The sequence below is a fragment of the Thermococcus radiotolerans genome (assembly GCF_002214565.1).
In the GTDB taxonomy this organism is placed as follows: Archaea; Methanobacteriota_B; Thermococci; order Thermococcales; family Thermococcaceae; genus Thermococcus; species Thermococcus radiotolerans.
On record NZ_CP015106.1, the window covers coordinates 1041411 to 1479116 of the forward strand.

Genomic DNA, 437706 nt, shown 5'->3' on the forward strand with positions numbered 1-437706 from the left:
CAGAGGCCCTACGAGAACATAGTCAAGCCGAGCAAGTGCGATGCCTGCGGTTCCAGAAACGTCGATCTCGACGTCGAGAAGAGCCGCTTCATAAACTTCCAGAGCTTCCGCCTCCAGGACAGGCCCGAGAGCCTCAAAGGCGGCCAGATGCCGCGCTTCGTTGATGCGATACTCCTCGACGACCTGGTGGATACCGCCCTGCCGGGCGATAGAATCCTCGCCACCGGAATCCTCAGGGTCATTCTGGAGCAGAAGGACAAGAGGCCGATATTCAAGAAGGTTCTGGAGGTAAACCACATAGAGCAGCTCAGTAAGGAGATTGAGGAGCTGGAGATTTCACCGGAGGACGAGCAGAAGATACGCGAGCTGGCCAAGAGGAAGGACATCGTCGATGCCATCGTTGACTCCATAGCTCCCGCCATATGGGGCCACAAGACGGTTAAGAAGGGCATAGCCCTGGCACTCTTCGGCGGTGTACAGAGAACTCTCCCGGACGGAACGAAGCTTCGCGGTGAGAGCCACGTTCTGCTCGTTGGAGATCCTGGAGTGGCCAAATCCCAAATTCTCCGCTACGTTGCCAACCTGGCGCCGAGAGCGATTTACACGAGCGGTAAGAGCTCAAGTGCAGCCGGTTTGACGGCCGCAGCGGTTCGCGACGAGTTCACCGGTTCGTGGGTTCTTGAGGCCGGTGTTCTTGTCTTAGCGGACGGTGGATTCGCGTTAATCGACGAGTTCGACAAGATGAGCGACAGGGACAGGAGCGCGATACACGAGGCACTCGAGCAGCAGACCATCAGCATCTCCAAGGCGGGCATAACCGCAACCCTGAACGCGAGGACGACGGTTATAGCGGCAGCTAATCCGAAATACGGCCGTTTCAACCGCCACAAGTCCCTCCCGGAGCAGCTCGACCTTCCACCGACCCTGCTCAGCCGTTTCGACCTCATCTTCCTGCTCCTCGACGAACCGGACGAGAAGGTCGACTCATCGATAGCCGAGCACATCCTCAAGGTGCGCCGCGGCGAGGCGGAAGCCGTTACGCCCAAGATACCCTACGAGCTGCTCAAGAAGTACATAGCCTACGCGAGAAAGAACGTCCATCCCGTTCTGAGCAGGGAGGCGATGGAGGAGATAAAGCGCTACTACGTCAGGATGAGGAAGGGCTTTAAGAGACCGGGCGAGGACGACGGCGTGCAGCCGATTCCCATAACCGCGAGGCAGCTCGAGGCCCTGATAAGGCTCAGCGAGGCCCACGCCAGGATGCGCCTCAGTGAAACCGTCACCAGGGAGGACGCGAGGGCGGCGATAGCGATAATCGAGGACATGATAAGGAAGATAGCAGTTGACGAGGAGGGGACGCTGGACGTCTCGATACTGGAAGTCGGCAAGAGCTCCAAGAAGATAAACAAGATCGACAGGATGGTTGACATCATAAAGAGCCTAGAGAGCGAGGGAGAGTTCGGAGCCCCGGAGGACAGGATACTCGAGGCGGCAAAGCAGGCCGGTCTCGGCTCGGAGAACGAGATAAAGAAGCTCATCAACGACCTCAAGCGCGACGCCAGGATATACGAGCCACGCGCGGGCTTCTACCGCGTGCTCTGATTCCCACCCTTTTCCCCACGCCAAAAGGTTATAAACGTCTCCCGGTAGTTAAGATGGAGGTGAGGAAAGTGAGCGAGAAGAAGGTTGACTTTTACGATTTCGAGGGTCTGCTCGATAAGGCTTACGAGGAGCTTCCCGAGAACGTCAAGCATCACACTTCCCGTTTCGAGGTTCCGGCCGCGGTCGTCACGATAGCTGGAAACAGAACTATAATCGAGAACTTCGTGGACATAGCCGAGGCTATGAACCGCGACCCGAACCACCTGCTCAAGTTCATTCTGCGCGAGGTGGCAACGGCTGGAACGCTTGAGGGAAGGCGCGTCGTCCTGCAGGGACGCTTCACACCGTACCTGATAGGCAACAAGATGAAGAAGTACCTCAAGGACTACGTCATCTGTCCGGTCTGTGGAAGTCCGGATACGAAGATTATCAAGCGCGGACGCTTCCACTTCCTCAAGTGTGAGGCCTGCGGTGCCGAAACGCCTATTCAGCACCTTTGAATTCCCTTTTCTTTTCAGGGTTTGACGGTCGATAAAAACTCTTTTAAACTTTACAAACTACAAGTAGGCGACACTCTCAGCAGTCAGGGGGAGTTCTCATGAGCATGGAAGAGAAGGTTAACGACCTGTATGAGAGAAAAAGGAAGATTCTTGAGATGGGCGGCGAAAAGGCCGTCGAAAAACAGCACGCTAAGGGGAAGCTAACCGCACGCGAGAGGATTGAGAAGCTCCTCGACCCCGGAAGCTTCGTTGAAATAGGCGCGTTCGTCAGGCACCGCGGAACCGAGTTCGGCATGGACAAGAAGGAACTGCCCGCGGACGGTGTCATCACCGGCTACGGTACCATCGATGGAAGGCTCGTCTTCGTTTTTGCCCAGGATTTCACCGTCATGGGCGGTTCCCTCGGTGAGATGCACGCGGCCAAGATAAAGCGCGTAATGGAGCTGGCACTCGAGGCTGGAGCGCCTGTGATAGGCCTCAACGACTCCGGCGGTGCCAGAATCCAGGAGGGTGTTGACTCGCTCAAGGGCTACGGCGAGATTTTCAAGATGAACACCATTCTCAGCGGTGTCGTTCCGCAGATAACCGCGATAATGGGGCCCTGCGCTGGCGGAGCCGTCTACAGCCCGGCGATAGGAGACTTCATCCTCATGGTGGACAACCCGGCGAGCTTCATGTTCATCACCGGCCCGCAGGTCGTCAAGGCCGTGACTGGTGTGGAGGTCACGCCGACCCAGCTCGGTGGAGCCATGGTCCACGCCCAGCGCGCCGGACAGGCCCACCTGGTCGGTAAGAGCGATGAGGAGGTTCTGGCGCTCATAAGGCGCCTCGTGAGCTACCTGCCCTCCAACAACATGGAGAAGCCGCCGCGCGTCAAGACGAGCGATTTGCCCTTCAGGAAGACCGAGAGCCTCTACTCCATAGTCCCGGACGACCCGAACAAGGGCTACGACGTGAGGGGGGTCATCTACGAGATAGTTGACAGGGACGAGAACGGCAACCCGGACTTCCTTGAAATCCTTCCCTACTTCGCCCCGAACGCGGTCGTTGGATTCGGAAGGATGAACGGCCAGACCGTCGGTATAGTCGCCAACAACCCGATACACTTCGCCGGCGTTCTCGACATAGACAGCTCCGACAAGATTGCCAGGTTTGTTAGAACCTGCGACGCCTTCAACATCCCGATAGTCACCCTCGTTGACGTTCCGGGCTACCTCCCGGGAACCCAGCAGGAGTACGGTGGAATCATAAGGCACGGTGCAAAGGTCCTCTACGCCTACTCCGAGGCAACCGTTCCGCTGGTCACGATAATCCTCAGGAAGGCCTACGGCGGTGCCTACCTCGCCATGGGAAGCAAGCACCTTGGAGCTGACTTCGTCTTCGCCTGGCCCACCGCAGAGATAGCGGTCATGGGCCCGGAGGGAGCCGCCAACATCATCTTCAGAAAGGAGATAGCTCAAGCCGAGAACCCGGAGGAGGTTCGCCAGCAGAAGATACAGGAGTACAGGGAGCGCTTCGCCAACCCGTACGTTGCAGCGGCGAGGGGCTACATAGACGACGTCATCGACCCGGCCGAGACGAGGGCAAAGATAGTCTTAGCCCTCGAGGCCATGGAGAGCAAGCGCGTTAAGCTGCCGCCGAAGAAGCACGGCAACATACCGCTGTGAGGTGTTAGCATGGTCGTGATGAGCGAGTTCATGGAGGGCCTGAACCTGACGGTGCTGGGTGTCACAATAGTCTTCATGGTGCTCAGCATCCTGGCGGTCGTTCTCTACGCGGTTGGCTGGACCGAGAGAAGGCTGGTGGAGCGGGAAAAGCCAGCCCCCGCTCCGGTTCCACCCTCAGAGGTCGAGGCCAAGGAGGAAAAGCCGGCCATACCCCCGAGGGACCTCGCGGTCATAACGGCCGCGGTTCTCGCGTACACCGCCGAGAAGGCTTCACAGCTCAGGCCGCTGCCGTTCAAGAGGAAAGTTTCAGACGCCTGGCGCCTCTACGGCGTCCAGTCGAGCATGGAGGAAGTTGAGGACTTCAACTACGAACTTGGGAAGTGGTGAAGATGGCGAAGGTCAAGGTCATCGTGGATGGTGTTGAGTACGAGGTTGAGGTTGAGGAGCTTGGAATGGGCCGCTTTAAGGTTGCCTTTGAGGACAAGGAGTACACCGTTGAGGCGAAGGGTCTGGGAATAGATATGAGCGCCCTGAGCGCCAGTGCTGCCCCTGCAGCTGCTGTTCCTTCGCCTGCGCCCGTTGCTGCTCCGGCTCCAGCCCCGGTTGCTCCGGCGGCGCCAACTCCCGCCCCGGCCGGGGAGGGTGCAGTCACCGCCCCAATGCCGGGAAAGATTCTGAGAATCCTCGTCAAAGAAGGCGATGAAGTCAAAACCGGCCAAGGACTCCTAATCCTCGAAGCAATGAAAATGGAGAATGAGATTCCAGCACCAAAGGATGGAGTAGTGAAGAAAATCCTCGTAAAAGAAGGCGACACCGTCGACACCGGACAAACACTAATAGAACTAGGGTGAAGGGCCATGGTTGGACTCGTGGAATCGATAATAACGTTCTTCCAGGGCATGGGACTGATGAACCTCACGGCGGGCAACGTGATAATGATAATAGTCGGCCTCACGCTGGTGTACCTGGCCATAAGATACGAGATGGAGCCGCTCCTGCTGCTCCCGATAGGTATCAGCGCGGTGCTGGTGAACATACCCCTCGGCCACCTGGCCAACTGGCCCATAGCCCCGAACCTTCCGGAGCATATAGCGGACAACATATTCGCAACTCTCAGCTACCTCAACCAGCAGTACGGCCCGCCCGGAATCTTTGATATCATCTATTACACCCTTATAAGGACGGAAATCGTCCCGCTCCTGATATTCTTCGGTCTGGGAGCGATGACGGACTTCGGTCCGATGATAGCCGACCCGAAGACGGCACTCATGGGTGCGGCGGCGCAGATAGGTGTGTTCATAGCGATGCTCACCGCCCTGGCGCTCGGCTTCAACCTCCACCAGGCGGCAAGCATAGGCATCATAGGCGGCGCCGACGGGCCGACGACGATATACCTTACCACGAAGCTTGCACCGGAGATACTCGGAGCTACGGCGGTAGCTGCCTACAGCTACATGAGTCTGGTCCCGCTGATTCAGCCACCGATCATAAGGGCCCTCACGAGCAAGGAGGAGAGGCGCATAAGGATGGAGCAGCTCAGGCCCGTGTCCAAGAGGGAGAAGATAATCTTCCCGATAATCAGCATGATCGTCATCGGCCTTCTCGTTCCCAGTGCCGCTCCGCTCGTTGGAATGCTCATGATAGGCAACCTGTTCAGGGAGAGCGGCGTCGTCGAGAGGCTCAGCAAAGCTGCCCAGGAGGAGCTGATGAACATCGTCACCATATTCCTCGGCCTGGGCGTCGGTTCGACTATGAGGGCCGACAGCTTCCTCACAGCCCAGACACTGATGATCCTTGGCCTCGGAGTGGTCGCCTTCGCCAGCGCCACCGCCGGCGGCGTGCTCTTCGGAAAGCTCATGATGAAGCTCTCCGGAGGAAGAATAAACCCGATGATAGGCGCCGCGGGAGTTTCGGCGGTCCCGATGTCGGCGCGCGTCGTTCAGAGGATGGCCAGCGAAGAGGACCCAGGAAACTTCATCCTCATGCACGCGATGGGTCCGAACGTTGCCGGAGTCATAGGGACTGCTGTGGCCGCTGGAGTTTTCCTGGCGGTTCTCGGGTGACTTCCCACCTTTTTGTCAATTTTTGAATGAAAAGCTTAAAATAGGAGAAGAGCGCTTTAGGTTAAAGCGGTGGTGAAGGAAATGCGTGTGAAGACTTTAATGACTCCAGACCCAGTGGTGATAGAGCTTCCGGCAACGAGGGAGTACGCCCTCAGCCTCTTCAGGAAGCACAAAGTAAGGTCATTCCCCGTCATCAACAAGAACACGAAGGCCCTCGTCGGAATAATAAGCATAAAGCGTGTTCTGCTCCACCCCGATGAGGAGCAGCTCGCGATGCTCGTTAAGAGGGACGTTCCCACCGTCAAACCAAACGATGACCTGAAGAAGGCCGTTAGGGCCATGCTCGAGATGGATTACAGGCGCGTGGTTGTGGTTGACGATGAGAACAAGGTTCTGGGAATTCTCACGGTTGGGGATATCGTGAGGCGCTACCTGGCGAAGAACGAGAAGCTGAAGAACGTTAGCATCGAGAGGTACTACCAGAAAAACGTCGGCGTCGTCTGGCACGGGACGCCTCTCAAAGCCGCCCTCAAGGCGCTCCTCCTATGCAACGCGATGGCAATCCCAGTCATCGACGACGAGGGCAACCTCGTGGGCATGGTTGACGAGACAGACCTCCTGAAGGACAGCGAGGTCATAAGGGTCATGAAGCAGACGGCACTGGCCGCCTCCAGCGAGGAGGACTGGATACTCGAAAGCAACCCGACGCTCCTCTTCGAGAAGGCCGAGCTCCAGCTCCCCAAGAAGCCCGTCTCAGAGATAATGAACCGCGAGCTCGTCGTTGCAACGCCCCACATGAGCATCTACGACGTCGCCCAGAAGATGGTTCAGTACCACATCGAGCAGCTGCCCGTCATCAAGGGAGAGGGAGAGCTCGTCGGCATCGTCAGGGACATGGACATCATAAAGGTCATCCTCAACAAATGAGCCCGCAAGGGCTTAAGGTATTCCCCTTTTCTTACGGGTGATGTTCGTGAGGGAGGTAAGGCTGTCTCTCTTCGGTTTTGGAAACGTCGGCAGGGCCCTCGCGCGGGTTCTGGTTGGGAAGGGTTCCATCTTCCGCGAGAGGTACGGTCTGGAGTTCAAGGTCGTGAGCATAGCTGACACCAGCGCCGTCGTCTGGCTTCCCGAGGGGATAGACCTCAGGGAGGCGCTCATGGTAAAGGAGAACTTTGGAATGCTTTCCTCATGGACGAACGAGTACGAGGTTTACAGTTTCACACCCGAGGAAGCGGTCAGGGAAATCGACGCGGATGTCGTTATAGATGTCACCAACGACAAAAACGCCCACACCTGGCACCTGGCGGCGCTGAGGGACGGGAAAGCCGTCGCCACGAGCAACAAACCGCCCCTGGCGTTCCACTACGCCGAGCTGATGAGGGAGGCGGAAAGGAGGGACCTCCCATACCTCTTCGAGGCCACCGTGATGGCGGGAACACCGATAATAACCCTCCTCCGCGAGGGGCTGAAGGGCGACACGGTGGAGATGATCGAGGCGGTTCTAAACGCCACCACGACCTTCATCCTGAGCCGGATGGAGTCCGGGCTGGATTTTGAGGGGGCACTCAAGGAAGCCCAGGCTCTCGGGATAGCCGAGCGCGACCCTAGCGGGGATGTACTGGGTATAGACGCCGGATACAAGGCAACGATACTCCACTGCCTGGCCTTCCACCCAGTGACATTCAACGACGCTCATGTTAAGGGCATAGTGGAGGTAACCCCAGAGGACGTGAAGAGGGCCAGGGAGCGCGGAAGGACCCTGAGGCTGGTAGCGATGGTGGAGGATGGAAATGTCAGGGTGGAGCCCAGGGAGGTGCCCCTCGACGGTCCCCTCGCCGTTGAAAGCCACGAGAACGCCGCGGTTATAAAGACAGACCTGCTCGGTGAGCTGGTCATCAAAGGGGCAGGGGCGGGGCTGAAGGAGACGGCGAGCGGCGTGGTGAGCGACATCATAAAGGCGGCACTGAAGGTTTAGGGGAGCTTCCCTACCTCTCTCCCTCTGAGGATCACTGCCACCCCGTCGATTCTCCTATCCAGTGCCAGCTCACCAACCTTGACGTAATCAGAGACTTTCCCACTCCACAGGGGCGAACCATCCTTCAGAACCCTCACCTCATAGACGGAGCCCTTCTTTTTAGCAGAGAGCCTGTATTCACCGTTATCTAATATAACGAGGTATCTCTCCACCGAAAGGGAGAGTAGTCCAAAGCCCAACGTTAACAAGAAGGTTCCAAGAAAGTCTATTCTCATTAAATACGCCACGATTGAGGAGCAGAACAGAACGACAAGAAGGAATGCGTAGCCCTTCCGAATGCCAGTCAGTCTCCTGACCTCCACTAACTCCACCAAGGAGTAAATCCTGCTCAAACCTTTTAAGCTTTCCTCCCAAGAACCTGTGGTGAAACCATGGAGCACGTGATAGCGCTCCACCAGGTCTACGCGGAGCTGATATTCCGCGGACTGAAAACGGTAGAGCTTAGAAAGGCCAGGGCGTTCAGCGAGGGAGACACCGTTTTCCTCTACGTGGCGAGGGGGAACCCCTACGAGCTGAGGGACACGCTGAGAAGGCTCGGCCTCCACGAGGAGCAGACGCTGACGCAGAGGGGAACGATAGCCGGCGGCTTCGAGGTGGGTGAGGTAATAAAGGCCGACCCCGATACGCTCTGGGAGATGACAAAGGAAACCAGCGGTTTGGCCCTGGTTCACGGGGAGAACGGGAAGCGCTGGCTGGGCGAGTATATCAGGGAGTACGGTTACGCATTCACGATAGAGAGGCCGTTCCTCTTCAAGGAGCCCATGAGCAGGGAGGAGATGAGGGAGCGCTACGGAGTTCACGTCGAGGGCATAATCCATCTCTCGAGAAAAACTAGAAAGCCCTGGGTGAGGGCTCTAATAGAGGACCTCCTGGCGCGGGAGGCCGTGTATCTCTAATCATCTTTTTCCTCGCCTTCTTCCGGCTCAACGATTACGTAGGGGCCGAGACTGAGGCTCTCGATTTCCTCCTGCGTCAAAAGCCGGCTCTTCACTTTCTCGCCGATGAGGGCGCTGTTGCCGAGGGGGTCCATAATCCTCACGGTGAGCGGTTTTTTGCCCTCCTTGACCTCCTCGATGTACTGGAGTATTTCGTCGGCCTTTTTGGCGGCCTCCTCGTCGCCCTCGCCCTGCCGGAAGTGCTTGGCCATTACCAGCGTTTCTCTAACGCGTTCAAGGATTCCCTCGACGTTGGTGACGAAGCCCTCCGCAGCTGGCCCAGGCTCTATCTTGACGCCGATTTCCTCCAGCTCTATCGTTCCACTCTTACTCCTCACGACGCGGGTGAAGAGGTCCTTTTCCTCCTCAACCTTTACGCTGTAGAGCTTCGGAGGCCTGTCCTCCAGTATCATGACGTCGGCGTTTCTGTAGCCGCACTTCTCGCAGATTATCGTGCTCTCCATGACCTTCCCGAAGTAAGGAATGTCGTGAACGTACTGAAGGGCCTTGAGCGTGCCCTTACCGCCGCATATTGGACAGTCTCCCAGCCGGATTTCCTGAATCTCTCCTTCCCTCTCGGTCATCTCTCACCACCGAAGAATAGACTCAATTAACCCTTTATAAAATCGTAGGATAGAAAAAGAAAGCCGTCACTTGGTTATCCTGATGTCCGCCGGAACGAGAATCAGCTTTATCTCGTGCTTGCAGATTTTAGCGGCCTGTCCGCCAAGGGCGCTGACCATTCCCTTTATCTGCTCGGCAACCTTCTCAAGAACCTCCGGCTTGACCTCAAGCGGGGTGAGGTCGACCAGGATTATGTTGCCGTTCTGGAGCTCCTCAGAGATTCTCTCGAGGTCGGCATAGCTGGTAACGACGATCTTCTTGAGGTACCTGACCTGGGGCTTGACTATCTCCTTAGCAAGAACATCCTCCTCGAGAGGAATGACATCGATGTCACGCCTAGGAGCAACCTCCTTTTTAATCGCCGCGGGCGGCTTCCTCTTGGCCTTTTCGTCCTTCTTTTTGAGGCTGTCAAACAATCCCATAACTGTTCCCCCCAGTTAATCGTAAGGCTGGATTAATTTGGGCATTGGTGTTTATATCTCTTTCTGAAAACCCCCCAACCCCTCCTCTTCCCGCAACCGGAACAGCCCGAAGACGCTGAGGAGGAAGGTGGCAACCGCGAAAGCCAGGGGTACGTAGGTGTAGAAGTCCCACCCCCAGGTGAAGGAGGCGTTGTAGATGAGCCAGACGCCGAGGGTAATCGAAAATAGTGCAAGCGTCAGGTAGAGCTCCTTCTTGGAGCCGCCGGTAACGGCCAGCCTGAGGAACTGGAGCAGGAAAAGCACCAGCACCGCGATGGCTATGACGTCAACGAAAAGGGAAGCCCCCATGGCAACCACCTGGAAGGTGAAAAGAAAAGGTTCACTCGGCCTTGACGGCCTCAAGAACCTTCTCCCTGATCTCGGCGGCCTTCTTCAGAGCGAGGTCAACCGCGTACATTACCTCCTCCAGCTTGAAGCTGCCGCCCTCGCTCTTCTGGACCGAGGAGATCATGCCGTTCTCGTCGGTGGTTATCGTTATCCTGCCGTCCATGACGCGCTCCTCGTCGAGGTTCGGGTCGGCTAGAAGGTTGCCGCCTATCTTGGCTATGGTCACCGGAATCGGCACCCTGGTTACTGGAAGCGGCTCGTACTCGTCGAGGACCTGAACCTCGTCTTTCTCCTCGTCGTAGACGACCTTCGGAATCTTCGTGCTCAGCAGGGCCGCTATGGCACCTATTCCACTGGCATCGAGGAGGTTTCCGTCGTAGTCGAGGACGTGGACGTCTATGAAAACGACGCGGACGAGCTTGCCTGGGACTATGACGAGCTTCTCAAGCTCAACGGCCCCGCTCTCCCTTATACCCCTGTCCACGACACGCGCCAGCTCGATGGCGTTCTCGTCCGGAGGCCCCGGCTCAAAGCTCGGGGAAGCGAGCGGCACGAGCTCGACGTTGGTCGTTATGACTCCCTTCTCCGGGAGGTCGGGGAAGGGCTCGCCCATGTCCACCTTTATGCCGACGAGAACCTGGGTGTTGCCGAGCCTCACCCAGGCTGAACCCTCTGCCTTCTCGATGACGTTGACCCTGACCTCAAGGTCGCGATAATCCTCAAGACCGCGGCCGTCTATGCGCCTGCCCTCCTTGAGGAGGCTCAGGATGTGGTCGCGCATTATGCTGGCCATCACTTCCATCTCAGTCACCTCCACCGACCTCCTCAGCTATCTTGAGATACTTCACCTTCAGCGCCTCGCGCTGCTTCTGGTAGACTGCCTTGGCGCCCTTGATGGCGAGCTTTACCGCCTCGACGAACTCATCCTTGGTGAGGTAGCCGTCCATCTGAAGCAGTGTTATGTCGTTCTTGAGGGGCATTATCGCGACCGGAACGTCGGCCTCGCCGTAGTTGTCCTCGTCCTTGTTGAGGTCGAGGACTATCTCGCCCTCTATCTTGCCGGCGGCGCAGGCAGCGACCAGGTCCCTCATGGGGACGCCCGCATCCGCCAAGGCGAGTGACGCTGCCGTTATTCCGGCGACCCTCGTTCCCGCGTCGGCCTGAAGGACCTCGATGAATACGTCTATGGACGTTCTTGGAAACATCTCGAGTATGAGCGCCGGCTCAAGCGCGCCCCTTATGACCTTGCTTATCTCGACGCTCCTCCTGTCCGGACCAGGCTTCTTGCGCTCCTCCACGCTAAAGGGCGCCATGTTGTACCTCACGCGGAGTATGGCCCTGTCCGGCCTCTGGAGGTGCTTGGGGTGAATCTCCCTCGGCCCGTAAACTGCCGCCAGAACCTTGTTCTTGCCCCACTCAACGTAGGCAGAACCGTCGGCGTTCTTCAGCACGCCGACTTCCATCTTTATAGGCCTGAGTTCGTACTTCTTTCTCCCGTCTATTCTCTTTCCGTTCTCATCTATGAGCTTTAAACCCTCTGGCTTGCCCATCATTCTCCTTCACCCTCTCCAGCATTTGGCTCTTCAATCTGGGGTATCTCCTCAACGACTCCCCGCTCCTTGAGCTCCTGGAGTCTCGTTATGAGAAGTTCCTTGACCCTGTCGGTCAGCCCCTGGGTGTGGCTCTCCCTGTTCACTTTGAGTATCGCCTCGATCGCGAGCTTCTCCATCTCTTCCTTCTTGCCGCTGACCCAGACCCAGCCGTTCTGGCCGACTATTATCCTCGTCCCGGTCAGCTTCTTGATGAGGTTTATCATTGAACCGCCCTTACCGATGAGCCTCGGCACCTTGGAGGGCGTTATCTTCACTATCTGCCCTCCCCTGAGCGGGCCGCCCTTGAAGGGCATGCCCCTCGTGGTCAGGTCTATCTGGTTTATCTCGTTGTACGCCTTTATCCTGGCGTAGATTATGTCGCCAATGTCGAATATCTTCCTCAGGTCGGTCTTCAGTATGTCTATGCGCTCCTCCGTGGCGTCCTGAACGCGCAGGTTGGCCTCGTAGGGTGCCCCTATGTCAACGCTCCAGTTGGAGAACCTGACGTCGGTTATCTTGCCGAGAACGTTATCGCCCACCTCTGGGATGTACGGTCCCTCTAGTGGTATCACCCTTATGGAGTCTCCCCTGATCTCAACCAGTCCAACGACCGTCGAGTATATCCTGTTGCCTTCTCTGAACGTTCCTCTTCCGCTCTTAAACGGTCCCTGGGCAAGCAGAGTCCCAGGAACCACCAGTTCCCTATTCTTTACAAAAATCCGTCTCATAGTCCCTTCCTCTCTATAAGTTTAGTTACCGCATTGCCCTTCGTGAGGGCGTTAAGCTTCTCATAAAACTCGTCCTCAATTCCCCCGGGAATCTCGATGAGGAACAGCCACGAACCGTCGCTGGCCCACTCCTCGCGCTTTATCGTTCCGAACTTCCTTACCTCCCCGTAGGCCTTGCCAACGTAGTCACCGGGTATCTTGACGGCTATGACCTTCAGCTCCATCTTTATCGGGAGAAGCGGCCTTATCGCCTTGATGACTCCGGGAACCTGCGCCTCTGCGTCCTTGAAGAGGTCAATGTGGACCCCAGCTTCCTCCATCGCCCTGAGGATTCTATCAACTGGGTGCGGATAGCCGGTCCTCGGGTCGACGGCGTGCCTGTGAATCACGGTCGCTATGTAGCGCCTCTTGTCCTCGAGCATCTGCCTCCTCTGCTCCGCCGTCAGCTGAACCTCTCCCTTGCGGAGGATTATCTTCGCCACCTCGTAGGGGTCGCTGGTGCCGAATATCTTCTCCATCTCGTGCTCGCTGGCCTTGTCGCCCTTGTGGGCGTCCTTGAAAACGTAGGGAGTGGCGAGGATCTCCTCAACGGGGACGTCCTTGCCCTCCTTGAAGTCCCTGGCCAGGTACGGGTCAACGAGTATCTCGAAGGTCTCGCCGTGCGTCTTCAGACGGGCGATGACGGCTTTATCAACACTTATGGGCATCGCCCGTCACCTCAGTAGTTGCTGTCCAGCTCGGAGTAGTCCTCTTCCTTCTCCTCAACTTCCTCTTCCTTGACCTCTTCGAGGATTTCATCGAGGTACTTGGCAACATCTTCCTTGCCGAGCTTCTTCCAGCGCTTGTCCTCCATGGTGATGTAAGCGACCTCTATGCTGTCCGGACCCGGCTCCTCAAGGGTCTTCGCGAGGGCCATTATGGCGAGCTTTACCGCTCCCTCCATGTCTATGTCGTCGGTGTAGTGCTCCTCGAAGATGGCCATCGCAGTGTTCCTGCCGCTGCCTATCGCGACGGCCTTCCACTCGAAGTAGGCCCCGCTCGGATCGGTCTCGTAGAGCTCGGGCTTGTCGTTGACCCCTGCCATTAGAAGGGCCGCACCAAAGGGCCTCACACCGCCGTACTGGGTGTGGGCCTGCTTGAGGTCGCATATCTTCTTCACCAGAACGGTGAGCGGAACGGGTTCGCCGTAGGTCAGCCGGTAAACCTGGGCCTCAAGCCTGGCCCTATCAACGAGGACTCTCGCATCCGCGATTATACCGCTCGGAGCGGCGGCTATATGGTCGTCGATCTGGAAAATCTTCTCGTAGCTGCTTGGCTCGATGAGCTTGCTGGTTATCCTTTTCTCAACGGCGAGAACGACGCCTTCCTTCCACTTAACACCGACGGCGGTTGCTCCCCTCTTAACGGCCTCCCGTGCGTAGTTTACCTGGAAGAGCCTTCCGTCAGGGCTAAAAACAGTAATGGCCCTGTCGTAACCTGCCTGTGGTGGTACAAACGCCATTTTACATCACCTCTAACGTATTATCGTCATATCTCCTACTCTCTGGCCATAATTCTCGGACGGCCTAATTAAGCTTTTCTATTCACCCCGCAAGGCGAGCATCGCCATCTTTCTGGCTATTCTTCTGGCGAACTCCAGGGGGATGAATGCTATCACGAATAGTATCGCGGCCAGAATCAGCGACGGCTCCCGGCCGAGGGGCTGAACTATCATCATGCCGAAGGCCACTATGAGAAACCCCATGCCCAGCGCGAGGAACCTCCGGTACGTTCTGTTCATTACTTCAAGGGTCTCCTCCATTCCTCTCACCGAGGCCTTTTTATTTGAAACCCGTTTTAAGTCTTTGGTGTTGCCGATGGAGTGTCCGTTCTGCAACGCGAAGCGGGAGGCAATTCTTTACGATGACGGAATCATCAGGATACTCGTTGACTCCTATCCAGCGAACAGGGGACACCTGCTGGTCGTCCCGAGGCGGCACGTTGAGAGTCCGAACGAGCTGAGCCCGGAGGAGAAGGAGGCGCTACTGAGGGGGATAGAGCTGGCGATGGAAAAGCTGACCCAGGCTCTGAGGCCGGACGGCTTCAACGTTGGGATAAACCTGGGAAAGGCCGCGGGCCAGACGGTTCCCCATCTGCACGTCCACGTCATCCCCCGCTGGGAGGGGGACTGCTCCCACCCGCGGGGCGGCGTCAGGAAGGCTGTGCTGGATCTGGAGGACGAGAACCTCAGCCTGAGGGAGCGCTGGGAGAAGAACAGGATGAGCGATGAAGAAATCGAGGTTCTGAGGAAAGCGTTCAGGTCCTGAGCGGGTACTTCCTCCCGTTCTTCTCCAGCTTCCTCTCGAGGGCCTCGTCCAGGTCTATGCCCAGCTCGTGGGCGAGTAGCGTGAGGTAGATAACGACATCGGCTATCTCATCGGCTATGGCCTCCTTTTTGGCCGGGTCTTTGACGGCCTCAAGTATCTCCTCGTCAGTCTCCCACTGAAAGTGCTCGAGCAGTTCGCCCAGCTCGACCGCCGCGGATATAGCCAGGTTCTTCGGCGTGTGGTACTCGGCCCAATTCCTCGCATCTCGGAAGGCGACGAGCTTCTTCTCAAGCTCCCTAAAGTCCATGGGACCACCTCAGTAGGCGTGGGCATTGGCATTCCTGAGAAGTTCAAGGAGCCTCAAAAACTCATCGAGCTCCTCCTCCGAGAAATGCTCCTCAACGTCGTCCTCGGGGTCGAGTTTGGCGAGCATCTCGCGCGCCTTCATCAGGTCATCCAGGTCCTCCTGGAGCTCCAGGGCCCGCTGGGCAAACTCGTAACTCGTGTGCGGGCTCTCAAAGACCCTGTTCTGGTTCGCGATTATCGCTATCTTCAGGTTGGCTATGGTCTCATCGACCAGCTCGATAAGTTCCCCCACCTTCATTTTCACCACGTATTCATCTACCCGCGGGGGTATTTAAGCCTCCCGAAAGGTTTTTACGTTCAACAGGATGAAATCCATACGGTGGTCGGGGTGGACTTCGACCTCTTCATGGAGAGGTACGGGTACAAAATCTTGCTCGGGATTTTCGGCATGATAATCCTGGGTATGTTCGCGATCATTGGCATCTGGGTATACGCGGCGCTGAAATACCTAGGCCTACTGTTCGGCGGCTTAATTCTAATGCTCGTAGTCGTCCGTAGCCTTGTGAATAAGAGAGTACTAGATGCCCAAGCGCAGGTATTCAGCAAGTACTTCTACGACGATAGGAAACGGAGGTAAAAGGGATGGACCTGGGACTCTTTATGGAGAGGTACGGGTACAGGCTCCTAATGGTGCTCTTCGCCTCCATCGTGATTGGGGTAATCAGCGTCCCGTTTCTCATCATGTTCTGGGGCTTCTCGGGCTACGCACCTGTTGCGGGCGTTATCACAGTGGTGGCCTTCGTCTTCGGGGCTATCTTCGTAGTGGCACCCAGGGAGTGGCGCTCGGAGACCATAACGAGAACCTGGTTCAGAACACACAACGAGGTCTACTACGACAAGAACGAGAAAAAACGGCGGTGATTTTCCGAATATTTTTCGATTTTCATCGACACTTTTCTGAAGGTAGAGTTTTAACCCCATGCACAAAGAAACTACGGTGGTCATAGTGGAAGCGATTAAGGCTTATCCTTCTGATTCAACCGAAGTCAAGACCAGGAAGCGTGAGAAAAAGCTTCTCATGGGTAACGAAGCCATCGCTTATGGTGCCCTCGAAAGCGGCGTTGTCTTTGCGACAGGCTACCCCGGGACACCGTCGACCGAGGTCATCGAAACGATAGCCCATCTGAAGCCGGAGGTATTCGCCGAGTGGGCCCCTAACGAAAAGGTGGCCCTGGAGGAGGCCGCGGGAGTCGCTTACACCGGCCTAAGGACGCTCGTCACGATGAAGTGCGTCGGTCTCAACGTCGCCGCCGACCCCCTCATGAGCCTCGCCTACTCCGGCGTTGAAGGAGGTCTGGTCATCCTCGTCGCCGATGACCCGGGGCCGCACACCAGTCAGACCGAGCAGGACGATAGGTATTATGGCAAAATCTCACTTCTGCCGGTTCTTGAGCCGGCCGATCCTCAGGAGGCACATGATTTAATCATCTACGCCTACGAGCTGAGCGAGCGCTACAAGGTTCCGGTCATATTCAGAACCACCACGAGGGTGAACCACACGACGAGCGACGTTGAAGTCGGCGAGTTCGTCGAGCTGGAGCGCGAGCCAAAGTTCAAGAAGGACATCGAGAGGTATGTGCGCGCGAGCATGGAGGGCAACAGGAAGAGGCACAGGTGGCTGAACGAGACCCTGGCAAAGATAGAGGAGGAGTTCAACTCGATGCCCTTCAACTGGGTCGAAGGCGAGGGAAGGATCGGAATCATCGTCGAGGGCGCGCCCTACAACTACGTGCGCGAGGTTCTCCCGAAGATCGAGGGTGATTTCAAGGTTCTCAAGCTCTCAACGCCGCATCCTCTTCCAAGGAAGCTCGTCGTTGACTTCCTCAAGGACGTGGACTTCGCGATAGTGGTTGAGGACGGCGCGCCGTTCCTCGAGGAAGAGGTTAAGATCGCCGCCTACGAGGCCGGCCTCAACGTCCCAATCTACGGGAAGAGAACCGGCCACTTCCCGCTCGAGGGCGAGCTCACTCCGAGCCTTGTGAGAAACACACTGCTGCGGCTCATCGGCGAGGAGGGGGAGACCTACGAGAAGCCGGAGGAGGTCAAATACGCCGAAAGCCTCGCCCCGAAGAGACCCCCGGTGATGTGTCCAGGCTGTCCACACAGGGGCTCCTACAGGGCCGCGCTGGACGCTCTGAGGGACCTCAGGCTGGGCAGGTTCAGCGTCCCGATACACGGTGACATAGGCTGCTACGCCCTTTCGCTCCTCCCGCCGCTCGAAGCCATCTGGACCGAGTACGTGATGGGCGCCAGCATAAGCCTGGCCAACGGTCAGAGCGTGGCGCTGAACAAGAAGGTGATAGCCACCATCGGTGATTCGACGTTCTTCCACAACGGGATCCAGCCGCTGGTCGATGCGGTCTACAAGAACCTGAACGTCCTGGTGATGATACTCGACAACAGAACCACGGCGATGACCGGCCACCAGCCCCATCCCGGAACCGGCGGAAGCGAAACCGGCAGGAAGTTCAACGAGATCGACATCGAGGCGCTGGTCAAGGCTCTCGGAGTGAAGTACGTTAAGACCGTTGACCCCTACGACCTCAAAGCAACGAGGGAGGCCATAAAGGAGGCCATGCAGGTCGAAGGACCTGCGGTGATAATAGCGAAGCAGGAGTGCGTTATACCGGTCATAAGGCGCGGCGAGATAGGAGAGATACCTGTGGTTATCGAGGAGAAGTGCACCGGCTGCAAGGCATGCATACTCCTGACCGGCTGTCCGGCGCTTGTTTACGAGCCGGATACCAACAAGGTCAGGATAGACAACCTGCTCTGCACCGGCTGCGGCGTCTGCAACCAGACGTGCCCGTTCGACGCGATAAAGTTCCCGAGCGAGCTGGAGAGGGGGGCTTAGCCCCTCACTCCCTCCAAACTTCCAGAACCATGAAGCGCCTCACGAGTGGGTTCGGGTAGAGCTCCCAGCCGATTCCTTCCGTTTCTGCCCCAATTTCCCCGAAGAGACCGCCCTCGCGCGGGTCGAGGCTCTCGCCGTAGATTTTTCCGGGACGGATTTCAACTTTCATATACCTCGGCAGGCCGACGATGGCCTTGCCGTGGTCCCTCGCGTAGTCAATCGCCCACTTGGCGGTGTAGAGGCCCGAGTAAATCTCCGCTATTCTAACCGGGACACTGGACTTGCCGATGGCGACTATCTCTATCCCCGTCTCCTCCCAGAATTTCTTCGCCAGGGGCTGAAGGTCCTTGGCCAGGTCCTTCCACACTTCCTTGCCGCGGTCGGTTATCGTCAGAGCGTCGATCGTCGGCTCGTCGAGCTTCCGTACCTCGATTCCACCTATCGTCGAGTCGAGGTGTATCACGTCGGGCTTAACTTCCCTCGCGAGTTCAACGGCCAGAAAAGCCTCCTCCCGAACGGCCTGCCTTCCGCTCATGTCGTAGTCGAAGGGATTCCCGTACCTCACCACGCTCATCGTTGCCGTTCTGTATGGCCTCTCCACAAGAACGGCCGCCGTGGCTATTAGACCTATTGGATTGTACTCCTCATCCAGCAGGGCACCACCCGTGTCAGCGGCGACTATTCTCATCGCAACCACCGTTAAGGACCAATTACCAATATAGGACGGAAGCCAACATATACAATGGTGATAGCGTTGGATGGGTCAGGCGATATTGTTTATGAAGCTTTGGGTTCTTACATAGACGACCTCTGCGGTTCGGTGTTTCTGGGAACTGCTAGGGGAAAGGTCGTCCTGTACAAGATGGGGACGTATCCCCTAACGCCCACCGGGGAGCCCCTGCCGTTTCTCAACGTCTTCTACTCCCATGGCATGCTTGAGATAACCGGAATATGGAACCGCGACGGCAAGAGCGGGGCGTTTCTGCTGAAGATGGTCCCCTCCGGGATAGAGGTGAGGGACGAGGGCATCATCTACATAACCTTCCACCCCTCTGACGGAGGCATAGTGCTGGTCACCCTCTACGGAAACGAGGGACTGGCGAAGACGCTCGAGGGCGCTGTTCTGGACTGCAGAACGGAGAGAAGGGAAGACGAGAAGATGCTGTCCTCAATGTTGGGGATAAGGTCGATCATTCCCCCGCAGTGGGAAACATCGCATCCCTGAGCCTCTCCACATCTTTTCTCATGGCCTTTATCGTTCCCTCATCAAAACTAGTCAGTCGAGAATATCGGACTATAACCTCGTGGATTTCAGGATGCCGGCTCTCAAGGATCCCCATCATCTCGGCCACTGGCATGAGAAGACCCGTGTCCAGATAAACCTGGTAGGCCCCCATCGTGTAGAGGGCATCCATATAGGCGTTGTACGCCATCTCGAAGCGTCTCTCCCCCAGATAATACTCGGCACGGTTCATATACGCCAGGGCCTTTTCCTTTAGAGCCTTTTCCATCGCCGACACCACGCATGGTTTATAAGGGGAGACCTAATAAACCTGTCGAGGGATATGAAGGCGGAGAGACTTGCCTGGGCTGCCACCGTGCTCATCATAGCCTACATAACGTGGAAGGCCATCAGCCCATTGATAACGCCAATATTCTTCGGCCTGATTCTGGCCTACGCAGCATATCCCATACACAGGAGACTCGCCTCCAAGCTCGGCGAGATTCACTCCGCGGTGCTCCTCACGGTGGGAATGCTGGGGCTCGGCGGTGTGGTGACCCTCGAGCTTTTAATGATATCCGTCCAGGTCGCGGCATCTTTCTACCAGAGCGTCGTTGATTTCTTCAGGTGGCTCATGACACAGCCGCTGCCCCCCGAGGTTCTCGATTTCCTCCAGAACTTCTTCAATCAGCTCATCCCAAGGTTGTCGGACTACATATCGAAGCAGGCCTTCTCCCTCCCCATGTACCTCCTCCAGCTCGTCGTCTTCCTCTTTACATTCTACTACGCACTTTCCAACGCGCATGAGATAGCGGAGGAGATACGGCTGGCGATTCCGGATAAGAACCGCCGTCTGGGTGAGGAGATACTCGAAAGCCTTAACAAGACCCTGGGAGCACTGGTAAGGGCCTGGCTGATTTTGAACGTCATAAAAGGTGTTCTGATGACGTTTGGCTTCCTCCTGTTCGGGGTCTCCGACCTCTACACCGCGATAGTGGCCGGGTTCCTGACCTTCATCTTCTCCTTCGTTCCCCTCTTCGAGGGCTGGATGATATGGCTCCTCGCGGCCGCGTACTTCGCCAAGGAGGCCATGTACCTCCACGCGATTGGGATAGCGGTCTACGGCTTCCTCCTGGTCTCCCCGATGCCAGACTACACGATAAGGCCGATGATGGTCGCCAAGGACGCAAATCTCGACGAGACCCTCGTCTTCATAGGAATGATAGGCGGAACGTGGGCCATGGGGGTAAAGGGCCTCATAATAGGTCCTATAGTGCTCAACCTTCTCCTGGTTCTCCTGAAAGAATGGAAGAGGGTCATATCAGGTAGAGAACCTTCACGCCGGCCCTCTCCATCTCCCTCAAAGCCCGCTCCTCATCCTGGGGTTTGATTCCCTTCACCGCGTCGCGGAGGAGGTAGGTCTCGAAGCCGTTCTTAACAGCATCGAGGGCCGTTGCCTTAACGCAGTACTCCGTGGCGACGCCGCAGACGTAAACCCTCTTCACACCGTTTCTCTTCAGTATCTCTGCCAGGTTCGTCCCCTCGAATCCCGAATAGGCCTCCTTATCCGGCTCCGTGGCCTTTGAGATTATCACGGCATCGGCCGGAAGCTCCACTACGAACTCCGCCCCGGGAGTGTTTTGAACGCAGTGCCTCGGCCACGGGCCGCCCTGCTCCCTAAAGCTGACGTGGTTCTCGGGATGCCAGTCGCGCGTGGCAACTATCAAAGCCCCCCTCTTCCTGAACTCCTCGATGTAGCGGTTGCACCGGGGTATTATCCTGTCTCCCTCTGGAACCGGCAGGGCTCCCCCGGGCATGAAATCCCTCTGCATGTCAACGACGATGAGCGCCTCCTCGGGCATGACATCACCCCAAAATAGAATTCGGCGGGATCGTTAAAACGGTTTGCGGAATAGAAGGAAAAGCCCTCACAGCTCGAGCCGGTCTTTAAAGCGCGACATGTCAACGCCCTTGTCCATGCCGAAGAGATACGCCAGAACCTTCTCGTCGAGGTCGCCGTAGCGCTCGCGCATGGATTTGATGCCCTCAAGAACCTCCTCCCGCTCCCAGCCGAGGGAATTTGCTATATGCGTCACCATCTCGTTGAAGAAGTCCTCCTCGGCCTCTTCCTCCGCTAGCAGGGCTTTGTTGACCACCAGAAGACCGTCCTTTTCCTCGAGGAGGCCCTCCTCCAGAGACTTCGCTATAAGCTCCTTCGCGGCCTTCACGTCCATCAGGCGGAGGCTGAAGGCCAGTATCCCCACGAGTTCGCTCCTGGTGAACTCAACCGAGCCCTTATACTCAACCGCGCGTTTTATCGGGTGCACGCAACCACCTAACTTTTTTAGGGCTAGGAAATAAATAAACCTTTGCATAACTCCGTTAGATGTTTAAGCACCCACGAGAACTCTAAACGGTGATGCCAATGGAGCAGAGAACTCACAGGCTGACCTCTGAAAGATTGGTTGGAAAACCCGTGAAAATTGAGAAAGATTACGCGGAGGTCCTTCTGGAGACCACTAAAGAGATGGCCGTTGATGAATACGGGCTCGTCCACGGCGGTTTCACCTTTGGCCTGGCTGACTACGCGGCAATGCTGGCCGTCAACGAGCCGACGGTGGTTCTTGGAAAGGCTGAGGTCAAGTTCCTCAAGCCGGTCAAGACAGGAGAAAGACTTCTAGCGAGGGCCAGGATAGAGGAAGACCTTGGAAGGAAGAAGATAGTAAAGGCCGAGGTCTTCAACGAGAGGGACGAGACGGTCTTCGAGGGGATCTTCCACTGCTACGTTCTGGAGAAGCACGTGCTCGAATGAGCCAAAATTTTTTAAACCTAGATATCGAAACCCGATATCGGTGTTCGATATGAAGTACCGGGACTTCTTAGCTCTACACATACTCCACCACGCGAGCGAAGAACCAGTTACAGGCTCGTTTCTGATGAAAGAACTTGAGAGACACGGCTACCACATCAGCCCGGGAACCATGTACCCACTCCTTCACTCCCTGGAAGGGGAGGGCCTCCTCAAAAGCCACTGGGAGGTCCGGGGCGGGAGACGGGTTAGGGTCTACGAGATAACGGAAATCGGCCAAAGAACCCTCGACGAGGGCAAGAAAAGGCTGAGGGAACTCTGTCTCGAACTGCTGGGGGAATGAGGAATGGAGGAAAGGAAAAAGAAGATATTCGGAATAAGCTGGAATGTCTTCCTGCTCGGAATCGTCAGCTTCCTCAACGACATGAGCAGCGAGATGATAATGCCCGTTATGCCGAGCTATCTGATGGAGGTTCTCGACGCCGGAAAGCTGCTCAGCGGTTCCGTTATGGGCGCGATAGAGAGCATGAGCTCGCTGTTCAAGGTAGCCTTCGGCTACGTGAGCGACCGCTTTAGAAAGAGAAAGGCCTTCGTCTTCGCCGGTTACGCCCTCTCAACCCTCGCCAAAGGTGCCCTGGCATTCACCCGCTACTGGTGGGACTTCCTCCTCCTGCGCGCCCTGGACAGGATCGGGAAGGGCATAAGAACCGCCCCCAGAGATGCGCTTATAGCGGAATCGAGCGAGAAGGGGAAGACCGGAAAGTCCTTCGGCTTCCACAGAATGATGGACACCCTCGGAGCCGTCGCCGGTCCGCTCGTTGCCATAGCACTCATCGAGTTCCTGAAGAGCCTTCCGGCGGAAACGGCCTACCGCTACATCTTCCTGCTCTCCGCGGTTCCAGGGGCGATATCGCTCTTCGTTATAATCCTCTTCGTGAAGGACCGGGGCGGTGAGGTCAAAAAGAAGATCAAGGGCATCTCAACACTGAAGAACAGGAACCTGCAGCTCTTCTTAGCGGTGGTGGCGATAGGTGCCCTTGGAAGGTACAGCTACGCCTTCACGATGTGGAAGGCGCAGGAGCTCGGCTACTCCGTTGTCCAGAGCATAGCCTTCTACGCCCTCTTCAACCTGATCTACGCCCTCTCGGCCTATCCCCTCGGAGTTTACTCCGATACCTTCGGCAAGAAGAGGATGATAACCCTGGGCTTCGGAGTTGCGGCCCTGGCGGCTTTAGCTTTTGCATACGCGAGGAACTTCTACACGCTCATAGCGGCCTTCGTGCTCTACGGGATTTATATCGCCATCGAGGACACGATACCCAGGGCGTACATGGCGGATCTGGCGAGGGAATACGAGAAGGGCACTATAATAGGGGCATACCACACGGTCTTCGGCGTCTTCGTCTTCCCGGCGTCGGTGATAGCGGGCTGGCTCTGGGGGAGCTACTCCCTAGCCTACACCTTCACCTTCGCCGCAGCTATGAACGTCGTTGCCATGGTCCTAATGGCCTTCGTGAGGGAGTGACCGCTCCCTCAAATTTTTGAGAGAAAAGGTAAGGGCAGGCTGAAAATCAGGCGCCCATCTTCTCAAGCTCTTCCTTTCCAATGAGCAGGGGTCTCTCAGCCTCAATGACGTAGCTGAGCTCCCACTTAACTTCACCCTTGTTCATCGCCTTTGCGTAGCGCTCGGCGATTTCCTCCGCCTCCTCGAGCGAGGAAGCCTCGACGATCCTCCGGACGTACCATTTCATGTCGCCGAAGCGAAGCTTGAACTCCGCCATGTACATGGCCATCACCGTAGAGAGTTGGTGGGGAACTATAAAAACCTAAGGCTCAGCGGCCCGGTAGATTCCTTCCTCCTTGGTGGCCTCGAAGATTTTCCCGCCTTCTTTCGTCTTCAGTTCGACGATCACGGCCGAGGGCCTTCTCTCAACTTCCTCCTCAACCTTCCGAGTGCTGAGAACCTGAATGAACGCATCCCCAAGCCTCTCGAACTCAAAAACCAGGACATCTTCTTCCCAGCGATGGCCGCGGTAAGAAACGCCCCCCATTTTAAAAGTAACCTCAAGAACTATTCTCATCAACATTCCTCCAAACATTGCTCATGAATCCCTCGGTCAGCGATGTTAAAAAGGTTGGCATTGAAAGAAAAGGAAAGCGCTTTCAGCCCGTCTTCTTCAGCCTGACCACCTGCTTCGCGAACTCCTCAAGAACCTCCTTGCGCATGCCCTCGAAGAACTTTATCGAGCCGGCGTAGCTGTGGCCACCGCCCTCTATCCCCGCGCTCGGCAGGGCCTCCTGGAGCTTTGGAATTATCTCGTTCAGGTCGAAGCTGTATGCCGCCATCCCGTCCGCGGCCCTGACCACCGCGAAGTCCGGACCATAAGCCAGGGTGAGTATCGGCGCGTCCTCGCCGTACTTCTCCTTGAAGTGGTCGTGTATCAGGCCGGAGAGCTTGCCCGGGCTCGGATAGCTGAACTTTGGAGCAAAGAGCTCGATGTCTATCGTGTTGAACCTTATCCCGTTCGGAAGGACGACGCTCTTGACGTGCGGCAGCGAGGCCTTCAAAGCCTTCTCCTGCTTCTCCTTGACCTCAGGGTAGATAGCGTTGATGAGCTCGCGGTGTCTCTGGAGATTGCCGGTTAGGAGGAGTATCTCGTCGATTACGCCGTGTCCGTCCATGAACTTCCAGAAGTAGGCCTCGTGGTCTATCACCTCGGCTATCCTCTTGAGGTCTTCCTCGTCGAGGCCCTTCGCTTTCTTCGCTATCTCCAGGTACTGGTAGAACTCCGGAGCCTTGCTCCTGTCGCCGGTTCCGGCTATGGCGGGGAGGTGCTTTATCTTGTCCTCCACTTCGGGGTTGATGAAGCGGGCCACCTCGGTCGCAAGCATTCCCGCCGTTAGCTCGTAGTAGCCGCGCTTTATGTGGTGCGGGTTGACGTGCACATCGACGTAGTCGTCGACCTTGGCCCTGTCCTCGCTCACCCATTCGCGCGGGTCGTGGTGGTCTATGACGACTATCGGGACGCCGAAGGCCCTTATGCGCTTGTAGGCAGGAATGTCCTCGCTCGTTCCGCCGTTGTCCACTATGACGAGCAGTGGGAGCGGGTCGCCGAACCTCTCGTGGTCCTCGACCATGAAGATGATATCCTTGAGCACATCCTCCAGCTCGTAGAAGGGCGCCCTGCTCGGTCTGCGCTTGAAGAGCTTCCACCTGGCGCCGGAGTCCGGCGAGACTTCCTCGATGAGCGGAACTATCGCGTACTCCAAAGCCAAGCCGGAGGTGTAGCCGTCGGCGTCGGCGTGGTGCCTCAGCAGTATCGGCCTGCCCTCGTAGATCGCCCTGCGTATCATGAAGGCAGCCTTCATTATCTTCGGCTTCAGAGCCTCAAGAACCTCGCTCTCAATGAGGAAGCCGACATCCTGGGGCTGGGCGCGCCTGTCGAGCTCCTCCTCTATGCGCCTCTTGACCTCGGCAGCCTCCGGCCCCCAGAGCCTCGCCATATCGCTGGTCTCTATCTGAATCTCGCCGGAGTGGAAGGCCACCTTACCTATTATCTCCACGATGTCGCCGACGTTTATGTTCGGATAGGCCCTAACCCCAGGCGCCTCGAAGGCGGCCGCCCACGTTATGCCCGTTCCATCGGTTATCGTGAAGACCGTTGGACCGCCGGTCACCTGTATCTGGGTGACCTTGCCGCGCAGTCTGACCGTCTGACCCGCCATGTCCTTGCGGAGGTCGCCGATGAGCGTTATCGGGAGCTCCTTTCTGACGACTACCTCCTTGTAGTGTTTGAGGGCGGACTCTATGAAGTCCACCTCGCCCCTGTCGGGCTTTACATCGAGAACCTGGACCAGTATCTCGTCCCCTGGCTTGTAATCCCTGCCGCCGAGGAGGTCCTTCCTGCGTATCAACCCCCTAACGTGCGGGTTGAGCCTGACGAATACGCCAAAACGCTCCACCCTGTCTATGGTTCCCTTGTAGACGTTCCCAACTTCTATGTCCTCCACGTCACAGGTCTTGTCGAGAACGTAGACGACCTTGTACTTACGCATGCAGTCCGGGCAGATCCAGGTGGTCTCCATCCCTGGCTCCCAAGGCCCCTTCACCTTGCCACAGATGTCGCAGGCCAGGACGCGGCCGGTTCCACCGCAGGTCGGGCAAGTGTCGTAAACCGGCACTACACCCTTCCCGTGGCACTCGGGACAGGGTATCTCGTCAACCTCGTCCTCGACGCCGATGTAATCGAGGTTGCGATAGCCCTTCAGCTTCTCCCCAACCTTGAAATCGGCAGGAACGTAACCCCAGCCCTCACAAACGGGGCACTCCTTCTCGCCAACCTTAACCTTCCCGGTTCCGTGGCACTCGGGACAGTCCTTAACCACCATGAGCATCACCCTAGAAATCTCTCGTCTGAGAGACCTAGGCCGACGGTGGCTTATAACCTTTTGTCTCCGCCCTACCGAAGAAGCCCCAGAACACCACCATCGAGAGGCTGTACAGGAAGGCGGTTATCAGGAACGGCCAGACCAGGGACATGTCGAAGAGAACGCCGCCCACGTACTGGCCCACCCCAAAGGTAGCCGTCCAGGCCAGGCTGTTAAGAGCCATCGCGGTGGAGCGCTCCTCTTCCTCGAAGAACCCCATCATGAAGGAGTTCCATATCGGGTTGACTATGTTCATCAGTATCGTCCTGAGGATGTATATCACCGCCGCAACGGGGAAGGCCGGCGAGAACGGAAGGGCGCCGATGAGAACGCTCGCCGTCCCGTTGAATGAGACGATCGTCTTAACGCTGCCGAATCTGTCGGCTATCATCGGCAGCAGGAACATCCCGATCCCCATTATGAACTGCTGGAATGCGAAGAGCCAGCCAATGCTCTCCAGGCTCGTCCCAAAGCGCTGGTTGAACCAGAGCCCCATGTAGGGAATCGCTATCCCCGCACCCAGACCTATCAGCGCCCCGGGAAGGGCGAAGCGGCCTATTCTGACGAGGAGGTTCCTGTCTAGGTTCAGCCCACGGGAATGCCTCTCAAGCACGGGCCTGACAAAGAGAACTATCGCGAACCGAATCGGTATGACCACGAGAACCAGGGAGAACACTCCTCCATAGCTCAGCCAGCGCGAGAGAAAGCCGGCGACGAGTATTCCGAGGGCGGAGGCTATCGTGCCGATTCCCGAGGAGAGGCTGAACAGGTAGTGCCTCTTCCCATCCTCCACCTCCCCGCTGAGCAGCGCCATGAATGAGGGAGACTCCAGTGCCATGCCTATCCCTATCAGAACGCCGCCCAGGGCGAGCATCCAGAGGGTCGGGTGGAGAACCTGAACGAGCCTCCCGAGGAACATCATGCTCACTCCAAGGAGGACGGTTCTCTTGTAGCCCACCCTCGCGCCGAATGGACCCGAGAACAGCAGAACCGCTGCCTGGGCCAGCGTTGAGAGCGAGAAGACCACACCTATGTTGGTGTAGTCGAAGCCGAGCGATTTGAGGTAGAAGGGGAAGATAAACCAGGCTATGTTGCCCCCGAAGGCGGAGGCGAATGAGTAGGCAACGAGCAGCCATGCGTCCCTTCCGAACCCGCGGTAGTTCTGCAGTGACATGAACGTTCAGACCGTGATTTGAGTATATAAACCTACCTCCCCATCCACCGAAAGATTTATTAAAAGAAACCGGGAATTACTCAGCGTTTAAATCAAAAATGAGGCTCAATTCTGGCTTGAGTCGAGAAGGTAAAATCAGGAGAAAATGGTAAAATAAGATTTTACATTTCCTCCATGAACTTCTCCACGGCGAGTCTGGTCTCCTCGTAGGTCTTTCCTGCCAGGATTATCACCTTGTAGCTCGGGTTGTGCGGGTTCTTGAGCTCCTTTATCACGTAGCCCTTCTGGTTTATCTCGTCTTTGATCGCGTTGACCGTGTCCTTGCCGTAGGCCTGCTCCAGCAGCTCCCACGCCTTGTTGCTGACCCAGCCACCGACGATTATGACGTTCTTGTCAGCCGGGAAGTCCTTGAGCTGGGTGTCCTCGACTATGAAGTCGTAGACGTCGTCCGTTGCTTCGATCTTCGGTGCGGTTATGGAGACCTTCTTGGTCACTGATGCAACGCGCACGAAGCGGTAGCCCTCTATTCCGGTTATCTCGCCATCATTGTTCTTCGTGAACACCGGTGCTATCTCAAGTCCCCACTCGGTGGGCAGCTTCAAAGCGGAGCCCTCGCCGATGAAGACCCTCTTGAAGCCGGCGAGGCTCTCGTTGACGTGGAGGTAGAGGACGTAGAGGTTGTTGGCGGGGTCTATGTCCCAGACCCACTGGCCGCTGTAAACGTCGCCGTCCTGGTACTGCCTGACCTTCTCGTAGTGCCAGTAGTCGTAGGTGACCATCTGGGCGTTGTTTATTCCCACGAAGAAGTCGGTCGGGGTGAACACGAAGAGTTCCTTGACGCCCCTCTCGAGGAGTTCGTTTATCCTTGAGGACGGGTACGTATCAAACCATTCGAAGTCCTCGTTCCCGCTGGAGTCAACGTACATGATGTAGTAGTTGCCCTTGTCCATCGTCTTCTGTTTGATTATGCCGCTGGGGTATGTGAGGTCAACCAGCATTTCCTCCTGGTTGATGTTGATATCAACGAACTTCAGGGTCCAGCTCCCGACGGTTATGCTCTCTCCCAGGGAGCTCGTCGTTGATTCGACTTCCGTGTAGGCGTAGAAGTACATGGTGTCCTTCCCGTCCACCGTCGTTGAGATGACCTTGTAGTCCCCGCCGATGTTTAGGGGAGTGGTGTTCTCGTTGAAGATTATCTCGACGCTCCTGTCGGTGAACTCGGCGGCTTTTTTAGTGGAGTTGAAATCGACCCGCGAGAAGTTGACCTGGATGACTATGCCGTGCCCAACCGGTTCGTCGCTGACGTTAACGCCGACGTCGGGCATGTCAACGGAGTTGAGCTTGTAGGTCTGGTTTTCATCGGGAATGAGCACGCTGTGGTACTCGACGGGCACAGAAACGGTTTTCGTGTACGTCCCCTGAGAAACACCCTGGAGAACCAGGAATGCACCGAGCCTCGAACCCGTTATGGCGTCCTCACCTATGTGGAGCGGCACACCGTTGACTATCTTGGTGGTCGGGAGGACTATCACTGTGTTCGAGGAATTGATTCCCGTAATCGCTGCGTTAATCGGCGTAAGGAGCAGGCCCAGAACCACCAGGCCCATAAACAGAACCAAAGCCTTTTTCATCGTTTATCACCGATTTAAAGTGCATCTCAACCTTTATAACCTTTCCCCGGAAGTTACTTCTGCGATGATGAGTGAATCCAATACTGACCGGATGATGAACCCCGAACCTGAGCATCGGATTGAAAACGAAAGGCGAACTGGAATGGAGAAACGTCTCGAAGAGCTGTACTCCAGCATTGAAGAGTTGAAAAGAGAGAACGAGATGAGAAAAGCCCCGGACAAGCTCGGATGGGACGACATAGCCCAGGAGATAGTCGGGGCGGTCACCTTCGCCCTCCCCTTCCTGTTCACAGCGGAACTCTGGGAGATAGCGAAGGACATCTCCATTGAACGTTCAATCGCGGTACTCTTCATGACCCTTGGCATTGCGTACCTGTTCATAGCCAAATCTCGGATAGGGAACCTGAAGAGGGAGGAACTCTTCCACATCCCCAAGCGACTCCTAACCGTCACGGGAATAGCGTACTTAATCTCGGCCGTTCTGATATACGTGTACGGAATCAACAACCTGGCCGACTTCACCCTCGGTCAGTACATCAACGCGACCATACTTATAAGCACCTTCGCGGTGATAGGTGCCATAACCGTTGACATGGTGAAGTGAATGAGGGTAATAACCGGAGACAGGTTCGAGGCCTTCGCAGATGAGAAGGCCATTCTATTCCCCGAATACAGGAAAAACCGCGATGAACTCATCGATTTCGTGGATTCCCTAACCGGAGAGGAGACCGTCGTTACGGCGAGTCTTGAGCTCATCGATTTAATCGCCTGGAAGTTCAGGCGGGGCGAGGAGAACGTCCTCATATACTCCGACACGGGGAAGAGCCTCACAATGAAGGAGGTCTACGAGCTGAGGAAGTACCTCGATTTCGACGTCCGCGGTGGCTTTTCTGGGGAGAAGGCGAGGTCAAGCGTCCTCTTCGTCGAGGGGAAGACCGACTCCAAGTTCTTCAAGGCGGTCTTCAAGAAGCTCTTCGAGTTCAAGGAGAGCAGGGAGGCCCCATACAGCCTGCGGTTCGTCGAGCGCGTCTTTGAGCGTGACAACTTCGACCTGCTGAAGCGCGAGGAGGACGAGTACTACATCGCGGTGCTGCCGAGTGAGGGCAACTCCGGGGTGATAAGGAACCTCGGCAACTTCCTCAAGGCCATGGACGTCTTCGACTTCACAGTCGAGAGGCTTGGAGTCGCCATCGACATCGATGAGGACAGAGACGCCGCCCTGGCCTCGATAACCGGAAAACTCTCCGGCTTCGGGCACAGGAAAACGCCCCTCGGCTACCTCGTCGGGAAAACCGAGGTGGTTCCCCTGATAATCGGCCTGCCCTTCGGGGACGAGGTCATCGAGTGGAAGAAGCCGACCGTCGAGGATTTGATGCTCCACCTCATAGCGCGGGAGGGGCTCCTGGAGAGGATAAAGCCGGGACTCAAGGCCCTCAACGAGAGCCTCGGGAGGAAGCTCAAGCCCAAGGAAGTCATGTACCTGGCCCTTTCTGCCTACGGGCACTGGGGCAACCTGGAGGGCTTCTACGAGCTGTTCGTCATGCGCTCACGCTTCAGAAACCTCAAAGTGGTTCTAAGGGAGGCCGGACTCATGGAGAGCCTCGCCTACCTGGCAGGTAGGGAGCGGGGGCGTTGAGTTTTTATCCTCCGAGGGGAATCCAGACCGGTGGTGAACATGAAGCTCGTTTCATTCGACGTCTGGAACACACTCCTAGACATCAACGTCATGCTCGATGCGATGGCCGTCGAGCTCTCCAAGCTGATGGGGGCGTGCATAATAGACGTCGTCGAGGGAATGATGCTCTCCCGCGAGAGGATAAAGCGCATGAGGGCCCAGACAGCTGGAGACCCCTCTAGGGCCCTCGAAGAGAGCCAGGAGATGCTGGCGGAACTCCTGGGAACAGACGTCGAGCTCGTCAAGAGGGCCGCCGCGAGGGCAACCCTCAACGTTGACGACGAGATAATCCTCCCCGGAGCGAAGGAGGCGCTGGAGGGCGTTAAGAGAAAGGGGCTGAAGGTTACCGTGACGGGCAACGTGATGTTCTGGCCGGGTTCATACACACGCCTTTTACTTGAGCGCTTTGGCCTTATGAAATCAATAGACAAGACCTTCTTCGCCGACGAGGTTCTGGCTTACAAACCGATGCCAGAGATGTTCAAAAAGCCGCTGGAGGTCTTTGGAGTCGAGCCGGACGAGGCAATTCACATCGGAGACACTTACGCGGAGGACTTTAAGGGAGCGCTGAGGACAGGCATGTGGGCGGTCTGGATAAACCCAGAGGCAGAAGAGGTCAGGAAAATCCACGAGAGGGGCTTCGAGGTTCCAGGAGTTGAGGGGATTCTGGAGGTGCTGGGGAGGATTTCAGATTAAAGATCCTCCGAGGAGGACACCAAAACTATCCCTTCCCCCTCACAAGCTCGCCTGAAATCGCCATCGAGAGAGACCAAGGCATCAATGCCGTAGTACTCAGCCGTCGCCAGAATAATCGAGTCGTTCGGAAGTAGTCCATAGGTCTTCGAGAGCCGCAGTGCCCTCGTGGACACATCATAATTAACCTCAAGGAAATCCGGAATCGCCAATAGCGGGAGCACAACTTCCTCAAACTCCCCCACAGTTTTTGCCACTGTCTCGGGGTTTTTCTTAGCCTCCCAGTAGGAACCGACCCTGATGCGTATAAAATGATACATGACCTCGCTGAAAACTACGTCGTTAATAAAAACTCTGGCGTCTGAATGAAAGAGCCGTGTTAGTATCTTTTCAGCCTCAGGATTCCCTTTAAGTGCTTCGATGAAAACGTTACTGTCCACCAGAAAGCTCCTCATAGAGCTCTGCCTCCAGATCCTTCCAGCTCTTGGAGGTCTTCAGATAACCGAAGGCTCTCTTGAGAACCTCATCAACGTTTGCCCTCGCTTCAGCCCGCATCTTGTCCATTTTGATTCTCCATTCAGCGTTTGCCCTCACGTTGACGTTCTCCATACCTTTCCCCCAATGCATACTTGGTTGAGGAGGTAAAAAGCTTTTTTATCAAGGGAACTGTTTCCGTATGAGAGTGCTATTCAACGAGCATCGCCTTGACGTAGTTTTTGGCGGCCAGATACTGTTTCTCGTCCGCAGTCAGAAATTCCGCGTTCAGTACCTCGGCCAGGGCTATGTAAAGGGCATCGTAGATCGTGATGTTCTCCCCCAATGCTATTTCCAGCCCCCTCTCGAAGAAGTTTTGCGCCTCAAACGTGAGCATACCCTCCCCGATGAGTTTGAGGACGGTTATAAGGTTCCTGCCGGCCTCTTCGGTGGCTCTACCCCTCCTAATGGCTTTCCATATAGCATTCATTCCTTCAACGAAGGCATAGTCCAGCGTCGCCGTGCTGGAATCGAGCTCAATCTCCTCCCAGCCTGGTTCCTTGAGGAGAACCTTGACGAGAACCGAGGCATCAACGACTATCACGGTCCTCCCTCACGGACTTCGCTGCAAACCCCTTCTCGACAGAAACCGGTGTGCGTTTGAGTATCTCCATGGCCTCTTTTATCTTCTTTCTCCGTTCTTCCTCGTCTATGCGCCTTCTTATGAACTCTCTAATCTCCTCGCTCCAGTTTACGTTAAGCTCCTTCATCTTGAGCTTCAACTCATCGGGAACGCGGACAGTAACAATGGCCATGTAATACACCCCGAAATACAGTTTGAAATACAGAGATAAAAAGGTTTTCGAAGGGGATCACTTCTTCCCCTTCGGCTTAAGCCACGCCCCGAGGCCGACCTGCCTCGTTTTCTGATACCTGAGCTCCTCCTTCTTGTAGCCGAAGGCCTTCAGAATCCTCTCCACGGCCGGCAGGACCTGGTTCTCGATGTAGTATTCCGCGTCGTACTTGTGCTTCGTCGGGTCGAACTCGTCGAAGGGAATCGCCCTGTCGCCTATCCTTCCGGAGCCCTTGAGGACGATGTAGCTTATCACCGTGCCGGGGCGTACCTTTATTCCCCTCGCCGCGAGGCGCTTCGCTATGGCCACGTGCGGGCCGGTGGCCTTGTAATCCTTTAGCTCCCTGGTAATCTGCTCGTGGATGACCAGCTTCTCCGGCGGAACCTCGTACCTGCTCAGCTTCTCGGTAACGTCCTTGACTATCCTGACGGCCTCCTCGACGTCACCGTGCCTCAGTATGGCCTCCAAAACCCTCGCCTGGGTCTCCTTGGCTATCTCGCTCCAGTCGCGCCGGACGATCTCAAGCCCCCGCGTGGTTATCTTGCCCTCCTCGTCTATGACCGCGTACTTCTTCTTCGTCACGAAGAACCCCCTGACGTAGAAGCCCTCGTATTCGAGTTCGAGAAGTCCCGGGAGTTTGGGGTTGATGTATTTTAAGAACTCCTTCGCCTTCTTCTTGACCGTCTCGGCGTCCGCTCCAGGAATAGTGGCATGGAGACCGTCGGTGTCAGCATAGAGCACCTTGAAGCCAAACTTCTCCTCCAGCTCGCGGATCACCATCTCGATGTAGTCCCTGCCCCATGCCGTAACGCTCTCGGCGCACTCCTTGCAGTACCAGCGGGACCGGGCGTAGCCGTAGTAGCCGTAGAAGCTGTTGGCGAGGATTTTAATGGCCTTCTGCCTGTAATCGAGGAGTTTCTTCTCCAGCGGGTCTATGCTGGCCTTCATCCTCTTCTTTATCTTCTGCCTCTCGTCGAGAAGAGCACCCAAAAGGCTCGGGATGAAGCCCGGGACGTCCTTACAGAACCTGTGGCCGACCTGTGGGGCGGTGTCGTACTCTTTACAGCCCTCGCGGTTTAGAGTGTCCGGCGAGACGTTGTGGGTGATGATGATCGAGGGATACAGGCTGCGGAAGTCCAGGTAGACTATGTTGTCCCACAGTCCCCGCTCCGGCTCCTTAACGTATCCACCCGCGTAGCCCCCGCGCCGTCTCGCAAGTTCCCGCTCGTCGGGCTTGTTTGGGGCGAGCTCGTTCCTCTCGTAGGCCTTCCTCAGGAGGAACCACTCCACGAGGTTGCCGGTGCTTGAGCGGGAGACGTCCCAGAGGCTCTGGCCTATCAGCCTTGAGAGCTGGGCCTCCATCGGGAAGAACTCCCTGCCGAGTTCAAAGGTGACCTTCGCGTCCTCCATGGAGTAGTGCGCGACCCTCTCAAGCCCCTCGCCGCTCTCCCAGGCGGTGGTTATCTCCTCGGGGTAGACCTTCTCCTTCGGCTTTCCAAAGACTGCCTCGTAAACCGCCTCAAGGGTGTAGGTTGGAAGGTTTATCGTCCTCCTTATGACGGGGTAGAGGTCGAAGTGTATTCTGCCCTTCACCTCGACTGCAAACCTGTCTCCCATGCGCTGGATTTTGGGCTCGCTCCCATCTCTCCCAAGGGTGAACTTTATCCCGAGCTTCTCGCACCGCTTCTTGAGGTAGGCGAAGTCGAAGTTGTCGCCGTTGTAGGTTATGAGGACATCCGGATCCTTCTCCTTCACGACCTTGAGGAAGCGCTTTATCATCTCCTTCTCGGTGGAGACGACGTCAACGTAGGGGAGGTCGACTTTCTTCCACGTTATGACCCTCGCCTCGTCCTCGTCGGCGTAGCTAATCATCAGAATCGGCCCGGTTCCGAACTCCTCGCCCTCGTGGTAGAGAGTCTCGATGTCGAAGGAGAGTAGCTTGAGCTCCTCGTCGCCTTCCATCGGAATCAGACCCTTGTCTATGAGGTAGCGCTTGGCGAAGGGTATGTCGTACTCGTAGATGTCAACGACGGCAGGATGGGCGCGTATCCTGTCCCTTATCGCCGGGACGTCCTGGGGATGGGTGAAGTAGAGAACCCAGACCTCCAGGGGCCTGCCGAGGAACTTCTTCTTAACCTTCTCGGCGCGCTTCACCTTAACGACCTTGCCGTGGCGCTCGGCGGTTATCTTCTTCACGTCCTCTATGGCAGAATCGTCCTTCAGGAGAGCGTAGATGTAAGGCTCAAAGTTCCTGTCATATTCTATCTTGAACTCGCCGTTTTCCTTCTTGAATATCCTTATGACGGGCTTTCCATCCTCTGTGATGTAGTCGGTATCGAGGATCATAACCAACACCTGTGGGATTATCGAACTGGAGACTAATAAACTTCGCCATGCTTAAAAAAGAATGGCGGCGGAAAGGGACAATCATTGGGTCTCAACCTTTTGAACAAGGTCACCACACTTTCTCTGGAGCTCAACGTTGGCTTTCAAAAGCTCCTCACTGGGATAGTTGCCGTTCTCTCGCCACTCCGTTGCAAAGTCGTGGATCAGGTTTAATCCCTCGCAGACGGCAGAGACGTTGGCGGTTCCATTAAGAAAAGCCGTTCTTGATGCGTTCAGAAACTCTATGCACTGCCCCGTATCGGCCATCTCAAGAACCGAATCGTTGAACGGATTCAGTCCAAGGTAACTCTCGGCCTCAAGAAGGTGGTTGAGGAGCCCCAGAAAGTCCCGCTCAAGCTCAACTGTGGAAAGGTTGAAGGCGGCAGTGGAATTCGAGTCGAGTGCCTCAAGCGCATTCTTGGAATGGAACTGAATATCAACCATGGTGGAAAAAGTCACGGTGTGAATCCAGCCCCTTTCACAGTTCCTCTGCCCCTCAATCAGGGCGTTCAGACGCTCTTTCTGGACGTAGAGATGGAAGGCCGAAACCGCGATCACCAACAGCACGGCAACGGCAATCAAGTCTTTCCACTTCATGTACCCACCACATCTAACCCTACTTTCAGAGGTAATAAGTGTTTCGGTGATCAGAGTAGAAACGCGCCGCCACCTTTTTAAACTCCCCCGCAAAGCCCTGTCCATGGAGCTGTTTTACCGCGTGAGCTTTCAGGAAGTGGTGGCGGACGCGTTGAGCCTGGTTGAGGAGCGCGAGCTCTCATCGAAGCACGCCCTTGAGAGGGTTTTCAAGAGGGTGTCCGGTAGAGACCGGGACAAGGCGCGGGGATTGGCCCATGCCTACGTCTTCGAGATAGAGAAGTGGCGCGCCAAGATAGACTTCATAATCAACTCCGTCCTAAAGGGTTCGAGGGTGGAAGACCTGGACCCATACCTGGCCAACCTTCTGAGGATAGGCACCTTCGAAATCCACTTCAGGAAAGTGCCGCCGGCTGTAGCGACCGATTCGATAATCAGGGTCGTTAAGGAGCGCTTTGATTTCTCAAGGGCGAAGTTCGTCAACGCGCTCATGCACTCGATAGAGAAGTTCGACGTGGAGAAAGCCCTGAAAAGGCTCAAGGAGAGGGACAGGATAGAATGGCTCTCCGTTCGCTTCTCCCATCCCCGCTGGTACGTCGAGTACGCGGTGGAGCTTTTGGGCTACGATGAGGCGGTTAGGTTACTCCTGAGCAACAACAGGCCGCAGAGGTACTACGTCAGAGCAAACATCCTCAAGACGGACGTGGACTCGCTGAGGGACTACCTTGAGGAGAACGGCGTGAGGACGGCCTTAACCCCCGTTCCGGACGTCCTGAAGATACTCGAATACCAAACTCCGGTAACGAGGCTCGACTGGTACAAGGACGGGAAGTTCGTTATCCAGGATTTAGCCTCTGCCTACGTCGCCCACGTTTTGGCCCCCGAACCCGGCGAGAGGGTTCTCGACTTAGCGGCCGCACCGGGAAGCAAAACTTTCCACGCGGCGGCGCTGATGGAGAACAAAGGCGAGATAATCGCGGTTGACTACTCCTACGACAGGCTCATGCGCATGAGGGAGAAGATGAAACTCCTCGGAATCAAGAACGTCAAACTGGTTCATGCCGACGGCCAGAGCTTTAAGGACAAGGCCAAGTTCGACAAAATAATTCTCGACGCGCCGTGCTCAAGCTCCGGAACCTACCGGCAGTTCCCGGAAGTGAAGTGGCGCTTCGATGAGAAGAAGATAAAGCGCATCATAAACGTCCAGAGGAACATGCTCCGCAATGCCTACGAGAACCTCCGTGAAGGTGGAGAGATGACCTACTCGACGTGCTCGATTAGGATTGATGAAGACGAGGAGAACGTACTCTTCGCGGTTGAGAGGATCGGGCTTGAGTTGGTGAACTATGACTTCAACTGGGGAGACAGGGGCTTCCTTGAAATCGGCGATAGGGTTTTCAGGGCGTGGACGCACAGGCACGACTGCAACAGCTTTTTTATCGCAAAATTGAAAAGAGAAAAGGGCTAACTGCCCTCAAGCTCTTTTATGGCTTCCAAGAGCATGTAAACGGCGTTCCTTTCGGTGACATAGGCCCTTCTAACGAGGTGCATCTTTGGATACGTCGGTATGGCCCCCCAGACGCGGAGCTTTATGTCGTCGAGGTTGTCCGTGTCCCAGGCTTCCATTATCATCTGGGTTGCGTTCTCGTGAAGTTCCTTCGCCAGCGAAAGGGTTTCGTTGTCAACCCCGGCGGCGCTTGCGTTGGCGTATATCTCATCGAACTCGTCGTGAAGCTTGAAGAAGTACATAGTCCATACCTGGGCGATGACCATCATGCGGTTGTACACGAAGAACGACTGGGGAACGTCGAATTTGACGTCGTCTATGATCACGGCGGTATCTTCCACGTCGTCAACGGCATCAGCGACCTCTAGAACAAGGGTTATCTCCTCGCCTCCGTACTGGGAGACGTCCACACTAGCTGTATAGATAGGTGTCATATTATCAAGAATCACGCCATCCTGGTTGTTTACATCTTGGAAATACGGCACGGCCGCGGTGATATAGGGGATACTTCCATTGGGAAGCGTTGCAGCGACTTTTCTTGTCCCATCAGGAAGTTCGACATAGGCGTAGAAGTAATCGTTGTAGTTGGGGTAATCATCTGAGACCATTCTCCACTTAAAAGACAATACCTTGGCACCGTGTGGGACCCTAAGGGTTAAGGTCAACCGCACAACGTCGTATGCATCCTGGCCCGTAACAGGTTGCCCTTCCTCAACGTATATCCCGCTAACATTCTCAACATCGTAGTCAGCACCCGCTGTAACGTATCTCGCATCACCGGAGCTCAGAATTACATAGGAGTCCCCCTCAATCGGGAAACCGAGTAGCGGCTTTGTGGTCACCAGAATCTGCTCTTCAACCCCCTTGAACTCCGCACTGACGAGTGAATCCCTGAAGTTGGAGTTTAGAATCGCGTTCGCCTCATCCGTGGCGTCCCTCGTGATGACGCTCCCATAGACCGCCCCCGCGGGAGGAGAGGAAACCACGAAAACCAAAAAGAGCGCCATAACCCAGAGGAAGTTTCGTTTCTCCACTTCACCTCACCTTGATTTGATGTATGTCATGAAACTATTTAAGTATTTTCAAGAAATTCCGGAAATTTTTCGAAAAAATTTCAAAAACCGCTCACAGCGGCTTCCTCTTGACCGGTCCCCCGGGCTTCTCCTCCTCGAATATCTCCGCGGTGAAGCGGTAGACCTTCGTGCTCTCATCGAGCCAGCAGTCGGGCGGAAGGCCCGCTTTCCAGCAGGTCTGGGCCAGAAACTCCTCCTCATCCCAGCCCCATTCTATCGGCACCTGCGGGAGCAGCAGGCCGGAGTAGATGCCCTTCTCGATTATCAACCCATCGCGGCCAACCTTTATCTTCTTCGGCCTTTCCTCCGGCGGCCCCTCAATCGGCTCAGGGGGCGTCAGGACACTCACTTCGATAACCAGATCGTTCAGCTCACTCTCCCTCACGGGCGGGAAGCGCGGGTCGTCGACCGCCGCATAGATGGCCGCCTTTATCGTGGCCTCGACGAGCGGATATACTGGAAGGGGAAATCCAATGCACCCACGAAGGGCCATCTGGGGTGGTGCATGTCGCTTGTTGAGCGTGACGAAGACGCCCATCTTCTCCCACAGCTCCGGAGGGGTATCTTCGGGAGGTTTTATCGTTCTCCCGTTTCTAACGTACTCCTCTATCGCCCTCCTCGCGAGCCTGACGAGGAATTCTCCCCACTCATCCTTGATTTTGTACATCGCCCTCACCCTTCGCTCCTACGGTGGGAAGGGTTATTTACCTTTCCCGCAAAGCTTAAAAAATTGCCGAAGGAAGTTAAGTCGGGTGTCGAAAGTGGTGATCGTTGAGTTCGTCATCGTCCCCCTCGGAGAGAGAAGTCTGAGCAGGTACGTCGCCGAGGTGGTAAAGCTTTTAGAGAGGAAGGGTGTTAAATATCAATTGACACCGATGGCAACTATAATAGAGGTTCCGACCGTGAGGGAAGCTTTCAATATAATCGAGGAGGCGCACGAGCTGGTATTCAAACTCGGCGCTTCGAGGGTTTCAACGACCGTAAGGATCGACGACAGACGCGACAAGCGCGTTCGCATGGAGGACAAGGTAAAATCAGTCCTCGAAAAGACGAGGGGTGGTTGAGATCAAAGCACTGATTCTCGCTATAGACCGCGATGATGATTTTGGGCAGAAGGCCGGCGTTGAAGGGCCGGTGATAGGGCGAGACGCCTGCGTAGATGCAGCCCTCAAGCTCAGCCTTGCCGATCCAGAGGACAGCGACGCCAACGTCGTTTATGCCGCGGTTAAGCTCTACGACAGCCTGAAGGAGAGCGGCGAGTTCGATGACGTCCAGGTGGCCCTCATAACCGGCCATCCCAAGGTGGGCGTCAAGAGCGACTTGGAGCTCGCCAGGCAGCTGGAGATCATCCTTGAGAGGTTTACGGCGGATGGTGTCATCACCGTCACCGACGGTGCCGAAGACGAGCAGATATTCCCGATAATAACCTCAAAGGTGCCGATAATAAGCTCCCACAGGGTAGTCGTCAAACAGAGCGAGGGCATAGAGACGACCTACTACATCATCTACCGCTACCTGAGGGAGATACTCAGCGACCCGGAGGTCGCAAAGGTAGTCCTCGGAATCCCGGGGATGATACTCCTGCTCTATGGAATCGCGAGGCTGATAGGGGTCTGGTATCCCGAGAGCGTGAAGATAATCTCCGCGACGATAACCGGTACGATACTCCTCTTCATCGGCGGCTACTTCTTCACCAAGGGCTTCCGCTTCAACTTCAGGGAGACCATAGCGAAGCAGTTCATCTTCGTCATATCCGTCATCGCGGGCGCCCTCATAATCGGGGGAGGCGCCATAAACGCCTACTTCAGACTGGAGGAGTACGCAAAGGAGATAATCGGCGGCTGGCCTGGAACGCCGCTCCTGGCAACGCTCATCTACATAAACGCCATAGCGGCTCCACTGATAATCGGAATCTCCGTGATGATAATGGGAAAGAGCATACAGGCATACCTTCGGAAGGACTACCACATCTGGTACTACGTCTCGGCGCTCCTCCTGATGCCCGCGCTCTGGATAACCATCGACCTGACGACCAGGTACGCGATGGCCATACTCACGATATCCGACATAGACGTCTTCGCGAAGTTCCTGCTCGCCCTCGCGGATGTAGCGGTGGCCGTTCTCGTTGGAATCTACATGAGGGGAAAAGTTAGGGGATGGGAGAGAGTTGAGACTGGAACGAGCGCTTGATGAGTACGAAAAGAGGAAAAAGAAGGCCGAGAGAGAGCTCGAAAAGGTCAGAAAGAAGTACAACAAGCACCTCGAGAAGAAAATCCAGGAGATTCTAAAGAAAATAGACTCCCTGGAGAAGAAGGACGTTCCCAAGAACGTGGACGACAAGATAAAGAAAATCGTAACCGCGGAGAAGAAGAACTACGTCACGGCACTGAGGAATGCGCTGGCCAGTATAAAGGACATGGACGACCTCGGAAAGCGCCTTCCCGATTTAGCCAAGCTCCACGTGGGGCACGGAAAGTATCTCCTCATAATCTTCGAGAAGGATGTCTATGCCATCAACCGCCTGCTGAAGGAGCTCAACGAGGAGTACGTGAAATACTACAACGAGCTGGGTAGAAAAGGCCTGCCCGACCTCAGACTTAGGGAGCTCCTCAGGGAAGAGGAGAGAACGAGGGAAATCATTGCCACCGCGGAGAAGGAGAAGCTGGAGCTGGAAAAGGAACTGAAGGCAAAGGAAGGAGAGTTAGACGAGTTTTACAGGGAACATGGGTTAGGGGGGCTTGAGGAGGATATAAAAAGCCTCTCCTCCTCGCTCCGGACTGCCGAAATGGAGGTTCGCTCGAAGGTCTCAAAGCTTCAGAAACCGATAAAACGGATGCGCCTCCACGAGCCGATAGCGGACGAACTCGTAAGGGACAGTTCCGTGGCCCTTAGAAAGCCGGACGAGTTCATTTCCCTGCTCCAGAGGATATACCCCAGGCTCGAGGGCAAGTACAGGAAAACCGCCCAGTGGCTGATAGAGAACCTCAAAGAGAGGGCAGATGCCCTCGGAAGGGAGAGAGAGAAGCTCTCCGAACTTGAAAGGAAGAGAGATGAGATTCTGGCGAACGGAGAGGCCAGGAAGAAGGAAATCTGGGAGATTCAGAGGCTCATCGAGGAGAAGGAAGCCGAGATACGGAAGCTCAGACGCCAGCTTGAGCACCTAGAGAGGGAGCTGGACGAGAGCTTGGCGAAGCTCGAGGAGATACTCGGCGAATCGATAGAGCGATAGGTTTATGAATTAGGCTTCCCTAATTCTTTTGGGTGGTGAGCATGTTTAAAGTTGACAGGCTTCGATTCGGCACCGCCGGAATACCAATCTCAACCCCAAAGCGCTCAACTATGGATGGGATAGTCCACGTGAGAAACCTCGGCCTCGATGCGATGGAGCTCGAGTTCGTCAGGGGCGTTAATCTGAGGCCGGAACTGGCCAAGAAGATAAAGCACGTGGCGAAGAAGCACGACGTTCTCCTGACCGCCCACGCGCCGTACTACATCAACCTAAACGCGGCCGAGAAGGCCAAGGTCGAGGCCAGCAAGAAGAGGATAATCCAGAGCGCCGAGCGCCTGTATGACGCAGGAGGCTGGAGCGTCGTTTTCCACGCCGGCTACTACCTCAAGCAGGACCCGGAGAAGGTCTACCAGAGGATAAAGGGCGAGATCAAGGATATAGTGAGCAGTCTCCAGGACAGAGGGATAGAGGTGTGGATAAGGCCCGAGTTGACCGGCAAGCCAACCCAGTTCGGAGACCTGAGGGAGCTGGTGAGGCTGAGCGAAGAGGTTGAGATGGTTCTGCCGACGATAGACTTCGCCCACGCCCATGCAAGGCACGCTGGGAAGTGCAACACCGCCGAGGAGTGGCGCGAGATGCTCTCCCTGATGGAAGACAGGCTCGGCAGGGAAGCCCTAGACAACATGCACATCCACATAAGCGGCATAAACTACACCTCGAAGGGCGAGAGGAACCACCTGAACCTCCAGGAGAGCGACATGAACTGGGAAGACCTGCTGAGGGTTCTCAAGGAGTTCCGCGTTAAGGGCGTCGTCATAAGCGAGAGCCCGAACATCGAGGGCGATGCAATTCTGATGAAGAAGAAATACGAGGAGATACGGGTTTAAGCCCTCTCAACCCTCCCGTATCTTTCCATGATTTCCACAAGCCTATCAACCGGAAGGGCGTACCTCACGTGCCCGTTCCCCTCGACGGTTCTGGCCTGCAGGAGCGCGTTGATTATAGCCTCCTCAGTGGCTTCGGCGGCTGCCCTAAAGAGCGGGCTCAGAGCGTTGTCGGGAAGGAAGCTGAGCAGGTGGGCCTCCTTATCCAGCGGGACGGTCTGGGCGGTGGAGAATGCCAGAACCACGTCGCCGCTCCCGTGGTAGGCGTAGCCGCCGGTTCTCGAGAGCCCGACCACTGCCCTCTTCCCCAGCCTTCTTAGCTGCCTCGCTGTCAGGGGCGCGTTCGTGGCAACCACCATTGAGACGCTCCCCCTTCCGGAGGTTCCCCTGCCAGGATAGTCCTTCAGCTCAAGGCCAACAGGAACCCCAGCGATTGTCAGGTCCTCTCTCCTTCCGAAGTTCGCTAAAACGAGGGAGGCAACCGTATACTCCTCGCCGCCGATTTCGACGACCCTCGACGATGACCCTATCCCGCCCTTGAACTCGAAGGCGCTCATTCCGGTGCCGGCCCCAACCGAGCCTTCTTCGAAGTCGAGTTTCGCGTTTTTGACGGCCTCGAAGTAGTGGTCATCTCGAACGACCATCTTTCTGATGTCGTTTAGGTAAGAATCGTTGCATTCCATGACGACCGGCGAAACGCTCTTCAAATCAGGGTTCAGCTCGATCATGTGTCTAACCACCGCGCTTGCAACGGTGTAGACGCTCAGCGTGTTGGTCAACGCTAACGGCGTCTCGATGTAGCCCAGCTCATCGACCTGAACGAAGCCTATCGGCTTGGAGAAGCCGTTCATGACGAAGGTGGCTGAGAAAAGCCTCTCCCTGTAGGGGTTCTTGACGGGAGGGAGCAGGACGGTAACCCCTGTTCTGATGTCATCCCCCTCGATTATCGTCGAGTGGCCGACTTTAACGCCCAAATCAGCCATTGAGTTCCTTTTTCCGTGAGGGTGAAGCCCGACCCTTATTCCCAGCTCGGGAGCCTTCATGGTATCACCGGTGATAGATAGCATGCTGGACTTAACAACCTTGCCCAATCAACGCTTATAAAGAGCAAAAACCGAGTTGTCACCATGGGGTCAAGGCTCTCAAAGCTCTTCCTGCTCATCCCTCTGGCCTTCCTCGTGGTCTTCTTCTACGTCCCGTTAGCCAGTATTCTAAAAACCGGCCTCTGGGAGAACGGTCTCACCCTTAAACACATCTCCGCCGTTCTGGCCAACGACTACCACCGAAGGGTCATCCTCTTCACGATAGGGCAGGCGATAGCCTCAACCCTCCTTACCCTGGCACTTGGCCTTCCAGGGGCGTACATATTCGCCAAGTACGACTTTCCGGGAAAGGGCACCATAAAGGCGGTCTTAACAGTCCCGTTCGTCATGCCCAGCGTGATGGTCGCCTTGGGCTACATACTCCTCTTCGGAAAGAGCGGCTTCATAACCGGCCTCATCGGCCGCGATCTGGGGATAATCTACTCCTGGAAGGGCATTCTCCTCGCACACGCGTTCTACAACTTTCCGATAGTTATACGCATGGTCTCGTCGCTGTGGCAGCGCGTGAATCCCCATTACGAGGAGGCCGCGATGGCATTGGGGGCGAGGGGCTGGACGCTCTTCCGGAAGGTTACCCTGCCGATGATCTCCCCGGCGATTTTTGCCTCAGCGATGCTCACTTTCGTGTTCTGCTTCCTAAGCTTCTCGATTCCCCTCATAATCGGCGGCTACCAGTACGCCACGATAGAGGTGGACATCTTCACCTCGATAATGGTGCTCCTCGACTTCAAGACCGGCTCGGCTCTGGCCATAATCCAGATACTCCTTAGCATGGGCTTCATGTACCTCTACCTGAGGGCGCTCGATGCCTACGCCAAGCGCGAGGAGCAGCGCGTGTTTAGAAAGCCTCGTCCCTTCACGAGACGCGACTGGCTGAGCCTCAAGGGGCTGCTTGTTGGAGTCTACTCCCTAATCGTCTTTCTTTTCATAGTCTCCCCGCTCTTAGCTGTCCTCTACGACTCCCTGCGCTTCAACGATGCCTGGAGCCTCGAATGGTACAGGAGAATATTCTCAACGGAGTACAACCCGATGTTCGGGGCGACGACGCTCGACGCGGTAAGGAACTCACTCACCTTCGGTCTGGCAACGATATTCCTATCTGTTCTCGTGGCACTTCCCATAGCCTACGCCCTCCACCGCTGGAACTTCAGGGGAAAGAGGCTCTTCGACGTCCTGGTGATGCTCCCGCTGGCTAGCTCTGCCATAACCCTCGGTCTGGGATACATAAGGGTCTTCCACTCGACCCCGCTCTACTTCACCGCCTGGATAATCATAGCCGCCCACACCGTCATAGCTTATCCCTTCGTGCTCCGTGCCGTTTCAACGTCCCTGAAGAAGATAAGGCCAAACCTCTGGGAGGCGGCCCTAAGTCTGGGTGCCAAGGAGTGGAAGGCCTTCCTGAGGGTGGAGCTTCCGCTGGCTTTGGGCGGGGTCATCGTCGGCGCGATATTCGCCTTCGCCATAAGCATAGCGGAGCTGGGAGCGACCTACATGCTGGCCAAACCCGAGTACACCACGATGACGGTGGCTATATACAAGTTCCTCGGGGCGAGGCAGTTCGGTTCGGCCTCTGCCTTGGCCGTTCTTCTTATGGCAGTCTCAACGCTCAGCTTCCTGATAATCGAGAGGGTAGGTGAGGAAGTATGGTGAGGGTAGAACTGAAGGGAGTCCTCAAGGAGTGGGAGGATTTTCGGCTTGAGATAAGCGAGCTCGACGTCAAGGACGGCGAGTTTCTCACGCTCCTCGGGCCGAGCGGCTGCGGAAAGACGACGACGCTGAGGATGATAGCGGGCTTTGAAAAGCCGGAGAGGGGCGAGATACTCTTCGACGGAAGGAGGGTGAACGATTTACCACCCTACGAGCGCGGGATAGGCATAGTCTTCCAGGACTACGCGCTGTTTCCCCACATGACGGTCTTCAAGAACATCGCCTTCGGCCTTGAGATGAAGGGGCTTCCAAGGGCAGAGATAGAGAGGAAGGTAAAGTGGGCGCTTGAGCTGGTCGGTCTGGAAGGCCTCGAAAACCGCTATCCGGAGCAGCTGAGCGGCGGCCAGCAGCAGCGCGTTGCCCTCGCGAGGGCCCTGGTCGTTGAGCCGGAGGTTCTGCTCCTGGATGAACCTCTCAGCAACCTCGACGCCAAGATAAGGGAGCGCCTGAGGGGAGAGATAAAGAGAATCCAGCGCGAGCTCGGCATAACGACGATATACGTCACCCACGACCAGGAGGAGGCGATGGCGATAAGCGACAGGATTGCCGTCATGAATGTCGGCCACGTTGAGCAGGTTGGAAAACCGCTGGAGCTTTACTACCGCCCAAAGACCGAGTTCGTGGCGCGCTTTCTAGGTTTGAGCAACATACTGGAGCTTAAAGCCGAGAACGGTAGGGCCTGCCTCGGAGGGCTGTGCTTCAACGTCGGAAGGGATGGAAAAGTGAGGGTATTCTTCAGGCCGGAGAGCGTCTACGTAAAACCCGGCGATACCGCTGAAATCATCGACTACGAACTCCTGCCCGGCAGGATAAGGCTGAGGCTCGGGGTTGGAGGGGAGGTAATCCTCGCGGAGCGCTTCCTCGACGAGCTGCCCTTCGGCGTTGAGGCTATGCCAGAGCGGGTGGACGTCGAGGTGAGGAGCTTCTCGGTGCTCGAAGCGGAATGAGATGCGATTTAACTCGATGTCATTAAAACTTTCACCCTCGGATGTGGAAAGGATTAAATAGGAGAGGCCCGAATATAAAGCCGGTGGGGATCGTGAAGAGGGGCCTTGCTGGCGCGCTATTGCTGGTTCTTGCGCTGGCGATCATGGCAGTTCTGGCAGGAGATAGCTCCCCTCCAAGTGCACGAGAGGAAAACTCACCGATGAACAACTCGAACGTTGAATGTTCCCTCCAAGTCAGCTCCCAGACCCCGAAAGACACCCAAATCGGCGGGTGGATAGACAACAGAATCACTGAGGTGACCAACGGTTCTGAGATCACACTGAAGGACTGGTTTGCCGTTTACCCCCACATGAACCACACCTCCCGGCCCGAGGGCTGGAACGCCTACATCATCTACTGGCCGGAGAAGTTCAACCTGACGGTGCCGTGCTCCATGGGCGGCTTTACAATGGCCCTTGTGGGCAGGGAGAGCGGGAAATCCTTCTACCAGGCAGCTTTGATTAATGAAACTTTTCCCAAACACGAAACGGAGTGCTGGGATGGAAGAAAAGGGCGGTGGTTGAAACTGCCGCCGGGAAAGGCCTACTTTGCAGTCCAGTTCATTCCAACGGCCAACGCGACCTGGAGATTTACCGTCCTGACGCCGACCAAGACCTGGACGGACTTCAAGGACTACCACATCTTCATCGAGACTCCCGTAGAGCTGAACGCGACCTGCACCTGTCCCGTAGAAACGCTGATTGAGAGGTTTGGGGCTTCTATTAAAGCCCGGGGCTTCGAGGAGACCGAACTCTGGGCTACGCCCGAGGAAAACGGCTGTTTTAAGCCCCTCAGCGTCAAGTTCTATCGCAAGGATGACCGATACCTGTACGTGGAATTTGCCCAAGTGAAAGGTCTGGATCTGGTCAGGGTTCTCATGGTACTCGGTGAGGAAAAGGAAGTCGTGAAGGCCTACGCGGAAGGCTTCACCGCGGTGGGCGGTTAGGGGTAGAGACTTTTGTTTTCCCGGTTCTTCAGCTTGAGCGCACATCACCCCTTCTCAATGGTTTAAACATTTATCTGTCAAAAAATCTTTAAAAAACCAAGTTATTAGGCAGAAATAAGTCAAACCAAGGGGTGAAGCTCATGGGATGGTTCGAGAACTACTTCGAGTTTGAGAGGCACGGCACGGATATGAAGACCGAAGTGCTCGCAGGAATGACGACCTTCATGACCATGGCGTACATTCTCTTCGTGAACCCGGCGATCCTCAGCGATGCCATGGGTAAGGAGGCCTTCAACTCGCTCGTCGCCGTCACGGCCCTCGCCGCGGGGCTTGCAACGATCATCATGGGAATCTACGCCAAGAAGCCCTTCGCCCTCGCGCCGGGAATGGGGCTGAACGCATACTTCGCCTACAGCGTCGTCCTGGGTATGGGATATGACTGGAGGGTAGCCCTCGCGGCGGTCTTCGTGGAGGGTCTGGTGTTCATAGTCCTCAGCGTTACCAAGGTGAGGAGCGCGATAATCCACGCGATACCCATAAGCCAGAAGTACACGATCGGAGCAGGTATAGGTCTATTCCTGACCTTCATAGGCCTTAACGACGTGGGTCTCCTCACGGCGGTCGTGAACGACGCGGGAGTGCTTCAGTTCACCGGACTCAACGCCTCTGCCCTGACCAGCGGTGAGATACTGCTGTTCTTCTTCGGGCTCTTCCTCGCGATGGTTCTCATCGCGCTCCGCGTTAAGGGCTCGCTGCTCATCTCCATCATAGTCACCAGCGTCATCGGCTGGATTACCGGTCTGGCCCCCTGGCCCGAGCACCTGTTCTCAACCCCGGACATCAGCTACACCTTCATGCAGATGGACCTCCAGGGTCTCCTCAACGTCGGTGCGATAGGAGTTATATTCGCCTTCTTTATGGTGGACTTCTTCGACACGCTGGGAACGGTTACGGGCCTGAGCGCCAAGGCCGGCTTCCTCACAAAGGACGGAAAGGTTCCCGACGCCGAGAAGATACTCCTCACGGACGCCATAGGTACGACCGTCGGAGCCGTCCTCGGAACCTCAACGGTCACGACCTACATCGAGAGCGCGGCAGGAATAGAGGAGGGCGGAAGGACTGGAATGACGGCACTCGTCACCGGCCTGCTCTTCCTCGGCATAGGCCTCTTCATAGCGCCGCTGGCGGGGGCGATTCCGGCCTTTGCAACCGCCCCGGCCCTCGTCATAGTGGGTTACTACATGCTCAGCGCCATCAAGGAAGTGAACTTCACGGATCACACCGAGGCGATTCCGGCCTTCCTCGTGCTCATAACCATACCCTACACGTACTCGATAGCCGACGGAATAGGCATAGGCTTCATCAGCTACACGATACTCAAGCTCTTCAGCGGCAGAAGGGAGGAGATACACCCGCTCATGTACGTTCTGTCCCTGATATTCGTGGCGTACTTCGCCTATCTCGGCGGGGTCTTCTGATTCCACTTTTCTTTTTAGAGAATAGCAAAAGTTTGAGAGAATCACTTGAATTCGGCGTTCTCGGCTAGCTTCTCCTTGAGGAACTGCTTGAGAACGTAGGGGCACTGCTCCTGAATGAACTGGGCGAACTCCCTTATCCTCTGCACGGTTATCTCGCTGACGTAGTGCTCGAACTGACAGGCGTCGTGCTCGGCTATCTCCGGTGGGATGCCCAAGATATCGATGAAGAACTGCGTGAGGAGAAGGTGCTTCGAATACGTGTCCTCCGCTATCTTCCTCCCCGCGTCGGTCAGCAGAATCCTGTCGTACTTCTCGTACTCCACCAGTCCCTTCTCCGAGAGCTTCTTCAGGGCATCGACGACGCTGGGCGGCTTGACGCGCATCATCTTGGCGATGTCCTTGACGCGGATGACCCCTTTGTTCTTGTGAAGGATGTACATGGTCTCGAGATATTCCTCTTCCCTCTTGCTTACCAACGACCTCACCTGTCGTTAGGTTGGCCAAAAATGTTTAAGTAGTTTTCGCACCACAGGAAACTTTGCCTGCGCAAAGTTTCATCAAAGTTCGTGATTCTTTTGTGGATTGCTATTTAGAAGGGGTCTTCACTTAAATTGGCAGTTGATTTGGATTCATTCCACAAAGGCAACATTCAATAGGTTTGGCTTTTTTAGCGCTCCGGAGGAGCGCGGGTTGAAGTTGAACCTGTTAAAATGCCCTTTCGACATGAATCCAACGTACAATCCAACCACTAAAACAAAAACCCACTGAAAATCTGACCACTCAAAAGGAATTACAACCTTTTGATCAAACTTTTGCCCTGCAAAAGTTTGTATTACTGGCGGGCCGGACGGGATTCGAACCCGCGGCCACGGGGTTAAAAGCCCCGCGCTCTAACCAGGCTGAGCTACCGGCCCACGCCCGATGGGATAACGGCGGAGAGATTTTATAAGCTTTGCCCCGAAACTTTGCCTGCGCAAAGTTTTATCACAAGTCTGACCAATCTGTTTTAAATGACTGGAGAATTGAGCGTGCACTCTGGATTTACTGGTAACAGGGGTTTAACGTCAGAACAATCCATTAATCAGGTTTCACTCTTATTCTGGCGTCCGAAGGACGCCTTGTGGGGAGTGAAACGTTGTAAAAGTGGCAATTGGAGCGTAAACCACTTGAAAAACAAGCATCCTAGAATCGCACGCAATCTTTCCGTCAACGCTGAAACTTTGCAGGCCAAAGTTTCATCAAAGTTTGTGATTCCTTCGTGGATTGCTGTTTGGGCGGGTTTTCACTTGAGTTGGCAGTTTTGATTGGGATTCATCATCTGGAAGGTGCACTTCAATGGGTTCAAGCTTTTTAGCGCTCCTTTGGAGCGCGGGTTAAAGTCGAACCCGCTAAAAAACGCCCTTTCGACATGAATCCAACGTACAATTCAACCACTAAAACAAAAACCAACTAAGAACCCGACCACTCAAAAGGAATTACAACCTTTTGATCAAACTTTTCGCCAGAAAAGTTTGTTAGAATGGCGCCCGGGTCGGGATTTGAACCCGAGTCACGGGAGTGACAGTCCCGTATGATGGGCCTGGCTACACCACCCGGGCGTTTGAGTGGCCGGCGGCGTCCCCGGCTTCCCGCCCCCTCCCGGAGGGCAGTACAACCGGGATCGCTGGCGGGCTTAACTTCCGGGGTCGAAACGAGACCGGGTGTGACCCCGCCGCTATGACCGCCGTACCGATGTATACCTGTCGCGGTGCATTTATAAATCTTGCGGTCGATGAGGGTGGATGATGGAGGGCGAGATACTGGAACTGCTGAGGCTGGAGAGGATGAGGGAGCCGCTCAGCCCAGGAAGGCGGCTCAGGGAATTTCAGATGAAGATCCAGCGGCTCAAAAACGGGGACGAGATCGAGGTAGCCGGCTTTCTGCTGGGCAGGAAGCCTCCCAATGCACCTGCCGACGCCGCCTACTACCTGCTGTCCCCACTCTCCCCCTCGGAGCTGTCGTCCCTGCGCAGGGGGGACTTCCGCACGTATCTGGTTATCCGGGCGACTGAAAGGACCGAGTTCTCCGGGAGGGTAAAACCCGGGAGCTACGTGCTCGTGAGGGGAATCATCGACGCATATCCCTGGGGAAACCTCCGGATGGTCAGCGCGGCAAGGATCGAGGGGAGGGACTACTCGGAGTACTGGAAGGACTACCGCGAGTTCGCGTTGAGCAGACGGGAGGTTCTCGACCTCTTCGAGAGGACGGTTTACCTGCGCGACGACATGAGGAAGGCCCTCATCTACTCGATATACGGCGTTCCGTACATACCGGGCGAGGAGTGGGGCGAGGGATTCGAGTTCACGGTGTTCAAATACCGGGAGGATTCCGGACTTCTCGCACTCTGGAAGGCCCTCAAGTACTTCCACTCAAGCCTTCCCTGGGAGGTTCGTCTCACCAGGAAAAGGGTCCTCGAAGTGGACGACCCGTTGCTCGGTTTGGATTTCCGGCTTGGGAACCCGAACGGAAGCGACATGAGGTACTACACTCCGCCGACAAAGAGGGGTACCATCAGCCTACCCAAGTGGGTCACCGAAAGGATACTGAGCAAGCGGGCGATTGGCCTGCTCCCCAAAAACGTCGAAGCGGATCCCCTCGACAGGATGGCAAGGATGTCCGAGACGCCGTTCGTGCTCGTACCCTCGGAGGAAAAGCCCTACTTCGAGGAGAACCGGGAGTTCCTCCAGCTCATACCCAACCTCCTCGTCACGATATTCATCCAGAGGGAAAGGTTGGGCTCCCTCGACAGGAAAAAGACCCGCGCGGTTGAGGAGGAGTTTCTGAGGTGGCTCAGGGAGTCAAGGGAGGACTATGGAGACCCATTCAGGGCTCTAACCGCCCCCAGCGGGCCGATGAACATCCGGCTTAGGGCGGAGCTGGGCAAGCGAGTCTTCGGCTCGATAGTTCGGTTCAACGGGAGGGTTACCAAGAGGGCCGCCAGGGAGGTCAAGCTGATAAACGAGGCCATAGTGAACGACTGGATGGTCGTTCTCAAGGACCATCCCTCGGAGATGATAAAGCTCCTGAGGGAATACCAGATGTATGTCCCAGGAACGCTCAAGGCCCGGCGGGCTCTGGAGATACTGCACGACCTAGCATCAGTGAGCCCTTCAAACGAGGTAACGAGGGAGGACTTCATCCGGGAACTGGTGAGGGACGGGTTCTCGGGGGAGGATGCCGCGGAGCTTCTTGAAAGGTTTATAGCCGCCGGATACGTATACGAACCGTTCCCGGGGAAACTAAGGCTGATAGGGTGATGTCATGTCCAAGAAGTTCATCCGCCAGAAGGAGCAGAGGGAAAAGCGCAGGATCGCCCGCGAGAGGGTAAACGTCCTCTTTACGCTCGCGGAGAGGGTTTTTCCCTACGAACGCGAGCTGGCCAACCGCTACGTTGAGATAGCCCTCGCGGTTCAGCAGAAGGCTAGAATAAGAATGCCGAGAAAGTGGAAGCGCCGCTACTGCAAGCGCTGCCATTCCTTCCTCGTCCCTGGTGTTAACGCCAGGGTGAGGCTCAGGAACGGCCACGTTGTCATCAAGTGCCTCAACTGCGGTCACATCATGAGGTACCCGTACATCAGGGAACAAAAGGAGAAGAGAAGGCAAAGGACTGATTCAAGCCCCTGATTTTAGCGCCCATACCGGGGGTTGGTGGTGTCCAACGTGTCCGGGATACGGAATGATCCCGAAGTATTGTAATAAAAACAGCCTATTTAAGCTTTTTTCACGAAATCGTCCACGCACGTTGGCGATTGTTCAGAAAAAAGTCTTGAGAGCCGAGTTTTATCTTTTAACCGTTAACAAAAGTTCCACAACGTTTAACTCTGTTTAATCGAAAGTAAGCGGACGTAGATATGCGAATAAGGGGGCAACAAACCCATATCAAACAAAACAAGCGCGGAGTTCACTCCACAAAGGCCACCGCCCTGACGGGGCTTCCCGAACCCCCTTCAATCTTGAGGGGAAACGCCACGAACGTGAAGTCCTTTCCCAAGAGGACCTCCAGGTTGGTCAGATTCTCAAACACCGGCACCTCCTCGCTGAGGAGTATCCTGTGAACGGCATCGTCCCCGATGCTCATGGAGTCTGTGCCAACGGCCCTAACGCCCTCGGCCACGAGAAACAGCGCCACCTCCGGAGAGAGTTCCCTGCCACCCGTCAGGAAAAGCACGATCCTGTCAAAATAGCCCTCGTCCGGAATCTCGTCCAGACGTACCGGGCCCTCACCACCCCTCACGTCAACGACCATTCCCCTTCCTGCGAACCTCTCCAGGGGCATCTCGTCGATGGTCTTTCCCCCGGGCACGAAGTGCGCCGGCGCGTCAACGTGGGTGCCTGAATGCTCCCCCATCTTCAGAACGTTCATGTAGTAGCCGTCCCTGTCGATGACGGCCCAGAGCCTTATGTTTACCCCCGGATCGTCGGGGTAGACCGGTGTATCCTCGGAGAGGGGCACCGATAGGTCAACTATCATGGGAACACCAATCCTTTTTTAACGTCTTTGATTAAAAACCCTGCGGTGATGACGATGGACTGCACGAGGGATTACTGCGTTAAGGACATCAGCCTGGCCCCCAGCGGCGAGAAAAAGATAGACTGGGTCTCCAGGTTTATGCCGGTTCTCCAGACGATAAGAAAGGACTTCGAGGAGAAAAGGCCCTTCGAGGGGATCAGGATTGCAACGACGCTGCACCTTGAGATGAAGACCGCTTTCCTGCTCCTCACGCTTAAGGCGGCCGGTGCTGAAGTCTCGGCAGCGGCGAGCAACCCGCTCTCGACACAGGATGATGTGGTGGCCGCTCTGGCAAAGGCAGGGATCAAGGTCTACGCGATCCGCGGGGAGGACAGGGAGCAGTACTACGAGTTCATGCACAAGGCGCTCGACATAGAACCGAACATAATCATAGACGACGGCGCGGACATGGTCTCGACGGTGCTGAAGGAGAGAACCGAGCTGATAGACGGACTCTGGGGAGCGAGCGAAGAGACCACAACGGGCGTCATAAGACTCCGTGCCATGGAGAAAGACGGCGTGCTGAGGTTCCCCATCATAGCCGTGAACGACAGCTATACCAAATACCTCTTCGACAACCGCTACGGCACCGGCCAGTCAACGTGGGACGGAATCCTGAGAACCACCAACCTGCTGATAGCGGGTAAGAACGTCGTCGTTGTCGGCTACGGCTGGTGCGGCAGGGGCATAGCCATGCGCGCCCGCGGTCTCGGCGCGACAGTCATCGTGGTGGAGGTCGACCCGATTAGGGCGTTGGAGGCCAGAATGGACGGGTTCCTGGTCATGAACATGATGGAAGCGGCAAAGGTGGGCGACATCTTCGTCACCTCGACGGGCGACATCAACTGCATACGGCGGGAGCACTTCGAGCTCATGAAGGACGGCGCCATAATGGCCAACGCCGGCCACTTCGACGTCGAGATAAGCAAACCGGACCTTGAGAGCCTGGCGGTTGAGGTAAGCGAGCCGAGGCCCAACATAACCGAGTACAAGATGGCTGACGGAAGGAGGCTCTACCTTCTCGCCGAAGGCAGGCTGGTCAACTTAGCGGCCGCCGACGGCCACCCGGCGGAAATAATGGACATGAGCTTCGCCCTTCAGGCGAAGGCGGCCGAATACATACTGAACAACCACGAGAGGCTTGAGCCGAAGGTCTACGTGCTCCCGAGGGAGATAGACGAGATGGTGGCGAGGATCAAGCTCGCCTCGATGGGGATAAAAATCGAGGAGCTCACAGAGGAGCAGAGGAAATACCTAGAGAGCTGGGAGCACGGGACCTGATTCCCCTTTTCTTTTCGGGTGGTGGCAATGAACTTCGAACCCTTCAAACTCGTTCCCGTCGGCTACGTGAGGAAGAACGGAGAGACCTTCATCGAGATCCTCCCAGAGTTCAGCGATGCGATCCACGGTCTCAACGAGGGGGACTGGATAAAGCTGATCCTCTGGTTCCATGAGAGCGACAGGCAGAAGAGAAGAGGGGTTCTCAAAGTGCACCCGCGCGGGAACCTGGAGAACCCGCTCAGGGGAGTCTTTGCCACCCGTTCGCCCATCAGACCGAACCCTATAGCGCTCTACACCGTTAGGATACACCGCATAGAAAAGGGGAGGCTCTACATAGACGAGATCGATGCCTTTGACGGCACGCCGGTTGTCGACATCAAGCCTTTTGTGGAGAGGCTTGACTGCCCGAAGGAGGCCAGACTTTGGGAGAGTATGCTTTACACAACGCCAAAAGCTGGTCTCAGAAGACGTGAAGGGCGCTAGCCTTGAAGCTGACGTAGACCTCCCGTCCCTTCGTTATCCCCATCTCCAGCATCGAGGAGCGGGTTATGAACGCCCTCAGATACAGGCCACCGATTCTCAGATGAACCCTGACGAGTGGGCCGAGTTCTTCAACCGACTCGACCAGGGCTTTGAACTCGTTCCTCGCGGACGTTCTAATGGGCCCCAAAGAGAGGATTATGTCCTCGGGCCTCAGGCCAACGCGAACCCTTCCCCGCGCCTCCGCCGGAAGCTCTATCTCGACGCCGTTGCTCCTCAGGATCCTTCCCTCCGCGGTGCCCTCTATGATGTTCTCGAAGCCGAGGAACCGCGCGACTTCTTCACTAGATGGTCTCGAAAAGACGTCCCGAACGGAGCCGGTCTGGACGAGCCTCCCATCGAGCATAACGCCCACCCTGTCGCCCAGGCTCACCGCCTCCTCGAAGGAGTGGGTAACGTGCAGCGCGGTGAAGCCGAGCTCCCGCTTCCAGTGCTTCATTTCGCCCAGAAGCTTCGCCCTGGTTTGGACGTCGAGGTTCGCGAAGGGCTCGTCCATGAGCAGAAGCTCGGGCTCCACAACTAGAGCTCTTGCTATGGCCACGCGCTGGCTCTCTCCGCCGCTCAGGGTTTTTGGCTTTCTGTGGAGGAGGTGGGCTATTCCCAGAACCCCGGCTATTTCCTTAACTTTCCTCTCGATTTCCGCCCTCGGAACCCTACGGAGCTTAAGCCCGAAGGCTATGTTGTCGAAGACGCTCATGTGGGGGAAGAGGGCGTAGTTCTGGGGAATGTATGCAAGACCGCGCATCTCCGGCGGCCAGTGGGTTATGTCCTCACCGTTGAGGAGGACCCTCCCGGCGTCGGGTTCGATTATGCCCGCTATTATCTCAAGGAGCACCGTCTTCCCGGCCCCGCTCGGGCCGAGGATTATGAAGTGCTCCCCCTCGCTCACATCAAAGCTTATCTCCCTCAGCCGGAACTCCTTCCAGTCCTTGGAAACGGACTTTACCTCAAGCATTGGCCTTCCTCCCCACGAGCCAGCGCAGGATAACGAAAACGGTGAGGCTCATCACGATGAGGATAACGGAAATCGGTCTCGATGCCCTCAGGCCGTAGTTGTTGAAGTACTCCATGACGAGAACCTGGGCCGTCTTCGGGTAGTACGCGACGATGAGTATCGCACCCACCTCGCTTATAGCGCGAGCCCACGTCATTATGGCCCCGCTCGCTATGGCCGGAAACGCCATCGGGAGTGCCACGGAGAAGAACGCCCTCAGGCGTGAGGCACCGAGGGTTCTGGCAACGTGCTCCAGCCCCTCGTCAACGGCAAGAAAACCATCGCGCGCGGCGTTTATCGCGAACGGTGCGGAGACGAAGAGCATCGCCGCTATTATGCCCGTGTAGCTATCGAGAATTGCGCTCGAAAAGGTAACGAGGAGCATTATTCCGACGACTGAGTGCGGGATGACGATGGGAACATCAACCAGGGCCTGGACGAGGCTTTTCCCCGGAAACTCTTTCCTCGCGAGAACGTAGCCGAGGGGGACGCCGAAGAGGAGAGCTATGAGAGCTGTCGCCGTCGCTGTAAGGAGGGAGTTCCTGAGGGCCTCGATAACGTAGGCGTCGTGAAGGGCCCTGAGCAGCATGTCGAAGTCTGAGGCCTGCTTGGCCAGTATGACCAGCAGGGGCAGGGCTATGTAAACCACCAAGAAGCTCCCGATTGCGGCGAAAAAGTAGAGCGTGTAGTCGTGCCTCGTCCCCATGGCGATCCCCATAGAGTTGGAAAGAGGAAATAAAAACCTCACCCCTCAACCTTGACCTCGTCCTTGATCTCATCCGGAACGTTGCCGAAGGCAACCGGCGGCCAGATGAAGTCTTGGTGGTTCTCCTGGAAGATCCGCCTGCCGTTCTCCCCCAGGAGGTACCTGAGGAACTCGATGGCAAGCTCCCTGTTGGGCGCGTCCTTCGGAACGGTAACGCCGTAAACGATGGGCTTGGCCTTGATGACCTTACCGGTGGAGCCGATGTAGATGCCAACCTTCCCGTAGAAGTCGGCCTTGCTGAAGTCCTTGAGGTTTATCTCGTTCGGGAGGGTGATGTAGCTGAGGTTGTGCTGCTCGGCCACGCTCTTGTAGATGAAGAAGTAGTCGAGGCTTCCGCTCTCGACGAGGGCGGTAAGGTCAGTCTCCTTGGGCCTTATGACGACCCTGTCTTTCTTTATCTGGATATCCTTGGGGGCGACCACCATGCTCCCGTTGAAGTATATGTTCGTGTTCTTCTCGACCAGGGTCTCGAATACCGGTTTGTCGTAGTAGTAATCGGCCAGCTTCATGACCATGACGGAGCGGTAGCCGCAGGGGTCCTGGTTCGGGTCCGAGAAGCCGAAGGAAACGTCGTCCCTCGCCAGTATCTCGTACCACTTCTCCGGGTGGGCCTTCATCTCGTCGGCGTACTTGCTCTCGTTGGTGAACGCTATGACGATCTCGTTGGTGGCGAAGATGACGTAGAAGTCCGCGTAATCGGGAATCATGAGCTGGGGAATTAGGGTGTAGTCCGCGACCGCCATCACGTCGGCCTTCTTGCCCAGGTCGATAACCTTCCTCACCGCCGCGACGCTACCGCTGGCCTCGTCCTGGAAGGTCACCTTGTAACCGAGGTTCTTCTCAGCGTAATCCGAGAACTCCTTCTCAAGCTGCTGGAAGGGTATGCTCAGCGAACCCGCGTGGAAGACCACGAGGGTTGCCTCTTTGAGCCCCGAGTTATCGGAGCCGTTTATGCAGCCCGCCGCGATAACGGAGAGCATGAGAAGTATAATCAGAGGGATGCCTCTCCACTTCATTGTAACCCCCAAGGGAATGGGCAGAATCGTGTATTTAAACATTTTGAGCAAACAAAAGAATTAACGTTAACGGTTTTGTTTTCTCAACCCGGCGAGCTCCTCAACGACCTCCCGGAAGTGCTCGTAGAACTCGCTCTCCCTGAGGGAATCCAGCGCACCCCAGAATTCGTGGAGGTCTCTGAAGCCGGCCTTTTCGTATTCGAGTGCCTGAACCAGCATCTCCAGCTTGTCGGCGAACTTTACGAGCCTGCCCTCCAAGCTAAGCCCCTCCTCGTACTCGCGCCAGAGCCTGAAGTACTCCCTCGGGTTCGGTGTTCTGATGAAAAGCTCCATCGCGGCCTTCTTCTCGGCCTTGCCCTTGTCGAGGTAGTACTGCGCCGTCAGGGGTATGTCGGTGAGCCTGGCCTCCGCGAGGTCGTGGAGAACCGCTATCTTGAGGGCCCGCTCAACGTCTATCTCAACGCCCTTCGCCCTCAGTTCGTCGGCCAGGAAGAGGGTTATCAGGGCGACGCGGTAGCTGTGGTCCGCTATGCTCTCGGGATTTGAAACGCCCCGGAGGAGCCAGCCCGTCCTGGGAAGTTTTTTCAGGTTTCCAGCCTCGATAAAAAGGTTGAGAAGAGACATTTTCATTCCTCCGTCGTGAAAACGGCCCTTTCGGTTTCAATGGCGCTCGCCATTATGCAGTCACCGAGAAAGCGGCCGTAGACCTTCACCCATTCGCCCTTTCCGAGGCACGGACTTCCCGAGAACTCCACCCTGAGGCCGGAAACTTTAAAGGTCGTCCTGTAGCCAGGTAATTCCATGGGGAGGAACTCCACCAGAGGCTTGTCCTCGATGGTGCCCTCGATGACGACGTTCTTACCGCGAAAACCGCCGGAATTCAGCTCATCAACCGTAACGATGTAATAATAATGATGACCGAGTTTGACCCGCTTGGGCATGCTCATCACCTTTATAGGCCAACCTTGTAAATATCTGTGGGGTGAGGGTATGATAAAGGTTGCGATTATCGGTGCCGAGAACGTCGGCAAGTCAACGCTCATGAACGCCCTCATAGGCGGTAAAATCTCGGAGGTGGAGAACCTCCCAGGAACGACCAAGGGAACGATAAGACGGCGCTTCGGAAAGCTCAAGATACCGAAGAGCATGAAGAACCCCCTAGGAGGAGCCGATGAGTTCGTGCTCATAGACACAGCCGGCCTCTTCGACCCCCAGAGGGAGCTGAGGGGCAAGGTCCTGAGCGAGGAGAAGTTCCGGGAGATAATCAACGAGATAGTCTCCTCGGACATAGTCATCCACATGGTCGATGCCACGGTCGGCCTGCACAGGGGTATGGAGAAGCTCCACCACATGCTCAAGTTCCGCTACGAGAAGCCAATAATCGTCGTTATCAACAAGGTAGACCTCGTTCCACCGGAGAGGGTAGAGAAAATAAGGCAAACGATAAAGAAGCGCCTTGAGCAGGATGCGATACCCCTCTCGCTGGTCACCTACGAGGGGTTCAACGATCTGCTCGAGAGGCTGGCGTACTACGCCCAGTACGTTTAGCACTTGCAAATCTTCACCAGAACCTTCCTGTGCCTCGGACCGTCTAGTTCGATGAAAAGGATTCTCTGCCAGGTTCCGAGGAGCAGTTCACCGTTCTCTATCGGCACGACGACCTCCGGGTTCAGGAGGAGAGTTGCCCTCAGGTGTGAGTGGGCGTTGCTGTCTATGCGGTCGTGGGCGTAGCCGGCGCCCTTCGGAATCAGCTCCTTCATCTTTGCCCTGATGTCCTGAACAAGCCCCGCCTCGTTCTCGTTTATGGCGAGGCCCGTAGTGGTGTGGGCGGTAAAGACGACGACAATGCCGCTGGTCACGTCGCTCTTCCACACGAGGTGCTGAATCTCGTCGGTTATATCAACTATCTGGAACTTCTCCTCGGTTGGGACCTTGACCTCGAACAGCATCACTCCCACCGGGTGAGTCCTTTCTTTATCTCGAGTAAAAGCTTATCGGGGGCCTCAATCGAGCCGGAAACGACCGCCCTCAGGAGAACCGCCTTCTCGTAGGCGTCAATCAAGTCCTTTCTGCCGTTATCCACAACCTCTGAGCGGAGGGTTCGGTATATCTCCTCAACGGCGTCCCTGAACAGTATCTCATCGGAGTAAAGCTCCTTGTTCGTCAGGAGGATGGTTATGAGGTAGCTGACGAAGTCAACCCTGTCTTCCTTTCTCCCTATCAGTGCCTTGAGCCGTTCCATGACTTAACCCTCCCCGGAAGCTCTTGCTCCAGGGCCTTGATGAGTATCTCGGAGACCAGTATTGAAGAGAACCTCGGGTTCCTGACCTCAAGCGCTGCATCGATGGCCCTCTCGACCTCTCCCCTCTTGACCAAGTGGTGAGCAACGTCGGCCATTATTATCGAGCGCAGTCTTTCGTTCTGTATGAGGCTTCCTATCCTCATCGCCCCCTCCAGCTCGCCCTTGAGGACGTGGTAGCGGGCTATCTTGGCCCAGACCTCCTCGCTGGAGGTTCCGTTTCCGATGGCTTTAACTATCGCCCAGCTGCCCTTCTTCGGGTTCTCGAGGATTTTGTTCATGATGACCTTCCCGACTAGGGCCACCTCTTCCTCCCTCATGGCGGAGATGAAGCTGGGTAGCACATCGTGGTCCCTTTCAAGGAGCTCCAGGGCCATCTCGACGATGATGGAGTCGCTGTTCTCAAGGCGCCTTATGAGGTCGAGGGCGGGCACGCCCTCACCGCTGAGGGCGAATACAAAAGCCAGCTCCACCGTGAAGTCTCTTCCAAACTTTCCGATGAGGTCGTTGGCAACCGTCTCCAGGGCGTCTATGTAGTGACCGAGCACGTCCTTCTCCTTTAGATAGAAAGCGACCTCTTTGAAGGCCTGCTTGGCCCAGTCCTTAACCTGAATCTCCCGAAGGAGAGATATGGCATTCTCGTAGCTGTCCAGGAACAGATAGGCCTTTATCAGCTCCAGCATGGCCCTTGAGCGATAGGGTTCGGAATCTATGTAGTCCACGATCAGCTTGCTCTTCCTGAGCCTGTATGCCACCTTCAAGTGCTCCTTTCCTATCATCCTGGTGTTGACGCGCAGTATTTCAAGGAGCATCTCGTTCCGGGCCTTGGGGTTCTCTATCTCCAGGGCGTAGGTTATCGCCTCGTTAACCTCCCCGAGAGCCAGCATGTAGCCAGCGGCACTCTGCATTATCAGGTCCCTCTGGGCCTTCGGAAGCATCCTGGAATCCTCAAGAACCCCCTGGTATATTCTCTTGGCGGATTTGAGCCCCGCGCGGCCCATTGAGTATCCAACGGAAAGAAGCGCCCGGAACATCGTCACAGGATCCTCTATCTCCTTGGCAGTCTCAATTGCGCGGAGAAAAGCGGTCTTGTAGAGGTTGTCCCTTGCTTTGGCTAATCTCTCACCAATTTTAGCATAAGTTGCAGATTTTATATAGGGGTCTGGAATTACCTCAACGGAGGCCAGCACCTCTTTGGCAATCATACGACATATCCCCCATTGGATTGTAGATTTTACCCGAATCCTCATTTAGTATATTACGCGCTTCTTCTTATTAACCTAACCCTCGGAACGTTTTTAAGACCGTAAGCGGAGTGAACGACTATGTACGCCGTGATATTCGGAAAGAATCCCCTCCTGAGTGAAGCGGAATTTCATGCGTTTGCGAGAAGGTTTAACCTAAAGGTTGGAATCATTGACTCCAACCGTGACTGGATGGTATTCAATTCGAGCCCCAAGGTTGAGAGGTACTTCCACTGGCTGGGGGGTTCACTCAAACTGGTCCGGATAGTCGGCGAAGGGGAGGATGCTATAGGCGACCTCGAATACGCGAGGCTCTTCACGGTCAGCCTCTACGGTGAGAGCGACTGGAGGCTCTGGCGAAAATTGGGAAGCGCGATAAAGAGGGAGTTCAAGGCGGAAGGCCCGTCAAAGTTCTTCAAGCCCGCCAAGGTTTATGCCATGCCCGCCGAACTCATCCTCAAGGGCTTCCCAGAAGTTAAGGACTTCGTCTTCCTCTTCCGCGAGGACGGGAGCTTCTGGGTCGGCGAGACCGTTAAAGTCACCGACCCGTTCGAGCTGAAGAAGCTCGACGTGGAGAGGCCTGTTCAGAGGCCCATCCTTTCCATCCCGCCCAGGCTCGCGAGGATAATGGTGAATCTAACAGAGGTGAAGAAGGGTTCTTTCCTCGATCCCTTCTGTGGTATAGGGACGATAGTTCAGGAGTTCGTCCTCCAGGGACTTTCGGCGTACGGCAGCGACCGAGACCCGGAGAGAATACGGGACGCCAAGAGGAACCTCGCATGGCTCAGAAAGGAGTTTCGCCTCAAGAACTCCGCTCACCTCGAGGTCTGCGACGCGAGAAAGCTGAAGCGCTGCTTCCGCCAGAGATTCGACGCAATAGTTACGGAACCATACCTCGGAAAACCCCTCAAGAGGAACCCGAGCAGGGGCGAGGCGATAAGGCTCGCCAACGAGCTGGACAGGCTCTATTATCCCGTCTTCGAGAGCTTTGGATACATTCTCAAGAGGAACGGAAGAGTCGTCTTCGTCTTCCCAGCCTACAGGCTGAGCGGAGGGGGAATATATAGAAAGGAGAGGAAGTGGCTGGCCAAGCTCGGCTTCGAGGTAGTTGGGAGGTACACCGACTACGAGGAGAGGCACAGGCTCGTCAGGGACGTCCACGTGCTGAGATATCGGGGCTAAAAATCGTTATAAGGAAAGAGTGAATAGTTTTACTGGTGGTTGAATGGGAAACATAGTTGTGAAAGTGCCCCCCACAGTGGATGAAAAACTTGCAAAGCTGATAGCAAAGGCCATAGTACACCGTTTGGAGAGCCTTGAGCGGGTAAACGAACTCCTCAAGAACTCAGAGTTAACGGAGGAAGAGGCGATAGAACTCGGAAGGAAGGCAAAGGCCGGACGGGGCGAGTACCTTGAGAGAAAATATTCTTCTCGTGGTTAACACCAACGTGCTGTTCTCTTTCTTCGGGAAATCCACCACAACGAGGGAGTTAATTTTCCTGCTATCCGGGAGACTAATCAGTCCGGAATTCGCCATAAAAGAGCTGTACGAGCATAAAGATGTGATAACGAGAAAGGCGAGGATAAGCTCTGAAGACTTTGAGTTTCTGATTTCTACACTGCGAGAGCACGTAATGTTTGTTGGGGAGGAGTTCTACGCCGAGTTCATCCCCGTTGCCCTGGAGATAACCCCTGACAAGGACGATGTAGATTTTATTGCGCTCTCGTTAAAGGTAAACGCCCCGCTCTGGAGCAACGACAAAAGGCTGAAAGAGGTAAATGAAGTTCAAGTTCTAACAACGAAAGAGGTCCTCAAACTTCTCGGCATCAATTAGCCGATCAGCCTCGCGTGCTCCTGCTTTATGCAGCGGTGGGCAACAGCAGCTAGGCCCGCTTCCTTGGCCTTTTTGAACGCATCCCTGTTGTACGTGTTAAACTGGAACCAGACGACCTTTGCCCCCTTCTCTATCGCCTGCTCAACGTAGTCCATCGTGAACTCCGCCCTCACGAAGAGGTCGACTATCTCCACCTCATCAGGGATATCGAGAACGCTCGGATAGCACTTCCTTCCAAGGACTTCATCGTACCGGGGGTTCACGGGGTAAACCTCGTAGCCGTGTTCGAGAAGGTAGCGCATCACATCGTTGGAATCCCTCTCCGGCTTCGGTGAAGCGCCCACGAGGGCGATCTTTCTGTACTTCGTCAGGATTTCCTTAAGGTTATCGTCGGTCAGCCTGTCAACCGGCATCGTCCTTACCATCGTACCACCAGGAAAGTTTTGAGGCCAAACTTTAAAGGGATAGTGGAGAAGTTCCTTCGGTGAAGATATGGCACTCTACGAGGAGAGGCTGACGAGCCGGGTATTCCAAATCATCATGCTGGTTCCGATTATCGCGATGTTCGCGGGCCTCTACGCGACGTATCAGGCAGGCGAGGGCGTTGAGATAATGCTCGCGACCACGATTGGAGTTACGGTTCTGCTCCTTGATGTCATGGCGATTAAAATCGAGATAGACGAGCGCGAGCTGAGGATACGGGGCATCATTGGACTCATAGTCAGGAAGACTGTTCCCATCGAGAACATTGCGAGTTTTGAGGTTCGGGAGGGCTGGACCTCCTGCTACGGAACGGTGCACTTCACCCTGCCCGGAAGGGCCTGCGTCACGATACGTCAGAAGAAGGGATGGACGGTCTCATTCACGACCAACAAGCCCGAAGAGCTCGCGGCGGTTCTTGCTACCCTCGGCGTTCCACGAGCACCTTAGTACCCCTAACGGAGATTATTCTAACCTTTTCGCCCCTTCCAGCGGTTCCGTTTAAACACTCCGCCTTCCAGAGCTCGCCATCGAGCTTAACAACTCCTTCTGGAGAAAGGTCTTCGACAACGAGGGCGGTTCTCCCTATCAGCCCCTCGGGGCCGGCCTCTGGCTTCCTGTCCGCTCCGCCGCCGAGAACGAAGGGCGCTATTAGAAAGTCCTTGGCCAAGAGAACGGCTATCACGAGCAGACCCGCCCAGATGGGAATCTCCACACCCATTCGTGGGAGTATTAGGAAGATAAAAATGCCAACGATAATCTCATCGGCCATCAGCGCGAGGAGCCTGAGGAGATTCTCGACTTTTGTACGCCCCATCTTTAAACCTCGCCCCTGGCCAGCCACTTCCAGTAGGGGTTCAGTTCCACTATCGTCCACCACTTCTTAAGCTCCTTTCTGGCGTTTTTGTAGTCCGGGTAGAACTCCCCGACGAGCTCCCAGAAGGCCTTTGAATGGTTCATGTGCTTCAGATGGGCGAGCTCATGGATTACAACGTACTCCCTAAGCTCCGGGGGGAGGGCTATGAGGCGAACGTTGAAGTTCAGGTTTCCCTTGGGGGAACAGCTCCCCCATCGGCTCTTCTGGTGCCTGATGTAGACCTTCCCCGGCTCCACCCCCATCCTGCGGGCGTAGGAATCCACGAGGGGCAGAAGCTCCCTTCGGAGGATCTTCTTCAGGCAGTCGACCACATCGTTGGGATTGGGGGAGAGGACGACGGTCTTGAACCGCTCGTGAACTTTGGGCTTTCTCCCGTGGATGACCTGATAGAACTCCCCGTTGATGGGGAAACCGGACTCCGCAATCTCTCTGAGCTCACCTATCTCGGCCAGCTTGCCCTCGAGCCAGCCGCGGTGCTTCTCGATCAGGTTATCGACGTCGAAGCCATCAGGGGCGGTTATAACAACCGTTCCGTCCGGCCTTACCTCGAGCCTTGCATACTTAACCGGCCGACGGCGAACCCTTAACCTCATGCCGCTCACCTTTTAAGGAGAATGGATAAAAAGTCCTTATGAAGGTTCGGGTTATAGAGAGGCGCGCCAAGAGCATCTACACAAAATCGAAGATTCCGGGTGTGGAGTGGGCGATCAATCAGTACGTCGGCTGTGCCTTCGCATGCGAATACTGCTACGCCAAGTTTCTAACGAGGTGGAAGGACTACGGGAGATGGGGAAGCTGGGTCGAGGTCAAAATCAACGCACCCGACCTGGCGAGAAAGCACGTTTCTGGGAGCGTCGTCATGTCAACGGTGAGCGACCCGTATCAGCCGATAGAGGCCGAGTTAAAGCTTACGAGAAGGGTTTTGAGGTACATGGACAAGAGGAACGAACTTTCTGTGCTCACCAAGTCCCCTCTGGTAACCAGGGACATCGACCTTTTCAAGGAGTTCCGGAGGATAGAGGTTGGCCTCACGATAAACGGCTTCATCGGAAGGGAGAAGAGGCTCTTTGAACCGCTGACGCCGGCTCACGAGGCGAGGGTTAACGCACTCAAAGAGCTCCACGAGGCGGGCTTGAAAACGTACGTCTTCGTCAGCCCAATAATTCCGGAGATAACGGACGTTTCCGCCATAGTGGAGGACACGAGGGGCTTCGCGGACTACTACTTCTTCGAAGTGCTCAACCTCCGAGCCTCTGGAAGGGAATTCCAGGAACTCCTCCGCGATGAGTACCCGGAAAGCTACGAGGTTCTGACCGATGATGAGGCCTTTGAAGAGTTTCTGTGGGGACTGAAGAAGGAGATAAGAGCCCTACGCGTGAAGACGGAGGGAATAGAGACCCACAGGGAAGGCTGGGAGTTTGTGAAGCCCTGACTCACCACGCAGGGGAGAGCAGAGCCCCGCCGTAGGCCAGCCAGATGAGAAGTGCCGTTGAGAAGGGCACAGTGAACTCATCGTAGGCCGAAGGGAGCGGGAGACTCTCGAGCAGGGTGGCGGCCAGTCCAATCCCGATAAGGATCGAGGGCGAGGGGTCCATCTCAAGAACCCCATGGCTGGCCCAGAGGGCCACCAGAGAAACCGTGAGCATTACGATGCTCCCGATGAGGGTTTTTCGCCGGTTCCAGGGAATTCTCGGCCCGCTCAAGAGCTGACCGGCTAGGGCGTTGCAGCAGTCCCCGAACGTTGAAACCCATAACGCTGAGAGGGCCGCTATTTTCGGAAAGACCGTGCAGATTATACCTGCGGTAATCCAGAAGAGAAAGCTGCCAAGGTAGTTATCCCTCTCGTCTTCCCTCGCCATAGTTCTGTAGCTCAGGTCGGCTATGGGTACCGTGAACTTCCAGCCGCGGAGGAGCTTGAGGTGCTGGAGAGTGTAGAGAAAGGCGAAGAACCAGACGACCACTAAGGTAACCCACTTTGGAGTGAAGACGATTATAGGGGCACCGAGAATTCCGGGGAGGACGTGCCAGCCCTTTCTCACGAGCTCCCTTCGTGGAATGCGGTTCATGATTTCACCCAGTAATATTGAACGGTTTCTCTTAAAGCCCCTTCGGGATGACCGCCACCACCAGCGAGTTCACGTTGGTTCCAGTCGGCCCGGTCCTGAGGAGCGCGCCGACCTTTTCCAGCGCGTGATAGGCGTCGTGCCTTCTGAGGACTTCCTCGACGTCCATCCCGGCTTCCCTGAGAAGTCCAAGCGTTTTCCCGTCGACTATCCCGCCGGCAGCATCGGTTGGCCCGTCCGTCCCATCCGTATCGACCGCCAAAACCACCGCGTTCAGCCCATATATCTTTCTGGCAATACTCAGGGCAAACTCCTGGTTCGGCCCGCCGAGGCCGGCCTTTCCCTCGATTGTCACAGTCCACTCACCGCCGGCTATTAGGACGGCCGGCTTTGGAGCCGGACGGTCGTATCTAGCTATCTCCTGGACTATCGAGCCTACCGCTAGGGCTATCTCCCTGGCCTCGCCTTCGAGGGTCGTGGTGAGCAGCAGGGCGTTGTAGCCGAGTTCCTTCGCCTTCGCCAAGGCGGATTCGCAAGCGAGGGTGTTGCTCCCAACTATGAAGTTGTGGACGTTCGGGAGGTCTTCCTTGAGGGTCTCCTCGGCTTTTCCCTCAAGTCCCAGCTCGATGTGTCTCTTAACGCTCTCCGGCAGCTTCTCCCAGACGCCGTAGAGCTTCAGAATTCTGAAGGCGTCTCCGAAGGTGGTGGGGTCCTTCACGGTCGGGCCCGATGCTATCGCCTCGAGCGGGTCGCCGACGACGTCCGAGAGGATCAGGCTTATCACCCTTCCCCTCACGCGCTTCGCCAGCTTGCCGCCCTTGACTGCCGAGATGTGCTTTCTCACCGTGTTTATCTCGTATATCTTTGCCCCGCTCTTCAGGAGGAGCTCGTTCGTCCTGATTTTGTCCTCAAGGGTTATCCCCCTCTCGGGTAGGAGGAAGAGTGCACTCCCACCCCCGGAGATAAGGACGAGAAGGACGTCGTTCTCCTCAACCTTTTCGGCCAGCTCGAGGCCGGGCTTTCCGCCCAGGAGGGAGTTCTCGTCTGGAACGGGGTGTCCAGCTTCGATGACCTTCAGCCTTCTCAACTTGGGACAGTCTTCGGCGTAGCCGTACTTGGTGATTATTACCCCTTCCTCAATCCGCTCCCCAAGGAGGTCAACGACGGCTCTCGCCATGGAGCAGGCGGCCTTGCCGAAGGCGAGGAGGTAGACTTTTCCAGACAGGGAAAACTCCTCTCCAAAAACGGCCATGCGGTTTCCATCGACGTTAATGCTCCTACGCACTGCCCGGTAGGGGTCGGCGCTTTCAATTGCAGAGTTCATAATCTCCAATGCGGCGGTTTTGGCGTCCATCTCACCCTCCTCCAGTGGAAAGAGATCACTCAAAGAGTATTATCCTCTCGGCCTCTATGTCCTCCAGGGAAGCGTTCCAGCCGCCCACGACGTATCTAGTTCCATCTTCGGTCTCGACGGTTATGTTGGATATCACCTTGTGCTCGTCTTCAAAAAACTCAACGATGGTGCCCGTGAGATGGACCGGCTCTCCGGAACGTACAAACCTTCCGATAACCTCCACGCGCATGCCGGCGAGTCCAAATGTTTTCAGGTCGGCGACCAGCTCCCTTATGTGTATGTACTCCCTCGGAAGCTTGAGCTCGCGCTCCTCACGATAAACGACCCTGCCGGTGGGCCATAGGGCGTGATAGAAGTAGCGGTCGAGCATGAAGAGCAGGTTGTTGTCCTGGATTATAAGGCCGTAGCCGTGGAGGGAGCTGCCACCGCTCAAGGCCTCGTAGGGGAGGTATACTCCCATATCCCGGTCTTGAATTATGATTATCGGATCGGGCACATCCCTGATGCGTATCTCGTTGGCCACGGATGGAACGTCGTTTTCCCCGTAAAGGAAAAGGTTTATGCGGACGTTGTTGTCCTTCTTTTCCCTCAGTTCCTTCTCCAGCCTCTTCAGGAACTCCCTGGGAACGGCAATGCTCATGTGGAATCTGGCGTTCTTTATTGCCCTCCTGACGTAGTCTTCCAGAGTTATGCGGCTCTTAACCACGATTACGCTGCCTATCTCGCCGTGAGGTGTGTAAATCTCCTCGAGGGCGGATTTGAGGGCCTCTATCCTCTCGTCGTACCGCCGCTTGATGGCGTTCATGACGCTTTCCGGGTTGAGGGGAATGACCTGCTTGGGTCTGCCCTGGCTCGTTGTGACGAATCCCTTGGCCATGAGCGTTCTTATTACGTCGTATATCCTGGGCTGGGGAACCTTTGAGAGCGTCGCGAGCTCTCCCGCGGTTAACGGCCCGTTTCTGATCAGGGCGAGGTAAGCCCTAACCTCGTACTCGTTAAGGCCGAACTCGCGGAGGAGGGCCTTTATCTCCTTCTCGTCCATAGGCAGGCCTCAGATTATCGCTTTCTCCGTGTCCCTGTCGAAGATATGGATATTGTCAAGGTCTATCTCTATTTTAATCTTTTCTCCAACGGGCAGGGGTATGTGCCCCGGCAGCTTTATCTTGATTATGTTTCCCCCAACCTTGGCGTGGACTATCGTGTCCGTCCCTAGGGCCTCGATGAAATCCACGATCCCATCTATCTCCGCAGTTCTGGTTACGTGCTCAAGGGTGGAGACTCCCTTCACCGTCATGTGCTCGGGCCTTATGCCAAGGAGAACGTCTTTCCCGATGTAGTCAAGAAGCAGCTCCCTGAAGTCCTCCGGTAGGGGGACGATGAAGCCATCCCCTTCGAGCGCCAGCCCCTCCCTCTCGGTGACCGCGGCGCTGAGGATGTTCATCTCGGGAGCGCCTATGAAAGTCGCCACGAAGAGGGAGTTGGGCTTGAGGTAAACCTCCGTGGGCGGACCCACCTGGAGGAGCCGGCCCTTGTTCATAACCGCTATCCTGTCTCCCATAGTCATTGCCTCGACCTGGTCGTGGGTGACGTAGATGGTCGTGACGTTCAGCTTCGTCTGGAGCTTCTTGATCTCGGCGCGCATCGCCACCCTGAGTTTGGCGTCCAGGTTGCTGAGCGGCTCGTCCATGAGCAGAACGTCTGGCTCAACCACTATCGCCCTGGCGACGGCCACACGCTGCCTCTGGCCACCGCTGAGCTGTCCGGGGTAGCGGTCGAGGAGACTCTCTATCTGGAGGAGTTCTGCCGCCCACTTGACGCGCCTCGTTATCTCGTCCTCGGGATACTTTTTCACCCTGAGCGGGAAGGCTATGTTGTCGAAGACCTTCATGTGCGGCCAGACGGCGTAGCTCTGAAAGACCATCGAAATGTTCCTGTCCTTGGGGGGCAGGTATGTAACGTCTCTATCGCCGAAGTATATCTTGCCTTCGCTGGGCGTCTCAAGGCCGGAAATCATCCTCAACGTCGTCGTCTTTCCGCAGCCGCTCGGCCCGAGGAGCACGAGGAACTCCCCATCCTTTATCGTGAGTGTAAGGTCCTTAACGGCCTCGAAGTCCCCAAACCTCTTGGTTATTCCCTCAAGCTTGACCTCAACCATGGTAACACCTCACTTGAGCGTTATACCCCACATCGTGACCAGATACCTCCTGGCGAAGAGGATGAACAGCATCGCCGGGAGGGTCATTATGAACGCCGCCGCGAACTTGTAGTAGTCCGGCGCGGCACCGCCGCTGGAGCCGGCCATTATCGAGAGTATCTGAGCCGGAAGGGTTCTGTTGTTGAGGGTGAGGATAGACGCCACGAAGACCTCGTTCCAGCTCATGACGAAGGTGAACATGGCGGCAGCGGCCAGCCCCGGGAGGGCCAGGGGAAGGGTTATCTTCCTGAAGGAGCCGAACCGGGTAAGGCCAAAAACCATCGCGGCCTCCTCGTACTCCTTGGATACCCCGGCGAAGATGCTCGACGTTATGAGGACGACGAAGGGGAGCGCCATCGCCGTGTGGGCCAGCGCCACTCCAAGGAGAGTATCCGCCAAGTGAAGGTCTATGTAGAGAACCAGGAGCGGTATGGCCATGACCGGAATCGGGAACATCCTGAGGGCAACTATGGAGAGCTTTATGTGGTCCTTGCCCGGGAACATGTATTTGGCTATCGAGTACCCGGCTGGGACGCCGAGGATGAAGCTTATGATGATGGTGAGCACCGCCACTATGACGCTGTTCTTTATTCCGTCCCACGCGCCGAGGGTGAAGAGTATCGTGTGAACGTACTCGCTCGTGAAGCTCGTCGGGATTATCTTGGTCGGGTCATAGTAGTCGGCCTTGCTGGTGAAGGCGTAGAGGAAGGAGATGATTATCGGAATCACTATCCAGACCGCGGCCGTGAAAACGGCTGTGTAGAACCCCACCTTTTTGAGGGCGTACTTGGTCTCGTCGTTCATTCTCCCACCTCCAGATACTCAGCGCGGAGGAACTTGATGTATAGCGCACCGAGCAGTATGGAGAGACCAGCTATCACGAGGGCGTATACCGATGCAACGCCGGCGTCCTTTATCTCCGTGAGCTGGTAGTAGCCCTCACCGGCGAGAACCGGGATGTCCCTGCCGGCCAGTATCCAGACGATACCGAAGATCTGCATCGCGAAGAGAGTCCTTATTATGAGGGCGCTCTGGATGCTGGGCTTTAGGAGCGGCAGAACGATGCGCCTGAGCCTCGTCCAGTAGCTCGCCCCAAAGACCTCGGCAGCCTCGATGTACTCCTTGCTTATCATCTGAAGGCCGGCCAGGATTATCACAAAGACTATCGCCGTGGAGCGCCACAGCTCGGCTATAACTATCGCGAAGAACTCCCTCATGCGGTATTCGTAGCCGAATACGTATATCGGCTGGCTTATCAGCCCCAGGTTCATGAGAAGCTTGTTTATGAAACCGTAGGGGGAGAGCATGGAGTACCATATTAAACCGGCCGCCACGTCGCTTATGGTGAGGGGAATTATGAGGGCGTAGAGGGCGGCGTCCTTGCCCTTGAAAACGCGGTTCATTAGAAGGGCCAGAACAACGGCAAGGGCAACCTGGGTCGGGACTATGATACCCGCCAGAAGGATTGTGTATTTAAACGCGCTCCAAAAGTAGTAATCGCTAAAGGTTCTCCGCCATACCTCAAGGGAGAGGGCACCGTTCTGGGTGAAGGCCAGATAGAGGGCCTGAACGAGGGGATAGCCAACAAAAAACAGCAGATACGCGAAAGCCGGCAAAATTAAAAGATAGGGAACGAGAGAGCGCCGTTCCATGGGAACTCCTCCTTCACGGCACCGGCACTCCAACGTCCTCGAAGAGCTTTATGAGGTCGGGCTTGATCTCCTTGGTTACCGTCGCCGGATCCTCGTTGTTGAGGACTATCCTCTCGAAGGCCTGCTTGTAGTACTCCTTGAACTGTCCTCCCTTGTCTCCAAGGTTCGGTATCATGACGACGAGGGCATCTTCGGTGCTCGCCTGGGCCTGGACCCCCTCCGCGAGTATCTTGAGCGGTCCCTCGGGCAGCTTTCCGCTGGCCTCCTCAACGGTCGGGAAGAATCCAACCTTCTCCAGAACCTTGACCTGGGTGTCCGGCTTGGTGAGGTAGTCTATGAGCTTCCAAGCCTCGTCCTTGTGCGGTGCTCCCTTCGGTATGGCGAGGCCGGCGAGGACGACTATGAATCCCCTGCCCTTCGGCCCCCTCGGAACCGGCACGACGACGAACTGGTCCGGCTTGGTCTCGATGGCGTTCTTAATCCTCGCCGTGTGGTCCCAGGCTATGAGAACCTCGCCCTTCAAGAGCGGGTCAGCCATGGCGTCCCAGGTGGTGCTCGACGGGTGCACGTAGGGCCAGAGTTCCTTGAGGTAGTCCCACATCTCAACGGCCTCTGGACTGTCGAACTCCTTCGCCTGGTAGCCGGTGTAGCTCGGATAGATGTAGCCATGGAGGAACCTGACGAAGAGTCCCTTCGGTCCGGCCGGGAAGCCCAGTTCGGGCTGTCCCTTGGCCTCCTTGAGGTTCTTGGCCCACTGGAGGAGGGCATCGTAGGTCCACTTGTCGGTGCCCTTCATGACGTCATCTTCGGTAAGCCCTTCCGGCAGGTACTGGAAGGCCTCCTTGTTAACGACCATAACGTAGGTGGCGCTCATCCATGGCACGTAGGCCTTCTGGCCGCGGATGTAGGAGTACTGCTCGAAGGTGCTGATGAAGGTCCTTCCCTCGAGCTTGGGCATCGTGCTGAGGTCCTCGAGCCAGCCCTTCGAGGCCATGTAGTCCATACCGCCGTGGAGGTCACCTATGACGTCGATGGTGACCTTTCCAGTCTGCATCTCGCCCTCGAGCCTCGTAACCATGTCCGTGTAGGAAATCGGGACGAAATTAACCTCGATGTTCGTGTCCGATGTAAACCCCTTCAGAAGGTCCTCCTGGACGAAGGCCCTCTCCTCGGGCGGGTTCAGCTGGGTTGACAGAAACGTCACTGTTACTTTCTCCTCCCCTCCGGGGGAGATACAGCCACTGGACACTACGGCGAACAACACAACCGCCGCCAACAGAACACCAAACAACCTCCTAATCATGGGGCATCACCCTATCCCTAAAGTAAGGTACTTCAACGGACTTATGTGAACAACATATATAAGATTTGTGTTTAGAACCACTGAAAGTGGTTGTATTACAAAAAAGTAAAAGTTTGGAATTAAACCCTGGGCTTCACGGTTTTCCCCGTTCTGGACGACTCGTAGGCCGCAAGGATTATCGCCAGGTTCTTCTTCGCATCCTCGCCGGTTATGGGAACGTTCTCATCCCTCAGAACGGCCCTCGTGAAGGAACTCACTATCCCCCTCACGTCAGGCCTGTCCCAGTATATCTTCTCCGCCCTGTCCTGGTAGACCGTAAAGTCCGGGTAGGCAGTTCTCACGTCGAGGAAGCCCTCCCTGCCGACGAGGTAGTACTTTATCTCGATGCCGTAGGAGTAGCCCCTCGGATTGCCCCAGCCGGCAGTGAGAACAGCAAGAACGCCCTTTCTGAACTCAAGGACGGCGGTGCCTATATCATCCACAGGGAAACCGTATATCTTGGCGCCTATGTCCGCGTAGACCTTCTTGGGGAGGTCCCCCGTGAGCCAGAGGAGGGAGTCAACACCGTGGGGTGCCGTGTCCATGAAGCCCCCGCCGCCGGACTTACTCGCGTCCAAGAACCAGCCCATGTCAAGGCCCTGAAGGAATATCGGAGGCTTAACGTTCTCCGAAATCGTCTGGATGTACTCAATGGGACCTATCTCACCGGCATCGATCATCTCCTTCGCCTTCACGAGGGGCTCCGTGAACCTGGGGTTGAAGGGGAGCATGAGCTTTACGCCGGCCTTCCTGGCGGCCCTTATAACATCGTCCGCATCCCTGAGGTTCAGGGCTATGGGTTTCTCAAGGAGTATGTGCTTGCCCTCCTCAGCGGCCCTGATGGCTATCTCCCTGTGCCGGTAGGTCTCGATTGCTATGTAAACCGCCTCGACGTTCTCATCCCTCAGGAGTGCCTCGTAGTTTCTGTAGAACTTCGCCCCGTACTTCTTCGCCTCGGCGCGTGCAACGTCCGGGTTGGCTCCATCGCCAGATATGGCCACGAGTTTTGTCCCCTTGCCCCCCGCGATAGTGGAGGCAAAACGAAGGGCGTGGGGATGAGCGTAGCTTATTATTCCGAAGTTGAGCTTCTTCATACCTCAACCACCTCCCCCTTGCGGGCGCTCTCCTTTGCTCTCTCGGCAATCTTCAGTGCTATCAGGGCGTCCTCGGCGGTAACCACTGGCTCTTCCTTCCCCTTAATGCAGTTGAAGAAGTGCCTCAGTTCCCTCTCGAAGGCGTCGGGGAAGGTTGAGAGGAGCGGTGAGAAGCGCGGCATCTCGAAGTTGGCCTTGGCGACGCCGACCACGGGAGTGTCCAGCGGGGTGTAGCGTATCCTGCCATTTTTCCCTATGATGTCAACGTGGTGGTAGAAGACACCGTAGCGCGAGGGGTAGGGGTAGGCCCAGCTGACCTCTGCTATGCCGGTCTTTCCTCCCTCGAACTTTATCATCATCATGAAGTGGTCGAACGTCCCGTTGGCCCTCGCCTCCTCCTTGATGGACTTCCCAACGGCGTAGACGCTCACCGGTTCGCTCTCGAAGAACCAGCGCAGGAAGTCCGTGACGTGAACTCCGAGGTCAACGGCGACACCGCCGCTCCTGTTCTCGTCCCAGTACCAGTAATCCCTGGGGAAGGGGAGGTTCTGGACTTCGGCCTTTCTGATGTGCATGGGAAGGATGTTGCGCTTCTTTATGACCTCCTTCATCTGCATCCATCTCTTGTCAAATCGCCTCACGTGACCAACGAAGAGGTGCAGGTCTTTCTTTTCGGCGGTTTTTATCATTCTCTCGCCCTCTTCAACGGTGAGGGCTATCGGCTTCTCCACTATCACGTGCTTTCCTGCCTTGAGAGCCTCAACGGCAAGTTCTGCGTGGGTGTAGGTTGGCGTGAGCACCTCAACGACGTCAACCTCTGTATCCAAAAACTCGTCGAGACTCGTGAACGCCTTCGCCCGAAACTCCTTCGCACCCTCGCGGGCCCGTTCCGGGTCTATGTCCATGCAGGCGACGACCCTGATGCCCTCGATTCCCCTGAGGGCCTTTTTGTGGGCAAGGTTGAATATGTTTCCGCAGCCTATCACTCCGACCTTTAGCTCCATGGGGATCCCCCAAGGGAGTAGGGGCAAAAAGTATATAATCCTTTTCAAAATAAACCACTTTAAATGGTTGTAAATTTATGAGGTGGAAGAGATGAGGGTCATCGTTGGAATTCCCAGTTACAACAACGCGGAAACAATATCCTTTGTCGTTAAGCAGGCCGCCCAAGGGCTGAAGAAGTATTTCGGTGGAGGAATCGTCGTCAACGCTGACGGAGGAAGCACCGATGGGACGAGGGAGGCGGTTCTGGGGACAAAGGTCCCAGAGGGTGTCGAGGTTCACAGCTTCGTCTACAGCTGGCCGATTCCGGGAAAGGGCAGCGCTATGAAGGAGCTCATGGAGTTTGCCCTCGAGAGGGACGCCGATGCGCTCGTCTTCGTGGACAGCGACCTGAGGAGCATAACCCCCGAGTGGATATACTGCTTCGCCAAGCCCATCGAGGAGGGCTACGACTTCGTGGCGCCGCTCTACATAAGGCACAAGTGGGACGGCACGATAACCAACAACATAGCCTACCCTATGACGGCCTCGCTCTACGGGAAGAACGTCAGGCAGCCGATAGGAGGGGACTTTGGGGTGAGCAGAAAGCTCATGGAAGTCTACCTCGAAGACGGGGCGGTCTGGAAGACCCACGTGGCGCGCTTCGGCGTCGACATATTCCTGACGACGACGGCCATAGCGAGGGGCTTCAAAATCATCCAGACTGCTCTGGGGATGAAGATACACGATCCCAAGGATCCGGCGGCATCGCTCGGCCCCATGTTCAACCAGGTCGTCGGGACGCTGTTCATGCTGATGGAGAAGTACGAGAACGTCTGGAAGGACGTTAAAGCAATAGAGCCCGTTCCGGTCTTCGGGGAGCTTGAGAAAGGGGAACCAGAGCCTGTAAAGGTGACCTTAGAGCTCCTTGAGATAAGGGCAAAGGAGCTCTTTGCCCAGCACGAACCCGTGCTGAAGAGGGCACTGGGCGAAGAGACTCTCAAGGGGGTGATGGAGGCCCTCAAGACCTTCGAGTTCGACGACAGGCTCTGGAGCCACGTCCTCTACGACGGGGCGGTGGCGTACAAAAACGGAATCCTAACCGAGGCAGAACCCCTCGTGCCGCTGTACTTCGCAAAGACGGCGGACTTCGTCAAGAGAACGATGGACATGAGCACCCTTGAGGCCGAAAAACTGATAGAGGAGAGGGCGAAGGTCTTCCTTGAGGAGAAGGACTACCTCTTGGAGCGCTGGTAGAGCTCCCTGACCTCTTTCATTAGAACTATTTCCTCCATTTTTGGAACGCTCCAAGCCCCCCTGAGGGTCGTTGAGAGCGCCGCTACGAGGTTTGCGAAGCGCCCGAGTTTTCTGAGGTGCTCCTCATCGATGGTCCCCTCACCGAGCAGGTTCGAGTAGTGAAGGCCGGCTAAGAGGGCAGCTGTGAAGGCATCCCCTGCTCCGGTGGTGTCAACCGGTTCGACTCTATAAGCAGGGATGTGAACCTTAGCGCCTCCACTCATCAGCTCGCTGCCCTTCTCACCTAAGGTCACCGCGAGAAGTTTGAAGTCGAAGTCTTCAGGGTTTATTCCGTTGTCTCTGAGGTACGCCAGCTCCCCATCGCCGAGCTTAACTATATCCGCCAGCCCGAGGGCCCTCTCAATATCCCGTAGCATCTCTCCCTCCCTTCCGCGCCAGAGGTCGGGCCTTATGTTGACATCGTAGCTCAGTGGAACCTTTCCCTTAAGTTCCTCTAAAATTCCAAAGAGCGTCGAGCGAGAGGGCTCCCTGGCGAAGAGCACGGTGCCAAAGTGAATTGTCTCAGCGTTCTCAAGAAGGGCCGTCTCCACGTCCTCAGGCTTCAGGTTGAAGTAGGCAACGCCATCGTAGAGAATGAACTCCGGCTTGGCACCGATGAGCTGAACGAAGACAACGCCAGTATGTTTTTCAGCGTCCCGGGATATGTATGTCCTTACCCCCTCATCATGAAGCCTTTCGAGCAGAAAGTCCCCAAAGGGATCGTCGCCGACCTTGCTTACCAGCGCACTCTCAACGCCGAGCCTTGAAAGACCAACCGCAACGTTTGCAGGAGCACCGCCCGGATGCTTCTCGAAGGACTTCACATCCTTAAGCTTCCCCTCCTGCAGGGCTATGAAATCTATGAGGACCTCTCCGATAGAGACCATCATCGTCATCACCACAAGCAACAACTTTTGGTTGTTTCCTCCGACAACCGTTATATACGTTTCCCGCGATTGAGATACCAAGGTGCTGCCCATGATAGCGGTAATAACGTTCACGGATCCGAGGCCAACGGCCCTCTCGATCGAGCGCGAGAGGGCTTTGATGGAGAAGCACTCCACCCTCATCGGGGAGCTGAGAAAGGCTGGCTTTGAAGTTCTCGACGTGAACGAGAGGCTTGGAAAATACGAAGCCCTCAAAGCCGGTAAGAACTTCGGGGTAGATTCGATGGATGAGAGCTTCAGGGCCGGGGAAATTATAGCCGGAAGCTCGGCCTCGGGAATAATAGCCGGCCTCTGGCACTGGACGGAGAGCAACCTCGTTACGGCACTTGTCAGAGAAACCAAGAGGCCCATACTCCTCTACGCCGACGATGATCCGGCATGGGCAGGAACCACGTGCGTCACATCTGTCGGGGCCTCTCTTTGGGAGAGCGCGGTGAACGAGTACGCGCTGAACCACGTCCGCCTCAAGGGGGACGTTGAAAAGGTAAAGGCCTGGGTTAGAGCCGTTGAGGCCGTCTCAAAGCTCTCCAGGAAGTCCCTCCTCCTCTGGGGGGCCCCGTACACCCTCGGGATGGAGCACCTCATGGACGACCTGCCGAGGCTTAAGAGGATCGTCGGCGACTTCATAATGCTCGGCCAGTACGTTCTGGTTAGGAAGGCGGAGAAGATGCTCTCGGACGAGAGGCTGAGGGTCCGCGTGGAGGAGTTCTACGACTGGCTGACCGAGAAAACGGAAGTCAAGTTTGACGACCTCATGCTGACACCGGAGGCGTTGAGGAGACAGATAGCACTCTACCTAGCCGCAAAGGAGAGCTGGAGCGAGCAGGAAGGCATTTCGGCCGTCTCGATAAAGTGCCAGCCGGAGCTGAGCGAGGTCTACGGTGTTACGGCCTGCCTGATTCCGGCGCTGTTCCCGTTCAACCTCGATGCCGAGGGCGAGAAGGAGGTAATCCCGGCCACGTGTGAGGGCGACGTTAAGGGCACGATAAGTTCGGCGCTCCTCTTCTATCTGAGCGGAAAGCCCCCACTCTTCGGAGACATAAAGTACGTGGACGACGAGGTCGTCATGATAGCCAACTGCGGCGCTTCATCGCTCTACTACGCGAGGCTGAGCGAGAACCCGGAGGAGAACCTCAAAGCAACAACCGTCCAGGGACAGTGCCAGGGGGCGAGCGGCGGGGCGTTAACTTACAGAACTCCCCCGGCTGAGTTTACGGTGGCAAGGCTCATACGTCGCGGGGGGGAGTACTACCTCCTCTACTTCCTCGCGGAGGGCCTTGAGATAACTGAGGAGATGGAATCAAAGCTCAAATGGGGCAAGCAGTGGCCGCATACGGCCATAAGGAACCCACTCGACAAAGAAACCTTCATCTCGGCCATGGGGGCCAACCACCTCTCGCTGGTTCCCGGTGACTACACCGAGGAGCTCCGCTTTACCGCGAGGCTCTGGGGAGTAAAGGCAATAAACCTTGAAGACCCAAGGGAGGTAAAGTCCTTCCTTGAGGGGTAGTCCATGAGAACCATCTTAGCCGGCAACGGAGCCTTCGTCCTGAGCGATGAGAGGGGGGACATGCCCTCCCATTACGACGGCTTTTATTTTCTTGACACAAGGTTCGTCAGAAAGGCCAGGCTTGAAGTTTCTCCGGAACCGGACTTCATCGGGGCATCCTCAACCTTCACCCGGGCGGTTTCACACTTCTCTCTCGGCGAGCGGGGAATCCTGGTGAGGCTAAGAACGCTGGACGGGGTTTACGAGGAAAAGCTCTCCTTCTACAACACGTCGGAAGAACCGCTCGGTGTCAGGGTCAGGTACACCTACGAGGCTCCCATCGAGGACATATTCCAGGTCAGGGGCTTTATGGGGCTGAAGAATGGAAAGGCCATAGTCCCAGTCGGCGGAACCCACCTGAAGGAAAGCCCCGCCGGAAGGAGGAGCCTCTCCACCGAGACCAACATGGAAAGGGAGGGGAGTCTCTTAAGGGCAGAACTTGAGATACCCCCCCTCGAAAAGGCCGTCCTCTATGTCCGCTTCATCCCCAAAATCGAGGGCAGGGTCTCGGAGATACTCGCAGAGAAAAAGAGAACGATAAAAAACGTCGCCTTCACCGGCTCACCCGCCATCGACGGAATATTCGAGAGAGCTGTGGAGAACATAAACGCCCTGACGCTGTTTACGCGCTTCGGGCCGGTCCCCCTTGCAGGGATTCCGTACTTCGCCTGTCCCTTCGGAAGGGACGCGATAATAACCTCACTCTTCCTCCTGCCGTACTACCCTGAATACGCCGCCGGCACGCTGAGACTCTTCGGGCGGCTCCAGGGAAAGAGAACCAACCCGAAGAACGAGGAAGAACCTGGAAAGATACCACATGAGTTCCGCCTCGGGGAGCTCGCGCAGTCGGGGAAGGTTCCCTTCGCGCCGTACTACGGCACGGTCGATGCCACCCCCCTCTACGTGGCATTGGCCGGCGAGTACCTGCGCTGGACCAAGGACAGGGGACTGATTGAGGAACTGAGGCCGAACCTGACGGCCGCCGTCGAGTGGATACTCGGAAAGCTCGATGATGACGGCTACGTAACCTACGTTCCGGGAATACTTGGCAACAAGGGATGGAAGGATTCAAGGGATGCGATAATTGACGAGGAAGGGAAACTTCCAAAGCCGCCGATAGCGCTCGTTGAGGTGCAGGGCTACGCCTACTGGGCGCTTAAACTTGCAGGGGAGCTTGACCTGACAGAGCTCGATGAAAAGACCCTCCTCGTAGAGGCGGAAAAGCTGAAGAAAAGGTTCAACCGCGACTTCTGGCTCGGCTCCTACTACGCCCTTGCGCTGGACGGGGAGGGAAGGCCACTCAGAGTCGTCTCCTCCAACATGGGGCACCTGCTCCTGACGGGTATAGCCGAGCACGAGGAGGAACTCGCGGGGAGGCTTTTCCAGCCGGACATGCTTTCCCGGTACGGCATAAGAACCCTGAGCGCCGGAGAGAAAGCTTACAACCCCTTCAGCTACCACCGCGGAAGCGTGTGGCCGCACGACAACGCGCTGATAGCCCTCGGCCTGGCGAGGATTGGAAGAACGGACATGGCGAGGGCACTCATGGATGCCGTCTTCGATGCCGCGAAGCTTCTGCCGGAGAGGGAGCTTCCGGAGCTGTACAGCGGCCTAAACGAGCTCGTTCCCGTTTTAAGGGCCAACTCCCCGCAGGTATGGAGCGCGGCGAGCGTTTTCGCCTTCGTTACCGCCTCGCTTGGAATGGAGGCAGGGGATGAGCTCACCGTCCGTCCGGCAGAGGGGACGAGCATCGTTCTGAGAGGGGTTTCGTTTGGAGGAAGGAGGTACCTCATAGTGGCCAATGGGGGCGTTAGCGTTGAACCCATATGAATTCAGGTTTGAAAAACTCCCAAAACCTGTGCTTTCTCCCTCAGATGAAGGATTCGACTCAAAGAACGTCTACAACCCCGCGGTGGTCAAGAGGAGGGAAAAAGTGGTCATGCTCTACCGTGCGGAGGCCAAAGGGGAAAAGATAACCGGAAGAATCGGGCTGGCGCTGAGTGAGGATGGAATCGACTTCATCAGACACCCAGAGCCCGTTATGGAACCGGAATACGAGTGGGAGAGCCTCGGCGTTGAGGATCCCCGCGTCGTGAGGATTGGAAAGACATACTACATGACCTACACCGGCTACGATGGAAAGACTGCACGGCTCTGCATCGCCACCTCGAAGAATCTTCTGAACTGGAAGAAGCACGGCGTGGTTTTCGAGGAGTTCCCCGCGCAGAAGAACACCACCGAAAACTGGACCAAGAGCGGAGCCATACTGACGGAGAAAATGAAGTCCGGATCCTTCGAGGGCTATTACGTCATGTACTTCGGCGACTCAAAGGTCTGGCTCGCCTATTCAAAGGACCTCATCCACTGGGAGTACGAGAGGGAGCCCGTTCTGAGGCCGAGGGGCCATCTCGTTGAGCCCGGACCTCCGCCAATCCTCACGGAGGACGGGATACTCCTGATACACAGCGAGGCCTTTCACGAGGACGGAAAGCTCGTCTACTACACGCACGCTGCCCTCTTTGACCGGGAAGACCCAAGAAAGCTCATATGGAGAACCGAGAAGCCCATCCTCAGGCCAACCCTCGACTGGGAGCTGCATGGATGGGTAGATAACGTGGTCTTCGCGGAGGCCATGATAGACCACGGGGGCAGCTACTACCTCTACTACGGGGGAGCGGACAGGCACGTTGGCCTCGCGATGGGAGGATGGAGGAAGAAAGAGGACTAATCCAGAATTATCAGCTCGATCTCCACCGTCCTCTCGGGGCTCTTCAAGAGTTCCACTATTTTCCTGTCTACGTCCCTCGCGGCTTTGTTCGCCCTTATGGCGAGGGTTCTGGCGTCGATGTAGTCACTCTTTCTCACCACCATCGAAAAATCGTGATCGAGGATCAGCCCGGGGCTCCCCTCGGCGAGAACCTCGTCCACCAAATTCCCTACCTTTATTCGGATTAGAAGCCTTTTTCCAGCCTTCAGGGCGGATTTAAACTCATCGCTAAGGTCATTTATTCCCTTGTCGGCCTCGATGCAGAGTATGCAGTCCCCTCGGGGCGTGAGGTAGTCCTCCTTCGTGAACTCCAGCGTTGATCTGTGCGTTGCTCTTACGTTCTCATGACCCCTGCAGCGGATTACCTCCCTCAGCATGGTTCCAACTTCGAGCTGGGGTTTATAAGTCTGAGCGAGGGAAAAGCTTTAAAACTGCTTTCGAGACTGGGGTATGGTTGTCAGAGTCAAGCTAACGGGGGGATTGATGATGGGAAACATCAAGCAGACGTTCATCAAGAGGGTTGCGCGCGAGCTGTTTGACCGCTACCCGAACGAGTTCACCAGGGACTTCGAGCACAACAAGAAGAAGGTTGAGGAGCTCACCAACGTCACCAGCAAGACCATCAGAAACAGGATAGCGGGCTACATGACCAGGCTCGTGAGGATGAAGGAAGAGGGCAAGATGCTCTGAGCCCTTTTCTAGGATTTATTCTCTTCAAGCCACTTCCTAAAAGTCTTCAAGGTCTTCGAGTATTTTTCTTGGAAGTCTAGCCCTGAACTCTTTCATCAGCCGCTCGAATTCCCTCTCGTTCTCCTGGGCGATGCGGCGGAAGAGGCTCTCGATGTAGGTCTCCGTGAGCAGGCGAACCTCCTCGAGCTCCTGCTTCATCCTGATTATTTCCTCTATCCTGCCCTGTATTTCGGTCAGAAAAGTCAGAAGCTCGTCTATCTTCTCCTCGGCCGGTTCCGTAGACTTTATGAGAGCCCTGGCCTGGGCGTACTCCTTTGTCTGCCTCGGTGCTTTGGGCTCGTACATCTCGGTGCCGAAGGCGTAGGGCGTGAGCAGAACCTCAAGGCGGAAACCGCGCTTTATCGTGTAGTACTTCCTGGGCCTGCCGCGCGGTATCTTCTCGGTTCGGCCTTCGATGAGGCCCGCACTCTCGAGTATCCTGAGGTGTTCAAGAACCGCCTTCTGACCCACCCCAAGCTCCTGGCTGAGCTCGCTCACGAAGTACGGTCTCTTGGTGAGCAGGATGAGTATCCTCCTTCGCGTCTCGTTTCCGAGTATGTCCAGCAGTCTCCCCATGTTCTTATTTGAGTCCATGGTCTCACCCCCTTTCCCTAACCTGATGTAAGAAAAGATTACTTTAAGCTTTTCGGTGATTTGGGAAATTTAAAGAACTAAGGAACGAAGTGGTGCTCCCTGCATCTGGCTTCGTAGCTCTCGCTTCCGCCGACGAGTATGACTGGGGAGTCACGGGGCGCCGGTTTTCCATCTATGAGGCGCTGGGTCCGGGTAGCAGGCTTTCCACAAACCGTGCACACGGCGGTGAGATAGACTATGTTGTCCGCCCGAACGAGCAACTCCCTGGTAACGGGAAACGGGTCGGCCTTGAAGTCGAGGTTGAGCCCACTCGCGATAACGTAAACCCCCTCGTCGGCAAGCCGTTCCAAGGCACCCACGATGGCCATCGGGAAGAACTGCACCTCATCAATACCTATAACCTCGTAACCCTCACGCTTCGTTATCTCAACGATCTTCCCAACGCCTTCAGCGTTGGTTGGTATCACAAAGGCCTCGTAGCGAAGTCCGTTGTGGGCGACGACCTCGTCCTCGGAGTAGCGGTTGTCTATGCTCGGCTTGAAGAGAGCCGCCTTCCTCTTCGCAAACATCTGCCTCTCAATGCGCTTTATCAGCTCGGTTGTCTTTCCAGCGAACATCGGACCGGTGATTACCTCCAAGAATCCCCCTGGATGAACCATGATTCCCACCAAGAAAAGAAGGCTTTCAGCTGTTAAATCTCCTCCGGCCGAAAAGTTGAACGGAAGACGAAAATGGAAGAAAAAAGCCGTCAAACCGGTCAGACCGGGGTGACGTGGCCCCACTTTTCGAGGGCCCTGGCGAGTTCCCTGTGGCTCTTGGCGTACTCGTCGAGCGGGATGCCCTGCATGATGGCGTCGAGGGCCTGTCTGACGGCCATCGCTCCGGCCTTCGGTCCGTCCGGGTGGCCGAGGGTTCCACCGCCTATCTGGAGGACTATGTCCTTTCCAAGGGCATCTATAACCGGCTCTATGTTGCCGGGGTGAAGGCCGCCCGAGCTGACGGGCATGGCCGGCCTGATGTGGTAGAACTTCTGCTCCATGTGGAAGACGTCAGTCTCATCGGGAACGTAGTGCTCCTCCCTGAATACCCTGGCTATCTGGATGACGTCCCACTTGCTTCCCTCAAGCTTGCCAGCGCCCGCGGTTCCAACGTGGAGCTGGTCTATGCCTATGATGCGGAGGAGCTTAGCCAGGACGAACATCGAGATGCCGTGGTAGGGGTCCCTCGTGAAGGTCGCGTGCATGGCCCTGTGGCCGTGAACCGCTATGCCGTAGTCGGCTGCGATGTCCCTGATGTACTCCAGCGCCCCCCAGCCGGTGACTACGACGTCGACCATGGCATGGGGGTTGCCGTAGTCGGCGAGTATCTCGAGCCTGCGCTCCATCTCGCGCACGTCGGCAGTTATGTTGGCGAACCAGCTCTTGGCCTCGCCGGTCTCGTCCTCGACCCTGTCTATGACGTTCATCAGAACCTCCGCCCTCGTCTCAAAGCGGTTGTACCAGGGGCTGGTCAGATTCTCGTCGTCCTTTATGTAGTCCATTCCACCGCTGAGCAGGTCGTAGGCGAGCTTTTCAAGCTCCTCCGGCGAATAGCCGACCTTCGGCTTGGGAACCGTTCCAACTATCGGCCTGTCCTTGACGTCAAAAATCCTCTTGACGCCGTCCTTCCCGAAGTACGGCCCCTCAAACTCGCGGAGGAACTTCTCCGGGAGGTAGATGTCCTCGAGGCGGAGTCCCTTAACGCGCTTCATTCCGAAGACGTTGCCAGCGACGCTCGCGAGCATGCCGGGCATGTTCCACTCCTCGAACAGATGAATCGGATATGCTATCCTGACGATCCAGCTGCCGTCCCCCATGTCATGGAAGTGGTACGCCTTGGCCGACATGTCATCCCATCTTTCCTTCTCGTACCACTGGTAGAGGCTCGTCCAAGTCCCGGTCGAGCTCTCCGCCGCGACGGCTCCAGCGGCATCCTCTATGCTGAATCCCTCCGCGGGGGTTATCCTGAAAACAGCCACCAGGTCCCTCTTTGGGTTGGGTTCGTAGTCCTTGTCAACGTAGATGTCGTATATCTCAAACTTCTCTACCATGCTTTCACCTCCTGAGTAACCTGGAGATTGCATCGCTACCTATAAAAATGCTGTGGTGCAATACTGGGGCATTCCTGCCTCTATGTGAGTATTGGAGACGCTTTTCCTGCGTCAACGCTCCAAACTCCTGCCCTTCTTTTAGAAATCGAAGGTTTAAAGGACCCCTAAATACGATTTAACGCCCGATTTGCCGTTTTTGAAACTTTGCCCTCAAGTTAGTATTTGCCCGTTCATAAGTCGGTAGGCTAAGGATACCAGATTTCTCAACATCTCACCCAAAAATGGCCGATTATTGGCCCCAGAGCGCCCGGTTTCCGAAAGGTTTATATAGACCTTTGTTCTTAGAATAGAACGCAGATACCTGCAAAACAACGTTTAGGAGGTTGGGAAAATGGCTGAGTTGCCGATTGCCCCAGTTGACAGGTTGATAAGAAAGGCCGGCGCCGCCCGCGTCAGCGAGGACGCCGCCAAGCTCCTGGCCGAGCACCTTGAGGAGAAGGCCATGGAGATCGCCAGCAAGGCGGTCGACCTCGCCCACCACGCCGGCAGGAAGACCGTCAAGGCCGAGGACATCAAGCTCGCTATCAAGAGCTGATGGCCTTTCTTTTCCACCCTTTTCCGCTTTTCTGAAAGTTTTGAATCCTCACCAGAAGCGTATCCTTTCGACTCTAACGCTTTCGCCGCTGACCCTCAAAAATGCAAAACCTGCGGCATCCATCCTCGGAAACGTTGGGGAGCCGGGGTTGAGGAGAACCACCCGCTCTCCATGGACCGAGTAGATATCGTGGTAGAAGCGGTGCGTGTGGCCGAATATCAGAACGTCCGCCCCCATGTCGAGGGCCTTGAGCGTCAAGAACTGTGCATTGAGCGAAAAGAACTGATGACCGTGGAGGAGACCGATACTCACGTCCTCGACATCGATGAGTCTCTCCTCGGGCAGGTTGAGGTGGTCCGCGTTTCCCCTCACGGCTACGACCGGCGCGAAATCCTCAAGCCTCTCTAGAAGTTCATGGGACGTAACGTCCCCCGTGTGGAGTATCAAATCGGGCTTTTTCTCTTCAAGATGTTGGAAAAGAAGGGAAGGAAGGTTCTTTGTCTTATCGCCGTGATGCGTGTCGCCCGTTACCGCTATCAGCAAGCCCATCCCTCATATCGGGACGTTTATGTTGAGCTTCTCGACGAGTTCCTTATACCTGTTCCTCACGGTAACCTCGGTTACGTGCGCTACCTCGGCCACCTCGCGCTGGGTCTTCTTCTCACCCTCGAGCAGGGACGCGACGTAAAGCGCAGCGGCCGCCAATCCGGTCGGACCCTTACCGCTGGTTATCCCCCTCTTGATGGCCTCCTGGAGTATCTCCTTGGCGCGCTTCTTCGTCCGCTGGCTGACGCCGAGGGCATCACCAAACCTGTCAACGTACTCTATCGGGCTGGTCGGCCTGAGGTTCAGACCGAGGCCCCTGGCAAGGAAGCGGTAGCTCCTCCCTATCTCCTTCTTCGTGACCTTCGAAACCGCGGCAATCTCGTCGAGAGTCCTCGGGATGCTCTCCATCCTGCAGGCGGCGTACAGAGCGGCGGAAACCATGCCCTCTATGGACCTACCCCTGATGAGCTTCTTCATGACGGCCTTGCGGTAGAGCGATGCAGCAACTTCCTTAACGCGCCTCGGCAGCATCATCTGGGCCGCCATCCTGTCCAGCTCGCTGAGGGCGAAGGCGAGGTTTCTCTCGGCGGCGTCGTTTATTCTCATTCTGCGCTGCCACATTCTGAGCCTTCTCATCTTCGTACGGTACATCCCGGTTATCTGGTTGCCGTGTATATCCCTATCGCGCCAGTCTATGTCTGTGGAGAGGCCCTTATCGTGGATCATCAAAGTCATGGGCGCACCGGTTCTGGCGCGCTTTGCCCTCTGATCCGGATCGAAGGCACGCCACTCGGGACCCTCATCAATGACGTTCTGCTGAACGACGTAACCGCAGACAGAACAGACAATTTCGCCCCTCCGCGGGTCATAAAACAACTTATCGGAGCCACAAACCGGACAAACATTCTTATCAGCCAAAAGCTCTCACCCCCTCTTTCTGGGGGCAGGGCGTCTTGCCTTTCCGCCCTTCGTGCGCCTCTTGCCGGTCTTTCCCGGCCTCGACTTCTTGCGCTTGGTATCAACGTAGAGCAGAGTCCCGACGTAATTCTCGGGATTCTTGATGCGTGGCTTCACGGCCACGTACGGTCTGTTAACTGGTCCGAACACATCCTTCACTACCCCGACCACGGTGAGCTTTTTGTCAACCACCGGGTCGTTGAGCGAAGGAACCCAGTCCGTACGCAGAATAAGGAACCCCTGCTTCGCGTAGTGAGAAACTTTGCCCAGGCGTCTCATAGCCCCACCCCAAAAGGACATATCCTTTTAAGCTTTTCGCTTTTGCCTTTATAAACTTTTCGCCGAATTTCCAAAAGGTTTTTATTTAAGTGCCCTCTAAAACAGAAGATTAGGTAGGTTAAAATGAAATGCCTCCTCGCCGGACACCTGGTCATCGACAGAATAATAAGGGGTTCGAGATTCGAAAGGAGGATCGGCGGAGGGGCCTACTACTCCGCGATAACCCTCGCAAATTTCTGCGACGTTGAGGTTCTAACCAGCGTTGGGGAGGATTTTCCGGACGAGTGGCTCGATGAACTAACCGACCGAGGGATAAGGCTCAGAATAATACCGGCCGAGAAGAGCACCTCCTACGAACTCCGTTACCTGGACGCCAACAGAAGAAAGCTCCGGCTCCTCTCAAGGGCTGCCCCAATAACGGACGTGCCGGACGGGGATTACGACATGGTGATGCTGAACCCGGTTGCCGGGGAGATTCCCCCCGAAAGTGCCACCAAGTTCAAGAAGCTATCGAACTTTCTTGTTGCCGATGTTCAGGGGTTCATAAGGACACCAGAAGTTGGCCCGGTAAGGCTTCGGGAGATTGATGCGTCCTTCCTCAGGGGAATGAGGATCCTCCACGCCGACCTCACGGAAACGCGCTATCTGAAAAACTTCAACCCCAGCGATGTCGAGGTTCTCCTGGTCACCAACGGAGCGCGGCCGGGTTTTGCATACCTCAGGGGGAAGGGATGCACCTACCGGCCTGTGGAGATGGAGATCGAAGAATCAACCGGCGCGGGAGACGTGTTCCTCGCGAGCTTTGCCCATTTCTACTCCCAATGCCCGTTCATCCAGGCGCTGAAGAGAGCGAACGCGTTCACCGCTCTTTTTCTAAAGCACAGGGACTTTTCCTTCTCGATGGAAGAAGTCAACGAGCTAGCTATGAGGGTCGCGGTCGAGAGGCTTAACGATATAAATCCATAGGAATAATTATGCCCGCCGATGATGAAACGTCAGCATGCTGAAGATGATGAGGAGAGACTTCCCTGAGGTGATGGTATGGACCGATACGTTCTGCTCGTTAAGGCCCCGAGGGGCTACGATATAACCCCCGTACGGGAGGAGCTCAGAGAGTTTCTCTCCAAAATCCATCCGGAGCTCAAGGTCGAGGCGCACAGATGCATAGGCCTAACCGCCGACATAGTCATACTGTACGGGGACGGCGTCGTACTCATAAAAAGGAAGCATGAACCGTTCAAAGACCACTACGCCCTGCCCGGGGGATTCGTCGAGTACGGCGAAACCGTCGAGGAGGCGGCCCTGCGCGAGGCAAAGGAAGAAACCGGTCTCGACGTTAGACTCATCAAGCTCGTTGGAGTTTACTCCGACCCGAACCGCGACCCGAGGGGGCACACCGTGACGACGGCATTTCTGGCCATCGGAACCGGAAAACTGAAGGCCGGAGACGACGCTAAGGAGGTGCACGTTATACCCGTCGATGAAGCGCTGAAGCTGCCACTGGCGTTCGACCACGCGAAGATTCTGAGGGACGCCCTGAGCCTGAGGTGATGTCATGAGGGTCGAGTTCCCTGAGTTCGGGAGGATAGTCGTGGACGGCAAGATTTACGACCACGATATCGTGATCTATCCGAGCGGAAAGATCGAGGAGCGCAAGAAATGGCTCAGCAAGAACAAGCACGGCACGAGCCACAAGCTCGACCCGGATGAGCTGAGAGAGTACCTAACGGAGGACTTCGACGTTCTGCTAGTCGGCACCGGCGCCTGGGGAAGGCTCTCCCTCCTGCCGGAAAGCAGGGAGCTGGTGGCGAACAAAGAGGTCATCGAAAAGCCGACAGGAGATGCTGTGGAGCTCTTCAACGGACTCTGGGGAAAGAGGAAAGTCCTCGCGATATTCCACATCACCTGTTGATGACAGCTTGAACCGCCGCAAAGCCGACGGTCGCCAGAGCCAGCGCGTAGGGATAGCCGAGGAAGTACCAGAGGCCGGCGATTGCTCCGAGGGTAACCCCGTTGATTATCATGAGCACCAGAACGTGACCGAAGTTCGTCTCCGGCACGGATAGCTCGCTTTCGCCGTGGTAGAAGAAGGCCAGCGCCACTGAGGACGTCAGGAGCGGAAGGATAACCGCGGCGGGAAGCAGGGCAAGGGTTCTAATGTTGAGGTACGAAACCGCTAGAACGAGGCCAACGCCGGCGGTGACCGGAACGGCGTTCATGACGAGAAGCTTCGCCCGAACGAACTGACCGACAGTTATGGGCAGACTCCTCAGGAACTCGAACTCCCTCCCGTCTATTTTGAGAACCGTGTCTATTCCAACGGAGCTCATCCAGGCTATCATGAGGAGAACCGACGCGAGAGCCCAGTCCTCAACCTTTCCGGACGTGAGAATGCCGACGGCACTCGGCAGGATTATGAAGAGCGGAAAGACGAGACCAACGAGGAGGGCGCTCTTTCTGAAGACTACCCTCAGGTCCTTCAGGGCGATCGCCACGATTGGATGGTGGGTTTCGGCCTTGAAGCGAACTGTTCTGGAGCGGGAAACCTTCGCCCCCTCTTCGAGCCTGCCCCAGAGCCGTCCGAGGATGAACAGGTAGAGAGGAACGAGGATGACGAGATAGCCGAGGAGGATGAGGGAGGAGTGGGATGGATCCGTTATCGAGGCGACGGAGAACGGATAAGCCAGGGAGTACTTCGAGAAAAAGGGCAGAAGGTCCTCGTAGTGCTCGTTGACGTACTGCTGGAAGTAGTTGAGGGCGTAGAAGATGCCGATGAAGAGGATAACCCCCAGGGTCCGCGCCAGCGTCCTGAGCTTCGAGAACCTGCCGCCAACGCTCGCCGAGCCGAAGAACGTGAAGACGACCAGTCCGAGGACGTGGCCGAGGAAGGCCCCGGTGAGGATCCAGAGCAGGCCAAGCAGGCCGGAGGCTCCATACTTCGCCACCATCATGATGGCCGCTGGGAGGAGCGCGATGACCGCTGGGACGTTGTCTATCGCGAGGAGAACGCTGAGGTACTTTGAGCCCGTTCTTATGGGTAGGGGCTTGAGCGGCTCGAAGATTCCCATGGAGGTCGCGTAGGAAGCATTGACGGTCGTCGTGTAGAGCGCCATTATGAAGGGGAGCAGGGCGTAGGTGGCGAATATCACCGCCGCCCGGGTTTCATCCTCGGCCCCGGCAATCGCCCCCGCCATCATGACGCCAAAGAACAGGAAGGCAACTGACTGAAGGGCCATCCCCCTCTTTATGTCGCCCGCGTTCCTGAGCTGCTTCCTGAACTTCTCCGGATCGGCGGCTATCTGAGGGTTGCTCTTCAAACGCCGGTAGTGAAGCTCCTTGTAGAGGATTCTGACTATCTCGAACATGCTCCCACCCTAGAGGGCATCTTTAAGAGCCCGGACTACGCTCGCCACCTCGTCCTGGCTCTCGGTAAGCTTGAGGAAGACGTCCTCAAGGCTCTCCTCGTGGGCGAACTCCTTGAGCTGCTCCACGGTTCCCTCCGCGATTATCTCCCCGTTGTAGATAACCCCAACGCGGTCGCATATCATCTCTGCCAGCGCCAGAACGTGGGTGGAGAAGACTATGCTCCTGCCCTCCTCCCTGAACTGGAGTAGGAGTTCCCGGAGAATGCGGGCGCTCTTGGGGTCGAGGCCGTTCATCGCCTCGTCCAGTATGAGAACCTTCGGGTCGTGGAGCATCGCCGCTATGAGCGACACCTTCTGCCTCGTTCCGAAGCTGAGCGAACCTATCATCTCGCCGAGGTAGCCCCCTATCCCAAACGCCCTGACCAGGGTCTCGACCCTCTCCTGGAGCTCTTCCTTCGGAATCCCCCTCACGCTCCCCACGAAGTTAAAGAACTCAACCGGGGTTAGGCTCTCGTAGAGAACCGGCGTTTCAGGCACGTAACCGACTATCCGCTTGACTCCGAGTGAATCCTCGGCGACGTCAACGCCGCCAACAACAACGCGCCCCGAGGTGGGTTTCAGTATCCCCGCCAGAATCTTCATCGTAGTGCTCTTCCCGCTCCCGTTCGGCCCGAGGAGGCCGTATATCTCGCCATCAGCAACAGTGAACGTTATTCCATTGACCGCCCTCGTGGGGCCGAAGCTCTTGGTGAGGTTCTCGACCTCGATCATTCTACCACCGGATGTGATAATAATCTGTGCTTAATAAATTTTATCCCTTGAATGACTCTTCATCGAAGAAACACTTAAATAAAATAAAACCCAAAATTGGGTAAAATCCAAACCCCTGTATGGGCTTCAATTTCGTTTCTTGCCCCAGGTTTGGGTTGGAGGTGCAGGTATGAGAAAAACCTCTCGGATTTTGGTTCTCCTTTTACTAAGCGCGTTAGTTGTCATCAGCGGGTGTATCGGCACCACCCCCTCACCCACCGGAACTGGCCCAACAACCAGCGAGAACCCAACGACAAGCGGCACGGGCGAGACGACATCCACGGCGGAGAGTTCTCCAACGGAAACTGGAAGTGAGACCGGAACCCACACAACCACTGAGACCGCAACGCAAACCGAAACCCAGACTGAGACATCGACCGAGACCTCAACACCCACTGAGACTCCCGCACCGAACGAGAGCATTCAGTACGATGAGGACGGCAATGTGGTATGTGAGGGCGACGCCGACCCGGATCTCGGCTGCGAAGCCGGGGAAACCAACGACAACGGAACAGGGCCAGGTTTCTCCCTGCCGGATAACCTGATAAACGTCACCCTTGAGCCCGTCATAATACCCATTTACAAGCTCACGGCGAACTTCACCTACGCCGGACCGATTGGAAGCGACGCCTTCGAGCCCAACGGGGAGAAGATAGAAAAGGTTTCGATAATTACATCCTCCACGGACCCGGGCAAGAACGTCAAGTTCACGATAACCTTTGAGAACGAGAGCCTTGCGGCGGCATATGTCCACATCCCCGTCTTCATAGACATGTTTAGCGGCAAAAAGTACGTCTACGAGCCGACGGTTCTGCGCTTCGATGAGGGCGAGGAGTTCGGGAGAATATGGGAGCTTCACCTTTACTCCACGGGCTTCACCCTCTACGAGCTGACTGGAAACGGCCCCGTTGAACTTCAGAATGGAAGCGTTCAGCTCGACGGAAGGCGGGTGAGCTTCACCATCGAGAACTTCTCGGAGATATTCCCGGAGAGGGTGTACCTAAGAATCTACGGGAGCACGATGACCGATAAAAGTCCAAGCCTCACCTACCCCTACACCGGTAGCTTCGTAATCGAGGCCGGGAAGGGATGGATTGACTACTACTCGCCGGCCAGCTTCTTCACGCCGGAGGGCAAGTTATACATGGAGGCGAGGGGCTACGACCTGATGATTAAGCTGTACCTCGACGACCGCAAGTACCGCGACATGATGCCGATGAAGGTCTTTTTTGACAGCAGTGACAACGGCGAGGCCGACTGGGTGGCCTACCTCGACGAGGACTCCTTCAAGCTTAGGGACACGTACGGGAGCGTCTACCGCGAGGGAAAGGTGAGTACATACATCGAAAACGACAGGCACGTCGTCGAGTTCACCATCGAGAACTTTTTCTCCCTCGTCCCCTGGCGCTACTTCCGCCTCTGGTTCGCGGGCCAGGTTCAATCCCCGACCTTCAAGCCCCGCTTCCCTGCCCACAGCAACATCTGGGTGAACGCCACCAACGGGCTTAGCATGGACAAAGACGTTGACCGCTACCTCGTCATCGTCGTCGAGGACGTTTACATAAAGGGCAACAAGGACAGCGCGGAGGGGGAGATTCAGCTCGTCTCGTGGGCCTTCCCTGTTTACTGGGAGCACGAGAACGACCTCGACTGGGAGTATGGGCCGATTTACGCCGTTGGCTACCCTGCAAAGCGCTGGGTCGAGGCAAACGACCACAGCCGGCTTTTATACCACGACGAGAGGGCGATAAGCGTGAGCTATCCCTTCATCAACGGCTATCCGATATTTGCCATGCCCCTCGAGGAGGTCAAAAAATACAGGAAAATCTACGTCCACACGGCCGGCTGGGACTTGGACGACCCCGGCGAATACATCACACTCGGGGCCGGTTTTCTGGTTGACGCCGCCCTGGGCCTCGCCACCGGAGAAATAGGAACGGCCATGAAGTACGGCTACAACGGCGTCATGTTCATCAACCAGCTCGTCACCGGCCAGGGTGCGGCCGAGTGGTGGGGCTCAACGATAGTCAGGGACCTCGGCGGAGACCCCGATCCGGTCGGCTACAACGGCTACGCGATAGACACGAACGGCAACTACCGCGACGGTGTTCTCGTTGAGGTATGGTCCGCCGACGGCAACATGAGGGTGACCTACCTCGTTCAGGAAGTTGAGGTCCCGAGGACGCTCCGCTACAACACGCTCCAGGCTTACCTTGACACCGTCCAGTTCACGAAGGACACGGAGTTCGGCGACGACGAGTACTACCTCTACGCGAGCGGATTCATTTCCTTCAAGCCAGAGGAGGTAGCCGATGTGCCCGACATAACGCGGGAGGAAACCACCGCGATGGTTCCCGTACAGCCGGTTAACCGCTATCCCGAAGCGGGAGTTCTTTCGGGGAACAGGTTCACCACAAGGCCCCAGATGCTAATCATAGGCCACACGAGGGCCGATGTGCCGTTCCTCTACCTCGAATACGACGGCTGGGAAGAGGACGCTGGAAAATGGGGCAACGACGACGACCCGATGGGGCAGGTGGCGATAACGCTCCTCCTCGACGACGACTACTTCGACTGGGAGCCGAACTCCGCGATTCCGACGAAGGAGTGGAGCCTCGAGTTCCCGAGCTGCGGGGTCTCAGGCGGCTGCTCGAAGGCGTGGTTCTGGGTCAGGGTGAAGCCCTAATTCCTCTTTTACCTTTTCCACCTTCATCTCACCTGGAACCCTGCCCCAGATGAGAGCCAACTTTTTTAATCCTCCACTCCCAACTCATGAGCATCAAGTATCAAATTAGGAAGATGGGGGGAGATAGTTGAACGGCTCCCAGATAATCGGTGTTGGGATAATAATAGGTGCCTACTCTCTTATGCTCTTTCTCCTGCACAAGTCGAAAAAGATAATCGAAGAACTGAAGGCCATGAGAGAGGCCCAGATGAGGCGCAGGATAAAGCAGAAGGTCAACTCCGTGAGAAACGTTGTAATCAGGAGGAGGCGATAGCATGGAGGAGGAAATCGGGCTCTCGCGAGGATTATCGATGTGGCACCTCATGATGATGGGCATGGGCATGATGATTGGGGCGGGCGTGTTTGTCGCCACCGGAATCTCGATAGGCTTCGCCGGTCCCGGCGGGGTTCTCGTGGCCTTTGCCCTCAACGGTCTCGTGGCCCTCTTCTCGGCGATGTCCTTTGCGGAGCTGGCTTCCGCGCTTCCCACCGCTGGAGGAGCCTACACCTACATAGACGAGGCGTTTAAGGGCTTAATCGGCTTCATCTCAGGCTGGCTCAACTGGTTCGCCCTCACCGTTGCGGGAAGCCTCTACGCCATAACCTTCGCGACCTACACGGTTTTTCTCCTTGAGGGGACGAAGTGGTTCTCGTCCCTCGGTGTTGAGAGCGAGCTCGTGATAAAGGCCCTCGCGCTCCTGATAATAGCCGTCTTCGTGGTCATCAACTACATCGGCGTTTCAGAGACGGGCAACATCGAGAACCTGATTACCATCGGCCAGATGTCAACTCTGCTCTTCATCGGTGCCTTTGCGGTGTTCTACACCATCCTCCATCCCGAGAGGCTCTCCCACTTCAGCAACTTCGTCCCGAACGGCTGGGGCAAGGTTTTAGCAGCTATGGGCTTTACATACGTTGGCTTTGAGGGCTACGAGGTCATAGCGCACGCCGGCGAGGAGGCCTTTGACCCGAAGGAGAGCATACCCAAGGCAATCCTCTACTCCGTTGTGGCCGTAACAACAACTTACCTCCTCTTCGCCTTCGCGGCGATAGTCGGGGCCGACGTTTCGCCCGAGAACCTGACGGCGTGGTTCGCCTCCCACGGGGCCGTTGGCATGGGCGAGGCGATAAAGGACCTCATGCCCTACGGGGGCCTCTTGATAACGCTCGCGGCGATTTTTTCCTCGACTTCAGCGCTCAACGCCACCATATACTCATCAACGAGGGTTCTCTTTGCAATAAGCCGCGATGGGAAGCTCCCGCGCTTCATATCGAGGATTCACCCGGTGAGGAGGGTTCCCCACATAGCACTTGCTCTCTCTTCCATCATCATAGTAACCGTTGCCATGGCCCTGCCGATAGAGGACGTTGCAGCGAGCGCGGACATAGTCTTCCTGCTGATATTCCTGCTCGTCAACGCAGCCGTGATAAAGATAAGGCGCGAGAGGGGGGACGAGCTGGATTATGGCTTCCTGATGCCTTATTTCCCGGCCATACCCATCATCGCCATAGCCCTGCAGGGGGTTCTCTCCATATGGATATTCGACGTGAGCCCAACGGCGTGGTTCGTAACGCTTGGGTGGGTAATCCTGGGTCTGGCACTGAGCTCCCGCTACAAGGGGGCGAGGGAAGTGAAGGAGGCACCTGAGAGGGAAGTTGTTTTCGGAGAGTGGTTGCCCGAAGGCTACAAGGTTCTCGTGGCCATCTCAAATCCGAGAAATGCCCCCTACCTTGCCAGGATAGGTGAGACAATAGCCCGGGCCAGAAAGGGTGAACTGGCCCTCGTAAGTGTCGTGACAGTTCCAGAGCAGACGCCACTTCAGGAGGCGCACCGCTTTGCGGGCCCCGCTTTGGAACTGCTCAGGAAGGTGAGAGAAGGGCTCAGTGAGGAGGTAAACGTGAGGGGTGTGGTTTACTACGCCCACAGCGTTTACAGGGGAATACTGAGCGCCATAAAGATCAAGAAGGCAGACCTCCTCGTGCTTGGCTGGAGGGGGCGTTCGAGGCTGGGATACATCTTTGGCAGCAACCTCGATAGGCTCGTGGAAGCCCCGTGTGATGTGCTCCTCGTGAAGCCTGGAAAGGGTGAAGAAGTTAAAAAAATCCTCTTTCCAACGGCAGGCGGTCCCCACAGCCTCCTCGCGGCGGAGATAGCGAGAATATTCGCCCTTGAAAACGATGCAAGCGTTACCGTGCTGTACGTTGACACTGAGGGAACGGAAAGGAGGAGGATAGAGCGCCGCCTTGAGCCGGTTATGAGGCTCCTGAACGGGGCGAGAGGCACCCTAAAGATTGTCCACACCAACAACCCCAAAGGTGCAATACTCTCCGAGTGCCGCAACCACGACCTCGTTATAATGGGCGCCTCGGAGGGCTCCATTTTTGCCAGGCGACTTTTCGGGGAACTGCCCGTCGAAGTTGCGAAGGAATGTGAAAAAACCGTATTCCTCGTCAAAAAGGACCTTGGAAGGCGCTCTTGGCTCAGGAGATGGTTTTTATGATGGCGTTCGTGCCTGCCGATGGAGTCATTTCTGTTTTTACTCTTTTTTCTCAAGGTGAGCCCTCTTGACCTCAAGCACTCCGGAATAGTCCCACTCGTTCCACTTCTTTTCGACTTCATCGAAAACTATGCGCGCCTTGAAGAAGGGCGCATCCCTGACGAAGGTCTCGAACTCACCGCCTTCCCCGGCCACGTGGATTCTGTACTTCTCGTGGAGCCTCACCAGCTCCTCTAAGGCCTTCTCGTCAATCCTCCTTCCGAGCCATCTCTCGTCCAGGCCGTAGGCGGCCGTGCCGACCATGACCACGTCGAAGATGCCGATTATCTCGCGCATGTAGTCAACCGGATCGCGGTGCCAGGCAGGGGCAAAGCTCTCTATGCCGAGCTCTTTTGCCACCCTGTCAACGCGCTTCTTCTGGTACTCGCTGGCCAAGGCGCCGGCAACGACACCGTCTATCCTCAGCCCCTCGAGGACGGCCTTCATGTCCTCTACCTCTTTCTCCTTCTCGCCGCTCGTGAAGCCCTTCACAAGGGGAATCCCCACAGCCTTCGCCTGGAGCTCGGTGAGGTGGATGTTTGGCACGTGGTACATGTAGCTCTCGTCGCTCTCGCTCACCATCGAGACGAGGTATTTGACCTCAAACTCCTGCTTCAAGGCCCAATAGAGGGCATAGTTGGAGTCCTTCCCGCCCGAATACAGCACGGCAACTCGCATCTCTCTCACCCGAAAGCTTCAAATCGTTGGTCAGATAACCCTCACTGGAGAGTGGCTCGGCGGGGGCTTTAAAAAGGTGATGGCAATGGTGCCAAAAACGGCGGTGATTCTGGCGGCAGGCCTCGGAACGAGGATGGGGGAGAGGCCCAAGGGGCTCGTTAAGGTAGCAGGAAGGGAGATTCTGTATCGGACGATGCATCTCCTTCAGAAGAACGGCGTCAAAAGGTTCGTAATCGTCACCAACGAACGCTATGCAGGACTTTACCGTGAGTTCATCGAGGAGCACGGCCTCAACGCCGAGCTGGTGATCAACCCAGAGCCTGAGAAGGGCAACGGACACTCCCTCCACCTCGCCAAGGATTATGTCTCTGGAAGGTTTGTTCTGGTGATGAGCGACCACGTTTACGGCGAGGAATTCATCCGGGAGGCCCTGATGGGGAGCGGCCTTATAGCGGACAGGAAACCAAGATGGACGGACGTTGGCGAGGCGACTAGGGTAAGAGTCAAAAACGGCAGAGTCGAGGAGACGGGCAAATCCCTCAACGAGTGGGACGCAGTCGATACGGGCTTCTTCGTCCTCGATGGGACAATCTTCGAGATAACAGAGGCACTGGAGAGGGAGAGAGAAGGGGACTATTCCATGAGTGATGTTGTGAAGAGGGCAAGGCTTGAGGTTACCTTCCTCGACGGTCTCCCTTGGATTGATGTTGACACGCCCGAGGACCTGAAAAGGGCCAGGAGGATGCTCGTTAAGACCGCGGTGAAGGGAACGGGCGACGGGTTCATCAGCAGGCATCTCAACAGGAAGATTTCAACCGAGATAAGCTACCTCCTCGCCGAGAAGGTCACCCCGAACCAAATGACTGTCGTTACATTTGCCCTCGGAATAATCTCTGCCTTTCTGACGCTCCTCAGTCTTCCCTTAGCCGGAATACTGTATCAGATTAGCTCAATCCTCGACGGCGTTGACGGCGAACTGGCAAGGGCCCAGATGATGACGAGCAGGTTTGGGGGCTACATAGATTCCCTCCTCGACCGCTACGTTGACGGCGCATTTCTGGCCTTTCTTGCTTACTCAACTCTCACCAAGCCCCTCTGGTACCTCATTGCACTCCTTGCACTCCTCGGCTCGGTGATGGTGAGCTACTCGACCGAGAGGTTCAAGGCTGCTTATGGAAAGGACGCATACAGCTCGATTCCAGCTCTCAGAAAGCTCCCCGGCAAGAGGGACGAGAGAATCTTCCTGACGATGCTCTTCCTCCTGTATCCGGTCGAGACTTCGGTTAAAGCGCTCTTCCTCCTTCTCGCCATAATCACGAACCTGCGGGTGGTAATGACGGCGTGGCTGATAGGGAGAAAGAAAAGCTGAGCTCACTCCTCGAGGAACTCAAGGGCCTTCTCCGTCTTCCTGTCGAAGAGGACTATCCTGTCCTCCCGGAGTTTCACCGTCACCGGCTCGCCGAAGCTGAAGTGCTCCCCCTCCGGGGCAAAGACCTTGACGAACGCTCCGTTGACCGAGACCGTGACTATCTGCTCCCTGCCGAGGGGCTCAAAGGAATAGACCGTTCCGACGAGTCCCTCGGTGGTTCCTTTCATGACTTCTGCGTCGTGCGGCCTGAAGCCGAGGATGACCTCCGCGACACCGAGTTTCTCAACCAGCTCCCGGTACTGGGCCGGAATCGGAATCCTGCTTCCATAGACGTCAAGGTAAGATCCCCTGACCTCAGCCTCGACGAAGTTCATGGGCGGGCTTCCGAGGAAGCCGCCGACGAAGCGGTACTTCGGCCTGTAATAGACGTCGTCCGGGCTTCCGACCTGGAGTATCACCCCCTCCTTGATCACGGCTATCCTGTCGGCCATTGCGAGAGCCTCGGCCTGGTCGTGGGTGACGTAAACGGCGGTGATTCCAAGCTCCTTCTGGAGTCTCTTGAGCTCGGCCCTTACCTCAAGCCTCAGGAGCGCGTCGAGGTTGCTCAGCGGCTCATCGAGTAGGAGAACGTCCGGCTCCTTGACCAGGGCCCTCGCTATGGCAACACGCTGCTGCTGGCCACCCGAGAGCTGCCATGGATAACGGTCGAGGAGGTTCTCTATGTGGAGCATCCCGGCAACCTCCCTGACCTTTTTGGCTATCTCGTCCTTCGGTGCCTTCCTCAGCTCAAGCGGAAAGGCTATGTTGTCGAAGACCTTCATGTGCGGATAGAGCGCCCAGTTCTGAAAGACCAGACCGACGTTCCTGTCCTTCGGCGGGACATCGGTAACGTCCCTGCCGTCAAAATATATTCTCCCGCTCGTCGGCCTGTAGATTCCAGCTATCGTGTAGAGGAGCGTTGACTTCCCGCTTCCCGAGGGGCCGAGGAGCGCCATGAACTCCTTGTCGGCTATCTCAAGGCTTACCCGTTTGAGGGCCTCAAAGTCGCCGAACCTCTTTGTGATGTTGTCCAGGGTGACCTTAACCATTTCAACCACCTCAACCCTTTATTCCACCCGAGTAGCCCTGGAGGAGGATCTGCTGGGCGGTTATGAAGAATATTATCGTGGGGAGGAGGTAGAACGTTCCGGCGGCCGCTATGAGGGGCATGTGGGAGTACTCGGCCTCTATGTTGGCCTCTATGAACGTCGCGAGCGTGGGATAGACGAGGAAGGTTCTCACGTAGATTATGTCCTGCCAGCCAGCGAGGAAGGCAAAGAGGGCAACAGCCAAAATCCCTGGCTTTATGAGGGGCAGCATTATCTTTCTCCAGACCGTTATCCGGGAGGCGCCGTCTATGATTCCGGACCACTCGAACTCCCAGGGAATAGTGTCAAAGAAGCCCTTCATGAGCCAGATCGACATGGGTATCTCTAATGCAGCCCTCGCGAGGATGACGTACGCGAAGGAGTAGAGTCCGACGACCTCGTAGTTCTGGGGGAACGTGAGGCGGTAGAGAAGGTAAACGCCCACTATGAGGGCAACGCCCGGGAAGGCGTGGAGAACGAGGAGGAGAACCATCATGGTCTTCCTTCCACGGAAGTCTATCCTTGAGAGGGAGTACCCAGCGAGGGCGCTTATCCCGGTAACGACGCCGGCCACACCAAGGGCCACTATGAGAGTGTTGAGGGTTATGCGCCATATGTTGACCCTTATTCCACCTGTGGTGGCTATCTTCCCCTGGAAGAGGTTTATCCAGTTCTCAAGCGTCGGGTGGAAGGAGTTGGGGTCAAGGTTGGTGACCATCTCCGTGCTGAAGCTCGAAAGGACGAGGAGGGAAAAGCCCAGAATTAGCGGGAGGCTCGCAAGGAGGAGGGCGAGGATTATAAGCCGCTCGTACCTCTTGGGTCTCGTCTCCACGTCCCTCATCAGAAGTCCCCCCTGGGCTTTTTCATCATCCTCTCAAACTTGAGAACCTTGAGCGTCACGAAGCCGCCGAGGATTCCGATTATGGAGAGTATGACGGCCGCTGCAGCGGCCAATCCCTGGTCCTGTTCTCCCCTGCCGAAGGCCGTGTTGAAGACGTAGAGCGCCAGGGTTGTTCCGTAGTCCCTGTTGACGAGGTCCCACTGGACGAGCAGGAAGAGGTGAGGATAGGTCGTCAGCAGGCTGAGGAACTGCCATGTCAGGACGTAGAGGAGGTGCCATTTAATCATCGGAATCAGAATCCGCCTCGATATCTGCCAGGATGAGGCACCATCGACCCTCGCGGCTATGACGAGTTCCTTGGGTATCTGATTCAAGGCCGAGGTGAAGACTATCATTCCGAAACTTACACCGACCAGGCCGTTAACGAAGATTATCACGCTCCACGCCCCCCAGGGCGTTACCTGGCCCCAGGGGATGGGCTGCGAGATGAAGCCGAGACTCATGAGGATCGAGTTCAGGGTTCCGATTTCACTCCCGTGGAAGAAGTAGTACCAGACGAGGCTGTAAACCGCTATCGGAGACATCCTGGGAAGGAGCCACAGGAGCCTGTAGGAAGATGCCGGCCTCTCGTTGATGAAGAAGGTCGCGAGAGCCAGCGCAAGGCCGCCGAAGACGTTTATCACGAGAGTTATTCCAACGAACACGAGGGTGGTCATGATTACGGCCTTAAACGTCGGGTCGTGCTGGAACATGTAGAAGAGCCTCTCGTAGTTGTAGAGGCCTACGAACTCGGTAAGATATCTCTCAACGTTCCAGTTCCTCATACGGGTCATGCTTATGTAGATGGTCATAACTAAGGGCACCAGATAGAACAGGAACACCATCAGCACCATCGGGGAAAGAAAGAAGGAAAGGTCCCTGAGCTTGCCCTTTGTCATGGCATCACCTCATCCCTGCGGGAACTTCCAGTCCTTGGGTATCTCACCCTGTATCTCGACGTTCTGGGCGAGCTCCGGGTCTGCCTGGACCTTCTGGACGATGTATTTGACCGCCTCCTCCGGGGTCATCTCGCCCCTCAGAACCTTGTCAACGGCCTCCTTGAAGATGTCCGCGAGCGCTGGGTACTTCGGGTGGGCTGGAGCGAGGTGGGTGTATTCGAGCATGTAGCTGACGTCCGCCAGGAACTGGGCGTTTATCGGGTTGACGGTCGCTTGGACTATGTCCCCGATGTTGCTCTTCACCTCATCGCTCAGGTCGAGGTTGAGCGCTTTGAGGCCGTTGAGCCACTTCTCGTCCTTGATCAGCTTTGCCGCATCTTTTCTCACGGGCAGGTGGGCGGATATGACGCTGTGTATGGCGTTTATGTCCGGGTCGCTGGCCTTGATGAGCATCAGGAAGGCAAGCTTGTGGTAGATGTCTTTGAGCTCGTCGTACTTCGGGTTCAGCTGGCCCGCCTTGGAGTTTATCATCCAGACGAAGGGCTGGCTGAGGGTTACCGGCTCCTTACCCTTCTCTCCGGCGGGGAAGAGGGTGTAGCAGAACCAGTCCCTCACCTCCTCAGGCTTCAGGCCCCTCGGTGTTCCCTCCTTGGCGTAGTACTGCTTGGTCTGCCACTCGGTCCAGTACCAGGTTCCGCCTATGTCGAAGAGCGTCCTGCCCTCGACGACCGTCGGGTGTATCTGCTTGGCCCAGTCCCAGCTCATTATGTCCCCCGGGAGCAGGCCATCGCGGGCAAACTTCCACTCAACGTAGAGCCACTTGTAGACCGCAGGAACGTCGACGACGAGCTTTCCGGTGTTCGGGTCGTAGAGCTTTCCGCCGAAGGCGAAGATGAACTGTATCAGATCGGGGTGGGCCGAACCCTTCCTGTGGATGAGGCCCCACTCGGCGGCGCCTTCATCCTTGGCCTTCTTGGCCCAGTAGTAGACGTCGCTCCAGGTGAACTCGCCGTTCTTCACCTTCTCATCGAGGCCGTTGAGGTCGAAACCTATCTTCTGAGCCACGTCCTTCCTTATGTAGAGCGGCCTCGCCTCGGTGTCCTGAGGCAGGCCGTAGAGTTTTCCGTTGTACTTGGAAGCCTCGATGAGGGACGGATAGAAGTCGTCGATAACGCTCTGATAGGCCTTGGCGTAGTCGGTTATGTCGAGTATGTAGCCCTCGTCAGCCAGCGTTGGCAGGAAGGCGTAGCTGTTCACGAAGAAGTCTCCGGCCTGCCCGAGGGGCTGCTTGCTGAGGTACTCCTTGTAGGCATCCTGGAAGGAGGCGACGTAGTGGGTCTCGGTTACGACGATCTTGACGTTGATTCCGTTGTCGGCCCAGATTTTGTTTATCCTCCTCGCGGCCTCCACTATTCCGTAAACCCTCATGACGCTGTTCGGATCGCCGGAACCCCAGGCAGAGAACTTGACCTCTTTAACACCGTTCTGCTCCAGAACCTTTCCTATCTCCACAACGTCCTTGGTGAAGTCGCCCGTAAGCTGAACCTCGGCCTGAGAAGTCTTCGCTTCCTCGCCGCCTATGCAGCCGCTGGCGACCACTCCGAAAATCACCAGTGCAACCAGCCAGAGTGCCGCGGCCCTCATGGCTACCACCCTCCAAAGTTTTCAAAAGCGAGCCCAAAAAGGCCCGGAGGGAGTTATTTTAGAAAGCGCGCAAGTGCTATCTTTTATTCAGGTTTTGTTATTTATAAAATTTTTGGACGGCCCTCTGTGAGCGGTATTCAGGCAAACGAGTACGGAGAGAATGTTCAAAAATTCATAAAATCGTTTTTTCACCAAAAACTATTTAACTGCTGTAAAATAATTTACCGCAAGTAAAGGAGGTGGATGGAATGGTTGAGGTTGTCATACTCGGACAGGGCTACGTTGCCAGCATCTTTGCGAGCGGTCTGGAGAAGATAAAGGCCGGAAAGATGGAGCCCTACGGCGTTCCCCTCGCCGACGAGCTTCCGATTAAAATCAGGGAGATAGAGATAGTCGGCTCCTACGATGTCGATGCGGGCAAGGTTGGAAAGGACCTCCACGAGGTCGTCAAAGCCTACGATCCAGAGGCGCCGGAGAGCCTCAAGGGCATCACCGTCAGGAAGGGAATCCACCTGAGGAGCCTCAGGAACCTTCCGCTCGAGGCCACCGGCCTCGAAGACGAGATGACCCTCAAGGAGGCCGTCGAGCACCTTGTGAACGAGTGGAAGGAACTCGGCGCAGAGGTCTTCATAAACGTCTGCACCACCGAGGCGTTCCAGCCCTTCGGAAGCAGGGAGGAGCTTGAGAAGGCCATCGAGGAGGACAACAGGGACAGGCTCACCGCCACCCAGGTCTACGCCTATGCCATAGCCCAGTACGCCAAGGAGGTTGGCGGTGCCGCGTTCGTGAACGCTATTCCGACCCTCATAGCCAACGACCCGGCGTTCGTCGAGCTTGCAAAGGAGAGCAACATGGCCATTTTCGGCGACGACGGAGCCACCGGAGCCACCCCGCTCACGGCCGACATACTCAGCCACCTCGCCCAGAGGAACCGCTACGTCCTCGACATAGCCCAGTTCAACATCGGCGGAAACAACGACTTCCTTGCCCTCACCGACAAGGAGAGGAACAAGAGCAAGGAGTTCACCAAGAGCTCGGTCGTCAAGGAGCTCCTCGGCTACGACGCGCCGCACTACATCAAGCCCACCGGCTTCCTCGAGCCGCTCGGCGACAAGAAGTTCATAGCCATGCACATCGAGTACGTCAGCTTCAACGGTGCCCACGACGAGCTCGTCATCACCGGCAGGATAAACGACAGTCCAGCTTTAGCGGGCCTGCTCGTCGACCTCGCGAGGCTCGGAAAGATAGCGATTGAGAAGAAGGCCTTCGGAACCGTCTACGAGGTCAACGCCTTCTACATGAAGAACCCGGGACCGAAGGACAGGCCGAACATTCCGCGCATCATCGCCCACGAGAAGATGAGAATGTGGGCCGGTCTGGAGCCGCGCTGGTTCTGATTCTCTAAAACTTTTTAATCCCCTTGCCCTATTTTTCTCGGAGGGAAGCCGATGAGCTGGAAGAGGGGAGCCTATCCTGAATTCACGCTTGAGGATGCCGTTGCGGTTCTTTTCATGCTCCAGAACCCGACGGGGAGAAAGGCGATATCAGAGGTTCTTGACCTCGGCGAGGGAAGCGTTAGAACGCTTTTGAAGAAGCTTGCCGCCCTCGAGGTCATAAGCTCCACCCAGCGCGGACACTCGCTCAACGAGAGGGGAATGGAGCTCCTCGAGGAAATTTCCAAGCATTTCTCCGAGGTCCACCGTATCGGCGAGGTCGAGGGCTATCCAGCCTGCGCACTAACGGTGAAAGGGGCTGGGGAGTTCAAAAGCATCGAGCTCCGCGATGAGGCCATAAGGTTCTTCGCGAAGGGGGCCATGATTCTCGTCGTGAGGGACGGGGAACCAGTCTTTCCGGAGGACGGAAGGCCGCTGAGCGAGACGATGCCCGAGCTCGCGGGGAAGATTAAGGAAGCGTTCAAGCTGAACGACGGCGACCTCGTCGTGGTAACTTGGGCGGAGAAGGAAGCCGATGCCATGAAGAGCGCCTACCACGTCGCCCTGACGCTCAAAGGCGATGGGCTACCTGAGGAGATAAAGTCCCTCGTGAGGTGAAGGCATGAGGAAGCTTATTCTCGCACTCGACGTGTACGACCGGGAAAGGGCGCTTGAGATAGCCGAGTGCACGGCGGAATACCTGTGGGCGGTGAAGGTGAACTGGCCCCTGATAATAGGCTCGGGACTAAATATCATCACCGAGCTCAAGCAGGTTACGGGACTGCCTATAATAGCCGACCTCAAGCTAGCGGACATACCAAATACCAACAGGCTGATAGCGGGTAAGGTTTTCGAGGCCGGGGCAGACTACATCATAGCCCACGGCTTCGTTGGGAAGGACAGCGTTGAGGCCGTTATGGAACTTGGAAAGACCATAATCGTCGTCGAGATGAGTCATCCCGGAGCGAGTGAGTTCATCCAGCCGGTGACTGATAGGCTGATCGAGCTGGCCAACGAGCTCGAGCCCTTTGGAATCATAGCGCCCGCCACGAGGCCGGAGCGCGTTTCGTACATACGCTCGAAGCTGAAGCCGGGAATCAAAATCCTGACCCCAGGGGTTGGCGCCCAAGGCGGTAGGGCGGGGGAGGTTTTAAAGGCCGGTGCCGACTACGTCATAGTGGGGCGCTCGATATACGCGAGTGAAAATCCGAGGGAAGCCGCGAGGAGGCTTCACGAGGAGATAGCGGGGGTGTGAGGATGGAGCTGAAGGTCAAGCATCCGCTCAGCAAGAAGGAGATCAAGGAGATAATCCGCGAGATGGGCGAAATCTTCGGTGAGGAGATAGCGGGCAAAATGCTCAACAAAAAGGACCGCGTCGAGGTTGCCGAGTTTGACAAGACGACGGATATACTCCTCGTTAACGGCAGACCCTTCTTCATAAGGAGGAAGGGACTGATATTCCCCCTCGTCATAGCTCTTTACGAGCTCTCCAACGAGGAGGACCTGAGGAAGTGGCCGAGGCGCGTCGTGGTCGATGCGGGCGCGGTGCCGTTCATAATCAAGGGCGCCGACGTCATGGCGGCCGGAATAACCGACGCGGATGAAGGCATAAAGGAGGGTGACTTCGTCTTCGTGGTCGAGGAAGACTACGGAAGGCCCCTGGCGATAGGCATCGCCCTGATGGACGGTAAGGCCATGAAGGAGAAGCCCAAGGGCAAGGCGGTGAAGAACATCCATCACGCCAAGGACAGAATCTGGGAACTGACGGTGGGCTGAGATGAGCGGAACAGAGGAGGGAAGGAGGAAAATCCGCGTTCTCGTCGGCGGGGTTTTTGACATCCTTCACGTCGGCCACATTCACTTCCTCAGCCAGGCCAAGGCCCTGGGGGATGAGCTGATAGTGATAGTCGCCCACGATGAGACCGTCAGAAGGCAGAAGCGCAGAGAACCTGTGAACAGTGCGGAGGACAGGGCCGAGCTACTCAGGGCACTCGCGGTCGTGGACGAGGTCTACATAGGCTCTCCCGGGGGGATAGACTACGAGCTGGTGAAACGGATAAACCCGGACATCGTTGCGATAGGGCCAGATCAGGCCTTCAGCTGCGAGCGCCTCAAGGAGGAGCTAAGGAAGCACGGAATAGAGGCCAACGTGATAAGGATACCCTACCTCTACAAGAGCGACAGGGCGAAGACCAGCAAGATAATCCAGAGGATAATAGAAACGTACTGCGATTGATTTTAACCCTGATTTTAAGCCGCCCGCGGGAGTTGGGGCCTGATTTTAGCGGATGATTCAAACGGTGAATTGAGCGTCTGGATTAACGTTAGAGTTTGAATCTCCCCATGTACTCCCGCAGGAACTCCGGATCCTCTCTTTTCACAGCACTCATCAGCTCATCGAACTTCTTCTCCCCTAATGCGAGCTTCAGGTAGTAGTAGAGGTTGAGGGCATCCTCGACGATGATGCTCTGCCTTCTGCCCTCCTCGCCGTAGAGCTCAATGAGCTTCCTGTTCATGTCGAGGCTGACGTAAAGGGTCTTCTGCTTCTTTTCCTTCTTCATGTCCTTGGACTTGGCCTTCCGGTCCTTTTTGGGCCTGGACGGCCGGGTGAGCTCGTTAACGGAGCCGTCAAAAAGCTTGGGGATTTTATCCTTCGACAATTTCAACCACCTCTCTCGCGAGTTTTAGAAGGGCCTTGGAGGCTCTACCATCCCCGTCGAATTCAAATATGCTCATTCCCTGGCTCTGGGCCTTCTCAAGGGCTATTGCCTTCGGAATCGTAGTCAGTATCGGGGCGTCCGGATAGGTTGCCTTGAGCTCCCTGAGGCGCATCTTCGGAACCTTCGTCTGGCGGGTGAACTTGTTGGGAACGAGGCCGAGCAGCTTCAGATTCTCGTTGGTCTCCTCGCGGATCATGCGCATGAGGTTGAACATGAGCTGCATACCTATGACGCCGAAGTAGCTCAGCTCGAGGGGTATGAGAACGTAGTCCGAAGCGGTGAGCGAGTTGACCAGAAAGATGCCCATGCTGGGCGGGTTGTCTATGAGAACGTAGTCATAGTCGGGCAGTATGGGTGTTAGAGCCTTCTCCAGGCGCCTCTCACGGTTGTAAGCGTTGATAATCTCTATCTCCCTGGCGGAGAGGTTCAGGTGACTTGGAATGAGATGAAGATTCCTCCGCACCTCGACGATGGTGTCCTCGATGTCGCTCTCCCTGGTCATCAGCGTTCCCACGTTGCTGTCCCCGTACTGGAGGACGTCCATGCCTATCAATCCAAAGGTTAGATTGAACTGCGGGTCTATGTCAACGAGAAGAACCCTCTTGCCCATCCCAGCCAAGGCATGGCCAAGGTTCATGGTCAGAGTGGTCTTCCCAACCCCGCCCTTCTGATTGGCTATGCTGATCACGACGGCCACTGGAATCACCTGCCAAAGGTAAAGAAAGGGTCAGGTGATGTCGATGAAGTCCTCAAGAACCCTCTTGGCGTAGGCCGGGAGTTCCTTCTTCTCCTTCTTGGATATCGTCGTGAATATCTTGTCGAAGCCGTTGTCCTCGGACTTGAAGGGCTTGACCGGCTCGGGGGCTATGATGTTCTCCTTGAAGGAGGAGCCAACGCGGAGGGCGTGCTCTCCGCCCAGGATGTGCGGGCTTTTAACGCCGGTCATGATGACCATTGCCCTGACGACCTTGCCCATGTCCTCGTCTATCCTTGCACCCCACTTGATTTCGCTCTTCTCGCCGAGCTTCTCGTAGACGATGTTCATGGCGTCGTTTATCTCTCCGAGGCTCACATCCGGTCCGACGGTGAAGTGAACCAGAGCCCTGTCGCCGCTGCCGTACTCGACCTCGAGCATCTTGTTCTCGAGCGCGTTCTTGACGGCATCAACCGCCCTGTTGCTGGAGTCGCTCTCGCCGATTCCTATCAGAGCGGCACCGCCGTTGTGCATAACGCTGTAAACGTCGGCGAAGTCGATGTTCACCATGGACGGGAGCTTTATGGTCTCGGTAATGCCCTTGACCATCCTGGCGATTATCTCGTCCGCGAAGCGGAAGGCCGCGTTTATCGGGAGCTTCGGAACGAGCTTGAGGAGCTTGTCGTTCTCGATGATGATGACCGTGTCGGAGTAGTACATGAGGGCCTTTATTCCAGCCTTGGCCTTCTCAATCCTTATCTTACCCTCGTTCTTGAACGGGTACGTTACAACGCTGACGACGAGCGGTTCCCTAAACCTTCCGTTGTGCCTGGCACGCTCCTTTATGACCTTGGCAACAACTGGAGCAGCGCCCGTACCGGTGCCGTTACCCATACCAGCGGTTATGAACACAAGATCGGCGTCACCGATGGTTTCGGCAATCTCATGGGCGCTCGCCTCGGCGGCGCGGTAGCCTATCTCGGGGTTTCCGCCCGAACCCTTGCCCTGCGTTATCTCCTTGCCGAGGAGAAGCTTTCTATGAGCTTTCGTCCTGGCAAGGTGCTGGGCGTCGGTGTTCATGGCTATGAGCTCCGCGCCCTGAACGCCAAGCTCGTAGAGCCTGGTTATCGTGTTGTTTCCAGAACCGCCCACGCCGACTATGACGATCCTTATCAGATCCTCAAGGTTCTCGTCGGAGAATCTGTCGAACTTCGCTGTCCTGGGCTCGTCGTCCAAGTCGAGTTTTATTCCGGCTTGTTCCAGGAGTTTAAATACCATTGCCCCAACCCCCTCAATACGTCTGGTTTTCGGATGATAGTGATTTAAAGTCATGATTTTAGCGGCTTATTTCAGGATGTAGTCAGGCGTTGAGCGTTCCTCAGTCTCCAGCTGATAGAGCTCCTTCTTCAAAAGCTCGCGAATGGCTTCTCTGATGATTTCGCTCCTGCTGGGGTAGACGCCCTTCTTAACCAGCTGATCCATGGCGTTAATCAAGCCCTGGGGGAGCTGTACACTGATGATACGCATTTTGCTCATCCCTGCACCACCCAGTTCAGTAAGCCGCTGAAATAACTAGTGATTTAATTAGTTAAATACTTTGCGGCTGGATGTTAATATTATGATATTATCAATTTCAAAAAATTTTTAGAAAAATCCAAGAATGCAAAAAATGCTTCAGATCGGCAAAAATCGGGGAGGAGAAAGGGTTTTAACATCGAATATTTCACCCGATTTCGGGGAACTCGATGAAGGGAATAACCGAAAAACTTCACATCACAAAAGTGTATGTGGAAGACGCCGAAAAGCTCATCCCGAAGCTTGGGGGGGACGTTCAGATAGTCAGCGCCGAATGCTGGGAGGCTGTGGCGTTCGCGGCCCTGCTGGCACTCCGCTCATTCGAGAGGGAAACAAATCACGCGAGAACTCTTGGGGGAGAACTGCTGATCCGCCTGGCCGGGACCCTCCAGATAAAAGACGCCATAGCTCAAAACGGCATAAAAAACGGCGAGAACTATCTGGTGGTCTTCGGAACGCGGGAGAGGGCGTTGGAGGTTCTGCGTGAATTTGGACTGAACGAGCTCCCGCTCATCGGTTGTGACGAGGAAAAAGTGAAAACTTTTTTTGAAAAAGCCGCACTCGCTGAAGTTTTATAGATAGCAGGTACCCAGTTCTGTACCCCTCGGAGGATAGGTTTATAAAATCCCTTCCTCATTTTCGAAGTGCCTGAGGTGATGCTCATGAAGTATAAAAAGCGCAAATATTTCCTTGCTGGCAGAATAAACCTCATCCAGCGCTCGAAAATCAGGGAGCTTTTTGAGAAGGCTAAGAAGATGGAGGACGTTATCTCCCTGGGCATAGGCGAACCTGACTTCGATACCCCCGACGTCGTCAAGGAGGCCGCCAAGAGGGCCATCGATGAAGGTTACACTCACTACACGCCCAACGCGGGCATTCCGGAGTTCCGCGAGGCCATAGCGGAGTACTACAAGACCCACTACAAGGTTGACGTTTCTCCGAACGATATAATCGTGACCGCCGGCGCTTACGAGGCGACCTATCTGGCCTTCCAGACCCTCCTTGAGCAGGACGATGACGTTATAATCCCCGACCCTGCCTTCGTGTGCTACGTTGAGGACGCGAAGATAGCCGAGGCGGGCATCATCAGGATACCCCTCAGGGAGGAGAACGAATTCCAAGTCGACCCGGATGAACTCGTCGAGGCGATAACCAAGCGCACCAGGATGCTGGTTCTCAACTATCCAAACAACCCAACGGGCGCGATTCTCAAGAAGAAGACCGTTAAGGCTATAGCCGACATAGCCGAGGATTACAACCTCTACATCCTGAGCGATGAGCCCTACGAGCACTTCCTCTACGAGGGGGCGAAGCACTACCCGATGATAAAGTACGCCCCGGACAACACTATTCTGGCGAACAGCTTCTCCAAGACCTTTGCCATGACCGGCTGGCGCCTCGGATTCACCATAGCCCCAACGCAGGTCATACGGGACATGATAAAGCTCCACGCATACGTCATCGGCAACGTCACCTCGTTCATCCAGATAGCGGGAATCACGGCCCTCCGCGACAAGCGCAGCTGGGAGGCCGTCAGTGCTATGCGCGAGACCTACGCGGAGAGGAGGAAGCTCGTGCTCAAGCACCTCCACAAGATGCCGTACATCACCCCGTTCAAGCCAAAGGGAGCGTTCTACATCTGGGCAAAGATAGACCCCAGCCTGGACATGAGCAGCGAGGACTTCGCCGACTGGCTCCTGGAGAACGCGCGCGTCGTCGTCATCCCAGGGACGGCCTTTGGAAAGGCCGGTGAGGGCTGGATAAGGATAAGCTACGCGACCAAGAAGAGCCAGCTCATCGAGGCAATGCAGAGAATGAACGAGGCACTGTCAAAGCTCTAACGGGGGAAAGGGATGGACGGCGTTCTGGCCATCTTCTTCGCCATTTTTCTAGCCGAGCTCGGGGACAAGACCCAGCTGGCAACCATGGCCTTCGCGGCCAGATACGGATGGAAGGTAGCGTTTATGGGGGCCATTCTGGGCCTCGCAGCGGTTAACCTCATCGGGGCGCTACTCGGCGACAAGCTCGGCGACATGGTGCCCCTCGAGGTTGTTCACAAATTCGCCGGAGCACTTTTCATTGTTTTCGGAATCCTCATGATATTCGGAAAGCTCTAGGAGGGATAAATCATGGACAAACGGTGGAGTTCAGTCCTGCTTGACACGTTGGTCATGACGGCAGGCTTTGGAACCCTGACCATGATGGCCGTCGCAAAGCCCGATATAATCGCCCACTTCGGGATAAACAGCGCGGAGTACGAATGGCAGCACATAGCGTACGTCTTTGGTTTGTTCATAGCGTTCCTTCTCGGCCACACCAGGATATACGAGGGAAGCTTCAAGAAGAGCGTTGCCATAGCACTCAGCTGGGCGGCGATAGCGCAGGCGCTCATTCCGCTCGCCCCCAACTGGTACGTCGTCGTCTTCCTCAGGTTCATCCAGGGTTTCGTGGTCACGCTCGTGCCGCTCTTCAGCACCCAGATAGCCCAGTTCTTCGTTGCCGAGAGGCCCTTTGCGAAGGGTATAATCCTCTCGGGTATCTTCTGGGGCGGTGTGTTCGGAAGCATGAGCGCCAAGTACGCCGTCGCGGACTTCGGGTGGAAGGGCGGTTTCTGGGTCACCGTCCTCATAATGTACGCGGTTCTCGCCCTCTGGTGGTTCTTCGTCGAGGACTTCGAGATAATCCACAAGACCGAGGGGACCGAGAAGGTAAGCGTCTGGAAGATGCCCTTCACCTGGGTGCTCGGATTCACGTTCTTCCCGGCCCTCTGGGTCATATTCACCATCATAGGGTTCTCCGCATCCCTCGGCTATGAAATCGGGTGGACGAAGGAGCACGTGGCAACGCTCAGCACGAGCCTCAACATATCCAAGGCGCTCTGGAGCATAGGCATGGGCTACGTCGGCTACATGCTGTCCAGGAAGAACCCGAACGCGAGGGGTCTCTTCAAGGCCATCGTGCAGGTCATGATATTCTCCTACGCGGTTGCCTTCATCGGACTGCTGGTCTACGGCAAGGCCATGCTCGCCGGCAACTACACCCTCGCCCTCGCATCGGTGGTCCTCATCGGAGCCCTCCAGGGAACCGGACCGGCGTTCTGGACCAGCGCCCCGGCCACGTATCCCAGGAACATCTTCCCGAAGGCCAGCTTCGCCCTTGGTCTCATCTCCAACTCGGCCAACGCCATAGCTCCAACGATAACGGACGTACTCGCAAGGCAGAGCACCGGCCTGGCCCTGGGAGAACTGGCCCTCATGCCGCTCATAGGAATCCTGACCCTTATAGCGGTCTCGAGAATGAGGCTCCCGGTGGAGGAGCTCGGAGATGCGGCCTAAACCCCTCGTCGTTTCTTTCTTTATCCTTCTTGCGATTTTCTTCTACGGCATAGCCGCGATGAGTTTCGGGGAGGAGTACACGTTTTTTGGCTACATCCTCGTAGGTAGCGTGCACCTGCTCTTCGCCTACGGGGTCTGGACAGGGCACGAGACAATCGTGGACCTCTCGGCGTACATAGCCCTCCTGGACCTTCTCTTCGGGCTCCTCTGGGTGATGGTGGGACTGTCCCTTCCGGCGGTAACGCTAACCCTCCTCTCGGCGCTGATCCTCTTCGTTCTGATGGACGAAGACGTAAGAACCGAGCTCAAAATGCCGTAGGCAACCTTTGCCCGCGCAAAGTTTCCTAACGTGGGAGAAGTATCACTTCAGCGGGTTTGAGAGTACAGGAAGCTCTTGGAACAAGCTTCTCCAAAAGCATGTAGCTCATCACAGAGAACGCTCCTGTAACCGATTTTACCCCCCAAGTGTCCATTTTTCAAGCGAGAACACTTCGAAGAAACTATTGAACATGGTTTGCTCTCCATTGACGCCCTACGGGCGTCGATTTTTAAAGTTAAACCCACACTCAAAGAGTAACTTGAAAAGTTCTTCTCAACTTTAAAACAGCCATATTGATAATAAATCACGCAGAATTGAGCCATGAAAAAGAGCTACCAAATTTGATGAAACTTTGCACAAGAAAATTTCTGGGGGTGTGGGGGCGTTAGCCCCCCGGAGGATTAAGGAATAAGGAAGGTGGGGAAACGTAGTTTCCCAGGTTTTTAGAGAAAAAACGGGGTTGTGGGGTGGAACCCCACTTCGGGGGTTTGAGAGTACAGAGAGATAAGGGGGCGGAGCCCCCTTGTCTTTCGTTGTGGTGCGGGGGACGGGATTTGAACCCGCGAACCCCTACGGGACGGGACCCTAAATCCCGCGCCTTTGGCCAGGCTCGGCAACCCCCGCGCGGGTTGAACTTCTCCCCGGCGCTTTAAAAACTTTGAGGGGAAAGGCTTATAAGGATGTAAAGGAAGCTTTACGTAAAGGAAACTTTACATGGTGATGGGGATGAAAGCCAAACACTGGCTCGGCTGGGGAGTGATATTCGCGGTAGTTCTCGGGCTGTTCATCGTGGCCTCGAACAGGGGGAGCGTGCTCCTCGGCGTTGCGGCCCTTTTCCTTGGCGCGGTTATCGCCACCGCTTACGCTCGCTACCTGGAAAAGATTGGAGAGGTTATCGTTGATGAACGAACTGAAAGGATTGAGGAGAAGAGCCACGCCTTGACGATGCGCGTCCTCGGCTTTACCATAGCCCTGACTTTCGTTTCGACGAGCATAATTTCCCAGGGCGACCCATTCTGGAAGAGCGCCTCCATTGTGAGCGGGCTTTTCATGTTCGTCTACGCCCTCGTGCCCCTCTTTGCAAAGGCCCACTATGAAGAGGTGATGTGAGATGAAGTACGAACACCTGCTGGGAATTCTCGTTACGGGCATGATAATTGGGCTGGCTTACTCGACGAAGTCCGGGAGGGCTCTCTTAGCCGTGGGAATCTTTGTAGCCGGCTTTTTGCTTAGCTATCTGCTCACGTGGTACTACAACTCAAGGATCGAGAGGGTTGAGGACGAGAGGACCGAGTTCATAAGCGCGAAGAGCGCGAGAAACGGCTACGCGGTGATGAGTTTCCTCCTCTTCCTTGAATACCTCTGGGACTACAGCCAGGGAAACGTCGAGGTGGCAACGAAGCTTATAATTCCCCTCGCTGCAGGGGCAGCGGTGCTCCTCCTATCGCACTACCACTACGGGAGGGCGATGTGAATGAGGGAACTCTTAGGCATCATCGTCCTGATAATCGGGACCCTCACGACCCTTTACCTCGCAACGGGCTACCGTAGAAACGTAGGGGAAGGAAGGGATGAGAGGGGCATTTTGATTGACTGTAAAGCCGCCGAAAAGACGGTTCTGCTCATCCAGGCCCTGGCGGTACTGGAGATACTTTACATCCGCTTTATCGTTGGTGACAGAACAAGTCCCGCCTACCACGGCATACTCTCCATAGCACTCGTGGCCACGCTCGGCTACCTCGCCGTCAGGTACCACTACTCACGGGTGATGTGAATGGGGAGCGAGTGGTTGTTTCTTTTCATAGCGGCCGCCACAGTGATATACTGGTTCGCATTCTACCGCTTCATGAAAGAAACCGGCCAGATGAAGGACGAGCGCGGCAGGAGAATAAATCAGGTCGCCTCCGAGAGAACCCTCATAATCCTTCAGGTTCTGCTTCTCATAGCCATCCTCGCAGTGGATAACCTCGAATGGCTCGATCCTGCCAAAGTGCTCGCCCTCATTTACGTCGTTGCTATATTCGGACACGCCCTGATGAGGTACCACTACTCGAGGGTGATGTGATTGAAGAACCGCCTCCGTGAGCTGAGGGAGGAGTTGGGCATAACCCAGGAGGAGCTGGCGAAAGCCCTTGGAGTGACGAGGCAGACGATAATAGCCATCGAGAAGGGTCGCTACGACCCATCGCTGAGGCTGGCATTCAAGATAGCGCGCTTTTTCAACAGACGGATTGAAGAAATCTTTATCTACGAGGAGGGTTAAAAAGACGTTGGGAGGGCTGGAGATGCCCATGGTTGAAGTTCTGAACCTAGAGAAGGACTACGGAAAGGTAAAGGCCCTCAAGGGGATAAGCTTCTCAATCAACGAGGGTGAAATCTTTGGGCTCATCGGGCCCAACGGTGCCGGAAAGAGCACCACGCTAAAAATACTCTCGACGCTCCTCAAGCCGACGGGAGGAAGCGCGAAGATAGACGGCCACGATGTGGTGAAGGAGGCCGACAAAGTCAGGGAGATTATCAGCTACCTTCCCGAGGAGGCAGGCGCCTACAAGAACCTCACAGGCTACGAATACCTCCAGTTCATGGCACGGCTCTACGCCAAGGACGAGGAGAAGGCAAGGGAGATGCTCGAGCTGGGCATTGAGCTCAGCGGCCTGGGAGAGAGGCTGCACGACAAGGTGTCGACGTACTCCAAGGGAATGACGAGGAAGCTCCTCATAGCGAGGGCGCTCATGGTGCAGCCGAAGCTGGCAATACTGGACGAACCGGCGAGCGGACTGGACATAGTCAACGCATACGCGATAAGGCAGATGATAAGACGCTTTTCAAGGACCGAAGGAGTCACGTTCCTGCTCTCGAGCCACAACATGCTCGAGGTCGAGTTCCTCTGCCACCGGGTCGCCCTGATAAACAAGGGGCAGATAGTAGAGGTGGGAACTCCGAAGGAGCTGAAGGAGAAGTACGACGCAGAGAACCTCGAGGAGGTCTTCATGAGAGCAGTGGGGGCGGACATCAGCGAGCCAATAGGAGGTGAAGGTGGATGAGCGACTTCTGGGTGATGGCCAAGAAGGAGCTGTGGAACCTCTTCAGGGACAAGAAGCTCGTCTTTGGCCTCGTGGTCGTCCCGCTGATACTGCTTCCCGTCATGGGAAAGGCCGTGAACATCGGCATGGAGCAGGCCCAGGGGGAGACACAGGTTACGATAGTCAACTTCGACGAGGGTGCCTACGGAAATCTGCTGATAAAGGCCCTGGAGGTTGCCCCCAACGTCACGGTAACCGTGGTGAACGCGACGACGCTTGACGAGGCCATTCAACAGGCCATCCAGCAGGAACAGAACGTTCTCGTGGTCATTCCCCCAGACTTCACGGCCAAGCTCCAGGCCAACGAGACCGCCACCGTCGAGATATACGGCATCTTCACGACGATAAGCACCGGCATAAAGGAGAGCGTCAGCGAGGGCAGGATAAACGCCGTCCTCGGGATACTCAGCGACGAGATAGCCAGGATAAAGGTGAAGAACCTCGGCGCCAGCAACCCCGATGCCATACTGCAGCCGATAAGGACCGAGAGCAAGTCCGTCATAAACAACAACGTCGTGGAGGTATCTCCAACCGCGGTTTCGAGCGTTATAGCGGCCCAGGCCTTCACGATACCGCTCATCGTCTTCATGATGGTTATGATAACCTCTCAGATGGCCGCCGGAGCCATAGCGAGCGAGAAGGAGAACAAGACCCTCGAGACGCTCCTGACCCTGCCCGTGGCGAGGACGAAGATAGTCGCGGCGAAGATATTCGGAACGGCCATGATGGGTCTCGTTGCCGCGATAGCGTACATGATAGGCATGCGCTACTACATGAGCTCCTTCGGGCTGGGTTCGAGCGGGGTGAGCCTCGAAGACCTGGGTCTGGTCGTCACCCCCACGGGGGCGCTGATGTTCGCGGTCGTGGTGTTCCTGACGATAATAATCGCCCTCAGTCTGGCCATGATAGTGGCAACCTTCGCCGAAGACGTCCAGAGCGCGACGACCCTCGTCAGCGCGGTTATCCTGCCCCTGGCGTTCCCGGCTTTCCTGCTGATGTACACCGACATCAACGACCTTCCAGCGGTCGTCAAGTACGTCCTGCTCGCGATACCCTTCACCCATCCGGTGGTGGACTACCGCTACGTCCTCCTCAGCAGCTACACGCCGATAGCGATAAGCATGGCCTACCTGACGGTGGTGGCGGTCGTCATACTCTACGCCACGGCATGGCTGTTCTCAACGGAGAGAATCCTCACGGCACAGGTCAGCTGGGGCAGAAGGAAGAAGAAAAAAGCGGCCGAGTGAGCTTTCCTTTTTTACTCTATCGGCACACCGTCCTTGGTCCTCGGCGCGAGCCACTTCATGAGCTTCCCTGGATCCCTGGTTCTGATGATTATCGTTATCGGGCCCAGCGGTGACTCCTCGTTGAAGTTGACGACGCCTGCGTAGGCCGCCTGCTTGTTGACCCGGATGATTATCTCCTCACCGAAGTAGCCCTCCTCAAGGAACGAGCGCGCGGTGTCCAGTATAGCCTGCCCCCGGAAGAGCTCGTAGAGCCTGCTAAGGGCCTTTCTGCTCCTCGTTTTGCCGGTCAGAATGACGTAATCACCCCTATCGAACGCCTCGAACTCCAGGTCATGAACCAGGTTCAGCATGGCCCTCTTGACCTTCTCGATGTCCTCGGTCGGATAAACGTAAGCCTCGACCTCAACTTCCTCAAAGAGCTCCATATTCTCACCCAGAAGAAGCTCGCGGGAAGGCTTATAAACCCAACCGCCCAAATAGTTAGGGTGGCCTAATAGTGTTAGAGAACTTCGTGGCCAATCTCGCGGAGTGGATACTGAGCATCTCGAACGGCGAAATCATGTGGGTTGCCTTCTACGCCGGACTTTTCGTAGCACTCATGACTTCCCTCGGTGCCATGGTGGCGATATTCGCCAAGAGCCTCCCCGAGGGGGGCGTTGACTTCGCCCTCAGCTTCGCCGCCGGCGTGATGATAGTGGCGAGCTTTACTTCACTCATCTTGCCCGCAATAGAGGAAACCGGCTCCTTTTCACCTGCCGGAATCGGAATAGCCCTTGGAGTGCTGCTCATCTACGCCATAGACCGCTTTCTCCCCCACGAACACCTCGTCAAGGGCTATGAGGGCCCCAAATCCATGAAGGACAAGCTGAGGAAGGTCTGGCTTCTCGTCATAGCGGTGATAATTCACAACCTGCCTGAGGGCCTTGCGGTCGGGACGTCCCTCGTCTACAACCTGGAGGTCGGTATGGTAACCACCATAGCCATCGGAATCCAGGACTTCCCGGAGGGGACCGTCGTCTCGCTGCCCCTCGCGACGATACAGAAGAAGCGCCTCGGGCCGATAGTGATGGGCGTGCTGAGCGGCTTCGCGGAGATGGCGATGGTACTCCTCGGGGCGTATTTCTTCACCCTCTTCGCCTGGCTCTTACCGTATGGCCTCGGTCTGGCCGGCGGGGCGATGCTCTACGTGACCGTGAAGGAGATGATACCCGAGATATACAGGGGAGAAAACAGCGACACGCTGATAACCCTGGGATTCTTCCTGGGCTTCTACGTGATGCTGTTCCTCGACTCAATGCTCGGCTAGAATCCGGTCAACGAGCTCCCTCACCCTCTCCTCGTACTCTTCCCTGCTGCAGTCGTTCACTATCATGTGGTCGGCCATCGCGATGACGTTTCCTATGCCGAACTTCAGCTCCTTCCAGTCGCGCTCCTCGAAGTCCTCCCACGTTCTCGGATCGTCGTGTCTGCCCCGGGCTTTGAGCCTATCGAAGCGCATGTGCGGTGGCGTGTGAACGGCGAGTATTATTATCTCCTCGTCCGGGAAAGCGCTCCTGAAGGTTCCAACCTCATCGAGGGAGCGGACGCCGTCTATAACGACGACCCTGCTGCTCTCAAGGAGGCGCCTCACCTTTTCCACAGTCAGCTTTGCAACGGCGTTCTGACCAAGCTCCTGCCTCAGGCGGATGCTCACCTTGGCAACGTTCTCCTTGGTCAGCTCCAGACCGCGCTTTGCCGTCTCTTCCCTTACGACGTCCCCCATAGAAACGCTTGGAAAGCCTCTCCTCTCGAACTCCTTGACGATCCTGCTCTTTCCCGAACCAGGCATTCCAGTCACGATGATTATCATAGTGCCCACGCCAGAGTAAAGGGGCTGGATTTAAAAGTTTGACCCTCACTTCAGGAAGTCGTCCAGGGTCCCTTTTCGTACCCTTTCTGCCTTTTTGGAGCCCTTTTTAGCACCCTTCGGCATCTCTACACCAAAGTGCCGGAACAGTCCCTCAACCACCTTCATTCCGATGCCCTCGACCTCCAGGAGGTCCCTCACCTTGGCGCGCATTATATCCTCCTGAGTCCTGAAGCCTGCGTTGTAGAGCGCCCTCGCCCTCTTCCTTCCGATGTTGGGGAGCCTGACCAGCTCAAGAAGCTCCTCTCTGACTCCATGCCTCAGCCTGAGGTGCAGGTCTCTCAGATAGTTCAGCACGTCTTTCTCCGGCTCGAAGAGCTTGTAGAGTTCGATGAGGGAGTACATGAGCCAGTCCGCGAGCTCCAGAATTCTGTAGAGGTCCCCGGGGTCTATGCTGTATGTCTCGTATATCCTCGCCTCCGGAACCTCGTTTATCCAGTCAAGGAGAATTTTCGCGGTCTTTATCTCGCCGAGGAAGGTCTGGAACCGGTAGTCCTCGTAGTAGGGGATGTTCGTGTACAGCTTCTCCTCAAACTCGTAGGCTAGGTCGAGGTAATCCTCCATCTCCCTCCTCCGGGCGTTCAGCGTTGCCATGTCCGGCGTCGAGGCTATCAGCTGGAAGATTCCGAAGGGGTTGGGGTTTCTCTCAAGCTTCGGGAAGGCGTCCTTGAATCTCTTCGCCGTCAGCGGGTCGATGTAGAGCTGAGATGTGCGCTTTCCGAAGGGAAGGGCTATGAAGCGGTCGTTCATGTCCATGTCCACGAACTCGTTTTCGATTAGGAAGTAGACTATGTCCTTCGCCTTGTACTCTATCGAGCTTGTGTCCTTCCTCTGGTGGAAGTAGAAGGTCTTCTCGAGGAAGCCTATCAGCTCCCTGAAGTTTGAAACGCCGAAGTTCGTTATCAAAGCCAGAACCTGACTCCTGAAGGCCTGCTCGTTGGCGAGCATCGAGAACAGCTTTTCCGGCTTTCCATGGATGTACTTCTCCATCAGCTTCTTCGGATCTTCGGTTCTCGCTACAACTATGGCTTCGCCAACCCTGTCGTACTTCGGCCTCCCTGCTCTACCCATCATCTGCTGTATCTCGAGGACGGGTATGTCCGTCCAGCCGAAGCCGGCGTAGCGCTTGGTGTCCCGTATGATGACGCGGAACGCGGGGAGGTTTATTCCGGCGCTGAGGGTTGGGGTGGCGGTTATTACCTTAATCAAGCCCTCGCGGAAAGCATCTTCTATCATCGTCCTCTCGGTTCTGCTCAGGCCGGCATGGTGGAAGGCCACGCCGCCCCTGATGGCCTTTTTGAGCTTCTCGTTTGTCGGATTCTCCTCGAGGGAATCCGCGAGTTCCTTAAGCTGCCTTGTTTCAGGCTTCGTGAGAAGGCGGGCTACCTTGGATGACAGCGAGACGGCCTCCTTCTCGGCCGAGCGGCGGGTGTTGACGAACACCAGCGCCTGCTTGCCCCTCTTAACCGCGTCAATCGCTAGGCTCTCCCAGTTCTCCGGATAGCGCTCCCGCTTTCCGTCCTCCCAGACTAGCTCCCCAAGGTGAAAGACGCCCTTTTTCAGCTCGACCGGCCGCCAGTCGCTCACAACGAGCTCCGCGTTGAGCCACTCCGCCAGCTCCTCGGCGTTTCCGACCGTGGCGCTCAGAGCCAGAATCTGGGCCCTGTCGAGCATGTGGCTGAGTATCATCTCCAGCGTCGCCCCCCTGTCGTAGGAGCCTATGAGGTGGACCTCGTCGGCAACGACCAGCTTGATGTCCCTTATCCAGTTGGAGCCGTGCCTCAAAAGGGAGTCAAACTTCTCGGATGTGGCGATGATTATGTCGTATCTCCCGAGCCACTCGTCGGTTGAATCGTAGTCACCGGTGGTTGCAGCGACGCGAAGGCCTAGAACCTCCCAGGCCTTGAACTCCCGGTACTTCTCCTCGGCGAGGGCTTTGAGCGGAACCAGGTAGACCGCCTTTCCTCCCTCCCGGAGGAGCTTGTTGGCCATGACTATCTCGCTCACCAGGGTCTTTCCGCTCGCGGTGGGTATGGCGAGGACTAGGTTCTTTCCGTCGAGAACCCCGCTCTTCAGGGCTTTTGCCTGCGGCGGATAAAGCTCCTCTATGCCCCTCTCAATGATGACCCTTTTCACGCGTTCGTCAACCGGGAGTTCCTCAATCCTCATACCAATCACGAAAACTCCGAAGGGCACTTTATAGGTTTTTGGTTTCAGCTTGAAAACCTACCAAAAGGTTCCTACGAAAAGCTTAAATGAGATGGGGGGCTAAATAAAGGCGTAAAGCCTTTCAGCGGTGGTGGAAAATGGTTAGGTCGTACGTTTTATTGACTGTGGAGATTGGGAAGGTTGAAAGCGTTATAGACGCCCTCAAGCAGATACCGGGCGTTACGAGGGCGGACGCCGTCACCGGACCCTACGATGCGATAGTTCACATCGAGGCCAAGGACCTCGGCGAGCTCACCAGAAAGATACTCCACGACATACACAACATCGACGGAGTTATAGACACTACTACCGCCATAGTCGTAGAGATGGAAGAAGAGGAGTGATCACCTCTTTTTCTTCCTGGATTTGTGCTTCTTCTTGCCCTTGGCTTTAGCCTGGATTTTCCTGATTTCCCTGATCTTCTGGCCTATCATTTTGAGGCTCTTCCCCTTGGGGTGCTTGCCCTCGAGACGGAGCATCCCCCTGAGCCTGTACTCCTCGTCCAGGCCCGCCAAGCGGGGGTTGAGCTTCGACTCGTCCATTTCGATGATCTTCATACTCAGTGCCCTCGCCGCGTCTGCTATCTCCTGGATTCTTGGACCGTCAACGGCAAATTCCTTTCCAACGGCCCTGCCGTACCTTCTGCTCAACCTGGCATCGAGTTCGCTGGGCCACACCACAAACCGTTTCATCCCTTCCACCTAACAAGGTTTAAAAGAGGAGCCGTTAAAAACCCTTTTGGTGAGTCCTATGGAGACCTCTGTCCTCGAAAAGTACCTCTTCGGAAAGGCCGAGAGGGGCGATACCGTTCTCATCGAGTACCGACCGACGTACCCGCTTGAGGAGCTCTCATGGGGATTCCTCATACCGGCCCTCATAGAGAGGGGAGACGTCGTCATAGGGGATTTCTTCGGTATCGGCGACCAGCTCTTCCGGAACTACATCCGCAGAATTTCCGGCAAGGAGTACTCCGACGTGATCGAACTCATAAAGAAGATAAAGGTCGTCAAGATAGGACCCGGCTCGGCCAGCTATGGAGAGGTCATAGAGGAGGTCGTTCCCGTCTACGACTCCCACAGCTTCCTCAAGAACTACCACATGGTCGTCAACAGGATGACCCACTCGCCGACGAAGCCCGAGTACTTCGTGACCTTTGGGCTCTCCCACTACGTCCACTTCGGCGGGGACGAGGCCATGAAGGCCATAATGACCGGAATAAGCACGATACCGATGGAAGACTGGGTCGGTATACACTTCCTCAATGTCGAGGTGCTCAGCAAGGCCCACCTGGCCATGCTGGAGGAGATGGCCTCGATAGTATTCCACGTATCCAACGAGGAACTTATCGTGAAGAAGGGCGGTGAGATTTTTGATTCGAGAGGGGGATAGGGTTCTTCTGGTCGACAGGAGGGGAAAGAGGTACCTCGTGACGGCCTCTAACAGGGAGTTCCATACGGACCTGGGTATAATCAACCTCGGTGAGCTGGTGGAGAAGGACTACGGGGAGAGCGTCATCAGCCACAAGGGCGAGGAGTTCAGGATACTGAAGCCGGACGTCAACGACATCATAGCGAAGATGCGTCGCGGCCCTCAAATCGTCCATCCCAAGGACGCTGGTATAATAATCGCCTACGCCGGCATTTCCCCGGGGAACACCGTGATAGAGGCTGGCGTTGGAAGCGGTGCTTTAACGATATTTCTCGCGAACATAGTTGGCCCCCAGGGCAGGGTCATCAGCTACGAGCTCAGGGAGGACTTTGCAAGGATAGCCCAGAAGAACGTCGAGATGGCGGGCTTCGCCGACAGGGTCACGATAAAGCTCAAGAACATCTACGACGGCATAGACGAGGAAAGCGCGGACCACATAGTTCTCGACCTGCCCCAGCCGGAGAACGTTCTCCCCCACGCGGTTGAGGTTCTGAAACCGGGTGGCTACTTCGTCGCCTACACACCGTGCACCAACCAGGTACACCGCTTCTTCCAGGCGTTCCAGGAGTACAGGGAGCACTTCTACAAACCGAGGGTCGTTGAGGTTCTCGTCAGGGAGCACGAGGTCAAGAGGGAGTGCATGAGGCCGAAGACGACCATGCTGGCGCACACCGGCTACATAACGTTCATCAGGAAGCTCTGATTCTTATCCTCTTGAATATATGGCCTTTTCTTGAAAATTTCTCGTGGAGAACGGCTTATTCCGAAATCTATTCGCCCAGCTGAACCAAAGGTTAGCAACATCTTTATAAACACTTTTGGTTGCAAACCTTTAGATGTCCAAATTTGACCACCTGCACGGAGGTGTTCATCGTGTATAAAATCCTTGAGAAAAAAGAGATCGCCATGAGAAACACCTGGTATAAGGTTCACGCACCCCACGTTGCCAAGAAGGTCAAGCCCGGGCAGTTCGTCATCGTCAGGGCTTTCAAGAACGGCGAGAGGATTCCGCTCACGCCAGTCATGTGGGACAGGGACGAGGGCTGGATTGTTCTCATCGTCTTCACCAGGGGCAAAACGACGGCTAGAATGGCCAACGAGCTAAAGCCGGGCGATGAGATACTCAACATCGCAGGCCCGCTCGGGAACCCGGCCGAGATGGAGAAGTTCGGGAAGATACTCGCTATTGGAGCCTACACTGGAATAGTTGAGGTCTACCCGATAGCAAAGGCCTGGCAGGAGCTTGGGAACGACGTAACCACGCTCCACGTGACCTTCGAGCCGATGGTAGTCCTTAAGGACGAGCTTGAGAGGGCCGTTGGCAGGCACGTGGTCGAGACCGTCCCCATAGACCCGAACCTCGACTTCCCAACCAACATGAAGAACGTCACCAAGAGACTCGTGGAGAAGGTTCGCGAGATGCTCGAGAAGGAGAGCTACGACCTCGTCTTCATGGTCGGGCCCACGGGGGACCAAAAGGCCGTTTTCGAGGTCGTCAAAGAGTTCGGAGTTCCAATGAAGGCCGACCTTCACCCGATAATGGTGGACGGAACCGGCATGTGCGGCGCCTGCCGTGTCACCGTCGGCGGCGAGGTCAAGTTCGCATGCATAGACGGACCGGAGTTCGACGCCTACGAGATTCACTGGGACGAGCTCATAGCGAGGAGCGGATACTACACGGATATGGAGCAGAGGGCCATGCAGGAGTACATGAAACTCATAGAGCAGGCCCTCCAGGGGGGTGAACAGTAATGGCGGTCAAGAGGAAGATCATTAAGGAGCGCGTTCCGACGCCGGAGAGGCCGGCGGAGGAGAGGATAAAGAGCTTCGTAGAGGTCAACCTTGGTTACACCTTCGAGCTTGCCGTTAAGGAGGCGGAGCGCTGCCTTCAGTGCCCCTACAACTACGCGCCCTGTATAAAGGGTTGCCCCGTTCACATCGACATTCCGGGCTTCATAAGCAAACTCGTTGAGTACCGCGACGACCCGGACAAGGCCGTTAAGGAGGCCCTCAGCGTCATATGGACATGTAACTCCCTCCCGGCCACCACCGGAAGGGTCTGTCCGCAGGAGGACCAGTGTGAGATGAACTGTGTCATGGGCAAGGTCGGTGACAAGATAAACATCGGAAAGCTCGAAAGGTTTGTTGCAGACTACGCGCGCGAGAAGGGTATAGACGAGGAACTCCTCTTCGAGATGATTCCGAGGATAGAGAAGAAGGGCCAGAAGGTTGCCATCATCGGCGCCGGTCCGGCCGGCCTTACCGCCGCTGGAGAGCTCGCCAAGCTCGGCTACGACGTTACCATCTACGAGGCCCTTCACGAGGCCGGTGGAGTCCTCATGTACGGCATCCCCGAGTTCAGGCTGCCCAAGAGCATCGTCGAGAGCGAGATTGACAAGCTCAAGAAGCTTGGAGTCAAGATACTCACCGACCACATAGTTGGAAGAACCGTCACCATCGAGGAGCTTCTGGAGGAGTACGACGCGGTCTTCATAGGCTCTGGCGCCGGAACCCCGAGGCTCATCAACGCGCCCGGCATAAACCTCAACGGAATCTACACGGCCAACGAGTTCCTAACCAGAGTTAACCTCATGAAGGCCTACCTGTTCCCCGAGTACGATACCCCCGTCAAGGTCGGGAAGCGCGTTGTTGTCATCGGTGCCGGAAACACGGCCATGGACGCGGCCAGGAGCGCGAGGCGCTTCGGCTCAGAGGTCATTATCGCCTACCGCCGCGGCCCGGAGGACGTCAGCGCCAGGGTTGAAGAGGTCGAGCACGCCAAGGAGGAGGGCATAAAGTTCGAGTTCTTCGTCAACCCAGTGGAGTTCATCGGGGACGGCAAGGGCAACCTGAAGGCCGTCAAGTTCGAGAAGATGAAGGCCCTGGACGAGAGGGACAGCAGGGGCAAGAGAAAGATCGTCGGAACCGGCGAGTACGTGACGATAGAGGCCGAAACCGCCATCATAGCCATCGGAAAGCACCCGAACAGGCTCATCGTTAACACGCCCGGCCTCAAGGTCGAGCGCGGAAGGATAGTCGTTGACGAGAACCTGATGACCAGTATCCCGGGAGTCTTCGCCGGTGGCGACGCGATAAGGGGAGAGGCGACGGTTATCCTCGCGATGGGGGACGGAAGGATGGCCGCAAAGGCTATCCACGAGTACCTCACGAAGAAGAGGGAAAACGGAAACGCGTGAGCCTCTTTTATTTTTCTTTGAAGCACGCTTCCAGTATCGGATCGGGAATGTGGTAATAGACGTTTCTGCCTTCTTTAACCTTCTCAAGGAACGAAGAATCGACGAGAGCTTTCAGAAGCCTCGCCAGTACACTGTCCGCCACACTTTTACCCTCCTTCCTTTCGAGGTGTTCTTTTATTTCCTCCCACGTTCTCTTGCCATGGGAGATGGCCCTCATTATCTCGACGTACCGGTTCCTCGCGGCAGGTCTCTTTGAGAGAAAGTTCTCGAATTCATCCATGGCAAGGGCCTTCGCCTCATCAAAGACATCGTCAATGAGCCTCTCGGAGAGCCCTTTTTCCATGGCTTTTCTGCCGAAGAGAACCAGCCATCCCACTATTCCATCGAGTCTCTCAACTGCAAGGCTTATAAGTTCATCCTGGGGCATCAATCCAACCTGCTCAAAGCCTTTCTGGAGGAAATCCCTGCTCTGTTCGGGTGTGAATCTCCCCAGGGAAATCTCATGGAAGTACCTGCCGTAGAGGGGAGCCTTGGGGTCATCGGTACCGAGGTAATCGTGAAGCAGGCCCACCTCTGAACCCGTCATGACCATTCTGAGGTCGGAGTAGTCGTACAGGTGGGCAATTAAGCCGGCAAACTCGCTCCCGACCGGCCCGCGGAGGTACTGGACCTCATCAAAAGCGAGGACAACGTCGTACTTTTCCAGCTCACGGAAGAGCGCTATGAGATCGGTTTTCTCCTCTTTCCAGGAAAAGCTCACTCCGAGGCTCAGAACCCGAAGACCGGCTATGTTTTTGAGCTCGGTTTTAATCTCCTCCCAGAGGTTACGGTTTTCGCGGAAGAATTCATTGATGGAGCTTTCTATTCTTTTGTAAACATCCATGCGGGAGTTGGCGTTGACACCCCGGAAATCTACGAGAACGTAGGGAATGGCGAGCTCATTGAGACCTACCACTAGCAGGGAAGTCTTTCCAAGCCGTCTTATACCAGTGATAACCGTTAGGGGATTCCCGGAGGTGATGGACTTCTCGAACTCCTTCAGCTCCGCTTCTCTGTCGTACAAATCCTCACGCTTCCTCTTCGGTCTGATGTCAAAGTACACAACTACCACCCCAGTAGTTAACTACTGGGGCAGAAGTTATAAGGATTTCGTGATGTTTATCAGTGAGTAGGTAGAGATGATTACCGGCGATGACGAGCCCTGGAGTGGCTGAAACTGCGCTTTGCGCAGCACCGTGATGAGGGGCATACTGGCCGAGCCGCTAGACTTTTAACCTTCTCCAGAGTAGAAAAAGCGAGCGATGAAGACCTCTAGGGTATCTGAAACCGCGCTTCACGCGGCAAAAATGATGAAGGTCAGAAACTGAGCTCAACCCTTATTCTCCCAAAATGGGCATTATAGAGAGAAAAGCGAGAGCAGAACGCTCAGAGACTCTCAAGGTACTCGGCGTACGCCTTGGCGTCCATAAGCTCCTTGAGCTCCTCGTCGAGGTTGCTCGGCTTGAGCTTGGCTATCCAGTTCTCGTAGGGGTCCTCGTTGATGAGCTCCGGGCTGTCCTCCAAAGCCTCGTTGACCTCAGTGACCTCGCCGCTGACCGGGGCGTAGACCTCGGAAACGGCCTTGACGCTCTCCAGCTCACAGAGAACGTCGCCCTTGTTGACCTCCTTACCAACCTCAGGAAGCTCGACGTAGGCCAAATCGCCGAGCTCCTTCTGGGCGTAGTCGCTTATTCCGACGAGAACGGTTCCGTCCTCAAGAACCTGGGCCCACTCGTGGTCCTTCGTGTAGTAAAGGCCTTCCTTGACCTTGTATTCCCCAACCTCAATCATGAGCATCACCATTTTCCTCTAGAACCGCCTGAGATTTAAACCTTTCCATAACGAGCCCTCCACGGTGGGGTTCCGAGAGAGCTACGCAAAAACCTTCGATTTTTCAGACATTATCCGAACGGATTTCACATTTTCGGGCAATATCTTTGCGTCTACAAAATCGTTATAACCCTCCGCGCCCTAAACTACCACATGAGCCGCGTTCCCTTCTATCTGAAGGAAAGGCTTGAGACCCTCCGGGAGAGGGTCCTCCACGAGGAATTCGAGGCCTCGAAGCTCCCCTCCTGGGAGAGGGTGGTTCTGACGTGGGCAGTCCTGATGGCATTCTGGGTGGTCGTTTCTGGAAGCTTCAGGGCGAGGGACTTGGCCCTGGGCGCGGCCGTTACGCTGATAATAGCGGCTTTCATGCGCGACCTCCTAACCGAGGACATAAGGAAGAGTGGCCACATAGTCGAGAAACTCCTCTACTTCGCCTTCATATACCTCCCGCAGTACCTCGTGATAATGGCCTTCCGCCTGCTGGAGAGCAACCTGAAGGTTGCGAAGAACGTGATTTTCATGGACATCAACCCCGGAATAGTCAAGATAAAGACCGACCTTCACTCGGATACGGGCGTGACGATACTCGCCAACTCAATAACCCTGACTCCGGGCACGTTAACCCTTGACGTCAACAAAAAGCTCGGCGAGACCTATCTCTACGTCCACTGGATAGATTTGGAGACACTCAACCGCGAGAAGGCTGGAGAAAAGATAAAGGGGGACATCGAGGAATGGCTCAAGAAGGTCTTCTGGTGAGTGCCTTCTACGTCCTCGTCTTCACGGCCATGCTGATAACCTACCGCGTGGTCAAAGGACCGACCCTGCCCGACAGGATAGTGGGTCTGAACACGATAACGACGAAGGTTGTCGTCATAATCGCGGTAGTCTCGGTCATCAGGGGCGAGTACTACCTTGTGGATCTCGCGATAGTCCTGCTGATGGTGAACGCCGTCGGAGGCCTGATTTTGGCCAAATACATGGAGAGGAGGAGCCATGATTGAGACAATCCTCATGCTGTTTGGAGATGCAGTCATGGTCTTCGGGGCGCTCGGCATTCTCCGCTTCCCCGACGTTTATACGAGGCTCCACGCGGCAACGAAGTGCGACACCGGCGGGGCAATGAGTATAATCCTGGCCCTGATCCTGATAATGGACGCCCCAGCGGTTGTGAGGGCCAAGTTCCTGGTATTGGCCTTCCTGATAGCTATGATAAACCCCATGGTGAGCCATGCCATAGCCCGCGGAGCCTACAAGTACGGGGTGAAGCCGAAGGTAGTGGTGGATATGTATGCTTGGGACAATCCTTGACGTGGTCTTCGTAGCGATGATACTGCTGGCCATAGCAGTCGTTGAAGAGAAGAACCTGGTTAGTGCGGTCGTTAAATACTCCCTCCTCAGTCTGCTATTCGTCCTGGCCCTGTTCGAGCTTAAGGCACCGGACGTTGCCCTCTCGGCGATAGTCGTCGGCGCGATAGTGATAGGCGTCTTCCTCTTCACGATAGAGGAGGTGACGAAGTGAGGAAGGCCGCCCTGGTCCTAACTCTGGCCCTTGGGGCGTTCCTGCTTGGCCTGAACTACTCTCCGTCCTACGGCGGGAGCTACGCCTACTACGTCACCAACTGGGGCGAGATTGGAATACCCAACCTGGTTTCGGCTATTCTGGCCGGCTGGAGGGCCTACGACAGCCTCGGCGAGGCGAGTTTACTGTTTACGGCAGTCATTGGCTTCTACCTGCTCCTCGGGGGGAAGAAGAAGTGAAGATGAGCACCGTCGTGAGGAGCACCACCAAGATGATAAGCCCGTTCCTGGTCACCTACGCAGCGTACATCATGCTCTACGGCCATCTAAGCCCGGGGGGCGGCTTCCAGGGAGGGGTGATTCTCGCGGTCGCGGTCATACTCCTCATAACCTCGCACGGCTACAAAAAGGTTCGGAAGAGGTTCAAGTTCAACTGGGCGAGCCTGATAGAGAGCTCCGCCGGAGCGATGCTCGTTCTGCTGGGAATCGCCGGGATAGCCTTTGGGGCGTTCTACTCCAATTTCCTCCCGACGGAGGGCGGAGTAATAGTGCCGTTCAACGTCATCGTTGGCCTTGAGGTCGGCGCCGCCTTCACCTTCGTCTTCTACATACTGCTGAGGTGGGTTGAAAGTGATTAGCCCGGAGCAGGCGGGAGTTATCATAATGCTGGTAGGGATATACGGCCTGATGGCCAAGAGGGAGCCGATAAAGCTAGTACTTTCCATAAACGTGGTTTCTCTGGGCTTAGTGCTCTTCTTCATCGGCTTAGCGTACTCCCCCGGAAAGGACGTCCCCATAATGCCGACGGATCCGGTTGACCCGCTTCCTGCAACGCTGATGCTGACGACGCTCGTCGTTGACATCGCCATAACTTCGCTCGCTTTGGCCATAATAATCCGCATGCGGAGGGACGGCTCATGATTCCCCTGATGGTGGCCTTCCCGCTCCTGTTTGGGTTCATAATCGTCATCCTGGACACCCTGCGGGCGAAGAAGATTCTAATAAAGGCATCCTTCATCCTCGGCGCCGTTCTCCCGGCCGGGATTTTTCTCGTGGGAAATGGAAGGGAAATCGTGGGGGGTTGGAGCAGGGTGGCAGGGATAGAGGTAGGAATCGGTGAAATCAACGCCCCGTTCATCGCGGGCGAGCTGATGCTCTTCACCGTCGTTGCCTTCTATTCCCTCTCATACTTCGATTTCAGGGACAAAAAGACCGCCAAAGCCCTTGTCCTATTTCTCCTGATGCACGCGGGTTTGCTGGGGGCGTTTTTGGCGAGGGATTTCTTCAACTTCTACATCTACATGGAGATTGCCTCGGTTTCGGCCTTCGCCCTGGTTGCCTTCTCCGAGGAGCCCGGCTCGAAAAAGGCGGCCTTTAAGTACCTCATCCTATCCCTCCTCGCTTCGTACCTCTTCATCTTCGCGATAGGCGTGATATACATGGAGACCGGCTACCTCAACGTCGAGCTCGTCGCTGAGAACGCCCTCCCGAGCAGGGAACTCAGCACCGCCCTCGGAGTGGCCTTTGCGTCACTCCTCCTGAAGGCTGGCATCTTCCCCCTCCACGGCTGGCTGCCCGATGCCCATTCGAAGGCCCCAACCCCAGTTAGTGCCCTCCTGAGCGGGCTCGTGGTCAAGGCGCCCGCTTACGGGATGATTCTTCTCTTCTCGGCTCTGCCCGTTGGTGAGAGCCTGAAAACCGCCGCCATGATGGTGGCGGTTGCTTCCATATTCTTTGGCATCGTCATGGCGCTCCTCCAGAAAGATGCGAAGAGGCTCTTGGCCTACCACACGGTCTCCCAGATGGGCTACGTGCTCCTTGGAATAGCCACCTTCAATTTCATCGGGGCCGCTTACTACGCCCTCGCCCATTCCCTCTTCAAGGGTGGCCTCTTCCTGAGCGTTGGGAGCCTTGGAACGAGGTCGAGGAAATTGGGTGAGTTCGGCTATAGGAACGCTCCACTCATGGCCTTCTCGGTGCTGATGCTCAGCCTCGCCATAGGAGGGGTTTCGCCCTTCATAGGTTCCTACGCCAAGGGATTGATATCATCGGGTCTCGAGGGCGGATTGAAGTGGACCGTTTTGGCCGGGACGATAGGAACGCTCGTTTCATTCACCAAGCTGAACTACCACCTCTCGAGGGGAGAAACGGAAGACCTCAGGCCCTCTTGGAAGCTCTCCTCACTGGTACTTGCTTTAACCACCCTAGGCGCCGGCCTCTACCTCGGTGCGGGGCTCAAGCCGACAGACGTCATCTACATCGCCGCCGCGGTGCTCACCTTCTTTGGGCTGAGGGCTCTGGGTGTCTTCGAGAGGGAAGTAGAGAGCGAAGCAAAGGACGTTGGAAGGGATGTAAACGTCCTGGCGGCGGTTTTTGTGACCTTCATGCTGGCGGTGCTCCTACTCCAGTGGCCTTAAGGCAATCTCCCTCACGACGTCCAGCGATTCAAGCTCCCCCCTTAGTTCCTCCAGTGTTCCACGCATCCCGCTCACGTCTATGACCGCGACGATTCCGGCCAGCCCGATGGAAGAGAGCTCCTCGGCCTCGCTGAAAAGTATGTTGGCCCCGTGCCTTCCGAAGAGTCCGCTTATCTTCGCCAAAACTCCGGGTCTGTCCTCGACGACGAGCTCAACCTCCACGAGCCTCTTTCCCGGGAGCGCTATCCGCTCCATGTGAACCTCGTTCAGGTCGGTGTCTATCTCGAGGAGAAAATACGCGCCCTCCACCATGCCGAGCTCGTAGGCGTAATCCCTGGGAAGCTCAACCTTGCCGTTCTCCCGTATACGAACTATCTCGTAGTGCCTCATGCTCAGAACTATCTCCCAACATCATAAAAGCCTTGTCGGGCGGAAGAATTATTAACCCGCCCGCCGTAGGAGGCCAACATGGAAATCATCGGGTACGTCTTCGTGATCATCGCATTCGCGAGGCTCCTTGCGGAAGGCTTTGAGAGACTGAACTATCCAGGATTTCTGGGCGAGATAACGGCGGGAATGATACTGAGCGCCGTTCTCCTGGACATGCCCAGGGACCAGATGCTCCTCATGGCCGAGCTCGGCCTTTTCTTCCTGATGATCTCGGCCGGCCTGGAGGTGACCCCCGAGGAGCTCCACTACGCCGGGAAAAAAACGCTGCCCCTCTACATAGCCACATACATCGTCATGCTGCTGGTCACGCTTCCATTCACCGGCTGGCAGCTTAACTCCGACGCCCTCATCGTGGCCGCGATAATCTCGACCGCCTCGGCGCCGATAGTCCTGAGGCTCAAGAGATTCTTCGGGGAGGACTTCATCCACGTTGCCCTATCCTACGCGGTCATAAGTGAGATAATGAGTCTGTTCATAGTCTACATGATGGTCAGGATACACGAGACGCCCGGCGACTACACCCCGGTCCTGGAGAGCGTACTGAAGGACGCACTCTTCATCGGCATCCTCATGTACGTCAACTACATCATAGGAATAAAGCACAAGGTGATGATAATACGCTTCCTCCGCAGGCTCAAGAGCGACGAGGCCGTTTTTGGCCTGTTCATGGTGCTCTCAACGTCACTGGCGTTTATCAGCGATGAGATAGGCCTCCACTTCAGCATAGGGGGCTTCATGGCAGGTTTAATGATGCACAGCGACCTGGTCGGAACGAAGCAGTACGACAGGCTCACGACCATAGTCAGCGGCGTTACGTACGGCATCTTCGCCCCGATATTCTTCGCCTGGCGCGGCCTCAACTTCGAGACCGAGCTGTCCTTCGTGGTGGTGGAGTTCTTCGTTCTGGTGTACGCCGTCAGGCTGGTGCTCTCGTCCATCATCGTCAGGCACAGGGACGTTCCAACGTCGGTCGTCAGGGGAGCGGGAATAGCAAGTTTCGGTGTTCTCGGCCTGCTCGTGGGAGAAATAGGTTTCGTCTCGGGCGTTTTAAGCCAGCACATGTACGCCATGGCCTCCCTCACCAGCGTCCTTGGAATCTTCACCTCGGCCACCCTGGGCAGGGCGGTCAACCATTACCAGTCAAAAGCCTCCAAGGCGGCCGCTTAAAGCGAACCGCGACATGTAAAGCGTTTTCAGGCAGCAATATGACCCACGAGAGTTTCTTTCCAATATAGCGAAACGTTTTTAAGTCTGCCCCAGACTAGCGAGTAGAGAAATCGTTGGTTTAGCTTATAATCGTCTAACTCGTGAGAAAAGAAAGGAGGAAGCTGAGATGAGCTGGACAACCCCAAAGAGGGCATTTATAGGCGCCGCCTCCGCGGAGGGAGGCACTAAGCTCAACGCGTTTGATAACGCTCTCCTCAAACTCGGCATAGGAAACGTCAACCTCGTCAAGCTGAGCAGCGTCATTCCGGCCCACATCGAGTGGATAGATGAGGTGCACGACGTCCCGATTGGAATGCTGCTGCCGACGGTCTACGCCCACATCGAGAGCGATGAGCCCGGAATGACCATCAGCGCTGCCCTGGGAATAGGCATCAGCGAGAACAACGAGGGCGGCCTCATCTACGAGTACGCCGGATACTGCACCAAGGAAGAGGCGGAGGAGATGGTCAGGAAGATGGTCGAGGAAGGCTTTGCCATGCGCGGATGGAAGCTGGCGGAGTTCAAGGTCGCCAGCGCAAGCATCACCGTTAAGGACAAGCCGGCTGCCGCCATAGCGGCCGTGGTGATGTTCCCGTACTGAGGGTGTGGTTTTTAAGCCCTTTCCCTTCTTCAGCTTTTAGAGGTGAGAGCTTATGGGATTCAACGAGAAGGAGAGAGCATTCATAGAGTGGTACCCTCGCGGTTACGGAGTCGGTTTTAAGGTGACCGACAGGCTCTTCGAAACCCAGACAAAGTATCAGAGGCTCGAGCTGTACGAGACGGAGGGCTTCGGCAAGCTCCTCGTCCTCGACGGCACGGTTCAGCTCGTCGAGGTCGGCGAGGAGAGCTACCACGAGCCGCTGGTTCATCCCGTCATGCTCGCCCACCCAAATCCGAGGAGGGTGCTCATCATCGGGGGCGGCGACGGCGGAACCCTCAGGGAGGTTCTGAGGCACGAAACCGTTGAGAAAGCCACGATGGTCGAGATAGACGAGATGGTGATAGAGGTATCGAAGATATACATGAACGTGGCGAGGGGTGCCTTCGAGGATCCCAGGGCGGAGGTAATGGTCGGCGACGGCGTGAGGTACCTCAGGGAGACCGACGAGCGCTTTGACGTCATCATAGTGGACTCAACCGACCCAGTCGGCCCGGCGAAGCTCCTCTTCAGCGAGGAGTTCTACCGCGACGCCTACGAGAAGCTGAACGATAAGGGACTTTACATCACCCAGGCCGGGAGCGTCTACCTCTTCACCAACGAGCTCCTCGACGCCTACAAGGCCATGAAGAACGTCTTTGACCGCGTTTACTACTTCAGCTTCCCGGTAATCGGCTACGCCTCGCCCTGGAGCTTCCTCGTTGGCGTTAAGGGCGACCTAGACTTCACCAAGGTGGACGTGGAGAGGGCGAAGAAACTCGACCTCTACTACTACGACCCGGAGAGGCACGAGACGCTCTTCCAGATGCCGAAATACGTCAGGGATCTCCTTGAGGGGAGGTAATCCCCAGTGTTTACCCTTCGATTCTCGTTTCTCCCTCTTTCTCCAGGGCCCTTAGGGTGGACTCAATGCGGCTAAACAGCTCTTGAAAAGCCTCTTTGGGAGCCTTAGCGTAGTAAACGTAGCCCAGCCAGCCCCTGTTCACGAGGGTTCTCTCAACCAGACCCAGCTCAAGGAGGTGTTTCAGCTTTTCCCTGACGATTCTCTCCGAGAGGCCGAGGGCTTTTGCAATCTGCCTCGGCGTCAGTGACTCCCGCTGGAGAAGGGAGTAGATTTTTATCTCGGACTCTCCAAGCTCAAAGACCCTAAGGGTTTTGGATAGGGTGCGGAGCACGTCTTCCATTCCAATCCCCTGAAGATTTTTCTTCATACCTGTTCATAGATTAGTGGAAAGGTTTATAACATTTTCTTCAAGAGGGTGAACGGTGGTAGCGATGACATCGATTTCAGCGGTTGTCAGGAACCTCCGGCCACTGGAGGGGAGGGTATACATAGCGCTTATTGGGTTCGCCCTTCTGATGAACTGGAGGAATACAGAAGTGTATGAGCTCGTTACGGCGTTCCTGGCGGGAGTTCTCTTCGTGTGGTACGCTTTTTCGATAAACAACTGCTTTGACGTGGACACAGATACCAAGAATCCAGCGAAGGTTAGAAAGAATCCCATAGCCTCTGGGGAACTGTCCTTAAAGGCCGGACTGTTGCTGTCGGCTCTGCTCGCAACGGCCGGAACTGGCCTGGCCCTCACAACAAACCTCAAAGCGTTTGCGGTTTATTTAACCATGATTCTCCTCGCCACGGCCTATTCAGCGCCGCCAAGGCTCAAGGCAAGGCCCATAGTGGACGTGCTGTCCCACGGCCTCTTCTTCGGAGGGCTGCCCTTCGTTTACGGGGCAATCGTCGATGGGAACCTGTCAGAAGTAGAGGTTCTCATGGCAATTGGGATAGCCATCTACTCCTTCGCCCTCGAGCTGAGGAACCACCTGGGGGACTACGAGAGCGACCTCATGGCGGGGCTGAAGACAACCCCGATAGCCATAGGAAAAGCAAGGAGCGAACTCCTTGTGGAGGTTTTCTCAATCCTGGCCATTGCAACGGTCCTCTACGCCCTCAGACCACATCTGATAGTTGCCTCATCCCTGATGGTGGCGGGGCGCGGGTTAGGTATGAATCCAAGGACTGTCTACCGCATCTTCGACGCGGCGATGGTCGGGGCCGTTTTAGCGGCAGGAGGGACAGTGTTATGAAGAAAAGAACCCTCCTTTCAATCCTCGCCTTCCTGTTTTCCGTAGGATACATAGTACGCACAATCGAAATGGGGGAGCTGAGAGAAGCCCTCTCCACGGCAGACCCGAGGTTTCTTCTCCTTGCCTTCGGGATGGCATTTTCAGCGATACTCGTTTCGACCCTAAGGTGGTACATCGTCCTCGGGAAGCTCCAGAAAACGAGCTTCAGGAAGACCCTCACCGCGATTCTGAGCGGTTTTTATATGATGGCCTTTCTCCCCCCGAGTGTAGGACACGCTGCCAAGGTGAAGCTCGTCGGAGGGGACTACTTCAAGGCCCTCTCGGCCCTCGCCTTCGGAATTTCCCTAGAGGTTCTAATCCTCGCCGGCATCTCCCTCCTCGTATTTGGCGCAACTACGTGGGGCCTCCTTCTGCTTGGGATTCTCTTCCTGGCCCTCTTCTACGATAAGGGTGCCTACACACTCCTCAGTAGAGGGATTGCCATAATCCGACCGCTCAGCCCCAAACTCGCCGAAAGGCTTGAAGACTATCTTGAGAGGACGTATTCAGGGTGGAAACGCTCCAGAAGGGACCCAACGACCTTTATGCTGTCCCTCCTCCTCTCGGTGCTCGCGGTGCTCCTGCAGGTGGCTGGTATAATCGCCGTTGGAAGGGCCTTCGGGCTCCCCGTTGAACCCCTTGATGCCTTCAAGGCCTTCATACTCAGCACGCTTTTTGCGAGCATAAGCGGTATTCCATCCGGCATAGGTGCGAACGAGCTCGGCATAACCCTCGCGCTGGGCTCATCGACAAAGAGCGCCGTGGTGGCGTTTACCTACAAGTTCGTCTACCAGTACGTATGGTCCTTTGTCGGGGCGGTTGAGTTTTACAGGGCCGTGGGGGGTAGGTCATGAGGATAGCCCTCGTAAGCGACTGGTACTACCCGAAGGTCGGTGGCGTTGCAAGCCATATGCACCACCTAGCTATGCACCTGAAAAAGAGAGGGCACGAGGTTGCAATCGTGACCAACAATCTCAAAACGGGAAAGGAGGAGGAGCTTGAAGAGCTGGGCATTGAACTGAGAAAAATTCCAGGAACAGTCAGCCCTATTCTCGGAATAAACCTGACGTATGGCCTTAAATCGAACAGAGAACTCGGGGAGTACCTGAAAGATTTTGACGTGGTTCATTCCCACCACGCATTCACGCCCCTCGCCCTCAAGGCGGTGAAGGCCGGCAGAAACCTCGGAAAGGCAACCATTCTGACGACGCACAGCATATCATTTTCCCATGAATCCCGACTCTGGGAGGCCCTTGGAATAACCATACCCCTGTTCAGCCACTACCTTCGCTACCCTCACCAGATAATAGCCGTCAGTAGGGCGGCGGAGGCGTTTATAAGGCACTTCACGGACGCTCCTGTAAGGGTCATCCCCAATGGAGTTGATGATGACGTTTTCAGGCCCCTCAGCGAGGGGGAGAAAGAGCGCCTTAAGGGGGAGCTCGGCATCGAGGGAGAGGTTGTCCTCTACGTGAGCAGGATGTCCCCAAGGAAGGGGCCTCACATTCTCCTCAACGCGTTTCAGAACCTTTCAAAGGAGATGGACGATGTTACCCTCGTCATGGCGGGTTCTGGAGAGATGCTCCCGTTCCTGAGGGCACAGGCGAAGTTTCTCGGGATAGAAGACAGGGTTCGCTTCCTAGGATACGTCGATGGGTCCCTCCTCCCCAGGCTCTTCGGAATGGCCGACGTCTTTGTCCTTCCCTCAACCACAGCGGAGGCCTTTGGAATAGTCATCCTTGAGGCTATGGCCGCAGGGGTCCCTGTGGTCGCCACGGACGTTGGGGGAATCCCTGAGATAATCAGGAACAGCAGGAGCGGGCTTCTGGTGCCCCCGGGCAATGAACTGGTACTAAAAGAAGCGGTTCAAAGGCTCCTACTGGACAAAGAGCTCGCTACAAACATGGGGAACAACGGCAGAAGTGCCGTCGAGAAGCACTACTCATGGAAAAAAGTCACCGAGGGAATAGAAAAGGCTTATGAGAACGTTATGCAAAGTGTTTAAGGGGAAGATTCATGCGGATCGAAGAGCTCACCTGGCCCGAGTTCGAGGAACTGAAAAAGCATGTTGATACGGTTATACTCCCCATAGGGAGCGTTGAAGCCCACGGAAGACACCTGCCTCTGGGAACCGACGTCTTCGCCCCGCTGGAGATAGGAAAGAGGGTTGAAGAGAGGCTCCATGGGCTGGGGGTGGAGGTTCTCATGGCCCCGCCCGTGTGGTACGGACACACTTTCGTTCTCGATGTGTACCCCGGAACGATAAACGTTGCTTCAGATGCCCTGAAGGCCTACGTACGCGAGATAATGCGCGAGTTCGCCGCTGAGGGCTTTCGGAGGATAGTCCTCCTCAACGGGCACGGCGGCAACCACTCGCCGCTGGTTCTGGCGGCGGAAGAGGTCGCGGAGGAGTTCCCGGAGGTCGAAATCTGGCTCATAAACTGGTGGATAGACTTCAGGGAGGACATCCTGAGCATATGCTCCAGCCAGGGGCATGCAGGCCAGGACGAAACGTCCGTGATGCTCGCCATAAGGCCCGAACTTGTGAAGATGGAGAACGCCCGTGGGGAGAGGAGGAGCTCAAGGGTAAGGGTAATCCGGAAGGACATCGGAAGGGAGCTGTTTCCGGACGGCGTGAACGACGACCCATCCCTCGCGACGGCCGAGAAGGGCGAGGCAATTTTGAGCGTTGTGAGCGAGAAGATAGCCCGTCTCATAGCGGGGGAGGGATGATGGGACGCGAAGAGGTTCTCGCGGAACTGGACAAGCGCATAAAGCGCCTTGAGGCCGAAGTTGAACTCGCGGAGGAGAGGCTACGCTACCTGGATGAGATAGGCGCCCCGTCGAGGTACAAAACTTTCCAGAGGAAGGACAACTCTGTCTACTACCTCCTCCTCATGGCCGTTTGGGTGCTCCTCGGCTTTCTCGCCCTGATGGCCATCAGCCACAGGCTTCCCTACGGCTTCAACTTCCCGCTGCTCCCCTACGTTCTCGTCGTGCTCGTCGTTGTGGTGCTTCCCCTGGCGTACTACTACCTGAGCCGGCGCGAGGAGCCGAAGACGCCGATGGACGAGCTCGAGGAGAGGGAAAGGCTCGCCAAACTCGTGCTCTCCTTATTCTACAGGCCGCTGAGGGAGGCCATTGAGAAGGACGACAGGAGGAAGATGGAGGGCCTGGCCGAGGATCTCCTGAACAACCCGATCCTGGCGGAGGCCATCGAGAGGACCAACGAGGGAGACCCAAAGGTCATGGCCTACGCACTGTACCTCTATGCCACATATCGCCCGGAGCTTGAGGACGAGGTGCGGGAGACCGTGAAGGTAGTCAACAACAAGCCCATCAAGGCGCTCCTCTCATCGCTGGTCGAGGGCTAAGGTTATAACCGATGGCGCCCTTCTCCCTCCGGTGAGAGGCTTGAGGCTGGAGGTTCTAAGCAAGGACGATATGAACGCCCTCTCGAGGGAGCTGAGCAGGGCGGGGATTATGAACAGGACCCGGGAAGAGGTGACCCCCGAGATTTCCCACTACGTGGTCGTGAAGGGCACCTACGCCGAGCTTGTGGAGAAGGCCGAGGGGATAGGACCCCTCCAGGAGAGTCTGGACGAACTTGAGTTCGCCTTCGAGGAGATAATATCCGACTGGGAAGTTGGAGCGGGGAAAGCCCTCGATGGCCTGTTCGACGAGTCCGACCTGGGCAGGCTACTCGTGCTCACGGCGCTGATAGAGAGCGGCGCCGTGGTTGAGGAGGACGGAAAACTGGTGCTCATGGAGAAGCCCGTTCTCGACGGCCTTAGGGTGGAGCTCCGCTTCCCGATAGACGAGATCGAGGAGTATCTTGAAGAGCTTGAGAAGCGCTTTGAGACGGGGATGATAACCGAGTACACGATGGAGAAGAGGTACTTCGTCGAGGTAATGGAGGTCGACAGGGAACTTGTCGAGGCGGCGCTTGAGATAGCGGAGGAGTACGCGACCGAGGAGAGCATAGTGGAGGCCATGTTCGACGGCATAGCCCGCTCGGTTCTGGCGGACGTAATCCTGGAGCTGGCGGAGAAGCACAGGAAGAAGAACGACCTCATAGACGCCCTTCTGGAGAGGGAGCCGATAGTCGTTGAGGGAGAGCGCGAGAGGCTCAACATATACTTCGACGAGGAAGCGATAGAGGACTTCCTCAAGGAGCTTCAAACGCTCGGCTACCTGAAGGTCAAGGGCAACCGGATATGGGTTTGATTTCCCTTTCCCGCTTTCCCCATCCGTAAAATTTTAAAAGGGCTTTTCTCACCTAACGCCGGAGGTGGTGGCAGTGGCGGAGCTGAGGGCGGTTATATTCTACGACCGCGACGGCACCCGCTACTACCGCTGCCCGCGCTGCGGAATGCTCTTCAGGAACTCCAAGGACTACACAAGGCACGTCAACAAGGCGCACGGCCATCTCTTCAAGAAGTGACCTCTCCTTTTTCTTCGGGATGAGGAGAACGGCCAGGCCTGAAAAAAGTGATGAGCGGTTTCGGGCTTGCCGACCGTCACTCCCTGAGGATTATCTCCTTCGTGAGCTTGACTATGAAGGTCTTTCCGACTTTCTCCCTTTCGACGAGCTGCTTCTTCTCAAGCTCCTGGATGATCCTGCTTATCGTCGGCCTAGAGTAGCCAGTGAGCTCCGGCAGTTCCTCCTGCTTGATGACGCCGCCCTTCTCCAGGATGGCCTTGACAACTATGCGCTCCTTTTCAGTCAGCACCTCGATGGGAACCCTGTTGGCGGCCCAGCGCTTCTTGGCGTAGTAGAGGGAAACCGGAATCGCAACGGCCAGCGAGAGTATCACCGCGGCTATTATCAGCACCCAGTTGGTTTCCTTTGGCTGCTCCGGGAGCCTTATCTCCAGGTTCTCCTTGACCCAGTAGGTCTGGTAGCCCATGGCCTCTATCTTGGTCTGGACGTCCTTTGACATGCCGGCACCCATCAGCTCCACGAGCTCGGGATTGAGCTTCTTTATCGCGTTGGCCGTCGAATCGGAGAGCGCATCCTCCTGGGTGAGGAGGAGGGGGTAGCCGTATATCATCGCCCACCTGGCAGCGGCCAGAGCCGAGCCGTAGTCGCTGGAGCTGGCTACGACGACTATGTCCGCTCCGTTCGGATAGAAGTGAAGCGCCAGCTTTGCGGCCGTTTCAGTTCTAACCGCGCCGCCTATTCTCTCGACGACGAAGCCCATGTTCAGCAGTTCGTCCTGGACTGTGTCGCTGACGGCCTGAGAGTCGCCTATTATGAGCACGTGGTTCCACCCGAACTGGGCGTAGCTCTGGAGCTGGGCTATCGTCCCCGGGTCGAGCTCCTTCGGGTTAACCGGAAGAATAGGAACGTCGAGCATCTTGGCGTAGGGAAGCGCGACGATGTAGTCAATCATATCGTCGTTCCTAACGATGATTAAATCGTACTTGGGCTTCTCCCCCTTCGCCCCCTGTGCGGAGGAGAGGGGGACGAGGAAGGACGAAAACACGAGCAGGATGAGCGCCAACGTCAAGGCCCTTTTAGCCATTCCATCACCTGAAAAAAGGGTAGGGAAAGCTCCTTAAAAGGTTTTTCAAAGCTCCAGGGTCTCCCCGGGTTTGAGGATTACCACCTCGGCCCTATCCCCGACCAGCCTCCTGAACTCCTCGGGGTCGGCTGAAATCGGGGGCCAGGTGTTGTAGTGCATCGGAACGACCTTTCTCGGCCTGAGGAACTCCACGGCCTTGGCGGCCTCGCGCGGTCCCATCGTGAAGTGACCGCCTATCGGCAGCAGGGCAACGTCTATCGGCCCGTAGAGCTCGGCGAAGAGCTCCATGTCTCTGAAGACGAAGGTGTCGCCGGCGTGGTATATCTTGACGCCGTCGAGCTCGATTATGTAGCCGCAGGCGCTTCCTATGCTGTACTTGCCGTCGCTGCTGGAGTGCCAGGCCGGAACCTGGACGATCTTGACCCCATCGACCTCCGTCGGACCGTAGTTCATGCCGATGGTCGTTATGCCGCTCTCGCTCTCAACGAGGTAGTTGGCTATGTCGTACATGGCAACTATCTTCGCCCCGGTTCTCCTGGCTATCGCGGCAGCGTCGCCCACGTGATCGCCGTGGGCGTGTGTAACGAGTATCAGGTCCGCCTCAACCTCCTCGGGCTTGGCAGCAGCCACTGGATTGCCTGTCAGGAAGGGGTCTATCAGAATCCTCTTGCTTCCCTCGATCAGAAAGGCAGCGTGGCCCAGAAACTTCACCCTCACCATGGTATCACCCCGACGGATATAATAACCTGAGCTAACTTAAGTCTTTCGGGTTCATGGAGGGCACAGTTATTGTCACCGAACGGTACAGGTACCCCCTCGGTAGTTCAAGTTACGAACGCATTGAAGTACGATATATCACGCAGTAACAGGAGTACAATGTAACAAAATGCACCGTTGCTGGACATAAAAAGGCAATTCTGTACAAAAAAGGGCAAGGTTTATAAACATGAACAATGTTGAATATGAGCGGTGATTCAATAGTGGAGGGCCAGACTCAAATACTGATCGTTCTGGTTCTGTACCTTTCGTTTTTGATAGGGTTCGGAGTTTATCAGGGAAGAAAGGCAAAGAGCGGCAAGGACTTCGCCATCGCAGGCAGGCAGCTTCCGGGCTGGATAGCGGCGCTCTCGGAGCGCGCCACCGGTGAGTCGGCGTGGGCACTCCTGGGCCTCCCCGGCTTCGCCTATGCCGCCGGTCTCTCGGCGATATGGGTCGCGGTTGGATGTGTGGCCGGTATCATCGTGGCGTGGACCGTCTTCGCTGGAAGGCTCAGGAGGGAGGCCGAGAAGTACGACGCTACCACATTCATCGACTACATCGCTAGGCGCCATTCCGACGCCGAGAAGTGGATAAGAATCCTCGGCAGCGTTACAGTGGTGTTCTTCTTTTTCTTCTACGTCGGTGCCCAGTTCCTCGGCGGCGGAAAGACGCTGAGCACTCTCTTCGGCGTTGATCCAAAGATTGGAATGCTGATAACCGCTGTGATAATCCTGCCCTACACCGTCCTCGGAGGCCTCAAGAGCGTCGCCTACACCGACACCGTCCAGGCGATAGTCATGATACTCACCCTCACCATAGCGCCAATAGTCGGTCTCGTCTACATCGCCAACCACCCGGATGTTTTCGCCCACTCGGTCTCCAGCGCCCTAGAGATGTCCGGGCCCGAGTACTCCACGATCCTCGGCGGCCTCGTTGGCGGCGCGGCGTTCGTCTTCGTCATAGCCGAGTTCTCCTGGTTCTTCGGCTACCTCGGTGGAATGCCCCAGCTCAGCATCAGGTTCATGGCGATCAAGGACGAGAAGAACGCTAAACTCGCCAGGAACGTCGGCGTCAGCTGGACCATACTGGCCTACATCGGTGCCCTCCTCATAGGATGGATTGGAATAGCCATCTTCGGCCCGACCGGCCTCGAGGACCAGGAGGCCGTTATGCCCTCGGTTATGCTGAAGCTGTTCCCGCCCTTCCTCGCGGCGATATTCATAACCGGTGCGATAGCGGCCATGCTCTCGACGGCTGATTCACTGCTCATACTCTCCGCCACCGAGCTCTCGGAAAACCTGCTCAAGCCCTTCGTCTACAAGGACGACTTCGACCCGAAGAGGAGCCTCAAGCTCTCGAGAATTACCACCGTCGCCCTGGGAGTCATAGCGCTCGTTACAGCCTACCTCGTCCCGTCAAAGCTCATCTACACCATCGTCGGCTACACCTGGGCAGGAATAGGCGACACCTTCTCCGTGATAGTCATAATGACGCTGTTCTGGAAGAGGTTCCACGGAAGGGCCGTCCCGCCGACCATCGTAACGGGACTGCTGTTCACCATCTTCTGGATCAGCTCGGGGCTTGAGAAGGTCGTCTCGGCAAGGCTCATGACCTTCATCGTGACCGCGGTGGTTGCGGTGATAGCGACCTACGCCCTGAAACCCAAGGAGGCAGCCGCCACCGCCTGAGTTTTGTTTTTTATCCATTGATGTCCTTTTTAGCCCATCAGGGCTTTACTTTTCCCCCTCCATGCTCATATTTGCCTCTCTGTCCTCTTTAGGAAAGCTTATATACAATTCCACCGATGCCGTAACGGTGAGCGACAAGTGACGTTTGATTACTTCTTCAAGCCAAAGGCTATAGCGGTTATTGGAGCATCCAACGACCCGCTCAAGCTTGGCTACGAGGTCTTCAAGAACCTTAAGGATTACAAGGACGGCAAGGTCTATCCCGTGAACGTCAAGGACGAGGTCGTTCAGGGCGTCAAGGCTTACAAGAACGTGAAGGACATCCCGGACGAGGTTGACCTGGCGGTAGTCGTCGTTCCGAAGCGATTCGTCAAGGGCACCATAGTGGACTGCGGTGAGAAGGGCGTCAAGGGGATAATCCTCATCACCGCCGGTTTCGGTGAGGTCGGTGAGGAGGGCAAGAGGGAGGAGCGCGAGCTCGTTGAGATAGCCCACAGGTACGGCATGCGCATAGTCGGCCCCAACTGCGTCGGTATAATGAACACCCACAACGCCATGAACGCCACCTTCGTGATGGACGCGAAGAGGGGCGACATAGCCTTCATAAGCCAGAGCGGCGCCCTCGGGGCGGGAATAATTTACAAGACCGTCAAGGAGGGAATAGGCTTCTCCAAGTTCGTCAGCATCGGCAACATGGCGGACGTTGACTTCTCCGAGTTTATGGAGTACCTCGCCGACACCGAGGAGGACAAGGCCATAGCGCTCTACATCGAGGGCCTGAAGAACGGAAGGGCCTTCATGGAGATAGCCAAGCGCGTTACCAAGAAGAAGCCCGTCATAGTTCTCAAGGCAGGAAAGAGCGAGAGCGGGGCTAGGGCGGCTTCAAGCCACACGGGTTCACTCGCAGGCTCGTACAAGATATACGAGGCTGCCTTCAAGCAGAGCGGAATAATCGTCGCGGACACGATAGACGACATGCTAAGCATGGCTCGCGCTTTCACCCAGCCGCTGCCGAAGGGAACCCGCGTCGCCATCATGACCAACGCCGGTGGACCTGGAGTCCTCACCGCGGACGAGATAGACAAGCGCGGGCTGAAGCTGGCCAACCTCGAGGAGGAGACCATCGAGGGACTTCGCTCGTTCCTCCCGCCGATGGCCGCTGTGAAGAACCCGGTCGATATGATCGCGAGCGCCAGGGGGGAGGACTACTACAAGACCGCAAAGCTTCTCCTCGAAGACCCCAACGTTGACATGCTCATCAGCATCTGTGTCGTTCCGACCTTCGCGGGTATGACGCCGACCGAGCACGCGGAAGGCGTCGTGAGAGCCGTCAAGGAGGTCAACAACGGCAAGCCGGTTCTCGGTCTGTTCATGGCAGGCTACGTGAGCGAGCCCGCGAAGGAGGTTCTCGAGAAGGCAGGCATTCCGAGCTACGAAAGGCCGGAGGATGCTGCTGCTGCAGCCTACGCCCTCGTGGAGTTTGCAAAGGCTAAGGGAGTTTTGAAGGAAGAGGAATGAGGTGATTTTGGATGGCGAAGGTTACCGACATTGTGTTGTGGGACAAACCCGGGGAGAAGGTCATACTCCTCGGCAACCAGGCCATAGCGAGGGGTGCCCTTGAGGCCAACATAGCGGTTTACGCGGCCTACCCGGGAACCCCCAGTTCAGAGCTTACCGATACGATGGCGATGGTGGCAAAGAAGGCGGGAGTCTACATGGAGTACTCCACCAACGAGAAGGTTGCCTTTGAAACTGCCCTTTCCGCTGCCTGGAGCGGCCTCAGGGCCATGACGGCCATGAAGCACGTTGGACTGAACGTCGCGGCCGACACCTTCATGAGCGCCGTTGGAATGGGCGTTGAGGGCGGATTCGTCATAATGGTCGCCGACGACCCGAGCATGTGGAGCAGCCAGAACGAGCAGGACACCAGGGTTTACGCGAAGTTCGCCAACGTCCCCGTTCTCGAGCCCAGCGACCCGATGGAAGCCAAGGAGATGACGAAGTACGCCTTTGAGCTGAGCGAGAAGTTCAAGCACTTCGTCATCCTGAGGACGACCACGAGAACGTCGCACGCCAGGGGAGACATAATCCTCGGGGAACTTCCAGAGGAGATAAAGCAGGCAAAGAGGAAGTTCGGAAACTTCAAGAAGGACCCGAGCAGGTTCGTCGACATACCCGCCAACTCGAGGCGCTTCCACCCGCAGATTCTTGAGAAGATAGAGAAGATCCGCGAGGAGCTCAGCGAGTGCCCGTTCAACTGGATAGAGGGCGACGAGAGCGCCAAGGTCGGTATCATCGCTCCGGGACTTGCCTACTCCTACGTGAAGGAGGCCCTCCACTGGCTCGGCGTCGAGAACGTGAAGGTTCTTAAGCTCGGAACCCCGTTCCCTGTCCCCTACGGCCTTCTTGAGAAGTTCCTCGACGGTCTCGAGAAGGTCCTCATCGTTGAGGAGCTCGAGCCCGTCGTCGAGGAGCAGGTCAAGACCTGGGCCTACGACAAGGGACTGAAGATCCCGATCCATGGAAAGGACCTCGTGCCGAGGGTTTACGAGATGACCACCAGGAGGGCCGTCGAGGCCGTAGCCAAGTTCCTCGGCCTTGAGACCCCGATAAACTTCGAGGAGCTCGACGAGAAGTACAAAAAGGTCCAGGCCATGGTTCCGCCGAGGCCGCCGAGCCTCTGTCCCGCCTGTCCGCACAGGAACACCTTCTACGCCATAAAGAAGGCCGCCACGCCGCGCGCCATATTCCCGAGCGATATAGGCTGTTACACCCTCGGTGTCCTCCCGCCGCTCAAGGCCGTTGACACGACCGTCGCGATGGGCGGTTCAATCGGTGTCGCCCACGGTCTGGACGTCGCTTTGAACGGCGTTCCCGGTGAGGAGCAGCGCAAGACCGGCAAGGAGAAGAAGGTCATCGTGGCAACGATAGGTGACTCGACGTTCTTCCACACCGGACTTCCGGCCCTTGCCAACGCGATCTACAACCGCTCCAACGTCCTCATAGTCGTCGTCGACAACCTCGTCACGGCAATGACCGGCGACCAGCCGAACCCGGGAACCGGTGATACACCACACGGGCCAGGCAAGCAGATAAAGATCGAGGAGGTCGCCAAGGCACTCGGCGCCGACTTCGTCGAGGTCGTCGACCCGTACGACATCAAGGCGACCGTCGAGACCATGAAGAGGGCCCTCCAGGTCGATGGAGTGAGCGTCGTCGTCACCAGGCGCGTCTGTGCCCTCCACAGGATAGGAGAGCTCAGGAAGGCCAGGATACAGTGGCCGCTCTACCAGGTCAACGAGGAGAAGTGTACCGGCTGTAAGATATGTATCAACGCCTACGGCTGTCCGGCAATCTACTGGGACGCCGAGACCGGAAAGGCCAAGATAGACGAGCTCATGTGCTGGGGCTGCGGCGGATGTGCGCAGATCTGTCCGTTCGACGCCTTTGAGAAGGTCAGGGAGGGAGAGATATGAAGGAGTACAACATCGTTATCACCGGAGTTGGCGGCCAGGGAATCCTCACCGCCGCCAACCTTCTCGGCTGGGCCGCCCTCCGCGCCGGCTACAAGGTCAGGATGGGAGAGGTCCACGGAATGAGCCAGCGCTTTGGTTCGGTCATCGCCTACGTCCGCTTTGGAGAGGAGGTCTACGGCGCGATGGTCCCCGAGGGGAAGGCCGACGTTATCCTCTCCTTCGAGCCGGTCGAGGCGCTCCGCTACATCAACTACCTCAAGAAGGGTGGCCTTGTCTTCACGAACGCCAGGCCGATACCGCCGGTCCAGGTTTCGATGGGCCTGGCCACCTATCCGAGCCTCGATGAGATAAAGAAGGTCGTCGAGGAGGACTTCCAGGCCAAGTTCATGGCCTTCGACGCCGAGGAGCTCGCGGTCAAGGCCGGCCACGTGATAACGACCAACGTCGTTCTCATAGGCGCGCTGACCCAGACGCCCGGCTTCCCGCTCTCCGCGGAGCACGTTAAGGAGGTCATCCGCGTCAGCGTTCCGCCGAAGGCCGTCGATGTGAACATGAAGGCCTTCGACCTCGGTGTCCAGGCCGCAAAAGAGATGCTGGGGCTCTGATGCCCCCCTTCAATTTCCACTTTTCTTCTGAAGCTTGACAAACCAACTTATCCCTGGTAAGCTACAGCTCCCACCATTCCCTCTGAATCTCCACCACGCGGTGAACTGTGGACAGGGCCTCATAGCTCGGTTCTATCGGCCCCCTCTCCGGTTCACCTTTCAGGTAGCCATCGATGAAAGCCGGGAGCCCCTTCATCAGTCCCACATTGTAGCCGCCCTCGAAGATAACCGCCAGGGAATAGCGCGAGAGCGTTGCACCGGCGTAGCGGAAGAACCTCTCCGTCAGCCTGAGGGTCGTCAGAAGTTCACCCTGGAAGCCGTCGAAGCCGGCGGAGACCACCACAACTTTCGGTTTCACCGCCTCCAGAACGGGCAGAACAACCTCCCTCCACGCCAGTAGATAATCGTCATCCATCGAGTAGTGCGGCATGGGGACGTTTATCTTGCTCCCCTCGGCGTCCCTTCCCCCCACGTCGTGTTCGTAGCCGCTCCAGGGATAGATGTCGCGCTCGTGGAGGTCGATGTGGATTACACCGTCATCGTTCCAGAATATCTCCTGAGTTCCGTTGCCGTGGTGGGCGTCGAAGTCTATGACCAAGGCCTTTCCATCGAGCTCTTTGAGGGTGTGAGCCGCGAAGGCGCTGTTGTTGAAGATGCAGAAACCGAGGGTTGAGGCGTTGAAAGCCCTTCCGGATCTGCCAGCATGGTGTCCGGGGGGCCTGACGAGGGCCAGGTACAGGCCTTTTTTCTTCACCGCGGACTTTACGGCATTCCTCGCTGCGCCAAGGGCTGTGAGGGCCGCTTCCCACGTGCCGGGGGATACGTAGGTGTCGGGGTCGAGGTATTCGAATGTGTTCGCCAGTTCCCTGACGCGCTCCACGTACTCTTCATCGTGTATCATAAGGACATCGGAGGGCGATACTGACTCCGGCTCCAGAATCAGCTCTTCATCCCACAGACCATTTTCCGAGAGGCCCCTTATGGCGTAGTCCAGCCTGGTTGGGTTCTCGGGGTGATAGCCCTCCGGCCTGTGCTCCCTGAAAAGGGGGGAGTAAAAGATTCTGAGGGGCAAGAGGGTTTCACCACTCTTCCTCTTCCTCGATGAGACCGTACTTCTCCAGCTCGCGGAGGAGCTTTCTAACGGCTTCCCAGGCGTCGTGCTCACTCTTCGCTCCGGAGCAGACGATCTTCCCGGACGAGAAGAGCAGTATCACAGCCCTCGGCTCCTTGACGCGGTAGATAACGCCGGGGAACTGCTCGGGTTCGTACTCACAGTTCGGCAGGCTCAGAGCGACTGCATCGAGGTTGAACTCCATGCCGATGTCTCCGCTGAAAACCATGTTCTGGATGTCTATCTGCGGGGCGCGGCCGAACTTGGCTCCTATCTTCTTGAGCATCTGGATGAGCTTGTTGACGGCGCGCTCTATGTCCTCGACGCTCTTTGCGCCAGTGACGACGAGCTTGCCGGAGCTGAATATAAGGAGCGCCACCTTGGGCTCCTCGAAACGGCATATTATCCCCGGGAACTCCTCGGGGTTGTACTTGGAGTTGGGACATATCTCTATGACTTTTTCAAGGTTCAGCTGCGTAAAAAGATCCACAGAAGCAACGATGTTTTCGATTCTGAGCTTTACATTGCTCATGTCAACCAAGGCTTACACCTCCAGATGGTGGGTTTAAAAACCCTTTATAAATGAGGCGGGTTGAGTTTTTAAAGGTTTAGGTTCGACGAAGATGATACTTGGGGTGAGAAGGCTTAAAAGGTGCCGGCACAAGGAGAGCACGGTGATGCGTATGAGAAACACGATGGTTTTAGTAAGGACCGACAACTTCCAGAAGGCCAGCATAGCCCTTGCCGACCTGGTGCGCTACGGCGGCATGGAGATACGCGGCGACCCAAGGATCATCCCCCCCGCCCTGTCCGACTGGGCCTTCGAGAAGATAAGCGGCGAGAAGCCGAGGAGGCGCTTCAGGGCGCACGTGATTGCCCAGATAAACCTTCCGCCGGCGAAGGCGATAGGAAGGCTCATGGACATCCACCCCCCGGCGCATATACTCGTGATACCCCCCGACAGCGAGGTCTGGGAGGAGCTGATTCGCCTCTGGGGCACCTTTGAGAAGCTCAAGGGATTCCACCCGCCGAAGAGAACCAAGGCGGAGGAACTCAGGAAGAAGAGAGAAGAGGAAGAACTGGAAGAGCTCTGACTCACTTCTTCTTCCGCTTCTTGATCTTGATGTTGGCTATGTCACCGAGCGTTGGCTCGTAGTCCTTGGGAATCGAGGCCTTCTTCTCGATCTCGGTCTCGGCACGCTCGATGAGGGTTATCTTGAAGTACTTCTCCAGCTTTCTTGCTTCCTTTATCGTCGGCTCGCGGTAGCCATGGGCTATGGCCCTCAGGTCGTTCATCGAAAGGCCTATCTCATGGGAAAGCTCCTCGTAGCTCTTCCCCGAGCGCTGTATAGCCCTGTAAACCCTCTCGGCGTAATCCTCAACTATCTCCTCGGTGTAGAGCGGCCTCTCGGTCCTGGGCTTGGATGATGGCCTCGGCCTGGCCGGCCGTGAATAGGTTCTCCTCGCCGGCTGCCTGCCGGTCGGCATGATGCTGAACGTTCCGGGCTTCTTTCCACCGTACTTCTCGTAACAGCGGTTGCAAACGAGAACCTCCGCCCCCTCAAGCCTTATCTTGTGGCCGGGTCCCCTTATTGGAGCACCGCATATCTCGCAGTATCTAGGCTTGGCTTTCCCCATCTCAACCACCTTCTTGCCACACTTAAGGCTCGGAGTCAGGCTTTTTAAACCCCACGATGAGCTTATATTGATGAGCGGGGTAAGGATAGAGAGGCTCCAACGGCTCGACCAAGAAACGTTGGAGAGGCTCATTGAAATCTACATGCGAGGCTACGAGGGAATGCGCGAGTACGGCGGGGAAGGGGAGAGCTACGCGAAGCGCTACCTTCGGTGGTGCTGGGACAAGGCGAAGGACGGCTTCTTCATCGCAAAGGTCGGCGACGAGATAGCGGGCTTCATAGTCTGCGACAACGACTGGTACAGCAAGTACGAGGGGAGAACGGTCGGGGCGATTCACGAGTTCGTGGTGGACAGGCGCTTCCAGGGACACGGCATAGGGCACTTGCTTATGGAGAAGTGCCTGGAGTACCTGGGGAAGCACAACGATAGGATAGAGCTCTGGGTGGGCGAGAGGAACGAGAAGGCCATCAAGTTCTACGAGGACTACGGCTTCAGGCGCGTCGGCCAGAGCGGGATATGGGTGCGCATGGTGAAAGACCTGCAAAAGGATGATAATAGAAAACCGCTGAGGGATGGTTGATGCCGTGCATAAAACCACCCCAGCCTGAGAGGGTGAAAGATTTGAAGGAAGAGAGCTTCATACGCGAAGGTAAGGGCAAGCTGAAGGTTGTTATAGAGAGCGAGGGGGAGAGGATCGAAACTACCATTAACGGCTCCCTGAAGAGCGTTGACGAGATGGCCGAGATGCTGGGCGTCGAGGTTAGGGACGGAAGGATAGACGCCGTCGTTGACGGGGTGAAAGTCAGGGCCAAACGCGGAAGGCTGGAGATGGAGTTCGAGAACGGGGACAGGATGAGGATCGAGAGAGCATGAGTCAGCCCGTTGAGATGAGGATTATCCCGACGCCCGTGAGGATTATGGCGTAGAGAAGTCTCCTGGTGAAGGGCTCCTTCAGGAAAAGCACGGCCAGGAGGGCAGCCAGAATCGGGCTGGACTCCGCCGCAGGAGTGGCAATGCTCGAACCAGCCTCTTTTATTGCCGTCGTGAAGAAGCAGTGACCAAGGAAGGTTCCCAGGAACGCAACGAGGAAGACCGTCGCCCAGTTCATGACCGCCATTCTCCTGACGTCCGGCAGTATCTTCGGCACGAAGATAAGGGCACCGAGGGCGCCGAAGCTTATCCTGAGGCCGGCTATGACGAGGGGGTTGTTGCCCGTGACGAGCCAGTCGGTCATGACGACCGCGGCGGCCCAGAGAACCTGCGCGCCGGCGCTGAAGAGGACTCCCCTGGGGTCAAGCCTCCCCTCCCTCGATTCGCCCATGAGTATCGTTACCGCAAGGATTATCAGGAAAGCCCCCACACCGATCTGGATGGTCAGAGGTCTTCCGAGGAAGATGTGAGCCAGAAGCATCGTGAGTATTGGATAGGGCGTCACGAGGAGGGCCGCCCTGGAGACGCCGAGTATTTTGATGGACTCAAAAAAGAGCCAGTCCCCTAGTGTGAAGCCGATCAGGGCCGAGGAGATGAGGATCAAAAAGCCCCGGGTTCCGAGGGGAGGAATGCCGTAGATGGCCAGAACCACGAGGTACAGAAGGGCGCCCATGAAGAGCCTCAGAACGTTGAGCGAGAGTGAACTGATGCCCCGCATGGAGACCCTGGCGAGCAGCGAGCCAACCGCCCACAGAAGGGCCGCGGAGAGTGCAAAGATCACGCCAAGGATGATGCTCATGGTGGGGGATGGGGCGCCGGGGCTAATAAGGGTAACGATTGAAAAAGAACAGAAAAAAGACCTCACTTCAGCGGAGGCCTGAACTTGTAGCCGTAGAGGATTATTCCGTCCTCCTCGAACTCCCTTATCTTCTTGGTGACGACCTCGACCTCCATGCCGAAGTCTATCTCCTCCGGGTCGACGTCCGTCAGCTGGGCGAGGACGACGGGCCCCTCTTCGAGCTCCACGAGCGCCAGCGGGAAGGGCTTGTAGTACTCGAAGCCGCTGGGCGGGTTCCTGACGATGGTCCAGCTGAGGACCTTGCCCTTGCCGCTCAGCTCGATTTCCTCGATCTTCCTCGAGCCGCAGACCGGGCAGACGGACCTCTTCGGGAAGTGCACGTGGCCGTTCTCGCACTTTCCGCCTATGAGCATGTACTTCTCACGGAAGTGCCTCCAGTAGCGGGAAACCTGCATCGGGCGCGCCATTTCAGACCCTCCTAAAGACGTTAACGGTTATGTTCGAACCGGTTCCACCTATGTTCTGGGTCAGGCCGATTTCCGCGTCAGGCACCTGGCTCGGCGCCTCACCGCGGAGCTGGAGGACGGCCTCAACCGTCTGGTAAACTCCTGTGGCCCCGACCGGGTGACCGCGAGCCTTGAGACCTCCCATGGTCTGTATCGGGTAGTCCGCGTCAATCGCTATCTGCCCCTCCTTGGCCAGCTTCGCTCCCTCTCCCTTCTTGGCAACGCCGAGGGCCTCGAGGCTGAGTGCCGCCATGACGGTGAAGGCATCGTGAACCTCGAAGAAGTCGATGTCCTTGGCCTCAACGCCGGCCATCTTGTAGGCCCTTTCGGCGGCGACTTTGGCGGCCTTCAGAACGAGGAGGTCCTCCCTGTTGGCGAGGTTTATTGTGTCTATGGCGCGCCCCATTCCTGCAACCTCGACCCACTTCTCCTTCGGAACGCCTAGCTCCTTCGCCTTCTCGGGCGTTGTGATTATCACCGATGCCGCACCGTCACAGACCGGCGAGGCGTCGAAGAGCTTGAGCGGGTCGGCAACGTAGGGGCTCTTGAGAACGGTCTCAACCTTAATCGGGCGCTTGAACATGGCGTAGGGGTTCTTGGCGCCGTTGGCGTGCGCGTTAACTGCGAAGAGTGCCAGATCCTCCTCGGTGTAGCCATAGGTCTTCATGTAATAGCGCATCACGAGCGCGTTTAGGGCTACGAAACTTGCCCCGTGGAACAGCTCCCACTCGGCATCGGCAGCGTAGGCAAGGTATCTGGTGGCGTCGCTCGGCCAGGCGTCGGTCATCTTCTCGACGCCGACGACAGCGACCACGTCTTCCAGCCCGCTGAGGACGGCCTTAACGCCCTCCTGAACCGCGGCACCGCCGCTGGCACAGGCGGCCTCGATTTTAACGGCAGGGATGTTTCCAAGTCCGGCCCAGTCGGCTATGAGCGCGCCGAGGTTCTCCTGCTCAACGAAGGATCCTGAGATCATGTTTCCAACGTATAGAGAATCGACCCTGTCTATCCCAGCGTCGTCCATCGCGTTGAGGAGCGCCTCGACTGCGAGGTCCCTCAATCCGAGCTTCCAGTGCTCCCCAACCGGGGTCATACCGGCACCGATTATGACTGCCTTCCTCATCTCAACCACCTCACAGGATGTACTTCCTCCTCGCCTTCGCGTAGAGGGCGTAGTCTATGTACTTCTTCCTGTTCACGTAGTCCATGGTCTTCGGAGCCAGCTCACGCTTCTCCTCGATGGCGTCCTGAACGACTATGCTGAAGGCGTCGCTTCCCGCGCCGGAGCCAAAGCTGACCCACAGAATCCTGTCGCCGGGCTTGGCTATGTCGAGAACCGCTGAAACACCGACCATCGTTGCACCGCTGTAGGTGTTTCCAATGATGCCCGAGAGAAGTCCGGGGAGTATCTTCTCCTTTGGAATTCCAAGTATCTTACCGATGGTAAGCGGGAACTTGACGTTCGGCTGGTGGAAGACTGCATAATCAAACTCATCCACAGTGAGGTCTAATTCCTCCATGAGAATCTTAGCCGCGTTGACTATGTGGTGGAAGTAGGCAGGCTCACCGGTGAACCTGTTGCCGTGCCTTGGGTAGTGCTCGTGCTGGCGCCTCCAGAAGTCCGGCGTGTCTGTAACGTAGGAGTAGCTGCCCTCGAAGTAGGCGACGGTCTCGCTGCTCTTCTCACCGACTATGAAGGCCGCTCCACCCGCTCCAGCGGTGAACTCGAGGTGGTCGCCGGGCCTTCCCTGTGCGGTGTCGGCACCGATGGCCATGGCGTAGTCGGCCATCTCGGAGCCGACGAAACCTATGGCAGTCTGTAGTGCCTCGGTTCCGGCCTTACAGGCGAACTCGAAGTCGGCCGTGCTTACATCGGGTGTGGCGCCGATGGCCTCGGCTATGACCGTGCCGGTGGGCTTGACGGCGTAGGGCTTGCTCTCGCTTCCAAACCACACGGCCCTGATGAGCGCCGGGTTTATGCGAGCCCTCCTGAGTGCGTTTCTCGCGGCCTCAATTCCTATCGTGAGCGCGTCCTCGTCGAGACCGGGGACGGCCTTCTCCTGTATCGGGAAGCTGGAAACTCCCCAGACCCTTCCTATCTCTTCGGCTTTGATTCTATACATTGGGACGTAGACACCGTAGCCGACGATGCCGACTTCGCGCCTTGGCTTCAGGAGCTTTTTCATGGGGCATCACCTACAAAAGCTGAACGTAACTTCGGCTAAGGTTCATGAGCGAGTTATAAAAGTCTTTCGGTGAAAGTGAAAGGCTTTTTCGACGATTGGCGATAAAAAAGGACGGAAAACGAAGGAACGTCTTTATGGCTTCCTCACAACGAACAGCGCGTGGTCCTTCTCGTAGGGTTCGAGCGAAAGCCTCTCAACGACCTCGAAGTAGCTCGCGAGCTCCTTCTCGACCTCCTTGAAGACCTGCCCCGGCTCCTTGGTCACGTCGATGCTCCTGCTCTTGACGCTTATCATGCCGTAGCCGCCGCTCTTGAGGTAGATCTTGGCGTTGTCTATGAGTATCTTCGCCTGCGTCGGCTGGGCGACGTCCTCAAAGATGACGTCGACCTTAGGCACGAGCGCACGGTAACCCTCAGGCTTTGTCGCATCGCCGAGTATCGGCACGATGTTCCTGCGCTCATCAACCAGCGGGACGAGCTCCCTCAGGACCCTAGGTGAGAATTCCACGCCAAAGACCTTCCCCTCCCAGCCGACGATGTCGCTGACGTGGGAAGCGGTCGTTCCGCTCGCGACTCCAAGGTAGAGAACCTTCGAGCCCGGCTTTATCGGGAAGTTCTCCAGGCCGTTGAGTATGGCAGCGGCGAGCTTTGAGCGCCTCGGATTCCAGACCCGATACTCCTCGCCCTCGAACTTAATCAGCCTCTCGCCGTAGACCTTCTGGCCCGGAACGAGGTTCTTGGTGGCTATCTTCTCGCTACCGTCCTCATCAACGAAGACGTAAACGCCGGGGAACCTGCCCTTCTTAATCCTCATCTACCTCACCTCTTGCCCTTCTTCTTTTTCTTTCCGCCTTTCTCGCCCTTCTTACCCTTTCCTGCCTTTTCCTTCTTCTTTCCACCGAAGCCCTTGCCCCGCTTTTCTTTCCCCTTGAACTTCTTCTTTTTCTTCTTTTCAGGCTTGGCCTTCCTCTTGGGCGGGTTCGGATACTTCTGCTTTATCTCCTGGATGCGCTGCTCTATCTCCTGCTTCAGCTCCTCGGCTATGTATTCACCGGAGAAGTAGTCAACCCTGGCAGCTATGGCGAGCTTTCCAGCTAATGCCCTCGCTATCTTACCCCTCTGCCACCACGGCGAGCGGTTTATGGCAGGATACTGGAAGATGACGCCGTGCTTAGGTGGCTTGGCACCACTCCTCAGGTGCCTGAAGAGCGCCTTCTCGGCACCGAGAACCTGTATGGTCGATGCCGGCATCATGGCGAGCTCTTTGAGCCCGCCGGCGAGGCTGAGCAGCCTGGCACCGAGCTTGGCACCGACCAGAGCCTTCAGGTTCGGCGCGACCTCGTCCATTGCCATCTCGAGATAGTCCTCTATCTCCTCCCTCAGCTTGTAGAGGTCGCTTATCTCGCTCGCGAGCTTCATTATGATGTCAGCGTCGAACTTGCCAAGGGGAGCGCCCATCGAGGTTTCGGCCGCCTTCAGAATCTTCTCCACCTTGCCCTCGGGGAGGCCGAGGCTCTTGAGCTTCTCCTCGCTCACGTTCTCCCTCGGGCCGACGGTCTTGACGAAGGCAACGTACTGCCCGTGCTTGGGCAGTATCTCGTCGAGCTCAGGGAAGTGAAGGCTGTACCACTCCCTCAAGCGAGAAACGAGCAGGTTGATGACCTTGTCGATGTCGTCGAGGGACTCGATGGCCTGGATTATCATCTTGTCCCTTGCCCCGCTCTGCTCCTGTATGCGGAGCCTCGTCAGGGCAACGCCGACGCTGAAGTACTCGTCGAACCAGTTCTCGCCGAGGAACTCCTCAGGGCTTGAGCGGAGCTTTTCTCCTGCGATGTTCGGAAACTCAGCGGTAGCGTTGTAGCCGAGCTCCTTCAGGTTCCTGCTCAGCTCCGAGTCCTCGAGGATGAACTCGTCGTAGCCCCTCTCCTTAAGCTCGTCGAGGAAAGAAATCAGCTCGTCGCTTGGCTCGCCCTTCAGAAGCCTGTCGAGGCTCACCTCCGGCCTTCCGGAGAAGACCCTCTGATCAATGAGATTACCGCTCTCGTCAAAGGCGTAGATGCCCCTGACGTTCTCAGCCACGTAAGCTTTCATCATCATCACCCTCTCAGTTTTTGTTTCTGAAGTATAAAAGGGTTAGGCGTTTTAAACCCTTGCGTGTATTCGTTCAGCACTGGCACCAACAGAGGCACGCCGGCAGTCGAAAGGTCAGGCCGGTTTGGGTTTAAGTATCATCGATCCGCATTCCACAGGTTTATGTTATGAGCAACGGCTTGGAATTTATACCAATACAGCGGGGTTTTAGCTAAGTTTTCACTTCGGATGATAGAAAGAATTAAATAGCAGAATGCTCTATTGTGTAACACAAACTCCATTGGAATACATATAACGAACTTGAAAACCCTCATTGGTGTTACTGGGAGACATTCCAAAATATCAGCTCCCTCGGATATCTGGAGGTGGCTCCAAAATGGATAAGAACGTAAAGATTGCTATCCTTGTCTTTTCCATTGCTGTAGTTCTCACATTGGGTTACTACATATCCGGAAGCCAATTACCAAGCCAAGACTCCAGTGAGGGAATAGACTACTCCACCATAACCTGCACGCTTGAGACGGAGCCCCAATTCACCCCCGCAAACGCCTGGACCGGCTGGAGCGTCAGAGAGCTTGTAGACAACCGCATGGTGGAGTTCACTGATTTCCTAGAGTTCGTTCCCAGGGTATCGCTGAGTGAAGGAACGAGTAGCGGTTTCCTGCACGCAGAGGACTGGCCGACCGAGATGGGAATAGCGCCCAAGTGCACCCTGGCCGGCAGTGCCGTCTTCTTCGAGAACAAAGATACCGGAAGGGGAATGTACTACCCAGTGGTTGCCGGAAACAGGGGGGCGATAAAAAGGCAGGACATCGAACTGCCTGCGGGGGACGTTTACTTCGCCCACTATGTGATACCAGTGAAGAACGCCACCTGGGAAGTAACAGAGAACCTCGCGAACTCGAACGGGACGGACTTCCTGAGGAGCGGCGGCATCTCAGAGAGGAGAAGAACACAGCTCACCGGGGCCTGCACCTGCCCCGTTGAAGCTGTAATTGCCCAACTCGACGAGGCCATAAAAGCGAAGGGATTCGAGGAAGTTACCTTAGAGAAAAAACCCGCGGAGAATGAATATTTCAGGCCGTTGAGTGCCAAACTATACCGCAGAGGCGATGATTACCTCTACGTGGAATTCGCCAAAGTTAAGGACATGGATCTCGTCAGAGTCCTCATGATAATGGGCGATGAGGAAGTCGTGAAGGCCTACGCGGAAGCCTTCACCGCGGGAAGCGTCGAAGGCTAAAGCCTTTCACTTTTCACAATCGACAGGGCGGGGAATAAAGAGAAGAAGAGCCTCAGTCCTCCCAGGGCTCGGTGTACTTGAGGGCCCAGCCGAACTCCTCCTTGAGGATGTCTATGGCGGCACTCGGGGGGATTATTCCGCGCTCGGTTATGATGACGTCCACGTACTCCGGGGGAGTTACATCAAAGGCCGGGTTCCAGACCTCTATGTTCTTAGGCCAAGTCTTGAGCTCCTCCTCGGGAATGACCTCCGTCGGGTCGCGCATCTCTATCTCGACCAGCTGGCCGAGCATCGTCTCCGGGTGGAACTTGTAGGTTTCCGCGGCGATCATCGTCCATATCCGGTGTTCCTTGGCGGTGAGGGCTATCAGAGCCGTTCCAATCTTGTTTATGACCGCGCCGTTCACGGTTATGCTGTCCGCACCCATGACCACCTTGTCCGTCATCTTCATGTAGTGCCTAGCGGCGCTGTCAACGACATAGATGACCGGGATGCCGTAGCTGGCGAGCTCCTTCGCGGTGAGCTTGCCCTGCCACTTGGGCCTCGTCTCGGTGACGATGACCTTTATGTCCTTGCCCTGCTCGAAGGCTGTCTTCATGACGCTTATGGCAGCTTTGCTGTGGCAGTGGGTCATTATGACGTCTCCATCCTCTATGCGCTTTGCCCCCATCTCACCTATCCTCTCGATGGCCTTCTCGGAGTTGTGGATGAACTCCTTGGCGGCGTTGATGACGACGAACTTGAGCTGGTCGAGGTCGGCGCCGCCCGCGTAGGCAACCTTCCCGCGGTGCATAACGTAACGGAGCGCGTTGGGGAGGGAAACCGCTGTGGGCCTTGTCTCGTACAGTATCTTGGCCGCCTTCTTCATCTCGTTCCAGAAATCGTCAACGTTCGTCGCTTTGCTCTTCTCGGCCTGAAGCTGGAGCGCATAGGCCGCGAAGCGGGCTATCTTGCCAGCCCCCCTAATCTCCATGTTCCTGATTTCGTCGGCAATCTCAAGCACTTCCTTCACTACCGTCATCTCCATCACCCCTCTCAGGTAAACCCAGGTTATGGCGGGAGGGTTTATAGGGGTTTTGTGTTCACCCGTGTTCCTTTCAGTTCGTTGATGTTCTTAAAAATACCTTCACCGAGCAGTTTACAAATGTAAACGGCACTAACGACCATTGCAGAAAGATTTATAACCAATCGCCGCTACCCCTTAAGTGTATAGATTTGATGACGTGCTCAAAAGTGTGCATCTGATGGGGGGAACGGAAGTGGAGGAAAAACTTATGCGCAAGCTGAGTTCAGGGTCACTGGATTTTGAGACGTACTTCTCGGACAAGGCTCAGGGTATGAAGGCCTCGGAGATTAGGGAGCTCCTCAAGCTCGTTGAAGCTGGAGACGTCATCTCCCTTGCCGGCGGCCTTCCCGCTCCCGAAACCTTCCCGGTTGAGACCATAAAGGAGATAGCCGCCGAGATTCTCACCCACCACGCCGACAAGGCCCTGCAGTACGGAACCACCAAGGGCTTCACGCCGCTCCGCCTCGCTCTGGCGGACTGGATGGAGAAGCGCTACGGCATCCCGACTAGCAAGGTCGAGATAATGATGGTCGCCGGTTCGCAGCAGGCGCTCGACCTCATAGGAAGGGTCTTCATAAACCCCGGCGATATAGTCGTGGTCGAGGGGCCGACATATCTCGCGGCACTCAACGCGTTCAAGTACTACGACCCCGAGTTCCTCAGCATCCCCATGGACGACAACGGTATGATGGTTGACCTCCTCGAGGAGAAGCTCAGGAAGCTCAACGCTGAGGGCAAGAAGGTCAAGTTCGTCTACACCGTTTCAACCTTCCAGAACCCGATGGGCGTCACGATGAGCCTGGACAGGAGGAAGAGGCTCATAGAACTCGCCAGGGAATACGACTTCCTCATCGTCGAGGACAGCCCGTACAGCGAGCTCAGGTATTCGGGCGAGCCCATACCGCCCATAAAGCACTTCGACGACGAGGGCCGCGTCATGTACCTCGGAACCTTCTCGAAGATACTCTCCCCGGGAATGAGGCTCGGTTGGATAGCAGCTCACCCGCACTTCATCAGGAAGATAGAGATAGCCAAGCAGGCCGTTGACCTCTGCGCCAACACCCTCAGCCAGGTCATAGCCTGGAAGTACGTGGCGGACGGCCACCTCGACGAGCACATACCGAAGATAATAGAGTTCTACAAGCCGCGCAGGGACGCCATGCTGGAGGCCCTGGAGGAGTACATGCCCGAGGGCGTCAAGTGGACCAAGCCCGATGGAGGAATGTTCATCTGGGTCACCCTCCCAGAGGGCATTGACACCAAGGTGATGGCCGAGAAGGCCATAAGCAGGGGCGTTGCCTACGTGCCCGGCGAGGCATTCTTCGCCCACCGCGAGGTCAAGAACGCCATGCGTCTGAACTTCACCTACGTGCCCGAGGAGAAGATACGCGACGGCGTTAAGAGGCTCGCCGAGGTCATAGAGGAAGAGATGAAGGCCCTTAAGGGCTGACGTCCCTTCTTTTCTTCCCACAAAGCTTTTTATTCTGACGTGAACACATCACTAGGTGGTGGTACTTATGAGGCCATTGATAGGCATAATAGGTCAGGTTGACCCCTCCAAAAACAGGCTTTTTCTTGACCGCAGGCACGTTGAGAAGGTCACCGCTGCCGGGGGCGTTCCGGCGGTTTTCAACGTAAACTCCTCCCCCGAGGAGGTTCTTGAGCACGTGGACGGTGTGCTGCTCATCGAGGGGCCAGACGTCCATCCCCACTTCTACGGAGAGGACCCCTCGGGCGCGATAAAATACGTTGATGTTGACAGGGACGAGTTTGAGATACGGCTCGTGAAGAGGGCCGTGGAGATGGGCGTTCCGATACTCGGCATATCCCGCGGGATGCACGTGATAAACGTGGCCCTCGGGGGAACGCTCTATCAGGACCTGAACGACATCCCAAAGGCCATAAAGCACGACTGGGACGTCGAGCTGATTGGACCGACCCAGAGGGTTCACGGCGTCAGGATAAAGACCAGCTCCACCCTCTACGAGATACTCAAGGACGAACTGGACATAGAGGGAACCAACGAGGTCTACCTCAGGGTCAACAGCTTCCACCACCAGGCGGTTAAGAGGGTCGGTGAGGGAATAAAGCCAGTTGCCTACGCCGTGGACGGTCTGATAGAGGCCATCGAGGGAACCGAGGGATTCATAATTGGCCTGCAGTGGCAGCCGGAGTACCTGCCCGAGATGGACAGGGTCTTCGAGGCCTTCGTCAAAGCCGCCGCCGAGTACCGCAGGGACAAGCTTGAGATGGAGAAGATAGAGATAGAGGCCGAGCTCAGGGAGGAGCTCACAAGGGAACAAGATGAGAGCCATCACAGCTCGGAAACGACCGATAGCCCTCCCGACACGAACCAAACGTGATCCCTTTCCCCAAAACCTTCCTCTCCGCCTCCCTTAGGATTTCAAACCTCAGCTCGCGGGGCAGGTAGTGGTATCCCCCAATCCTCTCCCCCTTCTCGTAGAGGGGCCACAGCTTTTCCATTAGCTCCGGAAACTTGGCGAACATCCTCCTCTTTGAATCGGGCCTCAGTTTGAGTGTCGAGACGGTTATGTGGCTCACGAAGCTCAGGGCATCGAGGGTTTCATCGAAGTCCTCCCAGGTGTAGAACGGTATTATTGGGTCGATGCGGGCGTAAACTGGAATACCGGCATCCTTCGCCTTCTCAAGCGCCCGGATTCTCGCCCTTGGGGAAGGGGCGTTCGGCTCCAGCAGCTTCGCCTTCCGTTTATCCACTGTGGTCACGGTTATCCCGACGGCGCACTTGAGATCGCTCAGAACGTCCAGGTCGCGCTCAAAGATGTCGGACTTCGTAAGGAGCAGGCAGCGGACGTCGTAGCGCCTGAAGAGCTTGAGAACGCTCCGGGTTATGCCCAACTCACGTTCAATCGTTGGATACGGGTCGGAGGAGTAGGAGAGCGCTATTATGTGGCGCCGGTCAAAACGCCTCAGCTCGCGCTCCAGCTTCGGCAGGAGACCCTCTTTAGTCCGCACGCGGAAGGCATTGGAGATGTAGCTCGTTATATAGCAGTAAACGCACGCGTGGTCGCAACCGGTATAGACGTTGAGAGTGTACTTGAAGGGACAGGTGCAGAGCTTAGCCTTCCACGGGTCGAAGGGCCGGATATACATATTCCTGCCTACGAAAAGTCCTTAAAAGGGATTGCGTCTACACCAACGGGTGAAAAAGATGACAAATGAAGTTAGAGGACGGGTTAAGTGGGTCGAGAACATGCAGTTCGTGGGAAAGATGGACACCGACCAGTGCGCGATAATCCTCGGAGACGGCGGTATAAGTCCCATGAAGCTCCTTCTTCTGAGCGTTGCCGGTTGCACCGCCTACGACGTGGTTATGATCCTCCAGAAGATGCGCGAGCCCATTGAAGGACTGGAGGTCGAGATTTCAGGCGAGAGGCGCGATGAGCACCCGAAGATATACGACAGGGTGCACCTCCACTACAGGATATACGGGGACGTGAGGGAGGAAAAGGCCAGGCGTGCGATAGAGCTGAGCCAGGACAAGTACTGCTCGGCATCCGCCCACGTGAAGCTCAGCGGCGCTGAAGTTACGTATTCCTTCGAGATAATCAGGGGTTAGGTTTTTAACCTCCTCTTCTTCCCGCCTTCGGGTGGTGACGTGATAGAGCTGGTCAAGCACTTCGTGATACTCTACGGTGGGCTGTTCGCGATAACAAACCCGGTTGGAGCCGTTCCGGTGTTCCTTGGAGTCACTCACGACCTTTCCAGGAGGGAAAGGCGGGAGATAGCCAGAAAGACCGCGATAACCGTGGTCGTTACACTCGTAACCTTTGCCCTCATAGGGGAGTGGATATTCAAGTTCTTCGGCTCCAGCACGGACGCCTTCGCGATAGCCGGTGGGATACTGCTCTTCAAGATGGCTATGGAGATGCTCTCAGGGAAGCTTTCCTCGGTCAAGATAAGCAGGGAAGAAACCGAGGAGTTCAGCGAGGAAGTCGTCACCCTCGAGGAGGTCGCTGTGATTCCCCTAGCGATCCCGTTGATTTCCGGCCCCGGCGCGATAACGACGGTGATGCTCTACATGGCTAAGAGCACATCCATACCTGAGAAAGGGGCGGTCATAGCAAGCATAGCTGCGATAGCCGTAACCGTCTGGCTCATCCTCTGCTCGTCCAACGGGATACAGAGGAGGCTCGGCAGGGTGGGAATAAAGGTCATGACGAGGATGATGGGGCTGATACTGACGTCCATGGCGGTGCAGATGATAATCAACGGCATCAAGGGGGCGTTTGGAATTTAGGCCCCTAAATCTCATTCTTCACCATTTTTAACAACTCGAAAAAGTTAAATATCATAAGCGTTCTATATGTAACGGATTCGGAAAGTAAAAACACGCACTGTTCGTTATCTGTACTCGGGGGTCACCCATGGGGAAGGGAGCAACCGGTCTGGTGCTCGCGCTGGCCGTTATATTCCTCGTGCTTTTTGGGGCGGTTATTTTAAAGAGAGGGGACGAGAGCCCAAAAACCTGCATTTTCTCCTCGGATTTTCCCCTCGTTCAGTCGCCACACGTCATAAACGTAGCGTACTACCCCGAGAACGGCTCCAAGGTAAGCTTCAGTGAAGGCTTCGGAGCCTGGCCGATTAGTGGGGGAAGCGGGTATTCCATAATAGACGAATGGGCCACAGAGCTCGGCATAACTCCACCCTGCCATATCCAGCGCGGAGAGGTCAGGGTCAAGATAGAGAAAGGTGCCAAGGCCTCCCACAGCGTTCACCTCTGCCATCACAATCCGAATCCGACGGATCCACTCTGGGAGAAGTGCCTCAAAGAATACACTCTCAGGACGGAGCTAATGATTCCGTCAGGAGAAGTGAAGATTGCCACCTTCGTCGTTCCCATAGGCGGAGGAAGCTGGAAGAAGACCGACATGCCCTTCTGCGGGAAGGCCCTCAACCTAACATCCGCCGGGGCCTGCCCACCTGCGACTGCCTGGGTCAACGGGACCTGCAGTTGCACTCCGGAGGAAATTCTGAAGATCACGGTGAAGAGGTTAGAGTCAGCCGGCTTCATGAAGCATGAGGATGTGAAGGTCTTGGAAACGGAAGTACTGAAACCCATGTACTCGGCCCTCTTTGTTAAGGACGATGAGTACCTCTACGTGGAATTCGTGGAAGTCAAGGGCATGAATCTGATGAGAGTCCTCATGATAATGGGCGATGAAAAAACCGTCAGAGCCTACGCGGGGGCATTCAGTAGTGCCCCCTGAGCAATCACCCTTTTAAACTTCCCCACCAACTCTCTAATGGTGTTGAAGATGCGTGGAGACCTGATCCGTGTTCTGAGCACCGTGGAGGAGAAGGCCAACGAGCTGAAGCTCGACGGCTACGAACCCGACATAGTCCTCCTTGGAAAGGAGGCGTACGAGTTCATAAGGGCGCAGATAAACGAGGAGTTCGGCGACGAGGAAGAGGTTTTCGAGCTCTCCGGGCTCAAGATACGCACCCTCGACGAACTCGACGGTGACGCCGTCGTCGTGGACAGCAAGGCGCTGGGCCTCGGTCTGGGCGGGGCGAAGCGCTTCAAGGTCGTCCTATGACTCCCCAGACCCTTCCGTTTCTCAATTCTATCCTTAATCCCCTGAGAACGAGCAGGCTGAGCGAGACGGCCATGACGTCCGCCAGGCTGCCCGGGTTTCTCAGGTCGCCCCTCTCGCGCATGAAGGCATCGAACTCCTCAACGCCGAGCTCTCCGGCGAGAACCTTCCCGGCATTCTCCCGAACGAGCTTCGCCTCCTCCAGGCCTGCCTTTCTGACTATCAGCGTGTCGAGGTTTGTTGCAAGCAGCTCAACGAAGGCCCTCACGACGGCGTCCTCCAGCGGGAGCTCCTTTATCAGCTCGTAGAGCCTTCCGAAGGTGGAGTAGCTCAGCTCGTATTCCTTGAGCCACTCGCAGAATATCAGCTCTCGTTCACAGCTTATCTCGGCGAGCCTGGCGAGGTTAATCCCATCCTGGAAAAGTTCCCTGAAGGAATCGTCGGAATAAACGTCGTACTTGACGCCACTGGGGATTCCCTTGGGATTGGCTATTCTTATCGCCCGGTAGAGCTCCATCGTGTCCCTGACCGTCGATTCCTCTATCAGCAGCCTCGCCTTTTTCCTCGCATCGAGCATGTTCCTCCCAATCGTCATCCCCATTATAAGGGGAAGCGAGAGGGCCACAACGCCAAAGTTGGGGTTGGCGTCCTGGGCCTCGCGCGATGCCTGAACCGCCCGCTTTATCAGCTCCCCGAGTCCCGCTTCCCGGGGCTCGAGGATGCCCTTCCGCAGAAGCTCCGCCGTCTTCACGGCCTCGTAGTAAACTCCCGTGACGGCCGTGTCGGCGAAGAGAAAGTGGTAGAAGGTGAGGTCGTCGAAATCCCTGAGCCTGCTCACGTTGCCCGGTTTTGGAACCGCGGCCTCGAGGAGCGGACCGAGGGTGAAGGCGCGGACTATTCTCCACCTCTCCATTCAGACCACCAGGTAGAGGAGCAGATAAATCAGGTAGGCAGCTATTACGAGCTTCCTCGCCGTTCTCTTGGTCAGGAAGTACAGGCCTATCGCGATGAGGGTAACCCCTCCGAACGCCTCCTTGATGTAGGGCGCGTAGGGCTGGAGCCAGCCGAGGAACGCGGGGTCGAACTCCCTGAGGAGGACGAGCAGGCCTATGAAAACGAGTATTATCCCGAGGGTTCTCATCTCAATCACCTTTCACCAGCAGTATTATGCCTATCACGAGGAAGACGACCGCCAGGGCGGTTTTGGGGTCAACAACCGGCATCACCAGCGGGAAGAACGGGCCGGCCAGTAGAATCGCACCCAGGATTATGAGAACTATCGCAAGGGCTTTGGAGTTCTCGCTTCCCGAGAAAACCTCCCCGAGCCTCTCCCCGGTCTCGTCCACGAGCTCGGTGATTTTATCCCCTAGGGGCTTTTCTTCCCCCTCCTCCCCCTCTTCGGGTATTATCAGGGCCACTATGAAGTAGAGCAGTCCCATAGCCACAGGGTTGGAGACGAAGAGCACCGCGAAGATGATCCTGACCAGCGTTGGGTCAACGTCCAGATGCTCCGCTATGCCGCCAAGAACCCCCAGGAGGATTCTGTCCTTCCGCGAGCGTGTGAGCTTCCTCGCCATGGTTTCCACCAGAGGTAAGAAAATCCGGGGGCTTAAAAAGTCATCCCCCCACAGTGATGTCGCCCACCACGTCCCTCACTGTGATGACGACGGTGCCGTTCTTCCCATTGGCCGTGTTGGTCACGTCCCCCACGATGTCCTTGACGGTAAGCACCGCCCCAAAGCCCGGGGGAACGGTTATGGTCACGTCGCCAACCACGTCGCTTATCGTCGCCCTCCCTGCGACGTTGAGGGAGACACCGCCCACGATGTCAGAGAGGTCGTAATCGTTCCAGGAGGTTCCCATCACCTTCCCCACAACGTCAGTAATGTCGATTCCAGCCGAGTCCGCGGCCACCAGAACATCCCCAACAACATCGTGGACGTTCAGACCCAGCAGCCTCCCAGGAACCTCGACTATAACGGTACCGTTCCTGTAATCGTTGCAGACGTTCCTGTGGCTGATGCCAACCCTCTTCGTGGGGCAGTAGACGGTAAGAACCCCGTTCTCCAGGCTGGCGTTTATCGGCAGGTTGCTCCTAACCACGATCTCGCTCACGTTGGCGCCGACGACCGAGACGTCGCCGACCACGGCCGTCACCTCCAGAACGGAGGCGTTGAATTCGCCAATCTCGACGACCTTCCCCGCCACTTTCCTCGGGGTTATCCCGTCTATGCTGATGTCTCCCCTGATGGCCAGGACTGTGAGAACCGCACCGATCAGAAGGACCGCGAGGGCCACGCCGAGCACTGCTCCCAGGACACCACCTCTTCGTCTCATGAATCACACCGATGAAAATATTCTCATTTTCCGTATAAAGTTTACGCCCGGCAAGAGTTACAAAGAAAAGTTGAAGGTCAGCGGAGGAGCTTGACGAACTCCCTCATCCAGGCGTAGAGGTCACCGGGATGCCTCGAGCTGACCCAGTTGCCGTCAACCACGACCTCTGAGTCTATCCACTCTGCCCCCGCGTTCCTCACGTCGTCCCTGATGGTTATCGTGCTCGTTCCCTTTCTGCCCCTCAGAACGCCGGCCGAGATGAGTATCTGCGGGCCGTGGCAGATGCTCGCTACCGGCTTTCCTGCCTCGAACATCCTCTTGGTTATCTCAACGACCTTCTCGTTGAGCCTGACTATCTCTGGAGCCTTTCCTCCGGGCAGAACCAGGGCATCGAACTCGTCCGGGTCAGTCTCGTCAAAAGTCAGGTCAACGTTCACGGAATAACCGTGCTTTCCGGTTATCTTTCCCCTCTCGAAGCTCGCCACGTAGACCTCGTGGTTCTCCTCTTTAAGCCTGTGGAGCGGGTATATAAGCTCCAGGTCCTCGAAGCCGTCGGCACTCAGAAACAGCACCCTCATTCAGAACACCCCCATCCAAACGCTCAGAGAGAAATAGAAAGGGGACATTTATAATCCTTTCTGGGCAGAAATGGTCAGAGCGGAAGCTCCGTGGTCTCCTTGTGAACCTTGAGGACGACCATCGTATGAGTAGCCACGACGCCGTCAATCTCGCCGATGGTGTCCAGGAACTCGTTGAGCTCCTCGCTTCCGCGGGTTCTTATCTTGACGAGCATGTCGTAATCGCCGGTGGTCTCGAATATCTCAACGATCTCGGGGTACTTCTTAAGCTCACTCGCGACGTACGAGTACTTGCCGGCCTTGGCCTTTATCAGTATGAACGCCAGAATCTTGAAGCCGAGGGACCCGGGATCCAGTATGACGGTGAACTTCTTTATTATTCCACGCTCCTTAAGCTTTTTAATCCTCTCGTAAACGGTCGATTCGGCGAGATTGACCTCTTTCGAGATCTCCCTCAGGGGCGTTCTGCTGTTCTTTTGGAGGATGGCGAGAATCTTTCTGTCCACATCGTCCAAACCCGTTCGCATGAGCATCACCGTCTGTAAAAAATTTTCGGAAGATTTTATAAACTTGCCGATTTCAGAACCACAGCGTTTATAAAACGCCGCTCGCCTCTTACTTCAGAGCTTCTGGGAGGGTCAGGGATGCCAACCAACGTAACAGCGGAATACCTAGCGGCGGAGGAGGAGTACAGAAACGCCAAGACTATTCCAGAGAAGATTCGGGCCCTCGAAAAGATGTACGCCACCGTCCCGAAGCACAAGGGGACGGAAAAGCTCAGACTGCAGATAAAGAGAAAGCTCGCCGAGCTGAGGAAGGAGCTGGAGAAGCAGCGCCAGATGAAGAAGGGCGGCGGCGGGCCGTCGATGTCTGTGAGAAAGGAGGGCGCGGCGCAGATCGTTCTCGCAGGTCTTCCCAACGTCGGAAAGAGCTCACTCATGAAGGCCCTGACCAACGTGGATATAGACGTTGCCGATTACGCATTCACCACGGTTGAACCTATCCCGGGCATGATGCACCACAAAGACGTCCAGATCCAGCTCGTTGAGGTTCCGGGCCTCGTTGAAGGTGCCGCCCTTGGAAAGGGGATGGGACCGCAGCTCCTCAGCGTCGTGAGAAACGCCGATGCGATAGCCATCGTGGTTGACCTCTCCCAGGACCCGGTGAAGCAGATGGAGACCCTCCTCAAGGAGTTTGAGAGGGCCGGAATAAAGCTGAACAAGCGCCGTCCGAGAGTCGAGATAAAGAGGACGGCTATGGGCGGAATCGTCATCAACGGCCAAGAGAACATCAAGGGAGACATCAGCGAAGTCATGAAGATGCTCAGGGAAGAGCGCATTCACTCAGCCGAGATAACCGTCAAGGAACCGGTAACGCTGGAGGAGTTCGCCGATGCCCTGGATGAAAGCCTCGTCTGGAGGAGGGCGATAATCATAGCCAACAAGGGTGACGCCCCCGGAAGCAAGGAGAACTACGAGAAACTCGTTGAGGCCTACGGTGACAGGTTCAAGATAATTCCCGTCTCGGCGAAGAGGAAGATACAGCTGGACAGGCTCAAGGACGAACTCTACGAGCTGGCCGGAATCATCCGCGTCTTCACCAAGAGTCCCGGCGAGGATCCGGCTTACCCGCCCGTGCCGCTGAAGAAGGGCTCAACCGTTATGGATTTAGCTGAGAGGATTCACAAGGACTTCGCCAAGAACTTCCGCTATGCTAGAGTCTGGGGCAAGAGCGTGAAATTCCCTGGCCAGCGCGTTGGGGCCGACCACGTGCTTGAAGATGGAGATATAGTGGAGATTCACGCGAGGTAGAAAGGTTTTTCTTGATAATCTTCAACATATCAAGTGGGTGGAAGTATGGAAAGCACAACGCCTGAGGGGTTTCGTGACTTTCTCGGCCCAAGGCCAGAGAGGGAGCTTCTTCTCCTCGCCGCCATAGAACTCTACCGGGAGGGGAAGCTGAGCCTTGGAAAGGCCGCTGAATTTGCAAGTTTGAGCGTGAGAGAATTCCTCTACGAGTTGAGAAAGAGAGACGTGCCGATAAACTACACCAAGGAAGAGGCCGAGGCGGACATCAGGACCATTGAGGGTCTGGGATGATTGTGATATCAAACACGAGCCCCTTGATAAGATTATCAAACATCGGGAAGCTTGGAATATTCCATGAGCTTTTTGGAGAAGTTCTTGTGCCACCGGCGGCTGCTAGAGAATTTGGTGAAAGCCTTCCGGAGTGGATAGCAGTTAAGCATCCCAAAGATGATCCTCTCGTCAGCGCCCTTTCAAAACTCCTTGGAGACCGTGAATCCGAGGCGATAGCCCTCGCCATTGAACCCAATGCCGATTTTCTGATACTCGACGATCTGAAGGCAAGGAAAATTGCAAAAGATATGGGAATCAAAGTCATCGGAACCGCAGGTGTTCTATTGCTTGCGAAAAAGAGGGGCATTGTTAATGAGGTGAAGCCGCTCCTCATGGCGCTTGTGGATAGGGGATTCAGAATCTCCAATGACGTTATCGAGGTTATACTCAAAGCGGCGGGAGAGGGTTAGTCATAAGGTACTGGAGGAGTTTTCGCTTACCTGCACCACGGTCCCTTGCACTTCCTTCCGTCCTTCCCAACGAGCCTCTCTAGGCTGAACTCCTTTCCGTCAAGACTGTCCAGGAGGAACTTCTCCCCGTCCTTCTCGAAAATCCAGAAGACCTTGTATGCCTGGGCATCACGGATTATCTCTATCCTCGGAAGCCACCACGAGACGACCCTTGAGTTGCCCCAGGTTATCGCGCTTTCAAAGGCCTTCATCCTCGCCTCCTCGTAGTCCACCAGCGGCTCCATGACCTTTTTCTCATCGACGTCCCACTCGTAGAGGTCTATGAAGCCGTCACCCCTCTCCGCCCCGAGACGGTACAGGTCGACGTAGGCGAAGTAGTCAAAGACCCTGTCGCTTCTGCCCAGACGCTTGTAGAACAGCTTCAGGTGGAATATGTGGTAGGGGTATAGAACGAAGTCGGCATCCGGCACCTCGGGTTTGAATATAGGTCTCATGACGTTGACCCTCATATTTCAGCCCCAAATCTACGTACCCCCATGGCCTATTAACTGTTACCCTTTGTTTGTCACGGCCGCTCAACATCCCGTTCTCAACGGGGAACTGGTAAACCAATATGTTTATATTTTCAAACGTCCATAGTGTGGTCTGATGTCCTTTAGTTTACACCAATGGATTGAGGTGGAGTAAGATGGGCTTGAGTGGTTCAGCCTGGGCAACACTTTTGGTGCCGACACTTTTGGGTATTTTGACGATGCTGCTGTATGGCTTTTGGGACAAAATAACGGGCAAGGAGTACTACGTGGACGACGAGATTCTGGCCTACGACGAAGACCTCATGACAACTCTCAAGGAGGAGGGTAAGCTATGAACAGCGGGATACTGTTTGGTTTTCTGGTGTATCTCGCACTGCTGGCGTACATAGGCTGGTGGGCCAACAGGTACACCAAGACCGAGGATCAGTACTTCGTCGGAGGCAGGAGGGTTCACGTCCTGGCCGCGACCCTCTCCGACAAGGCGAGTGACTTCTCCGGATGGCTGATGCTCGGTTATCCAGGTGCAGCATTCTCCAGCGGTCTCGGTGCTTTCTGGGCGGGAATCGGCTGTCTCTTCGGTACCCTCGCCGATTACGTCCTTATCGGACCGAGGTTGAGAATATACGCAGGTAAATTCAGGGCAATAACCGTGCCCGACTACCTGGAGGCAAGGCTCAAGGACGACACCAAGCTGATAAGGGTTCTGAGCGCGCTGATAATCATAATCTTCATGACCGCCTACGTTGCAGCGCAGTTCACAGCAGGCGGAAAGACCTTCGCCGAGGGCTTCGGCATAAGCGACAACACGGGAATTCTCATAACCGTCATCATCCTGACGGCCTACGTTATCACCGGTGGGTTCTTCGCGGTCGTCTGGACCGACGTCGTTCAGGCAATGTTCATGCTGCTGACACTCATAATAGTGCCGTTCCTTGCGCTCTCAAAGATAGGGGGCTTTGATAAGGCCACGCAGATAATAGGTGCCGCCGACCCTGCAAAGCTCCACCCGTTCGGTGGTGCCACGGGAATAGCGGCCATAGTTTTCGCCATCGGATACGCCTCATGGATAGTCGGCTACCTCGGCCAGCCCCACATAGTCACCCGTTACATGAGCGTTGAGGACCCGAGGAAACTCAGGAGGCCGGGTATCTTCATCAGCGGTACCTGGACCATACTCGTCCTGTGGGGAGCGTTCTTCGCGGGCTTCCTCGGCTTCGCCATGTACCAGGCAGGAATCCTAAGCGTCAGCGACCCGGAGAAGGTCATCCCGGCCATGGCCGTTGAGCTGATGCCCGGCTGGCTCGCTGGTTTCGTGATAGCGGGTATAATCTCGGCCGTCATGAGTACCGCGGATTCACAGCTGCTCGTCGCCTCCTCGGCAATAGCGAGGGACTTCTACCACAAGGTCCTTGGAAAGGAAGTCGGTAAGAAGCAGATGGTCAACATATCGAGGCTTGTCGTTGCCGCCGTTGCTCTGCTGGGTCTCTGGTTCGCTCTCAGCGGTCCAAAGGTCATCTACCAGATGGTCGCTACCGCCTGGGGTGGCTTGGCCGTTGGCTTCGGCCCGATACTCACGCTGAGCCTCTGGTGGAAGAGGGCCACCAAGGAGGGCGCCATAGTCGGCATGGCCTACGGTCTCATCAGCGAGGTCATCTTCGAGGCAAAGATATACGGCTGGGCCTTCAACCCGGACGCTCCGGGCTTCTTCGGAACGATAGGCGGCTGGTTCAACGGCATACCAGTGTTCTTCATCAACTTCTTCGTGACGCTGATAGTCATCATAATCGTCAGCCTCCTCACCAAGCCACCCGAAGACGTCGTCAAGCTCCACGAGGAGATATTCAAGAAGGTTCCCGTCGAGGGAACCGGCAAGAAGAGCATCACCGAGACCAGGGCCAAGAGCCAGGTCGAGAACGTCGCCGAGTTCGTCCTTGCCAAGGGAATCGCCTGATTCCCCCTTTTCTTTCCACCGTTATTTTTCGATCGCACTACAGAGGGATATTAAACCAAAGGTTTTGAACCTTTTTTGGCCAACCTAACGTTTATAAGCATTGGTGTATAAATGATGACGTCCTTTGTAAAATCTTCGAGGTGGGAGCATGAGGCCACTCGACCTGACCGAGAAGGACCCTTCTAAGAGGATCACCATCTATTTTGAAGGAAAGCCATATGAGGCCTACGAGGGAGAAAAGATTACAGTCGCACTCCTCGCCAACGGGGTGTACTGGCTCACCACGAGCACCGAGGGAAGGAAGAGGGGAGCGTTCACCTTCGGGCCGGTTCCCATGGTGGTGAACGGGATAAAGAACGTGAACGCGCGCAAGACGAAGGTCAGAGACGGCATGAGGCTGGAGAGGCGGGGCTACGGGGACTTCCAGGAAACCGTGGAGATAGACGAGGGCAAGCCCGTTGAAAGGCTGGTCGTTGACGTGGCCGTCATCGGCGGCGGCCCGGCTGGAATCGGAACCGTTCTCGAGGTTCAGGATCACCTGACCGTCGCCCTGGTGGAGGAGAAGGGATGGCTCGGAGGCGACCTCTGGCTTAAGGGTCTTCCCCAGGAAGGTTTTGGAGAGGAATCTCCCCAGGAAGTCGTTAGGGAGCTCACCGGAAAGTTCAACGAGAACGTTAGGGTTTTCAAGGGCACGATAGCCCTCGGAGTCTTCGACAAGGGCGAATACTTCCTCGTGCCGATAGTCACCGGGGGAAACCAGCTCATCGAGGTAATGGCCAAGCGCGTCGTTCTTGCCGTTGGGGCCGTTGACAACATCCACCTCTTCGAGAACAACGACATGCCGGGTGTATTCAGGCGCTCCGACCTCCTGGAGGTTCTCAACGTCTGGGGAGTTGCCCCAGGAAGGAAGGTCGCGGTCGTGGGGGGCAAACCGGGGGAGATAACGGCGGAGCTCGACCGCTGGGGCATCGAGTACATCGTAGTCCCGAATCCCAAGCGCGTTGAGGGGGATGAGAAGGTCGAGAGGCTCATCGACACGAACGGCAACGTCTATGAGGTCGATGCCGTCATAATGGCCGAGGGAAGAAGGCCGGACATCAACCCGCCGACCCAGGCCGGTGGAAAGCTGGCGTTCAAGCACGGCTACTACGTGCCGGTTCTCGACTCACAGCACAGGATCCGCGACGGAATCTACGTCACCGGTAGCGCCGCTTCAATAAAGCCGCACTACGCGAACTACCTAGAGGGCAGGCTCGTCGGGGCCTACATCCTCAGGGAGTTCGGCTTCGACGCCGAGCCGTGCATCTACGCGGAGAAACTGGAGGAGTACGAACCGGAGGCGGTGCAGGTTCAGAGCATAGACTTCGGAAGCCTCAACCTTGAGGACGTCCAGATATGCGGCTGCGACGTCTCCCTGAGGAAGGTAGACGACGTGGTCAGGGCCGGAATAACGGACCTGCAGATAATCAAGCGCTTAACGCACCTCGCGATGGGCTTCTGCCAGGGCCGCTTCTGCCTGTTCAACGGCGCGGTTGTTGTTTCACAGAGGACGGGGACGCCAATGGACAAGCTGGACATACCCGTCGCGAGACCGCCGCTCAAGAACGTTAAGATGAAGGTCACCGCGGGGAGGGATTGAAATGCCGAGCAAAGAGCTTCCCGAGAGGAGTGAAATCGTCATCATCGGTGGTGGAATAATCGGAGTCACCATAGCGCACGAGCTCGCCAAGCGCGGGGAGGAGGTCACGGTAATAGAGAAGCGCTTCATCGGCTCCGGCTCCACTTTCCGCTGCGGAACGGGAATAAGGCAGCAGTTCAACGATGAGGCGAACGTTCAGGTCATGAAGCGCTCCGTGGAGCTGTGGAAGCGCTATAGTGAGGAGTACGGCTTCTCCTTCGAGCAGACCGGCTACCTCTTCCTGCTCTACGACGACGATGAGGTCGAGGAGTTCAAGCGCAACATAGCGATTCAGAACCGCTTCGGAGTTCCAACGAGGCTCATAACGCCCGAGGAGGCGAAGGAGATAGTCCCACTCCTCGACATCAGCGAGGTTATAGCGGCATCCTGGAACCCGACCGACGGAAAGGCGGACCCGTTCCACTCCACGGCCAAGTTCGCCCTCCACGCGGAGGAGTTCGGGGCGAAGATGGTCGAGTACACCGAGGTCAAGGACTTCATCATCGAGAACGGCGAGATAAAGGGGCTGAAGACGAACAGGGGAACCATTAAGACCGGCACCGTCATCAACGCCACCAACGCCTGGGCCAAGCTCATAAACGCGATGGCAGGGATAAAGACCCAGATACCCATAGAGCCCTACAAGCACCAGGCGGTCATCACGCAACCGATAAAGAAGGGCTCGATAAACCCGATGGTCATCTCCTTCAAGTACGGCCACGCCTACCTCACCCAGACCGCCCACGGAGGTGTCGTTGGCGGCGTCGGCTACGAGCTGGGCCCGACCTACGACCTCAACCCGACCTACGAGTTCCTCCGCGAGGTGAGCTACTACTTCACCAAGATTATCCCGGCACTGAGGGAGCTCCTCATACTGAGGACGTGGGCAGGTTACTACGCGAAGACACCGGACAGCAACGCCGCCATAGGAAGGATAGAGGAGCTGAGCGACTACTACATAGCGGCGGGCTTCTCCGGTCACGGCTTCATGATGGCGCCGGCGGTTGCCGAGATGGTGGCGGACCTGGTTACGAAGGGAAGAACCGACCTACCCGCGGAGTGGTACGACCCCTACCGCTTCGAAAGGGGAGAACTGAGAACGACTGCGATTCAGATGGGCTGAGCTTTCCTTTTCTCCCTCGTTATCCTTAAATATTTTCGAACCTAACCCATCTGGGTGGAATCATGTACCGCGTTGATTCTCCTGGGAGGGTCAATCTGATCGGGGAGCACACGGACTACGCGCTCGGCTACGTCATGCCGATGGCGATAGACCTCTACACGGTCCTGCACGCCCAGGCCGATGAGAGGGTGAGGCTCTACTCCCAGATATCCAGGGAAGTGAAGGAGTTCGACCTCGATGAAATCAGGAAAGCCAACGACTGGGCCGACTACGTCAGAGGAATCTTCTGGGTTCTCAGGGAGGAAGGTCACAGGATTGGAGGGATGAAGGGCATCATTGGGGGGGACCTCCCGATAGGTTCCGGACTGAGTTCCTCGGCGAGCCTTGAGCTGGCCGTTTTGGCATTCCTCAACGAAGCCTATAAGCTAAACCTCCTTCCGATAGAGATGGCCCTTCTCGCCCAGAAAGCGGAGAACGAGTTCGTTGGTGTCCCCTGCGGGATACTCGACCAGTTCGCGATCGTCCATGGGAAGAAGGACCACCTCATTTTCCTAGACACTGACACGCTACAGCACGAGTACCTCCGGTTCCCGAGCGATGTCCAGGTTCTGGTGTTCTACACCGGAGTTAAGAGGGAACTGGCGGAGTCGAGCCACATGGAAGGGAGGAAGGTCGCGGAGGAAGCCCTCCGGCTACTCGGAAAAAGAACCTCCAAGGAGGTCGAAGAGGAGGAGCTGAGGAACCTCCCCTCACTCTACCGGCGCTTCTTCGGTTACATAGTGAGAGAAAATCGGCGCGTCCTCGAGGCGAGGGACGCCCTGAGGAGCGGCGACGTCAGGGCCTTCGGCGAGCTGATGACCGCCTCGCACTGGGATTTGGCCAGAAACTACGACGTCTCAAGCGAGGAGCTCGACTTCTTCGTGAGGAAGGCGGTTGAATTCGGCGCCTACGGTGCCAAACTGACCGGTGCCGGCTTCGGCGGTTCCGCGGTGGCCATAGTGCCCGAGGAGCTGGCCCTAGATATCGCTATGAGGGTCACAGACGAGTACGTCAGGCACTTCAACTGGGAGCCGGACTACCACCTCGTTAGCCCGAGCGACGGAGTGAGCGTGAGGAGGGTCTGAGTTGATCGCTCTCCTCCTCCACGGCAACCTCCAGTACGCGGAGATTCCAAAGGCGAAGATAGGAAGGGTCATCGAGAGGGCCTACGTGCCGGTTCTCTCGGCGCTCCTCAAAAGGGAAATCCCCTTCGCACTCAACATCACGGGCTTCACGCTCGAACTCCTCCCTGAGGACGTGTTGAGACTCGTACGCGAGGGAATCGAATCCGGGCTGGTCGAGATAACCGGGACGGCATACACCCACGCGATACTGCCCCTCCTCCCCCTTGATCGAGCGGAGGCCCAGATCCAGCGCGACAGGGAGGTAAAGGAGAGTCTCCTAGAAGTCTCCCCGAGGACAGGGGGACGGTTTTCGGCCTCTTCAACATCCTCGACAACGTAGGAAAGGCGACCGGCCCGCTCTTCGGCGGCTTCCTGATAGAGACCCTCCGGAGCATGGGGTACTCGAACGCCCTGGCCTACGAGTACACACTCATAATAGGTGCCCTCTTCTGGATTCCCTGCGCCCTTGTGTGGCTCTGGATAAGGAAGCAGTACCCCGAGGACAGGGACAGAATAAAGGAGACCCTGAGAAAAAGGGCAGAAGAACTGGCGAGGGGTTCAGCCACCTGACATCCCATATCTCCCAAGCAGCTCGTCATTTATCTCCCCATTTTTCGCGATTTCACCGTAGATGTGGGCGCTCCTCCGAGGCCTTCTCTCGAAGGTCTCGTAGTCGACCTCTACCAGTCCAAAGCGCGGTCTAAAACCTTCTGCCCACTCGTAGTTGTCTATGAGCGACCAGTAGAAGTAGCCTCTCACGTCGATGCCCTCTTCCAAGGCCCTGTGGACGTACTGGAGGTGCTGGACTATGAACTCCACCCGCCACTCGTCGTCGAGCGTCGCTATGCCGTTCTCGGTGACGTAGAGCGGAAGGTCGTACTCCGAAAAGGCCTTCAGCCCCTCGTAGATGCCCCTCGGGTAGACGCTCCAGCCCATGTCGGTTTTCCTGCTCACGTCGGCGTCCTCGACGGCGAAGCGTCTGAGCGGGTTCCGCACTGCCCTAACCTTCATGATGTTGTAGTAGTTCATCCCAAGCCAGTCGAGGCCGCTCACCGGGACCTCAAAGGTTCTCATGAAGCCCTTGAATTCTCCCGTTAGGATTCCGTCCAAGAGCGAGCGGTTGAAGGTGTAGTCTATCTCCTCGGTAGCTTTCCTGTCCCTCTCGGAATCGCTCGCCGGAATGAAGTGCGGGCGGTTCTTCACCATCCCGACCCTGAACTTGCCGTGAAGAATCTCGTAGGCGATGGTGTGGGCTTTAATCAGGTTTACCGCAACTTTCTCCGCCTTCAGCGGGTTCTTCCTGAAGGGTGGCCACATCCCCTCGACGTATGAGGCCACGACGTAGACCATCGGCTCGTTGAAGGTCGCCACCAGCTCAACGCCCTCGATGTTGTCGGCTATCAGCTCAACGTAGCTCCTCCAGTGCTCAAGGTTCTCCTCCCTCTCGAAGCCGCCTTTGAGGGCGAACCACGCCGGCAGGGTGAAGTGGTGGAGCGTGAGCATCGGGGTAATCCCGTTCTCTCTGAGCAGGTCGATTATCCCCTGGTAGCGCATTAACGCCTCCTCGTTCGGTTTTCTCTCCTCGGGAAAGACCCTGCCCCATTCGATGGAGAAGCGGTAGGCCGCATAACCCAGCCCGGCCATCAGTTCGATGTCTTTCTCGTACAGCTCCCAGGAGTTGCAGGCCTTTCCGGCAGGGGGAAGCTTTCCTTTTTCAGCCCAGTACCACCAGTCGCTCCAGACGTTGTCGCCCTCTATCTGGTAGGAAGAGGTTGCCGTTCCGAGGAGAAATCCATCCGGAAACCTGAGCATCCTCAACCCTCCAGCTTAAGTCCAGCCTCCTCGTTAACCTTCCTCCAGCTCCGCCCGAAAAGAAAGGGAAGTCTTCCGGGCTTCACAATCTTCTCCCACCTTTCGAGGAGCTTGGCCTCCTCCCTGAATGCCCACTCCGTTAAAGCTTTCAGATCCTCCGGCGTCTTCTCAATCTCTCTCGCCTTCTCCACTATCTCGGCCTGCAGTCTATCCCTCTCGCGGGCGAAGTCATCGATGTAGCTCCGGTAGTTCGTCAGGAACCTCCTGTGAAAGGCCTCGAAGCGCCACCAGTATGCCTCGGGATCGTAGCGGTCGGTGGGTTCCTTTCCGAGGTCAGGGAGGCCGCCCTCGAATGTCACCGGCTTGAAGATGCTCATGCAGGGGTTTGACGTGCCCGTGAACCAGTGAAAGCCCTTTCCAAGCTCGGAAACCTGAGAAGAGGCAGTCTGAGATGGCCTCGTTAGGCCGCCGTAGTGCATGCATATGTCCCTCATCGAGCCCTTCTCCGGGCGGTAGGGCTCAAAGGAGTGGGAGCGAAGAAGGGACATCATGTACCCGAGCGTTATCTCGCCCTCGCGCTCCTTCAGCCTCTTCAGTGTGAAGGCCCTCCGCTCCCTGCCGTGGGCAAAGTGGGTGTAAAACCTGTCCGAGAAGTGTTTCGCGAAGCTGAAGGAGCCCCTTCTCGCGAGCCTCTCAACGCCTTCCGATGCCATGTCCCAGTCGCCTTCTATCGTGAGGGCGTTGGAGATGGAGTAAACGCCCTCTATCTTCTTTGCGGCCCACTCCTTTCCGACCGTCTCAAGAACCCACGCCTCCCTTGGGTCGGCTATTATGAAGGAGCTGAAGTAGTAGAGCCTGTGGCCCTTGCTCCCGTTTCCACCCTGTGAGCCATTCTCAACGATGCCGGTTATGAATGTCAGAGCCTCCCTCGCGCTCTTCGTCCTCTCAAGCGCCAAACGTATCATGTCCATTCCGGTTATTCCTTTCTCCGGCACCTTGACCTTTGTGAAGACGGCGGTGTTGCCTATTGCAACTTCAAACTCGTTCACGCCCATCTCTGCCCCCCACATCCACCAGGGGCGGGATAGGATTACCGCGTAGGTTTCCTTGACCTGAGGAAAGTCCACGTAGGTTAACCTGACCTTCTCCTCCTCGTGCTTGGTCCCCGGTGTGAACTCAAGGATCTGCGCTTCGTTCGGCTCGCGGTCGCTGTTCTTGGCGAAGAGAGTTATTCCCTCCTTGGTGGCCTCGGGAGTAGCCACGAGAATATCGCACATGGTTTCACCCGTAAACCATTGGGAGAAGTTTATAAGAAGCTTTCCGTAGGACCGGCCGATGGGGAGGGAGCTGACGGTACTGTAGGGGCAAGGAGAAGGCGGGAAAGCCGAGGATGCTGAAGGTAAAAGGAAGAACGTTTTCGTGTTAACCGTCTCCATGTTCCTCGCCAACGTCGCCTTTGGGATGGCCTTTCCCTATTTGAGTGTTTACATGCACCTCCTCGGCGGGACGATGGTCATGGTCGGCCTTTTGAGCGTCGCCTTCAACCTGACCTCGACAGTCTTCCAGTACCCCTTCGGCTGGCTCTCCGATTCAACCGGCAACAGGAAGGGCCTCATAGCCCTCGGCCTGTTCTCGACTGGAGTGTTCTACACCGCCATGGCGCTCGTTTCAACTCATCTCGCCCTCCCTGCCTTTAGGACAGCCCAGGGGCGTTGGATTCGGCGATGATGCCCGCGAAGTCCGCCCTCATAGCCGAGTTCTCCACGAGGATATAGGCTCCGCCTACTGCATCTTCTCCACCGTTGAGAACTCGGGTTTCACGGTGGATACCTTCCTCGGCGGCTACCTCCCGGGGATAAGCTTCACGCTCAACTTCCTCAGCACTCTGATTCCTCTTGAACTGGCGTTCGTATTTGCAACTAAGTTAAAAAGTTAATAACTCATAACTGTATTTCCATGTAAACCCCACTAGCATCGTCACTTGGCTTTAGTCTTGGGAATTTTATACAATTTGGGTCATTATTTTCAATATTTCTCAACAAGACATAGGCTGTTTTTAGCTCCTTTTGATGAGCAATAAACGCCATGAGTTTTTGGTATGAGTTGAATAATTTATATGTCGAGATAATAGCATCAAATCCATCTGTTAATGCTAAGATGCGAGCGTTTTCGTTTATCCTTTCCTTTCCATATATTGCATGGTCAATAGCTTCCTCTTGAAAACTAAGAACCCAATACCCTTTAGGCGTATTTTTGAGAGATCTATGTTTCCTAAGAATAGGTAGGATCTTTTTTCTTGCAACCTCATATGAGTATCCCTTTTGTAGATATGAACTAAGAATAGATACTGCTTTCGAGTCTAACTTCTCAAGAGTTTTGTCTTTAACTACTTTGGACAAGTTTTTGTCTATTATAAAGGAGAGAACACTATCCCCCAATACTAAATACTCGAACTCAGTATAATCTTTAGCAAATCGAACAATAACCAAAGAGGAAGAGGGTTCTGCATATGGTGGGAGGTATTCTATCCCTTTTTTATCCAGTAGTTTTTGCCATTTTTTTTGAACATAATAAACTCCTTTTTTGACAATATCTTTAAGAGGGCTTTTTTTTGTTATGTTCTTAGTAAGGTATATATCAAATTCTTTAACAAACCAATGCGCATCACTTTTCCCCGCTAGCTGAACATCCCATAATCCAGTCGCCCCATCCATTACCCAAAATGATCTATATCCAAATCCAACTAGATCTTCATTTATTTTCCCAGCACCTTCTGATAAAACTGCCATGTTTATGTGAACCATCTCCCCATCCCTCCTATTATGATGAACACAGAAAGTAATATAGACAATGCAATTACAATAACACTAAAGAGGTCTAGCTTTTTCCTATCAAAGATGATTAAATTTAGCCCAAAAGGAAGAAGTACAAATAATAATAATATCCCACCCAACACAAGAATTAGGTTTATTATGTTTATATTATTGGAACTAGCGGGTAAGGTAGTACCAGTAGTTACAAGGACACCTATAATTGCAGTGAAGATGGCCAATATCTCAATATTCCTTAGTCTCTCAGTTGACAAAAATTCCATAATCTTCGATTTTTCTTGCTCAAACAATTGCATAATTTCCAATTCCTCTCGTTTAATTTCATTTTTTAGTGCCTTCAGTAATTTCGCATAGTATAAATACATCATATACTGGGATAATCTTAGTGTATAGTCCTTTTCCGTCGGATCCTCTAATGATATTCCCCTAGTTATTAATTCAATCGCCCTCTTAAATTCCCCTTTTATTATGTATAATCTACCCAATGTTATGTAGAATTTAGGATAATCCCCCTTGTCAATGGCTTCATTCAAGTATTTTTCCGCCATATTTAATAGTTCTTTTGGAGTAAACGACTCAGTATATATATCAATTTTCTCGGCATCCTCAAAATCTATTTCATTCCACTCAAATAATTCTACCACGCTTTCAGCAAAATTATGTAACACTCCTGGGTTCTCTCTAAGGATTGGGTCTTTAACTGCTCTATAAGCAGCTTCTAATGATTTTTTGAATTCATTTAGATTTTTATATGCCATGGCTTTTAAATGCCACAAAAAAGGAACATCTTTAAATTCTTGATCATATCTTTTGATGAGATCTATTAATTTATCATAGTTACCTATGCGCCGATGAAATGTAAATAACACAAAAAACAAGGTAAAGCCTATATTTTTATTATCTTCGTCTCTTATTCTTAATTGTATTTTATCTTCCAGATATTTTTTGTTTTTTAATTTTTCAATTAAACTCTTACTCACTAATTTAGTGATCGCTAATTCATACTCTCTCGTACCAACCTCATAGTTTTCAAGTATTTTTTTGATCTCCTCAAGAATCTCTTTGAGGATTATATCTTGTTGGCTGTGGTAGGTTGTAATATCTTCGTGAGGCACTTCTTGCCCTGACATGAGGATCCCAGAATTGGATATTGAAAAGATTTTATAAAAATTATCACCCATATCTCTAGCTCTCTCTGCGAGTAGCGGAGAATGTATGCCATCAGCCTGCTAACTTTAACCCTCGGCGGCATGGAGAAAAGTGGGAGAAAGGAGTTAAAAACCAAACCTCACGGCAGTTCAATGACCGCCCACACCGGCCTGTGGTCAGAAACCTCAATGTCACAGAGGCAACCGTAGTCCTTCACCCTAGCCGGCCAGTCTCTCTTGAGCAGGATGTAGTCGATGTTCTCCTCGTCCCTGACGCCGTTGCGCTCCCAGAGGAATGTGTAGGGCGGCCTCTCCGGGAAGGCATCCTTGTAGTCGCGGGTGAGTATCTCTATCGCCCTCTCGTCCGGCTCGGCGTTGGTGTCGCCGGCTATTATCTGGGCCACCGGCGAGGCCTCGGCGAACTTCAGAAGCTCCTCGGCCTGCATGGCCCTCTCCTCCTCGCTGAGGCCCATGTGAACGTTCACGAGGGTTACCCCGAGCTCCTCGATGGAGACCTTCTGGGCCGGTCTCGCCTGACCCATGCTCGGGAGGTTCAGCTCGGCCTCGGTCTTCATGTGCCAGTGGGAGAAGACCGCTATGCCGTAGGTTCCCTCTATGGCCGGCTTGTACTCATAGGCGTAGCCGAGGTGAGCGGAGATGAAGAGCGGAACGTCCTGGTAGCCGTTGCCTATCATTCCCCCGACGACCTCCTGGGCAAACCAGATGTCAGGATTCTTTTCGGAGAGGAGGTTCACCAGCTCGTAGCCGTTGAAGGTTCCGTCGTACGGCCCGAAGCCCTGGTGGACGTTGTAGGTCCACACGAGAACGTCCTTCTTGGCCTCATCATAGGTGGGTCCCGCGTTGAAGAGGGCGAGTACTATAACAGAAGCCACCACAACGCCGAGGAGTGGGCCGGCAACCTCCTTTACGCTCGGAAGGCTTACCTCGGTGCCCTTCCCGTAGGTGTTGAGGGCGTAGATGATGGAGACGGCCAGGATCAGTGCCTCAAGCCTGTCCTCCATGAAGGGCAAGCCTATGTCCCTGCCGACGTAGGCCCCGAGGGCGAGCGTGGCGACGAGGAACAGGTAAACGGCCCCGATAATTCCCCCTCTGCTGCCCTTCGCATTCTTAACGAGGGCTATGGCAGAGGCGAGTGCCAGAGGAAGGCCGACCAGTGAGAGGGGCTTGAGGAAGAGCGTCGCTGAGCCGATTATCAGGAGCGCCATCGCAACTGTCGGCTTCCTCGCGAGGTATGGGCCGAGCAGTATCGCCAAGGCAAGGAGCAGGGAGAAGCCGACGAACTCAGGGAGATAATAGACAGTCATCCCGGAGTAGCGCATCACCGCGTTGGGGTAAATCAGCCCCAGCTCAAGGAGCGCCGCGAAGGCGTAGAGACCGAAGCCGGGCTTTTTGAGCGTTCCAGGTTCCTTCCAGAGAGCATAGGCTCCCAGAAGCAGGAAGAGCGTCAGAACAACCCTCGTGTATGGGAAGTCGGCCGGCTCGGCACCGACAGCTAGCACGCGGAGTGAAAGGTCCGCAACGAGTCCCATGGCGAGGTACTTGACGTCAAGCTCCTTGACGAGCGCAAGGGCAACGGGCAGGGCGAATGCCGCTAAGAGATGGACGTACTCGGTCGCGTCGGTGGCGAGGAGTACAAGGGCGTAGGCTGCCATTATTGCTGCCCCGACCTTCCTGCTGAGCCTGCCGACGAGAAAGGCCGCCAGAAGGAGCAGGAGAATTCCCAGTCCGGATGGGAAGTTCATTCCATAGAAGAAAGTCTTCTCCAGACTTGAGTACGCTCCGGCCACAAAGACCCTGAGGGACGAGGCCAGCAGCACCCCAGTTCCAAGACCGAGCAGTATTTTATCCCTCTCGTCCAAGTTCATACCCATCACCTAAAACTCAAGTTGTTGGGGGAACACTTAAGCTTTGTTGATGTTCCGACTCACAGGCAGAAGGGGACGAGGAAAGCGGCCGCGCCCAGCAGGAAGGAGGCCTCCAGTTTTTTGAAGACCTTCCTTCTGTCGGCCCCCTCCAACCAGCGGTGGAGCTGGAAGGTGGCGTAGACCATGAACGGAAGAAAGGAGAGCGAGAGGAGCGGATAGTAGCCCAGGAGGCAGTAGGCGACCACCATCGCCGAAGCGATGACAAAGATCGCCATGCCAACCTTTATTCCCCTCTCGCGTCCGAGGAACGTCGCGGAGGTTCTCGCACCGAGGGCGAGGTCTTCCTCTATGGTGGGGACGGCGAGGAGCATATGTCCGGCGGAGAGGAGGACGAGGAATGGAAGAGAGTAGACAACGGCCCATCTGACGGGAAGACCGAGGGATTCGAAGACGAGCCCCATGGTAACCGGCCCGTAGGTGAGGCCGTTGGTGAGGGAGTCAACGAGGGGTCTCGCCTTGAAGCGCAGGGGTGGGGCGGAGTATGCTACCGCGAGAAAAGATGCGACGAGGGTTATTGCGATGGCCCTGAGGGATATTATCCCAGCGAGAAGAATGGCCGGAAGAAAGAGGCCGTAACCGAGTAGCTTGGCCGTTCTGAGGCTCACCTTTCCACTCACGAGGGGGAGTTCGGTTCTGTTCGCGAGGACGTCGAGGTCGTAGTCGTGGTACTCGTTGATGACGAGACCGGCGGAGGTAACGAGAAACACCACGAGCATCGCAACGAGAAAATCTACAGTGAAGAAAACGCCGTAGTGATAGCGCGCTATGGTGAATGCAATTAACCCGGGAACGATTGAGGGGAGGGCGAACTTGGGGCGAAGAAGGGAGAAAAGAGCCCGAGGCTCCACTCAGCGGAACCTCCTGAGGGCCATCTCCGCCGCAACGGTTATCGGGTCTATCGTCGGGCTTATCGGCGGGGCGTAGGCGGTTTCAAGATAGACCACGTCCTCCACCGTCGCTCCCTTTTGGGCCAGAGCAGAGAGGGTCATTATCCTGCCCCAGACGCGCTCGCCGCCGACTATCTGGGCGCCGATGAGCTTCCTGTCCGACTTTCTGAAGATGACCTTGACCGTTATCGGCTTTCCGCCGGGGTAGTACTCCGGCTTGGTTGAGCCTTTGAACTTGCCGACGGCTATCTCAACCCCCGCCTTCTTCGCCCGCTCCTCGGTTATCCCGAAGGTGCCTATCTCAAGACCGAAGAGCTCGGTTATCGCCGTGTTGAAGACCGGCCTGAAGGAGGCGTCCTTTCCGGCTATGTGTTCAGCGGCAACCTTTGCCATCCTTACCGCGCTCGTTCCGAGCTGGCTGAGCGTTCTCTCGCCGGTTACCGCGTCGATTACCTCGGCGCAGTCGCCTATCGCGTAGATGTCAGGGTCGCTGGTCTGGAGGTGCTCGTTCACGACGATGCCCCAGTGTACGTCTAGGCCCGCCGCCTTTGCAAGGTCGGTGTTGGCCCTGACACCTGTAGCGACGAGAACGAGGTCAGCCGGGACTTCCTCCTCGCCTATTTTCACGGCTCTAACCGGACTGCCGATTATCTCGCTAACCCCCTCGTTGAACCTGAAGGAAACGCCGTGCTCCTCCATTTCCTTCTGGACGATCTTTGCCGTATCTTTGTCGAGCATCGTCGGCATGAGCCTGTTCATAAGCTCGACGACCAGAACCTCCATGCCGAGCTTCGCGAAGGCTTCAGCCCCTTCGAGGCCTATTAAGCCAGCGCCGATGACGACGGCCCTCTTCGGCTTCCTCTCGGCGATGTAGGCCTTGATTTTGCGCACGTCGTCAAGACTCTTAAGGGTGAAGACGCCCTCGTTCTCAACGCCCTTGATCGGCGGGACAAAGGCCTTCGAGCCAACCGCCAGAACGAGCTTGTCGTAGGGGACTTCACCCTTATCGGTGACCACGACCTTCCTCTTGCGGTCGATGGATTTGACCTCCGTTCCGAGCATGAGGTTAATCTTCTGCCTCTCGTAGAACTCGTTCGGGAAGACGATAACATCTTCGGGCTTCTCGATCGTGCCGCTGATGACGTGCGGCAGGGCGCAGGGGGAGTACTGCATGGTCTCCTCCTTTCCGATGACGGTTATCTCGGCCTTCCTGTCGAGCTTGCGCATGAACAGCGCGAAGTTGCTTCCGGCTGTGCCAGAACCGACGACCACGATTTTCATGAGCACCACCGGAGGGAGAAGGGCGAGGAGGTATAAAAAGTTGGTCGTGGTGTAAAAGGCTAGGAACTCACGGCTCAACCACAGTCCCGTTGTGCCTGCCCTTGACCACGTCGAAGAGGTGGTAGGCGTCCTTCTTGCCTACGATGTAGGTCTTTATCTTGCCGCGCTGGATGAACTTGGCAGCGAGGGCATCAACGACGCCGCTTCCCCCCGCCTTGCTCTCGGCCTGCATCGCTATCTCTACGAGCTGGTCGAAAGTTATCCTGTCCAGCTTCTTCGCGTTCGGGTTCTTCCTCGGGTCGCTGTCGTAGACGCCGTCAACGTTCGTCACCACGACGAGAAGGTCGGCCTGCAGGTACTCCGCGAGGAGAGCCGAGACCGCGTCGGTCGTGTGGCCCGGATGCGTTCCGCCCATTATCGGTATCTTCTTGAGCTGGATGACCTCCCAGGCCTTACGGAAGTCCTGAATGACGAAGGGGTAAGCTTTTTCACCGAGCGCCGCTATGAGAAGCATCGCGTTGGCGCGGGTGATGTGTATGCCGATGTAGTCCTTGAAGGTCTCGTTGGGCGTGAAGGTCTTCGCGGCCGTAATGTACTTGCGCGCCACCTTTCCGCCGCCGACTACCACGGCAACCTCGTGATCCTCGCTTATCTTGATGAGCTCGTAAGCCATCTTCCCGATAAAATCAACGTCCGGGTCGTCGGGAACGAGAACCGAACCGCCTATATCGAAGACTATCCTCATGATGACCCTCACGATGCTAATCGGGGCTCCTTTATAACCTTTTTCTTGCCGCAGGGGTGTTAAAAGAAGGGACGGAGAAAGTGAAAAGGCTCAGCCTATCTGGAAGGCGCTCGTGCGGAGCTCGCCGCGCTCGAAGCGGTACGGGTCGTACCACTCCCAGTCGAGCGGAACCTTCGAGCGGCCCTTTGAAATCAGCTCGGCCATCGCCTCCCCAACGGCCGGCGCCATCATGAACCCGTGCCCGCTGAAGCCCGCCGCTATGTAGAAGTTGTCGAGGAGCCTTCCGATGGCAGGATTGCTGTCCGGCGTCTTTGCGTAGAAGCCCGCCCACTGCCTAACGACGTGAGCGTAGCGAAGCGGCGGGGCGATTCTAACGGCATAATCCAGAACTCCGCGCAGGAAGTCGTAGGTCGGCTCGTAGTCGTCGAGGCTCTTGGCCTTGTGCTCTATCCCGGCACCGCAGATTATTCCGCCGTCCTCACCGTCCTGGATTATGTAGGCGTCGTTCCAGCTCGGCGGGCAGACCAGCGGCTCGGCCTGTCCGGGTTCCAGAGGTTCGGTCTTGACGAGCTGGTGCTTGTATGCCGTGATGGGGACGAGGTCCCACTTTAAGCCGGCCATCTCGTTGATGAGCGGCGCCCAGGCGTTGGCCGCGTTCAGAACTGCGTCAACCTTAACGCTCTCGACCTTTCCGTTGTTCCTGAACTTCACGGCGGTTATGGTATCCCCCTCGCGCTCGAAGCCTATGACCTCGGTGTGCTCCCTCGCATCAACGCCGAGCTCCTTAGCCTTGAAAAGGTAGGCAAAGAGCGTCTTGAAGGGGTTCGCCTTGCCGTCCTTCGGGTTCCAGGCTCCGGCCAAGAAGGGCTCGGTGTTGAGAATCGGCACTATCTCCTTGGCCTCGTCCATGTCGATGAGCCTCGTTGGAACGCCGAATTTGTTCTGGAGCTTTATGTTCGCCTTAAACGCCTCGACCTCCTCCTCGCTCGCCGCGAGGAACAGGTAGCCGGTCTGCCTGAAGACGATGTCGCTCTCCAGCTCCTCCTCAAGCTTCTCCCACCTCTCAACGGAGTGCTTCATCAGCCTGATGTTCGCCTCGTCCGTGAACTGGGCGCGGATTCCAGTGGCACAGCGGAAGGTGGAGCCCGAGCCGAAGTAGTTCTTCTCGAAGAGGATTACCTCCTCGCCGAGCTTCGCCAGCTCGTAGGCGGTGACAACGCCTATTATTCCGCCGCCGATGATGGCTATTTTACTCATCGGCACCACCCACTATGACCTCTACGCGAACGGGCCTCGTGGGGACCCTAGCCTTTGGAAGCGGTATCTCCTCCTGCCTCTTTCCGGTCTTCCTCGCGAGGATCGACAGCACTATGGGAATGCAGGTCCTTCCCTGGCAGGGGCCCATTCCTATGCGGAGAAGCCTTTTAATCTCTTCAATGTCGGTGACGCCGGAATCGATGAGCGCCTCAACCTCCTCAACGGTGACGTCGTTACAGCGACAGACGATTTTCTTTCCCCCCATTTCAATCACCTCTCAACCCTCACGGCGCGGACGTCCCAGGCCAGCTCTATCGGCACCTCGACGATGATTATCGGCGTGTCACCCTTGCTCTTCTCCCTCGGCACGACCGTGAGCACCTTCCCCTTTCCAACGGGCTCGCCGACCCTGTTGAGGAGGACGACCTCCTCGCCCTTCTCTGGAACCGGAAGGAGCTCGTGGGGCATAGTTATCCTCGCTTTATCGCCGACGTAGTGCACCATGAAGAAGGCCAGACCAGGGCAGATCTGAACGCAGAGGGAGCAGCCGATGCACTTGTCGTAATCGACTATCGGCAGGTCGTTCGGAGTGGGCATGCTTATGGCCCCGGTGGGGCATATCTCCCTGCACGGAGCGCAGGGTATCTCCTGCGGGCACTCCGGAACGGCGACGGGCCTCTTCCTGAGCCTCTCCTCGCTCGGCAGGGGGATGAACTTTTCAAGCTCCTCAGGGGTGATGTAGCCCTTTCTAAGGTACTCCGGAATCTCGCTCATTCTCTCACCACCAGTGCCTTCTTTATGCCCTCGAGCACGTGCCTGCCGAAGGGCCCGGAGCGGAACTCCAGGAGGTCTTTCTGGGCCTTCTCCATCTCCTTGAGCCAGCCCTCGTCCGCTATGCCCAGCCGAAGCGCGGCGGCAATTCCTGCGACCTTACCCTCAAGCATCGCGGTCGTTGCCTCCTCTATTCCAGCGGAGTCGCCAGCCACGAAGATTCCCCTGACGGTGGTCTCCATCCACTCGTCGCGGACGGCCACGTGACCGCTGAGCTCACGGACGTACCTTATCTGGCAGCCGGCCTGGTGAAGGAGCTCGATGCTGGGCCTCAAGCCGACGGCGAGTGCTATAACGTCGACCTCAAAGGTTCTCTCCGTTCCGGGGATTACCTGCCAGTTCTCGTCGAGCTGGGCAACAACAGCTCTCTCGACCTTCTCCTTCCCCTCGGCGCGAAGGATGGTGTGCCTCGTGAGTATCGGAACGCCCAGGCGCCTGACCTTTGCCGCGTGGACGAAATAACCGCCGACCTTCGGCATGGCCTCAACTATCGCCTTCACCTCAACGCCGGCCTGGATGAGCTGATACGCCAGAATAAGTCCCACATTTCCGGCTCCAACGATTAGAACCCTATCGCCGGGTTTGACGCCGTAGGTGTTCATAAGCGTCTGAATCGCGCCGGCACCGTAGATTCCGGGCAGATCGTTGTTCTCGAAGGGTATCATCTTCTCCATCGCGCCGGTGGCGACTATGACCGCCCTTCCGCGGAACTCTATCAGCTCGCGGTTGTTCTTAACGGCCAGGACGAGCTTCTCGTCGCCCTCCTGGAAAATGCCGACGGCGGAGGTTTCAAGGAAGATTTCAACGTTCTCCCGCTTCCTTGCTTCATTCTCAAGGATTTTCGCTATCTCTACCCCCCTGACTCCTGCAAACTGCTCGCGTTTGCCGAAGAACTTGTGAGTCTGCTTGACGAGCTGGCCGCCGAGCATGGGTTGCTCATCGATCAGTATAACACTGGCCCCTGCATCTGCTGCATGTATGGCCGCCATCAGCCCGGCCGGACCGCCGCCAACTACAACGACATCCGCCTTGACGACCTTCGCGTCCTTGAACTCGGGCGGCTTTGCCTCCCTCGGCAGCTTGGCCTTTCCGCGCTGAGGCTCGATTCTCATGCCGTCTTCAACGAGGGTTATGCAGGAGCGAACGTTTGGGATTCCGTTCACGACCATCAGACACGAGGAGCATTTGCCGATGGCACAGAAGAGCCCCCTGGGCCGCTTCTCGTTGGCGGAGTAGTTCAGAACCCTCACGCCAGCGGCGTGAAGGGCCGTCGCTATCGTTTCCCCCTCGTATGCCTTGATCGGCCGTCCTTCAAAGTATATTGTAACCTCCCTGCCACGCTCAAAACGCAGAACAGGATGCTCAGTTAAGCGCACGGTGTATCACCCATGCACCTATTCGTTCACGCATTTATGAAAATTTTTCAATCCGAAGGTTCTTCACCTTTGGTTTCAGGGAGTACCAAAGCTTTATATATCGGGCGGCGGATAAGTTAGCTGGCGGCGGGCTAGGCCGGGGGGTTCGGCGTCCCCTGTAACCGGAAACCGTCGATATGCCGGGGCCGAAGCCCGGGGGGCGGTTCCCAAAGCCGTCCCCGGAAGCCGGGGCACAACGGTGATCCCTCGTCCCACGGGGCCGGCGGTGGGAGGGGCCCGGCTGGAGGGCCGGGCTAACTCCCTTTGCCCGCCGAACCCCGCCAGGCCCGGAAGGGAGCAGCGGTAGGCGGGACGTTCGGCGCTCGTGGGGTAGCGGGGGTGAGCGAGCCCCGGTGGAAGGGGACGGTGGAGGGTTCCCACCCCCGGGCGCGCCCGCTGCCACTAAACTTTTAGCGCTTCTTCACGTATTCAGGTACGGTGATTCCAGATGCATCCAAAGATAGACTCTCTTCTCGCCAGGTTTCCAAGGGTGGAGCTCATCGGCTGGGAAACGCCGATCCAGTACCTTCCGAAGATAAGCTCGATGGTCGGCGTTGACGTCTACGTCAAGCGCGATGACCTCACAGGCTTTGGAATCGGCGGGAATAAGATAAGAAAGCTCGAATTCCTCCTGGGCGATGCGATGGCCAAGGGCGCCGATACCGTGATAACCCTCGGTGCGGTCCACTCGAACCACGCTTTCGTGACGGCCCTGGCCGCAAAGAGCTTAGGTCTAGATGCTCTCCTCGTTCTCCGCGGGAGGGAGGAGCTCAAGGGCAACTACCTCCTCGACAAGCTGGTCGGGATAGAGACGAGGGTCTTCAAGGCCGAGAAGACGACCGACCTGATTCCTATGGCGGAGGAGATAGCCGGGGAGCTGAGGGCAGAGGGCAGAAAGCCGTACCTGATCCCGATAGGCGGCGCTTCCCCAATCGGAACCCTCGGGTACGTGAGGGGAGTTGGAGAAATCGCCTCGCAGGCAAACGGGCTTGGCCTCGAGTTCGACACGGTAGTTGACGCCGTCGGCAGCGGCGGCACTTTAGCGGGAATAACCCTCGGCCTTAGCCTCCTTGGAGCGGAGACGGAGCCCGTAGGAATGGGCGTCGGGATATTCGCCGGCGACATGGAGGGGAGAGTCGTGGAACTAGCCGAGGAGACGCAGAAGCTTCTGGGAACCAAATGCAGGATCAAAAAGCCGAGGATACACGACTACAGCTTCGGCGCCTACGGGAAGATTGTGAAAGAGGTGGGGGAAACGATAAGGCTCGTGGCGAAGCTTGAGGGAATACTCCTCGACCCGGTCTACACCGGAAAGGCCTTCCACGGCCTCATGGAGATGGCCCAGACCGACGAGCTCGGCGAAACCGTGCTCTTCATCCACACGGGAGGGACCCCCGGCCTGTTCCACTACGGAGAGGAGATGCTCAGGCTCATGGAAAAGCCTTAAAGCCATCCTCCACCTTTTTGCCTTCGGGGTGTCAAGATGGTCAGCCTTGAAGTGGAGCTTTTCGGGATAAGGTTCGAGAATCCCCTCATTCTCGCATCGGGAATAAACGACAAGGTTCCTGAGCAGTGGATTAGGGCGCACGAGGAGGGCGCCGGCGGGGTGGTCACTAAATCAATCGGAATCGAGCCGAGGGCAGGTTACGATAATCCAACGATTGTGGAGCTCCCCTACGGCCTGATAAACGCGATGGGCCTGCCGAACCCCGGCTGGAGGGGCTTCCTTGAGATGGTCGAAGGATACACCTTTGACTTCCCGCTCATAGTCTCGATTTTCGGCGGAACGCCAGAGGAGTTCGCCTTCCTTGCGGAGAAGCTGAGCGATGTCGCCGATGCCTTCGAGCTGAACCTCAGCTGTCCCCACGCGAAGGGCTACGGGATGGAGATCGGCCAGAAGCCGGAGAACGTATATGAAGTGGTCAGGGCAGTTAAAGACGCCACGGACAAGCCCGTCATCGCGAAGCTGACGCCGAACATAGACGACATCACGAAGCTCGGTCTTGCGGCCGAGAAAGCGGGAGCAGATGCAGTCTCTGCTATAAACACGCTGAAGGCGGTGGCTATAGACGTCTACGCGAGGAAGCCGATACTGAGCAACCACGTCGGTGGCTACTCGGGGCCAGGCGTGAAGCCGGTAGCTTTGAGGGCCGTCTACGACCTCGCGAGAACGCTTGAAATCCCGGTCATAGGCATCGGCGGCATAACGACGTGGCAGGACGCGGTGGAGTTTCTCCTCGCCGGAGCCTCGGCCATTCAGGTTGGTACCGCCGTCTCGCTCCGTGGGTGGAAGGTATTCCGGGAGATAAACGAGGGAATAGATGGATACCTCGAAAGCGAGGGCTTTTCGAGCGTGAGGGATATAGTCGGCCTGGCGCTGGAGTAAGACATTTATAGTAGAAAACTCTACTATACTATGGTGAACTACTATGCCGATAACAAAGGTCACCCGCAATTACCAGATAACGATTCCGGCCGAGATTAGGAAGGCCCTCGGAATAAAGGAGGGCGAATACCTTGCAGTTGAGATCAGGGGAGATGAGATAGTTATCAAAAGGGCCAAAAAAACCTGGAAAACATTCAAACTCGGGAGAAAGCTCACGGCGGAGGAGCTTGAGAGAATTTCAGAGGAGGCTATGGAGGAGGAAATGACATGGGGGCAGTAATCGACTCAAACGTCTTTATCTATGCTGCCGTTGAGGATTCCGAGTATCACGAGAACGCCATGGAACTCATTCATTCCCTTGACCGCTGGATTGTGCCGACGATAGTGATTTATGAAACCGTTTGGAATTTCAGGAAGCTTGGCTTCAGCACCGAAGAAGCGAAAGAACTCGTCGAGCAGATACTCTTTGATCCGAGGACGTCCCTTGCTGACGACAGGCAATATCTGCTCGAAGGCTTTGAACTGCTGGAGAACCTTAGCCTGACGCACTACAACGACTCCGTAGTCCTCGCCACAGCGAAGGACATAGGAACCCTCGCCACATACGATAAAAAGCTTAGAAACCGTGCTGCAAAATTGGGAATTAAACTGCTCCCGGAGGAGTTGGAATGAAGCGCGCTGTGGTGTTGTTCTCGGGTGGGCTTGACTCGACGGCCTGCCTCTACTGGGCGAAGAGGAACTACGACGAGGTCATCCTGCTCACCGTGAACTACGGAAGCAACGAGGAGAGGGTCACGAACAAAGTTGCCGAGTTCTTCTCGAAGGAGCTGGGCGTCCCGCTGAAGATAGTCCGCCTCGACTTCCTCGAGGAGTTCTCAAAGCTGAGGGGGACGACCCTCGTTGGAGGTGAGACGCCGAAGGTTACTGCCGAGGAGCTTGAGGACATGAGCGTTGCACAGGAGACGGCGAAAAGCGTCTGGGTTCCGGCAAGAAACGTCGTGCTGATAAGCGTCGCGGCTTCGCTCCTCGATGCACTCGGAGGCGGGGACATAATAGTCGGCTTCAACGCTGAAGAGGGGGCAACGTTCCCGGACAACACCCCGGAGTTCGTCGAGAGGATGAACGAGATGCTAAAGTACGGAACCATGGCCGATGTGAGGGTCGTCGCTCCGCTCATAGACCTTGACAAGAGGGGCATAGCCAGGCTCCTTAAGGAGCTGGACGCGAAGTACGAGTACTCCAACTCCTGCTACATGCCGAGGGGCTTCACGGAGGACGGCAAGCCGATACACTGCGGCCAGTGCGAGAGCTGTGTGAGGCGCCACCGCGGTCTGATCGAGGCCATCGGGGAGGACAGGACAGTTTACGCCGTGGAGCCGAGGATATGACCTCCTCCCCAAACCCTCTCCGTTTCAACGGCCCCGCTTCTGAGCCACCGCAAGATTTATAAATTCGCTCTCTACCCTATCCATTGGGCGTGGGGCGGTAGCTCAGCCTGGGAGAGCGCCGGACTGAAGATCCGGGTGTCGGGGGTTCAAATCCCCCTCGCCCCACCACTTTCTCAGCAACGCGGTGGTAGTCTAGCCTGGTCTAGGACACCGGCCTTCCAAGCCGGTGACCCGGGTTCAAATCCCGGCCACCGCACCATTCTAACAAACTTCTCCCGGGTCAAGCTCGTCAGCCATTATTTTCCGGTTTTCACCGACTTAAATTGATCCGAGGGTTCTCCGCTGCCCACATCTGTCCACTAAACGTTATAAAGGCCACCGTTTTACTTCGTCTTTAGGTGGGTTACGTTGGAGAAAGACGCTCATAGGTTCGAGCTCAACGGTGCTTTCGTTCTTATCCCCAAAAAACCTGATTTGAAGTATCTCTACATCGAAATAACCAACAGGTGCAACCTCCGCTGCGAGATGTGCTTCAAGCAGTACTGGGAGGACCCCGAGGGGGATATGGACTGGGAACTCTTCATGAAGATTCTAGACGATGCGGAGGAGCTTCCTGAGCTGGAGATGATATACTTCGGAGGAATAGGCGAGCCCACGGTTCATCCGAGGTTCATGGACATGGCCAAGGAGGTCAAGAGGAGAGGATTTGCGCTGGGAATAAGCACCAACGGCTTTCTTCTCACCGACAAACGCATAGAGGAGCTCGTTGAGCTCGGCCTCGATCTGATATACTTCTCGGTGGACTCCGTGCCCACCCAACCGGTGGATATAGGGCACATAAAGCCAGACGTTACGGGTTCCAGGATCAGGAAGATCCAGGAGGTCAAGAAGAAGCTCGGAAGCGACGTCCCGCACATAGGGGTCGAGGTGGTGGTCACCAAGGAGAACTACGCCGAGCTCATAGACATAGTACACTACGTGGGGTCGCTGGGCGTGGACACCGTCCTCATCTCAAACCTGATTCCAATAACGAAGGAGCACGCGAAGCTGATAGTCTACGACGGAAGCGTTGACATGAAGCCGATAGTAGACAAGCTCGAGGCCGTGTACCACGGCTACATCTACAAGCTCGCGGAGTTCTCCCTGAGGACGGAGAGGCACTGCGAGTTCGTGGAGAAGAACGTGGCCGTCATACGCTGGGACGGCGAGGTCGCCCCGTGCTACCGCTTCCTGCACACATACCCGGAGATAGTCTTCGGAAGGGAGAAGAGGGTAATAGCGTACTCATTTGGGAACGTTAAGGAGAAGAGCCTCAAGGAGATATGGACCAGCAGGGATTACTCCTGGTTCCGCTTCGTCGTCAAGAATTCGCTGTATCCAAGCTGCGCGGATTGTCCGCTCAACGAGTCCTGTTCCTTCGTGTGGGATACTGAGTCAGACTGCTGGAGCAACAAGCCGAGCTGCGCCGACTGCCTCTGGGCGAGGCGCATAGTGCTCTGCCCGATACCCGAAAAAGGCATGAAAGGATATTGGTGAAGTTAAATCCATACTTTTATCAACATTTTTTCAGCAGGCCTCAAAATTTTTAAGTTCGAAAAAACTCTCCTCGATGTTTGTTAAACTAATGTGCTTACCATAGCATCAATGTTGCATTCTTTTGCTTTCGTCAAATTTATTAGCATCAATGTACAAAAATGCTTCCAAGAACTGCTGGAGGCTTCGAAATATGTTTGCGTATTGGGGAAAAATTTTGAGAGTGAACTTGACGAACGGAACCATTAAGGAAGAGCACTTTGACGAGGAGTTCGCGAAGAAGTGGCTGGGCACGAGAGGTTTCGGCATTTACTACCTCCTCAAGGAGATGGACGCCACCGCGGACCCGCTGAGCCCGGAGAATAAGATTATATACGCCACCGGCCCGCTGACTGGCACAACCGCGCCCACCGGCGGAAGGTACATGGTTATCACCAAGAGCCCGCTGACCGGTTACATCGCCATGGCAAACTCCGGCGGCTTCTTCGGTGCGGAGCTGAAGTTTGCCGGCTGGGACGCCATCATAGTTGAGGGCGCCTCCGACCACCCGGTTTATCTGTACATCAACGACGAGAGTGTCGAGCTTAGAGATGCGAGTCATCTCTGGGGCAAAACCTCGAGCGAGACTGAGGAGGCCCTTAAGGAGGAGATCGGCGACAAGCGCATCAGGATAGCGCTGATAGGCCCTGCCGGTGAAAACCTCGTGAGGTTCTCGGCCGTTATGAACGACGAGCACCGTGCCGCCGCCAGGGGTGGCGTTGGAGCCGTCATGGGCAGCAAGAAGCTCAAGGCGATAGTAGTCCGCGGCCACAAGCGCGTTGAGGTCGCCGACAGGGCGAAGTTCACGAGCGTCGTCAAGGAGAAGACCGACAAGCTGAGGAACGACCCCGTTGCCGGTGGCGGTCTGCCGAAGTACGGAACGGCAGTTCTCGTCAACATCATCAACCAGAACGGCCTGTATCCGACGAGAAACTTCCAGTACAGCCAGTTTGAGTACGCGGAGGAGCAGAGCGGTGAGGCCATGACCGCGAAGTACCTCATCAGGAACAAGCCGTGTTACGCCTGTCCGATCGGCTGTGGAAGGGTCAACAAGCTCCCAACCCTCGGAATAACCGAAGGGCCAGAGTATGAGAGCATCTGGGCGCTTGGAGCACACAACGGCATAAACGACCTTGCGAGCATAATCCACGCCAACCACATGGCGGACGAGTACGGTCTGGACACCATAAGCCTCGGTGGAACCCTCGCAACGGCCATGGAGCTCTATGAGAAGGGTATTCTCAAGCAGGAAGACCTCGGAGAGGAGGCTCCCCCGTTCAGGTGGAGCAACAGCGAGGTTCTCCACTACTACATCGAGAAGATCGCCAAGAGGGAGGGCTTCGGTGACAAGCTGGCTGAAGGCGGCTACCGCCTCGCCGAGATGTACGGCCACACCGAGTACTTCATGGGCGTCAAGAAGCAGGAGCTTCCGGCTTACGACCCGCGCGGAGCTGAAGGCCACGGCCTCGGTTACGCCACCAACAACCGTGGCGGCTGTCACATCAAGCAGTACATGATCAGCCCCGAGATTCTCGGTTACCCGTACAAGATGGATCCGCACGACATCGGCGACGAGAAGGTCAAGATGGTCATCCTCTTCCAAGACTTAACCGCTTTGATAGACGCCGCGGGAATGTGCGTCTTCACGACCTTCGGTCTCGGGGCGGACGACTACCGCGACCTGCTGAACGCGGCTATGGGCTGGGACCTCTCGACCGAGGACTACCTAAAGATAGGCGAGCGCATCTGGAACGCCGAGAGGCTCTTCAACCTGAAGGCAGGCCTCGACCCGCTCAAGGAGGACACCCTGCCGAAGAGACTCCTCGAGGAGCCCGTCAGGAACGGTCCGAACAAGGGGCACGTCGTCAGACTGCACCTGATGCTTCCGAAGTACTACAAGTTCCGCGGCTGGACCGAGGACGGAAAGATAACCGAGGAGAAGATGAAGGAACTCGGAATCGAAGAATTCTGATTCCTATTTTCTTACCTTTTCTGCCATTTTCTTCACCCTGGATAGCACGAACTCCCTGAGGAAGCGCTCGTCGAACCCCGTCTTCCTGCCGTCGAGGTAGGCGCTGTATATCCTCACGGCGTCCTCGTCCCTGAGTTTCCGCAGGGTGCTCAGCACGTCCTCCTTCGTGAGGCTGGAGCCGTTCAGAAAGGCCATCAACCTTGCCGTTTCGCCGGCCAGGATGTGGAGCATCTTCCGGTTCCCCGAAAAGCGCTCGAGGTTTCTCAAAATGCACTCCAGCCTTCCAGGGAGGAGTTCGTCCAAGGGGTACTCCGGAATGATGTCAACCACGTCCTCCCCGAGCAGGACAACGTGATTTTCTCTGAAATCCCGCTGGTAGACCGTCAGAAACTTGTAGGGATAGCCCAAGTTGATGGGGTCGCTTAGATTTGAGAGCCATTCCCAGGCGACGTCAACCTCCACCGGGTTGAGGGACGATGAGCACTCCTCGAGAACCGGCTTTATCTCCAGGAGAACGGACTCCGGGTCGGTTCCGTCCTCAAGGACCACAAAGAAGTCCACGTCGCTCGTTCCAGGAACGAAGTCGCCCCTAACGAGGGAACCGTACAGAATGAGGGAATGGAGGCCGGAGACCCGGCCGAGCTTCTCCCGTATGCAGTCCGCGAGCCTTTTGGCCCTCATGTGGTCGAGGCCTCTTCGTCGTTGTAGAGCTCGTCGCCGACCGTAATCCTCTCCTCGAAGCCCTTCGAGCCCTCGAGGGTCTGAATCCTGAACATGTAGCTCTTGTACCAGTTGTATGACGGCTTGACCTTGACCGGCAGGAGCTTCCAGGCTCTGGTTTCCTCCTCGTAGCCCCAGTTGACGTACTCGTTGAAGTTCCTGATGATGTCGGTGATGACGACCCCGAACTCGTTGATGAGGACCTTCTGGATCTCCTTCCACTTGTCGAGAGAGCTCTCGCGCCTCGTTATGCCGAAGTAGCCGGCACAGCCGGGCCCTTTGAGGGTCGCTATTCCCCTGCCGACGAACGCCCTTATGGCGTCAACCGTCTCGGGCGGGTCGGTGATGAAGGTGTCGAACTTGTGGAGCGCGTAGTCCGGGAGCGGCTCCCTCAAATCGAAGGTGAACATCTCGATGTTCTCGTAGCCGAGCTCGTCGGCGGTCTTCTCGATGAACTTCACGAGGCGCTCGTCTATGTCGAGGACCGCTATCCTCTTGGGAAGGCCGCTGAGCATGAGGGCTATGCTGGTCAGATCGTCGTCGCCAAGGACGAAGACCTCCTTGTTCTCAAGGTCCCCGCGCGTGTGCATGAGGGCTATCCTGGCGACGGTGGTCTCGGGGGTAACGTAGGCCTGGTCGAAGTCGTGCTTGGGCTGCGGGCGGTCTTTGACTATCTCCTTGAACTGCTCAAGGAGGTCGCTGAACGCTGAAAGCTCGACGGTCTTGCCCTCGCAGTGGGAGCAGGTGTAGTCCTTCCTGGCGCCTATTCCATACTTCTCCACCAGCTTCCTGCCGCTCTGGGTGAGGACGACGCTCGGGCCGTCGAAGGCCACGTAGCCGAGCTCATGGAGTGCAGTGACAACGGCAACGACGAGCGGGAGCGGCTCCTCGCTGAGGTCAACGATTCTCCAGACGTCTCCACTCGCCTGGATGGCGCTCAGAACGTTCTCGACGGTTCTCTCGTAAACGGGGATGCTCGTCTTCTCCCTAACCTTTTCCACTATCTCCCTCATCGCAAGCACCTCCAGAAGCATTTTAGGTTCGTGAACGGGGTTAGGGTGGGTCTCTTTTAAGGTTTTCCCAGCGGCAAGTTTAATAAGTGGGGCGTTTAGTGGCCTTCGATGATAAAGCCAGTGGGAGACGAGTTCGTCAAGCGCTACCGCCTCGAGTACAACCTAGAGGCCCTTGAGAGGGTTAGAGGGGAAATCGGCGAAGAAGCTTACTCCCGCCTGAAGGCCTTGATAGAATACCGACTGAGCGGGAAGGACTTCGACCGCTCTCCGGTCGGCGTTAAGATGGCCCTGGCCTTCTCCGCTGGTTCCGACAGCACGGCCGCGCTCAAAATACTCCGCTGGGCGGGCTTTGAGGTGGTGCCCGTAACGGTCAGGCTTCCCCAGATGAACGAGGCGGTCGTAGAGAGGGCAGAGCGGCTGGGGGCTGTCTTCGTCGAGGTTCCCGGATACCTTGAGGTCATCACCGCCCAGATGGAGAAGGGCGCGCCGATCTGCGGCAAGTGCCACTCGATGGTAATGGCCGCCGTGGAGGGGTACGCGAAGGAAAACGGGATAAAAATCCTCGCCAGCGGCGATCTGCTCAGCTCGGGCCTCATCTCGATCTACGAAACCGAGGAAATCATTATCTTGAACCTTCCAGCGTTCTTAGCCCTGGACAAGGCCGAGATAATCGAGATCATCGGGGGCAGATACGACCTCAAATTCGGCTGTCCCATCCTCTGGGAGACATTCAGGAAAGCACCGAGCGTAAAGCGCTTCGCCATGCAGAGGATTCTCCGGGAGCTCCGCGCCAGGGCAATAACCCCCGAGATGGCCGAGGCGCTGATACTGGACGTGCTGTCCAGATAGTTACTCATTTCTGACCCAAAAGGTTTAAATCTGTCATCCGGAACTTCACCCAGGTGGTGAATAATGGTCACGAAAGAGGAAGTTGAGAACGTCGTTAAAGCTATCGTTGACGAGAAGTTCGTAAAATCCGTTGAGGTGAACGAGAAAGGGGACGTAGCCGTCACCCTCGCGAAGGACACCCCGAACATCGACGACGTGCTGATAAGGCTCAACGCGAAGCTCGGAAAGCTTGAAGGGGTGGGCACTATAACGATAAACCGCGAGAGGGAGATGAAGGTCGAAGAGAACGCCGAGCTGAGCGAGGAGCTTGTCCTTGAGAAGCTCAAGGAGGTCATAGACCCCGAAATCGGCATCGATGTCGTCAACCTCGGCCTCATATACGAGGTAAAGGTCAGGCCGGATAAAACCGTGTACGTGAAGATGACGATGACGACCCCGGGCTGTCCGCTCACGATGTGGATTCTTCGCGCCGTTGAGGACAAGGTTCTCGAAATCCCCGGCGTTAAGGACGCCGAAATCGAGCTAACCTTCGACCCGCCCTGGACGCCCGACAGAATCAGCCCGGAGTACAAGAAGAGACTTGGACTCTACTGACCCATTCTGTCAATTTTTGTTCATCAACGGGCGGTTTGCTCCCCTTTTCCACGTATTTTCGTCTTTCGGAGTCCTTTCCTCGACGAAAAGTTTATATTCGCCTGGGTTCATCTAACTCCGGTGATGTTCCCATGGCTTGGAAGGTTAGGGTTGACCAGGACGTTTGTATCGGAGATGCCATCTGTGCCAGCCTCTGCCCGGACATCTTCGAGATGAACGATGAGGGCAAGAGCGTTGTCATCGTCGAGGTTATCGAGGACGAGAACCTCTACAACTGCGCCGTCGAGGCCGCTGAGGCCTGCCCGGTCAGCTGCATTTACGTCGAGGAGGCCTGAAGCCTCTTCTTTTTCCCCTTCATTGGGCTCGCTTTTCTGAAAGTCCTGGAAGATTTAAAAGAAGAGGAAGTCACTCCAGGCCAAGTCCAAACTTCTCGGCCTGCTCGAGCACGTACTCCCTTATCTCCCTCGCCTTCGGCAGCTCCGCCACTATCTCTCCGTTCTCGATAAGCGGCCTGAGGAGCGGCTCAACCTTCGCCCCGCAGACCGGGCAGCGTTCGAGCTTTTTGCCCGCTGGAACGCGGTGGTAGTGGCCGTTCTCGCAGCGGTATATCTGCTTCCTTCCGCTGAGCTTGCCGCGCTTCGTTATCGGCTTCCCCTCTATCTCAACTATGTCGAGCGAGAAGTCAACGGGCTTGGCGCTCGCTATCGAGCCGCCAACGCCGAAGGCATCCGCAACGTCCACTATCTCCCTTATACTCTCCTCGTCGAGACCGCCGCTCACGAAGATTTTGACGTTCTCATGACCCCTGAGGTCGAGCTCCCAGCGGACCTCCTCGATTATCCTCCTGAAGTTGCCCCTCCTGGAGCTCGGGGTGTCGAGCCTGACCGCGGTGAGCCTCTCGCCCAGGGCTTCTGCAGCCATCAGGGCCTCGAACTTCTCGTCACAGAGCGTATCCACCAAAGCGGTTCTCGGAACCTCGGGCTCAATGACCTCGTCGAAGTACTTCCAGGCTTTCACCTGGTCGCCAACGACGAGGATGAGCGCGTGGGGCATCGTGCCGACGGGCTTCTCCCCCATCATCTCAGCACCCAGAACGCCGCTGACACCGTCGCAGCCGCCTATGAATGCCGAGCGGTCTATCATCGGCGCTATTGCCGGATGCATGTGCCTTATGCCGAAGGAGTAGACAGGTTTGAAGTCCGCCGCTATCTTCGTTCTGAGTGCGGCGGTGGCTATTCCCGTGGCCTGGCTGAGCATTCCCAGCAAAGCGGTCTCGTAGATTCCAAACTCCTTGTAATAGCCCTCTACCTGGAGGACGGGCTCGTAGGGGTGGAATATCGTTCCCTCCGGCATCGCATAGACGTTTATGGGGAGCCCCTCAAGGAGCTTTGCGACCTCTTCAATACCAGCCAGAACCCCCCACTTCCAGCCCTTCGGAAGGGAAGTCGTTGTCACGTCGGCGAAAACCTTCCTGTGGATGCCCTTCTCGACGAGTATCTTCTTCGTCCTGATGAAGTAAACGTCAGTGGTCTTTCCGGCTTTGATATCCTCCTCGTGGGCGATGTAGAAGTCTCTCATTTCTCCTCACCTGATAGGGAGTTCTCGCCATCCGATTTAAGGCTTTCCGGGAAAAGGCTTATAAGACTAAAAACCGACCGGTCGGTAGGTGAAATAATGAAGGTCTGCATAGTCTACGACTCCAAGAGGGGCTCGACCGAGAGGGTGGCGCGGGCGATGGAAATGGCCCTCCGGGAGAGAGGCTTCGAAGCCCGTGCATGGAACGCGGGGCAGAATCCGGACGTTGATGACTGCGACCTCGTGGTCATCGGGGCGCCCATCTACTACGAACGTCCCCTACCGGGAATCGGGAGGTTCATCGCATCGAAGAACGGCCTGAAAGGAAAGAAGGTCGCGGTCTTCATACTCTGCATAGCCGACAGGTTCGGGAAGCTCGGTAGGAGATACACCGAGCGGAGGTACCTCAGGATGATGACCGAGCCCATCAAGGGGAGGATAATCGCCGCCCGGGTCTTCGACGGCTGGATACTGGGTGAGAACGAAGGGACGATAGACGAAGCCAGGGGCTGGATAATGCGGGTCGTTGAGGCCTTCGAAGATGGAAGAGGGCTCGGAATCGAGCATCCGGGGTGATGGGGATGAAGGGAGAGGAAACCAGGAGAAGGATAGTGGAATCTGCCCTCGAACTGTTCAGTGAGAAGTCCTACCACGACGTCTCCATGGAGGAGATAGCGAAAAAAGCAGGCCTCTCAAAGGGCGGCCTCTTCCACCACTTCCCGAGCAAGTACGACCTCGCCAGAACCGTCCTGTTCACGCTCCTCGACGAGTGGCTGGAGAACCTCACGGCGAGGCTGGAGGGACTCTCGGGCAGGGAGAAGCTTGAAACCCTCGTGGATGCGGCGTTTGAGCTGATAACGACCAGTCCAAAGCTTTCACGCTTTTTCCTGGAGCTGTATGAGGAGAGCCTGAGACTGAACAAAACCGCCGACTGGGACGAGTTCTACGGGCGGTACCTAGGCTCTGTGTCCAGCATTCTCAGGGATGCGGGCGCGAGGGATCCGGAGAAGAAGGCCCTGCTCCTGGGGGCGCTGGTGGACGGCCTCGCCCTTCACCACCTCCTCTCGGGGGGGAAGCTCTTCGAAGTCGAGGACATGAAGGAAGAGGTTCTGAGGATTATGGAGGGATGAGTTTATGGAAAGGCCTCTGGGCGATCTCATCTCCCTGGAGGGGAGGAAAGCCCTGATAACAGGCGCGGCATCGGGAATAGGCCGCGCGACGGCGCTTCGCTTCGCCGAGGCTGGGGCAGACCTGGAACTCGTGGATATAGACGAGTTTGGGCTGAGGGAGACCAAGTCGCTCGCCGAGGAGTTCGGCGTCGAGGTCGGTATTCACCGCGTTGACCTCTCGAAGAAGATTGAGGTGGACGCGCTCTGGGAGGCCCTGAGGGGCAGGGAGCCAGATATCCTGGTTAACAACGCCGGTGTATACTGGTTCAAGGACTTCACGGAGGTCGACGAGGGGTTCTACGAGAGGGTCATGGCGATAAACCTTGACTCCGTCTTCTGGATGTGTCAGCACTTCGTCAGGGCAAGGAAGGACAGGGGAGGCGTGATAATCAACGTGAGCTCGATAGAAGCTTTTCTCCCCTTTGCCAAGGGTCTTGCCCACTACGACGCGGCCAAGCTTGGCGTGGTTGCCCTCACCAGGGCGATAGCCAGGGACTACGGCAAGAAAATCCGGGCCAACGTAGTGGTTCCGGGGGGCATAGAGACAGAGGGCGTGAAGAGGCTCAAGAAGGAGGCGATAATGAAGTTCGACATGGAGAAGATAAGCATCTCGTTCAACTTCAACGCGCGCCTCCCGATGGGCCGCTTCGGCCAGCCGGATGAGGTAGCCAGGGTCATGCTGTTCCTGGCGAGCGACCTGGCGAGCTACGTCAACGGGGCGGTGATTCCAGTTGATGGTGGGTTCCTCTCAACCTAACCTGAAGGGCAGCTCGACGCTTTCTCCGCTTTCCCTTTTATGAAGCTCCCGCCTGTAGGCCTCCAGTGGTTTGTCCTCAACCTTCAGGTAAGCGGCGAACGTCTTTGGAGTTTCCTCCAGCTCATCGAAGAACTCCGGATAGCGTTTGTCCCTGATGATGTGGTGGTCGAGTATTACCTCAGCCCCCGTTTCGCGGATTATCTCGTTGAGGTTCTTGATGCCAGTTTCCCAGCTGCCCTCGGCGCGTTTTCCGAGGTAGGTCGGCGGGCCACCTGTGATGAGCAGGTCCGGATTCTTCTCCACTATCCATTCAACGGCCTTCCTGTTGAGGAGCTGAATGTCGCTGGCGTGGATTAAGCGGAAGCCGTCGTCAATCATGACCATGACAACGAAACCAAGCTTCGAACCCTCGCTTCCGTGAGGAACAGCAGGGGAGAACTCCAGCGTAACGCCGCCGAGGTCGAAGCTCCCCCCGTCCGCGAACTCTATCCTCTCCGCTATCGGCTCGGCGTTCTTCATGAAGGCCCAAGCGCGCTTCCTCTGGCTGAAGTTGATGTTCTCCCTCGGGTGTTTTATGAGGAGGAGCTTTCCGGAGTAGATTTCTCCCGCGTATTCCTCGCTGGAGCTCTCGTAGAGGCCCTCGAAGAAAGGCGTGTGGTGATCGTAGTGGTAGTGGGAGATGGTGACAACGTCCGCCCTTCGGGCGTAGCCCTGAAGCTTGCGGCGCATCCTGTGAAGAGTCTCTATCTCGACCCTTGCGGGAGGAAGGCCGTAGCGCTTAGGGCCGAGGGCAACGCCGGGGTCTATGAGGGCTTTTATCCCGGATGCTTCAACGAAGGTTGCCAGGCTCCTCACGCCAAGGCTTTCGGAGGCGAGTGGAATGATCCTCATGATTCTCCCCATGTTAGACTTCCATGCTAAACCTTAATAAGTCCTGCCCGTTAGTGGAAGTTGACCGATGAAGAGTGTCATCCCTCCTGATGCCAAGATGATGACATTATCCCCACCTGAGGTGGTTTCATGCTTGGATTCTTCAAGAAAAAGAAGAAGGAAACCTACGGCCCGCTCGTCTACCTGAGCGAGCCGACGATACTCTACCACACCCACACCGAGCGGGCGCTCCTTGAGATACTCGAGGAAAAGCTCGGCTCCAACAACTTTGTAATCCCCTCCGACTACGGCCTCAGAACCACCGACCACCTGATACCAGAGGCCGAGATATTCGTGGCGATAGCCATAGTCGGCAAGTTCACTTCCCTGGTCGTCAGGGAGATTGAGATAGCCAGGAAACACGGGAAGAAGATCTACACCCTAGACGTGGCCAGAAAGGACGACGAGATACTCTACCTCTTCGAGGAGGGAATTCCAGAGAGGATCGAGTGGCTAACCCCGGAGGAAACCCAGAGCCTCTACGCGGCATTCCGCGGTGAGGACTTCTCGGGCTTCATGAAGTTCTTCGTGGGGGATAGAAAAAGGCAGTGGTAAAAAGAAAGGAATCATGCGTTGGCCTTTTTGTCCTTTATGTACTCGTCTATCGCCTTCGCGGCCTTCTTTCCGTCTCCCATCGCCAGGATAACCGTCGCCTCTCCCCTTATCGCGTCGCCACCGGCGAAGACTCCTGGGATACTGGTCATCAGGTTCTCGTCGACGATCAGCGTTCCGTCCGGGTTGGCCTTAAAGCCGCTGGCCTCAACGAGTATCTTGTTGGGCTCAAGGCCGATGGCTATGATGACGGTGTCGGCCTCTATCGTCACGTACTCGCCGGTTCCGACTATCTTCCTCTTTCCGCGCCTGTCCCTCTCCTCGAGCGGGCGCATCTTCTCGAACTTAACGGCCTTGACCTTGCCGTTCTCGTCGCCGATGAATTCGACCGGCGTGAGGAAGAACTCGAACTTGACGCCCTCCTCTTCGGCGTGGCCTATTTCCTCCACCCTGGCCGTCATATCCTCCCTCCCGCGGCGGTAGGCGATCGTAACCTCGGCGCCGAGCCTGAGCGCGGAGCGCGCCGCGTCCATGGCCGTGTTTCCGGCACCTATGACGATAACCTTCTTCCCAACGGCTATCGGCGTGTCGTACTCGGGGAACAGGTAGGCCTTCATGAGGTTGACCCTCGTCAGGAACTCGTTGGCGCTGTAAATCCTGTCGAGCAGGATTCCCGGTATGTTGAGCAGCTTGGGCGTTCCGGCGCCCGTTCCTATGAAAACGGCGTCGTACTCCTGAAGGAGCTCCTCGACGGTGACGGTCTTGCCGACGATGTAGTTGGTCTTCACCTCAACACCGAGCTTCTCGAGCTTCTCCAGCTCGGTCTTGAGGATGTCCTTCGGCAGCCTGAACTCGGGGATGCCGTACATGAGCACTCCACCGGCCTCGTGAAGGGCCTCGAAGATGGTAACCTTGTAGCCCATCTTCGCCAGCTCGAGGGCGCAGGTTAGGCCAGCGGGTCCGGCGCCGACGACGGCAACCCTGCCCTTCCCATCGGTCTCGGCTATGAACTCCTTGAGAAGCTCTTGGTCGATTCCCCTCTCGCGCGCGTAGTCGGCCACGAAGCGCTCGAGCTTTCCGATGTTTATCGGGTCTCCCACTTTGCCCATGACGCACGGGGCCTCACACTGGTCCTCCTGGGGGCAGACACGGCCCGTGACAGCGGGCAGGGTGTTGTCGTTCCAGATAACGCGCAGGGCGTTCTTGACGGCCTCGTCCGGATTGTCAGCGTTCTCGCGGAGGGCCTTCAGGAATCCCGGGATGTTGATGTGAACGGGACAGCCCTTGATACACGGGGCGTACTCCGGCGGACACTGTATGCAACGCTCCGCCTCCTTCAGCGCGGAGGCGAAGTCGTAACCGAGGTTGACCTCAACGAAGCTCTTAACGCGCTCCTCAACGGGCCTCTCGGGTGTGGGAACGCGCTCCTTGATGAGCTTTGGCTTCGCCATTCAGACCACCCCCCTGGACTCGAGGTAGTGCTTTTTGGCTATCTCCTGTTCGCGAACGAACCTGCTGTCACGCCTTATGACGTCGTCCCAGTCCACCTTGTGGGCGTCGAACATCGGCCCATCGCGGCAGGCGAACTTTATCTCGCCGTCGTAGAGTATCCTGCAGGAGCCGCACATGCCGGTTCCGTCCACCATTATCTGCCTGACGGTGACTATGGTCGGGATTCCGTACTCCCTGGTCAGCTCGGCGAGCTTCTTGAGCGAGCCCAGCTTTCCGCCGCCGAAGACTATGTCGACCTTGTCCTTCTCGATGAGCTCCTTCAGAACGTCGAGGTAGTGTCCCTTGATTCCACGCGAGCCGTCCTCCGTGGTGAGGTAGTACTCATCGGCGACGGGCTTTGCCAGGAACTTCTCGGGGTAGGAGTGGGCCCTGTCCTCGAAGGTCTGGATGGAGATCGTGTAGTTTCCGGCCTCTTTCATCGCCTTGAGGGTGGCGTAGTTCTCGGCCTGACCGCAGACGGCGTCGGAGACGAAGACGACGTTTCCGTAGTACTTGACCTCGATTGGCGTTCCGAGCGGGCCCGCGACCGCGTAGAGGGAATCGCCAACGTCGAAGTTGTCCCAGAGGTCAAAGCTGGTCTTTCCGTGCCTCCTGATGAACATTCCTATCCTTCCGGTCTCCCTGTCGGCGTAGTAAATGGACATTGGAATTCTCTCACCCTTCTTGTGTATCAGCAAAACAACGAACTGACCCGGCTTCCAGGCCCTTGCCACGTGCGGTGCCTCGACCTCCATAAAGAAATCCCTAACATCCAGTTCTTCTTTTGCAGTAATTCGGTACATGGATGAAACCTCCCGTGCTAGTGAACAGCTTTGTTCACCTTTAGTTCTGAACTTTAGGTTTATAACAGTTTTTTAAACCAAAGGTTTAGAACTCCTTTTCGCCCAAAACAAGGCCGGAGCGTCCCCCTTTAGAGCCCGATGAGGGCGTCTTTTGCTTTGGGAAGCCTTTTTAGCATGAGTGCGTAACTTCAATAGGTGATAGGAATGGTGGAGATACCGAAGAGCCACCCGCGCTACTGGAGCCTGTACTACAGGGAGAAGATCATCGAGGGAATGGAGAAGGGCATGACGGCCAAGGCCGGGCTGATAGCCCACGGCCGCGGTGAGGCCTTCGACTACCTCATAGGGGAAAGGACGATAGAGCCTGCCGAGAGGGCGATGAAAGCCGCCGTCGCTAAGCTAATCCTGGCGAAGCACCCAGTTATCTCGGTCAACGGCAACGTCGCGGCACTCGTTCCAAAGGAGACGATAGAGCTGGCAAAAGCGCTAAACGCCAAGCTCGAGATAAACCTATTCTACCGCACGGAAGAGCGCGTTAGGGCGATAGCGGAGGAGCTGAGGAAGCACGACCCCGATGTGGAGCTCCTGGGAATAAACCCCACGAAGCGCATCCCCGGCTTGGAGCACGAGCGCGGAAAGGTTGACGAGGAGGGCATATGGAAGGCCGACGTGGTGGTCGTCCCGCTGGAGGACGGCGACAGAACGGAGGCCCTCGTCAGAATGGGTAAGTTCGTGATCACCGTTGACCTCAACCCGCTTTCCCGCTCGGCGAGGATGGCGGACATAACGATAGTTGACAACATAGTCCGCGCGTATCCGAGAATGACTGAACTGGCCAGGGAGATGAAGGATTACAGCAGGGAGGAGCTTCTCGCGATACTGGAGGAATACGACAACGGAAAAACGCTGAGCGACGTACTCGCACACATACGGGATAGGTTAACCAGGCTAGCCCAGGGTGGGGTGTGGCGCAAGGAGAGGTTGGAGTGAGCTCATAGCTCCTTCTCAGTTTTTTCGACGAGCCTTCTGAGGCCGGTTATGAGCTCCGCCTCACTTGACGCGTGAGAGATGACCAGTGGGACTCTCTCGCGCTCGGCTAGCTTCACTGCAAGCTCATCGAGCTTCTTGACTCCGTGGAGAACCACAACGGCCGGTTTGAGCCCCTGAACACGGACCGCTATCATCGGGCTCCTTCCGGTGGTGACCTTGGTGAATATCAGCGCCCTCTCCGTCGTCCAGCCGTAGAGCTTGAGGAACTCCTCGCTGCTCATCTCGAGGATCGCTTTTATGCTGTCAACGACGGTGTAGCCGTATATGCGCCTGTCTATGAGGTGCATGTTGGCGACAACGTCCCCCTTTACGGCCCCGACCAGGTCCCTAATCGTGAGGGGCAGTGCGAACTCTCTGATGTCGAGTATCGCGCTCGTCGGAAGCTCGCTGCCGATGGTCTTGCTGAACGCCTTGATGACGTTTCCACCGCGACGCTCGTCGATCTCCAGGAGGGCCTCCACGAACTTCCTTATGGTCGACGCACCTGGACTCTTCCTCCTGCCGCCCTCGTAGTCGCTTATGACCGAAGAAGAGACGCCGAGGTATTCGGCGAGTTCTGTCTGACTGATTCCGAAGATTTCGCGCCATTTGCGCATTGTTTTGCCGGGGTCGGAGGAGAGGGTTATTTCTCCTGCGATTCTCTTGGCTAGGGCTTCTTTCTCCTTTTCAAGCATGTTGGTAAAATATTCGTCAATCGTTATAAGCTTTTCGGCAATTGCCTAACATCCCCGCCCTCAAGCTTAAAAACTCCTCGCCCTACGCTCCCCGGTGAGGCTCATGGCGATATACTTCATAGGACTCGGCCTTTACGACGAGAGGGACATCACGCTCAAAGGACTTGAAACCGCCAGAAAATGCGACCTGGTCTTCGCGGAATTTTATACCTCCCTCCTGGCGGGTACTACCCTGGATAAGGTGGAGGAGCTTATCGGGAAGCCCATCCGGCGGCTGAGCAGGGAGGAGGTTGAGCTCCATTTTGAGAGAATAGTCCTCAGCGAGGCCCGGGAGAAGGACGTGGCTTTTCTGACCGCCGGCGATCCGATGGTGGCGACGACGCATTCTGACCTCCGCATAAGGGCCAAGGAGCTCGGAATCGAGAGCTACGTCATCCACGCCCCGAGCATCTACTCTGCGATAGCGGTAACCGGACTGCAGATATACAAGTTCGGCAAGAGCGCAACCGTCGCCTACCCGGAGAAGAACTGGTTTCCAACGAGCCACTACGATGTAATAAAGGAGAATATGGAAAGAAACCTTCACACGATGCTCTTCCTCGACATAAAGGCCGAGCAGAACCGCTACATGACGGCCAACGAGGCAATGGAGATACTCCTCCAAGTGGAGGACATGAAGAAGGAAAACGTCTTCACCCCGAACACGCTGGTCGTGGTTCTGGCGAGGGCGGGCTCGCTGAACCCGACGCTCAGGGCCGGCTACGTTCGGGACATGATCCAGGAGGACTTCGGGAGACAGCCCCACGTGATGGTCGTTCCTGGCAGGCTCCACATAGTGGAGGCGGAGTACCTGGTGGCCTTCGCGGGGGCCCCAAAAGAGATACTCGACGGAATCTAGCGAAAGCTTTATATTTTCCCCTCCGCCCACTAATTCCGGGAAGGGCCCGTGGTCTAGCCTGGTTATGACGCCGCCCTCACACGGCGGAGGTCCGGGGTTCGAACCCCCGCGGGCCCACCACATCAACCCTTTCTAACGAAAGCGTTGACGGAAAGAGTGCGTGCAGTTCTAAAAAACACTTGTTTTCCAAGTGGTTTACTCTCCAATCAGTCATTTTACAGTGTTTCACTCTCCACAAGGCGTCCAGCGGGCGCCAGAATGAGAGTGAAACCTGATTAATGGCTTATTCTAAACTCAAACCCCCTTCACGGGCAAGTTTTAGAGCACGCGCTCTGATTCCTGCCAATCTGACGAAAAGAGGCTCTTTTGGTTAAGCTTCTTCAAAAGTTTGCCTTCAAGGTTCTTCGGGGGTGTGGGGGTAGCCCCCCGGAGGATTAAGGAGTAAGGAAGGTGGGGAAACGTAGTTTCCCAGGTTTTTAGAGAAGAACGGGGTTGTGGGGTGGAACCCCACTACGGGGGTTTGAGAGTACAGAGAGATAAGGGGGCAGAGCCCCCTTGTCTTTCGTTGTGGCGGGCCGGGCGGGATTTGAACCCGCGACCTTCGGCTCCGGAGGCCGACGCCCTGTCCTGACTAGGCCACCGGCCCACGCCCATAGGTATTCCCTGGGTGAATTTAAAAACCTAATCACCCAGACGGATGGACCATAATGTTCATCAAGGCATCGAAAAGCACAAAAACTTTTTAGCCTGGGCACCCTACATAGAACAGGACGAAGGAGGAATGAACCATGGAACCGCATGAATTCAAGCTCACCGAGGAGGGTATAAAGGCTGTTCTTCCACCCCTCGAAGCCGAGATAATGGAGCACATGTGGAAGGTCCAGGTTGCCACCGCCGGCCAGGTATACGAGTACATGAAGGTGAAGCACCCGGACATAAGGCGCTCCACCATAAGCATCCTCATGAACCGCCTGTGCGAGCGCGGCCTTCTCAAGAGGAGCGTTGAGAAAGGCAGGGGCGGAATGAGATACGTCTACTCCATAACGACAACCAGGGAGGAGTTCGAGGAGCGGGTCGTCCAGAGCATCCTAGACGCACTAATGACGAATTTCAAGGAGGCGACCTACGCGTACCTGTCCAAAATCAAGAAGTGATGAGAAATGCTGTTCATCATCGTGGCCCTCGAGGTCTTGCTGGCGGTGATAGCCCTAAGGGAGCTGGGCCTTAAGATAGCCATGGCTGCCTTCGGCTCCATAGTGCTCCTCTACTTCTGGGTCTCAACCAGGGACGTCAAGGGCAACTACGTAACCCTCCAGAGGAGCGAGATGCCTTGGCTCTACGACGGCATAGCCGAGATGGCCAGCAAGGCCGGAATCCCAATGCCCCGGATATACATCCTGGACGACTACATACCGAACGCGTACTCGTTCAAAAACACGATAGTACTCTCCCTCGGCCTCTTCGAGGTGCTCGACAGGGAGGAGATACTCGCAGTTGCTGCCCACGAGCTGGGCCACATAAAGAACGGTGACACCAAGGTATTCCCCGTACTGGCGTACGGCAGGTACCTGATGATGGTCTTCACGGGAGTACTGGTACTCCTTGCCCACAGGCCGAGCGTTACACTGGCGGCGCTGCTCCTCTACGCCCTCTACGAGGTCGCCAGGGCGAACTTCCTCAAGGGCAGGGAGTTCCTGGCGGATGAATCGGCACTCAGGCTGCTGGACGTGCCCATGAGTCTGAAGCATGCCCTGGAAGAGCTCAAGTACTACGAGGACCTCAGGGCCGATGTGAGGCTGAGCGCCGTGCCTAGCATAGAGCCGTCCATAGAGAGGCGCCAGAAGGTCCCGAGGATAGAAACCCACCCGAGCTACGATGAGAGGATATTCAGGATACTCGTCGAGATTCACGGCAACAACATGTTTAACCAGCGCATGATGCAGTGATGCCTTATGGCGGTGGAGATAGTACTGGACAGGGAAAGGGCTGAAAGGATAAAGCGCATACGGCCCACCAAGGACGAGTACTTTATGCTCATAGCCAAGCTCGTATCGCTCAGGGCTACCTGTCCGCGCCTGAGGGTTGGGGCCGTGGCCGTAAAGGACGGTTACATCCTTGCAACTGGCTACAACGGTGCACCGAGGGGCATGGAGCACTGTATAGACGCCGGATGCATCATCGTCGACGGCCACTGCCACAGGGCCGTCCATGCGGAGCAGAACGTCATAGCGATGGCGGCTAGAAAGGGCATAAGCCTCGAGGGGGCGACGCTCTACGTCACCCACTTCCCCTGCGACACCTGTTTCAAGCTGGTCATCAACGCCGGAATCCGGGAGATAGTCTACGAGGAGATGTACCCCAACGAGGCGACTGAGATTCTCCTGAAGGAAGCGCAGGAAAAAGGAATAGTCAGGATAAGACAGTTCAGGCTCCCGAAGGAGAGGGTACGGGTCTTTCTGGAGGAGCTTTTCGGGGAGTTCGTGGATTAGAGCTTCTCCTCGATTTTCTCCAGTCTTCTGTTCATCTCCTCAAGTTCGATGGCGATTTTCCTCGTCAGTTCGGTTATCTCCCTCTCCGTTTTGTCCACTGCCACGTAAACCTTCAGTATCATAAGATATGACAAAGCTATTCCAATGACAAAGAGGGCATCTAGTCCCCTTCCAAGGCCGAGAAGGTTCTTTATTTCCTCAGCTATCTTAAGGGGGAATAGTGCGATTATCAAGAGACCCAGAAGGATAGCCTCCCAAAAGAGGAAATCGCCCCACTCAAACTCCTTCTTCCCGTACTTCCCCATAACGTAGAGCATCAGGGCCAGCACAACGACTATGGCTATGTACTGAACGGCGTACATCCCCATCACCTCAGCTTATCAAACAGCAGGTTGAGGGCTATCTTAACTCCCTCCAAGATGTTCGTCCCCTTCTTCATCGAGTACTCCGTGTAGACGGCGCGGATGGGCACCTCAACGATGCGGCATCGGTTCCTGGCGGCCTCGATTATGATCTCGCTCGAAACCGCGTAGCGGTCGCACGTTATTCTAATCTTGGACGCACATTCCCTGCTGAGGCAGCGCAGACCGCTCTGGCTGTCGCTCACATACTTCCGGGCAAAGACGGCCGTTATTGCGTCGAGAACGAAGTTTCCAAAGCGCTTCACGAAGGGCATCTGGCTGGTGTCGCCCTTGAGCCTCGAACCAACCGCAAAGTCAGCCCCTCCCTCGGCGACGGGCTTCATGACGCGCAGGGCGTCGCTCACGAGGTGCTGTCCGTCGGCATCGAACGTCAGTATGAGCCTGGCCTTCTGCCTGAGGGCGTAGGCGATTCCAGTTCCGAGCGCACCGCCCAGCCCCCTGTTGACGAGGTGGGTGAGAACGTGAACGCCCTTCGAGCGGGCTATCTCCCTCGTCATGTCCCCGGAGCCGTCGTTGACCACCACTATCTCTTCCCGCCTGAAGTACCTGAGCAGGTCGTCCAGGACGCCTCCAAGGGTTTTCTCCTCGTTGTAGGCCGGGACGACAACGTAGGCATCCAGAATGTTCTCCAGGAGGAGCAGGAGCCCCTTCATATCCTGGACTTCAAAATCCGGCGTAGAATCCACCGAAAAGCTCATCCTCCCCGCGGTATGCCCCGTTATCATGACGCTCAACGCACCGAGCTCCCTAGCGGGGAGTATGTCGTAGCCATGGTCGCCCACCACCAGAACCTTGGTGGGCTCTGTGCCAAAGGACTCAATTATCCTCCTCAACTGCCCGGCGTTTGGTTTGAGCCCATCTGGAGGAACGTCGTCCCTCGTCGAGATTATCCGGAAGTACTCCCTTATTCCGTGCATCTCCAGCGCCTTCAGGGTCGCCTCCCGGGAGCTCCTGGTCATTATCGCCATCTCAATGCCCCTTTTCCTCAGAAAATCCAGAACGTCCAGAACCCCTTCAAAGAGGAAACTATCCCCAATCCTCTCGACCTCAAGCTCGACCAAGATTGAATAAAGCTCCCCGAAGTCCCTCCCGGTCTCGCGTGATATTCTGAGCAGGCTCTCGTACATCGGTGTCAGGTCGCCGAGGGTTTCCTCGGGTATTCCCATCTCGGAGAGCCTGGATTTAAGCTCCTCCTTGAGTTCCGCGAAGGGCTTGGGCGCGCCGACCAGCGTCCCGTCGAGGTCAAAGACCACAAGTTTTACGTCCATGGTATCCACCGAAGGGTTTATTTTTGGCCAGTCCTAAGGGATTTGGGTGTCCAAATATGATAGCGGCCGCTCCGCTTATAGGTTTAACCCTGACGCTCATTCTTACCCCCTACATAGCCGCGAGGATGAAGAGGGCTGGAATCATCGGGAAGGACATCCACAAGATGGGCCGTCCGGAAGTGGCTGAGATGGGGGGAGTAGCAATCCTCCTCGCCCTTCCCGTGGCGCTCTCGCCCTTCATGAGCGAGGAGATCGCGAGAGTTCTCATGGTTTTCCTGCTCTTCGGGGTCGTTGGAATCATAGACGACCTGACGAATTTGAGACAGCTCCACAAGGTCATCCTCTCGCTCATAGTCTCCTTTCCGGTGGCGTTCTTCGGCCTCGCGCCGGAGGTTAACGTCTTCGGCTACACGCTCAACCTCGGCATCCTGTACCCCGTCTTCGCGGTACTCTTCGTCACGGGCTCGGCAAACCTGGTGAACCTGCTGGCCGGCTTCAACGGGCTGGAGATGGGCACTTCCGCCATAATCCTCGGTGTTTTAGCGGCCATAACCGATGGGGAAGCGAGGCTCCTCGCCCTCGCTGGCATGGGGGCGGCCCTCGGGTTCCTCTGGTGGAACAGGTATCCTGCGAAGGTTTTTCCGGGCGACACCGGAACGCTCAGCGCAGGCGCCCTGATAGGCCTCGTCGCTATCACCGGAAAGGTAGAGGCCTACGCGGCGTTGCTCTTGGTTCCCCACTTCCTGGACTTCGTTATAAAGGCAACGAGCGTCCGTTTTGGCGTGAGGAGGCACGGAAGAACGAGGGTTCTGCCGGACGGGACGCTTCAGGCGCCGCCGTACCCCAGCTTCCTGGGGACAATAATGAGAAGGGCCAGGGTGACGGAGCCCAAGCTGGTTGCGATTGTGTGGCTGATAGAGCTCACTCTTGGTCTTCTCGTTTGGGCTCTTCATCGATCACTTTGACCATTCCAAAGCCGTAGCGGGTCTTCTCACCGAAGCCGTTCTCGTAGCCGAAGCGGGCTATCTCGAGGGAGCCATGGTAGCGGAATATCATGAGGGAGCCGCGGTAGTAGGTGTCCCTGACGAGAATCCTGACCGGCTTGAACTTTATGACATCTATCGTAAAGTCCTTCTCCTCGGGCATGGCCCCGACTATGGCAGAGTAGCGCATCAGCATTACCTTGCGGAGCTTGTCGAAGAAGGCCTCCTCGCTCGGATAGAGGTCCCATATCTTCATCTTGTTGCCGCTGAGCTTGACCGTTCTGACCATTATTGGACTGAGCGTCGAAAAGAGCGCCCCATCCCGTATCCTGGGCTCCTTCAGTATTTTGATGTCGTCCGCTATGAAAGCCGCATCGCCCAGCTGGAGAACCGGGCTGTCAATAAAGCCCTCCACAACGGCCTTTATCAACTCGCTGGAAGACGAGGAGACGTAGAGGGAAACATCGTCGGAGAGCACCTTTATTCCCTTATCTGGTATCAGTTCGCGCTTCCTGACCATGATGCGGGAGAATGTGAAGTAATCAACGTGACTCACCTCGGCCTCCCGGGCTATTTCGGGCGAGACAATGGCCATTTTCTCAAGAAGCTGAGCGTAAACGTCATAGTTATAATTGAACGGGAGAATCGTGCCCTCCTTTGCGGGCCTGAACTTTATCTCAACTCTCATTACATCCCACCCCTTGCTATAACCCCTTTATACTTGGTACTCGAAGTTAATAAGAATTTCGCAGATAAACCATGGTTCCATTACTTCAAAATTAAGTCAGGAAAAATTCGCACATCCCGTACCAAAGATATATAAAGCCGGGTGCCCCAAAGCATGCATGGAAAAGATAGAGTTAAAAAGACCCTTCTACACAGTTTGAAATGTGAGAGGTGAAAGATTATGAGCGTTGAAGACGTCGGAGTTAAACCATCGGACGAGTACGATGATTACATCATGTACCTCAAGAGGAGGATTAGGCAGCTTGAACTCCAGGTGAGAACCCTTGAGGCCGATAAGGAGAGGCTGGAGAGGGAGCTCTCTCGCCTTAGGATGGAGATGTCCCGGCTGAGGCAGCCCCCGGCCTTCGCGGGCACACTCCTCGAGCTACTCGACGAGGACAGGGCGATAGTCCAGAACTACAACGGACCGCGCTTCGTTGTCAGAATAGCCCCGTGGATAGAGCGGGAGGACCTGAAGCCCGGAGCGAGGGTTGCCCTCGACCAGAGAACGATGGCGGTTGTGGAGCTCCTCCCCAGCGAGAAGGACCCGAGCGTTCTCGGCTTCGAGGTCATCGAGAGGCCAGAGGTCAGCTACAAAGACGTTGGCGGTCTGGACAAACAGCTGCAGGAGCTGAGGGAGGCAGTGGAGCTTCCGCTCAGGCACCCTGAGCTCTTCGAGAAGGTGGGAATTGAGCCGCCGAAGGGAGTCCTCCTCTACGGCCCGCCGGGCTGTGGAAAGACCCTCATGGCCAAGGCGCTCGCCCACGAGGTCAACGCCACCTTCATAAAGGTCGTCGGCAGCGAGCTGGTGAGGAAGTTCATAGGCGAAGGGGCAAGGCTGGTTCACGAGCTCTTTGAACTGGCCAAGGAGAAGGCCCCGACGATAATATTCATCGACGAAATTGACGCAATAGGTGCAAAGAGGATGGACGAGACGACCGGCGGCGAGAGAGAGGTCAACAGGACCTTGATGCAGCTTCTGGCCGAGATGGACGGCTTCGATCCGAGCGGAAACGTCAAGGTGATAGCGGCAACGAACAGGCCCGACATTCTCGATCCGGCCCTGCTGAGGCCCGGACGCTTTGACAGGCTGATAGAGGTTCCGCTTCCGGACTTCAAGGGCAGGCTGGAAATACTCAGGGTCCACACGAGGAAGATGAACCTCAAGGGCGTTGACCTGCGCATAATAGCGGAGATGACCGAGGGAGCAAGCGGAGCGGACCTCAAGGCCATAGCCACCGAGGCCGGAATGTTCGCCATAAGGGCAAGGCGCGAGTACGTTACCCAGGACGACTTCCTCAAGGCAATAGAGAAGGTCTTCAGCTCTGAACAGAAGCTGGCACAACAGATAGCCATGCACGAAGTCATGTACGGCTGATTTCCTTCTTTTCCAGCTTTTCTTCCACCCGGATTATCCCCCACGCCAGCAGGTACATGGCGGGTATTGAGAGAAACGCCTTCTCATAGCCGAAGCCGTCAATGAGGAGCCCAACGAGGTACGGACCGACGGTTGCGCCAAAGAACCCAATCATGTTGACGAAGCCCATGACCGAACCCAAGTTCTCCCCGGTGGCCTTTTCCGATGTGTATGCGGTGACTATGGCACCGACCGAATAGAACGCCAGTCCCAGGGGAATTATCACCCAGGGAGAAGCCGTGAGGGCAAGAATCAGTGTGAGAAGGGCGTTGAGACCGAAGACCACCGCTATGCTTCTCCTTCCGATTCTGTCGTAGAGGCCGCCGCCGAAGAGGGAACCTGCTATTCCGATAACCGAGAGAAGGGAGAACAGCAGGGACGCGGTCTCAAGGGAGACGCCCGAGTTCACAAGGAAAGATACCAGGAACGTGAGGAGGCCGAAGAAAGCCGCCAGGACTATGAAGTTCGCCGCGCTGAGCAGAAAAACGTTCCGAGGGATGGAGAACGTGACCCTCAAAGGTTTTGAGACCTCCCCCTTGATGGCGAAGGCCAGGGCTATTCCGATTGCCAGGCTCATTGCCGCGAGCGCGGGGAAGGCGTAGCGCCATTCGAGGCTCATCGCTATGGGGACGACTATCAGGGGGGCTATTCCGCTGCCAACGGGCGGGCCGACCATGAAGACGCCCAGCGCGGAGCCCTTCCTCTCGCGGTAGACCTCACTTATCAGAGCCGTTGCGGGGGCGTAGTAGAGGCCGGAGAAGAGGCCATACAGTGCTCGAACCGCGAGCAGTTCCCAGTACCCGCGGGCAAAGATTATGAGGGCGGATGAGAGCGAGTAGCCGATTATGCTGAGGACAAGGAGCCTCTTCCGCCCAAAGCGGTCACCGATGTACCCGGCTGGAACCTGTATGAGCGCGTAGGGTAGAAGCAGGGCCGTCATCAAAAGTCCGGCCTCGGCATTGTTTATCCCCAGCTCGGCCTTTATCATCGGAATAAGGGGCGGAATTGCCATCCTGTGGGCGTAGTTGAAGACCCAGCCGAGCGAGACCAGCAGGAGGAGCCTCTTCCGCATGGTTTCGATAAAGGACTAAGCGTTTAAAAGCATGTTGGAGGGGAGCGTCCAACTACCTTTATAAATGCAGGCCGGAAACCGACTTCAGGGAAGAGAGATGGTGAGCAAGCTGCTGGCACTCGAGGCCTATCCCAACCTGCGGGACCTGGACTTCAGGATACTCAGAGGGGTAGAGCTGAATATGCGGCACCACAGGTGGGTTCCGCTCGAGGACATAGCTAGGTTCGCGAGGGTTGACGTGGAAACCGCATCCTTCAGGCTGGGCAAGCTGGACGACCTGTCCCTCGTCAGGCGGAGGAGCGATATAGGCTACATCGGCTACCAGCTCACGATACACGGCTACGACGTCCTGGCGATAAGGGCGCTGGCGAAGAAGGGCGTTGTAGAGGCCATAAGCACCGCCCAGATAGGCGTTGGAAAGGACGCCGATGTGTACGTGGGAGTAACGCCGGCGGGGGAGAAGGTAGCAGTCAAGTTTAACCGCATAGGCGGCAGAACCGCCTCAAGAAAAGCGGCCTATCACGGGCACGTCTTCCAGGACAAAAGACACACGAGCTGGCTCTACGTTTCGAGGCTCATAGCGAAGAAGGAGTACGAGGCGCTGACCCTGTTGAGCCCAATAGCCCGGGTGCCGAGGCCGATAGCGTGGAACAGGCACGTCATCGTTATGGAGTTTATAGACGGAACCGAACTGGCGGAGCTGCGCGACACCGACCTCTCTATGGAGGAGGCGCGGGAGATACTCGACACCGTTCTGGATGAATACCTCAAGATAGTTCGCTTCGGCATCGTTCACTCGGATATGAGCGAGTTCAACGTAGTCCTGACCCACGACGGGGGCATTCTCATAATTGACTGGGCCCAGTACGTCACGACCGACCGCCCGGAGAGTTACGAGCTTCTCAAAAGGGACATAATCGTGCTCCTCAACGCATTCAGAAGAAGGTGGCGCGTGGAGAAGAGGTTTGAAGATGTCTGGCCGGACTTTGAGAGAGCCTGGCTCGAGAGCAGGGGTGAGGTATGATGGTGATAAAGTACGAGCCGCTGAACCGGCGCGAGAGGATCATGAGGCTCTTCCGGGAGGCCATAGAGGCGGAGAACGCCAGGGATCTCGAGACCGCCAAGCGAAAGCTCGACGAGATAATGGAGCTGGCGAGGGACGAGGAGCCGGAGTTCTACTTCGAGGCCTGCTTCAGACTCGCGGAGATTTTCCTTCAGGAGGACAACTACAGGGGAGCCGTGAAGTGCGCGGTACGTGGAATAGGCCGCGCGCCCAACGAAGACCTCTACCGGCTCGGGATAAAGAGGCTCGGGGACATTCTGTTCATCATGAAGGAGGAGAACCGGCTCGGCGAGATAGCGGAGGGCATGGACGTTACGCTGGGCCTGGTGAAGGACGACGAGGAGCTCCACCGCTTCGTTCAAACTCTCGTGAGGATAGCGAGGGGAGAAAAGGTCGAGGAGCGGTTCTCGCTGGAGGAGTTCAATGAGATAATCGAGCTCCTCAGAGGATAGAGTCAAGGACGCGCATCACGTAGTCCCTCTCGGGACTTTCGGGGAAGTTGTAGGGTTCTTTTTTGGGTCTTTCATTGTAGTACGGCCTGTTGCAGCCAGGGCAGCCGTGGGTGGCGAAAACCTCGGGTGGAATGAGTTCGGCAAGCTTTTCCCTCTCGATTCCAAAGCCAATGAGGGAGTCGCTCTCATCGAACTCGAAATCCTCCGGTGTGACAAGCCCCTCCTTTATGAGGTAATGCGCCACCTGGATTCTCCTGTACCTCGCGAGGCTCGGGGGCTTCGCGTTCTCAAGACGGGTTCCCCTTATGGGTGTGAAGGCGAAGAGGGAAACCCAGGCACCCATCGAGTACGCCCTCCAGATGGTCTCGACGGCTTCCCTGTCGGTCTCACCAAGTCCAATTATAAGATGAATGAAGGCCTTTCCATCGCCGAAGACCTCGATAACGTCTCTCGTGAAACGCCACATCTCGTCCCACGAGTAGAGGGAGTCCTTTATCCCAGGGTAGAGCCTCTCGCTGGCCACGTCGAGGCCGACACCGATGTAGTCAACTCCCCTCGATTTGAACTCCTCGAGGGTTTCCCTATCCACGGGGGTTATCGAGACCGAGACCGGAAGGCCCAGCGGATGGAAAAGGTCGAGGAGTTCAAGAACGTCGGAGACCAGGCCGGGATAGTCAACCGTCTGGAGGCATATCCTCGCGAAGCGGCCCGCAGGGAGGGCCTCAACGACCTCTTCCACGTCGAAGGCAGGCCAGGTTATCCTGGAGAGCTTCTTCAGGTCGGCCCTGCTCTTCCTCGCCTGGGGACAGAAGGCGCAGTTGTTGCGACAGCGGCCGTCGTGGTACGTCATGAGGTACGCGGTGGTTGGCCTGGCGAGCATCCTGGCCCTTACGAGTCCCATGGCTATGGCCGTTCCATAGGAGACCCTGACCTTCATCCCTTCCTACCTCCAAGTATGTGGGGCGCGTGGACTATTATAAGTGATGCGCCCGCTATGAAGGGGAGCAGCGGAAAGACCCCGGCGTAACCCCTGATGCCGGCGACGTAGCCGAGGGTTACCTGGCCCCCGAGCATCCCAAGGTCGAAGAACATCGTGTAAACGCTCGAACCCATCGTCCTTATCCTCGCGGGAAGGTTTCCAAGGGCCATAAGCTGCATCGCGGGAACGGAGAGGCCGAAGCCCGCGCCGATGAGGAGTGCGCTGGCGTAGGAGTAAGGTGGTAGGCTGTAAAGGATCAGCACGATGTAGCCGAGGATAACGAGGAGCATGCCGGCACGTATGACCGGAATCGGACCCATTCTGTCGGCACTCCTGCCGCCCACGAGCCTCATTACGAAGCTCGATATCCCGATGACCATCATGTAGAAGCCGAACAGGCTCTGGGGCATCCCCAGTACCTTGTAGAGCGCGGGGAGGTACGTTATGATGCCGGCGTAGGAGAAGGAGAAGAAGAACAGGGCCAGCGACGCGGCAACGAAATAGCTCCTGAGGAGCTCGGAGTAGCTGACGTCCTCGTGCCTCTCCTCCCTCCTGGCAACGGCCTTTCTGCCATCGAGCCAGACCGGGACTACGAGGGCGAGGCCAACGAGGGAGAACGTCACGGTGAATGAGAAGGCCCCGACGAAGCCGAGGATGTCGGAGAGATAGCCTCCGAGGGCCGGGCCGATTATGTTGCCGAGGGAGAACATCATGCCCCTCCAGCCCAGAGTCTCGCCGACGCGTCCCTCCGGTGCGAGGTCAACTGCGGTGGAGAGGCTCGAGGGGAAGAATATCCCCATGGAGAAGCCGTGGATCGCCCTGGCGAAGGCGAATATCCACAGGTTTCCGAGGAGCGCGGAGGTTATGTAGAGGAGCCCGGCCAGCATTCCAAGGGCGTTGCCGGCCATCATGGCCTGGAACCGATAACCTCTATCCCCTATGAGGCCGCCGATGGGCTTTGAGAACAGGGAGACGACGGAGGCAACCCCTGCGACCAGGCCAACGAGAAAAGGCGTGGCGTTGAGGGTTATCGCGAAGGGCGATATTATGGGGTTGACTACGCTTATTCCCAGGAAGAAAAAGAAGGTCGAGAAGTTGAGGAGCCAGATGTCCCGGAGCGCTCTGTCGATGGCTCAAACCCCCGCTACGGGTTCGTCCATTCCCTCCCTCATGAAGGCGTGGCTCATGTGCTTCGTATTCTTCGCGAAGCCCACGTTGCCCTTGGCATCAACCATTATTATGCCCATCGTATCGGCGCCGAAGTACTTCGTGGCGAGGCTTATCGCGGCCTCGCTGGCTGCCTGGGCGTCCATTCCGAGGCGGACGAAGTCGGTGGCGCTCTTGGCCAGGGCGAGCTTTATCGCCACTTCGCCGAGACCTGTGCAGGAAGCACCCGCAACTTCGTTGGCGTAGGTTCCACCGCCGATTATCGGGGTGTCGCCAACCCTGCCGAACATCTTGAGGAACACCCCACCGGTGGAGGTTCCGGCGACGACCTCCTCGCCGTCGAAGGCAACCGCTCCGACCGTGCTCCTAAGGACTTCGGGATACTCCTTTATCAGCTCGTTGAGCTTCTTCCAGTGTCTCGTCTCACCGGTTTCAACGAGCTTCTTCCTCAGCTCCTCCCACTGCTTCAGCCTCTCGTCGGTCACCGGGTTGTACTCCTCGAAGCCCATAAGCCTGGCAAACTTAACCGCGCCCTCACCGTTGAGGAGCACGTGGTCGGTCTTCTCCATAACCTTCCTCGCGACGCTTATGGGATTCTTGACGCCCCAGATTCCGGCAACGGCGCCGGCTTCGAGGGTTCTTCCGCGCATTATCGCCGCGTCCATCTCGACCTTGCCGTCGAGGGTAAGAACGCTCCCAGTTCCTGCGTTGAAGAGCGGGTTGTCCTCGAGGGCTTTGACTGCCTCTTCCACTGCATCCAGCGCAGAACCCCGCTTGAGCTCGCGCCAGCCGGCCAGAACAGCCTCTCTAACGCCCTCGATGACCTTTGGAATGCGCTCCTCCTTCCTTATCGTGCCGGCACCGCCGTGAACTATTATCGCGACCATGAGAACCACCGTAATAAAAAGTCCTCGAACGGTTAAAAGGGTTATGGAAACGAAAAGATAGGAACTTCAGCTCAGCGCCATGTTGATTATCGTCTCACCGATGTTCTCGAGGTACTCGAGGATCCTGCGGTAGCTCTCGAGGGCTATCGACTGACGGTAGTCTATCGAGCGTATCTCCTCCTTCAGCTCAAGCATCAGCCTGTCGATCTTCGTGAGGTCGCGCTCCTCGATCTGGGCCATCATCCCCTCAAACTTCTCCTTGAGATACGGAACGTTCACCTCGCCCGGATTCTCGGCGATCCTCGTTATGTGGTCGCCTATGCGCTCGATGTTCCTGACTATGAAGAGTATGCCGAGCAGGTCGAAGGTTCTCCTGATTATGCCACTCTCCTCCGTGACGCCGCGCTTGCTCAGAAGCCGGTTGACGGCCCGGATTATGAGGAAGTAGAACCTGTCCAGCTCGTTCTCAAGGTCGTTTATGTCGCGCAGAATCTCGTCGTCCCCGGGCGAGACTATCAGCAGCTCGAGGTCCCCGAGCATCGAGATGATGAGCGAGCGAATCCTGTTGAGGAGCTCCGCGAGGTTCACTTCCTCCTCGTCGAGCAAACTCTTGGCGACTATCCTCTGGGGCTCGTCGAGTATTATCTCGACCCCGGGAAGGCTCTGGAGGACCTTTCTTATCTTGACCTTGTATATCGGCATCTCCTCGACGAGGTGAATCTCAAGGACGTCATAGCCCTGGATGTAGGCAGAGATGACGAGCCTGACCGCCATGTCGGGGGAATACTCCTTCGAGATGTTCAGTATCTTCTTCTCGCTTACCTCCCTCGGCTCCTTGGGGAATATGGTTATGCTCCCGTCGGGGTTTATGAGGAGCGGAACGACATCGCCCTGGGCAAGCCCATGCTCCCTGACCCACTTCTTGGGGAGGGAGATTATGTATGAACTCCTGCCGGTAAATTGAATTTTTCTGAACTCCATAGATACCACCGCTGGTATATAGACGAACGACGACGTATAAAAGGCTTCGGTTCGATACGCTTATAAACGCTAAGATTAATATTGGTACATGCTCCAGGACTACGGCAGGGACGCGAAAATACTCATAGCAGCTAACGCGGCGGGCCAGCTCTTCCTCCAGTTCTCGATATTCATCATGCCGTTCTATCTGGCCGTTTTGGGCTACGATATGGCCGCCATGGGGACGTTCTTTTCGATACAGACTTTTACGGGAGGGCTTTTCTTTTTGATGGCAGGTCAGATATCACTCAGGATTGGTTATCGAAGAGCATTGATTCTAAGCGCCTTCCTCGGACTAATCGGAAGAATTCTCCAAGTCCTGGCTTTAAACTGGTATATCCTTGCCCTCGGCTTCTTCTTAGTCGGTGCGAACATGGGACTGAGGCAGCCGAACTTTACCGCCCTTCTCAGCGAAGAAGTGGAGGAGACTCAACGCCACCACGCCTTCTCGATAAGCTTTGGAATAGGAACGATATTCAACGCCCTCGGAGTCCTCATAGCCGGCTTTGCTCCGGGCTTTTTCGTGGGGCTTGGACTGAGTGAGGGAATAGCCTACAGACTGGTCATATCCCTGGCGCTTCTCCAGTTTGCCCTCGTGATCCCGGCGCTGCTCATGATAAGCGATGTTCCAGTGAAGAACCCGAGGATAAACTGGAACCGCGAGCTGGTCGTCAAGATACTCAAGTTCTCCCTCCCGAGCGCGCTGATAGGCTTTGGAGCCGGGATAACTATACCCTACATGAGCCTCTACTTCAAGCTCCAGTTCGGACAAACTTTGGCGGCAATAAGCGGGATATTCTTCTTCCAGCAGCTGGCAATGGGCCTCGGCTCCTTCGGCCTTCCAAAGCTGGTTCACAGGATAGGACCTGTGAAGGTGATAACGTCCTTCCAGAGCATAGCGGCATTTCTCTTCGCGATATTCCCCTCGATAGAGACCTTCCTGGTAGCGGCACTGCTCTACGTCGTCCGCTCCATCCTCATGAACATAGTCTGGCCCATAAATGACTCCTTCATGATGGGCTTCTTCTCGACCGAGGAGAAGGCCACCGCGGCGGGGATAAGGAGGGCCTTCTCAACCTTTATGCGCGGAGGAGGGAACTACGTCGGCGGCCTACTGTTTGGAATGTCCCTGAGCTATCCGTTCTATGCGACGGCGGCGCTCTACGTCATTGCAACGGCTATATTCTACGCCTTCTTCATAAAACACAACGAGTGAAAAGGAAAGTCAACCCTTTGCGAGCTCGATTCCCCGCTCAAGGGCCCTGAAGTTGATCTCCCAGAGCTTCTCCCTGAGGGTGAGCCTTATTCCCTCAAGCAGGGAGTCCTTCTTGAGGGGCACGAGGCCCTTTCCGTAGGCGTAGCCGAGCATCAGGACGCCGAGGGTCCTGGGGTTTATCCTGTCCGCCTCGCGCTGGAAGTCCATCATGTACACGGGGCAGATTCTTCCCAGGGCGGCCTCTATTTCGTCCAGCCCCGGATACTTCTCCTTCCCGACGAGGGTCGTTGCCGTGTGGATCGGGTAGGCGTTGATCACTGCGTGGCTGTCCTTTCCCAAGAAGCGGGCGTTTCTCAGCGCCTCAGCGGGTTCAAGGGCGAGCATGAGGTTTGCTTCCCCTTCCTCGATGAGGGGTGAGTAGACCTCCTCTCCAAACCTGAGATAGCTGAGAACACTTCCATAGCGCTGGCTCATCCCGAGGGTTTCACCTATCCTGACGTTGTAGCCCTCGTGCATGGCAGCGTTCCCAACGATCCTCGAAAGCGTCAATCCACCCTGACCGCCAACACCGGTGATTATGAGGTTGAACTCCATCTGTACCACCGAGATGCATTGGAGGGAGCGGATAAAAACCTGTTGTCAAGAAAATTCGGCCGGCTGGAGTGAGACTCGAAAATACCACAGGGAAAGGGCAGAAAAAGTTGAAGAACTAAATCAGCCCTCCAGGCGGAGGCGCCTAATGACGAAGTCCCTGTCGAGGGAAGCCAGGAAGCTCGCGAGCCTTGGACCACGGTCCTTGCCGATGAAGACGTTGTAGAGCGCCTTGAACCACTCCTTGCTCGGGATTTCACGCTTCTTGGCGATATCAAAGAGCGCGTTGTTGAGTTCCTCAACGGTGAAGCCCTCGTGGGCCTCGAGCCACTCGGCGACCTCGAGCATGGCATCCCGGATTTCAGGCCTAAGCTCGATCTCCGGGGGCTCTTCCAGGATGCTGAATTTTACGTTGTCGGGGGCGTACTTCTCAACCCAGTTCTTGGCGAGCCCTATGCGGAGCCTTATGCGCTCTATGTCGTCTTCGCCGAGCTCCCTAGGAACGTGACCCTGCTCCTGGAGAACGCGGATTATGCCGCTTTCGTCGAGGTGCGGCATCTGGACGAGCGTAACCAGGAACCTGAAGGGCGCCTGCGCGGTCAGCCTGTCGGGAACCTTCGGCATCGAGAGCTCGTAGGTTCTCTTGAGCTCCTCTTCCTCCTCAGGGTTCTTGGCCTGCTCAATGCCGAAGTAGATGCGCTCCACCTTGTCGAACTCGTCGTAGAGGTTGAGCAGGCCCAGGCCGAGGTCTATCTTGAGCTCCTTGTTCGGCCTCGCCTTCGCGTATATGAAGCGGATTATTCCCGGCTCGAGCACCTCGTAGAGATCGCTGAGGAGTATAACGTTGCCCTTTGAACCGCTCATCTTGCCCTTCTGCCCCTTGATTCCGACGAACTCGTACATCAGGTCTATGGGTGAAGGCCAGCCGAATATCTTCTCAACTATCTCCCTGCCGGTGTCGTACGAGCCGCCGGCTGCCAGGTGGTCCTTTCCGGCCGGCTCGAAGTCCACCTTGAAGTGAGCCCAGCGCATCGGCCAGTCAACTCTCCACCTGAGCTTGACGTTGCCGTCCCTTATGTCGGTCTCGCCCTCGCTACCGCAGTGGGGGCACTTGTAGGAAACCTTCCACTCGCCGTCCCATGAAACGAACTCCGCCTCCTTTCTGCACTTCGGGCAGTAAACCATAACCGGCTGCCAGTCCTCCTCAAGGGGCGGCTGCTTGGCCCTCTCGCGGTATTTGTCGAGTATGGCCTTTATCTCTTCGCGCTTGGCCAGGGCGAGCTTTATCTCCTCGGCGTACTCACCGGACTTGTACAGTTCGTAGGCGTGGAGAAAGTCCACCTCTATGCCAAGCCTCTCCACCTCGCTCTCGAAGAGCTCCATGAAGTGCTCCGCGTAGCTCTCGTGGCAACCCCAAGGGTCCGGAACCTCGCGAACCGGCTTCGTGAGGTGCTCCTTCCACTCGGGCGGGACGTTCTTTGGAACCTTCCTAAAGCGGTCGTAGTCGTCCCACATGTGAATGTGCCTGACCTTCTTTCCCCTGTCCCTCAAAGCGTGGCCCACTATATAGGCCGTGAAGAACTCGCGGAAGTTTCCGATGTGAACGTAACCGCTCGGCGTTATTCCGCTCTCCACAACGTATTCATCCTTGTCGCCGCGCTCCCTGATGATTTTCTCGGCCATGTAATCCGCCCAGTGAACCATTTTCACCACCGGGTTTAGCTCCGCTGAGGGCTTTTTAAGCTTAAGCTCGGCCAACTGATGACAACTCAAAGAGGGAAAATTTTATAAGCTATGATAGTAAAACTACTCGTAAAAGTAACGGGAGGCGTCCCCATGGAGCTGGAACCCTTGAGGATGCAGGTGTTCTTCCCGGCCTCGCTGGAGATTCAGGAGGAGCTGCTCAAGGCTGGCTTCAGGGTACCCTACGATAAGGAGAGCGGGAGAAAAACACCGATTCCAGTGGTGGTGAGCTCGCGGGAGGAGAGACGGATTCGTAGGAGCCGCCTATTGAAGGCCCGGGACTTTGAAAGCGATGGCAAATTTGCCATGCTATCCGGAGAAAAAACGTCCATCGAGTTTGAGCTCACGGAAAGGGGCTTTCTGGTGCTCAGGCCAAAGCCGATCGAGTACCACCTCGAGGAAATGGGCTTCGTCTCCGTCCCTCCCAGGGTCTGGGGAACGTGGGCGAGCTTTTCGCTGCCCTTTTCGGCGTACGATGAACTGGTGAATTTCCTGGCCGATTTCAGGAACGATGATGGAAACGGATTCTACACCGCCTCCAGGGGCTCCGGCGGAAGGATAGAGGTCTACGCCTACAAGGGGAGGAAGGGAAAAGACCTGGGGATTCCAGTTTTCGGCTACTCCCTCGGGCTCCACGGCCTGACGCTTGCGGAAGAGTACTTTTTGGAGAGGGCCAGGGAGAACGGAGTTCCAGAGGAAAGGCTCCGCTACATCAAGCTCGGCCTGAGAAAGAGGAGAGAAACCAAGGCGGGCCTCAAGGTTGGCCTCATCTGGGAGAACGGGAGACCGGTCGAAATAACGCTCAAGCTCTCAACGACGGAGCCAAGGGTTAGAATTCAGGGACTCTACGGTGAGCTGGTCGGCAAGTCCCGGGGAGAACTCGCGAGAACAGAGGGATGGTACATCGTCGTCCACGCGGGCGATTTTATCACCGCACTGGAGACCGTGGGGAGGGCCTTCGGGGGCAAGCCATATTAACCCCAACCCCCTCTCATTTTTTGGTGGAACGCATGCTCCCTAGCTGGCTAATCTACGCGAGTGTGGCTGCTGCCTTCATACTGCTGGCGATCGGTGTAACCAAAAAACTCGGCGAGGAGTACGCCTGGGTGAACAGGAAGATAATCCACTTCAGCATAGTCCCTGCGGTTCTGATGTTCTACTACGGAAAAATTCCAGCAGATGTCTTCGGCGTCTCGGCTTTTATCTTCGGTGTCTTCCAACTGTGGCCGCACCTCAAAAAGAGGGAGTTCTCGTGGTACCAGATAGAGCACAACTACGGTGAGGTGTTCTTTGCCTTCTCGGCCTCGGTCGTTCCGATGGTTCTGCCGAGGGAGTACGCCACCGCCCTGCTCCTGGCAATGGCAATAAGCGACGGGGTGACCGGAATAATCAGACACTTTTACTTCAGGCGGCACGGCTTCAACGTCAAGCTGAGGAAGCACTGGACGGGAAGCCTTGGCTACCTGGCAACGGCGCTGGCGATAGCGTTCCTTCTCCTCGATGCAGGTGCGATGGGAAAAATAGGATGGGCGGTCATCCTGACCCTGGCCGAGTACCAGGACAGGCTCGACGATAACCTGGCGGTTCCTCTGGTGGGGAGTCTTCTCTTTCTCCTCTACTGAGCCCACCTAACCTTCAGGCTGTCCTTCTTCACCTTGTTGAACTCCTCTACGAGGGCCTTTCCGGTCCTCTCCATGAAGTCCTCGATGTCGGTAATGCCGAGCTCCTTCAGGCCCATGGCGTTCACACCTTCGGGGATTCCTTTCGCTTCCACGTTTATCCCGATGTGGATTTTGACGCTGACCGGCGAAACGGTGGCTATCGAGATGCTGAGCTTCTTGCCGTCCACGTATATGTCGTCGCCCTTTCTCTCAGTCTTCACGCCGTATTCTCCCAAAACCTCGCAGAGCTTGGCTATGAAAAGCTTCTGAAGCGTTGAGGCGAAGAGGGTGTTGACAAGGTCGAAGACCTCGATGATGTAGTGAACCATGTCGTCGCTCTTGATTTCCTTGCTCGCTCGGAGGTCTTCGATGTCAATCATCTCTTCAACCTTGACGTCGCACTTTCCGCGGAAGACGACGAGCGAATTCCCGAGTATTCCGAAGTTCCTATATGCCCAGTGGCTCCCTATCGCGGAACCGTCGTAGTCTATGTGCCTATCCTTCACAATGAGCAGCTCCATGCTATCACCCCATCCTTTCCAAAAGTTCCCTCAACTCCTCAAAACCTTTGGCATCTTTCCACATGTGGATGAACCGAATAGCAGAGACGGCGGTTTTAACCTCTTCGATGTGTATATCCCTGTCGTCCACGTAGATGACCATATCAACATCGTATCCAGAGAGCTCCAGCTCCCGGAGCGTTCTCGCTATCATGTCCGCCTTGTCCGGGTGGTTCTCAATTTTTGGAAACATGAAGTAGTCCCAGAGACCAAATCCCTCAAGGATCGGCCTGACCCTCTCCTCAACGTTCCAGCTCGCTATGCTCAGAATGAACCTGCCACCCGCCCATTCGAGGAACTCCCTGACTCCCGGGAAGAGATGGAGTTCCTGCCCGGTAGAATCAATCAGATAATCGCCGTGGAAATCGTATGGCGGCGTAAGCCGGGATGCATCCTCATGATCCCAGAGGGTACCGTCGAGATCGAGGACTAAAAGCTTCATTCAACCACCAAGAAAAGCTCCGCTGGAGGGTTTTAACGATTGCGGAAAAGCACCATAACTGTAGGTTTAACACTGCGATGCAATCAATCAGACAGAAACGAGATTTAGGGCCAGGACCGTGCACAGGCCGATTGACCTATCAAATGCCCAGCCCCCCTTTCAGAGGCAGAAACCTCGGGCTGTTGGGAGCGGCAGACTGAACGGGTCGGTTTCCCTTCCCGCTTACATCCCCGCCCCATCAAACGGGTCTTCTTCCCGAGCCCTCGTCCCAGGCAAAGGACCGGTCGCCCGACCCCCTGCGCCTGGGAGTGGGTGCCTATTTTCGGGGACCGCTTCGGCCTTAGATGCTTTCAGGCCTTATCGGACGCGGCGTAGCTGCCCGGCTGTGCCCTGTAGGACAACCGGTAGACCAGAGGCCGCGGCTCCCTGTTCCTCTCGTACTGGGGGAGCCTTCCCCTCAGGCACCCAGCACCTCCGGTAGATAGCATCCGACCTGTCTCACGACGGTCTAAACCCAGCTCACGTTCCCCTTTAATGGGTGAACACCCCCACCCTTGGCCCCTGCTGCAGGACCAGGATGGGAAGAGCCGACAGCGAGGTAGCAAGCCTCGGGGTCGATATGGGCTCTCGCCCGAGACGACTCTGTTATCCCCAGGGTAGCTTTTCTGTCATCCCTGGCCCCCACCGGGGAGGCACAGGGGTTCGCTAGGCCACGCTTTCGCGGCTGGACCCGCCTCTGTTACGGGTCCAGTCAGGCCGGCTTTTGCCCTTGCACTCTACGGCGGATTCCTGACCCGCCTGAGCCGACCTTAGGGCACCCTCGATACCTTTTCGAGGGTGTGCCGCCCCAGCCAAACTGCCCACCTACCGCTGTCCCCCCGTCGGGGGTTAGCCGTACGGCAGAGGGTGGGCGGTGTCTCATGGACGGCTCCACCCGCCCCGGAGGACGGGCTTCGACGCCTCCCGCCTACGCTGCGCACCCCCCGCCGTACGGCAACGGCAGGCTGCAGTAAAGCTCCATGGGGTCTTCGCTTCCCACCGGAGGTCCCAGGCATATGCGCCTGGCAGTGGTTTCGCCGGGCCCCAGCCGGGGACAGTGGGGACCTCGTTACGCCATTCATGCAGGTCGGCATTTAACCGACAAGGAATTTCGCTACCTTAAGAGGGTTATAGTTACCCCCGCCGTTTACCGGTGCTTCACCCGGTTGGACCCGGGCTTCACATACCGGCACTGGGCAGGCGTCGGCCCCAGTACAAACCCTTTCGGGCTAGCTGGGACCTGTGTTTTTACTAAACAGTCGGGCCCCCCTAGTCACTGCGACCTGCGGGTTACGCACCCGCAGGCACCCCTTCTCCCGAAGTTACGGGGCCAATTTGCCGAGTTCCCTCGGCTGGGTTTCCCCCGACACGCCTTAGGCTTCTCACCCAGGGGCACCGGTGTCGGTTCTCGGTACGGTCGCGGTGGATCGTTCCCAGAGGGCTTTTCACGGGCCCCAGGGATCGGCGGAACCCCCCTTACGGGAGGCCATTCGCGCTTTCATCCGGTTCTCGCCATTACGGCACTCCCCGGACTTATACGCTTAGCCGGCCTTGTGGACCGGTCCGCCTACCCCGAGGCGTCACCCTCTGGGCTTGCGTTGCCGCGCCTACCACCGCGGTACGGGAATATAAACCCGTTTCCCTTTCGCGGGCGCCGAGTTACGGACCCGCTTAGGACCGACTAACCCACGGCTGACGAACATTGCCGTGGAACCCTGGCCCCTTCGGCGGCCGGGATTCTCACCCGGCTATGCTGCTACTCCCGGCAGGATCCACAATACCGACGGGTCCACCGGACCTTACGGCCCGGCTTCCACCCCACCGGCACGCCCGCCTACCCGATCACGGACCAATCGGTCCGTGCGCCGGGGTCTCGGCAGCCGGCTTTAGCCCCGTCCATTTTCGGGGCCCCTGACCTCGACGGGTGAGCTGTTACGCACTCTTTAAAGGATGGCTGCTTCTAAGCCTACCTCCCCGCTGTCTAAGGCCAGGGACACCCTTTGGAGTAACACTTAGCCGGCATTTAGGGGCCTTAACCCCGGTCTGGGTTGTTCCCCTCTCGGTTGACGGCTTACACCGTCACCCTACTCCGGCCATCTACGGCGGCAGTGGGTTCGGAGTTTGACAGGGAGCCGGGGGATTTCTCCCCCTAAACCCCCAATCAGTGCTCTACCCCACCACCTACCTCCGGCCGGGCTATCCTGAGGGATAATTCGGCGGGAACCAGCTATCGCCGGCCTCGATTGGCCTTTCACCCCTAGCCCGAGGTCACGGGAGCGAATTGCACGTCAGCATCCCTATCGGGCCTCCATCCCTCTGTTGAGGGACTTCACCCTGCCCCGGGCTAGATCGACCGGCTTCGGGTCTCATCCGAGCGACTCCGGGCGCTTTCACACCCCGTCCCTCACCCTTACGGGCTGCGGACCTGTCGGTTTCCCTGTGGCTTCGGGGGTGAACCCCTTAACCTCGCCGCTCGGATGAACTCCCTGCCCCGTGATCCAAGACGGACGGTGCAACCCCGGTCCCCTCCCCTCGTACTCCACGGTCGCCCGTGTTTCCTTCGGGGAGGCTCAACCCTTTCGGGCCGCACCCACCTATCGCCGCCTGGTTTCAGGCTCTTTTCACCCCCTGCCAGGGGTGCTTTTCAGCTTTCCCTCACGGTACTAGTTCGCTATCGGTCTCGGGACGTATTTAGGGTTGGGAGCCGATGCCTCCCAGCTTCCCGCCGGATATCCGACCGACGGTACTCAGGAACCCTGCAGGAGCCTGAGGGCTTACGCCTACGGGGCTTTCACCCTCTACGGCGCCACGTTCCAGTGGACTTCGGCTTCACCCTCGAGGCTCCGATGCAGGGCCCTACTACACCACATCCCGCCGGGGTTTCCCCCAACGGTTCAGTTTGCCCTGTGCCGCTTTCGGTCGCCCCTACTAACGGCATCGCTTTTGCTTTCTTTTCCTGCGGGTACTAAGATGTTTCAATTCCCCGCGTTCCCCCTCCCGACTGGGAGTGCGGCAAGAGCCGCAGGAGGTCCCATTCGGGAATCCCCGGTTCGACGGCTGCCTGCGCCTCGCCGGGGCTTATCGCAGCTTGCCACGCCCTTCGTCGGCGCCCCGAGCCGAGCCATCCACCAGGCGGCTTAGGTTTTCTGCCCCCTACTCAGGGGGCTGGGCATTTTTTGGGTCAATCGGCCTGTGCACGGTCCTCATCGTGACCCCTGTTCGGGGCCTAGGACCCTTCCACCCCAAGCAGAGCTTGGGATGTGCACCTCTTCGTGGTGGACCGGCCGGGATTCGAACCCGGGGCCTTCGGCTTGCAAAGCCGACGCTCTCCCAGGCTGAGCTACCGGCCCACGGATGGCAGGCCCGACATCCCTTAGACCCCCCGGACGGATTTTCCGGCGATAGGAGGTGATCGAGCCGTAGGTTCCCCTACGGCTACCTTGTTACGACTTCTCCCCCCTCACGGAGCCCAGACTCGACCCGACCTCCCCGAAGGGAGATCAGGCCTCATCCAGACCCCGCTCGGGTGGAGTGACGGGCGGTGTGTGCAAGGAGCAGGGACGTATTCGCCGCGCGATGATGACACGCGGGTACTAGGGATTCCAGCTTCACGCGGGCGAGTTGCAGCCCGCGATCCGAACTGGGGGCGGGTTTAGGGGATTCCCTTCCCCTTTCGGGGTCGGATCCCATTGTCCCGCCCATTGTAGCGCGCGTGTAGCCCGGGGGTTTCGGGGCATACTGACCTACCGTCGCCCGCTCCTTCCTCCGGCTTATCGCCGGCGGTCCCCCCAGAGTGCCTCCTCCCCAACGGGGAGGACTGGCAACTGGGGGCGCGGGTCTCGCTCGTTACCACACTTAAGTGGACGCCTCACGGTACGAGCTGACGGCGGCCATGCACCTCCTCTCGGCGTGTCCGGCAAGACCTTCAGCCTGGCCTTCATCCTGCCGTCGCCCCCGGTGAGGTTCCCGGCGTTGAATCCAATTAAACCGCACGCTCCACCCCTTGTAGTGCTCCCCCGCCAATTCCTTTAAGTTTCAGCCTTGCGGCCGTACTCCCCAGGCGGCGGGCTTAACGGCTTCCCTTCGGCACCGGACGAGCTCGAAGCTCGTCCGACACCTAGCCCGCATCCTTTACAGCCAGGACTACCCGGGTATCTAATCCGGTTCGCTCCCCTGGCCTTCGTCCCTCACCGTCGGACCCGTTCCAGCCGGGCGCCTTCGCCACTGGCGGTCCCCCTGGGATTATAGGATTTCACCCCTACCCCAGGGGTACCCCCGGCCTCTCCCGGTCCCAAGGCCTGCAGTATCCCCAGCAAGCCCCACGGTTGAGCCGTGGGATTTCGCCAGGGACTTACAGGCCCGGCTACGGACGCTTTAGGCCCAATAATAGCGGCCACCACTCGGGCCGCCGGTATTACCGCGGCGGCTGCCACCGGCCTTGCCCAGCCCTTATTCCCGGAGCTTTTTACACTCCGGAAAAGCCGTGGCGATGCCACGGCACTGGGGGTCCCCCCGTCGCGGTTGCCCGCATTGCGGAGGTTTCGCGCCTGCTGCGCCCCGTAGGGCCTGGACCCGTGTCTCAGTGTCCATCTCCGGGCTCCCACTCTCATGGCCCGTACCGATCTTCGGCTTGGTGGGCCGTTACCCCACCAACTACCTAATCGGCCGCCGGCCCATCCTCGGGCGGGCAAAGCCCCTTTCGGCCTGAGGACCTTCCAGTACCTCAGGCCTATGGGGGATTAGCCCCAGTTTCCCGGGGTTATCCCCCTCCCGAGGGTAGGTTACCGACGTGTTACTGAGCCGTCCGCCGGTGCGCGCAAGGCGCCCCATGACTCGCATGGCTTAGTCGGACCCCCATAGCAGTGGCCTCCGGCAGGATCAACCGGAATTGAGCAAGGAGTACGGCCGGTGGGACTTCCCTCGAGGGGAAGTACCAAATATCCGTCCGGGGTTTAGTCGGGATGTCGGGCCTGCCTTACCCCCGAGGGGTCCGCCTTTCGGCGTTTCCTCGGGAGCGCACATTGCTGTGCCCATGGTTGGAGGGCGGGGTTCATACTGGGTGCTTTGCACCCGTTCCCCCCGACGCCGCCGTCTTGGCACCTGGGCTTTGTCGCGCCCTGTTCGGGCGCTCCACCCAATAGGGGTGAACCCCCACAGTGAAAAATTTTTGCAAAAGCCTTTCCAGGCCATATTTTTGAAAAAGAAGCTGTCAAAAAGCGCCGGTAGAATGCACAATTTTAGACATAAAAACGGCAAAAAATTTTTGCAAGGTCAGAGGAGGAAAAAGACGAGGAGCAGAAAACCGGAGACCACGGAGACAACGACGCCCATGTTGACTGAATCATCATGACTCAGCCCGAGACCCCTTCCCGTTGCCCACCCAACGTAGCCGCCGAGTGCCACCATCGGAAGGGAGACCATGAACGGCAACCAGCGTCCCCCAAGCGGTATCAACCTGTCCACGAAGAGAACGAAATCGAGAGAGGCCAGGAGCGTCATGAGGATGAAGCCGATGGTATAGAGGACAATCCTCTTCATCAACGGCACCACCCGCAAGCCCTCGGTATGGTCATGTAGAACACCAAAACCGAGAGGAGACCGACCAGGAGGGCAAGCTTTCTGGCGTCCCCTTCACTCACACCAATGGAGATGAGGAGGCGCTTCGTCAGCGGGAGGAGAACTATGAGCGAGAGAACTATGGAGAAGCCGTCCGCGAAGGGAATCATCGAACCCAGGCCGCCAACCACGAGGAAGGAAACCACCATGAGAAGCCCGGCTCCAAAAAACGTCAGAAAGGTTAAGAGGGCGGCGAGGGAAGATGTCCTGACCATACTCCCGCCTCACAGCTTCAGTATCTCGGGCACAACGCTTATCTTCGAGACCGGCGTGGGTATCGTGTTGGTGACCGCCAGCTCGTCGACTGCATTGCTCACCTTTTCTATTGCTCCCTCGGCGAAGACACCGTGAGTGGCTGCGACGAAGACTTTCTCGGCCCCCATGTCCCTGAGCAGGTTTGCCGCCCTTATCATGGTCCCGCCGGTGCTTATGATGTCATCAACTATGAGCACGTTCTTTCCCCTAACGTCCACATCCACCGGCTTCATCTGAACCTCGGTCGGAGAAATGCGGACCTTGTGGAAGTGGCTGTACTCAAGGCCAAGCCTCTCGGCAACGGCCTTGGCCCTCATCAGCGCCCCCTTGTCGGGGGCGAGAACGACGCCCTCACCGAGCTTCTCCCCGAAGTACTCAGCAATGGCCCGGGCGGGCGAGAGGTTGACGGCCTTCCCCGGGAAGAACCTTAGGGTCTCCGGATTGTGGAGGTCTAAGACATAGAGCTCATCGTAGTAAACGGCGAGGGTTCTCATCACCGCCCTCACGCTCACCGGCTCGCCGTCCTTCGTGACCCTGTCCTGTCTCGAGTAGGCAAGGTACGGAACGACCGCCCTGAGCTTCTGAACCCCCCTCTCGCGCAGAGCATCCGCCATGAGGATCAGCTCAATCAGATGCTCGTCCTGTGGGGCGAACGTTGACTGCACGACCGTGACGTCTTTCGAGGAGCCCATGATTCTGACGTACTTCTCACCATCGGGGAACCTCTTTATCTCAGCATCGAGAACCTCGCCGCCGAGGGCCTTTATCTCATCCTCCAGATGCCTGGCACCGCTTCCAACCACGAACATGAGCACCACCCCTTTTTGCCGTTGGAATGTTCAATTCACGGCTTATAAACCCACCGTCATACCAGAAGGACGGCAATAATCCCCGCGAGGAATATGCCGTCAAAGGTTCCCGCGCCGCCTATACTCACCATCGGCGCGCCGAGGTTCTTAATCCTGTTCCAGTTCATCAGGTCAGCCCCTATGAGGACCCCCATCGTTCCGCTGACGTAGGCCACGAGGTTGGGGTTTCCGTCGCCGAGGAGCCAGCCGAGGATTATGGCTATCAGAGGCGGGAGGAAGATAGGCATCGCTATGCCGAGACCCCTGACGGGTCTGGCAAAGGCGTGGCTGAAGAGGGCCGCTACGAGGGTCGCCAGGATGGTGTTGAAGAGCAGCCCGAATTGACCGAAGTAGAGGAGCCTGAAGATTTCGTACAGAACGATGCTGAGGGGAACCAGCGCCCCGCCGACGTTTATCGCTATTATCACCCTCTTCTCAGCCCAATCGAAGTAGGGGACGGGATAGGAGATGCCGAAGAAGCGAACCTCCCTAAGGGTGACGATGGGCTCGTACGAGACCTCCTCCGCTATGGGGATGTTGATGAAGCTTCCGAGGAGGGCGAAGAGGAAGAGGGCGTAGGCCACCTCGGGGGGTATTCCGAGCTTCTCAAAGGCTGCCATGACTATGCTCGAGAAGACTATGAAAACCGCCAAGAAGATGAAGAATATCAGAAGGAGCACGGGAAGTGAAACGGGTGGGATTATAAAGCGCCTCTTATTCATCCTCCACCACCACGTTGGCCCAGATCTGGGCGCCTCTGGAGATGCGGACCTTCCTCGGTCCATCGAACTTCTTCGCGTTGCGGAAGACCCAGGCGTAGAGGGGCTTGCCTTTGGAGTATTCCCGCAGGAATTCCACGTCAACGAGGTGCTTGTCCCCGTGCTGGGCCAGCTCCTCCGGGGTGAACGGACCGAGGACGTCAACGAGTTCTGCACTGCCAACCGCCCTGCCGCCGCTGAGAATAAGAACCTCTCCCCTAACCCTCGTCCGAGATTTCCTAATCTCCCAGACCTTCTTTCCTTCCGCTATGAGGGTTGCGAAGGGTTCGCGAACTATCAGACCCTTCCTGAAGTTTGAATTCCCGGCGCACATCAGTATGGTGACGAAAGCGAAGTATATAAAATCTACGCCGGGCTTTCCGAAGCTAACCGGGCGAGTTTCCAAAAAGAACCGCCAATGAAAAACTTTAAGTCCACCTCACCGAACCCATTGGAGGAGGTATCACCGATGAAGATTATCTGGTACGGACACGCGTGCTTTTGGGTCGAGACGAATGGTGTGAGACTGCTCATCGACCCGTACCCGGATGTTGACGACGACAAAATCGGGGAAGTGGACTACATACTGATAACCCACGAGCACGTTGACCACTACGGGAAGGTCGAGCTGCTCTCAAGGCTCCGCGACGCGACCGTCATAGGGCCGAAGCCGGTCTACATGATGGCCATCAGCGACGGGGTAACGAAGGTAAAGGAGATAGAGGAAGGCCAGACGATAGAGCTCGGGAACGGCGTTAAGGTCACCGCCGTCTACATGGAGCACCCCTCGAGCCAGTACCCTGTCGGCTACATCGTAGAGGGTGACAAGACCCTCTTCCACACAGGGGATACCTATTCGACGCCAACCCTCCAGAAGCTCAGGGGGAAGATAGACGTGCTCATGGTGCCCATCAGCGGCCGCTCAACCGCCAACGAGCGCGAGGCGGCACAGATAATCGAGGACATAAGACCGAAGATCGTCATCCCGATGCACTACGGCATCTACGGCACGGGAAGCGTCGAAAAACTCCAGGACGAGCTGAAGAAGAAGCGCATATGGGTCATGGTTCGCCCCATGGAGCTCTACGAAGAGCTCACCCTCTAGCGGTGGGGCTGATGCTCACCACGGGGGTAAAATCACTCGACGAGCTTCTCGGCGGCGGAATAGCCGAGGAGGTACTGACCCAGATTTACGGGAGCTTCGCCACCGGAAAGACGACGCTCGCCGTGCAGGTCGGCCTCCTGAGTCCCGGAAAGGTTGCCTACGTCGACACCGAGGGGGGCTTTTCTCCCGAGAGACTGAGCCAGATGGCCGAGGTGAGGGGTTTAGACCCCGAGGAGGCGCTCCAGAGGTTCATCCTCTTCACGCCATCGGACTTCAAGGAGCAGAGGCGCACCATCGGAAGCCTGAAGAAAATTGTTGACGACTCTTTTTCCCTCGTGGTCGTTGACTCCATAACGGCCCACTACCGCGTGGAGGAGCACAGAAGGAACCTCACCGTGGAACTCGGCAAACAGCTCCAGGTTCTCCTCTGGATAGCCAGGAGAAACCGCATTCCGGTGATAGTTATCAACCAGGTTCACTTCGACAGCCGGGCGGAGAGGATGAAGCCCGTTGCCGAGCACACCCTCAACTACCGGACCAAGGACATCCTCAGGCTCGACAAGCTCAACACGCCCGGAATGAGGGTGGCCGTGCTCGAGAGACACAGGTTCAGGCCCGAGGGAGGAATGGTCTACTTCAGGATAACGGAGAAGGGCATTGAGGAGGCTAACGAATGAGGTCATCAAGGTCAAAAGCTAAGAAGCCCTCTTCTCTGAGTCCTTCCTTATCCTCAAACTCCCTCGCTATGATGCCAAGCTTATAGTGTCCCCTCAAGGGGAGCAGTTGGGCCTTTCTATCAAGGGCTTTTAGAATACTCTTTACGTCCTTCAGGCTCAAGCTCTTCCATTTGACCTCAAAGAGGGCGATGTTCTCCCTATCGTATGCCACCACGTCTATCTCCTCCCCCTTATGCCACCACCTACCCACGCGCTCCGGTTTAAAGCCAAGGTCCTGCTTTTTCACAAATTCCCTCGCGATTCTCTCGTAGGTCTCACCCACGAAGGCGGGGAACTCGGCCTTAAAGCGCTCAAAGACCCTCTCCGGATTCTCCTCAAGGGCCGTGTAGTTGTGGTAGATAAAGCGGAACCAGAAGTTGAAAAACTCGTCGCTTATCCTGTATGCCACTTTCCTCGTCTTCAGCGGGTTCTCTGTAACGGGTACCTCCTTCGTCAGGTACTCGTAGTGATTGGTCAGCTCGCTGAGGTATTTGCCCACCGTCAGAGGCTTTAATCCCGTTTTATCACTTATCTCCTTGGGCGTGACGCGACCGAGACTAACCGCTTCGAGGATCGAGAAGTAAGAGCGATAGAACCTGCCGAACTCAAGTTTGAGAATGTTCAGGCCCTCTTCCCTCAACGGTGCAAACTCGTCGAAGAAAAGACCCTTAACGGCATCAATCGAGTTCCCGCGGTAGTACCGAGGAATGTAAAGGAGATACCTCGGCATCCCGCCTAAAGCCGAATAAAGCTCAACGAAGTGCCTTGAATCTATATCAACCAGAGAACGCACAAAGCCCCAGGCAGTCCAGAAGTCAAAGGGCTTGAGCTTTATCCACTCGTCAACCCTGCCGAAGAGGGGCTCCTTCTTGCCCATGAAGATTCGCTTAATCATGCCCACGTACGAGCCTACCGCGATGAGCATAACGTTTGAGCTATTCTTTTTCTCATCCCAAAGACGCTGAAGGGAGGAGAAGAAAGAGGGTTTAACAGTTCTGAAGTTCTGAAACTCGTCGAAGACGACAACCAGCGTTCTCTCCCGTGAGAAGTCGAGCAGGAACTCCATAAGCTCTTCCAGGGAGCCAAACTTTGGCTTCACGTATGGAGGGAGATGACTGGAAAGCCTCTCCTCGACCTCGCGCGACCACTCCTCAAGGAGAAGCGCCTCGTCCTTTTCGCCGACGAAGAAGTAGAGGGCAAGCTTGTCTTTGAGGAACTCCCGAACGAGGGTAGTCTTTCCAACCCGCCTGCGTCCGTAGATGACGATGAAGCTCGAACCCGGATAGGAGTACACTTCATTGAGCTTTTCGAGCTCGCGCCCTCTGTCGTAGAACACATTACTCACCGAGTATATTACTGATTTGGTAATATTTAAGGCTTGCGGGATTCTAAGGTCTTGTCCAAAAACTTTGTGGCAGATTGCTGAGAACATCTACGGTGATTCCAATGGGGACCAGACACCTCAAGAGTAATAGCAACCTAGAGCTTCCTCTCCTCCCGGGAGGAAAGAACTGCTCCCAGAGGATATTGAAAGGTTAATGGACCTCGGTCAAGGCTTGAATGTGAAAAACGAGATAAAGAGAGGATAACGAAAGACCGCTAAGCCTTCAAACCCTCTCGTAGACCTCCTGAACTATTCTGAGAACCGCCTTGTAGAGCTTCTCGGTAATGATGCCCTCCTCGTAGTGCTCGGTCAGCTTCTCCTTGTCTATTATCTCCTTCTTGCCGTCCGGCCACTTGACGATGTCCACCTCGAGGTCGATGTAGCGCGCCCTGTCCGGGTATATCTCCACCGGCGTGTTGATGTTGTAGTACTCGCCCTTGAGGTTGCCGTTGCGGTCGTAGTAGCGGTGCACGAACCACCACTTTCCGGCCTCTATCTCAGTTATGACGTAGTCTCCGAACTCTATGGGAATGTCCAGGCCGTCGTAGAACTTGCCGGGCTTGAGGTGGCGCTTGAAGGTTATCTTCAGCGGATTCATGGAAACCTCGGTTATCTCACCGGGCCCTATCTTTATCCTCTGCCCGTCGGGCTTGTAGTGCTCAAGGCTGAAGAGCCACCCCCTCTTGGGCCCCTTGTTGGTTATCAGGGCCTCCCAGAAGCCCGTCTTTACCTTTTCCCTCTGGGCAGGAACCTTCGAAAGGATTCCCTCCGCTATCTCCACCGCGAAGCTCAGCTCGGGATCGTAGGCCTTCAGCTGGTGGTGGCCCTCAACGGTCGGAACGACTTTGTTCCTTATCTCGTCGAGCTTTCTCTTTGCGCCCCCACCGAACTCAACCTCGTATATGTTCCTCCCCTCGATTATGAGGGAGGGGGCCGTGTAGGAGTCCGCCTTCTTGAGCCGGTCAGCAAGCTTGGAGAGGTTTATTATCTCGTCGCGGAGGGTGTTCCAGTCTTTATAAGCTGCAGCCGTCCTCCAGAGGATCCCCCACTCACCCAGGTCTATGCTGAGGCCGAGGATGCGAAGCCTTTCGCGCTCACTCTGCTCCCTTATCTTTCTGGATATCTTGACGTGCCTCTGCGCCCCTATCGGCTTCGGAATGAGAACCGCGTAGTCACCCGGAATCGTGAGGACAACGCTCAGCTGGGGGAGGAGGTTGTGCTTCTTAACCTGAACGAGAACCTCGTCGCCCTCCATCGCGCGCGGCAGTTCGCTGGCGACCACGGTTCCGATGGCGCTTCCGATGTCTATGTAGACGTAGCGCTCGTCCCTCTTGACGACCATTCCCTTGTAGATTCCGTAGAGCTGGTAGGGGAGCTTCCTAAAGAAAACGTCTATGAGCTCGTCCTCAAGGGCAGCCTTAACTTCCTCAACCTTCGTTCCAACGAGGATTACCCCGTGGTGATCCTTCTTGTCGTAAACATCAACATCAAACTCGTCGTAGGTCTTTTCGAGGTTGAAGCGCTCGACGATCCTGTTGCTGGGCTGCGAGATTCCGAAGCCCCTGTCGAGGAAGAGCTTTGTAAGGGCCGTTGAGTAGATGCCCCTAACTCGAACTGAAACTCCTGTGTCTGTAGACACCTTCACCACCCCTCATCTTCTTTTCCACCACTCCGATGAGCGTGAGTCCCTCGAGTATATCCTCGGCGTCCTCGACGCCGCTGAGTTTCTCAACGTTTCTCGCCTCGACCCAGAGCAGTCCCCTGGAGTGCCAGTCTCTCAGCGCCTCTTCAACCTTATGCACATCACCGGGATGAGTGTAAAGCCTGAGCAGGAAAACCTTTAAGATTTCAAGCTCGGCCTCGAGTTTCTTAACTTTCCTGAGCTCCTCCATTATACCAACGGGTACCTTTTTCTCCTTTTCGCCCCCGGCCAAAAGGCTCAGCCCCTCGACCTCCCGGAGCATCTCGCCCAGTGCCTTTCTAACTGCATAGTCATAAACCCTGTGGAACTGGACGAGCCGGTCCAGGGCCGTTGAGAGCTTTATCCTGGTGTCGTAGTCGTGCTCCTTGACGAGAAGGGAAAGTATCTCCTCAAGGCGAAACTTCATCTGGTACTCGTTGCGGTACAGCTCCTTCGCCTGCTCCTCTATGTGGCCGCCGAAGCTTCCCATCTCGCGGTACAGGGACGAAGCTATCTCAAGCTTCTCCCTCGATATGTTGTACAGGGACTTCACCTTCTCCAGAAGAGCCTCTCCGTCCCGTTCCTCGTAGATGGTTGAAAACTGCCGCTCAAAAGTGGAGTGAAGCGACTCAAGGTGTGAAAGTTGGGCCTTAACCTCCTCAACGTTCATGCGGAAAACCCCCTGGGCTTAATCTTGCGCCTCCCCCTACTTGTAGTTTTCGATGGGAATGAGTTAAACAAAAACGCTTATCCAAAACCTTTTTTTAAGCCAAAAAACTAATCACCCCGGTGGTTGAATGACTCTCTACGACCGCTTTGGCCGGCCAGTAACGAACCTCAGGATTTCGCTCACCCAGGACTGCAACTTCCGCTGCTTCTTCTGCCACAGAGAGGGGCAGCACTTCAACGCGAGGCGCGAACTGACCCCGGAGGAGATAGAGAGAATCGTGAGGATAGCCTCGCGCCTTGGAATAAGGAAGGTCAAGCTTACCGGCGGTGAGCCAACCGTAAGGGACGATATAATCGAGATAGTCGGGCGAATCAAGCCGTACGTGGTGGACCTCTCCATGACGACCAACGGAAGCCGCTTGAAGGAGCTGGCAAAGCCCCTCGCAAAAGCCGGTCTTGATCGAGTCAACGTCTCCCTCCACAGCCTGAGGCCGGAGGTTTACAGGAGAATCACCGGCGTTGACATGCTCGACGTCGTTATCGAGGGAATCGAGGAGGCCGTGAAGTACCTCAGTCCAGTAAAGCTCAACATGACGGTGATGAAGGGACTGAACGACGACGAGATATGGGACATGGTCGACTTTGCGGCGAAGACCGGGACGATCCTTCAGCTCATAGAACTCGAGGCCCCGAGGGAGTTCACGGAGACGAGATTCTTCAGGAAGTACTTCTACCCTCTCAAACCGGTTGAAAAGAAGCTCGAGGAGATGGCGGTGGAGACCAGGGAGAGACGGATGCACAGGCGGAAGAAGTATTTCATCCCGACCGACTACGGCATCGCCGAGGTTGAGGTCGTCAGGGCGATGCACAACACGGTCTTCTGCGCCAACTGCACCCGCCTAAGGGTCACCTCCGACGGCAAGTTCAAGACCTGCCTGCTGAGGAAGAACGACCTGATAGACTTCGCCACTGCTCTGAGGAACGGGGCAAGCGATGCCGAACTCGTCGAGATATTCAAACAGGCCGTTCTCATGCGCGAGCCCTACTGGAGGTAAGCGTTTTTAAGCCCCTTTCCCAACTCCCCCCGGTGAGAGATTGCCGGCTGTAAAGGTTCCGAGGCGGGATGCAGAACCCGTCAAGAGAAAGCTGAAGAAACTCGGCCTCTACGACGGTAAAAGGAGGCCGAGGAGGGAAGATGAGTACGTTCTCCTCCCGGTCATCAGCGACCCCCGGATTGAGGGGCTCGGCTACGAGGTTCTCTCGGTCGAGCTCCCACTCAGGCCGGAGAGGCAGATATACAAGAACCTTGAGAGCGTCCTCGCCGAGAGGCTGAGCAGAGAAGAGCTGAAGTACCTGAGGCGCTACGACGTGATAGGCGACATAGCGGTCATCCAGATACCGCCGGAGCTTGAGCACAGGATTGAGGACATAGTTTGGGGCCTGAGGAAGGTCCATCCGTTTCTGAAGGTCATCGCCAGGAAGGGATTCCACGAGGGTGCCTTCAGGATAAGGGACTACTCGATAATCTGGGGCGAGAAGAGACTGGAAACGGTTCACAAAGAGAACGGCGTTCGGATAAAGGTTGACCTCTCGAAGGCCTTCTTCAACCCGCGCATGAAGGGTGAGCGGTACCGCCTGGCCCAGCTCATCCACGACGGCGAGAGGGTTCTCATTCCCTTCGCCGGCGTTCTGCCGTATGCACTTGTCATAGCCCGCTATAAAAGGGTCAAGATAACGGCCATCGAGCTGAACAGGGAGGCCTACGAGCTCGGCCTTGAGAACATCGAGCTGAACGGGGGAAAGCTGAAGGGCGAGATAGAGTTCATCCATGGAGATGTATTCGAGGTTCTTCCGGAGCTTCCGAGCCACGACAGGGTGATAAGCCCCACCCCGAGGGGCGTTGATGCCCTGGCTCTAACGCTGAGCAAGACAGAGAGATGGCTCCACTACTACGACTTCGTCCACGAGGGAGAGATTGAGAGGTTCAGGGCGAGAATCCTCGAAGAATGCCGAAAGCTCGGAAGGGACTGCACCGTCAGGGTCAAAAAGGTGAGCGACTTCAAGCCGCACGTTTTCAAGGTCTGTGCGGATGTGGAGATAAAGGGGGAATAACGAAGGCCATCACTTCTTCCCCAAAAAGTCGAACAGCGTCGCCTGCTTGCCCTTCTTCTTGGGTTTGTCTATCTTCTCCCCGCTTTCCTCGACGGCTTCCATTTCCTCCTCGGCCTTCTCAAGCTCCTCCTCGCTTATCTCTTCTTCGGCCTCTTCCTCGGCTTCTTCCTCTTCCGTGGGCTCAATTTCTTCTCCCTTCTCAGCGGCAACCCTCACGTGCTCCTCAAGCTCGCCGCGCTCCTTAAGCCTCTTCTCGATGTTCATGCTCTTGCCCCATATCGTTCTGGCCTTCTCCTTGTCCCCGACTATGAACTCGACCTCCTTGAGGTCAAGGTCGAGGTAGACGACGAAGTGCGCCGCCATGTCCGGGTTGTACTCGAATATTGCCTTCAGGACGTTGAGGGTCTCCAGGGCTTCGAGCTTCGCCATGTGCATCTCCTTCATTATCTTCTTGAGCACCGAGTCCCTCAGTCCCCTCTCCGCTTTGCTCTCCGTGAGGAGCTTTATGGTCTTGGGCGGGTAGATCCTCACGAAGCCCTTCCGCTTCACACCAGCAACAGCAACCCCCGCGGTCATCATGTCCGTGGCGTACTTCCAGAGGCCGTAGTTTCCGGTTCTCTGCGCCCTGCCGAGATATATGTCCGCCCTGCTCAGAGCCTCGTAGGCCCTCGCTATGTCCTCGGGCTTGTAGTAGACGTAGGGAAGGTTCTCGTCTATCCACTGGAGGAGCTCGTGGGGGAACATATCAACGCCGAGAACGACCAGCTTGGCCTTCTTGGCGTTGTCAGTTGCGAAGAGCTGAGCCAAAGCCTGGAAGACGCTCTTTTCCGTGTCGCGGTAGGCGAGAACGTCGACGGCATCCTCTATCCCGCCGGACACAACCGTCTGGAGGTCGTTGATAGCGGCCCTCAGATCACCGTTGGCGCGCTTGGCTATCTCGTAGAGAACCTCCTTAGGAACCGTCAGGCCCTCCGCGTGGAGGATCCTCACGAGCCCCTTTATGATGTCCCTCTGGGTCAGGCGCTTGTACTCGACTATCTGGGCCTTGTTTCTTATCTCCCTCGGGACCTCCCAGTAGTGGTTGGCGCTCATGATTATCGGGTTTCTGGCCCGGTCTATCAGCTTAGCTATCTCCCTCGCCCCGCTCGGCTCCATGTTGTCGGCCTCATCGAGGAATATGAGCTTCCTCCTCTTCCCAAGGATGTCGAGGGTGTAGGCAGCCTGAACGTAGCGCTCAACCTTCTCGTATGTCCTCTCATCGCTGGCGTTGAGCTCGATTATTTCGAAGCCGTACTCTCTGGCTATGGCGTAGACCGTCGCCGTCTTACCTGTTCCCGGAGGACCTGCCAGAATCAGCGCCTTCTTCTTCGGCGGACTGCCCTGGAGCCACGCCTCTATCCATGCCTTCACCTGCCCCAGGGCCTTGATCTGGTTTATCAGCTCCCCCAGGCGTCTCGGCCGGTACTTCTCAACCCAAGGAACGTCCCGCGGCATGGCCATCACTTACCCATCAGGGTGAACTGGGCCAGCAGAGCCTCAAGCTGTATCATCTCGTTCGCTCCTTCCACGAGCCTGAAGTTGTACTCTCCGATCTTGTCGGCCAGGGCAACTTTCCTGTCCTCGGGTATGGTCAGGTTGAAGACCTCCTTGTGCATCTGGATGAGCACGTCCTCGCCGCTCAGGCCCTGCTTGAGGAGTATCTCCCTGAGCTTTTCCCTGGCCTTGAGGAAGTTGCCTTCCAGAGCCAGCTGCATCATCTGTCTGACGTCCTCCGGACGAGCTCTGCTGGCGACCAAGAAGACGTTCTCATCGGTTATCTTGGTGTCAAGGGCGGCAGCAGCCTGCAGGACGTTTATGGCCCTCCTGAGATCGCCCTCTGCAACGTAGAGGAGCGCCTGGAGTCCCTCCTCCGTCAGTTCGAGCCCCTCGTTCTCGGCTATGAGCTCTATACGCCTCGCTATGTCTTCGTCCCTCAGAGGTCTGAAGCGGAAGATGGCGCACCTCGACTGTATCGGCTCGATTATCTTTGAGGAGTAGTTGCAGCTCAGGATGAAGCGGACGTTGTTCGAGAACATCTCCATCGTTCTCCTCAGCGCCTGCTGGGCATCTTGGGTCAAAGCGTCCGCCTCATCGAGGAAGATTATCTTGAAGCTCGCCCCGCCAATCGGCTTGGTTCTCGCGAACTCCTTAACCTTCTCGCGGATGACGTTTATTCCACGCTCGTCGCTCGCGTTCAGCTCAAGGAAGTTGTGTCTCCAGCCCTCGCCGAAGAGCTCCCTCGCGAGACACAGAGCGGCTGTGGTCTTTCCAACGCCCGGGGGTCCGGCAAACAGAAGGTGCGGCATGGAACCGGTTTTAACGTAGTGCTTGAGCCTCTTGACTATGTGATCCTGCCCGACCATGTCGTCGAGCTTTTGAGGCCTGTACTTCTCAACCCAAGGCTTCTCGAGGATTTTAACCTCCTTAACTTCCTCCGGCATAGCTATCACCCTACCTAAAGGCTTATGAGCCTTTGAGGTATTAAGCCTTTTGCCATGTGCAAAACTTTTATACCTCGATGTCCAAGAATCACCGGTGGTTCTCATGGCGAAGCTCGACTGGATTAGGGAAGAGCTCAAGGAGCTCAAGGAGAAAGGCCTTTACGTGACCATTAGAAAGCTTGAGAGCTCCCAGGGTCCCTGGGTCGTCGTTGACGGAAAGCGCGTTCTCAACATGTGTTCGAACAACTACCTCGGCCTGGCCGCACATCCCAAGATAAAGGAGGCCGCTATAAGGGCAATCCTCGACTACGGCGTCGGTGCCGGAGCGGTAAGAACCATCGCCGGCACCATGGAGCTTCACGTGGAGCTCGAGGAGAAGCTCGCCAAGTTCAAGAAGAGAGAAGCTGCCATACTATTCCAGAGCGGCTACAACGCCAACCTCGGCGCTCTAAGTGCTCTACTCACCAAGAAGGACAACGGCGTGTTCATCAGCGAGGAGCTCAACCACGCGAGCATCATAGACGGAATGCGCCTCAGCGGTGCTCCAAAGGTCATCTACAAGCACCTCGATATGGAGGACCTCAAGAAGCGCCTCGAGGAGAACAAGGATAAGGAGAAGAAGATAATCGTCAGCGACGGTGTCTTCTCGATGGACGGTGACCTCGCGCCGGTCCCGGAGATGGCGGAGCTGGCAGAGCAGTACGATGCCATGCTCTACATAGACGACGCCCACGGTGAGGGTGTCCTCGGAGACAGTGGAAGGGGTATAGTCGACCACTTCAAGCTCCACGACAAGGTTGACTTCGAGATGGGTACGCTGAGCAAGGCCTTCGGTGTCATCGGCGGCTACGTCGCCGGACCGGAGGAGGCCATCGAGTACCTCAGGCAGAGGGGAAGGCCGTTCCTCTTCTCAAGCGCCCCGAACCCGCCTGACGTTGCGGCGGCCATTGCAGCCGTCGAGATACTCCAAAAGAGCGACGAGCTCGTCAGGAAGCTCTGGGACAACACCCACTTCCTCCAGAACGGGTTGAGGGACCTCGGCTACGACCTCGGCAACACCAAGCACCCGATAACCCCGGTCATGCTCTACGACGAAAAGACCGCACAGGAGTTCTCAAGGAGGCTCTACGACGAGTACAACATCTTCGCCCAGGCAATAGTCTACCCGACCGTCCCGCTCGGAACTGCTCGCATAAGGCTTGAGCCCTCCGCGGCCCACAGCAAGGAGGACCTCCAGTACGTTCTGGATGCCTTCGAGGACCTCGGAAAGAAGACCGGCTTCCTGAAGTGATCCGGGCCCTTCAATTTTCACATTTTTCATCAAAACCGGTTCTTTGTTCGAACATTATCTCCGATTCATGTTAAAAATTAGAACTTACGGTGTCCAATTACTTCGAAGCACCACCGAAAAATATAATTTATTGGAGAGAAGACAACATGTTAGGGAATAACCGGGTTATCAGCGGTGGTGGCCGATGTCGATAATCATCGCGGTGCTCGCGGAGGCTGCATTCATAGGCCTGTTCCTCATAACCGTCGGCCACAGAAAACGGTTCATCTCACACTACCCGGAGCTTAAGCGGTTCTACGACTACGCGATGCTCTCCTTCTTTGTGGGCGCCCTTGGCAAGTCCGTTTTCCTGCTCCTCGACCTCAGGAGCAACAACCTCATTCTCATGACCCCTGAGCAGGTGGACTTGGTGAACTCGATAGGCAACCTTCTGGCCCTCCTGGCCGCGGTAATCTTCATCGCGGGATGGTGGAGCCTCCTCACAGTCCTCATGGAGAGGTACGAACTCATTCCGGTTATAGAATTTGCAGGAAAAGAAGAGCAGGAGTCCCTCAAGCCCGGACTGTACCTGTGCAACCTTCCCAACTGCTACCCAGTGATAGAGAGGCTCCTTCGCGGAAGGGCAGGGCTCATAGTGTCCAGGCATCCCCCGGAAGTCATCAGGGAGCATCTGAACATCGAAAAGACCCCTGTACTGTGGCTGACCACGGTCAGGGACAGAAACGCCGTTTCCCCCACGCGCTTGGAGTTCCTCCTCCAGGCGATGGTTGACTTCATGAGAAAGACAGACAATCCGAAGATAATCTTCCTCGATGGGGTCGAGTACCTCATCCTCGAGAACGGTTTCGCCCCGGTCTTCAAGTTCCTCACGACCCTGAAGGACTACACAACCATCTACAACACCGTGGTGATAGTCCCCATTGACGCGAAAAGCCTTGACGAGAAGACCGTGAACCTCATGTACCGAGAGTTCGAGCGGATGAAGCCCCAGCCCTAAAACTTCACCCACTCTATCTTGTAGTACACCACGTCGTTGTCCTCGTCGACGACGGCCATCACCATGTTCTTTCTGACGCCGTGGGCGACCCTCACGCGGGCGGTGATGTCGTTCGGGGAAAAGCGGAGGTTCTCGGGAACCACCCATATCAGCCACTGGGAATGCTCGTCCATTCCGCGCCTGTAAACGCGAAAGTGGGAGCCGAACTTTAGGGCAGACTTAACTGTGTAGCCCCTGTCACGCAGGTCGGTGTAGACGAGGAGCTTTATGTCGAACTGGTCGTCGCGCTTCCTTCCGAGCTCGACCAGTTCCTTGAAAGAAAGCTCCCTTTCGCCATCAAAAACCCTTATCTTGCCCTTCTCCATCAGGTAGGCAGCTTCTATGAGCGAGAGAAAGAGCTTTCCGTTCACGACCTCGCCGAAATACCTCTTGTTGTAGAACTGGTTTATCGCCTTTTCGCGCTCGCTGAAGACCCTGTCCCCGCTGAGCTGAAAGACTATCGGCTCCTTCAATTCCTCCCACCCCACTCGTCGGCAGGCATCAGCATGTAGTAGGCATCCTCGCCGTCGGCGTAGTAGCCGATTATGCGCTTGATGCGCTTGAAACCGAAGCGCTCGTAGAGCCTTATGGCCTTTTCGTTGCTCACGCGAACCTCCAGACCGATGTAGCGGGCGCCCTTCTTTATGAGTCTTTCGATGACCTCGCTCAGCAGGGCCGAACCAATGCCGCTGCCCCTGTACTCGGGGTCAACGGCGATGCTCATTATATGCCCCTCCAGGTCGGGACGGAGATAGGCCATCACGTAGCCGATGACCCTCCCGCGGTACTCGGCCACTAGGAAAGTATCGGGGTTGTTCTCGAGGAAGACCAGAAAAACGCCACGCGGGTACTGCTCCCGGAACGAGAGCCGCTCTATCCTGACGACGTCGGGTATGTCGAACAGCTTCGCAGGCCTTATAACGACCATCGCCAGGGGAATCCTCCCACCGGCTTCCCTCACGGACACGCTCATGTTATAGACTACGCGCCAAAGCTTTTAAGACTTGAGGAAGACTTCATCCGGGGTGGCCACCCCGCGTGATGAGCACTCTCGAACCTGACGGCGGGATGATGACCGGATTCCTGGCTGATTCTCCCCCCCTACTTTCCGGAGTAAAGTTTAAAGCCCCCGAAAACCAAGTCAACCGATAGGTGATGTTATGCGCATAGCCGAAGACCTTAACAACCCGGTTGGAATCGTGACTGGTGAAGCCACGGTTAACTCCTTCCAGTTCTACGCTCATCCCGATAGCGACCTCAAGTTTGGAGACTTCGTCGTTGCAAGGCTGTGCAAAGAGGCGAAGGACAGGAACTGCCGGTGGGGCGACGACGTTGAGTGGGTGATAGGCACCATCAGAGGGATTAAAAACATCAACTGGCTCCTCAGCGAGGGGAAGAGCACTTTCGCGAGCCTTGACCTAGATCTGAGGGAGTACGGAGAGAGCATAGGCGAGAACGAGGCACTGATAGTCACCGTTCATGTGCTGGGGAGAATAGAGTTTAGAGGCGACAGGGCCGAGATAGTCCCCAACCGCGTCCCGGTTCCCAACGGAAACAAGGTCTACATAGCCAGCTCCGACCTCCTCAGGGCGATCTACTACGGTGGGGAGGGCTTCATTGAGGTGGGAACCCTGCTCCTGAGGGACGACGTGCCGATATACCTCAACGCCAACGAGCTGGTTTCGAGGCACTTCGCGGTTTTAGCCGTTACCGGAGCGGGCAAGAGCAACACCGTTTCGGTCATGCTCTGGAAGATGGTGGAGGATCTCAGAGGAACGGTCGTCGTCCTCGACCCCCACGGCGATTACATGCGCCTGAGCCTCCCCAACACGGGCACAAAGTACGTCAACCTCATCGAGGCGAGAATCCAGCCCGAGACGATGGACGGCGAGGAACTGGCTGACCTAATGGAGATACAGAGCAACGCAACCATACAGCGCTCCTACCTGCTGCGAGCCTGGGACACCGTTCTCCACGAGAACCCAAACCTTGGTGGGAGGGAGATAGTCAAGGCCGTCCTCGACCTGCTCCAGAACTGGGTGGCCAACGCTGGGGGGAGCTACTGGGACCCCCACGCAAACAAGTACCGCGACCTCGGCGAGATAAAGGCAACCGAGAGGGAAACGATAACGAGGCTCACGATGAAGATATCCCGCTTCCTGAGGAACTACGGCCATCTGCTCTCCGGGGAGGACATAGTGGCATCCGTCAGGGCGGGAATGGTAAACGTCATAGACCTCGGCCCCCTGGACGAGGGCCAGATGAAGTTGGTAGCTGCGAAGCTCCTCGAAAAGATGTTCGAAACCAGGATGGACTACGAGAAGGCCAGGAAGAGGCTCGAATACCTCAAGAGAAAGTACGGAAGCAGAATCTCGGCCGTTTCGGAAGAGGTGGAGGAGCTTGAGAAGTTCATCCGCTCTGTCGAGGCGAGCTATCCGGCCCTCTCGGAACCTATACTCATAATAGTAGAAGAGGCCCACATCTTCGCACCCCACGGCGAGAAGGGTGGAACCGTGAGGATACTTGGAAGGATAGCCAGGGAGGGCAGGAAGTTCGGAGTCGGCATGGGGCTCGTATCCCAGAGGCCGAGCAGGCTCAACGAGGACGTGCTGAGCCAGACGAACACGAAAATCATAATGCGCATCGTGAACCCGAACGACCAGAACTACGTTATAAAAGCCAGCGAACAGCTGAGCGGGGAGCTGATGGGGGACATAGCCGGCCTCGGCAAGGGCGAGGCGGTGATAGTTGGCCAGGCCATAAGCCTGCCGGCGCTGGTGAAGGTCTACAACTTCAAGGCCCTCGGCGGTGACTACGGGGGCGAGGACATAGGCGTCGTGAGGCGCTGGAGGGAAAGGGCGGAGCGCGAGAGGGCAGAGGAGAAGAAGGAGGAGCTCTACGAGGAGGAGGGCATAGAGCTGGACTTCTGAGGTGTTTCATATGAAGTTCGCCCACATGGCCGATGTCCACCTCGGCTTCGAGCAGTACCGCCTTCCCTACCGCGCCGAGGAATTTGCCCAGGCTTTCAGGGAGGCAATGGAAAGGGCTGTAGGGGAGGAAGTGGACTTCATTCTCATAGCCGGCGACCTGTTCCACTCAAGCCGGCCCAGTCCAGAAACCATAAAGACCGCGATAGAGGTACTGGAAAAGCCGAGGGAAGCCGGAATTCCCGTCTTTGCGATAGAGGGAAACCACGACAGAACGCAGAGGAAGGTCTCCGCGTACCATCTCCTCGAGGGGCTCGGTCTGCTCCACCTCGTCGGTCTGAGGGACGAGAAGGTTGAGAATGAATACCTGACGAGCGAGAGGCTTGGGGGCAAATACCTCGTTAAGGGCGTCTTTGAGAGGGGTGGGAAGACCGTCGAGATTCACGGGCTGAAGTACATGAGCGCCGCCTGGCTTGAGCGCAACCATCTGGAGGAAATCTTCAAGCCGGAGGGAGACGCCATCTTGATGCTCCATCAGGGGATAAAGGAGCTCATAGAGAAGATGATGGGGGTAATCCCCGAGAGCCAGCGCGACTACTTCGAGCTGAGGATGGAAGACCTGCCAAAGGGCTACGTCTACTACGCGCTCGGCCACATCCACAGGGAGTTCGTCACGAGCTACGACATAGGGACGCTGGTCTATCCTGGATCGCTCCAGCGATGGGACTTCGGGGACTACGAGCTCAGGTACCGTTGGAACGGGAGGAGCTTCACCCCGGAAGCCGGCACGAGGAAGGGCTTCTACATAGTCGAGGACTGGAAGCCCAGGTTTATCGAGCTGAACGTGAGGCCCTTCATAGACATTAAAATGAAAGCCGACGAGGAAACCGCCAAGAGGGAACTGAAGCGCCTTAGGAGCAAGATACCAAGAGAAGCCTTCGTAAGGCTCGACCTGCGCTGGGAAAAGCCCTACGACGTTTCCCACTTCCAGGAGATTCTGGAGGTTAAGTACCTCTACCTGAGAACGCGCTTCGAGAGGAGGCTGAAAACTGCCGCCGGCGGAGAGGTGCCCAAGCCGGCTGAGTACTTCACCCCAGCGGAGCTAAGGGCGATAGAGCTGACCGGTGAGAAGAAGTTCGAGGCCCTCGATGCCGTCGTCGAGCTGTTCCTGGGCGAGTGGGAAGGGAAGAAGCCGGAAGAGCCGGGAGAGGAGAAGCGCGAAGAGCCCGCCCCGGCCAAGGAGGAAAAACCCCTGAAGAAAGAGAGGAAGCCCGAAAAGGCCCAGAAGGCGAAGAGACCCAGGCCAAAGGGCAAGCCGACGAGCATTCTCGCCTGGATCGGTGGTGGAGATGAAGATTGAAAAGCTCATAATCAAGGACTTCCGCTCCCACGGGCTGACCAAGGTTAACTTCACGAGCGGGATAAACCTCATAATCGGACAGAACGGCTCTGGAAAGAGCTCCCTTCTCGATGCACTCCTCGTCGGCCTCTACTGGCCGAGCAAGCCCAAAGACCTCAGAAAGGAGGACATACTCAGGGTGGACGGAAAGTCCACGGAGATAACGGTCTTCTTCGAGAAGGACGGCATCAAATACCAGCTCCACAGGAACATAACCAGGGGAATGGCCTTCGCCAAGTACCACGACGGAAGCTCCTGGAAGCACGCCACGGAGACGAGCCAGAAGGCCGTGAGGGACTGGATGGAGAAGCTCGTTCCGTACGACGTCTTCCTCAACGCGATTTACATAAGGCAGGGGGAGATCGATGCCATCCTTGAGAGCGACGAGAGCAGGGAGAAGGTCGTCCGCCAGGTTCTCGGCCTCGACAGGTATGAAAACGCCTACAAGAACCTCCTCGAAGTGAGGAAAGAGATAGAACGCAGGATAAAATCGACGGAGGACTACCTGAAGAGCACGGAAAACCTCGACGAGTTGATTGGGGAGATGGAAAGGGAGCTCTCAAACGCCCTCAAAGAGATAAACGAGCTCTCCCCCCAGATTCCAAAGCTGGAGAAGGAACTGGAAAGGGTGGAGAAAAAGCTCGGGGAGCTTGATGCCCTGGAGAAGGAGATAAACTCCCTCAGACTTGAGGCCAAGGAGAGGGAAGGGAACCGAAAGCGGCTTGAGACGAAGCTGGAGGGGCTTGAGAAACGCATAGCCGAGAGCAAACAAAGATTGCGTGAGCTGGAGGAGCGGGTGAAGGAGTTCCGTAAGTTGAAGGAGAAAGCCGAGCTCTACCTGAAGCTCTCGAACTTCAGGAAGCGCTATGTGGACGAGAAGGCCAGAAACGAGAAGCTCGCCGAGAACTACAGGGCACAGATTTCGGCGATAGAGGAGCGCCTCGCCGAGCTGAGTGAACTGGAGAAGCGCCTTAAGGAGCTGGAGAAAGAGAGGGGCAAGCTCGAAAGGAAACTCAAGAGGCTCGAAAAGGACGCCCGGGCATACGAAGATGCCAGATCTATGTCGTCGCAGCTGGAAGGCCTCAGAAAACGCCTCAAGCTCTCCAGAGAAGAGATAGAAAAGCTCTCCGCCGAGGTCGAGGGTGCAAAGAGGAGGAAGGAGGAGATACAGGTTGAGTTAAACGAGATAAACGAGGAGCGCGGTGGACTGAAAAACCTGGCCAAGGAAAGGAACAAGGCCATAATGGAGCTCAAGAAGGCCAAGGGCAAATGTCCCGTCTGCGGCAGAAAGCTGACCGAGAAGCACAGGAAGGAGATAATCGAGAAGTACCAGGCCGAGCTTAAGAATGTCTCCCAGTCTCTGAAGGAACTCGACGAGAGGGAGAGGAAGCTCAGGAGCGAGCTTGTCAGGATAGAGAAGGTTCTGAAGAGGGAGCACGAGCTGATAGCCGCCAAGGAGCTCCTCGACCAGATAGCCGGCCTTGAGGAGAAGCTGAAGGGACACGACCTTGAGAAGCTCAGGAAAAAGGCGGAGGAATACGAGGGAGTGAAGAGCGAACTGAGCAGGCTCGAGGGTGAGCTGGAGAGCACGAAGGCCGAGCTTGAGAAGGCGAAGGCCCTCGAAAAGAAGAGGACACTCACCGAGGGAAAACTCAAGTCGATCGAGGAGAAGCTGAGGAAGCTCGATGAAGAGCTCGAGGGGATGGGCTTCTCCAAGATAGAGGAGCTCGACGAAAAGCTTGCCGAGCTTGAACCGTCCTACAAGCGCTACCTCGAACTGAAGAACTCCGAGAAAGAGTTCGAGAGGGAGAAGAATAACTTGGAGCGGCTCACGCTGGAGCTTGAGGAGGTAAAACGCAGCCTGGATGCCGAGAGCAGAGCCCTGAAGGCGCTGATGGATGAGCTGGCAAAGAAAGAGAAGCTTTACAGCAGGGAGGAGCACGAAAAGACCCGGGAAGCCTTCGCCTCGCTCAGGGAAGAGCTGGCCGGAAAGAAGGCCCAGCTGGAGGCCCTAGAGAAGAAGCGCGACGAGACCATGGCGAACCTCAGGAAGCTCAAGGAGGAGAAGGACCGCAGAAAGGAGAAGGCAAAGGAACTTGAGGAGCTTAAGAAGGCCCGCGAGAGGGTTCAGGAGCTCAGGGAGAAGGTGAGGCGCTACAAGGCCATGCTCAAGGAGGGGGCACTGGCAAAGGTCGGCGAGATAGCCAGCGAGATATTCGAGGAGCTGACCGAGGAGAAGTACTCCGGGGTTACCGTGAAGGCGGAGGAGAACAAGATAAGGCTCGGGGTGCTGTACAACGGCAGGGAATACGGCCTCGGATTCCTCAGCGGTGGGGAGAGGATAGCCCTAGGCTTGGCCTTCCGGCTGGCGCTCTCGCTTTATCTCGCGGGAGAGATAAGCCTGCTCATCCTGGACGAGCCAACACCTTACCTCGACGACGAGAGGAGGAGAAGGCTCGTCGACATAATGCAGCGCTACCTGAGGAAGATACCGCAGGTCATAGTCGTTTCGCACGACGAAGAGCTGAAAGACGCCGCCGACAGGGTAATACGGGTGAGCCTTGAGAACGGCGTCTCGGTGGTCAAAGAGGTCGAGCTGGGGGTGTGACGATGGGGTACAGGCTCATAGACAGGGCGAGCGTTGACAGGATAAAGCGGATGCTCCAGAGGGGCTACGCCGATGCGCAGGAGAAGCTGAAAACCATAGAGTGGCGCGAGCTGCCGGAGAGAAGGGGGAGCAAAGTCTATGCCATCGATGGAAGCCAGGGAAAGCAGAGGCTCAGCGGAACGATTTTCTACGCCGTCTCAAGTTACGCCTTCGGCAACGGTCCGGCATACAGGCTGGTCTACACCAACGCCATGCTCTACAACCAGGGTATATCCGACCAGATAATCCGCCTCCAGATGGAGACCCTTGAGAACAAGCTGGGCTACCTTGCGGCGAAGATTGGCAGTGTGGACTACGTCATGATGGACGGAACGCTGACCGGCTCGCTCACGAGGCCGCCCGTTTATCCGGAGAGTGTGAGGGGGATAACGACCATAAAGAGTGCCCTCGGGGACGAGCGCCTTGAGGAGCTTATAGAGCGCTTCGTTGGGGAGCTGAGAGAACATTACGGGGAGCTGGAAAGAAAACTGACGAGGGACGGCAGGATAAACGGCGACGTGATCCTGGCCGACAGGGTTCTTGAAGAGTACGCCGAGTACTACAGGGCCATGGAGGGGAAGGAGATCGTCAACTACGACGGCGCGTTCAGGGAAATCAGGAAAGCCCTCAAAGAGGAAGACACCGTAAAGGCCACGGAGATACTCGAAAACCTCGAGGAGTACGCCGAGAGCAAGCGCCTCTCCCTCGACGACGCCAGAAACGCCGTCCACGTCGTTCTCGGCTACCTGGAGTACCTGTATTCCCTGGAGAAGCTCCTGCACCTGAACCTCGTCTACGTGGCGAAGAGCTTCTACAACAGAAAGCTGACCCAAAAGCTCGGCATAGACATCGTTGACGTACCGTACCTCGACGCATACCTCAGAAAGACCTACGGCGAGGAGAGGGCGGGCTACTACGTGATAACCCAGGGAGGGAAGGCCATAAGCCACAGGATGCCCAAGGTTCTGAGGAAGCGGTTCCCCAAGGTCGAGCACTTCATAGAAAACGGCGTTCCAATGGCCTACATCCGCACCATGAAGGGCGGCGTCATATACCTCCTCCAGAGCAACAGGGAGATAGACGACGACCTGCTGGCTGAGATACTCTGGCACGAGAGGAACGGCTACTTCAGGCCGCTCCAGAGGGCCCACGAGGGAGTGAAAATCGAGAAGAAGGCCTTCGAGGCAGAGCTGGCTGCGCTGCTCAACATAATAAAGGCGGAAAGTCCAGAGCTGAGGGTATTCCTGAAGTACGGAAGGAGCCCGCTGGAGTAAAAAAAGAAAGCTCAGGAAACCGAGGCACTGAAGGTCGCCAGGATTCTCAGATACGACTGGTCGAGGCCGTTCATGTAGTCCCTTGTTTTTCCTCCAGTCCCCCATCTATCCTGTCCCGCGAGGACTACGACCACCTGGCCCTCGGTCCAGACGTTGGTCTTGACGAACATGCCCCTCTCTCCGTTTCTCACCGCACTCTGCTCGCCGGGACTGAGAACCTGCCTGACGTAGCCGCCAACACCGTCGTAGGCGTCCGGACCGCCGAGGATTACGATGATCCTCGAGTCCTTGTAGGCCTCGAAATCGTCGGCGGTGACGTGCCTCACCGAGAGGCCAAATGCACCGAGCTCCGCCGCCAGCAGGTTGCCCTTGATGCCCCAGTCAATGTCGTTGGCGAGGATAACGACCTCTGGCATCTGAACGGGCTCGTAGTTCAGGGTCCAGTCCACCAGTTCCTTGAGAACCGAGAGCTCCTCCGCACTACCGGCCTCAAGCTCAACGGAGCTGTAGACTGCGCGGTAGTCGCCCTCGGTGGCAAGTATTCCACCGCTGTAGTCGCTGGTGCGGGCCAGAAGCATCGGGGCGTAACCCTTGAGGGCATGGAGGAGCCTGACGCGCTCGAGGAGCTTCCTCTCGACGGGAATCTCCGCCACCATGCCGTTGTGGCTCATCACAACGCCTTTATCAGTAACCTCCATGGAAGCGAGGACTTCCGGAAGTACCATTGACGCTGACAGCGAGAAGTTGAACTGCACGCCAGTGAGGTTCTTGATGGACTCGCCCATCTCGCGCATCCTGAGGCCGTTCTCCGAGGCGAAGCGTGAGACGCTCCTCTTGGCTATCCCAAAGTGTGTGGACGAGAGGACGTACTGCCATCCAACCGTTGAATAAGTGTCGACATCCACGGTGCCGCCGTGGAAGGGTCCCTCCTCCGACAGCACGAGGGAGTAGCCGGTGCTTATGAAGGGAACCATGGCAGAGGCCTGGGTGAGGTTGAGTTCGCCCTTGGCCGCGTCGGCGAGGATCAGCGGGTCGAGACCGAGGAGTTTCGCCAGGCCCGGCTCGTCCACGCTCCCGATGTGCTGCGGGTTGGTGGCGTCGAACAGGGTCCCTGACGTGACCACAAGCCCGGCGTGGTGAGTCTCAAGGTAGTCCTCAAGGGCCGAAATCTGATCCTCGGAGAGGCCCCACTCCGGGAGCCAGAGGTTCGAGAGTATTACCACCTGGGGCTGGAAGCTCTGCAGGGCGTCGGAAAGCTCATCCGGGGAGACTATCTTTATGTTGTAGTACTTGGCCAGGCCCTCCCAGTGGTGCTCGGCGAGCATCCAGGGCTTGAGCTTGGTCAGGGGCTCGGCAACGGCCTCGAAGTCCGAGAGGTTGTAGTGGTAAAAGCTCCTGGAGACGTTGAACTGGGTCATCAGCGAATCCAGGGACTTCTCGAAGGCCATCGCCTCGACCGAGGGGTCAACTATAAGAACCTTCGGCCCGCCGGGGTTGGCAACGTAGTAGGAGTAAACCGGACTGTAGGAGGTGTGGCCCTCGACGTCCGTGACGGCTATCTTGAACTCTATCCTGCTTCCGGGTGGTGCTCCCGGCAGGTTTATCTTGCGATAGAAGACGTAGAAGTTCTGGCTCTCGCCGTAGAAGCGGTGTATTATCGACTGGTAGAGGGACCAGTTCTCACCGGCCGCGGCGGTTCTGACGTAGGCCGGCTTCCAGTCGCCGTCGTCTATCCTGTAGTACGCCTCAACCTTGCCATTACCCACGGTAACCCCAAAGTCATCGGCTATGTAGAAGTACACCGTGAACTCCTCGTAGGGGCCAACGACGAAATCCTTGGGGATGTTGCCCACGATTATTATAGGCGGCCGCAGTTCAGAGACTATCACAGCAGAGGATGTCGGTGGAAGGAGCATACCGAACAGCAACAGTATTGCAAAAACCGCTTTGAGTTTATCCATAGTGTCCTCACCAACATAAGGTAACGCTTCCGAACTATTTATATTTAGCCCGAAAGATTTAAACGCCTGGACAAATAATCCATGCCCATGAAAAAGTGGCTCCCAACTCTGCTGGCCCTCTCGATCATCGCGGGCTTCCTCGGCGTCTACGTAGGCTCGGTCAGTCTGAACCCCTCAGACGTAACGGCCAGCGTGGCCTACGGGATAAAATCAGCTCTATCGGGAATATTCCCGTCCATAAATCCCGGGGAGAGACCGAAGGCCTTCATCATCGTGTGGGAGCTTCGCCTCCCGAGGGTTCTGCTGGCCTATCTGGTCGGGCTCTCACTCGCCTCGGCGGGCGTTGCCAGCCAGGCGCTCTTCAGAAACCCGCTGGCGGACCCGTACATAATAGGCGTGAGCGCCGGGGCTGGAATAGGCGCCGCCCTTGCGGCCATCTACGCACCCGCGCACATGGGCTCCTTCGCCCTGGTCTCCGCCATCCTCTCGGTCTTTGTGGTCTACACTGTTTCGAAGGTCGACGGCCACGTTCCAGTTGACACACTCCTCCTGGCGGGAATAGCCTACGGCTTTCTGGCGAGCGCGGTAACATGGTACCTCATCATAAGCCAAGGCGAAAGGGCCCACGTAACTTGGATGTGGCTCATGGGGACGTTCAACGGCGCCGGTTGGGGCGACGTTGGCGAGATGTTCGTGGTCTCTCTGCTCGGCGTCGGTTTCCTCGTGTGGAAGTGGAGGGAGCTGAACCTGATACTCTTCGGAGAGGAGAGCATCGCCCTCGGTCTGGACGTCCACCTCTACAGAAAACTCTTCATCGGGGCGATAGCCCTCCTAACGGCCTTCGCTGTCTCGACCGCGGGAATAATCGGCTTCATCGGCCTCGTCAGTCCGCACATAATGCGTCTCCTCCTGGGCCCGAACCACAAAAGCCTGACCCCAGCGAGTGCCCTCTTCGGAGGCGCCCTTTTGGTTTTCGCGGACCTGCTGGCGAGGACGCTGGCAAAGCCCACCGAGCTTCCCGTTGGCATCATAACCGCCCTCATGGGGGCGCCCTTCTTCCTCTACCTCCTGATGAAGCACAAGAGGGGTGAGCTGTACTCATGAGTGAGAGACTGGAGGTCAAAGTTTCCTTCGCCTACGGCGAGAAGGAAGTCCTCAGAGAGGTGGAGTTCACCGCCGAGAGGGGAGAGCTTCTGGCCATAATCGGTCCCAACGGAGCTGGAAAGTCAACCCTCCTCAAGTGCCTGGTCGGAATCCTCAGGCCGAGGGGCCACGTGACCTTCGACGGGACGAACCTGCTTGAGCTTAAGCCCAAGGATAGGGCCAAACTGATAACCTACGTTCCCCAGAGTTCATTCCCCGAGTTCGCCTTCACCATAGAGGAGTTCGCCGAGCTCGGCACCTATGCAACGAGGGGAAGCGTTGAGGGAGCTTTAAAGCGCGTCGGACTCTGGGAGCGCCGAAAGGAGCAGATAACAGCGTTAAGCGGCGGCGAATACCAGCTGGCCCTGATAGCGAGGGCCTTAGCTCAGGGAAGCGAAGTGGTTCTCCTGGACGAGCCGACGAGCCACCTGGACATAAACCACGCCCTTGAGATAATGGAGCTCCTGAAGGAAATGAGCCGGGAAAGAATAGTCATAGCCGTTCTCCACGACCTCAACCTAGCCCTCCGCTACGCGGACAGGCTGATGCTCCTCCACGAGGGGCGGAAGCACTGGGAGGGGAAGCCGGGGGAGCTGAAGCCCGAGACCATCGAGGAAGTCTACGGCGTGAAGGCCAAGATAACGGAGGTAGATGGTCACAGAGTCCTCCTAGCGAGGGTCTAGCAAAGGTTTAAAACGTCAGGCGAGAAGATGTGTCAGGGGTGAGAGAATGGAAACGAAGAAAACCGGCACCACCACCGTGGGAATAAAGGCCAAGGACGGTGTCGTTCTGGCCGCGGATACGCAGGCTTCCCTCGACCACATGGTCGAGACCCTCAACATCAGGAAGATAGTCCCTATCACCGACAGGATAGCGATAACCACCGCGGGAAGCGTTGGCGACGTTCAGGCACTGGCGAGAATGCTTGAGGCTGAAGCCAGATACTACCAGTTCACCTGGAACAGGCCCATGAGCACCAAGGCCATGGCGAACCTGCTCAGCAACATACTCAACGAGAACAAGTGGTTCCCCTACCTCGTCCAGATAATCATAGGCGGCCACGTTGAGGAGCCGACCTTAGCGAACCTCGACGCGATGGGAGGGCTTATCTTCGACGACTATACAGCCACGGGTTCGGGAAGCCCCTTCGCCATAGCCGTCCTTGAGGATGGTTTCAAGAAGGACATAAGCGTAAAAGAGGCGAGGGAGCTCGCCATCAGGGCCGTCAAGACCGCGGGTAAGAGGGATGTCTACACCGGCGACAGGAAGATTCAGGTCGTCGTCATAACGAAGGACGGCATGAAGGAGGAGTTCGTCGAGTTCAAGGAGTGAATCACCAAAGCTCTTTTTAATTCCCTTTTCGAGTTGGTAACATGCGGAATCTCCCAGAAAAGCTGGCGGTTCTTGGGCTGATAGTCCTGCTCGTCTCGGCGCTCTACGCAGCTGAGAGACTAACCGTCAACCCGAGCACAGTTCTCGGAGAAGTAAACGGGATACTCGACCAGGTTCAGGAGATAAGGAACCTCACATTCAAGGAGAGGCCGAAGATAGTGGTTCTCACGAAGAGCGAGGCCCTGGCCAAATGGAAGCCCGGCAAAGCGGACATCGAGAGGATGAGAACCGAGGAGCTGACCTACAAGATGACCCTTCTCCTTCCCCCGGATTACCAGTACATCAAAAAGGAGACGGAGAGAAGCGCCAACTGGATAGCCGCAACGGTGGGGGATACCATCTACATCATCCAGGAGAACTTCATGTCCGACCAGGATACCGCAAGGAGGACGATAGCTCACGAGAGCGTTCACGTGCTCCAGAAGCAGTGGTTCGACGCGAAGTACGGCGCCGACACCTACGACGGCACCATAGCTGTCCAGTCCCTCATCGAGGGCGACGCAGACCTCGTCGCCGACCTCTACTGCGAGAGGAACGGGATACCGATTCACAAGATACGCTCGTTGAGCGGCAACCCACTCACGGACCTCCACATCTTCCCCTACGTCTTCGGCGACCGCTTCGTGAGGTACCTCTACGAGAAAGGCGGCTGGAAGCTCGTTAACGAGGCATACACCCGCTATCCGGTCTCGGCGCAGCAGGTCATGCATCCGGAGCTGTACCTCGAAAACGTTACCCCCCTCAACGTCACCCTGAGCGCACCGCCGAACTCACGGATTCTCAAGGAAGACAGGCTCGGCGAGTACTACGTCTACCTCCTCCTCAGGGACGTTGCGAAGCTTGACAACGAGACCGCCTGGAACGTCTCAAGTGCGTGGCGCGGGGATAAGCTCCTCCTGACCCAGAACGCGACGGGCTACCTCCTCCAGTGGAAGGTCGTCTTCTCAAGCGAGAACGCCGCGAAGATCTTTGGGGAAACCATCTCCAAGCTTGCAGAGGGCAACACCTATGCGAACTACACGATAAGGATTGAAAGGAACTCCGTTCTCCTGATCGCCGAAAGGAGGGACTGATGTGAAGCTGGTCTGTCCCATCTGTGGGAAAACCCACGACGAACCTGTTCAGAGGTGTGAATGCGGCGAGCCTGTCGAGTTTGAAAGGTTCACTGGCGAACCGTACATAGGAAAGAGCGTCTGGGAGCGGTTCTGGGACTTCTGGCCGGTGGAACCGGCACTGGAGTTCTCCCTCGGCGAGGGCGACACACCCCTTGTGAAGTCGGGACTCGGCGAAGAGCTTGGAGTGAAGCTCTACCTCAAGAACGAGACAGTAAACCCGACGTGGAGCTTCAAGGACAGGGGCACTTTTCTGGCGATGAGCCATGCCCTAAAGGCTGGCTACAAGACCGTTGGAACCGTCTCCACAGGAAACATGGCGGCGAGCGTTTCGGCCTACGCTTCCCGCTTCGGGTTGAAGGCGAAGATTCTCGTCTCCGAGAGCGCGAGCGACGAGAAGCTGAAGGCCGTTTCGGTTTACGGCGGCGAGGTCATCAGGGTTCACGGCGACTACGGGAGGCTCTACTTCGAGAGCCTGAAGTTGGGAGAAAGGCTCGGGGTCTACTTCATGAACTCGGACAATCCCTTCAGAATCGAGGGCTACAAGGGCATCGCCTTCGAGATAGCCGAGGAGATAAGCCCGGACTACGTTCTGATTCCGACCAGCTCGGGCGGGCTCTTCCGGGGAATAGCCAAAGGCTTCATCGAGCTCCATGAGAGCGGGCTCATCGATGACCTCCCAACCCTCATAGCGGTTCAGGCGGAGGGCTGTTCGCCGATATGCAGGGCATTTAAGGAAGGTAAAGCAAAAATCGAGCGCTTTGAGAACCCCAAGACCATAGCCAAGGCCATAGCCAACCCGTATCCGCCGAGCGGGAACGCGGTTCTGAGGCTCATGCGGGACTTCGGCTGGAGTTGTGTATCCGTTTCCGACGGTGAGATACTCGAAGCTCAGAGGAAGCTCGCCGGCGAAGGCCTCTTCGTCCAGCCGGCGAGCGCGACAGGCATAGCGGCGCTGGAGAGGCTCGACCTTCCAAGAGGGGCCAAGGTCGTCTCAATACTCACCGGCTCGGGCTTGAAAACCCTCAAGAGCGCTCCACAGGGAGGGATTAAGGAGTGCCCGCTCGAGATGCTGGAAAGCTGTTTGAGGTGATACCATGCTGATTGGAGCCGCGGTTATGCCCCACGGGAACCCCGTCTTAGAGCCGGAGGACGATGAGACGAGAAAACTCGCGGAGGTTCTCAGAAAGATCGGTGAGGAGTTCAAGGGAGCTGAGGCCTACGTCCTCATAAGCCCGCACAACGTCCGGATGAGCGACCACCTCGGCGTGGTCATGGCCGAGCATCTCGTCTCATGGCTCGGCTTCGAAGGAAAGGAACTGCCCGGAGAATGGGAGACCGAGAGAGGGCTCGCGGGGAAAATCTACGAGTCGGCGAAGAGTGCCGGCCTGCCCGTGGTGGACATGAACTTCGCCGCACTGAGCGGTGAGTACTCCCGGTGGCCTCTGAGCTGGGGAGAGCTTATACCCCTGCAGTTCCTCGAAAAGAGGCCGCTCGTTCTCTTGACGCCAGCCAGAAATGTGTCCAGAGAAGTTCTCGTTCGCTTCGGCGAGATTATCGCGGAGGTCGCAGAGGGGAGCGAGAAGAGGGTGGCGTTCATAGCCAGCGCCGACCACGGGCACGGGCACGATGAAAACGGCCCGTATGGAAAGGTGAAGGAGAGCGAGGAGTACGACAAGCTCGTCATGGAGATCCTCTCTGAAAACAGGCTGGAGAGGCTCATGGAAATTCCCGAAGAGCTCGTGAGAAAAGCCCTGGTGGACAGCTACTGGCAGCTCCTCGTCCTCTACGGCCTCCTGAAGAGGGTCCCGATGAAGGTGAGGGAAACCGCCTACGCATGTCCAACATACTTCGGCATGGCTGGAGCGCTGTGGGTGAGAAAGTAATAGGAGAAATTAGAAAAAATTTCATAAGTCCCAGCCTACCCCATAGGATACAGAAACACTAGGTGGAACCCCAACGCCTATGGAGAAAGAGAATGATGTAGGAGCTTCGTGGAAGTTCATTCCTTTCAACTGTTTTCTCATTTTAGTCAGGATGTGTTCAAGCTCAGAGATGATCCTCAAGAGCCACTTCCAAGTTTTTTCAAAGAAAAGCACGCTAAGGAAGTCTTCAAAAGTTTTACGTCTTCTATCGAGCCAGCCACTTATATAATGTCTCAAATTATACACACGTAGCAATTCCAAGATTTGTTCACCAAGGTCCCCCAACCATTCTCTTCTTCTAACAATTCTCCATCTTCTTGGCCATCTCTCTTCTTTTATTATCTCCTCTACTTCCCAGCCAACCACGCGATGCCAGAGAGTACTTAAAGTTCTATTAAGTTCACCAGTTAAAAAGGAGAGCCTGTGCGAAACTTCTCTATAAGTCTCTATGTCACCCTCATATCTAGCTAACAACTTTTCTGTTTCCTTAATGCATCCCATTATATGTTCTTCATAAGGTTCAAGAATGCTTGAAAATATCTCATCTACTTTGTCCATAAACTCGTTCCAGTCTTCTTTTTTTCCACGCTCCTGAAGAAATTTCTCCAAGTCGCGGATTTCAAATGGGACATAGCAGTATTCACTTTCTACCATTGGTATCACCAATAGAACTATTGGACAAGATAATATTTAAAACTTATGCCCGAGTATTATGTGGTGTTACCTCAAAGCTTATCTCAAGCAGCCCCTTGCTCTTCCTGAACCTGACCTTTCTGATTTTTATCTCCCCGATTTCTCCCGTCGTTGCGGTATGCTCCTTGTTGCAGGCGTTGACGTTCCAGCCCTCTATGACGACGACCCTGAGGGTTCTTATTTCCGGCGGAATCGGGAAGAGGTCGTACATGTCCTCTCCGAAGCGCTTCTCGGCCTCGTCCCTGGGCAGCTCGTAAACCCGAATCGGTGCATTTTCCTTTACCTTCTCGTTGGCGAGGCGCTCTATCTCGGCAACCTCCTCGGGCGTTGGCTTCCTGTCGAACTTGACTGTTAATCTCCCGTGGTTTCCATCCACGTAAACGCTCGCCGTCCACTTGGCGTTTTCACCCAGAACCTTGACGACGGCGCCCTTGACCACGTGCAGGGCAGTGTGGGTTCTAACCTCAACCGACGACATAGGCATCGTTCCATCTTCTCGGAGGACTTATTAACGGTTGCGCCGTACTCGGCTTGGGTGTTGGTATGAAAAGAATCGAGGAAATCGCGAAGGAACTGGGGGCCGAAATTCTCGAGATTGGAAGGCCAGTCAAGACCGTCGAACAGGCCACGAGGGAGGCAGGCGTTGCCAGAAAGCAGGTTATAAAGTCGCTCGTCATCATAAGCGAGAGTGAGCCCCTTCTCGTCATAGTTGACGGCGAGTCGCGGGTCAGCCTACCGAAGCTGGAGGAAAGGTTCGGAAAGTGCAGGTTCGCCAGAGCGAAGGAAGTCAAGGAACTCACTGGCTACGAGGTCGGAGGCGTTCCTCCCGTCGGCGTGCCGCTCAGGACGATAATCGACCCGCGGGTTCTGGAGAACGAGCACGTCATCGGCGGGGGAGGGGCCGTCGACAGGCTCATCAGGATAAGGCCCGAAAGGATCATCGAGTACCAACGGGCGGAGGTAATGGACGTTAGGGAATAACCGGGCCAGGTTATTAACCCCACAGGTAAATTCAAACGGAGATTATCCAGCGGCGCTTGAATGTTTTTCAGTTCACTGAAGTCCCCACCGAATAATTCACGCCAGAAGCTTGCACCATTAAACAAAAACCGTTATAAATGCCAAAAACGATACACCAGTGCCAGATTAACAACTTTTGAGGTGGTCAACATGGCCGAAAAGAAGAGAAAGAGGGTTCTCATTTTGGGCGCCGCCGGAAGGGACTTCCACAACTTCAACACGTTCTTCAGGGACAACCCTGAGTACGAGGTGGTAGCTTTCACCGCCACTCAGATTCCTGACATCGAGGGAAGGGTTTACCCGCCCGAGCTCGCCGGTGAGCTCTACCCGAACGGGATTCCCATCTGGAGCGAGGATGACATGGAGAAGATTATCAAGGAGCACAACATCGATATCGTCGTTTTCGCCTACTCCGATGTCTCCCACGAGCACGTCATGCACCTCGCCAGCAGGGCCCACTCAGCCGGTGCCGACTTCTGGCTCCTCGGCCCGAAGAGCACCATGATAAAGAGCACCAAGCCGGTCATAGCGGTCACTGCCGTCAGAACCGGCTGCGGAAAGAGCCAGACCAGCAGAAAGGTCGCCCAGATCCTCCAGGAGATGGGCTACAAGGTCGTCGCCATCAGGCACCCGATGCCCTACGGCGACCTCAGGAAGCAGATCGTCCAGCGCTTCGCCAGCTACGAGGATCTGGACAAGTACGAGTGCACCATCGAGGAGCGCGAGGAGTACGAGCCCTACATCGACAGGGGCATGGTGGTCTATGCCGGCGTTGACTACGAGAAGATCCTCCGCGAGGCCGAGAAAGAAGCTGACATAATCCTCTGGGACGGCGGAAACAACGACTTCCCGTTCTACGTTCCGGACCTCTGGATAGTTGTCACCGATCCGCACAGGCCCGGCCACGAGCTCAAGTACCACCCAGGTGAGACCAACTTCAGAGCAGCCGACGTCATCATCATCAACAAGATCGACACCGCCAACAGGGACGACATTCAGAAGGTTCGCGAGAGCATCGAGAAGGTCAACCCGAACGCCATCGTCATCGACGGTGCCTCACCGCTCTACGTGGACAAGCCGGAGCTCATCAAGGGCAAGCGCGTTCTCGTCGTCGAGGACGGCCCGACCCTCACCCACGGCGGCATGAAGTACGGTGCAGGCTACGTCGCTGCCAAGAAGTACGGCGCCAAGGAGATCATCGACCCGAGGCCCTACGCCGTCGGCTCGATCATCGACACCTACAAGAAGTACAGCCACCTTGACGTCATCCTGCCGGCCATGGGCTATGGCGCCAAGCAGATCAAGGAGCTTGAGGAGACCATCAACCGCGCAGATGCCGACGTGGTCGTCATCGGAACCCCAATCGACCTCCGCCGCGTCATGAAGCTCAACAAGCCGGCAGTCAGGGTCAGGTACGAGCTCGAGGAGATCGGCGAGCCGAAGCTCAGGGACATCCTCAAGGACTTCGTCGAGAAGCACGTCAAGAAGGAGTGATCCTTCTTTTTCATTCTCTTCTTCTCAGAACCAGCCAGACGTCGTTTCCTTCGAAGCCACAGCGCCTATAAAGCGCCTCCGGGTTTGTTCTGTTGTCAAGCTGGCCTGAAACCGTCGTGAAGGCCGCATCCTTCAGCCTGCGAAGGAGTTCAAACACAAGGGCCTTCCCGAGGCCCCTCCCGCGGTAGGATGGGTGAACCTGTATCCATTCCAGCGAGCCCTCACCGATGGAGCGGTCAAAGTCGGCTATCCCAAGGGCAACAGGCTCTTCACCATCAAGAATCCAGAGCCAGAGCGACCGGTCGAACGCCGGCCCAGCGGTCCACGACTTGACTTCACCAGAACCCACATGGATGTCCTCGTAGCAGAGGTTTATGAACTCCGCAACCTCTCGGGCCTCCGCAGGGACGTCCACCTCCCTGAAGGCAAAGCCCGCCGGCAGTGACGGTGCCTCAAGGGTCTCGCCCCTGTGAACGAGCCTGAAGTACCTCTCAACATAAAATTCCTCCAGGTCTAAAGCCCTAGCTAGCCTCTCATGCAGAAGTACAAAATCCAGTCCCTCAATATCGGGGGGAACGCCGTTCGAGTCCCAGTAAACGTAGATCCCTCTGCCCCTCTTGGCCTCCAGATGGATGACTTCCCCTCCGCGAACGTCCAGAAGGGTCTCCATCCCGTCCAGCATCGCCAGGGTCTTCCAGAGGGCGTTCGGAAGCGTTCCGGTTGGGTCCCTGAGGTACAACTCGGTCAGTGCCGTTTTAAAGTCCATGAGAGCCGTACTCCCGGAGAAATTTAAACTTTGGGGTTACGGAAAGCTTTTTTATCGCGGGGCGGTACGTCAATTGGTGATGGGATGATATTCGGAGCGGTAGGGGTTCTCGGAACCTTCCTCATGGTGCTCCAGCTGCTCGCCCTTGTGTGGGTCATCTACGACGTCCTCACAAAGCAGAAGAGAATGCCAGACGTTGAAAAGGTCATCTGGATAGTTTTGGCGTTCATCTTCACGATACTCGGAGCGCTGGTGTACTACATACTCGTCAAGAGGGAGGGCAAATACGAGGAGAAACGGGAGGAAGCCGGCGCCTCCGAGGATTCCGTAAGGGTGTACTAACCGGAAGCCTTTTAGGGATAACGTCCAACTTGTCCTGCCCGGGGAGTGCCGCCGAAGGCGGAGCCAATGAACTTGGGCGGGTTATTACCCCCTTTTCACGGCGTTTCTTGAATCCAAAATGTCATCGAAAGCCTCACTCCCCCATAACCTGCACTATAACGCGCCTGTGCCTCGGTATCACGTCGAGCTCGACGAAGAAAATCTGCTGCCAGGTTCCGCGCACGACCCTGCCGTCAAGGACGGGGAAGCATTCGCTCGCACCGAGGAGGGTCGCCCTAAGGTGGCTGTGGGCGTTGTCGTCTATCCTGTCGTGGAGGTAGCCTTTGCCTTTGGGAATTAGCTCCCTCAAAGCTCGCTTGAAGTCCTCCAGAAGGCCGGATTCATGCTCTATCGTGACTATCGCGCCGGTGGCACCGGGAACGAAGACCAGAACCTGACCGTTCTCGATTCCAGATTCCTCAACAATCCTCTCGACCTCGCGGGTTATATCCACCAGGTCAATCTCTCCCTTCGTGGAAAAGCGGAGCTCCTTCGTCACGACCTTCATACCACCACCCCGCGATGAGTCCGAGGGTGAAGCCTATTAGGTTTGCGGCCATGTCGGCGAAGGAGAACGTTCTGCCGGGGACGAAGAGCTGGAGGAACTCCAGGAGGAACGGCAGGGGCAGCAGGTAGGCCCACCAACGCCATCCAAGGATGCCCAGAGCAGAGAATTCTAGCAGATGAACCAGCTTATCCCCGTTGGCCACGGGTGACGACGGGACCTTCGGGCTCAGGTTCAGAAACAGAAGAAGAAGCACGTAGAGGAAGAGAAGCCTTCGCCTCAAAGGTTCTCCACCAGCCTCTTGAGTTTCTCCACGACGTCAAAGGGTGTCTCACCGAATACGTAGACCAGCGGCTCAACTCCAAAGCCGCCCACGTCAACGACGGCGTCGTAATAGCCCTGTCTGAAGACGTCCGCTATGACCCTCACGGCCTCCTCCTCGCTCAGCCCACCTGTTTTAACCCTTGCGACTTTGAAGCCCGCAGCCTCGAGGGCCGTTTCGACGTCGCGGCCGTACCTGATGTTGAGAACGCTCCGTATCTCGGGCCTGATGTCGGCCAGCCTAACGAGTATTCTCGCGGTGAACTCGCTGGCCCCGAACTCGGGCGGCAGTGCAAAGGCCTTCCCCTTGACGGCCGTTATCCTTCCCGGGATTGCCGCAACGTCCTCGATGCCCCGCGGAGAAGGGAGGGCATAGGCAAAGTTGCTCCTGACCTCTGGAATGAGCTCCGGGAACTTCTCATTTCTGATCAGCTCGTTGAGCGCCATGTTCAGAACCTCAAGAATCTCGCCCCGGAGGGGACGCACGGCGAAGAGCGACCTGCAGGAGTCCTCACTAACACCCGCGTACTCGGCGTAGAAGCCGCACAGAAAGCCGCTCTGGAAAAGCTCAAAGATTCTCCTCGCCACGAGAAGAACGGCGTCCTCACGGCGTCCTCCGAAGAGGATGAATTTGGACACCTCGTTGGCGATGTCCTCCAGCCTCTGGGCCACCTCCTCAGGGGGGACCTTGTACCTGCCCGAGAGGTACTTGCTAACCATCGCCTGGGTTATGCCGAGGTACTCGGCTATCTGGGACTGCTTCATGCCCTCGCGGTAGAGCCTCTCGGCTATCTTGGCCCTCAGAAAAGGCATCAGCTCCTCGGCTATGTAAACGCTGGGAGTCCTCATACTACCACCCTAAAACTAAGTTATCGAAACTTCGAACCAAAGTTTAAAGCGTTACTGTCAACAACTTTATGTCAAAAAACGTTTAAAAACCCATCGATTTTTACATCGGAAGGGCTTTTATGGACTGGAAAGGACGAGACGTGATAAGCGTTAGGGACTTCTCTAAGGAGGATATCGAGTTTGTTTTGAACGTTGCCGAAAGGCTTGAAACGGAACTCAACGAGAAGGGCGCACTCGACTACGCGAAGGGAAAGATACTCGCGACGCTCTTCTTTGAACCATCAACGAGAACCCGCTTAAGCTTCGAGAGCGCCATGCACCGCCTCGGCGGCTCGGTCATCGGGTTCTCCTCCGCCGCCAGCACGAGCGTCAAGAAGGGTGAAAGCCTGGCCGACACGATAAAGACGGTCGAACAGTACAGCGACGTTATAGTGATACGCCATCCGATGGAAGGGGCCGCTAGGCTCGCCGCGGAGGTTGCTGATATACCGGTCATCAACGCCGGCGACGGCAGCAATCAGCATCCAACCCAGACCCTCCTCGACCTCTACACGATAAAGCGCGCCTTCGGGAGGATAGACGGCCTGACCATAGGCCTGCTCGGAGACCTCAAATACGGGAGAACCGTCCACAGCCTGGCAGAGGCTCTGGCCTTCTACGACGTCGAGCTCTACCTGATTTCACCGGAGCTTTTGAGGATGCCCAAGCATATCATAGAGGAACTTCGCGAGAAGGGAGTTAGAATCCACGAGACGACCGACCTGGAGGGAACGATCCCGGAGCTGGACGTTCTCTACGTCACCAGAATCCAGCGCGAGCGCTTCCCGGACGAGCAGGAGTACCTCAAGGTCAAGGGCAGCTATCAGGTGAACTGCGCGGTTCTGAAGAAGGCCAAAGAAAGCCTCAGGATAATGCACCCGCTCCCGAGGGTCGACGAGATACACCCGGAGGTCGATAGGACGGAGCACGCGCTCTACTTCAGGCAGGTCTTCTCCGGAGTTCCCGTGAGAATGGCCCTTCTGGGTTTAACACTGGGGGTGCTGTGAATGGCCGAGCTCAAGGTTACCGCCATCAGGGAGGGAACCGTCATAGACCACATCCCGGCCGGAAAGGGGCTGAAGGTCATTGAGATACTCCGCCTCAACAGGCCGAACGGAGGCGTTCTCCTTCTCGCCTCGAACGTCCACAGCGGAAAGCTCGGAAGGAAGGACATCGTCAAGATAGAGGGCAAGTTCCTGAGCGAGGAGGAGGTCAACAAGATAGCCCTCATCGCTCCAACTGCTACCGTCAACATAGTGCGGGACTACAAGGTGGCCGAGAAGTTCAAGGTCGAGGTTCCGGACGAGATAACCGGAATCCTCCGCTGTGCCAATCCAAACTGCGTCAGCAACCACGAGTACACAGTTTCAAAGTTCTACGTCGTCTCAAGGGAGCCCCTCAAGGTGCGCTGCCACTACTGCGAGAGGACGATGGAAGAAGAGGAGATACTGGGCAACCTCTAGCCCGTTTCCAATTTTCATCCTTATTCCAGCAGGTGGGGAACCCTTCTAAGCACTGGGATCGTGGCGGCCAGGCCCATGAAGACGTCGATGGCGCTCTGAATGGCGTTCGGGAGCCCAATGGCGACCCAGAAAGGAACCCCTGTCCAGCTCTCAACAGCCTGGATCACCTGTTCCCTTGGAAGGCCGAGCCATATCTCAAGGGCAACGTAGTAGTTGAGGGCCAGCATGAGGGGTATCCTTATCGCGATTCCGGCGAGGTAGGCAACCACCGCAAACAGAAGGAGCCTCTGCCTCGCCCCATCGCCAAGCTCAAAGCGCGTGAGTCTCCTGGCCGCTTCAAAGCCCACGATGACCGAGAGGGTGGCAAGGGACTTCATCATGGCCCCGAGCCAGCTGGCCGATGATACCACGCTGAGGCCAGCAAAGAGCAGCAGAACCGCGGTTAATCCCCCGGCGAAGCCAGTGAGGAGGTAGACCATCACTATCGGAACCGCCACAAGGTCTATCTTCATCCCCCACACGGTAGGCATCTCTATAGGCATCACATCAAAGAGCAGCGAGAGTCCCAGCATCATGCCGATTAGAGCTATCTCCCTCGAACTCATCCTCACCCCCATCACCGGAGGGAGTTTGTTCCACATTTTATAAATTTTTGTTCGTATTTTGGAACAAATTTCCCGCCGAGAACCTTAAAAGTCCGCCCCTTGAGGTAAGAGGGAAGAGCCATGTTCACGGTCGAGGAGATATCGGAGCTGGTGGGGGAGATAAGGCGCGAGAACGGTTTTCCGGAGAGCCCGTTCAGGATAGACGAGGTTCGCTACGACCCCGAGGGGGACAAGCTCTTCATAATCGCCCACGACAGAACGGACAAGAGCGTCGTCATAGGGAACAGCTTCGTAATTGGGAAGCTTCGCGAGAGGCTAGGGGTCAAACAGGTCACGGTCTATTCCAACCTCGACCTCGAGATAAAGCGGAGGAAGCTCGAGGAAGCCGAAAAACTCGTTGAGGGAACGGAGCTCGAGTTCCTCCTTCCGATAATCGAGGCGGAGAAAAAGTTTCCCCCGAGAAAGTGGCCGGACGTCGGAGGGGACGTCAAAACGCTCGTCTTCATGAGCTTCAACGCGAAAGCTTTACTCGGCTTTGCCGAGGGGCTGAACCTGCCCCACGATGCCGTTGGAATCAGGTACGCCTTTCCGAGGCTGAAGTACGAGCCGATAGACGGAGAGCCAGAGGAACTGTTCTTCCCAGATGAAGGGAAACTGGCCGCCCTCGCGGAAGAGAGAGGGGCGAAACTGATTCTGGCGGATTTTCCCTTCGGTCTAAGATTCGAGAGGGAAATAGCCCTCCTCAACCCCTTCCGGCTACTGCACATAGGCTTCTTCGAGCTGAAGTACCTCTTCGGCTTTGAGAGGCCTGTGGTGTACGACAAAAAAGCATTAATTCGGTTCATCACAGACTTAACCTACGAGGGGCTTATGGAATCGACCGACGGGGCGAATCTAATCTGGAGGATGTGGAGAAGATGATAGTCGGTGTCGTTGGAAAGATAGCCGCCGGAAAGACGACGATTGCAAAGTTCTTCGAGGAGAGGGGATTCTGCAGGGTTTCCTGCAGCGACCCGTTGATAGACCTGCTCACCCACAACGTCTCGGACTACTCGTGGATTCCAGAGCTGCCTGAGAAGGCCGAGCCGACGCGGGACAGACTCATAGAGTTTGGGAAGTACCTCAAGGAGACCTACGGCGAGGACATACTCATAAGGCTCGCCGTCGACAAGATGAGGCACTGTGAAAACATCATCATAGACGGCGTCCGCTCCGAGGGTGAGATAAAGGCCGTCAAGAGGCTCGGCGGAAAGGTCATCTACGTCGAAGCAAGCCCGGAGGTGAGGTTCAAGCGCCTCATGAGGAGGAAGGCGAGCAAGGACAAGGGCATAAGGAGCTTTGCCGACTTCAAGACCATGGACGACGCCGAGGAGCGCTTATACCGCACGAGCGAGCTGAAGGGCCTGGCCGACTACGTGATAACCAACGAGGGAACGCTCGAGGAGCTGAGGGAGAAGGTCGAGAGGATAATTGAAGAGGTGGTTGGATGAAGCTCCTCATCATCGCCCCCTGCCTCCTGAGTCCGTTCTACGTCTACCGCGGGCCGAAGGAGAAGGAGTACGTGACGGCGAGGCTCCTGAGGAAGCTGATTGGCGAACTCGATGAGAACTGGCAGGTTTTAGTCTATCCCTGCCCAGAGTACGAGCTGATGGGCTGGCCGAGGGCGCCGGCAAGCAAGGAGGTTTTTGAGAGGCTCGGAATGCGCGAGAGGGCAAAGACCATAGCCGATTTCATCGGAAGGGTTCTGACAGAGGAAAAGCCGGAGAGGGTAGTTTTCATAGGTGTCAAGGGCTCACCGACCTGCGGGGTCTTCCACACGAGCTCGAGCGACCCGCAAAGCTATCCTTACTCGGCCATGCAGGAGTTCTTCTACATGAGCAAGGAAGAGAGACTGGGCCGCTCTAGGGAGATGGTGGAGGGACAGGGATTCAAGCTCGTGAAGGCGCCAGGAATACTCTTTGAGATACTCCAGAGCAGGTTTCCCGAGGGAACGTACATCGAGTTCGACAAGGACGATATCGAGGGGAGCATGGAAAGGGTTAAATCGGTTCTTGTTGAATTAGGGGCCAGATGATGCAACATGATGTGGTACACGCACGTGGTTTTCGGGGTTCTCTTCTACCTGATAGCGGTTCTCTTTGGAGCCCCGATGAGCTTTCTGGACATCGGTATGGCCGCCTTCGGCGCCCTGATGCCTGACATAGACCATCCCAAGTCGTACATCTCGACCAAGCTGCCCGGCGGAACCGTTATGCCCAGGTTCGTGGAGCACAGGGGGCCGACTCACACCATAGAGGCTGGAATACTGATAACCGCCCTCGTAGGAGGCCTGGCGTACTGGATAACCAACAGCTACTGGCCGGCGGTGGCGTTCTTCATAGGCTACATCTCGCACCTCTTCGCAGATACGCTGACGGTTTCGGGCATCAAATGGAGCCATTTCTCAAACTTCCACCCGAGGGGGAAGATAAAAACCGGAACGAGGGGAGAGGGACTGGTTCTGATACTGGTGACCTTCACCACGGTGATGCTGTTCGCCTACATCGTCATGCCGGAGGAAACGAGCAAAAACCTCGGCTGGGTCATGCTGATAGCCCTGATGGCGACCTTCGCGATAATAGGGAAGAAGCTGAAGAGGCTGAAGTGATCAGGCCTTGGCTATTGCCTCCCTCACCAGCCTCTCCGCCTTCTCCATGAGCTCCTTAGCCTTATCCTCGGTGTGGGCTTCCAGAGTTATGCGCATTATCGGCTCGGTTCCGCTCGGGCGGAAGAGGATCCACCAGTTGGAGTTCTCGATTCTAACGCCGTCTATGTCTATGAGCCTCTCGTAGTCGAAGCTCCTGAGGGCCTCGTGGGCGATTATTTCCATCGCCTTCCTCTTCTTCTCGTTGGGGCAGGGTATCTTCGCCCTCAGCGTGACGTAGCGCGGAACTTCCTTTGCCAGCTCGCTCAGCGGGCCGAGTTTGTCAATCATCTCAAGGACGAGCGCTCCAGCGAAGATGCCATCTGGAGTGAGGTTCCACTCGGGCATTATCCACGTCCCGCTCGGCTCGCCGCCGAAGACGCCACCGTGCTTGGCCAGCTCGTCCGCGACGGCAACGTCCCCGACGCGCGTCCTTATAACCTCGCCACCGAGGGGTTTAACGTAGTCGTCGAGGGCGAAGCCCGCATCGACCGTCGTCACGATTTTGCCCTTTCCGAACTTCCTGAGCATGTAGCCGGCTATAAGCGAGAGCATGACCTCGTACTCGACGAAGTTGCCCTGGTCGTCCACGACCCCAATCCTGTCGGCGTCGCCATCGTGGGCTATTCCGACGTCGGCCTTCATGGCCTTCACGGTCTTTGCCAGCGCGGACAGGCTCTTCGCGTTCGGCTCGAGCTCCCTGACGAAGAAACCGCTGGGGTGAGAGTTGAGGCTTATCACGCGGTTGCCCATCTCCCTCTGGAGGTAGGGGCTCAGAATCGAGCCGGCCCCGTTGCCGGAGTCGAGAACGACGGTGTAGGAACCGTCCAAGTGAACCATCTCAAGGGCGGCCTCTATGTACTCCTCCCGCGGGTCGGCCTTTCTGAGGCTTCCAATCTCGTTCCAGGGGGCCTTCTTGAAGTTCCCGGATTCCAGAATAGCCTCAAGTCTGTTCTCCATCTCGGGGGTGTAGGCCATTCCGTTGGCCTGCCAGACCTTTATACCGTTGTACTCGGGTGGGTTGTGGCTTGCGGTGATTGTAACGCCCGCATCTGCACCGTAGAGCCTGATGGCGAAGCCGGTCAGGGGCGTGGGCACGAGGCCGATATCTATGACGTCTATTCCCGCAGATAGGAGCCCGCTCACCAGGGCCCTCTTCAGCATCTCGCCGCTCGTCCTCGTGTCCATGCCGACGACGACCGTTCCCTCGCCGAGGCAAGTCCCCAGGGCCCTGCCGACGCCCAGGGCAAGCTCAGGGGTTAGCTTTTCGTTGACGACCTCTCGAATCCCGCTGGTTCCAAAGTACCTTCCCATGGGCACCACCTGGCTAAAGGCGTATATACGATGGGCGAATATAACCCTTTGGGTGAGTGTCATGGAGGAAAACTTCCCCTACGCAAGGGCGGCGCTGCTGTTTTCCCTCATAGCCGTCGCGGTGCTGATCTTCGCGGGCCTCTACTTCGACGTGAGGATTACCCTGATTTCCCTGCCCCTGCTCGTCTTCCTCGCGGTCATCTTCATAGGCTGGAGCGGCAACCGGTGTCTGAACAAGGGAGAGATGAGGCGCGCCATAGCGGCGACCCTCGTTGCGACGTTCATCGTCCTCGTCCTTGGAAGCGACTACATCACGATACCCTCTGAGCTGAGAAACTACTTCCTCGGCGTTCTCTCGACGATAATAGGCTTCTACTTCGGCTACCGTGGCAGGGAGACGGAGGAGGAGAGGATGGAGCGCATAATCCGCGGTCTGGGGGCTAACCTCCAGGGAAACGAGAACGAGGGCTGAGGGCCCTGAGGAGCCCCCAGCATCTTTGATCGTCCAGAACAGAAAAGGAAAGAGCCCGAAAACCCAGACTAAGGTTCGGACTACTTCTTCTCCAGCCGGTAGATTCCGACCGAGACGGTATAGCTCTCAACGTTTACGGGAGCCTTGTAGTCAATCCTGACCTGGAACGGTTGGGTTGAGCCGTAGATGAGCTCGTTCGTTTCCGACTCCGTCAGGACGTTGCCGCTCTCGTCGAGGATGGTTATCTTCTCGACTGTCCCCTCGCTGTCAGCGGTTATCTTGTACTTGCCGGGTTCAAGGACGTGGCTGAGGTAGAACACATCCCCCGTAACGGTTTCGCTCTTGACCTCGACCGGAACCTTCGTGTAGGCGGTATCGTAGTAGTACTGCATTCCGAAGATTGCCACTACACCGATGAGCACGAGCAGGAAAAATCCCACCAGGAGTTTCTTGAGCAGTCCCATTTTCTCACCTCCCTCCAGTTTTAGAAACCGTCACCAGTCCGGGGAGTTCCTCAGCGGTAACCTCCCCGCTCTGGAGCCGTATTATATCCCTCGAGGACATCGAGAGGGTCACCGTCCCGTTATCGGCCAGGTAGGTTATCGAAACGGTCTTAACCCAGGGGGCGTCCTCCAGGACGACGAAGGCCATCGCGAAGTAGTCCTTCCAGAAGCCTTCTCTATCGGCGAGATACTCCAGGGTTACGGCAGCTGTCTCGTTGGTCAATTCAACGTTTTGAACCCTCGAATCGAACAGGGTGAGGTCGCTCTCAATCCTAAATTCGGGCCTCCGGATGTCTTCAAGCTCGGCGTTCTCGAAGTCGCCATTCATTACTGTCAATGCCAGCAACGGCTCACCTAGGTAGTACGCCTCCACGCGGACCCTCTTGGCATGGCTTGATGAGTATGCCATCCCTGCAACGTCGTAGAGCATCGCGGTGAGGTTATCATCAACGGCGGGGATGTTCATCCTGACCAAGACGTCATCCCCTGAGAGGGAGACCTCAACCTCCGTGGCGCCCAGGGCCTTGACTTCATCCTGCAGCGATGAAACTCCTCCAGAGGAACTTCCGGTATCAAGGCCCGGAAGGCCCTCCGGAACCTTGACCTCTCCGCTGATGTAGAGGTAGCCCCCAACGAGCAGGAGAATGAGGAGAACGGCCCAGCCCTTCATATCATCCCCTCCTCGAAGAGCTTGTTCAGGTACAGCCTTATCCTGGCCTCCTGGTCCTTGTAGGGGCCCTTGGACTGGGCGTTGAGGGTCTGAATCTTCCTGTCCTGACTCGTCTCCTCTATGACGTCGTCTATCGTTCTCCTGATGATGTCCCTGTACTTCATACCGAGCTTTTTGTAGTATTCAGCCCTCTCCGCAGTCTTCCTGAACTCCCAGCCGTAGTCCTGGGCGACCGACTTCTTGACGGCTATTCCCAGGGACTGAACGATGAACTCCACGGGCTTCGTTTCCGGGCCCGTGGGAATCGAGTTCTTCGCCGGTGAGAGCCTGAGCTCCCTCTCCTCGATGCCGCTCATGTCGTTGTACAGCGACGCGCTCCTACCGTCAACGTGGAGATCGAGGGCGGTCTTCCTTACCGCGTCCTCTCCCTGGAAGAGCTCGCTGTCCTTGTAGGCCTTGACGTAGTCCTTGAAGAGTCCGAGGGGAGAAACGCCGTACTTCTCCAGCAGGCCGTCGAGAGCCTCTAGGCTTGAGTCAACGGTCTTGTCGAGGATGTATTTGTTGCCGTAGTACTTCAGCTTGAAGCTCAGGGCGGTACCCTTGCCATCTGCACCCTTGTTGATGACCCTTACCAGCTCACCCTCCGGGGTCTTGACCCGCACCACCTCTATGTTCCCGCCGCTCAGTCCCTCAAGCTTCCCCAGCGTCTCCTCCATCCTGGCCTTAGCCTCGGGGCTGAGCACCACGTTAGGCCTCTCAAGGCCGGAACCGCCCTTTTTGGTCTCGCCCGTTCCAGTCGTGGTTGTCGTGGTCACGTTTCCCGAGCCCCCCGAGGGAGCACCGGGGCCGCTGGTTAGGGGTATCGAAACCATGTTTCCGGGAATCGTGTCGAGGTAGTGGTTGATTAGGGTCGGAAGGGCCACCTCAACGTCGCAGGCGGAATCGTCGTAGTACCAACCCTTAGCGAGGATAAGGTACGGTCCCTCCATGACGATGTACCTAACCGTGACCTGGAGCCTGGGCGACTCATCTGGATGTGCCTCAACCCAGCTCTCGCAGCTCGCCGAGATGCACTCGTGGGTTATGACCTCCCTGAAGACGGCCCACTTGGAGTCGGACGAACCTCCGGCCTCGTCGACCGTGTAGCGGTAATGAGTCGCCACGTAGGGATTCCCGTCGAGGTCATTCCCCACCTCATCCCTGTCCTCGTGGGAGCGCCAATCCGCCAGGGTCTCCTCGTAATAACTCCCTTCGGCGCTTGCGTCAGTGAAGTAGCCCATCCAGAGGTCAACCTCGTAGGTGGCGTTGAGCTTGCCCCGATCCCTGCAGACGAAGGCGAAGTCGGCCAAACTTGGGACATCAACACTCCCCATCATCGTGCCCCATCCTTTTACCTTCAGATTGAGCGAGAGGAGTTCGGAATCGCTCGGGGGCGAGCGCACGTACGGTTCCGTGATCTCACCGTAGGCCAGCATTGAGCCGAAGAGAAGGCCCGCTACCATGAGCACGATGCAAATTCTAAGTGCCCTCATGCCATCATCCCCAGAACCGCCCGGAACGCGGGCTCGTTCTTTCCAACCATACTTTCACTCCCACTATCACCCATCTCGCGGAAAAGAAAAGCGGGATAGGGTTGCGTATTTCAACAAGTTACACGTTTTTAGGTAATAAGCCTTTCGGAGAAAAAGATTCGAAAAACGGGGAAATCAAGGCATCAGAAACGAAGTTTATTCGCCAGCTCGACCAGCTTCCTCGCCCTCTCGAGCGAGACCTCGTTCTCGACCTTTCCGTCGCGTTTGATCCACGTGCCCACTATGAAGCCATCGGCGTACTTCCACAGCTCAGGGAGGTTGTCGTAGCCCGTTCCAGAGCCCACTAGGACTGGCACCGGCGAGACTCTCTTTGCGACGGCCAGTTTTTCAACGTCAACCGGCTTTCCTGTTGCTCTGCCGCTGACCACTATCGCGTCTGCAAGACCGCGCTCGACGGTGTCCCTTATCGCGTCCTCGAAGTCGAAGAAGTGAACCGCATGCTTGACGTGGACGTCGGCGAAGACCTTTATTTTGCTCGGGAGGAGCTTTCTGAGCTTAGCGAGGTCGTGGGCGATGCCCTCTATGAGGCCCTGGTCTGTGTAAGCTATACCACTCAGCACGTTCACCCTTATGAAATCCGCCTTCACTGCGTAGGCTATTGAGTACGCGGCGATTCCATCGTTTCTAAGGACATTTATCCCGAGGGGAAGGCTCACCCCGTCGCGGATTGCCTTAGCGACCGCGGTAAAAGCCGCGACTGTGGTTTTGTCCACGTACTTCGGGAAGGGAACGTCGCCGAAGTTCTCGACCATTATCGCGTCGAAGCCGGCCTCCTCAAGGGTTCTCGCGTCCCTGAGGGCGGATTCGATCACGGCATCGAGATTCCCATCGTAGAGGTACGAGCCCGGGAGGGGCCGCAGGTGAACCATGCCTATGAGGGGTTTCTTCTCGAATTCCATAACACCACCAATCCAAGGACGACCCGGCGATAGTTAAGGGTTTTGGGCAGGGATGTCCAAAGTATTACATTGATGCAAAGCCTTATATAACCCGCGATTGAAGTAAGGAACATCATGGTGAGGCGGAAATACATCGCCTTTCTCACCCTCACACTGCTGTCTCTCCTCCTTACCTCCGTCGTCCTGGGACCAGCCCTCATTGAGGCTCCCCCTGAAACCAAGAGCATCGAGGAGATACTCTCTCCGAAGCTTCCGCCCGGGAACGAGAGCAACGAAACGGGGCCACCGGTCGAGGTTCCGGTTTCTCCCCACTTCGTCCTCCTGGTAACTGGGGCTGCCCACACCCACTACCTCAGGCTCAACGTCTACACCGACTACGTTGACGGGAGGTGGACGACGAGAAACGCCACTAGGGTTCCTAGCAACATCATCGCCCCGCCGGAGATAAAAGTCCCCCACCACAGCGAAAGGGACAAGGTAACCGTCGGCTCGTTCCTTCCCCTCAGCGGAAACCTCTTCACCTCCCTCTACACGACCCGCGTTGATGGTGCCGGGGCCGAGGCGGTTCCGGAGTACAACCTCTTCAGAACCGGCCTGAACGTGACGACCTACTCATTCTCCGCGGTGAGCTACACCTTTGACTGGCCCTACCTGGTCAACCTCACCGCTGGAAACCAGACGGAGTACCTCTCCGCCCCCAACGACACCCAGCTTGTGGCCCTGGCGAGGGGCATAACCATGGGCGCGACTTCGGACTACGGGAGGGCCCTGAGTATAGCGAGGTATCTGGCCAACAACTACAGGCACGTGGAGAACGCCACGCCCCCGGCCAACACAGACAGACTGAAGTGGTTCCTGTTTGAATCCAAAGCGGGTAGCTCCTACGACTTCGCCTCGGCCTTCGTCGTGCTGGCGAGGCTGAACGGCCTCCCCGCGAGGCTCGTCGAGGGAGTCTACATCGATGCGATTCCCCAGACCCAGGTCGTGACCGAGAGAAACAGGCACTTCTGGGCGGAGGTTTACTTCAAGAACGCAGGCTGGCTGGTCTTCGACCCGCTGCACCCAGATCAGAACGTTTACGTTCCCTTCGAGCTTGAGATTACGCCGCCGAAGATGACCCTCAACCCCGGTTCGCCGGGAACGGTTACGGTAAAGTTCGAGCGGGTCGCGGGCGGGACGAATTCGAGCGTTGTCGTGGAGGTTCCCACCCTCGGAAGGATAGCGCTCATCAACGAGTCGGGGATATACAACCTGACAGTGGGCCCCTTTGAGGAACCCGGCCACTACCCGGTCATTGCCAGGGCCTCCACGGGAGCCGGAACGCCGATGTCCGTACTCCGTCTCACCGCAGTTACGGTTCCGGGGGCGATAACCGTCATCCCGGACCAGGCATCGGTTGGACTCCTCAAGGAGAACCAGGTTGTCCTCGGTCTTTCCATCCAGGGCGCCACCCAGGATGTAAGGCTCGAAACAACCTCCCCGCTGGTTGAGACGTGGTTCTGGTGGGGAACGCCGGGAAGCGAGACCGGGATATACGTCAGGCTGACCTCGCCCCTCAGGTATCCGCCCGGATGGCACGTCCTTAACATGACCGTTACGAGCGGAGCGGAGAGGTATCCTCTATACATCCCAGTCTTCGTAATGGAACCCACGTCCCTCGGCGTGAAGGTTCCCGAAACGCTCACCGCGGGCGATTCGCTCACCGTAAACGGCACGGTAAGGGGGACGGTCACCGGGGAGGCGCCGTCCTTGGGGAACGTCGCTGTATTTCTGAACGATGAGAAGAGGTACATCCTGATAGGATACGGCAACGTCTCGAACGGCAGATTCTCGATGCCCGTTAAAATCCCCGAGTACCTCAAACCCGGAACCAGGCAGGTCGCGGTGTACTACGTGGCACCCCCCGGATACCCGTACCTCGCCACGGGGACCACGCTCGTAGTCAAGGTAAAGGGGCTGGCGAGGTTTTCGCTTCCCGGGCTGATTCTGGCCAGACCTGGAAACGTCACCATCGTGGGGACGCTCCTCGACGGGGCGGATGAGCCGATAGCCAACGCCAGCGTTGCCTACTACCTGGACGAAAGATACCTCGGAAACGCAACGACCCGCACCGACGGTAGGTTCTCCTTGAGGCTGGAGATTCCGGGGATAGAGCAACACACGCTGACCCTTGAGTATCCAGGAAGTGCCAACCACTCCCCGGCGACCATAAGCGTTAGGGTCGCAACCGTTGAGCTTAACGTCCCCGAAAAAGTGACCGGCGAGCTAGGAAAGCCCGTCAGAATCAGCGGGCGGGTCATCGGGATTGAGAACGCCACGCTAAACGCCTACGTGTTCCCGGGCAAGACCTACACATTCAACGTCGTCAACGGAAGCTTCGATTTCACCATCGAGCCCTTCCAGACCGTCGGCGAGAGGTCCCTGGAGTTCAGACACGGCGCCAGCGTTCTGAAGAGGATAACCGTTGCGGTGGTCTCCCCTGTGAAGATAGAACTGCTGACGTCGGAGGCGAAGGGAGAGGAAACCGCCCGGCTGAAGTTCCGGGTCGTGGATTCCGTTGACGACCCCGTCGGTGGGATATACCTCAACGTCAGCGTGGACGGCTTCTCGATGCGCGTAATGACCAACGACTCGGGGATAGCCACCCTCGACGTCCCCGTGCCTGAGAAGAAAACCAACGCAACTGTGACAGTTGCCTTCGACGGCTCCCCCTACTACCTGCCCGCCAACGGGAGGTTCCACGTCATAATATCCAAAAAGCGGAAGATCCTCTGGCTCTACATCGGTGTGATCGTGATAATCGGGGCTCTGGTGGCCAGATACAGGCTCGTGAAGAGGAAACCCGAGGAGAGAAGGCGGGAGAGAATTCTGAAGATAATATTCAACAACGGTATACCCCTGTTCCAGGAGGGCGAGACCATGGAGATAAGCATAGAGTGCGACGGTGAGCCCGAGCTCTACGTCGATGGAAAACCCTTCGGAAAGGGGCGGGACTTCAAGCTGAGCCTGCCGCTGGGAGACCACACGATAGAGGCCAGGTGCGGCGACCTCGTGGAGACCACAACGGCAAGGATACTGCCCAGCTACAACGACGCCGTCGTGGAGTACTACGAGAGGTGCTTCCTCCCCTGGGCGAAGGGTGTGGGGGTGGACGTGGACGAACTGACGCCCAGGGAGATAGCGGAGACCCTCACAGACATGATGTACCCGTGGGAGCCCATAGATACCCTCACGTGGATATTCGAGAAGGCCAAGTACAGCGGAAGGAGGATCTCGAGGGACGAGTTCATACTGTTCTACCGCTCGGTACTCGAAGTGATAGGGGGTGGTTGCGGTGTTTAAAGTCAACTGGGGAAGAATCGCCATATACATCGGCGCCCTAACGCTCATGTACGCCCTCTTCACCCAGATGGAAGCGTTGAGGGTGCTCATGGGCCCTGCCGCGGTTCTGGTGGCGTTCCTGGTGGCGGGAGAATTCATCGCCGCCATAAGGAGAAAAAACGAAGCGTTCGTGACCAGACTGCTGGGGGTTACCCTCGCGGCGCTCTTTGCACCCTCCGAATGGAACATTCCAACGGCCATGATCGCCCTCGGCGGAGGGATGGCTTTCATAGCCCCCCGGCTCGAGAGTCACTCCCGGTTCATCAGGGGAGCCGGGCTGTTGATTGGCCTCTACGGCATCTCAAGGCTTCCCCCTCTCGCCGCAGTTGGAAGCGTCTTCAGCTACGCCGGCCTTTTCCTGTTCCTCGGCTATTCGATAGCCGAGCTCGGTGAGAGGTATCCCTGGACCGAGCCCGTTGAGAGGAACCTGCTCGGGCTCGGCGCCCTCGGTGCAATCCTCGGCCTCTACGTGGCGGTGAGGGGGAGCCTGAGCGAGAGCCATCCGGAGCTCGTGTTCTACGGGGAGTGGCTGGTTCTTCTCCTGGGCGTCATCGCGGCGGGAAGCATGGTTTATTCGTATATCAGCGAAAAAGACCCGGAGGAGTACCTCCTCTCCCAGTGGAGAAAGCACGAGGCGAAGACCGTGGAAAAGCTCGGCCCGGAGCTCGCGGAGGCTAGTAGAGCCGTCGAGGACTTCGTGGTGCACGGGAAAAAGGGACCGCTGGTGGCGTTCATAGCCTACTACGGCTCGCGGCTCTTTGATGACAGGAAGCGCTTCGAGGCGCTCGTAGAAAAGATAGCCGACTACAGGGCCAGGCAAACCTCCCGGCTAACGCCGCTCTGGATAAGGCACACCTACGAGAGGAGGGAACTTGAGAGGAGGATTAGAATCGTTGAGGAAGTTTTTGAGGAACTGAGAACGCTCATGGGGTGGGAGTCATGATGGAGGTTAAAGAGGCGTTTGAAGCCCTTGAGGAAATCGTTGAGGGGATTTCCAAGGTGTACATTGGCAATGAGGTCGTCATTAAGAAGACTCTAGCGGCTGCGCTGGTGAATGGGAACGTCCTCTTCGAGGATTACCCCGGGTTGGGTAAAACCCTCCTGGCGAAGGCCTTTGGGAAAGTCCTGGGCTTGAAGTATACTCGCGTCCAATTCACTCCAGACTTACTCCCCGCGGACATTCTGGGCACCAAAGTCTGGCGTCAAAACCTCGGGACTTTCGAACTGATCAAAGGCCCAATATTCACCCACGTTCTCTTGGCGGACGAGATCAACCGCGCCCCGCCAAAGACTCAATCAGCGCTGCTCGAAGCCATGGAGGAGAAGCAGGTGACCATCGAGGGAGAAACCTTCACCCTGGAGAGGCCCTTCTTCGTGATTGCAACTCAAAACCCGATCGAGTTCGAGGGGACTTACCCGCTCCCAGAGGCTCAACTCGACCGTTTCCTGCTCAGGCTTCGCGTTGGTTATCCGAAGAGTTTAGAGGATGAGATTGCCATTCTCGAGGCTCGCTTGTCTTGGGGGAAGGATGACCCAACGGTTGATATGAAGGCTTTGATCGACCGTGAGACTTTCGTCGAAATGCAGGAGCTGGTAGAGCGGAGAATCTTCATCAGCAGGGACCTGCTGAGGTACATTGCCGAACTCATCAGGAACGCTCGAGCTGACGAGCGGGTTGAGGCGGGGCCGAGTCCTCGCGGGGGCATTGCCTTGATGAAGGTTGCGAAGGCGAATGCTTTACTCGAGGGGAGGGATTTCGTCCTGCCGGATGATGTTAAGGCTTACGCGGTTGATGCTTTGGCGCACAGGATTGTTATCAAGCCCGAGTACGCTTTTGAAGGTATAAGTGGTGAGGAAATCGTTAGAGAAGCCCTAGAAAAAACACCCGTACCGAAAGAGGCGGGGGAGAGATGAGGAAAAGCCTGATGGGATACATCCTCTGGGCACTGCTCCTTGGGACGGCCTTCCTCTCGCCGGGGATGATAGGCTTAGCCATAGTGCCGCTCTCCCTGCTCGCCCTGGCGATGCTCGTTGACCCTCCCAGGGAGGTGAGGGTGAAGAGAAAGCTCTCAAGGCGCGAGATAAGGCTCGGCGAGGATGTCGAGATCAGGGTCGAGGTTACCGTGGAGAAGGGACTCGGACTGGTCGTCGTCAGGGACCCGCTTCCAAAGAACGCCGCCCTTACATCGGGAAACAACGTTGGGGTGTTCTTCAAGGGACTGAAGCCGCTGAAGGCGGGTTACACCTACAGGATACGACCGATGCTCAGGGGATTCTACACGCTGCCGAGGAGCGAGGTAACCACCAGAAATCCGCTGGGGACGAGGTACATCTGGGGGCTCTACGGCGAGGAGCTCAGGCTCAGGGCGGTCCCAAAGGTCATCAGGGCGGTTCCGATTGCGGAGACGAGGAGAAAGGCAAAGATAAGCGTCCCGGAAACGAGTTTCTCGATAAGGGGCCCCATCTCCACCGATTTCAAGGAGATAAGGGACTACCAGACCGGCGATCCGGTTAAGCTCATAAACTGGAAGGCCACCGCGAGGATGGGGCGGGTTCTCGTCAACGAGTTCGAGAGGGAGGGCAAAAAAACCGTCCTCTTCATAGTCGACGCGAGGGAGGGGATGAAGATCGGCCCCGAGAGCGAGAGCCCGTACGAGCACGCCATGAACCTCGTCGCCTCGATGGCGCACCGCTTCCTGAGGAAGGACTACCACGTCGGTCTCTACCTCCTCGGGGCAAAGAAGTTCCTCCCGCCGGCCACCGGGCCCAGGCAGCTCCACACGATTGTGAAGACGATGATGGACTTCGAGAGGGTTAAGACGGAGGAGGAGAGCTTCTCCGACGCGGTCGAAAGGTTGAAGAGGATACTGGTTCAGTACAGCCCCCTCGTCATCTACGTCTCCAACGTCCTCGAGAGGACGAGCGGCGAAACCAGGAGGGGAGTGCTCACCGTGATGGCCGTCCACAGGGGGAAATCCAGGCCGGTGGTGGTGGACATCTCCGTCTATCCGACCCTCGACCCGAGGACGGGCACGCTGATTGAGATGGAGAAGCGGGCCATAATGGCGGAGCTCGAGGGCACCGGGGCCTACGTCGTCCGCTGGCTCCCTGGAAGGGAGGATATCGGAGAGGTGCTGAGCAAGCTGCTGGGGGAGATAAGATGAGCTTCCGGGCGGTAAAGCTGGCGGTGGTGCTTCCGGCGATAACCCTCACGTCCCTGGCGTACTCCAACTTACTCAGCCCCGGGGACTACCTGCTGGCGGCGGCCTTCGGGATAATCCTCCTGGGGACGTTCCTCTCCAGGGGCTCAGCCAGCGGGACGGTCTTTCTCTCGACGGTCCTCTACTCGGTTCCCTACGCCATAGCGTTTTCGCAGTTCCTGCCCCTGGCATTCCCCGAGGCCTACAGAAACCTGAGCGAGGCGATACTGGCGAGCCCCTACTTCTCCAACCCACTGGTAATCTTCACCCTGATAGCCCTGAGCATACTCGCCGACTACGTCGAGACCGCCGAGACCTGGGAGGAGACATTAAGGCGGCTCGGGTGGAGGGGCGCCGGTGGAAAGACCCTCCTCTATGGCCTCCCCGTCGTCCTGCTGGCCTTTGCACTCTCCCTGGGGCTCCTATGGCTTGGAAGAAGTCTGGGACTCTCAACAACCGGGGTTCTGCTGCCGGTCCTCCTGCTCATCCTTGGCCTGGCGGTGGCGTACTCGTCAATCGAGGGCGGGAGCTATCGAAGGGTCGTCGTTGCAGTCGAGCTCCCTCCTCTGAACGGGGAGGTAGTCATAGAGAATCCCGATGAAAGAAGGGTCATGCCGCTGAGCCGTTCCGCGGCCTTCGAGTGGGACACCATTCGATTGGAGGCCGAGATGAAGAAAAGGCCGACTCGGGTGGTTCTGCGGAGCGGTAGCGGTGAGGAGGTTCTGACCCCCCTCATAGAGAGCGTCGACGGCGAGACTCTGTTTCTCCTCTATAGGAGGGGCAGTAAGGAAGGTTAATATACTCCCACATCCAAGGGTAACACGGTGAGAGTCATGAGCACAAACCTTCCAAAGGCCGTTGTTCGGCATTTAGAACCAGATGAAAAGGTTCTGTTTACCGTCAGAAAAAAGGTCAGCCTCGAAAAGCCGAAGTGGCTGGTAATAACGGACAGGAGAATAGTCTACATCGATGAGAAAGTCCTCGGAAGGTACGACATGAAGGCCATACCCTACCAGAAGCTTGAGGAGGTCACCGTTGAGCTGGGCGTCATATCCTCTGAGTTCATAATAAAGGGCGAGGAGAACATAAGGCTCAAGCTCGGCTGGATGAACAAGGAGCAGGCCAGGGAGACGATAAATGCCATAAAGGATGCGCTGAACGCCATAGCCATCGAGCCGGTGACGATAGAGGTCAAGAAGGGCCTGACACACGAGACTTGGGTGCTGAAGAAGCCCAAGGAGCTCGTCAGCAGGGTCGTTCCGGCTGGAACCACCGTCCAGCACGCACCGGCCGTGGAGAAGAAGGAGGACCCCCTCGAGAAGCTCAAGAAGCTAAAGGAGCTCTACGACATGGGCGTTATAAGCGCCGAAGAGTACGAGGAAAAGAGAAAGAAGCTACTCGAGCAGATTTAGCCCTTCTTCCATTTCCATAACACCGCCAGCAGAACTCCTACGGCTAAGAGGGCGTAGGCCCAGCCCCATCCCCCTTCTGAAGGTTCAGGTTCTGCGGTAGAGGTTGGCACTTCCACCGGTTCCTTCCCGAGAACCACGGTCGTCGAGTTCACGAAGCCGTAGAGGGTCACGTTGAGCGGTTCAAGCTCCCCCCATGGAGAACCTGTGTAGAGCTCCACAGAGAAGGCCGTTCCGTTGGGGAGAGGGGCGACGGTGAAGTAGTAGCCAGTTGAGGACCTGAGTAGAGGTCTTGGCTCGGCCAGCTCCGGTAGGTTACCCTTAATCCAGAGCCTCCCGGTGAGGTTTGTGGCGTTGATGGCTATAAGCGCCGGGAGGTCGTTCCCCGAATAGTAGCGCAGCTTTGCCGGGTTGCTGGCCTTTTCTCCCGTCTTGACCACTACGTCGAGCCAGGCATTCTCAGTCTTCATCTCGGGAACCTCGACGAGTATCTCCGTTGAGTTCCACGAGAGAACCCTCGCCTCGACGCCGCCGATGATGACCCTTCCTAGGGAGCCGAAGCCGGCTCCACCTATGAGGATTCTCTGACCGGGCTGGGCGATGTAAGGGGTCACCGAGCCTATGAGGGGTTCTTTCTGCTCCCCTTCGATGTGGAAGACGTAGAAGCTGTTGCGCCCGAGTTCAAGGGAGGCCCTTCCATTCGAAACGCTCATCTGAGCGCCGGTCAGAGCATCGCGGTAAGTTCCGTCAGGCCAGTCGAGGTTGAGGGTCAGACTGACGGGCGAGCCCTTATTCATGACAGCTAGAATCTTATGGCTTCCAAAGGTTCTCTCAAAGGCCCATACGGAGTAGTTGGCATAAACCGTTCTGAAGTCTCCAAAGGCCAGGGCATCGTTGGTCTTTCTCAGCTCCGCCAGGGTTCTGATTATTCTCGCCGCCTCGGTGGTGTTGTTGAAGACCATCATCGGCCGGTTGTACGGGTCGCCCTTCCCATCCCTACTCACAAGGTAGCTCTCGTCGCCGTAGTATATCACCGGAATCCCGGGCAGGGTCATGGTCAGGGCTAAAGCCATGTGGAAGCGCTCCACCGCGTCGTCCCGCTTTGCCGCGTTGAGGAAGCGGACGAGGTCGTGGCTGTCGAGGAAGTTCAGCTGCTTGTTCGGATAGACAAAGAGGGAGTAGTAACCCTCAAGCGTTCTGGAGAGGGTTTCGAGGCTTCCCACGAAGCCGAGAGTTCTCACGATGTTCTCCCTTATGGGTATGTTGAGAACCGGCGAGACGTTGGAGTAGCGGTAGAGCTCGTAGAGGTCGTCGCTCCTTTCCGGCGAGAGGGAGTAGTACTCCCCGTAGATGAAGAGAGGGTCTCTGGAGTAGAGGCGCAGGTAGAGGCTCTCAAGCCAGCCGAGTTCCATGTGTTTAACGGCGTCGATCCTGAAGCCGCAGGCGCCGGAGTCAACGAAGAGCAGCGCGCCCTCCGTGAGGTATGAATCGACCCAGGGGTTGAGCTGGTTGAAGTCGGCCAGGCCGAAGAGGTTGGCGTACTTGAGGGGAATTCCCTCCCACGTGAATATGTTGCCGTTGTGGTGGTAGACGTTCTCCCTGATGCCCGTGTACGGGTTCACTGTCGCGTTCTTGGTGTCCCGGTAGTAGTCGGTTACAAAGGTGCCGTTGTCGTAGAGCGCTCCAAACTCACCCTCCGTCGCCGGGTTGGAGTGGTTGGGAACGTAATCGACGATTATACAGATGCCCCTCTTTCGGGCCTCCTGCACGAGCCTCTTGAAGTCCTCCCAGGTTCCAAAGTGCTCATCTATGCGTTTATAATCGCGCGTCCAGTAGCCATGGTAGGGTGCACTTCCGGCCGCCATCCTGTTGATGTTGTCGTTGAGAGGGGAGACCCATATCGTTGATACGCCGAGGCTCCGGATGTAGTCGAGCTTCTCGATAAGTCCCTCGATATCGCCTCCCCAGTAGAGGCGGTAGTTGGTGTGCGTTGGGTCGTAGAAGGGCCCGTTGTTGCTCGCGTTTCCATCGTAGAAGCGGTCGACCATCACCGGGTAAACGACGCCCCTCTCGGGGACTTGGTAAGCGCCGACCAGTGGCGTCAGGAGCATCAGGGTTATGATGACCACCAGAACTGACCTCACGGTATCACCAAAGGTGATAAGAAAAGGGGCTTAAAAATCTCACGTCCCGAGTATGTCCTTGAAGCTCATGGACACTATCGAACCCAGAATCTCGTCGTTCGCAGCCTTCAGGGCCCTGAGCCTGTACTTCCCCTTGCCCGCCTCCCACTGGAGCACCGTGCTGGCGGTCTCCTCTAGGAGTGGGAGGAGCTCGGGGTTCTTCCGCTCCATGACATCCCGGTTTATGAAGTAGAAGGCGAAGCGGCTCTTCCTGCCGACGAACGTTGATATGTTGCGGACGAGCCTTATAACGTCCTGCCTCTCGAGGGCCACGAAGAGCTTGTGTATGCCGAGGACCGGGTTGCACACGACCTTTTCAGGCACGACCTTGTCGTATATCTTGCCGTAGTACTTGAAGTCGAGGGAGTACTTGTCCACCTCGACCCTGCCGACGACGTTGCCGAACTCTCTGTTGCCTCCGATCTTTATTACCGGAACCTCCATGAGGGCCTCCGTGTCCAGGCCCATCAGTTCAAGTCGAATCACGTACTCAGAAAATGTATCCGAGATATCGTCAATAAGAACCGGGCTCTCTGCGTGCCCGCATCTGCGGCACATGAGGTAGAGGAGAAGTTCGGGAGACGACACCGCGCTGTATTCAACGAGCACAGTCTCACCGGGCCTTATTTTGAGGAGGATTTTGTCAATTCCGTGACATACCATATCCGCTCACCTATCTAGTTTTTAAGATGCCGACCTATAAAAGCTTACCGAGAAGGGCCGAATCTACACCAATCTGGCAATGCCGAGAACCCTCGGGGAATAAAAGGAGCCCTTTCTAACGATTTCGCGTCCGATTGCCCGGACTGAACGCAGGAACTGGAAGGCGTTTCCGACGAGCATGTTGTCCCTGAACGGAACCACCTCGCCGTTCTTAACAACGTAGCCCAGCTCAACGGTCAGCGAGAAGTCCCCGCTCACGGGGTTGGCGGTGTGCTCACCGAAGACCTTCCTCACGACGATCCCCTCGAAGTCCCCAAGGTTCTCGTCACCTGGGGCCACCATCACGTTGCTCGTCCCTATGTGGGGGGTCGTCCTGAAGTCCCGGACAGCGTTCCCAGTGCTCCTCAAATTCAGGAAGCGGGCGTAGGTTTCGTCGAGGAGGAAGGAGCGTATTACGCCATCTTCGACCAGAAGGGTCCTCTCTCCGGGATTACCCTCCCCGTCGAAGGGGAAGCTTCCAACGCCCCCCGGAACAGTTGCATCGTCAATGACCGTAAGTCCCTCGGGTGCGACCTCCTCACCGAGCCTGGAAAAGCGGCTCCTGCCGTGATAAACGCCGTCTCCGAAGAGGTTCTCGAGGAATATCCCCAGAACGGCGCGGAAGGCTTCGGGTTCAAGGAGAATCTCACCCGAGTGGGGCTCCATCTTCCCGGCGCGATAGCTGAGCTCGGCCTCCCCGATGGCAGAGAGGAGGGCGTTCTCAAGCTCCTCGAAGGGCTGGAGAGAACGGTAGGTCTGATAATACGAGCCCGAACCGGTTTTTCCATCCTTTTTCACAGCGTAGGCCGAGACGCTCATCCCGGTACCTTTGGCCTCGAGCCAGACTCCGTTGGAGTTCGCTATCCCGTAGGCGCTGACCGCGAGGGCCATCGACCCCGATAGCGTGAGGGAATCGTCCCTCAGCTCGCGCATCCTGGCGGCGAACTCTCCCGCGAGGGAGTGGGCCTCCTCGAAGGGTATCTCATCTATCCTCCTGTCGTAGAGACTCCCAACGTGGGGCACCTTTGTCGGAGAGGGGAAGCCAACGAATGGCACCTCGCTAACCTTGGCGAGCTTTATCGTCCGCTTTACGAACTCCTCAAGCGTTTTCCTGTCGTAGTTCAGGCCGGTTACGTAGGAGAAGCCGAGCCGTCCTCTGTAGCCGACGCGCAGGCCTATGCCAGAATGGAACTTCCTCTGGGAGCGTTCGAGTCTCTCGCGCTCTATCCGGAAGGAGCCTCCCCTGCCCTTCTCCCAGTAGAGCTCCCACTCAACGTTCTCTCGCTCCAAGATTTCGACGAGTTCCTCTATCATTGGCACCGAGAGAAGTTTGGATGGGAATTTAAAAGGTATTCGACTACTTCTCCATGGCCTCGTAGAGTTTCAGAAGCTTTTCGTAGGCGGCCTCCTTCATCTCGGCCAGCCTTTTGAACAGCTCCGCCACCTCCTCGTCGCCGGACATCCTCTGGAGCTTCCGGTAGATATCCCTGCCTATCGTTTCGGAGAGCATGGCAATTGCAAGGGCGTTTTCAAGCTCTTTGGTCTTCATCAGCTCTCTGCATACCGGCAGGGTATCCAGGGGCGGGGCGTTGAACTCGAGGGGCTTCATGCCGGGATAGAGCTCCTCGAAGAGCTTCCTCAATTCCGCCGCATGCTTCCGCTTTTCCTTTGCCAGGTACCTAAACTCGTCAACTAGGATGCCCTCAACTCGGCCGGCAAGCCATTCATAGGTTTCTGCACCGCATTCCTCGTTGCAGATGGCGTAGCTGAGGAGTTCGTAGCCGTTGAGGTTCTTGAGCAGCGTCTCAACATCTTGAATAATACCCACATCTATCGCCATTTCACCCACCAAATGTAAAATTGAAGTTTGAAGTATATACGCTTTACCGCAGCCCACCAACGAGCGCCCTCGTGAGCACGTGCGGCCCGCCGTCGTCGACCGGCACCCACTGTCCCTTTCCACAGTAGCCGGGGAACTCGATCCTGAGGTCATCCCCTATGGCGTGGATGTTCCGCAGGACGTCGAGGATTCTGCCGGAGAGGGCCACGTCCCTGACCTGCGCCTTGATTTCACCGTTCTCGATTAGGTAGCCCTCCTTGGCGCCGAAGGTGAAGGTGCCGTTGGCTGTGTCAACCTCTCCCCCCTTGTCCCCTACCATGTAGAGGCCGTTCTTGACCTCCTCGACCATCTCCTCGAAGGACCAGTCCCGGGGCTCGACGTAGGTGTTGCTCATCCTCACGAGGGGCTGGTAGTTGTAGCCCTGGGCACGGCCGTGGCCGTTCGGCTCGAGACCGAGCAGGGCGCTCGTCTCGCGGTCGTTGAGGTAGTTCATCAGAACGCCGTTCTTTATTACCTCAACCCTCTTGGCCTTTATTCCCTCGTCGTCGTAAACGTAAGAGCCGAATTTGCCGGGCAGGGTCGGGTCGTCAACGACGGTGAGCTCCTTCACCGCTATCCTCTCACCCAACCTTCCGGCGAGTATGCTATCGCCGTTCTTAACCGAATCAGCCTCGACGGCATGGCCCAAAGCCTCGTGGATGAAGACGCCGGTAAGCTCGGGATCCATTATCACCGGGAACTCTCCGGAAGGGGGCGACTGGGCGTGAAGGAGCGAGATTGCCTTTTCCTTCACGAAGGCAGTCCAGCGGTTCAGGTCTATCCCTTCAACGAGCTCCCAGCCCGCGGTGCCACCGAAGCTCTTCCAGTAGCTCTGCATCTCTCCGTTTTCCCTGGCGGTAACCGAGAAGCTCAGCCTCAGCCTCGGGACGACCGTCTCGATTTCGCTCCCGAGGGAGTTGAAGTAGAACCCCTCCTTGAGGCCATCACCGTAGTAGACGCTCCTGTTGGAGGCCCTCTCATCCCGGAGGAGTGAATCGATCTCCTTCACGAGGGCAAGCTTGTCCTCGACGTCCACGTCGAGAAAGCTCTTCTTCGGCCTTATTTCAGCCCTGTCCTTGATGGGGTCTCCGAGGTGAATCTTCGAATTGCCCTTTGAGAGCTTCGCTATCTTCATGGCGGTCTCTATGGCCTTTTCGGCGCGGCCCATGTCGTTGGCGCTTGAGAAGCCCCAAGCGCCGTTGAAGGCCCTGACCCCTATCCCCATTTCGGTGTTCATGGCAAGCTCTTCGAGCTGACCGTTCTGCATCGTGAGGTGGGAAGCGGTGACGCAGGTTATACGTATTTCATAATATGATATACCGTAACGCTCCGCAAGCTCCTCGGCCCTTCGCATCAGTGCCTCCATCCTCCCACCGGGGAACATAAAAGGAGTAGCGTTTATATGACTTCCCATAGAGGGATGAACCACAAGGGTTTAAGTGTTGGGTATGGAGAGGCGTAGTGAGATACTCCACCACATCCAGGGCAAACCGGGAATAACATTCCGGGAGCTTGCAAGGGAGCTGGGAATAGGGATAGGGGACCTCCAGTACCACCTCTACCGGCTGGAGAAAGAGGGGAAGGTGTTTTCAAGGAAAATCGGAAAGAGGCGCTATCTCTTCCCTGCAGACTTTGAGGAGAAGGCACAGAGGCTGCTGATAGCCATCTCAACGGAGACCCGAAGGAGAATCCTCCTGCTCCTCATGGAGGGGCCCCTGACCCAGAGCGAGATAGCCAAGAGACTCGGTCTCAGCCAGCCCACCGTGAGCTACCACATAGGGGAGCTCGTGAAGCTCGGCATTGTGGATGCCCGAAAAGAGGGAAAGAGCGTGACGTACAACCTCTCCTACGACCCGAGGATAATAGCGCGCGTTATAAGGGAGTACAGGCCCAGCCTCTGGGAGAAGCTGGCGGACAACCTGATAGACATGCTCACTGGCATGGGTGATGAAGAATGATGGAGACCCTGCTAACACTCGTAACGTTACTGCTCGCCCTCGCACTGGCGGGTATATCCTACATAGCATACAGGAAGAGCCATTTGAGGGCAACGCTCTACCTGCTTATAGCGTTCTTGCTGCTGGTAATAAAAAAGGCGATAGAGGCACTACATTTGGCGGCATGGATAGAAAGGGATGTGAGCATAGCCGTGGGAGTGCTCGAGATCCTCGTCCTCCTACTATTCATAATGGCCCTCTGGAAGCGCTAACGGACTATCATCACCGGGGGCTCTATCGAGCCCACGACCTCCTCAAGGAGGCTCCCTATCCTCGTTTTTCCGCTCCTTCCGTATGCACCCATGACAACCAGGGTGTAGTGGCCCGAGTTGGCCTCCTCGAGTATCCTCTCCTTGGCCGCGCCCTCAACTATCTTAAGGGAGCAGTTCACGCCTTCCTCGTGACACTTCTCCAGGAGGTTAGACATTATCCCCTTGATGCTTCTCTTCATGTCCTTCCATATTTCCTCCTCGAACTTCTGAAGCTCCCCAAGGTTTTCGCTGACCATCCCCAGGTTGAAGGCCATGGCCTTGGCTTCCCTCCTGTCGAGAACCGAGAAGAGTATCACCTTTCCCCTTTTCCGCTTAGCCACGGCTATCGCGTGCAGAGCAGCCTTCTGGCTCCACTTTGAGCCATCAATGAGCACGAGTATCCTCATCCATCACACCCCTACGTACCTTATCCAGATCAGCCCCAGCCCAATGGCAACCGTGACGAACATTATGACCATTCCTACTTTCAGGAAGTCCATAAACGTTATCCGAACTCCCTCCCTGCCGGCAATACCGAGGACAACAACGTTGGCACTCGCACCTATGGCTGTCCCGTTGCCACCAAGGCACGCTCCGAGCGAGAGGGCCCACCAGAGCGGGTAAACGTTCATAGAACTCCCCATCGCCTTTATGAGCGGTATCATCGCTGCGGTGAGGGGGATATTGTCCACTATCGCGGATGAGATTGCTGAGAACCATGTTATTATAATCAACGCCTCACCGGTGCTTCCTATGTAACCCAGTATCCAGCGGGCAACCTGATCGATGATGCCCGTCTCCACGAGTGCCCCAACCAGTATGAAGAGGCCCATGAAGAAGAATATCGCCGTCCACTCGACCTTTTCGAGTATCTCCTCAGGGTCCATCCTGCTCCACAGGAGGAGAACGGAGGCGCCGGTGAGGGCGACGACGGCCGGCTCAATCCCGAGCCTGTCGTGGATGAAAAAGAGCATGACGACCCCGATTATGACCGCCACGGATTTTTTAAAGAGGGAGTAGTCCCTTATGGCCTCGTCCTCATCGAGCTCGCCAAGGGTTGAGAGTATTCTGTCCCTCTTGGCGTCGCTAATCTTCATCGCCTTCCGGTAAACCAGGTAGATTATACCGAGGGATGTGAAGAGGTCCACGAGCGCTATCGGACCCATGTTGAGGAGAAACTCGTTGAAGCTCAGCCCGGCGGCGGAGCCTATCATTATGTTGGGCGGGTCGCCGATGAGGGTGGCAGCCCCACCAATATTGGAGGCGAAGACCTCCGACAGGAGAAACGGAACGGGGTTGATGTCCATGAGACGGGTTATGTAAAGGAGCATCGGCGTCAGAAGCAGAACGGTTGTAACGTTGTCGAGAACCGAGCTTATGAGGGCAGTAACGACGGCGAACAGCAGGAGAACCTTCATGGGGCTCCCCTTGGCAAACTTGGCAGTTTTTATGGCTATAAACTCGAAGAGACCGCTCTCCTTGGCGGTGTTGACGATTATCATCATGCCGATGAGAAGGAAGAGCGTGTCGAGATCGAGGTGCTCGGGGAGCGCCTCCCACGGCACTATGCCGAGGAGCAGCACCACTGCCGCACCGAAGAGAGCCGCGACGGTTCTGTGAACCCTCTCGCTGATTATCATGGCGTAGGTTACCAGGAACACTGCAACGGCAATCCCTGCCACGATGGTCTGCTCCATGCTCATCACACACCTAATAGATTATAACAGGACTCTCAAGATGCTGGACTATCTTCAGAACGACTGGGCTCACGGGGGACGTCTTAGTGACCTCCGAGCCGTAGCTCCGGGACACGACGAGGAGGTCAAAGTTCTCGTTCTCCATGAGTCTTATGACGTCGTCACCCTTGCTCCCCATGAAGTGCCTCCGCTCGACTCTGAGACCCAGTTCCTCAAGTCTTGGGGCTATTTTAAGAACAAGGGCCCTAGCAAATTCCATTTTGGCATTTCTAAGCTTTTCGGCCTCCTCCCTGCCAAGGGTCTGTTCAATGAGCGCCAGCGTCCGCTTCTCCGAAATGTAAACGAGCGTCACGGACGCGCCGCTGTAGGCGCTCAGCGTGTCGTAGAGCTCCTCAGGTATCTCACCGGAGAACCTATCGATGGGGATCAGAATTGAACGGATCTCTGGAAGAACGAACTCCTCTGGGAGGAGGAGAAATTCCCTGTAGCGCTTGGCTATCTTCTCGTATCTTTCACCGGCAATATACCGAAACTTTCTCTGTATCAGCCTGCTGAATACGTCCATTCCCCTCCCCCCTTTGAGGGGTCGCTGGATGATATATAAGGATTTTGTTACAGTCTTCTAATTAAAGAGATGAACCACAAACCCTTTATTAAGCCCAAATAGAGGTAGATAGGGGTGAGAAAATGAAAAGGGCACTTGTACCACTGCTGATAATCATGCTTCTGCTCCCCTTTGCATCCTTTGCCACCGCTGAATGCCCCAGCGAAGGCCACACGGTAGTGCTGAAGGCACCGGCCGTCTCAAGGACAGCCAGCGGGGAGCTGATAGGTGTTGCCACGGATTTCGTCATCACAGTCGCACCGGGGACCGGTCACGTTTACGTCGAGACGTGGCCCCTCGCAGAGGTTGACATGCAGGCGAGTGCCAGATTGGCCGCCCAGATAGCGGGTAAGGTTCTCGGGGTAGATATGAGCAAGTACGATGTTTTCATCCATATTAAGGCCGATTCCCCGATAATCGGCGGCCCCTCCGCGGGAGGGACCATGACCGTCGGAATCATCGCGGCCCTTGAGGGGTGGAAGGTCAACCCCAAGGTTATGATGACCGGGATGATAAACCCGGACGGCACCATAGGGCCCGTAGGAGGAATCCTGGAGAAGGCCTCTGCAGCCCACGACGTCGGAGCGCAGCTCTTTCTGATTCCCCAGGGACAGCGCATCCAGTACGTTCAGGAGACCCAGAAAAAGGAGATTGGCGGCATAGTCGAGATAAACACTCAGACGAAGAAGGTTGACGTCGTTGACTACGCCAAGGAGCGCTGGGGACTGACGGTCATCGAAATCAAGGACATCTACAACGCCGTCTACTACTTCACCGGCCACAAGATACCCAGGCCGGAGGCGCCCGCGTACATAAAGATAGACACCTCCTTCCTCAAGGACGATGCGCTCAAGGACTACGACAACACAACGGCCTACTACCAGGCCACCCTTGAGAAGCTCAAGAAGAGCGACGTCAACTACGCCACATACACGACCCTCATGGAGGCCCTAAACGAGGCCCAGGCGGTGCTCAACCAGTCGAAGCAGAGCCTCGACGACGGGATGTACTACACGACGATGAGCAAGGACTTCCAGGCGAGGATAATAATAAGGCACGTGGACTGGTACCTGGGCGTGAAGTCGGAGGAGGACGTCCAGAGAATCCTGAGGACAACTGGGTCGGAGATAAACGCCTCGGAGCGGAGGGTGTCTAACATCACGATACGAGGCACGACGATGCTCCAGGCAGTTGCGGCCGCCGAGGAGAGGGTGGAGCAGGCCAAGGAGTTGCTGGACGAAGCCTGGAAGTACTACTACACCGGTGACTACTGGGACGCCGTTGGCGATGCGGCCTACGCCTACGAGAGGGCAAAGACAGCGGTCTTCTGGGCGAGTCTCGGCGAGAGGTTCGCGACCGGCGACGTGATAGGCAAAGACGTGGTCAAGGCCACAGCGAGGGACTACATAGACGAGTCCAACCTCATAGTGACCTACATAGAGTCGATGTACGGCACCGTTGGGGGCGACCTAAGTCAGAGCATCCAGCAGGCGGAGCAGTACTACGAGGACGGCAAGTACTCTGCGGCGCTCTTCACGGCGATGGAGGCGCGCGTGAGGGCGCAGGTCTTCCTCGATACGCTGGGAATAGACAACCAGACTGTCCTCAAGGACAAGCTGGCGGGAATGAAGGAGGGCGCTAAGGTGGCCATTGCGATGGCCCAGAACCAGGGCATAACGCCCGTGCTGGCCATAGCATACTACGAGTTCGCGGAGAGCTACGAGCAGAGCGCCGAGGAGAACGGCAGCATGGAGGACCTCCAGACGGCCATGATATTCTACCAGTACGCCAGGGAAACCGCCAATCTGTTCCTCAGCAAACCGGCCCAGTCCGTACCGGCGGCCAACACAACGGCAACCGACGTTCCTCAGATAGTCATCCCAACACCATCATCCGCCGAGACTTCGACGAGCACCCCCGGCGACTCCTCTGAGAGAATCCCCGAGACGGCGATAATCCTGATAGCCGTCGGCGCGTTCCTCGTCGGTGCAGCGGTGGGCAAGAAACTATGAACCTTCCTTTTCCCTCTTCCTCAGGAGTCTTACCTCCCAGTCAGAGAGGCTCGGGCACACCGTGCAGCCCAACCGGTAGAAACCTTCGTAGTAGAGAGGGTGGAGCTCGATGCCTCTCATCAGGAGGAAGAGCTGAACCATCAGGCCGCTCCAGAACTTCACCGGCATGACCTCGAGGAACCTTCCAAGCACGTCATTCCGCCGCTCCAGAACGGGCGGTTTGAGCCTTCTCCTAGCACTCTCGCCGTCGCGGTCTCCCACGAGCAGGAGGGGTTTCTCGAACTCGGAGGCGGCCCGGTAGAGGGCCTCCACCTTCAGCCTCGTGCACCAGCGGTTGGAGTGGGTCGGCACGCCGTACCGGTCGAGCGGCATGGGTACGTCAATCCTGATGACGTCAACGCCGAGCCTCCGGGCGATCTCCTCCACGTACTCATCCGTCCCGGGCATCTCATATTCCATGCGGACGTAGACGGCTGTGACGTCGTCAAAGACCTCGCTGGCCAGGAGCAGGGCGGCCGTTGAGTCCTTCCCGCCGCTCCACGGAACGACGATGTCGTGCCCCTCAAACCTCCGGAGAAAGGCCCTGCTGGCCTCCGCAAAGGCCTCTATATACCCCCGGTTAAGCTCGATGAGCCTCTCCAGTGGTACCGCCTCAGCCGAGGGAATCCTCCAGAGAACCTCCACAGGGGAGCCGAGCCTCTTGCTGACCTCGGCCACCCTGTGCGGGCCGGAGTAGTAGACCTCGAGGTTCATCAGCTTCCTCAGGACGAGGGAGTTTTCTCCAATTTCGACGCCGAGGATGGAGCGCATCGCCCTCCGGAAGCCCTCCCCCATGGCCAGGTAGATGTCGTAGTCCGGGTGAATCTCGATGCCAAGGGGATTCTCCGGGTTCAGCGCGTAGGCGTCCTTCCATTCGATCCCAAGCCTGAACCTGGCCTTGATCTCTTCGATGTTGGAATGCAGCTCGTCAACCCGCATGTTCCTCACGCGCTTCGTCCTCAGAAGCCGCGCGTAGAAGGGCTTGCCGGATTCCTCAAGGACGGGCAGCACTTCCTCCATCAGCTCCTCCTCGGCATCTCCAAGGAGCAGGATGGGCACGTACGGCTCATCGAGGAGCTCCCGGAGGGGGCCCTCAACCTCTTCCAGTGTTCTGCCGCCGCCGAGGCTTGAAACCTTCAGAAAACCGCCGTAGTTTCGTTCGTTTATGTACTGAAGGGCCTTGGCGTCCTTCCTGGCCCTGACTATGAGATGGAACATGAAAAAAGATTTTAGGCGAAGCTTAAAACCTTTGCCGCCGATGATGAAAACTCCCTGCCCTGAACGGTGAGGAGAACCGGCTCCCTGAGGCAGAAAAGGGCTTATGTCCCAGGCCCTTCACCACCCTTCTCCCCCGAGTCAGCTCCCCAACGAAAATCCCTGAGGGCATCAGGAGAGGCTCATAGAATCACCACTCGGAGAACAAGACCGCGAGTAAAAATCGTCCTGCAGAAAACGGTTTGGTGGACCGGGCGGGATTTGAACCCGCGGCCTCCGCCTTGCGAGGGCGGCGCTCATACCAGGCTGAGCTACCGGCCCGCTCCCGGTTATATGGGAACCGCCTCGCCTTTAAAAAGTTTTGGTATACCCCCGGGGATTGATAAACATTTGTGAGTTTAATTTCCACTGGAAAGGAAGGACTTTTAACTCCAATTTGCCAATCAACTCCGGTGGTCTGATGGACGCGCTGAACTTTCATCGCGATAACTTTCCGGGTAACGGGAAGATAGAGGTAATCCCAAAGGTCCCCCTCACGAAGGAAACGCTCAGCCTCGCCTACACCCCCGGTGTGGCGGAGGTCTCGAGGGCGATAGCCGGTGGGGAAGACCCCTGCGAGTACACCAACAGGTGCAACACGGTGGCCATTGTAAGCGATGGCACGAGGGTTCTCGGCCTCGGAGACGTTGGCCCCCTCGCGGCCCTCCCCGTGATGGAGGGGAAGGCTTTACTCTTCAAGGCCTTCGGCGGGGTGGACGCCTTTCCCCTCGTCCTGGCCGAGAAGGACCCCGATAGGTTCATCGAGGTCGTGAAAGCGGTCTCCCCCTCCTTCGGCGGGATAAACCTCGAGGACATAGCCTCGCCCAAGTGCTTCTACGTCCTCGACAGATTGAGGGAAGAACTCGATATCCCAGTCTTCCACGACGACCAGCAGGGAACCGCGAGCGTCGTTTTGGCGGCTCTGCTCAACGCCCTCAAGGTCGTTGGTAAGAGGCTGGACGGGATAACCGTCGCCCTCTTCGGCGCCGGGGCGGCGGGCTTTGCAACGCTCAGGATAACAACCAAGGCGGGGGTAAAGCCGGAGAACGTCAGAGTTGTGGAGCTGGTTGATGGAAAGCCGAGGGTTCTGACCCCCGACCTGCCGCTTGAGGAACTCTTCCCCCACAGGGGCGAGCTCCTCTCGAAGACGAACGGTGAGGGAATCGAAGGCGGCCCGGTGGAGGCCATCGAAGGCGCGGACGTTCTCATATCCTTCACGAGGCCCGGGCCCGGTGTCATAAAGCCGGAGTGGATAAGGCTCATGGCGGACGACGCGGTGGTCTTCCCTCTGGCGAACCCAACGCCGGAGATACTCCCCGAGGAAGCAAAGAAGGGCGGGGCGAGGGTGATAGCGACGGGAAGGAGCGACTACCCCAACCAGGTCAACAACCTCCTCGGCTTTCCGGCGATTTTCAGGGGGGCGCTCGACGTCAGGGCCAGAACGATAACCGACGGCATGGTCATAGCCGCCTCGAATGCGATGGCCTCCGTGATAGAGCCGAGCGAGGATGAGATAATCCCCTCGCCGTTCCACCCGGAGGTTCATCCAAAGGTGGCCGGGGCGGTTGCAGAAGCAGCCATGCGGGAAGGGGTCGCGAGGGTTCGCGTTAACCCAGAGGAGATCGAAGGACGGTTAAGGAAATGGAGGGAGTTCTACGGGAAGAACATCGTCCCACTGAACGAGGGGAGGAAAGCCTACCTGTAAAGGCTCCCTCCACTGGCGTCTATCGCAACCAGCAGGGGGAAGTCCTCGACCTCAAGAACCCACACCGCCTCAGGAATCCCCAACTCCTCCAGCCAGAGAACGTCAAGGACGCGCTTTACGCTCTTCGCCGCGAGGGAGCCGGCTCCGCCGGTAAAGGCGAAGTAAACGGCGCGGCCTTTGAAGGGCTCGGCATCCATACCGCCCTTTCCGATTATCCCACGGACGCCGAGGGAGAGGATTTCCTTCAGGTACCGGTTCATCCTCGCGCTCGTCGTCGGCCCTGCGGAAACTATCTCGTAACCCCCAGAGGTCTTCCTCACGACCGGCCCACAGTGGTAGATCACCGCACCATCGAGTTCGAAGGGAAGCTCTCCCCTCTCGGCAAGCTCAAGGATTTTCCTGTGGGCCGAGTCCCTGGCGGTGTAGATTATCCCTGAGAGGTGAACGATGTCTCCAGCATTGAGGTTCAAAACGTCCTCCTCGCTCAGTGGAGTCCTCAGCCTCACTGCCACACGTCCACCCTCCCGTCGGGCTTTATCTCCACGAAGGCCCTCCTGTTGGCCCAGCACTGAACGACCAGACCGACCGGAAAGCTCGCAGGATGCCTGTGGGCGACCTCTATCTTGACGTCTAGGGCGGTGGTCCTTCCCCCCATGCCCATCGGGCCGATTCCCGTTTTGTTCACTTCCACCAAAAGCTCCTCCTCGATTTTCGCTATCCTCCCGTCCGGGTTCCTTTCCCCCACTTTTCTCAGCAGGGCCTTTTTGGCCAGGAGCAGGGCGTAGTCGGCCCCGCCACCAACGCCTATGCCCAGAATAATCGGCGGACAGGGTTTTCCGCCGCAGGCCTTCAGGTGCTCGAGTACAAAACGCCTTACTCCCTCCCAGCCCTCGGCGGGGGTTAGCATGGCCAAAGCCGAGCAGTTCTCGCTTCCCCCTCCCTTCGGAAGAACCGCTATCCTTATCCTATCCCCCGGGGCGGGCTCCCAGTGGATTAGAGGAACGTCCCTGCCTGTGTTGTCGCCGGAGTTCCTCCCTGTGAGGACGTCAACGGCGTTGGGCCTGAGGGGTATTTCCTCAGTGGCCCTCCTCGTAGCCTCGATGAGCCAGTCCTTAACCTCGCCGAGAAAGGGACTTTCAACGCCGGCCTCAACGAAGAATGTTACCGTGCCGGTATCCTGACAGACGGGAACCCGGTCCGCAAAGCCGATGTCTATGGCCTTGATTATGTTGCCGAGGTTGAAGCGCGCTATCTCATTGTCCTCCTCGGCGTAGGCCTTCCTGATGGCCGAGAAGGTATCCTCTGGAATCTTGGTGACGGCCAAGAGAATGGCCTCAACAATCGAGTCAACGATCTCCCCAGACAATCAGCATCCACCCATCAAAAATAGCCGGGGAAGCTTAAAAAGTTAACAGAAAAGGGGCAATCAGCCCTTCAGAATCTCGACTATCTGCTCGGCGACCTGGACGCCGGCGCGCATCTGGGCCTCGACGGTTGAGGCCCCTATGTGGGGAGTTAGAACCACGTTGTCGAGCTTGGTAAGCGGGTGGTCCTTCGGGAGGGGCTCCTCCTCGAAGACGTCCAGGCCGGCTCCAGCGATCCAGCCCTCCTTCAGAGCTTTGACGAGGGCGTTCGTGTCAACGACGGCTCCACGAGCGGCGTTGATGAGTATCGCGGTGGGCTTCATCAGTCTGAGCCTCTCCTCGTTGATGAGGTGGTAGGTGGCATCGATGAGCGGGACGTGGAGAGTAACTACGTCGCTCTCCTTCAGGAGGGTCTCGAGGTCGACGAACTTCCCTCCAACCTCTTTCGCGCGCTCTTCGTTCGGATAGGGGTCGTAGAGAAGGAGGTTCATTCCAAGGGCCTTGGCTATCTTGGCTATCTGATACCCTATCCTGCCAAAGCCGACTATTCCGAGGGTCTTGCCCTCAAGCTCGATTCCCATGCACTGCTTCTTGGCCCAGACGCCTTCCCTCATCTTCCTGTCGGCGAAGGCTATTTTCCTAGCCACGTTGAACATGAGCGCAACGGCAAGCTCGGCAACGCTTCTGCTGGAAGCACCGGGGCTGTTGACGACCTTTATTCCGCGCTCCTTGGCGGCCTCGAGGTCTATGTTGTCCAGCCCGACGCCGGCCCTTCCGATGACCTTGAGCTTCGGGGCGGCCTCGATGACCTTTCTCGTCACCTTGGGCTTGCTCCTGACGATTATGGCATCAACGTCCCCGACGAGTTCAATCAGCCTCCCTTCATCGGGATACTCCTCAAAAATAACATCAAAACCGGCGTTCTTCAAAACCTCTATCGCCCTCTCGTGCAGTGGGGCCGCAACGAGAACCTTCACCATCTCCATCACCTCATCCCCTTCTTTTTATGGCCATGAGCATAACCTGGTCGGAGGCGTCCTCCGCACGGTCGGCTATATCGCCGATCTTCGTCAGTATTTGGTTCCAGATAAGCTTTGCGTAGGTCGTAACGGTCTCGCTCTCAAAAACCTTGCCCTTGACGTCGTACTCAACCTCGTCGGCCTTTTCCTCAGCGTCCTCAACGGCTTTGGCCAGCTCTATCGCCCTGTCAACGTCGGAGTTGAGGGCATTGACGGCATCCTCAAGGACGGCGTAGCTCTCTATCGCAGACTCAACGAGCTCCATAATCTCGGCCTTGAGCTCCACCGGCGCCTTAGGCTTCGCAAGAATCAGAGTGTGGGCCGCGCTCTCGGCCGCATCGGCAACCTGGTCAATGAGCTCGCTCAGCCTCACGTAGTCCCCCCTGTTGGCGGGCAGAAAGGCACCCTCGTAGAGCATCGTCTCTATGCTCCTCCTGAGCGTGTCGGCCTTGCTCTCAAGTTGGTCAACCTCCCTCTCAAAGGCCCTGGCCCTCTCAAAATCCCCGTCAAGATAGGCGTTCATAAGCTCCCTGAAGGCGACCAGAGACTCCTTAACGACCTCAAGGTGACTCTCGATGGCCTCAAAGACGCTGCTCTCCTTACCACCGAATATGGGCATTGTGATCCCTCCACAATAAACTCCCCTTATCGGGTTTATCTGCTTTTGGGTGGAAGACCCCTTCCGAAAGGGAGAGGATGAGAGCCCGAAACCCTTAAATATCCCCACCTATTAAAAAATAATAGGTGGTCTTCAACGTATCTCACCCAGAAGAACCACCTCAGGGTGGACAAGAAGACATACAAAATTCTCAGGACACTAACCCACCTATCCAAGAGCCTCTACAACCTGACCCTTTACACGGTTAAACAACACTACGAGCTGAACGGCACTTTTCTGCCATACGCCAAAGCCTACCATCTCGTAAAGGACAGCGAGCCCTACAAACTCCTACCGAGTCAGGCGGCACAGCAAACGATGAAAATCGTGGAGAGAAACTTCCGCTCCTTCTTCCACGTCCTCAACGAGCGGAAAAAGGGGAACTACAACCGTCCGGTAAGACCGCCGAAGTATCTCCCCAAGGACGGCCACTTCGTCCTCATCTTCCCTTATCAATCCTTCAGGGTTAAGGGTGACAGGATAATCCTCTCCCTCGGCAGGAACTTCGCCAGAAAATACGGTGTCCAGCACCTCGAATTCACCCTCCCAAAGAACGTCAGAGGGCACAGGATAAAGGAAGTCCGCATCCTGCCGAGATACAACGCCCTCTGGTTCGAGATTGAATACGTCTACGAAGTCGAACCCGAGAAGAGGGAGCTGGATTACTCAAAATACCTCGCCATCGATTTGGGTCTCGACAACTTCGCCACCTGCGTTTCCACCACTGGGACGGCCTTCATCATCGAAGGCCGGGGGTTGAAGAGCTTCAACCGGTGGTGGAACAAGGAGAAGGCCCGCCTCCAGAGTCAATACGACAGGCAGGGTGTAAAGTTCGGAAAGAAGATGGCTTGGCTTTTGAGGAAGAGAAAGAACGTGATTAACGACTTTATGAACAAGGCGGTCAGCTACATCGTGAACTACTGCCTCGAAAAGGGATTGGCAACATCGTGATTGGCGAGCTGAAGGGGATAAAGCAGAACGGAAACCTCGGAAAGAGGAACAACCAGAATTTCCAATACATCCCTTACGGCCTCTTCAAGCGAAAACTGAAGGCCAAGTGCGAGCGTTACGGGATTAACTACATCGAGGTTGATGAGGCATACACGAGTAAGGTCGATGCCCTCGCTCTGGAGCCGATTGAGAAGAGGGAGAAATACCTCGGGAGGCGGGTTAAGAGGGGACTTTTCCAGTCTTCCACAGGAGTGCTGATTAACGCTGACGTGAACGGTGCTCTGAACATTTTGAGGAAGGTAGCCGGCGATTCGCCCGTTCGGGCGATAGTCGGTAGTGGCCGTGTGAACCGGCCTGTGAGGGTGAGGCTACCTTGGGGTGGTCTCACTCCTCACGAAGCCCCACCCGCAAGAATGGGGTAGTTCACCTACTTTGCCCCTCCTTTGCCTTGATGAGTGCCCAGAGGAGCTCGTTCCTCGGAGCCTCGAGGCCAACGGAGCTGGCGTACTCCACTATTTTGCCATGGATGTAATCGACCTCCGTCCTCTTGCCCCTCCTTATGTCCTGAAGGGTGGAGTTGTAGTTTTCCCTAGTGCGCTCTATCGTGTCCCACAGGAGCTCAAGCGGGTGTATCTCGAACTCGATGCCGAGCCGCTGGGCAACGGTGCAGCCCTCGCGGGCTATCTCGACGGAGATGGCCTCAAGGTATGGGTCATCCTTCAGAAAGCCGTTTTTGACCTCAAGAACCGTTCCGAGACCGTTGATGACCGAGTTGACTATGGTCTTTGCCCATTTCCAGCCGTTCACGTTCTCCGTCACGTGGGTTTCTAAGCCAGAGGCGTTGAAAACTTCTGCGACCTTTCCGACAAAGGGATCGCTTCCGCCTGGATACCTGCCGATTACGGTGATGCCCTTCCCGGTCCACCTCACGTGCCCCCACTCGACCAGCATTGCCCCATTCGTGGTTATTCCCCCCATGACGTTGGGCGTAACCTTCAAAGCCATCTCCTCGTTGCCCAGACCGTTCTGGATGCTGAGTACCCATGTTCCCGGCCCGATGCAGCCGCGCGCGCACTCAAGGGCGGCCTTGGTAGAGTAGGACTTGGTCGAGAGGATCAGAAGCTCCGGGGGCTCGCTCGGGGCGTAGAGGCTCGCCTTAGGATGGACCGTGAACTCCTCAAACCCAGAAACGTGCAGCCCGTTCTCGTTTATCGCCCGCACCTGCTCCTCTCTTCCGATGAGTGTGACGTCGTTGCCCGCCCTCGCGAGCAAAGCCCCAAAGAGCGAGCCTATGCTCCCCGCGCCGAGTACGTAAATCTTCATCCCACCACCGCAAGCGTTTAAAGCCCCATCCTTAAAGCCTTACCGATGATAAGCGTTGTTCTCGTCGAGCCAGAGGGGCCCGCAAACATCGGAATGGTGGCAAGGACCATGAAGAACTTCGGCTTCTCCAGCTTAGTCCTGGTCAACCCAAACATCACGGAGGAGAGCTACAGCTACGCAGTTCACGCGGGGGACGTTCTCGAAAACGCGATGATGGTCGAGAGCCTTGAGGAGGCTCTGGGACTCTTCGACGTTGCCGTTGGAACCACGGGCAAGCCCGGAAAAAGCTACATCCCCGAGAGGGCACCCCTGATGCCCTGGGAGCTGAGGGAAACCCTACGAGGCTATTCCGGAAGGGTCGGCCTCTTCTTTGGCAGGGAGAGCATCGGCCTGAAAAACGATGAGCTGAAGAGGCTCGACTTCACGGTAACGATTCCGACAAGCGAGGCCTATCCGGTCATGAACCTCGCCCAGGCGGTGGCCGTTATCCTCTACGAACTGGCGAGGGAGAGGCCAAAAGCTAACGTCCACTCCCTCGAGCCAGCCACGCAAGTGGAGAAGGAGGAGCTGGTGAGAGCCTGGGAGAGGCTGCTCAACGTGCTGAACTACCCGAAGGACTCCGAGAGAAGGGAGGTTTTCACGAGGGTGTTCCGGCGCTTCGTCGGGAGGTCCCTCCTCTACGGGAGGGAGGTTCACACGCTCATCGGGCCGATCAGGAAGGCGGCCCTCAAACTGGAGGAATGCGGAGATGCTGAGCGTCGAGAGGTTTGATATAGCAGGTAGAGAGGTGTGGATAGGGGTAGTCCACTCCGAAAAAATCCAGGGGATAACCTTCTCCCTGGAAAGGGAGCAGTTCGAGAGGAACGTCAAGCGCCTCACGGGTTTTCTGGAGAGGAGGGGCGTTGAGGTAAACACGAAACCAGCAGAGAGCCGGTATCCTTCCCTCGTGAGGGACGTTATCCTGGGCAGGGTGGAGAATTTCGAGGTTCTCAGGGAGCTCTCCCTTGAGGGCCTTACACCTTTTGAGAGACGAGTTTACGAATGGCTCACGAAAAACGTTAAAAGAGGGAGCGTTATAACCTACGGTAACCTTGCGAAGGCCGTTGGAACGTCTCCACGGGCAATCGGCGGGGCCATGAAGAGGAACCCGTACCCGATAGTCGTTCCCTGCCACAGGGTGGTCGCCCACGATGGCATCGGTTACTACACTCCGAGGCTGGAGGAGAAGATGTTCCTGCTCGAAATTGAGGGGGTGAAAGGATGGACAAGCTCAAGGCGTACCTGATAGCGTTCGTTCTCATCGTTCTTGGGATAGCCGCGGGGATAGTCTACGAATGGGGCTGGACAATGCTGCTCAGGGTTATCCTGACCCTCGGCTTCCTGGGAGTCACGCTAATGCTGCTCTTCTTCACCGGGCTAACGCTCTACGCGGAGAGCTGGAAGTACGGAATAATCCTCGCGATCTTCACCGCGATAAGCGGCTACGGCCTCTACCTGAGCGCCACATGGCAGGGGCTCCACATAATCGCCGGCATAATCGTCTTCTTCATCGCCATAGTCGCCTTCGGCATCTGGTACATCAGCGAGCCTGATTTAAGCCTGACCGACCGCTTCCGCTCGGCCGAAAAGCTCGAAAGGATGGGCAAGTACAAAGCCGCAGCAAGAAAGTACGAGAAGGCCGGAAACTACCTGAAGGCGGCGGAGATGTACGAGAAGCTCGGCTGGATGGAGAGCGCCGCCTGGGCCTACGAAAAGGCCGAGAAATACGAAAGGGCGGCCGAGATATACGAGGAGCTGTACGAGAAGGAGAAGGACACCTACTACCTCAAGGAGGCCCACGAGTACTGGAAGAAGGCCGGAAACATGGAGCGGGCCGCTAAGGCCCTTGAGCGCTACGCCGAGGAGGAGCCCTGGTTCTGGGAGGACGTTGCGAAGCTCTACGAGGAACTGGGCAACGAGGAGAAGGCTAGGGAAGCCTGGGAGAGGGCCCTTGAGTACTACCAGAAGGAGGCCCAGGAGGAGGGTGTCTTTTACGAGGACGTCGGCAACATAGCGAGGAGGCTCGGAAAGGAGGAGCTCGCCAGGGAAGCATACCAGAAGTTCCTCGAGTACTGCCTCAAGGAGGCTGAGGAAGACCCGATGTGGTGGAAGCACGTCGCCGAAGCCTACGAATATCTCGGCGAGAAGGAGAAAGCGGAAGAGGCTAGAAAGAAGTACGAGGAGTACCGGGCAAAGATAATGAGGGCCAACGAGGAAACCTCGAATTTCCCGGAGGAGAAGGGGGAGTAGTTCCAGACTAATACAGCTCCCCAGTTTCATCTAACTCCTCGAGTTCCTTCTCGATTTCCCTCTCCTTTTTCTCAGCGTACCTCTCCATCCAGTCGAAGAAGAACCAGACTGCGAGGAGAAGCAGGGATATACCCAAAAAGCCGAATAGGATCTGGAAGTCCGTGGGAACCGTCTGTGGGATGTAGGACATGCTCCCACCGAAGGGGATTTCGCGGGACACCTAAAAAACTTTGCCAACCTTTTTAAAATCCGGGTGAAACTCTCCTCAGGTGGTAGCGATGATGGGAATGAACCCGAGGCAGATGAAGAAGCTCATGCGCCAGATGGGCATCAAGATGGAGGAGCTCGATGGCGTCAAGGAAGTCGTAATCAGACTTGAGAACAGGGAGATAATCATAAAGGAACCCGCGGTCACGGTCATCACTGCGCAGGGCGAGAAGAGCTACCAGATAATCGGGCCGGAGGAGGTCAGGGCGATAGTCAGCATCCCGGAGGAGGACATAAAGCTCGTGATGGAGCAGACCGGCGTTGACTACGATACCGCAAAGAAGGCCCTGGAGGAGGCAGAGGGAGACCTCGCGGAGGCCATACTCAAACTGAGCGGGGAATGAAAAAAGAAAAGGCATCACGCCTTTTGTCCTTTTCCGAAGTTCTCTATAGCCTTCACGAGCGGGATGAGATGCATCAGCGCCGGACCACCGGCCATGAGAACCGCCACGAGGCCGGCTTCGATAAGCTCCTCGGGCTTTGCGCCGGCGGCGAGGGCCTTCTGGGTGTGGAGGTAGATGCACCACTCGCAGCCCTGGGCGATGCCGAGGGCAAGGGCTATGAGCTCCTTCTCACGGGTCGTCAGTGCCTTGTTGTCGAGGGTCTCACGCAGGAAGCGGGAGAAGGCCGATATCTCCTTCGGGTGCTCCTTTCCGAGTTTGTCAAGGAGCTCCTCTATTTCCTGAAGTTTGACGTTAACCTCGTCGTAATCCATGGGAACCACCGTAAATAACTCGCGTTCTGGGTTTAAAGGCCTATCTCCAACTTTAGGTTGGAAACCAGCCGTTCCAAAAGACTATAAACCCCGCCGAATAGGTGGATACGATGAGGGCGATAGGGGTCATAAGGAAATCGAGGCGGGACAGGATAAGCCGCGAGGAGTTTGAGGAGCTTTTGGAAAGCGCCGGCTATGAGGTAGTGGCGATTCTGGAGCAGAACAGGGAGGAGCATCCCAAGTACAACATCGGAAAGGGCAAGCTGGAGGAGCTGAAGGAGCTCGTGGGGGAGCTCGAGCCGGACAGGGTGATATTCGCCAACAAGCTCACGCCGAGCCAGGCATACAACCTCTGGAAGGAGCTCAGGGTTGAAATCATGGACAAGTGGCAGCTCGTCCTGGAGATATTCGAGAGGCGGGCGCATTCCAAGGAGGCCAAACTCCAGGTTGAACTCGCCTCGCTCCAGTACGAGGTCCCCCTGGTGAAGGAGGCGATAAGGAGGATAAAACTCGGAGACAGGGCCGGTTTCAAGGGAATGGGTGAATATCAGACCCGGCAGTACCTCAAGCACATCAGATACCGCATGGGAAGGATCAGAAAGGAGCTGGAGAAGGTCAAAGCCGATAGAGAGGTGAAGAGGAAGCGCCGTGAAGAGGTCGGCTTCATACTCCTGGCTCTGGCGGGCTACACGAACGCCGGCAAGTCGACCCTCCTCAACACCCTGGCGAGGGAGGAGATAGAGGCGAAAAACCAGATGTTCACGACGCTCGATACAACCACACGGCGCTTCAAGCTCTCGGGAAAGAGGGTTCTCCTGACAGACACGGTTGGCTTCATAGATGGTCTTCCCCCCTTCATAGTCGAGGCATTCCACTCGACGCTTGAGGAGATAGTGAAGGCGGACATAATACTCCTCGTCCTCGACGTCAGCGAGCCCTGGCCCGAGATAAGGAGGAAGTTTCTGGCCTCCCTCAACGTCCTCAGGGAACTGAAGACCCTCGACAGGCCGATGATAGTTGTGCTCAACAAGATAGACCTGACCACCGAGGAGGACGTGAGGGACAAGGCGGGGAGGATAGAGGAGATAATCGAGGAACGCGGGATAAACGTCTCCCGCGTGGTGGCGATATCGGCCAAGCTAGGTCAACTGGAGGAGCTTTACAGCGCCCTCGAGGAGGTCATCCTCACCCTTCCGAAGTACGGTGCCTTCGAGATAACCGTGAGCGAGCCCGAGAAGGTGCCGCAGGTTATGGCGCTGATAAACGCCATCGGCGAGGTTTTGGAAGTGGAATACGGCGAGGAAACGCGGATAGAGGCCTACATCCAGACAGGAATGATAAAGGAACTCACGAGGCTCGGAGTTGGGATACGGAGACTCTCCGTTGAGAACGAGTAAAAAAGGTTTTTAGGAAAAACGCCATATAGTAACACCGGGGAAGCGGTGTGGAACCTAAGGCAATAGCCGGGACCCTCATTCTAGTCGCCATGTTAACCTTCCTCCTGCCGAAGGGGATCCTGTTTCCGGTCAGCCCCAGAGGGGTCGACTTTCCAGTCAGGAGCAGCGGATTCGTGAAGTGCCAGTTCTTCGTGAGGGAGCGCCTCAACTTCAGTAACCAGAGCGTTGAGTTCACGGTGGTTGACAACGGCGCGCCGCTGACGAACCTATCCCTGAAAGGCATCACGGGAGGGCACGTCTGCGTTCCCGAGGGAATCCTCGTGTACTCCTACTATCCAGGAGACCCCTACGCGGGCATGTACGGGGCGCTGATCGATTCCGAGAATCTGAGCGAGAGATGGTCGAGGAGAATCTTCGGACTCCCCTGGAGGTACTCAAACGGCGCAATCTACCTCACAGATGACGGTTGCGTTACCCTCCTGAACGCATCGACGGGAAGGTTCGTCTTCAGGTTCTGCCCGGACGCCCCCCGCTCGAAGACCACAGACCTGTTTTTCATGGACGGAAAGGCGTACATAACGGCAGTTTCGGTCGAGGAAGGTCCGAGGGGAGAAGTGGGGAGGGCGATAATATACCTCGTGGAAAAAGGAGAGACCCGAAAGAGGACCTTCACCACCCTCATCGGCGAGCCAGCGGTGGCCGAACTCTGGATAGACGGCAATGAGGAATACGTGGCTGTCTCGTATTTCATGTACACCGCAGCTGGAAGGGAGAGGGACGGTCTCTGCGTCTTCAGGGCGGATGACCTCACCCCCATCGGATGTAAAAGCTTCAGGCACTCCGCCCTAAATGTCAAGGTTGAGGGAGATGTTGTCTACGTTAGGGTTCTGGACGAGGTTAAGGCCTACCGGATAATCTCGCCCTGAGGTGATGGCATGGAGAGGGCCGTCATTGCCTTCCTCGTGCTCCTCATGGTGGTGGTTGCAGGCTGTATAGCTAGCGAGGAAACGCCGCCCACGGAAACCACGGGCAGTCCGCTCTCCGTTAATGCCCACCACTACGAGGTGAACGGTACACCCTTCGTCAACTTCACGGTTACGCTCAACGGCACCACCTTTGGCCCCTACGCCCTGGAGGGTAAGGTCGGTGGAGACGTGCCGCTCCAGGAGGGCATCCTTCTCTACGCCGGCTATCCCGACGAGGCCTCCAAACCCACGGAGTTCCTGCTGGTGGGAAAGTCCGGTCGGGTCGTGTGGAGGAAGAGGTTCTGGGGCCCCACGGAGTTCTGGGCCTCAACGGAGGGTAAGGGAATATTCGTAAAGCAGGGAAGCCGGAACCCAAGGATCAACCCTGTTCTCTACCTGGTGGACATGGAAACCGGGAGGATCGTTCTTTCCCGTGAACTTCCGGGTGGGGGAAGGGTGGGCGACATCGTGCTCAGGGACGGGACGATTTACCTTGCCACGTCCACAGGATACGTTCACATGGTGGAGGATGACAAGCTCAGACTCGTCTACTTTGACTCCCTGAGCGGGGCTCGGGTAAGTACCGAGCTCCACCTGGCCGCCACCGAGGAGTACGTGGCCGTCGCGTATCGGTTCACCAACGGGAGCGGTGAGAGGAAGGGCCTCTGCCTCTTTACCTCCAAACTGGAAAGGCTCGCGTGCAGGGAGCTGGAGAAGAGACCCAGTGGGGTCAAAATCGAGGGGAACACCGTTTACGTAATCAGTTCCACGGGGAGCGTTCCGTATCCGATAGAGGCCCTCACGGGCACAGGCCAGAGGGAAGACAGCGACCAGAACTCCCCCACGGGAGGTACCACGACATTTGCCTGCCCTCCGTCGCTGCGGATATCGAAGAGAACCACCGAGGACACCGAGTACTACACCCACTTCACCCTCCGAACGGGGAACAGAACGGTTAACGTGACCCTCAAAGGACCCGACGGGAAGCGCATGTGCACCCCGGAGGGCGTTCTGGTGTACACGTACTACCCGGGCGAATCAACGGGCGGGGAGGGAGTGTTTTTCGACCACAACCTGAGCATCCTGTGGGAGCGGGAACTTCCGGCACTCCCGATGGGATACCAGAACGGCAGCATCGTCCTCGTGCTCTCAGATGAGTACACCTCCCAGGGCTGCGTCTATCTCCTAGACCCCCTGAGTGGGGAGGAGAGGTTCAGCTTCTGCCCCGACGAGTACAAGTTCTACATCACGGACGTCAAGGTTGTGGGGGAAGAGGTCTACATCGCCGGGGCGAGCCTGTTCAGCGGGGATGCGTTCATCTACGCCGTGAGGGGAAACGAGACGAGAAAGGTCTTCGTGGCGAGCGCCGGCGAGCACCTCCTCGGCGTCAGGGTGCACCTCAGAGTAAACGACGAATACATACGGGTGACCTACGGCCTCTCGGGATGGACGGGGGAAGCGGATGTTTTCGGGCACTGCATTTTCAGAAGGGGTGACCTGTCGATAGTGGAATGCACGGGCTAAACCAGCCCGACCAGCGAGAAAGCCTTGAATATCACCAGGGAGATGACTATGGCCGTCAGCGGCGTGGCGACCCAGCCGAAGATTATGTCCCTGATGACCGACCTCTCAACGCCCTCCCCCGCGAGAAGGCCAACGCCAACGACGCCGCCGACTATGGACTGGCTCGAGCTCACGGGGAGGCCGAAGAAGTTCGCCAGGCTGACGGCTATTGCCGAGCCGAATTGGGCCGCGAAGGCCGAAACCGGGCCGAGGGCAGTTATCTTCTTTCCGACGGTGTGCATAACCGCGTAGCTGAAGGTGAGCGCGCCGATTGAAAGGGCGATGGCCCCGAAGATGCCGGCCACCTTGGGCTCCATGAAACCGGCACCGACGAGCGGACCAGAGGCGTTCGCAACCTCGTTCGTCCCGAAGTTGAATGCCATGTACGAGCCCCCGAGTACGGCGAGGGCCTTGTATAGGGTTTCAATCGTCGAGACGCTCTTGATTCTGGAGATGGCCCACGAATAGAACCTGAAGAGGATTATGGCCAGTATCCCCGAGAGTACGGGTGAGACGACCCAAGCGGAGGCTATCTTGAGGAGGGTGTACCAGTTGACGGGCGCGCTCGCCGCGAGGCCAACCCCGATGACACCTCCCACTATCGCCTGGGTCGTGGAAACCGGCAGTCCCTTAACGGTCGCTATCGTCACCCAGACCCCTGCAGCCAGGAGGGCTATAACCGCCATCTCCATGGTCAAAAAGCCGCTGGGAACTATCCCCTCCCCCACGGTCTTCATGACCTTGTAACCCCTCATGTAAGCGCCCATGAGAACGAATATCGCTATTGTGAGCGTGGCCTGGCGGAAGCTGAGTATCCCGGCGCCGACGGCGGTGCCCATTGCATTGGCGGAATCGTTGGAGCCTATGTTCCAGGCTATGTAGAACGCCACCGCAATCGCTGTCAGGGCCAGGCCGTCCATGGACATCACCTATATAGTCTATATATCCCCGGTGGAGGCGAGGCTTAAAAGTTTTTGCCAAGATGTGAACGAACTTTTTTCGAGAAACGATGCCTTAATTAAGCCATTGACGACTGACAACGTTCATGCCTACCCAAAGACATCTGCCGAAGGTCTGTTAAGCCAATACCGAAACTTAAATAAATGCATTGGATGAATAAAGTTTGACAAACTTAAGGAGGCAGGAATGATGATAGAGATTCGTTTTCACGGTAGGGGTGGACAAGGCGCAGTTACCGCCGCCAACATACTAGCCTCAGCTGCTTTCCTTGAGGGCAAGTACGTCCAGGCGTTCCCGTTCTTCGGCGTTGAGAGGCGTGGAGCGCCAGTTACGGCATTCACCAGGATTGACGAGAAGCCAATAAGGATAAAGACCCAGATCTACGAGCCCGACATCGTCGTCGTTCTCGACCCGAGCCTTCTCGACACCGTTGACGTCACCGCCGGTCTCAAGGACGACGGCATAGTCATCGTCAACACCGAGAAGAGCAAGGAAGAGGTTCTCGAGAAGCTCAAGAAGAAGCCGGCGAAGCTCGCGCTCGTCGATGCAACCACCATAGCCCTCGACGTTCTTGGCCTTCCGATTACCAACACCGCAATCCTCGGTGCAGTCTCAAAGGCCACCGGCGTCGTTACCCTCGAGCACGTCCAGAAGGCCATTCAGGACGTCTTCTCCGGAGCCCTTGGCGAGAAGAACGCCAAGGCCGCAGAGGAAGCCTTCAACAAGACCGTCATTTACGAGCTCTGATTCTCTTTCCTTCATAATCCTTGACAAGGGGTGAAAAGCGTGAACACGTTGTTTGGTGAAAGGAAGGAAGGGGCAACCAAGATCGTCCTCAAATCCGTGGACGAGTATCCGGAGGCCCCCGTAACATTGGGAACAACCCTCGTTAACTTCACCGGAGACTGGAGGACCTTCATACCAGTGATAGACGACGACAAGTGCGTCAAGTGCTACATCTGCTGGAAGTTCTGCCCGGAGCCGGCCATATTCATCCGCGAGGACGGCTACGTCGGCGTGGACTACGACTACTGTAAGGGTTGCGGAATCTGCGCGAACGAGTGCCCGACGGATGCTATAACAATGGAGAAGGAGGAGAAGTGAGATGGCCGAGTACAAGCCCATTAGGAAGGTTGTAAGCGGCAACTACGCGGCGGCTTACGCCGTTAAGCACGCCCGCGTTGAGGTCGTCGCGGCCTACCCGATCACTCCCCAGACGAGCATCATCGAGAAGATAGCCGAATTCCTGGCCAACGGCGAGATCGAGGGACTTGAGTACGTTCCCGTTGAAAGCGAACACTCAGCCATGGCGGCCTGTATAGGTGCCAGTGCCACCGGCGCCAGGGCATTCACTGCAACCTCCGCCCAGGGTCTGGCACTCATGCATGAGATGCTTCACTGGGCCAGCGGAGCGAGGCTGCCGATAGTCATGGTCGACGTTAACCGTGCCATGGCTCCCCCCTGGAGCGTGTGGGACGACCAGACGGACAGCCTTGCCCAGCGCGACACCGGATGGATGCAGTTCTACGCCGAGAACAACCAGGAGGTCTACGACGGCGTGCTGATGGCCTTCAAGGTCGCCGAGACCGTCAACCTCCCGGCCATGGTTGTCGAAAGCGCCTTCATACTTAGCCACACCTACGACGTCGTAGAGATGATTCCCCAGGAGCTGGTTGACGAGTTCCTCCCGCCGAGGAAGCCGCTCTACACCCTCACCGACTTCGACAACCCGATAGCCGTCGGTGCCCTCGGAGGTCCCAACGACTACTACGAGTTCCGCTACAAGGTGCAGAAGGCCATGGAAGAGGCCGAGAAGGTCATCCACGAGGTCGGTAAGGAGTTCGGCGAGCGCTTTGGAAGGGACTACAGCCAGATGATAGAGCTCTACAGGACGGAGGATGCCGACTTCGTCTTCATGGGCATGGGTTCGCTCATGGGAACCGTCAAGCAGGCCGTCGATGTTCTCCGCGAGGAGGGCTACAAGGTCGGTGCCGCGAAGGTCCGCTGGTTCAGGCCCTTCCCGAAGAAAGAGCTCTACGAGCTGGCAAAGAGCGTTGATGGCATAGCCGTCCTCGACAGGAACTTCTCCTTCGGACAGGAGGGCATACTCTTCAACGAGGCCAAGGGAGCGCTCTACAACACCGACGCGAAGCCGCTCATCAAGAACTACATCGTCGGCCTTGGCGGAAGGGACTTCACGGTCGCCGACGTCAGGAAGATAGCCGAGAACATGAAGGCGATAATCGAAAAGGGAGAGCTTGATGTAGAGGTGGACTGGTACCACCTTAAGAGGTGAGAATGATGGAGATTCCAGAGAACGTTAAGAAGAGGTTGAGCATCCCCGCTGATGAGCACTTTTACGCCGGTCACACGGCCTGCCAGGGCTGTGGGGCCTCCCTCGGCATCCGCTACGTGCTGAAGGCGTACGGAAGGAAGACCATATTCACAATCCCTGCGTGCTGTTCGACAATCATCGCCGGTCCCTGGCCGTACACCGCCTTCGAGGCCAACCTGTTCCACACCGCCTTCGAGACCACCGGTGCCGTCATGGGCGGTATCGAGGCGGCACTCAAGGCCAAGGGATACAAGGTCAAGGGCGAGGACGGAATAATGGTCGTCGGCTGGGCCGGTGACGGTGGTACCGCGGACATCGGTCTCCAGGCACTTTCAGGCTTCCTTGAGAGGGGCCACGACGCTGTTTACATAATGTACGACAACGAGGCTTACATGAACACCGGAATCCAGAGGTCGGGTTCAACCCCCTACGGAGCCTGGACCACCAACACCCCCGGTGGAAAGAAGCACTTCCTCGAGAGGAGGCACAAGAAGAAGGTCATAGACATTGTCATCGCCCACGAGATACCCTACGCGGCAACCGCCAGCATAGCCTTCCCCGAGGACTTCATAAGGAAGCTCAAGAAGGCTAGGAAGACCCCTGGACCGAGCTTCATCCAGCTCTTCGCGCCGTGCCCGACCGGCTGGCGCTCACCGACCGACAAGAGCATTGAGATAGCCCGCCTGGCGGTTCAGACGGCGTACTTCCCGCTCTTCGAGTACGAGAACGGAAGGTACAAGATCAACATGCCCTCAACGAAGAAGGAGCCCAAGCCCATAGAGGAGTTCCTCAAGCTCCAGGGCAGGTTCAAGTACATGACCAAGGAGGACATAGAGATCCTCCAGCAGTGGGTCAACCACGAGTGGGAGAAGCTCAAGAAGCTCGCCGAGGTCTTCGGCTGAGCTTTCCATCTTTAATTCCTCGCAAGGTTTAAGTTCCAATAGGATAATTCACCTGAGGTGATAAACATGGCCGAGACTCCGTTTAAGGCCGAGATTGAGAGGGTTCAGAAGGAGTATAGCGAAAAGATGACCCCGGGAGCGATAGCCACGATTCCGGGGAGTAGCGTCATAAACAAGACAGGTTCCTGGCGTGTTTTTATGCCCGAGTTCTACAAGGACAAGTGCGTTAGGTGCTACCTGTGCTACATATACTGCCCGGAGCCGGCTATCTACCTCGACGAGGAGAACTACCCGGTCTTCGACTACGACTACTGTAAGGGCTGCGGAATCTGTGCGAACGAGTGCCCGACCGATGCCATCATAATGGTTAGGGAGACCAAGTGAGGTGGTGAAAGATGCCGATGAGAAAGGTTATGAAGGCCAACGAAGCCGCCGCCTGGGCGGCCAAGCTCGCCAAGCCGAAGGTCATAGCGGCTTTCCCGATTACACCGTCAACGCTCGTTCCAGAGAAGATCAGTGAGTTCGTCGCCGATGGGGAGCTCGATGCTGAGTTCATCAAGGTCGAGAGCGAGCACTCGGCGATTTCAGCCTGTGTCGGTGCCTCCGCGGCAGGTGTTAGAGTCTTCACCGCGACCGCTTCCCAGGGTCTAGCACTCATGCACGAGATACTCTTCATAGCTGCCGGAATGCGCCTTCCAATAGTCATCGCCGTCGGAAACCGCTCCCTGAGCGCTCCGATCAACATCTGGAACGACTGGCAGGACAGCATAAGCGAGCGCGATACCGGCTGGATGCAGTTCTACGCCGAGAACAACCAGGAGGCGCTTGACCTCATTCTGATAGCCTACAAGGTCGCCGAGAACGAGAAGGTTCTCATTCCGGCCATGGTTGGATTCGACGCCTTCATCCTGACCCACACCGTCGAGCCGGTCGAGATACCCGACCAGGAGCTCGTTGACGAGTTCCTCGGCGAGTACGAGCCGAAGTACGCATACCTCGACCCGGCCAGGCCGATAACCCAGGGTACCCTCGCCTTCCCAGCCCACTACATGGAGGCTAGATACACCGTCTGGGAGGCCAACGAGAACGCCAAGAAGGTCATCGATGAGGTTTTCGCCGAGTTCGAGAAGAAGTTCGGAAGGAAGTACCAGAAGATAGAGGAGTACAGGACGGATGACGCCGACATAATCTTCGTCACCATGGGTTCACTCGCCGGAACGGTCAAGGAGTACGTTGACCACCTCCGTGAGAAGGGAATCAAAGCCGGTGCGGCCAAAATGACCGTCTATAGGCCGTTCCCGATCGAGGAGGTTCGTGCCCTCGCCAAGAAGGCGAAGGTTCTCGCGCTCCTCGAGAAGAACATCACCTTCAGCGTCGGTGGAGCCCTCTTCCAGGACTTCAGCAGGGCGCTCATCAACGAGAGCGAGAAGCCGAAGATAGTTGACTTCATCCTCGGCCTTGGAGGCAGGGACGTCACCTTCAAGGACCTCGACGAGGCCCTGGCCATAGCCCAGAAGGCCTTGGCTGGAGAGGAGTTTGATGAGGTCAACTGGATCGGCCTGAGGAAGGAGATTCTGTGAGGTGATGAAGATGGCCGTTAGAAAACCCCCTATCACAACTCGCGAGTACTGGGCACCCGGTCACGCCGCCTGTGCCGGCTGTGGCTGTGCCACCGCTCTTAGGCTCGCCACGAAGGCCTTCAGCGAGGCCATGGAGGAGAAGTACGGCGATCCAAACGCCTTCGCCATAGCCCAGGCAACCGGATGTATGGAGGTCGTCTCCGCCGTCTTCCCGTACACCGCCTGGAAGGCCCCGTGGGTTCATGTCGCCTTCGAGAACGCAGCTGCAGCTGCAAGCGGTGTTGAAGCAGCTTGGAAGAAGCTCGGAAGGAAGGGCAAGATACTCGCCATAGGCGGTGACGGTGGTACCGCGGACATCGGTATGCAGGCCCTCAGCGGTATGCTCGAGCGCTGGCACAACGTCGTTTACCTTATGTACGACAACGAGGCCTATATGAACACTGGAATCCAGAGGTCAAGCTCAACCCCCTACGGTGCCTGGACCACCACCAGCCCGCCGGGCAAGTACTCCATCGGTGAGGACAAGCCCAAGAAGTGGGTCGCCCTCATCGCCGCCGCCCACCAGGTTCCGTACGTCGCAACCGCCAGCATAGGCAACCCCTTCGACTTCGTCAAGAAGATGAAGAAGGCCGCCAAGGTGGACGGTCCTGCCTTCGTCCAGGTCCAGTGTACCTGCCCGACCGGATGGAAGAGCCCGCTCGAGAAGGGCGTTGAGATAGCCCGCCTCGCCATCGAGACCGGCGTCTGGCCGCTCTTCGAGATCGAGAACGGCGACCTCTGGAACATCAAGATACAGTCTCCTGGAGGAGGCGCCAAGGTCAAGCGCGAGGGCGGCAGGGTTGTCGCCATAGAGTTCAAGAAACCCATCGAGGAGTACCTCAAGCTCCAGGGCAGGTTCAAGCACCTCTTCAAGCAGCCGGAGGCCATAGACGTCATGCGCGAGCAGATCAAGGCCATGTGGAAGGTCCTCGGTGTCGATGTCACCCTCCCGAAGCCGGAGGAGTGAACTCCCTTTTCTTTCCACTTTGATATTCCGATGCTCAGTCCACGGCATCCTTGAAGGCCAGCGCGAGGGCTCTAACGCAGTTTTTAATTTCCTCGCTCACCCCCATCCAGTCCCCGGGCTGACAGCCGAGGAGCAGGAACCGGGTCTCCGGGAGCAACTCGGCCAGGTGGTCAAGCGTCACCCTGAGCTGGAAGCGGAACTCCTCGGGAACGTCCCCCATGGCCTCCCAGGGGTCGGCAACGACCACTTTGCCGGGCTCGCCCCCGAATTCAAGGGGGACCGCAACTATCACAAGCTCCGGACGGAAGCGTATTATAGCCCCCGCCTGGCTCTCGGGAACGTCGTGGCAGTTGATTGGGAGGAAGTTCGGGTTTTCCACCGCCACGGAGAGGGCCTCTGCCAAATAGGCCCCGAATCCATAATCACCGCGTTTCTCGTTGCCCACGCCGCAGAGAACTATCCTGCGTGCATCCCCGATTATCTCATCAACCTGCACGGTGGAACCTCCAAAAAGGTATCAGAGGAGAACGTAGCCGGAACTCACGCTCTCCCTGAGCTCCTCATCGCTGAGCTCCCTCTGGTGTTCGGGGATGTTCTTGGCGCGCCTCTCGTTGACGAGTTCAAGAACCATCTCCAACGGGCCGTACTGGATGGCCTCCGCCGGGCACATGAGGGCGCAGGCCGGCTCGAGACCCTCCTCGCGTCTGTCGGCACACATGTCGCACTTGGTTATCGCCCTGACCTTGAGGCTGTAGAAGGGAACGCCGTAGGGACACACCTGGAGGCAGGCGAGACAGCCGATGCACCTGTTCTCGGCTATCCTCACCGCTCCATCCTCATCACGGTAAATGGCGTTGGTCGGGCAGACCCTCACGCAGGGCGCGTCGTCGCAGTGCTTGCAGTTTATCGGGAGGTACTGCTTGTTCTCCGTTACGTAAATCCTGATGTGTGGGCTCCCATCGTGGATGAAGTCGCAGACGGTTTCACAGGTCTCGCAGCCGATGCACGTGAGGTAATCGAGGTAGAGGTATTTCCTCTCCATCAGGATTCACCCCTGAGCCACCTGTCGATTGAGACTGCCGCATAGAGGCCGTCCTTTATCGCCCTGCCGACCTTCGTCGGGCCGTTGACCACATCCCCGGCGGCAAAGATTCCCTCAACGCTCGTCATGTGCCTGGAATCAACGACGATTCTGCCCCTCTTGTCCGTCGCGATGTAGGAGCCGTTAACCGGCGGGGTGGAGACCATGCCTATGGCAAAGACCAAGTAGTCCAGCTCAACCTGGAACTCCGAGCCCTCTATGGGTATCGGCCTCCTCCTTCCGGTCTCGTCGGGCTCACCGAGGCGAGTTCTGAGGAGTTCAATCGCCTTAACGCGGCCGTTCTCACCTATCACGCGCTTTGGAGTCACGAGCTCGAACCATTTGACTCCTCTGTTCCGGAGGATGTTTATCTCGTAGGCTCCGGCGGGGGCTTCCCTTATCGTCCTGCGGTAGAATATCTCAACCTCCGCACCGAGGCGGTTGCACTCGAAGGCGGCATCAACAGCCGTCAATCCCGCGCCGATTATACCGACCCTCTTGCCTTTCAAATCGGGAACCTTCTCCTTTGGAACGTAGCCGAGTTCGGCTCCTTTTATCCAGAAGAGGAGCTCCAGCGGTGAGAGTATGCCCTCCAGGTCGTCCCCGGGGATTCCAATCCTCCTGACGTTCCAGATTCCGGTGGCTATCAGAACCGCGTCGTAGTTCTCCCTGAGTTCACTGAGTCTAACAGCTCTCTCGTAGAACTCGTCGCCCTCGTCCTCCCTCTCACCCTCCATGACCTTCGTCTTCGGGTAATAGGTTACCTCGAACTCCTCCTCAAGCTCCTTCGCACCGAGACGAACCCTCTCGACGGGAATCCTGAACTCTGGAATGACGAAGAGCATCAACCCACCGGGCTCGGGCATTTTGTCGTAGATGTCAACGTCGTGTCCCTTGCAGACGAGGTAGCCGGCCGCCGTAAGTCCCGCCGGTCCAGCGCCGACTATGGCCACCCTCTTTCCAGTCTGCGGGGGCTTCTCTTTGCAGAGAAAGGAGAACTTGATACCCCTCATTTGGTGGTCCCCCCGAAGAACCTGAGGTACTCGCTCGGGAACTCCTTGACGCGGTCGTGCTTGCACCTGTCGCACATGAAGACGACCTCTGGATGGTCGTAGAACTTCTCCAGCTTGTGATAGAGGAACTCCGCGGTTTTAACGGTGTAGTCCAGCTTCCTGCCGCAGACCTGACAGTGGGCGTATTCGAACTCGAGGTCGAGTCTGTCGGGGTGGCCCTGGATGGCCTTCGTCGGGCATATGTCGTTGCACTCGTAGTTGCACTCCTTGCAGAGCTCGGGATGGAACGAGATGACCTTCTTACCATCGTCTATGACGAATATCGCATTGTGCGGGCACACCTGGGCACAGAGGGCACAGCCTATGCAGGCGTCGGCTTTGAGGCCTTCCTCTTTTTTCGGGGTTTCTGAAATCTCAGCCGGGGGCGAAGCCGGGGCCTTCCCTCCCCTCCCGAATAATCCCCTGATGCGCTTGAACATTCTCCCACCTCAAAAGGGAATAAAAGAGGGAGCTCAGATACCGAGCTCCTTCCTCTTCTTCATGATGTGGTCGTACATCAGCTTCGCTGCCTTGTACGGGTCGGGCTCCACTATGAAGGCCGCTCCAACGATGTCGTAGAGGTCCTGCGTGAGAATCTTTACCACCTTCGGACCGCCGAGAACCGGCGGGACTATGCCAAGGTGCGTGGTGATTCCGCTGGCCACGAAGTAGGTTCCTATCGAGACGGCCTTCTCGGTCATGGCCTCGGGGGCAGAGCCCACCACAGGCAATGCCGAAATAGGAACGTTCAGGTCCCTAGCCACCAGGTCGGCCAGGACGAGTATTCTCGTACAGTCAACGCACGAGCCCATGTTAAGAGCAGGAGGAATGCCCCACTCCTTGACGAACTCCCTCAGACCGGGCCCAACGTTCTCGGTGTCCGCGTACTCGGGCAGGAAGATGCCATACTTCATCGCCGCGGTCGCCCAGCAGCCGGTTCCCACGAGGAGGACGTCCCTCTTCATCAGCTCGTTGGCTATCTTGATGTGGTTGTGATCCTGCTTTATCTTCGGGTTGTTGCAGCCGACTAAGCCCGCTACGCCCTTTATCTTGCCCTCGACGATGGCCTCTTCAATGGGCTTGAGGGAGCCTCCGAAGTGCTTGAGTATCGCCTCGACGCTGAAGCCGACGTATCCTGCCATCTTCTCCTTCGGTATCTCAACCCTCACCTTCGACCTGTTCGGGAAGTTCTCAACTGCAGTCTTGACTATCTCCTTGGCTATCTCATCCGCCCTTCTCTCGTCGAACTTGATGTGTATGGCTCCCGGGAACGTTGCCAGCGGGCTGGTGTCTATTATCTTGGTGTGGAAGCACCTGGCCACGTCAACCGTTGCGGGCATTATACACTGCACGTCAACTACCATGGCCTCGACGGCGCCGGTAACTATGGCCATCTCCTGCTGGAGGAAGTTGCCGGCTATGGGTATGCCGTGCCTCATGAGAACCTCTAAACCTGTACAGCACATTCCGACGACGTTTATGCCCTTGGCACCGAGTTTCTCGGCGAGCTCGAGCAGCTCGGGATCCTGAGCCGCCTCAACGATTTTCTCCGAGAGAACGGGCTCGTGGCCGTGGACGACTATGTTGACGTAGTCCTCCTTGAGGACTCCGAGGTTGGCCTCGGCCTTTATGACCTGCGGCGTGCCGAAGAGCACGTCCTGAAGTTCGGTCGCTATGAGCGAACCTCCCCATGCATCGCCGAGGGACGTCTTCAGACCGTGGAGGAGTATACTCACCGGGTCGTGGTCGGTTCCTATGTGAGTCCTGTGGAGGCTCTCCACTATCTCTCTGTCTATGCTCCTCGGGAGAATACCGTTCTCGAACCAAGGCATGCCGGCCTTCTCGGCGGCCTTCTCGAACATCTCGTAGGTCTTGGGGTTGAGGTAGGCCTTGAGGAAGGCCAGAGCCTCCTCATCCTGCTTTCCAAAGTCATTGAGCGCCACTTCGGCAACTTCCTTGGCGAGCTCCCTGACGGTCTTGCCCTCCGTCTCGATTCCGAGCCTCTCGGCGATGGCCTTGAGCTTCTCGACATCCCTCACCTGATACGGCAGGGTGCTCGACGCCATGTTGTCGAGTTCAAGGACGGGCTTTCCTTCCTTCTTGAACTTCTCGGCCATTTCGGCCGCTATGAGAAGGGTCAGAGCCACGTGGCGCCCGTGGTCACTGTGAGCGGCAGCACCGGCCGCTATCATCCTGAGAAGGTTCCTGGCGACTATGGTGTCAGCATCGGCACCGCAGACGCCCCTTCTCGGCTCGCCCCCGAAGGGGTTGATCCTGCACGGTCCCATCATACAGTTCCTGCAGCAGACTCCAAGGAGGCCGTAACCGCACTGCGGCTGCTGCTTCTCGAGCCTCTCCCAAACGGTCTCAATTCCCATCTCCTGGGCTCTTTCGTACATCTTTTGGGTGGTCGGGTCGATAGAAACTTCCTTATACTTCTTCATTTCGACTCCCCCTCATTAATACGAATAATTTCGGCGTACATGGACCTGAAAAGGTCCCAACCGTTGTATTCCTCTTCATACGTCCCTTCTTTCAGCTTGATTATCTTCTCGGCCGTTTCCTTCCTGACGCTGGAGACTATCTCGTCTATGGTGCCGAACTGAAGCGCCCCGGTCTTGCACGCCTCAACGCACGCGGGAGGCCGGCCCTCGGCTCTCCTGTCGGGACACATATCGCACTTGAACATCACACCGTTGAGGGCTTCGAACTCGGGGATACCGAAGGGACAGACGATGGCACACATCTTGCAGCCGATGCACTTCTCGGGGGTTATCATGACCGCGCCGTCTTCGTCGTGATAGAGCGCGCCGGTGGGACATACCTCGACACACGGTGCGCCATCGCAGTGCCTGCAGTTCATGGGTACGTTGTAGGCCCCCATGGGGAGAATGTGTATCCTCGGCAGGGGCAGCGGGTCCTCAAAGATCGCTGAGAAGAGGTCCTTGCTCTGAGAGTGTTCCACTGCACACGCTATCTCACACTGCCGACAGCCAATGCACTTCGCTGGGTTTATGAAGATAGTAGGCTTTGAATCGGTGGGCATAGGAAATCACCATTACGCATGTAACGAAACTGATATAAAGTCCTTTCCGTTTTAACTGTGAACCTTCGAAAATATTTCAATCTAAAACAGATACACTATAAAAATGTAAAACTATGCTCGCAGTATCTATGACTATGTAGTCACAAGAGCTAATTACCCAAAAGTGTGAAACCAAAGGTTATACATTTCTGTCCATTAAAGGTCATTCCTGAAAAGATGTACATCATATCCAAAAAATGGCATTAAATGCGCAAGTATGTGGAATCATGGGGTTCGTATATCGAACCTAAAAGCATTTATATCGCCGTATTTCAATCATTAGAGGTGCTCGAGTATGACAAAACCCCCGAATCCCGCGGATGAGGAGAGGAGAAAAAAACTGTTTGAAATCGCCGATGAACTCAGGGAGCGGACGAAAAAGCAGACCCCCGAGGAAGGTTTTAGGGTCGTGATAACGGGCAAGGGTGGAGTCGGAAAAACCACGATGACGGCTATCCTCGCAAGGCTCCTGGCCAGGGACGGCTACCGCGTTCTGGCCGTTGATGAGGACCCCCAGATGAACCTCGCACACGCCCTCGGCGTTCCAAAGGAAGTGCGCGATAAGATAGTTCCCCTGAACAGAAACCTAGATTACATAGAGGAAAAAACGGGAGCGAGGCCGGGCACCAACTGGGGTCTGTACTTCTCACTCACCCCCGACGTCAGGGACGTCGTTGACCGCTTCGGTGTCGTCGGACCGGATGGCGTCATGCTCCTCGTCATGGGGAGCGTGGTTCAGGCCGCGGCCGGCTGTCTCTGCCCCGAAAATGCTCTCCTCGATGCCGTCATCAAGTACATCAACCTCAGGAAGGGCGAGATAATTCTGATGGACACGCAGGCCGGGCTGGAGCACTTTGGAAGGGCCCTCGCCAGGGGCTTCAAGCAGGCGGTTATACTCACGGAGCCAACCTACAACTCCGTTCAGGTGGCGGTTGATGCAGCGAAACTGGCGAGGCAGCTGGGCATAGAACATGTCCACCTGGTAATCAACAAAGTGAAGAAGGAAGGCCACGTGGAAAAGGTCGAGAGAATCCTGAACGAGCTCGGCTTCAACGACTTCACGACGAAGACGGTAATCCCCTACGACGAGATGGTCGAGGAGTACGACCCGGAGATAGAGGCAATACTAGCCAATCCCGAGTCGCCAACCTATATAAAAGCCCTAGAGCTGAAGAATATCCTCCTGAAGTACGCGGAGTAGTCAAAACGCTGCGCTCTCGGTTTCTTTCAACTTTCATCCCACGACCTAGATACCCACATATGTGTAACACTGTCAAAGTTTGGGACAAAACTTTTAAGCTCCTTAGGTCAACCCAAACCGGAGGTGAATTAGATGACCATCAAAGCTCCCACACTCAACATAGGCGGACTGGGCGCTGATCCCCTCACCCAGAGGATAAACGAGAAGCAGGAGAAGTGGACGTACAAGATAGCCGTCCTGAGCGGTAAGGGCGGCGTTGGAAAGAGCACCGTGGCGGTTAACATCGCCGCCGCACTTGCAAAGAAGGGCTACTTCGTCGGAATACTCGACGCGGACATACACGGACCGAACGTCGCCAAGATGCTCGGCGTCGACAGGGCCGAGGTTCTGGCCGAGAAGATGGAAGACGGCAGGTTTGAGATGATACCTCCGATGAACGACTTCCTTGGCCAGACAACCCCGATCAAGGTCATGAGCATGGGCTTCCTCGTTCCGGACGACCAGCCGATAATCTGGCGCGGGGCCCTGGTCACGAAGGCAATCAAGCAGCTCCTCGGCGACGTCAAGTGGGGTTCGCTGGACTTCATGATAGTTGACTTCCCGCCCGGAACCGGCGACGAGATACTGACCGTCACCCAGACCCTCAAGCTCGATGCGGCGGTCATAGTGACCACCCCACAGGAGGTCGCTTTGCTCGACACGGGCAAGGCCGTCAACATGATGAAGAAGATGGAGGTGCCCTACGTCGCGGTCGTCGAGAACATGAGCTACCTCATCTGCCCGCACTGCGGCAACGAGATAGACATCTTCGGTAAGGGTGGCGGAAAGAAGCTCGCCGAGAAGGAGGGGGTTGACTTCCTCGGGGAGATTCCGATAGACCTCAAGGCCAGAGAGGCCAGCGACGCGGGCATACCGATAGTCCTCTACGAGGACACCGTTGCGGCCAAGGCCTTCATGAAGATAGTTGACAAGCTCGTGGAGAAGCTTGAAGCGATGAAGGGCGAGAAGGAAGCCCCGGATGAATCCAAGGAGGAGTAATCTCCCAACGAATCCTTTCCTTCTTTATCGACTTCCGCTGCATTAACTTTTTAACCACTTCTGGGTATCTCACTGGGAGGGATACGATGAAACGGGCCCTCGTTCTGGTAACTCTAATCATCCTAACCGCCCTTCCACTGGTCTCCGCGGAGAGGTTAAGTTACTATCCTAGCCAGGATGCGTTTCAGGCGTTTCTAAACTCAAGCTCGTCCTACACGGTCGTGGCAGGTAACGATGAGTGGGCCAGGGGATGGGCGTACTACGTGGACGAGAGGCTCTACACGATAAAGCCCCACGGCAACGAAACGCTCGTTCTGGTGGGAAACGTCTACAACAACCCCGCGATGGCTGACGTCTGGAACCTCACGGGGCTTCCCGCCGACGCTTCCCTTCTCCCCTCCGTCGTCGTCCTCAACGGCACCGTTCTCATAACCGGCTCCGAGGACAACATCTACATGACCGAGAGGGCCTTCGAAGGGCTTTGGAATCCCCCTCGGAGCTCGATGGTGGCTTTTCTAGTACTCCTGTCCGCTCTCATCCTGGCGTTCCTGCTCGCCCTGAGGCGCGACGACAGCCACGCGGGCAGCTTCTACATCCTAACCGCGTCACTCTTCATCCTCTGGTACCTGACCGCCCAAAGGCCCGTCCTGACGGAGGGATTCCTGCGCTACCTCCTCCAGGCGGTAACATTCGCCGTGGGCGGTTCTCCCGAGTCACCCCTCAGCATGATAATGGGGTCCGTCTTCAGGTTCGTGCCACCGATCGAGGAGAACATAATCTTCGTCCACTGGATTCTTATCCTGCTAATAGCATCATTCTCCTTCTACCTGGCACCCAAGAGGGCTCGTGAACTCGGCTTCATGATATTCGGGCTTACGTTCGTTGCCCCCATGTTCAGGGAAAACCTGTACCACATCAACGGCAGCGCCCTCGGACTGGCGGGCCTCGCGATAACCCTCGCCATCGTGAGCAACGTGATGTTCTCCCCCGAGAAGTGGAAAGCCCTGCTCCAGACCCTCGTCCTCTCGGCGTTCACACTGCTCACGATAGCCATAAACCCGTACCTGGTCTTCATACCAATAGCATTTGTCATCACGTTCCCGAAGAGGCACCTAAGAAACTACGCATACCTGCTGATAACCGGCGCCGGGATTCTCATCATGTACCTCCAGTTCGGGGTTCCCGTTGGCCTTCCAAAGGGAATGGACCCGCACGGATGGGGGTACCTGGAGAGGTTCCTGTTCAACAGCGCCCTAGCCCTGGTGGCGATGGCATACGCGATGGCCGCGGGAGAAAGGGGAATAAAGATGAAGGGTCAGACGGCGTTTCTGCTCCTGATGACGATTCTGTACCTTCCGGCGTCGTTGTTCGTGCCCTCGCTGTTTCCATACTGCTTCGTCCTTATCTCGGCCCTGACCGTGAGGCTGGTGCATGGACTCACTCCCGGAACTTGACGGCCCCTATGAGGGTCCCCCTGAGGTGCGGACCTATTTCCTTGATGATTCCAGGTGCCTGGGTCCCCTTCTTGAGTATCAGGAGGGTCTCCATGAGGCCCAGCTCCTCTATGCGCTTCACGTCCCTTCCGTGGCCCGTTTTGATGAGGGCTTTTTCAACGTTCTCGCTCACGGTGCCGGCTATGAAGAGCTTGTCGTAGCCGTCGCTTATCCAGCCCTCTATGCGCTTCAGCTGGGCATCGCTGAAGGCCAGCTCCACCTCCCTGGCACCGAACTCCACCTCGGTCACGGTTACCTCGATGGGCAGGTTGTCCACCCAGCCGAAGTCCCTTATCATCTGCCTGACGGGCATTTCACCGAAGGTCTCTTTGAGGTAGTACAGGGGAAGCAGCGCGTCCTTGGGCCTCGGCGTGAAGATTCCAATGTCCACGTAGGCCCCGTAGCCGACCTTACCGAGGTCCACAAAGCGACCGCGGTAGGTCTCTCCCTCTTTAACCGCGCTCAGCTTGTAGGGGACCTCGCCGAACTCCTCACGGACGAGATTCGCGCTTATCTCCTCATCCTCCCCGTTCAGGGAAACCTTAATCCAGTTCTTCTTGACCGCCGAAAGTTTCCATTCGACTTCTAAATCTCCAAGGAGGGCCTTCAACTTCTTGTCGAGCTTAAGAAAACCACTCCTATCCCCGTAAACCTTCTCAAGAATAACTACTTCCTGCATACTCACCATCCCCGAAGTTCATTACCAACCGTTCAAACACACATCACTTCTTTTTCCTGGGCTTCTTCCTGAGGCCGAGCTCTATCTCGAGCTCTTCGATGCGCCTCTTGAGCTCCTCGACGACGGCGGTGTTGTCGTACTGCATGAGCATCTGGCCGCATATCGGGCACTGGAACTCGTACTCCATGGCCTCATCGAAGGTCAGCTTTGGATGACCCGGAGTGCCGCAGTGGTAGTAAATCTCGCTGGTCTCTTCCTCCAGCATCTCCCTGAGCTTCTTGAGTTCCGCCATCTTCTTGGCCCGGATTATCTCCGGGAGGCGCTTGGTCTCAAGGCGCCAGTAGTAGTAATACCAGCCGGTTTCTTTATCCCTTATGCGCTTGAACTCAGCCAGTCCCTGGTCGTAGAGCATGTAGAGGACCTTTCTGACGGTGTTGACTCTAATGCCCGTTATCTCGGCGAGCTCCTCGTCGGTGGATTCCTTCTTCTTTTCGAGAGCCTTGATTACCTCAACGGCCTCCTCACCGCCCATGTCCAGTGCAAGCTCAAGGAGCTCCTTGTTTTTTCTCCTCGCCACCATAACAACCTCCAGAGAATATTTAAACACGCTGAATTTTAGCGCATAAATACTGTCCAATAACAAACTATGTGAGCTGGAGTATATATAGGTTTTTGTCATATTTCCAACGCCAGTGAACAGAAAAGAACGTTGGATGGGCTAATCGGTGAAGTACTCGTTAAGCAATTCCTTCGCGGAGGGCTTGTAGAGCTCCATAACCTCTATGTCCTCAATAACGTTACCCTCCCTGAGCTTGAGCTTGACCTTGCCCCCGTAAACCTGAAGGTCGTCCAACATGCCGTAGATGGCATCCTCCGCCTCGAGGGGAGTTTTAAACTTCATTATATACTCCCCGTCCTGAGTGATGAGCTTGACCCAGTACTCGTTCTTCCTCTTGAAGGGACGGGTGATCTTCGGCTTGAAGTTGTCGATTATGATTTCCAAGTGCTCCACCTCCAGCCCAAAGACTTTTTGGTCTCTCTAAGGCTTTTAGGGTGCGGATTTTTAAGGGTTTCCTAGGGACCCTTTGAATAAAATGATATCGACCATTATTTAAACGTTATGAGACAAGATTTTTATTGAAGCTCACAAACTCGATAGGGGCTGTGGTATGTGGACGATAGAAGCCGAGGAGCTTAGAAAAAGTTATCCAAAGAAGATTCCCCTTCCTTTCAGAAAGGTAGAATGGGTGGAGGCCGTAAAGGGCGTCAGCTTCAAAGTTAAGAAGGGAGAGCTCTTCGGACTCCTCGGGCCCAACGGTGCAGGAAAAACCACCACGATAAAGATGTTGACGACCCTTCTAGAGCCCAGCGGGGGGACTGCAAGAGTTCTGGGGCTGGACATACGGAGAGACGCCAGGGAGATCAGGAGAAGGATAAACCTTGTGGCGGAAGGCGAGAGAACTCTCTACTGGCGTCTTTCCGCCTATGAAAACCTCAAGTACTTCGCCAGAATATACTACGTCCCCAAAAGAGAGGAAAAGGAAAGAATAGAAACTCTCCTCAAGCTCGTAGGTCTCTGGGAGAGAAGGAATGACCTGGTGATGAACTTTTCCCGCGGTATGAAGCAGCGCCTGGCCATAGCCAAGGCACTCATAAACGACCCAGAGGTTCTCTTTCTGGACGAGCCCACCCTGGGCCTCGACGTACAGAGCGCGATATTCGTAAGGGAGTTCGTGAAGAGGCTCGTGAAGGAGGAAGGCAAGACGGTTCTTCTAACGACCCACTACATGGCCGAGGCAGAGGAGCTGTGCGACAGGATAGCGATCATCGACCACGGGAGGATAATAGCCATGGACACACCTGAGGGCCTGAAGAGGCTCGTTAAGGACGAAGAGACCGTCGAAATCAGGGTAAGGGAGTTAAAATCCCAGAGCCTCGGGGAGAGTCCCTTCAGTATGGCGGTGATCGAGGACGATACCTCGACCGGGACCGTGAGGCTCAGGGCCCAGGTTGACGAGGAAGATCTCCCCAGGCTCGTGGAATGGCTTGTAAAACGGGGTGCTAAGGTGCTGTCGGTCGAGAAAATGGAGCCGACCCTTGAGGACGTCTTCATCAAGCTCACCGGAAGGGGGCTGAGGGATTGATACTAGCCGTTGTAGAGAAGGAATTCCGGATGTTCTTCCGCTACCCTCTGAGGGTCATAAGCTCGATCTTCGTGGGGATAGTCTTCCTACTCCAGTTCGTCTACTTCGGACAGGCCGTTCTGGGAGGCAGATACTCGACCCTCCTTGAGGCCTCCACGGGAATGGGAGACTATCCCACCTACGCCCTCATAGGTTACGTCCTCTGGTGGGTCTCGGTTTCGCCGATGGAGGCGTATGTTTGGGGTGTCAGGAGAGAACTCCAGAGGGGAACCTTTGAAACCAATGTCCTATCCCCAGCGAGGCTCATCGGCCTGCTCTTCGGGCTCTCGCTGAGCTGGCTCCTCATGGATTCCACCCTTATGGTGGTCGTCTTTGTCATGGGCGTGATAATCTTCAAAATCCCTATAACCGCGATCATCGTTCTGAAGTCTCTGCCAGCCATAGCAGCGTCGCTTCTGGCGTTTTTGGGCTTCGGCTTTGTTTTTGCCGGCCTCGTTATGCTTCTGAAGAACATCGGGCCATTTGCCCAGATATTCGAGTTCGCAATGCTGTTCCTGTCCGGCGTCTTCTTCCCCCTCACCGTCATGCCAGCGCCCATTCAGGCGCTCTCCAATCTTCTCCCGCTAACCCATTCAGCACGGATCGTCAGGGCACTATTTACAGGCGAAGGATACTCCGCCGTCGGAGATTCCATGGCATGGCTGCTACTTCTGATACCGGCCTACTGGGCCATCGGCTATCTGCTCTTCCGGTGGGCAGAGAGAACGACGAGGGTGATTGGATATGGTGGCTACTGAGCTCAGAGCCCTCTGGGGAGTGGCCGTTAAAAGCTGGCGCATCTTCTTAAGCTACAAGCTCTGGTTCATCAGCGATATAGCCCTCGGCTTCTTTTTCGTTGGGCAGGCACTGCTCATAGGGATAGGCCTCACCGGGGAGCGGAACTCCGAAGCCCTTCGTGAGCTGACCGGCTACTCCGACTACGTAACCTTTGCCGTCCTCGGCTTCATGGTTCTGGGGTTCGGCATGACGTTTCTCAGCGGTTTCGTCTGGAGTGTTGTCGACGAGCTCTACGCCGGAACCCTTGAGTATTCGTTCGCCGCCCCGATGAGAAGGATAACCTTCTTCCTCGGCAACGTCCTCACGAGACTCCTCCTCTCATTCGCGTATATGGCAGTCTACATTCCCCTGTTCGTACTCCTGTTCGGACTGAACTTCAACATCGTAGCATTCTCACGGGCCATCCCAGTGCTCCTGGTAGGGGCCGTTGGGATGGTGGGGATGGGAATGACAGCTGCGGGAATAGTGCTCTATCTGAGGGACCCAGGCCCATTCATAAGCGTACTGGAGATGCTGATGTTCGCATTGAGCGGTGCGATGTACCCCATCTCGATACTTCCCGCTGGCCTGCAGTTCCTGGCCAGAATGCTCCCCTACGCACCCACAACTGAGGCCGTGAGAAGCGTCGTTGCCTACGGTTACGAGGCGGCGGCAGGGGAGATAGCGTATCTTTCGGTTCTCTCGATAGCATATGGCCTCCTCGGCTACCTGACGTATAAATGGAGTGAAAAACAGGCAAGAACTGTCGGTCTCAAGGCCTACTGAAAGGCAGGTGAAGACCGAGTTCCTTTGCAATCCTCTTGACCTCCCCCAGGGAAATCACTGCGCTCCTCGCCCCGACCTTCTGAACGGTGAGATACGCCAGCAGCATGCCGAGCCTGGCGGCTTCCTCAAGCGTCCAGCCATTGAGAACGCCGTATATAACCCCTGCGTCGAAAGCATCCCCAGCTCCGGTCGAGTCAACGACCTCTGCACTCAGCCCACGAACCTCGCGGACGTTTCCGTTCTCATCCCTCACAAGGGCACCGCCGCCGTTGAGGGTGACCACGAGGTTCCTGGCGCTTGAGAGCGAGAGGTCCAGCGAACCGAACTTCCTCCGGTATTCATCCTCGTTCATCATGAGATAATCCACCCTCGCCTCCACATCCCTCGGGAGCTCGGCCTCGCCTATGTCCAAGGAAACCGTTATCCCCCTTTCGCTGGCGAAGTTCACGACCTCAACTATCGTCTCCGGCGGATTTGAGGAGAGGTGCACGTGCCTCGCCCCCGAGAGGTAATCGAAGTCTATCTCCTTCATGCGGTTGGCACCGGGGTACTTCACTATCCTCTTGTCCTCCCCGTGTATTATGGCAACGGCAACCCCTGAGGGCGCGTCCACCGTTCTGATGCCCCCCGTATCAACGCCCAGCCTTCTAAAGTACGAGATGTGAGCCTCCCCAATCTCGTCCCTTCCAACGGCCCCTATATAGCCGGTTCTCAGCCCAAACGTGGCCAGCCAGCTTATGGTGTTGGCGGCGGCACCACCCAGACCGAAGAACGCGTTTTCGGCGTTAACCTTCTCGTGGAAATCGGGAAAACGCTCTACGAGCAGTATGATATCGTAGTTGAGGTTGCCCACACCCACAACGTCGAACCTTGCCATAACCCTCACCTCTGAATGGAGAGATGGGCCGGGCATTGTTAATAAACTTGCGGGGGAATCCGGGGAAAGATTTAAATATCCATTCCTACCCATATATGAGTAAGAGGTGGACAAAAATGATGCTCATACTGGAGGTGTACTTCAAGAACTATCCCGCCAGGAGGAAGGTGGCAGAGTTCCTCTTTGAGAACGGTCTCAGCGTGAAGAACGGGAAGATATACCTCAGAAACGTGGAAGTTCCGATAAGCGAGCTCGCGAGGGTAATCGGGGTCAATAGGAAGATAGTGTACCACACGATAGAATACATCGAGAAGACGTATCCCCTCAAGCTCATCTTCGAGAGGCTCAACCCCCTTCCGAGCCTCATAGACGTCGCACCCCTGATGGGATGGGAGGTTCTGGAGATAGAACTGGAGAAAGAAGGTTACCTCCGCGGTTTCTCAGAGGTCCTCGGTCTGCTCTCGGAGAACGGCGTTCCGGTCATGGAGGTCTTCAGCAGAAACCTCCGCGAGGAGCCCACGAAGCTATACATAGTCATAGACGGCACTCTTCCAGTTGAAGTCTTCATGAGGGTCAAGGAGATGGAGGGGTTCAGAAAGCTAATCCTCCACACCCCGGAAAAGGACAAGGAAAAGTACGTCTGCAACTACTGCGAGGTCAAATACTGCCCGAAAAGGATCCTAATCGAGAGGCTAGAGGCTACCCCGTGACCCTGAACCCTTCAAGCCCCTCCGGTTCTTCCCATTTTACGTCAACCCTCGTGACCCTCGCTAGGAGCGGGCCCTGGTGAGCCCAGCCGATCAGTGCCTCAACCCTCTCCGGGTCACCCTCTATGACGGCCTCGACGGTTCCGTCGGGCAAATTCCTCACCCAGCCGCTAACGCCGAGCTTTCTCGCTTCCCTCTGCATGCTCCACCTGAATCCAACCCCCTGAACGCGCCCGTAGATTTTAAGGTGAGCCCTTACCCTCCTCATACACCATCCCCTCGATGATACTCCCACAACCGATTTAAGCTTATCCGTCGAGCCTAATCCGGTGGGGAAGATGGAGATGATACTGGTCTACACGACCTTCCCCGACTGGGATAGCGCGGAGAGAATAGTGAAGACCCTCCTAGAGAGGAAGCTCATCGCCTGTGCCAACCTCAGGGAGCACAAAGCGCTCTACTGGTGGGAGGGGAAGATCGAGGAAGAGGCGGAAGTCGGCGCCATACTCAAGACGGAGGTCGAGAAGTGGAAGGAACTGCGGGAGGCCATCAAGGAGATGCACCCGTACGAGGCCCCCATGATTGCCAGGATAGAGGTGGACAAGGTCAACGGGGAGTACCTGGAGTGGCTTGAGAAGGTGCTGTCATGATAAGGAAGGTCAAGCCGCAGATCCGCGTCGTTGGATTCGACGACGGAACCTTCTCTTTCTCCTCCAAACTCGAACAGGAGAAGACGATTCTGATAGGCGTGGTCATGAAGGGCTCCCAGGAGGTTGTTGGCGTTCTCTCGCGCTGGATAACCGTCGACGGAAACGACGCCACCGATGCGATGATAGACGCCGTCAACTCCTCCAGATTCAAAGACCTGCGCGTGATAATGCTGAAGGGAATAACCTACGCCGGCTTCAACGTCGTTGACCTCGAAAGGCTCCACTCCGAGACGGGCCTGCCCGTCGTTGTCGTGGTGAGGAAGAGGCCAGACCTGGGGGCAATGGAGGCCGCGCTGAGAAAGCACTTCACCGATGCCGAGGGGAGGATAGGCCTTCTGAGGAAAGCCCCATCCCTGGTGGAGCTCGTCCCGGAGAGGCTCTACGTCCAAGCGGTGGGCCTCGAAGCCGATACAGCCGCGGAGATAGTCCGGGTGACGACCAAAACGGGCCTGATTCCGGAGCCCCTGAGGCTGGCACACATGATAGCCAGCGCCGTGATGAGGGGAGAGAGCACGCGGGAGTAGGTTTATAAGAGGCTCCAGGAAAGAAAGAAACGGCCGATGATGGCAACAGGGTAGCTACCGAATCTTGATGTGGAAGCCGTTCCAGTCTGAGGCTAATCACACGGTACCAGCAGCACCGGGACTTTTGAGTCCCTCATGACCCTCTCCGCGGTGCTACCGAGGAGCAGGTCCTTCAGGAAGTTTCTGCCCTTCTTACCGATGACTATGAGCGTGGCGTTCTTTGCCAGTGCGGTTCCTATTATCGCCTGACTGGCGGAACCCACGAGGACCTCAAACTCAAACTCCGCCCTCACGCCCTTGGCGGATTTCCGCAGGTTGAGCTTCGCCACCTCTATGTTGTGCTCAAGCTCGTCCATCTTGCCGTAGTCCACGGAGTGGACGAGGATTCCCTTCTCTATGAGCTCCTCGAACTCCCTCACGGTCTTGATTATCTTTATCGAGCACTTCGAGAAGTCCAGCGTGACCAGAGGGCGCTTGAATATCGTCGAGCAGTCCACCGAGGGCTCGAAACCGTCATCCTTCTTCTGGTACTTCAGAAGGAGAACCGGCCGCCTAGTGGCCCTGGCGAGGTTGGAGGCGGTGCTGCCCATGAACATAGTCCTCCAGATGTTCTCGCCGACGCTTGGGATGACGACGAGGTCTATGTCCATCTCCTCCGCCACCTCGGCTATCTCAATCGAGGGGATGCCTATCCTGACTATCGCGTTCACGGTTACACCGTCAGTTTTGAGCTCCTCGGCGAGCTTCTCAAGCTTCTCGCGGTAGATATCCTCGAGCTCGAAAGCCTCGAACTCGGCGATGGTTATGTCAACGACGTGAATGAGGTGGAGCTCCCTAACCCCCATGGAGACGAGTTCGGGAATGCATGTGCGAAGGGCGTGCAGGGAAACGTCCGAAAAGTCGGTCGGATACAAAACTTTCTCAAACATCTTGGACACCTCGGTATTAATTTGGATGTTGATGCTTATTATCGTTGCTCTAGACGTGCTTGTATTTCATGCGGGTCGTGAACAGCTTCGGACTGGAGACAGCCGGAAGTATCAGGGTTTTCTGGATTATATCCCTCCCCTGGAGAAACTCGTCTATCGTCTTTTTGAGCTCCTTGAAGTCCTTGTCGAAGAACTTGATTACCACATTGTACTCTCCTATGTACTCGTCTATTTCAAAGACCTTCCTGTGAGATATCGCCTCCTCCATGAAGCTTGCGACTTTTTCCTTTGGTGCGTCTTCCTTGAATTTGACAATCACATCGGCCGACGCCAGACCGAACTCCTCAAAGATAAACAATGCCATTATCCGTATGTAGCCCCTTTCCTGAAGGCTTATCCTGTGCCTTCTGGCGGTCGGGACTGAAACGCCCGTTATTCTCGCGAGTTCAGTGTCGGGAAGTCTGCCGTTCTCCCTCAACGCCAGGAAAATCTTAACGTCAAGGTCGCTCAGCTCGCCCTTGCTCATCTCCCTCCAGAACTTGATGTCCTCGGGGTCCCATGAATAGGATTTTTTCTTTTTGTTCACCATAACGTGTCACCTAAATAAAGAATTTGGGAAAAATAGACTTAAGTTTTTTGATCCCTGATAATTCTTGCAAGCTCCCGCGACAGTTCATCCGTCAGCCTCACGAATTCCTCCTGGTCGTACATCAGGACGTCGATGGCCTCCTCAACGAGCCCTCTGAGCCTGAGCACCTCCCCGCTGGCCTTGCCCTCATCCTCCATAATCTCTATCAGCCTCGAAGCTGCGTCGAGCAACCTCAACGGCCCGTAGAGCTTTGGCTCGTCTACGCATCCCCTCGCGCTCGTTATCAAAAACGCCAGGAGCTGAAAGTGCTTGTCACTCAAAAGGCCGTCCGTACTCCTCAACGTGCACTACCTCCCTCAATGGTTTTCTCCTCGGCGGCTTCGGCCAGACCTTCGGATAGCCGAAGATAAGGATAAGGACCGGCTCCACGTGCTCGGGTATGTTCAGGAGTTCCCTGAGGGCGGCTTTGTTGAAGGAAAGCACCGGACAGGAGCCTATGCCCAGTGAGTATGCCATCAGCATCATGTTCTGGGCCGCCATAGAGACGTCCATGAGGGCGCTTTCCGCCCCGAGCTTCCCGCCCCTTTCGGCCAGTTTGCGGTTTACGCAGAGCACCACAAGGGCCGCAGGATTTCCAAACAGGCCGGGAGAGAGTAGTTTCACCTTCTCAACGTTGTCCCTCTCCATGACAACGACGAACTCCCACGGCTGAACGTTGCTCCCGCTCGGAGCCCATATCCCGGCCTCAAGGATTTTTCTCATGTCCTCCAAGGGGATATCCCTCTCCTGGAATCTCCTGACGGCCCTTCTGCCCTTTATCGCTTCCATTACCTCCAATTTGGCTCACCCTCACTCCTTGAGGAGACGCTTCTCCAGCCTCTTCAGCTCGGGATGAACGTACTCCCCGTCCTTTATGATGTACCTCCCATCGCCTCTGACGGTCGGGGCCAGGCATATGCCGTCGGTGTGGCTCTTCGCGGGACCGAACTTGCCCTTAAAGCTCTCGGCCTGATTGCCGAGGCCCCACTCCACAGCCCCCCAGACGCGCTCGTCCTCCAGGATGTTTCCGGTGAGCTTTGCACCGGGGTTGCAGCCGTAGGAGATGTGGGCTATGTTGAACATGTTTGGGTCGTTGAAGCCCCGGAGCCATCTCTCGAAGAACCTGGCCTCCCAGCCACCGTCTATCCCCACGACCTTTCCTTCCTCGACCTCAAGGACTATCGGCTCCTTCAGTATTCCGAGCTCCTGCGGGGGCCACACGGAGCCATCGAAGACTATGGTTCCGTTTATGGTCTCCTCCACCGGTGCCCAGTCCACCTGCCCAAAGAGCATGTAGTCGCCGGGCCCGTTAACGTCCCCCTCCATGAACACGGGCCTCTCCGGGTCATTTTCGAATTCAACGTCCATACCCGCGGGGCTGGTTATCTCCATCTTCCTGCTCTCTCTGGTCAGCTTTGCCAGAACCCTTTGGAATTCAAGGAGAACCGGGACGTTTATCCTTCCGATGTTCCGCACCATCATATCGCCCGTCATTCCAACGAGACAGATGTAGCGCACACTCCCCTCGGCCATAACCCTGTCCCAGGGGGTCGAGTAGAGGAGCCAGCTTTTGTTGAACTCTATCCAGACGTCCGCGTTCTTCAGAGCGGCCTCAAGGGGACCCATCGGCAGGTACGGATCGGCGGCCTTTCCGACGTGGGGCGGCATTGGATACCACAGGACGAGGGGCTTCGCCCCTACGAGCTTCGCCGCCTTGGCGGTTGCCTCCACAACGTTCCAATCGCTCCCGGTGTCGGCGGTTATAACAACGGTCTCTCCGGGCTGAACCTTCATAATGTCCCTAACCAGCGTGTAGGCCCCTTCCTGCACCTCTATCGAAAGCTCATTCACCCTCCATCCCCCCAAGCTCCACTATATCCTCAACAATCTTAACAGCAGAGGCGACTGGGTCAAGGATGGGGACGTCGAAGAACGGCTGAACCTTCTCCGCGAATCCGGCCAGCCCGGTGCAACCAAGGAGAACAACATCGGCGCCGTCCGATATGGCCAGGGATATTTCCTCCCTGAGCAGGCGCACAGTTCGGTCCTCGTCGGCTGTTATTTCCGGAACCGAGATGTCTATTCCCCTTATGCTCGTTACCCGCTTCTCCATCCTGTACTTCAGTACCAGCTCCTCGAAGAGGGGCACCGCGGTCTTTGAAACCGTCACTATTCCAGTTTTCCTTCCAAGGACCGAGGCCAGGGCAAGGGAAGCCTGGCAGGGACCGACTGTCGGGGTGGGAATCAGGGAGCGGATAACATCGACCGCCGGGTCGAGGCAGCAGTTGACGATTATCCCGTCGTACCCCCCATGAAGCTCTAGGGCCTTCCGAACTATGAGCGGGAGAACCTCGGTTTCGGCGGCCCTGTTCTCTATTGACCTGGGTCCGTTTTCCAGGCTCACAACGTCTATGTGCGTGTCCTTCGATGCGAACGTTTCGTAGATTCTCCTGTCGGATTCGTTCCATTCATCCGTTCCAACGGGATTTATGACGAGTATTCTCATGGAGACACCTCAAAAAATGAATTCAGCGAAGACGCTCCTCTATCGGAACGTACTCCCTCTCAAGCCCCAGATACTTCGGCCCGAATATCTCCAGACCCTTTGGTGTTCTCCACAGCTCGGGAGCGGGGAAGCCAACGACGACGTACTCCTTCCCCTCCTCCACGTGGGGGTTCGTCACGGGGTGGCCGTCCGGGGTAAGCACTGATATGAGGTCGGGTATCGTGACGTCAACCTCCCCGTTCCTCCAGGAGATTAGGTTCTCGTTCTTGTACCAGACCCTGTAAATCTCCCCCTCGAACTCACCCGTTCCCTCAAGTTCGAATTCCCCGACGGTGAATCCCGATTCCTCCTGCCATTCTGCATTCGTGGCGACGCCCTCGAACAGCAGGAAGCCGTTCCCCGCTTTGAGCAATGCCCTTATCGGGTCCCCCCCGTTTTCCCTGGCGGTTCTCAGCGCCCTGCCCATGTTCAGAGCGTGGCTTATGGCGTCCTTCACAACCGCGTTCCTGAGTTCCCTCCCCCTGACCGGGTGCGACGTGACACCAACGTTGGTTTTTATCGAAGACGCTATGGCCCTGACGAGCTTTTCGGCCTGGAAGTCATCCTTGACGCGGCCCACCACTATCTCGTCACCGTAGGGTGTAACAACGGCAAACGGGGCCATCTCAACACCGACGATGTAATACGTGGTATGCTGTAGCTCCGGAACCGACCTTCCTGCAGGGTCACCGTCGACTATCGGCCTCCCCAGTCTGGCCGCCGTCGCCAGTGCCGCCGCCGTGTTAGCCCCACCGAGTTCGGTCGAGATGACGGCGGCGAATTCCTCCCCCATGAAATCCTCCAAAACCCGATAGGAACGAACGGCCTCGCCCTCCTCGTAGAAGGATTCGACCTTTTCGCCGGCAAGGGAGCCGACGAAATACGGCATCGGCACCACGCCATCGTCGGGAATCTCCTCCAAACTTGCCAAGCGGAACTCCCGCCCGGCGTCAAGCTCCTTCTTTACCATCTCCCAGCCTTCTGCGAGGTCGCCGCCCCCACCGGTACCAAGGACGGTGCAACCCTCCAAGAGGTCCCTTAAATCCTGCTCGTGCAACACCCTCATACTTCCACCTCCAGTCATTTTCCTGAGAACAATCCCCGTTTCCCGTGACGTATGAACGGATACAGAGAGCGCGCGGTTCCGTAAGTCGTCAGCAGGGGTTCAAGAACCGGCACTCCGAACCTTTCCCAAACCTCCTTCCTCAATCTATCGGCGATGCTGACAAACCCAGTACAGCCGAGAACCACCACGTCGGCTCCATCCTCAACCGCCTTTTCGCAGGCACTCAGAGCCTCCCTGTAGAGACCCTTCTCGTTTTTCAGTATGCCCTCTAGGGGAAGCGCCACCCCTCTGACCGAGACGAGCTTATCGAGCAAACCGTACTCCCTGGCCTGAATCCGCGTCCAAGATGCCACGTTCTGGCCGGGCCCAACCACAGAGAACTCACCCAGCATGGCGGCGATGTGAAGGGTCGTTTCTCCGGCCCCGAAAACCGGAACGTTGAGGTTCTCCCTCAGCTCAAAGAGGCACGGATCGGCGAAGCAGTCCACAACGACCGCCGACGCATCCCTAAACTCGTCCAAGTGCCTCAAGATCGAAGCACACGCCAGCGTCTTCTGGGTGAAGTTCCCTATCTCCTCCGGCCCGTCTTCCAGTGCTACTATCCTGAAGCGATCCCCCGGGTAATGACTGGAAAGATACGTCTCCGTCTCCCGGCGGAAACCGCCCCCCTCATCCCGTATCGGCTCAAGAATCACTATCATCATAGATCACCCGCAAAATGGCATCTTACGAAGTGGCCGTTTTCCACCTCAACCATCTCCGGCTCCTCCCGTTTGCAGACATCCTTTGTGTAGGGACACCTCGTGTGGAACCTGCACCCGCTTGGGGGGTTTATGGGGCTGGGAATTTCCCCGATTACCGTCTCCTTCTCGATGTTCCGGGCCTTTGGATCCGGCACAGGTATGGAACTCAGCAGCATTCTCGTGTAGGGGTGCATCGGATTGTCGAAAACCTGCTCGATGGTACCGACCTCAACGAGCTTTCCGAGGTACATGACGCCGACGCGGCTGGCGAGGTACCTCACCACGCCGAGGTCGTGGGAGATAAAGAGATACGTGAGTCCCCTTTCCTTCTGGAGTCTTTCCAAGAGGTTGAGAACCTGGGCCTGGACTGAGACATCCAGCGCGGAGGTAGGCTCATCCAGAACTATGAACTCGGGGTTCAGGGCGAGGGCCCTCGCTATGGCAACGCGCTGGCACTGACCGCCGCTTATCTCATCCGGGTACTTCCTCGCATGCTCTTCACTGAGTCCGACGGACTCAAGGAGGCCGATTACCGTGTCTTCAATGTCCTCATGCCCGTATTCCCTCAGGGGTTCCGCGATGATGTCAAATATGGTTAACCTTGGATTGAGGGAGGAGTACGGGTCCTGGTATATTATCTGCATCTTGGGCCGCAGCTCCCGGAGCTCCTCCCGCGAGAGGGCCGTTACCTCAACGTCGTTGAAGTACACCTTCCCATCGGTGGGTTCGTAGAGCCGCAGGATGGTTCTTCCAGTGGTGGACTTCCCACTCCCGCTCTCACCCACCAGTCCAAACGTCTCACCGTCGTGTATTTCAAAGGAAACTCCATCGACGGCCTTCAGCCACGTTGTTTTCTTTCTGATGAAGCCCTGGGTTATCGGGAAGTACTTCTTGAGGTTCTCAACCCTCAACATCCGCTTCACCTCCGTAGAGATGGCAGGCCACGAAGTGTCCGGGAGAGCGCTCAATGAGCTCAGGCTTTACCCTGCTGCAGACGTCCTTCGCGTAATCACACCTCGGATGGAATCTGCATCCGCTAGGCGGGTTCAAAAGGCTAGGAACACTGCCCCTGAGAGGTTTGAGGGGCTTCTTTGTCCTCGGATCCGGAACGACGGATAGCAGTCCCTGGGTGTACGGATGGAGGGGATTCTCAAAGAGCTCCTCCGTTGGAGCTATCTCCACTATGTTGCCCGCGTACATCACCCCAACACGGTCGCAGACTTCGGCAACGACGCCCAGGTCGTGGGTGATGAGGAGAACCGAGAAACTGTACCTGTCCCTGAGGTCGAGTATCAGCTTGAGTATCTGCTTCTGAATCGTGACGTCCAGGGCTGTTGTGGGTTCATCCGCTATCAGAAGGGACGGGTTCGAGGAGAGGGCCATGGCTATCATTATCCTCTGCCTCATGCCGCCGCTGAGCTCGTGCGGGTACGAGTTGAGTATCCTCTCCGGGTCGGAGAGTCCAACGGACTTTATGAGGTTCCTGGCGTGTTCCAGAGCCTCCTCCTTGCTCAAACCCTCGTGGAGTGTTATTATGTCAACCATCTGGTCTCCAATCTTGAAAAGGGGGTTCAGGGAGGTCATGGGGTCCTGGAATATTATTGAAATCTCCTTGCCCCGGAGCTTTCTCATCTCCTCCTCCGACTTCTCCAGCAGGTTCTCTCCCTTGAAGATGATTTGCCCGGAAATCTGGGCGTTCGATGGGAGCAGACGGAGCACGCTTAGGGCGGTTACACTCTTCCCGCAGCCGGTTTCACCGACTAGGCCGAATATCTCGCCATCATTTATCTCGAAGCTGACGCCGTTGAGAACCTTTGCAACGCCCCACATGGTTCTGAAGTTGATGTAGAGGTCGCGTATTTCGAGTACCTTGCTCATAGCAACCTCCTCCTCAGCCTGGGGTCAATTACCTCCCTCACGGCGTCCCCGAGCAGGTTGAACGCCATGACGGTGATGAATATCGCCAGTCCCGGGAAGACGGGATACCACCAGTAGTTCAGGAAGTAATCCTTCCCCTCGCTGACCATCAGACCCCAATCCGGCGTGGGCGGCTGGACGCCGAGTCCAAGAAAGCTCAGGGCCGCGGCCTCAAGGATGGCGGAACCCATATCCATGGTGGCCTGCACTATTATCGGGGACAGCGAGTTCGGAAGAACGTGGCGCAGCATAATCTTCCAGTCAGAAATTCCCATCGCCTTCGAGGCCTCAACATAGGGCCGCTCCTTCACGGAGATCGCCATCCCCCTGGCGAGTCTCGTGTACCACGGCCACCAGCTTATGGCGAGGGCAACGATGGCATTCGTCATTCCCCTACCGAGGCTCGTTGCTATGAGCAGGGCCAGAAGCAGGGGCGGGAAGGCAAGGAAGATGTCGGTTACCCTCATGATCACGAGGTCGGTCTTGCCGCTGAAGTAGCCTGCCATCAGGCCCAAGGGCACGCCTATGAGAAGTGCCAGCGCAACCACAGAGAAGCCCATCAGCAGGGACGTTCTCGCACCGTATATCACCCTGCTGAGGATGTCCCTTCCCATGTGGTCAGTTCCAAAGAGGTGCGTTCTGCTCGGCGGCTGCAGCCTCTCCTGCAGGTTGGGCTCCCCGAGGGCCTGGTCGGGGTACGGCGCGAGTACGGGGGCAAGGATCGCCATGAGTATCAAGCCGGCTATTATCGCCAGACCTATCAGGGAAAGTTTGTTCCTCAGAAGGATTTTAACTGTCTCTTCTTTCCTCATTTTCCTCCCTCACAGCCTTATCCTAGGGTCAAGTTTGACCTGAATGAGGTCAACTATCAGGTTGATGAACACGTAGGCCGTGGCGGTGATTATCGTGACACCGAGAACCGCTGGGTAGTCCATGCTCAGGATTGCATAGGCCGCGTACCTACCGAGACCCGGCCAGTTGAATATCAGCTCGACCAGGAAGGCCCCAACGAGGGTGTAGGCAAACGAGAGGCCCACTGTTATCAGCGCCGGGGCTATGGCGTTCTTCAGGGCGTACTTGAAGTATATCTTCTTGGGGGGAAGGCCATAGGCCCACGCGGTGCGGATGTAGTTCTCGTTCAGGACTTCTATCATCATGGAGCGTACCTGCCTCGTTATCAGGCCTATAGGATACATGGCCAGGGTCAAGGCGGGCAGTATCAGGTGCTTGAGTGCATCGACGAAGACTGGAATGTTTCCGGTCAGCAGGGAGTCGAGGAGGTAGAACCCGGTTATCACGTGAAGTGGGTGCTCCAGCATGACAACGGTGTCGACCCTGCCAGCCAGCGGGAGTATTCCCAGATGCTTGAAGAATATAAGCTGGAGTACAATTCCAAACCAGAAAGCGGGCAGTGAAACGCCGCTTATTGCGAGGACCCTACCGAAATTGTCAACCCATGAATCCTTTTTGACTGCGGAATAAACGCCCAGAGGAATGGCGATAACTATCGCTATGAACTCCGCAGCCAGTATAAGCTCAAAGGTGGCAGTAAATGCGGATTTTAAATCCGCTGCAACCGGGTTGTGGGTTCTTATTGAGATCCCAAGGTCGCCGTGAAGAAGGGACCACAGGTAGTACGCAAACTGCTTGACCACGGGGTCGTTGAGATGAAGCTGCTCCCTCGCCTTTTCAATGGCCTCAGGGGTTGGATGGGCACCGACCCACAGGGCCGCGGGATCTGAAGGGATTACCCTCGATACAAAAAACACAACGGTTACGACACCAATAATGACAAACACTGCCAGCACAAGTCTGTATACAATGTACTCTCTGAACTTCATGGCCCATCCCCTCATCCATCGAATGGATAAAAGAAAAAGAAATCACGCCTTGTGCAGGTCATAGAAGAAAACCACCTGCGGGTAACCTGGGTTGTCTTTGAAGCCGGTGATACTCTTGTGGTAGACGTAAACGTCGTCCGGGTTGTAGAAGAATATCGCCGGAGCGTCTTCCATCAGGATTTCTTCAGCCTTCCTGTAGAGCTGAGCTGCTTTGTCCGGATCGATTCCCTCCAGTGTGACCGCCTCGTCAATGGCCTTGTCGAACTCGTCGTTGCAGTAGTAGCAGAGGTTAAAGTTGATTTCCGGCTCGCAGTGGAACATGTTGAAGAGGAAGTCGTATGGCGTGGGGTATGTTGGCCACCAGTACATCATGAGAATATCCTGGGCATTGGAGGGGTCGCTCTTCGCGAGGGCCCACTGCTGCTCCCAGTTCATGGGCCTTATCTCAACGTCAACCCCGAGCTTCTTCCATTCGGCCTTTATTATCTCGGCGACCTTGGCCTCGGCCTCGTCGCCCTGGGTGTACGTCAGCAGGAGCTTAAAACCACCATTCGGGTACCCAGCCTGGGCCAGCAACTGCTTCGCCTTATCGGGGTCGTAAGTGTATGTAGACAAGTCCTCAAAGTAACCCAGCATCCCCTTTGGAATCGGGCCTTTGGCGACCTCACCGTAGCCGTGAAGGACGTAGTCAACTATGTCCTTATAGGGAACGGCATAGCTGAGAGCCTGCCTTACAAGTTTGTTGTTCAAAGGCTCCTTCTTGGTGTTGAAGAAGGCGTAGAGTTCCTGATACGATGCAGTCTGGTCAACTTTAACGTTTGGGTTCTCCTGGAGCTTCGGAAGGTCATCGAGCGGCAGATCCCTCGTTATCTGGATTTCCCCACTCGTAACCATCTGCTCCCTCAGGGAGGCATCCGGAACTATTTTTATCACCGCGATATCGAACTGGTCACCGCTCCAGCCGCCCCAGTAGTCGTCGAACTTCTTGAGAACTATCTCGGTCTTTGGATCGTACTTGTCCTTCACTATAATGTACGGGCCGGTTCCAGCGTCCTGGCCCTGGTTGAGCCAGTCGGCTATTGCGTTATCGTCCCCGATTGTCGAGAGGTACTTACTGTCCATTATGTAGGCACCGTAGGCCGAGGATGCTATCAGAGGAAGGTTGGCCGGATACTTCAGGTAGAATTTTATGGTGTAGTCATCCACAACTTCCATCTTGTCAATGGGGTCCCATATGAACGCCGGCCCCAGACCCATTCTGAGGGTTCTCTCAATGGACCATTTAACGTCCTCCGCGGTCATCGTGTTGCCTGTGTGAAATTTAACCCCCTTCCTCAGGTGGAAGGTCCAGACGGTTCCGTTTTCATTGCTCTCCCATGAAGTCGCAAGCCACGGCTCCAGCCCGTTGGGGGTGTACTTAACGAGACATTCGTAAACGTTCGCAAGAACCACTATGGAATTGGAAAATTCTGTGCTCGGGTCGAGGGTTATCATCTCGCTCCCGTATCCATAGATTACGACGTTTGTTGTTTTCTCCGGCGTGGAGGTCTCACCGGAAGCTGTGCTTGTAGAAGTACTCTCCTGCCCACTCAGGCATCCGCTGGCCACCACTCCCATAACGGTGATGACCAACATAAACAGGGCAAGTTCCTTTTTCACAATACCACCCCTAGATTATGTTAATGATTTTATCACATCAGTTTTAGTGGTTTTATATTATTTAACTGTGCCTGTTCAAAATCTTCACATTCTTGCGACCAATTTTGTCAAACATGTGGTTAACAATATTAACGGACATTGATGTTACGATTTTGTCACTGACGTTTTTGGATGTTCTTCAGCATCCCACTCAGTTTACACAAAAGGATTATATGCTAAAGAGGGGATTTCGTGAGTGGTGATTGCTATGGTCAAGAGGGTTCACATATTCGACTGGCACAAGGAAAACGCGAAGAAGGTTGAGGAGTTCGCCGGCTGGGAGATGCCCATCTGGTACTCAAGCATAAAGGAGGAGCACCTGGCGGTTAGAAACGGCGTTGGAATCTTCGACGTCTCCCACATGGGAGAGTTCATCTTCCGCGGTAAGGACGCCCTCGAGTTCCTCCAGTACGTCACGACCAACGACATCTCAAAGCCCCCCGCAATAAGCGGAACCTACACCCTCGTCCTCAACGAGCGCGGAGCTGTTAAGGACGAGACCCTCGTATTCAACATGGGAAACGATACCTACATGATGGTCTGCGACAGCGATGCATTCGAGAAGCTCGAGGCCTGGTTCAACGCGATAAAGCGCGGAATCGAGAAGTTCGGTAACCTCGACCTCGAGATAGAAAACAAGACCTACGACATGGTCATGTTCTCAATCCAGGGCCCGAAGGCAAGGGACCTCGCAAGGGACCTCTTCGGCATCGACATCAACGATCTCTGGTGGTTCCAGGCGAAGGAGGTCGAGCTCGACGGAATCAAGATGCTCCTCTCGAGGAGCGGCTACACCGGCGAGAACGGCTGGGAGGTGTACTTCGAGGACGCCAACCCGTACCACCCGGACGAGAGCAAGCGCGGAGAGCCGGAGAAGGCCCTCCACGTCTGGGAGAGAATCCTCGAGGCCGGTGAGAAGTACGGCATAAAGCCGGCTGGATTGGGAGCCCGGGACACCCTCAGGCTTGAGGCCGGCTACACCCTCTACGGCAACGAGACCAAGGAGCTCCAGCTCCTCAGCACGGACATCGACGAGGTTACTCCCCTCCAGGCCAACCTCGACTTCGCGCTCTTCTGGGACAAGGAGTTCATAGGCAAGGAGGCACTCCTCAAGCAGAGGGAGCGCGGCCTCGGCAGGAAGATGGTGCACTTCAAGATGATCGACAGGGGCATCCCGAGGGAGGGCTACAAGGTTTACGCGAACAGTGAGCTCATCGGCGAGGTCACCAGCGGGACCCTCTCACCTCTGCTTGGAATCGGCATAGGAATAGCCTTCGTTAAAACGGAGTACGCCAAGCCAGGCGTTGAGTTGGAGATAGAGATAAGGGGTAAGCCCAAGAAGGCCGTGACCGTTGCTCCGCCCTTCTACGACCCCAAGAAATACGGGGCCTTCAGGGAGGAGTGAGGTTTTTATTCCCTTTTCCCCATCTTTCCTCATGTCCCGCAAGCACGCGATCGGAGCCGTTCTCCTGTGGGCAACAGTTGCGAGCGCCTTCAAGCTCTCACTGCGCTACATGAGCCCGCTCCAGCTCCTGTTCTACGCGTCTCTAACCTCGCTCATACTCTTCGGCCTCCTCTACGCGAGGGAATTCTCCCCCCGGAGGGAAAACCTCCGCTCGGCATATCTCGGCCTGATAAATCCGCTCCTCTACTACACCGTGCTCTTCTCGGCCTATGATCGCCTGCCCGCCCAGGAGGCGCAGGCGCTCAACTACACATGGCCCCTGGCCCTGGTTCTCCTCTCGATTCCCCTCCTGGGAAGGAGGCCCGGGGCGAGGACGGTGTTCGGCCTGTTCCTCGGCTTTTTCGGGGCCATCGTTGTCGCGACGAAAGGAGACGTTACGGGACTGAGCTTCACCGATCCACTCGGCGTTGCCCTCGGCCTGGGGAGTGCGCTCATCTGGGCGAGCTACTGGCTTCTCAATCTGCGCGACGAGAGGCCCCTCGTCGAAAAGATGTTCTGGAACTTCCTCTTCGGCTTCGCCTACGTCTCCATCGTTGTGGTCGCGATGGATAGGTCCGCCATCCCCCCCGTGGAAGGCCTGGCCGGCGCGGTCTACGTCGGCCTGTTCGAGATGGGGATCACGTTCCTCCTCTGGTACCGGGCCGTTGAGGATGACATGGCATTCGCATCCAATCTGGCCTACCTGGTGCCGTTCCTCAGCCTGTTCTTCATCTCGGTCGTCGTCGGGGAGAGCATAGCCCCGGCAACGGTGATCGGGCTGGCGATGATAATGGGCGGCATCATCATCGGGAAGAGATAGCAAAACTTATAAACTCGGCTTGGGTAGGTTAAGCCGGATGGGGGCGTGGTGTAGCCTGGTCCATCATCGCGGGCTCCAGAGGTATGAAGACTTGCGGGTTTGCTGATTGGGGATGAGCCTTTGGAGCTCTGACCCGGAGAAACCCGCGGACCGGGGTTCAAATCCCCGCGCCCCCACCATTGAAACTTTGCTAAGCAAAGTTTCATCAAAGGTTGTAGCTCCTTCTAAAGTGTGAGTTTTGAGGATTTTCTGGTTGGAATCAGCTATCTTAAGTGAGAACCTCTTTGAGAGCCTATTGTGAGGGGTTTAATCTTAAAAAGACGCCCGAAGGGCGTCAAAAGGGAAGTAAACCCTTTTTGAAAGATTATTGTTGAGTGTTCTCTCTTGACGGAAATGCTCGGAATTCGAAACCTGCTCATTTTACTCCTTTGGTGATGAGCTACAAACTTTTGGTGAAGCTTTTTCTAAAAGCTTCCTTCGAAAGCGCTGACGGAAAATTAGTGCATTTTTTAGGTCGTTGACGTCTTGAGAGGGTTTTTATTCTTGCTTCTTTGTGGGGTTTCACTCTCCGAACGGCGTCCTTCGGACGCCAAAAACAAAGTAGAACTGCTTGAAATGCCGTATTTGTGAGATGAACCCCTTTAATCCTGATACTTTGTTAGTGCACGACTGATTCTTGCCCTCTTGGCAAGAAAGGTACTTCTTTCGCCAGCCTTTCTTAAAGGCTGTGGACAAAGCTTCAGCGCCGGCGGAAGTTTTATTAACTTTGACTTATAAAAAGTTTACGAGGTGATACCATGGAGGAGCCCGTAGTTATTGGAAAAGACAAATTCAAGATAAGCGAGGATGAGACTGCCAAGAGGGAGCTCCGCATAGTTAAGGTCAGCGACGACGTGATTCAGGTTCAGGAGGAGGTTCACGGCATCATCGCCCTAGTCGGTGCAAGCTCAAGCGTCAACATCAAGAAGGAGGAACTCAAGAACCTCATAAAGGTCGCCAAGGAGGAGTTCGGCTGGACCGACATCTGCGAATGAATCCCCTTTCCATTTCTGTGGAGAATTTGCCGCCCGTCTGGTATCATCGGCGGTGATATTAACGTTTTATAAGCATAAAAGTGCTTAAAAGCCATCGAGGTGATTGCCATGGCAGTTGGAGAGAAGATAACGATCAGTGTTATAAAGGCAGACATCGGCGGCTGGCCGGGCCATTCAAGGGTTCACCCCCAGCTCGTCGAGACCGCCGAGGAGGTTCTTGCCAAGGCCCAGGAGGAGGGCACCATAATAGACTTCTACGTCGCCACCTGCGGCGATGACCTGCAGCTCATCATGACTCACAAGAAGGGCGTCGACAGCTCCGAGATACACGGCCTCGCATGGAGGACCTTTGAGGAGGCCACCAAGGTCGCCAAGGAGCTCGGCCTCTACGGAGCCGGTCAGGACCTCCTCAAGGACGCCTTCAGCGGCAACGTTCGCGGAATGGGGCCGGGAGTTGCGGAGATGGAGATCACCCTGAGGAAGAGTGAACCGATAGTCACCTTCCACATGGACAAGACCGAGCCTGGAGCCTTCAACCTGCCGATATTCAGGATGTTCGCCGACCCGTTCAACACGGCCGGCCTTGTCATTGACCCGAACATGCACATGGGCTTCCGCTTTGAGGTCTGGGACATAAAGGAGCACAAGCGCGTGATCCTCAACACCCCGGAGGAAATCTACGACCTCCTCGCCCTCATCGGAGCCAAGAGCCGTTACGTCATCAAGCGCGTCTTCCCGAAGGAGGGCCACAAGATAGCCAAGGACGAGCCGGTCGCCGTCATCAGCACGGAGAAGCTCTACGAGATAGCCGGAGAGTACGTTGGAAAGGACGACCCGGTGGCTATCGTCAGAGCCCAGAGCGGACTACCGGCGCTCGGTGAGGTTCTCGAGCCCTTCGCCTTCCCGCACCTGGTCAGCGGCTGGATGAGGGGTTCCCACAACGGCCCGATCATGCCGGTTCCGATGCACCAGGCTAACCCGACCAGGTTCGACGGTCCTCCAAGGGTCGTTGCCCTCGGCTGGCAGATAAGCCCAGAAGGAAAGCTCGTTGGCCCGGTTGACCTCTTCGACGACCCGGCCTTCGACGGCGCCAGGCAGAAGGCCGTCGAGATCGCCGAGTACATGCGCAGACACGGTCCGTTCGAGCCCCACAGGCTCCCGATGGAGGACATGGAGTACACCACCCTTCCGGGGGTTCTGGAGAAGCTCAAGGACAGGTTCGAGCCCGTCGAGTGATCCCCCTTTTCCTTTCCTTGCCTCCACTCTTCTCCCCGTAAAATCTTATAACCCGTGAGCACCATAGCCGTCAATATACACCCTCCAGCCAGGGAGGATAGCAATGTACATCGGTGGTTGAAATGGGCGAGGATAAGTTCATTCTCTCCCTCGACGAGGGAACCACGAGCGCCAGGGCGATAGTCTTCGACAGGGAAAGCAACGTCCGGGGCATCGGTCAGTACGAGTTCCCGCAGCACTACCCCAGGCCCGGCTGGGTCGAGCACAGGCCGGATGAGATATGGGAGGCCCAGATGAGGGCGATCCGAACGGCCCTTGAGAGGGCAGGAATCGGGCCGGAACAGATAGCGGCAATAGGCATCACCAACCAGAGGGAAACGACTATAGTGTGGGACAGGGAAACCGGAAGGCCGGTCTATAACGCCATCGTATGGCAGTGCAGGAGAACCGCCGAGATGGTGGAGGAGATAAAGAGGGAATACGGGGACGTGATCAAGGAGAAAACCGGCCTGGTTCCGGACGCCTACTTCTCGGCTAGCAAGCTCAAGTGGCTCCTCGACAACGTTCCGGGGCTCAGGGAAAAGGCCGAGAGGGGAGAGGTTCTCTTCGGGACCGTGGATACCTTCCTCATCTACCGCCTCACAGGGGAGCACGTGACCGACTACTCCAACGCTTCCAGGACGATGCTCTTCAACATCAAGAGGCTCGACTGGGACGACGAGCTGCTGGAAATCTTCGAGATTCCAGAAGGGATTCTCCCCGAGGTCCGAGAGTCGAGCGAGGTATACGGCTACACAAAGAGGGAACTCCTAGGGTCAGAGATACCCGTGAGCGGAGACGCCGGCGACCAGCAGGCGGCCCTGTTCGGGCAGGCCGCTTTCGAAGCGGGAATGGTGAAGGCCACCTACGGAACCGGGAACTTCATCCTGGCAAACACCGGCAAAACCGTCCGCTATTCCGATAACCTCCTCACCACGATAGCATGGGGCCTCAACGGAAAGGTCACCTACGCCCTTGAGGGGAGCGTCTTCATAACCGGGGCGGCCGTGCAGTGGCTCCGCGATGGAATAAGAATAATAAAGAGCGCCGGGGAGACCGAGGAACTCGCAAGGAAGCTCGAAAGCAACGAGGGTGTTTACTTCGTCCCGGCCTTTGTAGGCCTCGGGGCGCCCTACTGGGACCAGTTCGCCAGGGGTTTGATAATCGGCATAACGCGCGGAACCGGAAGGGAACACCTGGCGAGGGCGACTCTGGAGGCGATAGCCTACCTGACCCGGGACGTGATCGAGGAGATGGAGAGGCTCGTTGGCGTAAAAGAACTGCGCGTTGACGGGGGAGCGACGGCGAACGACTTTCTGATGGAGTTCCAAGCAAACATACTCGGAAAGCCCGTCATAAGGCCCGTCGTTAAGGAAACAACCGCCCTCGGAGCCGCTTACCTGGCGGGACTGGCCGTGGACTACTGGGGCGGCATGGAGGAGATTAGGGACCTCTGGAAGGCCGAGAGGATCTTCGAACCGAAGATGGACGCGGAGACCAGGGAGAGGCTCTACCGCGGCTGGAGGGAGGCCGTGAAGAGGGCGCTGGGATGGGCAAAGGTTACCGGAACCTGATGGGACAACCGCCCGTCCCTTAACTTTTACCGTTTCACATGAAGTGGGAAGGTAAACAGTTTTAGCGAGCCGCCGAAAACAGGGGAAGGACACTTCAGTCCATTCTCCCAATGTTCACCAATGTGCTACCTCCTTATGCTCAGATATGTTCTCTACGCGCCGCTGGCAGGAACTTGAGGTTTAAGAAAGCTTTAAAACGAGAAAGACCCTTTCTTAAGTCAGTTGGGAGGGAGAAAGAATGAAGACACGGATCGCAATAATCGGTGCCGGCGTCGTTGGAGCGTCGATAGCGCGCGTTCTCAGCCAGTACGAGGGACTTGAGGTTCATCTAATCGAGAGGAACGTCGACGCGGGGATGGGCGTCAGCAAGGCTAACACGGGCATAATCCATCCAGGACACGAGGACGACCCCGGAAAGCACCCGCTGAGGGCTAAGCTCTGCGTCGAGGGGAACAGGCTCTGGTACCAGTGGACAAGGGAGCTGAGAATTCCCGCGAAATGGCCGGGCGAGCTCATGGTCGCCCTCGAAGAGGAGGACATGAAGGTGGCCGAGTACTACCTGGAGCTTGCACAGAAAAATGGCGTTCCGGGTGTCAGGCTCGTTGACCGGGAGGAGCTTCTAAGGATTGAGCCCAACGTCAACCCAAATGCCGCCGGAGCGCTGTGGGCACCGACCGCTGGAGTCATGTCATCCCCAATGGCAGCGGTGGCACTCACCGAGAACGCCGTTGACAACGGGGTCAGGTTTCACCCGGAGACCGAAGTGCGTGGAATAAAGGTGGAGAACGGTGAGGTAAAGGGCGTTGAAACGAACCAGGGATTCATCGAAGCGGACATCGTGATAAACGCCGCGGGCCTCTACGCGGACAGAATCTCAGCCATGGCTGGCATAGACTACTTCACCATACGCCCCAGGAAGGGCGAGTACTACATCTTCGACGACGATGCCGGGCCGAAGGTCAGGAGGATAGTCCACCAGACGCCCACTCCCACGACGAAGGGCGTCTACGTCATCACCGAGATGAACGATGGGGTGATGATAGGGCCCACCGCCGAGGACCTGCCGGAGGATGCAAAGGACGACACCTCGACGACCAGGGAGGGACTGGAGTTCGTCTGGGAGATGGCGAAGAAGCTGGTTAAGGGACTGCCTCCCAAGAGCAAGGTCATAAGAACCTTCGCGGGCCTGAGACCAGAACCACCCGACGGAAGGTGGATAATAGAGGCCTACGACGACCCATGGGGCTTCATGAACGTTGCCGGGATAAGATCGCCCGGACTCACCGCTGCGCCCGCAATAGCGCACTACGTGGTCAAGGAGCTGATTGGGGGCAAACTGGACGTAAAACTGAGCAAAAAGTCCCACTGGAACCCATACAGAAACGCATTCTGGTTCAAGGCCCTGCCGAGAGAGAAACAGGCGGAGCTGATAAAGAGGAACCCCGCCTACGGAAGGGTCATCTGCATGTGCCGCACGATAACCGAGGGTGACATAGTGGACATAATACATCGCATGAAGAGGATGGGCGTTAAGACCATCACCCTCGATGGCATCAAGCTGAGGAGCGGCGTCATGTCAGGGACCTGCCAGGGCTCGTACTGCAGGGTGAGGATAGCCAGCATCATCGCCAGGGAAACCGGAATTCCGCTCTGGAAGGTTACCCTGAAGGGAGAGGGGACGGAGTACGGCATTGGCGACATAAAGGTTCTCCTGAGGGGGGAGAAGGATGAGGAGTGAGTACGATGTCGTTGTCATCGGTGGCGGGCCGGCCGGTCTGGCCGCCGCAATAAAGGCGAAAGAACTGGGAATGAGCGTCCTCCTCATCGAGAACAGGGAATTCCTCGGTGGCATTCCGATGCAGTGCGTGCACCCGGGCTTCGGGCTCCACTACTTCAAGGAAGACCTGACCGGAACGGAGTTCATACACCGCATACTCGAAAGGTTCCGCGAGATGAATGTGGAGTACTACACGAACGCCCACGTCCTTGAGATAGTGCCGTACTCCTACAGGCACAAGATCCTCAGGGTGGTGACGGAGGAGGGACTCTTCGAGGTCAGGGCAAAGACCGTCATCTACGCTGCCGGCGCCAGGGAGAGGCACATGTTTGAGATAGGCATAACCGGCCACAGGGTTGCCGGGATATACACCGCCGGGGAAGCCCAGACCATGATGGACATCTACGGGGTAATGCCCGGGAGGGAGATAGTCATAGTCGGTTCAGGAGACGTTGGCCTCATAATGGCGAGAAGGTTCACCCTCGAGGGTGCCCACGTCAAGGCGGTTATAGAACTCATGCCCTACCCCGGTGGACTGACCAGAAACGTCGTCCAATGCTTAGAGGACTTCGGAATCCCCCTCTACCTGAGCCACGCCGTAACGAGGGTTGAAGGAAAGAAGAGGGTCGAGAGGGTCATCGTGACGAAGGTTGACGAGAACCTCCGGCCCATTCCCGGAACTGAGGAGAGCATAGAGTGCGACACCGTCGTTCTGGCAGCTGGCCTTGTCCCGTATCTCAAGGTCATAGAGAAGGCCGGAGTGGAGATAGACCCCGCCACCAATGGGCCGGTCGTCAACAGCTACCTCGAAACCAGCGTTCCGGGAATCTTCGTCGCAGGGAACGCCCTCGTCATCAACGACCTCGTTGACTACGTCGTCGAGCAGGGAGAAGAGGCCGCCGAAGGGGCGTACGAGTTCGTCAAAAACGGCGGCCTGCCGGCGCTCAAATGGAGGAAGCTCGTCAAGGGAAGGAACATCAGACTCGCCGTGCCGCACTATCTGGCGGATACCAAGGACGTCACAATCTACGCGAGGGTTGCAGAGCCGGAGGAGAACGTCAAGCTTCGCTTCCCGGAGATTGGAAAGGAGATACGGCTGCCCCTCGTGAGACCCTCCGAGATGATAAGGGTGAAGCTGAAGGGGGAGGAGATAGCCCGGGCGAAGGGAAGAATCACGATGGAGGTCGTTCGGGATGAGTGAGGTCAGGAAGTTCAGGCTGACCTGCATCGTCTGTCCCCTGGGCTGTACAGTGGAAGTTACCATGGAGGGGGACAGGATAACCGGCGTCAAAGGCTTCACCTGCCCGAGGGGCGAGGAGTACGCGATTCAGGAGATAAGGGAGCCGAAGCGCGTGGTCATGAGCGTCGTGAAGGTGAAGGGTGGAACCTTCCCAACGGTGGCCGTTAAGAGCGACAGGCCGGTTCCTAAGGAGCTTATACCGAAGATCATGAGGGAGCTCGCGGAGGTTGAGGTCGAGGCACCGGTTCGCGTTGGACAGGTCATCGTGGAGAACGTCCTCGGAACCGGGGCGAACATAGTGGCCACAAGGGCGGCTTAGCAGGGAAAGCCCCCAAGAAACCACCACTTTATTTGTTAAGGGCAAAACGCAGCGCAACTCTCAAAACTCTTAAATACATTAATTGTAAATAACACTGGGAGTGATACGGGGTGAGGGATATGAGGTTCACGGTTCTCAGGATCAACCTGGACGAAGGAAAAGTTGAAAGCGAGGAGATGGAAAAAGGTGGAATCTATGGGGTATTGGACTACGGCATAGAGGTTCATGAGAGTCTCGAGACATACGACCTCGAACCCTACGACCCGAAGAACGTCGTGGTCATGGGGATGGGGCCCTTCTCAGGTTCAACCCTGCCCGGGGCCCACAGGCTCATGTTCTTCTTCCGCTCACCGCTCTACGGAACGCTGTTTCCCTCCGCGATGGGTGGAGCGGCCTACGCCTTCAAGAACGTCGGCGTTGACTTCGTGACCTTCGAGGGCAAGGCAGAGAAGCCCGTCGTCGTTCTGCTCTACAACGATGGAGAGAGCGTGAGGGTAGAACTCCACGCGATAGACCTCGAGAAGGTCGTTGAGATATGGAGGGGCTACAAGGGCGAGGAGGGGGTCTATGCCCTCACCCAGTACCTGCTGGACACATTCGGAAAGAACTTCGATTTCGAGTACCGCATAGCCGTTGTAGGGCCCGCCGCTCTGAACACCAACTACGGCGCGATATTCTCCCAGGCTCTGCGGAAGGGAGAGAGACTTGTAGGCAGCGAGGACTGGGCCGCCCGCGGAGGCTCCGGAAGCGTTCTCCTGAGGGCGCACAACGTCGTCGGAATAATCTTCGGTGGGAAGCCAAGGAAGAGGCCCTTCCCCGGTGAGGACATCGGCAACTTCGGGACTTCCAAGGCGATTGTTGAGGGCGTTCACAAGAAGCCCTACAACGAGATAATAGCCGAGAAGACGACCAAATACCGCTTCAACCCCAAGCTCAACACAGGTGGAACCTTCGGCGGCAACTACCCGGCCGAGGGCGACTTCGTTCCGATACTAAACTGGCAGATGCCCTACATTCCAAAGGAGGAGCGCATAAAAATCCACGAAAACATCATGAAGCACTACTGGGAGCCCTTCAACGAAGAGGCCATAAAGCCAAAGAACTGGACGACCTGTGGCGAGCCGTGCCCGGTTGTGTGTAAGAAATACCGCCGCGGCCACCACGTCGAGTACGAGCCCTACGAGGCCAACGGCCCGCTGAGCGGAAGCATAAGCCTCCGCGCCAGCGACATAAGCGTTCACGCCGCTGATGCAATGGGCTTCGACGCGATAGAGTTCGGTGGAACCGCCGCCTGGGTCCTTGAGCTCGTCCACCGCGGCCTGCTCAAGCCGGAGGAAGTTGGCATAAGCGGAAAGCCTGAGTTCACGAAGGAGGCACTCCTCGAGCGCCCGGTCGAGGCGAGTGAGGTCAACGCCAAGCTTGTGGCTGAACTGGCACACCGCGTTGCCTTCGCCGAGAACGAGATAGCCAGGATAATCGGCCTCGGCAAGAGGAAGGCGAGCGTGATCTTCGACGAGCGCTTCAAGGACAGGCTGAAGTACGGCGAGAGCTTCAAGGACTACGGCGTCTTCGTCCCGCTCGGTGAGAACGGCGAGATGACGCCGACGATGTACTGGGCGATAGGCAACTACATACCTCTCCCGATTCAGGGAAGATACTGGACGTTCTATCAGTTCGGCGTCTTCCTCGAGCCGGAGGAGCTGGCGAGTAAGATCATAGCCAGCGCCCTCTGGGAGTTCTGGTACGACAACGTCGGCTGGTGCCGCTTCCACAGGGGGTGGATGAAGCCCGTCCTCAAGGCGCTCTTCATGGACGCCTACGGGGAGAACGTTGACATGGAAGAGCACGCCAGGAAGCAGCTCAAGAGGCTCATAGAGTACGCGAGGAAGGCCGGCTACACACCATCCTTCTGGGACTCGATGCGCGTTATAGACCTCGTTTCAGCGGGAAGCGAGGAGTTCGGAAACGAGCGCTGGGCCGAGAGGTTCAGGGTTGACAAGGTAGGCACCGCCAAGGAGTACCTTGAGAGGGTTCTCGACGCCTACAGCGAGGCCCTCGGTGTGGACTGGAGGCTCTGAGTTTTTTCTTCCTTTGGGAACAATCCTTATATTCCCCTCTTCCCCCAGGTTTTCAGGTGAGAAAAATGAGGGCAGTTGTAATAGGCTCCGGAATCGGCGGCCTTCTGACGGCCTCGTTCCTGGCCAAAAACGGTTACGATGTCACCGTCATCGAAAAATCGCCCTACATCGGGGGTCGCTTCACGAATCTGGAATACAGGGGCTTCGGCCTATCGACGGGGGCATTTCACATGCTCCCGCACGGCGAGGACGGACCTTTGGCTCACCTCCTCAAGCTCCTCAACGCGGACGTTCAAATCGTGAACTCAAATCCGAAGGGCATGATCCTCTACGGCGGGAAGACCTTCCACTACCGCGATGGCTGGAAGTACCTGAGCTTCACCGAGAAGGCCAGGGCCATGAAGCTGCTCGCGGATATAAAGAGGAACAAACTGCCGACCGGTGAAGAGGCCGAGATGAGCGGCCGCGAGTGGATAAGGGAGAGGGTCGGCGACAACGAGTTCGTTGACCTCTTCATCAAAAGCTTCCTAGGCTGGGCCGACAGCGTCTTGGACGTTCCTGCCGGAGAGCTGGCGAGGGAGATAAAGGCGGCCCTGAGGTGGGGCGGGCCTGGTCTGGTGAAAGGTGGTTGCAGGTCGATTCCCGAGGCGCTGAGTTCGATAATCCTCGGCAACGGCGGAAGGATAATCACAAGGAAGAGGGCCGTTGAAATCGACGCCGATGCCAAGAAGGTCGTAACCTCTGACGGCGACGAGCTTCAATACGACGTGCTGGTTTCCAACGTCGGGATAAAGGAGACCGTCGAGCTGATCGGTAGGGAGAACTTCGACCGCGATTACCTAAAGCGGGTCGATTCACTGAAGCCGAGCGAGGGGATAAAGTACAACGTGGCACTGAAGGGTGGGCCGAGGATGGGCAACACCGTCGTCTTCACCCTCGACACCGAGAGGATAAACGGCTACAACGAGCCCTCCTCGCTGAGCCCGGAGCTCGCCAAGGAAGGCTACACCCTGATAATGCTCCACCACGCCCTCCAGAGCAGGAACGTCAAGGCCGAGCAGAGAAAGGGGATAGAGGACATCTACCGCATCTTCCCGAACCTCGATGAGGAAGGGGAAATCCTGCTGATACAGACATACCTCGATGGAAATCCCGTGAATAGAGTGGCAAGCGGCCAGACCGTTGAGGACTTCCCGATAGGCGATGTTTACATCGTCGGCGACGCCTACAAGCCGCCCGGAGGAATGGAGGTTGAAGGCATAGCCCTGGGGGTCATGAGGACTCTTGAGAGGCTCGGCCTGGGGAACTTTTCAGAGTGGTACCTCTGAATTTCCACATCCCCACCGAAACTCTTTTTTATCATTAGTTCGTACCATGAAACGTGGTGAGACATGAAGAGGGCGGCCGCTGTTACACTCGTTATGCTTCTCCTTCTGACGGCCCTTCCAATGGTGCGTGCGGACCGGAGCGATCCCTTCAAGCTCCTCGGCCTCGAGTACTACCGGGACTGGGACTCCGTTGGGGAGATTTCGAACCTCACGATGCACGGCCTCATAGAGTTCGCCAGGAACAACGTGAGCGAGGAGTCCCAGTACCGGGACGTGATGAGGCTCATAGCGGCCCTCCACACCTACGAGAGCACAAGGATAGCGCTCATCGATGCGGGAAGGTTTTACATAGCCAGCAGTCGTGTGGAAAGCCCCCTCTACGATCCTTACAGGGGCCTCGACGTCAGATGGACTCCGATGACGGCCAAAACACCTGACGGGCTTTTAAGGGCTGCGTTCATGGTCTACACCTGCGGCGTCCACCGGCCCTTCAACCCGGTGGCGGGTCTCGACCATTATCCGGCGCAGTTCCTCAGCAGGGCGTTCGACAGGGGTGCCTACCTTTCCAACGGCACGTACGTCCCGTACAGATGCACCTGGGAGATAAGCGAAAAATCCGGAACCGTTCCATCGGGGGCGGTTCTCTACAACCAGACTTTGGGATGGGTGAGCGTCCATGGGGGCGAGGACTACAGCGTCTCGATAACCTACCGCTGCGGCCTCGGCCAGTGGCAGAACGGGGCGTGGATGAGCGGGGAGGACATCAAGAACTACATAGCGTTCCTCTACACCTGGGCCTACGAGGACTTCCAGGGCGACCCCTACTACGAACCGAAGCTGGAACTCGCGGAGAACCTGTCAAACATCGTGGGATTCTCCTTCAACGGGAGCTCGTACACGGTCTATCTGAGGGTGAGGGAGCCACTGGTGGACGATCTCCTCGCCAGTAAATACCTGTTCTACCCCCAGCTTCCGTGGGAGCTCTACTGGGCCATGGGCGAGCTTGTGGCAAACGAGGGACGCTATGAGATATACGGCACCAACTACGTTTTCATCCCGGAGGAGCTCTCGAGCTGGGGCTATCCAGAGAACGATTACCCGGTAGACCTCTTCGACAACAAGTCTCTTGAAGACCTAGATAGGGTCATTGTTAAGCTGATGACTGGAAAAGGGCCAGATATTCCCGGGATAGACTGGAGAAAGGCCTTCGTCAGGTTCATCCTCGACAGGACCTTCCACAGCATCTACGGTCACTTCCTCGTCGGGAACGGCCCTTACGTCTTTGCCGAGGCAGTGCCGGAGAGCATTTTCTACAGGATGGAGCGCTTCAAGGGCTGGCGGGACGTTGTTGGGGGCACCCTGCCCGCGGAGGGGAGCGCCGAGACGATATACTGCGTGGGAGCACTTTACGCAGAGGGGCTCATCGAGAAAGTTGCCGCCGATGAATACGACGTCTTCTTGGAGGGTTACTCGACCGACCACTACCAGAAACTGCAGGAGTATGCCAAGGAGGGAAAGATCAAACTCTACCGTGCCTCCGATGGCGTGTACGGGGCAGTTTTGAACCCTGCTGAGGAGAACGGTCTCCCTGTGGTAACGGACGAGTATGGAAAGCTGCACTTTAACCCGTTCGCCATCAGGGAGGTGAGGCTCGCCCTCAACTACATCATCAACAGGAGCGAGCTCGCTTCGGAGATTCCCGGGGCGGTTCCTGCATTCGACAGGCTCGGCCCGTTTCATCCGGGAGAAGGCATCGTGGGGAATGTCTACGGGGCCTTCAATCTAACTCCAGGGGGAGACCCCGACTGCGGCATGGCCCTTTTCGAGAGGGGGATGGAGAAGGCGAGACTTATGCTCAATGGCACGAACCACACCCTTGAGAAAATCAACGGAACCTGGTACTTCGACGGAAGGAAGGTCGAGATAATCCTCGCCGTGGAGGAGAGGAATCCCCGCTACCGGGAGCCCCACACGCTGGAGGTTGGAAACTACCTCATGAGGGTCTTCCAGAGGCTGGGCTTTGAAGTCCGTCTGGAGTACTGGGACATTTACCACATGTACGGATGGATATCCAAGAACGAAGGTGCCTGGCACGTCTACGTCATGCGCTCCTGGCCGCCGTCTTCACACTGGACGGCGAGGCCTCACTTCGTTCCGTGGAGTTTCATTGACGTGCCCTCGGAGGTGACCGTGGGAGAGCTGCTCCGCCACCTCTCGGAGGGATGAGGGCCCGTTAGCTTTACCTTTGCCAACTTATTTTCCCTCCCCCCGAACCTTTTTCCAGTGAACAGCCCTGGCTCCTAACGAACGTTTTTATCCTCCCCCGCGTATCTATACATCCCGGAGGTGATGCTCATGAAGAGGGTTGTCATAGCCTTGGGCGGTAACGCTATTCTCCAGCGAGGCCAGAAGGGAACCTACGAGGAGCAGATGGCCAACGTCATGAAGACGGCGAAGCAGATAGTGGATATAATCCTCGACGGGGATTACGAGGTTGTAATCACCCATGGAAACGGCCCCCAGGTCGGGGCGCTCCTCCTTCACATGGACGCCGGTCAAGCTACTCACGGCATTCCGGCCCAGCCAATGGACGTTGCCGGCGCGATGACCCAGGGGCAGATAGGTTACATGATACAGCAGGCGATAAGGAACGAGCTGAAGAGGCGCGGAATAGACAGGCCGGTGGCGACGATAGTCACCCAGACCATCGTTGACAAGAACGATCCAGCATTCCAGCACCCGAGCAAGCCGGTTGGGCCCTTCTACGACGAGGAGACCGCCAAAAAGCTCGCGAAGGAGAAGGGCTGGGTCGTCATAGAGGACTCCGGTAGGGGCTGGAGGCGCGTCGTGCCGAGCCCCGATCCAAAGGGCCACGTTGAAGCGCCCGTCATAGTTGATCTCGTTGAGAAGGGATTCATAGTCATAGCCAGCGGAGGCGGTGGAGTTCCCGTCATCGAGGAGGACGGCCAGCTCAGGGGCGTCGAGGCAGTCATAGACAAGGACTTGGCCGGAGAGAGGCTCGCCGAGGAGGTCAACGCTGACATATTCATGATTCTGACCGACGTGAACGGAGCCGCTATAAACTTCGGCAAACCGGATGAGAAGTGGCTCGAGAAGGTCACGGTCGAGGAGCTCAGGAAATACTACGAGGAGGGGCACTTCAAGAAGGGCAGCATGGGGCCAAAGGTTCTGGCTGCCATGCGCTTCGTCGAGTGGGGCGGCGAGAGGGCCGTTATAGCGGCGCTCGACAGAGCCGTTGAGGCCCTTGAAGGAAAGACCGGAACGCAGGTCATAAAGGGCTGAACCAAAGCCTATAAATATCTCCCCTTCCTTCTTTATTCGGTGATAACATGAGCGAGGCCGCCACCGGATTCTTCGGTTCGCTGCTGTGGTGGTTGTTCTTCATGTACATCCTGCTGTGGCCTCAAATGCAGTACAGAAGTTTGCAGTTAGCCAGGGCAAAGCTCCTCAAAAGACTCTCGGAAAAGCGAAAATCAACGGTAATAACAATGATTCACAGACAGGAGAGCATAGGACTCTTCGGGATACCCTTCTACAAGTTCATAAGCGTCGAGGACAGCGAGGAAGTCCTGAGAGCCATCCGTTCCGCCCCCAAGGACAAGCCGATTGATTTGATAATCCACACGCCTGGAGGGCTTGTTTTAGCAGCCACGCAGATAGCGAAGGCCCTCCACGATCACCCGGCTGAGACCCACGTTATAGTCCCCCACTACGCCATGAGCGGCGGAACACTCATCGCACTCGCGGCCGACAAGATAATAATGGATCCGCACGCGGTTCTCGGCCCGGTTGACCCGCAGCTCGGCCAGTATCCGGGTCCGAGCATAGTGAGGGCCGTTGAGAAGAAGGGCGTTGACAAGGTTGACGATCAAACGCTAATTCTCGCCGATGTCGCCGAGAAGGCCATCAAGCAGGTGAGGAATTTCGTTTACAACCTCCTGAAGGACAGGTATGGAGAGGAGAAGGCCAAGGAGCTGGCACAGATACTCACCGAGGGCAGGTGGACGCACGATTATCCGATTACCTACGAGCACGCGAAGGAGCTTGGACTTCACGTTGAAACGGACGTTCCTGAGGAGGTTTATGCCCTCATGGAGCTTTACAAGCAGCCGATGAAGCAGAGGGGCACCGTAGAATTCATGCCGTACACACAGAGGGGCGAAAGCTCCTGAGGATTCGAGATTTCCCCTACTTCCACCATTTTTGAAGGACTCACAAAATTTCAGCCAAAAAGTTTTTATTTACTCTCACCGTTTTCAGTCCAGATGTTTGGAGTAAGCTCACGGGCTGTTCTAAAAAGAGGGAAGGGGAAGAGAGATGCAAGCGAAAGTGGACCCAGAGGAAATTAAGAGGATCAAGAGGGAGATTGAGGCCCTTGAAAAGGAGAGAAATGAGATAAGGGCCAAACTGGAGGAGCTTGATAAGGAGCTTCAAATCTGGATTCAGAAGAGGGACGAGAAGAACAACGAGGTCAAGGAGCTCCGCCAGAAGGGGCGCGAGTATAAAGCCAAGAGGGATGAAATCAACGCCCAGATACAGGAGCTCAAGAAGAACCGCGAGGAGATAAACGCGAAGCTCGACCTCCTCTACCAGGAGATACTCGAGTACAGGACGAAGAGGGACGAGTACAACCAGCTCAGGCGCCTTAAGATGCCGCCCGAGAAGATACAGGAGCGCATAGAGAAGCTGGAGTGGGAGCTCCAGACCAACCCGAACATAACGCCGGAGAGGGAGAAGCAGATAGTCGACCAGATTCAGGTCCTTGCCACCGAACTCGAGATACTCCAGCAGGCCCAGAGGTTCCATACCAAGCTCCAGGAGACCAGGAAGAAGGTGGACCAGCTCAAGAAGGCCAGGAGGGCCATAAGCATGGAGATACAGAAGCTCGCCAACCAGAGCCAGCAGTTCCACGAGCAGATGATAAAGGCCTTCAACCAGGCGGACGAGGTCAAGAAGGAGGCCGACGAATACCACGCCAAGGTCGTTGAGCTCAGGGAGAAGATCAAGGAAGTCAGAAAGGAGCTCCGTGAGATCGAGAAGAAGATAAGGGAGTACGACGAGAGGCACAAGGAGCTCATCGCCTACAGGCTCGTTGCCAGGATGCGCTCCAAGAAGGATGCCAGCTTCGAGAAGGCCGTCGAGGCCCTCGAGAAGTTCAAGAAGGGCGAGAAGCTCACCCTCGACGAACTGCTCCTCCTACAGAGGTACAACCTCGTCTGAGGCCTGGCTATGGAGGTCATCAGGCACGAGGGGCCTGGAAGGCTGGGCCTCGTAAGACTCGGGGAGTACTCGTTCAAAACCCCCGCACTGGCAGGGGTAGAGTTTACACTCTCCCCGTTCAACTCCTTCTTCCATCCCGCTGAGCCCGGGGAGTACGACTTCAACCTCGCCCCCGCAATCCCGCTCGGCTTCTACACGCCGGACGAGGTTATAGAGAAGGCCCTCGGAAGGCTCTGGAGCGTAAACTACGGGGGCTTCAACGCATTCTACCTGCCGGCCCTGAGGAGAACGGAATATCTGAGCGAGTTCTTCAAGATAATCGAGCGCTACAACTTCGACGCCGTCTACCTCGGCAACTCGAAGATTCTAATAAGGGAATACCGCTACTTCGTGAGGATTCTGAGGGAGCTCCGCGAGAGGTTCCCCAACGTCATGATAATAGCCGATCTGGAACCCTTCTTCTACCCCCTGGCCGTTTACCTCGGCGTTGATGCCTTCGACACGCGCTCGCTCAAGCTGTACGACTTCGACGGCAAGGGGTTCACCGGGTACAGCCCGTTCCTCTGGAAGGAAGAGCCGAACTCCCTCGACTTCGCCCGTGAGACCATACTCCTTGTGAGAAAGGCCCTCCAGGAGGGCAAGCTCCGCTATCTAGTTGAGAACTTCTTCAACACCCAGTACCACGCGGGGATACTGAGGATAGCCGACATGGAGCACGGAGATTACCTCGAGAAGTACACCCCGATCCAGAAGGAGACCGTCTACTTCATAAGCGACGCCTCGATAAGAAGGCCGGAAGTTAGGAGGTGGCACGAACGCGTTGCCGAGCGCTTCGTCCCGCCGAGGAACACCGAGCTGGTTCTACTCTTCCCGTGCTCCGCCAAGAAGCCTTACTCCTTCTCACGCTCACACACGCTCTACAGGAGGGCGGTCAAAGAGGCCCTCGGCTCTGGAATAAGCAAAGTTCACGAGCTCATACTCACCTCACCCTTCGGCGTCGTGCCGAGGGAATGGGAGTGGCTGGCAAAGTACGACATAGTCGTTACCGGCCACTGGAGCGAGGAGGAGATAAGGCCAGCGGCAGAACTCCTCGCGAAAACCCTCGAGAAGTACCCGAAGGAGATTCCGATTATAGCGCACCTCGACGAGGCCTACGTTGAGATTGCAAAGCTCGCTTCCGAGCTGAGCGGGAGGGAGATAACCTTCACCCGCGTCGAGAACGGCACCACGAGCAGGGAGAGCCTCAAAGCCCTCACCGAAACCTTAAGGGAGTTCGAGCTCGAGGGAACGAAGGAGGACAGAACCTACCGCTACTTCGAGGGCATAAGGAAGGTCTTCGACTTCTACTTCGGCCCCGGAGCCGGAGAGGCGGTCCTTCCAGAGAACGGCAGGGTCAGGGGTTCCAAGATGCTCCGCCTCTTCGTTGAAAATCAGCAGACGGGAACCTTCAAGGACGGAGTGATAAGCGTCACCCCATTCGGAATGCAGAGGATATACGACTCCCTCAAATCATACTGGGTGAAGATTGACTTCGAGCTCCGCGGTGATGTCTTCGCGATCGGCGTTGACGAGGCGGACCCGGCTATACGGCCGGACGACATAGTCGGCATAGTCCGGGACGGCAAGGTTGTCGGCGTCGGAAAGGCCGTTCTGGCCGGAGAGGAGATGGTCAGAGCAAGGAAGGGCGTCGCCGTCAAGGTCAGGAAGAGGGCCTGAGTATGAGGAGGTTTTTCAGCCATCTCCTGGTTATCTCGGTTCTCATTTCCTTCCTGCCGGGGGCCTCAGCCGACTACCTCGGGGCGGAGAGCCTAGACCTCCACGTCGTTGCTGCCTACGGTGACTCCGCCCTGCTCTCGCTCGTGTACGTTCCGTACTCAACCTCGATGAGCGGTACGCTCGTGCCCACCGGTTACTCCTACTACAACTTCTACGTCAACTCGAGCGGGGCGTACCTCATAGGGAACTCCCTGGAAGAGCCCGTGGTCTACTGGTACAGGGGCTTCTACTACGCATTCATACCCAATGAAGGCTCGGTAGAGGTTTACAGAATGGGGGAGGGCTGCTTTGAGAGGATACTCACCGTCAAATCCCGGAACAACGACTCGGCCCCAGCATTCGCCGTTGCGGTTCCGTACCTCGTCGTGCAGGTCTCGGAGAACGAAGTCCTGGCCGCCAATATCGCCAGGAACGTAACCGTCGGAACCCTGGACCTGAGGGAGGCCGAGAGCGGAACCTACTTCAGGGGTGTGACCATCGTCAAGGAGGGAAATAACATCAGACTGGTCGGGGACTCGCCCGAGAAACCACCCACTGCCATGGCCGTCCACGTCTCCGGCGACGCCCTCCGCATTCCCGAAGGGAACATCGAACTTCCGCTGAATTCCGTGGGGAAATATCTGTGGGCGCGGGAGGAGGCGGGGCACCTCAGGGTGTACAGGCTTGAGAACGCCCTCCTGCTGGTACCCCCGAGCGTTACCCACTACTTCGCCCCCAACGCCAACTCCACCGGAGAACTGCTGGAGTTCGGCAACGAGAGCGTTGCCGTCAGCGACACCGCGGACGTTTACGTCCTGTACTACAACGGGAAGCTGAGGCCCTTTCCCCTCGGAGAGCCGACAGGAAGCAGGTTCCTGGTAAAGGCCGATGGCGTGAGGTTTATCGGGTGCGAGGTGCCGAGAACTTATGCCCTCGAGTTCTGGGCGGCGGTGGTCCTGCTGGCGCTGATAGGCTTCGCCTGGTTCCTCATGGTGAGGAGACAATAGCAAAGTTTTTATCTTCGTGGAGTAAAACACACCCGATGGGCGATGAAACTTAAGTTCGGCGTGCTGCTCCTCCTGCTCCTTACTTCGCAGTATGCTTTAGCCACAGGATTCGTTCTCGTGCACTCTAAAATAGCGGGGAACGGGGACGATGCCCTGATTCTGATGGAATGGATTCCACTGAGCCCGGGGGGACACTGCGGAGTGGAATGCTGCGGGGACGTCCAAGATGACTGCTGCCACTACATAGCCCTCTACGCAAACGGGAGCGGAATCTACTACGTAGGATACCTATACGAGCTCTGGGTAACGTCGAACAGGAACGGCGTCTACCTCCCCCATTACTTCAACGAGGACAAAGGCGTCAGCGTCTGGAGGGGTTATCGCGGGTGCTTCCAGCAACTCGGGGGCGTGAGTTCGCCGTACCGCCTGAGAGTTCTCCTTCCATACGCGGCGGCGATGAAGAACGGTCACCTTGACGTGTACCACATTGCGTGTTCAATAGAGAAGATAGGGGCCATAAACGCATCGCCGGACTGCAACTTCAACCTAGGCCCGGATTTACTCACCCTCCACTGCAAGAACGGCATCAGAAGGTTCCGGCTCTCGCCTGAGGGGATAAAGGAGGTCGAGGAAATCGAGTGGAAGCCATGGCCCAAGGTTCAACGACCGAGTATGGTTAACGGGGTTCTGAAAAACGACGAGCTTGTGTTCTCAAACGGCTCAAAGACCTACAGGATTCCGCTGAAGGACGTGTTGCCTTACCTCCAGGACCCCTCAGAGGCCGAGTTTCTTCTCGGGGTGTTTATGGAAAACTATCTACTCATCCTTCCCCCAACCATCAGCTACCACAGGGAGAGCTGCAACGGTACAACCAAGAGCACCCTGACCTTCGTTGCCAAGAACCCCTACAAGACCCACACAATTGAGAACGTCAGCCCAAAAGACCTGAAGCCGGTCTACGGGTTCATCTACAACGGGGAGCTGAAGGCAATCCCCCTCCTCTCCACGGACGGGTACTCATTCAAACCGCTGGCCCAAAAGGTGGTGGCCAGGGATGAATGCCCGTGCAGCGGTGAGAGCAGGCTCTCAGCTCCGGTCAGTGCCCTAATCGCTGCGGTTCTGATCTCCACAGTGATTCTGGTGATCCTCCTGAGAAAACGCTAAAAACCCGGCGGGCGTTCTAAGGAACATGCCCAAGCATTTCAAGAAAGGCGTCAAGAGAGAGCACCACTTCCTTAAGGGCCTTGAGAAGCCGCTGGAGATGATAGCCGCCATACCCGGCGTCAAGAAGGTAATCCCGGGAAGGATTTACGCGAGCGATTCAAGGGGCTTTGAGATAAAGGTCTCACGGGAAACCCGGACCGGCCTGAAGCTCGTCGCCAAGAGCAATGGGAGCGTTCAGGACGTTTTTCTTGTGGTTGATAAAGCCGACAGGGAGAGGGTCTGGAGGGAAATAGAAAAAACAGTAAAGGAGTGGGAAAGGCGTTAAAGCACGAATTCGATTTTGTGAGACAGTCTTACAAGAGCTGCTATGGGGACATCTTCCGTCATGGACTCTAGTGAGACAGTACAGTCGCCATTTAACTCGATTGACTTCTCTGCTGGAGCCTTCTTCACTAAGTGTTTCATCGCTATAGGGAACTCTTCCACGGATGTCCTCTCCACCCTGAGGGCAAGTTTGACCTTGTCCATGTCCACGTTGACTGAGTAGTTTCCGCTGGGGGAGACCTTAACGATGCTCTCAACGAGATAGTTTCCATCCGCCACCCCGACGCGGTGGTTCTCAAGCCTGTGGATTACCGGAATCTGAATAACCCTGTGGAAACCGCGAGCAGTGGCGTTGTAAACGTCGTGAGGAATTGCAGGCACGTAGAGGCCTATCGGTGTGTAAAGAATGTACCTGCTGTAACCGCCGTTGATGTAAACGGTTAGGCCTTCCGGCTTCGAGCTTACCTCCAGCCGCGCCCACGGGACGAGATACGTGGCGTTCTCGACCGTTTCCAAGTGCTCTCCTCTTCCGGGATAGACCACAACGTAGGAAACGCAGGCCTTTCCCTCGTCGTCCCCGAGGTGCATGAAGGTCCCGTTGAGGATCAGGTAGATTTCTTCCCTTCCCCTGACGAGAAGGCTCATGGGGTAGGGCTTGGATATGTTGATGTAGGGAAAGCCCCCGCCGCAACCTCCCGGGAAGAAGAACGGGTTGAAGGGCGGGTTGAGCTTCTCCCTGCTGTAGTTGGCGCTCTCGTTGAGTACCGCCTTGACGGAGACTACTCCGTCGCCTGAAACCGCGGTTTTGATGATCCCGGGGTCGATGTGGAGCACGGTGACATTGTTCTGGGTTACGAATACCTCCGCAACGATTTCAACGCCTTTTCTAATCTCCACGGTGTATCTGCCAGGGGATAGTTCCAGGGCAACTGGACCTTCGTATGAGCCGACTCCGGCGACGGTTATCCCGGTCCCCTCAGGCACGTTAATGAAAAGGAAACCCATCCCTTCACTGTTTACTGCTGAAGCGGTAAATGGGGACGACATCAAACTGACAAAAATCAAGCCAAGGAGTACCCCACTAACGGCGCCCCTTCCCATGGTGGCGACCTCCGGTTGCTTCTCTACAGGAGGATTATCATTTTTAACTAGCATCAATAGTTAATAAACTTTACTCAAAGAAGACCCACATAGACACGAATACCAGTTTGATAAAAGAGACTAATAAAGGACTAAATCTCCCCCCTCCCCTCGAAAAACGCCTCAAGTTCCTCGTCACTTATCTTTTCATCCGCTTCGGTGTACCCCAGCTCCCTCTTCTGGAGTTCTATGAGGCCCGGCGTGAGGAGAAGCTTTCCGTCCAGCTTCGGCACGGCGTAGTGGAGCGTTATCTCGCTGAACTCGTCCAGCCTTATCGTCGGGTTCAGCTCGTACTCAATCTCGTCGAGCCTCTTTCCCTCCGAGATGAGCTTCGCGACTATCGCCGAGCCGTCTATGGAGAACTGCACGCTTCCGATGTGCCTCGCCTTTGCCCCTTCAATCTTCTCGGTTATGAACTTCTTGGTCTTCCCCGTGAACTCGAAGTCGCCGAGGATTCCGCCGACGACGATTATGCTGTCCTCCTCTATATCCTCAGGTTTCAGCTCCTCCTCAGCGAAAGGGTCGAGGATTATGAGCTTCGAGCGGTCGAAGGGGAACTCCGTGACGCTCTGGGCCAAAACGCTCCCCAGCTTCGCGAGTTCTTCCCTTTCGTGGGGCTCCACGTTCGTGAATATCAGTCTCTCTCCCCACCACTCATTCGCGTGCCTGTACTCGAGCAGGACCCAGTCGCGCAGTTCCTCTAGGTGCTCTATGAGCAGGTACGGCATGAGCATCACCGGGTCGGCTTTGGACTGAGACCTTAAAAGCCTGCCGACTCCACGAAACTGTCCAGTTAGAGTTTTAACGGGGAGGATCAACCCTCAGACATGAGCTTCAGGGAGAAGTACGCGAGGCTCGGGGAGCGCTACGAGGTCCTGGAAAAACCTCTGGACAGGTTCTTCTGCCCACTCCGGAAGAAGGCGGCAGCCTTTGTCCGTGGTAGGGCTCTTGAAGTTGGAGTAGGCGTTGGGAAGATGCTCCATTACTATCCCCAGGGGATTGAGCTCCACGCCGTTGATGCCGTCCCCGAGATGGTTGAAATAGCGAAGAGGAAGGCCAAAGAACTGGGCCTCAACGCCCGGTTTTACGTAATGGATGCCGAGAGGCTCGAGTTTCCTGACGAGAGCTTCGATACGGTCATTTCATCCTTCGTCTTCTGCACGGTACCAGATCCCGAGAGAGCCATGGAGGAAATTCACCGCGTTCTCAAGCCCGGCGGGAGGGCGATCTTCTTGGAGCACACGAAGAGCGACTGCAGGCTTTTGAACTGGCTCTTTCTGAAGCCCCTCGACCTTCTCCTCGGCTGGCTCTTGGGAGACAACACGCTGAGGGAAACCCACGAACTCGTGAGAAGATACTTCGAGGTTGAACACGAGGAAAGCCATTACCGGGGCGTCGTGAGGCTCATCGTCGCCAGGAAGTCGGAGGACGTAGGTAAAACTTTTAAAGGCACGGATGGTTAATAATACCGGGCTGGACGGAGCGGTGGTAGTCTAGCCTGGTCCAGGACACCGGCCTCCCAAGCCGGTAACCCGGGTTCGAATCCCGGCCACCGCACCATAATTCCCGCGCCCTTAACTTCTAGGGTTATCTTCTCCAGAGTCTCTACCGGATAGGACGTTTTTTACATACTTTCGGGATGACGCGATGCGTATAAGCTCATTATTAACAAACTTCAAGGCGTTCATTTATACAATCCCAAAGGGACGTTTTTAAGTAGCAATTGTTAAATACAATTTTGTCCAAATTGTTTTGATGTATTGGGGTGATAACATGAAAAAAGCCCTTAGCCTTCTAACTGTGGTTCTTCTTCTCGTGGCGGTCGTCCCAAGTTTTGTAAACTTGGCCTCCGCCGCCCCGAGCTACCCCGAGGTATGGGTTGATGACGACGCCCCAGCGGACTGGTACGACGCCAACCATGTGGACAGCATCGCGACCGCGGTTAGTATCGTGAGCCCCGGAGGGGTCATCCACGTCCTTCCGGGAACCTACGAGCCTCAGTTCTACATTTGGATCACAAAACCCCTCACTATACTCGGTGAGGGAATGCCCGTCGTGAAAACTGCAATCAACATCTTGAACACCCAGGATGTGGTGATTTCAGGCCTCAACATGACCCACAGCAGCATACCCGACTTCTTCGTCGTGAGGAACGTCACCAACGTGACGATAGAGAACAGCATCCTCGGACCCCTTGGCTCGGGCGTCGGCGTCTACGTGTACGATTCCAAGGACGTGACGTTTAGGAGCGACACCTTCCAGGAGCTCAACAGGCAGGCGATTGTCATCGATGGAACCGTGGATAGCATCCTCGTCGAGAACAGCAGGTTCATAAAAACCGCACAGGGCGTTTCCTACACCGCCGCAATTCACTTCCCCGGTACCGCAAGAGTTACCAACGCCGTCATCCGCGGCAACGTATTCACCGACAACTATCAGTACGACATCTTGGCCAGCTACAACAGCATGGTCTCCCTCATGGTGGAGAACAACACCTTTACAAGAGATGTTCAGAACATGTCCGCGGTGAAGAGCTACACCCGCGAAAAGGTCGTTGTCAAAGGAAACTTTGTCTCCAACTACCAGTCCGGCATCTATGTTGACCACTCCGACGGTACCGTTATAGAGGACAACGTGGTCATGGACTGCACCTTCGGTATTTTTGTGTATGAGCTCGAGAACGGCACAGTTAGAAACAACAAAGTCTCGAGGAGCAACTACGGCATTCACCTGAGAGACCTCGTCTCAAGCATTGCCGAGGGGAACGAGCTCTCCGGAAACTCCATCGGGATAAACCTCCACTCAACCACCAACACGACCGTTGTTCATAACGTCTTCATCAACAACACCCAGGGAATAAACACCCACGGGTCCCAGAACGTTGGGATACACTACAACATCATAATAAGTGGAATACAGTCGGGAATCACACTTTACAAGACGGAGGGTGTAAACATCACTCACACCTACATCAGCGGATACTCAAGTGGTGTCTTCGTGTGGGACAGTAGCGGGATTGAGGTGCACTACAACAGCATACTCGGGAACGGCATCGGAGTTAGGACGTCCTTCCATGACATCAGCCCGGCATGGGTCAACGCAACCCTCAACTGGTGGGGTGCCGAGGACGGGCCGAGTGCGATTCCCGACATGGCCTATCACGGAGAAATCCCCGCAGGAAGTGGCGACTCCATCTATGATTACGTTCACTTCGACCCCTGGATCGGGGAAACCCCCGAGGCCACATACTCAGACCTTCAGGTGAGTAAAACCGTGGTATCACCGGGGGACACGATAACCGTATCCGCCACCGTCGAGAACACCAACGAGATTCCAATTGGATACACCGCCGAGCTTAAGGTCAACGGAAACGTCAACGAAACCGAAAAGGGAGCGCTCCTGCCCGGAGAATCGGCAACCGTGACGTTCGACCTCACCCTCAACGCTCCGGGGACGTACAGCGTTACGATAGACGGCCTGCCACCCGTTGATGTTCACGTTGTGGGAGCAGCCCAGGGCTCCCCGCTGGCCGTTTACAACACGTACTACAGGATGGCGATAATCTGGACCAACCTGTTCTTCTCTGAGAGCGACGACTTCAACGAACTCTACGAGGAAGCCTCCAACGCGGGAGTTGACAACGAGACTCTCACCTCGGCGATGCAGGCTTACAACGAGGCCGTTGACATGCTCCTCCACGCCTGGAACGAAGAAAGCCTGGAGCACCTGCGCCTGACCCTCTGGACTATGAGGGGCGTCATCCCAAGAATCTATGAGGTAAGGGAGGCCTACGTAAAGATCAAAGAAGCTGTAGCGATTCTAGAATCGGCGATGGAGTGAAACCCACCTTCTCTTTTCTTATTGTCAGAATTAAAAAGAAAGAGGGGCTCACTTCAGTTTTTCAAGGATTATCGCCGGGCAGACCTTGGTAACGCCGTCTATCTTGCCTATCTTGTTGGAGATTATGTCGGAGAGGTCCTCCCCGTCCTTGGCCCAGACCTCGGTCATTATCATGTGGTCGCCGCTGGTGAGGTAGACGCTCCTGACGAACTCAAACTCCTTCAGCTTGCTTGCAACGTCGAATATCCTTTCAGGAAGCGTGTCAACACCCGTCAGGCTGACGAGGTTGTAGCCAAGCTTCGACGGGTCCACCACGACGGTGTACTGCCTTATGACACCCGCCTCCTCGAGGGCCTTGACCCTCTTCCTGACCGCCGTCTCGCTTATGCCAAGAACCTTGGCTATCTCCGTGAACGGAGTGCGGGCATCCTTGGTGAGCATTTCGATTATAATCCTGTCTCTTTCATCAAGCATTTTTCATCACCTCTGTTTAGAGCTATGCAGACTAGGTATATTAAGTTTTTGAACCTATTGGTTCTAAAGTTAAACCTTGAGTTTAAGTTTGACAACCGTCTCCACGTGGGGCGTGTGCGGGAACATGTCAATTCCCACTGCGGTTTCTAGAGAGTAAATTCCTACCAGTTCATCGAGGTTGGCCTTGAGGGTCTTTGGATTGCAGGAGACGTAAACGATGCTTTGCGGTTTGTCTTTTAAGATTTTCTTTATCAGTTTGGGATGCAACCCCGCCCTTGGCGGATCAACTATTATCGTCTCGTATTCCGAAAGATTTTCGACGTCCTTGTCCTCGCCGACCCTGAAGGTCGCATCAACGCCGTTCAGCTCGACGTTCTTCCTAGCCATCTCCACCGCGAAGGGGTTGACCTCGATTCCCTCCACGTCGAAGCCCCTCTTGGCGAGGTAGATGCCGAAGGTCCCAACGCCGGAGTACAGGTCGAGGACTTTCCCGCCATCGACCAGTTCGGCCACCTTCCTAACCAGCGTTACGGCCTGGTGGCTGTTCGTCTGGAAGAAGCTGTTGGGATGTATCAGGTAGGTCACGTCATCGAGCCTCTCCCTTATGAACTCGCTTCCCCAGAAGCGCTCTATCTCGCCGTAGGAGACGTCGCTGGGGGTTCTGTTGACGCTCCAGTAGACGGAGGTCGCGTAGTCGAAGTATTCCGGGAACTCCTGGGGGAGCTCGCCCTCCGAGGTAACTAGGTTAACCATCAGCTCGCCCGTGAACTTGCCCTCACGGATGACGATGTACCTGAGGAAGCCTTCGTTCCCCCGTATCTCATAGAGGCTCGGTCTGAAGTCCTCGATGAACTCCCTAAGGGAGCGGAGGACCCTTCCGCTGGACTCGCCGAAGACGGGGCACCACTCGATGTCAACCGCGTCCCACCAGGTTCCGCGCCTTCTGAAGCCTATTCCTCTCGTCGAAATGACAACATCAATGCGATTTCTATGACCGTATATCCATGGGGATGGGATAACCTCGACATCAAAGCCCAAAATCTTGGATAGCTTGTCGGATTTAAACCTAACCTGCTCCGTGTAGGGAATGTGCTGGAGGAGGCAACCACCGCACGTTCCGAAGTATGGGCACTTGGGCTCGGTTCTGTTTGGGGAGGGCTCCACGACGTCAAAATCCGTGGCTATGAGCGTTCTCTTCCTCCTCCGCCATCTCCTAACTTCCACGACGTCACCCGGTGCGGTGAACGGAACGTGAATCTCCCTTTTCCCCAGCCTCACAACGCCCAGACCTTCCAGGTCAAGCCTTTCGACGACTCCCCGCATGGTTTTTCATCCAGCGGGCGCCTTATAAACCTGCCCTTCGTACATGTGCCAAACCCGCCCCCAGAAGGTTTATTTAGTAGGAGGAAGTAATTAGATATCGGTGCCCTTGATGTTCGGCAGGCGTAAGGATGTTGTTTACAAAACCCTTGCTACCAAGAAGAGGGCCGTGGCGCTTCAGACGTTGAGCGCCGAGCTTGAGACTCCAATGCCTGCGGTTCTCAAAACCGTTAAGCAGCTTGAATCCGACGGCCTAGTGGAGGTCTTCTACGGCCAGAAGAAGGCTTCAATAATGGTCAAGGCCAAGACCATAGAGGATTACCTCTGATTCCTTTCAATAATTTTTGCCTGAGAATAACAAGGACGGACGGAGGGCTAGAGGTGGTATCAGTCGTTATAACTGGAAGGGGCGGTGCAGGGAAGACCACCATGACCGCCAATCTAAGCACCTACTTCTCCAAGAACGGTTACAAAACGCTTGTCATAGACGGTGACCTGTACCTGCCAAAGCTCGCCTTTCATTTCGGCATATACAACCCCGTCTACAACCTCCATACCCTTCTAAAGAACCCGGACATGCGGGTTCTCAACGCGGTGTATCATGATGTGAACACCGGCGTTGACGTTCTTCCCGGAAGTTCAAGGCTGTACGACGTTCTTGACCTCGACAACAAGCGCCTCAGGAACATAGTGAGGGAAATCTCGGCCAGATACAAGCTGACGATAATAGACTCCCCCGTCGGCATACCCTTCGACACCATATCGACGTTCAGGCTCGCCCAGTACCAGCTCATCATACTCGAGATAGAGCGCTGCCCGATACACTCGGTACACAAGATGGTGGAGAACGAGGTCATCAAGCTGAAGGCCCTGGGAGAGGCCTACGGCCTGAAGGTGGGCGTCATCCTCAACAAGGTCAGGGAATCCTCGGCCAACATCGACGACGTGGTGGACTTCCTCGAGTACAGCGTCGACGTTCCCGTCGTCGGCATAATACCCTACGACTACAAGGTTCCGGAGGCAACGAACATGGGGCGGCCGGTTCTGGACTACGCGCCGCACGCACCCGCTTCAAAGGCCATAAGCGAGGCAGGCTCGGTTCTCGACGAGTGGATATTCGGAAGGAAGAAAAGAGACGGCCTCCTCTACAGGCTCTACGAGGCTATAATCTCATTCCTCCACTCCGGCAGAGCCCCTGCGGGCAAAAAGCTCTGAAACCGTGACCAGGGGTATGAACCGGTACCTCTCCCCGATTCTCCCGCCGGCTCCTTCCTCCCTGTCGACCACCACGCTTATTGCCACTATCTCCGCTCCAGCCTTCTCTAGAACCTCGGCCGCGCGCAGTACACTTCCACCGGTGGTCGTCACGTCCTCGACCAGGAAAATCTTCTCGCCGGGCTTTACCTCTCCCTCGATCTGGCTCCCGGTGCCGTGTCCCTTGGGCTTCTTGCGGACTATGACGAGGGGCTTTTCGGTTTCCAGCGATAGGGCCGTCGCTATCGGCACAGCTCCAAGCTCTGGGCCGGCGACGCGGTCGAACTCGATGCCAAGGGCCTTGGCCCTCTCCGCCATCAGCCTCGCGATTATCCTCAGCGCCATGGGATTCGTGGAGAGCTTCTTGACGTTGATGTAGTAGTCGCTCTCCCTGCCGGAGGTGAGAACGAAGCGACCGAAGAGGATGGCCTCCTCGGTGAAGAACATGTCGATGAGCCGGGCCTTCGCGTCCTTCATTTTGAACACCTTCGTGTAAAGTTCTTGGCAGTTTCAGAGGTAAATCCACATCGAATTTAAAAAAGTTGGGGCCAACGTTAATAAGGTGGAAGAGTGAAGAAAGTACCATGCTCACACCGGAGAAGGTCATCGAGTACTACTTCGGAATCATAACCGTAGTCGGGGGCCTGTCCGTTCTGCTGGCGATCAAGTACACCCTCCAGAGGTGGCGCTCCTTCCCGGAGAGCGGCTGGAAGGTTCCGGGATTCGCCCTCGGCATCCTTGGCCTCGTCATAGCCTCTGTCCTTGAGGCACCATTACTGTTCCTCAAAACGTGGATTGCCCTGGCCTTCGCGGCGGGGATAATCGAGGAGTCGGTGAAGCTCCTGCCCATGAAGTTCTTCGAGCGTTCGCCGGAATGGGAAAAGTGGAAGCTCGTCATAGGCGCGGGTCTCTTCCTGGGCGTTGTGGAGGGGATATTCTACACCGCGGGAATCTTCGCCCTCAACCAGCCGGCGTACCTCGTTGGGGTCAGAATCGTCCTCATGGGACTTCACGCCATCTGGGCGGCCATCACGATAGGCTTCCTGCTCGGCGAGAGGGGATGGAAGCGCTTTGCCGGACTGGCGTTCTCGATGATCGCACACACCCTCTACGACCTTCCCTCCCTGGCGATGGTGGACGGGTATTCCGGAAACGTGGTCGCGTACCTCGCTGGACTCTCAACGGGCCTCCTGCTGGCCACCCCGCTAATGGCTAAGAAGGCCGCGGAGCTTGCCGGAAGACTGGTTCCGAAGGAGGGTGAAAAGTCGGACGAAGTGCGGGAAAACTTTGAAGAAACGAAAGAAAACGAGGTCACCTCTTCGCCTTGAACCTCTCCTGGAACTCGTAGAGCTGGGCTATGCGCTCGATCGTGTCCGCCTCCTCGGGACTCTTGTCCTCCCTCAAAGCGACGTAGCGCGGGAAGCGAAGGGCAAAGCCGCTCTCGTACTTCGGGCTCTTCTGTATCTCCTGGTAGGTGACCTGGATAACGACCTTCGGCTCTATCTCGACGTACTTGCCCTCCTCGCGGACTATGAGGGGCTTGAGCATCTTGGTGAACTCGGCCAGGTCTTCATCGGTGAAGCCGCTCCCGACCTTTCCAACCGGGACGAACTGGCCGCTGTGCGGGTCGAAGGCCGCAACCAGGAAGGAGCCTAGGAGGTGTGCGCGCCTTCCCTCTCCCCATTCGGCGCCGATTATGACGAGGTCGAGGTCCTCCATCGTGGGCTTTATCTTGAGCCACTTCTTGCCCCTGTTTCCGGGCTCGTAAACCGAATCCAGGCGCTTCGCCATCAGGCCCTCGTGGCCGAGCTCAAGGGCGCGCTGATAGAACTCCTCAGCCTCGTCGGCGCTGGTGGTTACCAGCTGTTCAGCCAGCCTTATCCTCTCGTTCTGGGAGATTATCTCCTCCAGCTTCTTCCTGCGCTCGGAGAAGGGCGTGTCTATCATCCCATCGCCGTCAACGTAGAGGACGTCGAAGAGGTTCAGCTCGAGGGGGATCTTCTCTATCATCTCCTCGATGTTGTACTTTCTCCTGAAGCGCCTCAGCACGTACTGGAAGGGCCTGGGCTTCCCGCCCTCGCCGACGGCAACGAGTTCACCCTCCACGATGGCCTTCTCGGGCTTTACGCTCTCCAGGACGGCATCAACAACCTCCGGGATGGACTTCGTCACGTTCTCCAGCCTGCGGGAGTATATAACGACCCTGTCGCCGTCTTTGTGAACCTGAACGCGTGCTCCATCGTACTTTATCTCGAACGCCGCCTTTCCGCCCATCTCTACCAAAGCTTCCTTCACGTTGGCCGCGTTCTGGGCGAGCATCGGCCTTATGGGCTTGCCCACCTGGATTCTGACCTTTGAGAGGCCCTCGTTGCCCTTGAGCTTGGCCACCCTCGCGACGTAGCCGAAGTCGCTCGTGAGCATGTAAGCCCTCTCGACGAGCTCGGCCTTGACTCCAAAGGCGCTCGCTATGGCGTCCCTCATGAGTCCCTCCGCAACGCCGGTGCGCATGGTTCCGAGAACCGTCCTGGCGAGATACTTGCCCTCCTCCGGCTGGGCGTCCATGAAGAGGTTGGCGAGGTACTTCAGCTTCCTGTCCTGACTTCCCTGCCCGCTGGCCTCGGCTATCTTCACGAAGGTGTTGTAAACGCGCTTTATGGTCAGCGGCTGAGAGAAGAAGCTCTTCTGTTTTTTCTTCTCCAGGGCCAGGGCAACGCTCTCACCGAGGTCGCCGGTGTCCCTCACGGAGTTCTCTATCTCCCGCTCGGGAACGCCGGTAGCCATGGAAACGGCCTTTATGAGGAGCTTCTCGCCGACCCCAAGCTCTCTCTCGTCCCAGTCAGGGAAGACCTTTCCGAGGATGAGGTAGGGGATTATATCAAGGAGTTCATCGGGTGCCTTCTTGAGAAAATCGGAGACGAATTTGGTCTTGAGGGTCTTGAGGGTCGTTTTTTCCAGGCGCCTGTAGAGGTCGGCCAGTTCGGCGTATTTCATCTTCACCACCTGAATGGAGTTAGGAGGAAGGGGGATAAAAGGGTATTGGGTTAGTGTTAAATATCTAAAAAGCGTATGACGAACCATGAAGGGAGAGGAGATAACAAGAGAGTTAGAAGTCGCTGAGGAGGAGCTTTCATCAGCCCAAATTCTCTATGAGCATGGAAAGTACCGGGACGCCATAAGCAGGGCATACTACTCAATGTTCCACTCCGCGAGAGCCCTCCTGTTAATTAAGGGTATAACCCCAAAGAAGCACTCAGGAACCCTCTCGATGCTTGGGATGAGCTACATCAAGGAAGGACTACTGGACGAATACTATGGAAAGGCCTTCACAAAGGCGTTTCAGATGAGAAGTCAAGCCGACTACAACGTTATGTACACCCCGTCCAGAGAGGAAGCCGAAGAAATCCTCGATTTAGCTCTAGAGTTCCTTGAAAAAGCCCAGGAGCTGGTGTCAGGATGGATTCGAGGAGAAGAGCGTTAGAGGAATTTCTGGGTTTCCTAAGGGAAAACTTTGAAGGACGCATTGAGGGAGTCTACCTTTTCGGCTCCTATGCGAGGGGGGACTACACCGAAGAGAGCGACGTTGACCTGCTCGTAGTCGGAGACGTGTCCCTAGATGAGCTGATAGATGGGATCTTTGAAGTATTGATGAAACACGGAGTAGTTCTCAACGTTATCGTGGAAAAACGGGAGGAGTTTGAGCGGTGGAGAGAAACCTCGTTCCACCGCACCGTTCTAAACGAGGGAATAAGGGTTTACTAACCAACCCACCTGCCAACCTTCGGCCTGCCCTCGTGGATTCCGGTCACGTCGTAGGGCAGGTTGAGGTCGGAGAGGAGGGTTATGGCATTCTCCACCTCGTCCTCCCTGAGAAGGGCGAAGAGACCCCTTCCAAGCATTATCATGGAGCTGGGGGTGGAAATAACTTTGTCCAGTTCCCTCGCCAGCTCAAGGAGTTCACCGCTAAGGAGGCCGGTTTTCTCCGCGAATTCCCTCGCAAGGATCATCATCCTCTCAGGCCCCGGTTCCAGGAGGAGCTTCTCAAGGGCCTCCCTCCCCTCGCGCTCTATGGCATCCACGATGTCGCCGTCCAGAACTTCCCTGGTTGAGAGCCTGCCCAGGGGGACGACGAGAACGCGGTAATCCTCGAAGAAGAGATTGTCAACGACGCCAACGCCCGGGCCGCCGGCCTTGACGCGAACCTCTATCCCTCCGGCCAGTTGACCCACAACGTCGCCGAGGCCGCCCCTGTTGAGGACCTCATGCCGGTGGGCCACCTGGGCAGCTTTAAGCCACGTCCCCCCGAAGGCGTAGCTCAACGCTAAAGCCGTCCCCAGGGCACCTCCGGCGCTGTTGCCGAAGCCGTGGCCGTTCGGAAAGTCGAAGTACTGCCAAATCTCAACTTCCCCGATGAAGTCATCCGGAACCAGCTCGTCCGCGACGGAGTAGCTTATTATCGCCCTTTTTCTCTCAACCGGTTCGCCGTTGAAGGCGACGTGTATGTGCCTCTCAAGGGTACCGGTTTCTATGCTCGCGAAGACGTTGACGCCCTTGTCTAGGTTCACCCCGGCCCCAAGGGAGCCGGCTCTAAGCGGGTCATCGTGAAATCTGGGAACGAAGAACGCCGTTATGTGGGCCGGAACGAAGGTTCTGACGAGCAACCTCTCACCTCCGAGAAAAGTGCGCCCTTGGCCTTTTAAAAGTGGCGAGAAAAGGGAAAAGGAAAGGTTCACTCCTCGGCCACGTACACCGGGACCTTTCCGTGCGGTATGCCGTACTTCTTGCCGTACCACTCGCTGAGGACGTACCAGGCGCCGACGAGGAGGATCAGGCCGAGCGGCAGGAGTACCGCCCAGCTGTGGACGCCGAAGCCAAAGAGCAGGTAGAGGAATATTCCGACGCTCGACGCTGTTACGGCGTACGGCACCTGCGTTGTGACGTGGTCTATGTGGTCCGAACCGGAGAACATGGAACTCATGATGGTCGTATCGCTGATCGGTGAGCAGTGGTCGCCGAAGATACCGCCGGCGAAGACCGCACCGATGGCCGCGAAGACCTCCGGGCCGACGTAGCCGGTAACTCCGTAGGCGAGCGGTATGGCGATGGGCAGCATGATGCTGAAGGTTCCCCAGCTCGTTCCGGTCGTGAAGGAGATGAACATGGCGATGAGGAACACTATCAGCGGCACCCAGCTTCCGCTCACACCGGCGCTCTTGGCGAGGTCAACGATGTACGGGGCGGTCCCGACGGCGTCGGTGGCGCTCTTGATGCTCCAGGCCAAGAGCAGTATCGTGTTGGCTATGACCATCTGCTTCATACCGCGGACGATGGCGTCCTCGGCCTCCTCGATGGTCATGCGCTTCATGGCCAGGACGAGGAAGAAGGCAACCACGACCATGGCGAAGGAACCCCAGAGGAGCGCCAGTGCCGAGTCGGAGTTTCCGAGGACCTCCATGAGACCGCCCTCAGCGTAGGCCGCGCCACCGCCGCCGGTGTACCACATGCCGTAGAGGGTGACGAATATGAGCGTCAGTATAGGCCATATGAAGATGTGGACGCTGCCGTCCTCCTTCGGCATGCCGAGGTCAATCTCGGTGGTCATGAGCGGCTTCGCACCGTCGCGGAGGACTTTGCCCTCGGTCCTGGCGCGGTACTCGGCGTGGAGCATCGGGCCGTAGTGCCTGTGGGTGAAGGCCACGATGAAGACCAGTATTATCGCGAGTATCGAGTAGAACCTGAAGGGAACGCTGTGCATCCAGGCGACGTAGGCGCCGTAGTCAACGTTGAGGTCCTTGAATGCATCACCGATGAGGCCGACCTCGTAGCCTATCCAGGTCGAGACCAGAGCCAGTCCCGCAACCGGCGCTGCCGTTGAGTCGTCTATGTAGGCGAGCATTTCACGGGAAACGCGGGTCCTGTCGGTGATGGGCCTCATGGTGTTACCGACGATGATGGTGTTGGTGTAGTCATCGAAGAATATGAGCACGCCGAGGAGCCATCCCATCATCGCGGCGCCGCGGCTGCTGCGCACTTTGCTCGCCAGGGCGCGACCTATCGCCATCGCTCCTCCGGACTTGTATATGAGTCCCACGCCCGCACCGATGAGGAAGTCGAAGAGCAGTATCTTGACGTTCCAGTCATCGATGGCGTTGCCGACTATCCAGTCGAGGGTTTGGGTGGTTCCCGTCACCGGGTTCCAGCCGGAGACCATTACGCCTCCAATCCAGACACCGGCGAACAGAGCCAGGATAACCCTCTTAGTCCATATCGCCAAGATAATAGCCACCAGGGGTGGCAGCAGAGACAGTACTCCGAAATCCGACACAGTTTCACCCCCACCTAAATATCATGCCTTGGAATCCTTGGGTGCAATATAAGGTTTCCTGAAAAGTTTTTGACACAATGACATGTTTTCGAAAATCCCGTGGGCCGTTTCCATACATCTGAATCGAATTTCTTGCGTTCTGGTGAACACTGGTGTATCCCTGCATTAATGCATGCTCTCAGGTACAATAATGCGCACCAATACCATAAAAATCTTTCCCAGAAAAAGCTTCAGGAAAGGGGCTTTGAGGCTTAAAAAACGCTAAATACGGACGACTCACTCGGAAGAGTATTTGAAAATTGAAGGGCCTTTCATGGTTGACCCTCTATCAGCTCTTTAAGCCTCCTGAAGTCCTTCCTCAGCTCCTCCTTCAGGGGAGGTCTGTAGAGGGCAACGGCCGGGTGGTACATCGGCATTATGACGAATCTTCCGAAGAGCGTGTGGGCCTCGAAGGTTTTTCCGTGTATTTTGCTTATGGGCTCGGCCTCGAATCCGAACTTCTCGAGGATGTACCTCATGGAGTGCCTTCCGAGGGGGACTATGACCTTCGGCCTGATTATGTCTATCTGCCTGTCGAGGTAGGGTGAGCAGGCTTTGATTTCCTCCTCGGTGGGGTCGCGGTTCTCAGGCGGGCGGCACTTGACTATGTTGGTTATGTAGACCTCCTCCCTGCTTAGGCCTATCTCGGCCAGGAGTTCGTCGAGTATCTTTCCAGCCCTGCCGACGAAGGGCAGGCCCTTCTGGTCCTCCCAATAGCCTGGTGCTTCGCCGACGAACATCACTTTGGCGTCGTAGCTCCCGGAGCCGGGGACGGCGTGGGTTCTGAGCTTTCCGAGGGGGCATTTCTGACAGTTTCTTATACGTTCCTCGAGCTTTCTCATGGCCTCTTCCTTTCCCATGGAAACACCTCATTTCTTGAGTGCTAGCGTTTTCTGGGCGAGGTAGGCGTTGAGGAACTCAACCCAGGCCGTGTAGTAGCCCTTCTCGTACTCGTCGCGGAACTCGTGCTCGAGGATTCCCTGGAAGTGTTCCAGGAGCTTCTCGGCCTTCTCCCTGTCGTGCTCGTTTACGAGCTGGACTATGAGCGCATCGGTGTCGTTGTCCTTGAGGGCGCTCATGAAGCCGTTTATTGCCTTTCCGTAGCCCCTTCCCCACTCGTCGGAGCCCGCCATCTTCTGGAGCTTCTCGAGGTGGGCCTTGGCCTTGGTGAAGTCCCTCCTGAGCAGGGCGCGGAGGAACATCTCCATCCTCATTTCTCTCGCTGGCATCTCACCACCGGGATAATTTTGACGGCGTGCTTTTAACCCTTAGCCCAGTACCCAGATGTGGGGCAGAGATATGCAGGAAAATCTTCATATTTACGCAAAAGTTTTTATACCTGAGAATTGGATAATTGACCAAAGGTGAAAGTTGGAGAGGTGAGTAGAATGGCAGAGAGCGTTGGTGAAGTGCCCAGCGGCGAAAAGGAATTTGCCGAATCCACGAGAAGGATCAGGGACATAATCGAGTTCCCTGAGATCAGTGAGGAGCAGTTCGAGGAGATGCTCAGGAAGGCCAGCAGAACGTACGGTGGGCCGCTGCCGCACAGAACGTACTCCCTCTGTCCGGAGACAAGAAGGGTCGTTCCGGCCCTCGTATGGGAGAAGGATGGTAAGGTGTGGATAACGAAGCGCTGTCCCGAGGGCATGATAACCGATGTATATTATGAGGATGTTGAGCAGTACTACAGGTTCCAGAAGTGGAAGTTCGACTTCAAGCTCATGAGTGCCAACGTTGACGCTTCCGGCGTCAATTGTCCCTTGGACTGCGGTCTCTGCGCGAGGCACCGCTCGCACACCAATTTGCTCAACATAGTGCTCACCAACCGCTGCAATCTAAGCTGCTGGTACTGCTTCTTCTACGCCAAGGAGGGACAGCCGATATACGAACCAACCCTAGAGCAGATTCGTATGATGCTCCGCAATGCCAAGAAGGAGTACCCCGTTGGGGCCAACGCCGTCCAGTTCACCGGCGGCGAGCCGACGCTCAGGGAGGACCTCGTCGAGATAATCAAAATCGCGAAGGAAGAGGGTTACGATCACGTCCAGCTCAACACGGATGGAATAAAGCTCGCCTTTGAGCCGGAGCTGGTCAAGGCGGTAAGGCAGGCCGGTGTTAACGTTCTCTACTTGAGTTACGATGGAATGACGCCTCAGACCAACTGGAAGAATCACTGGGAGATTCCGCTCATATTTGAGAACGTGAGAAAGGCGAAGGGGCCGAGCATAGTCCTAGTGCCGACTACTATAAGGAACGTTAACGACCATGAGCTCGGCGCGATAATCAACTTCGGCCTGAACCACCTCGATATCGTTAGGGGCGTTAACTTCCAGCCGATTTCCCTCGTTGGCAGGGTTCCAAAGAAGGAGCGCCAGCGCTTTAGGATAACCATACCCGGTGCTATAAAGCGCATCGAGGAGCAGACGAACGGGGCCATAGTCATGGAAGACTGGTACCCGATTCCGATCGCTGGCCACATAGCCAGGTTCTTCGAGGCCTTCACTGGCTCGCGCTACTACATGACCAGCCACTACTGCTGCGGCGCGGCGACCTACATCTTCCTCGACAGAAAGAAGAAACGTGTCGTTCCAATAAGCAGGTTCCTCGACGTCGAAGGATTCGTAGAGTACCTGGAGAGCAAGGCGGAGGAGATAGAGCAGTGGAAGACCCTCGGAAGGCTCCAGAAGCTCAAGCTCGGCGCGGAGATATTCATGAAGTTCAAGAGCTTCTACGACGAGAAGTACGCTCCGGAGGGCATCGGCGTCCTCGAACTCATAAAGAACGCCTTCATGCACGGAAACTACGACGCCCTCGGAAAGTTCCACACCAACGCCCTATTCCTCGGAATGATGCACTTCATGGACGAGTACAACTACGACGTCGAGAGGGTTGAGCGCTGCGTCATTCACTACGCCATGCCCGACGGCAGGATAGTGCCCTTCTGTACCTTCAACGTGATTCCGGAGCTCTACAGGGACAAGGTGCAGGACCAGTTCAGCTACACCTGGGAGGAGTGGAAGGCCATGCACCCGGACTGGGAGTACCAGAAGGACAAGTACATCAGAACCAAGGAGTTCGTCGAGCGGATGAAGAACAGCGAGATTTACCGGAAGACGTACATCGACATAGAGGACTACTTTGGGACAAACCCCAGGGAGTGAGGTGGTAGAATGACGGTCAGGCCGGAGAAGAGGCTTACCAAACTGGTCCTCAGATTTGGAAGCATAGACTGGGAGAGGGCAATGGGCAAGCAGTACGAGCTCCTGAAGGACGAGAGGGTCTGGAGGGCGTTCATCAACGGCTACGCCAAGAACGGCTTCGTGGTATTCGATGAGGAGGCCCTTCCGAGGGAGGAGCTCCTAGAAAAGCTCAGCGAGCTAAAGCCGGAGATAAAGAGGGAGGAGACCGTAACCGTTGGGGAACTCATAGAATCCAGCTACTCGTGGAACAACCTCCTCGGAAGAATGGAATCGTAAAGGGGAAGGCTCAGCGGAGCTCTATTCTTACCTTCCCCCTCATATCCGGTTTTTCCAGTTCGAAGCTCACGATGCCGCTGAATGAGCTCAGGTCGAGCACGTTCTTTCCGGCCCTCACGTCGAAGGTTTCGCTCACTGCCTCCCCAGCCGGCAGTGCCAGATCGTACTCGTGAACGGTCAGCCTGTTGTCCCCGCTCAGGTAGAGAACCATCCTCGGCTCGCGGTAGCCGTCCAGCGGGATTCCGCCGAAGGTTCCGGCGCCCAGGTTCTTCGCCATGCCCGGGAGTGCCAGCGGGAGGGAGAAGCTCACCGCGGGGGGCTTTTCCTGGAGTATCTTCTCGTCGAGAACCACTATGTCCCTGGCCCCGGTGTCGAAGGGCGTCGCCTCGGTCGCGCCCGTGTTGGGTGCCGTGTTGGTCGCCACCAGGAGCTTCCCGTCCATCTTCTCTATGCTCGTGACCCTGGCGCCAAAGGCCCCTACTATCTTGACCATCGGCGGGGCAACGTAGAGGAGAACACTGGGGCCGGTTATGGTGTTCGTTGCCGCCCACTCCATGCCGACGTTGGCTGAGTCCCTTCTATAAACCGCGTCGTGGTGGGCGTTGTAGGCTGTGAGGATGCCTCCCCCGACGTTTATCGCGTTCACCCTGAACGGGGCGTAGAAGGTGTAGAACTCGAAGAGGCGGAAAAAGCGGAAGTCCTCACCCATGAAGGGGTTTCCTGCAATTATTCCACCGCGAACGAAGGCGAAGGCCCTGTTGTAGGCACTCGCCAGCGGGCCGTACTCGGGCCTTATGTAGGGCCGCCCGTCGACGCTCTCACCAAGCTTGAAGGTCTGCCATCTGCCCTCTATCAGGTCCAGAGCCCTTATCTCCCTCAGGCCCTCCGTGAAGTTGCTGCCGATGCCGAAGAAGGCCGTATCGTGAACTATCGTCCCCTTGAGGGACGGCTCGTGGATGAGGGGTTTAGCCTTCCCGGTTCTCCTATCAAGGGCGTAGACGCCGAGGTTTGCATGCCCGTCCTCCCTCGCGATGAGGAGCCTGTCGTTGGCGGGGTCGTATAGGATATCGCTCACCTCACCGGCCCAGTCGGTCTCGTGGTGAATGGAATCCTTCCAGAGCAGCCTTATGGAGTCGTTCTCGGTGTCGTAGACGTGGACGTGGGAGTACTTGTTGTGGAAGAGTATCCTCCCCTCCTCGCGGTAAACGGCCGGCGCGTGAACCCAGCCACCGAAGTAGATGAACTCGTCAACCGTCTCGACCGCGTTGTACGTGTCGCCGCCGCTGGTCGGAGCCTCGCCAAGGAGGGTGAAGTCGTAGGTCTTTTCCTCGCCGCTCTTCACGTCTGTGAAGTGGGCATCGGCCTCGAAGGCCAGCGTGAAGTAGAGCGTTCCGTTGTGGTATTTGAGTCCAAAAATTCCACCGCTGCCCCACTCGGGGCCGTACCTTGGGGGGAATCTATAGTCCCTGAGGAGCATGGAACCACCCGCCCCTACTCGACCCCGAACCTTATTGACCTTTCGGGAGGCTTTTATAGGTGGAGCGCCTAGCTTAGAGCATGAGGCCCTACCGAGGACTGGCGATAATCTTCGGCTTCTACGCACTGGGTGAGTTCGCCAGTTTTGCCCTCAACCTGACGATCCCTGGGAGCGTGCTCGGCATGCTCTTCCTCCTAGCGGCACTCCTCACGGGTGCCATCAGACTGGAATGGGTGGAAGGTGAGGCCGAGCTGTTCGTCAGGAACATGAGCGTCATGTTCGTTCCCCCAGGAGTGGGGATAGTCACCTACATCGGCCTCATAAAGAGCCAAGCGGTGCCGATATTCGTCGCCTTGATACTGAGCTTCCTGGTTACGCTGGTCGTCACCGCGAAGACGGTTGAACTCCTCAGGAGGGGCGAGGAATGAATCCACTCGGAATAACGCTCACCCTCGTTGTCTTCTACCTGTTCTCGGAGCTCCACGCCAGGAAAAGGGCCTTCTATACCAACCCGGTTCTCCTCTCCATAATCACGATAGCGGTCATCCTCAGGTGGTTCGGAATCCCCTACGGGAGCTACATGGACAGCGCGGTTATACTCAAGTTCCTGCTCGGACCGGCGGTTGTGAGTCTGGCAGTTCCGGTCTACAAGGGCAGGGAAACCATAAAGGCCTACGCGAAGGAGATAACGCTTGGGATAGCCGTCGGCGGAACGGTCGCCATCCTCAGCGCCTTCTACATCGCCGAACTCCTCGGCGGAAGCGAGGAGGTTCTCCTCAGCATAGCCCCGAAGAGCGTTACCACGGCAATAGCTATAGGCATAAGCGAGAAGATAGGGGGCATTCCAGCATTAACCGCGGTTCTCGTGATACTGACCGGGATAATGGGGAACGCCCTCGGCCCAGAGCTTCTCGGCCTGGCGAGGGTGAGGGACAGAATAGCCAGGGGACTGGCAATGGGAGTCAGCTCCCACGGTCTCGGGACGGCGAGGATAATCCTTGAAGACGAGCTGGCGGGGGCGGTGAGCGGCCTGGCCATGGCCCTGAACGGCGTCTTCACGTCACTCCTGCTTCCCTACCTTATCGAAGTCCTCAAGTAGGCACTCGCTTATCCTCAGCCTGTCCTTGGCGTCAAGGAAGAGAGTGAAGTCGCGCTTCGCTATCCTGTCGCTTATTGGAGCGTGCTCCACGAGAAAGGCTATCACCTCGGCGGTGCTGTAGGGAACCTTAACCTTGAGCTCGTCAGCCTTCCGGAAGAGCCTCTCCGGGACGTTGAAGATGTCTTCTCCCTTCTTCACGTCAACGCTTATCTTGGAGTTTATCTGCTCCCAGATGAGGATTGTGTTCCTGGCCTTCTCTATCTTCTCAAGGGCGCGCCTCTCGAGGATGCTTATGTTGGCCCTGCTCGTGCCCAGCATCTCTGCGATCTCGCTCTGCTTCAACCCCTTCGCTCGCAGGCGGAGTATCCTAATCTGCTGCTCGGTGAGAAAGCTCCGGTTCCCCATTTTTAAACACCAAAGTTTAACATGGCGCCAAAGATTAAAAAGTTTTTTCTCGTGGGGATGGGGGTCAAACTCAGCGTGTTGTAAGGGGATAAGAACCAGAGCAATTGGAGCAAAGGCTCACAGAGACGGGAAATCCAACGGTTTGAAGCTCTCAGAAAAGGCCGTTAGAATTCTGGTGGTCCCGCGGCCCGGATTTGAACCGGGGACCTGCGGATCTACAGTCCGCCGCCGCTCCCAGGCTAGGCTACCGCGGGACCCTACAGTCAGCCCGTTCCATAGTGCCCCGGGTAGGTTTATAAATTTTTCTCCCGACTCTGGAGTGGTGGGAACATGAAGCTCTACGAACCCGTTACACTCGCCATGCCGCTCGCAAAGGAAATCGGAGAGTTCATAAGACGCGAGGGTAAGCTGCCAAGCGGCGACGAGCTTCGCGAGATTCTGAAGGGCCTCGGCCTCGAGGAGGGCTGCCTCGATCGCGGACTGGCCCTCTACCGGAGCAGGTTCGTCATAGCCCTGGCATTTCCCAGGGGGGAGACCGTAGTGGTGGACGCCATCTCCTCCAGCGGTGAGCTCAGCGACGCCCTGGAGGTCATAGCCTACCACGACAGAAAGCTCGGGGCCTTCGTGGTCGAGATTCTCCCGACCAACGACCTCGAATACGAGGGCAACGTCGGCATCGAGCCGATAATCGTGGACGAGAAGACCCTCGAACTGGAGAGCAACCCGGTTCTGGGCCACTTCGAGGAGGACGAGGAAGGGCTCTTCCTGGTCATAGAGCGCGAGACCTACGAGCGCTGGAGGGAGGAGGGAGACATCAACATCTGCCCGATATGCGGCGGAGAGCTCGCCTGGAAGGGGGAGAGGGCCTACTGCCAGGACTGCGGCTACGGCGTGAGGGTGGTGAAAGGATGAGCAGGGCCATAAAAACCCAGCTCGTGAAGTATTCCAGGCTAGCCCACGAGAGGGGACTTACCGCGGCGTTTGGCGGAAACCTGAGCATCAGGAAGGGAAACCTCGTCTTCATCAAGGCCACTGGAGCCGTCATGGACGACATGACGGCCGAACAGGTAGCCGTAATCGACATGAGCGGAAGGCAGGTCTCCGGGGTGAGGCCGTCATCGGAGTACAGGCTCCACCTTGCGATTTACGAGAGAAGGCCGGACGTCAAAGCCATAGCGCACCTCCATCCGCCCTACTCCATAGTCGCCTCGACGCTGGTGGAGGGCGAGCTGCCGATAATAACCCCCGAGGCCGAGATTTACCTGAAGAGAATTCCAATAGCCCCGTTCAGGCCGGCTGGAACGCAGGAGCTGGCGGATATCGTTGCCAAAAGCGTGTGCCACTCGGACGCGGCGATAATGGCGAACCACGGCATAGTTACCGTTGGGAAGACCCTTCGGGAGGCGTTCTACAAGGCGGAACTCGTCGAGGAGAGCGCGAAGCTCTGGTACTTAAGCAGAAAAGCCTGACGGCAACACCAGAAACGCAGGGAAATGAGCGGGAAAAGAAAAACGCTCACTTGACCTGCTCAAGGGCACCGAGGACTTCCCAGATGATCGTCCTCGTGTGCATCGGCATGTTCGGGTCCTCGCTTATCTCCTCAAGGATCGCTATGGCATCGGCGGCCCTGACGGCCGGCTCCTTGCTCTCGTCCAGGAGGGCCTCGATGGCCTGCTCGGCGGCGCGCCTTATGTTCCTGGGAACAACGGTGTCCTGAACGACCTGTTCCTTGAGAACCTGCACGATCTGACCGATGAGCTCGCTCATTCTATCACCCCCTTTTCTAAAGAATTGTTACTAAAACTTTCCCGGATTATCTTAAGCTTTCCTAACTAAAAAGCTTTTCGGTCAACGTCGAAATCAGGGGATGAGAAGGGCGCCTCAGAACTCAACGCCCTTCCTCGCGAGGATTCCTCTCTGGTAGGGGTGCTTGACCTCCCGCATCTCCGTCACGTAGTCGGCCAGCTCAAAGAGCTCCTCCGGGCAGTAGCGGCCGGTAAGGACGAGTTCGGTGTGAGGGGCTTTGCTCTTGATGAGCTCCTTGACCTCCTCAACGTCGAGCATTTTGAAACCGAGGGCAACGCAGATTTCGTCGAGGATCACAAGGTCCCATTCGCCGCTCGAGACGACCTCCTTCGCGCGAGCCAGAGCCTTCTTTGCGGCCTCTATGTCGTCCGGCTCGGGCTCTCCGTGGACGAACTTGGGCAGGCCGAAGGACTCTATGACAGCGCCGCATTCGGCTATCTTCTTCTGCTCACCATAAACATCCGGCGCCTTCATGAACTGGAGGATGATGACCCTCCCGCCGGAGCCGAGCATCCTGACGGCCAGGCCAAAGGCGGCAGTTGTCTTCCCCTTTCCGTTGCCGGTGTAGATGTGAACAAGACCGAGCTTGTCTTTCCAGGGCATGTGTATTCACCAAGATGGATATAATTGCCAGGGGTTTTAAGGGTGTTGGAGCATTATATCATGAATAGAAAATAGTAACATCCGCAAAACGGCTCCAAATGCCCAAAAGTAAACGTTATATATCTCGCAAGGTCACAGATTATGGGTTTTGAACCATGGGGAGGTATTCGGATTACAGTGAAGCCGATACGAGAAGCAAGCTGATCGATCCGAAGCTCCACGAGAGTGGATGGGACGAGGATAGAATCAGAAGGGAATACGTCATCTCAGTAGGAAGAATTCTGAACAACGACGGAAGCAGAACATCTCCAAAGAGAGCCGATTACGTTCTATTCTACCCGAACTTCCAAGGACACATAATAGCCGTTGTGGAGGCAAAAAAGGCAAGTGAGGATCCATACTTAGGACTGGAACAGGCGAAAGGGTACGCAAAAGCCCTCGATGCTCCTTTCGCGTACGCCACCAACGGGCTGAAGATAGTTGAGTACGACTTCTTCACGAAGCAAACCAGGGAACTAGACGCGTTTCCTGAACCTGACGAGCTGTGGGAAAGATACACCAAGAGAAAAGGCCTCGACGAGGCAATACGGCGGGCAAAATCAAACCCCCTCGCAGTTCCATTCTACGTTCGCGACAAAAAGCCCCGCTATTACCAGGAGGTCGCCGTTAGGCGCGCGATAGAGGAGATACTCCTCGGGAGAAAGCGCCTACTCCTGACAATGGCGACGGGAAGTGGAAAGACGTTTGTAGCATTTCAGATAGCATGGAAGCTCTACCAGAGCGGCTTTTTGAAAAAGATACTCTTCGTGGTGGATAGGGTCTACCTGCGGGGACAAGCGTACAACGCGTTTGAAGCCTTTGGAAACGCACGCTGGGAGCTCAAGGGGGACAACATCAACTTCGCCAAGGACGTTTATTTTGCCACGTATCAGACTTTGTATTCGGAGAAAAACGGTAAGAAGGTCTACCAGCATTTTGATCCCGATTACTTTGATCTCGTAATAATAGACGAGTGCCACCGCTCGGGCTGGAACAGGTGGCACGATATCCTGAAGTACTTCGGCAACGCGATTCATCTCGGCCTGACTGCAACGCCGAAGAGGAGCGATAACGTTGACGTTTACAAGTACTTTGGTGAGCCAGTCTACGAGTACAAGCTCGCCCAGGGCATAGAGGACGGCTATCTTGCTCCCCCCGAAGAGATCGTAAGGGTTTACACCAACGTGGATAAAGAGGGTAGAATAACATTCAAAGAGCTCAGAAGTGCCGGCGTTCAGCTGGAGATACCGGAGGGAGCAGAGCTTAAGGAGTATTATACCGCAGAAGAATTTGAAAAGAGTATAATCCTGCCCGACAGAACACGGGCCATAGTGAGCTGGATAGCGAAGTTCCTTGAGGATACGGATCCATTTGCCAAGACCGTCATTTTCTGTCCGACTCAGAGACACGCGAGGGAAGTGGCAGCACTCCTAAACAACTATTTCAACCCTAAGTTCCGCGTTGACAACTACGCTTATCCAATAATCTCGGACGACCCCGAGGCCCATCGGGTCCTTAGGAACAGCTTTGCAAACGCGGAAGAACAGTTCCCAGTAGTGGCGACGACCGTTGACGTGCTGAGCACTGGAATAGACGTCCCTCCGATAAGGAACATTATCTTCCTGAAGCACGTCGGCTCGAAGGTCGAGTTCCACCAGATAATAGGGAGGGCTTCGAGGCTGTACGACAGAACCAGAAAGTTCACCTTCAGGATAATAGACTTCACAGGGGCAACGAGGCTCTTCGACAGTTGGGACTTCCCCAAGTTCAAGCCCGACAAGGATCGGCCGACCGATTGGTATCTGAACATGCTCATAGTTGACGATGAGACTCTAAAGCCCATTAAAGGCGCCGACGTTGTGGTTCACGTTAAGCCCGGAAAGCCGGTTCACATCGTTGCGGACGATAGCGGTAGGATTTTCCTCAGCAACGTTCCGAGAGAGGCGGTACTCGTCGATATACGGGCGAGCGGATACAGGCCGAAGAAAACCTATGTCTCGACGTTTCCGAGGCCGGATAATCAAGCAACGGTAACGCTCAGGAAGCTCAAACCCGAGAACAAAGCCCCGATAACGGTAAGGGGCATCAACGTCTACATCCAGGAAGAGAACAAGATAAAGATAGAGATCAAGGGCAACAAGGTTCTTGAGGCCGAGTACGTGAAGTACACCAAGGAGCAGGTGAGGAGGAGGGTCACCAGCTTAACAGACCTCAAGAAGATATGGCTGGACAGAAAAGCGAGGCTCAGATTCAAGGAAGATCTGAAAAAAGCGGGCATAGACCTCAAGCTGCTCTCGCTCATCGAGAAGGTTCCGGAGGCGGATGAGTTCGACCTTCTCGCCAATCTGCTCTTCGATGCCCCGATAGTTTCGAGGGACGAGAGGGCGCACCTGTTCCTTGAGCTGAAGAAGGAGTTCATGGACAAGTTCGGCGAGAAGGGCAGGGAAATAATCCTCGACCTCATAGACCACTACCGCCTCTACGGCCTGAGCGAGATTGAGGACCCAAGGGTTTTTGAACTTCCGGAGTTCAAGGCCTACGGTGGGCTGAAGGGCATTGCCAAGCTGTTCGGCGGAGGGAAAGGCCTCCGCAAAGTCCTGGAGGAGATTGAAAAAGGCCTGTACGCCGATTTAATGGAGGGATGATTAATGGAGAGGCAGACCCTTGCGAATAGAATCGAGCACATCTACGAGATAATGCGAGCTGAAGGACTTTCAATTCTCGATTACGTTGAACAACTCTCATGGATGCTTTTTCTTAAAATTCTAAGCGATCGTGAGGAGGATAGGAAGCTTAAAGCCGAGCTGAGGGGCGAGAGGTACAGGCCGGTGATAAAGGAGGAGTACCTCTTCCACAACTGGCCGAAGCGCTTCGGCGTTGACAGCCTGAAGAAGGTGAAGGACGTAAAGGCGTTCTACGACTTCATAGCGAACGAGCTCTGGCCCTACCTCAGCTCCCTCGGCGGGAGCGACGAGCTCAACAAGATAGGGGAGATATTCTCCAACGTCACGCTCAAGGTTCACGACCCCCACAACCTTCTTGAGATATTCCAAAACCTTGAGGACATCAGAACCGACGAGGAAGACACCCAGATAATGTCCCAGCTCTACGAGGAAACCCTGATGCTCATGGGCCGTGAGGGAGGAGCGGCCGGCGAGTACTATACCCCCAGGCCCATCGTGAGGTTCATGGTTAAGGTCGTTGATCCAAAGATTGGGGAAACCGTGTTCGACCCCTTCTGCGGCTCCGGCGGTTTCTTGGTGGAGGCCTACAACCACATGTACGAGCAGGCCAAAACGGCGGAAGACCTCAGGAAGCTTGAGAAGGCCTTCCACGGCCAGGAGCTGAAGTCCCAGCCATACCTCATAGCCAACATGAACACCCTTCTCCATGGAGTTAACGCGAAGCTCGTGAAGACCGACACCTTCAGCGAGGACCTGCACAATCCGGGCGAACTTTACGATGTAATCCTAACCAACCCTCCCTTCGGCGGGAAGATAAAGGAGTCCAACCTCCAGAACCTCATAGTCAGAACCCGCTCGACGGAGCTTGCCGCTCTCCAGTATGTCATGAGGAAAGTGAAGCCAGGAGGCAAGGTTGGAATAGTCCTGCCGGATGGAGTTCTCTCCAACGTTACCAAAGCCTACGTAAGGGTTAGAAAAGACCTCCTCGAAAAGAACAACGTCTTCGCGATAGTCAGCCTTCCCCAGGGAGCCTTCGCCAACATCTCGCCCAAGGGAGGAAGCGGGCCAAAGACGAGCCTTCTTTTCTTCGAGCGCGGAAAGCCGACGAAGGAGATCTGGTACTACGAGCTTGTCCCGCCCAACGGGAAAAACTACACGAGGGCAAACCCGATTAAGGACGAAGACCTTAACGATGCACTCCAGAAGTTCGAGGCCTGGAAGAAGTACCTCGAAACCGGCGACGAGGAGTGGAAAAAGAAAGCCCTCTCCGAGAACTCTTGGATAGTCAGCATAGACGACGTTAAAGAGAGGGACTACGATTTGAGCGCGAGGAACCCGAACAGGAAGCTAACGATAGAGTACCCGGCGCCCGAAGAAATAATAACGAGCCTTGAGGAAAAGGAGAAGAGGATAAGCGAGCTTCTGGCTGAGATCAAGTCCGTCCTCGGTGAGAAACCATGAAAGAAAAGCCGCTCACTGAGTTCATGGGTTCAAAGAAGGGCGCCAAAGAGCACAAGGAGAAACCCGCGAAGCCGAAGGTCGCGGGTCTGAAAGGACCGTGGAAGTTGCCAGAAGGGTGGAGATGGGTGAGGCTGGGAGATGTTGCTGGAATTCGTGGAAACTCAGGAGTAAAGAAAAAACTATTGCAATTTAACAGTATCGCATTCATTCCAATGGAGCTAATCCCTGAAAAAGGAGTTTTCTCAAGGTACGAACTTAGAGAATCAACAAACATAAAGAGTTATTCCTATGCAGAGCCGGGGGATATCCTCTTAGCCAAAATAACACCATCGTTCGAAAATGGAAAGCAGGGGATAGTACCCAAAAACGTACCGAATAATTTTGCGCTGGCAACAACTGAAGTTTATCCAATATATATAGAGAATAACCTGCTCGACAGAATGTATCTGTTTTACATTCTAAAAAGCAAGTATGCAAGAAAAACCCTCGAAGACCAAATGCTAGGAACAACGGGAAGACAGAGAGTACCTAAAGAAGCCGTGCTAAAACTCAAAATCCCACTCCCACCCCTCGAAGAACAAAAACGCATCGTCGCCAAGCTCGACGAAATAAGCAAGCGCCTTGAGGAGGCGAAGCGCCACGCTAGGGAAGCGAGGGAGGAAGCGGAAAAGCTGATGGCTTCCGCTCTGCACGAGGTCTTTTCGAAGGCGGAGGAGATGGGCTGGGAGTGGGTGAGGCTTGGAGAGATAGCTAGACATGAAATGGGAGGAACTCCGAGAAAAGATAATAGAGAATATTGGGAAAATGGAGAGATTCCGTGGATAACGGCTAGTGAAATCCCTACAGACTCAAAATATGTAACTACATATCGCTTTCTCATAACAAAGAAAGCTCTTGAAGAAAGTAATACAAAATTGGCTATGTCGGGTGATATTCTTTTAGTTACAACAGCAAGCATAGGAAAAATTGCGATTGCGTCTTTTAATGTTGCAGTAAATCAACAAATAACAATAATTTCAACCAAAAATGAGGAGAAAGCAAAAAATGATTACCTATATTATGCAATCAAGTACTTTTTCCCAATTGAGTTCAATATAGTTACTAGAGGTGCTGCTCAGTTACATATAAACCAAAAAATGATTAAGCGGTTCAAAATCGCCCTCCCTCCCCTCGAAGAACAAAAACGCATCGTTACCTACCTCGACGCCGTCAGCGAGCGCGCCCAAAAGCTTGTCAGGCTCTATGGGGAGCGGGAAAAGGAGCTTGAGCAACTCTTCCCCGCGATACTTGACAGGGCGTTTAGGGGTGAGTTGTAAAACAAAAGTCCCGTTCAGACTAGTACCCAGGTTTTTACCTTTTCAATTGCTTTTTCAACTTCCTCCAAGCTTTTGGCCCCAACAATAACAAAGCGTCCACTGCTGAAGAGCAGGAGTGTTATGCTTCCCCGAAGTTTAACTATAAGGCCCGGAAACTGTTCAGGATTGTACTCAACATTTGGAAGCTTCAAGGCAAGGGTTTCCAAAGCAAAGGTCCGATGAAAATCCCCACTAATAACCAAATTCCTGATTTGAGGTTTTTGAACCTTAGAGGGGTCTATATAAGGAGCAAGATACTTAACCAAACCTCTAAATGAGGTCTCAATGTCCTCTAAACGTTTAATGCCCGGGATTATGTATTTGCCACTCCGATAAATTGTTACAGTTAACCCATTATCGAGCTTTAGGTAACCCCCATGGTAATATTCGGGGTCATAGAAAAAATTATCCAAGGTAACTAAGGATTCAAGGTTTAACGGCGTCCCAAGATGGCCCGAAACAACTATGTTAGCTATTTTGTATTCTATGTCCATTGGTACCAACACAATCTCCTATCCAGACCTTTTAATTCTTTATGCGAGGGAAACCGTTATGGGGACCTCAACTAAATTCCTACGGTGAACCCCTATGACCTACTGGCTCTGTATCACCAACCGCGACAACTGGGAGGTTGTCAAAAAGAAGAACATCTGGGGCGTGGCAAAGAGGCACAAGAACACCATCGCCAAAGTCAAGCCAGGTGATAAGCTCGTCTTCTACGTCAAGCAGGAACGGAAGAACAAAGAAGTTCTCGAACCCAAGATCGTCGGCATTTTCGAAGTCGTTAGCGAGCCTTACACCGACTCAACAAAGATATTCAAGAGTCCCCCACATCTTCATGAGACTTACCCACTCAGGATTAAGATTAAGCCAATAAAGCTCGGCGAACTCGACTTCAAGCCGCTCATTCCAAAGCTCAACTTCATCACAAACAAGAAGCGCTGGAGCGGCCACCTGATGGGCAGAGCTATGCGCAAGATCCCGGAGGAGGATTACAAACTGATTGAAGGCCTGCTTTGACCTTTTTCATATTGCCTCTGGCAATCATGACAGCGACTTCTTCTTGGCCTCACGATTCGCGATGAATATAGCGACTTTAAGTCTCTGCTTTTTATCAAGGATACCCTTAGTGAACCTGAATGTAGCAATAGCTTCCCGTAACTGCGTCTTTAACTGTTCATTCTCCCGTTCCAATTCTTTGAGTTGAGCTTCTAGCAACACATTCTCTACCATAAGTTTGGTGACCTTGTCGGGATCAGAGGCATCCATGAGTCTCTTGAGGCCATTCCGAATCTCGTTGAAGAAAGCATTCGGATCATTAACCGCAGGGAGAAGCTTCTCAACATCTATGTATCCGCGCTGAATTAGCAAAAGGAAAACCATCTCACCGAGTTTGGCATATACTTCCCTCTCTACAAGCACATCTTTCAATTCCTCACTAAGTACACGTGCAATGGTTTGGTCCACTTCTTTGAAAGTTGTTGTCTTTGCACTGTAACCGAGTTCGACTCTGCTCACGTTCCGGTCTTGAGACCTCTTTACAGGAACAATGGCCCTGGGGGAAATCGAAGTTTTGGTACTTCTCGGCCCCCGCTCCGAAGGGGTTGAAGACTCTTTGACTTTATCAAGCTCCCACTCCTTCTGATATTCCTCAAACGCTGCTATTAACCGCTCCCAAGCCGCCTTGGCCGTGTTCTTGTGGTGTCCAGATTTCTTTCCAGCTTCCCTGAACGACTCCGACGTGTAAAGATATTTGACTGTTTCCCACTGGGCGAGAGTTAGTGCCTCAGGATAATGCCTAGAAAGCCACTCTACAAACTCCAAGGGTGGCAAGGCTTCCTTCCAAGACCCTGGGGCAACCTCTGGAACGGAAGGATGACTACGCCCGCTGTCCTCCACGGATGGTTCTCCAGGTGGGTTTTCACGAGGAGCCCCCTCTCTCGTGCTATCACCCCAATTAAAGATCCGACGTCATCATTTAAACCCTTTATGCAGAGTGCAAGATTCAGAGGTCGATGCGACGCTGGGCACATCGGGCACGGTGGGCACCCGGCTCAACATGCCTGTGTCAACCATTCACATTCGCCCTCTCGTTTGTCATTTCACTGGATATCGGGGCAAGGAGGGCAGAGGTATACAGTCTTCCCGCGTGAAAGTTTCATGCAGGAAATAGGGGGGAGGGTGAACGCATAGTATGCCCACGTGCCCACCATGCCCACTTTGCCCACAATCAATACAGCAACAACACTGGGTATTAAAGAGAGGAGTTTTGGGAAAGGTTAACATTAAACCCGAACTTTTTGCAAGTTTTGCTTTTATTCTGGCGTCCGTTGGACGTCCTGAGAGAGCGAAACACTGTAGGACTGTCAATTAAAGAGCAAACCACTTAGAAGACAAGCATTTCAAAATTGCACGCCATCTTTCAACCAGCGCTGAAGCTTTTGGAAAAAGCTTCACCAAAAGTTCGTAGCTCTCCACAGTCTTGCATTTGGAAACGCTGGTTTTTCATTAAATGTTCTGGTGTACAGTAGGAACAGTGCTTAAACGCCGGTTTATCCACGGGTTTACTATTTTCGACGCCCAAAGGGCGTCTTTTTGAGTTAAACCCTCAAAGAAAAATCTAACGAGGAATGTTCCACATTAAAATATCGCTCAAAGAAAGAAACCCCAGTTAGTACTTTGTACCTCCAAAAAGAGCTACAATCTTTGATGAAACTTTGCCCAGCAAAGTTTCTTATGGGGCCAGGGCCGGGATTTGAACCCGGGCTAGGGGATCCACAGTCCCCTGTGCTAACCAGGCTACACCACCCTGGCCATTTCCAGCTAAACCTTTTGGGTTAGCTTTATAAAGTTTTCGACAGAAGGGGCTGAAAGAGAAAGCTGAGACCTTTTACATACCATAACTAAGAGCTGGAGCGAGATTTAATGCGTTAGAGGCCCAAGGAGGGTTTAGATATGAAGGCAAAGCGCGAAGCACTCACCAGCCTCTTCACGGCCATGAGAGAGGAAAAGGTTGATGCCGACATAATCGACCTCCTCCTGCTCATAAACTCCATCAACGGCGTCTACACCACCTCCTCCTGCTCCGGGAGGATAGGAATAATAGAAGAACCGGCGCTGGGGGCAAAGCCCCTCGCGAGGTGGCTGGTAAAGGTTCACCGCCCGATCGAGTTCGAGGAGGCCAGAAGAGCACTCAAAAACGCCGAGAAAGGCCTCATATTCCTCAAGAGCCAGCCACCCATATTCCACATCGTCGCCGAAGACCTGGAGAGGGCGAAGAGGCTCCATGAGCTCGGTCTGGCGAGCGGCTTTAAATACACCACATTCAAGGTGATCTCCAAGCGGTACCTCGTCGAGATAAACGCCACCGAGTACCTCACCGCCCCGCTGGGGAAGGACGGAAAAGTTCTGGTGGACGATGAGTACCTCCTCTTCGCAGTTGACCTCGGCAACGATATGCTGAAGCGCTCAAAGGGAAGACTTCCACGGCTGGAAAGGAACTTCAAGGCTTTGAAGGATGAGCTCGGTGAAGACGAACTGTTCTACGAGCTGGCCGAGGAACATGGAATAGAAGAGAAATGGAGGCTACCCTAGTTCAGCGGCTCTCGTTCCATTCTGGGTTTCCGTATTTCTCCTCCACCAGCTTCTCCGCCAGCTCAAGCTCGTAATCGGTCAGCTCCCCATCCTCGAGCTCAAATGCTGCCGTGAACTTGTCCCTGAGCAGCTCATAAGTCTCCCAGCGGTTCAGCTTTACCCCTTCGCGCTCCAGGGTCGTTACGCGCTCCCAGATGCTCGACACGCCCTTGTCGGCCAGCTTTGCCTTGGAAACCCTCAGAACCTTTCCGAGTATCTCAACGCGGGTGGAGTACATGAAGGTGCCGTGCTGGAGGATCACACCCTTTCTCCTCGTCTGTGCGGAGCCGCTGATTTTTTTCCCGTTGGCAACGATGTCGTTAAGTCCCGAGAAACCCGCTTCGAGACCGAGCTCTTTCAGAGCATCGACGAGCGGACCGGCAAGATAGCGGTAGCTCGTCTCGACGTTCCTGAGCATTGGGTGGTAGTCATCGCCGACAACGACGGAGTAGGTTATCTCCCCAAACTCGTCGTGGAACACCGAGCCGCCGCCGGTTATGCGCCTCACGACAGGAATTCCAAGCCTCCTTGCCTCCTCAAGGTTCACATCGTGGACGACGCTCTGGAATCTTCCTATCGTCACGGAGCTCGGAGAAAAGGCGTAGAGTCTGACCGTGTCGGGAACCTTCCCCTCGATTCTGGCGCGCATTATCGCCTCGTCTATGGCCATCTGAACCTCGGGCCTGGCAACTATGAGCGGGATGAACCTCATGACATCACCAAGGTTAAAAGGTCGTGAGCGTTTTTAAGCCCAGCGATGATGACGCCCAAGCCCTTCCGAGGTGACGATGAGGAGAGCGGTCACCACTGAGCAACCTTTGCCCGCGCAAAGTTTCCTAACGTGGAGCGAAGCCCCACCCCGAGGGTTTGAGAGTACAGGAAGCTTTTGGAAAAAGCTTCACCAAAAGTTTGTAGCTCTTTTCAAACTCTTTGAATAGCAGTGGATTTCGCTGAGTTCTAGCGTCAAATCGGGGGCCGTTCAAGGACTTTTCAACATCGTTTAGGGGTTTTATTTCGGACGCCCTTCGGGCGTCTATTTAGGCAACCCCCAATCAAAGATAGAATTTTCGAGGGGGCTCAGGAGCAAAAACAGCCGGAAATATTGGAAATCAACACCCAAAAGAAGGTTAAAAAGGAGCTACAAGCTTTGATCAAACTTTGCGCAAGCAAAGTTTGTTGGTCAGGGGCCGATTAGCTCCTCATCGGAGACCTCGGACACCTACCCTCACATCATCCCAAGCCGAGGTGTTCCCTTATAATCAACGGAATGAGGCCGATCTTCGGGAAAACCAGCAGGGCCTTGTCCTCAACCGCGTAAGCCGGGACGCAGGGTATCATCCCGTAGGGGGTCGGGTAATCCGGGTCGGGTGCCCAGTTGTTGTCCCCCCACGTTACGAAGCACTTCTCCACCTTCCCGTCCAGCTCAACGGTCTTTATCTCCCTAACGCGGTGAATTATCGGGTACTCGTAACCGGGGCGCTTGTAAACGATGACGTCGTTGAGGTGCACGTCGTCTATGTTCTCCTCGCTTATGCCCTTGAGCAGGACGACGTCGCCGCGGTAGAACACAGGTTCCATAGACTCGCTCACCACTATCACGAGGGGTGAGTCGGTATGAAGGGCCACCTTGAGGCCCACCTGAAGGGTGAAAACCGCAAGCAGTGCTATCAGTATCCACGCTAAATCCTTTTTCCATGAGTCCTCCATTTCAGCGCCTCCATGAGGGTGCTTATTCTCGCGGGTATCGCGCCTATCGCGGTGCACGTTTCAAGGCTCACCCTCTTCCCCGTGATGTCCATATGATAGCGGGCGGTCTTAAAGATTTCCTTCGGGAGCCCGTGCCTCCCGAGGCCAACGAGGAGGAGAAAGCTCTCGCCTCGAAGGGCCCTTTCGGCGAGTTCCAGCGGGGTTATCTCCTTCTCCTCGCTCGGCTTCCTCGTCGTTGCGACCGGAATTCCGAACTGCGGCGGAAAGCCCCTCTTCGGGAACTCCAGAAGGTGAAAGCGGTTCCCCTCGGCCAGCTCAAGGAGATACCTGCCCCCCTCGCCTATGGTCGTGTGGGAGCTTATCTCGCGGGCAACGTCAACTGGCCTGCCCTCGAACGGAAACCCCACGAGGGCAAGATGGAAGCCATAGGCGTAGGCTATCGGCCCGGCCCTGGCTATCGCCCTCAGATGAGCCTCGTGGAGTTTTTTGGGGTCGTAGGTGTTGTAAAGCGCCAGCGTCAACATCTTTCCTCACTCAGAGTGGCCAACAAAGGTTTATAAGGATTTAGAACGGATTAAATAGTTAGTATGACGACGCGAGAGGAGATAGAACTATTAGTTGAGAGGAGGTACTACGAGGAGGCCCTGTCCAAAGTTCACAAGCTGAAGGACCCCCTCGACCAGATAGAGGTTCTCACGGACATAGCCGTTGCTATATACCAGCACGGCGGGCCCCAGGAGTGGATCCCAAGCATAATAGAGGATGCCATGTACATAGCCAAGAAACTCAAAGACCCCGCCAACAAGGCGGTGGCCTACTCAACGATAGCATCCTCCCTCGCGATAATGGAGTACGAAGAGGACGCGATGGACTTCTTCAACCGGGCCATAGACGAAACGGACAGCATAAAGAGCCCGATAGAGAAGGGCGTGGTTCTCTCGGAGCTGGCCTACCACCTGGCCCTCGCCGGCCGCCCCGACACGGCCCTCGAACTGTTCAACATAGCCTTCGACACCATAATCGGGGCGGAGATAGGCTACAACCTCAAGGTGGACGGCATAATAAGGATAGGAGAGCTCCTCGAGAAGGCCGGGGACACGCTCCCCTCAAACAAGGCCCTCGACTTCTACAGGATGGCGTTCGACATATTCGACAAGCTCCACGTCAACCAGCGCGCGGCCATCGTCGAGAAGAAGATAGAACTCTCCGAGACCATCTACGACGTCGGCCTTCCGCCAATAAGGCGGGCCCTCCTAGAGGGGAGGAACCACTACGCCCTCGCGCTCATAGAGAAGAAATACGCCGGCGTCGTGAGGCTCATCGGAGAGCTGGAAGTAGCACTCTGGATGAAGAGAGTGAACAACATAGAGTACCTGGACATAGTGGACAAGGCGTTCGAGCACTGCGAGAACCCGCACTTCACCGAGGCGAACGTTCAGAAGATAGCCCGGCTCCTGACAGAGCTCGGAAGCCTGAAGAGGGCCCTCGAATTCGCGAGGGAGATAAAGGACATCCGCAAGAGGAGCGATGCGCTCAGAGCGATAGCGCTGGAACTGGCGAAGAGGAAGGAGTTCGAAGAAGCCAGAGAAATCGTAAGGAGCATACCCGACCCCAGGATAAAGACCGAGGCGCTGACGGAGATAATAGCCATAGAGGAGGCCAGTGAGGGAATATGATATTCGACGCCCATTCGGACCTCCCGACCTTCGTCTACGATGAGAGGGTTAACGGGAAGACCCGCGTTCTGGAGGAAAACTTCGAGCGTTTCTTCGCCCCGGGGATAGGGGCGCGCGTCATGGCAATCTGGACCCGGCCCGAGAGGAGGAACAGCGCAACCCTCTACGGCCTGGAGGTTCTGAACTCTTTAAGAAGGGACATCGAGGAGAGCGAGCGCTTCGAACTCGTGACGACGGTAGACGGCATGAAGAAGGCCATCGAGGAAGGAAGGGTCGCGCTCTGGCTCGCCCTTGAGGGCGGCGAGCCCATAGGTGAAAGCATCCACCTCCTCGAGGTGTTCTACCGCCTTGGACTGAGGCTTTTGACCCTCACCTGGAGCCTGCGCAACACGATAGGCGACGGTGTCTTTGAGAGAACCGGCGGGGGACTCACCAACTTCGGCCTGGACGTCGTTGGAAAGGCCGAGGAGCTGGGAATCGTGATAGACCTGAGCCACATAAACGAGGCAGGCTTCTGGGACACTCTGGACGCTACCGCTTTTCCGGTCGTAGCCTCCCACTCCAACGCTAGAAGGCTCTGCGACCACTCGAGAAACCTCACCGACGAGCAGATAAAGGCCATAGCGGAGCGCGATGGCGTCATCGGAGCGGTGGCGATTCCAAGCTTCGTCCACAGGGAGCACGCGACGCTGGAGCGGTACGTGGAGCACATAGCGTACATGGTTGACCTGGCCGGCTACCGGCACGTCGGCCTCGGCTTCGACTTCGTCTACTACCTCCCTGGCTGGAGCGGAAGGAGCGTCGAGGGCTTTGAGAACGAATCCAAGATTCCCGCGCTCGTCGAGAGGCTGTCCGAAACCTTCAGCGAGAGTGAGGTCGAGGCGATAACCTTCAAGAACTTCGAGCGGGTTTTTGAGCGGGTCGTGGGTTAGGTTTTTATTCCCTGTCCCCCACCACGGCACGGTGGGAGTTATGGAGGAACTCTACTTTCTAACAGCGAGAGACGCGAGAAGGCTACTCTTCGCGAAGGGAGGGGCGAGACTCAACCTGGACTTGAGAAAAACAAACCGCTCATGGCTCATAACGCTTGAAGGAGACGAGTTCGTGTTTCCCGACGGGACGCGGGTTGGGAGGGACGTAATCGAGAGAATCGCAAGAGACGAGGGGAGTGTTTACTTCATCCGAAACGGTGTTTACAAGGCAGCCATATCGAGTAACGAGGGTTTCTACAAGCTCGTACCAACGATTCCACCGACGATAGAGATAAACGGGATAAGAATGCACAGGACGAAGGAGGTAAACCCCCTCCAGGACACGAGGAACAAGGTGAAGGCCGTCAAGCCGAAGGAAGGCGAAACGGTTCTGGACACCTGCATGGGACTCGGCTACACCGCGATAGAGTCCGCGAGGAGGGGAGCGTACGTCATAACGATCGAGAAGGACCCCCACGTCCTGGAACTTGCGAGGATAAACCCCTGGAGCAGGGAGCTCTTCACGGGCGGGAAGGTGCAGGTCATACAGGGCGATGCCTTCGAGGTCGTCAAGAGGTTCAACGACGAGACCTTTGACGTCGTTATTCACGATCCGCCGAGGTTTTCCTTGGCCGGCCACCTGTACTCCGAGGAGTTCTACCGCGAGCTTTTCAGGATTCTGAAGCCGGGAGGGAGGCTCTTCCACTACGTTGGAAACCCCGGGAAGAGGTACCGCAGAAAGGACCTCCAGAGGGGAGTGATGGAGCGGTTAAGAAAAGCGGGCTTCGTCGGGGTTAAGCGGGTGGAAGAAGCGCTCGGCGTGGTGGCTAGGAAGCCGCTGAAAGAAAAGGGATAAAAAAGCTCATTCCTTCTTTTCGCCCTTCATTATCTCTTCCACGTCAAACCCTTCCTCATACTTCCTCAGCTTCCTCTCGAAGAACTCGATGAAGAGCCTGTAGCGCTTTGCCCGATGCTTCGGGCTTCCGCGGATGCTGTGGCCGTGGGGGCCGCGCTTGAACACCGCTATGTAGGCCTCCTTGCCCATATCCTTGAGCACGTTGTAGAACATCAGGCTCTGGTCGAGCGGACAGCGGTAGTCCTCCAGCGAGTGGATGAGCAGTATCGGGGCTTTCACGTTCCCCGCGTAGAACAGCGGGCTGAGCTTCCGATAGTTCTCGTTCTCCAGCGGATTCGGGCCGATGACCTCAACGTCGTACCAGAGGCCTATGTCGGAGAACGCATAGCTGGTCAGCCAGTGGCTTATACCGTTCTCGCTTATACCCGCCTTGAAGAGGTCTGAGTGAGTGAGCGCCCAGTTGGTCATGAAGCCGCCGTAGCTTATGCCGGTTATTCCGACGCGCTCCCTGTCCGCCTGAGGCTCAAGTTTAAGGAACTCCTCCACACCTGCCATTATGTCCTCGAAGTCCTCTAAGCCAGTCCTCTCCAGGACGCGAAGGGCGAAGTCTTCGTCGTAGCCGTCGCTGCCGCGCGGGTTGACGAAGACAACGTAGTAGCCCCTGTTGGCCATCAGCTGCATCTCGTAGACGAACCTGTGCCCGTACATTCCCTTCGGCCCGCCGTGGACGAAGACTATAACCGGGGCCTTCTCGTCCTCCTTAAGCTCAGGCTTCAGGTACCAGCCGTCTATCTCGAGGTCCTTGCTCCTAAAGCGGAAGTGCCTCGGCTCGAAGGTCTTGAGCCGGTCGAATATCGGGCCGTTGTAGTCGGTTATCTGCCTCAGTTCGCCGTCGTAGAGGTAGAGCTCGCCTATCCTATTGGCGGTCATTATCAGGAGCAGCGCCTTACCGTCGCTGACGTCCAAGCCATAAATCCAGTGGTTTCCCACCACAACCCTCTCGGCCTTGCCATCCCAGAGCCAGAGGTTCACCCTGCCTGCATCTGGCGTCAGGAAGTAGACCCTTCCATCGTCGAGCTTGGCGTCGTAGACGTCCAGCGGACCCTCGTAGACGGGCTTAAGCTCGCCGTCCCAGATGTACAGCCACCCGTGCTCGCTGATGTACTTCTTCTCCCTCTTGCCCCTCAGGAGGAGTGCCTTTCCATCGGAATCGACGGCCGCGAAAGAAACGCCCTCGAAGAGCTTTTCCTCCTCACCGTCCTTCCAGAGGTAGATGTCGTAGAACTTGAAGAGTACCGGCTTGCTTCCCTCGCGGTGCGGGACGTTGACGGCTATGGAATCACCGTGCCAGATTCCGCTCGAAAACCTCGGTTTCTCGAACTGCTCTATTACCTCCTCGCTCTCCGTGTCAAGAACCCAGAAGGTCGTTTTCTCGCCGTCGAAGAAGCCCATGCTGTCGAACCAGGCGGGAACGTCGTCATCGAAGACGAAGTCCTCGTCGTCCCTGCGTTTGAAGCCCACAACCAGGAGCCTTCTCGAATCGTCGTTCCACTCGATCGAGCGGACGTTCTTGGCCGACAGAACCTTCTTGGCGCTCAGGGTCTGGACGTCAGCTATCCATATCTCGCTCTCCTTCTTCTCCTCGTTGGGGCGCATGAAGGCGAGCTTTTTGCCGTCGGGCGAAATCCTTGGCATGGAGGCGTTCTCGATGAAGCGCCTCGCCCCGGTTTCCAGGTCCTCAACGACCACCGTGCTCTCATACTTGTTGTCCTTCATATTGGCCTTGGTGAGGGTATAGGCAACCAGGTTCCCCCTTATCCTCGGGTCGCCCAAGTAGGCGAACTTAGAAAAGGTCTCGTGGTTCCATTCGATGCCGCTCATAACGCTATCACCTATTTAGTAGAGAGCCTTAAAAGTATATAAGCGTAACTACAGGGCCAGGTGGGAGAATGAAGGAGGAGTACGCCGTTGGAATAATACTGGCCGCTGGAATATTGATTTCGCTCATCCTCAGAACCTACGTGGGAGTGGCGATAGCGGCCGTCGGAATACCCCTGTACCTGGCGTACACCGCTAGGGGGCAGAACATACTGGCGAAGTCCAGACTCTACGACAGGGACCTCTTCCTCATGATAGCGATAGCGGTCGTTGTCATACTCGTCTTCAACTACCTCTGGGACCCGAGGATGGGCCTCATAGCGATGGCCGTCGCAATACCCCTGCTGGCCATCTACGCGGACAGGTTAAAGGCGAGAAAGAAGGCGCAGAAGGCCCGATAGCTGACCGGTTCTCTTGTAAATCCTAACTTCGTTTCTCATCTCCCTTAAGAAGGATTCATCGACCCCGAACTTCTCCCTAACGCGGCGCGAGATGTAGTTGTCGTTGAGAAATATCATGGCCATCGCGGAGGTGAGGTTCTTCGGCTTCCTCCAGTTGGCCTTCTCGAAGTCTATGAGGTAAACGCTCTCCCCGATTATTATGTGCTTGCCGCCCTGAATCTGGCCGTGGTCGAGGCCCAGCCTGTCGAGCAGGGCGGTTTTCTCGACTATCTCGAACAGATGGCGCTTTTCAAGCTCGGCGTAGAATATTATCTCCCCCTCAGCGAACCCCCGGATGAGGTACTCAAGGCCCTCGAAGACGCCGTAGGCTATCAGCGGCGGGGTCACTCCGAAGGGCTCCACCGCCTTAATGATTTCCGCCTCCCTCGCGAAGTTCTGCCTCGGGGAGTCCGGCCGTTGAAGCTTTATGATGACGTTTTTTTCATCCAACCTCGCCCTGAAGATTAGGCTTGTGGTGCCCTTGGCGTAGGGCCCTATTTCGTCCAATCCAAGCCCTCTCAGGTGAGAGTAAAACCGCCCCAGTTGAGCTTTGCTTATCAAGTGGTCGAACATAGGCCTCGATAAGCTTAAATACTCCGCCGATAAAATACTTTTGGTGATAGCCATGGTGACGGCTTTTATTTTGATGGTGACGGCCGCTGGAAAGGAAAGGGAAGTTATGGAGAAGCTTCTGGCCATGCCGGAGGTTAAGGAGGCTTACGTGGTCTATGGCGAATACGACCTCGTCGTAAAGGTCGAGACCGACACCCTCAAGGACCTTGACCAGTTCATCACGGAGAAGATAAGGAAGATGTCCGAGATACAGATGACCTCGACGATGATAGCCATCTGATTCTCTCGTTCTTCTCTCTTGCCATTCTTCCAGGAATAATAGAAGAGCAAAGGGCTCACTTGTTCATCATGAGCCTTATCCTCTCGGCGGCATCCTTGGCCTTGTCCGAGATGTTGCTGAGCGTCCTAGCGATGTTGAGGATGTAGAACCCATCTCCCCAGCTGAGCTTGTCGGCGTTCTCGAAGACCAGCTGCATGAGCCTCGTATCGAGACCGTCTATCTTGTTCTCGACGCTCTCTATCTGCCTGATTATCTCGTACTCCCTCTTTATCTCGCCCTCAGTGAAACCGCTCTCTATAACGCGGTCCATCTGAACTATGGCCTCGTGGACGAGCTTTGCGGCCTTGATACTCTCCATGCCCATCTGGAGGATTATATCCTTGACCTCCGTCGGAACGCCATCCGGCTTCTTGATGAGCAGCCATTTGGCCGTGTCCTCGGCGGCGTCCGCCACCTTGTCCTGCATGTGAAGGTAGATGAGCACGTCTTCCCTAGCCACGGCCATCATGAGCTTGGAGCTGAGAGAATCCCTTATCTCCTCCTTTATCCTGTCTGCGACGTCCTCAAGGCGGTCAACCTCGATCGCAACCTTCTCCATCTCCTCGTAGTTCCCCTCGTACCAGTACTGGAGGGCCCTCTCCAGAGTCTCAACGGTGCTGAGCACAACATCCGCGTGCTTTATGAGGGGCTTGAAGGGGCTCTTCGCGAAGAGCTTCGTCCACACCTGCATGGTATCACCCCACAATCATCAGGAACTTGAATATGGCCGCGCTTATCAGACCCGCGACCGGAACCGTAACAAACCAGGAGATTATTATGTCCCTAACGATGTTCTTGTTTATTGCCTTTACTCCCCTGGCGAGGCCTATACCAATGACCGCACCAACGACCGTGTGGGTCGTCGAGATGGGCAGTCCAAGCCAGCTGGCGACGAGAACCACCGTTGCGGCGGAGAAGTCTATGGTGAAACCCCTGGTGTTGGTCAGCTCCGTTATCTTCTTCCCGACGGTCTCCATGACCTTGTAACCGTAGGTTGCGACTCCAACCGCTATCCCAAGACCACCCATGGCGAGTATCCACTTGGGAACGGGAACCAGCAAACCACCCAACCCCATGGTGGCCACAGCGTAAACCGCCGCGACCGGGCCGATAGCGTTGGCAACGTCGTTGGCACCGTGCGCCAGGGCAACGTAACCGGATGTAATTACCTGAACCTTCCTGAATATGGCCTCAACCCCTATGAACGGGTCGCTGCTCGGGAAGCGGAGCTTTATGAGGAGGTACGTTATCAGGAACACGATTATACCGAGCGGAATGCCGTACATGAGAACCCCGGTCTTTAAATCCTTCCCGTGGAGAACCTTGATGTAGAACATGGTTCCTATGACCACGAAGGCAAGGCCTATCCAGAAGGGCGACCAGATCCGAGCACTCCTAACCGGGTCCTTTCTCTCGAAGATACTCTTCGTCAGGGCTTTGAAGATGAAGTAGGCCATTATGGCGCCGATTATCGGCGAGAGAATCCAGCTGAGGACGACCTGCCCCATCTTGCCCCAGTTGACTATCGCAGTTCCGGCGTAGACTATTCCATAGCCCGCTATTCCGCCTATGATGGAATGAGTCGTCGAGACCGGGAGGCCGAACTTGGTCGCTATGATGAGCCAGATCGTGGCGGCAAGGAGGGCCGCAACAGAACCGTAAACGAGCACATTCGGGTCCGTTATCATCGTCGGGTCGAGGATGCCCTTCCTTATGGTCTCAGTGACGCTCTTTCCGAAGAAGTACGCGCCCGCGAACTCAAGAACACCGGCTATTATAACGGCCTGCTTCGGGGTTATGGCCTTCGCACCCACCGCGGTGCTCATCGAGTTGGCCGCGTCGTTGGCACCTATTGCCCAGGCCATGGAGAATCCAAGGATCACGGTTATCAGTAGCCATACGTCCACCGTCACCACCGAAGCTCAATAAGGGGCAGTATATAAATATCTTGCCGCAGTAGAATATAGCCGGATACCATCCGCTATATAGGCATAAATAGAATAAAGGGATCAGGGGCTCACCTTTACGGGCTCGACCCCTATGTTCCCATCGGCCCCCATCGAGAGCCTGACGTAGTGGTAGAATCCGCCCTGGTCCGGGGACGCGTAGAGGGGCGCACCGCCGCCACCGGTTATGAGCATCTGGACGCCGTCCTCCTCGCCGTACCAGTAGATGTGGATGTGGCTGAATATTCCGAAGGCGTTGTACTCCTTCATGAGTGCCAAGAGCCTCTTCCCGTCCTCGGGGTTCATGGCGTGGTCGCCCTCCGGCCTGGGATCCACCGGCGGGGCGTGGAGAACCAGAACAGGCCTCTTTCCAGAGTCCTTCGCCCTCTCCAGCTCTCCCTCGAGCCAGGTAAAGACCTCGTCGCTGAGCCCGTAGTCGTTCTCAACGTCGTTTATGAAGATGTAGTAGTAATCCCCAAGGGCGAAGGAATAGTCGTCCGGGCCGAAGAAGGTGTGGTAGACGTTCACACCCTCCCCGCGGTATTCGTGGTTTCCTGGGGCCAAGAATATGGGCTTGTTCCACTTCCATTCCTTCAGCAGGGCCGCCCACTCGTCAACCTTGCCCGAATAGACAAGGTCACCGCCGTCGATTATGAAGAGGGCATCGTCGGAGTTTATCTCGTCCCGTATCTTCAGGAAAACCTTCGGCGGCTCCTTCCCACCGTCGGACCTGTGGTCGCCGAAGGCTATCATCTTGTAATCCTTCAGCTCCTTCGGAACGATATCGAAGGAAGCCTCGGAAGTGCTCAGCTTGACCCAGGTATCCCCGGTTTCGGCCCCGGCGGGGAGCTCCAGGACGGACGGGTTGACGTTCTCGATGACGTAGGTCAGCTCAACGTTCTTCGAGTCCTTGACGTCAACGCTGACGTTGAAGCCCAAGGCGTGGATGTAGACCGTCGAACCGTTGACCAGCCTTATGAACCCTCCATTAACCGTCACGTTCTCACCGTCAACGATGCGCCAGTAGTAGATGAATGGCTCCCGCGTCTTGAAGGAGTCCAGATACCAGTGCTCCCCGTCGTCCGGAATTCCGTTCCAGTCGTTGTCGCCTATGACCTTGAGAACGACGCCCTCGAACTCTCCGCTCCTGAGAACGTCCTCGGCGTCGGGGGCCTTTCCTCCCGCCAACTCCAGGGCGTACTCCACAGCGGCACCTGCGCCGGCCTTGCTCGTTCCGGTGAATACGAAGTAGGGCTTACCATCCTTGTTGAAGGCGGCGAAGACGCCCTTGTCCGGACCAACGAACTTAAGGCCGAGTTTATAGACCACGTAGCCGAAGTAGTCGCTGACAGTTATGAGAATCGGTTTGCCCCTCAGCAGGGATCTCGCATCGGCGGGCGAGAGTATCGCGACGCCACCGTCGTACTGGCTCGCAGGGAGTATCTGGGCGTTCGGGAAGTAGTGCTTCGCCATATCCTCGTAGCCCTCGCTGACGTAAACCTTGGAGACGTCCGCCAGGCTCTTCCACTGCGCCAGAACCCCACCCTTCTCGTAGCTCCCGAAGTCTATTCCGCCAGCGGCAGAGCTGGTAGTGGTTGACGTCTGGCTCGGACCGCTCTGACTGACGCAGCCCGAGGCCATCACAATTAAAACCAGAATGAAGGCAAAAGCGGCTTTCTTCATGGAATCACCTTCAGGGGGATTGGAAACGAAAGCTTAAAGCACTTTCCATTAGAAACCCGAACTCGGCAGATTTAAATAGCCCAAAGCCGAAAGTCCTTCGGTGATACCATGTTCGTCGGACACTACACCGAGGTCCCCGAGAAGGACACCGGGTTTGAGGGTGTTACCATCAGATGGCTCGTTTCTCCAAAGCTCGGAGCGAAGAACTACGCGATGCGCTACTTCGTCCTCAAGAAGGGCGCGGAGATACCGCTCCACGACCACGACTGGGAGCACGAGATATTCATCGTGAAGGGAGAGGGAATCATAACGAACGGAAAGGAAGAGTTCCACGTCAGGGAGGGCGACTTCCTCTACGTCCCGCCCAACGAGCCCCACGGCTACAAGGCGACCGGAGAAACGCTGGAGTTCCTCTGCATAATCCCGGCCAAAAAGGAGGCAATTCCCGAGGACGAGTGGGCCTAATGGCGCCTGTAGTGATAGACCTTTATTTTCTTCCTTCTTAGAACGAGGAGATCGGCTTTTCTGGACTTCGGGCGTATCGGTTCCTCCTCAAGCAGGAGCCAGGCTAGGTCGTAGGCCAGGGAAGCTATGACGATAAGGAAAAGGCCGAAAACGATGAGCGGAGTGTAGTACCATATCACGCCAACTTTCGGGATGACCAGGATTACCCTTCCTATAATCTGCTCGGGATAAACCTGCCAGGGGTCCGTGTACTTCCTGTTATCGCCCTTGGTAACGTAGTAGAGCCTACCGCTGGAATCCGTCTTCATGCCCACTATGCGGTGGGTTATCTTGTAGGTTGTGTTGCCTATGTCCACGCGGTAAAGAACAACATCCCCCACGTGAAGCTCATCCGGAGAAACCGGCATCGTGATGAGTAGGTCATTGGGGTTGATGTTGGGCTCCATCGAGTCGGTCAGGATAACGACGTACTGGAAGCCGAAGACGAAGTGGAGAACAACAACTAGGGCCACGAAGAACAGGAGGAAGTATGAGACGATTGAGAGGACGTCGACACGACGTTTTGCCATTAAACCACCACCTAATTAAAGCTGCACTCGGCGCCCATTCTCAGTATTTCAACGTTATAGTCCGCGTACCTCACTACGTAAACCCAGTCAACGTAGGCTAAAAGATTGACGGTGGCGAGGATATCTGAGTTGGCCTGGCCGAAGCCGATGGAGATTTCCCTGTTCCTGAAGCGGTTGTTGGTCTCGAAGACGTGGGAAACAATCAAAGCACCGCTGGAAAACTTCTCAACCCTACCGGTGCTGTTCGAGGGCGAAACGAAAATCTCGCCGAGGTAGTACTGCTTTCCAGCTTTCCCTGTGGTCTCGGGGGAGTTATCCCTGTCGTTCCCAAACTCAAAGTAAAACTTCGAACCTCCGTTCCAGTCAACGACCTCGTGGATTCCTATGTAGTCGTACCTGTCCCTCCTCCCGACCTTCGCGTGAATGAACATGTAAAACGGGTAGCTGTCCAGCCCCTGTGCATCGGAGGCGCGTCTGAACTTGAAGACTATCCCGTACCTGTCATCCACCCTGAGGGTCGTTAACTGGGCCTCCTTGGCCTCAGAGAGGAACCACGTGGAGATAGTGGAGTTTATCTTCAGCCTGCTTCTTGAGGCATTGAGTTCACTGGGATCAAAGGAGCTAGAACTATCAAAGATTCCCGTGTCAACATGAGAATAGTTCTCAGGGCTGTTAAAGTTGTTGAAGTAAACAAAGAGCCTGCCGGGTTTCCTGTACCTCCTGTAGGGGTTGTCCGAGCCGTAGTATATCCTGACCACCCTCCAGCCGCCTGCGGGAATGTAGGGCACTCTAAAGAAGACCGTAAAAACCCGTGAGGTTCTTCTCATCACCCAGTAGTAGAAGGGATTCCCGTTCTCGTCAACCACGTAAACGTTGCCCCGAGTCAACTGGGAATATGCAGGAATCTCCTCGGCCGGAATCGTGATGTTGAGGGTGTAGTTAATGAGGTCAAAGCCCTCAAGGTTCGTCACGTTGACGTCGATGTAGTACCTCTCAGCGGTGCAGGAACCGATGGATTGAACAGTCAAATCAATCGAGGGGACGGAAAGCGCGGGAGCCAGAACTAGGGTAGAGACAAGCAGGAAAACCAAGCCGAAGATTCTGAGTTTACCGTCGATGGGGTGGCGTGGCATGATTGAATGTCCCAGAAAAGTGTCAAAACAAATTAAAGAGGCAAAGAGGCCTCATGAGATGCCTCATGGAGAAACTTCCTTACCAACGACAATCAACTGAACATGGTCCATATCCAGCAGATCCGGCTGAGTAGTTAATGACACAGTAACGCTCGTAGTCGTGTCTCCGGAGATAGTAGCCTGCCCCTCTCCAATGAGGGTATCTGACTTGTCGTAGATATAAACCTGAACCACGCTACCGTCTCCAGGGGCCTGGTCAAAAGCCACATCAACGGAGGTAACTTTCAGAGTGCTCCAGTTAATGTTGTAGTTAACAGCTGCACTTCCAACAGGAGTGATTATCGTGCCAGTTCCCTGACCAACCTGCTGAACAACCACCTGGAACGTCGGAACAGCCAGTGCAGCTCCAACAAGCGCCAGCACAAGGGCGAGTGCCAGCGGAATTAACCTCTTCTTATTACTCCTCCTCATCCTGATTCACCTCCAGCATGAATGATTTGCTTATATGCTTGCATGGAAGTATAAATAGTTTTCGAATGCAAACCTAATTGGTTCACCCTTTGATATTGTAAGTTCTACAAAAGAACCGCGGAATCGTTGCGGGTTTCCCAAGGACCATTGAATACTACTCAAAAGTATACGTCAGTGCAGGGAAACGCCCCGCAGATACGTCGAGCCGGCCCATCCAACCTGAACCTGCAGAAATTCGCCGGGTTCACCAGAATCGAGGATTATATCCTTGTAGTTAAAAGTCCTGCCCTCGACGCCGCCCTTCTTACCCTCGCCGTGGACGAGAACCTCAACGGTTCTCCCGACGTAGGCGCGGTTTATCTCGTAGGCTATAGCAAGGCGGAGCCTGTGAAGCTCCCTCGAGCGCTCCTTGACCTTCCAGCCGGGAAGCTGCTTCCACTTCGCCGCTATCGTTCCGGGCCTCGGCGAGTAGCGCGAAACGTTGATTTTGTCGGGCCTAACGTGCTCCACCAGCTCCACGGTGTTCCTGAAGGCCTCGTCAGTTTCCCCAGGGAAGCCAACTATTATGTCCGTGTTGAGGTTCAAATCGCGAACTTTCTTACGAAAAGTTCGAACTATCTCCTCGAACTGTTCCACAGTGTACGTTCTGCCCATCCGCTTCAGAACCTCATCGTCGCCGCTCTGGACGGGCAGGTGGAGGAAGCGGTAGACCTTCTCATCGGTGTAGGCATCAACGAGCTCGTCGAGGAACTTGAGAACGTGGTTCGGGTTCATCATTCCAACCCTGACCCTGAAGTCGCCCTCGATGGCCGTTATCTCGTCGAGGAGCTCCGCCAGGTTCGTCCCGATGTCGAAGCCGTAGCAACCGGTGTCCTCGCTCGACAGCTGTATCTCCCTGTATCCCCTGGCGAGGGCCTCCTTAACCCACTTAACGACGAGCTCAGGTTTGTAGCTCCTCAGAACCCCCCTGGCGAAGCGGGTGGCACAGTAAGTGCATGCGTTGAGGCAGCCCTCGCTTATCGGGACGACGAAGGCAACGCCGCCCTTCCAGATGCGGGGGAGTTTGAGCTTGTCTATGTTCCTCTCGCGCCAGCCCTCGACGCTGATCAGCTTCCCGCCATTCTCCGCCAGACTTATCGCCTCTGCTATCCTGTCTATGCTCTTAACGCCAAGTATCCCAGAAACGCGGGGATCAATTACATCTAGGTTAACGTGGGGAAGGCAGCCGGTGACGATCACCCTCTTGCCCGCATCGAGGAGCTCCTTTATTCTCTCGCGCATGTGCTTTTCCGTCGGATCCTTGACGGCACAGGTGTTCACCACGACGTAATCGGCAGTTTCGGGGGTCTCCGCCAGCTCATAGCCAGCACTAACCAGAATCGCCTCCATCATCTCGGCGTCTGCCTTGTTCCTCGTGCACCCGTAGGTCTCGACGTGAACTCTGACCATCGGTGGGCGCTCTGGGAAGGGGTTTAAAAAGGGTGCGGTTCAAAAATGGGGATTAAACCGCACCCATCATACTCAGGAGCATGAAGAGAGCGGCGAAGAGAAAAACGGCCACGAGCGTTAGTGTTTTCTTTATCCATTCGCGGGGCCTGTTGAAGTGCCGCATAACGAGGTAGGAAAGGAAACAAACGATCAAAACCGGGACGAGTGCGGAAAGGGCAATGAACGCAACGTCTGGAAGATACCCATCAACCCCGACCGTGTCAAAGAGGGCCACCGTCCAGTAGAGCATGATGGGTGACAGAAGAACCATGACTCCAACTGTAACTCCAATCATTATGGAGTCCTCATCCATGGAACCACCAGGAAAATCTTGAGTCAATACCTTAAAAACGTCTCACAAAATGGCAGTAAGAATAGGAAGGAAAAGGAAATCAGATGACTTCCGCGAAAGCGAACTTTCTCTTGACCGAGTTAATGACGATCTCGACCTCGTCGCCGACCTGAGTGTTCGGGACGAAGATAACGAAGCCCTTTATCTTGGCGATACCATCGCCACCCTTTCCAAGGCTCTCGATCCTAACTCTATACCTTTCTCCAACCTTAACAGGGGCTTCGTAGCCACCGCCAAATCCATCTCCATACATATCCAACACCAACTCTTTCAACTTTCAGGGCCCTTCAGGGAAAACTCCGAGAAGAGTCCCAATGATGGGTCGGCCCGAGGGTATATAAAGCTTTGGGTGATTTTTAGGCCCTTAAAGTCACTAAAAGGCTTTTTAGGCCCACAAGGGTTCAGGGATGTAACATTTGGCTAAGAAAGCCATCGAAGGCCGCGTCTCCATGCCGGCTCCAGGGTATTTAACCTTTGGTTAACAACAAGGGGTTACAGACCTTTGCTTTCAATTCTAAGCTTCAAAAAACCCTTTTAAAGCAAATAACGAATTTTCTATTGAAAACTGACGAAACACAGGGCTGTGGAGCCCGTATCATGTGAGAGGAGGGAAGAACAATGAGTTTCATCGCTGTATTCATTTGGTCATTCCTGCTCTGGTTAGTACTTACTGGGGGCAGTAAGGGATTACTCTGGAGTCCCGAAGAACTCATCGCGGGACTGATATTCTCGGGAGTGATCGCTTTAACAACCAAGGACATCATAGGCGAGAAGGCATCCCGCTTCCTCAACCCGGCGAAGTGGGTCGGCTTCGTAATCTATGCCATCGGGCCTCTGTTCTGGGGCATGGTCAGGGCGAACCTCGACGTTGCCTACCGCGTCATAACGGGCAAGATAAAGCCCGGAATCGTTCGCGTTCCGGTTGAGCTTGAAAACGACACCCAGTACACGATTCTCAGCAACTCGATAACCCTCACCCCCGGAACGCTCACCGTGGACGCGTGCCCCGAAGAGAAGGCCCTCTACGTCCACTGGATAAACGTCACCGAGAAGGAGCCGGAGAGCTCCAAGGTCATAGCGGGTTCATTTGAAAAATGGGCGAGGAGGCTGGGAAGATGATGGCACCGGAGTTCTTCTATGCCGCGATTATAGTCATGATCGGGGCGTTCCTGGCCCTGCTCAGGGTGTTCTTCGGACCGAGCGTGCCCGACAGGGTAGTCGGAGTCGACACCCTCAACACGCTGATCGTTGCTGGAATGGTTCTCCTCGGAGCGGCCTACGACAGGACGATATACATCGATATCGCCATCGTCTACGCCCTTCTGAGCTACGTGGGGACCCTGGCCATAGCCAAGTACCTCCAGGGGGGGTTGGAATGAGTGCGGTCACCTACGTCATCTACGCCTTCCTTGCGATAAACATCACGTTCAACCTGCTGGGCAGCTTCTCGCTCCACAGGTTCCCGGACGTCTACACCAGACTCCACGGAGCGACCAAGTGCACCACCTTTGGCACTATCTTCGCGGTTCTGGCGGTGGTGGTTCACGCCGCCTACCAGCTCCATCTCACCGGCGACCCCAAGTATCTCCAGATGGCGCTTCACAGCCTCGTTGCCCTGATAGCACTGCTCCTCACGAACCCGACCGGAGCGCACGCGATAGCCAAGGCGGCCCATCTGAGCGGCTACAAGCCGGTCAAAGCCGTCATTGACGCGTACGAAGACAAGCTCAGGGGTGGTGCCGAATGAACGCCCTTTCGATGGACATGGTCATACAGTTCGGAATACTCCTCGGCGTGCTGGTGGCGGCCTACATCACGATAACGATGAGAGACCTGCTCAGCGCGGCCATCGCTTCCGCCGCCATGAGCCTGCTCCTCAGCCTGGAGTTCTACATGCTCCACGCTCCAGATGTTGCGATAGCCGAGGCCGCGGTCGGAGCCGGCGTCGTGACAGCTATAGTCGTGTACGGAATAGCCAAAACGGAGAGATGGGAGCGTGAGGGACCATGAAGAGGACTTTCGGAGCTCTCGCACTGCTGTTCCTCCTCGGAGTGCTGCTCGTCGTTGCGAGTCCTTCAACCGGAATAAAGTTCGGCCTCGGCGGTGAGGACTGGAAGGCCTACCGCTACACCGACCAGTACTACATCGAGCACGGCGTGGATGAGGTCGGCGGAACCAACATAGTCACCGACATAGTCTTCGACTACCGTGGCTACGATACCCTCGGAGAGGCTACCGTTCTCTTCACAGCCATAGCAGGAGCGGTTGCACTTCTCAGGCCCTGGAGGAGGGATGAAAATGAGTAAGGCGCGTGACATGGGACTAATTGTTAAGACCACCGCGAGGGCAACCATCCCGCTTATTGGAATCTTCGGTGCCTACGTGGTCTCACACGGTCACCTTACGCCGGGAGGCGGCTTCCAGGGAGGAGCGACCATAGCGGGAGCCGGGATACTGTTCCTCATAGCCTTCGGGCTTGGCGAGATGAAGAGGCGCTACAACCACCACCTCTACTCGGCCCTCGAAGGTCTGGGCGGCCTGGTCTTCCTTGGAGCGGCCATGCTCGGACTGGGAGTTGCGTTCTTCTACAACACTCTCTGGCACAGTGGACCTGTCTTCAACGGCCAGCCTGGAACGCTGCTCTCTGCCGGATACCTGCCGGTAATGAACCTCGTCGTGGGACTGAAGGTCTTCGCGGGACTGGTCAGCGCGATGGTCGCCATAGCGGCGTTCAGGAGGTGGAAAGAATGATACCGTTCCAGTTCATCACTGCCTTTCTGCTCATAGCCATGGGAATCTACGCCCTCCTCTACAAGAGGAACCTCATCAAGCTCATACTGGCCCTCAACATCATCGATGCGGGCATACACCTGCTCCTCATAAGCTTCGGATACCGCATAGAGGCGGGCCAGATACCGACGGCGCCAATCTACACGGGCTACGAGACGGTAAAGAGCGCAATGGTCGCCCCGATTCCACAGGCGCTCACGCTCACCAGCATAGTCATCGGCGTCTGCGTTCTCTCGCTGGCGATGGCCCTCACGATAAACGCCTACAGGCACTACGGAAGCCTCGACGTTAACAAGCTCAGGAGGTTGAGAGGATGAACGGGCTGATCCCATACCTCATCATAGTCCCTCTCCTTGGAGCATTCGCGCTGCCCATAGTAGGCCTCGCGGGAAGGAAGGCCAGAGAGCTGTGGGCGATACTCATCACCGGCATCACCCTCGGCGTCGCGGCCGGACTGTTCAAAGAAGTCTGGGAGAGCGGCGAGATACTCGTCTACACCCTCGGAGCGAAGAGCCCCCTTGGAAACGGCGTGCCGTTCCCGATAAGGATAGTGTGGGAGGTAGACCCTATCAGTGCTCTCTTCGCCCTGATGGTGACCTTCATAGCCTTCGTGGCCGTGCTCTACTCCAGCGAGTACATGAGACACGACACGGGGCTTGAGAAGTACTACGCCCTGGTCCTCGTCCTCGAGGTCGGCATGCTCGGCATAGCCATAACCGGCGACCTCTTCAACTTCTACGTCTTCCTGGAGATAATGAGCATAGCGAGCTATGCCCTCGTCGCATTCAGGAACGACACCTGGGAGGGCATCGAGGCGGGAATAAAGTACATGTTCGTCGGCTCGCTGGCCAGCTCGTTCATCCTCCTCGGCATAGTGCTCCTCTACGGCCAGTACGGAACGCTGACTATGGCGTATCTGGCCAAGATGATAGCCGAGAACCCGACCTTTACAGCCAAGGTGGCCCTCGGCCTCCTCGCGGGCGGACTGCTCTTCAAGAGCGGCGCCGTTCCGGTGCACATGTGGCTCGCAGACGCACACCCGGCCGCTCCGAGCTCGATCAGCGCCATGCTCTCGGGTCTCGTCATCAAGATAGGCGGCACCTACGCCCTGGCGAGGCTCGCCTTCAGCGTCTTCAGCGCCGGAATCAGCACCAGAACTATCGGCTGGATAATCATATTCTTCGCCTGCGTGACCCTCATAGTCGGAAACGCTATGGCCATAATCCAGACCGACATGAAGAGGCTCTTCGCCTTCTCCAGCGTCGGTCAGATCGGCTACATCCTCCTCGGCATAGGAATCGGCCTCGCCGCGTACGGAAGCGACGTTGGCCAGGTCGCCCTTGCCGGAGCGATATACCACACCGTGAACCACGCGATAATGAAGGCCCTCCTCTTCCTCGTCGCGGGAGTGGTCATACACCAGCTTGGAACCAAGAACCTCAACGAGCTGAGCGGAATAGCCAGAAAGATGCCGGTCACGAGCTTCGCATTCCTGGTAGGCGCGGCTGCGATAATCGGCCTTCCGCCGCTCAACGGCTTCGCGAGCAAGTGGCTCATCTACGAGAGCTCGGCGCTCTTCAACCCGTTCCTCGCGGCGGTAGCGGTCATAGGCACGGCCTTCTGTACCGCCGCCTACATCAGGGTGCTCTTCACGTTCTTCGGAAGGCCCAGCGAGAGGGTCATGAAGGCCAGAGAGCCAGGAAAGGCCATGCTCGTGCCAATGCTCATACTGGTGGTGGCAATAATCGTCATGGGACTCTTCCCATGGGCCATCAGCGACAAGGTCATGCTTCCGGCGGCAAAGACTCTGGAGAACATAGGTGCCTACGTTTCGGCGGTGCTGGGGGGTGCGTGAAATGTTTGGCTACTGGGATGCACTCTACTTCATCTACGTCTTCGCCATAGGCCTGCTCATCTCGTACGCCCTTTACAAGTGGGCCGAGCGCTCCAGCACGGGAACGAGGAGAACCGGCGATGGAACGAAGATATTCCTCAGCGGTGAGGACCAGGACGCGGTTATTCCGCAGTTCGAGCACTTCCAGGGCTACGTCACCGGAAGGCACGTCATGTGGGGCCTCATAAGGGGAATCCACAGGATGTTCCTGGTCTTCCGCAGGGAGCACACCGGGCTGCTGAGCGACTACATCAGCTACCTGCTCGTCACGACCGCGATAATCGTGGGAGCACTAATAGTGTGGGGGTGAGATGAATGGCGATTAAGGTTACAAGGGCAGAGATCGATGTCAGTTCAAACTCCTCGGAGCGCGAGAGGCTTGAGAGGGAGATATCAAAGCTCTGCAGATACATAGGGCGCTCACCCTGGGTGTTCCACGTGAACAGCGGCAGCTGCAACGGCTGCGACATTGAAATAATAGCCGCGTTAACACCGAGGTACGACGCCGAGCGCTTCGGTGTGAAGCTCGTCGGAACGCCAAGGCACGCCGACATACTGCTCGTAACTGGACCGGTGACCGACCAGAGCCTTGAGAGGGTCAAGCTGGTCTACGAGCAGACGCCGGACCCCAAAGTCGTCATAGCCGTCGGAGCCTGCCCCACCGGCGGAAGCGTGTTCTTCGAGAGCCCGTTCACCAACGCTCCACTGGACAAGCACATAGCGGTGGACGTCTTCGTGCCCGGCTGCCCGCCGAGGCCCGAGGCGATACTCTACGGCGTTGTTCTCGGCCTGAAGAAGCTGATAGAGAGAATTGAAGGTAGGAGGTAGGGAAATGAACGTTGATGAATTCATCAAGATCTTTGGCGAGAGGTTCCCCGAGGCCGAGGTAAGGGTGAGCGAGAACAAGATGCCCCACCCGAAGAGGCGCGTCTGGGTCGAGATAGGCAGGGAGAGGTTCCACGACGCCATGAAGTTCATCAAGGAGCTCGATCCGAAGGCCCAGTTCTCTATCATAATAGGGATAGACGCAGGTGATAGACTGCTCGCCAAGTACCACATGGAAATGTTCTGGGAGGAGGGGGAGAGCCTGTCGCTCGTCATAGGCACGAGCGTTCCCAAGGACGACCCCAAACTACCAACGGTCACGGACATCTTCCCGAGCGCGCTGCCCTACGAGAGGGAGAACCAAGAGTTCCTCGGGCTGTTCTTCGAGGGAATCCCCGACCCAAGGAGGCTCTTCCTGCCCGACGACTTCCCGGAGGGAATCTACCCGCTGAGGCTCGACGAGACCGGAATCAAGCCCGAGATGGTGAAGAACGCAGGACATCCGTACAAAATCAAAAAGGAGGGCTCGAAATGAACGGAAAGCTCGAGTACTGGGTCAAGGTTCCCGTGGGACCCATTCACCCGGCCCTGGAGGAGCCGGAGAAGTTTATCATCACGCTCGACGGAGAGAGGATAATCAACGTCGACGTCAAGCTCGGCTACAACCTCAGGGGCCTCGAATGGATAGCCATGAGGAGAAACTACATCCAGATACTCTACCTGGCGGAGAGGATATGCGGAATCTGCTCCTTCTCCCACAACCACACCTACTCAAGGGCCGTCGAGGAGATGGCCGGCATAGAGGTGCCCGAGAGGGCCGAGTACATCCGCGTGATAGTCGGCGAGCTCGAGAGGATACACTCCCACCTGCTCAACCTCGGTGTGGTTGGCCACGCGATAGGCTACGACACGATTCTGCACCTCAGCTGGCTCGCCCGCGAGCGCGTCATGGACATCCTCGAGGCCATCGGCGGCAACAGGGTCAACTACTCCGTTAACATGATAGGCGGTGTCAGGAGAGACCTCGAGGAGAAGCACGTGCGGGCGATACTCGACATGATAGAGTACTACCGCAACGAGGTCATGCCGAAGATCGAGGAGATATTCCTCTACGACCCGACGGTGGAGGCCAGGCTGAGGGATGCGGGGGTTATACCCAAGAGAATAGCCATCGAGTACAGCGCCCAGGGACCGACCGCCAGGGGAAGCGGCGTGAAGAAGGACGTCCGTTACAATGAGAAGCTGAGCGTCTACCCCGACCTCGGCGTGAAGCCGATAACGCCCAAAGAGTTCACCGGCGTTGTCAAGGGAGACGTTTTCGACAGGATGGTGGTCCGCGTTGGAGAGCTCTGGCAGAGCATGGAGCTCATAGAGAGGGCCATAGACCAGATGCCGGAGGGCAAGATAAAGGCCGTTCCAAAGGACAACACCCTCCTGTTCCAGCTCAAGAAGGCTGAGGGAGAGGGGATAGGCAGGTACGAGGCACCGCGCGGTGAGCTCATCCACTACGTCATGGGCCAGAAGGGCAAGGACGTTCCGGCGAAGTGGAAGATGCGCGAGCCCACCTTCCCGAACCTGTTCGCGATAGCCAGAGCGCTGGTCGGCGAGCAGGTGGCGGACGTTCCGGTCGCGATAGCCTCAATAGACCCGTGCCTGAGCTGTACCGACAGGGTCGCGGTTATCGATGCGAACACCGGAAGGAAGAGGGTCCTCACCGAGAGGGACCTCCTGAGGCTCTCGATAGAGAAAACCAGGGAGCTGAACCCGAACGTTAAGGCAAAGCCCGAGGTTGTTGGAGTGGGCTGCCCGCGGGGTGGTGTCCTATGAACACCCTCTACGCAACGCTCGGATTCCTGGGAGTTTACGCTTACGTCTCCTTCGCTTCACTGCTCTGGGGAGGATTAGACAGGAAGCTGGTTGCGAGGATGCAGCGCAGGATGGGTCCCCCGCTGCTCCAGCCGTTCTACGATTTCCTGAAGCTGGTGGGCAAGGAGTCCATAATCCCGAGGGACGCCAACAGGTTCTTCGAGATAGCGCCCGTGCTGGCCCTAGCAACTTCAATAGCCCTGCTCGCCTACACCCCGCTCGGCTTTGAACCAATCTTCGGAACCAAGGGAGACGTGATACTCTTCATCTACCTGCTGACCCTCATCGGCTTCCTCAGAGTACTAGGTGCGGTTAGTTCGGGTTCCCCCTACGCACAGATAGGCGCCCAGAGGGAGATGATAATCCTCGTCTCCAGGGAAGGGCCGATGATGCTGGCCCTCTTCACGATACTCTGGCGCCTCAACGAGCTCGGCGTTACCAAGCCGTTCAGCATGGGGACCTTCTACGAGCACAACGTCTGGGAGCTCGGAACCCCGTTGAGCCTCATAGGTACGTTTGTACTCCTGCTCGTCTTCATGACCTGGCTCGCCAGCGAAATCGAGGTCGGCTACTTCGACATCCCTGAGGCTGAAACCGAGCTCGCCGAGGGGACGATGGCCGAGTACAGCGGAAGGCACCTGGCCCTCTTCGAGCTGGCCAACGCGATAAAGGCCTTCGTGAGCGCGAGCCTCGTCGTGGCGATATTCTTCCCCTGGGGCATCTCGGGCTACCTCGGGCTCAGCGGGGTTGCGGCGATAGTCGTTGACCTGCTCTTCCACACCCTGAAGGTATTCGCCGTGCTCTTCGTGAGCATGAGCGTCTTCAGAGCGGTGACGGGAAGGCTCAGGATAAACCAGGCAGTGGGGCTGTTCTGGACCAGAATGCTCCCGGCGGCAATAGTTGGGGCACTGCTGCTGGCGATAGACACCCTGGGGGTGGTGGCATGAAGGTTCCGCCGACGCTATCGACGGTGCTGAGCAATCTCTTCAAGAAGCCGGCAACCAACCCGTTCCCGGCCAGCGAGCCCGTTCCAACTCCCGAGGGCTTCAGGGGCAAGCTCGTCTACTACCCGGACAAGTGCGTCGGCTGCAGGCTCTGCGTCATGGTCTGCCCGGCGGGGGTCATAGAGTACGTCCCGGAGGTCAGGAAGGTCACCTTCTGGCTCGGAAGGTGCGTCTTCTGCCAGCAGTGCGTGGACGTCTGTCCGGTAAAGGCCCTGGAGATGAGCGACGAGTTCCTCCTGGCGACGGACGACAAGTACGACGACAACCTCCGCTGGTTCAAGGAGGATGAGATAGCGGAGCTCAAAAAGAAGCTGGAGGAGCAGAAGAAGGCCAAGGAAGCGGCGAAGAAAGAGGGTTCCAAATAGTTACATTTTATTTTTGGCCCTTTCCTCCGGCTTTTCTGATGTCCTTTTCTGAGCATCAGTATCCAAGAACATACTACAAAGAGCCGTTTTTTGTACTTATGTAAAGCGTTGTGCCGTTTCTGTTTGTCAAATTTCAGGTTGTTAACCATTTGTTTTAGAAATCCATTTATAAAGATTTAGCCAATGCTCAATTGAGATTTCGGGAAAATACGCCCGATAAGGGTTTAAAACCTAAAGTTGAGGTGGGAAAATGGGGTTTGCCGCACCGTTCCTGTGGTCCCTTATCGTCTATCTACTCCTCACGGCGGGTTCCGGAAACTTCATCGCTTGGAGCCCAGGGGAGCTGGTTGCAGGGATTGTAATAGCGGCCATCATCGGCTACGCCACAAAGGACATCATGAACGAAAAGGTAGGCTACTTCTTCAACCCGAAGAGGTGGCTGCTCTTGATAATCTACGCCATAGGACCGTTCTTCTTCGCGATGGCCAGGGCCAACCTTGACGTCGCCTACAGGGTCATAACCGGCAAGATAAGACCGGGGATAGTCAAGATATCGCCCGACCTGACCAGGGACGAGAGCAGGACTCTCCTTGCCAACTCGATAACCCTGACACCCGGAACCTTCACCCTGGAGATAGACGAGGAGGGCAACTTCTACGTTCACTGGATAAACGTGCCGCCCGGAAAGGAGAAACCCACGCCGGAGGAGCTGTGTGGGTACCTTCCAAAATGGGCAAGGAGGATTGCGGAATGACGATAGATGGAATGTTCATGTGGGCCATGATACTGCTGCTGTTTTCGGCAACTCTGACGCTCATAAGGCTCCTAGCGGGGCCAACGATACCCGACAGGGCCGTCGCCCTGGATTCCATGACGACGACCACGGCAGGGGCGATGGTCGCCTACGGCGTGATAACCAGACAGGCGGTTTTCATAGACGTCGCTCTCGTCTACGCGGTTCTGAGCTATATCGCGACCCTCTACATAGCCCGCTATCTGGTCAAGAAGAGGGTTGGCATCGCATGCGAATGCGAGGGGGAGGGAACATGATAGAGTGGCTCATCGGGATCTTCCTGGCAATAGGTGTCATCTTCAACCTGCTGGCCAGCATAGGGCTCCTCCGCTTCCCCGACGTCTACACGAGGATACACGCGGCAACGAAGTGCACGACCTTCGGCACGATATTCATAGTGCTCGCCACGGTTACCTACGCGATATACAGCTACTTCTGGGTTGAGAATGACCCCTCGTGGATAACCATAGGAATACACTCGGCGCTGGTGGTCATATTCCTCGTCCTCACGAACCCCGTTGGAGCGCACGCCCTCGGCAGGGCCGCCAGGAAGTCGGGAATACTGCCCCACGGGGCGGTTATAGACGAGCTGGAGGGTCGCCTATGAACTTCGAGGGACTCTTCTGGGCGCTTCAGGTTATGGCAGGGCTGGGACTCCTGATAGCAGCAATAGCCGCTGTGAGGTTCAAGAACCTAGTCTCGGCCGTCATCGCGATGGCGGTGTTCAGCCTGATACTCTCGCTGGAGTTCTACATACTGCAGGCACCAGACGTCGCGATAGCAGAGGCGGGAGTTGGAGCGTGCCTCACAACCGCGATGTACCTGCTGGCTATCAAGAAAACCACAGACGAGGAGGTGATAGAATGAGGAAAGCCCTCGGTCTCTTCGCGTTCATAGGCTTCACTCTGTTCCTCCTCGTGGCCGTGGTGAGCCTCAGGCCCTTCGGCGAACCAGTCCATACAGAGATGGACTCCTACTTCATCGGGCACGCACAGGAGGAGGCATCCTCAAACAACGTCGTCACCAGCATAGTCTTCGACTACAGGGGTTTCGATACCCTCGGAGAGGCCACGGTACTGTTCACCGCCGTTGCGGGCGTGCTGATGGCCCTCAGAAGGAGGGAGGTGAAAGCATGACGACCCTCATCATCAAAACAACCACCCGGTACCTGACGGCGCTCATACTGACGTTCGGAGCCTACATCATCCTCCACGGTCATCTCACGCCGGGAGGTGGCTTCCAGGGAGGAGCCGTCTTCGCCAGCGGTCTGGCACTCCTCATAGTCGCGTGCGAGGACGAGGTGATAAGGGAGCGGTTCAAGAAGGTGCCCCTGAGCGCCTTTGAGAGCATCGGCGCCCTCGGCTTCCTGGGAGTGGCAACCCTCGGCTTCATGGGGTACACGTTCTTCAGGAACGTTATAGCCAACAGCGGGTTCCCTCTCTTCGGAGACCCGACCCCGATAGGGATAAACCCAGGCTACCTGAACACGGGCGGAACGCTGCCGTACATGAACATATTCGTCGGAACGAAGGTTTTGGCCGGATTGACCAGCATAATCCTGGTATTCTACCTCCTCCTGGGGGTGAGGAAGGATGAATAACGTGATTCTAGTCAACCTCCCGTTCATAGTCGTGGCGCTCCTGCTGGCGGTGGGGTTCTACACGATAGGCTTCAAGCGGAACCTCATCAAGGTCGTCATAGGCATTGAAATCCTTGAGGGGGCCGTCAACCTGTTCCTAATCGCTCTAGGCTACGTCAAAGGCGCCTACGCCCCAATATACACCATGGCACCGAATGAGGCCGTCAACAACATGGTTCTGCCGACGCCCCAGGCGCTCACGCTGACGAGCATCGTCATAGGCGTCGCGGTCTCGGCCCTGATGCTGGCCTTCGCCGTCAACATCTACGAGCACTACGGAACCCTTGACGTTACAAAGGTCAGGAGGCTGAAAGGATGATCGAGCATTTGCCAGCACTCATGATAGCCGTGCCCCTCTTCGGGGCGTTTATAGCGCCTCTGCTGAAGAAGAAGGGCAGTGCCCCAGCCGTCTGGGCGATGATAATCACCGGCGTGACGCTGGGAATGGCGCTCCTCCTCGTCAGGGAGGTGCTCGCCCAGGGGATGATGGTGTACGTCTTCGGAGCGGACAAGCCAACCCTCGTTCTGCCCTCAGGGTACAGGGTTCCGATAAGGATAATATTCGAGGTCGACGCGATAGGAGCCTTCATGGCGCTCTCCGCAACGCTCATGAGCTTCATCGGGGCGCTCTATTCGTACAGCCACGTGAGGAACGAGACGGGCCTTGAGAAGTACTACGCGCTGCTCCTCCTCCTAGAGGTCGGAATCCTCGGCATGGTCCTGACGGGAGACCTGTTCAACCTCTTCGTGTTCTTGGAGATAGCCGGAATAGCCGGTTCAGCGCTGGTCGGCTTCAGAAACTACCGCGGTGAGGCAAGCGAGGCCGGAATCAAGTACCTCATAGTCAGCGCGGTCGCTTCGCTGATGGTGCTGTTCTCAATCGGCCTGCTCTACGGCGAGTACGGGA

494 protein-coding genes, 13 tRNA genes, 3 rRNA genes, 1 other RNA gene and 2 pseudogenes (2 of these 513 running past the window's edge) are annotated in these 437706 nt (G+C 56.3%); 276 read left to right on the forward strand and 237 right to left on the reverse strand.

The genetic code is table 11. The annotated features are described in order from the left end of the window. The 8 genes from mcm to A3L10_RS05750 form a co-directional block, all read left to right on the forward strand. Nucleotides 1-1602, forward strand: the 3' portion of a protein-coding gene (mcm, locus tag A3L10_RS05715; protein ID WP_088179816.1) for a minichromosome maintenance protein MCM. 450 nt of this gene lie to the left of the window's left edge; the window shows 1602 of its 2052 coding nt (coding positions 451-2052); its start codon lies off the left edge, out of view; its stop codon occupies nucleotides 1600-1602. 53 nt (nucleotides 1603-1655) lie between these two features. Beyond that, entirely contained in the window at nucleotides 1656-2102 is a 447-nt protein-coding gene (locus A3L10_RS05720; protein WP_088179815.1) for a translation initiation factor IF-2 subunit beta, read from the forward strand. A 98-nt stretch (nucleotides 2103-2200) separates the two neighbouring features. Next, complete coding sequence (locus A3L10_RS05725; protein ID WP_088866746.1) at nucleotides 2201-3769, forward strand: carboxyl transferase domain-containing protein; 1569 nt, start codon at nucleotides 2201-2203, stop codon at nucleotides 3767-3769. Nucleotides 3770-3787: 18 nt separating this feature from the next. Further along, nucleotides 3788-4156 carry an OadG family protein gene (locus tag A3L10_RS05730; RefSeq protein WP_088867548.1) on the forward strand — a complete coding sequence of 123 codons (369 nt, stop codon included), beginning with the start codon at nucleotides 3788-3790 and terminating at the stop codon, nucleotides 4154-4156. 2 nt (nucleotides 4157-4158) lie between these two features. Continuing rightward, nucleotides 4159-4620 carry an acetyl-CoA carboxylase biotin carboxyl carrier protein subunit gene (locus tag A3L10_RS05735; protein ID WP_088866747.1) on the forward strand — a complete coding sequence of 154 codons (462 nt, stop codon included), beginning with the start codon at nucleotides 4159-4161 and terminating at the stop codon, nucleotides 4618-4620. 6 nt (nucleotides 4621-4626) lie between these two features. Further along, entirely contained in the window at nucleotides 4627-5832 is a 1206-nt protein-coding gene (locus tag A3L10_RS05740; RefSeq protein WP_088866748.1) for a sodium ion-translocating decarboxylase subunit beta, read from the forward strand. A gap of 81 nt (nucleotides 5833-5913) precedes the next feature. Then, nucleotides 5914-6759, forward strand: coding sequence for a CBS domain-containing protein (locus A3L10_RS05745; RefSeq protein WP_088866749.1), 846 nt, complete (start codon nucleotides 5914-5916; stop codon nucleotides 6757-6759). A 46-nt stretch (nucleotides 6760-6805) separates the two neighbouring features. Continuing rightward, nucleotides 6806-7807 carry a homoserine dehydrogenase gene (locus A3L10_RS05750; RefSeq protein ID WP_088866750.1) on the forward strand — a complete coding sequence of 334 codons (1002 nt, stop codon included), beginning with the start codon at nucleotides 6806-6808 and terminating at the stop codon, nucleotides 7805-7807. Here the strand turns inward: A3L10_RS05750 and A3L10_RS05755 are convergent. Then, a complete protein-coding gene (locus A3L10_RS05755) occupies nucleotides 7804-8178 on the reverse strand; it encodes a hypothetical protein (RefSeq protein WP_157726905.1) in 375 nt (124 codons plus the stop codon). The two genes, A3L10_RS05750 and A3L10_RS05755, sit on opposite strands and share 4 nt — an antisense overlap. Before the next feature lie 60 nt (nucleotides 8179-8238). Here A3L10_RS05755 and A3L10_RS05760 point away from each other — a divergent pair, with 60 nt between their 5' ends. Beyond that, nucleotides 8239-8763, forward strand: a complete 525-nt coding sequence (locus tag A3L10_RS05760; protein WP_088866752.1) for an ASCH domain-containing protein — start codon at nucleotides 8239-8241, stop codon at nucleotides 8761-8763. Here the strand turns inward: A3L10_RS05760 and A3L10_RS05765 are convergent. The 9 genes from A3L10_RS05765 to A3L10_RS05805 all read right to left on the reverse strand — a co-directional run bounded on the left by A3L10_RS05765 (nucleotide 8760) and on the right by A3L10_RS05805 (nucleotide 14356). Then, on the reverse strand, nucleotides 8760-9386 hold the full coding sequence (locus A3L10_RS05765) for a ZPR1 zinc finger domain-containing protein (RefSeq protein ID WP_088179808.1): 627 nt from the start codon (nucleotides 9384-9386) through the stop codon (nucleotides 8760-8762). The genes A3L10_RS05760 and A3L10_RS05765 overlap by 4 nt on opposite strands. A 66-nt stretch (nucleotides 9387-9452) precedes the next feature. Continuing rightward, nucleotides 9453-9848 (reverse strand): cell division protein SepF, encoded by a 396-nt coding sequence (locus A3L10_RS05770; RefSeq protein WP_088866753.1) that lies wholly within the window; start codon nucleotides 9846-9848, stop codon nucleotides 9453-9455. A gap of 51 nt (nucleotides 9849-9899) precedes the next feature. Beyond that, on the reverse strand, nucleotides 9900-10196 hold the full coding sequence (locus A3L10_RS05775) for a hypothetical protein (protein WP_088866754.1): 297 nt from the start codon (nucleotides 10194-10196) through the stop codon (nucleotides 9900-9902). Nucleotides 10197-10227: 31 nt separating this feature from the next. After that, the gene (gene rrp42 / locus A3L10_RS05780) at nucleotides 10228-11037 is read right to left on the reverse strand and encodes an exosome complex protein Rrp42 (RefSeq protein ID WP_088866755.1); all 810 of its coding nucleotides are present in this window, start codon (nucleotides 11035-11037) and stop codon (nucleotides 10228-10230) included. A gap of 1 nt (nucleotide 11038) precedes the next feature. Continuing rightward, a complete protein-coding gene (gene rrp41 / locus A3L10_RS05785; RefSeq protein WP_088866756.1) occupies nucleotides 11039-11788 on the reverse strand; it encodes an exosome complex exonuclease Rrp41 in 750 nt (249 codons plus the stop codon). Next, nucleotides 11785-12555, reverse strand: coding sequence for an exosome complex RNA-binding protein Rrp4 (gene rrp4 / locus A3L10_RS05790; RefSeq protein WP_088866757.1), 771 nt, complete (start codon nucleotides 12553-12555; stop codon nucleotides 11785-11787). The genes rrp41 and rrp4 overlap by 4 nt, the downstream gene beginning before the upstream one ends. After that, nucleotides 12552-13262: a ribosome assembly factor SBDS gene (locus tag A3L10_RS05795; protein ID WP_088179802.1), complete on the reverse strand. Its 711-nt coding sequence runs from the start codon at nucleotides 13260-13262 to the stop codon at nucleotides 12552-12554. Before A3L10_RS05795 ends, rrp4 begins: the two co-directional genes overlap by 4 nt. An 11-nt stretch (nucleotides 13263-13273) precedes the next feature. Beyond that, nucleotides 13274-14056: an archaeal proteasome endopeptidase complex subunit alpha gene (gene psmA / locus A3L10_RS05800; protein WP_088866758.1), complete on the reverse strand. Its 783-nt coding sequence runs from the start codon at nucleotides 14054-14056 to the stop codon at nucleotides 13274-13276. 78 nt (nucleotides 14057-14134) lie between these two features. Continuing rightward, nucleotides 14135-14356, reverse strand: coding sequence for a hypothetical protein (locus A3L10_RS05805; RefSeq protein WP_088866759.1), 222 nt, complete (start codon nucleotides 14354-14356; stop codon nucleotides 14135-14137). A 55-nt stretch (nucleotides 14357-14411) separates the two neighbouring features. On the opposite strand from A3L10_RS05805, the gene A3L10_RS05810 reads away from it, so the two are divergent. Next, complete coding sequence (locus tag A3L10_RS05810; RefSeq protein ID WP_088866760.1) at nucleotides 14412-14861, forward strand: HIT family protein; 450 nt, start codon at nucleotides 14412-14414, stop codon at nucleotides 14859-14861. Here the strand turns inward: A3L10_RS05810 and A3L10_RS05815 are convergent. Together A3L10_RS05815 and A3L10_RS05820 are read right to left on the reverse strand one after the other, a co-directional pair. Continuing rightward, a complete protein-coding gene (locus A3L10_RS05815; protein ID WP_088866761.1) occupies nucleotides 14851-15168 on the reverse strand; it encodes a nucleotide pyrophosphohydrolase in 318 nt (105 codons plus the stop codon). The two genes, A3L10_RS05810 and A3L10_RS05815, sit on opposite strands and share 11 nt — an antisense overlap. Nucleotides 15169-15177: 9 nt before the next feature. Next, complete coding sequence (locus A3L10_RS05820; RefSeq protein ID WP_088866762.1) at nucleotides 15178-15465, reverse strand: hypothetical protein; 288 nt, start codon at nucleotides 15463-15465, stop codon at nucleotides 15178-15180. A gap of 81 nt (nucleotides 15466-15546) precedes the next feature. Here A3L10_RS05820 and A3L10_RS05825 point away from each other — a divergent pair, with 81 nt between their 5' ends. From A3L10_RS05825 to iorA (A3L10_RS05835), 3 genes are all read left to right on the forward strand, one after another. Continuing rightward, on the forward strand, nucleotides 15547-15804 hold the full coding sequence (locus tag A3L10_RS05825) for a hypothetical protein (protein WP_335755141.1): 258 nt from the start codon (nucleotides 15547-15549) through the stop codon (nucleotides 15802-15804). A 5-nt stretch (nucleotides 15805-15809) separates the two neighbouring features. Next, on the forward strand, nucleotides 15810-16088 hold the full coding sequence (locus A3L10_RS05830; RefSeq protein WP_088866764.1) for a hypothetical protein: 279 nt from the start codon (nucleotides 15810-15812) through the stop codon (nucleotides 16086-16088). An 85-nt stretch (nucleotides 16089-16173) separates the two neighbouring features. Then, nucleotides 16174-18081, forward strand: coding sequence for an indolepyruvate ferredoxin oxidoreductase subunit alpha (iorA, locus tag A3L10_RS05835; RefSeq protein WP_088866765.1), 1908 nt, complete (start codon nucleotides 16174-16176; stop codon nucleotides 18079-18081). A 4-nt stretch (nucleotides 18082-18085) separates the two neighbouring features. On the opposite strand, the gene A3L10_RS05840 is transcribed toward iorA (A3L10_RS05835), so the two are convergent. Beyond that, nucleotides 18086-18769 carry a DUF4152 family protein gene (locus A3L10_RS05840; RefSeq protein ID WP_088866766.1) on the reverse strand — a complete coding sequence of 228 codons (684 nt, stop codon included), beginning with the start codon at nucleotides 18767-18769 and terminating at the stop codon, nucleotides 18086-18088. A 57-nt stretch (nucleotides 18770-18826) separates the two neighbouring features. Here A3L10_RS05840 and A3L10_RS05845 point away from each other — a divergent pair, with 57 nt between their 5' ends. Beyond that, nucleotides 18827-19306, forward strand: a complete 480-nt coding sequence (locus A3L10_RS05845) for a hypothetical protein (protein WP_232460948.1) — start codon at nucleotides 18827-18829, stop codon at nucleotides 19304-19306. On the opposite strand, the gene A3L10_RS05850 is transcribed toward A3L10_RS05845, so the two are convergent. Further along, the gene (locus A3L10_RS05850) at nucleotides 19272-19592 is read right to left on the reverse strand and encodes a hypothetical protein (RefSeq protein WP_088866768.1); all 321 of its coding nucleotides are present in this window, start codon (nucleotides 19590-19592) and stop codon (nucleotides 19272-19274) included. The genes A3L10_RS05845 and A3L10_RS05850 overlap by 35 nt on opposite strands. Before the next feature lie 54 nt (nucleotides 19593-19646). Here A3L10_RS05850 and A3L10_RS05855 point away from each other — a divergent pair, with 54 nt between their 5' ends. Next, nucleotides 19647-20693 carry an AI-2E family transporter gene (locus tag A3L10_RS05855; protein WP_088866769.1) on the forward strand — a complete coding sequence of 349 codons (1047 nt, stop codon included), beginning with the start codon at nucleotides 19647-19649 and terminating at the stop codon, nucleotides 20691-20693. Here A3L10_RS05855 and A3L10_RS05860 read toward each other — a convergent pair. Both A3L10_RS05860 and A3L10_RS05865 read right to left on the reverse strand, forming a co-directional pair. Further along, entirely contained in the window at nucleotides 20620-21165 is a 546-nt protein-coding gene (locus A3L10_RS05860) for a nicotinamidase (RefSeq protein WP_088866770.1), read from the reverse strand. The genes A3L10_RS05855 and A3L10_RS05860 overlap by 74 nt on opposite strands. A 66-nt stretch (nucleotides 21166-21231) precedes the next feature. Continuing rightward, the gene (locus A3L10_RS05865) at nucleotides 21232-21630 is read right to left on the reverse strand and encodes a DUF2240 family protein (protein WP_088866771.1); all 399 of its coding nucleotides are present in this window, start codon (nucleotides 21628-21630) and stop codon (nucleotides 21232-21234) included. Between the two features lie 98 nt (nucleotides 21631-21728). Here A3L10_RS05865 and A3L10_RS05870 point away from each other — a divergent pair, with 98 nt between their 5' ends. From A3L10_RS05870 to A3L10_RS05880, 3 genes are read left to right on the forward strand one after another with little or no spacing between them, the layout of a single operon-like run. Beyond that, complete coding sequence (locus tag A3L10_RS05870) at nucleotides 21729-22115, forward strand: PaaI family thioesterase (RefSeq protein ID WP_088866772.1); 387 nt, start codon at nucleotides 21729-21731, stop codon at nucleotides 22113-22115. A 49-nt stretch (nucleotides 22116-22164) separates the two neighbouring features. Next, complete coding sequence (locus tag A3L10_RS05875; protein WP_088866773.1) at nucleotides 22165-22455, forward strand: PadR family transcriptional regulator; 291 nt, start codon at nucleotides 22165-22167, stop codon at nucleotides 22453-22455. 3 nt (nucleotides 22456-22458) lie between these two features. Beyond that, nucleotides 22459-23637: an MFS transporter gene (locus A3L10_RS05880; RefSeq protein ID WP_088866774.1), complete on the forward strand. Its 1179-nt coding sequence runs from the start codon at nucleotides 22459-22461 to the stop codon at nucleotides 23635-23637. 46 nt (nucleotides 23638-23683) lie between these two features. Here A3L10_RS05880 and A3L10_RS05885 read toward each other — a convergent pair whose 3' ends face one another. The 5 genes from A3L10_RS05885 to A3L10_RS05905 all read right to left on the reverse strand — a co-directional run bounded on the left by A3L10_RS05885 (nucleotide 23684) and on the right by A3L10_RS05905 (nucleotide 29345). After that, nucleotides 23684-23899, reverse strand: coding sequence for a hypothetical protein (locus A3L10_RS05885; protein WP_088179784.1), 216 nt, complete (start codon nucleotides 23897-23899; stop codon nucleotides 23684-23686). Nucleotides 23900-23938: 39 nt separating this feature from the next. Beyond that, entirely contained in the window at nucleotides 23939-24193 is a 255-nt protein-coding gene (locus A3L10_RS05890; protein ID WP_088866775.1) for a hypothetical protein, read from the reverse strand. Between the two features lie 82 nt (nucleotides 24194-24275). Next, the gene (locus A3L10_RS05895) at nucleotides 24276-26501 is read right to left on the reverse strand and encodes a DHH family phosphoesterase (RefSeq protein WP_088866776.1); all 2226 of its coding nucleotides are present in this window, start codon (nucleotides 26499-26501) and stop codon (nucleotides 24276-24278) included. Between the two features lie 34 nt (nucleotides 26502-26535). Next, nucleotides 26536-27714: an MFS transporter gene (locus A3L10_RS05900; protein ID WP_088866777.1), complete on the reverse strand. Its 1179-nt coding sequence runs from the start codon at nucleotides 27712-27714 to the stop codon at nucleotides 26536-26538. Nucleotides 27715-27875: 161 nt separating this feature from the next. Next, nucleotides 27876-29345: an S-layer protein gene (locus tag A3L10_RS05905; RefSeq protein WP_088866778.1), complete on the reverse strand. Its 1470-nt coding sequence runs from the start codon at nucleotides 29343-29345 to the stop codon at nucleotides 27876-27878. A 142-nt stretch (nucleotides 29346-29487) separates the two neighbouring features. Between A3L10_RS05905 and A3L10_RS05910 the strand changes: the two genes are divergently transcribed. The 3 genes from A3L10_RS05910 to A3L10_RS05920 are packed head-to-tail and all read left to right on the forward strand — an operon-like array spanning nucleotide 29488 to nucleotide 31716. Next, a complete protein-coding gene (locus A3L10_RS05910) occupies nucleotides 29488-29949 on the forward strand; it encodes a DUF2391 family protein (protein ID WP_088866779.1) in 462 nt (153 codons plus the stop codon). Continuing rightward, the gene (locus A3L10_RS05915) at nucleotides 29950-30981 is read left to right on the forward strand and encodes a DUF3226 domain-containing protein (RefSeq protein ID WP_088866780.1); all 1032 of its coding nucleotides are present in this window, start codon (nucleotides 29950-29952) and stop codon (nucleotides 30979-30981) included. Between the two features lie 39 nt (nucleotides 30982-31020). Further along, nucleotides 31021-31716 carry an HAD family hydrolase gene (locus A3L10_RS05920; protein ID WP_088866781.1) on the forward strand — a complete coding sequence of 232 codons (696 nt, stop codon included), beginning with the start codon at nucleotides 31021-31023 and terminating at the stop codon, nucleotides 31714-31716. On the opposite strand, the gene A3L10_RS05925 is transcribed toward A3L10_RS05920, so the two are convergent. The 6 genes from A3L10_RS05925 to A3L10_RS05950 all read right to left on the reverse strand — a co-directional run bounded on the left by A3L10_RS05925 (nucleotide 31713) and on the right by A3L10_RS05950 (nucleotide 36023). Then, nucleotides 31713-32153 (reverse strand): type II toxin-antitoxin system VapC family toxin, encoded by a 441-nt coding sequence (locus A3L10_RS05925; protein ID WP_232460950.1) that lies wholly within the window; start codon nucleotides 32151-32153, stop codon nucleotides 31713-31715. The two genes, A3L10_RS05920 and A3L10_RS05925, sit on opposite strands and share 4 nt — an antisense overlap. Then, complete coding sequence (locus tag A3L10_RS05930; protein ID WP_232460951.1) at nucleotides 32143-32340, reverse strand: hypothetical protein; 198 nt, start codon at nucleotides 32338-32340, stop codon at nucleotides 32143-32145. The genes A3L10_RS05925 and A3L10_RS05930 overlap by 11 nt, the downstream gene beginning before the upstream one ends. Before the next feature lie 58 nt (nucleotides 32341-32398). Next, nucleotides 32399-32791 (reverse strand): type II toxin-antitoxin system VapC family toxin, encoded by a 393-nt coding sequence (locus A3L10_RS05935; protein WP_088866784.1) that lies wholly within the window; start codon nucleotides 32789-32791, stop codon nucleotides 32399-32401. Further along, entirely contained in the window at nucleotides 32778-33002 is a 225-nt protein-coding gene (gene vapB, locus A3L10_RS05940; protein WP_088866785.1) for a type II toxin-antitoxin system VapB family antitoxin, read from the reverse strand. Before vapB ends, A3L10_RS05935 begins: the two co-directional genes overlap by 14 nt. Nucleotides 33003-33059: 57 nt before the next feature. Continuing rightward, complete coding sequence (locus tag A3L10_RS05945) at nucleotides 33060-35387, reverse strand: DNA polymerase (RefSeq protein ID WP_088866786.1); 2328 nt, start codon at nucleotides 35385-35387, stop codon at nucleotides 33060-33062. Between the two features lie 81 nt (nucleotides 35388-35468). Next, nucleotides 35469-36023 (reverse strand): hypothetical protein, encoded by a 555-nt coding sequence (locus A3L10_RS05950; RefSeq protein ID WP_088866787.1) that lies wholly within the window; start codon nucleotides 36021-36023, stop codon nucleotides 35469-35471. A 103-nt stretch (nucleotides 36024-36126) separates the two neighbouring features. On the opposite strand from A3L10_RS05950, the gene A3L10_RS05955 reads away from it, so the two are divergent. Continuing rightward, nucleotides 36127-37488, forward strand: a complete 1362-nt coding sequence (locus A3L10_RS05955) for an RsmB/NOP family class I SAM-dependent RNA methyltransferase (protein ID WP_088867549.1) — start codon at nucleotides 36127-36129, stop codon at nucleotides 37486-37488. Here the strand turns inward: A3L10_RS05955 and A3L10_RS05960 are convergent. Both A3L10_RS05960 and A3L10_RS05965 read right to left on the reverse strand, forming a co-directional pair. Further along, nucleotides 37485-38561, reverse strand: a complete 1077-nt coding sequence (locus tag A3L10_RS05960; protein ID WP_088866788.1) for a choice-of-anchor L domain-containing protein — start codon at nucleotides 38559-38561, stop codon at nucleotides 37485-37487. The genes A3L10_RS05955 and A3L10_RS05960 overlap by 4 nt on opposite strands. Before the next feature lie 91 nt (nucleotides 38562-38652). Continuing rightward, nucleotides 38653-39267 carry a TIGR00296 family protein gene (locus A3L10_RS05965; RefSeq protein ID WP_088866789.1) on the reverse strand — a complete coding sequence of 205 codons (615 nt, stop codon included), beginning with the start codon at nucleotides 39265-39267 and terminating at the stop codon, nucleotides 38653-38655. 94 nt (nucleotides 39268-39361) lie between these two features. Here A3L10_RS05965 and A3L10_RS05970 point away from each other — a divergent pair, with 94 nt between their 5' ends. From A3L10_RS05970 to A3L10_RS05985, 4 genes are read left to right on the forward strand one after another with little or no spacing between them, the layout of a single operon-like run. Next, nucleotides 39362-39664, forward strand: a complete 303-nt coding sequence (locus A3L10_RS05970) for an MTH1187 family thiamine-binding protein (protein ID WP_088866790.1) — start codon at nucleotides 39362-39364, stop codon at nucleotides 39662-39664. After that, nucleotides 39657-40790 carry a DUF373 family protein gene (locus tag A3L10_RS05975; RefSeq protein WP_198362065.1) on the forward strand — a complete coding sequence of 378 codons (1134 nt, stop codon included), beginning with the start codon at nucleotides 39657-39659 and terminating at the stop codon, nucleotides 40788-40790. Before A3L10_RS05970 ends, A3L10_RS05975 begins: the two co-directional genes overlap by 8 nt. After that, entirely contained in the window at nucleotides 40768-41829 is a 1062-nt protein-coding gene (locus A3L10_RS05980; RefSeq protein WP_088866791.1) for a GumC domain-containing protein, read from the forward strand. The genes A3L10_RS05975 and A3L10_RS05980 overlap by 23 nt, the downstream gene beginning before the upstream one ends. A gap of 41 nt (nucleotides 41830-41870) precedes the next feature. Beyond that, nucleotides 41871-42716, forward strand: coding sequence for a deoxyribonuclease IV (locus A3L10_RS05985; RefSeq protein ID WP_088866792.1), 846 nt, complete (start codon nucleotides 41871-41873; stop codon nucleotides 42714-42716). Here A3L10_RS05985 and A3L10_RS05990 read toward each other — a convergent pair. Beyond that, on the reverse strand, nucleotides 42713-43756 hold the full coding sequence (locus tag A3L10_RS05990) for a DmpA family aminopeptidase (protein WP_088866793.1): 1044 nt from the start codon (nucleotides 43754-43756) through the stop codon (nucleotides 42713-42715). The two genes, A3L10_RS05985 and A3L10_RS05990, sit on opposite strands and share 4 nt — an antisense overlap. Nucleotides 43757-43840: 84 nt before the next feature. Between A3L10_RS05990 and A3L10_RS05995 the strand changes: the two genes are divergently transcribed. The 4 genes from A3L10_RS05995 (at nucleotide 43841) to A3L10_RS06010 (ending at nucleotide 48934) form a co-directional block, all read left to right on the forward strand. Beyond that, nucleotides 43841-45466, forward strand: coding sequence for an ABC transporter permease (locus A3L10_RS05995; RefSeq protein WP_088866794.1), 1626 nt, complete (start codon nucleotides 43841-43843; stop codon nucleotides 45464-45466). Further along, entirely contained in the window at nucleotides 45460-46470 is a 1011-nt protein-coding gene (locus A3L10_RS06000; RefSeq protein ID WP_088866795.1) for an ABC transporter ATP-binding protein, read from the forward strand. The genes A3L10_RS05995 and A3L10_RS06000 overlap by 7 nt, the downstream gene beginning before the upstream one ends. A gap of 83 nt (nucleotides 46471-46553) precedes the next feature. Continuing rightward, nucleotides 46554-47456 (forward strand): hypothetical protein, encoded by a 903-nt coding sequence (locus A3L10_RS06005; protein WP_232460952.1) that lies wholly within the window; start codon nucleotides 46554-46556, stop codon nucleotides 47454-47456. Between the two features lie 140 nt (nucleotides 47457-47596). Further along, nucleotides 47597-48934 (forward strand): NCS2 family permease, encoded by a 1338-nt coding sequence (locus A3L10_RS06010; protein WP_088866796.1) that lies wholly within the window; start codon nucleotides 47597-47599, stop codon nucleotides 48932-48934. Between the two features lie 41 nt (nucleotides 48935-48975). Here the strand turns inward: A3L10_RS06010 and A3L10_RS06015 are convergent, their stop codons facing one another. The 4 genes from A3L10_RS06015 to rrf form a co-directional block, all read right to left on the reverse strand. Continuing rightward, entirely contained in the window at nucleotides 48976-49374 is a 399-nt protein-coding gene (locus tag A3L10_RS06015; protein ID WP_232461026.1) for a metal-dependent transcriptional regulator, read from the reverse strand. Nucleotides 49375-49770: 396 nt separating this feature from the next. Next, nucleotides 49771-49848, reverse strand: a tRNA-Lys gene (locus A3L10_RS06020). Nucleotides 49849-50454: 606 nt separating this feature from the next. Beyond that, a tRNA-Asp gene (locus tag A3L10_RS06025) sits at nucleotides 50455-50532 on the reverse strand. Between the two features lie 8 nt (nucleotides 50533-50540). Next, a 5S ribosomal RNA gene (gene rrf, locus A3L10_RS06030) occupies nucleotides 50541-50662 on the reverse strand. A 53-nt stretch (nucleotides 50663-50715) separates the two neighbouring features. Here rrf and A3L10_RS06035 point away from each other — a divergent pair. Further along, nucleotides 50716-52230, forward strand: coding sequence for a hypothetical protein (locus A3L10_RS06035; RefSeq protein ID WP_232460953.1), 1515 nt, complete (start codon nucleotides 50716-50718; stop codon nucleotides 52228-52230). A 4-nt stretch (nucleotides 52231-52234) separates the two neighbouring features. Then, entirely contained in the window at nucleotides 52235-52597 is a 363-nt protein-coding gene (locus A3L10_RS06040) for a ribonuclease P protein component 4 (protein WP_088866799.1), read from the forward strand. Nucleotides 52598-52874: 277 nt separating this feature from the next. Here A3L10_RS06040 and A3L10_RS06045 read toward each other — a convergent pair whose 3' ends face one another. After that, nucleotides 52875-53444 carry a cyclase family protein gene (locus A3L10_RS06045; RefSeq protein WP_088866800.1) on the reverse strand — a complete coding sequence of 190 codons (570 nt, stop codon included), beginning with the start codon at nucleotides 53442-53444 and terminating at the stop codon, nucleotides 52875-52877. 54 nt (nucleotides 53445-53498) lie between these two features. On the opposite strand from A3L10_RS06045, the gene A3L10_RS06050 reads away from it, so the two are divergent. Continuing rightward, the gene (locus tag A3L10_RS06050; protein ID WP_088866801.1) at nucleotides 53499-54764 is read left to right on the forward strand and encodes an adenosylhomocysteinase; all 1266 of its coding nucleotides are present in this window, start codon (nucleotides 53499-53501) and stop codon (nucleotides 54762-54764) included. A 27-nt stretch (nucleotides 54765-54791) separates the two neighbouring features. Then, nucleotides 54792-55247, forward strand: coding sequence for a tRNA (N6-threonylcarbamoyladenosine(37)-N6)-methyltransferase TrmO (tsaA, locus tag A3L10_RS06055; protein ID WP_088866802.1), 456 nt, complete (start codon nucleotides 54792-54794; stop codon nucleotides 55245-55247). Here tsaA and wtpC read toward each other — a convergent pair. The 5 genes from wtpC to A3L10_RS06080 all read right to left on the reverse strand — a co-directional run bounded on the left by wtpC (nucleotide 55225) and on the right by A3L10_RS06080 (nucleotide 59021). Continuing rightward, nucleotides 55225-56259, reverse strand: coding sequence for a tungstate ABC transporter ATP-binding protein WtpC (wtpC, locus tag A3L10_RS06060; protein WP_088866803.1), 1035 nt, complete (start codon nucleotides 56257-56259; stop codon nucleotides 55225-55227). The two genes, tsaA and wtpC, sit on opposite strands and share 23 nt — an antisense overlap. Beyond that, entirely contained in the window at nucleotides 56252-57004 is a 753-nt protein-coding gene (gene wtpB / locus A3L10_RS06065) for a tungstate ABC transporter permease WtpB (RefSeq protein WP_088866804.1), read from the reverse strand. Before wtpB ends, wtpC begins: the two co-directional genes overlap by 8 nt. A 38-nt stretch (nucleotides 57005-57042) precedes the next feature. Then, nucleotides 57043-58080 carry a tungstate ABC transporter substrate-binding protein WtpA gene (wtpA, locus tag A3L10_RS06070; protein ID WP_088866805.1) on the reverse strand — a complete coding sequence of 346 codons (1038 nt, stop codon included), beginning with the start codon at nucleotides 58078-58080 and terminating at the stop codon, nucleotides 57043-57045. A 66-nt stretch (nucleotides 58081-58146) separates the two neighbouring features. Further along, nucleotides 58147-58704, reverse strand: a complete 558-nt coding sequence (locus A3L10_RS06075) for an HD domain-containing protein (protein WP_088866806.1) — start codon at nucleotides 58702-58704, stop codon at nucleotides 58147-58149. Nucleotides 58705-58706: 2 nt separating this feature from the next. Beyond that, on the reverse strand, nucleotides 58707-59021 hold the full coding sequence (locus tag A3L10_RS06080) for a hypothetical protein (protein WP_058938761.1): 315 nt from the start codon (nucleotides 59019-59021) through the stop codon (nucleotides 58707-58709). A gap of 49 nt (nucleotides 59022-59070) precedes the next feature. Here A3L10_RS06080 and A3L10_RS06085 point away from each other — a divergent pair, with 49 nt between their 5' ends. Then, nucleotides 59071-59628 carry an Era-like GTP-binding protein gene (locus A3L10_RS06085; RefSeq protein ID WP_088866807.1) on the forward strand — a complete coding sequence of 186 codons (558 nt, stop codon included), beginning with the start codon at nucleotides 59071-59073 and terminating at the stop codon, nucleotides 59626-59628. Here the strand turns inward: A3L10_RS06085 and A3L10_RS06090 are convergent. From A3L10_RS06090 to A3L10_RS06100, 3 genes are read right to left on the reverse strand one after another with little or no spacing between them, the layout of a single operon-like run. Beyond that, nucleotides 59625-60029, reverse strand: a complete 405-nt coding sequence (locus A3L10_RS06090) for a secondary thiamine-phosphate synthase enzyme YjbQ (RefSeq protein WP_088866808.1) — start codon at nucleotides 60027-60029, stop codon at nucleotides 59625-59627. The genes A3L10_RS06085 and A3L10_RS06090 overlap by 4 nt on opposite strands. Beyond that, nucleotides 60029-60322 carry a hypothetical protein gene (locus A3L10_RS06095; RefSeq protein ID WP_088180858.1) on the reverse strand — a complete coding sequence of 98 codons (294 nt, stop codon included), beginning with the start codon at nucleotides 60320-60322 and terminating at the stop codon, nucleotides 60029-60031. Before A3L10_RS06095 ends, A3L10_RS06090 begins: the two co-directional genes overlap by 1 nt. Then, entirely contained in the window at nucleotides 60301-61584 is a 1284-nt protein-coding gene (locus tag A3L10_RS06100; protein ID WP_088866809.1) for a prenyltransferase, read from the reverse strand. Before A3L10_RS06100 ends, A3L10_RS06095 begins: the two co-directional genes overlap by 22 nt. Before the next feature lie 120 nt (nucleotides 61585-61704). On the opposite strand from A3L10_RS06100, the gene A3L10_RS06105 reads away from it, so the two are divergent. The 3 genes from A3L10_RS06105 to A3L10_RS06115 are packed head-to-tail and all read left to right on the forward strand — an operon-like array spanning nucleotide 61705 to nucleotide 63458. Next, on the forward strand, nucleotides 61705-62805 hold the full coding sequence (locus A3L10_RS06105) for a TRM11 family SAM-dependent methyltransferase (RefSeq protein WP_088866810.1): 1101 nt from the start codon (nucleotides 61705-61707) through the stop codon (nucleotides 62803-62805). 43 nt (nucleotides 62806-62848) lie between these two features. Next, nucleotides 62849-63064, forward strand: coding sequence for a hypothetical protein (locus tag A3L10_RS06110; protein WP_088866811.1), 216 nt, complete (start codon nucleotides 62849-62851; stop codon nucleotides 63062-63064). Further along, nucleotides 63036-63458, forward strand: coding sequence for a PIN domain-containing protein (locus tag A3L10_RS06115; RefSeq protein WP_088866812.1), 423 nt, complete (start codon nucleotides 63036-63038; stop codon nucleotides 63456-63458). Before A3L10_RS06110 ends, A3L10_RS06115 begins: the two co-directional genes overlap by 29 nt. Here A3L10_RS06115 and A3L10_RS06120 read toward each other — a convergent pair. Beyond that, complete coding sequence (locus A3L10_RS06120) at nucleotides 63455-63883, reverse strand: CoA-binding protein (protein ID WP_088866813.1); 429 nt, start codon at nucleotides 63881-63883, stop codon at nucleotides 63455-63457. The genes A3L10_RS06115 and A3L10_RS06120 overlap by 4 nt on opposite strands. Before the next feature lie 67 nt (nucleotides 63884-63950). Between A3L10_RS06120 and A3L10_RS06125 the strand changes: the two genes are divergently transcribed. After that, a complete protein-coding gene (locus tag A3L10_RS06125) occupies nucleotides 63951-64388 on the forward strand; it encodes a hypothetical protein (protein ID WP_088866814.1) in 438 nt (145 codons plus the stop codon). Here the strand turns inward: A3L10_RS06125 and A3L10_RS06130 are convergent. Further along, a complete protein-coding gene (locus A3L10_RS06130) occupies nucleotides 64360-64755 on the reverse strand; it encodes an NfeD family protein (protein ID WP_088866815.1) in 396 nt (131 codons plus the stop codon). The genes A3L10_RS06125 and A3L10_RS06130 overlap by 29 nt on opposite strands. A gap of 2 nt (nucleotides 64756-64757) precedes the next feature. Further along, nucleotides 64758-65408, reverse strand: a complete 651-nt coding sequence (locus A3L10_RS06135; protein ID WP_088866816.1) for a M48 family metallopeptidase — start codon at nucleotides 65406-65408, stop codon at nucleotides 64758-64760. Between the two features lie 38 nt (nucleotides 65409-65446). Here A3L10_RS06135 and A3L10_RS06140 point away from each other — a divergent pair, with 38 nt between their 5' ends. Beyond that, on the forward strand, nucleotides 65447-66247 hold the full coding sequence (locus A3L10_RS06140; RefSeq protein ID WP_088866817.1) for an SPL family radical SAM protein: 801 nt from the start codon (nucleotides 65447-65449) through the stop codon (nucleotides 66245-66247). A 1-nt stretch (nucleotide 66248) separates the two neighbouring features. Here A3L10_RS06140 and A3L10_RS06145 read toward each other — a convergent pair whose 3' ends face one another. The 9 genes from A3L10_RS06145 to A3L10_RS06185 all read right to left on the reverse strand — a co-directional run bounded on the left by A3L10_RS06145 (nucleotide 66249) and on the right by A3L10_RS06185 (nucleotide 75518). Then, entirely contained in the window at nucleotides 66249-66881 is a 633-nt protein-coding gene (locus A3L10_RS06145; protein WP_088866818.1) for a diacylglycerol/polyprenol kinase family protein, read from the reverse strand. A gap of 31 nt (nucleotides 66882-66912) precedes the next feature. Continuing rightward, complete coding sequence (locus A3L10_RS06150; RefSeq protein ID WP_088866819.1) at nucleotides 66913-68232, reverse strand: glycerate kinase type-2 family protein; 1320 nt, start codon at nucleotides 68230-68232, stop codon at nucleotides 66913-66915. A gap of 25 nt (nucleotides 68233-68257) precedes the next feature. Then, nucleotides 68258-69274, reverse strand: coding sequence for a TrmB family transcriptional regulator (locus A3L10_RS06155; RefSeq protein WP_088866820.1), 1017 nt, complete (start codon nucleotides 69272-69274; stop codon nucleotides 68258-68260). Nucleotides 69275-69283: 9 nt separating this feature from the next. Further along, entirely contained in the window at nucleotides 69284-70387 is a 1104-nt protein-coding gene (locus A3L10_RS06160) for an ABC transporter ATP-binding protein (RefSeq protein WP_088180867.1), read from the reverse strand. A gap of 9 nt (nucleotides 70388-70396) precedes the next feature. Beyond that, nucleotides 70397-71230 (reverse strand): carbohydrate ABC transporter permease, encoded by an 834-nt coding sequence (locus A3L10_RS06165; RefSeq protein WP_088180868.1) that lies wholly within the window; start codon nucleotides 71228-71230, stop codon nucleotides 70397-70399. After that, complete coding sequence (locus A3L10_RS06170) at nucleotides 71227-72078, reverse strand: carbohydrate ABC transporter permease (RefSeq protein WP_088866821.1); 852 nt, start codon at nucleotides 72076-72078, stop codon at nucleotides 71227-71229. The genes A3L10_RS06165 and A3L10_RS06170 overlap by 4 nt, the downstream gene beginning before the upstream one ends. Before the next feature lie 13 nt (nucleotides 72079-72091). Beyond that, complete coding sequence (locus A3L10_RS06175) at nucleotides 72092-73378, reverse strand: ABC transporter substrate-binding protein (RefSeq protein WP_394335112.1); 1287 nt, start codon at nucleotides 73376-73378, stop codon at nucleotides 72092-72094. 122 nt (nucleotides 73379-73500) lie between these two features. Beyond that, nucleotides 73501-74514: a Gfo/Idh/MocA family protein gene (locus tag A3L10_RS06180; RefSeq protein WP_088866823.1), complete on the reverse strand. Its 1014-nt coding sequence runs from the start codon at nucleotides 74512-74514 to the stop codon at nucleotides 73501-73503. Then, a complete protein-coding gene (locus A3L10_RS06185; protein WP_088866824.1) occupies nucleotides 74511-75518 on the reverse strand; it encodes a Gfo/Idh/MocA family protein in 1008 nt (335 codons plus the stop codon). The genes A3L10_RS06180 and A3L10_RS06185 overlap by 4 nt, the downstream gene beginning before the upstream one ends. 91 nt (nucleotides 75519-75609) lie before the next feature. Between A3L10_RS06185 and A3L10_RS06190 the strand changes: the two genes are divergently transcribed. Then, nucleotides 75610-76752 carry a glycosyltransferase gene (locus A3L10_RS06190; RefSeq protein ID WP_088866825.1) on the forward strand — a complete coding sequence of 381 codons (1143 nt, stop codon included), beginning with the start codon at nucleotides 75610-75612 and terminating at the stop codon, nucleotides 76750-76752. On the opposite strand, the gene A3L10_RS06195 is transcribed toward A3L10_RS06190, so the two are convergent. Further along, complete coding sequence (locus tag A3L10_RS06195) at nucleotides 76731-77681, reverse strand: carbohydrate kinase family protein (protein WP_088866826.1); 951 nt, start codon at nucleotides 77679-77681, stop codon at nucleotides 76731-76733. The genes A3L10_RS06190 and A3L10_RS06195 overlap by 22 nt on opposite strands. An 88-nt stretch (nucleotides 77682-77769) precedes the next feature. On the opposite strand from A3L10_RS06195, the gene A3L10_RS06200 reads away from it, so the two are divergent. Genes A3L10_RS06200 through A3L10_RS06210 form a run of 3 tightly spaced genes read left to right on the forward strand, consistent with a single transcriptional unit; the run spans nucleotide 77770 to nucleotide 82015 of the window. Then, the gene (locus A3L10_RS06200; RefSeq protein WP_088866827.1) at nucleotides 77770-79248 is read left to right on the forward strand and encodes an L-fucose/L-arabinose isomerase family protein; all 1479 of its coding nucleotides are present in this window, start codon (nucleotides 77770-77772) and stop codon (nucleotides 79246-79248) included. Between the two features lie 3 nt (nucleotides 79249-79251). Then, on the forward strand, nucleotides 79252-81117 hold the full coding sequence (locus A3L10_RS06205) for a glycogen debranching N-terminal domain-containing protein (protein ID WP_088866828.1): 1866 nt from the start codon (nucleotides 79252-79254) through the stop codon (nucleotides 81115-81117). Further along, nucleotides 81104-82015 carry a glycoside hydrolase family 130 protein gene (locus A3L10_RS06210; protein ID WP_088866829.1) on the forward strand — a complete coding sequence of 304 codons (912 nt, stop codon included), beginning with the start codon at nucleotides 81104-81106 and terminating at the stop codon, nucleotides 82013-82015. The genes A3L10_RS06205 and A3L10_RS06210 overlap by 14 nt, the downstream gene beginning before the upstream one ends. Here the strand turns inward: A3L10_RS06210 and A3L10_RS06215 are convergent. After that, nucleotides 82012-82431: a DUF371 domain-containing protein gene (locus A3L10_RS06215; protein ID WP_088866830.1), complete on the reverse strand. Its 420-nt coding sequence runs from the start codon at nucleotides 82429-82431 to the stop codon at nucleotides 82012-82014. The two genes, A3L10_RS06210 and A3L10_RS06215, sit on opposite strands and share 4 nt — an antisense overlap. A 109-nt stretch (nucleotides 82432-82540) precedes the next feature. Here A3L10_RS06215 and A3L10_RS06220 point away from each other — a divergent pair, with 109 nt between their 5' ends. Continuing rightward, nucleotides 82541-82744 carry a 30S ribosomal protein S17e gene (locus tag A3L10_RS06220; RefSeq protein WP_088181559.1) on the forward strand — a complete coding sequence of 68 codons (204 nt, stop codon included), beginning with the start codon at nucleotides 82541-82543 and terminating at the stop codon, nucleotides 82742-82744. 36 nt (nucleotides 82745-82780) lie between these two features. On the opposite strand, the gene A3L10_RS06225 is transcribed toward A3L10_RS06220, so the two are convergent. From A3L10_RS06225 to rbcL, 3 genes are all read right to left on the reverse strand, one after another. Next, the gene (locus A3L10_RS06225; protein ID WP_088866831.1) at nucleotides 82781-83377 is read right to left on the reverse strand and encodes an ArsR/SmtB family transcription factor; all 597 of its coding nucleotides are present in this window, start codon (nucleotides 83375-83377) and stop codon (nucleotides 82781-82783) included. A gap of 77 nt (nucleotides 83378-83454) precedes the next feature. Then, on the reverse strand, nucleotides 83455-84036 hold the full coding sequence (locus tag A3L10_RS06230; RefSeq protein ID WP_088866832.1) for a thymidine kinase: 582 nt from the start codon (nucleotides 84034-84036) through the stop codon (nucleotides 83455-83457). A gap of 98 nt (nucleotides 84037-84134) precedes the next feature. Then, a complete protein-coding gene (rbcL, locus tag A3L10_RS06235; protein ID WP_088866833.1) occupies nucleotides 84135-85466 on the reverse strand; it encodes a type III ribulose-bisphosphate carboxylase in 1332 nt (443 codons plus the stop codon). Nucleotides 85467-85857: 391 nt separating this feature from the next. Here rbcL and hpkB point away from each other — a divergent pair, with 391 nt between their 5' ends. Beyond that, complete coding sequence (hpkB, locus tag A3L10_RS06240; RefSeq protein ID WP_088180889.1) at nucleotides 85858-86061, forward strand: archaeal histone HpkB; 204 nt, start codon at nucleotides 85858-85860, stop codon at nucleotides 86059-86061. Between the two features lie 48 nt (nucleotides 86062-86109). On the opposite strand, the gene A3L10_RS06245 is transcribed toward hpkB, so the two are convergent. Genes A3L10_RS06245 through A3L10_RS06255 form a run of 3 tightly spaced genes read right to left on the reverse strand, consistent with a single transcriptional unit; the run spans nucleotide 86110 to nucleotide 87843 of the window. Beyond that, nucleotides 86110-86604 carry a YfcE family phosphodiesterase gene (locus A3L10_RS06245; protein WP_088866834.1) on the reverse strand — a complete coding sequence of 165 codons (495 nt, stop codon included), beginning with the start codon at nucleotides 86602-86604 and terminating at the stop codon, nucleotides 86110-86112. A gap of 9 nt (nucleotides 86605-86613) precedes the next feature. Beyond that, nucleotides 86614-87525 carry a transcription initiation factor IIB gene (locus tag A3L10_RS06250; RefSeq protein WP_088865095.1) on the reverse strand — a complete coding sequence of 304 codons (912 nt, stop codon included), beginning with the start codon at nucleotides 87523-87525 and terminating at the stop codon, nucleotides 86614-86616. A 6-nt stretch (nucleotides 87526-87531) separates the two neighbouring features. Next, nucleotides 87532-87843 carry a Gar1/Naf1 family protein gene (locus tag A3L10_RS06255; RefSeq protein ID WP_088180892.1) on the reverse strand — a complete coding sequence of 104 codons (312 nt, stop codon included), beginning with the start codon at nucleotides 87841-87843 and terminating at the stop codon, nucleotides 87532-87534. Nucleotides 87844-87966: 123 nt separating this feature from the next. On the opposite strand from A3L10_RS06255, the gene A3L10_RS06260 reads away from it, so the two are divergent. From A3L10_RS06260 to A3L10_RS06270, 3 genes are all read left to right on the forward strand, one after another. Beyond that, entirely contained in the window at nucleotides 87967-88809 is an 843-nt protein-coding gene (locus A3L10_RS06260) for a PfkB family carbohydrate kinase (protein WP_088866835.1), read from the forward strand. Between the two features lie 75 nt (nucleotides 88810-88884). Continuing rightward, entirely contained in the window at nucleotides 88885-89394 is a 510-nt protein-coding gene (locus A3L10_RS06265) for an NUDIX domain-containing protein (protein ID WP_088866836.1), read from the forward strand. 4 nt (nucleotides 89395-89398) lie between these two features. Then, on the forward strand, nucleotides 89399-89755 hold the full coding sequence (locus tag A3L10_RS06270) for an Mth938-like domain-containing protein (RefSeq protein ID WP_088866837.1): 357 nt from the start codon (nucleotides 89399-89401) through the stop codon (nucleotides 89753-89755). On the opposite strand, the gene A3L10_RS06275 is transcribed toward A3L10_RS06270, so the two are convergent. Together A3L10_RS06275 and A3L10_RS06280 are read right to left on the reverse strand one after the other, a co-directional pair. After that, nucleotides 89745-91208 (reverse strand): hypothetical protein, encoded by a 1464-nt coding sequence (locus A3L10_RS06275; RefSeq protein WP_088866838.1) that lies wholly within the window; start codon nucleotides 91206-91208, stop codon nucleotides 89745-89747. The two genes, A3L10_RS06270 and A3L10_RS06275, sit on opposite strands and share 11 nt — an antisense overlap. A gap of 9 nt (nucleotides 91209-91217) precedes the next feature. Further along, nucleotides 91218-91979 carry an ABC transporter ATP-binding protein gene (locus A3L10_RS06280; RefSeq protein ID WP_088866839.1) on the reverse strand — a complete coding sequence of 254 codons (762 nt, stop codon included), beginning with the start codon at nucleotides 91977-91979 and terminating at the stop codon, nucleotides 91218-91220. 169 nt (nucleotides 91980-92148) lie between these two features. On the opposite strand from A3L10_RS06280, the gene A3L10_RS06285 reads away from it, so the two are divergent. From A3L10_RS06285 to A3L10_RS06295, 3 genes are all read left to right on the forward strand, one after another. Beyond that, a complete protein-coding gene (locus A3L10_RS06285; protein WP_088866840.1) occupies nucleotides 92149-94704 on the forward strand; it encodes a hypothetical protein in 2556 nt (851 codons plus the stop codon). A gap of 127 nt (nucleotides 94705-94831) precedes the next feature. After that, complete coding sequence (locus A3L10_RS06290) at nucleotides 94832-95017, forward strand: hypothetical protein (protein ID WP_088866841.1); 186 nt, start codon at nucleotides 94832-94834, stop codon at nucleotides 95015-95017. A 1-nt stretch (nucleotide 95018) separates the two neighbouring features. Continuing rightward, nucleotides 95019-97244, forward strand: a complete 2226-nt coding sequence (locus A3L10_RS06295) for an amino acid permease (RefSeq protein ID WP_088866842.1) — start codon at nucleotides 95019-95021, stop codon at nucleotides 97242-97244. Nucleotides 97245-97280: 36 nt separating this feature from the next. Here the strand turns inward: A3L10_RS06295 and A3L10_RS06300 are convergent, their stop codons facing one another. Beyond that, entirely contained in the window at nucleotides 97281-97958 is a 678-nt protein-coding gene (locus A3L10_RS06300; protein ID WP_088866843.1) for a diphthine--ammonia ligase, read from the reverse strand. 85 nt (nucleotides 97959-98043) lie between these two features. Here A3L10_RS06300 and A3L10_RS06305 point away from each other — a divergent pair, with 85 nt between their 5' ends. Then, nucleotides 98044-99327 (forward strand): bifunctional L-myo-inositol-1-phosphate cytidylyltransferase/CDP-L-myo-inositol myo-inositolphosphotransferase, encoded by a 1284-nt coding sequence (locus tag A3L10_RS06305; protein ID WP_088866844.1) that lies wholly within the window; start codon nucleotides 98044-98046, stop codon nucleotides 99325-99327. A gap of 2 nt (nucleotides 99328-99329) precedes the next feature. On the opposite strand, the gene A3L10_RS06310 is transcribed toward A3L10_RS06305, so the two are convergent. Genes A3L10_RS06310 through A3L10_RS06325 form a run of 4 tightly spaced genes read right to left on the reverse strand, consistent with a single transcriptional unit; the run spans nucleotide 99330 to nucleotide 103877 of the window. Next, nucleotides 99330-100415, reverse strand: a complete 1086-nt coding sequence (locus tag A3L10_RS06310; RefSeq protein WP_088866845.1) for an ABC transporter ATP-binding protein — start codon at nucleotides 100413-100415, stop codon at nucleotides 99330-99332. A 10-nt stretch (nucleotides 100416-100425) separates the two neighbouring features. Beyond that, nucleotides 100426-101295 carry a carbohydrate ABC transporter permease gene (locus A3L10_RS06315; RefSeq protein WP_088866846.1) on the reverse strand — a complete coding sequence of 290 codons (870 nt, stop codon included), beginning with the start codon at nucleotides 101293-101295 and terminating at the stop codon, nucleotides 100426-100428. After that, the gene (locus tag A3L10_RS06320; RefSeq protein ID WP_088866847.1) at nucleotides 101295-102233 is read right to left on the reverse strand and encodes a carbohydrate ABC transporter permease; all 939 of its coding nucleotides are present in this window, start codon (nucleotides 102231-102233) and stop codon (nucleotides 101295-101297) included. Before A3L10_RS06320 ends, A3L10_RS06315 begins: the two co-directional genes overlap by 1 nt. Nucleotides 102234-102242: 9 nt before the next feature. After that, nucleotides 102243-103877, reverse strand: coding sequence for an extracellular solute-binding protein (locus A3L10_RS06325; RefSeq protein WP_088866848.1), 1635 nt, complete (start codon nucleotides 103875-103877; stop codon nucleotides 102243-102245). Nucleotides 103878-104125: 248 nt separating this feature from the next. On the opposite strand from A3L10_RS06325, the gene A3L10_RS06330 reads away from it, so the two are divergent. Genes A3L10_RS06330 through A3L10_RS06350 form a run of 5 tightly spaced genes read left to right on the forward strand, consistent with a single transcriptional unit; the run spans nucleotide 104126 to nucleotide 107546 of the window. Continuing rightward, nucleotides 104126-105274: an inositol-3-phosphate synthase gene (locus A3L10_RS06330; RefSeq protein WP_088866849.1), complete on the forward strand. Its 1149-nt coding sequence runs from the start codon at nucleotides 104126-104128 to the stop codon at nucleotides 105272-105274. Nucleotides 105275-105325: 51 nt separating this feature from the next. Next, nucleotides 105326-105928, forward strand: coding sequence for a DUF4443 domain-containing protein (locus tag A3L10_RS06335; protein ID WP_088866850.1), 603 nt, complete (start codon nucleotides 105326-105328; stop codon nucleotides 105926-105928). Nucleotides 105929-105932: 4 nt separating this feature from the next. Next, entirely contained in the window at nucleotides 105933-106565 is a 633-nt protein-coding gene (gene pyrF, locus A3L10_RS06340; protein ID WP_088866851.1) for an orotidine-5'-phosphate decarboxylase, read from the forward strand. Nucleotides 106566-106567: 2 nt separating this feature from the next. Next, on the forward strand, nucleotides 106568-107086 hold the full coding sequence (locus A3L10_RS06345; protein ID WP_088180909.1) for an RNA-binding protein: 519 nt from the start codon (nucleotides 106568-106570) through the stop codon (nucleotides 107084-107086). Between the two features lies 1 nt (nucleotide 107087). Beyond that, nucleotides 107088-107546: an adenylyltransferase/cytidyltransferase family protein gene (locus tag A3L10_RS06350; protein ID WP_088866852.1), complete on the forward strand. Its 459-nt coding sequence runs from the start codon at nucleotides 107088-107090 to the stop codon at nucleotides 107544-107546. 88 nt (nucleotides 107547-107634) lie between these two features. On the opposite strand, the gene A3L10_RS06355 is transcribed toward A3L10_RS06350, so the two are convergent. From A3L10_RS06355 to A3L10_RS06370, 4 genes are all read right to left on the reverse strand, one after another. Beyond that, nucleotides 107635-107970, reverse strand: coding sequence for a CopG family transcriptional regulator (locus A3L10_RS06355; protein ID WP_088180911.1), 336 nt, complete (start codon nucleotides 107968-107970; stop codon nucleotides 107635-107637). Next, complete coding sequence (locus A3L10_RS06360; protein ID WP_088180912.1) at nucleotides 107957-108727, reverse strand: ParA family protein; 771 nt, start codon at nucleotides 108725-108727, stop codon at nucleotides 107957-107959. The genes A3L10_RS06355 and A3L10_RS06360 overlap by 14 nt, the downstream gene beginning before the upstream one ends. A 30-nt stretch (nucleotides 108728-108757) precedes the next feature. After that, the gene (gene ftsZ, locus A3L10_RS06365; protein WP_088866853.1) at nucleotides 108758-110002 is read right to left on the reverse strand and encodes a cell division protein FtsZ; all 1245 of its coding nucleotides are present in this window, start codon (nucleotides 110000-110002) and stop codon (nucleotides 108758-108760) included. A 66-nt stretch (nucleotides 110003-110068) separates the two neighbouring features. Next, nucleotides 110069-110260, reverse strand: coding sequence for a ribbon-helix-helix domain-containing protein (locus tag A3L10_RS06370; RefSeq protein WP_088180914.1), 192 nt, complete (start codon nucleotides 110258-110260; stop codon nucleotides 110069-110071). Between the two features lie 209 nt (nucleotides 110261-110469). Here A3L10_RS06370 and cgi121 point away from each other — a divergent pair, with 209 nt between their 5' ends. From cgi121 to A3L10_RS06395, 5 genes are all read left to right on the forward strand, one after another. Then, a complete protein-coding gene (gene cgi121, locus A3L10_RS06375; RefSeq protein WP_088866854.1) occupies nucleotides 110470-110877 on the forward strand; it encodes a KEOPS complex subunit Cgi121 in 408 nt (135 codons plus the stop codon). Nucleotides 110878-110961: 84 nt separating this feature from the next. Further along, nucleotides 110962-112140 carry a pyridoxal phosphate-dependent aminotransferase gene (locus A3L10_RS06380; protein WP_088866855.1) on the forward strand — a complete coding sequence of 393 codons (1179 nt, stop codon included), beginning with the start codon at nucleotides 110962-110964 and terminating at the stop codon, nucleotides 112138-112140. A 12-nt stretch (nucleotides 112141-112152) separates the two neighbouring features. Further along, a complete protein-coding gene (locus A3L10_RS06385; protein WP_088180917.1) occupies nucleotides 112153-112416 on the forward strand; it encodes a TMEM165/GDT1 family protein in 264 nt (87 codons plus the stop codon). 12 nt (nucleotides 112417-112428) lie between these two features. Next, nucleotides 112429-113634, forward strand: a complete 1206-nt coding sequence (locus A3L10_RS06390; protein WP_088866856.1) for an MFS transporter — start codon at nucleotides 112429-112431, stop codon at nucleotides 113632-113634. Continuing rightward, a complete protein-coding gene (locus tag A3L10_RS06395; RefSeq protein ID WP_088866857.1) occupies nucleotides 113624-113953 on the forward strand; it encodes a hypothetical protein in 330 nt (109 codons plus the stop codon). Before A3L10_RS06390 ends, A3L10_RS06395 begins: the two co-directional genes overlap by 11 nt. 536 nt (nucleotides 113954-114489) lie before the next feature. Here the strand turns inward: A3L10_RS06395 and A3L10_RS06400 are convergent. Continuing rightward, nucleotides 114490-114577: transfer RNA gene (locus A3L10_RS06400), tRNA-Leu, on the reverse strand. 96 nt (nucleotides 114578-114673) lie between these two features. Here A3L10_RS06400 and A3L10_RS06405 point away from each other — a divergent pair. Genes A3L10_RS06405 through A3L10_RS06435 form a run of 7 tightly spaced genes read left to right on the forward strand, consistent with a single transcriptional unit; the run spans nucleotide 114674 to nucleotide 118283 of the window. Next, complete coding sequence (locus tag A3L10_RS06405; RefSeq protein ID WP_232460954.1) at nucleotides 114674-115063, forward strand: DUF2178 domain-containing protein; 390 nt, start codon at nucleotides 114674-114676, stop codon at nucleotides 115061-115063. Nucleotide 115064: 1 nt separating this feature from the next. Then, the gene (locus tag A3L10_RS06410) at nucleotides 115065-115427 is read left to right on the forward strand and encodes a DUF2178 domain-containing protein (RefSeq protein WP_088866859.1); all 363 of its coding nucleotides are present in this window, start codon (nucleotides 115065-115067) and stop codon (nucleotides 115425-115427) included. Further along, nucleotides 115428-115727: a DUF2178 domain-containing protein gene (locus A3L10_RS06415; RefSeq protein ID WP_088866860.1), complete on the forward strand. Its 300-nt coding sequence runs from the start codon at nucleotides 115428-115430 to the stop codon at nucleotides 115725-115727. It abuts the gene before it with no gap. Next, a complete protein-coding gene (locus A3L10_RS06420; RefSeq protein WP_088866861.1) occupies nucleotides 115728-116018 on the forward strand; it encodes a DUF2178 domain-containing protein in 291 nt (96 codons plus the stop codon). It begins immediately after the preceding gene. Continuing rightward, nucleotides 116019-116216 (forward strand): helix-turn-helix transcriptional regulator, encoded by a 198-nt coding sequence (locus tag A3L10_RS06425; protein WP_088866862.1) that lies wholly within the window; start codon nucleotides 116019-116021, stop codon nucleotides 116214-116216. Nucleotides 116217-116238: 22 nt separating this feature from the next. Further along, nucleotides 116239-116997: an ABC transporter ATP-binding protein gene (locus tag A3L10_RS06430; RefSeq protein ID WP_088866863.1), complete on the forward strand. Its 759-nt coding sequence runs from the start codon at nucleotides 116239-116241 to the stop codon at nucleotides 116995-116997. Beyond that, the gene (locus A3L10_RS06435; protein ID WP_088866864.1) at nucleotides 116994-118283 is read left to right on the forward strand and encodes an ABC transporter permease; all 1290 of its coding nucleotides are present in this window, start codon (nucleotides 116994-116996) and stop codon (nucleotides 118281-118283) included. Before A3L10_RS06430 ends, A3L10_RS06435 begins: the two co-directional genes overlap by 4 nt. Before the next feature lie 11 nt (nucleotides 118284-118294). Here A3L10_RS06435 and A3L10_RS06440 read toward each other — a convergent pair whose 3' ends face one another. Then, nucleotides 118295-118708 (reverse strand): RNA-binding domain-containing protein, encoded by a 414-nt coding sequence (locus A3L10_RS06440; RefSeq protein WP_014013435.1) that lies wholly within the window; start codon nucleotides 118706-118708, stop codon nucleotides 118295-118297. Between the two features lie 71 nt (nucleotides 118709-118779). On the opposite strand from A3L10_RS06440, the gene A3L10_RS06445 reads away from it, so the two are divergent. Further along, complete coding sequence (locus tag A3L10_RS06445; RefSeq protein WP_088866865.1) at nucleotides 118780-119589, forward strand: ZIP family metal transporter; 810 nt, start codon at nucleotides 118780-118782, stop codon at nucleotides 119587-119589. On the opposite strand, the gene A3L10_RS06450 is transcribed toward A3L10_RS06445, so the two are convergent. Both A3L10_RS06450 and A3L10_RS06455 read right to left on the reverse strand, forming a co-directional pair. Next, complete coding sequence (locus tag A3L10_RS06450; protein ID WP_088866866.1) at nucleotides 119575-120132, reverse strand: dephospho-CoA kinase; 558 nt, start codon at nucleotides 120130-120132, stop codon at nucleotides 119575-119577. The genes A3L10_RS06445 and A3L10_RS06450 overlap by 15 nt on opposite strands. Before the next feature lie 45 nt (nucleotides 120133-120177). Continuing rightward, on the reverse strand, nucleotides 120178-122358 hold the full coding sequence (locus tag A3L10_RS06455) for an ATP-dependent DNA helicase (protein ID WP_088866867.1): 2181 nt from the start codon (nucleotides 122356-122358) through the stop codon (nucleotides 120178-120180). Nucleotides 122359-122495: 137 nt separating this feature from the next. Here A3L10_RS06455 and A3L10_RS06460 point away from each other — a divergent pair, with 137 nt between their 5' ends. After that, entirely contained in the window at nucleotides 122496-122741 is a 246-nt protein-coding gene (locus A3L10_RS06460) for an Lrp/AsnC family transcriptional regulator (protein WP_088180934.1), read from the forward strand. Here A3L10_RS06460 and A3L10_RS06465 read toward each other — a convergent pair whose 3' ends face one another. Further along, the gene (locus tag A3L10_RS06465; RefSeq protein ID WP_088866868.1) at nucleotides 122742-123089 is read right to left on the reverse strand and encodes a signal recognition particle protein Srp19; all 348 of its coding nucleotides are present in this window, start codon (nucleotides 123087-123089) and stop codon (nucleotides 122742-122744) included. Nucleotides 123090-123147: 58 nt separating this feature from the next. On the opposite strand from A3L10_RS06465, the gene A3L10_RS06470 reads away from it, so the two are divergent. The 4 genes from A3L10_RS06470 to gltA (A3L10_RS06485) all read left to right on the forward strand — a co-directional run bounded on the left by A3L10_RS06470 (nucleotide 123148) and on the right by gltA (A3L10_RS06485) (nucleotide 127022). Continuing rightward, entirely contained in the window at nucleotides 123148-123786 is a 639-nt protein-coding gene (locus A3L10_RS06470) for a DUF257 family protein (protein ID WP_088866869.1), read from the forward strand. Continuing rightward, nucleotides 123767-124528: a tRNA (adenine-N1)-methyltransferase gene (locus A3L10_RS06475; protein ID WP_088866870.1), complete on the forward strand. Its 762-nt coding sequence runs from the start codon at nucleotides 123767-123769 to the stop codon at nucleotides 124526-124528. Before A3L10_RS06470 ends, A3L10_RS06475 begins: the two co-directional genes overlap by 20 nt. Before the next feature lie 170 nt (nucleotides 124529-124698). Continuing rightward, nucleotides 124699-125577, forward strand: a complete 879-nt coding sequence (locus A3L10_RS06480; protein WP_088866871.1) for a sulfide/dihydroorotate dehydrogenase-like FAD/NAD-binding protein — start codon at nucleotides 124699-124701, stop codon at nucleotides 125575-125577. After that, nucleotides 125577-127022, forward strand: coding sequence for an NADPH-dependent glutamate synthase (gltA, locus tag A3L10_RS06485; protein WP_088866872.1), 1446 nt, complete (start codon nucleotides 125577-125579; stop codon nucleotides 127020-127022). The genes A3L10_RS06480 and gltA (A3L10_RS06485) overlap by 1 nt, the downstream gene beginning before the upstream one ends. 7 nt (nucleotides 127023-127029) lie before the next feature. Here gltA (A3L10_RS06485) and A3L10_RS06490 read toward each other — a convergent pair whose 3' ends face one another. Next, nucleotides 127030-128133, reverse strand: a complete 1104-nt coding sequence (locus A3L10_RS06490; protein ID WP_335755142.1) for an AAA family ATPase — start codon at nucleotides 128131-128133, stop codon at nucleotides 127030-127032. Between the two features lie 314 nt (nucleotides 128134-128447). Further along, nucleotides 128448-128852, reverse strand: a complete 405-nt coding sequence (gcvH, locus tag A3L10_RS06495; protein ID WP_088866874.1) for a glycine cleavage system protein GcvH — start codon at nucleotides 128850-128852, stop codon at nucleotides 128448-128450. 192 nt (nucleotides 128853-129044) lie between these two features. On the opposite strand from gcvH, the gene A3L10_RS06500 reads away from it, so the two are divergent. Genes A3L10_RS06500 through A3L10_RS06535 form a run of 8 tightly spaced genes read left to right on the forward strand, consistent with a single transcriptional unit; the run spans nucleotide 129045 to nucleotide 132829 of the window. Beyond that, nucleotides 129045-129650, forward strand: a complete 606-nt coding sequence (locus tag A3L10_RS06500; RefSeq protein ID WP_088180943.1) for a monovalent cation/H+ antiporter subunit E — start codon at nucleotides 129045-129047, stop codon at nucleotides 129648-129650. Beyond that, nucleotides 129626-129895, forward strand: coding sequence for a monovalent cation/H+ antiporter complex subunit F (locus tag A3L10_RS06505; protein WP_088866875.1), 270 nt, complete (start codon nucleotides 129626-129628; stop codon nucleotides 129893-129895). Before A3L10_RS06500 ends, A3L10_RS06505 begins: the two co-directional genes overlap by 25 nt. Continuing rightward, nucleotides 129888-130202, forward strand: a complete 315-nt coding sequence (gene mnhG / locus A3L10_RS06510) for a monovalent cation/H(+) antiporter subunit G (RefSeq protein ID WP_088866876.1) — start codon at nucleotides 129888-129890, stop codon at nucleotides 130200-130202. Before A3L10_RS06505 ends, mnhG (A3L10_RS06510) begins: the two co-directional genes overlap by 8 nt. Beyond that, the gene (locus A3L10_RS06515; protein ID WP_088866877.1) at nucleotides 130183-130413 is read left to right on the forward strand and encodes a hydrogenase subunit MbhD domain-containing protein; all 231 of its coding nucleotides are present in this window, start codon (nucleotides 130183-130185) and stop codon (nucleotides 130411-130413) included. Before mnhG (A3L10_RS06510) ends, A3L10_RS06515 begins: the two co-directional genes overlap by 20 nt. Then, complete coding sequence (locus tag A3L10_RS06520; protein WP_088866878.1) at nucleotides 130410-130652, forward strand: hypothetical protein; 243 nt, start codon at nucleotides 130410-130412, stop codon at nucleotides 130650-130652. Before A3L10_RS06515 ends, A3L10_RS06520 begins: the two co-directional genes overlap by 4 nt. Then, nucleotides 130649-131050, forward strand: a complete 402-nt coding sequence (locus tag A3L10_RS06525) for a Na(+)/H(+) antiporter subunit B (protein WP_088866879.1) — start codon at nucleotides 130649-130651, stop codon at nucleotides 131048-131050. The genes A3L10_RS06520 and A3L10_RS06525 overlap by 4 nt, the downstream gene beginning before the upstream one ends. Then, nucleotides 131043-131333 carry a cation:proton antiporter subunit C gene (locus A3L10_RS06530; RefSeq protein WP_088866880.1) on the forward strand — a complete coding sequence of 97 codons (291 nt, stop codon included), beginning with the start codon at nucleotides 131043-131045 and terminating at the stop codon, nucleotides 131331-131333. The genes A3L10_RS06525 and A3L10_RS06530 overlap by 8 nt, the downstream gene beginning before the upstream one ends. Continuing rightward, on the forward strand, nucleotides 131330-132829 hold the full coding sequence (locus tag A3L10_RS06535) for a proton-conducting transporter transmembrane domain-containing protein (RefSeq protein ID WP_088866881.1): 1500 nt from the start codon (nucleotides 131330-131332) through the stop codon (nucleotides 132827-132829). The genes A3L10_RS06530 and A3L10_RS06535 overlap by 4 nt, the downstream gene beginning before the upstream one ends. On the opposite strand, the gene A3L10_RS06540 is transcribed toward A3L10_RS06535, so the two are convergent. Continuing rightward, on the reverse strand, nucleotides 132812-133219 hold the full coding sequence (locus A3L10_RS06540; protein WP_088866882.1) for an ACT domain-containing protein: 408 nt from the start codon (nucleotides 133217-133219) through the stop codon (nucleotides 132812-132814). The two genes, A3L10_RS06535 and A3L10_RS06540, sit on opposite strands and share 18 nt — an antisense overlap. A gap of 78 nt (nucleotides 133220-133297) precedes the next feature. On the opposite strand from A3L10_RS06540, the gene A3L10_RS06545 reads away from it, so the two are divergent. From A3L10_RS06545 to speE, 3 genes are all read left to right on the forward strand, one after another. Beyond that, nucleotides 133298-134446, forward strand: a complete 1149-nt coding sequence (locus A3L10_RS06545; RefSeq protein WP_088866883.1) for a cation:proton antiporter — start codon at nucleotides 133298-133300, stop codon at nucleotides 134444-134446. 166 nt (nucleotides 134447-134612) lie between these two features. Further along, nucleotides 134613-135086, forward strand: coding sequence for a pyruvoyl-dependent arginine decarboxylase (locus A3L10_RS06550; protein ID WP_088866884.1), 474 nt, complete (start codon nucleotides 134613-134615; stop codon nucleotides 135084-135086). Between the two features lie 52 nt (nucleotides 135087-135138). Then, a complete protein-coding gene (gene speE / locus A3L10_RS06555; RefSeq protein ID WP_088866885.1) occupies nucleotides 135139-135987 on the forward strand; it encodes a polyamine aminopropyltransferase in 849 nt (282 codons plus the stop codon). Nucleotides 135988-135997: 10 nt separating this feature from the next. Here the strand turns inward: speE and A3L10_RS06560 are convergent, their stop codons facing one another. After that, nucleotides 135998-136327, reverse strand: a complete 330-nt coding sequence (locus tag A3L10_RS06560) for a helix-turn-helix domain-containing protein (protein WP_088866886.1) — start codon at nucleotides 136325-136327, stop codon at nucleotides 135998-136000. A gap of 91 nt (nucleotides 136328-136418) precedes the next feature. Here A3L10_RS06560 and A3L10_RS06565 point away from each other — a divergent pair, with 91 nt between their 5' ends. The 7 genes from A3L10_RS06565 (at nucleotide 136419) to A3L10_RS06595 (ending at nucleotide 141711) form a co-directional block, all read left to right on the forward strand. Beyond that, the gene (locus A3L10_RS06565; protein WP_088866887.1) at nucleotides 136419-137228 is read left to right on the forward strand and encodes a UbiA prenyltransferase family protein; all 810 of its coding nucleotides are present in this window, start codon (nucleotides 136419-136421) and stop codon (nucleotides 137226-137228) included. Next, a complete protein-coding gene (locus A3L10_RS06570) occupies nucleotides 137225-138121 on the forward strand; it encodes a lysylphosphatidylglycerol synthase transmembrane domain-containing protein (protein WP_088866888.1) in 897 nt (298 codons plus the stop codon). Before A3L10_RS06565 ends, A3L10_RS06570 begins: the two co-directional genes overlap by 4 nt. After that, complete coding sequence (locus tag A3L10_RS06575) at nucleotides 138118-139272, forward strand: glycosyltransferase family 4 protein (protein ID WP_088866889.1); 1155 nt, start codon at nucleotides 138118-138120, stop codon at nucleotides 139270-139272. Before A3L10_RS06570 ends, A3L10_RS06575 begins: the two co-directional genes overlap by 4 nt. Nucleotides 139273-139283: 11 nt before the next feature. Then, nucleotides 139284-140000, forward strand: a complete 717-nt coding sequence (locus A3L10_RS06580) for a creatininase family protein (RefSeq protein WP_088866890.1) — start codon at nucleotides 139284-139286, stop codon at nucleotides 139998-140000. Then, nucleotides 140000-140641, forward strand: coding sequence for a hypothetical protein (locus tag A3L10_RS06585; protein WP_088866891.1), 642 nt, complete (start codon nucleotides 140000-140002; stop codon nucleotides 140639-140641). Before A3L10_RS06580 ends, A3L10_RS06585 begins: the two co-directional genes overlap by 1 nt. A gap of 40 nt (nucleotides 140642-140681) precedes the next feature. After that, nucleotides 140682-141494: a hypothetical protein gene (locus A3L10_RS06590; RefSeq protein ID WP_088866892.1), complete on the forward strand. Its 813-nt coding sequence runs from the start codon at nucleotides 140682-140684 to the stop codon at nucleotides 141492-141494. A gap of 67 nt (nucleotides 141495-141561) precedes the next feature. Then, nucleotides 141562-141711, forward strand: coding sequence for a DUF7128 family protein (locus A3L10_RS06595; protein WP_232460955.1), 150 nt, complete (start codon nucleotides 141562-141564; stop codon nucleotides 141709-141711). Nucleotides 141712-141787: 76 nt separating this feature from the next. On the opposite strand, the gene A3L10_RS06600 is transcribed toward A3L10_RS06595, so the two are convergent. Both A3L10_RS06600 and A3L10_RS06605 read right to left on the reverse strand, forming a co-directional pair. Further along, nucleotides 141788-142795, reverse strand: coding sequence for a cell wall-binding repeat-containing protein (locus A3L10_RS06600; protein ID WP_088866894.1), 1008 nt, complete (start codon nucleotides 142793-142795; stop codon nucleotides 141788-141790). A 45-nt stretch (nucleotides 142796-142840) separates the two neighbouring features. Further along, nucleotides 142841-143515: a metal-dependent hydrolase gene (locus tag A3L10_RS06605; protein ID WP_088866895.1), complete on the reverse strand. Its 675-nt coding sequence runs from the start codon at nucleotides 143513-143515 to the stop codon at nucleotides 142841-142843. Nucleotides 143516-143757: 242 nt separating this feature from the next. Here A3L10_RS06605 and A3L10_RS06610 point away from each other — a divergent pair, with 242 nt between their 5' ends. The 4 genes from A3L10_RS06610 to A3L10_RS06625 all read left to right on the forward strand — a co-directional run bounded on the left by A3L10_RS06610 (nucleotide 143758) and on the right by A3L10_RS06625 (nucleotide 149323). Continuing rightward, the gene (locus A3L10_RS06610) at nucleotides 143758-145242 is read left to right on the forward strand and encodes a sodium/proline symporter (RefSeq protein WP_232460956.1); all 1485 of its coding nucleotides are present in this window, start codon (nucleotides 143758-143760) and stop codon (nucleotides 145240-145242) included. Nucleotides 145243-145380: 138 nt separating this feature from the next. Then, nucleotides 145381-146760 carry an acetate--CoA ligase family protein gene (locus tag A3L10_RS06615; RefSeq protein WP_088866897.1) on the forward strand — a complete coding sequence of 460 codons (1380 nt, stop codon included), beginning with the start codon at nucleotides 145381-145383 and terminating at the stop codon, nucleotides 146758-146760. Between the two features lie 11 nt (nucleotides 146761-146771). Beyond that, nucleotides 146772-148718 carry an indolepyruvate ferredoxin oxidoreductase subunit alpha gene (gene iorA / locus A3L10_RS06620; RefSeq protein WP_088866898.1) on the forward strand — a complete coding sequence of 649 codons (1947 nt, stop codon included), beginning with the start codon at nucleotides 146772-146774 and terminating at the stop codon, nucleotides 148716-148718. Next, complete coding sequence (locus A3L10_RS06625) at nucleotides 148715-149323, forward strand: indolepyruvate oxidoreductase subunit beta (protein WP_088866899.1); 609 nt, start codon at nucleotides 148715-148717, stop codon at nucleotides 149321-149323. The genes iorA (A3L10_RS06620) and A3L10_RS06625 overlap by 4 nt, the downstream gene beginning before the upstream one ends. Before the next feature lie 61 nt (nucleotides 149324-149384). On the opposite strand, the gene A3L10_RS06630 is transcribed toward A3L10_RS06625, so the two are convergent. Beyond that, nucleotides 149385-150395, reverse strand: a complete 1011-nt coding sequence (locus A3L10_RS06630) for a histone deacetylase family protein (RefSeq protein WP_088866900.1) — start codon at nucleotides 150393-150395, stop codon at nucleotides 149385-149387. Nucleotides 150396-150402: 7 nt separating this feature from the next. Next, nucleotides 150403-150975: a TATA-box-binding protein gene (locus tag A3L10_RS06635; protein WP_048152114.1), complete on the reverse strand. Its 573-nt coding sequence runs from the start codon at nucleotides 150973-150975 to the stop codon at nucleotides 150403-150405. A 142-nt stretch (nucleotides 150976-151117) separates the two neighbouring features. Between A3L10_RS06635 and A3L10_RS06640 the strand changes: the two genes are divergently transcribed. Further along, the gene (locus tag A3L10_RS06640; protein ID WP_088866901.1) at nucleotides 151118-151528 is read left to right on the forward strand and encodes a DUF356 domain-containing protein; all 411 of its coding nucleotides are present in this window, start codon (nucleotides 151118-151120) and stop codon (nucleotides 151526-151528) included. Nucleotide 151529: 1 nt separating this feature from the next. Here A3L10_RS06640 and A3L10_RS06645 read toward each other — a convergent pair whose 3' ends face one another. Then, nucleotides 151530-152072 carry a multiprotein bridging factor aMBF1 gene (locus A3L10_RS06645; RefSeq protein WP_088866902.1) on the reverse strand — a complete coding sequence of 181 codons (543 nt, stop codon included), beginning with the start codon at nucleotides 152070-152072 and terminating at the stop codon, nucleotides 151530-151532. 70 nt (nucleotides 152073-152142) lie between these two features. Here A3L10_RS06645 and A3L10_RS06650 point away from each other — a divergent pair, with 70 nt between their 5' ends. Both A3L10_RS06650 and A3L10_RS06655 read left to right on the forward strand, forming a co-directional pair. Next, entirely contained in the window at nucleotides 152143-152652 is a 510-nt protein-coding gene (locus tag A3L10_RS06650; protein ID WP_088866903.1) for a GNAT family N-acetyltransferase, read from the forward strand. A 32-nt stretch (nucleotides 152653-152684) separates the two neighbouring features. Beyond that, nucleotides 152685-152945: a hypothetical protein gene (locus A3L10_RS06655; RefSeq protein WP_335755149.1), complete on the forward strand. Its 261-nt coding sequence runs from the start codon at nucleotides 152685-152687 to the stop codon at nucleotides 152943-152945. A gap of 1 nt (nucleotide 152946) precedes the next feature. Here the strand turns inward: A3L10_RS06655 and A3L10_RS06660 are convergent, their stop codons facing one another. From A3L10_RS06660 to A3L10_RS06685, 6 genes are all read right to left on the reverse strand, one after another. Beyond that, nucleotides 152947-153801 (reverse strand): DMT family transporter, encoded by an 855-nt coding sequence (locus A3L10_RS06660; protein WP_088866905.1) that lies wholly within the window; start codon nucleotides 153799-153801, stop codon nucleotides 152947-152949. A 62-nt stretch (nucleotides 153802-153863) separates the two neighbouring features. Then, nucleotides 153864-154268 carry a Zn-ribbon domain-containing OB-fold protein gene (locus tag A3L10_RS06665; RefSeq protein ID WP_088866906.1) on the reverse strand — a complete coding sequence of 135 codons (405 nt, stop codon included), beginning with the start codon at nucleotides 154266-154268 and terminating at the stop codon, nucleotides 153864-153866. Between the two features lies 1 nt (nucleotide 154269). Next, a complete protein-coding gene (locus A3L10_RS06670) occupies nucleotides 154270-155430 on the reverse strand; it encodes a thiolase domain-containing protein (RefSeq protein WP_088866907.1) in 1161 nt (386 codons plus the stop codon). A 10-nt stretch (nucleotides 155431-155440) separates the two neighbouring features. Next, complete coding sequence (locus A3L10_RS06675; protein ID WP_088866908.1) at nucleotides 155441-156493, reverse strand: hydroxymethylglutaryl-CoA synthase; 1053 nt, start codon at nucleotides 156491-156493, stop codon at nucleotides 155441-155443. A gap of 132 nt (nucleotides 156494-156625) precedes the next feature. After that, nucleotides 156626-157306 carry a fibrillarin-like rRNA/tRNA 2'-O-methyltransferase gene (locus A3L10_RS06680; protein WP_088866909.1) on the reverse strand — a complete coding sequence of 227 codons (681 nt, stop codon included), beginning with the start codon at nucleotides 157304-157306 and terminating at the stop codon, nucleotides 156626-156628. A 5-nt stretch (nucleotides 157307-157311) separates the two neighbouring features. Next, nucleotides 157312-158583, reverse strand: a complete 1272-nt coding sequence (locus A3L10_RS06685; protein ID WP_088866910.1) for a C/D box methylation guide ribonucleoprotein complex aNOP56 subunit — start codon at nucleotides 158581-158583, stop codon at nucleotides 157312-157314. Between the two features lie 376 nt (nucleotides 158584-158959). Here A3L10_RS06685 and A3L10_RS06690 point away from each other — a divergent pair, with 376 nt between their 5' ends. Next, nucleotides 158960-159826 carry a hypothetical protein gene (locus A3L10_RS06690; protein ID WP_088866911.1) on the forward strand — a complete coding sequence of 289 codons (867 nt, stop codon included), beginning with the start codon at nucleotides 158960-158962 and terminating at the stop codon, nucleotides 159824-159826. Between the two features lie 52 nt (nucleotides 159827-159878). Here the strand turns inward: A3L10_RS06690 and A3L10_RS06695 are convergent, their stop codons facing one another. Continuing rightward, nucleotides 159879-160847 (reverse strand): ribose 1,5-bisphosphate isomerase, encoded by a 969-nt coding sequence (locus A3L10_RS06695; RefSeq protein WP_088866912.1) that lies wholly within the window; start codon nucleotides 160845-160847, stop codon nucleotides 159879-159881. A gap of 238 nt (nucleotides 160848-161085) precedes the next feature. Here A3L10_RS06695 and A3L10_RS06700 point away from each other — a divergent pair, with 238 nt between their 5' ends. Together A3L10_RS06700 and A3L10_RS06705 are read left to right on the forward strand one after the other, a co-directional pair. After that, nucleotides 161086-162342 carry an aminotransferase-like domain-containing protein gene (locus A3L10_RS06700; protein WP_088867552.1) on the forward strand — a complete coding sequence of 419 codons (1257 nt, stop codon included), beginning with the start codon at nucleotides 161086-161088 and terminating at the stop codon, nucleotides 162340-162342. 67 nt (nucleotides 162343-162409) lie between these two features. Continuing rightward, nucleotides 162410-163255: a gamma-glutamyl-gamma-aminobutyrate hydrolase family protein gene (locus A3L10_RS06705; RefSeq protein WP_088866913.1), complete on the forward strand. Its 846-nt coding sequence runs from the start codon at nucleotides 162410-162412 to the stop codon at nucleotides 163253-163255. Here the strand turns inward: A3L10_RS06705 and A3L10_RS06710 are convergent. After that, nucleotides 163182-164024, reverse strand: a complete 843-nt coding sequence (locus A3L10_RS06710) for an SPL family radical SAM protein (RefSeq protein ID WP_088866914.1) — start codon at nucleotides 164022-164024, stop codon at nucleotides 163182-163184. The two genes, A3L10_RS06705 and A3L10_RS06710, sit on opposite strands and share 74 nt — an antisense overlap. A 58-nt stretch (nucleotides 164025-164082) precedes the next feature. Here A3L10_RS06710 and A3L10_RS06715 point away from each other — a divergent pair, with 58 nt between their 5' ends. From A3L10_RS06715 to A3L10_RS06730, 4 genes are all read left to right on the forward strand, one after another. Further along, the gene (locus A3L10_RS06715; RefSeq protein ID WP_088181170.1) at nucleotides 164083-164490 is read left to right on the forward strand and encodes an OsmC family protein; all 408 of its coding nucleotides are present in this window, start codon (nucleotides 164083-164085) and stop codon (nucleotides 164488-164490) included. Nucleotides 164491-164529: 39 nt separating this feature from the next. After that, nucleotides 164530-165171: a neutral amino acid NAAT transporter SnatA gene (gene snatA / locus A3L10_RS06720; protein WP_088181169.1), complete on the forward strand. Its 642-nt coding sequence runs from the start codon at nucleotides 164530-164532 to the stop codon at nucleotides 165169-165171. 127 nt (nucleotides 165172-165298) lie between these two features. After that, the gene (locus A3L10_RS06725) at nucleotides 165299-166141 is read left to right on the forward strand and encodes a hypothetical protein (RefSeq protein WP_088866915.1); all 843 of its coding nucleotides are present in this window, start codon (nucleotides 165299-165301) and stop codon (nucleotides 166139-166141) included. A gap of 48 nt (nucleotides 166142-166189) precedes the next feature. Then, a complete protein-coding gene (locus tag A3L10_RS06730; protein ID WP_088866916.1) occupies nucleotides 166190-166471 on the forward strand; it encodes a family 4A encapsulin nanocompartment shell protein in 282 nt (93 codons plus the stop codon). On the opposite strand, the gene A3L10_RS06735 is transcribed toward A3L10_RS06730, so the two are convergent. The 6 genes from A3L10_RS06735 to A3L10_RS06760 all read right to left on the reverse strand — a co-directional run bounded on the left by A3L10_RS06735 (nucleotide 166455) and on the right by A3L10_RS06760 (nucleotide 169910). Beyond that, nucleotides 166455-167381, reverse strand: coding sequence for a triphosphoribosyl-dephospho-CoA synthase (locus tag A3L10_RS06735; protein ID WP_088866917.1), 927 nt, complete (start codon nucleotides 167379-167381; stop codon nucleotides 166455-166457). The genes A3L10_RS06730 and A3L10_RS06735 overlap by 17 nt on opposite strands. Beyond that, entirely contained in the window at nucleotides 167382-167609 is a 228-nt protein-coding gene (locus A3L10_RS06740) for a hypothetical protein (protein WP_088866918.1), read from the reverse strand. Between the two features lies 1 nt (nucleotide 167610). Continuing rightward, a complete protein-coding gene (locus tag A3L10_RS06745; protein WP_088866919.1) occupies nucleotides 167611-168045 on the reverse strand; it encodes a PspC domain-containing protein in 435 nt (144 codons plus the stop codon). A 40-nt stretch (nucleotides 168046-168085) separates the two neighbouring features. Next, complete coding sequence (locus tag A3L10_RS06750; protein WP_157726907.1) at nucleotides 168086-168805, reverse strand: DUF4097 family beta strand repeat-containing protein; 720 nt, start codon at nucleotides 168803-168805, stop codon at nucleotides 168086-168088. Between the two features lie 77 nt (nucleotides 168806-168882). Further along, nucleotides 168883-169383, reverse strand: a complete 501-nt coding sequence (gene pfpI, locus A3L10_RS06755; protein ID WP_088866921.1) for a deglycase PfpI — start codon at nucleotides 169381-169383, stop codon at nucleotides 168883-168885. Nucleotides 169384-169457: 74 nt separating this feature from the next. Further along, nucleotides 169458-169910, reverse strand: coding sequence for an Lrp/AsnC family transcriptional regulator (locus tag A3L10_RS06760; RefSeq protein WP_088866922.1), 453 nt, complete (start codon nucleotides 169908-169910; stop codon nucleotides 169458-169460). A gap of 117 nt (nucleotides 169911-170027) precedes the next feature. Here A3L10_RS06760 and A3L10_RS06765 point away from each other — a divergent pair, with 117 nt between their 5' ends. From A3L10_RS06765 to A3L10_RS06775, 3 genes are read left to right on the forward strand one after another with little or no spacing between them, the layout of a single operon-like run. After that, the gene (locus tag A3L10_RS06765; RefSeq protein WP_088866923.1) at nucleotides 170028-171194 is read left to right on the forward strand and encodes an OBG GTPase family GTP-binding protein; all 1167 of its coding nucleotides are present in this window, start codon (nucleotides 170028-170030) and stop codon (nucleotides 171192-171194) included. Nucleotides 171195-171239: 45 nt separating this feature from the next. Next, on the forward strand, nucleotides 171240-171482 hold the full coding sequence (locus A3L10_RS06770) for a UPF0175 family protein (protein WP_088866924.1): 243 nt from the start codon (nucleotides 171240-171242) through the stop codon (nucleotides 171480-171482). After that, nucleotides 171479-171931, forward strand: coding sequence for a DUF3368 domain-containing protein (locus A3L10_RS06775; RefSeq protein WP_088866925.1), 453 nt, complete (start codon nucleotides 171479-171481; stop codon nucleotides 171929-171931). Before A3L10_RS06770 ends, A3L10_RS06775 begins: the two co-directional genes overlap by 4 nt. A gap of 26 nt (nucleotides 171932-171957) precedes the next feature. On the opposite strand, the gene A3L10_RS06780 is transcribed toward A3L10_RS06775, so the two are convergent. Next, nucleotides 171958-172440: a hypothetical protein gene (locus tag A3L10_RS06780; protein ID WP_088866926.1), complete on the reverse strand. Its 483-nt coding sequence runs from the start codon at nucleotides 172438-172440 to the stop codon at nucleotides 171958-171960. Nucleotides 172441-172619: 179 nt separating this feature from the next. Here A3L10_RS06780 and A3L10_RS06785 point away from each other — a divergent pair, with 179 nt between their 5' ends. The 7 genes and pseudogenes from A3L10_RS06785 to A3L10_RS06815 all read left to right on the forward strand — a co-directional run. Beyond that, nucleotides 172620-172799: a hypothetical protein gene (locus A3L10_RS06785; RefSeq protein ID WP_088181157.1), complete on the forward strand. Its 180-nt coding sequence runs from the start codon at nucleotides 172620-172622 to the stop codon at nucleotides 172797-172799. After that, on the forward strand, nucleotides 172796-174415 hold the full coding sequence (locus tag A3L10_RS06790) for a sodium/proline symporter (RefSeq protein ID WP_088866927.1): 1620 nt from the start codon (nucleotides 172796-172798) through the stop codon (nucleotides 174413-174415). The genes A3L10_RS06785 and A3L10_RS06790 overlap by 4 nt, the downstream gene beginning before the upstream one ends. Nucleotides 174416-174563: 148 nt before the next feature. Next, nucleotides 174564-176054 carry an FAD-dependent oxidoreductase gene (locus A3L10_RS06795; protein WP_088866928.1) on the forward strand — a complete coding sequence of 497 codons (1491 nt, stop codon included), beginning with the start codon at nucleotides 174564-174566 and terminating at the stop codon, nucleotides 176052-176054. A gap of 1 nt (nucleotide 176055) precedes the next feature. Beyond that, nucleotides 176056-177216 carry an NAD(P)/FAD-dependent oxidoreductase gene (locus A3L10_RS06800; RefSeq protein WP_088866929.1) on the forward strand — a complete coding sequence of 387 codons (1161 nt, stop codon included), beginning with the start codon at nucleotides 176056-176058 and terminating at the stop codon, nucleotides 177214-177216. Between the two features lie 62 nt (nucleotides 177217-177278). Then, nucleotides 177279-178340, forward strand: a complete 1062-nt coding sequence (locus A3L10_RS06805; protein ID WP_088866930.1) for a galactokinase — start codon at nucleotides 177279-177281, stop codon at nucleotides 178338-178340. Between the two features lies 1 nt (nucleotide 178341). Further along, nucleotides 178342-178674, forward strand: a pseudogene (locus A3L10_RS06810) (hydrolase); the annotation flags it as partial. Further along, nucleotides 178662-178949 (forward strand): annotated as a pseudogene (locus A3L10_RS06815) (MFS transporter); the annotation flags it as partial. The pseudogenes A3L10_RS06810 and A3L10_RS06815, both read left to right, overlap by 13 nt. Here the strand turns inward: A3L10_RS06815 and A3L10_RS06820 are convergent. Then, nucleotides 178938-180191, reverse strand: a complete 1254-nt coding sequence (locus A3L10_RS06820) for a glycoside hydrolase family 1 protein (protein ID WP_088866931.1) — start codon at nucleotides 180189-180191, stop codon at nucleotides 178938-178940. The pseudogene A3L10_RS06815 and the gene A3L10_RS06820 overlap by 12 nt on opposite strands. 2 nt (nucleotides 180192-180193) lie before the next feature. After that, complete coding sequence (locus tag A3L10_RS06825) at nucleotides 180194-181468, reverse strand: C69 family dipeptidase (protein ID WP_088866932.1); 1275 nt, start codon at nucleotides 181466-181468, stop codon at nucleotides 180194-180196. Between the two features lie 142 nt (nucleotides 181469-181610). On the opposite strand from A3L10_RS06825, the gene A3L10_RS10405 reads away from it, so the two are divergent. Further along, nucleotides 181611-181919 (forward strand): MFS transporter, encoded by a 309-nt coding sequence (locus A3L10_RS10405; protein ID WP_335755143.1) that lies wholly within the window; start codon nucleotides 181611-181613, stop codon nucleotides 181917-181919. A gap of 212 nt (nucleotides 181920-182131) precedes the next feature. Here A3L10_RS10405 and A3L10_RS06835 read toward each other — a convergent pair whose 3' ends face one another. From A3L10_RS06835 to A3L10_RS06880, 10 genes are all read right to left on the reverse strand, one after another. Next, nucleotides 182132-182995: a hypothetical protein gene (locus A3L10_RS06835; protein ID WP_157726909.1), complete on the reverse strand. Its 864-nt coding sequence runs from the start codon at nucleotides 182993-182995 to the stop codon at nucleotides 182132-182134. After that, on the reverse strand, nucleotides 182983-184152 hold the full coding sequence (locus A3L10_RS06840; RefSeq protein WP_157726911.1) for a hypothetical protein: 1170 nt from the start codon (nucleotides 184150-184152) through the stop codon (nucleotides 182983-182985). Before A3L10_RS06840 ends, A3L10_RS06835 begins: the two co-directional genes overlap by 13 nt. A gap of 158 nt (nucleotides 184153-184310) precedes the next feature. Next, entirely contained in the window at nucleotides 184311-186056 is a 1746-nt protein-coding gene (locus tag A3L10_RS06845) for an endonuclease/exonuclease/phosphatase family protein (protein ID WP_088866935.1), read from the reverse strand. 59 nt (nucleotides 186057-186115) lie between these two features. Then, nucleotides 186116-186964 (reverse strand): UbiA family prenyltransferase, encoded by an 849-nt coding sequence (locus A3L10_RS06850; protein ID WP_088866936.1) that lies wholly within the window; start codon nucleotides 186962-186964, stop codon nucleotides 186116-186118. Continuing rightward, nucleotides 186965-188284 (reverse strand): NAD(P)/FAD-dependent oxidoreductase, encoded by a 1320-nt coding sequence (locus A3L10_RS06855; RefSeq protein WP_088866937.1) that lies wholly within the window; start codon nucleotides 188282-188284, stop codon nucleotides 186965-186967. It lies immediately after the preceding gene. 67 nt (nucleotides 188285-188351) lie between these two features. Next, entirely contained in the window at nucleotides 188352-189029 is a 678-nt protein-coding gene (pyrH, locus tag A3L10_RS06860) for a UMP kinase (RefSeq protein ID WP_088866938.1), read from the reverse strand. A gap of 90 nt (nucleotides 189030-189119) precedes the next feature. Then, the gene (locus A3L10_RS06865; RefSeq protein ID WP_088866939.1) at nucleotides 189120-190286 is read right to left on the reverse strand and encodes an NAD(P)/FAD-dependent oxidoreductase; all 1167 of its coding nucleotides are present in this window, start codon (nucleotides 190284-190286) and stop codon (nucleotides 189120-189122) included. Beyond that, complete coding sequence (locus A3L10_RS06870) at nucleotides 190279-190551, reverse strand: (2Fe-2S)-binding protein (protein WP_088866940.1); 273 nt, start codon at nucleotides 190549-190551, stop codon at nucleotides 190279-190281. The genes A3L10_RS06865 and A3L10_RS06870 overlap by 8 nt, the downstream gene beginning before the upstream one ends. Nucleotides 190552-190556: 5 nt before the next feature. Then, complete coding sequence (locus A3L10_RS06875; protein WP_088866941.1) at nucleotides 190557-191060, reverse strand: 4Fe-4S dicluster domain-containing protein; 504 nt, start codon at nucleotides 191058-191060, stop codon at nucleotides 190557-190559. Then, nucleotides 191057-192493, reverse strand: a complete 1437-nt coding sequence (locus A3L10_RS06880; protein ID WP_088866942.1) for an FAD-dependent oxidoreductase — start codon at nucleotides 192491-192493, stop codon at nucleotides 191057-191059. Before A3L10_RS06880 ends, A3L10_RS06875 begins: the two co-directional genes overlap by 4 nt. 124 nt (nucleotides 192494-192617) lie before the next feature. Between A3L10_RS06880 and ffs the strand changes: the two genes are divergently transcribed. The 10 genes from ffs (at nucleotide 192618) to A3L10_RS06930 (ending at nucleotide 199850) form a co-directional block, all read left to right on the forward strand. Continuing rightward, an RNA gene (gene ffs / locus A3L10_RS06885) (signal recognition particle sRNA) lies at nucleotides 192618-192931 on the forward strand. A 49-nt stretch (nucleotides 192932-192980) separates the two neighbouring features. Continuing rightward, nucleotides 192981-193979 (forward strand): pyridoxal-phosphate dependent enzyme, encoded by a 999-nt coding sequence (locus A3L10_RS06890; RefSeq protein WP_088866943.1) that lies wholly within the window; start codon nucleotides 192981-192983, stop codon nucleotides 193977-193979. Nucleotides 193980-194015: 36 nt separating this feature from the next. Continuing rightward, complete coding sequence (locus A3L10_RS06895) at nucleotides 194016-194918, forward strand: dihydroorotate dehydrogenase (RefSeq protein ID WP_088866944.1); 903 nt, start codon at nucleotides 194016-194018, stop codon at nucleotides 194916-194918. Nucleotides 194919-194961: 43 nt separating this feature from the next. Beyond that, on the forward strand, nucleotides 194962-195198 hold the full coding sequence (locus tag A3L10_RS06900; protein WP_088866945.1) for an AbrB/MazE/SpoVT family DNA-binding domain-containing protein: 237 nt from the start codon (nucleotides 194962-194964) through the stop codon (nucleotides 195196-195198). Beyond that, nucleotides 195186-195590 (forward strand): PIN domain-containing protein, encoded by a 405-nt coding sequence (locus A3L10_RS06905; RefSeq protein WP_088866946.1) that lies wholly within the window; start codon nucleotides 195186-195188, stop codon nucleotides 195588-195590. Before A3L10_RS06900 ends, A3L10_RS06905 begins: the two co-directional genes overlap by 13 nt. Continuing rightward, complete coding sequence (queC, locus tag A3L10_RS06910; protein WP_088866947.1) at nucleotides 195587-196306, forward strand: 7-cyano-7-deazaguanine synthase QueC; 720 nt, start codon at nucleotides 195587-195589, stop codon at nucleotides 196304-196306. Before A3L10_RS06905 ends, queC begins: the two co-directional genes overlap by 4 nt. Nucleotides 196307-196397: 91 nt before the next feature. Next, nucleotides 196398-196474, forward strand: a tRNA-Phe gene (locus A3L10_RS06915). A 13-nt stretch (nucleotides 196475-196487) separates the two neighbouring features. Beyond that, nucleotides 196488-196565 (forward strand) — tRNA-Gly (locus A3L10_RS06920). Nucleotides 196566-196714: 149 nt separating this feature from the next. Further along, the gene (locus tag A3L10_RS06925; protein WP_088866948.1) at nucleotides 196715-197842 is read left to right on the forward strand and encodes a tungsten cofactor oxidoreductase radical SAM maturase; all 1128 of its coding nucleotides are present in this window, start codon (nucleotides 196715-196717) and stop codon (nucleotides 197840-197842) included. Nucleotides 197843-198032: 190 nt separating this feature from the next. Continuing rightward, complete coding sequence (locus A3L10_RS06930) at nucleotides 198033-199850, forward strand: aldehyde ferredoxin oxidoreductase family protein (protein WP_088866949.1); 1818 nt, start codon at nucleotides 198033-198035, stop codon at nucleotides 199848-199850. A 3-nt stretch (nucleotides 199851-199853) separates the two neighbouring features. Here A3L10_RS06930 and A3L10_RS06935 read toward each other — a convergent pair whose 3' ends face one another. Continuing rightward, entirely contained in the window at nucleotides 199854-200531 is a 678-nt protein-coding gene (locus tag A3L10_RS06935) for a nucleotidyltransferase domain-containing protein (RefSeq protein WP_088866950.1), read from the reverse strand. Continuing rightward, nucleotides 200528-201583: a N(4)-bis(aminopropyl)spermidine synthase gene (gene bpsA / locus A3L10_RS06940; RefSeq protein WP_088866951.1), complete on the reverse strand. Its 1056-nt coding sequence runs from the start codon at nucleotides 201581-201583 to the stop codon at nucleotides 200528-200530. Before bpsA ends, A3L10_RS06935 begins: the two co-directional genes overlap by 4 nt. A gap of 108 nt (nucleotides 201584-201691) precedes the next feature. Between bpsA and A3L10_RS06945 the strand changes: the two genes are divergently transcribed. The 3 genes from A3L10_RS06945 to A3L10_RS06955 all read left to right on the forward strand — a co-directional run bounded on the left by A3L10_RS06945 (nucleotide 201692) and on the right by A3L10_RS06955 (nucleotide 203361). Further along, nucleotides 201692-202432 (forward strand): ATPase, encoded by a 741-nt coding sequence (locus tag A3L10_RS06945; RefSeq protein WP_088866952.1) that lies wholly within the window; start codon nucleotides 201692-201694, stop codon nucleotides 202430-202432. A gap of 63 nt (nucleotides 202433-202495) precedes the next feature. After that, nucleotides 202496-203026, forward strand: a complete 531-nt coding sequence (locus A3L10_RS06950; protein ID WP_088866953.1) for a metal-sulfur cluster assembly factor — start codon at nucleotides 202496-202498, stop codon at nucleotides 203024-203026. A gap of 131 nt (nucleotides 203027-203157) precedes the next feature. Then, nucleotides 203158-203361 (forward strand): ferredoxin, encoded by a 204-nt coding sequence (locus tag A3L10_RS06955; protein ID WP_014013325.1) that lies wholly within the window; start codon nucleotides 203158-203160, stop codon nucleotides 203359-203361. Nucleotides 203362-203431: 70 nt separating this feature from the next. On the opposite strand, the gene A3L10_RS06960 is transcribed toward A3L10_RS06955, so the two are convergent. After that, nucleotides 203432-204604 carry a nicotinate phosphoribosyltransferase gene (locus tag A3L10_RS06960; RefSeq protein WP_088866954.1) on the reverse strand — a complete coding sequence of 391 codons (1173 nt, stop codon included), beginning with the start codon at nucleotides 204602-204604 and terminating at the stop codon, nucleotides 203432-203434. 96 nt (nucleotides 204605-204700) lie between these two features. On the opposite strand from A3L10_RS06960, the gene A3L10_RS06965 reads away from it, so the two are divergent. The 3 genes from A3L10_RS06965 to A3L10_RS06975 are packed head-to-tail and all read left to right on the forward strand — an operon-like array spanning nucleotide 204701 to nucleotide 206527. Further along, nucleotides 204701-205177: a flavodoxin domain-containing protein gene (locus A3L10_RS06965; RefSeq protein ID WP_088866955.1), complete on the forward strand. Its 477-nt coding sequence runs from the start codon at nucleotides 204701-204703 to the stop codon at nucleotides 205175-205177. Then, on the forward strand, nucleotides 205177-205731 hold the full coding sequence (locus tag A3L10_RS06970) for a TetR/AcrR family transcriptional regulator (RefSeq protein WP_088866956.1): 555 nt from the start codon (nucleotides 205177-205179) through the stop codon (nucleotides 205729-205731). Before A3L10_RS06965 ends, A3L10_RS06970 begins: the two co-directional genes overlap by 1 nt. Nucleotides 205732-205735: 4 nt before the next feature. Next, the gene (locus A3L10_RS06975; protein WP_088866957.1) at nucleotides 205736-206527 is read left to right on the forward strand and encodes an SDR family NAD(P)-dependent oxidoreductase; all 792 of its coding nucleotides are present in this window, start codon (nucleotides 205736-205738) and stop codon (nucleotides 206525-206527) included. Here A3L10_RS06975 and A3L10_RS06980 read toward each other — a convergent pair. After that, nucleotides 206519-207418 (reverse strand): MBL fold metallo-hydrolase, encoded by a 900-nt coding sequence (locus A3L10_RS06980; protein ID WP_088866958.1) that lies wholly within the window; start codon nucleotides 207416-207418, stop codon nucleotides 206519-206521. The two genes, A3L10_RS06975 and A3L10_RS06980, sit on opposite strands and share 9 nt — an antisense overlap. Before the next feature lie 129 nt (nucleotides 207419-207547). On the opposite strand from A3L10_RS06980, the gene A3L10_RS06985 reads away from it, so the two are divergent. Continuing rightward, a complete protein-coding gene (locus A3L10_RS06985; protein WP_088866959.1) occupies nucleotides 207548-208012 on the forward strand; it encodes a hypothetical protein in 465 nt (154 codons plus the stop codon). Between the two features lie 11 nt (nucleotides 208013-208023). Here the strand turns inward: A3L10_RS06985 and gltA (A3L10_RS06990) are convergent, their stop codons facing one another. Then, entirely contained in the window at nucleotides 208024-209460 is a 1437-nt protein-coding gene (gltA, locus tag A3L10_RS06990; RefSeq protein WP_088866960.1) for an NADPH-dependent glutamate synthase, read from the reverse strand. Continuing rightward, nucleotides 209461-210303, reverse strand: a complete 843-nt coding sequence (locus A3L10_RS06995) for a sulfide/dihydroorotate dehydrogenase-like FAD/NAD-binding protein (RefSeq protein WP_088866961.1) — start codon at nucleotides 210301-210303, stop codon at nucleotides 209461-209463. A 204-nt stretch (nucleotides 210304-210507) separates the two neighbouring features. On the opposite strand from A3L10_RS06995, the gene A3L10_RS07000 reads away from it, so the two are divergent. After that, nucleotides 210508-211293 (forward strand): 4-phosphopantoate--beta-alanine ligase, encoded by a 786-nt coding sequence (locus tag A3L10_RS07000; RefSeq protein ID WP_088866962.1) that lies wholly within the window; start codon nucleotides 210508-210510, stop codon nucleotides 211291-211293. A 2-nt stretch (nucleotides 211294-211295) separates the two neighbouring features. Here A3L10_RS07000 and A3L10_RS07005 read toward each other — a convergent pair whose 3' ends face one another. Beyond that, nucleotides 211296-212027, reverse strand: coding sequence for a helix-turn-helix domain-containing protein (locus A3L10_RS07005; RefSeq protein WP_088181115.1), 732 nt, complete (start codon nucleotides 212025-212027; stop codon nucleotides 211296-211298). Nucleotides 212028-212130: 103 nt separating this feature from the next. On the opposite strand from A3L10_RS07005, the gene dph5 reads away from it, so the two are divergent. Both dph5 and A3L10_RS07015 read left to right on the forward strand, forming a co-directional pair. After that, the gene (gene dph5 / locus A3L10_RS07010) at nucleotides 212131-212925 is read left to right on the forward strand and encodes a diphthine synthase (RefSeq protein ID WP_088866963.1); all 795 of its coding nucleotides are present in this window, start codon (nucleotides 212131-212133) and stop codon (nucleotides 212923-212925) included. 42 nt (nucleotides 212926-212967) lie between these two features. Further along, nucleotides 212968-213045: transfer RNA gene (locus A3L10_RS07015), tRNA-Val, on the forward strand. Between the two features lie 448 nt (nucleotides 213046-213493). Here A3L10_RS07015 and A3L10_RS07020 read toward each other — a convergent pair. Then, nucleotides 213494-213571: transfer RNA gene (locus A3L10_RS07020), tRNA-Arg, on the reverse strand. 142 nt (nucleotides 213572-213713) lie between these two features. Between A3L10_RS07020 and A3L10_RS07025 the strand changes: the two genes are divergently transcribed. From A3L10_RS07025 to A3L10_RS07035, 3 genes are read left to right on the forward strand one after another with little or no spacing between them, the layout of a single operon-like run. Beyond that, nucleotides 213714-214079: a BlaI/MecI/CopY family transcriptional regulator gene (locus A3L10_RS07025; protein ID WP_088181112.1), complete on the forward strand. Its 366-nt coding sequence runs from the start codon at nucleotides 213714-213716 to the stop codon at nucleotides 214077-214079. 6 nt (nucleotides 214080-214085) lie between these two features. Further along, nucleotides 214086-214871 carry a M48 family metallopeptidase gene (locus A3L10_RS07030; protein WP_088866964.1) on the forward strand — a complete coding sequence of 262 codons (786 nt, stop codon included), beginning with the start codon at nucleotides 214086-214088 and terminating at the stop codon, nucleotides 214869-214871. 6 nt (nucleotides 214872-214877) lie between these two features. After that, the gene (locus tag A3L10_RS07035; protein WP_088866965.1) at nucleotides 214878-215414 is read left to right on the forward strand and encodes a deoxycytidylate deaminase; all 537 of its coding nucleotides are present in this window, start codon (nucleotides 214878-214880) and stop codon (nucleotides 215412-215414) included. Here the strand turns inward: A3L10_RS07035 and A3L10_RS07040 are convergent. Beyond that, nucleotides 215411-215776 (reverse strand): DUF2304 domain-containing protein, encoded by a 366-nt coding sequence (locus A3L10_RS07040; protein ID WP_088866966.1) that lies wholly within the window; start codon nucleotides 215774-215776, stop codon nucleotides 215411-215413. The two genes, A3L10_RS07035 and A3L10_RS07040, sit on opposite strands and share 4 nt — an antisense overlap. A 5-nt stretch (nucleotides 215777-215781) precedes the next feature. Then, complete coding sequence (locus A3L10_RS07045) at nucleotides 215782-217104, reverse strand: glycosyltransferase (RefSeq protein WP_088866967.1); 1323 nt, start codon at nucleotides 217102-217104, stop codon at nucleotides 215782-215784. 56 nt (nucleotides 217105-217160) lie between these two features. On the opposite strand from A3L10_RS07045, the gene A3L10_RS07050 reads away from it, so the two are divergent. Further along, nucleotides 217161-218069: an MraY family glycosyltransferase gene (locus A3L10_RS07050; protein WP_088866968.1), complete on the forward strand. Its 909-nt coding sequence runs from the start codon at nucleotides 217161-217163 to the stop codon at nucleotides 218067-218069. Here the strand turns inward: A3L10_RS07050 and cas6 are convergent. Beyond that, nucleotides 218026-218775 (reverse strand): CRISPR-associated endoribonuclease Cas6, encoded by a 750-nt coding sequence (gene cas6 / locus A3L10_RS07055; protein WP_088181106.1) that lies wholly within the window; start codon nucleotides 218773-218775, stop codon nucleotides 218026-218028. The two genes, A3L10_RS07050 and cas6, sit on opposite strands and share 44 nt — an antisense overlap. 219 nt (nucleotides 218776-218994) lie before the next feature. Here cas6 and A3L10_RS07060 point away from each other — a divergent pair, with 219 nt between their 5' ends. Further along, on the forward strand, nucleotides 218995-220191 hold the full coding sequence (locus A3L10_RS07060; RefSeq protein ID WP_088866969.1) for a proteasome-activating nucleotidase: 1197 nt from the start codon (nucleotides 218995-218997) through the stop codon (nucleotides 220189-220191). On the opposite strand, the gene A3L10_RS07065 is transcribed toward A3L10_RS07060, so the two are convergent. After that, nucleotides 220178-221302, reverse strand: coding sequence for an MFS transporter (locus A3L10_RS07065; protein WP_088866970.1), 1125 nt, complete (start codon nucleotides 221300-221302; stop codon nucleotides 220178-220180). The genes A3L10_RS07060 and A3L10_RS07065 overlap by 14 nt on opposite strands. A gap of 97 nt (nucleotides 221303-221399) precedes the next feature. Here A3L10_RS07065 and A3L10_RS07070 point away from each other — a divergent pair, with 97 nt between their 5' ends. Both A3L10_RS07070 and A3L10_RS07075 read left to right on the forward strand, forming a co-directional pair. Continuing rightward, a complete protein-coding gene (locus A3L10_RS07070) occupies nucleotides 221400-222326 on the forward strand; it encodes a serine/threonine-protein kinase RIO2 (protein WP_088867553.1) in 927 nt (308 codons plus the stop codon). Next, entirely contained in the window at nucleotides 222326-222817 is a 492-nt protein-coding gene (locus tag A3L10_RS07075) for a hypothetical protein (protein WP_088866971.1), read from the forward strand. The genes A3L10_RS07070 and A3L10_RS07075 overlap by 1 nt, the downstream gene beginning before the upstream one ends. Here A3L10_RS07075 and A3L10_RS07080 read toward each other — a convergent pair. The 4 genes from A3L10_RS07080 to A3L10_RS07095 form a co-directional block, all read right to left on the reverse strand. Beyond that, nucleotides 222807-223754 (reverse strand): radical SAM protein, encoded by a 948-nt coding sequence (locus A3L10_RS07080; RefSeq protein ID WP_088866972.1) that lies wholly within the window; start codon nucleotides 223752-223754, stop codon nucleotides 222807-222809. The two genes, A3L10_RS07075 and A3L10_RS07080, sit on opposite strands and share 11 nt — an antisense overlap. Continuing rightward, nucleotides 223751-224926 (reverse strand): MFS transporter, encoded by a 1176-nt coding sequence (locus A3L10_RS07085; protein WP_088866973.1) that lies wholly within the window; start codon nucleotides 224924-224926, stop codon nucleotides 223751-223753. Before A3L10_RS07085 ends, A3L10_RS07080 begins: the two co-directional genes overlap by 4 nt. Nucleotides 224927-224929: 3 nt before the next feature. Then, nucleotides 224930-225850, reverse strand: coding sequence for an isoaspartyl peptidase/L-asparaginase family protein (locus A3L10_RS07090; RefSeq protein WP_088866974.1), 921 nt, complete (start codon nucleotides 225848-225850; stop codon nucleotides 224930-224932). Between the two features lie 66 nt (nucleotides 225851-225916). Next, nucleotides 225917-226831, reverse strand: a complete 915-nt coding sequence (locus A3L10_RS07095) for a phosphate signaling complex PhoU family protein (RefSeq protein ID WP_088866975.1) — start codon at nucleotides 226829-226831, stop codon at nucleotides 225917-225919. Nucleotides 226832-226919: 88 nt separating this feature from the next. Between A3L10_RS07095 and A3L10_RS07100 the strand changes: the two genes are divergently transcribed. Further along, complete coding sequence (locus tag A3L10_RS07100; protein ID WP_088866976.1) at nucleotides 226920-228086, forward strand: MFS transporter; 1167 nt, start codon at nucleotides 226920-226922, stop codon at nucleotides 228084-228086. 9 nt (nucleotides 228087-228095) lie between these two features. Here the strand turns inward: A3L10_RS07100 and A3L10_RS07105 are convergent, their stop codons facing one another. Both A3L10_RS07105 and lysS read right to left on the reverse strand, forming a co-directional pair. Beyond that, nucleotides 228096-228680 carry an indolepyruvate oxidoreductase subunit beta gene (locus tag A3L10_RS07105; protein WP_088866977.1) on the reverse strand — a complete coding sequence of 195 codons (585 nt, stop codon included), beginning with the start codon at nucleotides 228678-228680 and terminating at the stop codon, nucleotides 228096-228098. Nucleotides 228681-228800: 120 nt separating this feature from the next. Further along, the gene (gene lysS / locus A3L10_RS07110) at nucleotides 228801-230381 is read right to left on the reverse strand and encodes a lysine--tRNA ligase (protein WP_088866978.1); all 1581 of its coding nucleotides are present in this window, start codon (nucleotides 230379-230381) and stop codon (nucleotides 228801-228803) included. Between the two features lie 132 nt (nucleotides 230382-230513). On the opposite strand from lysS, the gene A3L10_RS07115 reads away from it, so the two are divergent. Next, nucleotides 230514-231398, forward strand: coding sequence for a PhoI (locus tag A3L10_RS07115; RefSeq protein WP_088866979.1), 885 nt, complete (start codon nucleotides 230514-230516; stop codon nucleotides 231396-231398). 32 nt (nucleotides 231399-231430) lie between these two features. Continuing rightward, nucleotides 231431-232042, forward strand: a complete 612-nt coding sequence (locus A3L10_RS07120; protein ID WP_088866980.1) for a diacylglycerol/polyprenol kinase family protein — start codon at nucleotides 231431-231433, stop codon at nucleotides 232040-232042. Here A3L10_RS07120 and A3L10_RS07125 read toward each other — a convergent pair. From A3L10_RS07125 to A3L10_RS07170, 10 genes are all read right to left on the reverse strand, one after another. Further along, complete coding sequence (locus tag A3L10_RS07125) at nucleotides 232036-232602, reverse strand: DUF366 family protein (RefSeq protein ID WP_088866981.1); 567 nt, start codon at nucleotides 232600-232602, stop codon at nucleotides 232036-232038. The genes A3L10_RS07120 and A3L10_RS07125 overlap by 7 nt on opposite strands. Before the next feature lie 4 nt (nucleotides 232603-232606). Continuing rightward, the gene (locus tag A3L10_RS07130; protein ID WP_088866982.1) at nucleotides 232607-233083 is read right to left on the reverse strand and encodes a magnesium-dependent phosphatase-1; all 477 of its coding nucleotides are present in this window, start codon (nucleotides 233081-233083) and stop codon (nucleotides 232607-232609) included. 162 nt (nucleotides 233084-233245) lie between these two features. Next, nucleotides 233246-236275: ribosomal RNA gene (locus tag A3L10_RS07135) — 23S ribosomal RNA — on the reverse strand. Nucleotides 236276-236395: 120 nt separating this feature from the next. Further along, nucleotides 236396-236472, reverse strand: a tRNA-Ala gene (locus A3L10_RS07140). A 53-nt stretch (nucleotides 236473-236525) separates the two neighbouring features. Next, nucleotides 236526-238011: ribosomal RNA gene (locus A3L10_RS07145) — 16S ribosomal RNA — on the reverse strand. The 16S and 23S rRNA genes sit together here with 1 tRNA gene alongside, the layout of an rRNA operon. 382 nt (nucleotides 238012-238393) lie before the next feature. Beyond that, nucleotides 238394-238660 carry a hypothetical protein gene (locus A3L10_RS07150; protein WP_088866983.1) on the reverse strand — a complete coding sequence of 89 codons (267 nt, stop codon included), beginning with the start codon at nucleotides 238658-238660 and terminating at the stop codon, nucleotides 238394-238396. Continuing rightward, nucleotides 238660-238953: a hypothetical protein gene (locus tag A3L10_RS07155; protein WP_088866984.1), complete on the reverse strand. Its 294-nt coding sequence runs from the start codon at nucleotides 238951-238953 to the stop codon at nucleotides 238660-238662. The genes A3L10_RS07150 and A3L10_RS07155 overlap by 1 nt, the downstream gene beginning before the upstream one ends. A gap of 9 nt (nucleotides 238954-238962) precedes the next feature. Beyond that, nucleotides 238963-239802, reverse strand: a complete 840-nt coding sequence (locus A3L10_RS07160) for a ribose-phosphate diphosphokinase (protein WP_088866985.1) — start codon at nucleotides 239800-239802, stop codon at nucleotides 238963-238965. A gap of 56 nt (nucleotides 239803-239858) precedes the next feature. Continuing rightward, the gene (locus tag A3L10_RS07165) at nucleotides 239859-240563 is read right to left on the reverse strand and encodes a DUF1614 domain-containing protein (protein ID WP_088866986.1); all 705 of its coding nucleotides are present in this window, start codon (nucleotides 240561-240563) and stop codon (nucleotides 239859-239861) included. After that, nucleotides 240556-240933 (reverse strand): ASCH domain-containing protein, encoded by a 378-nt coding sequence (locus A3L10_RS07170; RefSeq protein ID WP_088867554.1) that lies wholly within the window; start codon nucleotides 240931-240933, stop codon nucleotides 240556-240558. Before A3L10_RS07170 ends, A3L10_RS07165 begins: the two co-directional genes overlap by 8 nt. A 135-nt stretch (nucleotides 240934-241068) precedes the next feature. Here A3L10_RS07170 and A3L10_RS07175 point away from each other — a divergent pair, with 135 nt between their 5' ends. Further along, complete coding sequence (locus A3L10_RS07175) at nucleotides 241069-241704, forward strand: MBL fold metallo-hydrolase (RefSeq protein ID WP_088866987.1); 636 nt, start codon at nucleotides 241069-241071, stop codon at nucleotides 241702-241704. A gap of 11 nt (nucleotides 241705-241715) precedes the next feature. Next, a complete protein-coding gene (gene radB / locus A3L10_RS07180) occupies nucleotides 241716-242381 on the forward strand; it encodes a DNA repair and recombination protein RadB (protein WP_088866988.1) in 666 nt (221 codons plus the stop codon). Here the strand turns inward: radB and A3L10_RS07185 are convergent. The 3 genes from A3L10_RS07185 to A3L10_RS07195 form a co-directional block, all read right to left on the reverse strand. Then, nucleotides 242371-243765 carry an ATP-binding protein gene (locus tag A3L10_RS07185; RefSeq protein ID WP_232460957.1) on the reverse strand — a complete coding sequence of 465 codons (1395 nt, stop codon included), beginning with the start codon at nucleotides 243763-243765 and terminating at the stop codon, nucleotides 242371-242373. The genes radB and A3L10_RS07185 overlap by 11 nt on opposite strands. A gap of 262 nt (nucleotides 243766-244027) precedes the next feature. Then, nucleotides 244028-245443 carry a DUF402 domain-containing protein gene (locus tag A3L10_RS07190; RefSeq protein ID WP_088866990.1) on the reverse strand — a complete coding sequence of 472 codons (1416 nt, stop codon included), beginning with the start codon at nucleotides 245441-245443 and terminating at the stop codon, nucleotides 244028-244030. Further along, a complete protein-coding gene (locus A3L10_RS07195) occupies nucleotides 245409-246155 on the reverse strand; it encodes a hypothetical protein (RefSeq protein ID WP_088866991.1) in 747 nt (248 codons plus the stop codon). Before A3L10_RS07195 ends, A3L10_RS07190 begins: the two co-directional genes overlap by 35 nt. A 127-nt stretch (nucleotides 246156-246282) precedes the next feature. Between A3L10_RS07195 and moaA the strand changes: the two genes are divergently transcribed. Both moaA and taw22 read left to right on the forward strand, forming a co-directional pair. Beyond that, a complete protein-coding gene (gene moaA, locus A3L10_RS07200) occupies nucleotides 246283-247209 on the forward strand; it encodes a GTP 3',8-cyclase MoaA (protein WP_088866992.1) in 927 nt (308 codons plus the stop codon). A 40-nt stretch (nucleotides 247210-247249) separates the two neighbouring features. Beyond that, nucleotides 247250-248266, forward strand: coding sequence for a tRNA (guanine(37)-N1)/4-demethylwyosine(37)-methyltransferase Taw22 (taw22, locus tag A3L10_RS07205; RefSeq protein WP_088866993.1), 1017 nt, complete (start codon nucleotides 247250-247252; stop codon nucleotides 248264-248266). Between the two features lie 9 nt (nucleotides 248267-248275). Here the strand turns inward: taw22 and A3L10_RS07210 are convergent, their stop codons facing one another. Further along, nucleotides 248276-249760, reverse strand: a complete 1485-nt coding sequence (locus A3L10_RS07210) for a replication factor C large subunit (RefSeq protein WP_088867555.1) — start codon at nucleotides 249758-249760, stop codon at nucleotides 248276-248278. Between the two features lie 5 nt (nucleotides 249761-249765). After that, a complete protein-coding gene (locus A3L10_RS07215) occupies nucleotides 249766-250851 on the reverse strand; it encodes a replication factor C small subunit (RefSeq protein ID WP_394335113.1) in 1086 nt (361 codons plus the stop codon). Here A3L10_RS07215 and A3L10_RS07220 point away from each other — a divergent pair. Together A3L10_RS07220 and A3L10_RS07225 are read left to right on the forward strand one after the other, a co-directional pair. Then, nucleotides 250850-252037: a glycine C-acetyltransferase gene (locus A3L10_RS07220; RefSeq protein WP_088866994.1), complete on the forward strand. Its 1188-nt coding sequence runs from the start codon at nucleotides 250850-250852 to the stop codon at nucleotides 252035-252037. The two genes, A3L10_RS07215 and A3L10_RS07220, sit on opposite strands and share 2 nt — an antisense overlap. 184 nt (nucleotides 252038-252221) lie before the next feature. Beyond that, nucleotides 252222-253034, forward strand: a complete 813-nt coding sequence (locus tag A3L10_RS07225) for a DUF835 domain-containing protein (protein ID WP_088866995.1) — start codon at nucleotides 252222-252224, stop codon at nucleotides 253032-253034. Here A3L10_RS07225 and endA read toward each other — a convergent pair. Beyond that, nucleotides 253031-253546: a tRNA-intron lyase gene (gene endA, locus A3L10_RS07230; protein WP_088866996.1), complete on the reverse strand. Its 516-nt coding sequence runs from the start codon at nucleotides 253544-253546 to the stop codon at nucleotides 253031-253033. The genes A3L10_RS07225 and endA overlap by 4 nt on opposite strands. Beyond that, on the reverse strand, nucleotides 253543-254046 hold the full coding sequence (gene rimI / locus A3L10_RS07235) for a ribosomal protein S18-alanine N-acetyltransferase (protein ID WP_088866997.1): 504 nt from the start codon (nucleotides 254044-254046) through the stop codon (nucleotides 253543-253545). The genes endA and rimI overlap by 4 nt, the downstream gene beginning before the upstream one ends. Nucleotides 254047-254233: 187 nt before the next feature. Between rimI and herA the strand changes: the two genes are divergently transcribed. The 4 genes from herA to nurA are packed head-to-tail and all read left to right on the forward strand — an operon-like array spanning nucleotide 254234 to nucleotide 261320. Continuing rightward, nucleotides 254234-256003: a DNA double-strand break repair helicase HerA gene (herA, locus tag A3L10_RS07240; protein ID WP_088866998.1), complete on the forward strand. Its 1770-nt coding sequence runs from the start codon at nucleotides 254234-254236 to the stop codon at nucleotides 256001-256003. Nucleotides 256004-256013: 10 nt separating this feature from the next. Next, entirely contained in the window at nucleotides 256014-257360 is a 1347-nt protein-coding gene (mre11, locus tag A3L10_RS07245; protein WP_088866999.1) for a DNA double-strand break repair protein Mre11, read from the forward strand. Then, complete coding sequence (gene rad50 / locus A3L10_RS07250; protein WP_088867000.1) at nucleotides 257350-260007, forward strand: DNA double-strand break repair ATPase Rad50; 2658 nt, start codon at nucleotides 257350-257352, stop codon at nucleotides 260005-260007. Before mre11 ends, rad50 begins: the two co-directional genes overlap by 11 nt. 2 nt (nucleotides 260008-260009) lie before the next feature. Then, nucleotides 260010-261320, forward strand: coding sequence for a DNA double-strand break repair nuclease NurA (gene nurA / locus A3L10_RS07255; RefSeq protein WP_088867001.1), 1311 nt, complete (start codon nucleotides 260010-260012; stop codon nucleotides 261318-261320). An 11-nt stretch (nucleotides 261321-261331) separates the two neighbouring features. On the opposite strand, the gene A3L10_RS07260 is transcribed toward nurA, so the two are convergent. Then, on the reverse strand, nucleotides 261332-263281 hold the full coding sequence (locus A3L10_RS07260; RefSeq protein ID WP_232460958.1) for a hypothetical protein: 1950 nt from the start codon (nucleotides 263279-263281) through the stop codon (nucleotides 261332-261334). Nucleotides 263282-263368: 87 nt separating this feature from the next. Here A3L10_RS07260 and A3L10_RS07265 point away from each other — a divergent pair, with 87 nt between their 5' ends. From A3L10_RS07265 to A3L10_RS07290, 6 genes are read left to right on the forward strand one after another with little or no spacing between them, the layout of a single operon-like run. Beyond that, nucleotides 263369-264385 (forward strand): FecCD family ABC transporter permease, encoded by a 1017-nt coding sequence (locus A3L10_RS07265; RefSeq protein WP_088867557.1) that lies wholly within the window; start codon nucleotides 263369-263371, stop codon nucleotides 264383-264385. Next, nucleotides 264382-265107 (forward strand): ABC transporter ATP-binding protein, encoded by a 726-nt coding sequence (locus A3L10_RS07270; protein ID WP_088867002.1) that lies wholly within the window; start codon nucleotides 264382-264384, stop codon nucleotides 265105-265107. Before A3L10_RS07265 ends, A3L10_RS07270 begins: the two co-directional genes overlap by 4 nt. 46 nt (nucleotides 265108-265153) lie before the next feature. Next, complete coding sequence (gene psmB, locus A3L10_RS07275; RefSeq protein ID WP_088867003.1) at nucleotides 265154-265756, forward strand: archaeal proteasome endopeptidase complex subunit beta; 603 nt, start codon at nucleotides 265154-265156, stop codon at nucleotides 265754-265756. Nucleotides 265757-265797: 41 nt separating this feature from the next. Continuing rightward, nucleotides 265798-266889 (forward strand): eCIS core domain-containing protein, encoded by a 1092-nt coding sequence (locus A3L10_RS07280; protein ID WP_088867004.1) that lies wholly within the window; start codon nucleotides 265798-265800, stop codon nucleotides 266887-266889. Nucleotide 266890: 1 nt separating this feature from the next. Then, nucleotides 266891-268021 (forward strand): threonine synthase, encoded by a 1131-nt coding sequence (gene thrC, locus A3L10_RS07285; RefSeq protein WP_088867005.1) that lies wholly within the window; start codon nucleotides 266891-266893, stop codon nucleotides 268019-268021. A 4-nt stretch (nucleotides 268022-268025) separates the two neighbouring features. Further along, nucleotides 268026-268814, forward strand: a complete 789-nt coding sequence (locus tag A3L10_RS07290) for a DODA-type extradiol aromatic ring-opening family dioxygenase (RefSeq protein ID WP_088867006.1) — start codon at nucleotides 268026-268028, stop codon at nucleotides 268812-268814. 21 nt (nucleotides 268815-268835) lie between these two features. Here the strand turns inward: A3L10_RS07290 and A3L10_RS07295 are convergent, their stop codons facing one another. Both A3L10_RS07295 and A3L10_RS07300 read right to left on the reverse strand, forming a co-directional pair. Continuing rightward, complete coding sequence (locus tag A3L10_RS07295) at nucleotides 268836-269516, reverse strand: hypothetical protein (RefSeq protein WP_157726913.1); 681 nt, start codon at nucleotides 269514-269516, stop codon at nucleotides 268836-268838. Nucleotides 269517-269550: 34 nt separating this feature from the next. Continuing rightward, on the reverse strand, nucleotides 269551-270024 hold the full coding sequence (locus A3L10_RS07300; RefSeq protein WP_088867008.1) for an alanyl-tRNA editing protein: 474 nt from the start codon (nucleotides 270022-270024) through the stop codon (nucleotides 269551-269553). A 65-nt stretch (nucleotides 270025-270089) separates the two neighbouring features. On the opposite strand from A3L10_RS07300, the gene A3L10_RS07305 reads away from it, so the two are divergent. Together A3L10_RS07305 and A3L10_RS07310 are read left to right on the forward strand one after the other, a co-directional pair. Beyond that, entirely contained in the window at nucleotides 270090-270527 is a 438-nt protein-coding gene (locus tag A3L10_RS07305; protein WP_088867009.1) for an aminoacyl-tRNA deacylase, read from the forward strand. A 189-nt stretch (nucleotides 270528-270716) separates the two neighbouring features. Then, complete coding sequence (locus A3L10_RS07310) at nucleotides 270717-272060, forward strand: cyclic 2,3-diphosphoglycerate synthase (RefSeq protein WP_088181060.1); 1344 nt, start codon at nucleotides 270717-270719, stop codon at nucleotides 272058-272060. A 10-nt stretch (nucleotides 272061-272070) separates the two neighbouring features. Here the strand turns inward: A3L10_RS07310 and A3L10_RS07315 are convergent, their stop codons facing one another. Continuing rightward, complete coding sequence (locus A3L10_RS07315; protein ID WP_088867010.1) at nucleotides 272071-272826, reverse strand: GNAT family N-acetyltransferase; 756 nt, start codon at nucleotides 272824-272826, stop codon at nucleotides 272071-272073. A gap of 84 nt (nucleotides 272827-272910) precedes the next feature. On the opposite strand from A3L10_RS07315, the gene A3L10_RS07320 reads away from it, so the two are divergent. Continuing rightward, entirely contained in the window at nucleotides 272911-273168 is a 258-nt protein-coding gene (locus tag A3L10_RS07320) for a PLDc N-terminal domain-containing protein (protein ID WP_198362066.1), read from the forward strand. Nucleotides 273169-273301: 133 nt separating this feature from the next. Here A3L10_RS07320 and A3L10_RS07325 read toward each other — a convergent pair whose 3' ends face one another. Genes A3L10_RS07325 through A3L10_RS07335 form a run of 3 tightly spaced genes read right to left on the reverse strand, consistent with a single transcriptional unit; the run spans nucleotide 273302 to nucleotide 274882 of the window. Then, on the reverse strand, nucleotides 273302-273715 hold the full coding sequence (locus tag A3L10_RS07325; protein ID WP_088867011.1) for a secondary thiamine-phosphate synthase enzyme YjbQ: 414 nt from the start codon (nucleotides 273713-273715) through the stop codon (nucleotides 273302-273304). Beyond that, the gene (locus A3L10_RS07330; RefSeq protein ID WP_088867012.1) at nucleotides 273666-273995 is read right to left on the reverse strand and encodes a VanZ family protein; all 330 of its coding nucleotides are present in this window, start codon (nucleotides 273993-273995) and stop codon (nucleotides 273666-273668) included. The genes A3L10_RS07325 and A3L10_RS07330 overlap by 50 nt, the downstream gene beginning before the upstream one ends. Then, nucleotides 273992-274882 carry a thiamine-phosphate synthase family protein gene (locus A3L10_RS07335; protein ID WP_088867013.1) on the reverse strand — a complete coding sequence of 297 codons (891 nt, stop codon included), beginning with the start codon at nucleotides 274880-274882 and terminating at the stop codon, nucleotides 273992-273994. Before A3L10_RS07335 ends, A3L10_RS07330 begins: the two co-directional genes overlap by 4 nt. 119 nt (nucleotides 274883-275001) lie before the next feature. On the opposite strand from A3L10_RS07335, the gene pyrB reads away from it, so the two are divergent. Together pyrB and pyrI are read left to right on the forward strand one after the other, a co-directional pair. Continuing rightward, entirely contained in the window at nucleotides 275002-275928 is a 927-nt protein-coding gene (gene pyrB, locus A3L10_RS07340; RefSeq protein ID WP_088867014.1) for an aspartate carbamoyltransferase, read from the forward strand. After that, complete coding sequence (gene pyrI / locus A3L10_RS07345) at nucleotides 275929-276384, forward strand: aspartate carbamoyltransferase regulatory subunit (protein WP_088867015.1); 456 nt, start codon at nucleotides 275929-275931, stop codon at nucleotides 276382-276384. It abuts the gene before it with no gap. 20 nt (nucleotides 276385-276404) lie between these two features. Here pyrI and A3L10_RS07350 read toward each other — a convergent pair whose 3' ends face one another. Further along, entirely contained in the window at nucleotides 276405-277001 is a 597-nt protein-coding gene (locus A3L10_RS07350) for an ECF transporter S component (RefSeq protein ID WP_394335114.1), read from the reverse strand. Nucleotides 277002-277109: 108 nt separating this feature from the next. Here A3L10_RS07350 and A3L10_RS07355 point away from each other — a divergent pair, with 108 nt between their 5' ends. The 4 genes from A3L10_RS07355 to A3L10_RS07370 are packed head-to-tail and all read left to right on the forward strand — an operon-like array spanning nucleotide 277110 to nucleotide 279636. After that, complete coding sequence (locus A3L10_RS07355; protein WP_088867016.1) at nucleotides 277110-277910, forward strand: hypothetical protein; 801 nt, start codon at nucleotides 277110-277112, stop codon at nucleotides 277908-277910. After that, on the forward strand, nucleotides 277907-278479 hold the full coding sequence (locus A3L10_RS07360) for an AAA family ATPase (RefSeq protein ID WP_088867560.1): 573 nt from the start codon (nucleotides 277907-277909) through the stop codon (nucleotides 278477-278479). Before A3L10_RS07355 ends, A3L10_RS07360 begins: the two co-directional genes overlap by 4 nt. Continuing rightward, nucleotides 278476-279063 (forward strand): DUF523 domain-containing protein, encoded by a 588-nt coding sequence (locus A3L10_RS07365; protein ID WP_088867017.1) that lies wholly within the window; start codon nucleotides 278476-278478, stop codon nucleotides 279061-279063. The genes A3L10_RS07360 and A3L10_RS07365 overlap by 4 nt, the downstream gene beginning before the upstream one ends. Before the next feature lie 6 nt (nucleotides 279064-279069). Continuing rightward, complete coding sequence (locus A3L10_RS07370) at nucleotides 279070-279636, forward strand: metal-dependent hydrolase (RefSeq protein WP_088867018.1); 567 nt, start codon at nucleotides 279070-279072, stop codon at nucleotides 279634-279636. On the opposite strand, the gene glmM is transcribed toward A3L10_RS07370, so the two are convergent. Beyond that, entirely contained in the window at nucleotides 279637-280986 is a 1350-nt protein-coding gene (glmM, locus tag A3L10_RS07375; protein WP_088867019.1) for a phosphoglucosamine mutase, read from the reverse strand. Nucleotides 280987-281047: 61 nt separating this feature from the next. Here glmM and A3L10_RS07380 point away from each other — a divergent pair, with 61 nt between their 5' ends. Next, complete coding sequence (locus A3L10_RS07380) at nucleotides 281048-281458, forward strand: hypothetical protein (protein WP_088181049.1); 411 nt, start codon at nucleotides 281048-281050, stop codon at nucleotides 281456-281458. A gap of 80 nt (nucleotides 281459-281538) precedes the next feature. Here A3L10_RS07380 and A3L10_RS07385 read toward each other — a convergent pair whose 3' ends face one another. The 4 genes from A3L10_RS07385 to A3L10_RS07400 all read right to left on the reverse strand — a co-directional run bounded on the left by A3L10_RS07385 (nucleotide 281539) and on the right by A3L10_RS07400 (nucleotide 285122). Continuing rightward, nucleotides 281539-281922 carry a hypothetical protein gene (locus tag A3L10_RS07385; protein WP_088867020.1) on the reverse strand — a complete coding sequence of 128 codons (384 nt, stop codon included), beginning with the start codon at nucleotides 281920-281922 and terminating at the stop codon, nucleotides 281539-281541. Between the two features lie 4 nt (nucleotides 281923-281926). Next, a complete protein-coding gene (locus A3L10_RS07390) occupies nucleotides 281927-282631 on the reverse strand; it encodes a hypothetical protein (RefSeq protein ID WP_088867021.1) in 705 nt (234 codons plus the stop codon). Next, nucleotides 282628-284163 carry a hypothetical protein gene (locus tag A3L10_RS07395; RefSeq protein WP_088867022.1) on the reverse strand — a complete coding sequence of 512 codons (1536 nt, stop codon included), beginning with the start codon at nucleotides 284161-284163 and terminating at the stop codon, nucleotides 282628-282630. Before A3L10_RS07395 ends, A3L10_RS07390 begins: the two co-directional genes overlap by 4 nt. Before the next feature lie 182 nt (nucleotides 284164-284345). Beyond that, entirely contained in the window at nucleotides 284346-285122 is a 777-nt protein-coding gene (locus A3L10_RS07400; protein WP_088867023.1) for a BtpA/SgcQ family protein, read from the reverse strand. 114 nt (nucleotides 285123-285236) lie between these two features. Here A3L10_RS07400 and A3L10_RS07405 point away from each other — a divergent pair, with 114 nt between their 5' ends. The 6 genes from A3L10_RS07405 to A3L10_RS07430 are packed head-to-tail and all read left to right on the forward strand — an operon-like array spanning nucleotide 285237 to nucleotide 293115. Continuing rightward, nucleotides 285237-288464, forward strand: coding sequence for a transglutaminase domain-containing protein (locus A3L10_RS07405; protein WP_088867024.1), 3228 nt, complete (start codon nucleotides 285237-285239; stop codon nucleotides 288462-288464). Then, nucleotides 288457-289446: a hypothetical protein gene (locus A3L10_RS07410; RefSeq protein WP_088867025.1), complete on the forward strand. Its 990-nt coding sequence runs from the start codon at nucleotides 288457-288459 to the stop codon at nucleotides 289444-289446. Before A3L10_RS07405 ends, A3L10_RS07410 begins: the two co-directional genes overlap by 8 nt. Continuing rightward, on the forward strand, nucleotides 289443-290417 hold the full coding sequence (locus tag A3L10_RS07415; protein WP_088867026.1) for an AAA family ATPase: 975 nt from the start codon (nucleotides 289443-289445) through the stop codon (nucleotides 290415-290417). Before A3L10_RS07410 ends, A3L10_RS07415 begins: the two co-directional genes overlap by 4 nt. Next, nucleotides 290414-291667, forward strand: a complete 1254-nt coding sequence (locus A3L10_RS07420; RefSeq protein ID WP_088867027.1) for a DUF58 domain-containing protein — start codon at nucleotides 290414-290416, stop codon at nucleotides 291665-291667. Before A3L10_RS07415 ends, A3L10_RS07420 begins: the two co-directional genes overlap by 4 nt. After that, nucleotides 291664-292500: a hypothetical protein gene (locus A3L10_RS07425; protein WP_088867028.1), complete on the forward strand. Its 837-nt coding sequence runs from the start codon at nucleotides 291664-291666 to the stop codon at nucleotides 292498-292500. The genes A3L10_RS07420 and A3L10_RS07425 overlap by 4 nt, the downstream gene beginning before the upstream one ends. A gap of 36 nt (nucleotides 292501-292536) precedes the next feature. Then, nucleotides 292537-293115, forward strand: coding sequence for a PH domain-containing protein (locus tag A3L10_RS07430; protein ID WP_088867029.1), 579 nt, complete (start codon nucleotides 292537-292539; stop codon nucleotides 293113-293115). Here the strand turns inward: A3L10_RS07430 and A3L10_RS07435 are convergent. The 5 genes from A3L10_RS07435 to A3L10_RS07455 form a co-directional block, all read right to left on the reverse strand. Beyond that, entirely contained in the window at nucleotides 293112-295256 is a 2145-nt protein-coding gene (locus A3L10_RS07435) for an alpha-amylase family glycosyl hydrolase (RefSeq protein ID WP_088867030.1), read from the reverse strand. The two genes, A3L10_RS07430 and A3L10_RS07435, sit on opposite strands and share 4 nt — an antisense overlap. Nucleotides 295257-295295: 39 nt before the next feature. Further along, nucleotides 295296-295958 carry a DUF257 family protein gene (locus A3L10_RS07440; RefSeq protein WP_088867031.1) on the reverse strand — a complete coding sequence of 221 codons (663 nt, stop codon included), beginning with the start codon at nucleotides 295956-295958 and terminating at the stop codon, nucleotides 295296-295298. A 63-nt stretch (nucleotides 295959-296021) separates the two neighbouring features. After that, nucleotides 296022-297311, reverse strand: coding sequence for a TldD/PmbA family protein (locus A3L10_RS07445; RefSeq protein ID WP_088867032.1), 1290 nt, complete (start codon nucleotides 297309-297311; stop codon nucleotides 296022-296024). A gap of 43 nt (nucleotides 297312-297354) precedes the next feature. Beyond that, entirely contained in the window at nucleotides 297355-297837 is a 483-nt protein-coding gene (locus A3L10_RS07450; RefSeq protein ID WP_157726915.1) for a ferritin-like domain-containing protein, read from the reverse strand. Nucleotides 297838-297880: 43 nt separating this feature from the next. Continuing rightward, nucleotides 297881-299242 (reverse strand): TldD/PmbA family protein, encoded by a 1362-nt coding sequence (locus A3L10_RS07455; protein WP_088867034.1) that lies wholly within the window; start codon nucleotides 299240-299242, stop codon nucleotides 297881-297883. An 82-nt stretch (nucleotides 299243-299324) separates the two neighbouring features. Here A3L10_RS07455 and A3L10_RS07460 point away from each other — a divergent pair, with 82 nt between their 5' ends. Next, on the forward strand, nucleotides 299325-299834 hold the full coding sequence (locus A3L10_RS07460) for a winged helix-turn-helix transcriptional regulator (RefSeq protein ID WP_088867035.1): 510 nt from the start codon (nucleotides 299325-299327) through the stop codon (nucleotides 299832-299834). After that, on the forward strand, nucleotides 299831-300085 hold the full coding sequence (locus A3L10_RS07465) for a hypothetical protein (RefSeq protein ID WP_088867036.1): 255 nt from the start codon (nucleotides 299831-299833) through the stop codon (nucleotides 300083-300085). Before A3L10_RS07460 ends, A3L10_RS07465 begins: the two co-directional genes overlap by 4 nt. Here the strand turns inward: A3L10_RS07465 and A3L10_RS07470 are convergent. Genes A3L10_RS07470 through A3L10_RS07480 form a run of 3 tightly spaced genes read right to left on the reverse strand, consistent with a single transcriptional unit; the run spans nucleotide 300082 to nucleotide 302386 of the window. Next, a complete protein-coding gene (locus A3L10_RS07470; RefSeq protein WP_088867037.1) occupies nucleotides 300082-300531 on the reverse strand; it encodes a universal stress protein in 450 nt (149 codons plus the stop codon). The genes A3L10_RS07465 and A3L10_RS07470 overlap by 4 nt on opposite strands. A 3-nt stretch (nucleotides 300532-300534) precedes the next feature. Beyond that, nucleotides 300535-301821, reverse strand: coding sequence for an ArsB/NhaD family transporter (locus A3L10_RS07475; protein ID WP_088867561.1), 1287 nt, complete (start codon nucleotides 301819-301821; stop codon nucleotides 300535-300537). A 13-nt stretch (nucleotides 301822-301834) separates the two neighbouring features. Continuing rightward, nucleotides 301835-302386: a universal stress protein gene (locus A3L10_RS07480; RefSeq protein WP_088867038.1), complete on the reverse strand. Its 552-nt coding sequence runs from the start codon at nucleotides 302384-302386 to the stop codon at nucleotides 301835-301837. Between the two features lie 122 nt (nucleotides 302387-302508). On the opposite strand from A3L10_RS07480, the gene A3L10_RS07485 reads away from it, so the two are divergent. Beyond that, on the forward strand, nucleotides 302509-304437 hold the full coding sequence (locus tag A3L10_RS07485; protein ID WP_088867039.1) for a S16 family serine protease: 1929 nt from the start codon (nucleotides 302509-302511) through the stop codon (nucleotides 304435-304437). Here the strand turns inward: A3L10_RS07485 and A3L10_RS07490 are convergent. Both A3L10_RS07490 and A3L10_RS07495 read right to left on the reverse strand, forming a co-directional pair. Continuing rightward, nucleotides 304432-305694 (reverse strand): phosphoadenosine phosphosulfate reductase domain-containing protein, encoded by a 1263-nt coding sequence (locus tag A3L10_RS07490; protein WP_088867040.1) that lies wholly within the window; start codon nucleotides 305692-305694, stop codon nucleotides 304432-304434. The two genes, A3L10_RS07485 and A3L10_RS07490, sit on opposite strands and share 6 nt — an antisense overlap. 240 nt (nucleotides 305695-305934) lie before the next feature. Continuing rightward, nucleotides 305935-306012: transfer RNA gene (locus A3L10_RS07495), tRNA-Ala, on the reverse strand. 139 nt (nucleotides 306013-306151) lie between these two features. On the opposite strand from A3L10_RS07495, the gene A3L10_RS07500 reads away from it, so the two are divergent. After that, complete coding sequence (locus A3L10_RS07500; protein ID WP_088867041.1) at nucleotides 306152-307435, forward strand: NAD(P)-dependent malic enzyme; 1284 nt, start codon at nucleotides 306152-306154, stop codon at nucleotides 307433-307435. Here A3L10_RS07500 and A3L10_RS07505 read toward each other — a convergent pair. From A3L10_RS07505 to A3L10_RS07520, 4 genes are all read right to left on the reverse strand, one after another. After that, nucleotides 307426-307947: a FumA C-terminus/TtdB family hydratase beta subunit gene (locus tag A3L10_RS07505; protein WP_088867042.1), complete on the reverse strand. Its 522-nt coding sequence runs from the start codon at nucleotides 307945-307947 to the stop codon at nucleotides 307426-307428. The genes A3L10_RS07500 and A3L10_RS07505 overlap by 10 nt on opposite strands. Then, on the reverse strand, nucleotides 307938-308789 hold the full coding sequence (locus A3L10_RS07510; protein ID WP_088867562.1) for a fumarate hydratase: 852 nt from the start codon (nucleotides 308787-308789) through the stop codon (nucleotides 307938-307940). Before A3L10_RS07510 ends, A3L10_RS07505 begins: the two co-directional genes overlap by 10 nt. A 72-nt stretch (nucleotides 308790-308861) precedes the next feature. After that, nucleotides 308862-309776 carry a hydroxyacid dehydrogenase gene (locus A3L10_RS07515; protein WP_088867563.1) on the reverse strand — a complete coding sequence of 305 codons (915 nt, stop codon included), beginning with the start codon at nucleotides 309774-309776 and terminating at the stop codon, nucleotides 308862-308864. A 13-nt stretch (nucleotides 309777-309789) separates the two neighbouring features. Next, on the reverse strand, nucleotides 309790-310437 hold the full coding sequence (locus A3L10_RS07520) for a TIGR00153 family protein (RefSeq protein ID WP_088867043.1): 648 nt from the start codon (nucleotides 310435-310437) through the stop codon (nucleotides 309790-309792). Between the two features lie 165 nt (nucleotides 310438-310602). Here A3L10_RS07520 and A3L10_RS07525 point away from each other — a divergent pair, with 165 nt between their 5' ends. Beyond that, nucleotides 310603-311427, forward strand: coding sequence for an RNA-guided endonuclease InsQ/TnpB family protein (locus A3L10_RS07525; RefSeq protein ID WP_232460959.1), 825 nt, complete (start codon nucleotides 310603-310605; stop codon nucleotides 311425-311427). Further along, on the forward strand, nucleotides 311424-311849 hold the full coding sequence (locus A3L10_RS10375) for an IS200/IS605 family accessory protein TnpB-related protein (RefSeq protein ID WP_232460960.1): 426 nt from the start codon (nucleotides 311424-311426) through the stop codon (nucleotides 311847-311849). The genes A3L10_RS07525 and A3L10_RS10375 overlap by 4 nt, the downstream gene beginning before the upstream one ends. Before the next feature lies 1 nt (nucleotide 311850). Here the strand turns inward: A3L10_RS10375 and A3L10_RS07530 are convergent, their stop codons facing one another. Then, nucleotides 311851-312750, reverse strand: coding sequence for a 2-dehydropantoate 2-reductase (locus tag A3L10_RS07530; protein ID WP_088867044.1), 900 nt, complete (start codon nucleotides 312748-312750; stop codon nucleotides 311851-311853). Between the two features lie 45 nt (nucleotides 312751-312795). On the opposite strand from A3L10_RS07530, the gene A3L10_RS07535 reads away from it, so the two are divergent. The 3 genes from A3L10_RS07535 to A3L10_RS07545 are packed head-to-tail and all read left to right on the forward strand — an operon-like array spanning nucleotide 312796 to nucleotide 315039. After that, nucleotides 312796-313521, forward strand: coding sequence for an RNA methyltransferase (locus A3L10_RS07535; protein WP_088867045.1), 726 nt, complete (start codon nucleotides 312796-312798; stop codon nucleotides 313519-313521). Continuing rightward, on the forward strand, nucleotides 313499-314035 hold the full coding sequence (gene otg, locus A3L10_RS07540; RefSeq protein WP_088867046.1) for a methylated-DNA--protein-cysteine methyltransferase: 537 nt from the start codon (nucleotides 313499-313501) through the stop codon (nucleotides 314033-314035). Before A3L10_RS07535 ends, otg begins: the two co-directional genes overlap by 23 nt. Further along, nucleotides 314011-315039 carry a tetratricopeptide repeat protein gene (locus A3L10_RS07545; RefSeq protein WP_088867047.1) on the forward strand — a complete coding sequence of 343 codons (1029 nt, stop codon included), beginning with the start codon at nucleotides 314011-314013 and terminating at the stop codon, nucleotides 315037-315039. Before otg ends, A3L10_RS07545 begins: the two co-directional genes overlap by 25 nt. A 7-nt stretch (nucleotides 315040-315046) precedes the next feature. Here the strand turns inward: A3L10_RS07545 and A3L10_RS07550 are convergent, their stop codons facing one another. Next, nucleotides 315047-315259, reverse strand: coding sequence for a hypothetical protein (locus tag A3L10_RS07550; RefSeq protein WP_232460961.1), 213 nt, complete (start codon nucleotides 315257-315259; stop codon nucleotides 315047-315049). Between the two features lie 58 nt (nucleotides 315260-315317). Between A3L10_RS07550 and A3L10_RS07555 the strand changes: the two genes are divergently transcribed. Next, nucleotides 315318-315650, forward strand: coding sequence for a nascent polypeptide-associated complex protein (locus A3L10_RS07555; protein WP_198362092.1), 333 nt, complete (start codon nucleotides 315318-315320; stop codon nucleotides 315648-315650). Between the two features lie 14 nt (nucleotides 315651-315664). Here A3L10_RS07555 and A3L10_RS07560 read toward each other — a convergent pair whose 3' ends face one another. After that, nucleotides 315665-316021 (reverse strand): carboxymuconolactone decarboxylase family protein, encoded by a 357-nt coding sequence (locus A3L10_RS07560; RefSeq protein ID WP_088867049.1) that lies wholly within the window; start codon nucleotides 316019-316021, stop codon nucleotides 315665-315667. 110 nt (nucleotides 316022-316131) lie between these two features. Here A3L10_RS07560 and hflX point away from each other — a divergent pair, with 110 nt between their 5' ends. Genes hflX through A3L10_RS07575 form a run of 3 tightly spaced genes read left to right on the forward strand, consistent with a single transcriptional unit; the run spans nucleotide 316132 to nucleotide 319907 of the window. Continuing rightward, nucleotides 316132-317418, forward strand: coding sequence for a GTPase HflX (hflX, locus tag A3L10_RS07565; RefSeq protein WP_088867050.1), 1287 nt, complete (start codon nucleotides 316132-316134; stop codon nucleotides 317416-317418). 47 nt (nucleotides 317419-317465) lie between these two features. After that, nucleotides 317466-318344, forward strand: coding sequence for a hypothetical protein (locus A3L10_RS07570; RefSeq protein WP_088867051.1), 879 nt, complete (start codon nucleotides 317466-317468; stop codon nucleotides 318342-318344). A gap of 9 nt (nucleotides 318345-318353) precedes the next feature. Continuing rightward, entirely contained in the window at nucleotides 318354-319907 is a 1554-nt protein-coding gene (locus A3L10_RS07575; RefSeq protein ID WP_088867052.1) for a PQQ-binding-like beta-propeller repeat protein, read from the forward strand. Here A3L10_RS07575 and A3L10_RS07580 read toward each other — a convergent pair. Then, the gene (locus A3L10_RS07580) at nucleotides 319904-320866 is read right to left on the reverse strand and encodes an inorganic phosphate transporter (protein ID WP_088867053.1); all 963 of its coding nucleotides are present in this window, start codon (nucleotides 320864-320866) and stop codon (nucleotides 319904-319906) included. The genes A3L10_RS07575 and A3L10_RS07580 overlap by 4 nt on opposite strands. Before the next feature lie 229 nt (nucleotides 320867-321095). Here A3L10_RS07580 and A3L10_RS07585 point away from each other — a divergent pair, with 229 nt between their 5' ends. From A3L10_RS07585 to porB, 7 genes are all read left to right on the forward strand, one after another. After that, nucleotides 321096-321653, forward strand: a complete 558-nt coding sequence (locus A3L10_RS07585) for a pyruvate/ketoisovalerate ferredoxin oxidoreductase subunit gamma (RefSeq protein ID WP_088181563.1) — start codon at nucleotides 321096-321098, stop codon at nucleotides 321651-321653. Nucleotides 321654-321692: 39 nt separating this feature from the next. Next, nucleotides 321693-322010, forward strand: a complete 318-nt coding sequence (locus A3L10_RS07590) for a 3-methyl-2-oxobutanoate dehydrogenase subunit delta (RefSeq protein WP_088867054.1) — start codon at nucleotides 321693-321695, stop codon at nucleotides 322008-322010. 1 nt (nucleotide 322011) lies between these two features. Continuing rightward, entirely contained in the window at nucleotides 322012-323202 is a 1191-nt protein-coding gene (porA, locus tag A3L10_RS07595) for a pyruvate ferredoxin oxidoreductase (RefSeq protein ID WP_088867055.1), read from the forward strand. A 5-nt stretch (nucleotides 323203-323207) separates the two neighbouring features. Further along, on the forward strand, nucleotides 323208-324143 hold the full coding sequence (locus A3L10_RS07600; RefSeq protein ID WP_088867056.1) for a 3-methyl-2-oxobutanoate dehydrogenase subunit beta: 936 nt from the start codon (nucleotides 323208-323210) through the stop codon (nucleotides 324141-324143). Nucleotides 324144-324209: 66 nt separating this feature from the next. Then, nucleotides 324210-324527, forward strand: a complete 318-nt coding sequence (gene porD, locus A3L10_RS07605) for a pyruvate synthase subunit PorD (RefSeq protein ID WP_088181008.1) — start codon at nucleotides 324210-324212, stop codon at nucleotides 324525-324527. Nucleotides 324528-324538: 11 nt separating this feature from the next. Continuing rightward, entirely contained in the window at nucleotides 324539-325723 is a 1185-nt protein-coding gene (gene porA / locus A3L10_RS07610; protein ID WP_088867057.1) for a pyruvate synthase subunit PorA, read from the forward strand. Between the two features lie 10 nt (nucleotides 325724-325733). Further along, on the forward strand, nucleotides 325734-326729 hold the full coding sequence (porB, locus tag A3L10_RS07615; RefSeq protein ID WP_088867058.1) for a pyruvate synthase subunit PorB: 996 nt from the start codon (nucleotides 325734-325736) through the stop codon (nucleotides 326727-326729). Between the two features lie 34 nt (nucleotides 326730-326763). Here the strand turns inward: porB and A3L10_RS07620 are convergent, their stop codons facing one another. From A3L10_RS07620 to A3L10_RS07645, 6 genes are read right to left on the reverse strand one after another with little or no spacing between them, the layout of a single operon-like run. Beyond that, the gene (locus A3L10_RS07620) at nucleotides 326764-327225 is read right to left on the reverse strand and encodes a hydrogenase maturation protease (RefSeq protein ID WP_088867059.1); all 462 of its coding nucleotides are present in this window, start codon (nucleotides 327223-327225) and stop codon (nucleotides 326764-326766) included. Between the two features lie 21 nt (nucleotides 327226-327246). After that, the gene (locus A3L10_RS07625) at nucleotides 327247-327771 is read right to left on the reverse strand and encodes a 4Fe-4S dicluster domain-containing protein (protein ID WP_088867060.1); all 525 of its coding nucleotides are present in this window, start codon (nucleotides 327769-327771) and stop codon (nucleotides 327247-327249) included. Next, a complete protein-coding gene (locus tag A3L10_RS07630; protein WP_088867061.1) occupies nucleotides 327771-328823 on the reverse strand; it encodes an FAD-dependent oxidoreductase in 1053 nt (350 codons plus the stop codon). Before A3L10_RS07630 ends, A3L10_RS07625 begins: the two co-directional genes overlap by 1 nt. Then, nucleotides 328820-329302 (reverse strand): 4Fe-4S dicluster domain-containing protein, encoded by a 483-nt coding sequence (locus A3L10_RS07635; RefSeq protein ID WP_088867062.1) that lies wholly within the window; start codon nucleotides 329300-329302, stop codon nucleotides 328820-328822. Before A3L10_RS07635 ends, A3L10_RS07630 begins: the two co-directional genes overlap by 4 nt. A 33-nt stretch (nucleotides 329303-329335) precedes the next feature. Then, the gene (gene cooS, locus A3L10_RS07640; protein ID WP_088867063.1) at nucleotides 329336-331306 is read right to left on the reverse strand and encodes an anaerobic carbon-monoxide dehydrogenase catalytic subunit; all 1971 of its coding nucleotides are present in this window, start codon (nucleotides 331304-331306) and stop codon (nucleotides 329336-329338) included. Next, nucleotides 331303-331908, reverse strand: a complete 606-nt coding sequence (locus A3L10_RS07645; protein ID WP_088867064.1) for a 4Fe-4S dicluster domain-containing protein — start codon at nucleotides 331906-331908, stop codon at nucleotides 331303-331305. Before A3L10_RS07645 ends, cooS begins: the two co-directional genes overlap by 4 nt. Nucleotides 331909-332242: 334 nt before the next feature. Here A3L10_RS07645 and A3L10_RS07650 point away from each other — a divergent pair, with 334 nt between their 5' ends. From A3L10_RS07650 to A3L10_RS07660, 3 genes are all read left to right on the forward strand, one after another. Further along, entirely contained in the window at nucleotides 332243-333148 is a 906-nt protein-coding gene (locus A3L10_RS07650) for an ATP-binding protein (RefSeq protein ID WP_088867065.1), read from the forward strand. Nucleotides 333149-333280: 132 nt separating this feature from the next. After that, complete coding sequence (locus tag A3L10_RS07655; protein WP_088180998.1) at nucleotides 333281-334186, forward strand: Mrp/NBP35 family ATP-binding protein; 906 nt, start codon at nucleotides 333281-333283, stop codon at nucleotides 334184-334186. Between the two features lie 86 nt (nucleotides 334187-334272). After that, on the forward strand, nucleotides 334273-335640 hold the full coding sequence (locus tag A3L10_RS07660) for a hypothetical protein (protein ID WP_088867066.1): 1368 nt from the start codon (nucleotides 334273-334275) through the stop codon (nucleotides 335638-335640). Here the strand turns inward: A3L10_RS07660 and A3L10_RS07665 are convergent. The 3 genes from A3L10_RS07665 to A3L10_RS07675 form a co-directional block, all read right to left on the reverse strand. Continuing rightward, entirely contained in the window at nucleotides 335624-336358 is a 735-nt protein-coding gene (locus A3L10_RS07665; RefSeq protein WP_088180996.1) for a DUF2110 family protein, read from the reverse strand. The genes A3L10_RS07660 and A3L10_RS07665 overlap by 17 nt on opposite strands. A 43-nt stretch (nucleotides 336359-336401) precedes the next feature. Beyond that, nucleotides 336402-336935 (reverse strand): transcription factor E, encoded by a 534-nt coding sequence (gene tfe, locus A3L10_RS07670; protein WP_088181562.1) that lies wholly within the window; start codon nucleotides 336933-336935, stop codon nucleotides 336402-336404. A gap of 141 nt (nucleotides 336936-337076) precedes the next feature. After that, on the reverse strand, nucleotides 337077-337361 hold the full coding sequence (locus A3L10_RS07675) for a hypothetical protein (RefSeq protein ID WP_088180995.1): 285 nt from the start codon (nucleotides 337359-337361) through the stop codon (nucleotides 337077-337079). A gap of 166 nt (nucleotides 337362-337527) precedes the next feature. Here A3L10_RS07675 and A3L10_RS07680 point away from each other — a divergent pair, with 166 nt between their 5' ends. The 3 genes from A3L10_RS07680 to A3L10_RS07690 are packed head-to-tail and all read left to right on the forward strand — an operon-like array spanning nucleotide 337528 to nucleotide 340104. Beyond that, a complete protein-coding gene (locus A3L10_RS07680; protein ID WP_088867067.1) occupies nucleotides 337528-338502 on the forward strand; it encodes an ATP-binding cassette domain-containing protein in 975 nt (324 codons plus the stop codon). After that, on the forward strand, nucleotides 338499-339299 hold the full coding sequence (locus tag A3L10_RS07685; RefSeq protein WP_257789362.1) for an ABC transporter permease: 801 nt from the start codon (nucleotides 338499-338501) through the stop codon (nucleotides 339297-339299). The genes A3L10_RS07680 and A3L10_RS07685 overlap by 4 nt, the downstream gene beginning before the upstream one ends. Beyond that, complete coding sequence (locus A3L10_RS07690; RefSeq protein ID WP_088867068.1) at nucleotides 339286-340104, forward strand: ABC transporter permease; 819 nt, start codon at nucleotides 339286-339288, stop codon at nucleotides 340102-340104. Before A3L10_RS07685 ends, A3L10_RS07690 begins: the two co-directional genes overlap by 14 nt. Here the strand turns inward: A3L10_RS07690 and A3L10_RS07695 are convergent. Further along, complete coding sequence (locus A3L10_RS07695; RefSeq protein WP_088867069.1) at nucleotides 340091-340981, reverse strand: ADP-dependent ribose-1-phosphate kinase; 891 nt, start codon at nucleotides 340979-340981, stop codon at nucleotides 340091-340093. The two genes, A3L10_RS07690 and A3L10_RS07695, sit on opposite strands and share 14 nt — an antisense overlap. Nucleotides 340982-341097: 116 nt before the next feature. On the opposite strand from A3L10_RS07695, the gene A3L10_RS07700 reads away from it, so the two are divergent. Beyond that, entirely contained in the window at nucleotides 341098-341691 is a 594-nt protein-coding gene (locus A3L10_RS07700) for a regulator of amino acid metabolism, contains ACT domain protein (RefSeq protein WP_088867070.1), read from the forward strand. Here A3L10_RS07700 and A3L10_RS07705 read toward each other — a convergent pair. Further along, nucleotides 341681-341956 (reverse strand): acylphosphatase, encoded by a 276-nt coding sequence (locus A3L10_RS07705; RefSeq protein WP_088867071.1) that lies wholly within the window; start codon nucleotides 341954-341956, stop codon nucleotides 341681-341683. The genes A3L10_RS07700 and A3L10_RS07705 overlap by 11 nt on opposite strands. 70 nt (nucleotides 341957-342026) lie before the next feature. On the opposite strand from A3L10_RS07705, the gene cutA reads away from it, so the two are divergent. Then, nucleotides 342027-342338 carry a divalent-cation tolerance protein CutA gene (cutA, locus tag A3L10_RS07710; RefSeq protein ID WP_088867072.1) on the forward strand — a complete coding sequence of 104 codons (312 nt, stop codon included), beginning with the start codon at nucleotides 342027-342029 and terminating at the stop codon, nucleotides 342336-342338. Next, complete coding sequence (locus tag A3L10_RS07715) at nucleotides 342335-342922, forward strand: endonuclease dU (RefSeq protein WP_088867073.1); 588 nt, start codon at nucleotides 342335-342337, stop codon at nucleotides 342920-342922. The genes cutA and A3L10_RS07715 overlap by 4 nt, the downstream gene beginning before the upstream one ends. Before the next feature lie 92 nt (nucleotides 342923-343014). On the opposite strand, the gene A3L10_RS07720 is transcribed toward A3L10_RS07715, so the two are convergent. From A3L10_RS07720 to A3L10_RS07780, 13 genes are read right to left on the reverse strand one after another with little or no spacing between them, the layout of a single operon-like run. After that, nucleotides 343015-343851, reverse strand: a complete 837-nt coding sequence (locus A3L10_RS07720; RefSeq protein ID WP_088867074.1) for a universal stress protein — start codon at nucleotides 343849-343851, stop codon at nucleotides 343015-343017. A 49-nt stretch (nucleotides 343852-343900) separates the two neighbouring features. Beyond that, nucleotides 343901-344440, reverse strand: coding sequence for an Lrp/AsnC family transcriptional regulator (locus A3L10_RS07725; protein WP_088867075.1), 540 nt, complete (start codon nucleotides 344438-344440; stop codon nucleotides 343901-343903). A gap of 38 nt (nucleotides 344441-344478) precedes the next feature. Continuing rightward, on the reverse strand, nucleotides 344479-344781 hold the full coding sequence (locus tag A3L10_RS07730) for a DUF6092 family protein (protein WP_088867076.1): 303 nt from the start codon (nucleotides 344779-344781) through the stop codon (nucleotides 344479-344481). Beyond that, nucleotides 344753-345268 carry a nitroreductase family protein gene (locus A3L10_RS07735; protein WP_232461029.1) on the reverse strand — a complete coding sequence of 172 codons (516 nt, stop codon included), beginning with the start codon at nucleotides 345266-345268 and terminating at the stop codon, nucleotides 344753-344755. Before A3L10_RS07735 ends, A3L10_RS07730 begins: the two co-directional genes overlap by 29 nt. Before the next feature lie 21 nt (nucleotides 345269-345289). After that, entirely contained in the window at nucleotides 345290-346330 is a 1041-nt protein-coding gene (locus A3L10_RS07740; protein ID WP_232460963.1) for an aminopeptidase, read from the reverse strand. Next, nucleotides 346323-346985 (reverse strand): aspartate/glutamate racemase family protein, encoded by a 663-nt coding sequence (locus tag A3L10_RS07745; protein ID WP_088867078.1) that lies wholly within the window; start codon nucleotides 346983-346985, stop codon nucleotides 346323-346325. Before A3L10_RS07745 ends, A3L10_RS07740 begins: the two co-directional genes overlap by 8 nt. Nucleotides 346986-347007: 22 nt before the next feature. Continuing rightward, complete coding sequence (locus A3L10_RS07750) at nucleotides 347008-348090, reverse strand: DUF917 domain-containing protein (RefSeq protein WP_088867079.1); 1083 nt, start codon at nucleotides 348088-348090, stop codon at nucleotides 347008-347010. 14 nt (nucleotides 348091-348104) lie between these two features. Continuing rightward, on the reverse strand, nucleotides 348105-348791 hold the full coding sequence (locus A3L10_RS07755) for an aspartate/glutamate racemase family protein (protein ID WP_088867080.1): 687 nt from the start codon (nucleotides 348789-348791) through the stop codon (nucleotides 348105-348107). Continuing rightward, nucleotides 348791-349747, reverse strand: a complete 957-nt coding sequence (locus tag A3L10_RS07760; protein WP_088867081.1) for an ABC transporter ATP-binding protein — start codon at nucleotides 349745-349747, stop codon at nucleotides 348791-348793. The genes A3L10_RS07755 and A3L10_RS07760 overlap by 1 nt, the downstream gene beginning before the upstream one ends. Beyond that, the gene (locus A3L10_RS07765; protein WP_088867082.1) at nucleotides 349734-350711 is read right to left on the reverse strand and encodes an ABC transporter ATP-binding protein; all 978 of its coding nucleotides are present in this window, start codon (nucleotides 350709-350711) and stop codon (nucleotides 349734-349736) included. The genes A3L10_RS07760 and A3L10_RS07765 overlap by 14 nt, the downstream gene beginning before the upstream one ends. Further along, nucleotides 350708-351562 (reverse strand): nickel transporter permease, encoded by an 855-nt coding sequence (gene nikC, locus A3L10_RS07770; protein WP_088867083.1) that lies wholly within the window; start codon nucleotides 351560-351562, stop codon nucleotides 350708-350710. The genes A3L10_RS07765 and nikC overlap by 4 nt, the downstream gene beginning before the upstream one ends. A gap of 9 nt (nucleotides 351563-351571) precedes the next feature. After that, the gene (locus A3L10_RS07775) at nucleotides 351572-352591 is read right to left on the reverse strand and encodes an ABC transporter permease (RefSeq protein WP_088867084.1); all 1020 of its coding nucleotides are present in this window, start codon (nucleotides 352589-352591) and stop codon (nucleotides 351572-351574) included. A gap of 42 nt (nucleotides 352592-352633) precedes the next feature. Further along, a complete protein-coding gene (locus A3L10_RS07780) occupies nucleotides 352634-354250 on the reverse strand; it encodes an ABC transporter substrate-binding protein (RefSeq protein WP_232460964.1) in 1617 nt (538 codons plus the stop codon). Between the two features lie 247 nt (nucleotides 354251-354497). On the opposite strand from A3L10_RS07780, the gene gcvT reads away from it, so the two are divergent. From gcvT to A3L10_RS07875, 19 genes are all read left to right on the forward strand, one after another. Further along, nucleotides 354498-355694, forward strand: a complete 1197-nt coding sequence (gene gcvT / locus A3L10_RS07785) for a glycine cleavage system aminomethyltransferase GcvT (RefSeq protein WP_088867085.1) — start codon at nucleotides 354498-354500, stop codon at nucleotides 355692-355694. A gap of 31 nt (nucleotides 355695-355725) precedes the next feature. Beyond that, a complete protein-coding gene (locus A3L10_RS07790; RefSeq protein ID WP_088867086.1) occupies nucleotides 355726-356553 on the forward strand; it encodes a DMT family transporter in 828 nt (275 codons plus the stop codon). Between the two features lie 39 nt (nucleotides 356554-356592). Next, nucleotides 356593-356732: transfer RNA gene (locus A3L10_RS07795), tRNA-Trp, on the forward strand. A gap of 618 nt (nucleotides 356733-357350) precedes the next feature. Next, nucleotides 357351-357587 (forward strand): hypothetical protein, encoded by a 237-nt coding sequence (locus A3L10_RS07800; RefSeq protein ID WP_088867087.1) that lies wholly within the window; start codon nucleotides 357351-357353, stop codon nucleotides 357585-357587. A 108-nt stretch (nucleotides 357588-357695) separates the two neighbouring features. Further along, nucleotides 357696-358823, forward strand: a complete 1128-nt coding sequence (fbp, locus tag A3L10_RS07805; protein WP_088867088.1) for a fructose-1,6-bisphosphate aldolase/phosphatase — start codon at nucleotides 357696-357698, stop codon at nucleotides 358821-358823. A gap of 122 nt (nucleotides 358824-358945) precedes the next feature. After that, nucleotides 358946-360436 (forward strand): glycerol kinase GlpK, encoded by a 1491-nt coding sequence (gene glpK / locus A3L10_RS07810; protein ID WP_088867089.1) that lies wholly within the window; start codon nucleotides 358946-358948, stop codon nucleotides 360434-360436. Nucleotides 360437-360674: 238 nt separating this feature from the next. Continuing rightward, nucleotides 360675-362174, forward strand: a complete 1500-nt coding sequence (locus A3L10_RS07815; protein WP_088867090.1) for an NAD(P)/FAD-dependent oxidoreductase — start codon at nucleotides 360675-360677, stop codon at nucleotides 362172-362174. Further along, entirely contained in the window at nucleotides 362164-363414 is a 1251-nt protein-coding gene (locus A3L10_RS07820; protein ID WP_088867091.1) for an NAD(P)/FAD-dependent oxidoreductase, read from the forward strand. The genes A3L10_RS07815 and A3L10_RS07820 overlap by 11 nt, the downstream gene beginning before the upstream one ends. Then, entirely contained in the window at nucleotides 363407-363772 is a 366-nt protein-coding gene (locus A3L10_RS07825; RefSeq protein ID WP_088867092.1) for a DUF1667 domain-containing protein, read from the forward strand. The genes A3L10_RS07820 and A3L10_RS07825 overlap by 8 nt, the downstream gene beginning before the upstream one ends. Nucleotides 363773-363891: 119 nt before the next feature. Continuing rightward, nucleotides 363892-365850 carry a glyceraldehyde-3-phosphate:ferredoxin oxidoreductase gene (gene gor / locus A3L10_RS07830; RefSeq protein WP_088867093.1) on the forward strand — a complete coding sequence of 653 codons (1959 nt, stop codon included), beginning with the start codon at nucleotides 363892-363894 and terminating at the stop codon, nucleotides 365848-365850. A 65-nt stretch (nucleotides 365851-365915) separates the two neighbouring features. Next, the gene (locus tag A3L10_RS07835; protein WP_088867094.1) at nucleotides 365916-367178 is read left to right on the forward strand and encodes a phytoene desaturase family protein; all 1263 of its coding nucleotides are present in this window, start codon (nucleotides 365916-365918) and stop codon (nucleotides 367176-367178) included. Nucleotides 367179-367241: 63 nt separating this feature from the next. Next, nucleotides 367242-369404 (forward strand): ABC transporter substrate-binding protein, encoded by a 2163-nt coding sequence (locus A3L10_RS07840; protein WP_088867095.1) that lies wholly within the window; start codon nucleotides 367242-367244, stop codon nucleotides 369402-369404. A 129-nt stretch (nucleotides 369405-369533) separates the two neighbouring features. Further along, entirely contained in the window at nucleotides 369534-370481 is a 948-nt protein-coding gene (arcC, locus tag A3L10_RS07845; RefSeq protein ID WP_088867096.1) for a carbamate kinase, read from the forward strand. A gap of 47 nt (nucleotides 370482-370528) precedes the next feature. Beyond that, complete coding sequence (locus A3L10_RS07850; RefSeq protein WP_088867097.1) at nucleotides 370529-371371, forward strand: SDH family Clp fold serine proteinase; 843 nt, start codon at nucleotides 370529-370531, stop codon at nucleotides 371369-371371. Between the two features lie 145 nt (nucleotides 371372-371516). Continuing rightward, nucleotides 371517-372419 carry a coiled-coil protein gene (locus A3L10_RS07855; RefSeq protein ID WP_088181186.1) on the forward strand — a complete coding sequence of 301 codons (903 nt, stop codon included), beginning with the start codon at nucleotides 371517-371519 and terminating at the stop codon, nucleotides 372417-372419. Nucleotides 372420-372428: 9 nt separating this feature from the next. Further along, entirely contained in the window at nucleotides 372429-374135 is a 1707-nt protein-coding gene (gene arcS / locus A3L10_RS07860) for an archaeosine synthase subunit alpha (protein ID WP_088867098.1), read from the forward strand. Between the two features lie 2 nt (nucleotides 374136-374137). Beyond that, nucleotides 374138-375181, forward strand: a complete 1044-nt coding sequence (locus A3L10_RS07865; RefSeq protein WP_088867099.1) for a hypothetical protein — start codon at nucleotides 374138-374140, stop codon at nucleotides 375179-375181. A 42-nt stretch (nucleotides 375182-375223) separates the two neighbouring features. Further along, nucleotides 375224-376345: a hypothetical protein gene (locus tag A3L10_RS07870; RefSeq protein ID WP_088867100.1), complete on the forward strand. Its 1122-nt coding sequence runs from the start codon at nucleotides 375224-375226 to the stop codon at nucleotides 376343-376345. Between the two features lie 25 nt (nucleotides 376346-376370). Then, nucleotides 376371-376670, forward strand: a complete 300-nt coding sequence (locus A3L10_RS07875; protein WP_088867101.1) for a DUF2103 domain-containing protein — start codon at nucleotides 376371-376373, stop codon at nucleotides 376668-376670. On the opposite strand, the gene A3L10_RS07880 is transcribed toward A3L10_RS07875, so the two are convergent. After that, a complete protein-coding gene (locus tag A3L10_RS07880; RefSeq protein ID WP_088867102.1) occupies nucleotides 376667-377674 on the reverse strand; it encodes a hypothetical protein in 1008 nt (335 codons plus the stop codon). The genes A3L10_RS07875 and A3L10_RS07880 overlap by 4 nt on opposite strands. 227 nt (nucleotides 377675-377901) lie before the next feature. Then, on the reverse strand, nucleotides 377902-378537 hold the full coding sequence (locus tag A3L10_RS07885; RefSeq protein WP_088867103.1) for a hypothetical protein: 636 nt from the start codon (nucleotides 378535-378537) through the stop codon (nucleotides 377902-377904). 99 nt (nucleotides 378538-378636) lie between these two features. On the opposite strand from A3L10_RS07885, the gene A3L10_RS07890 reads away from it, so the two are divergent. The 3 genes from A3L10_RS07890 to A3L10_RS07900 all read left to right on the forward strand — a co-directional run bounded on the left by A3L10_RS07890 (nucleotide 378637) and on the right by A3L10_RS07900 (nucleotide 381649). Beyond that, the gene (locus A3L10_RS07890) at nucleotides 378637-379272 is read left to right on the forward strand and encodes a class I SAM-dependent methyltransferase (RefSeq protein ID WP_088867104.1); all 636 of its coding nucleotides are present in this window, start codon (nucleotides 378637-378639) and stop codon (nucleotides 379270-379272) included. 19 nt (nucleotides 379273-379291) lie between these two features. Then, a tRNA-Gly gene (locus A3L10_RS07895) sits at nucleotides 379292-379369 on the forward strand. Between the two features lie 213 nt (nucleotides 379370-379582). Then, a complete protein-coding gene (locus A3L10_RS07900; RefSeq protein WP_198362067.1) occupies nucleotides 379583-381649 on the forward strand; it encodes a right-handed parallel beta-helix repeat-containing protein in 2067 nt (688 codons plus the stop codon). A gap of 48 nt (nucleotides 381650-381697) precedes the next feature. Here A3L10_RS07900 and lrpA read toward each other — a convergent pair whose 3' ends face one another. Both lrpA and rlmD read right to left on the reverse strand, forming a co-directional pair. After that, on the reverse strand, nucleotides 381698-382123 hold the full coding sequence (gene lrpA, locus A3L10_RS07905) for an HTH-type transcriptional regulator LrpA (RefSeq protein WP_088867106.1): 426 nt from the start codon (nucleotides 382121-382123) through the stop codon (nucleotides 381698-381700). 69 nt (nucleotides 382124-382192) lie between these two features. Continuing rightward, a complete protein-coding gene (rlmD, locus tag A3L10_RS07910) occupies nucleotides 382193-383446 on the reverse strand; it encodes a 23S rRNA (uracil(1939)-C(5))-methyltransferase RlmD (protein WP_088867107.1) in 1254 nt (417 codons plus the stop codon). A 109-nt stretch (nucleotides 383447-383555) separates the two neighbouring features. Between rlmD and A3L10_RS07915 the strand changes: the two genes are divergently transcribed. After that, nucleotides 383556-383771, forward strand: a complete 216-nt coding sequence (locus A3L10_RS07915; RefSeq protein WP_088181196.1) for a helix-turn-helix domain-containing protein — start codon at nucleotides 383556-383558, stop codon at nucleotides 383769-383771. A 53-nt stretch (nucleotides 383772-383824) separates the two neighbouring features. Beyond that, nucleotides 383825-384658, forward strand: a complete 834-nt coding sequence (locus tag A3L10_RS07920) for a MinD/ParA family ATP-binding protein (RefSeq protein WP_088867108.1) — start codon at nucleotides 383825-383827, stop codon at nucleotides 384656-384658. Here A3L10_RS07920 and pyrE read toward each other — a convergent pair. Beyond that, on the reverse strand, nucleotides 384614-385174 hold the full coding sequence (gene pyrE, locus A3L10_RS07925; RefSeq protein WP_088867109.1) for an orotate phosphoribosyltransferase: 561 nt from the start codon (nucleotides 385172-385174) through the stop codon (nucleotides 384614-384616). The genes A3L10_RS07920 and pyrE overlap by 45 nt on opposite strands. Before the next feature lie 107 nt (nucleotides 385175-385281). On the opposite strand from pyrE, the gene A3L10_RS07930 reads away from it, so the two are divergent. Next, the gene (locus A3L10_RS07930; RefSeq protein ID WP_088867110.1) at nucleotides 385282-386025 is read left to right on the forward strand and encodes a PrsW family glutamic-type intramembrane protease; all 744 of its coding nucleotides are present in this window, start codon (nucleotides 385282-385284) and stop codon (nucleotides 386023-386025) included. Here the strand turns inward: A3L10_RS07930 and A3L10_RS07935 are convergent. Further along, a complete protein-coding gene (locus A3L10_RS07935) occupies nucleotides 386009-387688 on the reverse strand; it encodes an ATP-dependent DNA ligase (protein WP_088867111.1) in 1680 nt (559 codons plus the stop codon). The genes A3L10_RS07930 and A3L10_RS07935 overlap by 17 nt on opposite strands. 85 nt (nucleotides 387689-387773) lie before the next feature. On the opposite strand from A3L10_RS07935, the gene A3L10_RS07940 reads away from it, so the two are divergent. Both A3L10_RS07940 and A3L10_RS07945 read left to right on the forward strand, forming a co-directional pair. Then, nucleotides 387774-388175, forward strand: coding sequence for a HEPN domain-containing protein (locus A3L10_RS07940; protein ID WP_088867112.1), 402 nt, complete (start codon nucleotides 387774-387776; stop codon nucleotides 388173-388175). Next, nucleotides 388151-388456 carry a nucleotidyltransferase domain-containing protein gene (locus A3L10_RS07945; RefSeq protein ID WP_014013154.1) on the forward strand — a complete coding sequence of 102 codons (306 nt, stop codon included), beginning with the start codon at nucleotides 388151-388153 and terminating at the stop codon, nucleotides 388454-388456. Before A3L10_RS07940 ends, A3L10_RS07945 begins: the two co-directional genes overlap by 25 nt. On the opposite strand, the gene A3L10_RS07950 is transcribed toward A3L10_RS07945, so the two are convergent. The 4 genes from A3L10_RS07950 to A3L10_RS07965 form a co-directional block, all read right to left on the reverse strand. Beyond that, nucleotides 388453-389355, reverse strand: coding sequence for a pantoate kinase (locus A3L10_RS07950; RefSeq protein ID WP_088867113.1), 903 nt, complete (start codon nucleotides 389353-389355; stop codon nucleotides 388453-388455). The genes A3L10_RS07945 and A3L10_RS07950 overlap by 4 nt on opposite strands. Nucleotides 389356-389423: 68 nt before the next feature. Further along, nucleotides 389424-391019: a Na+/H+ antiporter NhaC family protein gene (locus A3L10_RS07955; RefSeq protein WP_088867114.1), complete on the reverse strand. Its 1596-nt coding sequence runs from the start codon at nucleotides 391017-391019 to the stop codon at nucleotides 389424-389426. Nucleotides 391020-391330: 311 nt separating this feature from the next. Further along, nucleotides 391331-391918 carry a type-4 uracil-DNA glycosylase gene (gene udg, locus A3L10_RS07960; RefSeq protein WP_088867115.1) on the reverse strand — a complete coding sequence of 196 codons (588 nt, stop codon included), beginning with the start codon at nucleotides 391916-391918 and terminating at the stop codon, nucleotides 391331-391333. Between the two features lie 9 nt (nucleotides 391919-391927). Next, nucleotides 391928-392287, reverse strand: a complete 360-nt coding sequence (locus A3L10_RS07965; protein WP_088181204.1) for a hypothetical protein — start codon at nucleotides 392285-392287, stop codon at nucleotides 391928-391930. A 159-nt stretch (nucleotides 392288-392446) separates the two neighbouring features. Between A3L10_RS07965 and tes the strand changes: the two genes are divergently transcribed. Together tes and A3L10_RS07975 are read left to right on the forward strand one after the other, a co-directional pair. Continuing rightward, the gene (tes, locus tag A3L10_RS07970) at nucleotides 392447-394219 is read left to right on the forward strand and encodes a tetraether lipid synthase Tes (protein WP_088867116.1); all 1773 of its coding nucleotides are present in this window, start codon (nucleotides 392447-392449) and stop codon (nucleotides 394217-394219) included. Between the two features lie 9 nt (nucleotides 394220-394228). Beyond that, a complete protein-coding gene (locus A3L10_RS07975; RefSeq protein ID WP_088867117.1) occupies nucleotides 394229-394534 on the forward strand; it encodes a DUF3213 domain-containing protein in 306 nt (101 codons plus the stop codon). Nucleotides 394535-394544: 10 nt separating this feature from the next. Here the strand turns inward: A3L10_RS07975 and A3L10_RS07980 are convergent, their stop codons facing one another. Next, complete coding sequence (locus tag A3L10_RS07980) at nucleotides 394545-396011, reverse strand: DUF2139 domain-containing protein (protein WP_088867118.1); 1467 nt, start codon at nucleotides 396009-396011, stop codon at nucleotides 394545-394547. A gap of 80 nt (nucleotides 396012-396091) precedes the next feature. On the opposite strand from A3L10_RS07980, the gene A3L10_RS07985 reads away from it, so the two are divergent. Further along, nucleotides 396092-396439 carry a CidA/LrgA family protein gene (locus A3L10_RS07985; RefSeq protein WP_088867119.1) on the forward strand — a complete coding sequence of 116 codons (348 nt, stop codon included), beginning with the start codon at nucleotides 396092-396094 and terminating at the stop codon, nucleotides 396437-396439. Further along, entirely contained in the window at nucleotides 396436-397110 is a 675-nt protein-coding gene (locus tag A3L10_RS07990) for a CidB/LrgB family autolysis modulator (protein ID WP_088867120.1), read from the forward strand. Before A3L10_RS07985 ends, A3L10_RS07990 begins: the two co-directional genes overlap by 4 nt. Here the strand turns inward: A3L10_RS07990 and A3L10_RS07995 are convergent. Beyond that, a complete protein-coding gene (locus A3L10_RS07995) occupies nucleotides 397072-397515 on the reverse strand; it encodes a Tfx family DNA-binding protein (RefSeq protein WP_088867121.1) in 444 nt (147 codons plus the stop codon). The two genes, A3L10_RS07990 and A3L10_RS07995, sit on opposite strands and share 39 nt — an antisense overlap. A 176-nt stretch (nucleotides 397516-397691) precedes the next feature. Continuing rightward, a tRNA-Tyr gene (locus tag A3L10_RS08000) sits at nucleotides 397692-397769 on the reverse strand. 76 nt (nucleotides 397770-397845) lie between these two features. Here A3L10_RS08000 and A3L10_RS08005 point away from each other — a divergent pair. Then, nucleotides 397846-398427, forward strand: a complete 582-nt coding sequence (locus A3L10_RS08005) for a hypothetical protein (protein ID WP_088867122.1) — start codon at nucleotides 397846-397848, stop codon at nucleotides 398425-398427. Continuing rightward, nucleotides 398424-398984, forward strand: a complete 561-nt coding sequence (locus A3L10_RS08010; protein ID WP_088867123.1) for an aldolase — start codon at nucleotides 398424-398426, stop codon at nucleotides 398982-398984. The genes A3L10_RS08005 and A3L10_RS08010 overlap by 4 nt, the downstream gene beginning before the upstream one ends. Before the next feature lie 46 nt (nucleotides 398985-399030). Here the strand turns inward: A3L10_RS08010 and A3L10_RS08015 are convergent, their stop codons facing one another. Together A3L10_RS08015 and cobO are read right to left on the reverse strand one after the other, a co-directional pair. Further along, nucleotides 399031-399282, reverse strand: coding sequence for a UPF0147 family protein (locus A3L10_RS08015; RefSeq protein ID WP_014013138.1), 252 nt, complete (start codon nucleotides 399280-399282; stop codon nucleotides 399031-399033). 114 nt (nucleotides 399283-399396) lie between these two features. After that, nucleotides 399397-399924 carry a cob(I)yrinic acid a,c-diamide adenosyltransferase gene (gene cobO / locus A3L10_RS08020; RefSeq protein WP_088867124.1) on the reverse strand — a complete coding sequence of 176 codons (528 nt, stop codon included), beginning with the start codon at nucleotides 399922-399924 and terminating at the stop codon, nucleotides 399397-399399. 155 nt (nucleotides 399925-400079) lie between these two features. Here cobO and hsdR point away from each other — a divergent pair, with 155 nt between their 5' ends. The 3 genes from hsdR to A3L10_RS08035 are packed head-to-tail and all read left to right on the forward strand — an operon-like array spanning nucleotide 400080 to nucleotide 405424. Continuing rightward, nucleotides 400080-402608: an EcoAI/FtnUII family type I restriction enzme subunit R gene (gene hsdR, locus A3L10_RS08025; protein WP_088867125.1), complete on the forward strand. Its 2529-nt coding sequence runs from the start codon at nucleotides 400080-400082 to the stop codon at nucleotides 402606-402608. 3 nt (nucleotides 402609-402611) lie between these two features. Then, the gene (locus A3L10_RS08030; protein ID WP_088867126.1) at nucleotides 402612-404108 is read left to right on the forward strand and encodes a class I SAM-dependent DNA methyltransferase; all 1497 of its coding nucleotides are present in this window, start codon (nucleotides 402612-402614) and stop codon (nucleotides 404106-404108) included. Continuing rightward, nucleotides 404105-405424, forward strand: a complete 1320-nt coding sequence (locus tag A3L10_RS08035) for a restriction endonuclease subunit S (protein ID WP_088867127.1) — start codon at nucleotides 404105-404107, stop codon at nucleotides 405422-405424. Before A3L10_RS08030 ends, A3L10_RS08035 begins: the two co-directional genes overlap by 4 nt. 14 nt (nucleotides 405425-405438) lie before the next feature. On the opposite strand, the gene A3L10_RS08040 is transcribed toward A3L10_RS08035, so the two are convergent. Continuing rightward, nucleotides 405439-405957 carry a TBP family protein gene (locus A3L10_RS08040; RefSeq protein ID WP_088867128.1) on the reverse strand — a complete coding sequence of 173 codons (519 nt, stop codon included), beginning with the start codon at nucleotides 405955-405957 and terminating at the stop codon, nucleotides 405439-405441. A 94-nt stretch (nucleotides 405958-406051) separates the two neighbouring features. On the opposite strand from A3L10_RS08040, the gene A3L10_RS08045 reads away from it, so the two are divergent. Next, a complete protein-coding gene (locus tag A3L10_RS08045) occupies nucleotides 406052-406483 on the forward strand; it encodes an EVE domain-containing protein (RefSeq protein WP_088867129.1) in 432 nt (143 codons plus the stop codon). Between the two features lie 24 nt (nucleotides 406484-406507). Here A3L10_RS08045 and A3L10_RS08050 read toward each other — a convergent pair whose 3' ends face one another. Together A3L10_RS08050 and A3L10_RS08055 are read right to left on the reverse strand one after the other, a co-directional pair. Further along, entirely contained in the window at nucleotides 406508-407362 is an 855-nt protein-coding gene (locus A3L10_RS08050) for a hypothetical protein (protein WP_088867130.1), read from the reverse strand. Between the two features lie 838 nt (nucleotides 407363-408200). Further along, nucleotides 408201-408277, reverse strand: a tRNA-His gene (locus A3L10_RS08055). 141 nt (nucleotides 408278-408418) lie between these two features. On the opposite strand from A3L10_RS08055, the gene taw3 reads away from it, so the two are divergent. Beyond that, the gene (gene taw3 / locus A3L10_RS08060; RefSeq protein ID WP_088867131.1) at nucleotides 408419-409057 is read left to right on the forward strand and encodes a tRNA(Phe) 7-((3-amino-3-carboxypropyl)-4-demethylwyosine(37)-N(4))-methyltransferase Taw3; all 639 of its coding nucleotides are present in this window, start codon (nucleotides 408419-408421) and stop codon (nucleotides 409055-409057) included. A 1-nt stretch (nucleotide 409058) separates the two neighbouring features. Here the strand turns inward: taw3 and A3L10_RS08065 are convergent, their stop codons facing one another. From A3L10_RS08065 to A3L10_RS08075, 3 genes are all read right to left on the reverse strand, one after another. Continuing rightward, entirely contained in the window at nucleotides 409059-409808 is a 750-nt protein-coding gene (locus A3L10_RS08065; RefSeq protein WP_088867132.1) for a lipoate--protein ligase family protein, read from the reverse strand. Nucleotides 409809-410326: 518 nt separating this feature from the next. Next, nucleotides 410327-410803, reverse strand: a complete 477-nt coding sequence (locus A3L10_RS08070; protein WP_088181219.1) for a signal peptidase I — start codon at nucleotides 410801-410803, stop codon at nucleotides 410327-410329. Further along, nucleotides 410776-411327 carry a DUF531 domain-containing protein gene (locus A3L10_RS08075; RefSeq protein WP_088867133.1) on the reverse strand — a complete coding sequence of 184 codons (552 nt, stop codon included), beginning with the start codon at nucleotides 411325-411327 and terminating at the stop codon, nucleotides 410776-410778. Before A3L10_RS08075 ends, A3L10_RS08070 begins: the two co-directional genes overlap by 28 nt. A 63-nt stretch (nucleotides 411328-411390) precedes the next feature. Here A3L10_RS08075 and A3L10_RS08080 point away from each other — a divergent pair, with 63 nt between their 5' ends. Genes A3L10_RS08080 through A3L10_RS08090 form a run of 3 tightly spaced genes read left to right on the forward strand, consistent with a single transcriptional unit; the run spans nucleotide 411391 to nucleotide 414306 of the window. Beyond that, nucleotides 411391-412479 carry a hypothetical protein gene (locus A3L10_RS08080; protein WP_088867134.1) on the forward strand — a complete coding sequence of 363 codons (1089 nt, stop codon included), beginning with the start codon at nucleotides 411391-411393 and terminating at the stop codon, nucleotides 412477-412479. Next, nucleotides 412476-413411, forward strand: a complete 936-nt coding sequence (locus tag A3L10_RS08085; RefSeq protein WP_088867135.1) for a dipeptidase — start codon at nucleotides 412476-412478, stop codon at nucleotides 413409-413411. The genes A3L10_RS08080 and A3L10_RS08085 overlap by 4 nt, the downstream gene beginning before the upstream one ends. A 40-nt stretch (nucleotides 413412-413451) precedes the next feature. After that, nucleotides 413452-414306, forward strand: coding sequence for a class I SAM-dependent methyltransferase (locus tag A3L10_RS08090; RefSeq protein ID WP_088867136.1), 855 nt, complete (start codon nucleotides 413452-413454; stop codon nucleotides 414304-414306). Nucleotides 414307-414312: 6 nt separating this feature from the next. On the opposite strand, the gene A3L10_RS08095 is transcribed toward A3L10_RS08090, so the two are convergent. Next, the gene (locus tag A3L10_RS08095; RefSeq protein ID WP_088867137.1) at nucleotides 414313-416187 is read right to left on the reverse strand and encodes a S9 family peptidase; all 1875 of its coding nucleotides are present in this window, start codon (nucleotides 416185-416187) and stop codon (nucleotides 414313-414315) included. A 68-nt stretch (nucleotides 416188-416255) separates the two neighbouring features. Here A3L10_RS08095 and A3L10_RS08100 point away from each other — a divergent pair, with 68 nt between their 5' ends. Continuing rightward, nucleotides 416256-416585, forward strand: a complete 330-nt coding sequence (locus A3L10_RS08100) for a hypothetical protein (protein WP_088181225.1) — start codon at nucleotides 416256-416258, stop codon at nucleotides 416583-416585. Here the strand turns inward: A3L10_RS08100 and A3L10_RS08105 are convergent. Further along, entirely contained in the window at nucleotides 416550-417197 is a 648-nt protein-coding gene (locus A3L10_RS08105) for a serine/threonine protein kinase (protein WP_088867138.1), read from the reverse strand. The genes A3L10_RS08100 and A3L10_RS08105 overlap by 36 nt on opposite strands. A gap of 52 nt (nucleotides 417198-417249) precedes the next feature. On the opposite strand from A3L10_RS08105, the gene A3L10_RS08110 reads away from it, so the two are divergent. Next, a complete protein-coding gene (locus A3L10_RS08110) occupies nucleotides 417250-417477 on the forward strand; it encodes an Lrp/AsnC family transcriptional regulator (protein WP_012572508.1) in 228 nt (75 codons plus the stop codon). Between the two features lie 55 nt (nucleotides 417478-417532). On the opposite strand, the gene A3L10_RS08115 is transcribed toward A3L10_RS08110, so the two are convergent. From A3L10_RS08115 to A3L10_RS08125, 3 genes are all read right to left on the reverse strand, one after another. Continuing rightward, on the reverse strand, nucleotides 417533-418207 hold the full coding sequence (locus tag A3L10_RS08115; protein ID WP_088867139.1) for a TIGR00153 family protein: 675 nt from the start codon (nucleotides 418205-418207) through the stop codon (nucleotides 417533-417535). Between the two features lie 4 nt (nucleotides 418208-418211). Next, a complete protein-coding gene (locus tag A3L10_RS08120) occupies nucleotides 418212-419381 on the reverse strand; it encodes an inorganic phosphate transporter (protein WP_394335115.1) in 1170 nt (389 codons plus the stop codon). A 144-nt stretch (nucleotides 419382-419525) separates the two neighbouring features. Continuing rightward, complete coding sequence (locus A3L10_RS08125; RefSeq protein WP_088867141.1) at nucleotides 419526-421145, reverse strand: metallophosphoesterase family protein; 1620 nt, start codon at nucleotides 421143-421145, stop codon at nucleotides 419526-419528. A gap of 108 nt (nucleotides 421146-421253) precedes the next feature. Here A3L10_RS08125 and A3L10_RS08130 point away from each other — a divergent pair, with 108 nt between their 5' ends. Beyond that, nucleotides 421254-421610 (forward strand): cupin domain-containing protein, encoded by a 357-nt coding sequence (locus tag A3L10_RS08130; RefSeq protein ID WP_014013105.1) that lies wholly within the window; start codon nucleotides 421254-421256, stop codon nucleotides 421608-421610. Here the strand turns inward: A3L10_RS08130 and A3L10_RS08135 are convergent. The 6 genes from A3L10_RS08135 to A3L10_RS08160 form a co-directional block, all read right to left on the reverse strand. Further along, a complete protein-coding gene (locus A3L10_RS08135) occupies nucleotides 421607-422179 on the reverse strand; it encodes a signal peptidase I (RefSeq protein ID WP_088867142.1) in 573 nt (190 codons plus the stop codon). The two genes, A3L10_RS08130 and A3L10_RS08135, sit on opposite strands and share 4 nt — an antisense overlap. An 11-nt stretch (nucleotides 422180-422190) precedes the next feature. Then, complete coding sequence (locus tag A3L10_RS08140; RefSeq protein ID WP_088867143.1) at nucleotides 422191-423312, reverse strand: DUF2341 domain-containing protein; 1122 nt, start codon at nucleotides 423310-423312, stop codon at nucleotides 422191-422193. Nucleotides 423313-423375: 63 nt separating this feature from the next. Next, a complete protein-coding gene (locus A3L10_RS08145; RefSeq protein WP_088867144.1) occupies nucleotides 423376-423783 on the reverse strand; it encodes a hypothetical protein in 408 nt (135 codons plus the stop codon). A 171-nt stretch (nucleotides 423784-423954) separates the two neighbouring features. Next, the gene (locus A3L10_RS08150; protein ID WP_088867145.1) at nucleotides 423955-425232 is read right to left on the reverse strand and encodes a tRNA (N(6)-L-threonylcarbamoyladenosine(37)-C(2))-methylthiotransferase; all 1278 of its coding nucleotides are present in this window, start codon (nucleotides 425230-425232) and stop codon (nucleotides 423955-423957) included. 52 nt (nucleotides 425233-425284) lie between these two features. Next, nucleotides 425285-425584, reverse strand: a complete 300-nt coding sequence (locus A3L10_RS08155) for a hypothetical protein (RefSeq protein WP_088867146.1) — start codon at nucleotides 425582-425584, stop codon at nucleotides 425285-425287. A gap of 79 nt (nucleotides 425585-425663) precedes the next feature. Next, the gene (locus A3L10_RS08160; protein ID WP_055430018.1) at nucleotides 425664-425876 is read right to left on the reverse strand and encodes a TRAM domain-containing protein; all 213 of its coding nucleotides are present in this window, start codon (nucleotides 425874-425876) and stop codon (nucleotides 425664-425666) included. 365 nt (nucleotides 425877-426241) lie between these two features. Here A3L10_RS08160 and A3L10_RS08165 point away from each other — a divergent pair, with 365 nt between their 5' ends. From A3L10_RS08165 to A3L10_RS08270, 22 genes are all read left to right on the forward strand, one after another. Beyond that, nucleotides 426242-426742 (forward strand): monovalent cation/H+ antiporter subunit E, encoded by a 501-nt coding sequence (locus A3L10_RS08165; RefSeq protein ID WP_088867147.1) that lies wholly within the window; start codon nucleotides 426242-426244, stop codon nucleotides 426740-426742. After that, nucleotides 426739-427002 (forward strand): cation:proton antiporter, encoded by a 264-nt coding sequence (locus tag A3L10_RS08170; protein WP_088867567.1) that lies wholly within the window; start codon nucleotides 426739-426741, stop codon nucleotides 427000-427002. The genes A3L10_RS08165 and A3L10_RS08170 overlap by 4 nt, the downstream gene beginning before the upstream one ends. Beyond that, nucleotides 426999-427370, forward strand: a complete 372-nt coding sequence (mnhG, locus tag A3L10_RS08175) for a monovalent cation/H(+) antiporter subunit G (protein WP_088867148.1) — start codon at nucleotides 426999-427001, stop codon at nucleotides 427368-427370. Before A3L10_RS08170 ends, mnhG (A3L10_RS08175) begins: the two co-directional genes overlap by 4 nt. Then, entirely contained in the window at nucleotides 427367-427633 is a 267-nt protein-coding gene (locus tag A3L10_RS08180; protein ID WP_058938999.1) for a DUF4040 domain-containing protein, read from the forward strand. Before mnhG (A3L10_RS08175) ends, A3L10_RS08180 begins: the two co-directional genes overlap by 4 nt. Then, on the forward strand, nucleotides 427630-427929 hold the full coding sequence (gene mbhE, locus A3L10_RS08185) for a hydrogen gas-evolving membrane-bound hydrogenase subunit E (RefSeq protein ID WP_088867149.1): 300 nt from the start codon (nucleotides 427630-427632) through the stop codon (nucleotides 427927-427929). The genes A3L10_RS08180 and mbhE (A3L10_RS08185) overlap by 4 nt, the downstream gene beginning before the upstream one ends. Then, on the forward strand, nucleotides 427922-428374 hold the full coding sequence (locus tag A3L10_RS08190) for a Na(+)/H(+) antiporter subunit B (RefSeq protein ID WP_232460965.1): 453 nt from the start codon (nucleotides 427922-427924) through the stop codon (nucleotides 428372-428374). The genes mbhE (A3L10_RS08185) and A3L10_RS08190 overlap by 8 nt, the downstream gene beginning before the upstream one ends. Further along, nucleotides 428371-428730, forward strand: coding sequence for an NADH-quinone oxidoreductase subunit K (locus A3L10_RS08195; RefSeq protein WP_014013091.1), 360 nt, complete (start codon nucleotides 428371-428373; stop codon nucleotides 428728-428730). The genes A3L10_RS08190 and A3L10_RS08195 overlap by 4 nt, the downstream gene beginning before the upstream one ends. Beyond that, complete coding sequence (locus A3L10_RS08200) at nucleotides 428727-430268, forward strand: proton-conducting transporter transmembrane domain-containing protein (protein ID WP_088867150.1); 1542 nt, start codon at nucleotides 428727-428729, stop codon at nucleotides 430266-430268. Before A3L10_RS08195 ends, A3L10_RS08200 begins: the two co-directional genes overlap by 4 nt. A gap of 1 nt (nucleotide 430269) precedes the next feature. Beyond that, entirely contained in the window at nucleotides 430270-430617 is a 348-nt protein-coding gene (locus A3L10_RS08205; RefSeq protein ID WP_088867151.1) for a hydrogenase, read from the forward strand. Nucleotides 430618-430622: 5 nt separating this feature from the next. After that, nucleotides 430623-431135: an NADH-quinone oxidoreductase subunit B family protein gene (locus A3L10_RS08210; protein WP_088867152.1), complete on the forward strand. Its 513-nt coding sequence runs from the start codon at nucleotides 430623-430625 to the stop codon at nucleotides 431133-431135. Nucleotides 431136-431139: 4 nt separating this feature from the next. Beyond that, nucleotides 431140-431667: an NADH-quinone oxidoreductase subunit C gene (locus tag A3L10_RS08215; RefSeq protein ID WP_088867153.1), complete on the forward strand. Its 528-nt coding sequence runs from the start codon at nucleotides 431140-431142 to the stop codon at nucleotides 431665-431667. Further along, entirely contained in the window at nucleotides 431664-432959 is a 1296-nt protein-coding gene (locus A3L10_RS08220) for a hydrogenase large subunit (protein ID WP_088867154.1), read from the forward strand. The genes A3L10_RS08215 and A3L10_RS08220 overlap by 4 nt, the downstream gene beginning before the upstream one ends. After that, a complete protein-coding gene (locus A3L10_RS08225) occupies nucleotides 432956-433945 on the forward strand; it encodes a respiratory chain complex I subunit 1 family protein (RefSeq protein WP_088867155.1) in 990 nt (329 codons plus the stop codon). The genes A3L10_RS08220 and A3L10_RS08225 overlap by 4 nt, the downstream gene beginning before the upstream one ends. Next, nucleotides 433942-434367 carry a 4Fe-4S binding protein gene (locus A3L10_RS08230; RefSeq protein WP_088181244.1) on the forward strand — a complete coding sequence of 142 codons (426 nt, stop codon included), beginning with the start codon at nucleotides 433942-433944 and terminating at the stop codon, nucleotides 434365-434367. Before A3L10_RS08225 ends, A3L10_RS08230 begins: the two co-directional genes overlap by 4 nt. A gap of 250 nt (nucleotides 434368-434617) precedes the next feature. Then, complete coding sequence (locus A3L10_RS08235; protein ID WP_088867156.1) at nucleotides 434618-435121, forward strand: Na+/H+ antiporter subunit E; 504 nt, start codon at nucleotides 434618-434620, stop codon at nucleotides 435119-435121. Then, entirely contained in the window at nucleotides 435118-435417 is a 300-nt protein-coding gene (locus A3L10_RS08240) for a cation:proton antiporter (RefSeq protein WP_088181246.1), read from the forward strand. Before A3L10_RS08235 ends, A3L10_RS08240 begins: the two co-directional genes overlap by 4 nt. Continuing rightward, nucleotides 435414-435767: a monovalent cation/H(+) antiporter subunit G gene (gene mnhG / locus A3L10_RS08245; protein WP_088867157.1), complete on the forward strand. Its 354-nt coding sequence runs from the start codon at nucleotides 435414-435416 to the stop codon at nucleotides 435765-435767. The genes A3L10_RS08240 and mnhG (A3L10_RS08245) overlap by 4 nt, the downstream gene beginning before the upstream one ends. Next, nucleotides 435764-436027 (forward strand): hydrogenase subunit MbhD domain-containing protein, encoded by a 264-nt coding sequence (locus A3L10_RS08250; RefSeq protein WP_088867158.1) that lies wholly within the window; start codon nucleotides 435764-435766, stop codon nucleotides 436025-436027. The genes mnhG (A3L10_RS08245) and A3L10_RS08250 overlap by 4 nt, the downstream gene beginning before the upstream one ends. Then, nucleotides 436024-436296: a hydrogen gas-evolving membrane-bound hydrogenase subunit E gene (gene mbhE / locus A3L10_RS08255; protein ID WP_088867159.1), complete on the forward strand. Its 273-nt coding sequence runs from the start codon at nucleotides 436024-436026 to the stop codon at nucleotides 436294-436296. The genes A3L10_RS08250 and mbhE (A3L10_RS08255) overlap by 4 nt, the downstream gene beginning before the upstream one ends. Further along, the gene (locus A3L10_RS08260; RefSeq protein WP_088867160.1) at nucleotides 436293-436760 is read left to right on the forward strand and encodes an MnhB domain-containing protein; all 468 of its coding nucleotides are present in this window, start codon (nucleotides 436293-436295) and stop codon (nucleotides 436758-436760) included. The genes mbhE (A3L10_RS08255) and A3L10_RS08260 overlap by 4 nt, the downstream gene beginning before the upstream one ends. Further along, nucleotides 436753-437118, forward strand: a complete 366-nt coding sequence (locus A3L10_RS08265; RefSeq protein WP_088867161.1) for a sodium:proton antiporter — start codon at nucleotides 436753-436755, stop codon at nucleotides 437116-437118. The genes A3L10_RS08260 and A3L10_RS08265 overlap by 8 nt, the downstream gene beginning before the upstream one ends. Then, a protein-coding gene (locus A3L10_RS08270) for a proton-conducting transporter transmembrane domain-containing protein (RefSeq protein ID WP_088867162.1) crosses the window boundary here: on the forward strand, nucleotides 437115-437706 show its beginning. The gene runs 962 nt beyond the window's last position; only the first 592 of its 1554 coding nucleotides appear in the window; its start codon is at nucleotides 437115-437117; its stop codon lies beyond the right edge, outside the window. Before A3L10_RS08265 ends, A3L10_RS08270 begins: the two co-directional genes overlap by 4 nt.

Coding starts and splice junctions, on each gene's coding strand:
- A3L10_RS05720 (WP_088179815.1), top strand. CDS start 1,656: ATGGAGGTGAGGAAAGTGAGCGAGAAGAAGGTTGACTTTTACGATTTC.
- A3L10_RS05725 (WP_088866746.1), top strand. CDS start 2,201: ATGAGCATGGAAGAGAAGGTTAACGACCTGTATGAGAGAAAAAGGAAG.
- A3L10_RS05730 (WP_088867548.1), top strand. CDS start 3,788: ATGAGCGAGTTCATGGAGGGCCTGAACCTGACGGTGCTGGGTGTCACA.
- A3L10_RS05735 (WP_088866747.1), top strand. CDS start 4,159: ATGGCGAAGGTCAAGGTCATCGTGGATGGTGTTGAGTACGAGGTTGAG.
- A3L10_RS05740 (WP_088866748.1), top strand. CDS start 4,627: ATGGTTGGACTCGTGGAATCGATAATAACGTTCTTCCAGGGCATGGGA.
- A3L10_RS05745 (WP_088866749.1), top strand. CDS start 5,914: ATGCGTGTGAAGACTTTAATGACTCCAGACCCAGTGGTGATAGAGCTT.
- A3L10_RS05760 (WP_088866752.1), top strand. CDS start 8,239: ATGGAGCACGTGATAGCGCTCCACCAGGTCTACGCGGAGCTGATATTC.
- A3L10_RS05765 (WP_088179808.1), bottom strand. CDS start 9,386: ATGACCGAGAGGGAAGGAGAGATTCAGGAAATCCGGCTGGGAGACTGT.
- A3L10_RS05770 (WP_088866753.1), bottom strand. CDS start 9,848: ATGGGATTGTTTGACAGCCTCAAAAAGAAGGACGAAAAGGCCAAGAGG.
- A3L10_RS05775 (WP_088866754.1), bottom strand. CDS start 10,196: ATGGGGGCTTCCCTTTTCGTTGACGTCATAGCCATCGCGGTGCTGGTG.
- rrp42 (WP_088866755.1), bottom strand. CDS start 11,037: ATGGAAGTGATGGCCAGCATAATGCGCGACCACATCCTGAGCCTCCTC.
- rrp41 (WP_088866756.1), bottom strand. CDS start 11,788: ATGATGGGCAAGCCAGAGGGTTTAAAGCTCATAGATGAGAACGGAAAG.
- rrp4 (WP_088866757.1), bottom strand. CDS start 12,555: ATGAGACGGATTTTTGTAAAGAATAGGGAACTGGTGGTTCCTGGGACT.
- A3L10_RS05795 (WP_088179802.1), bottom strand. CDS start 13,262: ATGCCCATAAGTGTTGATAAAGCCGTCATCGCCCGTCTGAAGACGCAC.
- psmA (WP_088866758.1), bottom strand. CDS start 14,056: ATGGCGTTTGTACCACCACAGGCAGGTTACGACAGGGCCATTACTGTT.
- A3L10_RS05805 (WP_088866759.1), bottom strand. CDS start 14,356: ATGGAGGAGACCCTTGAAGTAATGAACAGAACGTACCGGAGGTTCCTC.
- A3L10_RS05810 (WP_088866760.1), top strand. CDS start 14,412: ATGGAGTGTCCGTTCTGCAACGCGAAGCGGGAGGCAATTCTTTACGAT.
- A3L10_RS05815 (WP_088866761.1), bottom strand. CDS start 15,168: ATGGACTTTAGGGAGCTTGAGAAGAAGCTCGTCGCCTTCCGAGATGCG.
- A3L10_RS05820 (WP_088866762.1), bottom strand. CDS start 15,465: ATGAAGGTGGGGGAACTTATCGAGCTGGTCGATGAGACCATAGCCAAC.
- A3L10_RS05830 (WP_088866764.1), top strand. CDS start 15,810: ATGGACCTGGGACTCTTTATGGAGAGGTACGGGTACAGGCTCCTAATG.
- A3L10_RS05840 (WP_088866766.1), bottom strand. CDS start 18,769: ATGAGAATAGTCGCCGCTGACACGGGTGGTGCCCTGCTGGATGAGGAG.
- A3L10_RS05850 (WP_088866768.1), bottom strand. CDS start 19,592: ATGGAAAAGGCTCTAAAGGAAAAGGCCCTGGCGTATATGAACCGTGCC.
- A3L10_RS05855 (WP_088866769.1), top strand. CDS start 19,647: ATGAAGGCGGAGAGACTTGCCTGGGCTGCCACCGTGCTCATCATAGCC.
- A3L10_RS05860 (WP_088866770.1), bottom strand. CDS start 21,165: ATGCCCGAGGAGGCGCTCATCGTCGTTGACATGCAGAGGGATTTCATG.
- A3L10_RS05870 (WP_088866772.1), top strand. CDS start 21,729: ATGGAGCAGAGAACTCACAGGCTGACCTCTGAAAGATTGGTTGGAAAA.
- A3L10_RS05875 (WP_088866773.1), top strand. CDS start 22,165: ATGAAGTACCGGGACTTCTTAGCTCTACACATACTCCACCACGCGAGC.
- A3L10_RS05880 (WP_088866774.1), top strand. CDS start 22,459: ATGGAGGAAAGGAAAAAGAAGATATTCGGAATAAGCTGGAATGTCTTC.
- A3L10_RS05885 (WP_088179784.1), bottom strand. CDS start 23,899: ATGTACATGGCGGAGTTCAAGCTTCGCTTCGGCGACATGAAATGGTAC.
- A3L10_RS05890 (WP_088866775.1), bottom strand. CDS start 24,193: ATGAGAATAGTTCTTGAGGTTACTTTTAAAATGGGGGGCGTTTCTTAC.
- A3L10_RS05895 (WP_088866776.1), bottom strand. CDS start 26,501: ATGGTGGTTAAGGACTGTCCCGAGTGCCACGGAACCGGGAAGGTTAAG.
- A3L10_RS05900 (WP_088866777.1), bottom strand. CDS start 27,714: ATGTCACTGCAGAACTACCGCGGGTTCGGAAGGGACGCATGGCTGCTC.
- A3L10_RS05905 (WP_088866778.1), bottom strand. CDS start 29,345: ATGAAAAAGGCTTTGGTTCTGTTTATGGGCCTGGTGGTTCTGGGCCTG.
- A3L10_RS05910 (WP_088866779.1), top strand. CDS start 29,488: ATGGAGAAACGTCTCGAAGAGCTGTACTCCAGCATTGAAGAGTTGAAA.
- A3L10_RS05915 (WP_088866780.1), top strand. CDS start 29,950: ATGAGGGTAATAACCGGAGACAGGTTCGAGGCCTTCGCAGATGAGAAG.
- A3L10_RS05920 (WP_088866781.1), top strand. CDS start 31,021: ATGAAGCTCGTTTCATTCGACGTCTGGAACACACTCCTAGACATCAAC.
- A3L10_RS05930 (WP_232460951.1), bottom strand. CDS start 32,340: ATGCATTGGGGGAAAGGTATGGAGAACGTCAACGTGAGGGCAAACGCT.
- vapB (WP_088866785.1), bottom strand. CDS start 33,002: ATGGCCATTGTTACTGTCCGCGTTCCCGATGAGTTGAAGCTCAAGATG.
- A3L10_RS05945 (WP_088866786.1), bottom strand. CDS start 35,387: ATGATCCTCGATACCGACTACATCACAGAGGATGGAAAGCCCGTCATA.
- A3L10_RS05950 (WP_088866787.1), bottom strand. CDS start 36,023: ATGAAGTGGAAAGACTTGATTGCCGTTGCCGTGCTGTTGGTGATCGCG.
- A3L10_RS05955 (WP_088867549.1), top strand. CDS start 36,127: ATGGAGCTGTTTTACCGCGTGAGCTTTCAGGAAGTGGTGGCGGACGCG.
- A3L10_RS05965 (WP_088866789.1), bottom strand. CDS start 39,267: ATGTACAAAATCAAGGATGAGTGGGGAGAATTCCTCGTCAGGCTCGCG.
- A3L10_RS05985 (WP_088866792.1), top strand. CDS start 41,871: ATGTTTAAAGTTGACAGGCTTCGATTCGGCACCGCCGGAATACCAATC.
- A3L10_RS05990 (WP_088866793.1), bottom strand. CDS start 43,756: ATGAAGGCTCCCGAGCTGGGAATAAGGGTCGGGCTTCACCCTCACGGA.
- A3L10_RS05995 (WP_088866794.1), top strand. CDS start 43,841: ATGGGGTCAAGGCTCTCAAAGCTCTTCCTGCTCATCCCTCTGGCCTTC.
- A3L10_RS06000 (WP_088866795.1), top strand. CDS start 45,460: ATGGTGAGGGTAGAACTGAAGGGAGTCCTCAAGGAGTGGGAGGATTTT.
- A3L10_RS06010 (WP_088866796.1), top strand. CDS start 47,597: ATGGGATGGTTCGAGAACTACTTCGAGTTTGAGAGGCACGGCACGGAT.
- A3L10_RS06015 (WP_232461026.1), bottom strand. CDS start 49,374: ATGTACATCCTTCACAAGAACAAAGGGGTCATCCGCGTCAAGGACATC.
- A3L10_RS06035 (WP_232460953.1), top strand. CDS start 50,716: ATGATGGAGGGCGAGATACTGGAACTGCTGAGGCTGGAGAGGATGAGG.
- A3L10_RS06040 (WP_088866799.1), top strand. CDS start 52,235: ATGTCCAAGAAGTTCATCCGCCAGAAGGAGCAGAGGGAAAAGCGCAGG.
- A3L10_RS06045 (WP_088866800.1), bottom strand. CDS start 53,444: ATGATAGTTGACCTATCGGTGCCCCTCTCCGAGGATACACCGGTCTAC.
- A3L10_RS06050 (WP_088866801.1), top strand. CDS start 53,499: ATGGACTGCACGAGGGATTACTGCGTTAAGGACATCAGCCTGGCCCCC.
- tsaA (WP_088866802.1), top strand. CDS start 54,792: ATGAACTTCGAACCCTTCAAACTCGTTCCCGTCGGCTACGTGAGGAAG.
- wtpC (WP_088866803.1), bottom strand. CDS start 56,259: ATGCTTGAGGTAAAGTCCGTTTCCAAGGACTGGAAGGAGTTCCGGCTG.
- wtpB (WP_088866804.1), bottom strand. CDS start 57,004: ATGGGGACGAGGCACGACTACACGCTCTACTTTTTCGCCGCAATCGGG.
- wtpA (WP_088866805.1), bottom strand. CDS start 58,080: ATGAAGTGGAGAGGCATCCCTCTGATTATACTTCTCATGCTCTCCGTT.
- A3L10_RS06075 (WP_088866806.1), bottom strand. CDS start 58,704: ATGTCTCTTCTCAACCTTTTTATCGAGGCTGGAAACCTGAAAAAACTT.
- A3L10_RS06080 (WP_058938761.1), bottom strand. CDS start 59,021: ATGCCCAAGCGGGTCAAACTCGGTCATCATTATTATTACATCGTTACG.
- A3L10_RS06085 (WP_088866807.1), top strand. CDS start 59,071: ATGATAAAGGTTGCGATTATCGGTGCCGAGAACGTCGGCAAGTCAACG.
- A3L10_RS06090 (WP_088866808.1), bottom strand. CDS start 60,029: ATGCTGTTCGAGGTCAAGGTCCCAACCGAGGAGAAGTTCCAGATAGTT.
- A3L10_RS06095 (WP_088180858.1), bottom strand. CDS start 60,322: ATGGAACGGCTCAAGGCACTGATAGGGAGAAAGGAAGACAGGGTTGAC.
- A3L10_RS06100 (WP_088866809.1), bottom strand. CDS start 61,584: ATGATTGCCAAAGAGGTGCTGGCCTCCGTTGAGGTAATTCCAGACCCC.
- A3L10_RS06105 (WP_088866810.1), top strand. CDS start 61,705: ATGTACGCCGTGATATTCGGAAAGAATCCCCTCCTGAGTGAAGCGGAA.
- A3L10_RS06110 (WP_088866811.1), top strand. CDS start 62,849: ATGGGAAACATAGTTGTGAAAGTGCCCCCCACAGTGGATGAAAAACTT.
- A3L10_RS06120 (WP_088866813.1), bottom strand. CDS start 63,883: ATGGTAAGGACGATGCCGGTTGACAGGCTGACCGACGATAACCTTAAG.
- A3L10_RS06125 (WP_088866814.1), top strand. CDS start 63,951: ATGGCACTCTACGAGGAGAGGCTGACGAGCCGGGTATTCCAAATCATC.
- A3L10_RS06130 (WP_088866815.1), bottom strand. CDS start 64,755: ATGGGGCGTACAAAAGTCGAGAATCTCCTCAGGCTCCTCGCGCTGATG.
- A3L10_RS06135 (WP_088866816.1), bottom strand. CDS start 65,408: ATGAGGTTAAGGGTTCGCCGTCGGCCGGTTAAGTATGCAAGGCTCGAG.
- A3L10_RS06140 (WP_088866817.1), top strand. CDS start 65,447: ATGAAGGTTCGGGTTATAGAGAGGCGCGCCAAGAGCATCTACACAAAA.
- A3L10_RS06145 (WP_088866818.1), bottom strand. CDS start 66,881: ATGAACCGCATTCCACGAAGGGAGCTCGTGAGAAAGGGCTGGCACGTC.
- A3L10_RS06150 (WP_088866819.1), bottom strand. CDS start 68,232: ATGGACGCCAAAACCGCCGCATTGGAGATTATGAACTCTGCAATTGAA.
- A3L10_RS06155 (WP_088866820.1), bottom strand. CDS start 69,274: ATGGACGAGAAGGAGATAAAGGCCCTCCTCCGCGAGTTCGGCCTTAAC.
- A3L10_RS06160 (WP_088180867.1), bottom strand. CDS start 70,387: ATGGTTGAGGTCAAGCTTGAGGGAATAACCAAGAGGTTTGGGGACTTC.
- A3L10_RS06165 (WP_088180868.1), bottom strand. CDS start 71,230: ATGAACGACGAGACCAAGTACGCCCTCAAAAAGGTGGGGTTCTACACA.
- A3L10_RS06170 (WP_088866821.1), bottom strand. CDS start 72,078: ATGGAACGGCGCTCTCTCGTTCCCTATCTTTTAATTTTGCCGGCTTTC.
- A3L10_RS06180 (WP_088866823.1), bottom strand. CDS start 74,514: ATGAAGAAGCTCAACTTCGGAATAATAAGCTACGCTCATCCCCACGCC.
- A3L10_RS06185 (WP_088866824.1), bottom strand. CDS start 75,518: ATGGAGCTAAAGGTCGGAGTGATAGGCTGCGGAAACATATTCAACCTT.
- A3L10_RS06190 (WP_088866825.1), top strand. CDS start 75,610: ATGAGGGTCATCGTTGGAATTCCCAGTTACAACAACGCGGAAACAATA.
- A3L10_RS06195 (WP_088866826.1), bottom strand. CDS start 77,681: ATGATGGTCTCTATCGGAGAGGTCCTCATAGATTTCATAGCCCTGCAG.
- A3L10_RS06200 (WP_088866827.1), top strand. CDS start 77,770: ATGATAGCGGTAATAACGTTCACGGATCCGAGGCCAACGGCCCTCTCG.
- A3L10_RS06205 (WP_088866828.1), top strand. CDS start 79,252: ATGAGAACCATCTTAGCCGGCAACGGAGCCTTCGTCCTGAGCGATGAG.
- A3L10_RS06215 (WP_088866830.1), bottom strand. CDS start 82,431: ATGCTGAGGGAGGTAATCCGCTGCAGGGGTCATGAGAACGTAAGAGCA.
- A3L10_RS06220 (WP_088181559.1), top strand. CDS start 82,541: ATGGGAAACATCAAGCAGACGTTCATCAAGAGGGTTGCGCGCGAGCTG.
- A3L10_RS06225 (WP_088866831.1), bottom strand. CDS start 83,377: ATGGACTCAAATAAGAACATGGGGAGACTGCTGGACATACTCGGAAAC.
- A3L10_RS06230 (WP_088866832.1), bottom strand. CDS start 84,036: ATGGTTCATCCAGGGGGATTCTTGGAGGTAATCACCGGTCCGATGTTC.
- rbcL (WP_088866833.1), bottom strand. CDS start 85,466: ATGGTAGAGAAGTTTGAGATATACGACATCTACGTTGACAAGGACTAC.
- hpkB (WP_088180889.1), top strand. CDS start 85,858: ATGGCTGAGTTGCCGATTGCCCCAGTTGACAGGTTGATAAGAAAGGCC.
- A3L10_RS06255 (WP_088180892.1), bottom strand. CDS start 87,843: ATGAGACGCCTGGGCAAAGTTTCTCACTACGCGAAGCAGGGGTTCCTT.
- A3L10_RS06260 (WP_088866835.1), top strand. CDS start 87,967: ATGAAATGCCTCCTCGCCGGACACCTGGTCATCGACAGAATAATAAGG.
- A3L10_RS06265 (WP_088866836.1), top strand. CDS start 88,885: ATGGACCGATACGTTCTGCTCGTTAAGGCCCCGAGGGGCTACGATATA.
- A3L10_RS06270 (WP_088866837.1), top strand. CDS start 89,399: ATGAGGGTCGAGTTCCCTGAGTTCGGGAGGATAGTCGTGGACGGCAAG.
- A3L10_RS06275 (WP_088866838.1), bottom strand. CDS start 91,208: ATGTTCGAGATAGTCAGAATCCTCTACAAGGAGCTTCACTACCGGCGT.
- A3L10_RS06280 (WP_088866839.1), bottom strand. CDS start 91,979: ATGATCGAGGTCGAGAACCTCACCAAGAGCTTCGGCCCCACGAGGGCG.
- A3L10_RS06285 (WP_088866840.1), top strand. CDS start 92,149: ATGAGAAAAACCTCTCGGATTTTGGTTCTCCTTTTACTAAGCGCGTTA.
- A3L10_RS06295 (WP_088866842.1), top strand. CDS start 95,019: ATGGAGGAGGAAATCGGGCTCTCGCGAGGATTATCGATGTGGCACCTC.
- A3L10_RS06300 (WP_088866843.1), bottom strand. CDS start 97,958: ATGCGAGTTGCCGTGCTGTATTCGGGCGGGAAGGACTCCAACTATGCC.
- A3L10_RS06305 (WP_088866844.1), top strand. CDS start 98,044: ATGGTGCCAAAAACGGCGGTGATTCTGGCGGCAGGCCTCGGAACGAGG.
- A3L10_RS06310 (WP_088866845.1), bottom strand. CDS start 100,415: ATGGTTAAGGTCACCCTGGACAACATCACAAAGAGGTTCGGCGACTTT.
- A3L10_RS06315 (WP_088866846.1), bottom strand. CDS start 101,295: ATGAGGGACGTGGAGACGAGACCCAAGAGGTACGAGCGGCTTATAATC.
- A3L10_RS06320 (WP_088866847.1), bottom strand. CDS start 102,233: ATGACAAAGGGCAAGCTCAGGGACCTTTCCTTCTTTCTTTCCCCGATG.
- A3L10_RS06325 (WP_088866848.1), bottom strand. CDS start 103,877: ATGAGGGCCGCGGCACTCTGGCTGGTTGCACTGGTGATTTTCGGAGTG.
- A3L10_RS06330 (WP_088866849.1), top strand. CDS start 104,126: ATGGTTGAGGTTGTCATACTCGGACAGGGCTACGTTGCCAGCATCTTT.
- A3L10_RS06335 (WP_088866850.1), top strand. CDS start 105,326: ATGAGCTGGAAGAGGGGAGCCTATCCTGAATTCACGCTTGAGGATGCC.
- pyrF (WP_088866851.1), top strand. CDS start 105,933: ATGAGGAAGCTTATTCTCGCACTCGACGTGTACGACCGGGAAAGGGCG.
- A3L10_RS06345 (WP_088180909.1), top strand. CDS start 106,568: ATGGAGCTGAAGGTCAAGCATCCGCTCAGCAAGAAGGAGATCAAGGAG.
- A3L10_RS06350 (WP_088866852.1), top strand. CDS start 107,088: ATGAGCGGAACAGAGGAGGGAAGGAGGAAAATCCGCGTTCTCGTCGGC.
- ftsZ (WP_088866853.1), bottom strand. CDS start 110,002: ATGGTATTTAAACTCCTGGAACAAGCCGGAATAAAACTCGACTTGGAC.
- A3L10_RS06370 (WP_088180914.1), bottom strand. CDS start 110,260: ATGAGCAAAATGCGTATCATCAGTGTACAGCTCCCCCAGGGCTTGATT.
- cgi121 (WP_088866854.1), top strand. CDS start 110,470: ATGAAGGGAATAACCGAAAAACTTCACATCACAAAAGTGTATGTGGAA.
- A3L10_RS06380 (WP_088866855.1), top strand. CDS start 110,962: ATGAAGTATAAAAAGCGCAAATATTTCCTTGCTGGCAGAATAAACCTC.
- A3L10_RS06385 (WP_088180917.1), top strand. CDS start 112,153: ATGGACGGCGTTCTGGCCATCTTCTTCGCCATTTTTCTAGCCGAGCTC.
- A3L10_RS06390 (WP_088866856.1), top strand. CDS start 112,429: ATGGACAAACGGTGGAGTTCAGTCCTGCTTGACACGTTGGTCATGACG.
- A3L10_RS06395 (WP_088866857.1), top strand. CDS start 113,624: ATGCGGCCTAAACCCCTCGTCGTTTCTTTCTTTATCCTTCTTGCGATT.
- A3L10_RS06405 (WP_232460954.1), top strand. CDS start 114,674: ATGGGGATGAAAGCCAAACACTGGCTCGGCTGGGGAGTGATATTCGCG.
- A3L10_RS06410 (WP_088866859.1), top strand. CDS start 115,065: ATGAAGTACGAACACCTGCTGGGAATTCTCGTTACGGGCATGATAATT.
- A3L10_RS06415 (WP_088866860.1), top strand. CDS start 115,428: ATGAGGGAACTCTTAGGCATCATCGTCCTGATAATCGGGACCCTCACG.
- A3L10_RS06420 (WP_088866861.1), top strand. CDS start 115,728: ATGGGGAGCGAGTGGTTGTTTCTTTTCATAGCGGCCGCCACAGTGATA.
- A3L10_RS06430 (WP_088866863.1), top strand. CDS start 116,239: ATGCCCATGGTTGAAGTTCTGAACCTAGAGAAGGACTACGGAAAGGTA.
- A3L10_RS06435 (WP_088866864.1), top strand. CDS start 116,994: ATGAGCGACTTCTGGGTGATGGCCAAGAAGGAGCTGTGGAACCTCTTC.
- A3L10_RS06440 (WP_014013435.1), bottom strand. CDS start 118,708: ATGGAGCTCTTTGAGGAAGTTGAGGTCGAGGCTTACGTTTATCCGACC.
- A3L10_RS06450 (WP_088866866.1), bottom strand. CDS start 120,132: ATGATAATCATCGTGACTGGAATGCCTGGTTCGGGAAAGAGCAGGATC.
- A3L10_RS06455 (WP_088866867.1), bottom strand. CDS start 122,358: ATGAGGATTGAGGAACTCCCGGTTGACGAACGCGTGAAAAGGGTCATC.
- A3L10_RS06460 (WP_088180934.1), top strand. CDS start 122,496: ATGGTTAGGTCGTACGTTTTATTGACTGTGGAGATTGGGAAGGTTGAA.
- A3L10_RS06465 (WP_088866868.1), bottom strand. CDS start 123,089: ATGAAACGGTTTGTGGTGTGGCCCAGCGAACTCGATGCCAGGTTGAGC.
- A3L10_RS06470 (WP_088866869.1), top strand. CDS start 123,148: ATGGAGACCTCTGTCCTCGAAAAGTACCTCTTCGGAAAGGCCGAGAGG.
- gltA (WP_088866872.1), top strand. CDS start 125,577: ATGGCGGTCAAGAGGAAGATCATTAAGGAGCGCGTTCCGACGCCGGAG.
- gcvH (WP_088866874.1), bottom strand. CDS start 128,852: ATGATTGAGGTTGGGGAATACAAGGTCAAGGAAGGCCTTTACTACACG.
- A3L10_RS06500 (WP_088180943.1), top strand. CDS start 129,045: ATGAGCCGCGTTCCCTTCTATCTGAAGGAAAGGCTTGAGACCCTCCGG.
- A3L10_RS06505 (WP_088866875.1), top strand. CDS start 129,626: ATGGCTCAAGAAGGTCTTCTGGTGAGTGCCTTCTACGTCCTCGTCTTC.
- mnhG (WP_088866876.1), top strand. CDS start 129,888: ATGATTGAGACAATCCTCATGCTGTTTGGAGATGCAGTCATGGTCTTC.
- A3L10_RS06515 (WP_088866877.1), top strand. CDS start 130,183: ATGCTTGGGACAATCCTTGACGTGGTCTTCGTAGCGATGATACTGCTG.
- A3L10_RS06535 (WP_088866881.1), top strand. CDS start 131,330: ATGATTCCCCTGATGGTGGCCTTCCCGCTCCTGTTTGGGTTCATAATC.
- A3L10_RS06540 (WP_088866882.1), bottom strand. CDS start 133,219: ATGAGGCACTACGAGATAGTTCGTATACGGGAGAACGGCAAGGTTGAG.
- A3L10_RS06545 (WP_088866883.1), top strand. CDS start 133,298: ATGGAAATCATCGGGTACGTCTTCGTGATCATCGCATTCGCGAGGCTC.
- A3L10_RS06550 (WP_088866884.1), top strand. CDS start 134,613: ATGAGCTGGACAACCCCAAAGAGGGCATTTATAGGCGCCGCCTCCGCG.
- speE (WP_088866885.1), top strand. CDS start 135,139: ATGGGATTCAACGAGAAGGAGAGAGCATTCATAGAGTGGTACCCTCGC.
- A3L10_RS06560 (WP_088866886.1), bottom strand. CDS start 136,327: ATGGAAGACGTGCTCCGCACCCTATCCAAAACCCTTAGGGTCTTTGAG.
- A3L10_RS06565 (WP_088866887.1), top strand. CDS start 136,419: ATGACATCGATTTCAGCGGTTGTCAGGAACCTCCGGCCACTGGAGGGG.
- A3L10_RS06570 (WP_088866888.1), top strand. CDS start 137,225: ATGAAGAAAAGAACCCTCCTTTCAATCCTCGCCTTCCTGTTTTCCGTA.
- A3L10_RS06575 (WP_088866889.1), top strand. CDS start 138,118: ATGAGGATAGCCCTCGTAAGCGACTGGTACTACCCGAAGGTCGGTGGC.
- A3L10_RS06580 (WP_088866890.1), top strand. CDS start 139,284: ATGCGGATCGAAGAGCTCACCTGGCCCGAGTTCGAGGAACTGAAAAAG.
- A3L10_RS06585 (WP_088866891.1), top strand. CDS start 140,000: ATGGGACGCGAAGAGGTTCTCGCGGAACTGGACAAGCGCATAAAGCGC.
- A3L10_RS06600 (WP_088866894.1), bottom strand. CDS start 142,795: ATGGCTAAAAGGGCCTTGACGTTGGCGCTCATCCTGCTCGTGTTTTCG.
- A3L10_RS06605 (WP_088866895.1), bottom strand. CDS start 143,515: ATGGTGAGGGTGAAGTTTCTGGGCCACGCTGCCTTTCTGATCGAGGGA.
- A3L10_RS06610 (WP_232460956.1), top strand. CDS start 143,758: ATGAGCGGTGATTCAATAGTGGAGGGCCAGACTCAAATACTGATCGTT.
- iorA (WP_088866898.1), top strand. CDS start 146,772: ATGGCGAAGGTTACCGACATTGTGTTGTGGGACAAACCCGGGGAGAAG.
- A3L10_RS06625 (WP_088866899.1), top strand. CDS start 148,715: ATGAAGGAGTACAACATCGTTATCACCGGAGTTGGCGGCCAGGGAATC.
- A3L10_RS06640 (WP_088866901.1), top strand. CDS start 151,118: ATGAGAAACACGATGGTTTTAGTAAGGACCGACAACTTCCAGAAGGCC.
- A3L10_RS06645 (WP_088866902.1), bottom strand. CDS start 152,072: ATGGGGAAAGCCAAGCCTAGATACTGCGAGATATGCGGTGCTCCAATA.
- A3L10_RS06650 (WP_088866903.1), top strand. CDS start 152,143: ATGAGCGGGGTAAGGATAGAGAGGCTCCAACGGCTCGACCAAGAAACG.
- A3L10_RS06660 (WP_088866905.1), bottom strand. CDS start 153,801: ATGAGCATCATCCTTGGCGTGATCTTTGCACTCTCCGCGGCCCTTCTG.
- A3L10_RS06665 (WP_088866906.1), bottom strand. CDS start 154,268: ATGGCGCGCCCGATGCAGGTTTCCCGCTACTGGAGGCACTTCCGTGAG.
- A3L10_RS06670 (WP_088866907.1), bottom strand. CDS start 155,430: ATGAGGAAGGCAGTCATAATCGGTGCCGGTATGACCCCGGTTGGGGAG.
- A3L10_RS06675 (WP_088866908.1), bottom strand. CDS start 156,493: ATGAAAAAGCTCCTGAAGCCAAGGCGCGAAGTCGGCATCGTCGGCTAC.
- A3L10_RS06680 (WP_088866909.1), bottom strand. CDS start 157,306: ATGAGGATTAAGAAGGGCAGGTTCCCCGGCGTTTACGTCTTCGTTGAT.
- A3L10_RS06685 (WP_088866910.1), bottom strand. CDS start 158,583: ATGAAAGCTTACGTGGCTGAGAACGTCAGGGGCATCTACGCCTTTGAC.
- A3L10_RS06690 (WP_088866911.1), top strand. CDS start 158,960: ATGGATAAGAACGTAAAGATTGCTATCCTTGTCTTTTCCATTGCTGTA.
- A3L10_RS06695 (WP_088866912.1), bottom strand. CDS start 160,847: ATGACGGTAGTGAAGGAAGTGCTTGAGATTGCCGACGAAATCAGGAAC.
- A3L10_RS06705 (WP_088866913.1), top strand. CDS start 162,410: ATGAGGCCATTGATAGGCATAATAGGTCAGGTTGACCCCTCCAAAAAC.
- A3L10_RS06710 (WP_088866914.1), bottom strand. CDS start 164,024: ATGTATATCCGGCCCTTCGACCCGTGGAAGGCTAAGCTCTGCACCTGT.
- A3L10_RS06715 (WP_088181170.1), top strand. CDS start 164,083: ATGACAAATGAAGTTAGAGGACGGGTTAAGTGGGTCGAGAACATGCAG.
- A3L10_RS06725 (WP_088866915.1), top strand. CDS start 165,299: ATGGGGAAGGGAGCAACCGGTCTGGTGCTCGCGCTGGCCGTTATATTC.
- A3L10_RS06730 (WP_088866916.1), top strand. CDS start 166,190: ATGCGTGGAGACCTGATCCGTGTTCTGAGCACCGTGGAGGAGAAGGCC.
- A3L10_RS06735 (WP_088866917.1), bottom strand. CDS start 167,381: ATGGAGAGGTGGAGAATAGTCCGCGCCTTCACCCTCGGTCCGCTCCTC.
- A3L10_RS06740 (WP_088866918.1), bottom strand. CDS start 167,609: ATGAGAACCCTCGGGATAATACTCGTTTTCATAGGCCTGCTCGTCCTC.
- A3L10_RS06745 (WP_088866919.1), bottom strand. CDS start 168,045: ATGGCGAGGAAGCTCACACGCTCGCGGAAGGACAGAATCCTCCTGGGG.
- A3L10_RS06750 (WP_157726907.1), bottom strand. CDS start 168,805: ATGAGACGAAGAGGTGGTGTCCTGGGAGCAGTGCTCGGCGTGGCCCTC.
- pfpI (WP_088866921.1), bottom strand. CDS start 169,383: ATGAGGGTGCTGTTTCTGAGTGCCGACGGCTTCGAGGACCTGGAGCTT.
- A3L10_RS06760 (WP_088866922.1), bottom strand. CDS start 169,910: ATGCGAACGGGTTTGGACGATGTGGACAGAAAGATTCTCGCCATCCTC.
- A3L10_RS06765 (WP_088866923.1), top strand. CDS start 170,028: ATGCCAACCAACGTAACAGCGGAATACCTAGCGGCGGAGGAGGAGTAC.
- A3L10_RS06770 (WP_088866924.1), top strand. CDS start 171,240: ATGGAAAGCACAACGCCTGAGGGGTTTCGTGACTTTCTCGGCCCAAGG.
- A3L10_RS06775 (WP_088866925.1), top strand. CDS start 171,479: ATGATTGTGATATCAAACACGAGCCCCTTGATAAGATTATCAAACATC.
- A3L10_RS06780 (WP_088866926.1), bottom strand. CDS start 172,440: ATGAGGGTCAACGTCATGAGACCTATATTCAAACCCGAGGTGCCGGAT.
- A3L10_RS06785 (WP_088181157.1), top strand. CDS start 172,620: ATGGGCTTGAGTGGTTCAGCCTGGGCAACACTTTTGGTGCCGACACTT.
- A3L10_RS06790 (WP_088866927.1), top strand. CDS start 172,796: ATGAACAGCGGGATACTGTTTGGTTTTCTGGTGTATCTCGCACTGCTG.
- A3L10_RS06795 (WP_088866928.1), top strand. CDS start 174,564: ATGAGGCCACTCGACCTGACCGAGAAGGACCCTTCTAAGAGGATCACC.
- A3L10_RS06800 (WP_088866929.1), top strand. CDS start 176,056: ATGCCGAGCAAAGAGCTTCCCGAGAGGAGTGAAATCGTCATCATCGGT.
- A3L10_RS06805 (WP_088866930.1), top strand. CDS start 177,279: ATGTACCGCGTTGATTCTCCTGGGAGGGTCAATCTGATCGGGGAGCAC.
- A3L10_RS06820 (WP_088866931.1), bottom strand. CDS start 180,191: ATGCTCAGGTTTCCGGATGGATTTCTCCTCGGAACGGCAACCTCTTCC.
- A3L10_RS06825 (WP_088866932.1), bottom strand. CDS start 181,468: ATGTGCGATATTCTCGTGGCTACTCCCGAGGCCACCAAGGAGGGAATA.
- A3L10_RS06835 (WP_157726909.1), bottom strand. CDS start 182,995: ATGGTTCACATAAACATGGCAGTTTTATCAGAAGGTGCTGGGAAAATA.
- A3L10_RS06840 (WP_157726911.1), bottom strand. CDS start 184,152: ATGTCAGGGCAAGAAGTGCCTCACGAAGATATTACAACCTACCACAGC.
- A3L10_RS06845 (WP_088866935.1), bottom strand. CDS start 186,056: ATGAACTTGGACGAGAGGGATAAAATACTGCTCGGTCTTGGAACTGGG.
- A3L10_RS06855 (WP_088866937.1), bottom strand. CDS start 188,284: ATGAAAATCGTGGTCGTCGGTTCTGGCACAGCCGGAAGCAACTTCGCG.
- pyrH (WP_088866938.1), bottom strand. CDS start 189,029: ATGAGGATAGTCTTCGATATAGGCGGTTCGGTTCTCGTTCCCGACGAC.
- A3L10_RS06865 (WP_088866939.1), bottom strand. CDS start 190,286: ATGAGTAAAATAGCCATCATCGGCGGCGGAATAATAGGCGTTGTCACC.
- A3L10_RS06870 (WP_088866940.1), bottom strand. CDS start 190,551: ATGGGGGGAAAGAAAATCGTCTGTCGCTGTAACGACGTCACCGTTGAG.
- A3L10_RS06875 (WP_088866941.1), bottom strand. CDS start 191,060: ATGAGCGAGATTCCGGAGTACCTTAGAAAGGGCTACATCACCCCTGAG.
- A3L10_RS06890 (WP_088866943.1), top strand. CDS start 192,981: ATGCATCCAAAGATAGACTCTCTTCTCGCCAGGTTTCCAAGGGTGGAG.
- A3L10_RS06895 (WP_088866944.1), top strand. CDS start 194,016: ATGGTCAGCCTTGAAGTGGAGCTTTTCGGGATAAGGTTCGAGAATCCC.
- A3L10_RS06900 (WP_088866945.1), top strand. CDS start 194,962: ATGCCGATAACAAAGGTCACCCGCAATTACCAGATAACGATTCCGGCC.
- A3L10_RS06905 (WP_088866946.1), top strand. CDS start 195,186: ATGGGGGCAGTAATCGACTCAAACGTCTTTATCTATGCTGCCGTTGAG.
- queC (WP_088866947.1), top strand. CDS start 195,587: ATGAAGCGCGCTGTGGTGTTGTTCTCGGGTGGGCTTGACTCGACGGCC.
- A3L10_RS06930 (WP_088866949.1), top strand. CDS start 198,033: ATGTTTGCGTATTGGGGAAAAATTTTGAGAGTGAACTTGACGAACGGA.
- A3L10_RS06935 (WP_088866950.1), bottom strand. CDS start 200,531: ATGAGGGCCAAAAGGCTCGCGGACTGCATACGGGAGAAGCTCGGCCGG.
- bpsA (WP_088866951.1), bottom strand. CDS start 201,583: ATGAGGGAGATAGTGGAAAAGGTTAGGGAGAAGACGAGCATCCCCGTT.
- A3L10_RS06945 (WP_088866952.1), top strand. CDS start 201,692: ATGATAAAGCCAGTGGGAGACGAGTTCGTCAAGCGCTACCGCCTCGAG.
- A3L10_RS06950 (WP_088866953.1), top strand. CDS start 202,496: ATGGTCACGAAAGAGGAAGTTGAGAACGTCGTTAAAGCTATCGTTGAC.
- A3L10_RS06955 (WP_014013325.1), top strand. CDS start 203,158: ATGGCTTGGAAGGTTAGGGTTGACCAGGACGTTTGTATCGGAGATGCC.
- A3L10_RS06960 (WP_088866954.1), bottom strand. CDS start 204,604: ATGAGAGACTTCTACATCGCCCACGAGGAGGATATCAAAGCCGGAAAG.
- A3L10_RS06965 (WP_088866955.1), top strand. CDS start 204,701: ATGAAGGTCTGCATAGTCTACGACTCCAAGAGGGGCTCGACCGAGAGG.
- A3L10_RS06970 (WP_088866956.1), top strand. CDS start 205,177: ATGGGGATGAAGGGAGAGGAAACCAGGAGAAGGATAGTGGAATCTGCC.
- A3L10_RS06975 (WP_088866957.1), top strand. CDS start 205,736: ATGGAAAGGCCTCTGGGCGATCTCATCTCCCTGGAGGGGAGGAAAGCC.
- A3L10_RS06980 (WP_088866958.1), bottom strand. CDS start 207,418: ATGAGGATCATTCCACTCGCCTCCGAAAGCCTTGGCGTGAGGAGCCTG.
- A3L10_RS06985 (WP_088866959.1), top strand. CDS start 207,548: ATGCTTGGATTCTTCAAGAAAAAGAAGAAGGAAACCTACGGCCCGCTC.
- gltA (WP_088866960.1), bottom strand. CDS start 209,460: ATGGCGAAGCCAAAGCTCATCAAGGAGCGCGTTCCCACACCCGAGAGG.
- A3L10_RS06995 (WP_088866961.1), bottom strand. CDS start 210,303: ATGTACCGAATTACTGCAAAAGAAGAACTGGATGTTAGGGATTTCTTT.
- A3L10_RS07000 (WP_088866962.1), top strand. CDS start 210,508: ATGGTGGAGATACCGAAGAGCCACCCGCGCTACTGGAGCCTGTACTAC.
- A3L10_RS07005 (WP_088181115.1), bottom strand. CDS start 212,027: ATGCTTGAAAAGGAGAAAGAAGCCCTAGCCAAGAGAATCGCAGGAGAA.
- dph5 (WP_088866963.1), top strand. CDS start 212,131: ATGGCGATATACTTCATAGGACTCGGCCTTTACGACGAGAGGGACATC.
- A3L10_RS07025 (WP_088181112.1), top strand. CDS start 213,714: ATGGAACCGCATGAATTCAAGCTCACCGAGGAGGGTATAAAGGCTGTT.
- A3L10_RS07030 (WP_088866964.1), top strand. CDS start 214,086: ATGCTGTTCATCATCGTGGCCCTCGAGGTCTTGCTGGCGGTGATAGCC.
- A3L10_RS07035 (WP_088866965.1), top strand. CDS start 214,878: ATGGCGGTGGAGATAGTACTGGACAGGGAAAGGGCTGAAAGGATAAAG.
- A3L10_RS07040 (WP_088866966.1), bottom strand. CDS start 215,776: ATGTACGCCGTTCAGTACATAGCCATAGTCGTTGTGCTGGCCCTGATG.
- A3L10_RS07045 (WP_088866967.1), bottom strand. CDS start 217,104: ATGGACGTAAAACTTGTGGTCTTTGACCTCGACGGGACGCTGGTCGGC.
- A3L10_RS07050 (WP_088866968.1), top strand. CDS start 217,161: ATGATAGCGGCCGCTCCGCTTATAGGTTTAACCCTGACGCTCATTCTT.
- cas6 (WP_088181106.1), bottom strand. CDS start 218,775: ATGAGAGTTGAGATAAAGTTCAGGCCCGCAAAGGAGGGCACGATTCTC.
- A3L10_RS07060 (WP_088866969.1), top strand. CDS start 218,995: ATGAGCGTTGAAGACGTCGGAGTTAAACCATCGGACGAGTACGATGAT.
- A3L10_RS07065 (WP_088866970.1), bottom strand. CDS start 221,302: ATGCGGAAGAGGCTCCTCCTGCTGGTCTCGCTCGGCTGGGTCTTCAAC.
- A3L10_RS07070 (WP_088867553.1), top strand. CDS start 221,400: ATGGTGAGCAAGCTGCTGGCACTCGAGGCCTATCCCAACCTGCGGGAC.
- A3L10_RS07075 (WP_088866971.1), top strand. CDS start 222,326: ATGGTGATAAAGTACGAGCCGCTGAACCGGCGCGAGAGGATCATGAGG.
- A3L10_RS07080 (WP_088866972.1), bottom strand. CDS start 223,754: ATGAAGGTCAGGGTCTCCTATGGAACGGCCATAGCCATGGGACTCGTA.
- A3L10_RS07090 (WP_088866974.1), bottom strand. CDS start 225,850: ATGGTCGCGATAATAGTTCACGGCGGTGCCGGCACGATAAGGAAGGAG.
- A3L10_RS07095 (WP_088866975.1), bottom strand. CDS start 226,831: ATGGAGTTCAGAAAAATTCAATTTACCGGCAGGAGTTCATACATAATC.
- A3L10_RS07100 (WP_088866976.1), top strand. CDS start 226,920: ATGCTCCAGGACTACGGCAGGGACGCGAAAATACTCATAGCAGCTAAC.
- A3L10_RS07105 (WP_088866977.1), bottom strand. CDS start 228,680: ATGGAGTTCAACCTCATAATCACCGGTGTTGGCGGTCAGGGTGGATTG.
- lysS (WP_088866978.1), bottom strand. CDS start 230,381: ATGGTTCACTGGGCGGATTACATGGCCGAGAAAATCATCAGGGAGCGC.
- A3L10_RS07115 (WP_088866979.1), top strand. CDS start 230,514: ATGGAGCTGGAACCCTTGAGGATGCAGGTGTTCTTCCCGGCCTCGCTG.
- A3L10_RS07120 (WP_088866980.1), top strand. CDS start 231,431: ATGCTCCCTAGCTGGCTAATCTACGCGAGTGTGGCTGCTGCCTTCATA.
- A3L10_RS07125 (WP_088866981.1), bottom strand. CDS start 232,602: ATGGAGCTGCTCATTGTGAAGGATAGGCACATAGACTACGACGGTTCC.
- A3L10_RS07130 (WP_088866982.1), bottom strand. CDS start 233,083: ATGAAGCTTTTAGTCCTCGATCTCGACGGTACCCTCTGGGATCATGAG.
- A3L10_RS07150 (WP_088866983.1), bottom strand. CDS start 238,660: ATGAAGAGGATTGTCCTCTATACCATCGGCTTCATCCTCATGACGCTC.
- A3L10_RS07155 (WP_088866984.1), bottom strand. CDS start 238,953: ATGGTCAGGACATCTTCCCTCGCCGCCCTCTTAACCTTTCTGACGTTT.
- A3L10_RS07160 (WP_088866985.1), bottom strand. CDS start 239,802: ATGTTCGTGGTTGGAAGCGGTGCCAGGCATCTGGAGGATGAGATAAAG.
- A3L10_RS07165 (WP_088866986.1), bottom strand. CDS start 240,563: ATGAATAAGAGGCGCTTTATAATCCCACCCGTTTCACTTCCCGTGCTC.
- A3L10_RS07170 (WP_088867554.1), bottom strand. CDS start 240,933: ATGTGCGCCGGGAATTCAAACTTCAGGAAGGGTCTGATAGTTCGCGAA.
- A3L10_RS07175 (WP_088866987.1), top strand. CDS start 241,069: ATGAAGATTATCTGGTACGGACACGCGTGCTTTTGGGTCGAGACGAAT.
- radB (WP_088866988.1), top strand. CDS start 241,716: ATGCTCACCACGGGGGTAAAATCACTCGACGAGCTTCTCGGCGGCGGA.
- A3L10_RS07195 (WP_088866991.1), bottom strand. CDS start 246,155: ATGAACGTTGAGGAGGTTAAGGCCCAACTTTCACACCTTGAGTCGCTT.
- moaA (WP_088866992.1), top strand. CDS start 246,283: ATGACTCTCTACGACCGCTTTGGCCGGCCAGTAACGAACCTCAGGATT.
- A3L10_RS07210 (WP_088867555.1), bottom strand. CDS start 249,760: ATGCCGCGGGACGTTCCTTGGGTTGAGAAGTACCGGCCGAGACGCCTG.
- A3L10_RS07220 (WP_088866994.1), top strand. CDS start 250,850: ATGGCGAAGCTCGACTGGATTAGGGAAGAGCTCAAGGAGCTCAAGGAG.
- A3L10_RS07215 (WP_394335113.1), bottom strand. CDS start 250,851: ATGAGAACCACCGGTGATTCTTGGACATCGAGGTATAAAAGTTTTGCA.
- A3L10_RS07225 (WP_088866995.1), top strand. CDS start 252,222: ATGTCGATAATCATCGCGGTGCTCGCGGAGGCTGCATTCATAGGCCTG.
- rimI (WP_088866997.1), bottom strand. CDS start 254,046: ATGAGCGTGTCCGTGAGGGAAGCCGGTGGGAGGATTCCCCTGGCGATG.
- herA (WP_088866998.1), top strand. CDS start 254,234: ATGCGCATAGCCGAAGACCTTAACAACCCGGTTGGAATCGTGACTGGT.
- mre11 (WP_088866999.1), top strand. CDS start 256,014: ATGAAGTTCGCCCACATGGCCGATGTCCACCTCGGCTTCGAGCAGTAC.
- rad50 (WP_088867000.1), top strand. CDS start 257,350: ATGAAGATTGAAAAGCTCATAATCAAGGACTTCCGCTCCCACGGGCTG.
- nurA (WP_088867001.1), top strand. CDS start 260,010: ATGGGGTACAGGCTCATAGACAGGGCGAGCGTTGACAGGATAAAGCGG.
- A3L10_RS07260 (WP_232460958.1), bottom strand. CDS start 263,281: ATGGATAAACTCAAAGCGGTTTTTGCAATACTGTTGCTGTTCGGTATG.
- A3L10_RS07265 (WP_088867557.1), top strand. CDS start 263,369: ATGAAAAAGTGGCTCCCAACTCTGCTGGCCCTCTCGATCATCGCGGGC.
- A3L10_RS07270 (WP_088867002.1), top strand. CDS start 264,382: ATGAGTGAGAGACTGGAGGTCAAAGTTTCCTTCGCCTACGGCGAGAAG.
- psmB (WP_088867003.1), top strand. CDS start 265,154: ATGGAAACGAAGAAAACCGGCACCACCACCGTGGGAATAAAGGCCAAG.
- A3L10_RS07280 (WP_088867004.1), top strand. CDS start 265,798: ATGCGGAATCTCCCAGAAAAGCTGGCGGTTCTTGGGCTGATAGTCCTG.
- A3L10_RS07290 (WP_088867006.1), top strand. CDS start 268,026: ATGCTGATTGGAGCCGCGGTTATGCCCCACGGGAACCCCGTCTTAGAG.
- A3L10_RS07300 (WP_088867008.1), bottom strand. CDS start 270,024: ATGTCGTCGGTTGAGGTTAGAACCCACACTGCCCTGCACGTGGTCAAG.
- A3L10_RS07305 (WP_088867009.1), top strand. CDS start 270,090: ATGAAAAGAATCGAGGAAATCGCGAAGGAACTGGGGGCCGAAATTCTC.
- A3L10_RS07310 (WP_088181060.1), top strand. CDS start 270,717: ATGGCCGAAAAGAAGAGAAAGAGGGTTCTCATTTTGGGCGCCGCCGGA.
- A3L10_RS07315 (WP_088867010.1), bottom strand. CDS start 272,826: ATGGACTTTAAAACGGCACTGACCGAGTTGTACCTCAGGGACCCAACC.
- A3L10_RS07320 (WP_198362066.1), top strand. CDS start 272,911: ATGATATTCGGAGCGGTAGGGGTTCTCGGAACCTTCCTCATGGTGCTC.
- A3L10_RS07325 (WP_088867011.1), bottom strand. CDS start 273,715: ATGAAGGTCGTGACGAAGGAGCTCCGCTTTTCCACGAAGGGAGAGATT.
- A3L10_RS07335 (WP_088867013.1), bottom strand. CDS start 274,882: ATGAGGACTCCCAGCGTTTACATAGCCGAGGAGCTGATGCCTTTTCTG.
- pyrB (WP_088867014.1), top strand. CDS start 275,002: ATGGACTGGAAAGGACGAGACGTGATAAGCGTTAGGGACTTCTCTAAG.
- pyrI (WP_088867015.1), top strand. CDS start 275,929: ATGGCCGAGCTCAAGGTTACCGCCATCAGGGAGGGAACCGTCATAGAC.
- A3L10_RS07350 (WP_394335114.1), bottom strand. CDS start 277,001: ATGGGGGTGAGGATGAGTTCGAGGGAGATAGCTCTAATCGGCATGATG.
- A3L10_RS07355 (WP_088867016.1), top strand. CDS start 277,110: ATGTTCACGGTCGAGGAGATATCGGAGCTGGTGGGGGAGATAAGGCGC.
- A3L10_RS07360 (WP_088867560.1), top strand. CDS start 277,907: ATGATAGTCGGTGTCGTTGGAAAGATAGCCGCCGGAAAGACGACGATT.
- A3L10_RS07365 (WP_088867017.1), top strand. CDS start 278,476: ATGAAGCTCCTCATCATCGCCCCCTGCCTCCTGAGTCCGTTCTACGTC.
- A3L10_RS07370 (WP_088867018.1), top strand. CDS start 279,070: ATGATGTGGTACACGCACGTGGTTTTCGGGGTTCTCTTCTACCTGATA.
- glmM (WP_088867019.1), bottom strand. CDS start 280,986: ATGGGAAGGTACTTTGGAACCAGCGGGATTCGAGAGGTCGTCAACGAA.
- A3L10_RS07380 (WP_088181049.1), top strand. CDS start 281,048: ATGGAGGAAAACTTCCCCTACGCAAGGGCGGCGCTGCTGTTTTCCCTC.
- A3L10_RS07385 (WP_088867020.1), bottom strand. CDS start 281,922: ATGGGACTGCTCAAGAAACTCCTGGTGGGATTTTTCCTGCTCGTGCTC.
- A3L10_RS07390 (WP_088867021.1), bottom strand. CDS start 282,631: ATGAAGGGCTGGGCCGTTCTCCTCATTCTCCTGCTCGTTGGGGGCTAC.
- A3L10_RS07395 (WP_088867022.1), bottom strand. CDS start 284,163: ATGAGGGCACTTAGAATTTGCATCGTGCTCATGGTAGCGGGCCTTCTC.
- A3L10_RS07400 (WP_088867023.1), bottom strand. CDS start 285,122: ATGGAATTCGAGAAGAAACCCCTCATAGGCATGGTTCACCTGCGGCCC.
- A3L10_RS07405 (WP_088867024.1), top strand. CDS start 285,237: ATGGTGAGGCGGAAATACATCGCCTTTCTCACCCTCACACTGCTGTCT.
- A3L10_RS07415 (WP_088867026.1), top strand. CDS start 289,443: ATGATGGAGGTTAAAGAGGCGTTTGAAGCCCTTGAGGAAATCGTTGAG.
- A3L10_RS07420 (WP_088867027.1), top strand. CDS start 290,414: ATGAGGAAAAGCCTGATGGGATACATCCTCTGGGCACTGCTCCTTGGG.
- A3L10_RS07425 (WP_088867028.1), top strand. CDS start 291,664: ATGAGCTTCCGGGCGGTAAAGCTGGCGGTGGTGCTTCCGGCGATAACC.
- A3L10_RS07430 (WP_088867029.1), top strand. CDS start 292,537: ATGAGCACAAACCTTCCAAAGGCCGTTGTTCGGCATTTAGAACCAGAT.
- A3L10_RS07440 (WP_088867031.1), bottom strand. CDS start 295,958: ATGGTATGTCACGGAATTGACAAAATCCTCCTCAAAATAAGGCCCGGT.
- A3L10_RS07445 (WP_088867032.1), bottom strand. CDS start 297,311: ATGATAGAGGAACTCGTCGAAATCTTGGAGCGAGAGAACGTTGAGTGG.
- A3L10_RS07450 (WP_157726915.1), bottom strand. CDS start 297,837: ATGGCGATAGATGTGGGTATTATTCAAGATGTTGAGACGCTGCTCAAG.
- A3L10_RS07455 (WP_088867034.1), bottom strand. CDS start 299,242: ATGGAGGCACTGATGCGAAGGGCCGAGGAGCTTGCGGAGCGTTACGGT.
- A3L10_RS07460 (WP_088867035.1), top strand. CDS start 299,325: ATGGAGAGGCGTAGTGAGATACTCCACCACATCCAGGGCAAACCGGGA.
- A3L10_RS07465 (WP_088867036.1), top strand. CDS start 299,831: ATGATGGAGACCCTGCTAACACTCGTAACGTTACTGCTCGCCCTCGCA.
- A3L10_RS07470 (WP_088867037.1), bottom strand. CDS start 300,531: ATGAGGATACTCGTGCTCATTGATGGCTCAAAGTGGAGCCAGAAGGCT.
- A3L10_RS07475 (WP_088867561.1), bottom strand. CDS start 301,821: ATGGAGCAGACCATCGTGGCAGGGATTGCCGTTGCAGTGTTCCTGGTA.
- A3L10_RS07480 (WP_088867038.1), bottom strand. CDS start 302,386: ATGGACGTATTCAGCAGGCTGATACAGAGAAAGTTTCGGTATATTGCC.
- A3L10_RS07485 (WP_088867039.1), top strand. CDS start 302,509: ATGAAAAGGGCACTTGTACCACTGCTGATAATCATGCTTCTGCTCCCC.
- A3L10_RS07490 (WP_088867040.1), bottom strand. CDS start 305,694: ATGTTCCATCTCATAGTCAGGGCCAGGAAGGACGCCAAGGCCCTTCAG.
- A3L10_RS07500 (WP_088867041.1), top strand. CDS start 306,152: ATGGACGCGCTGAACTTTCATCGCGATAACTTTCCGGGTAACGGGAAG.
- A3L10_RS07520 (WP_088867043.1), bottom strand. CDS start 310,437: ATGCCCATATTCGGTGGTAAGGAGAGCAGCGTCTTTGAGGCCATCGAG.
- A3L10_RS07530 (WP_088867044.1), bottom strand. CDS start 312,750: ATGAAGATTTACGTACTCGGCGCGGGGAGCATAGGCTCGCTCTTTGGG.
- A3L10_RS07535 (WP_088867045.1), top strand. CDS start 312,796: ATGATAAGCGTTGTTCTCGTCGAGCCAGAGGGGCCCGCAAACATCGGA.
- otg (WP_088867046.1), top strand. CDS start 313,499: ATGCTGAGCGTCGAGAGGTTTGATATAGCAGGTAGAGAGGTGTGGATA.
- A3L10_RS07545 (WP_088867047.1), top strand. CDS start 314,011: ATGGACAAGCTCAAGGCGTACCTGATAGCGTTCGTTCTCATCGTTCTT.
- A3L10_RS07555 (WP_198362092.1), top strand. CDS start 315,318: ATGATGGGAATGAACCCGAGGCAGATGAAGAAGCTCATGCGCCAGATG.
- A3L10_RS07560 (WP_088867049.1), bottom strand. CDS start 316,021: ATGGATTACGACGAGGTTAACGTCAAACTTCAGGAAATAGAGGAGCTC.
- hflX (WP_088867050.1), top strand. CDS start 316,132: ATGAGGGCGATAGGGGTCATAAGGAAATCGAGGCGGGACAGGATAAGC.
- A3L10_RS07575 (WP_088867052.1), top strand. CDS start 318,354: ATGGAGAGGGCCGTCATTGCCTTCCTCGTGCTCCTCATGGTGGTGGTT.
- A3L10_RS07580 (WP_088867053.1), bottom strand. CDS start 320,866: ATGGACGGCCTGGCCCTGACAGCGATTGCGGTGGCGTTCTACATAGCC.
- A3L10_RS07585 (WP_088181563.1), top strand. CDS start 321,096: ATGATAGAGATTCGTTTTCACGGTAGGGGTGGACAAGGCGCAGTTACC.
- porA (WP_088867055.1), top strand. CDS start 322,012: ATGGCCGAGTACAAGCCCATTAGGAAGGTTGTAAGCGGCAACTACGCG.
- A3L10_RS07600 (WP_088867056.1), top strand. CDS start 323,208: ATGGAGATTCCAGAGAACGTTAAGAAGAGGTTGAGCATCCCCGCTGAT.
- porD (WP_088181008.1), top strand. CDS start 324,210: ATGGCCGAGACTCCGTTTAAGGCCGAGATTGAGAGGGTTCAGAAGGAG.
- porA (WP_088867057.1), top strand. CDS start 324,539: ATGCCGATGAGAAAGGTTATGAAGGCCAACGAAGCCGCCGCCTGGGCG.
- porB (WP_088867058.1), top strand. CDS start 325,734: ATGGCCGTTAGAAAACCCCCTATCACAACTCGCGAGTACTGGGCACCC.
- A3L10_RS07625 (WP_088867060.1), bottom strand. CDS start 327,771: ATGGAGAGGAAATACCTCTACCTCGATTACCTCACGTGCATCGGCTGC.
- A3L10_RS07630 (WP_088867061.1), bottom strand. CDS start 328,823: ATGAGGGGTATCAAGTTCTCCTTTCTCTGCAAAGAGAAGCCCCCGCAG.
- A3L10_RS07635 (WP_088867062.1), bottom strand. CDS start 329,302: ATGTTCAAGCGCATCAGGGGATTATTCGGGAGGGGAGGGAAGGCCCCG.
- cooS (WP_088867063.1), bottom strand. CDS start 331,306: ATGAAGAAGTATAAGGAAGTTTCTATCGACCCGACCACCCAAAAGATG.
- A3L10_RS07645 (WP_088867064.1), bottom strand. CDS start 331,908: ATGCCCACCGATTCAAAGCCTACTATCTTCATAAACCCAGCGAAGTGC.
- A3L10_RS07650 (WP_088867065.1), top strand. CDS start 332,243: ATGACAAAACCCCCGAATCCCGCGGATGAGGAGAGGAGAAAAAAACTG.
- A3L10_RS07655 (WP_088180998.1), top strand. CDS start 333,281: ATGACCATCAAAGCTCCCACACTCAACATAGGCGGACTGGGCGCTGAT.
- A3L10_RS07660 (WP_088867066.1), top strand. CDS start 334,273: ATGAAACGGGCCCTCGTTCTGGTAACTCTAATCATCCTAACCGCCCTT.
- A3L10_RS07665 (WP_088180996.1), bottom strand. CDS start 336,358: ATGCAGGAAGTAGTTATTCTTGAGAAGGTTTACGGGGATAGGAGTGGT.
- A3L10_RS07680 (WP_088867067.1), top strand. CDS start 337,528: ATGTGGACGATAGAAGCCGAGGAGCTTAGAAAAAGTTATCCAAAGAAG.
- A3L10_RS07690 (WP_088867068.1), top strand. CDS start 339,286: ATGGTGGCTACTGAGCTCAGAGCCCTCTGGGGAGTGGCCGTTAAAAGC.
- A3L10_RS07695 (WP_088867069.1), bottom strand. CDS start 340,981: ATGGCAAGGTTCGACGTTGTGGGTGTGGGCAACCTCAACTACGATATC.
- A3L10_RS07700 (WP_088867070.1), top strand. CDS start 341,098: ATGATGCTCATACTGGAGGTGTACTTCAAGAACTATCCCGCCAGGAGG.
- A3L10_RS07705 (WP_088867071.1), bottom strand. CDS start 341,956: ATGAGGAGGGTAAGGGCTCACCTTAAAATCTACGGGCGCGTTCAGGGG.
- cutA (WP_088867072.1), top strand. CDS start 342,027: ATGGAGATGATACTGGTCTACACGACCTTCCCCGACTGGGATAGCGCG.
- A3L10_RS07715 (WP_088867073.1), top strand. CDS start 342,335: ATGATAAGGAAGGTCAAGCCGCAGATCCGCGTCGTTGGATTCGACGAC.
- A3L10_RS07720 (WP_088867074.1), bottom strand. CDS start 343,851: ATGTTTGAGAAAGTTTTGTATCCGACCGACTTTTCGGACGTTTCCCTG.
- A3L10_RS07725 (WP_088867075.1), bottom strand. CDS start 344,440: ATGGTGAACAAAAAGAAAAAATCCTATTCATGGGACCCCGAGGACATC.
- A3L10_RS07735 (WP_232461029.1), bottom strand. CDS start 345,268: ATGGAAGCGATAAAGGGCAGAAGGGCCGTCAGGAGATTCCAGGAGAGG.
- A3L10_RS07745 (WP_088867078.1), bottom strand. CDS start 346,985: ATGAGAATACTCGTCATAAATCCCGTTGGAACGGATGAATGGAACGAA.
- A3L10_RS07750 (WP_088867079.1), bottom strand. CDS start 348,090: ATGAGGGTGTTGCACGAGCAGGATTTAAGGGACCTCTTGGAGGGTTGC.
- A3L10_RS07755 (WP_088867080.1), bottom strand. CDS start 348,791: ATGATAGTGATTCTTGAGCCGATACGGGATGAGGGGGGCGGTTTCCGC.
- A3L10_RS07760 (WP_088867081.1), bottom strand. CDS start 349,747: ATGTTGAGGGTTGAGAACCTCAAGAAGTACTTCCCGATAACCCAGGGC.
- A3L10_RS07765 (WP_088867082.1), bottom strand. CDS start 350,711: ATGAGCAAGGTACTCGAAATACGCGACCTCTACATCAACTTCAGAACC.
- nikC (WP_088867083.1), bottom strand. CDS start 351,562: ATGAGGAAAGAAGAGACAGTTAAAATCCTTCTGAGGAACAAACTTTCC.
- A3L10_RS07775 (WP_088867084.1), bottom strand. CDS start 352,591: ATGAAGTTCAGAGAGTACATTGTATACAGACTTGTGCTGGCAGTGTTT.
- gcvT (WP_088867085.1), top strand. CDS start 354,498: ATGGTCAAGAGGGTTCACATATTCGACTGGCACAAGGAAAACGCGAAG.
- A3L10_RS07790 (WP_088867086.1), top strand. CDS start 355,726: ATGTCCCGCAAGCACGCGATCGGAGCCGTTCTCCTGTGGGCAACAGTT.
- A3L10_RS07800 (WP_088867087.1), top strand. CDS start 357,351: ATGGAGGAGCCCGTAGTTATTGGAAAAGACAAATTCAAGATAAGCGAG.
- fbp (WP_088867088.1), top strand. CDS start 357,696: ATGGCAGTTGGAGAGAAGATAACGATCAGTGTTATAAAGGCAGACATC.
- glpK (WP_088867089.1), top strand. CDS start 358,946: ATGGGCGAGGATAAGTTCATTCTCTCCCTCGACGAGGGAACCACGAGC.
- A3L10_RS07815 (WP_088867090.1), top strand. CDS start 360,675: ATGAAGACACGGATCGCAATAATCGGTGCCGGCGTCGTTGGAGCGTCG.
- A3L10_RS07820 (WP_088867091.1), top strand. CDS start 362,164: ATGAGGAGTGAGTACGATGTCGTTGTCATCGGTGGCGGGCCGGCCGGT.
- A3L10_RS07825 (WP_088867092.1), top strand. CDS start 363,407: ATGAGTGAGGTCAGGAAGTTCAGGCTGACCTGCATCGTCTGTCCCCTG.
- gor (WP_088867093.1), top strand. CDS start 363,892: ATGAGGTTCACGGTTCTCAGGATCAACCTGGACGAAGGAAAAGTTGAA.
- A3L10_RS07835 (WP_088867094.1), top strand. CDS start 365,916: ATGAGGGCAGTTGTAATAGGCTCCGGAATCGGCGGCCTTCTGACGGCC.
- A3L10_RS07840 (WP_088867095.1), top strand. CDS start 367,242: ATGAAGAGGGCGGCCGCTGTTACACTCGTTATGCTTCTCCTTCTGACG.
- arcC (WP_088867096.1), top strand. CDS start 369,534: ATGAAGAGGGTTGTCATAGCCTTGGGCGGTAACGCTATTCTCCAGCGA.
- A3L10_RS07850 (WP_088867097.1), top strand. CDS start 370,529: ATGAGCGAGGCCGCCACCGGATTCTTCGGTTCGCTGCTGTGGTGGTTG.
- A3L10_RS07855 (WP_088181186.1), top strand. CDS start 371,517: ATGCAAGCGAAAGTGGACCCAGAGGAAATTAAGAGGATCAAGAGGGAG.
- arcS (WP_088867098.1), top strand. CDS start 372,429: ATGGAGGTCATCAGGCACGAGGGGCCTGGAAGGCTGGGCCTCGTAAGA.
- A3L10_RS07865 (WP_088867099.1), top strand. CDS start 374,138: ATGAGGAGGTTTTTCAGCCATCTCCTGGTTATCTCGGTTCTCATTTCC.
- A3L10_RS07870 (WP_088867100.1), top strand. CDS start 375,224: ATGAAACTTAAGTTCGGCGTGCTGCTCCTCCTGCTCCTTACTTCGCAG.
- A3L10_RS07875 (WP_088867101.1), top strand. CDS start 376,371: ATGCCCAAGCATTTCAAGAAAGGCGTCAAGAGAGAGCACCACTTCCTT.
- A3L10_RS07880 (WP_088867102.1), bottom strand. CDS start 377,674: ATGGGTTTCCTTTTCATTAACGTGCCTGAGGGGACCGGGATAACCGTC.
- A3L10_RS07885 (WP_088867103.1), bottom strand. CDS start 378,537: ATGCCGTACCTGCTCATAGAGCACCTAGAGGAACTGCGCGACTGGGTC.
- A3L10_RS07890 (WP_088867104.1), top strand. CDS start 378,637: ATGAGCTTCAGGGAGAAGTACGCGAGGCTCGGGGAGCGCTACGAGGTC.
- A3L10_RS07900 (WP_198362067.1), top strand. CDS start 379,583: ATGAAAAAAGCCCTTAGCCTTCTAACTGTGGTTCTTCTTCTCGTGGCG.
- lrpA (WP_088867106.1), bottom strand. CDS start 382,123: ATGCTTGATGAAAGAGACAGGATTATAATCGAAATGCTCACCAAGGAT.
- rlmD (WP_088867107.1), bottom strand. CDS start 383,446: ATGCGGGGAGTCGTCGAAAGGCTTGACCTGGAAGGTCTGGGCGTTGTG.
- A3L10_RS07915 (WP_088181196.1), top strand. CDS start 383,556: ATGTTCGGCAGGCGTAAGGATGTTGTTTACAAAACCCTTGCTACCAAG.
- pyrE (WP_088867109.1), bottom strand. CDS start 385,174: ATGAAGGACGCGAAGGCCCGGCTCATCGACATGTTCTTCACCGAGGAG.
- A3L10_RS07930 (WP_088867110.1), top strand. CDS start 385,282: ATGCTCACACCGGAGAAGGTCATCGAGTACTACTTCGGAATCATAACC.
- A3L10_RS07935 (WP_088867111.1), bottom strand. CDS start 387,688: ATGAAATACGCCGAACTGGCCGACCTCTACAGGCGCCTGGAAAAAACG.
- A3L10_RS07940 (WP_088867112.1), top strand. CDS start 387,774: ATGAAGGGAGAGGAGATAACAAGAGAGTTAGAAGTCGCTGAGGAGGAG.
- A3L10_RS07945 (WP_014013154.1), top strand. CDS start 388,151: ATGGATTCGAGGAGAAGAGCGTTAGAGGAATTTCTGGGTTTCCTAAGG.
- udg (WP_088867115.1), bottom strand. CDS start 391,918: ATGGGAAAGGAAGAGGCCATGAGAAAGCTCGAGGAACGTATAAGAAAC.
- A3L10_RS07965 (WP_088181204.1), bottom strand. CDS start 392,287: ATGCCAGCGAGAGAAATGAGGATGGAGATGTTCCTCCGCGCCCTGCTC.
- tes (WP_088867116.1), top strand. CDS start 392,447: ATGGCAGAGAGCGTTGGTGAAGTGCCCAGCGGCGAAAAGGAATTTGCC.
- A3L10_RS07975 (WP_088867117.1), top strand. CDS start 394,229: ATGACGGTCAGGCCGGAGAAGAGGCTTACCAAACTGGTCCTCAGATTT.
- A3L10_RS07980 (WP_088867118.1), bottom strand. CDS start 396,011: ATGCTCCTCAGGGACTATAGATTCCCCCCAAGGTACGGCCCCGAGTGG.
- A3L10_RS07985 (WP_088867119.1), top strand. CDS start 396,092: ATGAGGCCCTACCGAGGACTGGCGATAATCTTCGGCTTCTACGCACTG.
- A3L10_RS07990 (WP_088867120.1), top strand. CDS start 396,436: ATGAATCCACTCGGAATAACGCTCACCCTCGTTGTCTTCTACCTGTTC.
- A3L10_RS07995 (WP_088867121.1), bottom strand. CDS start 397,515: ATGGGGAACCGGAGCTTTCTCACCGAGCAGCAGATTAGGATACTCCGC.
- A3L10_RS08005 (WP_088867122.1), top strand. CDS start 397,846: ATGAAGCTCTACGAACCCGTTACACTCGCCATGCCGCTCGCAAAGGAA.
- A3L10_RS08010 (WP_088867123.1), top strand. CDS start 398,424: ATGAGCAGGGCCATAAAAACCCAGCTCGTGAAGTATTCCAGGCTAGCC.
- A3L10_RS08015 (WP_014013138.1), bottom strand. CDS start 399,282: ATGAGCGAGCTCATCGGTCAGATCGTGCAGGTTCTCAAGGAACAGGTC.
- cobO (WP_088867124.1), bottom strand. CDS start 399,924: ATGCCCTGGAAAGACAAGCTCGGTCTTGTTCACATCTACACCGGCAAC.
- hsdR (WP_088867125.1), top strand. CDS start 400,080: ATGGGGAGGTATTCGGATTACAGTGAAGCCGATACGAGAAGCAAGCTG.
- A3L10_RS08030 (WP_088867126.1), top strand. CDS start 402,612: ATGGAGAGGCAGACCCTTGCGAATAGAATCGAGCACATCTACGAGATA.
- A3L10_RS08035 (WP_088867127.1), top strand. CDS start 404,105: ATGAAAGAAAAGCCGCTCACTGAGTTCATGGGTTCAAAGAAGGGCGCC.
- A3L10_RS08040 (WP_088867128.1), bottom strand. CDS start 405,957: ATGGACATAGAATACAAAATAGCTAACATAGTTGTTTCGGGCCATCTT.
- A3L10_RS08045 (WP_088867129.1), top strand. CDS start 406,052: ATGACCTACTGGCTCTGTATCACCAACCGCGACAACTGGGAGGTTGTC.
- taw3 (WP_088867131.1), top strand. CDS start 408,419: ATGAAGGCAAAGCGCGAAGCACTCACCAGCCTCTTCACGGCCATGAGA.
- A3L10_RS08065 (WP_088867132.1), bottom strand. CDS start 409,808: ATGAGGTTCATCCCGCTCATAGTTGCCAGGCCCGAGGTTCAGATGGCC.
- A3L10_RS08070 (WP_088181219.1), bottom strand. CDS start 410,803: ATGGAGGACTCATGGAAAAAGGATTTAGCGTGGATACTGATAGCACTG.
- A3L10_RS08075 (WP_088867133.1), bottom strand. CDS start 411,327: ATGTTGACGCTGGCGCTTTACAACACCTACGACCCCAAAAAACTCCAC.
- A3L10_RS08080 (WP_088867134.1), top strand. CDS start 411,391: ATGACGACGCGAGAGGAGATAGAACTATTAGTTGAGAGGAGGTACTAC.
- A3L10_RS08085 (WP_088867135.1), top strand. CDS start 412,476: ATGATATTCGACGCCCATTCGGACCTCCCGACCTTCGTCTACGATGAG.
- A3L10_RS08090 (WP_088867136.1), top strand. CDS start 413,452: ATGGAGGAACTCTACTTTCTAACAGCGAGAGACGCGAGAAGGCTACTC.
- A3L10_RS08095 (WP_088867137.1), bottom strand. CDS start 416,187: ATGAGCGGCATCGAATGGAACCACGAGACCTTTTCTAAGTTCGCCTAC.
- A3L10_RS08100 (WP_088181225.1), top strand. CDS start 416,256: ATGAAGGAGGAGTACGCCGTTGGAATAATACTGGCCGCTGGAATATTG.
- A3L10_RS08105 (WP_088867138.1), bottom strand. CDS start 417,197: ATGTTCGACCACTTGATAAGCAAAGCTCAACTGGGGCGGTTTTACTCT.
- A3L10_RS08110 (WP_012572508.1), top strand. CDS start 417,250: ATGGTGACGGCTTTTATTTTGATGGTGACGGCCGCTGGAAAGGAAAGG.
- A3L10_RS08115 (WP_088867139.1), bottom strand. CDS start 418,207: ATGCAGGTGTGGACGAAGCTCTTCGCGAAGAGCCCCTTCAAGCCCCTC.
- A3L10_RS08120 (WP_394335115.1), bottom strand. CDS start 419,381: ATGGCCTGGGCAATAGGTGCCAACGACGCGGCCAACTCGATGAGCACC.
- A3L10_RS08125 (WP_088867141.1), bottom strand. CDS start 421,145: ATGAAGAAAGCCGCTTTTGCCTTCATTCTGGTTTTAATTGTGATGGCC.
- A3L10_RS08130 (WP_014013105.1), top strand. CDS start 421,254: ATGTTCGTCGGACACTACACCGAGGTCCCCGAGAAGGACACCGGGTTT.
- A3L10_RS08135 (WP_088867142.1), bottom strand. CDS start 422,179: ATGGCAAAACGTCGTGTCGACGTCCTCTCAATCGTCTCATACTTCCTC.
- A3L10_RS08140 (WP_088867143.1), bottom strand. CDS start 423,312: ATGCCACGCCACCCCATCGACGGTAAACTCAGAATCTTCGGCTTGGTT.
- A3L10_RS08145 (WP_088867144.1), bottom strand. CDS start 423,783: ATGAGGAGGAGTAATAAGAAGAGGTTAATTCCGCTGGCACTCGCCCTT.
- A3L10_RS08150 (WP_088867145.1), bottom strand. CDS start 425,232: ATGGTCAGAGTTCACGTCGAGACCTACGGGTGCACGAGGAACAAGGCA.
- A3L10_RS08155 (WP_088867146.1), bottom strand. CDS start 425,584: ATGGATGAGGACTCCATAATGATTGGAGTTACAGTTGGAGTCATGGTT.
- A3L10_RS08160 (WP_055430018.1), bottom strand. CDS start 425,876: ATGTATGGAGATGGATTTGGCGGTGGCTACGAAGCCCCTGTTAAGGTT.
- A3L10_RS08165 (WP_088867147.1), top strand. CDS start 426,242: ATGAGTTTCATCGCTGTATTCATTTGGTCATTCCTGCTCTGGTTAGTA.
- A3L10_RS08170 (WP_088867567.1), top strand. CDS start 426,739: ATGATGGCACCGGAGTTCTTCTATGCCGCGATTATAGTCATGATCGGG.
- mnhG (WP_088867148.1), top strand. CDS start 426,999: ATGAGTGCGGTCACCTACGTCATCTACGCCTTCCTTGCGATAAACATC.
- A3L10_RS08180 (WP_058938999.1), top strand. CDS start 427,367: ATGAACGCCCTTTCGATGGACATGGTCATACAGTTCGGAATACTCCTC.
- mbhE (WP_088867149.1), top strand. CDS start 427,630: ATGAAGAGGACTTTCGGAGCTCTCGCACTGCTGTTCCTCCTCGGAGTG.
- A3L10_RS08190 (WP_232460965.1), top strand. CDS start 427,922: ATGAGTAAGGCGCGTGACATGGGACTAATTGTTAAGACCACCGCGAGG.
- A3L10_RS08195 (WP_014013091.1), top strand. CDS start 428,371: ATGATACCGTTCCAGTTCATCACTGCCTTTCTGCTCATAGCCATGGGA.
- A3L10_RS08200 (WP_088867150.1), top strand. CDS start 428,727: ATGAACGGGCTGATCCCATACCTCATCATAGTCCCTCTCCTTGGAGCA.
- A3L10_RS08205 (WP_088867151.1), top strand. CDS start 430,270: ATGTTTGGCTACTGGGATGCACTCTACTTCATCTACGTCTTCGCCATA.
- A3L10_RS08210 (WP_088867152.1), top strand. CDS start 430,623: ATGGCGATTAAGGTTACAAGGGCAGAGATCGATGTCAGTTCAAACTCC.
- A3L10_RS08215 (WP_088867153.1), top strand. CDS start 431,140: ATGAACGTTGATGAATTCATCAAGATCTTTGGCGAGAGGTTCCCCGAG.
- A3L10_RS08220 (WP_088867154.1), top strand. CDS start 431,664: ATGAACGGAAAGCTCGAGTACTGGGTCAAGGTTCCCGTGGGACCCATT.
- A3L10_RS08225 (WP_088867155.1), top strand. CDS start 432,956: ATGAACACCCTCTACGCAACGCTCGGATTCCTGGGAGTTTACGCTTAC.
- A3L10_RS08230 (WP_088181244.1), top strand. CDS start 433,942: ATGAAGGTTCCGCCGACGCTATCGACGGTGCTGAGCAATCTCTTCAAG.
- A3L10_RS08235 (WP_088867156.1), top strand. CDS start 434,618: ATGGGGTTTGCCGCACCGTTCCTGTGGTCCCTTATCGTCTATCTACTC.
- A3L10_RS08240 (WP_088181246.1), top strand. CDS start 435,118: ATGACGATAGATGGAATGTTCATGTGGGCCATGATACTGCTGCTGTTT.
- mnhG (WP_088867157.1), top strand. CDS start 435,414: ATGATAGAGTGGCTCATCGGGATCTTCCTGGCAATAGGTGTCATCTTC.
- A3L10_RS08250 (WP_088867158.1), top strand. CDS start 435,764: ATGAACTTCGAGGGACTCTTCTGGGCGCTTCAGGTTATGGCAGGGCTG.
- mbhE (WP_088867159.1), top strand. CDS start 436,024: ATGAGGAAAGCCCTCGGTCTCTTCGCGTTCATAGGCTTCACTCTGTTC.
- A3L10_RS08260 (WP_088867160.1), top strand. CDS start 436,293: ATGACGACCCTCATCATCAAAACAACCACCCGGTACCTGACGGCGCTC.
- A3L10_RS08265 (WP_088867161.1), top strand. CDS start 436,753: ATGAATAACGTGATTCTAGTCAACCTCCCGTTCATAGTCGTGGCGCTC.